Annotated in this window: 409 protein-coding genes, 7 tRNA genes, 2 pseudogenes and 2 riboswitches (2 of these 420 running past the window's edge); of the genes and pseudogenes, 242 read left to right on the top strand and 176 right to left on the bottom strand. The window is 63.7% G+C overall.

Annotated elements, in window-relative coordinates:
- The 17 genes from rpsE to AC0CMF_RS06115 all read left to right on the top strand — a co-directional run.
- Positions 1-131, top strand: partial view of a 30S ribosomal protein S5 gene (gene rpsE, locus AC0CMF_RS06195; RefSeq protein ID WP_019965855.1) — the 3' portion only. Its footprint begins 439 nt before the window's first position; only the last 131 of its 570 coding nucleotides appear in the window; the start codon falls outside the window, past its left edge; its stop codon occupies positions 129-131.
- Between the two features lie 41 nt (positions 132-172).
- Positions 173-367: a 50S ribosomal protein L30 gene (gene rpmD, locus AC0CMF_RS06190; protein ID WP_019965854.1), complete on the top strand. Its 195-nt coding sequence runs from the start codon at positions 173-175 to the stop codon at positions 365-367.
- A gap of 17 nt (positions 368-384) precedes the next feature.
- Positions 385-855, top strand: coding sequence for a 50S ribosomal protein L15 (gene rplO / locus AC0CMF_RS06185; protein WP_050474671.1), 471 nt, complete (start codon positions 385-387; stop codon positions 853-855).
- Positions 856-902: 47 nt separating this feature from the next.
- Entirely contained in the window at positions 903-2234 is a 1332-nt protein-coding gene (gene secY, locus AC0CMF_RS06180; RefSeq protein WP_050474672.1) for a preprotein translocase subunit SecY, read from the top strand.
- Positions 2231-2836, top strand: coding sequence for an adenylate kinase (locus tag AC0CMF_RS06175; RefSeq protein WP_050474673.1), 606 nt, complete (start codon positions 2231-2233; stop codon positions 2834-2836). Before secY ends, AC0CMF_RS06175 begins: the two co-directional genes overlap by 4 nt.
- Positions 2837-3001: 165 nt before the next feature.
- Positions 3002-3370, top strand: a complete 369-nt coding sequence (gene rpsM, locus AC0CMF_RS06170; protein WP_026355986.1) for a 30S ribosomal protein S13 — start codon at positions 3002-3004, stop codon at positions 3368-3370.
- Between the two features lie 67 nt (positions 3371-3437).
- Positions 3438-3827, top strand: coding sequence for a 30S ribosomal protein S11 (rpsK, locus tag AC0CMF_RS06165; protein ID WP_019965849.1), 390 nt, complete (start codon positions 3438-3440; stop codon positions 3825-3827).
- A 44-nt stretch (positions 3828-3871) separates the two neighbouring features.
- Positions 3872-4936, top strand: a complete 1065-nt coding sequence (locus AC0CMF_RS06160; protein WP_019965848.1) for a DNA-directed RNA polymerase subunit alpha — start codon at positions 3872-3874, stop codon at positions 4934-4936.
- A gap of 79 nt (positions 4937-5015) precedes the next feature.
- The gene (rplQ, locus tag AC0CMF_RS06155) at positions 5016-5441 is read left to right on the top strand and encodes a 50S ribosomal protein L17 (protein ID WP_026355984.1); all 426 of its coding nucleotides are present in this window, start codon (positions 5016-5018) and stop codon (positions 5439-5441) included.
- Between the two features lie 287 nt (positions 5442-5728).
- Positions 5729-7795, top strand: a complete 2067-nt coding sequence (locus AC0CMF_RS06150; protein ID WP_208977386.1) for a methyl-accepting chemotaxis protein — start codon at positions 5729-5731, stop codon at positions 7793-7795.
- Between the two features lie 114 nt (positions 7796-7909).
- On the top strand, positions 7910-9385 hold the full coding sequence (locus tag AC0CMF_RS06145) for a DegQ family serine endoprotease (protein ID WP_374629326.1): 1476 nt from the start codon (positions 7910-7912) through the stop codon (positions 9383-9385).
- A gap of 18 nt (positions 9386-9403) precedes the next feature.
- Positions 9404-10726: a replication-associated recombination protein A gene (locus AC0CMF_RS06140; protein ID WP_472481228.1), complete on the top strand. Its 1323-nt coding sequence runs from the start codon at positions 9404-9406 to the stop codon at positions 10724-10726.
- An 83-nt stretch (positions 10727-10809) separates the two neighbouring features.
- Complete coding sequence (locus AC0CMF_RS06135) at positions 10810-13203, top strand: patatin-like protein (RefSeq protein ID WP_374629324.1); 2394 nt, start codon at positions 10810-10812, stop codon at positions 13201-13203.
- A 4-nt stretch (positions 13204-13207) separates the two neighbouring features.
- Positions 13208-13591: a fluoride efflux transporter CrcB gene (gene crcB / locus AC0CMF_RS06130; protein WP_374629323.1), complete on the top strand. Its 384-nt coding sequence runs from the start codon at positions 13208-13210 to the stop codon at positions 13589-13591.
- Positions 13592-13769: 178 nt separating this feature from the next.
- The gene (locus AC0CMF_RS06125) at positions 13770-14771 is read left to right on the top strand and encodes an RluA family pseudouridine synthase (RefSeq protein ID WP_026355981.1); all 1002 of its coding nucleotides are present in this window, start codon (positions 13770-13772) and stop codon (positions 14769-14771) included.
- A 118-nt stretch (positions 14772-14889) separates the two neighbouring features.
- Entirely contained in the window at positions 14890-15570 is a 681-nt protein-coding gene (locus AC0CMF_RS06120) for an HAD-IA family hydrolase (protein ID WP_472481225.1), read from the top strand.
- Positions 15570-16346: an ATP12 family chaperone protein gene (locus tag AC0CMF_RS06115; protein WP_374629321.1), complete on the top strand. Its 777-nt coding sequence runs from the start codon at positions 15570-15572 to the stop codon at positions 16344-16346. Before AC0CMF_RS06120 ends, AC0CMF_RS06115 begins: the two co-directional genes overlap by 1 nt.
- Before the next feature lie 452 nt (positions 16347-16798).
- On the opposite strand, the gene AC0CMF_RS06110 is transcribed toward AC0CMF_RS06115, so the two are convergent.
- Genes AC0CMF_RS06110 through AC0CMF_RS06095 form a run of 4 tightly spaced genes read right to left on the bottom strand, consistent with a single transcriptional unit; the run spans position 16799 to position 20797 of the window.
- A complete protein-coding gene (locus AC0CMF_RS06110) occupies positions 16799-17530 on the bottom strand; it encodes a proteasome-type protease (RefSeq protein ID WP_374629340.1) in 732 nt (243 codons plus the stop codon).
- Positions 17531-17570: 40 nt separating this feature from the next.
- Complete coding sequence (locus AC0CMF_RS06105) at positions 17571-18386, bottom strand: transglutaminase family protein (RefSeq protein ID WP_123194008.1); 816 nt, start codon at positions 18384-18386, stop codon at positions 17571-17573.
- Between the two features lie 36 nt (positions 18387-18422).
- Positions 18423-19367 (bottom strand): alpha-E domain-containing protein, encoded by a 945-nt coding sequence (locus AC0CMF_RS06100; RefSeq protein ID WP_374629320.1) that lies wholly within the window; start codon positions 19365-19367, stop codon positions 18423-18425.
- A 5-nt stretch (positions 19368-19372) separates the two neighbouring features.
- Positions 19373-20797, bottom strand: coding sequence for a circularly permuted type 2 ATP-grasp protein (locus AC0CMF_RS06095; protein ID WP_019965835.1), 1425 nt, complete (start codon positions 20795-20797; stop codon positions 19373-19375).
- A 207-nt stretch (positions 20798-21004) separates the two neighbouring features.
- On the opposite strand from AC0CMF_RS06095, the gene AC0CMF_RS06090 reads away from it, so the two are divergent.
- On the top strand, positions 21005-22537 hold the full coding sequence (locus AC0CMF_RS06090) for an acyl-CoA carboxylase subunit beta (protein ID WP_050474744.1): 1533 nt from the start codon (positions 21005-21007) through the stop codon (positions 22535-22537).
- A 246-nt stretch (positions 22538-22783) separates the two neighbouring features.
- Here the strand turns inward: AC0CMF_RS06090 and AC0CMF_RS06085 are convergent, their stop codons facing one another.
- Genes AC0CMF_RS06085 through cobD form a run of 3 tightly spaced genes read right to left on the bottom strand, consistent with a single transcriptional unit; the run spans position 22784 to position 25416 of the window.
- Entirely contained in the window at positions 22784-23392 is a 609-nt protein-coding gene (locus tag AC0CMF_RS06085; protein WP_094462894.1) for a DUF938 domain-containing protein, read from the bottom strand.
- Between the two features lie 36 nt (positions 23393-23428).
- Positions 23429-24403 carry an adenosylcobinamide-phosphate synthase CbiB gene (gene cbiB, locus AC0CMF_RS06080; protein WP_374629319.1) on the bottom strand — a complete coding sequence of 325 codons (975 nt, stop codon included), beginning with the start codon at positions 24401-24403 and terminating at the stop codon, positions 23429-23431.
- The gene (cobD, locus tag AC0CMF_RS06075) at positions 24397-25416 is read right to left on the bottom strand and encodes a threonine-phosphate decarboxylase CobD (RefSeq protein WP_374629338.1); all 1020 of its coding nucleotides are present in this window, start codon (positions 25414-25416) and stop codon (positions 24397-24399) included. The genes cbiB and cobD overlap by 7 nt, the downstream gene beginning before the upstream one ends.
- Before the next feature lie 478 nt (positions 25417-25894).
- On the opposite strand from cobD, the gene AC0CMF_RS06070 reads away from it, so the two are divergent.
- Entirely contained in the window at positions 25895-28108 is a 2214-nt protein-coding gene (locus AC0CMF_RS06070; RefSeq protein ID WP_058900176.1) for a putative bifunctional diguanylate cyclase/phosphodiesterase, read from the top strand.
- A 41-nt stretch (positions 28109-28149) separates the two neighbouring features.
- Here AC0CMF_RS06070 and AC0CMF_RS06065 read toward each other — a convergent pair.
- Positions 28150-28223: transfer RNA gene (locus tag AC0CMF_RS06065), tRNA-Cys, on the bottom strand.
- Positions 28224-28507: 284 nt separating this feature from the next.
- Between AC0CMF_RS06065 and AC0CMF_RS06060 the strand changes: the two genes are divergently transcribed.
- The 5 genes from AC0CMF_RS06060 (at position 28508) to AC0CMF_RS06040 (ending at position 35409) form a co-directional block, all read left to right on the top strand.
- Positions 28508-29170, top strand: coding sequence for a protein-L-isoaspartate O-methyltransferase family protein (locus AC0CMF_RS06060; protein WP_050474685.1), 663 nt, complete (start codon positions 28508-28510; stop codon positions 29168-29170).
- Positions 29171-29395: 225 nt separating this feature from the next.
- The gene (locus AC0CMF_RS06055) at positions 29396-30760 is read left to right on the top strand and encodes a TolC family outer membrane protein (protein ID WP_472481220.1); all 1365 of its coding nucleotides are present in this window, start codon (positions 29396-29398) and stop codon (positions 30758-30760) included.
- A gap of 238 nt (positions 30761-30998) precedes the next feature.
- Positions 30999-31745: a PopZ family protein gene (locus AC0CMF_RS06050; protein WP_374629317.1), complete on the top strand. Its 747-nt coding sequence runs from the start codon at positions 30999-31001 to the stop codon at positions 31743-31745.
- A 162-nt stretch (positions 31746-31907) separates the two neighbouring features.
- Positions 31908-34739 carry a valine--tRNA ligase gene (locus tag AC0CMF_RS06045; protein WP_374629315.1) on the top strand — a complete coding sequence of 944 codons (2832 nt, stop codon included), beginning with the start codon at positions 31908-31910 and terminating at the stop codon, positions 34737-34739.
- 127 nt (positions 34740-34866) lie between these two features.
- Complete coding sequence (locus tag AC0CMF_RS06040; protein WP_374629313.1) at positions 34867-35409, top strand: DUF2155 domain-containing protein; 543 nt, start codon at positions 34867-34869, stop codon at positions 35407-35409.
- Between the two features lie 49 nt (positions 35410-35458).
- On the opposite strand, the gene AC0CMF_RS06035 is transcribed toward AC0CMF_RS06040, so the two are convergent.
- On the bottom strand, positions 35459-36052 hold the full coding sequence (locus tag AC0CMF_RS06035; RefSeq protein ID WP_208977387.1) for a hypothetical protein: 594 nt from the start codon (positions 36050-36052) through the stop codon (positions 35459-35461).
- A 170-nt stretch (positions 36053-36222) separates the two neighbouring features.
- Between AC0CMF_RS06035 and AC0CMF_RS06030 the strand changes: the two genes are divergently transcribed.
- From AC0CMF_RS06030 to AC0CMF_RS06020, 3 genes are all read left to right on the top strand, one after another.
- On the top strand, positions 36223-36348 hold the full coding sequence (locus AC0CMF_RS06030; protein WP_374629311.1) for a hypothetical protein: 126 nt from the start codon (positions 36223-36225) through the stop codon (positions 36346-36348).
- Positions 36349-36756: 408 nt separating this feature from the next.
- On the top strand, positions 36757-37974 hold the full coding sequence (hemA, locus tag AC0CMF_RS06025; protein WP_374629337.1) for a 5-aminolevulinate synthase: 1218 nt from the start codon (positions 36757-36759) through the stop codon (positions 37972-37974).
- 178 nt (positions 37975-38152) lie between these two features.
- On the top strand, positions 38153-39166 hold the full coding sequence (locus tag AC0CMF_RS06020; RefSeq protein WP_374629310.1) for an SDR family NAD(P)-dependent oxidoreductase: 1014 nt from the start codon (positions 38153-38155) through the stop codon (positions 39164-39166).
- Between the two features lie 30 nt (positions 39167-39196).
- Here the strand turns inward: AC0CMF_RS06020 and AC0CMF_RS06015 are convergent, their stop codons facing one another.
- Both AC0CMF_RS06015 and AC0CMF_RS06010 read right to left on the bottom strand, forming a co-directional pair.
- Positions 39197-39823, bottom strand: a complete 627-nt coding sequence (locus AC0CMF_RS06015; protein WP_050474690.1) for a TetR/AcrR family transcriptional regulator — start codon at positions 39821-39823, stop codon at positions 39197-39199.
- A gap of 173 nt (positions 39824-39996) precedes the next feature.
- Positions 39997-40491 carry a DMT family transporter gene (locus AC0CMF_RS06010; RefSeq protein ID WP_058900170.1) on the bottom strand — a complete coding sequence of 165 codons (495 nt, stop codon included), beginning with the start codon at positions 40489-40491 and terminating at the stop codon, positions 39997-39999.
- A gap of 81 nt (positions 40492-40572) precedes the next feature.
- On the opposite strand from AC0CMF_RS06010, the gene AC0CMF_RS06005 reads away from it, so the two are divergent.
- The 6 genes from AC0CMF_RS06005 (at position 40573) to fhuB (ending at position 48827) form a co-directional block, all read left to right on the top strand.
- Positions 40573-41508: a LysR substrate-binding domain-containing protein gene (locus tag AC0CMF_RS06005; RefSeq protein ID WP_082206113.1), complete on the top strand. Its 936-nt coding sequence runs from the start codon at positions 40573-40575 to the stop codon at positions 41506-41508.
- Positions 41509-41754: 246 nt separating this feature from the next.
- Positions 41755-42243 (top strand): RNA polymerase sigma factor, encoded by a 489-nt coding sequence (locus tag AC0CMF_RS06000; RefSeq protein ID WP_472481215.1) that lies wholly within the window; start codon positions 41755-41757, stop codon positions 42241-42243.
- A 117-nt stretch (positions 42244-42360) separates the two neighbouring features.
- The gene (locus tag AC0CMF_RS05995) at positions 42361-43335 is read left to right on the top strand and encodes a FecR family protein (protein WP_374629308.1); all 975 of its coding nucleotides are present in this window, start codon (positions 42361-42363) and stop codon (positions 43333-43335) included.
- Positions 43336-43477: 142 nt separating this feature from the next.
- Positions 43478-45976 carry a TonB-dependent siderophore receptor gene (locus AC0CMF_RS05990; RefSeq protein WP_472481213.1) on the top strand — a complete coding sequence of 833 codons (2499 nt, stop codon included), beginning with the start codon at positions 43478-43480 and terminating at the stop codon, positions 45974-45976.
- 11 nt (positions 45977-45987) lie between these two features.
- Positions 45988-46872 (top strand): ABC transporter substrate-binding protein, encoded by an 885-nt coding sequence (locus AC0CMF_RS05985; protein WP_374629305.1) that lies wholly within the window; start codon positions 45988-45990, stop codon positions 46870-46872.
- Positions 46869-48827 carry a Fe(3+)-hydroxamate ABC transporter permease FhuB gene (gene fhuB, locus AC0CMF_RS05980; RefSeq protein ID WP_374629304.1) on the top strand — a complete coding sequence of 653 codons (1959 nt, stop codon included), beginning with the start codon at positions 46869-46871 and terminating at the stop codon, positions 48825-48827. Before AC0CMF_RS05985 ends, fhuB begins: the two co-directional genes overlap by 4 nt.
- A gap of 79 nt (positions 48828-48906) precedes the next feature.
- On the opposite strand, the gene AC0CMF_RS05975 is transcribed toward fhuB, so the two are convergent.
- Positions 48907-48982, bottom strand: a tRNA-Asn gene (locus tag AC0CMF_RS05975).
- Between the two features lie 271 nt (positions 48983-49253).
- A riboswitch (cobalamin riboswitch) is annotated at positions 49254-49477 on the top strand.
- Positions 49478-49613: 136 nt separating this feature from the next.
- On the opposite strand from AC0CMF_RS05975, the gene cobU reads away from it, so the two are divergent.
- From cobU to AC0CMF_RS05945, 6 genes are all read left to right on the top strand, one after another.
- Positions 49614-50186, top strand: coding sequence for a bifunctional adenosylcobinamide kinase/adenosylcobinamide-phosphate guanylyltransferase (cobU, locus tag AC0CMF_RS05970; protein WP_374629303.1), 573 nt, complete (start codon positions 49614-49616; stop codon positions 50184-50186).
- Positions 50183-51340: a cobalamin biosynthesis protein CobW gene (gene cobW, locus AC0CMF_RS05965; RefSeq protein ID WP_374629302.1), complete on the top strand. Its 1158-nt coding sequence runs from the start codon at positions 50183-50185 to the stop codon at positions 51338-51340. Before cobU ends, cobW begins: the two co-directional genes overlap by 4 nt.
- Positions 51341-51446: 106 nt before the next feature.
- A complete protein-coding gene (gene cobN / locus AC0CMF_RS05960) occupies positions 51447-55202 on the top strand; it encodes a cobaltochelatase subunit CobN (protein ID WP_374629301.1) in 3756 nt (1251 codons plus the stop codon).
- Positions 55203-55207: 5 nt separating this feature from the next.
- Positions 55208-55849 carry a cob(I)yrinic acid a,c-diamide adenosyltransferase gene (gene cobO / locus AC0CMF_RS05955; RefSeq protein ID WP_374629300.1) on the top strand — a complete coding sequence of 214 codons (642 nt, stop codon included), beginning with the start codon at positions 55208-55210 and terminating at the stop codon, positions 55847-55849.
- Positions 55850-55857: 8 nt separating this feature from the next.
- Positions 55858-56325 (top strand): GNAT family N-acetyltransferase, encoded by a 468-nt coding sequence (locus tag AC0CMF_RS05950; RefSeq protein ID WP_374629299.1) that lies wholly within the window; start codon positions 55858-55860, stop codon positions 56323-56325.
- 26 nt (positions 56326-56351) lie between these two features.
- Positions 56352-57806 carry a cobyric acid synthase gene (locus tag AC0CMF_RS05945; RefSeq protein WP_374629336.1) on the top strand — a complete coding sequence of 485 codons (1455 nt, stop codon included), beginning with the start codon at positions 56352-56354 and terminating at the stop codon, positions 57804-57806.
- Positions 57807-57813: 7 nt separating this feature from the next.
- On the opposite strand, the gene AC0CMF_RS05940 is transcribed toward AC0CMF_RS05945, so the two are convergent.
- Entirely contained in the window at positions 57814-58125 is a 312-nt protein-coding gene (locus tag AC0CMF_RS05940) for a hypothetical protein (RefSeq protein WP_244284743.1), read from the bottom strand.
- 148 nt (positions 58126-58273) lie between these two features.
- Positions 58274-58639: a dihydroneopterin aldolase gene (folB, locus tag AC0CMF_RS05935; protein ID WP_374629298.1), complete on the bottom strand. Its 366-nt coding sequence runs from the start codon at positions 58637-58639 to the stop codon at positions 58274-58276.
- Between the two features lie 258 nt (positions 58640-58897).
- Here folB and AC0CMF_RS05930 point away from each other — a divergent pair, with 258 nt between their 5' ends.
- From AC0CMF_RS05930 to AC0CMF_RS05920, 3 genes are all read left to right on the top strand, one after another.
- The gene (locus AC0CMF_RS05930; protein ID WP_374629297.1) at positions 58898-60910 is read left to right on the top strand and encodes an acetyl-CoA carboxylase biotin carboxylase subunit; all 2013 of its coding nucleotides are present in this window, start codon (positions 58898-58900) and stop codon (positions 60908-60910) included.
- Positions 60907-61572: an HAD hydrolase-like protein gene (locus AC0CMF_RS05925; protein ID WP_374629296.1), complete on the top strand. Its 666-nt coding sequence runs from the start codon at positions 60907-60909 to the stop codon at positions 61570-61572. Before AC0CMF_RS05930 ends, AC0CMF_RS05925 begins: the two co-directional genes overlap by 4 nt.
- A 60-nt stretch (positions 61573-61632) precedes the next feature.
- A riboswitch (FMN riboswitch) is annotated at positions 61633-61790 on the top strand.
- 91 nt (positions 61791-61881) lie between these two features.
- A complete protein-coding gene (locus tag AC0CMF_RS05920) occupies positions 61882-62784 on the top strand; it encodes a DMT family transporter (RefSeq protein WP_374629295.1) in 903 nt (300 codons plus the stop codon).
- A 13-nt stretch (positions 62785-62797) separates the two neighbouring features.
- Here the strand turns inward: AC0CMF_RS05920 and AC0CMF_RS05915 are convergent, their stop codons facing one another.
- Positions 62798-63235, bottom strand: a complete 438-nt coding sequence (locus AC0CMF_RS05915) for a rhodanese-like domain-containing protein (protein WP_374629294.1) — start codon at positions 63233-63235, stop codon at positions 62798-62800.
- Positions 63236-63381: 146 nt separating this feature from the next.
- Between AC0CMF_RS05915 and AC0CMF_RS05910 the strand changes: the two genes are divergently transcribed.
- Positions 63382-64437: a helix-turn-helix domain-containing protein gene (locus AC0CMF_RS05910; RefSeq protein ID WP_374629293.1), complete on the top strand. Its 1056-nt coding sequence runs from the start codon at positions 63382-63384 to the stop codon at positions 64435-64437.
- Here the strand turns inward: AC0CMF_RS05910 and AC0CMF_RS05905 are convergent.
- Positions 64398-64709, bottom strand: a pseudogene (locus AC0CMF_RS05905) (AAA family ATPase); the annotation flags it as partial. The gene AC0CMF_RS05910 and the pseudogene AC0CMF_RS05905 overlap by 40 nt on opposite strands.
- Before the next feature lie 162 nt (positions 64710-64871).
- Between AC0CMF_RS05905 and AC0CMF_RS05900 the strand changes: the two are divergent.
- Positions 64872-68573: an SIR2 family protein gene (locus AC0CMF_RS05900; protein ID WP_374629292.1), complete on the top strand. Its 3702-nt coding sequence runs from the start codon at positions 64872-64874 to the stop codon at positions 68571-68573.
- Here AC0CMF_RS05900 and AC0CMF_RS05895 read toward each other — a convergent pair.
- The 5 genes from AC0CMF_RS05895 to AC0CMF_RS05875 form a co-directional block, all read right to left on the bottom strand.
- Entirely contained in the window at positions 68543-68941 is a 399-nt protein-coding gene (locus AC0CMF_RS05895) for a tyrosine-type recombinase/integrase (RefSeq protein WP_374629291.1), read from the bottom strand. The genes AC0CMF_RS05900 and AC0CMF_RS05895 overlap by 31 nt on opposite strands.
- Positions 68942-69067: 126 nt before the next feature.
- A complete protein-coding gene (locus AC0CMF_RS05890) occupies positions 69068-69817 on the bottom strand; it encodes an ABC transporter ATP-binding protein (protein ID WP_374629290.1) in 750 nt (249 codons plus the stop codon).
- Entirely contained in the window at positions 69814-70650 is an 837-nt protein-coding gene (locus AC0CMF_RS05885; protein ID WP_374629289.1) for an ABC transporter ATP-binding protein, read from the bottom strand. Before AC0CMF_RS05885 ends, AC0CMF_RS05890 begins: the two co-directional genes overlap by 4 nt.
- A gap of 10 nt (positions 70651-70660) precedes the next feature.
- The gene (locus AC0CMF_RS05880; RefSeq protein ID WP_374629288.1) at positions 70661-71563 is read right to left on the bottom strand and encodes an ABC transporter permease; all 903 of its coding nucleotides are present in this window, start codon (positions 71561-71563) and stop codon (positions 70661-70663) included.
- A complete protein-coding gene (locus AC0CMF_RS05875) occupies positions 71560-72612 on the bottom strand; it encodes an ABC transporter permease (RefSeq protein ID WP_058900154.1) in 1053 nt (350 codons plus the stop codon). The genes AC0CMF_RS05880 and AC0CMF_RS05875 overlap by 4 nt, the downstream gene beginning before the upstream one ends.
- An 80-nt stretch (positions 72613-72692) precedes the next feature.
- Between AC0CMF_RS05875 and AC0CMF_RS05870 the strand changes: the two genes are divergently transcribed.
- From AC0CMF_RS05870 to AC0CMF_RS05855, 4 genes are all read left to right on the top strand, one after another.
- Positions 72693-73313 carry a helix-turn-helix domain-containing protein gene (locus AC0CMF_RS05870; protein ID WP_122519837.1) on the top strand — a complete coding sequence of 207 codons (621 nt, stop codon included), beginning with the start codon at positions 72693-72695 and terminating at the stop codon, positions 73311-73313.
- A 50-nt stretch (positions 73314-73363) separates the two neighbouring features.
- Positions 73364-74968 (top strand): ABC transporter substrate-binding protein, encoded by a 1605-nt coding sequence (locus tag AC0CMF_RS05865; protein WP_374629287.1) that lies wholly within the window; start codon positions 73364-73366, stop codon positions 74966-74968.
- A gap of 280 nt (positions 74969-75248) precedes the next feature.
- Entirely contained in the window at positions 75249-75707 is a 459-nt protein-coding gene (locus tag AC0CMF_RS05860; protein WP_123195637.1) for a GAF domain-containing protein, read from the top strand.
- Positions 75708-76814, top strand: coding sequence for a M24 family metallopeptidase (locus AC0CMF_RS05855; RefSeq protein ID WP_374629286.1), 1107 nt, complete (start codon positions 75708-75710; stop codon positions 76812-76814).
- A gap of 56 nt (positions 76815-76870) precedes the next feature.
- On the opposite strand, the gene AC0CMF_RS05850 is transcribed toward AC0CMF_RS05855, so the two are convergent.
- Both AC0CMF_RS05850 and AC0CMF_RS05845 read right to left on the bottom strand, forming a co-directional pair.
- Positions 76871-78832 (bottom strand): methyl-accepting chemotaxis protein, encoded by a 1962-nt coding sequence (locus AC0CMF_RS05850; RefSeq protein ID WP_374629284.1) that lies wholly within the window; start codon positions 78830-78832, stop codon positions 76871-76873.
- A 210-nt stretch (positions 78833-79042) separates the two neighbouring features.
- Entirely contained in the window at positions 79043-79966 is a 924-nt protein-coding gene (locus tag AC0CMF_RS05845; protein WP_374629282.1) for a LysR family transcriptional regulator, read from the bottom strand.
- A 318-nt stretch (positions 79967-80284) separates the two neighbouring features.
- On the opposite strand from AC0CMF_RS05845, the gene AC0CMF_RS05840 reads away from it, so the two are divergent.
- From AC0CMF_RS05840 to AC0CMF_RS05820, 5 genes are all read left to right on the top strand, one after another.
- Positions 80285-81466: an MFS transporter gene (locus AC0CMF_RS05840; protein WP_374629280.1), complete on the top strand. Its 1182-nt coding sequence runs from the start codon at positions 80285-80287 to the stop codon at positions 81464-81466.
- A 32-nt stretch (positions 81467-81498) separates the two neighbouring features.
- On the top strand, positions 81499-82986 hold the full coding sequence (locus tag AC0CMF_RS05835) for a carotenoid oxygenase family protein (RefSeq protein ID WP_374629279.1): 1488 nt from the start codon (positions 81499-81501) through the stop codon (positions 82984-82986).
- Positions 82987-83049: 63 nt separating this feature from the next.
- The gene (locus tag AC0CMF_RS05830) at positions 83050-83712 is read left to right on the top strand and encodes a glutathione S-transferase family protein (RefSeq protein ID WP_374629277.1); all 663 of its coding nucleotides are present in this window, start codon (positions 83050-83052) and stop codon (positions 83710-83712) included.
- A 64-nt stretch (positions 83713-83776) separates the two neighbouring features.
- A complete protein-coding gene (locus AC0CMF_RS05825) occupies positions 83777-84211 on the top strand; it encodes a GlcG/HbpS family heme-binding protein (RefSeq protein WP_050474718.1) in 435 nt (144 codons plus the stop codon).
- Between the two features lie 15 nt (positions 84212-84226).
- The gene (locus AC0CMF_RS05820) at positions 84227-85645 is read left to right on the top strand and encodes an aldehyde dehydrogenase (RefSeq protein ID WP_374629275.1); all 1419 of its coding nucleotides are present in this window, start codon (positions 84227-84229) and stop codon (positions 85643-85645) included.
- 180 nt (positions 85646-85825) lie between these two features.
- Here the strand turns inward: AC0CMF_RS05820 and AC0CMF_RS05815 are convergent, their stop codons facing one another.
- The 3 genes from AC0CMF_RS05815 to lipB all read right to left on the bottom strand — a co-directional run bounded on the left by AC0CMF_RS05815 (position 85826) and on the right by lipB (position 89671).
- Positions 85826-86470 carry a hypothetical protein gene (locus AC0CMF_RS05815; protein ID WP_374629273.1) on the bottom strand — a complete coding sequence of 215 codons (645 nt, stop codon included), beginning with the start codon at positions 86468-86470 and terminating at the stop codon, positions 85826-85828.
- Between the two features lie 300 nt (positions 86471-86770).
- Positions 86771-88786, bottom strand: a complete 2016-nt coding sequence (locus tag AC0CMF_RS05810) for a bifunctional metallophosphatase/5'-nucleotidase (RefSeq protein WP_374629272.1) — start codon at positions 88784-88786, stop codon at positions 86771-86773.
- 156 nt (positions 88787-88942) lie between these two features.
- A complete protein-coding gene (lipB, locus tag AC0CMF_RS05805) occupies positions 88943-89671 on the bottom strand; it encodes a lipoyl(octanoyl) transferase LipB (RefSeq protein ID WP_374629271.1) in 729 nt (242 codons plus the stop codon).
- A gap of 143 nt (positions 89672-89814) precedes the next feature.
- Between lipB and AC0CMF_RS05800 the strand changes: the two genes are divergently transcribed.
- On the top strand, positions 89815-90081 hold the full coding sequence (locus tag AC0CMF_RS05800; RefSeq protein WP_050474723.1) for a FliM/FliN family flagellar motor switch protein: 267 nt from the start codon (positions 89815-89817) through the stop codon (positions 90079-90081).
- Here AC0CMF_RS05800 and AC0CMF_RS05795 read toward each other — a convergent pair.
- On the bottom strand, positions 90020-90295 hold the full coding sequence (locus AC0CMF_RS05795) for a pentapeptide repeat-containing protein (protein ID WP_374629269.1): 276 nt from the start codon (positions 90293-90295) through the stop codon (positions 90020-90022). The two genes, AC0CMF_RS05800 and AC0CMF_RS05795, sit on opposite strands and share 62 nt — an antisense overlap.
- 89 nt (positions 90296-90384) lie before the next feature.
- On the opposite strand from AC0CMF_RS05795, the gene AC0CMF_RS05790 reads away from it, so the two are divergent.
- The 9 genes from AC0CMF_RS05790 (at position 90385) to AC0CMF_RS05750 (ending at position 97448) form a co-directional block, all read left to right on the top strand.
- Positions 90385-90469, top strand: a tRNA-Leu gene (locus AC0CMF_RS05790).
- Positions 90470-90660: 191 nt separating this feature from the next.
- Positions 90661-90978 carry a YARHG domain-containing protein gene (locus AC0CMF_RS05785; protein ID WP_050474725.1) on the top strand — a complete coding sequence of 106 codons (318 nt, stop codon included), beginning with the start codon at positions 90661-90663 and terminating at the stop codon, positions 90976-90978.
- 231 nt (positions 90979-91209) lie between these two features.
- Complete coding sequence (gene mgtE, locus AC0CMF_RS05780; RefSeq protein ID WP_374629335.1) at positions 91210-92625, top strand: magnesium transporter; 1416 nt, start codon at positions 91210-91212, stop codon at positions 92623-92625.
- Positions 92626-92716: 91 nt separating this feature from the next.
- Complete coding sequence (locus AC0CMF_RS05775; protein ID WP_094462906.1) at positions 92717-93115, top strand: MerR family transcriptional regulator; 399 nt, start codon at positions 92717-92719, stop codon at positions 93113-93115.
- Between the two features lie 26 nt (positions 93116-93141).
- Positions 93142-93588: a PaaI family thioesterase gene (locus AC0CMF_RS05770; RefSeq protein ID WP_374629268.1), complete on the top strand. Its 447-nt coding sequence runs from the start codon at positions 93142-93144 to the stop codon at positions 93586-93588.
- Between the two features lie 25 nt (positions 93589-93613).
- The gene (locus AC0CMF_RS05765; RefSeq protein ID WP_050474729.1) at positions 93614-94063 is read left to right on the top strand and encodes a GNAT family N-acetyltransferase; all 450 of its coding nucleotides are present in this window, start codon (positions 93614-93616) and stop codon (positions 94061-94063) included.
- Positions 94064-94099: 36 nt separating this feature from the next.
- Positions 94100-95272: an isovaleryl-CoA dehydrogenase gene (locus AC0CMF_RS05760; protein WP_374629266.1), complete on the top strand. Its 1173-nt coding sequence runs from the start codon at positions 94100-94102 to the stop codon at positions 95270-95272.
- A gap of 161 nt (positions 95273-95433) precedes the next feature.
- Positions 95434-96684, top strand: coding sequence for a GGDEF domain-containing protein (locus AC0CMF_RS05755; RefSeq protein WP_152967597.1), 1251 nt, complete (start codon positions 95434-95436; stop codon positions 96682-96684).
- A 149-nt stretch (positions 96685-96833) separates the two neighbouring features.
- Positions 96834-97448: an ATP-dependent Clp protease proteolytic subunit gene (locus tag AC0CMF_RS05750; protein WP_174235459.1), complete on the top strand. Its 615-nt coding sequence runs from the start codon at positions 96834-96836 to the stop codon at positions 97446-97448.
- 70 nt (positions 97449-97518) lie between these two features.
- Here the strand turns inward: AC0CMF_RS05750 and AC0CMF_RS05745 are convergent, their stop codons facing one another.
- The gene (locus tag AC0CMF_RS05745; protein ID WP_122519852.1) at positions 97519-97926 is read right to left on the bottom strand and encodes a globin domain-containing protein; all 408 of its coding nucleotides are present in this window, start codon (positions 97924-97926) and stop codon (positions 97519-97521) included.
- Between the two features lie 190 nt (positions 97927-98116).
- On the opposite strand from AC0CMF_RS05745, the gene AC0CMF_RS05740 reads away from it, so the two are divergent.
- Both AC0CMF_RS05740 and AC0CMF_RS05735 read left to right on the top strand, forming a co-directional pair.
- Positions 98117-98995, top strand: a complete 879-nt coding sequence (locus tag AC0CMF_RS05740; protein ID WP_348769915.1) for a YdcF family protein — start codon at positions 98117-98119, stop codon at positions 98993-98995.
- 96 nt (positions 98996-99091) lie between these two features.
- Positions 99092-100336: an adenylate/guanylate cyclase domain-containing protein gene (locus tag AC0CMF_RS05735; protein ID WP_374629265.1), complete on the top strand. Its 1245-nt coding sequence runs from the start codon at positions 99092-99094 to the stop codon at positions 100334-100336.
- Here AC0CMF_RS05735 and AC0CMF_RS05730 read toward each other — a convergent pair.
- Entirely contained in the window at positions 100219-100977 is a 759-nt protein-coding gene (locus AC0CMF_RS05730; RefSeq protein ID WP_123194047.1) for a DUF599 domain-containing protein, read from the bottom strand. The genes AC0CMF_RS05735 and AC0CMF_RS05730 overlap by 118 nt on opposite strands.
- 263 nt (positions 100978-101240) lie before the next feature.
- Here AC0CMF_RS05730 and AC0CMF_RS05725 point away from each other — a divergent pair, with 263 nt between their 5' ends.
- Entirely contained in the window at positions 101241-101375 is a 135-nt protein-coding gene (locus AC0CMF_RS05725; protein WP_256387621.1) for a hypothetical protein, read from the top strand.
- A gap of 89 nt (positions 101376-101464) precedes the next feature.
- Here the strand turns inward: AC0CMF_RS05725 and AC0CMF_RS05720 are convergent, their stop codons facing one another.
- On the bottom strand, positions 101465-102418 hold the full coding sequence (locus AC0CMF_RS05720; RefSeq protein ID WP_472481197.1) for an NAD-dependent epimerase/dehydratase family protein: 954 nt from the start codon (positions 102416-102418) through the stop codon (positions 101465-101467).
- Positions 102419-102534: 116 nt separating this feature from the next.
- Between AC0CMF_RS05720 and AC0CMF_RS05715 the strand changes: the two genes are divergently transcribed.
- Both AC0CMF_RS05715 and AC0CMF_RS05710 read left to right on the top strand, forming a co-directional pair.
- Positions 102535-102969, top strand: a complete 435-nt coding sequence (locus AC0CMF_RS05715) for a DUF1489 family protein (RefSeq protein WP_122519855.1) — start codon at positions 102535-102537, stop codon at positions 102967-102969.
- Positions 102970-103079: 110 nt separating this feature from the next.
- The gene (locus tag AC0CMF_RS05710) at positions 103080-103763 is read left to right on the top strand and encodes a DnaJ domain-containing protein (RefSeq protein WP_058900132.1); all 684 of its coding nucleotides are present in this window, start codon (positions 103080-103082) and stop codon (positions 103761-103763) included.
- A 15-nt stretch (positions 103764-103778) separates the two neighbouring features.
- Here the strand turns inward: AC0CMF_RS05710 and AC0CMF_RS05705 are convergent, their stop codons facing one another.
- A complete protein-coding gene (locus AC0CMF_RS05705) occupies positions 103779-105407 on the bottom strand; it encodes a D-alanyl-D-alanine carboxypeptidase (RefSeq protein ID WP_058900131.1) in 1629 nt (542 codons plus the stop codon).
- A gap of 356 nt (positions 105408-105763) precedes the next feature.
- Between AC0CMF_RS05705 and AC0CMF_RS05700 the strand changes: the two genes are divergently transcribed.
- The 3 genes from AC0CMF_RS05700 (at position 105764) to clpA (ending at position 109581) form a co-directional block, all read left to right on the top strand.
- Entirely contained in the window at positions 105764-106096 is a 333-nt protein-coding gene (locus AC0CMF_RS05700; protein ID WP_050474739.1) for a phasin family protein, read from the top strand.
- A gap of 709 nt (positions 106097-106805) precedes the next feature.
- Positions 106806-107135, top strand: coding sequence for an ATP-dependent Clp protease adapter ClpS (gene clpS, locus AC0CMF_RS05695; RefSeq protein ID WP_026355966.1), 330 nt, complete (start codon positions 106806-106808; stop codon positions 107133-107135).
- A 13-nt stretch (positions 107136-107148) separates the two neighbouring features.
- Positions 107149-109581: an ATP-dependent Clp protease ATP-binding subunit ClpA gene (gene clpA / locus AC0CMF_RS05690; RefSeq protein ID WP_050474740.1), complete on the top strand. Its 2433-nt coding sequence runs from the start codon at positions 107149-107151 to the stop codon at positions 109579-109581.
- A 93-nt stretch (positions 109582-109674) separates the two neighbouring features.
- Here the strand turns inward: clpA and purU are convergent, their stop codons facing one another.
- Positions 109675-110559: a formyltetrahydrofolate deformylase gene (gene purU, locus AC0CMF_RS05685; protein WP_058900130.1), complete on the bottom strand. Its 885-nt coding sequence runs from the start codon at positions 110557-110559 to the stop codon at positions 109675-109677.
- Between the two features lie 602 nt (positions 110560-111161).
- Between purU and AC0CMF_RS05680 the strand changes: the two genes are divergently transcribed.
- Complete coding sequence (locus AC0CMF_RS05680; protein WP_247648045.1) at positions 111162-112697, top strand: BCCT family transporter; 1536 nt, start codon at positions 111162-111164, stop codon at positions 112695-112697.
- Positions 112698-112748: 51 nt separating this feature from the next.
- Here AC0CMF_RS05680 and AC0CMF_RS05675 read toward each other — a convergent pair whose 3' ends face one another.
- The gene (locus AC0CMF_RS05675; RefSeq protein ID WP_374629263.1) at positions 112749-113783 is read right to left on the bottom strand and encodes a GlxA family transcriptional regulator; all 1035 of its coding nucleotides are present in this window, start codon (positions 113781-113783) and stop codon (positions 112749-112751) included.
- A gap of 220 nt (positions 113784-114003) precedes the next feature.
- Here AC0CMF_RS05675 and AC0CMF_RS05670 point away from each other — a divergent pair, with 220 nt between their 5' ends.
- The 6 genes from AC0CMF_RS05670 (at position 114004) to AC0CMF_RS05645 (ending at position 122053) form a co-directional block, all read left to right on the top strand.
- Complete coding sequence (locus tag AC0CMF_RS05670; protein ID WP_374629262.1) at positions 114004-114753, top strand: electron transfer flavoprotein subunit beta/FixA family protein; 750 nt, start codon at positions 114004-114006, stop codon at positions 114751-114753.
- A gap of 17 nt (positions 114754-114770) precedes the next feature.
- Positions 114771-115703: an electron transfer flavoprotein subunit alpha/FixB family protein gene (locus AC0CMF_RS05665; RefSeq protein ID WP_472481192.1), complete on the top strand. Its 933-nt coding sequence runs from the start codon at positions 114771-114773 to the stop codon at positions 115701-115703.
- Between the two features lie 5 nt (positions 115704-115708).
- On the top strand, positions 115709-116611 hold the full coding sequence (gene folD / locus AC0CMF_RS05660) for a bifunctional methylenetetrahydrofolate dehydrogenase/methenyltetrahydrofolate cyclohydrolase FolD (protein WP_374629333.1): 903 nt from the start codon (positions 115709-115711) through the stop codon (positions 116609-116611).
- Between the two features lie 98 nt (positions 116612-116709).
- Positions 116710-119271 (top strand): GcvT family protein, encoded by a 2562-nt coding sequence (locus AC0CMF_RS05655; RefSeq protein WP_374629261.1) that lies wholly within the window; start codon positions 116710-116712, stop codon positions 119269-119271.
- Positions 119272-119733: 462 nt separating this feature from the next.
- Positions 119734-120972, top strand: a complete 1239-nt coding sequence (locus AC0CMF_RS05650) for an aromatic ring-hydroxylating oxygenase subunit alpha (protein WP_374629260.1) — start codon at positions 119734-119736, stop codon at positions 120970-120972.
- Positions 120973-120979: 7 nt separating this feature from the next.
- Entirely contained in the window at positions 120980-122053 is a 1074-nt protein-coding gene (locus AC0CMF_RS05645; protein ID WP_472481190.1) for an FAD-binding oxidoreductase, read from the top strand.
- Here AC0CMF_RS05645 and AC0CMF_RS05640 read toward each other — a convergent pair.
- Entirely contained in the window at positions 122037-123047 is a 1011-nt protein-coding gene (locus AC0CMF_RS05640; RefSeq protein ID WP_472481188.1) for a GlxA family transcriptional regulator, read from the bottom strand. The two genes, AC0CMF_RS05645 and AC0CMF_RS05640, sit on opposite strands and share 17 nt — an antisense overlap.
- A 95-nt stretch (positions 123048-123142) precedes the next feature.
- Between AC0CMF_RS05640 and AC0CMF_RS05635 the strand changes: the two genes are divergently transcribed.
- From AC0CMF_RS05635 to AC0CMF_RS05590, 10 genes are all read left to right on the top strand, one after another.
- Positions 123143-124396, top strand: a complete 1254-nt coding sequence (locus AC0CMF_RS05635; RefSeq protein ID WP_050471828.1) for a sarcosine oxidase subunit beta family protein — start codon at positions 123143-123145, stop codon at positions 124394-124396.
- A 10-nt stretch (positions 124397-124406) separates the two neighbouring features.
- Positions 124407-124706 (top strand): sarcosine oxidase subunit delta, encoded by a 300-nt coding sequence (locus tag AC0CMF_RS05630; protein ID WP_472481186.1) that lies wholly within the window; start codon positions 124407-124409, stop codon positions 124704-124706.
- Positions 124703-127693 (top strand): sarcosine oxidase subunit alpha, encoded by a 2991-nt coding sequence (locus AC0CMF_RS05625; protein ID WP_472481184.1) that lies wholly within the window; start codon positions 124703-124705, stop codon positions 127691-127693. Before AC0CMF_RS05630 ends, AC0CMF_RS05625 begins: the two co-directional genes overlap by 4 nt.
- Before the next feature lie 10 nt (positions 127694-127703).
- Positions 127704-128240 carry a sarcosine oxidase subunit gamma gene (locus AC0CMF_RS05620; protein WP_058900122.1) on the top strand — a complete coding sequence of 179 codons (537 nt, stop codon included), beginning with the start codon at positions 127704-127706 and terminating at the stop codon, positions 128238-128240.
- A 73-nt stretch (positions 128241-128313) separates the two neighbouring features.
- A complete protein-coding gene (glyA, locus tag AC0CMF_RS05615) occupies positions 128314-129579 on the top strand; it encodes a serine hydroxymethyltransferase (protein ID WP_472481182.1) in 1266 nt (421 codons plus the stop codon).
- Entirely contained in the window at positions 129580-130980 is a 1401-nt protein-coding gene (locus tag AC0CMF_RS05610) for an L-serine ammonia-lyase (RefSeq protein WP_472481180.1), read from the top strand.
- A 194-nt stretch (positions 130981-131174) separates the two neighbouring features.
- Positions 131175-131456, top strand: coding sequence for a type II toxin-antitoxin system ParD family antitoxin (locus AC0CMF_RS05605; RefSeq protein ID WP_472481178.1), 282 nt, complete (start codon positions 131175-131177; stop codon positions 131454-131456).
- Between the two features lie 289 nt (positions 131457-131745).
- Positions 131746-132537, top strand: a complete 792-nt coding sequence (locus AC0CMF_RS05600) for an AzlC family ABC transporter permease (protein WP_472481176.1) — start codon at positions 131746-131748, stop codon at positions 132535-132537.
- Complete coding sequence (locus tag AC0CMF_RS05595; protein WP_094462920.1) at positions 132534-132902, top strand: AzlD domain-containing protein; 369 nt, start codon at positions 132534-132536, stop codon at positions 132900-132902. Before AC0CMF_RS05600 ends, AC0CMF_RS05595 begins: the two co-directional genes overlap by 4 nt.
- Positions 132903-132970: 68 nt before the next feature.
- Entirely contained in the window at positions 132971-133630 is a 660-nt protein-coding gene (locus AC0CMF_RS05590; protein ID WP_472481174.1) for a glutathione S-transferase family protein, read from the top strand.
- Between the two features lie 85 nt (positions 133631-133715).
- Here AC0CMF_RS05590 and AC0CMF_RS05585 read toward each other — a convergent pair whose 3' ends face one another.
- The 4 genes from AC0CMF_RS05585 to AC0CMF_RS05570 all read right to left on the bottom strand — a co-directional run bounded on the left by AC0CMF_RS05585 (position 133716) and on the right by AC0CMF_RS05570 (position 137104).
- Entirely contained in the window at positions 133716-134144 is a 429-nt protein-coding gene (locus AC0CMF_RS05585) for an HIT family protein (RefSeq protein ID WP_123194066.1), read from the bottom strand.
- A 123-nt stretch (positions 134145-134267) separates the two neighbouring features.
- On the bottom strand, positions 134268-135557 hold the full coding sequence (locus AC0CMF_RS05580) for a GNAT family N-acetyltransferase (protein WP_472481172.1): 1290 nt from the start codon (positions 135555-135557) through the stop codon (positions 134268-134270).
- A 233-nt stretch (positions 135558-135790) separates the two neighbouring features.
- Entirely contained in the window at positions 135791-136552 is a 762-nt protein-coding gene (locus AC0CMF_RS05575) for a glycerophosphodiester phosphodiesterase family protein (RefSeq protein ID WP_457166746.1), read from the bottom strand.
- A gap of 87 nt (positions 136553-136639) precedes the next feature.
- Positions 136640-137104 (bottom strand): RidA family protein, encoded by a 465-nt coding sequence (locus AC0CMF_RS05570; protein WP_050471815.1) that lies wholly within the window; start codon positions 137102-137104, stop codon positions 136640-136642.
- Between the two features lie 233 nt (positions 137105-137337).
- Here AC0CMF_RS05570 and AC0CMF_RS05565 point away from each other — a divergent pair, with 233 nt between their 5' ends.
- On the top strand, positions 137338-138228 hold the full coding sequence (locus tag AC0CMF_RS05565; RefSeq protein ID WP_472481170.1) for a cell envelope integrity EipB family protein: 891 nt from the start codon (positions 137338-137340) through the stop codon (positions 138226-138228).
- A gap of 221 nt (positions 138229-138449) precedes the next feature.
- On the opposite strand, the gene AC0CMF_RS05560 is transcribed toward AC0CMF_RS05565, so the two are convergent.
- Genes AC0CMF_RS05560 through AC0CMF_RS05550 form a run of 3 tightly spaced genes read right to left on the bottom strand, consistent with a single transcriptional unit; the run spans position 138450 to position 140743 of the window.
- Entirely contained in the window at positions 138450-139778 is a 1329-nt protein-coding gene (locus AC0CMF_RS05560) for a DNA polymerase IV (protein WP_472481168.1), read from the bottom strand.
- Between the two features lie 16 nt (positions 139779-139794).
- The gene (locus AC0CMF_RS05555) at positions 139795-140466 is read right to left on the bottom strand and encodes an HAD family hydrolase (RefSeq protein ID WP_058900110.1); all 672 of its coding nucleotides are present in this window, start codon (positions 140464-140466) and stop codon (positions 139795-139797) included.
- A 7-nt stretch (positions 140467-140473) separates the two neighbouring features.
- Positions 140474-140743, bottom strand: coding sequence for a DUF3572 domain-containing protein (locus AC0CMF_RS05550; RefSeq protein ID WP_019965258.1), 270 nt, complete (start codon positions 140741-140743; stop codon positions 140474-140476).
- A 172-nt stretch (positions 140744-140915) separates the two neighbouring features.
- Here AC0CMF_RS05550 and AC0CMF_RS05545 point away from each other — a divergent pair, with 172 nt between their 5' ends.
- The 3 genes from AC0CMF_RS05545 to AC0CMF_RS05535 all read left to right on the top strand — a co-directional run bounded on the left by AC0CMF_RS05545 (position 140916) and on the right by AC0CMF_RS05535 (position 142746).
- A complete protein-coding gene (locus AC0CMF_RS05545; protein WP_050471810.1) occupies positions 140916-141287 on the top strand; it encodes a response regulator in 372 nt (123 codons plus the stop codon).
- Positions 141288-141745: 458 nt separating this feature from the next.
- A complete protein-coding gene (parS, locus tag AC0CMF_RS05540) occupies positions 141746-142252 on the top strand; it encodes a type II RES/Xre toxin-antitoxin system antitoxin (protein ID WP_058900109.1) in 507 nt (168 codons plus the stop codon).
- Positions 142249-142746: an RES family NAD+ phosphorylase gene (locus AC0CMF_RS05535; RefSeq protein ID WP_472481320.1), complete on the top strand. Its 498-nt coding sequence runs from the start codon at positions 142249-142251 to the stop codon at positions 142744-142746. The genes parS and AC0CMF_RS05535 overlap by 4 nt, the downstream gene beginning before the upstream one ends.
- Positions 142747-142825: 79 nt before the next feature.
- On the opposite strand, the gene AC0CMF_RS05530 is transcribed toward AC0CMF_RS05535, so the two are convergent.
- The 9 genes from AC0CMF_RS05530 to AC0CMF_RS05490 form a co-directional block, all read right to left on the bottom strand.
- A complete protein-coding gene (locus AC0CMF_RS05530) occupies positions 142826-144739 on the bottom strand; it encodes a beta-galactosidase (protein WP_472481165.1) in 1914 nt (637 codons plus the stop codon).
- Positions 144736-145620: an SMP-30/gluconolactonase/LRE family protein gene (locus AC0CMF_RS05525; RefSeq protein ID WP_472481163.1), complete on the bottom strand. Its 885-nt coding sequence runs from the start codon at positions 145618-145620 to the stop codon at positions 144736-144738. Before AC0CMF_RS05525 ends, AC0CMF_RS05530 begins: the two co-directional genes overlap by 4 nt.
- Positions 145617-146228: a 2-dehydro-3-deoxy-6-phosphogalactonate aldolase gene (locus tag AC0CMF_RS05520; protein ID WP_081626031.1), complete on the bottom strand. Its 612-nt coding sequence runs from the start codon at positions 146226-146228 to the stop codon at positions 145617-145619. The genes AC0CMF_RS05525 and AC0CMF_RS05520 overlap by 4 nt, the downstream gene beginning before the upstream one ends.
- A 3-nt stretch (positions 146229-146231) precedes the next feature.
- Positions 146232-147149: a 2-dehydro-3-deoxygalactonokinase gene (locus AC0CMF_RS05515; RefSeq protein WP_472481161.1), complete on the bottom strand. Its 918-nt coding sequence runs from the start codon at positions 147147-147149 to the stop codon at positions 146232-146234.
- Positions 147146-147916 carry an SDR family NAD(P)-dependent oxidoreductase gene (locus AC0CMF_RS05510; protein ID WP_472481159.1) on the bottom strand — a complete coding sequence of 257 codons (771 nt, stop codon included), beginning with the start codon at positions 147914-147916 and terminating at the stop codon, positions 147146-147148. Before AC0CMF_RS05510 ends, AC0CMF_RS05515 begins: the two co-directional genes overlap by 4 nt.
- Positions 147917-148031: 115 nt before the next feature.
- Complete coding sequence (locus AC0CMF_RS05505; protein ID WP_472481157.1) at positions 148032-150116, bottom strand: alpha-galactosidase; 2085 nt, start codon at positions 150114-150116, stop codon at positions 148032-148034.
- Positions 150113-150958, bottom strand: a complete 846-nt coding sequence (locus AC0CMF_RS05500; protein ID WP_472481155.1) for a carbohydrate ABC transporter permease — start codon at positions 150956-150958, stop codon at positions 150113-150115. The genes AC0CMF_RS05505 and AC0CMF_RS05500 overlap by 4 nt, the downstream gene beginning before the upstream one ends.
- 2 nt (positions 150959-150960) lie before the next feature.
- Positions 150961-151848: a carbohydrate ABC transporter permease gene (locus tag AC0CMF_RS05495; protein ID WP_186393678.1), complete on the bottom strand. Its 888-nt coding sequence runs from the start codon at positions 151846-151848 to the stop codon at positions 150961-150963.
- Between the two features lie 92 nt (positions 151849-151940).
- Entirely contained in the window at positions 151941-153179 is a 1239-nt protein-coding gene (locus AC0CMF_RS05490; RefSeq protein ID WP_058900101.1) for an ABC transporter substrate-binding protein, read from the bottom strand.
- A gap of 145 nt (positions 153180-153324) precedes the next feature.
- Here AC0CMF_RS05490 and AC0CMF_RS05485 point away from each other — a divergent pair, with 145 nt between their 5' ends.
- Entirely contained in the window at positions 153325-154161 is an 837-nt protein-coding gene (locus tag AC0CMF_RS05485) for an IclR family transcriptional regulator (RefSeq protein WP_374628452.1), read from the top strand.
- Positions 154162-154172: 11 nt separating this feature from the next.
- Entirely contained in the window at positions 154173-155234 is a 1062-nt protein-coding gene (locus AC0CMF_RS05480) for an ABC transporter ATP-binding protein (protein WP_374628451.1), read from the top strand.
- 309 nt (positions 155235-155543) lie between these two features.
- Here the strand turns inward: AC0CMF_RS05480 and AC0CMF_RS05475 are convergent, their stop codons facing one another.
- The 6 genes from AC0CMF_RS05475 to AC0CMF_RS05450 all read right to left on the bottom strand — a co-directional run bounded on the left by AC0CMF_RS05475 (position 155544) and on the right by AC0CMF_RS05450 (position 162909).
- A complete protein-coding gene (locus AC0CMF_RS05475) occupies positions 155544-156656 on the bottom strand; it encodes a glycoside hydrolase family 88/105 protein (protein ID WP_374628450.1) in 1113 nt (370 codons plus the stop codon).
- Between the two features lie 135 nt (positions 156657-156791).
- Positions 156792-158324 (bottom strand): polygalacturonase PglA, encoded by a 1533-nt coding sequence (gene pglA, locus AC0CMF_RS05470; RefSeq protein ID WP_374628449.1) that lies wholly within the window; start codon positions 158322-158324, stop codon positions 156792-156794.
- 329 nt (positions 158325-158653) lie between these two features.
- Complete coding sequence (locus AC0CMF_RS05465) at positions 158654-159922, bottom strand: ABC transporter substrate-binding protein (RefSeq protein WP_374628448.1); 1269 nt, start codon at positions 159920-159922, stop codon at positions 158654-158656.
- Positions 159923-159999: 77 nt separating this feature from the next.
- The gene (locus AC0CMF_RS05460; RefSeq protein ID WP_374628447.1) at positions 160000-161127 is read right to left on the bottom strand and encodes an ABC transporter ATP-binding protein; all 1128 of its coding nucleotides are present in this window, start codon (positions 161125-161127) and stop codon (positions 160000-160002) included.
- A complete protein-coding gene (locus tag AC0CMF_RS05455; RefSeq protein WP_058900094.1) occupies positions 161127-162023 on the bottom strand; it encodes a carbohydrate ABC transporter permease in 897 nt (298 codons plus the stop codon). Before AC0CMF_RS05455 ends, AC0CMF_RS05460 begins: the two co-directional genes overlap by 1 nt.
- A 1-nt stretch (position 162024) precedes the next feature.
- Positions 162025-162909 carry a carbohydrate ABC transporter permease gene (locus tag AC0CMF_RS05450; RefSeq protein WP_094462933.1) on the bottom strand — a complete coding sequence of 295 codons (885 nt, stop codon included), beginning with the start codon at positions 162907-162909 and terminating at the stop codon, positions 162025-162027.
- A gap of 289 nt (positions 162910-163198) precedes the next feature.
- On the opposite strand from AC0CMF_RS05450, the gene AC0CMF_RS05445 reads away from it, so the two are divergent.
- The 6 genes from AC0CMF_RS05445 to AC0CMF_RS05420 all read left to right on the top strand — a co-directional run bounded on the left by AC0CMF_RS05445 (position 163199) and on the right by AC0CMF_RS05420 (position 169280).
- Positions 163199-164092 carry an AraC family transcriptional regulator gene (locus AC0CMF_RS05445; RefSeq protein WP_050471795.1) on the top strand — a complete coding sequence of 298 codons (894 nt, stop codon included), beginning with the start codon at positions 163199-163201 and terminating at the stop codon, positions 164090-164092.
- A 396-nt stretch (positions 164093-164488) separates the two neighbouring features.
- Positions 164489-165361, top strand: a complete 873-nt coding sequence (locus AC0CMF_RS05440; protein ID WP_374628446.1) for a glucosamine kinase nucleotide-binding domain-containing protein — start codon at positions 164489-164491, stop codon at positions 165359-165361.
- A complete protein-coding gene (locus AC0CMF_RS05435) occupies positions 165354-166094 on the top strand; it encodes a GntR family transcriptional regulator (protein ID WP_374628445.1) in 741 nt (246 codons plus the stop codon). The genes AC0CMF_RS05440 and AC0CMF_RS05435 overlap by 8 nt, the downstream gene beginning before the upstream one ends.
- Positions 166094-167122 carry an SIS domain-containing protein gene (locus tag AC0CMF_RS05430; RefSeq protein WP_374628444.1) on the top strand — a complete coding sequence of 343 codons (1029 nt, stop codon included), beginning with the start codon at positions 166094-166096 and terminating at the stop codon, positions 167120-167122. The genes AC0CMF_RS05435 and AC0CMF_RS05430 overlap by 1 nt, the downstream gene beginning before the upstream one ends.
- Entirely contained in the window at positions 167122-168273 is a 1152-nt protein-coding gene (gene nagA, locus AC0CMF_RS05425) for an N-acetylglucosamine-6-phosphate deacetylase (RefSeq protein ID WP_472481147.1), read from the top strand. Before AC0CMF_RS05430 ends, nagA begins: the two co-directional genes overlap by 1 nt.
- An 80-nt stretch (positions 168274-168353) precedes the next feature.
- Complete coding sequence (locus AC0CMF_RS05420; protein ID WP_374628441.1) at positions 168354-169280, top strand: NAD(P)H-dependent flavin oxidoreductase; 927 nt, start codon at positions 168354-168356, stop codon at positions 169278-169280.
- Positions 169281-169298: 18 nt separating this feature from the next.
- Here the strand turns inward: AC0CMF_RS05420 and AC0CMF_RS05415 are convergent, their stop codons facing one another.
- From AC0CMF_RS05415 to AC0CMF_RS05405, 3 genes are all read right to left on the bottom strand, one after another.
- Positions 169299-170492: an MFS transporter gene (locus AC0CMF_RS05415; protein WP_374628439.1), complete on the bottom strand. Its 1194-nt coding sequence runs from the start codon at positions 170490-170492 to the stop codon at positions 169299-169301.
- A gap of 131 nt (positions 170493-170623) precedes the next feature.
- Positions 170624-172771, bottom strand: coding sequence for a DUF294 nucleotidyltransferase-like domain-containing protein (locus AC0CMF_RS05410; RefSeq protein ID WP_472481145.1), 2148 nt, complete (start codon positions 172769-172771; stop codon positions 170624-170626).
- Positions 172768-173397, bottom strand: coding sequence for a hypothetical protein (locus tag AC0CMF_RS05405; protein WP_050471787.1), 630 nt, complete (start codon positions 173395-173397; stop codon positions 172768-172770). The genes AC0CMF_RS05410 and AC0CMF_RS05405 overlap by 4 nt, the downstream gene beginning before the upstream one ends.
- A 246-nt stretch (positions 173398-173643) precedes the next feature.
- Here AC0CMF_RS05405 and AC0CMF_RS05400 point away from each other — a divergent pair, with 246 nt between their 5' ends.
- From AC0CMF_RS05400 to AC0CMF_RS05390, 3 genes are all read left to right on the top strand, one after another.
- Positions 173644-173916: a DUF4212 domain-containing protein gene (locus AC0CMF_RS05400; protein ID WP_050471786.1), complete on the top strand. Its 273-nt coding sequence runs from the start codon at positions 173644-173646 to the stop codon at positions 173914-173916.
- Between the two features lie 13 nt (positions 173917-173929).
- Entirely contained in the window at positions 173930-175789 is a 1860-nt protein-coding gene (locus tag AC0CMF_RS05395; protein WP_472481142.1) for a sodium:solute symporter family protein, read from the top strand.
- Positions 175790-175890: 101 nt separating this feature from the next.
- On the top strand, positions 175891-176301 hold the full coding sequence (locus AC0CMF_RS05390) for a hypothetical protein (protein ID WP_122519897.1): 411 nt from the start codon (positions 175891-175893) through the stop codon (positions 176299-176301).
- A gap of 7 nt (positions 176302-176308) precedes the next feature.
- On the opposite strand, the gene AC0CMF_RS05385 is transcribed toward AC0CMF_RS05390, so the two are convergent.
- Genes AC0CMF_RS05385 through AC0CMF_RS05375 form a run of 3 tightly spaced genes read right to left on the bottom strand, consistent with a single transcriptional unit; the run spans position 176309 to position 179504 of the window.
- Positions 176309-177403 carry an ABC transporter substrate-binding protein gene (locus tag AC0CMF_RS05385; protein ID WP_374628437.1) on the bottom strand — a complete coding sequence of 365 codons (1095 nt, stop codon included), beginning with the start codon at positions 177401-177403 and terminating at the stop codon, positions 176309-176311.
- Entirely contained in the window at positions 177400-178836 is a 1437-nt protein-coding gene (locus AC0CMF_RS05380; protein WP_374628436.1) for a sensor histidine kinase N-terminal domain-containing protein, read from the bottom strand. Before AC0CMF_RS05380 ends, AC0CMF_RS05385 begins: the two co-directional genes overlap by 4 nt.
- Positions 178833-179504, bottom strand: a complete 672-nt coding sequence (locus tag AC0CMF_RS05375; RefSeq protein WP_244274442.1) for a response regulator transcription factor — start codon at positions 179502-179504, stop codon at positions 178833-178835. Before AC0CMF_RS05375 ends, AC0CMF_RS05380 begins: the two co-directional genes overlap by 4 nt.
- Positions 179505-179625: 121 nt before the next feature.
- Between AC0CMF_RS05375 and AC0CMF_RS05370 the strand changes: the two genes are divergently transcribed.
- From AC0CMF_RS05370 to AC0CMF_RS05350, 5 genes are read left to right on the top strand one after another with little or no spacing between them, the layout of a single operon-like run.
- Positions 179626-180591, top strand: a complete 966-nt coding sequence (locus AC0CMF_RS05370) for a Bug family tripartite tricarboxylate transporter substrate binding protein (protein ID WP_050471781.1) — start codon at positions 179626-179628, stop codon at positions 180589-180591.
- Positions 180591-181031, top strand: coding sequence for a tripartite tricarboxylate transporter TctB family protein (locus AC0CMF_RS05365; protein ID WP_050471780.1), 441 nt, complete (start codon positions 180591-180593; stop codon positions 181029-181031). The genes AC0CMF_RS05370 and AC0CMF_RS05365 overlap by 1 nt, the downstream gene beginning before the upstream one ends.
- Before the next feature lie 12 nt (positions 181032-181043).
- Positions 181044-182585: a tripartite tricarboxylate transporter permease gene (locus AC0CMF_RS05360; protein WP_050471779.1), complete on the top strand. Its 1542-nt coding sequence runs from the start codon at positions 181044-181046 to the stop codon at positions 182583-182585.
- A gap of 3 nt (positions 182586-182588) precedes the next feature.
- The gene (locus AC0CMF_RS05355) at positions 182589-183941 is read left to right on the top strand and encodes an acyclic terpene utilization AtuA family protein (RefSeq protein ID WP_374628435.1); all 1353 of its coding nucleotides are present in this window, start codon (positions 182589-182591) and stop codon (positions 183939-183941) included.
- A gap of 1 nt (position 183942) precedes the next feature.
- Positions 183943-184251 carry a DUF4387 family protein gene (locus AC0CMF_RS05350; RefSeq protein ID WP_019965219.1) on the top strand — a complete coding sequence of 103 codons (309 nt, stop codon included), beginning with the start codon at positions 183943-183945 and terminating at the stop codon, positions 184249-184251.
- An 86-nt stretch (positions 184252-184337) separates the two neighbouring features.
- On the opposite strand, the gene metC is transcribed toward AC0CMF_RS05350, so the two are convergent.
- Positions 184338-185504: a cystathionine beta-lyase gene (gene metC / locus AC0CMF_RS05345; protein ID WP_374628433.1), complete on the bottom strand. Its 1167-nt coding sequence runs from the start codon at positions 185502-185504 to the stop codon at positions 184338-184340.
- Positions 185505-185815: 311 nt separating this feature from the next.
- Between metC and AC0CMF_RS05340 the strand changes: the two genes are divergently transcribed.
- The 5 genes from AC0CMF_RS05340 (at position 185816) to AC0CMF_RS05320 (ending at position 191170) form a co-directional block, all read left to right on the top strand.
- Positions 185816-186814 (top strand): amino acid ABC transporter substrate-binding protein, encoded by a 999-nt coding sequence (locus AC0CMF_RS05340; RefSeq protein ID WP_200901695.1) that lies wholly within the window; start codon positions 185816-185818, stop codon positions 186812-186814.
- A gap of 219 nt (positions 186815-187033) precedes the next feature.
- The gene (locus AC0CMF_RS05335; RefSeq protein WP_050471774.1) at positions 187034-188245 is read left to right on the top strand and encodes an amino acid ABC transporter permease; all 1212 of its coding nucleotides are present in this window, start codon (positions 187034-187036) and stop codon (positions 188243-188245) included.
- Between the two features lie 2 nt (positions 188246-188247).
- A complete protein-coding gene (locus tag AC0CMF_RS05330; RefSeq protein WP_094462947.1) occupies positions 188248-189417 on the top strand; it encodes an amino acid ABC transporter permease in 1170 nt (389 codons plus the stop codon).
- 69 nt (positions 189418-189486) lie between these two features.
- Positions 189487-190290, top strand: a complete 804-nt coding sequence (locus AC0CMF_RS05325; RefSeq protein WP_050471773.1) for an amino acid ABC transporter ATP-binding protein — start codon at positions 189487-189489, stop codon at positions 190288-190290.
- 436 nt (positions 190291-190726) lie between these two features.
- On the top strand, positions 190727-191170 hold the full coding sequence (locus tag AC0CMF_RS05320; protein ID WP_122519903.1) for an META domain-containing protein: 444 nt from the start codon (positions 190727-190729) through the stop codon (positions 191168-191170).
- 81 nt (positions 191171-191251) lie between these two features.
- Here AC0CMF_RS05320 and sseA read toward each other — a convergent pair whose 3' ends face one another.
- The 4 genes from sseA to AC0CMF_RS05300 all read right to left on the bottom strand — a co-directional run bounded on the left by sseA (position 191252) and on the right by AC0CMF_RS05300 (position 195485).
- Positions 191252-192094, bottom strand: coding sequence for a 3-mercaptopyruvate sulfurtransferase (gene sseA, locus AC0CMF_RS05315; protein ID WP_374628432.1), 843 nt, complete (start codon positions 192092-192094; stop codon positions 191252-191254).
- Positions 192095-192140: 46 nt separating this feature from the next.
- Entirely contained in the window at positions 192141-192854 is a 714-nt protein-coding gene (locus AC0CMF_RS05310) for an alanyl-tRNA editing protein (protein WP_058900073.1), read from the bottom strand.
- Between the two features lie 95 nt (positions 192855-192949).
- Entirely contained in the window at positions 192950-194434 is a 1485-nt protein-coding gene (gene cls / locus AC0CMF_RS05305; RefSeq protein WP_050471769.1) for a cardiolipin synthase, read from the bottom strand.
- 16 nt (positions 194435-194450) lie between these two features.
- A complete protein-coding gene (locus tag AC0CMF_RS05300) occupies positions 194451-195485 on the bottom strand; it encodes a cysteine synthase A (protein ID WP_058900072.1) in 1035 nt (344 codons plus the stop codon).
- Between the two features lie 295 nt (positions 195486-195780).
- On the opposite strand from AC0CMF_RS05300, the gene AC0CMF_RS05295 reads away from it, so the two are divergent.
- A complete protein-coding gene (locus AC0CMF_RS05295; RefSeq protein ID WP_472481135.1) occupies positions 195781-196428 on the top strand; it encodes a ChrR family anti-sigma-E factor in 648 nt (215 codons plus the stop codon).
- Positions 196429-196980: 552 nt separating this feature from the next.
- Positions 196981-197778 carry an SDR family NAD(P)-dependent oxidoreductase gene (locus AC0CMF_RS05290; RefSeq protein ID WP_472481133.1) on the top strand — a complete coding sequence of 266 codons (798 nt, stop codon included), beginning with the start codon at positions 196981-196983 and terminating at the stop codon, positions 197776-197778.
- A gap of 196 nt (positions 197779-197974) precedes the next feature.
- Here the strand turns inward: AC0CMF_RS05290 and AC0CMF_RS05285 are convergent, their stop codons facing one another.
- The 6 genes from AC0CMF_RS05285 to AC0CMF_RS05260 all read right to left on the bottom strand — a co-directional run bounded on the left by AC0CMF_RS05285 (position 197975) and on the right by AC0CMF_RS05260 (position 204463).
- Entirely contained in the window at positions 197975-198841 is an 867-nt protein-coding gene (locus tag AC0CMF_RS05285) for an amino acid ABC transporter permease (RefSeq protein ID WP_472481131.1), read from the bottom strand.
- Positions 198842-198870: 29 nt separating this feature from the next.
- Entirely contained in the window at positions 198871-199680 is an 810-nt protein-coding gene (locus AC0CMF_RS05280; protein WP_050471766.1) for a transporter substrate-binding domain-containing protein, read from the bottom strand.
- A gap of 129 nt (positions 199681-199809) precedes the next feature.
- A complete protein-coding gene (locus AC0CMF_RS05275) occupies positions 199810-201081 on the bottom strand; it encodes a class I SAM-dependent methyltransferase (protein ID WP_472481129.1) in 1272 nt (423 codons plus the stop codon).
- Between the two features lie 11 nt (positions 201082-201092).
- Positions 201093-201983, bottom strand: coding sequence for a DUF1365 domain-containing protein (locus AC0CMF_RS05270; protein ID WP_058900070.1), 891 nt, complete (start codon positions 201981-201983; stop codon positions 201093-201095).
- A gap of 13 nt (positions 201984-201996) precedes the next feature.
- A complete protein-coding gene (locus tag AC0CMF_RS05265) occupies positions 201997-203298 on the bottom strand; it encodes an NAD(P)/FAD-dependent oxidoreductase (protein WP_374628431.1) in 1302 nt (433 codons plus the stop codon).
- Between the two features lie 175 nt (positions 203299-203473).
- Positions 203474-204463 (bottom strand): LacI family DNA-binding transcriptional regulator, encoded by a 990-nt coding sequence (locus tag AC0CMF_RS05260; RefSeq protein ID WP_058900068.1) that lies wholly within the window; start codon positions 204461-204463, stop codon positions 203474-203476.
- Positions 204464-204598: 135 nt separating this feature from the next.
- Between AC0CMF_RS05260 and AC0CMF_RS05255 the strand changes: the two genes are divergently transcribed.
- The 5 genes from AC0CMF_RS05255 to AC0CMF_RS05235 all read left to right on the top strand — a co-directional run bounded on the left by AC0CMF_RS05255 (position 204599) and on the right by AC0CMF_RS05235 (position 209631).
- Positions 204599-205657 (top strand): ABC transporter ATP-binding protein, encoded by a 1059-nt coding sequence (locus tag AC0CMF_RS05255; protein ID WP_050471762.1) that lies wholly within the window; start codon positions 204599-204601, stop codon positions 205655-205657.
- A 33-nt stretch (positions 205658-205690) separates the two neighbouring features.
- On the top strand, positions 205691-206836 hold the full coding sequence (locus tag AC0CMF_RS05250) for an ABC transporter substrate-binding protein (protein WP_058900067.1): 1146 nt from the start codon (positions 205691-205693) through the stop codon (positions 206834-206836).
- A gap of 332 nt (positions 206837-207168) precedes the next feature.
- Positions 207169-207990, top strand: a complete 822-nt coding sequence (locus AC0CMF_RS05245) for an ABC transporter permease (RefSeq protein WP_058900857.1) — start codon at positions 207169-207171, stop codon at positions 207988-207990.
- Entirely contained in the window at positions 207987-208814 is an 828-nt protein-coding gene (locus tag AC0CMF_RS05240) for an ABC transporter permease (protein ID WP_058900066.1), read from the top strand. Before AC0CMF_RS05245 ends, AC0CMF_RS05240 begins: the two co-directional genes overlap by 4 nt.
- Positions 208815-208833: 19 nt before the next feature.
- Positions 208834-209631 carry a metallophosphoesterase gene (locus AC0CMF_RS05235; RefSeq protein WP_058900065.1) on the top strand — a complete coding sequence of 266 codons (798 nt, stop codon included), beginning with the start codon at positions 208834-208836 and terminating at the stop codon, positions 209629-209631.
- 244 nt (positions 209632-209875) lie between these two features.
- Here AC0CMF_RS05235 and AC0CMF_RS05230 read toward each other — a convergent pair whose 3' ends face one another.
- The gene (locus AC0CMF_RS05230) at positions 209876-211660 is read right to left on the bottom strand and encodes an IlvD/Edd family dehydratase (protein ID WP_058900064.1); all 1785 of its coding nucleotides are present in this window, start codon (positions 211658-211660) and stop codon (positions 209876-209878) included.
- Positions 211657-212643, bottom strand: a complete 987-nt coding sequence (gene denD, locus AC0CMF_RS05225; RefSeq protein WP_058900063.1) for a D-erythronate dehydrogenase — start codon at positions 212641-212643, stop codon at positions 211657-211659. The genes AC0CMF_RS05230 and denD overlap by 4 nt, the downstream gene beginning before the upstream one ends.
- Before the next feature lie 220 nt (positions 212644-212863).
- Here denD and AC0CMF_RS05220 point away from each other — a divergent pair, with 220 nt between their 5' ends.
- From AC0CMF_RS05220 to AC0CMF_RS05195, 6 genes are all read left to right on the top strand, one after another.
- Entirely contained in the window at positions 212864-214336 is a 1473-nt protein-coding gene (locus AC0CMF_RS05220) for an FAD-binding oxidoreductase (protein ID WP_058900062.1), read from the top strand.
- Positions 214337-214368: 32 nt separating this feature from the next.
- Positions 214369-215082: a FadR/GntR family transcriptional regulator gene (locus AC0CMF_RS05215; protein WP_058900061.1), complete on the top strand. Its 714-nt coding sequence runs from the start codon at positions 214369-214371 to the stop codon at positions 215080-215082.
- A gap of 568 nt (positions 215083-215650) precedes the next feature.
- Positions 215651-216817: a fumarylacetoacetate hydrolase family protein gene (locus tag AC0CMF_RS05210; RefSeq protein ID WP_472481124.1), complete on the top strand. Its 1167-nt coding sequence runs from the start codon at positions 215651-215653 to the stop codon at positions 216815-216817.
- Positions 216818-216824: 7 nt separating this feature from the next.
- Positions 216825-217358 carry a TRAP transporter small permease gene (locus AC0CMF_RS05205; RefSeq protein ID WP_050471754.1) on the top strand — a complete coding sequence of 178 codons (534 nt, stop codon included), beginning with the start codon at positions 216825-216827 and terminating at the stop codon, positions 217356-217358.
- A 3-nt stretch (positions 217359-217361) separates the two neighbouring features.
- Positions 217362-218639: a TRAP transporter large permease gene (locus AC0CMF_RS05200; protein WP_058900060.1), complete on the top strand. Its 1278-nt coding sequence runs from the start codon at positions 217362-217364 to the stop codon at positions 218637-218639.
- A gap of 78 nt (positions 218640-218717) precedes the next feature.
- Positions 218718-219722 carry a DctP family TRAP transporter solute-binding subunit gene (locus tag AC0CMF_RS05195; protein WP_472481121.1) on the top strand — a complete coding sequence of 335 codons (1005 nt, stop codon included), beginning with the start codon at positions 218718-218720 and terminating at the stop codon, positions 219720-219722.
- 251 nt (positions 219723-219973) lie between these two features.
- Here AC0CMF_RS05195 and AC0CMF_RS05190 read toward each other — a convergent pair whose 3' ends face one another.
- The 3 genes from AC0CMF_RS05190 to AC0CMF_RS05180 form a co-directional block, all read right to left on the bottom strand.
- Positions 219974-220888, bottom strand: a complete 915-nt coding sequence (locus AC0CMF_RS05190; RefSeq protein ID WP_050471751.1) for a DMT family transporter — start codon at positions 220886-220888, stop codon at positions 219974-219976.
- A gap of 224 nt (positions 220889-221112) precedes the next feature.
- The gene (locus AC0CMF_RS05185) at positions 221113-222006 is read right to left on the bottom strand and encodes a LysR family transcriptional regulator (protein WP_122519918.1); all 894 of its coding nucleotides are present in this window, start codon (positions 222004-222006) and stop codon (positions 221113-221115) included.
- A gap of 24 nt (positions 222007-222030) precedes the next feature.
- Positions 222031-222282 (bottom strand): hypothetical protein, encoded by a 252-nt coding sequence (locus AC0CMF_RS05180; protein ID WP_472481119.1) that lies wholly within the window; start codon positions 222280-222282, stop codon positions 222031-222033.
- Here AC0CMF_RS05180 and AC0CMF_RS05175 point away from each other — a divergent pair.
- A complete protein-coding gene (locus tag AC0CMF_RS05175) occupies positions 222281-223399 on the top strand; it encodes a serine hydrolase domain-containing protein (RefSeq protein ID WP_472481117.1) in 1119 nt (372 codons plus the stop codon). The genes AC0CMF_RS05180 and AC0CMF_RS05175 overlap by 2 nt on opposite strands.
- Before the next feature lie 126 nt (positions 223400-223525).
- Here AC0CMF_RS05175 and AC0CMF_RS05170 read toward each other — a convergent pair whose 3' ends face one another.
- From AC0CMF_RS05170 to AC0CMF_RS05150, 5 genes and pseudogenes are all read right to left on the bottom strand, one after another.
- On the bottom strand, positions 223526-224491 hold the full coding sequence (locus tag AC0CMF_RS05170; protein WP_472481115.1) for an SMP-30/gluconolactonase/LRE family protein: 966 nt from the start codon (positions 224489-224491) through the stop codon (positions 223526-223528).
- Between the two features lie 8 nt (positions 224492-224499).
- Positions 224500-225477: an ABC transporter permease gene (locus AC0CMF_RS05165; RefSeq protein WP_050471748.1), complete on the bottom strand. Its 978-nt coding sequence runs from the start codon at positions 225475-225477 to the stop codon at positions 224500-224502.
- Positions 225478-225486: 9 nt separating this feature from the next.
- Positions 225487-226430, bottom strand: a pseudogene (locus tag AC0CMF_RS05160) (ABC transporter permease); the annotation flags it as partial.
- Positions 226427-227875, bottom strand: a complete 1449-nt coding sequence (locus AC0CMF_RS05155) for an ATP-binding cassette domain-containing protein (protein WP_374628421.1) — start codon at positions 227873-227875, stop codon at positions 226427-226429. The gene AC0CMF_RS05155 and the pseudogene AC0CMF_RS05160, both read right to left, overlap by 4 nt.
- 148 nt (positions 227876-228023) lie before the next feature.
- On the bottom strand, positions 228024-229040 hold the full coding sequence (locus AC0CMF_RS05150; protein ID WP_055456242.1) for an ABC transporter substrate-binding protein: 1017 nt from the start codon (positions 229038-229040) through the stop codon (positions 228024-228026).
- Between the two features lie 254 nt (positions 229041-229294).
- Between AC0CMF_RS05150 and AC0CMF_RS05145 the strand changes: the two genes are divergently transcribed.
- The 11 genes from AC0CMF_RS05145 to AC0CMF_RS05095 all read left to right on the top strand — a co-directional run bounded on the left by AC0CMF_RS05145 (position 229295) and on the right by AC0CMF_RS05095 (position 240993).
- Positions 229295-230578, top strand: coding sequence for a GAF domain-containing sensor histidine kinase (locus AC0CMF_RS05145; RefSeq protein ID WP_374628465.1), 1284 nt, complete (start codon positions 229295-229297; stop codon positions 230576-230578).
- Entirely contained in the window at positions 230559-231326 is a 768-nt protein-coding gene (locus AC0CMF_RS05140; protein WP_374628419.1) for a response regulator, read from the top strand. The genes AC0CMF_RS05145 and AC0CMF_RS05140 overlap by 20 nt, the downstream gene beginning before the upstream one ends.
- Before the next feature lie 56 nt (positions 231327-231382).
- Positions 231383-232315 carry a LysR family transcriptional regulator gene (locus AC0CMF_RS05135; protein ID WP_374628417.1) on the top strand — a complete coding sequence of 311 codons (933 nt, stop codon included), beginning with the start codon at positions 231383-231385 and terminating at the stop codon, positions 232313-232315.
- A gap of 224 nt (positions 232316-232539) precedes the next feature.
- The gene (locus AC0CMF_RS05130) at positions 232540-233586 is read left to right on the top strand and encodes a TRAP transporter substrate-binding protein (protein WP_374628416.1); all 1047 of its coding nucleotides are present in this window, start codon (positions 232540-232542) and stop codon (positions 233584-233586) included.
- Positions 233587-233660: 74 nt separating this feature from the next.
- Positions 233661-234281, top strand: a complete 621-nt coding sequence (locus AC0CMF_RS05125; RefSeq protein WP_050471741.1) for a TRAP transporter small permease subunit — start codon at positions 233661-233663, stop codon at positions 234279-234281.
- Positions 234278-235561, top strand: coding sequence for a TRAP transporter large permease (locus AC0CMF_RS05120; RefSeq protein ID WP_374628414.1), 1284 nt, complete (start codon positions 234278-234280; stop codon positions 235559-235561). Before AC0CMF_RS05125 ends, AC0CMF_RS05120 begins: the two co-directional genes overlap by 4 nt.
- A 43-nt stretch (positions 235562-235604) precedes the next feature.
- Positions 235605-236291: a DUF2848 domain-containing protein gene (locus tag AC0CMF_RS05115; RefSeq protein ID WP_374628413.1), complete on the top strand. Its 687-nt coding sequence runs from the start codon at positions 235605-235607 to the stop codon at positions 236289-236291.
- Positions 236291-237664, top strand: a complete 1374-nt coding sequence (locus tag AC0CMF_RS05110; RefSeq protein WP_374628412.1) for an amidase — start codon at positions 236291-236293, stop codon at positions 237662-237664. Before AC0CMF_RS05115 ends, AC0CMF_RS05110 begins: the two co-directional genes overlap by 1 nt.
- Positions 237665-237679: 15 nt before the next feature.
- Positions 237680-238468 (top strand): putative hydro-lyase, encoded by a 789-nt coding sequence (locus AC0CMF_RS05105; protein ID WP_050471737.1) that lies wholly within the window; start codon positions 237680-237682, stop codon positions 238466-238468.
- 69 nt (positions 238469-238537) lie between these two features.
- Positions 238538-239497, top strand: a complete 960-nt coding sequence (locus AC0CMF_RS05100; protein ID WP_374628410.1) for a LysR family transcriptional regulator — start codon at positions 238538-238540, stop codon at positions 239495-239497.
- A 74-nt stretch (positions 239498-239571) separates the two neighbouring features.
- The gene (locus AC0CMF_RS05095) at positions 239572-240993 is read left to right on the top strand and encodes an amidase (RefSeq protein ID WP_374628409.1); all 1422 of its coding nucleotides are present in this window, start codon (positions 239572-239574) and stop codon (positions 240991-240993) included.
- Positions 240994-241013: 20 nt separating this feature from the next.
- Here AC0CMF_RS05095 and AC0CMF_RS05090 read toward each other — a convergent pair whose 3' ends face one another.
- A complete protein-coding gene (locus AC0CMF_RS05090) occupies positions 241014-241826 on the bottom strand; it encodes an IclR family transcriptional regulator (RefSeq protein WP_055457143.1) in 813 nt (270 codons plus the stop codon).
- Positions 241827-241963: 137 nt separating this feature from the next.
- On the opposite strand from AC0CMF_RS05090, the gene AC0CMF_RS05085 reads away from it, so the two are divergent.
- The 7 genes from AC0CMF_RS05085 (at position 241964) to AC0CMF_RS05055 (ending at position 251340) form a co-directional block, all read left to right on the top strand.
- Entirely contained in the window at positions 241964-243496 is a 1533-nt protein-coding gene (locus tag AC0CMF_RS05085; RefSeq protein ID WP_374628408.1) for a M81 family metallopeptidase, read from the top strand.
- A gap of 131 nt (positions 243497-243627) precedes the next feature.
- Entirely contained in the window at positions 243628-245262 is a 1635-nt protein-coding gene (locus AC0CMF_RS05080) for an ABC transporter substrate-binding protein (RefSeq protein ID WP_374628407.1), read from the top strand.
- Between the two features lie 130 nt (positions 245263-245392).
- A complete protein-coding gene (locus AC0CMF_RS05075) occupies positions 245393-246334 on the top strand; it encodes an ABC transporter permease (protein ID WP_186415464.1) in 942 nt (313 codons plus the stop codon).
- Positions 246334-247221 (top strand): ABC transporter permease, encoded by an 888-nt coding sequence (locus AC0CMF_RS05070; RefSeq protein ID WP_058900045.1) that lies wholly within the window; start codon positions 246334-246336, stop codon positions 247219-247221. The genes AC0CMF_RS05075 and AC0CMF_RS05070 overlap by 1 nt, the downstream gene beginning before the upstream one ends.
- A 4-nt stretch (positions 247222-247225) precedes the next feature.
- On the top strand, positions 247226-248896 hold the full coding sequence (locus AC0CMF_RS05065) for an ABC transporter ATP-binding protein (protein ID WP_374628405.1): 1671 nt from the start codon (positions 247226-247228) through the stop codon (positions 248894-248896).
- A 90-nt stretch (positions 248897-248986) separates the two neighbouring features.
- Positions 248987-250147 (top strand): M20 aminoacylase family protein, encoded by a 1161-nt coding sequence (locus tag AC0CMF_RS05060; RefSeq protein ID WP_374628404.1) that lies wholly within the window; start codon positions 248987-248989, stop codon positions 250145-250147.
- A 62-nt stretch (positions 250148-250209) separates the two neighbouring features.
- Complete coding sequence (locus tag AC0CMF_RS05055; RefSeq protein WP_374628403.1) at positions 250210-251340, top strand: M20/M25/M40 family metallo-hydrolase; 1131 nt, start codon at positions 250210-250212, stop codon at positions 251338-251340.
- Between the two features lie 76 nt (positions 251341-251416).
- Here the strand turns inward: AC0CMF_RS05055 and AC0CMF_RS05050 are convergent, their stop codons facing one another.
- From AC0CMF_RS05050 to AC0CMF_RS05005, 10 genes are all read right to left on the bottom strand, one after another.
- Positions 251417-252190 carry a cyclase family protein gene (locus tag AC0CMF_RS05050; RefSeq protein WP_374628402.1) on the bottom strand — a complete coding sequence of 258 codons (774 nt, stop codon included), beginning with the start codon at positions 252188-252190 and terminating at the stop codon, positions 251417-251419.
- On the bottom strand, positions 252171-253103 hold the full coding sequence (locus AC0CMF_RS05045) for an NAD-dependent epimerase/dehydratase family protein (protein WP_374628401.1): 933 nt from the start codon (positions 253101-253103) through the stop codon (positions 252171-252173). Before AC0CMF_RS05045 ends, AC0CMF_RS05050 begins: the two co-directional genes overlap by 20 nt.
- Positions 253103-254080, bottom strand: coding sequence for a fumarylacetoacetate hydrolase family protein (locus AC0CMF_RS05040; protein ID WP_374628400.1), 978 nt, complete (start codon positions 254078-254080; stop codon positions 253103-253105). Before AC0CMF_RS05040 ends, AC0CMF_RS05045 begins: the two co-directional genes overlap by 1 nt.
- 41 nt (positions 254081-254121) lie before the next feature.
- Positions 254122-254703 (bottom strand): cupin domain-containing protein, encoded by a 582-nt coding sequence (locus AC0CMF_RS05035; RefSeq protein ID WP_374628399.1) that lies wholly within the window; start codon positions 254701-254703, stop codon positions 254122-254124.
- Entirely contained in the window at positions 254700-255818 is a 1119-nt protein-coding gene (locus tag AC0CMF_RS05030) for an MFS transporter (RefSeq protein WP_374628397.1), read from the bottom strand. Before AC0CMF_RS05030 ends, AC0CMF_RS05035 begins: the two co-directional genes overlap by 4 nt.
- Positions 255819-255893: 75 nt before the next feature.
- Positions 255894-257024, bottom strand: coding sequence for an FAD-dependent oxidoreductase (locus AC0CMF_RS05025; protein WP_374628396.1), 1131 nt, complete (start codon positions 257022-257024; stop codon positions 255894-255896).
- On the bottom strand, positions 257021-257389 hold the full coding sequence (locus AC0CMF_RS05020) for a Rieske (2Fe-2S) protein (protein ID WP_050471724.1): 369 nt from the start codon (positions 257387-257389) through the stop codon (positions 257021-257023). Before AC0CMF_RS05020 ends, AC0CMF_RS05025 begins: the two co-directional genes overlap by 4 nt.
- A 12-nt stretch (positions 257390-257401) precedes the next feature.
- Complete coding sequence (locus AC0CMF_RS05015) at positions 257402-258349, bottom strand: VOC family protein (RefSeq protein ID WP_374628395.1); 948 nt, start codon at positions 258347-258349, stop codon at positions 257402-257404.
- A gap of 2 nt (positions 258350-258351) precedes the next feature.
- A complete protein-coding gene (locus AC0CMF_RS05010; RefSeq protein WP_374628394.1) occupies positions 258352-259029 on the bottom strand; it encodes an EthD domain-containing protein in 678 nt (225 codons plus the stop codon).
- A 3-nt stretch (positions 259030-259032) separates the two neighbouring features.
- On the bottom strand, positions 259033-260199 hold the full coding sequence (locus AC0CMF_RS05005; RefSeq protein WP_472481104.1) for an alpha/beta hydrolase family protein: 1167 nt from the start codon (positions 260197-260199) through the stop codon (positions 259033-259035).
- A gap of 188 nt (positions 260200-260387) precedes the next feature.
- Here AC0CMF_RS05005 and AC0CMF_RS05000 point away from each other — a divergent pair, with 188 nt between their 5' ends.
- Together AC0CMF_RS05000 and AC0CMF_RS04995 are read left to right on the top strand one after the other, a co-directional pair.
- Positions 260388-261299 carry a LysR family transcriptional regulator gene (locus AC0CMF_RS05000; protein ID WP_374628392.1) on the top strand — a complete coding sequence of 304 codons (912 nt, stop codon included), beginning with the start codon at positions 260388-260390 and terminating at the stop codon, positions 261297-261299.
- A gap of 441 nt (positions 261300-261740) precedes the next feature.
- Complete coding sequence (locus AC0CMF_RS04995) at positions 261741-262637, top strand: SphA family protein (protein WP_050471719.1); 897 nt, start codon at positions 261741-261743, stop codon at positions 262635-262637.
- A gap of 62 nt (positions 262638-262699) precedes the next feature.
- Here the strand turns inward: AC0CMF_RS04995 and AC0CMF_RS04990 are convergent, their stop codons facing one another.
- Genes AC0CMF_RS04990 through AC0CMF_RS04980 form a run of 3 tightly spaced genes read right to left on the bottom strand, consistent with a single transcriptional unit; the run spans position 262700 to position 267645 of the window.
- Positions 262700-263422, bottom strand: a complete 723-nt coding sequence (locus tag AC0CMF_RS04990; protein ID WP_374628391.1) for a hypothetical protein — start codon at positions 263420-263422, stop codon at positions 262700-262702.
- A gap of 39 nt (positions 263423-263461) precedes the next feature.
- A complete protein-coding gene (locus tag AC0CMF_RS04985) occupies positions 263462-265423 on the bottom strand; it encodes a CHASE2 domain-containing protein (RefSeq protein WP_374628390.1) in 1962 nt (653 codons plus the stop codon).
- Positions 265420-267645 (bottom strand): caspase family protein, encoded by a 2226-nt coding sequence (locus AC0CMF_RS04980; protein ID WP_374628389.1) that lies wholly within the window; start codon positions 267643-267645, stop codon positions 265420-265422. The genes AC0CMF_RS04985 and AC0CMF_RS04980 overlap by 4 nt, the downstream gene beginning before the upstream one ends.
- Positions 267646-268041: 396 nt before the next feature.
- Here AC0CMF_RS04980 and AC0CMF_RS04975 point away from each other — a divergent pair, with 396 nt between their 5' ends.
- The 16 genes from AC0CMF_RS04975 to AC0CMF_RS04900 all read left to right on the top strand — a co-directional run bounded on the left by AC0CMF_RS04975 (position 268042) and on the right by AC0CMF_RS04900 (position 290630).
- A complete protein-coding gene (locus tag AC0CMF_RS04975; RefSeq protein WP_374628388.1) occupies positions 268042-269202 on the top strand; it encodes an ABC transporter ATP-binding protein in 1161 nt (386 codons plus the stop codon).
- 74 nt (positions 269203-269276) lie between these two features.
- Complete coding sequence (locus tag AC0CMF_RS04970) at positions 269277-270131, top strand: carbohydrate ABC transporter permease (protein WP_208982593.1); 855 nt, start codon at positions 269277-269279, stop codon at positions 270129-270131.
- Positions 270131-270952, top strand: a complete 822-nt coding sequence (locus AC0CMF_RS04965; protein ID WP_058900027.1) for a carbohydrate ABC transporter permease — start codon at positions 270131-270133, stop codon at positions 270950-270952. The genes AC0CMF_RS04970 and AC0CMF_RS04965 overlap by 1 nt, the downstream gene beginning before the upstream one ends.
- Positions 270953-270993: 41 nt before the next feature.
- On the top strand, positions 270994-272286 hold the full coding sequence (locus AC0CMF_RS04960; RefSeq protein WP_058900026.1) for an ABC transporter substrate-binding protein: 1293 nt from the start codon (positions 270994-270996) through the stop codon (positions 272284-272286).
- 123 nt (positions 272287-272409) lie between these two features.
- Positions 272410-273210, top strand: a complete 801-nt coding sequence (locus tag AC0CMF_RS04955; RefSeq protein WP_374628387.1) for a phosphodiesterase — start codon at positions 272410-272412, stop codon at positions 273208-273210.
- An 80-nt stretch (positions 273211-273290) separates the two neighbouring features.
- Positions 273291-276692, top strand: a complete 3402-nt coding sequence (hsdR, locus tag AC0CMF_RS04950) for a type I restriction-modification system endonuclease (protein ID WP_472481099.1) — start codon at positions 273291-273293, stop codon at positions 276690-276692.
- A gap of 74 nt (positions 276693-276766) precedes the next feature.
- The gene (locus AC0CMF_RS04945) at positions 276767-278299 is read left to right on the top strand and encodes a class I SAM-dependent DNA methyltransferase (RefSeq protein ID WP_374628385.1); all 1533 of its coding nucleotides are present in this window, start codon (positions 276767-276769) and stop codon (positions 278297-278299) included.
- Positions 278296-279615 (top strand): restriction endonuclease subunit S, encoded by a 1320-nt coding sequence (locus AC0CMF_RS04940; RefSeq protein ID WP_374628384.1) that lies wholly within the window; start codon positions 278296-278298, stop codon positions 279613-279615. Before AC0CMF_RS04945 ends, AC0CMF_RS04940 begins: the two co-directional genes overlap by 4 nt.
- Positions 279616-279644: 29 nt before the next feature.
- Positions 279645-280514 carry a GIY-YIG nuclease family protein gene (locus AC0CMF_RS04935; protein ID WP_374628383.1) on the top strand — a complete coding sequence of 290 codons (870 nt, stop codon included), beginning with the start codon at positions 279645-279647 and terminating at the stop codon, positions 280512-280514.
- Between the two features lie 7 nt (positions 280515-280521).
- Positions 280522-281463: a restriction endonuclease gene (locus AC0CMF_RS04930; RefSeq protein WP_122519953.1), complete on the top strand. Its 942-nt coding sequence runs from the start codon at positions 280522-280524 to the stop codon at positions 281461-281463.
- A 516-nt stretch (positions 281464-281979) separates the two neighbouring features.
- Positions 281980-282690, top strand: a complete 711-nt coding sequence (locus AC0CMF_RS04925) for a substrate-binding periplasmic protein (protein ID WP_094462982.1) — start codon at positions 281980-281982, stop codon at positions 282688-282690.
- Positions 282691-283021: 331 nt separating this feature from the next.
- Positions 283022-284653 (top strand): methyl-accepting chemotaxis protein, encoded by a 1632-nt coding sequence (locus AC0CMF_RS04920; protein WP_472481096.1) that lies wholly within the window; start codon positions 283022-283024, stop codon positions 284651-284653.
- A 236-nt stretch (positions 284654-284889) separates the two neighbouring features.
- On the top strand, positions 284890-285843 hold the full coding sequence (locus tag AC0CMF_RS04915) for a helix-turn-helix transcriptional regulator (RefSeq protein ID WP_058900015.1): 954 nt from the start codon (positions 284890-284892) through the stop codon (positions 285841-285843).
- Between the two features lie 166 nt (positions 285844-286009).
- Positions 286010-286996 (top strand): hypothetical protein, encoded by a 987-nt coding sequence (locus AC0CMF_RS04910; RefSeq protein WP_058900852.1) that lies wholly within the window; start codon positions 286010-286012, stop codon positions 286994-286996.
- A 14-nt stretch (positions 286997-287010) separates the two neighbouring features.
- A complete protein-coding gene (locus AC0CMF_RS04905) occupies positions 287011-289761 on the top strand; it encodes a vWA domain-containing protein (RefSeq protein WP_058900014.1) in 2751 nt (916 codons plus the stop codon).
- A 2-nt stretch (positions 289762-289763) separates the two neighbouring features.
- A complete protein-coding gene (locus tag AC0CMF_RS04900) occupies positions 289764-290630 on the top strand; it encodes a hypothetical protein (RefSeq protein WP_058900013.1) in 867 nt (288 codons plus the stop codon).
- 36 nt (positions 290631-290666) lie between these two features.
- Here AC0CMF_RS04900 and AC0CMF_RS04895 read toward each other — a convergent pair whose 3' ends face one another.
- The gene (locus AC0CMF_RS04895; RefSeq protein WP_058900012.1) at positions 290667-291812 is read right to left on the bottom strand and encodes a GGDEF domain-containing protein; all 1146 of its coding nucleotides are present in this window, start codon (positions 291810-291812) and stop codon (positions 290667-290669) included.
- A gap of 292 nt (positions 291813-292104) precedes the next feature.
- On the opposite strand from AC0CMF_RS04895, the gene AC0CMF_RS04890 reads away from it, so the two are divergent.
- The gene (locus AC0CMF_RS04890) at positions 292105-293226 is read left to right on the top strand and encodes a GGDEF domain-containing protein (protein WP_374628379.1); all 1122 of its coding nucleotides are present in this window, start codon (positions 292105-292107) and stop codon (positions 293224-293226) included.
- Between the two features lie 32 nt (positions 293227-293258).
- On the opposite strand, the gene AC0CMF_RS04885 is transcribed toward AC0CMF_RS04890, so the two are convergent.
- Complete coding sequence (locus AC0CMF_RS04885; RefSeq protein WP_082676173.1) at positions 293259-293933, bottom strand: GntR family transcriptional regulator; 675 nt, start codon at positions 293931-293933, stop codon at positions 293259-293261.
- A gap of 53 nt (positions 293934-293986) precedes the next feature.
- On the bottom strand, positions 293987-294688 hold the full coding sequence (locus tag AC0CMF_RS04880; protein WP_472481092.1) for a GntR family transcriptional regulator: 702 nt from the start codon (positions 294686-294688) through the stop codon (positions 293987-293989).
- A 155-nt stretch (positions 294689-294843) separates the two neighbouring features.
- Here AC0CMF_RS04880 and AC0CMF_RS04875 point away from each other — a divergent pair, with 155 nt between their 5' ends.
- The 6 genes from AC0CMF_RS04875 to AC0CMF_RS04850 all read left to right on the top strand — a co-directional run bounded on the left by AC0CMF_RS04875 (position 294844) and on the right by AC0CMF_RS04850 (position 301502).
- Entirely contained in the window at positions 294844-295806 is a 963-nt protein-coding gene (locus AC0CMF_RS04875; RefSeq protein WP_122519958.1) for a Bug family tripartite tricarboxylate transporter substrate binding protein, read from the top strand.
- 134 nt (positions 295807-295940) lie between these two features.
- Positions 295941-296486 carry a tripartite tricarboxylate transporter TctB family protein gene (locus tag AC0CMF_RS04870; protein WP_050471702.1) on the top strand — a complete coding sequence of 182 codons (546 nt, stop codon included), beginning with the start codon at positions 295941-295943 and terminating at the stop codon, positions 296484-296486.
- A 12-nt stretch (positions 296487-296498) separates the two neighbouring features.
- Positions 296499-298016, top strand: coding sequence for a tripartite tricarboxylate transporter permease (locus AC0CMF_RS04865; RefSeq protein ID WP_050471701.1), 1518 nt, complete (start codon positions 296499-296501; stop codon positions 298014-298016).
- A 99-nt stretch (positions 298017-298115) separates the two neighbouring features.
- Positions 298116-299858 (top strand): L-arabinonate dehydratase, encoded by a 1743-nt coding sequence (gene araD / locus AC0CMF_RS04860; protein ID WP_374628374.1) that lies wholly within the window; start codon positions 298116-298118, stop codon positions 299856-299858.
- A gap of 9 nt (positions 299859-299867) precedes the next feature.
- Positions 299868-300767 carry a dihydrodipicolinate synthase family protein gene (locus AC0CMF_RS04855; RefSeq protein WP_374628373.1) on the top strand — a complete coding sequence of 300 codons (900 nt, stop codon included), beginning with the start codon at positions 299868-299870 and terminating at the stop codon, positions 300765-300767.
- A gap of 9 nt (positions 300768-300776) precedes the next feature.
- On the top strand, positions 300777-301502 hold the full coding sequence (locus tag AC0CMF_RS04850) for a ribonuclease activity regulator RraA (protein WP_374628372.1): 726 nt from the start codon (positions 300777-300779) through the stop codon (positions 301500-301502).
- A 414-nt stretch (positions 301503-301916) separates the two neighbouring features.
- On the opposite strand, the gene AC0CMF_RS04845 is transcribed toward AC0CMF_RS04850, so the two are convergent.
- The 3 genes from AC0CMF_RS04845 to AC0CMF_RS04835 form a co-directional block, all read right to left on the bottom strand.
- Entirely contained in the window at positions 301917-302297 is a 381-nt protein-coding gene (locus AC0CMF_RS04845; RefSeq protein ID WP_050471697.1) for a DUF6481 family protein, read from the bottom strand.
- Between the two features lie 77 nt (positions 302298-302374).
- Positions 302375-302599 (bottom strand): hypothetical protein, encoded by a 225-nt coding sequence (locus AC0CMF_RS04840; RefSeq protein ID WP_050471696.1) that lies wholly within the window; start codon positions 302597-302599, stop codon positions 302375-302377.
- Positions 302600-302732: 133 nt separating this feature from the next.
- Positions 302733-302942: a cold-shock protein gene (locus AC0CMF_RS04835; RefSeq protein ID WP_026355832.1), complete on the bottom strand. Its 210-nt coding sequence runs from the start codon at positions 302940-302942 to the stop codon at positions 302733-302735.
- A 475-nt stretch (positions 302943-303417) separates the two neighbouring features.
- Here AC0CMF_RS04835 and AC0CMF_RS04830 point away from each other — a divergent pair, with 475 nt between their 5' ends.
- From AC0CMF_RS04830 to AC0CMF_RS04820, 3 genes are all read left to right on the top strand, one after another.
- Positions 303418-305304 (top strand): sigma-54-dependent Fis family transcriptional regulator, encoded by a 1887-nt coding sequence (locus tag AC0CMF_RS04830; protein ID WP_374628371.1) that lies wholly within the window; start codon positions 303418-303420, stop codon positions 305302-305304.
- 367 nt (positions 305305-305671) lie between these two features.
- The gene (locus AC0CMF_RS04825) at positions 305672-306745 is read left to right on the top strand and encodes a 2,3-butanediol dehydrogenase (RefSeq protein WP_374628370.1); all 1074 of its coding nucleotides are present in this window, start codon (positions 305672-305674) and stop codon (positions 306743-306745) included.
- A gap of 124 nt (positions 306746-306869) precedes the next feature.
- Positions 306870-308672, top strand: coding sequence for an NAD(P)/FAD-dependent oxidoreductase (locus AC0CMF_RS04820; protein WP_374628369.1), 1803 nt, complete (start codon positions 306870-306872; stop codon positions 308670-308672).
- A 60-nt stretch (positions 308673-308732) separates the two neighbouring features.
- On the opposite strand, the gene AC0CMF_RS04815 is transcribed toward AC0CMF_RS04820, so the two are convergent.
- The 3 genes from AC0CMF_RS04815 to AC0CMF_RS04805 form a co-directional block, all read right to left on the bottom strand.
- Positions 308733-309725, bottom strand: coding sequence for an MBL fold metallo-hydrolase (locus AC0CMF_RS04815; RefSeq protein WP_374628368.1), 993 nt, complete (start codon positions 309723-309725; stop codon positions 308733-308735).
- Positions 309726-309905: 180 nt separating this feature from the next.
- Positions 309906-310820, bottom strand: coding sequence for a LysR family transcriptional regulator (locus tag AC0CMF_RS04810; RefSeq protein WP_058899999.1), 915 nt, complete (start codon positions 310818-310820; stop codon positions 309906-309908).
- Between the two features lie 49 nt (positions 310821-310869).
- Positions 310870-311355: an Rrf2 family transcriptional regulator gene (locus AC0CMF_RS04805; RefSeq protein WP_374628367.1), complete on the bottom strand. Its 486-nt coding sequence runs from the start codon at positions 311353-311355 to the stop codon at positions 310870-310872.
- A gap of 109 nt (positions 311356-311464) precedes the next feature.
- Between AC0CMF_RS04805 and AC0CMF_RS04800 the strand changes: the two genes are divergently transcribed.
- Together AC0CMF_RS04800 and AC0CMF_RS04795 are read left to right on the top strand one after the other, a co-directional pair.
- Positions 311465-312151 carry a class I SAM-dependent methyltransferase gene (locus AC0CMF_RS04800; RefSeq protein ID WP_374628366.1) on the top strand — a complete coding sequence of 229 codons (687 nt, stop codon included), beginning with the start codon at positions 311465-311467 and terminating at the stop codon, positions 312149-312151.
- A gap of 311 nt (positions 312152-312462) precedes the next feature.
- Positions 312463-315315, top strand: coding sequence for a UvrD-helicase domain-containing protein (locus AC0CMF_RS04795; RefSeq protein WP_374628365.1), 2853 nt, complete (start codon positions 312463-312465; stop codon positions 315313-315315).
- 372 nt (positions 315316-315687) lie between these two features.
- Here AC0CMF_RS04795 and AC0CMF_RS04790 read toward each other — a convergent pair whose 3' ends face one another.
- The 7 genes from AC0CMF_RS04790 to AC0CMF_RS04760 all read right to left on the bottom strand — a co-directional run bounded on the left by AC0CMF_RS04790 (position 315688) and on the right by AC0CMF_RS04760 (position 323747).
- A complete protein-coding gene (locus tag AC0CMF_RS04790; RefSeq protein WP_374628364.1) occupies positions 315688-317532 on the bottom strand; it encodes a DUF2264 domain-containing protein in 1845 nt (614 codons plus the stop codon).
- A 74-nt stretch (positions 317533-317606) separates the two neighbouring features.
- On the bottom strand, positions 317607-318887 hold the full coding sequence (locus AC0CMF_RS04785) for an ABC transporter substrate-binding protein (RefSeq protein ID WP_374628362.1): 1281 nt from the start codon (positions 318885-318887) through the stop codon (positions 317607-317609).
- A gap of 55 nt (positions 318888-318942) precedes the next feature.
- Complete coding sequence (locus AC0CMF_RS04780; RefSeq protein WP_374628360.1) at positions 318943-319653, bottom strand: DUF624 domain-containing protein; 711 nt, start codon at positions 319651-319653, stop codon at positions 318943-318945.
- 22 nt (positions 319654-319675) lie between these two features.
- Positions 319676-320785 (bottom strand): ABC transporter ATP-binding protein, encoded by a 1110-nt coding sequence (locus AC0CMF_RS04775; RefSeq protein ID WP_374628359.1) that lies wholly within the window; start codon positions 320783-320785, stop codon positions 319676-319678.
- Between the two features lie 15 nt (positions 320786-320800).
- Positions 320801-321973 (bottom strand): glycoside hydrolase family 88 protein, encoded by a 1173-nt coding sequence (locus AC0CMF_RS04770; protein WP_374628358.1) that lies wholly within the window; start codon positions 321971-321973, stop codon positions 320801-320803.
- 4 nt (positions 321974-321977) lie between these two features.
- Entirely contained in the window at positions 321978-322814 is an 837-nt protein-coding gene (locus AC0CMF_RS04765; RefSeq protein WP_374628356.1) for a carbohydrate ABC transporter permease, read from the bottom strand.
- A gap of 3 nt (positions 322815-322817) precedes the next feature.
- Positions 322818-323747, bottom strand: a complete 930-nt coding sequence (locus tag AC0CMF_RS04760) for a carbohydrate ABC transporter permease (RefSeq protein WP_472481317.1) — start codon at positions 323745-323747, stop codon at positions 322818-322820.
- Positions 323748-324006: 259 nt separating this feature from the next.
- On the opposite strand from AC0CMF_RS04760, the gene AC0CMF_RS04755 reads away from it, so the two are divergent.
- Together AC0CMF_RS04755 and AC0CMF_RS04750 are read left to right on the top strand one after the other, a co-directional pair.
- The gene (locus AC0CMF_RS04755) at positions 324007-325806 is read left to right on the top strand and encodes a heparinase II/III domain-containing protein (protein ID WP_374628354.1); all 1800 of its coding nucleotides are present in this window, start codon (positions 324007-324009) and stop codon (positions 325804-325806) included.
- 12 nt (positions 325807-325818) lie between these two features.
- Positions 325819-326604: a discoidin domain-containing protein gene (locus AC0CMF_RS04750; RefSeq protein ID WP_374628352.1), complete on the top strand. Its 786-nt coding sequence runs from the start codon at positions 325819-325821 to the stop codon at positions 326602-326604.
- Between the two features lie 126 nt (positions 326605-326730).
- Here AC0CMF_RS04750 and AC0CMF_RS04745 read toward each other — a convergent pair whose 3' ends face one another.
- Positions 326731-327501, bottom strand: a complete 771-nt coding sequence (locus AC0CMF_RS04745; protein WP_374628351.1) for a FadR/GntR family transcriptional regulator — start codon at positions 327499-327501, stop codon at positions 326731-326733.
- A 303-nt stretch (positions 327502-327804) separates the two neighbouring features.
- Positions 327805-327878: transfer RNA gene (locus AC0CMF_RS04740), tRNA-Gln, on the bottom strand.
- A gap of 1037 nt (positions 327879-328915) precedes the next feature.
- On the opposite strand from AC0CMF_RS04740, the gene AC0CMF_RS04735 reads away from it, so the two are divergent.
- The 5 genes from AC0CMF_RS04735 (at position 328916) to AC0CMF_RS04715 (ending at position 334772) form a co-directional block, all read left to right on the top strand.
- A complete protein-coding gene (locus AC0CMF_RS04735; protein WP_472481315.1) occupies positions 328916-330292 on the top strand; it encodes a Ppx/GppA phosphatase family protein in 1377 nt (458 codons plus the stop codon).
- Entirely contained in the window at positions 330289-331035 is a 747-nt protein-coding gene (locus AC0CMF_RS04730) for an RlmE family RNA methyltransferase (RefSeq protein WP_019966408.1), read from the top strand. Before AC0CMF_RS04735 ends, AC0CMF_RS04730 begins: the two co-directional genes overlap by 4 nt.
- A 205-nt stretch (positions 331036-331240) precedes the next feature.
- The gene (gene guaB, locus AC0CMF_RS04725; RefSeq protein ID WP_374628350.1) at positions 331241-332743 is read left to right on the top strand and encodes an IMP dehydrogenase; all 1503 of its coding nucleotides are present in this window, start codon (positions 331241-331243) and stop codon (positions 332741-332743) included.
- A 70-nt stretch (positions 332744-332813) separates the two neighbouring features.
- Positions 332814-334106: an RsmB/NOP family class I SAM-dependent RNA methyltransferase gene (locus AC0CMF_RS04720; protein ID WP_374628461.1), complete on the top strand. Its 1293-nt coding sequence runs from the start codon at positions 332814-332816 to the stop codon at positions 334104-334106.
- Positions 334107-334271: 165 nt separating this feature from the next.
- The gene (locus AC0CMF_RS04715; protein WP_374628349.1) at positions 334272-334772 is read left to right on the top strand and encodes a DUF4405 domain-containing protein; all 501 of its coding nucleotides are present in this window, start codon (positions 334272-334274) and stop codon (positions 334770-334772) included.
- A 50-nt stretch (positions 334773-334822) separates the two neighbouring features.
- On the opposite strand, the gene AC0CMF_RS04710 is transcribed toward AC0CMF_RS04715, so the two are convergent.
- From AC0CMF_RS04710 to AC0CMF_RS04670, 9 genes are all read right to left on the bottom strand, one after another.
- Positions 334823-335239 (bottom strand): hypothetical protein, encoded by a 417-nt coding sequence (locus tag AC0CMF_RS04710; RefSeq protein WP_374628347.1) that lies wholly within the window; start codon positions 335237-335239, stop codon positions 334823-334825.
- Positions 335240-335262: 23 nt separating this feature from the next.
- The gene (locus AC0CMF_RS04705) at positions 335263-335643 is read right to left on the bottom strand and encodes an NHLP leader peptide family RiPP precursor (protein ID WP_374628346.1); all 381 of its coding nucleotides are present in this window, start codon (positions 335641-335643) and stop codon (positions 335263-335265) included.
- Between the two features lie 34 nt (positions 335644-335677).
- On the bottom strand, positions 335678-336067 hold the full coding sequence (locus AC0CMF_RS04700) for a hypothetical protein (RefSeq protein WP_374628345.1): 390 nt from the start codon (positions 336065-336067) through the stop codon (positions 335678-335680).
- Positions 336068-336389: 322 nt separating this feature from the next.
- Positions 336390-336557 (bottom strand): 50S ribosomal protein L33, encoded by a 168-nt coding sequence (gene rpmG, locus AC0CMF_RS04695; protein ID WP_019966402.1) that lies wholly within the window; start codon positions 336555-336557, stop codon positions 336390-336392.
- 164 nt (positions 336558-336721) lie between these two features.
- Positions 336722-337468, bottom strand: a complete 747-nt coding sequence (locus AC0CMF_RS04690) for an NUDIX hydrolase (protein WP_050471680.1) — start codon at positions 337466-337468, stop codon at positions 336722-336724.
- A gap of 15 nt (positions 337469-337483) precedes the next feature.
- A complete protein-coding gene (locus tag AC0CMF_RS04685; protein WP_374628344.1) occupies positions 337484-337951 on the bottom strand; it encodes a DUF983 domain-containing protein in 468 nt (155 codons plus the stop codon).
- Between the two features lie 2 nt (positions 337952-337953).
- A complete protein-coding gene (rnr, locus tag AC0CMF_RS04680) occupies positions 337954-340326 on the bottom strand; it encodes a ribonuclease R (RefSeq protein WP_374628343.1) in 2373 nt (790 codons plus the stop codon).
- Positions 340323-343076: a type I DNA topoisomerase gene (gene topA, locus AC0CMF_RS04675; RefSeq protein WP_374628342.1), complete on the bottom strand. Its 2754-nt coding sequence runs from the start codon at positions 343074-343076 to the stop codon at positions 340323-340325. Before topA ends, rnr begins: the two co-directional genes overlap by 4 nt.
- A 211-nt stretch (positions 343077-343287) precedes the next feature.
- Positions 343288-343887 (bottom strand): TetR/AcrR family transcriptional regulator, encoded by a 600-nt coding sequence (locus AC0CMF_RS04670; RefSeq protein WP_247647836.1) that lies wholly within the window; start codon positions 343885-343887, stop codon positions 343288-343290.
- A 117-nt stretch (positions 343888-344004) separates the two neighbouring features.
- Between AC0CMF_RS04670 and AC0CMF_RS04665 the strand changes: the two genes are divergently transcribed.
- On the top strand, positions 344005-344403 hold the full coding sequence (locus AC0CMF_RS04665; RefSeq protein ID WP_374628341.1) for a RidA family protein: 399 nt from the start codon (positions 344005-344007) through the stop codon (positions 344401-344403).
- A 30-nt stretch (positions 344404-344433) separates the two neighbouring features.
- Here AC0CMF_RS04665 and dprA read toward each other — a convergent pair whose 3' ends face one another.
- From dprA to AC0CMF_RS04630, 7 genes are all read right to left on the bottom strand, one after another.
- Positions 344434-345573 carry a DNA-processing protein DprA gene (gene dprA, locus AC0CMF_RS04660; RefSeq protein ID WP_374628340.1) on the bottom strand — a complete coding sequence of 380 codons (1140 nt, stop codon included), beginning with the start codon at positions 345571-345573 and terminating at the stop codon, positions 344434-344436.
- A 16-nt stretch (positions 345574-345589) separates the two neighbouring features.
- Positions 345590-346243, bottom strand: a complete 654-nt coding sequence (gene plsY, locus AC0CMF_RS04655; RefSeq protein WP_186393559.1) for a glycerol-3-phosphate 1-O-acyltransferase PlsY — start codon at positions 346241-346243, stop codon at positions 345590-345592.
- Between the two features lie 24 nt (positions 346244-346267).
- Complete coding sequence (locus AC0CMF_RS04650) at positions 346268-347569, bottom strand: dihydroorotase (protein WP_374628339.1); 1302 nt, start codon at positions 347567-347569, stop codon at positions 346268-346270.
- 11 nt (positions 347570-347580) lie between these two features.
- Positions 347581-348537, bottom strand: coding sequence for an aspartate carbamoyltransferase catalytic subunit (locus AC0CMF_RS04645; RefSeq protein ID WP_050471673.1), 957 nt, complete (start codon positions 348535-348537; stop codon positions 347581-347583).
- A 103-nt stretch (positions 348538-348640) separates the two neighbouring features.
- Entirely contained in the window at positions 348641-349567 is a 927-nt protein-coding gene (locus AC0CMF_RS04640) for an AEC family transporter (protein ID WP_374628338.1), read from the bottom strand.
- Positions 349568-349579: 12 nt separating this feature from the next.
- Positions 349580-350107, bottom strand: a complete 528-nt coding sequence (gene ruvX, locus AC0CMF_RS04635; RefSeq protein WP_374628337.1) for a Holliday junction resolvase RuvX — start codon at positions 350105-350107, stop codon at positions 349580-349582.
- A 192-nt stretch (positions 350108-350299) separates the two neighbouring features.
- A complete protein-coding gene (locus tag AC0CMF_RS04630) occupies positions 350300-350995 on the bottom strand; it encodes a GntR family transcriptional regulator (protein ID WP_374628335.1) in 696 nt (231 codons plus the stop codon).
- Positions 350996-351286: 291 nt separating this feature from the next.
- Between AC0CMF_RS04630 and AC0CMF_RS04625 the strand changes: the two genes are divergently transcribed.
- Positions 351287-351994, top strand: a complete 708-nt coding sequence (locus AC0CMF_RS04625) for a metal-dependent hydrolase (RefSeq protein WP_374628334.1) — start codon at positions 351287-351289, stop codon at positions 351992-351994.
- A 15-nt stretch (positions 351995-352009) separates the two neighbouring features.
- Here AC0CMF_RS04625 and AC0CMF_RS04620 read toward each other — a convergent pair whose 3' ends face one another.
- Both AC0CMF_RS04620 and AC0CMF_RS04615 read right to left on the bottom strand, forming a co-directional pair.
- Positions 352010-352735: a GntR family transcriptional regulator gene (locus tag AC0CMF_RS04620; protein ID WP_472481078.1), complete on the bottom strand. Its 726-nt coding sequence runs from the start codon at positions 352733-352735 to the stop codon at positions 352010-352012.
- Between the two features lie 52 nt (positions 352736-352787).
- Positions 352788-354212 carry a formimidoylglutamate deiminase gene (locus AC0CMF_RS04615; RefSeq protein WP_472481076.1) on the bottom strand — a complete coding sequence of 475 codons (1425 nt, stop codon included), beginning with the start codon at positions 354210-354212 and terminating at the stop codon, positions 352788-352790.
- Between the two features lie 75 nt (positions 354213-354287).
- On the opposite strand from AC0CMF_RS04615, the gene hutI reads away from it, so the two are divergent.
- From hutI to AC0CMF_RS04575, 8 genes are all read left to right on the top strand, one after another.
- Positions 354288-355499 (top strand): imidazolonepropionase, encoded by a 1212-nt coding sequence (hutI, locus tag AC0CMF_RS04610; protein WP_472481074.1) that lies wholly within the window; start codon positions 354288-354290, stop codon positions 355497-355499.
- On the top strand, positions 355496-357022 hold the full coding sequence (hutH, locus tag AC0CMF_RS04605) for a histidine ammonia-lyase (RefSeq protein WP_472481072.1): 1527 nt from the start codon (positions 355496-355498) through the stop codon (positions 357020-357022). The genes hutI and hutH overlap by 4 nt, the downstream gene beginning before the upstream one ends.
- Before the next feature lie 209 nt (positions 357023-357231).
- The gene (hutG, locus tag AC0CMF_RS04600; protein ID WP_472481070.1) at positions 357232-358047 is read left to right on the top strand and encodes an N-formylglutamate deformylase; all 816 of its coding nucleotides are present in this window, start codon (positions 357232-357234) and stop codon (positions 358045-358047) included.
- A 60-nt stretch (positions 358048-358107) separates the two neighbouring features.
- Positions 358108-359793 (top strand): urocanate hydratase, encoded by a 1686-nt coding sequence (gene hutU / locus AC0CMF_RS04595; RefSeq protein WP_472481068.1) that lies wholly within the window; start codon positions 358108-358110, stop codon positions 359791-359793.
- Between the two features lie 54 nt (positions 359794-359847).
- On the top strand, positions 359848-360948 hold the full coding sequence (locus AC0CMF_RS04590) for a TRAP transporter substrate-binding protein (protein ID WP_050471661.1): 1101 nt from the start codon (positions 359848-359850) through the stop codon (positions 360946-360948).
- A 640-nt stretch (positions 360949-361588) separates the two neighbouring features.
- Complete coding sequence (locus AC0CMF_RS04585) at positions 361589-362089, top strand: TRAP transporter small permease subunit (RefSeq protein WP_019966381.1); 501 nt, start codon at positions 361589-361591, stop codon at positions 362087-362089.
- The gene (locus AC0CMF_RS04580; protein ID WP_374628325.1) at positions 362086-363633 is read left to right on the top strand and encodes a TRAP transporter large permease; all 1548 of its coding nucleotides are present in this window, start codon (positions 362086-362088) and stop codon (positions 363631-363633) included. Before AC0CMF_RS04585 ends, AC0CMF_RS04580 begins: the two co-directional genes overlap by 4 nt.
- On the top strand, positions 363633-364232 hold the full coding sequence (locus tag AC0CMF_RS04575; protein WP_374628323.1) for a HutD/Ves family protein: 600 nt from the start codon (positions 363633-363635) through the stop codon (positions 364230-364232). Before AC0CMF_RS04580 ends, AC0CMF_RS04575 begins: the two co-directional genes overlap by 1 nt.
- Before the next feature lie 103 nt (positions 364233-364335).
- On the opposite strand, the gene AC0CMF_RS04570 is transcribed toward AC0CMF_RS04575, so the two are convergent.
- Together AC0CMF_RS04570 and AC0CMF_RS04565 are read right to left on the bottom strand one after the other, a co-directional pair.
- On the bottom strand, positions 364336-365232 hold the full coding sequence (locus tag AC0CMF_RS04570) for an ROK family protein (RefSeq protein WP_122519987.1): 897 nt from the start codon (positions 365230-365232) through the stop codon (positions 364336-364338).
- A 39-nt stretch (positions 365233-365271) separates the two neighbouring features.
- A complete protein-coding gene (locus tag AC0CMF_RS04565) occupies positions 365272-365976 on the bottom strand; it encodes a class II aldolase/adducin family protein (protein ID WP_123194196.1) in 705 nt (234 codons plus the stop codon).
- A 587-nt stretch (positions 365977-366563) separates the two neighbouring features.
- On the opposite strand from AC0CMF_RS04565, the gene AC0CMF_RS04560 reads away from it, so the two are divergent.
- The 5 genes from AC0CMF_RS04560 to AC0CMF_RS04540 all read left to right on the top strand — a co-directional run bounded on the left by AC0CMF_RS04560 (position 366564) and on the right by AC0CMF_RS04540 (position 372818).
- Positions 366564-367658, top strand: a complete 1095-nt coding sequence (locus AC0CMF_RS04560; RefSeq protein WP_374628322.1) for an ABC transporter ATP-binding protein — start codon at positions 366564-366566, stop codon at positions 367656-367658.
- A gap of 76 nt (positions 367659-367734) precedes the next feature.
- Positions 367735-368832 carry an extracellular solute-binding protein gene (locus AC0CMF_RS04555; RefSeq protein ID WP_050471655.1) on the top strand — a complete coding sequence of 366 codons (1098 nt, stop codon included), beginning with the start codon at positions 367735-367737 and terminating at the stop codon, positions 368830-368832.
- A 234-nt stretch (positions 368833-369066) separates the two neighbouring features.
- Positions 369067-370392 (top strand): ABC transporter permease, encoded by a 1326-nt coding sequence (locus AC0CMF_RS04550; RefSeq protein WP_208977398.1) that lies wholly within the window; start codon positions 369067-369069, stop codon positions 370390-370392.
- Between the two features lie 11 nt (positions 370393-370403).
- Positions 370404-371258 carry an ABC transporter permease gene (locus tag AC0CMF_RS04545; RefSeq protein ID WP_050471653.1) on the top strand — a complete coding sequence of 285 codons (855 nt, stop codon included), beginning with the start codon at positions 370404-370406 and terminating at the stop codon, positions 371256-371258.
- 333 nt (positions 371259-371591) lie between these two features.
- Complete coding sequence (locus AC0CMF_RS04540; RefSeq protein WP_374628321.1) at positions 371592-372818, top strand: M24 family metallopeptidase; 1227 nt, start codon at positions 371592-371594, stop codon at positions 372816-372818.
- A gap of 97 nt (positions 372819-372915) precedes the next feature.
- Here the strand turns inward: AC0CMF_RS04540 and AC0CMF_RS04535 are convergent, their stop codons facing one another.
- Positions 372916-373407: a MarR family winged helix-turn-helix transcriptional regulator gene (locus tag AC0CMF_RS04535; RefSeq protein ID WP_374628320.1), complete on the bottom strand. Its 492-nt coding sequence runs from the start codon at positions 373405-373407 to the stop codon at positions 372916-372918.
- An 84-nt stretch (positions 373408-373491) separates the two neighbouring features.
- Here AC0CMF_RS04535 and AC0CMF_RS04530 point away from each other — a divergent pair, with 84 nt between their 5' ends.
- The 3 genes from AC0CMF_RS04530 to AC0CMF_RS04520 are packed head-to-tail and all read left to right on the top strand — an operon-like array spanning position 373492 to position 378212.
- On the top strand, positions 373492-375267 hold the full coding sequence (locus AC0CMF_RS04530; RefSeq protein WP_374628319.1) for an N-acetylglutaminylglutamine amidotransferase: 1776 nt from the start codon (positions 373492-373494) through the stop codon (positions 375265-375267).
- A 3-nt stretch (positions 375268-375270) separates the two neighbouring features.
- Entirely contained in the window at positions 375271-377055 is a 1785-nt protein-coding gene (ngg, locus tag AC0CMF_RS04525) for an N-acetylglutaminylglutamine synthetase (RefSeq protein WP_374628318.1), read from the top strand.
- A gap of 2 nt (positions 377056-377057) precedes the next feature.
- Positions 377058-378212, top strand: coding sequence for an osmoprotectant NAGGN system M42 family peptidase (locus AC0CMF_RS04520; protein ID WP_082676172.1), 1155 nt, complete (start codon positions 377058-377060; stop codon positions 378210-378212).
- A gap of 3 nt (positions 378213-378215) precedes the next feature.
- Here AC0CMF_RS04520 and AC0CMF_RS04515 read toward each other — a convergent pair whose 3' ends face one another.
- Positions 378216-378851, bottom strand: coding sequence for a TetR/AcrR family transcriptional regulator (locus AC0CMF_RS04515; RefSeq protein WP_374628317.1), 636 nt, complete (start codon positions 378849-378851; stop codon positions 378216-378218).
- Between the two features lie 398 nt (positions 378852-379249).
- Here AC0CMF_RS04515 and gatC point away from each other — a divergent pair, with 398 nt between their 5' ends.
- From gatC to AC0CMF_RS04465, 10 genes are all read left to right on the top strand, one after another.
- A complete protein-coding gene (gene gatC, locus AC0CMF_RS04510) occupies positions 379250-379537 on the top strand; it encodes an Asp-tRNA(Asn)/Glu-tRNA(Gln) amidotransferase subunit GatC (RefSeq protein WP_019966277.1) in 288 nt (95 codons plus the stop codon).
- A 21-nt stretch (positions 379538-379558) separates the two neighbouring features.
- Positions 379559-381031, top strand: a complete 1473-nt coding sequence (gene gatA / locus AC0CMF_RS04505) for an Asp-tRNA(Asn)/Glu-tRNA(Gln) amidotransferase subunit GatA (protein ID WP_058899961.1) — start codon at positions 379559-379561, stop codon at positions 381029-381031.
- A gap of 500 nt (positions 381032-381531) precedes the next feature.
- Entirely contained in the window at positions 381532-382485 is a 954-nt protein-coding gene (locus tag AC0CMF_RS04500) for a chymotrypsin family serine protease (protein ID WP_374628316.1), read from the top strand.
- Positions 382486-382556: 71 nt separating this feature from the next.
- Positions 382557-383657: an NAD(P)/FAD-dependent oxidoreductase gene (locus AC0CMF_RS04495; RefSeq protein ID WP_374628315.1), complete on the top strand. Its 1101-nt coding sequence runs from the start codon at positions 382557-382559 to the stop codon at positions 383655-383657.
- Positions 383658-383909: 252 nt separating this feature from the next.
- On the top strand, positions 383910-385487 hold the full coding sequence (locus AC0CMF_RS04490) for an OpgD/OpgG family glucan biosynthesis protein (protein WP_244274434.1): 1578 nt from the start codon (positions 383910-383912) through the stop codon (positions 385485-385487).
- Positions 385488-385519: 32 nt separating this feature from the next.
- Positions 385520-385879: a hypothetical protein gene (locus tag AC0CMF_RS04485; protein ID WP_050471643.1), complete on the top strand. Its 360-nt coding sequence runs from the start codon at positions 385520-385522 to the stop codon at positions 385877-385879.
- A gap of 5 nt (positions 385880-385884) precedes the next feature.
- On the top strand, positions 385885-387678 hold the full coding sequence (gene mdoH / locus AC0CMF_RS04480) for a glucans biosynthesis glucosyltransferase MdoH (RefSeq protein WP_374628314.1): 1794 nt from the start codon (positions 385885-385887) through the stop codon (positions 387676-387678).
- Positions 387679-387815: 137 nt separating this feature from the next.
- Entirely contained in the window at positions 387816-388061 is a 246-nt protein-coding gene (locus tag AC0CMF_RS04475) for a type II toxin-antitoxin system Phd/YefM family antitoxin (protein ID WP_050471641.1), read from the top strand.
- On the top strand, positions 388051-388347 hold the full coding sequence (locus AC0CMF_RS04470; protein WP_122519998.1) for a type II toxin-antitoxin system RelE family toxin: 297 nt from the start codon (positions 388051-388053) through the stop codon (positions 388345-388347). The genes AC0CMF_RS04475 and AC0CMF_RS04470 overlap by 11 nt, the downstream gene beginning before the upstream one ends.
- A gap of 106 nt (positions 388348-388453) precedes the next feature.
- Positions 388454-388756, top strand: coding sequence for a hypothetical protein (locus AC0CMF_RS04465; protein WP_058899957.1), 303 nt, complete (start codon positions 388454-388456; stop codon positions 388754-388756).
- Positions 388757-388783: 27 nt separating this feature from the next.
- Here the strand turns inward: AC0CMF_RS04465 and AC0CMF_RS04460 are convergent, their stop codons facing one another.
- The gene (locus AC0CMF_RS04460) at positions 388784-389038 is read right to left on the bottom strand and encodes a DUF6455 family protein (protein WP_208977399.1); all 255 of its coding nucleotides are present in this window, start codon (positions 389036-389038) and stop codon (positions 388784-388786) included.
- A 135-nt stretch (positions 389039-389173) separates the two neighbouring features.
- On the opposite strand from AC0CMF_RS04460, the gene fliK reads away from it, so the two are divergent.
- The 5 genes from fliK to AC0CMF_RS04435 all read left to right on the top strand — a co-directional run bounded on the left by fliK (position 389174) and on the right by AC0CMF_RS04435 (position 395198).
- Complete coding sequence (fliK, locus tag AC0CMF_RS04455; RefSeq protein ID WP_472481059.1) at positions 389174-391768, top strand: flagellar hook-length control protein FliK; 2595 nt, start codon at positions 389174-389176, stop codon at positions 391766-391768.
- Positions 391765-392091 carry an EscU/YscU/HrcU family type III secretion system export apparatus switch protein gene (locus AC0CMF_RS04450; protein WP_200901682.1) on the top strand — a complete coding sequence of 109 codons (327 nt, stop codon included), beginning with the start codon at positions 391765-391767 and terminating at the stop codon, positions 392089-392091. Before fliK ends, AC0CMF_RS04450 begins: the two co-directional genes overlap by 4 nt.
- 182 nt (positions 392092-392273) lie before the next feature.
- Entirely contained in the window at positions 392274-393755 is a 1482-nt protein-coding gene (gatB, locus tag AC0CMF_RS04445; RefSeq protein WP_094461668.1) for an Asp-tRNA(Asn)/Glu-tRNA(Gln) amidotransferase subunit GatB, read from the top strand.
- Positions 393756-393829: 74 nt separating this feature from the next.
- Positions 393830-394294: a GNAT family N-acetyltransferase gene (locus tag AC0CMF_RS04440; RefSeq protein ID WP_374628307.1), complete on the top strand. Its 465-nt coding sequence runs from the start codon at positions 393830-393832 to the stop codon at positions 394292-394294.
- A 187-nt stretch (positions 394295-394481) separates the two neighbouring features.
- Positions 394482-395198: a glutathione S-transferase N-terminal domain-containing protein gene (locus AC0CMF_RS04435; protein ID WP_094462007.1), complete on the top strand. Its 717-nt coding sequence runs from the start codon at positions 394482-394484 to the stop codon at positions 395196-395198.
- Positions 395199-395272: 74 nt separating this feature from the next.
- On the opposite strand, the gene AC0CMF_RS04430 is transcribed toward AC0CMF_RS04435, so the two are convergent.
- The 5 genes from AC0CMF_RS04430 to AC0CMF_RS04410 all read right to left on the bottom strand — a co-directional run bounded on the left by AC0CMF_RS04430 (position 395273) and on the right by AC0CMF_RS04410 (position 399826).
- Positions 395273-395737 (bottom strand): DUF2147 domain-containing protein, encoded by a 465-nt coding sequence (locus AC0CMF_RS04430; protein ID WP_374628305.1) that lies wholly within the window; start codon positions 395735-395737, stop codon positions 395273-395275.
- 189 nt (positions 395738-395926) lie between these two features.
- Positions 395927-396796, bottom strand: a complete 870-nt coding sequence (locus AC0CMF_RS04425; RefSeq protein WP_374628304.1) for a polyphosphate kinase 2 family protein — start codon at positions 396794-396796, stop codon at positions 395927-395929.
- Positions 396797-396871: 75 nt separating this feature from the next.
- Complete coding sequence (locus AC0CMF_RS04420; RefSeq protein ID WP_050471632.1) at positions 396872-398212, bottom strand: TRAP transporter large permease; 1341 nt, start codon at positions 398210-398212, stop codon at positions 396872-396874.
- Positions 398205-398690 (bottom strand): TRAP transporter small permease, encoded by a 486-nt coding sequence (locus AC0CMF_RS04415; protein ID WP_094461671.1) that lies wholly within the window; start codon positions 398688-398690, stop codon positions 398205-398207. The genes AC0CMF_RS04420 and AC0CMF_RS04415 overlap by 8 nt, the downstream gene beginning before the upstream one ends.
- A 131-nt stretch (positions 398691-398821) precedes the next feature.
- Positions 398822-399826 carry a DctP family TRAP transporter solute-binding subunit gene (locus AC0CMF_RS04410; protein WP_050471630.1) on the bottom strand — a complete coding sequence of 335 codons (1005 nt, stop codon included), beginning with the start codon at positions 399824-399826 and terminating at the stop codon, positions 398822-398824.
- Between the two features lie 270 nt (positions 399827-400096).
- Here AC0CMF_RS04410 and AC0CMF_RS04405 point away from each other — a divergent pair, with 270 nt between their 5' ends.
- The 4 genes from AC0CMF_RS04405 to AC0CMF_RS04390 all read left to right on the top strand — a co-directional run bounded on the left by AC0CMF_RS04405 (position 400097) and on the right by AC0CMF_RS04390 (position 404282).
- Complete coding sequence (locus AC0CMF_RS04405) at positions 400097-400906, top strand: IclR family transcriptional regulator (protein WP_058899948.1); 810 nt, start codon at positions 400097-400099, stop codon at positions 400904-400906.
- 63 nt (positions 400907-400969) lie between these two features.
- Positions 400970-402607, top strand: coding sequence for an acyl-CoA synthetase (locus AC0CMF_RS04400; RefSeq protein WP_058899947.1), 1638 nt, complete (start codon positions 400970-400972; stop codon positions 402605-402607).
- Positions 402608-402633: 26 nt separating this feature from the next.
- The gene (locus tag AC0CMF_RS04395; RefSeq protein ID WP_058899946.1) at positions 402634-403392 is read left to right on the top strand and encodes an SDR family NAD(P)-dependent oxidoreductase; all 759 of its coding nucleotides are present in this window, start codon (positions 402634-402636) and stop codon (positions 403390-403392) included.
- A gap of 20 nt (positions 403393-403412) precedes the next feature.
- On the top strand, positions 403413-404282 hold the full coding sequence (locus tag AC0CMF_RS04390) for a PPC domain-containing DNA-binding protein (RefSeq protein ID WP_374628302.1): 870 nt from the start codon (positions 403413-403415) through the stop codon (positions 404280-404282).
- Positions 404283-404300: 18 nt separating this feature from the next.
- On the opposite strand, the gene AC0CMF_RS04385 is transcribed toward AC0CMF_RS04390, so the two are convergent.
- The 3 genes from AC0CMF_RS04385 to AC0CMF_RS04375 all read right to left on the bottom strand — a co-directional run bounded on the left by AC0CMF_RS04385 (position 404301) and on the right by AC0CMF_RS04375 (position 406894).
- Positions 404301-405869, bottom strand: a complete 1569-nt coding sequence (locus tag AC0CMF_RS04385) for a caspase family protein (RefSeq protein WP_374628301.1) — start codon at positions 405867-405869, stop codon at positions 404301-404303.
- A 269-nt stretch (positions 405870-406138) separates the two neighbouring features.
- Positions 406139-406213: transfer RNA gene (locus AC0CMF_RS04380), tRNA-Glu, on the bottom strand.
- A 240-nt stretch (positions 406214-406453) separates the two neighbouring features.
- Positions 406454-406894, bottom strand: a complete 441-nt coding sequence (locus AC0CMF_RS04375; protein WP_050471624.1) for a VOC family protein — start codon at positions 406892-406894, stop codon at positions 406454-406456.
- Between the two features lie 152 nt (positions 406895-407046).
- On the opposite strand from AC0CMF_RS04375, the gene AC0CMF_RS04370 reads away from it, so the two are divergent.
- From AC0CMF_RS04370 to AC0CMF_RS04350, 5 genes are all read left to right on the top strand, one after another.
- Positions 407047-407817: an SIR2 family NAD-dependent protein deacylase gene (locus tag AC0CMF_RS04370; protein ID WP_374628300.1), complete on the top strand. Its 771-nt coding sequence runs from the start codon at positions 407047-407049 to the stop codon at positions 407815-407817.
- A 170-nt stretch (positions 407818-407987) separates the two neighbouring features.
- On the top strand, positions 407988-408572 hold the full coding sequence (locus tag AC0CMF_RS04365; RefSeq protein WP_374628299.1) for a cold-shock protein: 585 nt from the start codon (positions 407988-407990) through the stop codon (positions 408570-408572).
- A gap of 253 nt (positions 408573-408825) precedes the next feature.
- Positions 408826-409365, top strand: coding sequence for a DUF192 domain-containing protein (locus AC0CMF_RS04360; RefSeq protein WP_247648165.1), 540 nt, complete (start codon positions 408826-408828; stop codon positions 409363-409365).
- A 125-nt stretch (positions 409366-409490) separates the two neighbouring features.
- Positions 409491-409567 (top strand) — tRNA-Pro (locus tag AC0CMF_RS04355).
- A gap of 168 nt (positions 409568-409735) precedes the next feature.
- Positions 409736-410437: a hypothetical protein gene (locus tag AC0CMF_RS04350; RefSeq protein WP_208982572.1), complete on the top strand. Its 702-nt coding sequence runs from the start codon at positions 409736-409738 to the stop codon at positions 410435-410437.
- On the opposite strand, the gene AC0CMF_RS04345 is transcribed toward AC0CMF_RS04350, so the two are convergent.
- Complete coding sequence (locus AC0CMF_RS04345; protein ID WP_374628298.1) at positions 410397-410906, bottom strand: hypothetical protein; 510 nt, start codon at positions 410904-410906, stop codon at positions 410397-410399. The genes AC0CMF_RS04350 and AC0CMF_RS04345 overlap by 41 nt on opposite strands.
- A gap of 149 nt (positions 410907-411055) precedes the next feature.
- Positions 411056-411283: a hypothetical protein gene (locus tag AC0CMF_RS04340; RefSeq protein WP_055456773.1), complete on the bottom strand. Its 228-nt coding sequence runs from the start codon at positions 411281-411283 to the stop codon at positions 411056-411058.
- Between the two features lie 395 nt (positions 411284-411678).
- Here AC0CMF_RS04340 and AC0CMF_RS04335 point away from each other — a divergent pair, with 395 nt between their 5' ends.
- Both AC0CMF_RS04335 and AC0CMF_RS04330 read left to right on the top strand, forming a co-directional pair.
- Positions 411679-411984, top strand: coding sequence for an ETC complex I subunit (locus AC0CMF_RS04335; protein ID WP_374628297.1), 306 nt, complete (start codon positions 411679-411681; stop codon positions 411982-411984).
- Between the two features lie 139 nt (positions 411985-412123).
- Positions 412124-412200: transfer RNA gene (locus AC0CMF_RS04330), tRNA-Arg, on the top strand.
- 284 nt (positions 412201-412484) lie between these two features.
- Here the strand turns inward: AC0CMF_RS04330 and AC0CMF_RS04325 are convergent.
- Positions 412485-412751 (bottom strand): hypothetical protein, encoded by a 267-nt coding sequence (locus AC0CMF_RS04325; RefSeq protein ID WP_072242675.1) that lies wholly within the window; start codon positions 412749-412751, stop codon positions 412485-412487.
- Positions 412752-413082: 331 nt separating this feature from the next.
- Between AC0CMF_RS04325 and AC0CMF_RS04320 the strand changes: the two genes are divergently transcribed.
- A complete protein-coding gene (locus AC0CMF_RS04320; RefSeq protein ID WP_472481052.1) occupies positions 413083-415065 on the top strand; it encodes a BTAD domain-containing putative transcriptional regulator in 1983 nt (660 codons plus the stop codon).
- 190 nt (positions 415066-415255) lie between these two features.
- On the opposite strand, the gene AC0CMF_RS04315 is transcribed toward AC0CMF_RS04320, so the two are convergent.
- Together AC0CMF_RS04315 and AC0CMF_RS04310 are read right to left on the bottom strand one after the other, a co-directional pair.
- On the bottom strand, positions 415256-415564 hold the full coding sequence (locus tag AC0CMF_RS04315) for a hypothetical protein (RefSeq protein ID WP_374628296.1): 309 nt from the start codon (positions 415562-415564) through the stop codon (positions 415256-415258).
- 85 nt (positions 415565-415649) lie between these two features.
- Complete coding sequence (locus tag AC0CMF_RS04310; protein WP_050471615.1) at positions 415650-415922, bottom strand: hypothetical protein; 273 nt, start codon at positions 415920-415922, stop codon at positions 415650-415652.
- 350 nt (positions 415923-416272) lie between these two features.
- Here AC0CMF_RS04310 and AC0CMF_RS04305 point away from each other — a divergent pair, with 350 nt between their 5' ends.
- Positions 416273-417628, top strand: coding sequence for a YcaO-like family protein (locus tag AC0CMF_RS04305; RefSeq protein WP_374628295.1), 1356 nt, complete (start codon positions 416273-416275; stop codon positions 417626-417628).
- Between the two features lie 245 nt (positions 417629-417873).
- Here AC0CMF_RS04305 and AC0CMF_RS04300 read toward each other — a convergent pair whose 3' ends face one another.
- Entirely contained in the window at positions 417874-418416 is a 543-nt protein-coding gene (locus AC0CMF_RS04300) for a CAP domain-containing protein (protein WP_374628294.1), read from the bottom strand.
- A 27-nt stretch (positions 418417-418443) separates the two neighbouring features.
- On the bottom strand, positions 418444-419280 hold the full coding sequence (locus AC0CMF_RS04295; protein ID WP_374628293.1) for a phosphodiesterase: 837 nt from the start codon (positions 419278-419280) through the stop codon (positions 418444-418446).
- Between the two features lie 148 nt (positions 419281-419428).
- On the opposite strand from AC0CMF_RS04295, the gene AC0CMF_RS04290 reads away from it, so the two are divergent.
- From AC0CMF_RS04290 to AC0CMF_RS04275, 4 genes are read left to right on the top strand one after another with little or no spacing between them, the layout of a single operon-like run.
- Positions 419429-421171 carry an ArnT family glycosyltransferase gene (locus tag AC0CMF_RS04290; protein ID WP_472481049.1) on the top strand — a complete coding sequence of 581 codons (1743 nt, stop codon included), beginning with the start codon at positions 419429-419431 and terminating at the stop codon, positions 421169-421171.
- A 23-nt stretch (positions 421172-421194) separates the two neighbouring features.
- Positions 421195-422082, top strand: coding sequence for a phosphatase PAP2 family protein (locus AC0CMF_RS04285; RefSeq protein WP_472481047.1), 888 nt, complete (start codon positions 421195-421197; stop codon positions 422080-422082).
- 7 nt (positions 422083-422089) lie between these two features.
- Complete coding sequence (locus tag AC0CMF_RS04280) at positions 422090-422860, top strand: glycosyltransferase family 2 protein (protein WP_472481045.1); 771 nt, start codon at positions 422090-422092, stop codon at positions 422858-422860.
- 37 nt (positions 422861-422897) lie between these two features.
- Positions 422898-423212 (top strand): lipid-A-disaccharide synthase N-terminal domain-containing protein, encoded by a 315-nt coding sequence (locus tag AC0CMF_RS04275; RefSeq protein ID WP_050471610.1) that lies wholly within the window; start codon positions 422898-422900, stop codon positions 423210-423212.
- 84 nt (positions 423213-423296) lie between these two features.
- On the opposite strand, the gene AC0CMF_RS04270 is transcribed toward AC0CMF_RS04275, so the two are convergent.
- The 7 genes from AC0CMF_RS04270 to phnC all read right to left on the bottom strand — a co-directional run bounded on the left by AC0CMF_RS04270 (position 423297) and on the right by phnC (position 430776).
- A complete protein-coding gene (locus AC0CMF_RS04270; protein ID WP_472481042.1) occupies positions 423297-424979 on the bottom strand; it encodes a methyl-accepting chemotaxis protein in 1683 nt (560 codons plus the stop codon).
- A gap of 371 nt (positions 424980-425350) precedes the next feature.
- A complete protein-coding gene (locus tag AC0CMF_RS04265; RefSeq protein ID WP_472481040.1) occupies positions 425351-426280 on the bottom strand; it encodes a carbohydrate kinase family protein in 930 nt (309 codons plus the stop codon).
- Positions 426281-426456: 176 nt separating this feature from the next.
- Positions 426457-427065: a DapH/DapD/GlmU-related protein gene (locus AC0CMF_RS04260; RefSeq protein WP_472481038.1), complete on the bottom strand. Its 609-nt coding sequence runs from the start codon at positions 427063-427065 to the stop codon at positions 426457-426459.
- A complete protein-coding gene (gene phnE, locus AC0CMF_RS04255) occupies positions 427065-427964 on the bottom strand; it encodes a phosphonate ABC transporter, permease protein PhnE (protein WP_472481036.1) in 900 nt (299 codons plus the stop codon). The genes AC0CMF_RS04260 and phnE (AC0CMF_RS04255) overlap by 1 nt, the downstream gene beginning before the upstream one ends.
- Entirely contained in the window at positions 427964-428875 is a 912-nt protein-coding gene (gene phnE / locus AC0CMF_RS04250) for a phosphonate ABC transporter, permease protein PhnE (RefSeq protein WP_472481034.1), read from the bottom strand. The genes phnE (AC0CMF_RS04255) and phnE (AC0CMF_RS04250) overlap by 1 nt, the downstream gene beginning before the upstream one ends.
- A gap of 166 nt (positions 428876-429041) precedes the next feature.
- Entirely contained in the window at positions 429042-429950 is a 909-nt protein-coding gene (gene phnD / locus AC0CMF_RS04245; RefSeq protein WP_019966221.1) for a phosphonate ABC transporter substrate-binding protein, read from the bottom strand.
- Positions 429951-429969: 19 nt separating this feature from the next.
- Entirely contained in the window at positions 429970-430776 is an 807-nt protein-coding gene (gene phnC, locus AC0CMF_RS04240; protein ID WP_050471604.1) for a phosphonate ABC transporter ATP-binding protein, read from the bottom strand.
- A gap of 341 nt (positions 430777-431117) precedes the next feature.
- Here phnC and AC0CMF_RS04235 point away from each other — a divergent pair, with 341 nt between their 5' ends.
- Positions 431118-431927 (top strand): class I SAM-dependent methyltransferase, encoded by an 810-nt coding sequence (locus AC0CMF_RS04235; RefSeq protein WP_374628291.1) that lies wholly within the window; start codon positions 431118-431120, stop codon positions 431925-431927.
- 145 nt (positions 431928-432072) lie between these two features.
- Here AC0CMF_RS04235 and AC0CMF_RS04230 read toward each other — a convergent pair whose 3' ends face one another.
- The 10 genes from AC0CMF_RS04230 to adhP all read right to left on the bottom strand — a co-directional run bounded on the left by AC0CMF_RS04230 (position 432073) and on the right by adhP (position 441240).
- Positions 432073-433245: an alpha-D-ribose 1-methylphosphonate 5-triphosphate diphosphatase gene (locus AC0CMF_RS04230; RefSeq protein WP_374628290.1), complete on the bottom strand. Its 1173-nt coding sequence runs from the start codon at positions 433243-433245 to the stop codon at positions 432073-432075.
- Positions 433232-433981 carry a phosphonate C-P lyase system protein PhnL gene (locus AC0CMF_RS04225; RefSeq protein ID WP_050471601.1) on the bottom strand — a complete coding sequence of 250 codons (750 nt, stop codon included), beginning with the start codon at positions 433979-433981 and terminating at the stop codon, positions 433232-433234. The genes AC0CMF_RS04230 and AC0CMF_RS04225 overlap by 14 nt, the downstream gene beginning before the upstream one ends.
- Before the next feature lie 19 nt (positions 433982-434000).
- Complete coding sequence (locus tag AC0CMF_RS04220; protein ID WP_374628289.1) at positions 434001-434831, bottom strand: ATP-binding cassette domain-containing protein; 831 nt, start codon at positions 434829-434831, stop codon at positions 434001-434003.
- Entirely contained in the window at positions 434828-435745 is a 918-nt protein-coding gene (locus tag AC0CMF_RS04215) for an alpha-D-ribose 1-methylphosphonate 5-phosphate C-P-lyase PhnJ (protein ID WP_058899927.1), read from the bottom strand. Before AC0CMF_RS04215 ends, AC0CMF_RS04220 begins: the two co-directional genes overlap by 4 nt.
- Positions 435742-436863 carry a carbon-phosphorus lyase complex subunit PhnI gene (locus AC0CMF_RS04210; RefSeq protein WP_050471598.1) on the bottom strand — a complete coding sequence of 374 codons (1122 nt, stop codon included), beginning with the start codon at positions 436861-436863 and terminating at the stop codon, positions 435742-435744. The genes AC0CMF_RS04215 and AC0CMF_RS04210 overlap by 4 nt, the downstream gene beginning before the upstream one ends.
- Positions 436863-437435: a phosphonate C-P lyase system protein PhnH gene (gene phnH, locus AC0CMF_RS04205; protein WP_050471597.1), complete on the bottom strand. Its 573-nt coding sequence runs from the start codon at positions 437433-437435 to the stop codon at positions 436863-436865. The genes AC0CMF_RS04210 and phnH overlap by 1 nt, the downstream gene beginning before the upstream one ends.
- 28 nt (positions 437436-437463) lie before the next feature.
- Entirely contained in the window at positions 437464-437934 is a 471-nt protein-coding gene (locus tag AC0CMF_RS04200) for a phosphonate C-P lyase system protein PhnG (RefSeq protein WP_374628287.1), read from the bottom strand.
- Between the two features lie 43 nt (positions 437935-437977).
- Positions 437978-438718 (bottom strand): phosphonate metabolism transcriptional regulator PhnF, encoded by a 741-nt coding sequence (gene phnF / locus AC0CMF_RS04195; RefSeq protein WP_122520029.1) that lies wholly within the window; start codon positions 438716-438718, stop codon positions 437978-437980.
- Between the two features lie 189 nt (positions 438719-438907).
- Complete coding sequence (locus tag AC0CMF_RS04190; protein ID WP_374628286.1) at positions 438908-440035, bottom strand: AbrB family transcriptional regulator; 1128 nt, start codon at positions 440033-440035, stop codon at positions 438908-438910.
- A gap of 182 nt (positions 440036-440217) precedes the next feature.
- Positions 440218-441240 carry an alcohol dehydrogenase AdhP gene (gene adhP / locus AC0CMF_RS04185; protein ID WP_050471594.1) on the bottom strand — a complete coding sequence of 341 codons (1023 nt, stop codon included), beginning with the start codon at positions 441238-441240 and terminating at the stop codon, positions 440218-440220.
- Positions 441241-441454: 214 nt separating this feature from the next.
- Between adhP and AC0CMF_RS04180 the strand changes: the two genes are divergently transcribed.
- Positions 441455-443260 (top strand): adenine deaminase, encoded by a 1806-nt coding sequence (locus AC0CMF_RS04180; RefSeq protein WP_374628285.1) that lies wholly within the window; start codon positions 441455-441457, stop codon positions 443258-443260.
- A gap of 93 nt (positions 443261-443353) precedes the next feature.
- On the opposite strand, the gene AC0CMF_RS04175 is transcribed toward AC0CMF_RS04180, so the two are convergent.
- From AC0CMF_RS04175 to AC0CMF_RS04155, 5 genes are all read right to left on the bottom strand, one after another.
- Positions 443354-444382 carry an ABC transporter ATP-binding protein gene (locus AC0CMF_RS04175; RefSeq protein WP_374628283.1) on the bottom strand — a complete coding sequence of 343 codons (1029 nt, stop codon included), beginning with the start codon at positions 444380-444382 and terminating at the stop codon, positions 443354-443356.
- Positions 444379-445443 (bottom strand): ABC transporter ATP-binding protein, encoded by a 1065-nt coding sequence (locus tag AC0CMF_RS04170; RefSeq protein WP_374628282.1) that lies wholly within the window; start codon positions 445441-445443, stop codon positions 444379-444381. Before AC0CMF_RS04170 ends, AC0CMF_RS04175 begins: the two co-directional genes overlap by 4 nt.
- An 11-nt stretch (positions 445444-445454) precedes the next feature.
- Positions 445455-446354, bottom strand: a complete 900-nt coding sequence (locus tag AC0CMF_RS04165) for an ABC transporter permease (protein ID WP_374628281.1) — start codon at positions 446352-446354, stop codon at positions 445455-445457.
- A gap of 3 nt (positions 446355-446357) precedes the next feature.
- Positions 446358-447311, bottom strand: a complete 954-nt coding sequence (locus AC0CMF_RS04160; RefSeq protein WP_058899919.1) for an ABC transporter permease — start codon at positions 447309-447311, stop codon at positions 446358-446360.
- Between the two features lie 121 nt (positions 447312-447432).
- Positions 447433-449043 carry an ABC transporter substrate-binding protein gene (locus AC0CMF_RS04155; protein WP_472481027.1) on the bottom strand — a complete coding sequence of 537 codons (1611 nt, stop codon included), beginning with the start codon at positions 449041-449043 and terminating at the stop codon, positions 447433-447435.
- A gap of 199 nt (positions 449044-449242) precedes the next feature.
- Between AC0CMF_RS04155 and AC0CMF_RS04150 the strand changes: the two genes are divergently transcribed.
- From AC0CMF_RS04150 to AC0CMF_RS04140, 3 genes are read left to right on the top strand one after another with little or no spacing between them, the layout of a single operon-like run.
- On the top strand, positions 449243-449977 hold the full coding sequence (locus tag AC0CMF_RS04150) for a FadR/GntR family transcriptional regulator (RefSeq protein WP_058899917.1): 735 nt from the start codon (positions 449243-449245) through the stop codon (positions 449975-449977).
- Between the two features lie 13 nt (positions 449978-449990).
- The gene (locus tag AC0CMF_RS04145; protein ID WP_374628279.1) at positions 449991-451163 is read left to right on the top strand and encodes an amidase; all 1173 of its coding nucleotides are present in this window, start codon (positions 449991-449993) and stop codon (positions 451161-451163) included.
- Between the two features lie 10 nt (positions 451164-451173).
- Complete coding sequence (locus tag AC0CMF_RS04140) at positions 451174-451833, top strand: aspartate/glutamate racemase family protein (RefSeq protein ID WP_374628278.1); 660 nt, start codon at positions 451174-451176, stop codon at positions 451831-451833.
- A 1-nt stretch (position 451834) separates the two neighbouring features.
- Here AC0CMF_RS04140 and AC0CMF_RS04135 read toward each other — a convergent pair whose 3' ends face one another.
- Entirely contained in the window at positions 451835-452818 is a 984-nt protein-coding gene (locus AC0CMF_RS04135; RefSeq protein WP_374628460.1) for a zinc-binding alcohol dehydrogenase family protein, read from the bottom strand.
- A gap of 129 nt (positions 452819-452947) precedes the next feature.
- Here AC0CMF_RS04135 and AC0CMF_RS04130 point away from each other — a divergent pair, with 129 nt between their 5' ends.
- The 5 genes from AC0CMF_RS04130 to AC0CMF_RS04110 all read left to right on the top strand — a co-directional run.
- On the top strand, positions 452948-453862 hold the full coding sequence (locus tag AC0CMF_RS04130; RefSeq protein ID WP_374628277.1) for a GntR family transcriptional regulator: 915 nt from the start codon (positions 452948-452950) through the stop codon (positions 453860-453862).
- A gap of 122 nt (positions 453863-453984) precedes the next feature.
- Complete coding sequence (locus AC0CMF_RS04125) at positions 453985-454674, top strand: FadR/GntR family transcriptional regulator (protein WP_058899912.1); 690 nt, start codon at positions 453985-453987, stop codon at positions 454672-454674.
- Between the two features lie 24 nt (positions 454675-454698).
- Positions 454699-455673 (top strand): C4-dicarboxylate TRAP transporter substrate-binding protein, encoded by a 975-nt coding sequence (locus tag AC0CMF_RS04120; protein ID WP_374628276.1) that lies wholly within the window; start codon positions 454699-454701, stop codon positions 455671-455673.
- Positions 455674-455731: 58 nt separating this feature from the next.
- The gene (locus tag AC0CMF_RS04115; RefSeq protein ID WP_472481023.1) at positions 455732-456214 is read left to right on the top strand and encodes a TRAP transporter small permease; all 483 of its coding nucleotides are present in this window, start codon (positions 455732-455734) and stop codon (positions 456212-456214) included.
- A 57-nt stretch (positions 456215-456271) separates the two neighbouring features.
- Positions 456272-456373 carry the start of a TRAP transporter large permease gene (locus AC0CMF_RS04110; RefSeq protein WP_058899911.1) on the top strand. Its footprint extends 1170 nt past the window's final position, so 102 of the gene's 1272 nt are visible here — the first part of the coding sequence; its start codon is at positions 456272-456274; its stop codon lies beyond the right edge, outside the window.

Here is a 456373-nt window from a genome sequence, read left to right as displayed (position 1 = left end):
CAACCTTTGCCGCCCTGACCAAGGAAGACAGCCCGCGTGCTGTCGCGGCCCGTCGCGGCCTCAAGGTCTCGGTGCTTCAGGGCCGCCGCCGCGACAACGACGAAACGGTTCCGGCAGGTGCCGAGGCTTGAAGCCCGGCACCCCGGTAACCAGTTGAACGAGGGGTAGTTCCATGGCGAACACCGAAAAGACCGTAACGGTCGAGCAGATCGGCAGCCCGCTGCGCCGTCCCAAGGAGCAGCAGGCAACCTTGATCGGCCTCGGCCTGAACAAGATGCACCGCCGCTCGACGCTCAAGGACACTCCGGAAGTGCGCGGCATGATCCGCAAGCTTCCGCACCTCGTCCGCATCGTTGACGAAGCGTGAGGGCAGGAGAGAAGACTATGAAGCTCAATGACCTGCGGGACAATCCTGGTTCCGTTAAGGACCGTACCCGCGTTGGCCGCGGTATCGGCTCTGGCAAGGGCAAGACTGGTGGCCGCGGCGTGAAGGGTCAGAAGTCCCGTTCCGGCGTGGCGATCAAGGGCTTTGAAGGTGGTCAGATGCCGCTGCATCGCCGCCTGCCGAAGCGCGGTTTCACCAACATCTTTGCCAAGGACTTCAACATCGTGTCGCTCGGCCGCGTGCAGGTTGCTCTCGACGAGGGCAAGCTGGATGCCAAGGCTTCGATCACGGTTGAGGCTCTCAAGGCTGCCGGCATCGTCAAGCGCGTCAAGGACGGCGTCCGCCTCCTGGCCGATGGCGAGCTGAAGGCCGCAGTGACCTTCGAAGTTGCTGGCGCTTCCAAGACGGCTGTCGAGGCTGTCGAGAAGGCCGGCGGCAAGGTCGTGATCCTCGGAGCTCAGGCCGAATAGGCCTGGGCTTCGCCCTTTTTCTCGGACAGCAACCTCCGGAGAACGGCATGGCATCCGCTGCCGAACAGCTGGCATCAAATCTCAATTTCTCGGCTTTCGCGAAGGCTGAAGAACTCAAGAAGCGCATCTGGTTCACGCTGGGGGCGCTTTTGGTTTATCGGTTCGGCACTTACATCCCGCTGCCCGGGATCAATCCGGCCGCTTTTGCACAGGCCTTCAGCCAGGCTCAGTCTGGTGTGATCGGCATGTTCAACATGTTCGCCGGCGGTGCCGTCGAGCGTATGGCGATCTTTGCCCTGGGCATCATGCCCTATATCTCCGCTTCCATCATCATGCAGCTGATGACGACCGTCGTTCCGACGCTCGAGGCGCTGAAGAAGGAAGGGGAGCAGGGCCGCAAGGTCATCAACCAGTACACCCGCTACGGCACGGTGCTTCTGGCGATTGCGCAGTCCTACGGCATTGCGGTCGGGCTTGAGGGTTCGGCCAATGTGGTGACCGATCCGGGCTGGTTCTTCCGTCTTTCCGCTGTTCTCAGCCTGACGGGCGGCACCATGTTCCTGATGTGGCTGGGTGAGCAGATCACCTCGCGCGGCATCGGTAACGGCATTTCGCTGATCATCTTCGCCGGCATCGTGGCCGGTCTGCCGACAGCGCTCGTATCGCTGTTCGAGCTGGGCCGTCAGGACGCCATCGCGGGCTGGCTCATTCCCGTGCTTCTCATTCTGGCAATCGGCGTCATTGCGCTGATCGTGTTCATGGAGCGGGCGCAGCGCCGGCTTCTGATCCAGTATCCGAAGCGCCAGGTTGGCAACAAGATGTTTGAGGGCAACACGTCGTTCCTGCCCCTCAAGCTCAACACCGCGGGCGTCATCCCGCCGATCTTCGCCTCGTCGCTTCTGCTCATTCCGGCAACCATTGCCGGGTTCTCCGCGGGCAGCGGTCCGGCCTGGCTGACGACGGTGACGACGCTGCTTGGTCATGGACAGCCGCTGTACATGATCTTCTACGCGGCAATGATCGTGTTCTTCTGCTTCTTCTACACGGCCATCGTGTTCAGCCCGTCGGAAACGGCGGACAATCTGAAGCGGCACGGCGGATTCATTCCGGGAATTCGTCCGGGCGAGCGTACGGCTCAATTCATTGACCATGTGCTGACCCGCATTACGGTACTGGGCGCCATCTACATCACGGCGGTCTGCCTATTACCCGAATTCCTCATTTCCGCGACGGGCGTTCCGTTCTATTTCGGAGGAACCTCGCTGCTGATCGTTGTGAGCGTCACGATGGATACCGTTTCCCAGATCCAGGGCCATCTGCTTGCGCACCAGTACGAGGGACTGGTGAAGAAAGCAAAGCTCAGGGGGAAGCGTAGATGAGGTTGATTCTGGTCGGACCTCCCGGTGCAGGGAAGGGTACTCAGGCGGCCCGGCTTGTTGCCAAACATGGCATTCCGCAACTGTCGACCGGCGACATGCTTCGTGCCGCCGTCGCAGCCGGAACCGAGGTTGGCCTCAAAGCCAAGGCGGTGATGGACGCTGGCGGACTCGTCTCCGACGAGATCGTTGTCGGCATCATCCGTGACCGGATTGGTGAAGCGGACGCACAGAAGGGGTTCATCCTCGACGGCTTCCCGCGCACGCTGGCCCAGGCCGAGGCTCTGGACCAGATGCTCGCAGAAAACCGCATCGGTCTCGATGCGGTGATCGAGCTGCGGGTGGACCAGTCCAGGCTCGTGTCGCGAATCATCAACCGTGCGGAAGAGGCCAAGGCCGCCGGCCAGCCGGTCCGCAAGGATGATGATCCGGAAGTCTTCAAGCAGCGTCTTGAAGCCTATAACCGCGATACGGCCGTGGTCATTCCCTACTACGAGAAGAACGGTCTTCTCACGGTCATCGATGGCATGCAGCCGATCGATGATGTGACGGCTGCCATTGCTGCCGTTCTTTCGAAGCTTGACGAACGGGTTGAGAGCCGGTAAACACCGCGCTCTAATCCTCAAGATTATGTGCCGATCCCGGAAACACCGGGGCCGGCACATTCTGTGCTGGTCAAAGCCAGCCAACAAACTCCCGCAAGGGCCGGGCTCCACCGGACGCGGGGAAATGCAACCGCGGCTTACAAGCCGCAAGATATGGAGACGCACGTGGCACGTATTGCTGGCGTTAACATCCCGACGAACAAGCGCGTTGTCATCGCGCTTCAGTACATTCACGGCATTGGTGCCAAGTTCGCGCAGGAAATCATCGAAAAGGTGAACATTGCGCCGGAGCGCCGCGTGAATCAGCTGTCTGACGCCGAAGTGCTGGCGATCCGCGAGACCATCGACCGCGACTACCTCGTGGAAGGTGACCTGCGCCGCGAGACCGCGATGAACATCAAGCGCCTGATGGACCTTGGCTGCTACCGCGGCCTGCGTCACCGCCGCGGCCTGCCGGTCCGTGGCCAGCGCACCCATACGAATGCGCGGACCCGCAAGGGCCCGGCAAAGCCGATCGCTGGCAAGAAGAAGTAATCTGCCTCATCGGCTGGTGTAGCCGCCGGTATTACGGCGGTGCAGAGATCAAACCAAGGAATCAAGAATGGCTAAGGACACGACACGCGTGCGCCGCCGCGAACGCAAGAACATCTCTTCTGGCGTGGCACACGTGAACTCCACGTTCAACAACACCATGATCACCATCACCGACGCGCAGGGAAATGCGATTTCCTGGTCGTCCGCTGGTGCTCTCGGCTTCAAGGGTTCGCGTAAGTCGACCCCGTACGCAGCTCAGGTTGCTGCAGAAGACGCAGCCCGCAAGGCTTCCGAGCATGGCATGCGCACGCTCGAAGTCGAAGTTCGTGGTCCCGGTTCGGGCCGTGAATCGGCTCTGCGCGCCCTGCAGGCTGCCGGCTTCCTCATCACGTCGATCCGCGATGTGACGCCGATCCCGCACAACGGGTGCCGTCCGCGCAAGCGCCGCCGCGTCTGAGGTCTTTTGACTTTCAGATACCTGGTTTCCTCCAATGGCGAAGAATGGCCGGCGAGCTCCGGCGGGACAGCCGACGAGGTAAGAACGTGACGATTCAGAAGAACTGGCAAGAGCTGATCAAGCCGAACAAGCTGGAAGTGAAGCCGGGTGAGAACCCGCGCACGACCGGCACCGTGGTCGCCGAGCCGCTTGAGCGCGGCTATGGCCTCACGCTCGGCAACGCCCTGCGCCGCATCCTGCTGTCCTCGCTGCAGGGTGCTGCTGTAACGGCTGTGCAGATCGACGGCGTTCTGCACGAATTCTCGTCCATTCCGGGCGTGCGCGAAGATGTGACGGACATCATCCTGAACATCAAGGAAATCGCGATCCGCATGGAAGGCGAGGGGCCCAAGCGCATGGTTGTGCGCAAGCAGGGTCCTGGCGTCGTGACCGCTGGTGACATCCAGACGGTTGGCGACGTTGAAGTGCTGAACCCGGAACTCGTGCTCTGCACCCTCGATGAGGGCGCGGAAATCCGCATGGAGTTTACGGTCAACACCGGCAAGGGCTACGTGGCAGCCGAGCGGAACCGTCCTGAGGACGCTCCGATTGGTCTGATCCCGGTCGACAGCCTGTACTCCCCGGTCAAGAAAGTGTCCTACAAGGTGGAAAACACCCGTGAAGGCCAGGTTCTTGACTATGACAAGCTGACGCTGACGGTCGAAACCGATGGTTCGGTGAAGCCGGAAGATGCGGTGGCTTACGCGGCACGCATTCTGCAGGACCAGCTTTCGATCTTCGTCAACTTCGAAGAGCCGAAGCGCGAGATTGCAGAAGACAGCGTTCCGGAACTGGCATTCAACCCGGCCCTTCTCAAGAAGGTCGACGAGCTCGAGCTGTCCGTTCGTTCGGCAAACTGCCTGAAGAACGACAACATCGTTTATATCGGCGATCTCATCCAGAAGACCGAGGCGGAAATGCTCCGCACGCCGAACTTCGGCCGCAAGTCGCTTAACGAGATCAAGGAAGTTCTCGCACAGATGGGTCTGCATCTGGGCATGGACGTGGCCAACTGGCCGCCGGAGAACATCGAGGACCTCGCCAAGCGCTACGAGGACCATCAGTACTAAGGGGCGGTTTCGCCCCTGGCAGAACAACAGGGCGGCAGTCCCGCAGAGGATGCCCGCTTAACGTCTAAAGGAGAAGGCCATGCGCCACGGTAAATCCGGCCGCAAGCTCGGCCGCACCACGAGCCACCGTACTGCGATGTTCGCCAACATGGCGGCCTCGCTGATTGAACACGAAGCCATCGTCACGACGCTGCCGAAGGCCAAGGAAATGAAGCCGATCATGGACAAGCTTGTCACCCTCGGCAAGCGCGGCGACCTGCATGCCCGCCGTCAGGCGATCTCGCAGGTTCGTGACGTTGCCATGGTCCGCAAGCTGTTTGACGTGCTCGCCAGCCGTTACAAGGAGCGCAACGGTGGCTACACCCGCGTGGTCAAGGCTGGCTTCCGTTACGGCGACAGCGCACCGATGGCTGTGATCGAGCTGGTTGACCGTGACATGTCTGCACGCGGCGCTGCCGACCGTGCCCGTCACGAAGCGGAACAGGCTGCTGAAAACGCAGCGTAAGGTTTCGGAAGTATAAAAAACGTGAAAGGCGGGCCCTGTGCCCGCCTTTTGCTTTTTGTCGATATTTTCTGCTGAATTTGTGTGTCTGCTCAGATCACTTGTCAAAATTATCTTGTTCTTAAGATCATTAAGGAGATGCTGCGTCCACTTTTCCTTTCCATGGAGCTGGGTGCGCTATGAGCGGAAGTCAGAATGCCGGCGTCAAGAGCCGGGGCTTTTTACGTCTTTCCACGATTATACCTGCCGTCACTGTTGGCCTTGCATTGGTTTCCTGTGCAGTGGTTGGGGTGATCGGTTATACAACCGGCCGCGACGGCCTTGAAAAGGCGGGCGTTTCCGAGCTCAGCCTGATGGTTCAGTCCCGTCACGCTCTGCTGTCCGCCAAGCTCGATGGTATTCAGTCGGATCTGTCCAATCTGGCCTCGGGCGCTGCGGCGACCCTGGTCATGAAGGATCTGGCGAGCACGCGTGCGAATCTGACCACGGATATGGATTCGATCCGCAGCTACTATCAGGCTGCCGGCAGCGCCGCCGCCGATCGTGCCGAACTGAACGGCAAGACCAACAAGACCATGTATTCCTGGCGCCATGGCGAGCTGCATGGCTCGTTCCTGTCGGCCTGGAAGGCTGGCGGCTACGGCGATATCTACGGCATCACCAATGACGGCCTCGTTCTCTATTCCGTGACCAAGGGCGACGACTTCCTTCAGTCCGTCACCGACGGTTCGCTGGCCGCGACCGGTCTGGGCGAGGCGTTCAAGCTGGCTGCGGGCCAGCCCGCAGGCACTCAGGTGGCAACCGGCTTCAGTGAATATGGCGCCGATGCCATCCCGTCGATGTTCCTCGCACAGCCCGTCTATGTGAACGAGTTTGGCGAGAGCAAGTATCTGGGTGTCATCGCCATGCGCGTGACCTCTCCGATGCTGGACAAGGTTCTGGCCGACCGGAAGGGCCTTGGCGAAACGGGTCAGACCTATCTGGTCGCGCAGGGCGGCATGGTGCTGACGACGATGCCGGCCCTGGACTATCCGACCGCCCTCAAGTTCCAGGTTTCTGGCAAGCCGATTGAGGACGCCCTGCGCGGGGGAGGATCCACCGGCGTGGTGACCGGCAAGGATGGGCTGGACCGCATGGTTCTCGCCGAACCGATCAACTTCATGGGCCAGACCTATGCCGTTGTGGCGGACAAGACCGTTGAAGAAACGCTGAGTGCCGTCACGGCCATGCGTGACCGGATGATCATGCTGACGCTGATCACGCTGGGTATCGTGGCGGTCGTGGCCCTGTTGTTCTCCCGCACCATCACCAAGCCGCTGCAGGTGCTCGTTCAGGCCCTGACCTCCATTGCCAACGGCAACCTGTCGCAGGACATTTCTGCGGCCCGCCGCGGTGATGAAATCGGTGAGATCGGCCGCGCGGTTCTGCAGATCCGCGAGAATGCGGCTGCCGAGCAGGAGCGCCGTGCGCAGGAAGAGGCGATTGCCGCCCGCTCGCAGGCTGAACAGCGCAAGGAAATGCTCTCAGGTCTGGCTGCCGAATTCGAGGCATCCGTTGGCCGCGTGGTGGAAACCGTCTCCCGTTCGGCGCAGAGCCTGCAGTCCGCGGCCCGCGAAGTGCAGGAAATGACGCAGTCGGCTGGCGACAGCGCGTCTCGTGCGGCTGACATGTCCAACCAGGCCATGGAAGAAGTGCAGTCGATCGCTTCGGCTTCGGACCAGCTGTCGAGCTCGATCCGCCAGATCTCCGAACTGATCGCCCGCTCGTCCAGCGTGGCCCAGACGGCAACGATCCGTGCTCAGGCCACCAACACCACCGTGCGGTCGCTGGCGGAAGCTGCCAACCGCATCGGTGAGGTGGTGACGCTGATCTCCGATATCGCCGATCAGACCAACCTCCTTGCCCTCAACGCCACCATCGAGGCGGCGCGTGCAGGCGAGGCCGGCCGCGGCTTTGCGGTCGTGGCATCGGAAGTGAAGGAACTTGCCTCGCAGACCGGCAAGGCAACCGGCGAAATCCAGCAGCAGATCGACGCGATCCGCAGCGCCACGGATGATGCCGTCGCCGCAATCGCCGAGATCCAGGAGACCATCGGTGAGATCACCATGTCGGTGACCGAGGTGTCTTCCGCTGTCGAGGAGCAGAGCGCCGCAACGCAGGGCATCGCCGACAACACGCAGCGTGCAGCGCGCGGCACCGAAGAGGTGACGAGCAACATCCGCCGCGTGAACGACGTGACCGAGCGCACCGGCACCGCTGCCGATGGCTTCGTGGCCTCGGCCAGCGAACTGACCAGCCAGGCCCGCCACCTCGACGAGGAGGTCCGCTCCTTCCTGTCGCAGGTCCGCTCGGCCTGAGCCGGTCAGACTGCAATGCCGGGCTGCAAGGCTTGGCATTGCGGGACAGGCTTCCTATCTGGCATGTATCGAATCCGGCCTTCGGGCCGGATTCTGCATTTTGAGGGAGCTTTGATGATGGCCTTGTCCCACAGCCATGCCCCGTTCGCGGGCCACAGCCTTCGGGCCTGTTTCACCCGCTTGCTGGCTTGCACCCTGATTCTGGGGGCCATTGCCGTGCCCGGCGCTGCCGGCACCGCCATTGCCCAAGAACGGCAGGTTCCAAAGAGTGAAGCGGAAGTGACGCTGTCCTTTGCCCCGGTCGTGAAGAAGGTGGCGCCTGCAGTCGTCAACGTCTATGCGACGCGCATGGTGGAACAGCGGCAGGTTTCGCCCTTTCTGGATGATCCCTTCTTCCGCCGTTTCTTCGGTGTGCCCGACAACGCTCCGGGCGGCCAGCGCAGGCGGGTGCAGTCTTCCCTCGGGTCCGGTGTGATCATTGCCCCCGAAGGCATCATCATCACCAACAATCACGTCATCGAGAATGCCGACGAGGTGCGCGTGGCACTCAGCGACCGGCGCGAGTTCGATGCCGACATCATCCTCAAGGACGAGAGGACGGATCTGGCCGTGCTGAAGATCCGTGAAGGCGGCAATTTCCCGACGGTTGAATTTGCCGATTCGGACGGGCTGGAAGTCGGTGACATGGTGCTGGCAATCGGCAATCCCTTCGGTGTCGGCCAGACGGTGACGCAGGGCATCGTCTCGGCTCTGGCCCGCACGCAGGTGGGCGTGACCGACTATCAGTTCTTCATCCAGACCGATGCCGCCATCAACCCGGGCAACTCGGGCGGCGCGCTGGTCGACATGCACGGACGGCTGGTCGGCATCAACACCGCGATTTTCTCCCGTTCCGGCGGTTCCATCGGCATCGGCTTCGCGATCCCCGCCAATATGGTGAGCTTCGTCGCCACATCGGCGCAGACGTCCGGCAAGGTGCAGCGGCCCTGGCTGGGGGCGACGGTTCAGGTGGTTGGGGCGGAAATTGCCGAAGCCCTTGGCCTCGACCGGCCGCGCGGCGTGCTGGTCACCAAGGTGTTCCCGGGCTCCCCGGCAGACACGGCGGGGCTGAAGGTCGGTGATCTTGTGACGGCGGTGGATGGGGCCGAAGTGCTCGACCCTGATTCCTTCGGCTACCGTTTTGCCACCCGGCAGCTGGGCGGTGCGGCGAAATTCACCTTCCTGCGCAACGGATCGGAATTGCAAGCCGATGTGCCGCTGACGGCCGCGCCCGAAACTCCGGCGCGCGATGCCCGCCAGATCGAGGCCTATTCGCCTTTTGCGGGCGCGACCGTGCTGAATCTTTCCCCGGCCGTCTCGGATGAACTGCGCCTCGACACCATGGACGAGGGCGTCGTGATCAGCGAAGTGGCACAGGGCTCGCCTGCCAACCGGGTGGGCTTGCGGCCGGGGGATATCATCGTAGGTGTGAACGAACAGAAGGTCACCACCACAGCAGAGCTTGACCGGATGCTGCGCCGCCCTGCAAGGTTCTGGCTTCTCGATATCAAGCGGGGCGGGGAGACGACACGTCTGGCCCTGCGCGGCTGACCATGCAGTTGATCCGTCATGAGTGACCTCTTTTCCGCTTCCGGGCAGATGCTTGCCTCCCAACCCGCCGGGCCGCGCCCGCTGGCGGACAGGCTGCGCCCGAAGCGGCTTGAGGATGTGGCGGGGCAGGACCATCTGCTGGGCCCCGATGGCACCCTGTCGCGCATGCTGCGCAACCGCAGCCTTGGCTCGCTAATCTTCTGGGGGCCTCCGGGTACCGGCAAGACCACCGTCGCCCGGCTGCTGGCGGCGGAAACGGATCTGGGCTTTGAACAGATCTCGGCGATCTTTTCCGGCGTTGCCGACCTCAAGAAAGTATTTGAGGCCGCCCGTGTCCGGCGCATGGGCGGGCGGGGCACGCTGCTGTTCGTGGACGAGATCCACCGCTTCAACCGCGCCCAGCAGGACAGTTTCCTGCCGGTGATGGAAGACGGCACCATCACCCTGGTGGGGGCGACGACCGAGAACCCGTCCTTCGAGCTCAATGCCGCGCTCCTGTCGCGCTCGCACGTGATGACCTTCCGCTCGCTCGACCGGGAGGCGGTGGAGCGTCTGCTGTCACGGGCCGAGCAGGAGGAGGGCAAGCCGCTGCCGCTTGATGAAGAAGCGCGCGGCGTGCTGATGCGCATGGCCGATGGCGACGGCCGTTCTGCCCTGACGCTTGCAGAAGATGTCTGGCGTGCGGCAGGAGAGGGGGAAGTCTTCACCGCAGCGCGCCTGCAGGAGATCGTCCAGCGCCGGGCGCCGATCTATGACAAGAGCCAGGACGGCCACTACAATCTGATTTCCGCCCTGCACAAGTCGGTGCGCGGCTCGGACCCCGATGCTGCGCTCTACTGGTTCGCGCGCATGCTCGATGGCGGCGAGGACCCGCTTTATCTCGCCCGCCGCCTGATCCGCATGGCGGTGGAGGATATCGGCCTTGCCGACCCTCAGGCGCTGACGCAGGCCAATGCGGCGCGCGATGCCTATCAGATGCTCGGCTCCCCGGAGGGCGAACTGGCGCTGGCGCAATGCGTGGTCTATCTGGCGACCGCGCCCAAGTCGAACGCGGTCTATACGGCCTACAAGGCGGCGGTACGGGCGGCCAAGAGCCATGGCTCGCTGCTGCCGCCCAAGCATATCCTCAACGCCCCGACCAAGCTGATGAAGTCCGAAGGCTATGGCGACGGCTACGCCTATGACCACGATCAGCCGGATGCCTTCTCCGGTCAGGACTATTTCCCCGAAAGCATGGGCCGCCAGGTGTTCTATGACCCGGTGGAGCGCGGCTTCGAGCGCGAGTTGCGCAAGCGGCTCGAATACTGGTCGAGGCTCCGCCGTGAGCGCGGCGGCGGGTGAGACGGTAACACCCTCCTAACTTCGCCTTGCCGTCGGAGGGCGGCTGCGCGATGCTGGCGGCCTGTCGGTCCGGGGATTCGCCCATGAAGCAGATCGAGATCCGCCTCGCGCTCGTGTTCTACGGCGGCGTTTCCCTTGCCATCTACATGCATGGTGTCAGCCGGGAAGTCCTCAATCTCGTGAAGGCTTCCAGCCTCAATGCCTCGCGCGATCCGATGGAAGCGGCGGAGGAGATGGCAGCCGGAACCCTGTCCCCGTCCACACTCGCCTATCTCGACCTGCTGCGGGCCTATGAGCCTGACGTGAATGTCCGCGTGGTGGTGGATGCCATTGCCGGGGCATCGGCAGGTGGCGTCAACGGGGTGATGCTCGCCCGTGCCATTGCCCATGATCTGCCGCTCGATGCCCACCGCGACCTCTGGCTTGAGAACGCCGATGTGACGCGCCTGGCGCAGCCGCAGGACGGCATCACCCGTTACCTCAAGAGCGGCATGTCGCCGGTGATCGACCGGCTGATCACCTCGGGCCTCAGGGCGCAGATCGACAGCCCGGAAACACGGGAAAAACTGCGGTTGCTCACCCAGTCGCGCTGGTTCACCCCGCCGTTTTCCGGTTCGCGCTATTGCGGCTGGATGCTGGATGCCTGCCACGCCATGGACGCCAGCTGGCGCGAGGGGGCGACGCTGGTGCCGCGCGGACAGAAGCTGGAGCTGTTCGTCACCCTGACCGACTATTACGGCCGCCGGCAGCGCATCCACATTGATGAACCGGCCTTCATCGAGGAGCGCGAGCACCGGCGCATCCTGCGCTTTTCCTGTCATCACCGCATGCCGGGCGTTCTGGACAGCAGCTTTACGCCCCGCCACATTCCCGGTCTCGTCTTTGCCGCCCGCGCCACCTCTTCCTTCCCCGGCGCTTTCCCTCCGGCAACCGTTGGGGAAATGGACAAGCTGCTGGCAGAGCGGAGCGAGACCTGGGAAACGCGGGAGGAATTCCTGCGCGGCACGATCGGCGGGTCAGTCGAAGATGTGGAGCGGCGCTGCTTTGTCGATGGCAGCGTGGTGATGAACAAGCCCTTCGGCCCGGTGATCGAGGCGATAGACGAGCGGCCCGCCACCCGCGAAGTCGCCCGGCGGCTGGTCTATGTGGACCCGGTGCCCTTCAACGGCAAGGGCGTCGGGCCGAACGGGGCAAATGATACGGTTCCCGGCTTCTTCCGGGTGATCCTGTCCTCTCTTGCCCATATCCCGCGCAACGAACCCGTGGGCGATGACCTCAAGGCCATCGAGGCGCGCAACCGGCGGGCACGGCGCCTGGCCGAGGTGATTGCCGCCACCGATCCGTTGGTGGAGGCGGAGGTCGGGCGCATCCTGCCGGCCGCCTCCAGCCAGCCGCTGACCATCGATGAGCTGACCCGCTGCCGGGTGAAGGCGAATGAGGCAGCCCATGTGCAGGCCGGCTATGCCTATCTCAGCTATCAGACCCTGAAGGTGGAGGCGCTGGCCGAGCGGCTGGCGGGGCTGATCTGCGAACTGGCCGCAAGGGCAGGGGCGGAGCTGGATCTGGACGGTGTGCTCTCCCGCCTCAAGGCAGGTCTGCCGGAGGCCATGGAGGCGGGCAACTTCGGTTCCTCGCAGGCCATGATCAGCCTGCTGAAGGGGCTTGATGTTGATTACCGCATCCGCCGCCTGCGCTTCGTGGTGCGGCGCCTCAACAGCTTCTACCAGTCCCGCAGCCATGACGTGGCGGTGCAGAAGCCGGATGATCTGGATGCTCTGAAGCGGGAACTCTACGAACAGATCGACATGCTGCTGCGCTGCTGGAACGCGGCGGCCTATCCTGAGAGCTTGTGCGATCTGGCGGCTGTGCTTGCCACGGATGACGGGCCTGAGGCCATGGAGATGGCCCTTGCTGCGATCCGTGCCCACATGCGGCTGGGGGATCTCGACCGGCTGCAGGATGACATTTTCGCGGTGATGACCTTCACCTATCTGGTGCCGGGCCTGCGGCAGGATCTGACGCGCGCCTATGTCGGCTTTGCCTTCTATGATCTGGTGACGCTGCCCGTCTTCCAGCGCACGGATTTTTCGGAAGTCAACGAAACGCTGATCGACCGGATCAGTCCGCGGGACGCCAGTTCCCTGCTGGATGAGGGCTTCGTGCTGAAGGGATCGGCGCTCAACACCTTCGGTGCCTTCTTCAACCGCTCCTGGCGCGAGCATGATTATCTCTGGGGCCGGCTGACGGCGGCGGACCGGTTGATGCGCATCGTCCGCTCCTCCATCGGCAGCCGGGTGCTTGCCCCGGCCGAAGAACAGCGGCTGAAGCGCAATCTGTTTCTGGCCATCGTCGATGAAGAGGCCGCGCATCTGAAAGCGGATCCCGAATTGATTCCAGCGGTGCGGCGCCTGATCGAGGAACGGATCAGTGAGGCCGGCGTTACGGAAGCGGAGGAGCCGCTTCCGCAGGAAGGTTGAAAGAATGAGCAGTTTTCTGATCGTCGCGCTCGGCGGCGGTATTGGTGCAGCGCTCCGGCACGGGGTGAACCTCCTGACTCTGCGCTGGCTCGGGCCGAATTTTCCCTATGGCACGCTGACGGTGAATGTGGCCGGATCGCTGATCATGGGCCTCTTCATCGGCTGGCTGCTGCGCTACAATCCCGGCACGTCGGCCGGGCTGCGGCTTTTCGTGGCGACCGGAATTCTCGGCGGTTTCACCACCTTTTCCGCCTTCTCGCTGGACATGGCGCTGCTGTGGGAGAAGGGGGCCGTGCATATGGCGCTGCTCTATGTGGTCCTGTCGGTGCTCCTGTCCATCCTCGCGGTCTTTGCCGGTCTTGCCATTGCCCGCAGTGTCGGAGCCTGAAACTCCGGCCTTTCGGGCATTGTGACGCGCCCGGGGTGCGAAATCTCTTCCCTTGCGGGCCAAGGACGCTTAAGAGGAGCACAACAACAGCTGCGCCCTGCCGGGCCGGTTTGACGTGCCGCGATTGGCCGTCCCGGATACCCGCTCCAAGCCGGGCAAGCGCCAGAACGAGACCCATATGTCCGCTATTGAACTCAAGACCGTGTCCGCCGATGAGGCTGGCATGCGCCTCGACCGTTGGTTCAAGGTCCATTTCCCCGGCCTTGGCTTCGGCCACCTGCAGAAGCTGCTGCGCACCGGTCAGGTGCGCGTCGACGGCAAGCGCGCCGAAAGCGCCACGCGCCTTGCTGCCGGGCAGAGCGTGCGCATCCCGCCGCTCGGCATCGAAATCGAGGCGGACGACCGCAAGAACGCCCGGCCGAAGTCCACCAAGCTCATCGATGACGACCGCAAGGCCATCGAGGACATGATGCTGTTCGAGGACAGCATGGTGATGGTGCTGAACAAGCCCGCCGGCCTTGCCGTGCAGGGCGGTTCGGGCCTGCGCCGCCATCTCGATGGCATGCTGGATGCCTTCACCGACAGCAAGGGCAACAAGCCGCGCCTCGTGCACCGGCTGGACCGGGAAACCTCCGGCATCATCCTCGTGGCCAAGACCCGCCTTGCCGCGCAGGAGCTGACCAAGTCCTTCCGCCACCGCAACACCCGCAAGATCTACTGGGCGATGCTGGCCGGCGTGCCGAAGCCCAAGCAGGGCCGCATCTCCACCTATCTCGCCCGTGACGAGAGCGAGGAGCGCATGCGCATTGCCCGTCATGGCGAGGACGAGGCCCAGCACGCGGTGTCGCTCTACAATGTGGTGGAGCAGTCGGCGCAGAAACTGTCCTGGGTGACCATGAAGCCGGTGACCGGCCGCACCCATCAGCTGCGCGCTCATGCCGCCCACATCCATCACCCGATCATCGGGGACGACAAGTATTTCAACGTGGAGAACTGGGAGCTGCCCGGCGGCATCCAGAACCGCCTGCACCTGCTAGCCCGGCGCATCATCATTCCGCACCCCTCGGGTCACGGGAAGATCGACGTCTCCGCGCCGCTGCCCCCGCACATGCAGCAGACCTGGAACCTGCTCGGCTTCGATGTGGCCGATTATGTTCCGGAGCTGGACGAGGAAGACTGATACCAGGTCTCGATGAGCCTCGCTCATTGAGACCTGGTCAAGCCCGTGCGGCGCATGAGCAACTTCAAGGCGTGATGCGTCAGCATCAAAAGACTTGGTATGAGGACCCTGCCTGCCCATGTATCTTGTGATCTTTGACTGCGACGGCACGCTGATCGACAGCCAGGAGACCATCCTGCACGGGCTAGAGGTCGGCTTTGCCGCCGCCGGCCTGCCGATGCCGGGCCGCAAGGAGGCGCTGTCCATCGTCGGCCTGTCGCTGGAACAGGCCTTCGCCCGTCTGGTGGGCCCCGGTCACCGCAGCAAGGTGGGGATGATGTCCGAGGCCTACCGGGCCTCCAAGCGCAGCCGCCGTGAGGCGGGGCTGGATCATGATCCGCTCTATCCGGGCGCCCGCGAGGCCATCCTGCGCCTTGGCGCGCGCGAAGACGTGCTGCTGGGCATCGCCACCGGCAAGGCCCGGCGCGGTGTGGACCACATGCTGAAACTGCATGATCTGGAAGGCCGCTTCATCACCATCCAGACCGCCGACACCAGCCCCTCCAAGCCGCATCCGGACATGGTACTGCGGGCCATGGGCGAGACGGGCGCCGAGCCCCTGCGCACAGTGATGATCGGCGACACCAGCTTTGACATGGAAATGGCCCGGGCCGCCGGTGCGCTCGCTGTCGGCGTGTCCTGGGGCTACCACACGGCAGACCTGCTGCATGGGGCAGGGGCCCATGCGGTGATCGACCAATTTGACGAAATCGACGGCGCGATTGCCCGCTGCCTCGGCTGGACACTGGAGACGCTCTGATGCGCGATATCTTTGAAGAGATCCACGCGGACCTTGCCAAATATGATCCGGTCGAGCGGGCCAAAGAGCTCTCACGCCGGGAACTGCCCAAGCGCTTCTATGATGTTGCTTCGTCCGCTCCCGCTGAAGGTGGCCACGCAGTGCTGCTGGATGGCCGCGCGGTGAAGACACCGGGCCGCAAGCCGCTGCTCCTGCCCGATGCCAGACTTGCTGCCGCAGTTGCTGCCGAATGGCACGCGCAGGAAAAGGTGATCAACCCCGGCATCATGCCGCTGACCCGTATCGCCAATGCGGCGATCGATGCGGTCGGGGACCGCTTTGCGGAAGTCGCGGGCGAGATCGCCCGTTACGCCGGCAATGATGCCCTGTGCTACCGTGCCAGCGAGCCGGAGCGGCTGACCGAACGCCAGCGCCAGATCTGGGACCCGCTGCTGGCCTCAGCAGAAGCCGAACTCGGCGGCCGTTTCCGCCTGTCCGGCGGCATCATGCATGTGCCGCAGGACGAGGCGCTGGTGGCTTCCTTCCGCAAGGCGCTGGATGGTTTTACGGCGCTGGAACTCGCCGCCCTGCACACGGTGACCAGCGTCACCGGTTCGGCCGTCATCGCCCTGCTTCTCGCCCGCCGCAACCATGGCGCCGAAGACCTCTGGGCCGCAGCCCATGTGGACGAGGACTGGAACGCCGAACTCTGGGGCGAAGACACCGAGGCCCGCCGCATCCGCACCTACAAGAAGACCGAGTTCGACGCCGCCGCGCTGATCCTTGGTCATGGATAGGAAAAAATGTTTTATTTCAGTTGGTTGAGGGGTTAAGCGGAATCAAGTTCGCAGCACGTTGAATCAGTTTTCGAGCGTGTTGAATCTGATTGCCGCGGAGTTGAATCAGTTTCTCAACCGCTTGAATCTGTGTGTGAGTGGCGCGACATCGCTCCCCACCCTCTCGCGCCGCCCCGGACGGAGCGCAGCGAAGATCCGGGGTGACTCAGTGCCGGGGGCGTCGGGCTGCGGCTTCAGGACTTGCAGCTGCAGAGTAAAGCACTGCCTCTCCCCACACTCCGCGCCGCCCCGGCCTTGTGCCGGGGCCTGTGATGGGCGCACTTCCGGTCAAGTTCTTCTATTTTCAATCTGATGCCAGTCGTCCCTGACAGGCCCCGGCACAAGGCCGGGACGGCGCAGGAAGATAGGCAGAATGCCCAAGGCACAGCCGGTACGGTCCGGCTTCCGGCGCCTCAGATCTCGAATTCCGGAATTTCCGTGAACGCCTTGCGCAGGGCGTTGGACCATTCCGAGGAGAGGGCCTGGAAATAGGGATCGTCGCGGTCGATGCGCTTCTGGCGGTGGGCGGTGAAGCTGTCGGTGTTGTAGAGCATCAGGTCGATGGGCAGGCCCACCGACAGGTTCGAGCGCAGGGTGGAATCGAAGGACAGCAGCGCCATCTTGGCAGCTTCACCAAGGCGCATGTCGCGGCGGGAGACGCGGTCGAGGATCGGCTTGCCGTACTTGTTCTCACCGATCTGGAAGAACGTTGTGTCCGAGGTCGCCTCGATGAAATTGCCGGCCGAGTAGATCTGGAACAGGCGGGGTTCCTCGCCCTTGATCTGGCCACCAAAGATGAAGGTGACGAAGAAGCTTTCCGCATTGGCCGCCAGTGCCTCGCCATCCAATGATCGCACATCCCGCACGGCCTGGCCGACAAGCCGGGCTGCCTGGAACATGGTTCCGGCATTCATCAGATTGGTCTTGCTGAGGGTGGGCGAGGCGATCTGTTCGGACAGGATCGACACCACCGACTGGGTGATAGCCAGATTACCGGCCGTCAGCAGGGTGAAGACACGTTCGCCCGGCTCTTCCCAGACATGCAGCTTCTTGAAGGTGGCGATATTGTCGACACCCGCATTGGTTCGGGTGTCGGCGGCAAACACAAGACCACGGTCAAGTTTCAGGCCAACGCAGTAAGTCACGGCAAGGGGGTCCGCTTCATCTTCCGGCCGCTTCGGCCCGTTATTGTTGCTGCTGGCTTCCGGCGCGGGTGACATCAACCTCGACATTGAGGTTTTCTTCCATGCCGCCGAACCGGATGCCGCGTATCGGAGCAGCGGAACGCGAGTCCAGCCCGGCCGTCAAGCGGATATAGCGCTCGGTCGGGCAAATCGCATTGGAAACGTCAAAGCCGACCCAGCCCAGCCCCTCGACATAGGCCTCGGCCCAGGCGTGATGAGCTTCGGACTCCTGATCCTCGTCCAGCAGCAGATAGCCCGAGACATAGCGGGCGGGCACCCCGGCCGCACGGGCGGCAGCGATGAAGATGTGGGCATGGTCCTGGCACACGCCTTCCCCGGCGGCGAGCACCTGAATGGCCGTGGCATGGGTTTCCGTCACGCCCACCTTGTAGGCCACCTTGTCGCGGATCGCATGCATCAGGGCATGGCAGCCGCCGATCTGGTCTTCCGGCGTCAGCAGGCCAGAGAGCTTGCGGATGGCGTTGTTGGCCTCTGTCAGCGGCGTGACGCGGGTGTAGATCCGCACCGGCGTCTCCACGGGTTCCTCACCCAGAACGCCGTTGAGGTCGGTGGTCTCAACCGTGCCGGAGGCGGTGATGGTGACGGCCTCCAGCGCTTCGCGGCTGGAGATCATATGCACCAGATTGCCGAAGGCATCGCGGTAGGTGGTGGCCCGGTCCATGCCCGGCGCCTCGATGCGCCAGTCAAGGATCGTCTGGCCCGCGCAGGATGGCGGGGTCAGCCGCAGCTGCTGCATCGCATTGGCAAGCGGGGTGTCATAACGGTAATGCGTCGTGTGGCGGACTGTCAGGCGCATCGGATGCTGTCTCCTGGCTTCGGCCTTCTTCTTCGGTCAGGCGAAATTGTAATCACGGGCGACCCGATCGGCGAAAGCGTTGTTCCGGAGGGTGAAGTCCACCAGGAACTCATGCAGGCCCTTGCTGTAGATATCCCGCATGTGCCCGGTCCTGAGCTGTTCCTGCATCGTGCCTGCGAGGGGAGCGCTCGGCATCTGCTCGCCGTAATAGGCGGTCAGATCATTCATCGTGCTGTTGAGCCAGTCGTAACTGTGCGCCAGCGAGCGCGGCATTTCCCGGCGCAGGATCAGGAACTCGGCGATATTCGCCGCCTTCAGCTCTGCATTGGGGAAAGCGAAGCGGTAGCTTCTGAGGCCGGACATGACGCGCAGGATCGAGGACCACTGGTGATGATGCCCCTTGCCGGCCATGTCGGTCACGGGCAGCAGGATCCAGTACTTGGCATCCAGCACCCGGGCCGTATGGTCCGCCCGCTCGACGAAATGGCCAAGCTGCGAGAAGGAATAACCGTCGTCGCGCAGGAGCGTGCCCAGCAGCGCGCCGCGGAACAGCATGGCGCGCTGGCCGATCCAGGCGAGGAACTCCGGCAGCTTGTCCTGCGCCAGCGTGTGGGGCTTGACGTCGCTGAACTCGATCCAGGTGGTGTTGATCGCCTCCCAGAGTTCGGACGTGATGCCGGTGCGCACGGCGCGGGCGTTGTTGCGGGCCATCTCCAGGCTGTTGCGGACGGAGGAGGGGTTCTCCTTGTCGAACAGCATGAAATTCGTCACCGCGCGTGAGGTCACCTCGCCGGATTTCTCCATGAAGGCCGCTTCGCAGCCCGAGCCTGCCAGCGCTGAGCGCCAGTCTTCGGCCTCGTTCATGCCCTGTTGCGGGATCATGGCGGTGCGCCATGCCGCTTCCAGCAGGCGTGCGGTGTTGTGGGAGCGCTCCTTGTAGCGCGACATCCAGAAAAGGGAGGCGGCTGTGCGGCCGAGCATGATGATCAGTCCTCCAGAACCCAGGTATCCTTGGTGCCGCCGCCCTGGCTCGAATTCACGACCAGGGAGCCCTTCTTCAGCGCCACGCGGGTCAGCCCGCCGGGGGTGATCCGCACCTGATCACCGATCAGGACATAGGGGCGCAGGTCCACGTGGCGGGGGGCAACCCCGGAGGCCACATGGGTGGGGCAGGCGGACAGCGACAGGGTCGGCTGGGCGATATAGTTCTTCGGATTGGCCTTCAGGATCTCCCGGAAGGCGGCAATTTCGCGCTTGGACGCGGTGGGGCCGATCAGCATGCCGTAGCCGCCCGAGCCATGCACTTCCTTGACGACGATATCGGCGAGGTTGTCGAGCACATAGGCAAAGTCGTCCGGACGCGAGCAGTTCCAGGTCGGCACGTTGTTCAGGATCGGCTTCTGGCCGGTGTAGAACTCGATGATGTCCGGCACATAGGCATAGATGGCCTTGTCATCGGCAATGCCGGTGCCCGGCGCGTTGCAGATGGTGACCGTGCCCGCCCGGTAGGCATCGAAGAGCCCCGGCACGCCCAGCATGGAATCCGGACGGAAGGTGAGGGGATCGAGGAAGGCATCGTCAATGCGCCGGTAGATCACGTCCACCTGCTTGGGCTGGCGCGTGGTGCGCATCCAGACCTTGCCATTGTCGACGAAGAGATCGCGCCCTTCCACCAACTCCACGCCCATCTGGTCGGCAAGGAAGGCGTGCTCGAAATAGGCCGAGTTGTAGATGCCCGGCGTCAGGATGCAGATCGTCGGCTCCTTGCGCGTCGTGTCGGGGGCAACGCTCTCCAGCGTCTGGCGCAGAAGATCCGGATATTGCTCGATTGCCGCCACCCGGTGCATCTGGAACAGATCCGGGAACATGCGCATCATGGTCTCCCGGTTCTCCAGCATGTAGGAGACGCCGGAGGGCGTGCGCGTGTTGTCTTCCAGCACGTAGAAGTCATTCTCGCCGACGCGCACCAGATCGGTGCCGATGATGTGCGAATAGACGCGCCGGGCCGGAGTGAAGCCCACCATTTCCGGCAGGAAGGCATCGTTCTGCAGGATCAGTTCGGCCGGAAGCCGCCCGGCGCGGATGATTTCCTGCCGGTGATATATGTCATGCAGAAAGGCGTTGAGGGCACGCACGCGCTGCTCGATGCCGGCCGACAGGCGGCGCCACTCGGCGGCGGAGATGATGCGCGGGATGGGGTCGAAGGGGATGAGGCGTTCCGTCGCCTCCTGGGCGCCATAGACGGCAAAGGTGATGCCAAGGCGCCTGAAGATTGTTTCTGCTTCCCGGCTTTTGCGCGTCAGGAAGTTTTTCGGCTGGCTGTCGAGCCATTCGGCCAGTCTTGCGTAGGCCGGCCTCGGCCGCCCGTCTGCCCCCAGCATCTCATTGAAGACCTCCCGCTCTGGCGCCATTCCGTACCCCGCCGTTATTGCTGTTCATTTAGGCAAGCATGGCAAATCCGCGCAGGCTGCAAAAGAACAATCTTCACGCTCATGTGCCTAGAAGTTGTGCAATGTCCCCGGCATTGACGGCAAAGGTCCTTCTTTGTGCTGACTTCTCGCCTTTGGCTCTGACGTGGTAGACCCTGCGGCAGATGTTTTTTTCTGAAGAGGCGGATGATGAAGGATATCCTGGCCGAACTGGAGCACCGGCGCGAGACAGCGCGGCTGGGAGGCGGGCAGCGCCGCATCGACGCCCAGCACGGGCGCGGCAAGCTGACGGCGCGCGAGCGGATCGACATCCTGCTGGACGAAGGGTCCTTCGAGGAATTCGACATGTTCAAGCAGCACCGCTGCACGGACTTCGGCATGGACGAGGCGCATATCCCGGGCGATGGCGTCGTCACCGGCTGGGGCACCGTAAATGGCCGTGTCGTCTATGTTTTTTCCAAGGACTTCACGGTCTTCGGCGGCTCGCTGTCCGAGACTCATGCCCAAAAAATCATCAAGATCCAGGACATGGCCCTGAAGAACCGCGCGCCCATCATCGGCCTGTTCGATGCCGGCGGCGCGCGCATTCAGGAAGGCGTGGCAGCGCTGGCCGGTTACGGCGAGGTGTTCCAGCGCAATGTCACCGCCTCCGGCGTCATTCCGCAGATCTCGCTGATCATGGGCCCTTGTGCGGGCGGTGACGTTTACTCCCCGGCCATGACCGACTTCATCTTCATGGTGCGCGACACGTCCTACATGTTCGTCACCGGCCCGGATGTGGTGAAGACCGTGACCAACGAGACGGTGACCTCCGAGGAACTGGGAGGTGCCAGCATCCACACCACCAAGTCCTCCATCGCGGACGGCGCCTTCGAGAATGATGTGGAGGCGCTTCTGGAAATGCGCCGCCTCATCGACTTCCTGCCGATGAACAATCTGGCCGATGTGCCGGAGGTGGATTGCCATGACGATCCCTCCCGCATCGACATGAGCCTCGACACGCTGGTGCCGGACAATCCGAACAAGCCCTACGACATGAAGGAGCTTGTGATGAAGACGCTGGACGAGGGGGATTTCTTCGAAATCCAGGCGGGTTTTGCGAAGAACATCATCACCGGCTTCGGCCGCCTCGAAGGGCGCACCGTGGGCATCATCGCCAACCAGCCGATGGTGCTGGCCGGGGTGCTGGACAGCGACGCCAGCCGCAAGGCCGCCCGTTTCGTGCGCTTCTGCGACTGCTTCAACATTCCGGTCGTCACCTTCGTCGATGTGCCGGGCTTCCTGCCGGGCACGGCGCAGGAATATGGCGGGCTGATCAAGCACGGCGCCAAGCTGCTGTTCGCCTATGCGGAGGCAACGGTGCCGAAAATCACCGTCATCACCCGCAAGGCCTATGGTGGGGCCTATGACGTGATGAGTTCCAAGCACATCGGCGGCGACATCAACTACGCCTGGCCGAGCGCTGAAATCGCGGTGATGGGCGCCAAGGGCGCGGTCGAAATCCTCTACCGCTCGGAATTGTCCGACAAGGACAAGATCGCCAAGCGCACCAAGGATTACGAGGACCGTTTCGCCAATCCCTTCGTCGCAGCCGAGCGCGGCTACATTGATGAAGTGATCATGCCGCATTCCACCCGCAAGCGTGTCTCCCGTGCCCTTGCCCTCCTGCGCTCCAAGCAGGAAGAGCTGCCCTGGAAGAAGCACGACAACATTCCACTCTGAACAACAGACGCGAGCCCCAATGGGGCTTGCCCTCTGGCCGCAGGCACTGGGTCACCCCGGCCAAGCGGAGCGCGAGCCGGGGGCTACTCGTTTCCGGAGAGGTGCCGTTGTCTGAAGCTTTGCGGCAGCGGGACTGTTTCAGCCTCTCTGCCGCAAAGATGTCTCACCGCTCTGCGAGCGAGTGGTCCCCGGGTCTGCGCTTCGCTCCGCCCGGGGTGACGCAGAGTGGGGGAGGGGCTGAGCCCCTCAGCCCCGCCGGTAGATCAGCAGCTGGTTGTTGGCCGGCATCGCATGGTCGGCGAGGAGCGTCAGGCCGATGGCGCGGGCGAGGGCGTCGACTTTCTCAAAGTCGCGCAACCCGCTTTTCGGGTCCTTCTTGCGCAGGCTCTGGTCGAAGGCCTCGTTGCTGGGGGTGGTGAAGGCCCCGCCATATTTGAAGGCGCCATAGATGGCGAGCGTGCCGCCTTCTGCCAGCGTTTCGCCAACCCCTTCAAAGAACGCTTCCACGCCCTCCCAGCTGACGATGTGCAGGCTGTTCGAGGTGTAGATGGCGTCGAAGGCGTCGTCTGCCTCCCGGTCCGGCGTCGGCCAGGGCAGGTCGAGCACGTCGAGTTCCAGCGGGTCCTCGATGTTGTCGAGGTCGGTTTCAACGATCCGCTGTTCAAGACCCGCCAGATGCTCGGGCAGATCGCTGGGCTGCCAGACGAGATGCGGCAGGTTCTTGGCGAAATGCACCGCATGCTGGCCCGTGCCGCTGGCAATTTCCAGCACACGGCTTGACCCGGCAAAGGCGTCTTTCAGGATTTCGAGGATGGGGGTCTTGTTATTCTCGGCAGCTGCGGAAAACGGGATCATCTCACGGTCCGGCCAGTGTTTTCATGGATCATGGCATCAGGATAATGCCAGAGCCATGATGAGAAGCAGCAAAGCCTCGATTGCGCAAGCCCCTGCAAGCACATGCAGGGCCCGGCGGATGTCGGCTTCGCCTGCATCCTTGCGCCCCTCAGGGTTCATGAAGGGGTCTTCCACCCGGTAGGTGGCATAGGCGCGCGGGCCCGCCAGTGCGACGCCAAGGGCACCGGCCATCGCCGCCTCCGGCCAGCCCGCATTGGGAGAGCGGTGCAGCCCGGCATCCCGGCGCACAGTGGACAGGGCACGGAATGGCGAGCCGTGAACAAGGGGGGCAGCTAGCGCGATGAACAGCGCCGAAAGCCGTGATGCGGGCAGGTTGATCAGGTCATCAAAGCGGGCGGAAGCCCAGCCGAAATCCTGATGCCGGGCCGTCTTGTGGCCGATCATGGAATCGGCCGTGTTGACGGCCTTGTAGGCGATGAGCCCCGGCAGGCCCAGTACGGCGAACCAGAAGACGGGAGCCACAACGCCATCGGAGAAGTTCTCGGCGCAGGATTCGATGGCGGCGCGGGAAACGCCGCTTTCGTCCAGCTGCTCCGGATCGCGCCCGACGATCATCGACACCGCCCGGCGCCCGCCCGCCAGTCCGCCGTTACGCAGGCCATCGGCGACGGCCTTCACATGCACATAGAGGCTGTTCTGGGCGAGGAACACGGCGGCGATGACAATGATCCCGGCCTCGCCATAGGGCAGGGCGGAAAAGCCCGTCTGCAGCAGAAAACCGGTGCCCGTCCCCCCGGCCACCAGCACGACAAGCGTCAGGAGGCCAGCCATACGGCGCAAGGCGGCAGACCAGCTTTCGCGGTTGAGGCTGCGGTCCAGCCGGCTGATGAGCTTGCCGATCCACACGACCGGATGCGGCAGGCGCCGCCACAGCCAGCCCGGATCGCCAATGACGGCATCAAGGGCAATGGCTCCCAGCAGCAGCCAGAGCGCCAGCGGATCACTCAGCACGATGTTGCCTCTTCGCGTGATGCCATGGCTTCGGTGAGCGCCAGCCGCAGACGGGCGAGGCCTTCCGGCGAGCCGGGCAGACCAAAGCGCAGCCAACTGGGGGCGTAGTCGAAGGCACGTACCCAGATGCGGCGCTGCGCCAGCGCCTGATGCAGGCGGGCAGCACCCGGATGCTCTGTCAGTATGTAAAGCGAAGTGCCGCCATGGATCGCAAGGCCTGCGGCCCGCAGCACGCCTTCAAGTGCGGCCATTTCCTGCGCCAGCGTCTTGCGCATGGCGGCCTGCCAGTCCAGATCCCGCAGGGCCTGCGTACCGACTTCCAGCGCCGGACCGCTGACGGACCAGCTTTCCAGGCGCCGGGCGAGTACATCCGTTATGTTCCGAGGCCCCGCCAGAAAGCCGAGGCGCAATCCGGCAAGACCGAAGAACTTGCCGAAGGAGCGCAGCACCAGCACCGGCTCTTCCGTCAGATGCGGCAGCAGGCTGCGGGCCGGATCCACGTCGGCAAAGGCCTCATCCACCACCAGAAAGCCGCCGCGCTGCTGCATGTCTCTGGCAAGGTTCAGAAGCGCCTCCGGTTCATGCCAGCGGCCATCGGGATTGTTGGGGCTGACGATGAGGGCAATCCGGCTGCCTGCTCCGGCATGGAAGATATCAGTCACTTCCTGCACATTGCGCCCCGCCGCCCGCCAGGCATCGCCGTGGCTGGAATAGGTGGGGCCTGCGATGGTGACGCCGCCTTCGGGCAGAAGGGTCGGCAGATGCGGCAGGATCACCTGCGTGCCCGGCGCCGCGGCAAGGCCGAGATGCGCGGGCACCTGATAGGCCGCACGGGCTGCATCCAGCAGGCTTTCATGCGCGGCATGCGCGGGCAGGCGGGTCCATGCGGAGGCCGGCAGGCTGGCAGGCACCGGATAGGCATGCGGATTGATGCCGGTGGAGAGGTCCAGCCAGTCCTCCTCCGCCCCGCCGTAGGTTGCCATGGCCTGAAACAGATCGCCGCCGTGTTTCATCATGCTCTCTTGATTGGATTGTGGCCCTGCCGGTGGAGCCTTCGTGAGCTGGAGATAACCCGATCGGAGCGCCCGGCAAAAGTTTTTTTGCCCTGACGGCCGCCCTCGGCCCTTGTCTGAGTGTGCTCCTGTCACGGCTCCGGAACTTATACCGGCGATCGATGAGTCAAGCTCATCGAGCGCCGGTCAAGCCCGTGCGGCGCCTGAGCAATTTCAAGGCGTGATGCGTCAGCATCGAAAGCCTTGGCATTGAGTCTGAATTTATACAAATTGACGTCACCAAGTTGATGTTTTGCGGTTCATTTAAGTTTATGAATTTAGGTTGTCGATGATGCTGAAGCATGACTCGGATTGCCTCAGGGGAAGTATTATGAATTCCAAATGGAATCCTGTAATTTCTGGGCGTGGTAATTTTGACAGTACTGACCACGCAGAGATGTCCGGTTTGCTGGAAACTCAGCCGGAGCAGGACGGTTCCATGCACAAATCCGGCTTGCAGGTACGGGAAAAATTTCTGCAGGAGCATGTCTGGCTGCGCACCATGTTTGATCAGGTGGCTGACTACCTGTTCGTCAAGGACGCCCGCTGCCGGTTTGTGCTCGCCAATCGTGCCATTGCAGCCGATCTTGGGCTGGAGTCGGCGGACAGCCTGATCGGCAAGACGGATCTCGAGCTGCATCCCTTTCCTGTGGCCATGGGCTTTTTCAGGGACGAGAGGCAGGTTTTGCGCACCGGCATTCCCTTGATCGACAAGGAGGAATGTATCATTCAACCCAATGGTGCCCGCCGCTGGTTTGCGTCGTCGAAATATCCTCTCCGGGACGATGACGGGAACATCGTTGGCCTCTTCGGTGTCTGCCGCGACATCACCGAGCGGCGCAAGGCCGATGGCCTGCGCGATGCCCAGGCGCATGTGCTGGAGATGATTGCCTCCAGCGCCCCTCTCTCGGATGTTCTGGAATGCATGGTCCGTCTGATCGAGGGGCAACTGGACGGTGCCATCTGTTCCGTCCTGCTTCTGGATGAGGATGGCCGCCATCTGCGCCACGGTGCGGCGCCCAGCCTTCCGAAGGCCTATTGCGATGCGATTGATGGTGTCGAGATCGGCCCCAGCGTCGGCTCCTGCGGCACTGCGGCCTACACATGCAAACCCGTGACAGTTGCCGACATTCAGGCCGACCCGCTCTGGGCTGACTATCATCCGCTCGCCACGAAATTCGGGCTGCGCTGCTGCTGGTCCACACCGATCATGTCGCTGGACAATCGGGTGCTCGGCACATTCGCCATTTACAAGCAGACCCCGGGCGTGCCGGGCCCCGTGGAAGACCGGTTGATCGCCGATACGGCCCGGATCGCAGCCATTGCCATTGAACGCAAGCGGGCCGAGGAGAAGATACGCTTTCTCGCCCACCACGATCCGCTGACCAGCCTGCCGAACCGCAGCCAGCTGGAGAGCTTCATCGACGCGGCGCTGGCCAGGGTGCACCTGCCGGATGAACGTGTGGCGGTGGTCTTTGTCGATCTCGACAATTTCAAGACCGTCAATGACAGTCTCGGCCATGCCGCCGGTGACCGGCTTCTGCTGTCCATTGCAGCAAGGCTGAGCGATGAGGTCCAGGACCGTGGCAAGGTGCTGCGCCTTGGCGGCGATGAGTTTGTGCTGATCCTGGAGGGTTCGATTGCCTCGTCTGAGGAATTGCCCCCATTCCTGCGCGGTCTGCGGGAAAAGCTGTCTTTGCCGGTGCATTTGGCCGGGCAGTCTTTTCACGTCACCAGCAGCATGGGTGCTGCCTGCTATCCAGATGATGCGACGGAGGCTGCCGCGCTGGTACAGTGTGCCGATACCGCGATGTACACGGCCAAACGCGCCGGACGGAACACGTTTCACCTGTATTCTCCCGTCGAAGGGCAGACGTCGTCCTGCAAGCTTCAGATGCTTGAAGGGATACGCCGTGCGCTGCGCAACAATGAATTCATCCTGCATTACCAGCCGCAGGTCGATCTCATGGAGAACCGGATTACCGGTTTCGAAGGGCTGGTGCGCTGGGAAAATCCCTTCGAAGGCCTCATCATGCCGCGCTATTTCGTGCCGCTGATGGAGGAGGCGGGGCTGATTTGTGAACTTGGCCACGTGGTTCTGGGCCAGGCCGTGGAGCAGGCGCGGCTCTGGCAGGAGCAGGGGTTCTCCGGCTTCAAGATCAGCATCAACATCGCGCCGCAGCAGTTCAGTGATCCGGACTGGACCCAGACCGTCATGGGCGCCCTGAAACAGGCAGGTTTGCGGCCGGGGCTGCTGGAGCTGGAAATCACCGAAGGCGTTCTGATGCAGAACGTGGAGCGGGCGGTGGCCGTCATGGCCGAGTTGCACGCGCTGGGCGTTGGTCTCGCCATCGACGACTTCGGCAAAGGGCACTCCAGCCTTGCTTCACTCAGACGTTTCCCCGTCTCCCGGCTCAAGATTGACGAGGCCCTTGTCCGCCACATTGACAGGGACGAAAGCGACCGGGGGATTGCCGAGACCGTGGTGACACTCGGGCAGAAGCTGAAGCTGCGGGTCATCGCCGAAGGCGTCGAACGGGAAGCACAGGTTGAGGCACTGCGGGCAATTGGCTGCCCGGAGGCGCAAGGCTACTTTCTCGGTATGCCCATGACAGCTGACGAAGCCACGGCTCTGCTCGAAGCGCAAGGCTGAGCGCTGTAACCTGACTGTCTTTTATGAGGTGTAAAGGGGGATGGAGGCCTCGCCCGGAATCGAACCGGGGTGGACGGATTTGCAATCCGCTGCGTAACCACTCCGCCACGAGGCCTTGGCGCGTCTTTTCGACTACCGCCTCTTTCCTGTCAAGCGGCCTCTTTGCGTTTTCCCTTCCTTGATCAGTTGCATCTGTGCCGGCGGGCAGGGCTGCAATCGGCGGAGAACGCAGGGTGAGGCGCATCATGGCCCCGGCCCCATGCAGAAGAGGCTGGTTTGAATGTCTCGAGAAGGCAGGGGGCTGCGCCGATCTGCCCCTTGTCACGCCTGCCTGCGCCCGGTAATGGATCAGGCAAGAAAGTTGGAGAGGCTTTCGCCAGAAATCGAAAGAGGCACGCGATGGGTGACTACGCGCAATCCCGCACGCGAATGGTGGATAACCAGCTCAGAACCAATGATGTCACGGATCTGCGGATCCTCGACGCGATGGAATCCGTCCCGCGTGAGCTGTTCGTGGCAGGTTCAAAGAAGCCGGTTGCCTATATCGATGAAGACACGCTCGTGTCCGACACAGGGGCACCGCGCTATCTCCTGAAGCCGCATGTGCTTGGCAAACTGATCCAGCTTGCCGAAGTGAAAGCGGATGACGTTGTGCTCGTTGTTGGCGGAGCGTCCGGCTACAGCACCGCTGTGCTCGCAGGGATCGCCGGAACGGTTGTCCAGGTGGAAGAGGATGCCGGGCTTGCGGCCCGCGCCAGCCAGACCCTCGTCAGCCTGGGCATTGAGAATGCCGCCGTCGTGGAAGGCAAGCTCGCTGAGGGCTGCGCTTCGGAAGGCCCTTATGACGTGATCCTTCTGGATGGCGCCGTTGACTTCATTCCGGAGCAACTGGCCAGCCAGCTGAAGGAAGGCGGGCGGCTCGTGGCCATCGAAGGGCGTGGCGGGGCCGGCCTTGCCCGTGTCTATCAGAACTCCGGGTCGGTGATTGGTGCCCGCTTTGGCTTCAACGCCAGCGCGCATACTCTGCCCGGCTTCGGTAAGGCCCCCGAATTCGTCTTCTGAGAACACACATATCTGAACGCCGTTCAAGTCTCGCGCCCGGAAGCTGCTGAAAATCTGCAGTTTTCGGGCGCTTTACGTATGGCGTTACCTGTTGCAACGCTGCCTCAGCCGGACAGAAACAGATTCTTAATTTTCGGTGAGGGGTAGGCAGGGCGTTGCAGCTGGGTATACTCCCCGCCAAATGACAGCACGGGTGGGGGCCCGTACATACAAGGGGCGTTTTCAGTGCGTTTTCGTATAACCCTTTCTGCTGCTTTGCTTGGTCTCAATGCCTTCGCGCTTTCTTCCACGGCTCAGGCTGAGAGCATTTCCGAGGCACTGGCGCTGGCATATGCCAACAATCCGACCTTGAACGCAGCCCGCGCGACCCTGCGGGCAACGGATGAGCGTGTGCCTCAAGCTCTGGCCAACTGGCGTCCGACAATTACGGCCAATGCCTCCGTTGGCTCGACCCGTACCTCTACTGGAATTGGCCCCGACAACATCCGCAACAATGCGTCCATGTCGCTGTCGATTCAGCAGGCCCTGTTCCGCGGTTTCCGGACGGTGAACTCGACCAAGCAGGCCGAAGCTCTCGTCCGTGCACAGCGCGAAAGCCTGAACGCGACCGAGCAGGATGTGCTGCTGTCCGCAGCACAGGCCTATGTGAATGTGATCCGCGACACGGCGCTCGTTGCCCTGCAGCGCAGCTCGGTTGAGTTCCTGCGTGAGCAGGTGCGCGCGTCCAAGGATCAGTTCGAGGTGGGTGAGGGCACCCGCACCGATGTGTCCCAGGCGGAAGCGCGTCACGCGGAAGCTCAGGCCAACCTCAACTCGGCCATCGCAAACCTGAATGCCAGCCGCGCCGTCTATGAGCAGGTCGTGGGCATCGAGGCCCGCAACCTTTCGGCCTCGACCCCGGTCGGCAGGCTGATGCCGCGTTCAGTCGAAGAAGCGATCCGCTTGGGCGAAGAGTATCAGCCGCTTCTGCGCCAGGCGCAGCATCAGGTTGATGCGGCAGCTTTCAATGTGAAGACGATTGAAGGCGAGCAGCTGCCCACCGTCACGCTGGAAGGCTCCATCGGCCGCGACTGGAAGCCGTCCCAGTCGGTCAGCACCGTCAATTCCGCCTCCGTCCTTGGCCGCGTCTCCGTTCCGCTCTATCAGGGGGGCGCCCTGTCTTCCCGCGTGCGTCAGGCCAAGGAAGAACTCGGCCAGGCCGAAATCCAGCTGGACGTTCTGCGCAATCAGATCCGTGCCAACGTGATCACTGCCTGGGGCGATTATCAGGCGGCCGAGGCTTCGATCACTGCGGCTCAGGCTGCCGTGGAAGCGCAGCAGCTCGCCCTGCAGGGCGTCATCGAGGAGCAGCGCGTCGGTCAGCGCACCACGCTCGACGTGCTCGATTCCCAGCGCGAGCTGATCACGCAGCGCTCAAATCTGGTGACCGCGCAGCGTAACCGCATCGTCAGCGCCTATCAGCTGCTGTCCGCCATGGGCCGTCTTGATGCGGAATTCCTGAACCTGCAGGTGGCCCGCTACGAGCCCACCGAACACTACAGCAAGGTTCGCGACAAGTGGTTTGGCATGCACACGCCAGACGGCCGCTGATGATTCGAAACTGATTTGCTAAATCGCCAGGAATTCAGAGAACGCGCCCTTCCGGGGCGCGTTTTCCATTGAGAAGGCTGGTCAACCCGGCAAGTTTTTCCTATTAAAAGGGGATAAGCTGGCTGTGCTGAACTGGTGACCTATGATGTTGACAGGCGACTCAGCATAATATCCTTAACCGAATCGTAACTTTTGGAACTTCGGTCCAGTGCGTTTGTAACCAGTTCTGGGGGAACTCATGTCGAAGGCCAGTCAGGCACAGGAACCCTCGATGGAGGAAATTCTCGCCTCCATTCGCCGGATCATTTCCGACGAGGAAGCCCCTGCCGCCAAGAAGACTGCACCAGCAGCCCCGGAGCTCGTAGCCGAAATGCCGCAAGTCAATGAAATGCCCGAGGAAGAAGAAGCCGGCATGTCGCAGGATGACCTGGACAAGCTGTTCGACATGGCGGGCGATGATGATGATGATGACGGCGATGCTGCCATCGATGATGACATCGCGGCCTTCGAAGCCGACGAAGACCTTGCCGATGAAGATGTTCTGGAGCTGACCGAGGAACTGGCCGTCGAGGAAGAAGAGGAAGACGACCCCTTCGCCATGGTTGAGGGCATGCCCGATACGATGGACGATGACGCCGGTGACATCGCTTTCATGGAAGACGGGGATCAGCCTGCTCCGGCACCAAGGCTCGCGCCGCAGCCGGCCCGCTCGTCTGCTGCCGAAGGCCTTTCGCCCGTTTCCATGGACAATCTCGATCCGCTGGACGAGGAGACGCCGCTTGTCTCGGACATGGCGGGAGCAGCCGTCAGTGCCGCTTTCGAGAACCTGTCCAGCACCATCCTGTCGGCCAATGCCCGCACGCTGGAGGATCTGGTGAAGGAGATGCTGCGCCCGATGTTGAAGAGCTGGCTGGATCAGAACCTGCCTGTCATGGTGGAACGTCTCGTTCGCCAGGAAATCGAACGCGTGGTACGCAAGCGCTGATCTGCGGCGGCTTGTTATGTGCCATGCATGACCGGAACGCCGCCTGCGGGCGGCGTTGCCATTTCTGCCTCTCTTCAGGCCCCATTCCGCTCAGGATGTTGACTCGCTGCCCGCCATCCGATTTACACAGGCCCAGATAACGGAAAGTCCCGAGAAGCCCTCATGCTTGACAAGACCTATGACGCAGCGGCCGTCGAGCCGCGGATCACCGAAATGTGGGAAAAGGCCGGAGCCTCGCGCGCCGGTGCCGGTGCCGCCGATGGCGCCCCGTCCTATACGATCGTGATCCCGCCGCCGAACGTGACGGGCTCTCTGCACATGGGCCATGCGCTCAACAACACGCTGCAGGACATCCTCATCCGCTTCGAGCGCATGCGCGGCAAGGACGTGCTGTGGCAGCCGGGCATGGATCACGCAGGCATTGCCACCCAGATGGTGGTGGAGCGCCAGCTGGCCGAGCGCAAGGAGCCGTCGCGCCGCGACATGGGCCGTGACGCCTTCATCGAGCGCGTCTGGAGCTGGAAGGGCGAATCCGGCGGCATGATCTTCAACCAGCTGAAGCGCCTTGGCGCATCCTGTGACTGGGACCGCGAGCGCTTCACCATGGATGAGGGCCTGTCGGCTGCCGTTCTGGAAGTCTTCGTGTCGCTCTTCCGCGACGGCCTGATCTACAAGGACAAGCGCCTCGTCAACTGGGACCCGAAGCTGCTGACCGCGATTTCCGACCTGGAAGTCGTGCAGCAGGAGATCAAAGGCAATCTCTGGCACTTCCGCTATCCGCTGGAAGGCGGTGCCACCTATCAGCATCCGGTGGCCTTCGATGACGAAGGCAATGCGACGGAATATGAGACCCGCGATTACATCGTTGTGGCCACCACCCGTCCGGAAACCATGCTGGGCGACACCGCCGTTGCCGTGAACCCGGAAGATCCGCGCTACAAGGACCTGATCGGCAAGCACATCATCCTGCCGCTGGTCGGCCGCCGCGTGCCGATCGTGGGTGATGACTATGCCGATCCCACCGCCGGGTCCGGCGCGGTCAAGATCACCCCGGCGCATGACTTCAACGATTTCGAGGTCGGCAAGCGCCACGACCTGCCGATGATTTCGGTTCTCGACCGCGAGGCACGCGTCATTCTTTCCGAGAATGCCGAGTTCCTTGCCGGCGTTCCGGCGTCCGGAATGCTGGATGCGACTGTTGCCGCCTTCCACGGGCAGGACCGTTTTGCCGTGCGCAAGGCGCTTGTCGCGCAGATGGAAGAGCAGGGGCTTCTGGACCGCATCGAGGATCACACCCACATGGTGCCGCATGGCGACCGTGGCGGCGTACCGATCGAGCCGATGCTGACCGATCAGTGGTATGTGGATGCCGCGACGCTGGCCAAGCCTGCGATTGCCTCCGTCCGCGAGGGCCGCACCAAGTTCGTGCCGTCCAACTGGGACAAGACCTATTACGAGTGGATGGAGAACATCCAGCCCTGGTGCATTTCGCGCCAGCTGTGGTGGGGTCATCAGATCCCGGCCTGGTATGGTCCCGATGGCAAGATCTTCGTCGAGAAGACGGAAGCCGAAGCGCTGAAGGCGGCCGCGGCCCACTATGGCAAGCCTGTTGAAATGGCGGCCATGGAACAGGCGCTGGCCGCCTGGGAAGCCGGGGCAGGGGAGAGCGTTCTGCTCTACCGCGACGAGGACGTGCTCGACACCTGGTTCTCGTCTGCGCTGTGGCCATTCTCGACGCTCGGCTGGCCGGACAAGACGCCGGAACTGGCCCGCTACTTCCCGACGTCAGTGCTGATCACCGGCTTCGACATCATCTTCTTCTGGGTCGCCCGCATGATGATGATGTCGCTGCACTTCATGAAGACCGAGCCTTTCGAGACCGTCTACATCCATGCCCTCGTCCGTGACGAGAAGGGGCAGAAGATGTCGAAGTCCAAGGGCAATGTCATCGACCCGCTGCAGCTGATCGACGAGTTCGGCGCCGATGCGCTGCGCTTCACGCTGGCGGCCATGGCAGCGCAGGGCCGTGACATCAAGCTGGCCACCAGCCGTGTCGGCGGCTACCGCAACTTTGCCACCAAGCTGTGGAATGCGGCCCGCTTTGCCGAGATGAACGGCTGCAAGCGCGTCGCCGGGTTCGATCCGGCACGCGCCACCCATACGCTCAACCGCTGGATCGCCACGGAAGTCGGCCGCTGCGCCGAGGAAGTGCGCGAGGCGCTGGAGGCCTACCGCTTCAACGATGCGGCCAATGGCGTGTACCGTTTCGTCTGGAACACCTATTGCGACTGGTTCCTGGAGCTGGCCAAGCCCGTGTTCAACGGCACGGATGAAGCCGCCAAGGCGGAAATCCGCGCGACCGCAGCCTGGACGCTGGACGAGATCCTGAAGATCCTCCACCCCTTCATGCCCTTCCTGACCGAAGAGCTGTGGGCGCGTCTCGGCGAGGAAACCGGCGCACCGGACCAGATCCTGATGCTGACCCGCTGGCCGGCTCCCGCGCTGGCCGATGCGGCGGCGGCTGAAGAGATCAACTGGCTCGTCGGCCTCATCTCCGAAGTCCGCTCCGTGCGCTCGGAAATGAACGTTCCGGCTGGTGCGCAGATCCCGGTGGTGATGGTCGGTGCAGGCGATGTGACGGTTGCGAGGGTGAAGACCCACGAGGCCGCCATCCTGCGCCTTGCCCGCGCCGAAAGCCTGACGCTGGCAGACGAGCTGCCGAAGGGCGCCGCTCAGATCATCGTCGGCGATGCCACGGTCTGCCTGCCGCTGGCCGGTGTGATTGATCTGGGGGCCGAAAAGGCGCGTCTTGCCAAGGAGCTCGGCAAGCTCGAGGACGAGATCGGCCGCATCGAGAAGAAGCTCTCCAACCCGGCCTTTGTCGAGAAGGCAAAGGAAGAGGTTGTCGAGGGCGAGCGCGAGAAGCTGGCCGAGCTTTCCGCCCGCAAGACGCAGGTGCAGACGGCCGTCAGCCGTCTGGCGTCGCTGGGCTGATAAACAGTCTTGCGCGGCGGCTGAAACCGTTGCCGCGCAAGGGCTTGCCTTCCGGCAGCCGCAATCGGGTGTTACGCCCGCCAAACTCAGGGACTTGCCAGGGACAATCATGCGGCAAATCAACAGGATGAAGAGCAGGCCGGTCTTCGGCACAGCCCTTGCTGGCGCCCTTGTCTGCGCCCTTGCCGCTGTGCCCGCCCGCGCGGATGTCATCGAGAACCCGGTGGCTGTCTTCTCCGGGCTCGACAAGATCACCGGCCGCATCACGTCTTTTGATGTCTATATCGGCGAGACGGTGCAGTTCGGCGCGCTTCAGGTGACGCCGCGCGTCTGTCACACCCGGCCGCAGACCGAAAATCCACTGACCACGGCCTTCGTGCAGGTGGATGAAGTGACGCTGAACAACGAGATCCAGCGGATCTTTTCCGGCTGGATGTTTGCCGCAAGCCCGGGTCTGCATGGCGTTGAGCATGCTGTCTATGACGTGTGGCTGACCGACTGCCGCCAGACCTCCACCGTGCCGCCTCCGGCCGGCTATTCCGGTCCCCCGGTCACTGTGGTGGAAGAGGGCGCAGACACACTCGGCGGCGGCGCGGCAGGCACCGGCGAACAAGCTGAGGGCGCAATGGGCACCGTGCCCGCCCCGCGGCCCAAGCCGCCGCTGTTCTGATCATGCTGCCTGCCGGAGAGGATCCGGCAGGGCCACAGACTCTGTCAGCTCAGACGGCAACCGTATCCACGATCCAGTTCCAGGCAACGCGGACCGAGTCGGCTGCGCCCTGGAAGAAGGCAACGATGCCGTGCCACACGGATTCGCCGGCCTTTGCCAGCTGCAGCAGAATGGACGGCTGCTGCGGCGGGGTCTGGACCAGCTCGACGGCAGTCTTGCCTTCCTCATCATCCACCACGCGGCGGGTGATCATCTGGCCGGTTTCCGAAGGGACACGCGATTCGTCCTTGGCCACGGCAAGCGTGCCTTCCGGCGCATTGAGCGGGCTCACGACGATGGCGCGGCCATCGGGAAGGAGATGGGTTTCGTTCTGCGCGACTTCTGACGCGTAGATGACTTCGCCCTCGGAGTCGATCAGTTCGACCCAGATGACCTTGCGGCCCTGAATGTCGACCGGTCCAACCCAGATGGACGTGTCCTCACCGGCCGCAGGCCCGGCGCCAAGGCTGGCGAGCGTGACGGAGAGGTTATCCTCGGGCAGCAGATGCCGTTCCGACTTGGGGGCGGCAAGCGCGAGCGGGGCGGCAGAAAGCATGATGGCAACTGCCGGAATGATGGCTTTCTTCATGAGACGATGCGTCATTTTTGCCTCCCTCGGCATGACAGTCACGTCTGAACACAGATCACGGCACCGGTTTTTTTAAGGTCTGAAGTACACCTCGTCTTTTTGACAGGTGCCTTGCTCATCCGGTTGCTGTGATGCAGCCATTATTACGCCATTTCCCTTAAGATAGATGTTATCCGAATCACAAAATGACGTGGTTTCTGATCTTTCCTGATTGGCTGCAGCCGGGGCTTCATGCTTCCGGTCTGGCTCAGTTCCTTGATTTTGCTCCTGTTTTCAGCGGTGCTGTTATTTCTGGCCGGGAAAAGACGTGAGCATCAACTTGCCGTGATGCCCGGCTTGTCCCAGATCAAAGTGTTAACGCGGGCGGGAGGCTAAGGTTCCGGAACAATCGCCGGAAGAGAGGGCGGCGGGGCAGGTGTCTCAGAGTTGACCGGCCGGGCTCTTCTCCTAAAAAGAATTCTGTAACCCGGAATTAGAATAATGACAGCCTGCGGCATTTTAAACTATGTGTTAGGGCGCTACCTTGCGCTACATGGTGCAAGGTCTCGAGGCTGTCAGGCTTCGGATCACAGGACGCGTGAGTGGGGCGGGGCAACTTCCCCTTATCAGATCCGCCTGGGAGGGCTGGCCAGATGATGACCGGCTCCGGACACAAGGGCTTGCAGGACGCCAATGGCGGACGTGGAATGCGTCTGCTTGAGAAGAAGAGGGAATACGCCATGGACTTCGAGAGCTTCTTTGCGCAGGCGCTGGACGGCTTGCGGGAGGACGGCAACTATCGCGTATTCGCTGATCTGAAGCGTCATTCAGGCGAGTTTCCCAAGGCGACCCGTTTCCGCGAAGATGGCTCCACCCACGAAGTGACCGTGTGGTGCTCCAACGATTATCTTGGCATGGGCCAGCATCCGGATGTGGTTGCCGCCATGAAGGATGCGATCGACAGCTGCGGCGCGGGCGCTGGCGGCACACGCAACATCTCGGGCACCAACCACTACCATGTCCAGCTTGAGCATGAGCTCGCGGATCTGCATGGCAAGGAATCGGCGCTCATCTTCACCTCGGGCTATGTGTCCAACTGGGCAGCCCTCGGCACGCTGGCCTCGAAGATCCCCGGCTGCATCGTTTATTCCGATGCGCTGAACCATGCCTCGATGATCGAGGGCATCCGCCACAGCCGCGCCGAAAAGCGCGTGTGGAAGCACAACAGCCCGGAAGATCTGGAGCGCAAGCTTGCCGCCGATGATCCGGCGGCTCCCAAGCTCGTTGCCTTCGAGAGCGTCTATTCGATGGACGGCGACATCGCCCCCATCAAGGAAATCTGCGACGTGGCCGAACGCTATGGCGCGATGACCTATCTGGATGAGGTGCATGCGGTCGGTCTCTACGGCCCGCGCGGCGGCGGCATTGCCGAGCGCGAAGGTCTGATGGACCGTCTGACGGTGATCGAAGGCACGCTTGGCAAGGCCTTTGGCGTGATGGGTGGTTATATCACCGGCTCGCGCCAGCTCTGCGACTTCGTGCGCTCCTTCGCTTCGGGCTTCATCTTCACCACCGCGCTGCCGCCGTCACTGGCCGCTGGCGCCACGGCTTCGATCCGTCATCTGAAGCAGAGCACGGCCGAGCGTGAGGCGCATCAGGACCGCGTGGCCCGTCTGCGCAGCCTGCTGGACCGCCGCGGCATCCCGCATATGGACAATCCCAGCCACATCGTTCCGGTGATGGTGGGCAATGCGTCCAAGTGCAAGTGGATCTCGGACATCCTGCTCGACAACTACGGCATCTATGTCCAGCCGATCAATTACCCGACCGTGCCGAAGGGCACCGAGCGGCTGCGCATCACGCCGACGCCGTTCCATTCGGATGCCGATATCGACCATCTGGTCGGCGCGCTGAATGCCCTGTGGTCGCGCTGCGCGCTGGCCCGCGCCGTCGCCTGACCGGGCAAGGGAATTGAACACTACGGAAAGCGCTGGCTGCAAGGCTGGCGCTTTCTGCTTTTGGACTGGCCGGTCCGGCGGTGCTAATCCTTGGCTCTGGGCTGTCCGGATGCTATGACGGCTCCGGCGCTGCATATTTTGCTGCTGCTTTCAGCTTTTTCTTCAAAGGGTTTCAATCATGCGTACTGCGCTCGTGACGGGTTCGGCCGGCTTCATCGGATATTTTCTCTGCACCCGGCTGCTGGAAGAGGGGTTCCGCGTTATCGGCCTCGATGCCATGACGGATTACTACGACGTGCGGCTCAAGGAGCGCCGTCACCAGATGCTGCTGCAGAACGAGCACTTCACCGCCGTCACAGGCCGCGTCGAGGATGGGGACCTGGTGCGCTCGCTGTTCGAGGCCAACCGCCCGGATGTTGTCGTGCATCTGGCCGCCCAGGCGGGTGTGCGTTACTCCATCGAGGCGCCGCGCTCCTATCTCGACAGCAACATTGCCGGCACATTCGAGATGCTGGAAGCCGCGAGAGCCTTTCCGCCGCAGCACCTGCTGATTGCCTCCACCTCTTCGGCCTATGGCGCCAACACGGACATGCCGTTTCAGGAGACGGTGAAGGCCGATCACCAGATGTCATTCTATGCGGCTACGAAAAAGGCCTGCGAGGTGATGGCCCATTCCTATGCCCATCTCTATGGCACGCCCATCACCATGTTCCGTTTCTTCACGGTCTATGGCCCCTGGGGGCGCCCGGACATGGCGCTGTTCAAGTTCACCAAGTCGATCCTCGAAGGCAATCCGATCGAGGTCTATAACTACGGCGACATGAGCCGGGACTTCACCTATGTGGAGGATCTGGTGGAGGGCATCCGCCTCCTGGTCGATGCAGCTCCCTTGAGACCCGAAGAGGGCGCAGCCGTACCGGAAGGCGACAGCCTGTCGCCAGTCGCTCCCTGGCGCGTCGTCAACATCGGCAATTCGGAAAGCGTGCAGCTGACCGAGTTCATCGCCGCCATTGAGGAGGCGACCGGCCGCACGGCGGAGCGCAAGCTGATGCCGATGCAGGCAGGTGATGTGCCCGCCACCTGGGCCGATGCCAGCCTGTTGCAGACGCTCACCGGCTACCGCCCCCGCACGGGCGTGCGCGAAGGCGTGGCAAAATTCGTGAAATGGTACCGTGAGTACTACAAGATCTGACCGCAGTGCCGCAGTCAGGCCCTGATGGCGTCAGGCTGCCCGTGTCTCGCGGGTTTCGGCACCTGCGCTGTCCGGGGCAAGGCCGCGCAGGGCCATCTCGGCTGCATCACGGATCAGGCTGCACGGATCGCCAAGATCCAGGTCCTTCACGTTGAGCAGCAGCACGACGGCACCATGCACCGCACTCCAAAGGAGATGGGTTGCATGGCCCGGATCCATGCGGCGGATGGCTCCCTCCTCCATTGCGATCGCCATCCGTGCTTTCAGCAACTCGTAGCCGGTCAGCTTATCGTCAGCAAAGGCGATTTCCATCTGGTGGCTCATCTCCAGATCAAGGAACATGAGCCGGAACCTGTCGGTATCTTCCAGGGCAAATTCTGAATAGGCCATGATCAGTTTGCGCAGGATTTCGACCGACGGAAGGTCCATGCCATGAATGGCAAAGGTCCGCTCGTTCAGCGTCTCGATTGCACTGGAGCAATAGGCGATCATCAGATGCTGCTTCGTCGGGAAGTAGCGGTAGAGCGCTCCTGCCGTCAGGTTGAGGCCTTCGGCCAGCTTGCGCATGGACAGGGCGGCATAGCCCTCGGCAGCAACGATGCGTGCGGTTTCAGCCAGAATGCGGGCCTGAACGGCTGCAAGCTCTTCATCAGTCATTGCGGGTCTTGGCATGATGTTACCTGATCGCGTTTAATGAATTAGTTCATTAAACGCGTTTACAGTTGGGCCGGTAGGCGGTCAATCGGAAAACCGTGTTGACTGAATTTTTATTGAACGCGTTCATACTAAGCTTCAGGTGAGTACCCGGTGATTGCGGCCGCTCTTCTGTGTCAGCTTCCGCTGCCGGATACAGGCGAGACCTTCAGGAAAGCGGCGCCCTGTATCAGCGCAACTCCGGCCACCACGAGCAGGATGCCGATGAGACGCGAGGGCGAAATATCGCGGGCGCTGAAGCCCATGAGACCATAGGCATCGACCAGAAGCGAGGCGGCGAGCTGCCCGGCAATCACGGCGGTCATGAAACCGGCGGCCCCAAGTTTCGGTGCAACCAGAATTGCGGCCGTGATGTAGATGACCCCGGCAAGGCCGCCGGTCCAGATCCATTTGGGCTGTCCGGCAAGGTTGCCAAGGCTGGGGAACGGAACCTTCATGGCCAGCATCACCGGAATGACGCAGAGCATGCTCACACCAAGGGAAACCACCGTAGCCCAGAGCGGATGGCCGAGGGCCCGGCCCATCGCGGCATTGGCTCCGGCCTGGAAGGGGACGACTGCCCCTGCCAGAAGGGCGGCGCCAAGAAGGGTGAAGGGGGCTGGAAACTGCATCGGACTGTCCTTTCTGATGAACTTCGGCCCCGGTTTAGATATAGTCCTTGCGAATGTGAAATTCGTATCAGGCGGATAGACATGCATCAGCTGCATAATCTGAGGTCGGTTGATCTCAATCTTCTGGTGGTGCTGGATGCGCTTCTGACGGAGCGCCATGTTTCGCGCGCCGCCGCCCGGCTGAACATGAGCCAGCCCGCCGTCAGCCACGCCCTTGCGCGGTTGCGGGAGCTGCTGGGGGATCCGCTGCTGGTGCGCCAGGGTGGCGGCCTTGTTCCGACCATCCGGGCGCTGGAAATCGCCCAGCCGCTGGCCGATGCGCTGGCCGGGGTGCGCGGCGTGCTGGGGCCGCAGGGTTTCGACCCGCAAGGCACCCGCCACCGGTTCCGCCTGTCCATGTCGGATTATGGCGGGGCCATGCTGCTGCCGCATCTGGTGCGCGATCTGCGGCAGCATGCGCCGGGCATCGATCTTGCGATCAGCCAGTTCAGCCGTGAAGCCATGGCGGCTGGTGTCTGCGATGGTGATCTGGATCTCGGGCTCGGGGTGTTTCCCGTTCTGCCGCCGCAGGTCAGGTCGGAGCTGATCATCAACGATGACTATGCCTGCCTGCTGGACCGGCGGACGCTGGAGGGAAAGCCGTTAGATGCTGCGGCATATTTCTCGCGGCCTCATGCCATGGTCGCCATGCGTGATGACACCATCAACGAGGTGGACGAAACGCTGGCCCGTTCCGGCCACACCCGCCGGCTGGCGCTGGTGCTGCCGCACTGGGGCGTCGCACCGGAGCTGATCGCGGGTACGGACCTCATTCTCACGGTCGCCAGAGGCAGCCTGCGGGACCTTGTTCTGGACGATCATCTGATCATTCTGCCGGCGCCCATTCCGCTGCCGCCCGTGCCCTACGTTCAGATCTGGCACAAGAGCCGCGACAGGGACCCGGCCCTGCGCTGGCTGCGCGCGCGGATCCTGCAGGCCGCAGGGCAGGGGGCAGAAACGCAGCGGAAAGATGGCTGAAGGGGCTGAAACACCCGTCATGCGGACTTTCCCCGCAGGTCTGTTCAACAGTCCCCATGCAGCTGCTTATAAAACTGGATTTTTAAAGTAGACTTTTGCTAAAGACGGGACACGGCGGCGTCGGGCTTCATCCCGCATGCTGCCGTGAGAGATTTCTGTCCGTTCGGGCCTGTGCGTGAGCGGCGAAGCTCCTGACTGGTTCCTGCCCCGATTGGTTCCTGCATGGCCGAAGACAAGAAGAAGAGTATGCTTGACTGCTTCGTGTCCAGTTACACGGAGCTGTCGCGCCATCTCTCGCGCCGCTTCGGCCGTGATCTCGATCCGCAGGATGTGATGCAGGATACCTATCTGCGGCTTGAAGCGATTCCCGCCGAGAGCGACATCCGCAATCCGCGGTCCTATCTCTTCCGCATGGCGAACAATGTTGCAACCGACCGGCTGCGCGGGCAGCGCTCTGCGGTGGGCTACGCGCCCAGCGAGGAACTGGCCGCTGCCGTGGATGACAGCGCCTCGCCGGAGCAGATCACCGACTACCGCCAGCGCCTCGTGCGCCTGCAGGAAGCCATCGCCGAGCTGCCGCCGCGCCAGAAACAGGTGCTCCTGATGCACAAGTTCGATGGTCTGACGCACACGCAGATTGCCGCTGAACTGGGCATCACGAAAAGCGCTGTCGAGAAGCTGGTCATGAAGGCGCTCGCGCATCTGCGCGACCGGATGGGTACACTCATTGACTGAATCCGGCAAAAAGATGCGCGATATGGGTGAGGTGAGACGCTACCGAATCCGTCTATGGGAAGGATATGCGCGCAAGGGCGTGCCGTGCGGCCGCGCACGGGGAAACAGCCGGTGGCCATGATGGGTTCAACGAATACAGACAGACAGCAGAGAGCTCGCGATGAGGCTCTGAGCTGGTTCGTCCGTCTCAACTCAGGTGATGCGGGAGAGGGGGACCGCGCCGGCCATGCAAGCTGGATGGCCGCCGATCCGCTGAACCGGGCCGAATATGCGCGGCTCGGCGGCATCTGGCAGGATCTCGGCCGGATAGCGGATCCGCGCGAGGCCTTGGACCTGTCCGGAGCCATGGTTCCGCCCTCCGCCCGGAAGGGCTTTGCCTCGCGCCGTGCGTTCCTGTCCGCTGGTGCCGCAGCGCTGGCTGCCGCCGGTGTGGTGGCGGTTGCCGGCCCGCCGGATTTCCTGACAAGCGATCATTTCACTGGCACCGGTGAGCAGCGAAGCCTGATGCTTGAGGACGGCAGCCGGGTGGACCTTGATGCCGACACCGCCATTGCCCTGGATTTCAGCGATACCCTTCGCAGCATCCGCCTGCTGCGCGGGCGCGCCTTCTTCGATGTGGCCAAAGATCCCGGCCGCCCCTTTACCGTGCTGGCGGCCGCCGGTTCCACAACCGCGCTGGGCACCCGTTTCGTTGTTCATGAATGGGGCGGGGCCGTCACGGTTTCGGTGGAGGAAAGCGCCGTTTCGGTGGTTGGGCCGGACAAGTCGGATACCGTCGTGAAGGCAGGCGAGCTTGTCACCTATGACGATGTGCATCTGGGCCAGATCCGTCCCGTCGACATGGAAGCGGAAATCGCCTGGCGGCGCGGCAAGCTGATTTTTGAGGACAGGCCGCTGCGGCAAGTGCTGGCGGATGTCAACCGCTACCGGTCCGGCACGATCCGGGTGACGGACAGCCGCCTTCTGAACATGCGTGTCAGCGGCATCTTCGACATCCGCAATCCGGACGGCGTTCTGGAGGCGATCCGCCAGACGCTGCCGGTGAGAAGCTTTCAGATCTCGCCCTGGCTGGTCGTGTTGCACCCGGTCTGACCGGGTGGACACAGCGGGAAAAGAAACCTGATAATTATTTTCCACTTTGGGGGTGAGGTGTCTGGCCTTTGAAACCGTCCTTGCATCAGACGGGTGCGTTCGCGCCCGGACAAAATGCAAATGCAAGAGTTGGACAGGGGTCATGGCAAAGCAGTTTGGGCAAAGGGCATCCGGGGCGCGGGCAGCGCGGATGAGCGGTTTGGGGTTGGCGCTTCTGGCGTCAACGGCGGTTTTCACCGCAAGTGTGATCTACACCGGCCCGGCAGCGGCGCAGGAGGCGGCCACTGTCAGTTACTCCGTTCCGGCAGGCCCGCTGGGCACGGCTATCTCCCGTTTTGGCGACCGGTCCAATCTGCAGGTGCTCTATCCGGCAGCTCTCGTGCAGGGCAAGACGTCGCCCGGCGTTTCCGGCACGCTGACGCCCTCCGAAGCGCTCAACCGGATTTTGGCTGGAACCGGCCTGTCCTACCGCTTTACCGCCGCCAACACGGTGACCATTGTTGATCCGGCCGCAGCCGCTGCCACGGGCGCCACGGTGGATGGCGCGACGCAGCTGCAGACGGTGACCATCGAGGGCGAAAACGCCTGGGGCCCGGTGAATGGCATCGTCGCCACCCAGAGCGCGACGGCGACCAAGACCGGAACGTCACTCAGGGACACGCCGCAAGCCGTCAATGTCGTGACCCGTGACGAGATGGCGGAGAAGGGCGCTGCGACCATCACGCAGGCGATGCGCTACACGCCGGGCGTTGTCGCTCAGTACGCCGATACGGATGTGCGCCACGACTGGCTGACGGTGCGCGGCTTCACGCCGGGGCGCTACAAGGACGGCCTGCGCCTTCCCTTCGGTGCTCGCGGCTATTCGCAGCCGAGGATCGAGCCCTATGGGCTGGAGCGCGCCGAAGTGCTGAAGGGGCCAGCGTCGGTTCTCTATGGTCAGGGCCAGCCCGGCGGCATGTTGAACATGGTCAGCAAGCGGCCCCGGAACGAGGAAATCCGGGAGGTCGAGCTGCAATATGGCAGCCACAACCGGTTCCAGACCGCTTTCGATTTTGGCGGAAAGCTGGATCAGGACGGTGCCATCCTCTACCGCATCGTCGGCGTGGGGCGCCTCAGCGACACCCAGTATGACCACGTGGAAGAGAAGAAGGGCTACATCGCCCCGTCCTTCACCTTCAAGCTGTTCGATGCCACGACACTGACGGTCCTGGGCGAATACCAGAAGATCGACTCCCCCGGCGGCGGCGGTGCTCCGGCTCTGCCTGCCAATGGCACGCTCTACACCGGCACCTATTCCGCCCTGCCGCGCAACGCCTTCGTCGGCGAACCGGGCTATGACAAGTTCGAAAACGAGCAGGCCTTCATCGGCTATGAATTCAGCCATGAGTTCAACGACACATGGTCGTTCAGGCAGAACCTGCGCTATGGCTTCGTCGATACCGATACACAGCGCGTGCAGGCCTTCTGCCTGTCTGCGGCCAGCTGCAACCCATCCTCGCTGCTGCGCTATGCCTGGGCCTTCCCGGAAACCTCGAACCTCTTCACGGTGGACAACAACGCCATTGCGCGGTTCAGCACCGGCAGTGCGAAGCACACGATGCTGTTCGGCTTCGATTACTCCTTCGAGGACAGCTCGTTTGAAGAATCGGCGCTTTCGGTGATCTATACGCCCTTCAACGCCTATAATCCGGTCTATGGGGCAACCAGCATCTCCCGCCCTGCGACGGCGACCTGGATCGACCAGCAGCGCTCGCAGGCAGGGCTTTATGCGCAGGACCAGATCGAGTGGAACAACTTCGTCCTGTCGCTTGGCGGGCGCTATGACTGGGCCAACACTGACACGCGCACCCGGACAGCCACAACCAACACCCCGGTGAACCAGCAGGACGGCAAGTTCACCTGGCGGGCGGGCCTCGTCTACAATTTCGACAATGGCCTGTCGCCCTATGCCAGCTACTCCACCTCGTTCAACCCGGCAAGCGGCACGGACCGCAGCGGTTCGCCGTTCAATCCGACCACGGGCGAGCAGTTCGAGGCTGGTATCAAGTTCCAGCCCACTGGCATGAACAGCTTCATCACCCTGTCGGCCTATCAGCTGACGCAGCAGAACGTGCTCACGCCCGATCCGGTGAACACGAGCTTCCGCGTGCAGACCGGTGAGGTGCGCATGCGCGGCATCGAGCTGGAAGGCAAGGCCGAACTCGCCTCCGGCCTTTCGCTCACGGGGTCCTATGCCTATACGGACAGCGAGATCACCCGCGACAATGCCACCTCCAGCGGCACCAGCAACAAGGGCAAGCGTCTGGCCTTCGTGCCCGAGCACCAGGCATCGCTCTGGCTGGACTACACCGTCCAGTCCGATCAGGCCTGGGGTGGGCTCAGCTTCGGCGGCGGCGCCCGCTACATGGGGCAGACCTTTGGCGACAACGCCAACGCCTTCGATGTGCCGGACTACACCCTGTTTGATGCGGCGCTGCGCTATGACTTCGGCAAGGTGGATCCGAAGCTCGCCGGGCTGAAGACCTCGCTCAATGTCAGCAACATCTTCGACAAGAAGTATGTCTCCACCTGTCTCAGCACGACGGGTTGCTACTGGGGCGAGGGCCGCACGGTCTATGCCACGCTGAAATACAGCTGGTAATGCCGGAGCGGATGATCTCCGGACCGAATGCTCTGACGCGGCGGCAATTTGCCGCCGCGTTGCTTGGGTTTGCCTCCCTGCCGTTTCAGGGCCGGACCGGCCGGGCAGGGGAGGAGCTGCCGCGCATCGCCGTGCTGGACTGGGCCTGGGCCGAAACGTTGCTGGCGCTGGGCGTGGCGCCTGCCGCGGTGGCGGAAGCTCCTCTCTATGGCGTGCGTGTCGTCAGCCCGGCGCTGGCGGAGGGCACCATCGATCTGGGCCTGCGCTCCTGGCCCAACATGGAACTGCTGCGGGCCTTCCGGCCGGACCTGATTGTCACCCAGACCGGCTATGGCGTTCCGGCGGCCATGCTGGAGCCTGTGGCGCCCGTGCTGTCCCTGCCGCTTTACACGCCGGAGCGCCAGCCGCTGAAACGGGCTGAAGAGGGACTTGAGGCGATTGCCGCCCGCCTGCAGCTTCAGGAAGCGGGGCGCGCCTATCTGGAACAGGCCGAGTTCCAGTTCACAGCCTTGCGGAACGAGCTTCAGTCCTATGATGGCCGCCCTCTGCTGATCCTGAAATTCGCCAGTGACCGGCTCGCCGATATCTACGGCCCCGGCAGTCTCTTTCATGACGTGCTGGACCGTCTGGGCCTGCCATCCGCCTGGCAGCACAGCGGCAGTCATTGGGGCTTCTCGACCGCAGGCCTCGACGCGATTGCCGCCAACCCGGAAGCACGCATCGTCATCATCGAGCCTGGTCCGCCGGAAGCGCTCGCCGCCAGCGGGTTGTGGCGGGCCATCCCGGCGGTGCGGGCAGGGCGCGTTGTCAGCATTCCACCGGTCTGGGTCTTCGGAGCTTTGCCGTCCGCCCTGCGTTTTGCCGGTATTCTCACCAAGGCCCTGCAGACCTCATGACGCTTCGTCTTCCCTTGCTTCTTGCGGCGCTGCTGGTGCCTGCCGCCGTCCTGACCCTTGTGGCCTACAGTGCCCATGTGCCCCTGTCTGCGCTGAGCGCGGCGCTGCTTGATCCGGACCCGGCTGTCTTCGGGGAAATCTATCTGCATTATGCGCTGGTGCCGCGCCTTGCCGTGGCAGCGCTGGCCGGGGCCGCGCTGGCGCTGGCGGGAGTGGTGTTTCAGCAGGTGCTGAAGAACCCGCTGGCGGAACCGGCAACCCTCGGCCTTCTTTCCGGTGCGCAGCTTGGCATCATGGCGGCAACGCTGCTCGTGCCCGCGCTCGCCATGTGGCAGCGCGAGGCGGCGGGGCTGGCGGGCGGCTTTGCGGCGCTGGCGCTGGTGGGGATGCTTGCCTCCCGGCACGGTTTTTCGCCGGTGACCCTGCTCTTGTGCGGCATGATCGTCAGCTTCTTTGCCGGATCGGCTTCCGTTGTGCTGGCCCTGTTCCAGCATGAATATCTGCGCTCGGTCTTCATCTGGGCCAGCGGCTCGCTGGTGCAGAATGATTTTTCCGATGCCTCTGCCCTGTCCGTCAGGCTTGCGGTCTGCGTACCGCTGCTGGCGCTGCTGCTCAGGCCGCTGACGGTTGCCGGGCTCGATGATGCCAGCGCCCGCAGCCTGGGCCTCTCCATCCGCACGATCCGGCTTGTTGCCCTGTCGCTGGCCTGCTGTCTCTCCGCGCTGGTGGTGGTGCGCGTGGGGGTGATTGCCTTCGTTGGCCTTGCCGCGCCGCATCTGGCAACGCTGACCGGTGTCCGGAGTTTTGCCGGGCGTTTTGTCTCTGCGCCCATCATCGGCGCGGCGCTGCTGCTGCTTGCCGACAGCATCGTGCTGGCGCTGTCCGGCGTGATTGCCGAAGTGCCCACGGGAACAGCCACGGCCATGGCCGGGGCCGTTCTGCTGCTGGTGCTGCTGCGCCGCATGCCTGCGAGCACGCGCATCGGCGGTTCACACCTGCCGGCGCCATCCGTTCCGGCCGCCAGCCGTCAGCGCCTCGTCCTGCTGCTGGCTCTGGCCTGTCTTGCCGCGCTCACGGTCTTTTCCCTCACCAGCCAGCTGCATCCCGGTGGCCTCTCCGCCGGAGAACTGATGGCTGGGCGCTGGCCGCGGGTGCTGGCCGCAGCCGCTGCCGGGGCGATGCTGGCGCTGGCCGGAGGTCTCATTCAGGCGATGACCGGCAATCCGCTCGCCAGTCCCGAAGGGCTGGGCGTCAGTTCCGGGGCAGGGCTCGGCATCACCGGGGCGCTGCTTTTGACCGGTTCCTTCTCGCCGCTTCTGCTGCTGGGGGGCGGAGCGGGCGGGGCGGTGTTCGCCTTCCTCTTCGTGCTGGTCATTACCCGCAAGTCCGGCCACGCACCGGGGCCGGTGCTGCTGGCCGGTGTTGCCATCGGCACGTTTGCCGCCGCGCTCATATCCTTCATTCTGGCCAGCGGTGATCCGCGTGCGGTCTTCGTGCTGGCCTGGTCCATGGGCCCGACCTACCGTGCCGCCGGACTGACGGCCCTTGCCGCGCTGGGCATTCTGCTCGTTGTGCTGCTGGTGCTGCCGCTGATGGGGCGCTGGCTCGACATTCTGCCGCTGGGCGATACCACAGCCCGCGCGCTGGGCCTTTCGCCCCGCCGCTCGCGTACAGTGCTTCTGGCGTTCTCGGCCCTGCTGACGGCTGCCGCCACGCTGATCACCGGTCCGTTGAGCTTCATCGGCCTCATCGCGCCCCATATTGCAGCCTCTGTGGCGCCGGGGCGTGCGCTGCTGCGGATCGTCTGTGCTGCTGCCATCGGCGCAGCGCTGATGGTCAGCGCCGACTGGCTGGGCCGCACGCTCGATTTTCCTTACGAGATCCCCGCCGGCATCCTCGCCTCCTTCATCGGCGGGCCGTATTTCCTCTGGCTGCTCTACCGCAGGCCCGCGTGAGGCGCAGTCTGCCGCGCAAACGCAAAAAGCCCTGCCGTTGCGGGCAAGTTTGACATTTTATCCAGGGAAGAGAGAAGGTTGGCTCCGCGAGCAGGACTCGAACCTGCGACCATTCGATTAACAGTCGAACGCTCTACCAACTGAGCTATCGCGGATCACCAGAAGGGCAGTGCCCTTTGCGGTGGCGGCTGTGTGCGCCGCCGTCGGTGAGAGGCGTATAACAAAGGCCTTGAGCATTTGCCAAGCCCTTTCTTCAAGAAAGTTTTCCACAGGGGTGGCTTTGGCAGAAATCTGCGGTCTTTCAACGGCTTGGGCCAGTGGATAACCCATCCGTGCCGGTCCTTGCACCCATTGCCCGGGATGCAGGGGCGGCGATTGCGCCGCAGAGGTGCCCAAAGGGCGTCCTTGCTGCGGTGCCGCCAAGCCGTTACAAGGAGAGGATCAGGTTCCCCGGCGGGCCAAGCCCAAGGGGATGAAACGGGAATGCGGTGCGGAGCGACTCAATCCGGGGCTCCAAAGCCGCAGCTGCCCCCGCAACTGTCAGCGGAGAATCTTGCCGCCTCATGCCACTGCAAGGCCAGCCCTTGCGGGAAGGCGCGGCAAGGTGAAGACCCGCGAGCCAGGAGACCGGCCTGATGTGGTGCAACCCCAAGGCCGCCGGGTGGGCGGACCGGAGGACCTGACATGATTTCTACTCCCCCAGACTGGGCGGATGGCAGGGCGCATTGCGCCCGCGCGTCCGCAAGAGAGCCCGACGCTGCCATGCCGCAAGCCTGCGGCTGACCCATGGCGCAGGCTGAAGGGCAGGGGGCCGCATCTTCCGTTCTGGTGACGGGGGGGGCACGCTCCGGCAAGAGCAGATACGCAGAGCAGCTGATCCTCGGAAGCGGGCTTGAGCCTGTCTATGTGGCGACCTCCGCCGCATGGGACGGGGAAATGGAAGCCCGCATCGGCCTGCACCGTGCCCGGCGCGGGGCGGACTGGCGCACCATCGAGGACAAGGCCGGCATCGGCGCGGATCTGACGGACGTGCTCCGGCGCGAAGCCGTTCCCGGCCGGGCTCTGCTGGTCGATTGCCTGACGCTCTGGCTCACCAATCTGATGATGGCCGAAGCAGACCTTGCCGCTGCCACGCAGGCGCTTTGCGCGCTTGTGCCCAATCTGCCTGCGCCTGTTGTTTTTGTTTCAAATGAAGTGGGCCTCGGCATCGTGCCGGACAACGCCATGGCGCGTCAGTTCCGCGATGCGCAGGGCCGTCTCAATCAGGAGCTTGCTGCCGTCTGCACCCGGGTGGTCTTCGTGGCCGCCGGTCTGCCGCTCGTGCTCAAGCCCTCCTCCCAACCGGATATCTCCCTATGACCGATTTTCAGACCCCTGCCGTGGCCAAGATCCCGGCCACCATCGTCACCGGCTTTCTGGGCGCGGGCAAGACGACCCTCATCCGCAATCTCCTGACCAACGCGGGCGGGCGGCGCATTGCGCTGATCGTCAACGAGTTCGGCGACATGGGCTTTGACGGCTCGCTGCTGGATGGCTGTGCCGATCCGTCCTGTTCCGCCGATGATGTGGTGGAGCTGACCAACGGCTGCATCTGCTGCACCGTGGCCGATGATTTCCTGCCGGCGATGGAAATGCTGCTGGCCCGCGAAACGCCGCCGGATCACATCGTCATCGAGACCTCGGGCCTCGCGCTGCCCCAGCCGCTGGTGCGGGCCTTCACCTGGCCCAGCGTCAAGACGCGGGTGACGGTGGATGGTGTTGTCACCGTGCTGGATGCGGCAGCTCTCGCAGAAGGGCGCATCGTGCTGGACGAGGAAGCCCTTGCCGCGCAGCGCGCTGCCGACGAAACGCTGGACCATGACAATCCGGTTGAAGAGCTTTTCCACGATCAGCTCGCCTGCGCCGATCTGGTGGTGCTGAACAAGGCCGATCTGGTGGATGATCACGCGCTGGAGCATATCCGCGAGCATATCGCCGAAGATGTGCGCGCCGGGGTGGAGATCATTGCCGCTGAAAAGGGCTCGCTGCCCATCGACGTGCTGCTGGGCCGCTCCTCTGCTGCCGAGGATGATCTGGCTGCCCGCCGTGCGCATCATCATCACCACCATCATGACGATGATGATCACGATCATGATCACGATCACGATCATGATCACGATCACGATGATGACCATGACCATGACCATGACCATGACCATGATGATCATGATCACCACCACGATGATTTCGAGAGCTACGTGGTCACAGCGCCCGAGTTTGCCTCGCTGAAGGACGTCGAGGCGGTGGTGAAGCAGGCGATGGCGCTGAAGGGCGTGCTGCGCATCAAGGGCGCGGTGGCGGTCTCCGGCAAGGCCGCGCCTGCGCTGGTGCAGGCGGTTGGCCCGCGTGTCGAGGCCTGGTTTGCCGCTGGCGCCAAGGCGCCCGGCAAGCTGGTGGTGATCGGCCTCAAGGGGCTGGATCTCGCCGCCGTCACGGACGCACTCGCTTCCCTTCAGGCAGGCCGCGCAGCCTGACCCTTCGCGGTGTGGACCCCCGCCGCCCCGCTCCTGACGCAAGTTGCGCAAGGGGCGGGACGCGGGGATAGGCACACCCAGTCTGAGCCTATTGAAGGCGTGCCAGATGCATATCCTCGCAAGTCAAACCCGGCGAATTGATGACGGCGGCGATGCCGTGGACCTCGCGCAGGACCCGGCGGATCTCGTGTTCCTGTCGGCGGCCGATACGGAACTCTCGGCTTTCGCCGCCGCGCATGCCTCCCTTGGCGGGGATGTGTCACTGCGGCTGGCCAGCATTCTGGCGCTGACCCATCCCTATTCCGTCGATCTCTATGCGGAAAAGACGCTGGCCGGTTCAAAGCTTGTTGTGCTGCGCCTGCTGGGCGGAGCGGGCTACTGGTCCTACGGGCTCGACCGGCTGCGGGAGGAAGTCAACCGCAACGGATTGCAGTTGGCCGTCTTTGCGGGCTGCGACAAGTGGGATGAGGATCTGGCCGCTCTCTCCACCGTGCCGGTGGACGCCGTGCGGCGGCTGTGGCGCTACTGCATTGAAGGCGGTGCAGAGAATTACCGCAATGCGCTGAGGTTTTGCGCTCATCTCATTGGCAGGGATCAGGAGCCGCCGCTGCCTGCGCCGCTGCCGCGTGCGGGCATCTTCCTGCCCGGCCACACCGCACCGGGGCTCGATGATCTGACGGCCCGCTTCGCAGATCCGGCAAGGCCCGTGGCGGCGCTGGTCTTCTACCGGGCGCTGGTGCAGGCGGGCGAGACGGCGCCTGCCGAGGCGCTCTGCCGTCATCTGGAGGGGCAGGGGCTCAACGTGCTGCCCGTCTTCGTGGCCTCGCTGAAGGATGCGGAATCGGCTGCGGTGCTGTCGGCCCTGTTCGAGGCGCTGCCGCCTGCCGTGGTGCTGAATGCCACGGCCTTTGCCGTGTCCAGTGGCGGGCGCGTGCATCAGCCGTCACCGCTGGATGCTCCCGGCCGCCCGGTGCTGCAGGTGGTGTTCTCCTCTTCGTCCCGTGCGGGCTGGGCCGAAAGCACGCAGGGCCTTTCCGTGCGCGATCTGGCCATGCATGTGGTGCTGCCGGAGCTGGACGGCCGGTTGATGACGCGGGCGGTCTCCTTCAAGGAAGAAGGCATCCTTGATCCCGCCACCCAGTTCCGCCCTGTGCTCTTCAGGCCCGAAGAGAGCCGCATGGCCTATGTGGCAGCGCTTGCGGCAAGCTGGGCGAAGCTGGGCGGCAAGCCCGCTGCCGCGCGCAAGGTGGCGCTGGTGCTGGCGAACTATCCCAATAGCGACGGGCGCATTGCCAATGGTGTGGGGCTGGATACGCCCGCCTCCTGCGCGGCGCTGATCGCGGACCTGCGGGATGCGGGTTATGACGTCCCGGTTGATGCGCCGGTTACTTCCGAAACGCTGATGGCCCATCTGACGGCGGGGGTGACCAATGATATCCATGGGCGGACCGGGCGCCGGGTGGATGTGCGCTTTGCGCTTGCAGATTACCGCAGGGCCTTTGCGTCCCTGCCAGAGGCGGTGCAGGCGCAGGTGACCGCGCGCTGGGGCGGGCCGGAGGGTGACCCTGCCGTGCGCGATGGCGCTTTCGAGCTGCCGCTGACCCGCTTTGGCAGCGTCTATGCCGGCATTCAGCCCGCGCGCGGCTATAACATCGACCCCAAGGCGACCTATCACGATCCGGATCTGGTGCCGCCGCACAACTACTTTGCCTTCTACATCTGGCTGCGCGAGGTGGCCGGTATCGATGCCGTCGTCCATCTCGGCAAGCACGGCAATCTGGAATGGCTGCCGGGCAAGGCGCTGGCGCTGTCCGAAGAATGCTACCCGGAAGCCGTGCTGGGGCCGGTGCCGAACGTCTATCCTTTCATTGTCAATGATCCGGGTGAGGGCATGCAGGCCAAGCGCCGGGCTTCTGCCGTTATCGTCGATCACCTGACGCCGCCGCTAACGCGGGCCGAAAATTATGGCGTTGCCAATGAAATGGAAAATCTGCTCGATGAATATTACCTTGCGAGCGGCGTCGATCCGCGCCGGCAGAAGGTGCTGACGCGGGACATTCTGGAGCTTGCTTCCGTTCACGGGCTTGATGCGGATATCGGCCTGACGCCGGACATGTGCGAGACGACACGGCTGGCGCGGCTGGATGCGCATCTGTGTGACCTCAAGGAATTGCAGATCCGCGACGGGCTGCATGTGCTGGGCGAGAGCCCGCAGGGGCGGCTGTTGCATGATCTGCTGGTGGCGCTGGTACGCGTGCCGCGTGGAAGCCGGCCGCAGGATGAAAGCCTGATCCGGGCGCTGGCGCGTGATCTGCTCGCCGATGCGCCGGACTTCGATCCGCTGTCCTGCGATTTCTCAATGCCCTGGAATGGGCCGAAGCCGGAGCTTCTGGCGGGCATGTCCGATGCCCTGTGGCGCTCTTGTGGTGACACGGTGGAGCGGCTTGAAAAGCTGGCGGTCAGGCTTGTCTCCGGGGAAATGAAACGTCCAGATCTGCTTGTAACCTCTTTTGTTCTTCAGGAGATTGAGTCCACTTTGCTGCCTGCCGTCGCCGCCTCCGGAGCCGCAGAAACAGCGGCGGTGCTGGCGGCGCTGGATGGCCGTTTCGTACCGCCGGGGCCGTCCGGCGCGCCGACGCGGGGCCGGCCGGATGTGCTGCCGACGGGGCGGAATTTCTATTCGGTCGATGTGCGCGCCGTGCCGACCGAGATTGCCTGGCGGCTGGGTCAGGCCTCGGCGGCGGAAGTGGCGTTGCGCTATTTTCAGGACGAGGGCGAGTGGCCGAAGGCGCTGGTGCTGACCTGCTGGGGCACCGCCAACATGCGCACCGGCGGCGATGACATTGCCCAGGCGCTGGCACTGATCGGCGCAAGGCCGGTGTGGGAGCCGGGCTCGGGCCGTGTCACCGGCTTCGAGATCATCCCGCTGTCGGAGCTGCGCCGGCCGCGCATCGACGTGACGCTGCGCATCTCCGGTTTCTTCCGCGATGCCTTCCCGCATCAGATGGACCTGTTCACCAGCGCCGTGCGGGCGGTGGCGGCGCTCGATGAGCCGGAAAGCGCCAATCCGATGGCCGCGCGGGTGCGGGCCGAGCGGGCGGAACTGCAGGCGAGAGGGCTTGCCCGGGATGATGCCTTTGCCGAGGCTTCCATCCGTGTGTTCGGCTCCATGCCGGGCGCCTATGGTGCTGGTCTTCAGGCGCTGATGGATGAGGGCATCTGGCAGGAGCGGGAGGATTTCGCCGATGCCTTCCTCGCCTGGGGCTCCTATGCCTATGGCGGCGGGGCGAAAGGCGAAGCTGTGCGCGAGCGCTTTGAGACGCGCCTGCGCGGCGTCGATCTGGTGCTGCACAATCAGGATAACCGCGAGCATGACCTGCTCGACAGCGATGATTACTACCAGTTCGAGGGCGGCCTTGCGGCAACGGTCGAAGCGCTGACGGGGGAGGCGCCCGTCAGCTATCACACGGATCATTCGCGTCCCGAACGTCCGGTGGTGCGGGCGCTGTCGGAGGAGATTTCCCGCGTGGTGCGGGGCCGGGCGGCGAACCCGAAGTGGATCGCCGGGGTCATGCGCCACGGTTACAAGGGCGCCTTCGAAATTGCCGCGACGCTGGATTATCTCTTTGCTTTCGCGGCGACGACAAGGGCGGTGGGCGAGCATCATTTCGATCAGCTTTACACCGCCTATATCGAGGATGCCGCCGTGCGGGAGTTTCTGGCCCATGCCAATCCCGCCGCCTATGAGGACATTCTCCAGCGCTTTGACGAAGCCATCCGGCGCGGGCTCTGGACGCCGCGCCGCAACTCCGTCCATGCTGGCCTTTCGAGCCAGCTCACATCCCAAGCCATGAGGGCCTGACCGCCGTGACCGAGACCGACACCGAAACCGAGATTCAGACCGAAGAAGACCTGAACGCCCGCCATGCGGAGAAGATGCGCAAGAAGAAGGCGGCGCGCGACAAGATCATGGCCACCAAGACCATCGAGAAGGGTCTGACCATCGTCCACACCGGCAAGGGCAAGGGCAAATCCACCGCAGGCTTCGGCATGGTGTTCCGTTCGCTCGGCCATGGCCACCGGGTCGGCGTGGTGCAGTTCGTCAAGGGCCGCCTCGACACGGGCGAAACGCAGGCGCTGGAGCGCTTTGCCGATCTCGTCACCGTCAAGCGCATGGGCGAGGGCTTCACCTGGGAGACGCAGGACCGCCAGCGTGACATTGCTGCAGCACAGGAAGCCTGGGATGCGGCCAAGGAGATGATCACCAGCGGTGACTACCGGATGGTGCTCTGCGACGAGTTGAACATCGTGCTGCGCTACGATTATCTCGACATTGCCGAGGTGGTCGCCTTCCTGAAGGATGAGAAGCCGGAAGACGTGCATGTCGTCATCACCGGCCGCAACGCCAAGGATGAGCTGATCGAGGTGGCCGATCTCGTCACCGAGATGGAGCAGGTGAAACACCCCTTCCGCTCCGGCGTGAAGCCGCAGGCGGGGGTGGAATATTAGGAGAAACCATGCCCGTTATTCGCCGTCCTCGTCCGGAAGAAGCCGAAGCGGTTGCGGAGTGCCTGCGCCGGTCCATCGTCGAGCTTTGCCATGCGGATCATGGCGGCGATCCTGACAAATACACGCCATGGATTGCCAACAAGACGGCCGAGAACATGGTCCGCTGGATGGATCAGGCTGAAGGGTTCCTCATCGCTGAAGACGGAGCAGGCGGGGTCGCGGCGGTTGCGCTGGCTTCTGGCGCAGGGGAGATCCATCTGAATTACGTACATCCCGAGCACCGCTTCAAGGGCTACTCCCGCGCGCTGATGCGGGAGCTTGAAACGTGGGTCCGGGACTTGGGCCACACCCGAATACGGCTGAACAGCACACAGACGGCGAAGACATTTTATCTCGCCCTGGGATATCGCGAAGACGGAGAGAGCTTCGAGCAGGGCGGCATGCACTTCCTGCGCCTCGCAAAGGATCTGACGTGACAGGACTGCCGCGCAAGCCCGCCCTGATGGTGCAGGGCACGGGATCGAATGTGGGCAAGAGCCTGATCGTCGCGGGCCTGTGCCGCCACTTTGCCAATCAGGGTCTGACGGTTGCTCCCTTCAAGCCGCAGAACATGTCGAACAACGCTGCTGTCACAGTTGATGGCGGCGAGATTGGCCGGGCGCAGGCGTTGCAGGCCATGGCCTGCCGCATGCCGGCCACCGTGCACATGAACCCGGTGCTGCTGAAGCCGGAGACGGATACGGGCGCTCAGGTGATCGTGCAAGGCCGCCGCTTCGGCACCATGCGGGCGCGCGAATATGGCTCGCGCAAGGCCGAGCTGCTGCCGAAGGTGCTTGAAAGTTTCGCCCTTCTGTCGCAGGAGGCGGATCTGGTGCTGGTGGAAGGGGCAGGCAGCCCGGCGGAGATCAATCTGCGCCAGGGCGACATTGCCAACATGGGCTTTGCGCAAGCCGCTGACCTGCCGGTGCTTCTGTGCGGGGATATCGACCGGGGCGGGGTGATTGCCGCGCTGGTCGGTACTCATGCGGTGCTGGCGCCGGAGGAGCAGGCCCGTATCCGCGCCTTTTTCATCAACCGCTTCCGGGGGGATCCGTCGCTGTTCGATGATGGCCTTACAGAGATTGTCCGCCGCACGGGCTGGGCCTCTGCCGGGGTGGTGCCGTGGTTTGCAAAGGCCGGGCTGCTGCCGGCCGAAGATGCGCTGGGGCTTGAGGATGGGCTTGGCAACGGGCCGGTGAAGATCGCCGTGCCGGTTCTCGCCCGCATCGCCAACTTCGATGATCTCGACCCGTTGCGGCAGGAGCCGGGGGTGACGCTGGTGCTGGTGCAGCCCGGCCAGCCGCTGCCGGGCGATGCGGATGTGGTGCTGCTGCCCGGCACCAAATCCACCATGGGGGATCTCGCTTTCCTGCGGGCGCAGGGCTGGGACATCGACCTTGCCGCCCATCACCGGCGCGGCGGGCGTATCATCGGGCTGTGTGGCGGCTATCAGATGCTGGGCCGCACCATTGCCGATCCGGACGGGATCGAGGGCCGGGCGGGCACGGTCGAGGGGCTTGGCTTCCTCGATGTGCATACGGTGCTGACGGCGGACAAGAAGCTGCGCGAGGCACAAGGCACCTTCCTGCCGGCGGGCGTGCCTATCTCCGGCTATGAGATCCACCTTGGAGAGACCTCAGGCCCGGATTGTGCAAGGCCGGTTCTGAGCCTTGAGGACAGCGCAGGCGGCTTGCGGCACGATGGGGCGCAGAGTGCCGATGGCCGGGTGCTCGGCACCTATCTGCACGGGCTGTTCACGGGAGACGCCTTCCGCGCCGCCTGGCTGTCAGGCCTCGGGGCGGCAGCGGAAGTCTCCTACACAGCGTCCATTGACGCGGTGCTGGATGAACTGGCCGGGCATCTGGCCCGGCACATGGACATGGACCTGATCCTGCGCCTTGCCCGGTCACGGGTGTGAAGGCAGATCAGTCATCCCAGCCGAAGCGGTTGTTGAAGGCCGGTTCCTGGCATTTGTAGGCCACAGGGCACTGCGGCGTGTCGCGCGTGGCGGCGGTCACCGGCACCGCCTCTTCCCAGCGGTCGCAATAGGAGTGATTGGCGACGAAACGGTCATAGGTGTAAGGCCCGGTGGTGAAGACCACGGCACCATTGCGCAGCACGGTCTGCTGAGCTTCGGCGCAGGTCATCTGCCGCAGGTCGGGCCTTGCTGCGGCAACGCTCGTGCCAGCTGCGAGGACCGTCAGCGCAAGGGCCGCATGTCGCATGAATCCAGACATCATCATCTCCATCAAGACGCACCCGATCCTTCTGCTCCCTCAAGGGAAGCGGCAAGTCCGGGGAAACACCTGCCGGTTTGAGATATAACGGCCCGGTGGAACCTAGGTTCCCGCAGACGGGCGGCAAGGGCAGGGCAGCCCGCACGCCTTAACGATCGCGTGTGCGCTCCAGCTCGACACTGGCGCGCCCCTGCGCAATGGGAAGAGGCGCACCCGGCTTGTGCACCCGCACCCGCACCTTTTCGATCCTGCTGTCGGCCGCCAGAATCGCCTCGATGATCGCCCCGGCCAGGCGCTCGATGAGATTGAAGCGGTTGTTTAGCACCACGCCTTCGATGGTCTTCACCAGCATGCCATAGCAGACCGTAAGGTCATACTCGTCTTCGCGGCTGGCGGGCCCGAGATCGAGCCAGCAGCTCATGTCGACGATGAACCTCTGGCCCAGGCGCATCTCCTCCTCGTAAAGCCCGTGATAGGCGTAGAAGGCAAGATCTTCGAGGTGAATGGCATCCATGGAGGGCTCACAGGCTGGTGCCGCAGCAGACAGGGGCGGCAGGCCAGCGGGTGATAGGCGATTGGCGGGGGAAAATCCAGCGCCGGGCTTTGAGGCCGCAGATGCCTGCCGGCTGGCAATGCTGCACCGGCTCATCCTTTGGTGATATTGCGCCACAGGTACAGCCCGCCTAAAACCCAAGGAAGGCTGACAAATATCGCTGGCAAACCGTTCATCACGCAACGGAACGGGCCAGATGGACGCGGGAGCAGGCGAGGCATGTTTTCAAAGATCCTGATCGCAAACCGGGGCGAGATCGCCTGTCGGGTCATCAAGACCGCGAAGCGCATGGGCATCAGGACCGTAGCCGTCTATTCCGACGCCGACCGGGACGCCCTGCATGTGGAGATGGCCGACGAGGCAGTGCATATCGGCCCGGCTGCGGCCTCCGAATCCTATCTGGTGATGGACAAGATCATCGCCGCCTGCAAGCAGACCGGCGCCGAGGCCGTGCATCCGGGCTATGGCTTCCTGTCCGAGCGCGCCGCTTTTCCGGCAGCGCTGGCAGCGGAAGGCATCGTCTTCATCGGTCCCAACCCCAAGGCCATCGAGGCCATGGGGGACAAGATCGAATCCAAGAAATTCGCCAATGCCGCCAGGGTCAGCACCGTGCCGGGCTATCTGGGGGTGATCGAGTCTCCCGAAGAGGCCGTGCAGATCGCGGAGGAAATCGGCTATCCGGTGATGATCAAGGCCTCCGCCGGTGGCGGCGGCAAGGGCATGCGCATCGCCTGGAACGCCGGTGAAGTGCATGAGGGCTTTGCCCGCTCCAAGTCGGAAGCCGCATCCTCCTTCGGCGATGACCGCGTGTTCATCGAGAAATTCATCCAGAACCCGCGACATATCGAAATTCAGGTGCTGGGCGACAAGCATGGCAACGTGATTTATCTGGGCGAGCGCGAATGCTCCATCCAGCGCCGCAACCAGAAGGTCATCGAGGAAGCCCCGTCGCCGCTCTTGGACGAGGCCACCCGCCGCGCCATGGGCGAGCAGGCCGTGGCCCTCGCCAAGGCCGTGAACTACGACAGCGCCGGCACGGTGGAATTCGTCGCCGGGCAGGACAAGAGCTTCTTCTTCCTGGAAATGAACACCCGCCTGCAGGTGGAGCATCCGGTGACCGAACTGATCACCGGCATCGATCTGGTCGAGCAGATGATCCGCGTTGCCGCCGGCGAAAAGCTCTCCATCAGCCAGCCTGATGTGAAGCTGAATGGCTGGGCGGTGGAAAGCCGTATCTATGCGGAAGATCCGTACCGCAATTTCCTGCCCTCCATCGGCCGGCTGGTGCGCTACAGCCCGCCGGAGGAAAAAGTGAGCGATGGGGTGACCGTGCGCAATGACACGGGCGTGGTCGAGGGCTCGGAAATCTCCATGTTCTACGACCCGATGATCGCCAAACTGGTCACCCATGCGCCGGACCGGGCCGGGGCAATCGAGGCCATGTCCGAAGCGCTTGATGCTTTCTATGTGGATGGCATCCAGCACAACGTGCCTTTCCTCACCTCGCTGATGAACCATCCGCGCTGGCGTGCCGGAACCCTCTCCACCGGCTTCATCGCCGAAGAGTATCCCGAAGGCTTTGCTCCGGCGGAGCCGGATGCGGCTGCGCTGGAAACGCTGGCGGCCGTGGCGCTGACCATGGAAACCCTGCGGCGCGAGCGGCTGGACCATCTGCCGGGCCGCCTGCGTCCGCATTCGGGTGCGGTGCGCGAGGCATGGACCGTGAAGGTCGGCAAGGCCTACATCCCCGTGCGCCTCACCGAAGGCTATCCCGGCACGCCCATCGAGATGGACATTGCCGTGGGCGAGGGTGCGCCGGTGACGGTCACCTCCAGCTGGGTGCCGGGGGATGCGTTGTGGAACGGCACGGTGGGCGGCAAGCGCGTCACGGTGCAGGTGCGCCCGGTGCGCAGCGGCTACCGGCTCGACTGGCAGGGCTTCTCCGTCATCGCCCGCGTCATGACCCCGCGCACGGCGGAGCTGGATGCGCTGATGCCGGAAAAGCTGCCGCCGGACACCTCCCGCCTGCTGCTGTGCCCGATGCCGGGCCTCGTCGTCTCCATCGCCGTCGCCGAAGGGCAGGAGGTGAAGGCGGGTGAGCAGCTGGCCATCGTCGAAGCCATGAAGATGGAAAACGTGCTTCGCGCCGAACGTGACTGTGTTATCTCCTCGATCAAGGCCAAGCCCGGCGACAGCCTGGCGGTGGATGCCGTGATCATGGAGTTTGAATGACGCAGTCCTCTGGCGGGATCGATACGGTCCTGTTTGATCTGGACGGAACCCTCACCGATCCTTTTGCCGGGATTACGCGGTCCATCCAGCATGCCCTCGCAGCCCTGGGTGCCGTTGTGCCACCAGCCGAAGAACTCGGCTGGTGCATCGGCCCGCCGCTGTGGGACAGCTTTGCCATACTTCTGAGCAGCAGCGACAGGGCACTCCTGGACCGTGCCGTGGCGCTTTACCGCGAGCGCTACACGGCCACCGGCCTTTTCGAGAACGAGCTGATCACCGGCATGGCGCCGCTGACCCGCCAGCTGGCGGCAGCCGGTTTCACCCTCTATGTCGCCACCTCCAAGCCCCATGCCTATGCGGGCAAGATCGTCGAGCATTTTGGCCTGATGCCGGATTTCGTCCGCGTTTATGGCTCGGAGCTGGACGGCACCCGTTCGGCCAAGGCGGAGCTGATCGCCTATCTCCTGGCCGAAGAGGGGCGCGAGGCCGGGCAGTGCGTCATGATCGGGGACCGCAAGCATGACCTGATCGGCGCCAATGCCAACGGGTTGCGCAGCATCGGCGTGCTCTGGGGCTATGGCTCGCGCGAGGAGCTGGAGGCGGAAAAGCCCGCGCTGATCGCCAGCGAGCCAGCCGATATCGGCAGCTGGCTTTCAGTCTGACTGAAAAATCCTGATCTGCCCTCTTGCGTCAACAGGGCAGGCGGGTCTATGCCTTGGCACAGAAGTTCTCGGGGCGGGGTGCAATTCCCCACCGGCGGTATCGGGCGGTGTTGTTTCTGCCCGGAGCCCGCGAGCGCCTCTCCGGCTTGCCGGAGAGGGTCAGCAGATCCGGTGCGATGCCGGAGCCGACGGTATAGTCCGGATGAAAGAGAGCTTGTGCGCCAGCTGGCCCGCCCGCCGCAAACGGGTGCGGCTTGCCATGTGCATGATTGTCCCCGGGGACATGACGACAGCGTTGGAGCGCCGTGCATGTCCGCAAATAGCTTTTCCCGTCAGCCGCTTGCGGCCGCCGCCTGCATGGTGGGGGCAGGGGCATCCTTTGCCATCGTCAATCTGTGCCTGCAGGGCGCGACGATGCTGCACGGGCTGCCCGCCTCAAGTGCGGCTTTCTGGCAATACTTCGTCGCCTTCCTTTTTGCCCTGCCGCTGGTGCTGCGCGGCGGGTTGAGGCGCTTCACCATGCGCCGCCCCGGCCTGCATGCGCTGCGCGTCGTGCTGGCCGTCGGCGGGGTGCAGGCCTGGGCCTTCGGTCTGGCCCATGTGCCGATCTGGCAGGCCATTGCGCTGGTGATGACCTCGCCCTTCTTCGTCATCGCCGGAGCGCGGCTGTTTCTGGGAGAGGCCGTCAGTCCGCTGCGCTGGCTGGCAACGCTCACCGGCTTTGCCGGCGGCATGATCCTGCTGGCGCCCTGGTCGGATGACTTCGTGCTGGCCAGCCTTCTGCCGGTTCTGGCGGCTGCCCTCTGGGGCGGGGTCTCGCTCGTCACCAAGCGCCTGACCGGTGAGGAAGAGCCGGAAACGGTGACCCTCTTCCTCCTTATGCTGCTGACGCCCGCCAACGCGCTGATGGCGCTGGCCGACGGCGGCACGGTGCTGCCGCAGGGCTGGGGCATTGGTCTGGCGCTGGGCGCCGGGCTCTTCACGGTCAGCGCCAATTATCTGCTGACGCTGGCCTATGCCCGCGCCGACGCGGCCTTCGTGCAGCCCTTCGACCACCTGAAACTGCCGCTGAATATCCTCGCCGGCTGGCTCGCCTTCGGCTTTGCCCCGGAAGGCTACCTCTGGCCAGGCGCTGCCCTGATCCTTGCCGGTTCCTTCCTCGTTCTGGCCGACGAAAAGCGTTCAGGCCGCCTGACCGCACAGGCGGTGTGAGAGCCTGCAGGCCTCAAGCCACCGTCCCCTCCAGCTCCGCAACGCTGCCCGGCTCCATGCCCTTTGCCAGCGCAAAGCCCTCGTCCAGCCAGCCGGTGACGCCGCCGATGAGTTCCTTGACGGGCAGGCCGAGCCGGGCGAGGCGGACGGCGGCCTTGTTGGCGCCGTTGCAATGGGGCCCGGCGCAGTAGACGACGAAGAGCGAGCCTTCCGGAAACTCCGCCATCCGCCGCTCCGTCATCTTGCCATGCGGCAGGTTGAGCGCGCCGGGCAGATGGCCGCTGCCGTACAGCGCGGGGCTGCGCACATCCAGGAGCACGAAGTCCTGCTGTCCCGTGGCAAGGGCGTGATGCACGTCCCAGCAATCGGTCTCAAAGCCGAGCCGTGCCTCGAAATGGGCCAGAGCTTCAGCCGAAGGGGCAGCGGGAAACTGGGTCACGGAACTGGGCATCGTCTCATCCTCGTGTTTCTCCGGCGCGTCTGACTGCGGCAGGGCCGGGCTGGGATGGGCTGAAGATTGCCGGAAATCCGTTTCGCCACCATTGGCCTGAATGCCATTGTTCGGTAGGATCGTGCCATGTGATCAAAGAGGGCATTATGGGTGTTCAGGCGCAGGCCATCAGCCGCAAGACGGCAGAGCAGACGCCGCTCGCGGTGGCGCTGGTCTATGAGGGGCTGAGCCTTTTTGAATTCTCCATCTGCACGGAGGTCTTTGCCTCGAAAAAGCCGGAGGTGGCGGGGCCGTGGTACCGCTTCGCCGCCGTGGCGGTGGAGATGGAGACTGTCTCGGCCAGCGGCGGCGTTTCGGTGCGGGCAGATGCACCGCTGAGCCTCATTGATGAGGCGGATATCATCCTCGTGCCCGGCTGGCCGGGGCGGGATCACCGGCTGCCGCACGGCCTCAAGGACAGGCTTCAGGCGGCGCATGGACGCGGGGCGCGGCTCGTCACCTTCTGCAGCGGTGCCTTCCTGCTGGCTGCGGCGGGATTGCTGGATGGCCGCAGGGCGACGACGCACTGGCGCTACATTCCGGACCTGCGCCGTGTCGCGCCTGCCTCTGACATCGTCGAGGACGTGCTGTTCGTGGAAGATGGCACCGTGCTGACGGCGGCAGGGTCTGCGGCCGGGATCGATCTGTCCCTGTCGCTGGTCCGCCGGGATTTCGGCTGGCAGGCGGCCAATGCGCTGGCCCGCAGCCTTGTGGTTCCGGCGCAGCGGGAGGGCGGGCAGGCGCAGTTCGTGCCAAGGCCCGTTGCCCGTTTTCCTCAAGGCTCGCTGGCGCCCCTGCTGGAGCAGATCGAGCGGGAGCTTGATCAGGAGTGGGACTTGCCGCGGATGGCAGAAGTGGCCTGCTGCAGCCTGCGCACCCTCAGCCGCCGCTTCCGCGATGCCACGGGTCTGGCCCCGCTCGACTGGCTGATCCGCGCCCGCATCCGCCATGCCTGCCATCTGCTGGAGGCAAGCAGCGAGAGCATCGATGTCATCGCCGCCCGTTGCGGCTTCGGCGCGCCGGAAACCTTCCGCCTGCATTTCCGCCGGATCATGACCGTGCCGCCATCCCGCTACCGGTCGGAGTTTCAGGGCTCCACTAGTCCAATATCAGAGGAAGCTTCTCAGAACGCCTCGCTCCGCTCCACCAGTTCGCGGCCATAGGCACTAGTCAGCGCACCGGCCTTCAGCGCAGAGACCGGCGCGATTTCCTCCAGTTGGCCATTGCGGAGCACACCCAGCCGGTCGCAGAGGAAGGAGACCACCGGCAGGTCGTGGGTGACGAGCAGATAGGTGAGGCCGCGCTCCTCGCGCAGGGATTTCAGCAGGTTGAGGATTTCCGCCTGCACCGACACGTCGAGCGCCGAGGTCGGCTCATCCAGCAGCAGCAGCTCCGGCTCCAGCATCAGGGCGCGGGCGATGGCCACACGCTGGCGCGTGCATGATCACGGAATGCCTGCTAGTCAGGGCGAACTGCTGCGCGATATGAAAGGTTGGTTCACAGGCCGGGAGAGTTTCCCGCCGCCCGACGAGCGGGCGATGAGGTGGAAAGTTCCGGCGATCTGGAGGGGGATGAAGCGTGTATAGGGTGCTGGATTATGCGATTTGCTGAGAACGGCCCAGAAATTCCCCTTGATCTGGTTCTGGCTCAAGAAAAGGGTCAGACCATCTTCGTGTGCGGCGCTGGCGTGTCGCGCAGCGTCGGCTTGCCGCTGTTTAGGGGCCTCGTTGAAGGCGTGTATAAGAGCTTGGGCGAAGATTGGAATCTGCATCCAGCGGAACGGGAGGGGATGCGCGAAGGGGGAGCGCTGGAGGGCCAATATGACCGAGTACTTCGATGCCTAGAGCGGCGGCTGGTGGCATCGGACGCGCCTCGAAACCGCGGTATGCGAGATCGTATTAGGTCCGCCGTCCGAGATGTTCTGACGCCACCCGACAATGTCGATCTCGCCAATCATTTAGCTTTGCTGGAACTGTCGCGAGACGCAGAAGGGCGCAACCGGATTCTTACAACCAACTTTGACACGTTGTTTGAAAGAGCGTGGTTTGAGAAAAATCGATCTGCTATGGCCAGTCATGCTGGTGTGGCGATTCCGCAACCAAAGGTTGCTGGGTGTGCTGGCGTATTGCATCTTCACGGGAGGCTGGGCGATCCTCGACCCGAGCTTCACGCGATCGACACGGACCTGGTTCTGACCAGTGCAGAGTTTGGCGACGCTTATCTGCGCACCGGATGGGCCTCTCGTTACATTTACGATCTGGTGCGGGCGTACACCGTTGTGCTGGTCGGCTATCAAGCTGACGACCCTCCCATGCGGTATTTGCTCGAAGCTCTGGAGGCTGACCGCGAGCGATTTCCCGATTTGCAGAAGGTCTATGCCTTCGCTTCTTCAGAACCCGGAAATGAAGAGCTGGTTCGGGCGCTCTGGGCCGCGAAGGCGGTCGAACCGATTCTGTATAGGGCTGCAGGCGACGATCACTCGGCACTTTATGATTCCCTCCGGGAGTGGCGGAATTACGCGGAAGACCCCACTGAGTGGCGCAGCGGGCAACTGCGTCCCATTCTGGCGGAGACTCCCTCCGCCGTATCCGAGGGCCCCCTTCAGGAGTGCGTGGCGCTGCTGGGGCATGGCGACGCCTGTCAGTTGCTCGGCGATCTATCGCCAGCTGCGGAATGGCTACCTGTCCTTGTCGAAAAGCGCGTATTCGATCGAGATAGGTTGCTGCCGGGCGAATGGATCGCAAAACGCATCAACGACCCCTCAATGATTAGAGCCTGTGCGGGGCTCCCTACGCTCGACGAGCAGGCACGCTGGCATATTAACCGCGCGCTGGAACGCGAGCGGGCGGCTCTAACGCCTCTGCGTGCGAGAGCGTGGCGGCTTTTGCTTGCCGGCAAACGGACGACGCGCGCCGACTTTCTCGACGACAGCTGGTTTCTCATCGCACCGAACATAAAGCGTGGCGAAGCGGACTTTGAGGCGCGCCGTCTCATAAGCCGGATTCTGCGTCCGCGGCTGCAAATCAGAAAGGCGTTTCGCTGGGCCGAGGAAGTACGTGACGTTGATGCTCCGGAGGCTCTTCACGATCTGCTACATTTTGAGTTTGATTCTGCCAAACACCCGCCGGCCGATGAGATCCTGGCCGCCTGGCCGCAAGATGCCGATCAGGAAATCGCGCTTTTCCGTACGCTGGACAGGGCGCTGCTGGATGCGCTCGAAGAAGCTCAAGATGTTGGCCTTCTAGATGGCTGGGATGCGACAAATTTCGACGTGCCTTCCGTCGCACGGCATCCGCAGAACGCTCACCGATCGGGGTTCTACCCCATCACACGGGCGCTGGCGGATGTCTGGCATCGTTTGGTTGCTCGCGATGCCAATCGGGCTCGCGCGCTGGTTCAACCGTGGGCGGATTCGCCGTTTCTGCTGGTCCGCCGGCTTTCACTGTTTGCGCATGAGCACGCAGCGTTCACGCCTGCAGAGGCAGCGGCTGCCGTGATCAAACTCGACGATGAAGTGTTCTGGGGCAACGCGCGCGTGGAAATCATGCGCCTGCTCGCCACACGGTGGGCGCATTTCGGCAATCCTGACCGGCTGGCCATCGAAACCCGGATTCGTCAAGGCGCACCGCGCGATCTCTATTCCGCCGACGCCTTCGAGAATGAGGAGGAGTGGCGCTCCATACAAGACTCGTCGATTTTCAGACGTTTGAAGCGCATTGAGCTCGCGGGTGGGGCGCTGACAGCTGAGAGTCAGCAGGCAATTGGGGAGATTTCTGCGCGACATCCGACTTGGAGGCCGAGCGCAGGGGACCGTGACGATTTCCATTTCTGGCATGAAATGCGTTCAGGTCCGGACGGACAGCCCGAGCTGCTTGCGGATGTTGCCGACGAGGCGTTGGTGAAGGAGGCGATGCGCCTACAGCGCGAAAGGCACTTCGAACAAGGTGATGTTTGGCGTGTGTTTTGTTCCGCCGATCCGGAGCGTGCCCTGCGCGGGCTTCGGCTCGATGCGGACGACGGGCAGTGGGACGCAGAGGCGTGGCGCAGCCTGCTATGGGCCGCGAATGACAAGGGCGACGTCCCTTTTCAATTCGCGCTCGCCGATCTGATGTTGAGGATGCCCCAAGCCTCGCTTATCGATTTACTGCCTGCAGCAGCCTCCTGGTTGCAGCGGCAACGAGAGGCCTTGTCGGTGCCGGATCTGCCCGGCGGTCCCCGGTTCTTGCCGCTTTGGGATCTCTTCGCCGATCGAGCCTATGCACCTCAAAACGGCGCGGCCGAGGTGGAGCGCGACGACGACCTTCTAACGGAATCGCTGAATAGGCCCGGCGGTATGTTGGCTTGGTCCTTGCTGGATGCTCTCACTACATCGAAACCACAAAGGCACAGCGGGCTTGATGCTGAGCTCAAGCCTCGCTTTGATCGGCTTGCTAATGCACCTGGAAGGCCGGGCCTCTTGGCGCGTGTCTATCTCGCCCGTTCGCTAGCCTATCTTGAAGCGATCGATCCTGCATGGACTGAAATGAGCCTACAGCCACGTCTCAATTGGGACCATCCCGAAGCGTTATCATTGTGGCGTTCCTTTGCGCATGGCGGCGTTGGCTCGGCGCGTCTGTTCAATGCGCTCAAGCCCGCAGTGTTGGCAGCTTTCGAACGCCAGGACCTCTCCGACAATGAACTCGAAGGGCTGATGTCGAATTTGCTCAGTGTCGCCATTTGGCACCAGCGTGGAGAATCACCTGAGTACAACCTCACCACCGCAGAAGTCCGCCGTGCTCTCACCGTTGGGCCTGCCTCCGCGCGTCGGAATGTTTCATGGAATTTCTGGCGCATGATGGAGAAGGCTGGAGGCGGGAATGCTGAAGACGAAGATGCTGATGTTGACGTCCCCGACAAGCCAGCACGCTGGCGAACATTGGTTGGGCCGCTGTTCCGGCAAATCTGGCCACTTGATGTTCGCCTGCGCTCCAAGAGTACGAGTCAGAATCTCGTCCTGATGGCGCTTGAATGCGGTGACGCTTTCCCGGAAGCCGTCGATGCAATTCTTGATGTGATAGTCCCTTACCAACTGTACCAGATTTCGCATTCTCTGCGGCTGGAGAACCGGCACGGCGAGCTCGTTCGCCTGCATCCGCTGGCCTTCGTGAAGCTGACCAATGCACTGATCGACCCGACGCTATTTCCTGTTCCGAATGATCTCGCTGGGCTACTTGGTGAGTGTATCGCGGCCTGTCCCGACATTGCGCGTGATCCAGCATATCTCCGACTTCACGGGCTGCGGCGGCAACGAAACGCATAACCAATGCAGAGCTCCATTGTAAGATGTGACTTCAACTCTGCTAGTCGCGTATACTCCAATGTGGGGTTCAGGAGTTGATCCACATGTTCCACCTTGGCGCGGAGAGGTTCGTCGAGCAGGTGGGCGTAGCGTTGCGTTGTCTGAATTTGCAAGTGGCAGAGGAGCTTGCCGATCATCGGCAGCGTCATGCCGCCGGAAACTTGCAGCGATGCGAAGGTGTGGTTCAGATCATGGATGCGGACGCTGGGCAATTCGGCCTTCGCCCGCCAATCTTCCCAAAAAAGCTTAACGTTCTGCAAGTGCTTGCCTTCGGCGTCCCCCGGGAAACACCCTTTCGCAATCTTCGGGAGGCCTTGGTCGAAGAGCACCGGGTTGCCTTGCTGGAAGCCATGGCCCGCGTGCCGATGGGCGCCTGATGCCGGTTTCCGGCGGCTCCGAAAACAAAAAGGGCGGCTGATCGGGCCGCCCTTTTACGTTCAGGTCTGCAGCGTGTTTCAGGCTGCACGGATCTCGGCGAAGAAAGCCTCGCTGCGCTCCACCAGTTCGCGGCCATAGGCACTGGTCAGGGCGCCTGCCTTCAGGGCGGACACAGGGGCGATTTCCTCCAGCTGGCCATGGCGCAGCACACCCAGCCGGTCGCAGAGGAAGGAGACCACCGGCAGGTCGTGGGTGACGAGCAGATAGGTGAGGCCGCGCTCCTCGCGCAGGGACTTCAGCAGGTTGAGGATTTCCGCCTGCACCGACACGTCGAGTGCAGACGTGGGTTCATCAAGCAGCAGCAGCTCCGGCTCCAGCATCAGGGCGCGGGCGATGGCCACACGCTGACGCTGACCGCCGGAGAGCTGATGCGGCAGGCGGAAGCGGAACTTGCGGGCAAGGCCGACCGCATCCAGCATGGACAGCACCCGCTGGTCCCGGCCGCCAAGCCCATGGATTGCCAGCGGTTCGCTCAAGGTGTCATCCACCGTCTTGCGCGGATGCAGCGAGCCGTAGGGGTCCTGAAACACCATCTGCACGTGGCGCATCATCGCCTTGGTGCGCTTGTGGCCGAGCGGCAGGCCGCTCAGCGTCAGTGCGCCGGACCAGTTGTCCACCTGTCCGGCCAGCGCCTTCAGGATGGTGGACTTGCCGGAGCCCGATTCCCCCACCAGCGCGAAACTCTCGCCCGTGGCGACGGAAAAGCTGACATCCCGCACCACCGCCGTGTTGCCATAGACAACCGTGAGGCCTTCAACGCCGATCATTTGAGTTTCTCCAGTGCGGCGCGGTCGAGCACGGGCAGGCGCTCGCGGGTCTCGTTGAGGCGGGGCAGGGAGGCGATGAGCCCCTGCGTGTAGGGGTGCTTCGCCTCATGCAGCTTGCCTGCGGCGCATTCCTCGACGATTTCGCCGTTGAACATGACGAGGATGCGGTCGCACCAGTGCGAGACCATGTTGAGGTCGTGACTGATCAGCATCAGGCCCATGCCGCGGCGGCGGACGAGATCGTCCATGATTTCCAGCACCTGCGCGCGGACGGAGACATCCAGCGCCGAGGTCGGCTCGTCGGCGATCATCAGGTCCGGTTCCAGGATCACCATCATGGCGACCATCACCCGCTGGCCCATGCCGCCCGAAACTTCATGCGGATAAAGCGCATAGACCCGCTCCGGATCATTGATCCGCACCGCTTCCAGCGCTTCCAGAACCTTGGCCTTGCGCGCCTTTGCGCTCATCCGCGCATGGAAGGCGAGGGCTTCGCCGATCTGCTCGCCGATGCGCATCACAGGGTTCAGCGAGAACTTCGGGTCCTGCATCACCATGGACATGCGCGCCCCGCGCAGGCGCCGGTATCCGGCCTCACCGGTTTTCGTGAGGTCAATCCCGTCAAACATCATCCGGTCTGCAGTGACGCGGCCCGGATGGCCGATCAGGCCCATGATCGACCTGCCTGTCATCGACTTGCCGGAGCCGGACTCGCCCACGATGCCAAGCCGCTCGCGGCCCAGCGAGAAGCTGATGCCCTTGACCACCTCCACCTCGCCGCGCTCGGTGGGGAAACGGACCTTGAGGTTCTGAACGTCGAGAAGCGTGCTCATGACCGGTCCCTCATTTCGTGCGCTGGCGCGGATCAAGCACGTCGCGCAGACCGTCGCCGAACAGGCAGAAGCCGAGGCTGACGATAACGATGGCAAAACCGGGCATGGTGGCCACCCACCACTGATCCAGAATGAAAGCCCGCCCGCGGGAGATCATCGCGCCCCATTCGGGCAGCGGCGGCTGCGCCCCAAGGCCGAGGAAGCCGAGGCCTGCGGCGGTCAGGATGATGCCCGCCATGTCCAGCGTGACGCGGACGATGGTGGAGGACATGCACAGCGGCAGGATGTGGCGCAGGATGATGCGGCCATGGCTCGCGCCCTGCATCCGTACGGCGGCGATGAACTCCGCCTTGCGGATGGTCAGCGTTTCAGCGCGGGCAAGGCGGGCATAGACCGGCCAGGCGGTGATGGCGATGGCGATCACCGCATTCTCGATGCCGGGCCCGAGGGCGGCGACAAAGGCAAGGGCGAGAATCAACCGGGGCATGGAGAGAAAAATATCCGTGAGCCCCATGATGATGCGGTCGGCCACGCCGCCGAAATAGCCGGAGACGGCGCCGATGATGAGGCCGAGCGGCGCGGAAATGATCGCCACCAGCAGCACGATGAACAGTGTGATGCGGGCGCCATGGACAACGCGGCTGAAGATGTCGCGGCCCAACTCGTCCGTGCCCATCCAGTGCGCGGCGGAGGGGGGCAGCAGGCGTTCGGTCAGCTGGCCTTCAATCGGGCTGTAGGGGGCGATCCATGGCGCGAAGGCGGCCGTCAGCAGCAGGGTGAGGATGATCACCAGCCCCACCACCGTCAGCGGATTGCGCAAGAGCGCGCGCAAGGTGCGGTAGGCCTGGCCCAGCTGGGCCTGCAGGCGGGTGGCGGGTGTTTCGTCCAGCAGCCAGTCGCGGGTCGAGCTCATGCGCGGGCCCTCGGGTCGAGAAGGAGATAAAGCGCATCAGACAGCTTGTTGATGCAGATGAAGACGGCGCCGATCACCAGCGTTGCGCCCAGCACCGCGTTCATGTCGGCATTGAGCAGGGCGTTGGTGAGGTAGTTGCCGATGCCCGGCCAGGAGAACACGGTCTCGATCATCACCGAGCCCTCCAGCAGCCCGGCATAGGACAGGCCGATGACGGTGATCAGCTGCACGCGGATCGGGCGGAAGGCGTGGCGCCAGATCACCACCCGCTCCGGCGCGCCCTTGACGCGGGCGGTGGTGATGAACTCCTGCCCCAGCTGCTCCAGCATGAAGGAGCGCGTCATGCGGGCGATATAGGCGAGGGCGAAGAAGCCGAGGATGGTGGCCGGCAGGATGATGTGGGCGAAGGCGCTTTTGAAGCTGTCCATGTCGCGGTCGATCAGACTGTCCACCAGCAGCAGCCCGGTGCGCGGCGTCACCATGCCATCAAGGAAAATGTCGATCCGCCCCGGCCCGCCAACCCACTTGAGCTTGGCGTAAAACAGCACGAGGCCGACAAGCCCGAGCCAGAAGGCAGGAACGGCATAGCCGGCAAGGCCGATGACGCGGATGATCTGGTCGATGACGCTGCCCTGCCGCGCGGCGGCCCACACACCCAGCGGCACGCCAACGGCAACGCCGATGATGATGCCGAGCGTTGCCATCTCGAAGGTGGCGGGGAACACCCGCGCCAGATCCTCGATCACCGGATTGGAGGTCGTCACCGCCCGGCCGAGATCGCCCTGCAGCACATCGCCCACATAGCGGACGAACTGGACGGGCAGCGGATCATCGATGCCCATCTGCAGGCGCACCGCGTCATAGACTTCCTTCGGTGCCCGGTCGCCGACGACAGCCAGCACCGGGTCAATCGGCACGACGCGGCCGATGACAAAGGTGATGGCGAGCAGGCCGAGAAAGGTCAGCGCAATCGTGGCGGCAAACCACAGCAGGGAAGCGAGCCGGGCAGGAAGGGCGCCCCGGCGGCCGGTCAGGGTGGCGTTGCTCACGGCGTTTTCCTTGCCAGTTAAACTTCTTTTGACGTAGCAAAATTTTTTTACTAGCGTCAAAGAAATTTTGGAGATCCGTGATGAGCAACGCCCTCAAGGACGCTGAGGAGACGCAGGCCAGCGCAACCGTTGCGCCGACGCCGCATTTTGGCGGCCGCATCCGCGAGCTGCGCCGTAAGGGGGATCTGACCCTGCAGCAGCTGGCCGATCAGGCAGGCATCTCCGTCGGTTTCCTGTCGCAGGTGGAGCGCGGCAAGGCAACGCCCTCGCTGGGCACGCTGGCCGCCATTGCCGATGCGCTGGGCGTCGAGATCGACTGGTTCGTGGCGACACCCCGGCCCGCCAACAGCGTCACCCGCGCGGGCGAGCGCGAGCTGTTCTCGCTGGGCGAGGGCGCCTTGTCCTACGAGCGGCTCAACACGGTGCTGCCGGGCGGAGGGCTCTCCTCGGTCATCGTCCACATCCCGGTTGGCTATGCCTCGGAGCAGACTTCCCATACGGGCGAGGAGCTGATCGTCGTGCTGGAAGGCACGCTGCGCCAGACGCTGGGCGAAGCGGTCTTCACGCTCAACGCCGGAGACAGCCTGCATTTCATGGGCGACACGCCCCATTCCTTCGCCAATGCCGGAGACCGGCCCGTCCGCATCTTGTGGACCGGCAACACGCCCCGGCTCATTGGCCGAACCCCCGAACAGCCGTAGGGGGGCATGCCTGCGGCCAAGACAAACCTGCCTTCCTTCAGGAGAAGACAATGAAGCTTTTCAGAACCGCGTTTGCCGCCGGTCTGTTGTCGCTGACGGCCCTGACCACGCTGACCGCGCTGCCGGCCCAGTCCGCAACACCGGGCACGGCCCTCGTCGTCGCGCAGAACATCGATGACATCGTCACCATCGATCCGGCGACCGCCTATGAGTTTTCCTCCGGCGAATATGTCGTCAACGTCTACAACCAGCTCGTCCATTACGACGCAACGGACACCACGGCGCTGGCGCCGGGCCTTGCCAGCGAATGGGCCATCGACGCGGATAACAAGACCATCGTCTTCACGCTGCGGGATGGCGTGAAGTTCCACTCCGGCAATCCGCTGCGTGGCGAGGATGTGCTGGGCTCGTGGAAGCGCGTGCTGGTGCTCAACAAGGCGCCCGCCTTCATTCTCGCCAATCTCGGCTGGACCCCGGAAAACATCGAAGAGATGGTGACCGTGGACGGCAGCAAGATCACCGTCCGCTATGCCGGTGACTTCTCGCCGCTTTTCGTGCTCAACGTTCTGGCCGCCCGTGTTGCCTCCGTGGTCGACATGGAAACGGTCATGTCCCATCAGGAAAATGACGATCTGGGCAATGCCTGGCTGAACAAGAACTCCGCCGGCACCGGCCCGTTCAAGCTGCGCGCCTACCGGCCTTCCGAAATGCTGTCGCTGGAGGCCAACCCGGATTACTGGGGCGGCGCACCGGCCATGAAGCAGGTCGTCATCCGCCATGTGGCGGAAGCCGCCACCCAGCGCCTGCTGCTGGAATCCGGCGATGTGGACATGGCCAAGAACCTGACCCCGGATCAGGTGTCCGGCCTTGAAGGCAAGTCTGACATCAAGGTCGAGACCTATCCGCAGGCCGCCGTTCACTGGATTTCCTTCAACCAGAAGACCGAGGCCCTGACCAACAAGGCGCTGTGGGAGGCTGCCCGCTATCTCGTCGATTATGACGGCATGGCCAGCACCTTCCTGAAGGGTCAGATGATGGTGCATCAGGCCTTCTGGCCGGAAGGCTTCCCGGGTGCGGTCAATGACACACCGTTCAAGTATGATCTGGAAAAGGCAAAGCAGATCCTCGCCGATGGCGGTGTCACGCTGCCGCTGACGATCCAGCTTGATGTGATCAACTCCAGCCCCTTCACCGACATGGCGCAGGCGCTGCAGTCGTCCTTCGCTCCGGCGGGCATCAACTTCGAGATCATCCCCGGCACCGGCGCGCAGGTGATCACCAAGTACCGCGCCCGCACCCATCAGGGCATGCTGCTCTACTGGGGCCCGGACTTCATGGACCCGCATTCCAACGCCAAGGCCTTTGCCTATAACGCGGACAATTCGGACGACAAATATGCCTCGACGACCACCTGGCGCAATGCCTGGATGCCGCCGCAGGAGATCAACGAGAAGACCATGGCCGCGCTGACCGAAAAGTCGCCGGAAAAGCGCCTCGAAATGTATGGCGAACTGCAGCAGGCCATGCAGGCGGAATCGCCCTACGTCATCATGTTCCAGGCCGTCAAGCAGGTCGCCATGAACGGCAAGGTGCAGGGCTACGTCAACGGCGCCACGTCCGATTTCGTCTACTACCGTCTCGTGACCAAGAACTGAGGCAGTCTGCCTGAAAGATATTCCGGAGGGCGGCATGACTGCCCTCCGGGCACTGGAAAAGCCTTTCCATCGTCATCCCGGACGAGAGCGAAGCGGAGATCCGGGACCGGTGAGCCAAGGCCTGCCGGCTGTATCTCCTTGAAACAACTTCCACCCCGGCTCACCGGTCCCGGATCGCGCAGGCGCGTCCGGGATGACGATGGAGGGGCGGGAGGATTTCACCAGCCACACCACCACCGCTCCTCAATCCTCTCTCATCCCAACGCCCCGGAAGTCCATCATGACCTCATCCCCCGATACCGTCTTTGCCGCCCTGCATGAGGCTGCCCGCACCGCCGTGGGCGCGCGCCTCTTCACGGTGACGGTTCTCGACCGCAAGGCAGGCCTCAGCCGCCGCGCCTATACCTCGCATCCGGCCGAATACCCGGCGTCCGGCACCAAGCCGATGCGTTCGGATGGCTGGACCGATCTCGTGCTGGGCGAACAGAAGAGCTTTATCGCCAACACCACGCCGGAATTTGCGGTGTATTTTTCCGATCACGCCCTCATCAACCAGCTCGGCTGCCATTCGGCCATGAACATTCCCGTGCCGGACGGCGGAATGGTCGTGGGCACGGTCAATATTCTGGACGCTGAGGGGCATTTCACGCCCGAGCGGGTGGCGAAGCTGGAGGCGCTGGTGGAAGAGCACCGCGCTGCTCTGCTGGACGCCATGGCCCGCGTGCCGATGGAGGCGTGAATGACGCAAGGATCCGCAAAGCCGCAGGCCGCAGAGCGTCTGGCGCGCCTGCGCCGCAAGATGGCAGATACAGGCACCGATCTGGTGGCGCTGGCGCCCGGCGCGCATCTGCGCTGGCTGCTGGGCTTTGTCCCGGCAGCGGACGAGCGCGCCTCGCTGTGCCTCATCGGCCAGAAGCAGGCCTGCTTCCTGATGCCGGCCCTCAATGCCGAAGACAGCCGCCAGCACACGGATCTGCCCTTCTTCGAGTGGAAGGACGACACCGGCCCGGACAAGGCCCTGGCCGAAGCACTGGCTTTTGCCGCGCCCAAGACCGGCAGTTTTGCGCTGGATGAGACCATGCGTGCCGACCACGCGCTGATGCTGGTGGATGCGCTGCCGCGCGCCACCCGCAGCTTTGCCTCCGCCACCGTTGGCGCACTGCGCATGGTCAAGAGCGCCGCAGAAATCGCGCTCTTGAAGGAAAACGCCAAGATTGCCGACTTTGCCCAGGCCGCTGCCCGTGCGGCCTTGGCCGAAGGCGTGAGCGAGAGCGAACTGGCCAAGGCCGTGCAGGCTGCCTTTGCCGCCAACGGTGCGCAGCCCACCTTTGCCATCCTCGCCATCGGCCCGAACAGTGCCTATCCGCACCATCACTCCGGCGAGGCACGGCTGAAGCGCGGCGATGTGGTGCTGGTGGACATTGGCGGCCTGAAGGACGGCTACAATTCCGACATCACCCGTATGGCAAGCCTCGGCGAGCCGCCGGCCGGATACCGGGAGGTGCATGAGGTGGTCGATGCCGCCGTTCAGGCGGCCATCGCCTCGGCCCGTCCGGGCGTGCCCGCCCGCAGCGTTGATCTGGCGGCGCGTCAGGTGATCATGGATGCCGGCTACGGGGAGTTTTTCACCCACCGCACCGGCCACGGCCTTGGCACCGAGGTGCATGAGCAGCCCTATATCACCAGCACCAGCAATCTGATGCTGGAGGAGGGGATGGTCTTCACCATCGAGCCCGGCATCTATCTGCCCGGGCGCTTCGGCATCCGGCTGGAGGAAGTGGCGGTGGTGACGGCAACCGGCTGCGAGATCCTCTCCGGCCTCAGCCGCGATCTGGCGGTGGTCTGAATCAAAAAAGGGCGGCCCGGTGAGGCCGCCCTTTTCATGTCTTGCCTGTGCCTGTCTCAGGCGGCGCGGATCTCGGCGAAGAAGGCGTCGATGCGCTGGCGCAGGTTGCCGGTCTGCTGGGTCAGCTGGGTGGCGACATCAAGCAGCACCTGCGCGCTCTCGCCGGTTTCGTTGGCACCGCGTGACACATGGCTCAGGGTTTCCGAGACATTCTGCGTGCCGGTTGCCACTTCATGTACCGAGCGGGAGATTTCGGTGGTTGCGCCGCTCTGCTGGGTCACGGCGGCGGAGATGTCGGTGGAGATGTGGCTCATCTGGCCGATGACATCGGCGATGCTGCCGATGGCCAGCGCCGCCTGATTGGAGACGGCCTGCATCGCCTGGATCTGCGTGGCGATCTCTTCCGTGGCCGAAGCGGTCTGGTTGGCCAGCGACTTCACCTCCGTGGCAACGACCGCAAAGCCCTTGCCCGCATCACCGGCACGCGCTGCCTCGATGGTGGCATTGAGCGCCAGAAGGTTGGTCTGGGCGGCAATGTCATTGATGAGCTTGACGATCTGGCTGATCTTTTCCGTCGTCTGCACCAGGCTCTGAACCGTCTGGTTGGTCTCGCTGGCGGCATCCGAGGCGCGGTTGGCGATCTCGTTGGAGTGCTCCACCCGGCGGGCGATCTCGGCAATCGAGGAATTCAGCTCTTCGGAAGCGGCGGCCACCGAGCGGACGTTTGCGGCAGCTTCCTCAGATGCGGCAGCGGCGAGATTTGCTCCTTCCGAACTGGACTCGGACGTCTGGGTCAGCTGGCGTGCGGTGGAAACCACATTCTGCGTGGCGGAACTGACCGTCTGCAGGGCCGAGCCCACTTCAGAGGCAAAGGCGTTGATCATCCGGTCGACGGCCTCGGCGCGGCGCTGCTTGGCTTCCTGCTCGGCGCTCTGGGCTGCTTCCAGACGCTCGCGTTCCAGGGAATGCTCCTTGAAGACGTGGACGGCACCGGCGATGGCGCCGATCTCGTCATTGCGGCCAAGGCCGGGAATGGCAACGCTCAGATCACCGTCGGCAATCTGGCTCATGGCGCCGGTGATGCTCGACAGCGGACGGGCCAGCCAGTTGCGGAACAGGGTACCGATGAGCGCCAGCATGATGAGCACGGCGGCGAGGGTCGCAATCAGCGTCGACCGGCGGAAGTCGGACAGCTCGGCAAAGGCAACGCCCTTGTCGATGGACATGGCCACATACCAGTCCACGCCCGGCAGACCGGCAATCGGCTGGAAGCCAAGCAGGCGCGCGCCCTCTGCGCTGTCCACGTCCTGCATGACACCGGTGGAAACCTGCGCGCCGGGATAAATATCGGCGAGGGTCTTGCCGATCAGGTCCTGATTGGCGTGGATCAGCACCTTGCCGGAGCGGTCGGTGATGAACAGGTAGCCGAGGTCGCCCAGATTGGCGTCCTTCAGCATCTGATCAAGCATCTGGATGGAGAAATCGGAACCGACAACGCCCACCAGCTGGCCGTTCATGTAGCGCGGGGCGGCAGCGGTGATGTTCAACTCGTTCGAGGAAGCCGCGATATAGGGCTCGGTCAGCGTCAGCTTTCCAAGATCCGCAGCGGCCTTGTACCAGGGGCGCTTGCGCGGGTCATAGCCTTCGGGAAGCGTGGACGGCGGCCACTGGAAAAACTCACCTTCCGTGTTGCCGTAATAGGTCATCAGGAAGGTGGAGGTCAGCAGCGGGATGTTGAACTGCTCGGGTGCCATTTCGGAAGCCGGCTTTGCCCCCAGCGACTGCATGGCGAATTCGGTCAGCATCGTCCGGCCCGTCAGCCAGTTCGACACGCTTTTCGCAACGGAACTGCCAACCATGGACAGGTTGCTGTTCACGCGCTCTTCCGTCTGCTCGCGCATGACGACGTCGTTGTAGAGGGCGAAGATGGCGAAAATCCCAAGGATCGAGGCGGCCGTCGCCGCAAGGATCCTGGTCATGAGACTGCGGCGGCGGCCTGAGCGGGCGGTCTGCGTCATCGTCGAAGTTTCTTTCTGGCTGGTGGATGAGGCTATTCCACTTCTTTCCTCCCCGATGGTTTTTATCGGTGGATGCTTAAAACGCTCTAAACGATGAGCGATTTTCCTGTTGTTCTGGTGAAGATGATATCCGATTTGTAGTATTTATTAGCCAGATATGCGGATGGTGCTGCATGAAACTCAGCGGCATACGGGAATATGCTGATACGGCTAATCTTGGAAGCTGGCCGTCAGCTCTCCGGCGCTGAGGATCGCCGATCTGAGCCACCGGTGCGCTGGATCCTCATCCAGATAACGCGGCCACACCATGACCTCACAGAGTTGTTCCATGGCAAAGGGGGCAGGGAACAGTTTGACTGCAAAGCGGCGGCTCATTTCTTCCGCCATGCGCCGGTGCATTGTCACGATGCGTTCTGTTCCGGTTACGAGCAGTGGTGCGACGCTGAACTGGTCCACTGTGCATTCCACGCGGCGCTGGCGGCCGTAGCGCGGTAGAAACCACTCCTCAAAGGCAAGTGTCCCGTCATCTCCCAGGCGGATCGCCACGTGGCCTCTCTCGAAGTATTCCTCAAGTGTCAGCGTTTCGATGCCGCGGGCGGCCTCTGCGCACATCATGCAGACGTGCTCATCCCGCAATATCTCGGCCTGAGGATGCTGAAGGCGGCTGGCATATTGCTCGGGCATGATCAGCAGATCGATCGCACCCCGCTCGAAAGCTTCCATCACGTCATATGGAGTCCGTCTGATGTTCAGCCTTATGCCGGGAGCCGTGGAGGCGAGGCTGCGCACGGCTGTGGCGAGCATCACATCCAGCATGTAGTCGGAGGCGGCGATCGAAAAGACCCGTTTGAAAGCGGCAGGCTCGTACTCCGGCCGGATGGCTATGGCGGTGCGGGCGCTCAGCAGCGCATCGCGGACCGGCTGCGCGAGGCTTCGGGCAAGCGGTGTCAGTTCCATCCGGCGGCCGACCTGAACCATGAGACTGTCGCCGAAATAGTCCCTGAGGCGTCCAAGTGCCGCGCTGGCGGCCGACTGCCCGATGTGCAGGCGCTCGGCTGCCCGCGTGACGTTGCGTTCCTCCAGCAAGGCATCCAGCACAACGAGCAGATTGAGGTCGAACTTGTCCAGTCTCATGGCCGCCCCGGCAATTTCGTAAGTATTGATCCTATCGATGATTTATATCAATGCAATCTGTTTTGTTGGTGGTTTGGGCGAGCCTATCATCGCCGTGCTGATGCAGTTGAGACCTCTCCGCAGGGAAGAGAGACACGTCAGGCTGCTGCCGGAGAGAGACCCCTGGGGTTGGCGGCAGGCCTGATGGTCATGCGGGGGGATTGGATGCTTCAGCCCTGAGCGGGGAGGGGACGGAAGCTTCTTCGCTCGGGAGATATCCCGCACGGCACGCCTGTCAGGGCCCCTGCCGCTGCGTGGTCACATCCTGGGAGGGGAATTATGACCAGACTGAACAGTGTGGGCGGCTATCTGACGCTCAGCATTTGCCATATGGCGGGAATGATCGATCTGGCTGCGCTGCCGCTGTGGATCGGCGCTCTCATGAGCCACTACGGCCTTGAGCCGCAACAGGCCGGATTGACGGTCACCGCCTTTCTCGCCGCCGCCGTTCTTGCCAGCATCGTCTTTGCGCCGCGCTTCACCCGCCTGCCGCACCGCAGTTTTGCAGCCGGCGGCTTTCTGCTCTCGGCAGCCGCATTCGCCGGTAACTCGGTATTGCCGGTCGGGGCGGAGAGCCTGCCGCTGTTGATCGTATTGCATTTTCTGGCCGGTTTCGGCGCCGGTTCGGCGCTTTCCGTGACCCACGGAGCCATTGGCCGGACAAACAATCCGCACCGGCTGTTCGGCATCGTCAATGTGGCCATGGGTGTGCTGGCGATCGCGATGTTTGCGGTGCTGCCGGGCATGATTGCGTCCATCGGCGGTCCGGTGATCTTCCGGGCTTTCGCCATCACCATGGCCGTGGCAGCCGCTGTTTCCCTGTTGTGCTTTCCGAAGGTTGAGGGCGGACGGGAAGAGGCGCATGCCCGTATTGCTGCCGCAGGCGGGTTTCCACGGGCGGCCTGGTTTCTGATCGGCGCCATCATCTGCCTTGCCCTCAGCCAGGCAACCGCCTTCGCCTTTGTCGAACGGATCGGCGTTGCCGGCGGTTATGGTGAGGGGCGGGTCCAGTCGGTTCTGATCGTCATGGGCTTCGTCAATCTGGCTCCCGGCATCCTTGCTGCCCTGCTGCAGCACCGCCTGCCGCCGCTGGCAGTGGGCATCGCAGGCCCCATCCTGCAGGCCGTCTTTGCCCTGAGCATCACTTCGGCGGCTGGCTTCTATTTCTACGCCGTTCCCGTCGCCTTCTATGTGTCGCTGGTGATCTTCAGCCACACGTTCCTTTTCGGCCTGCTGGCGCGGGTGGATGCCAGCGGCAGGGCTGTGGCCGCAACTCCGGCGATGATGATGTCCGGCTCCGCCATGGGCCCGGCGCTGGGCGGAACGGTGGTGATGGCTGCCGGATATTCCGGCCTTGCCTGGGCGGTGATGGGCATTGCCGCAACCGCCGTCACGCTGCTGCTTCTGGCGCAGCGCGAGCTTGCCCGCAGGGCGCAGGAAACTGCCCCTGCCGTGGCCTGATCCCAAAAACATGTTCCAGATGGAGAGAGACCATGAACCAGCATGTCATGACATCTACGGGCCTGCAGTTTCCCGATGATGTGGTCTTCAACGGCTATGCCGCGCCGGTCCGCATCGAGGGCGAAGTGCATGATCTTGAAGTGATCGGCCGGATACCGCCCGAGCTTGAAGGCATGTATATCCGCAACAGCGCCGACCACGCCTATCCGCCGCTGCATGGCAAGGACATCTTTCTGAATGGCGACGGGATGGTGCATTCGGTCCGCATCCAGAACGGCCATGCCGATCTGACCATGCGCTATGTGCGGACGCGCAAGTTCCAGCTTGAGCGCTCCGCCCGCCGGGCGATGTTCGGAGCCTACCGCAATCCGTTCACGGACTCTCCCGAGGTAGCCGGTGAGGATGCCAACACGGCAAACACTTCAGTGCTATGGCACCACGGCAAGCTCTATGCCCTGAAGGAATCCGGCCGTCCCTATGAACTCGATCCGAATGACCTGACGACGCGCGGCGAAACGGATTTCGGCGGCCAGCTGAAGAGCCGGACCTTCACCGCCCATCCGAAGATCGATCCCCTGACGGGAGAGTGCATCGCCTTTGCCTATAACTGTGAAGGCGTCGCCAGCGACGAGATCGAGGTCTACCGTATCGGCAAGGACGGTGAGTTCCTGAAGACCGAGCGGTTCAAGGCGCCTTACTGCTCGATGGTGCATGACTTCCTCGTGTCGCGCAATTTCATCGCCTTCGTCATCTGCCCGATGGTCTGCGAGTGGGACCGGGTGAAGAAGGGCGAATCCTACTGGCACTGGGACAGCCAGAAGCAAACCTACATTGCCGTCATCCCGCGCGATCAGGGGGTCTCCGCCATCCGCTGGTACACCGCGCCCAAGATTGCGATGCAGACCCACACGTTCAACGCCTGGGACGATGGCAACCGGCTGGTGCTGGATCATTTCGTCAATGAATCGGGCTGGCTGAGCCAGTTCCCGGACATTCACAATCCGGATGCCGATGAACTGCCGCCCTTCGGCGAGCGCTGGATCGTGGACCTGTCCACGGCGGGCGGTGATGTCCAGATCGAACGCTTCATCAACCACATCGGCGAGATGCCGGTGGTCGATGGCCGCTTCTCCATGCGCCGCACGCGCCACTTCTGGTTCGGCACCAATCATTCGGCGAAATGGCCGATGCTGCCGGCGGGTCCCAAGGGCCCGCCCTTCACCTGTCTTGGCCACTTCGACGAGCACACGGGCAAGATCAGCCTGTTCTACGCAGGGCCCGATTCCTCTCCGGAAGAGCCCTGCTTCGTGCCGCGGAACCCCGATGCGGAGGAGGGTGACGGCTGGCTGATGACCATGGTGGGGCGCCGCGCCGAAAACCGCACGGATCTTGTCATTCTCGATGCCCGCAACCTGTCGCAGGGGCCGGTTGCCATCCTGAAATTTCCGTGCCGGGTGCATGAGGGCTTCCATGGCATCTGGGTTCCGGGAAGCGCGCTGGGCGCGGACCGGGGCTTCTGAAACATCACGGCGGCCGCATCTTGCAGGTGCGGCTGCTGCCCCTGAGGAGGAGGAGCAACAAGCATGATCACGCTCTATGGCGATGTGAGCCGGACCCGCGCCAACCGATGCAGCTGGATGCTGGCGGAACTGGGCCTTGCCCACGAGCGCCAGCCTTTCGCCTTCCGGCCCGGCCAGCCGAAGCCGCCCGAGTTTCTGGCCCTCAACCCGAACGGCAAATGCCCCACGCTGACCGACGGCGGCTTCACGTTGTTCGAATCCCTCGCCATCAATCTCTATCTGGCCAAGAAGCATGGCGGCCCGCTTGCCCCCCGCAGCCTTGAAGAAGATGCGCTGATGACCCAGTGGTCGTTCTGGGTGGTGACGGAGATCGAAAAGCCGCAGCTGCTGGCCGCAGCCCTGCGCGTCCTGTTTGATCCGCACGAGCCGGATGGCGAGGAACTGGAACTGGCGCTCGCCAAGCTTGCCCAGCCCTGGACGGCCCTTGACGGCTATCTTCAGGACCGGGAGTTCCTGGTTGGAGAGCGGTTCACGGCGGCGGATCTGAATGTGGCTGCCGTGATGCACATGGTGCCCGTTGCCGGTATCGATATTTCACGATGGCCATCCATGGCGCGCTGGCTGGAGGCATGCCTTGCCCGTCCGGCTGCTGCCGATTGCCTGAACGTCAATTTCAAGGTGCCCCGGCCAGCCTCCCAACGGGACATTCTGGCCATGTTCCTGTGACGAACCTGGCAGTGGCTTACCGTGCCGCTGCCGCCTTTATTCTCCTCAAAGACAAGGAAGACACATGCTCAGGCTTTCACAAGCGGATGCCATCATCGCCGCAGCTCTGACCGAAGCGCGGGCGCGGAACCTTGCGCCACTGGCCGTCGCCGTTCTGGATGCGGGCGGACATCTTGTCGCCTACAAGCGCGAGGATGGTGCCGGTATCGTCCGGTTCGAGATCGCCTTCGGCAAGGCCTGGGGCTCTCTCGGAATGGGCTTCGGCTCCAGGGAGCTGACGGAAAGGGCGAGCGGAAACCCGGTTTTCTTCTCGGCTCTTGTCCCCGTCAGCGGCGGGCGGATGGTGCCTTCGCCCGGCGGGGTTCTCATCCTGAATGCCGAAGGAGAGGTCATCGGGGCTGCCGGTATTTCCGGCGATCTTGGCCCGAATGACGAACTTTGTGCCGTTGCCGGCATCGAGGCCGCCGGGCTGCGGGCGGCGCCCGGCGCGGTTGTGTGAAACGAGGAGGACGAAATGGACCAGATCACCCGCAATGGGTCATTCGACAGGCTGAACCCGGTCACAGGCGCTGTGGCCAGCACCTGCGAGGCAATGGATGTGGCAGCTGCCTGTGCGATTGCCGAAAAGGCGCAGGCCGCCTTTCCGGCCTGGTCGGTGACAGGGCCCGGCGAGCGCCGCCGTCTCCTCCTGAAGGCCGCTGATGCGCTGGCCGGGAAGATGGACGATTTCGTGCGTCTCATGGCGGCGGAAACCGGTGCGACGGCCAGCTGGGCCGGCTTCAACGTCACGCTGGCGGCCAATATGATCCGGGAAGCTGCATCCCTGACGACGCAGGTGGGCGGCGAGGTCATCCCGTCCGACAAGCCGGGCTGCTTTGCCTTTTCCGAGCGCCAGCCCAAGGGCGTGTGCCTCGGCATTGCGCCCTGGAATGCCCCGGTCATTCTGGGCGTTCGTGCCATTGCCACGGCGCTCGCCTGCGGCAATACGGTGATCCTCAAGGCATCCGAGCGCTGCCCGGCGACCCATGCGCTGATTGCGGACGCTTTCGGTTCGGCCGGTTTCCCGGAAGGGGTGGTCAATGCCGTCACCAATGCGCCGGAGGATGCGGCGGAGATCGTCAACGGCCTCATCGATCATCCGGCGGTGCGCCACATCAACTTCACCGGCTCGACCGGCGTCGGCAAGCTGATCGCTGTGCGGGCTGCCACCCAGCTCAAGCCGGTTCTGCTGGAACTGGGCGGCAAGGCGCCGCTGATCGTGCTGGATGATGCCGATCTGGATGCGGCCGTTGCTGCTGCTGCCTTTGGTGCCTTCTTCAATCAGGGCCAGATCTGCATGTCGACGGAGCGCATCATCGTCGTGGATGCGGTGGCGGATGCCTTCGCTGAAAAGTTCCGCGCCAAGGCTGCCACGCTTACGGCGGGCAATCCGGCGGAGGGCAAGAACCCGCTCGGCGCCGTCATTGGCCTTGAAACGGTGGAAAAGCTCCAGAGCCTTGTTGAGGACGCCGTGTCCAAGGGGGCCCGTCAGCTCACCGGAACTCCGGCGGATGGAGTGCTGGTTCCGGCAACCGTAATCGCGGATGTCACGAAAGACATGCGTCTTTACAGCGAGGAAAGCTTCGGCCCCGTTGTCGCGCTGATCCGTGCCCGTGATGAGGAGCATGCCATCGAGCTTGCCAACGATTCGGAATACGGGCTGTCGGCTTCCGTCTTCACCGGGGATGCCGCACGCGGCCTGCGGGTGGCGCGGCGCATTCAGTCGGGCATCTGTCATATCAACGGCCCGACCGTGCATGACGAGGCACAGATGCCCTTCGGCGGCGTCAAGGCCTCCGGCTATGGCCGCTTCGGCGGCAAGGTAGGGCTCGACGAGTTCACCGACCTGCGCTGGCTGACGATGGAAACCCTGCCGGGCCGCTATCCGATCTGAAGCTCTCCAAGGGGCAGGGTCTCACAGGCCTGGCCTGTTCTTGTGTGTCCAGAGGGATAAGCGGAGCAGGCCGGCCCATGATGACCTTCAGGGGACCGGGAATCCCGGAGCCTTGGTCAAGCCCGTGCGGCGCGTGAGCAATTTCAAGGCGTGATGCGTCAGCATCGAAAGCCCTGGACCTTACGCGTCTCCGACGCTCTGTTCGCGGATTGCGCGGGCTTTCTTGGCGATGGCGGTGAGGTTGTCTTCGTCCTCGTCGCCTTTGGCTGCACGGCTGGCGCGGGGCTGCCTCACCTCGATGAAGCCGTTGTCCTCCTGTTCCGCCATGGAACGGGCGGAGCGGGGCAGGCCGAAGCGGTCACGCAGCTGCGTGATGATTTCTGCTGTGCCGCTGCCGGTTTCGAAGCTGCGGTAGGTGAGGGGAACGCGCTGGCCCGCAATGATCATCACCGGACGCTGCCAGACCTTGCGGGACATGAAATTGTGCAAGGGGCCGGCCTTCTCGGCCACGACATTTTCCAGGCTGGACAGCTCGTACCGGCCACTGCCCAGCAGCCGGCCCGAGGGAGTGCGGTGTTCCAGCAGCAGCTTGTTGCCATGGGTATCGAAGATCACCCGGGTGCGGGCTGTCTGGAGGTGCAGCCGCAGAATGATGGAGCCGGAAATCAGACTGGCGAGAGCCGCCGGCCAGATGCTGTTGGCCATCAGGCTTCCCACGACACAGGCAGCCGCTCCGAACCCGATGATAACCATGGCGACGCGCGTCTGGGTCCGGTCATCATGGATGTATTCGGTACGCGTGGGGCTTGGTGACACCAGGTCCATGAGCGGCAAAGATCTCCGTAAAGAGGTCGCAGGCAGCGTAAATTTGTGCCCGCCCCCAAAGGTCCGGAACAAGATTCAGCAGACCCTTGCTATATATGCTGATGAACCTTGCGGCAGGCTTGCGCCGCAGCCCGGATTTCCGGTGTTTTGCACAAGGGCATGCTTTGTCCGGTGCAGGCCCGAAGGGCCGGGCGCGAGGGCATCATGCCCTGAGAGCGATGAGGCGCCGCAGGTGCTGTCCGGGGGGCTCCCGGACAGCTTGTTGGAATGCGGGGCTTGAGCATTTCAAGGCCCGATGCGTCAGCCGATGGCAAGCCGCCCGTCAAGGCGGGCGCCGGTTTCCGCTGAAATGACCTTCAGATCACGGATATGGGCAATGATCTCGTTGCGGTAGACGAGGCCCGTATGGTCGTAATCGAGCTTGCGCAGATCCATGCTGGGAATATCGCCGGGAACGCCGCCGGAGACCGGCTTGCCATTCCAGGCTTCCCCAAAGGCTCCGAGCGAGACATAGGTGTTGAATGCCACCTTGTATGTCTTGTCGAGCACCTCCCCGATGGGTGTGCCGGCGATCGTGACATCCACGGCCTTGGCCTGCGCGGCCGAGGCCCCAAGGTCAACCCGGTAGCGCAGGGCGCTGGAGAAATGCAGAAGACCGCGGGACACGAACTGGGTGAGGTCCAGCGTGCCTGCCGCCAGTTCCTCTGGCCGGACGAAGCGCTTGGCATTGTTGTCCAGCATCTCGAGGATCTGCGCACCCGTCATGGTGGCCACATGCACATTGTCGGCATAGGGCATGACATCATACCAGGCCTTGAACGTCAGCGGCCCCTGGCTGATGCCGGTCTGCAGGCCGGTGGCATTGAAGAGAGCAATGTCGATCTGGCCTCCCGGGAACGTCGAGGAGCGCTGGACCAGAGCGTCATTCATGAAATTGGCGATGGCCACTTCACGGATATAGCGGTCTGCGAGGGTGCGCTCGGTCGAGACGAGTTCATCGCTGGCAACCTGACCGATCTCCTCGGCCAGTTTGGAATCGAGGGCCTTCAGCAGCGGTGCAATGGTTTCTGCCTCAAAGGCTGCGTCATAGTCCCCCTCATGCTCCAGAGCGGCATAGGACGGCTCATCCGCCTTGACCCGGTCGTCGCGGTTCTTGACCGGATGCAGGCTGACGGATGAGAACCAGGCCTTGCGGCCGTTCTCGGCCGCGATGGACATGCTGATGTCGCCCAGGAACTTGCCGTTGGCTTCGGCCTGCGCAATGAGAACGCCCTCGACAACATTGTCCGTGTCGATGCCGCCGCTGTTGAGCATTGTGTGTGAGTGGCCGCCCAGCAGTACAATCGGCTTGCTGGTCAGAGGACCGGCCGCAGCCGCAATGTCCAGGTCGCCTTCGCCGATCATGCGTGCCGCACCGGCCTTGCCCGAGCGGTGCGAGCCTGAGCCAAAGCCGCAGTGAGACAGGATCACCACGACGTCACAGACTTCGGCGACAGCAGGCAGCACGTTGCGGATGGCCTCCACCGGGCTTGCGACGGCAAGGCTGGGGTCGGAGGGCTGGCCAACGCGGGTGTCCACGGCGGTGGTCAGGCCGATGAAGCCGACGCGCAGGCCCTTGGCCTCGGCAATGGCGGCGCAGACATAGTCCTCATCGCGGGCGAGGAAGGCCGAGCCATGCACATTGGCCGAGAGCACTGGGAAGGCGGCATCGCGCTTCAGCCCCATGCGCAGCAGCTCCGCGCCACGGTCAAACTCGTGGTTGCCAAGAACGGCGATGTCGAGGCCGGCGGCGGAATAGGCGCGGTATGCCGGATCGGTGACGAAGTCTTCCGGGGACCAGCCGACAAGTTCATCAAACACCGAGCCGGTGTGATCATCGCCAACGGATACGAAGAACACAGCTTCCGAGTCGCCGGCTGCGGCGCGGGTCTCGCGAACCATCTTGACCATCTGGGACAGGCGGTGGGTGTCGCCCTTCTTGCTGTGCTGGTCGGTCAGGTGGTTGTGCATGTCGTTGAAATGCATCAGGCGCAGCACACGGCGTTCGCCCGGAGCGAGCGATGGGGCAGGCACCGGATTGCCGGCTTCCGTGACGATGGCGCGGACAGGACCGGCCAAGGGATCGCCCTTGAGCAGGAACAGGCGCTCGAATGCGCCCTGAGGGTTCGGAGTCGCCGGGCTCATCAGCAGTTCGCCGGGACCCGCAGCGGCATTGGCGCGGAAGACGATCATCGTGGACAGTGCGGCAAGGCCTGCCGCGGCCGTTGTCGACTTGAGGAAGTCACGGCGGCTCATGTTTTGTTCAGTCGTAGACATGAGATCTACTCTCCTGGGTAGTACTCGCGAAATAGCGGGCCGCGAAGAGCTATGATCTATGATTGAACTTAATGTGACAGGTTTGCTGAAGTTCTGGGTTGCTAATATATTTTTCTAATTAAATAAATATCGCATCTCTGTGGTCGATTTATTTGGTTAGACGGCTTTCAACTCGCCGGATGCGCTGGCTGAAGCGCCAAACAGCTTTTCGAATTCCTGCCGCAGGACAATATCGACCTCGGGAAGCGTCACCGGCAGGCCCAGATCGACAAGGCTGGTCACGCCGTGCTGTGCCACGCCGCAAGGCACGATGCCGGAAAAATGCTCCAGATCCGGGTCGACGTTCAGGCTGATGCCGTGGAAGGTGACCCACTTGCGCACGCGGATGCCGATGGCCGCGATCTTGTCCTCCACCTCAGGCCCCTTGTCCGGGCGGCGCACCCACACGCCCACCCGGTCTTCCCGCCGCTCGCCGCGCACATGATGCTGCCAGAGCGAACCGATGACCCAGGCTTCCAGCGCCGCCACGAAGGCGCGGATGTCCTGCCGCCGGCGCTTCAGATCCAGCATCACATAGGCGATGCGCTGGCCCGGCCCGTGGTAGGTATATTGCCCGCCGCGCCCGGCGTCATAGACGGGGAACCGGTCCGGCATCAGCAGGTCCTCGCGTCTTGCGCTGGTGCCGGCCGTATAAAGGGGAGGGTGCTCCAGCAGCCAGACGCATTCATCCGCCTCGCCCGCCGCAATCGCCTCGACGCGCCTTTCCATGAAGGCCATGGCCTCTTCATAGGGGACGGGCTCGTCAGAGATCCGCCACTCCACTGCCGGGCTGCCGGGCAGGGGATGAAAATCGGGGACGAGTTCGGAACGGCCGGTGATCTGCATGGGGTCAGGCTGCATTGGCGGTGGCTTTGCGCCCTGTGGTCAGGCTAAACTGAGGGAAAGGCAAGATGCCGGAGGAGCCTGAACAGGTCCACGGCGTCAGGATTGCAGACTTGTACAGGCGGAAGGCCGGACGGAAAAGCAAAATGGCCACATTTGATGACATTACCGTCGACATTTCCGTGGTGCTGGGCACAACACAGATGCCGGTGCACCAGCTGCTGCGCATGGGGCGCGGCGCGGTGATCGATCTGGATGTCGCCGAAGAGGATGACGTCAGCATCTATGCCAATAACACGCTGGTGGCCAAGGGGCAGGTGGTGCTTCTGGGGGAGCGGATCGGCATTTCCATCACCGAGGTCCTGATGCGTCCGCCCGAAGCCCGGCCCATGCGCACCGACGGGCCCCTATAAGACTGGCCCCTATAAGACTGGCGCCTATAAGACTGGTCCCTGTAAGATCGGCCCCTCTAAGATTGGTACTTGTAAAGCGCCCTTGTGAGGCGGGCCCGTCACCGGGGCCGTTTCTGTTTGCCGGGTCTTTGGATCTGTCCGTGAAATCCCTTGAGTTTCCGGGGCTTGGGTAAAAAGTTACCCACAGGCCCGCGGCATTTTCGGGGAGTTTCAAAATAAAGCGGAGAAGCCCCTTGCGCCCCAGAATCCGATTTGCTACATGGGGCGCCTCGACGCTGATTGCGCCGGGGAAATGAAGAAATCGCGGTCGTGGCGGAATTGGTAGACGCGCAGCGTTGAGGTCGCTGTGGGGCAACCCGTGGAAGTTCGAGTCTTCTCGACCGCACCATTTCTTCAAGAAGACGCTGCAAGCATTTGCCGCTCTTCAACAAAAGGCTGACAGCCGCCGGTGGGAAACCTCGGCGGCTTTATGCTTTTCCGGCTGGTGCAACGGTCCCTCCTTGTCTTTGGCTGCCGCCGCACCCTTGCCATAAAAACTGTGTGTCTGGACGGGTAACCGGGCAACAGGGGAGGTTCTCCATGCGGCGCATAGGCTTTGCCATCCTGATCGTGGCGCTTGGCGGCATGCTGGCCGGATTTGTTTCGGCCGAGCAGCGGCGCAACATGCAGAAGTCCCCCGAGGAGCTGGAACGCCTTGCCTGCGATCAGCTCTGGTATCTGCGCGAGAAGATCCGGGCCGATGGCGGCATCTGTCCGCGCGGCGAGCGCGAGCAGCGCGCCTTTTTCCGCAACAGGAGATGTCTGTCGCCGGATGAGGGGATTCTGCCCTCTCAGGTGCGCGATTATCTGGCCGCGGTCCGTCAGGTGGAAGCCCTGAAGGGCTGTCAGCCGGGATGAGTCTGCCGCCTGCGAAGCCGTGATGGTGCGGTGCCGCAACCGGCATGTGAAAACTCGTGCCGGGAGGCCGGAAGCGTCCGGTTTTCAATAGCCAAAGCAGCATAAGACAGCTAGGTGTGAGGCGCGGGCCGCTGCCTCCGGCCCACTGGGTGCGCATGACAGGAGGGAGCCATGACTGACGCCGGCAAAAACGACGCAGGACCTGACCTTGCCCCTGTTGCCCCGCACCCGATGACGCCGGGCGAGGGGCCAGAAACACCTCAGCCGGCGGAAGCCGGAATCCCCATTCATGGTGAAGATGGCTGGCTGAACGAGGCCTTCATCCGGGCTGTTGCCGAAGCTGTTGCGGCGCAGGATGAGGGTGCGGTGCGAACGCTTGCCGGGGATCTGCACGAAGCAGACGTGGGCGAACTCATCGATGCTCTGCCCGAGGCCGAGCGCCCTGTCTTCGTCCGCCTCATGGGCGATCTCTTCGACTATGCCGCCCTGACGGAAATGGACGAGGCGGTGCGCGTCCGCCTGCTGGAAGAGCTGCCTGCTGCCGACATCGCCGAAGGTCTTGGCGAGCTTGATTCGGACGACGCGGTCTACATTCTGGAAGACCTTGATGCGGAAGATCAGGCGGCGATCCTTGATGAGCTGCCGCTGTCCGAACGTGTCCAGCTGGAACGCGCCCTTGATTACCCGGAAGACAGCGCCGGCCGGCGCATGCAGTCCGATTTCATTGCCGTGCCGCCGTTCTGGACGGTGGGGCAGACCATCGACTATCTGCGCGAGGACAAGGATCTCCCGGACACGTTCTACGAAATCTATGTGGTCGATCCCGGCTTCCGGCTGGCCGGTGCCGTGTCGCTGGACAGGATCCTGCGCACACAGCGCGCTGCAAAGATCTCCGATATTTTCGAGGAAGATCTCAAGCGCGTGCGCGCCACGGATGATCAGGAGGAGGTGGCCCGCCTCTTCGAGCGCTACAATCTGGTCTCCGCCGCTGTGGTGGACGAAAGCGGCCGGCTGGTCGGCGTGCTCACGGTCGATGACATCGTGGACGTCATCCAGGAAGAAGCCGAAGAGGACATGCGCGCCCTTGGCGGTGTGGGTGATGAAGAGATTTCGGATACGGTGATTACCATCGCCCGCTCGCGCATTGTCTGGCTGATCGTCAATCTGGGCACGGCGCTTCTGGCGGCCAGCGTGATCTCCCTGTTTGAAGATACCATCGAGGCCATGGTGGCGCTGGCGGTGCTCATGCCCATCGTTGCCTCCATGGGCGGCAATGCGGCCACGCAGACCATGACGGTTGCCGTGCGCGCGCTGGCCACCCAGGAACTGGACACCCGCAACATCTGGCGCGTGCTGCGCCGTGAGGTGATGGTGAGCGTCCTCAATGGCATGGCGCTGGCGGCCCTGATGGGGGCCACCGCAGCCATCTGGTTCGAGATGCCCGGCCTTGGCGTCGTCATCGCGGCCGCCATCATGGTCAATCTGGTCTGTGCGGGGCTGGGCGGCCTGCTGATCCCGGTCACGCTCGACAAGCTGAAGGCAGATCCTGCCATCGCCTCCAGCGTGTTCGTCACGATGGTGACGGATGTGATCGGTTTCTTCGCCTTCCTCGGCATTGCTGCGCTCTGGTTCCGCCTGCCACTTTGATTTATTTTAACTAACTGAAAAATATAGATATAAATCATCTGATTGACTTTAACGTAAAAGTCTATGAAGCTGGCCGCAGGATGGAGGCTTCATGGAACCGCGGCTCTATACGATCACCCAGCTGACGCAGGAATTCGGGATCACCACTCGGACCTTGCGCTTTTATGAGGCGCAGGGGCTGATCACGCCGCAGCGGCGCGGCCGCCAGCGGCTCTACAAGCCTGCGGACCGGACGCGGCTGAAGCTGATCCTGCGCGGCAAGCGCCTCGGCTTCTCGCTGACCGAGATCAGCGAGATCATCGGCATGTATGGCAAGGCGCCGGGGGAGGCGGGGCAGCTGCAGCTGCTCATGCGCAAGATCGCCGAACGGCGCGCCGAACTCGAAGAAAAGCGCAATGACATCGAGCTGACGCTGGCCGAACTCGCCGACGTCGAGCGCGGCTGTCTGGCGCGGCTGGATGAACTGGGTGTGCCGCGGGAAAACGGCTGAGGCGCTGCACCGGGGAGGAGGGAACCATGACAGCATTCGAGCCGCGTGATCCGAACTGGGAGGAGAGGGTCCGCAGAAGCTTCGCCCGCCAGCCCTTCATGGGCCATCTGGGGGCAAGCCTCAGCCATCTGGCCCCCGGCGAGGTGGACATCGAGATGCCGCACCGGGCCGAACTGACCCAGCAGCACGGCTTCTTCCACGCCGGTTCCACCACGTCGATTGCCGACAGCGCTGCCGGCTATGCCGCCCTGTCGCTCTATCCGGCCGGCACCGGCGTGCTCAGCACAGAATTCAAGATCAACCTGCTCAACCCCGGCAAGGGCGAGAAGCTGGTGGCGCGCGGCCGTGTCATCAAGCCGGGCCGCACGCTGACCATCTGCCGCTCGGATGTCTATGGCGTGACCGGGGACAGGGAAATCCACGTGGTCACCGGCCTGTTCTCGATGATCTGCCTTGAGGGCGTCGAGGACTGAAGATCTGCAAGGCAAGTGAGGACCCATGACGCAAGCAGCCATCACCATCCGCCCGCTTCAGCCGCAGGACCATGCCGAGTGGGCGGCGCTGTGGAAGGCCTATCTCGTCTTCTACGAAACCGAAAAGCCCCAGTCGCAATATGATCTCAACTGGTCGCGGCTGATGACCCCGGATGAAGATCCGCATGGGCTCTGCGCAGTCGATGAGACCGGCCGGCTGGTCGGCATCGTCCACTACATCTTTCACCGCTCCTGCTGGACCGAAGGCCCTTACTGCTACCTGCAGGATCTTTATGCCGACCCGTCCGTGCGCGGGCGCGGCGTGGGCCGGGCGCTGATCGAGGCGGTCTATGCCGCGGCCGATGCGAAGGGCGCGCCTTACGTCTATTGGCTGACGCAGGAATTCAACGCCACGGCGCGCCAGCTCTACGACCGTGTCGGCAAGGTTACCCCTTTCATCAAATACACCCGCTGAACGGCCGGGAGGGCCGGGCGACTGGAGGAAAAGCCCATGATCCGCAATGACTTTCCGTCATTCAACTTCAACCTCGGCGAAACGGCTGACATGCTGCGCGACAGCGTGCGCTCCTATTCGCAGGACCGCATCGCGCCGCTGGCCGCCCGCATCGACCGGGACGACTGGTTCCCGCGTGAACTGTGGCCCGAGATGGGGGAGCTCGGCCTGCACGGCATCACGGTGGAAGAGAACTGGGGCGGGGCAGGGCTTGGCTATCTGGAGCACTGCATCGCCATGGAAGAGGTGAGCCGGGCCTCCGGCTCGATTGGCCTCTCCTACGGCGCCCATTCCAATCTCTGCGTCAACCAGCTGCGCCGCTGGGGCAATGAGGATCAGAAGAAGCGCTATCTCGGCAAGCTGATCAGCGGCGAGCATGTGGGCGCGTTGGCCATGTCCGAACCGGGCGCCGGTTCGGATGTGGTGTCGATGAAGCTCAGGGCCGACAAGAAGGGTGACCGCTATGTACTGAACGGCACCAAGATGTGGATCACCAACGGTCCCTGCGCCGACACGCTGATCGTCTATGCCAAGACCGATCCGGCAGCAGGGTCACGCGGCATCACGGCTTTCCTGATCGAGAAGGGCTTCAAGGGCTTCTCCGTGGCCCAGAAGCTGGACAAGCTGGGCATGCGCGGCTCGGAGACCGGCGAACTCGTTTTCGAGGATTGCGAGGTGCCGGAGGAAAACGTGCTGGCCGAGGTTGGCAAGGGCGTCAATGTGCTCATGTCCGGCCTTGATTATGAGCGCGCCGTGCTGGCGGCAGGCTGCATCGGGCTGATGCAGGCGGCGATGGATGTGGTCATTCCTTACGTCCACGAGCGCCAGCAGTTTGGCGCGCCCATCGGCACCTTCCAGCTGGTGCAGGGCAAGGTGGCGGACATGTATGTGACCATGAACGCCACCAAGGCCTATGTCTATGCGGTGGCGCAGGCCTGCGACCGGGGCGAGACCACGCGGGAAGACGCTGCAGGCGCCATCCTCTATGCCGCCGAAAACGCGACGAAGGTGGCGCTGGATGCGATCCAGCTTCTGGGCGGCAACGGCTATATCAACGACTATCCGACAGGCCGGTTGCTGCGCGACGCCAAGCTCTACGAGATCGGGGCAGGCACCAGCGAAATCCGCCGCATGCTGATCGGCCGCGAGATCTTCAACAAGACCGCCTGAGCGGTTGAGACCGGGGCGCCCGCATTTGGGAATATTCAGAAAGCGGGCGCCCGGTCTTGAAACACCGTGTGATGAAAAAACCTCAAGCGACTGAACTGATTTAACTTCCCGCTAAATCCTGTCAGCCTAACGTGGCTTCGGGGAAGGTGCAGGGGATTGGTTTGACCATTGATACTCCATCAATGCTGGCTGTGTTCGCCTGCCTTTTTTTAGCCGGCGGGCTTCAGCTCTTCCGCCAATGGCGGCTTGAGCGAGAGCACGCCGGCATTCTGCTCTGGTCCGTCAGCCTGCTTGTGCGGGTGCCCGGCTTTGTCTTGCTGGCCTCGCGTGAAAGCCTCACGGGGCTCTGGGTGCTGCATCTGGGCCATTCCCTTCTCTGTCTGGGGGCAGGTCTTGGTTACGCTGCGACCCGCCATTTTTCGGGCCGCCACACTTCTCTGCTGGCCATGCTCACCCCGATCATCCTGTGGAACGGGCTCTGCATCGTCCCGGGTTTCCTCGAAAACACCACGCTGCGCCTGACGTCCCTGTCTTTCATTCTCATGTTCGTGTCCGCCGTCACGGCCTTCGAGTTCCAGCGTGCACTGCTTCTGTCAAAGCCGGTGCGGCTGGTCTTCGCGATTCTTTTCGCTGGTGCCTCGCTGATGCACGCCTCCCGCATGGTGCTCCTGATCAGCGCGCCGGAGACCACGGAGTATTTCTCCAGCCTTGGCGCACAGGGCAGTGTCCTGCAGTTTCTGGTGGCGATCCTCCTGTCCTCCGCTGCCATTCTGGCCAGCGCAATGCTCTTCCGCGACGGGCAATTGCAGAATTTGCGGCGTGAGGCGGAGGAGGACGTTCTCACCGGCCTGTTGAACCGGGGGGCATTCCGCAGTGCTGCCGCGGTTGCCCTTGAGACGGCCCGCCGGGATGGCACGCCTGTCTGCATGATCCTGTGCGACCTCGATCACTTCAAGGCCGTCAACGACCGTTTCGGCCATGCAGGCGGAGATTCGGTGTTGCAGGCCTTCAGCCAGCTGATGCGGGACCGTCTGGGGCCGCACGGGCTGACCGGCCGGATCGGCGGCGAGGAATTTGCCTGCCTGCTGACGGGGGATGCCGCACTTGCAGCATATGGCCTGGCCGAAGGGCTTCGCGTGCATACGCGCGTTCTGTCCATGCTTGGCGGCAACCCCGATTTCAGGATCACCGTCTCCGCCGGAATAGGCATCATGCCGGTGACCGCCGCCGATGTGGATGGGCTGCTGCAGCGCGCGGACTGGGCGCTTTATGCCGCAAAACGCAAGGGGCGCGATTGTGTCGAGGTGGAGGGCCTGCACGGCAAAGATGCTGCAGGCGGCAAGGGCGCCGCGCCGTCCCCAGCCATCGCCGCGGCCGGTGCCGGTGACTATGCGCCAGGCGCGCAATCCTGAAGACGGCCGCTGTTGTTGCCCAGTTGATAACCCTTGTGTGTCTAAATGCGTGTCTTCATTGCGGGGCGGCAGCGCTTCGCTTAAGTATGGGCCTATGAGAACCCGTGCCGGCCTTGCCGGCGCACCGTGACAATGGAGCTTTCCTGCGCATGAGCAATTATATGAATCCGGTGCCGGCCCGCCTCGATGACGACGAGGACGAGAAGACCAAGACGCCGCAGTCGGTTCAGGTCGACAAGCATCTGTTCGATGCGCGCACCGTCCTCATCACCGGGCCGATCACCCAGGAACTGGCCCGTGACGTCTGCGCACGCCTGCTGGCTCTGGCTCAGGTTTCCGGCGACCCGATCACGGTGATCGTCTCTTCGCCCGGCGGCCACGTCGAATCCGGCGACATGATCCACGACACCATCCGCTTCATCCGTCCGCAGGTGCGTATCCTCGGCATGGGCTGGGTGGCAAGCGCTGGCGCGCTGATCTACGTGTCGGTGCCGAAAGAGCGCCGCTACTGCACCAAGAACACCCGTTTCCTGCTGCATCAACCGTCCGGCGGTGCCGGCGGCATGGCGACCGACATCGAGATCCAGGCCCGCGAAATCATCAAGATGCGCGACCGCCTGAACCAGATCTTTGCCGATGCCACCGGCCAGCCGATCGAGCGCATCGAAAAGGACACCGACCGCGACTACTGGATGAGCCCGGAAGAGGGCATCGCCTATGGCCTCGTCGGCAAGGTCGTCAGCAGCGCTGATGAAGTGAAGTAATCTGGCTTATGCCCCTGACATGCGAAAGCCGCCGGTTCTACCGGCGGCTTTTTGCATTGCGGACAAAAGGTCAGAAGGATCGCGCCTGAAACTGCGGCCTCTCCTGCGCACGCGCTGGATGCGGCTGGCGCACGGCATGATGGCGGATCTGTTCCAGCGCGGCATGCACCTGCGGCCGCAATCCGGCCGTTTGCGGGCGCAGCGTCAGCTCCCGCGTGAACAGGTCCCTTACCTCATCGAAGGCCGCATGGGACGTGCAGAGGCAGGAAAAGGACAGATGAATGGCCGGACCTTCATAGAATGGCGAGCCGCCGAAGAGAAAGGTCAGGAACTCGGTCAGATCTTCGCTGGCCTGCGCAGTCTGCTGTGGCGTGAACATGCCGCTGATGCCTGACTGGCTCCCGCTGCGTGCGTTCACGACCTGCCGCACCGCGCGCTCGATGACGGAACGTCCGCCCAGTTCGATATAAAGTGTCATGTCTCTGCCCCTTGCTGAAATGCCCTGTCTCCAGCCGGGTGTCAGAGTGCGTCAGGTGGCTTCACGGGCCTGTGATCTGGGTCACGGCTTGCAGCAATCCATCGAAATTGTAAGAAATGACAGGCTGAGACGCGCCGGGGCCGGGGATCACCCCTCGTCTTGAGGTTTTTGCCATGCAGCGGCCGGTGTGATGCGCTACAAGCGGCGCGGGGCGGTCAACAGGAGCGAGGCGGACGCGGACATGGAACTGGCTGAGAACGTATTTTTCTATCTTTCCAAGATTGCCTTCTTCTTCATGCGTCCGTCGAATTTCATCCTGCTCGTTTTCGGCGCCGGTTTTCTCTGCCTGCTCGTCTCCCGCCTGCGCAAGTTCGGGATTTTTCTCAGCGGAACCGGCATCCTCCTCTATGTTCTGGTTGGCCTTTCGCCCTTCGGCAACATGATCACCGTTCCGCTGGAGGACAGATTTCCCGCACCTGAAACGTTGCCGGACGAGGTGAGCGCCATCATCGTTCTGGGCGGTGCCCTCGACACGACGGTTTCCAGCTCCCGGCCTTATCCGGGCATCACCATGGCGGCGGAACGGCTCACTGTGGTGCCGGAACTGGCGCGGCGCTATCCGCAGGCGAAGGTCGTCCATTCGGGCGGGGAGGGCCTGCTCTTTGCCAGTGCCACCACCGAGGCCGTTGCGGCGGAGCGTGTGTTTGAAGGCTTCGGCATCGATCCGGAACGGATCGTGATGGAAGACCGTTCGCGCAACACCTGGCAGAACGCGGTGGAAACGCGCGCTCTGCTGTCGCCGCAGCCGGGCGAAAAATTCCTGCTGGTGACGTCAGCCTATCACATGCCGCGCGCCATGGGCGTGTTCCGGCAGGCGGGCTGGGAAGGTGTCATCGCCTATCCGGTCGACTGGCGCACCCGTGGCCCGCAGGATATCTGGCGCCCGTTCGGGTCCTCGTCCGAAGGGTTCCTGCGGGTGGATATCGCCGTCAAGGAATGGGTTGGCCTCGCCGTCTACTGGATGAGCGGGCGCAGTTCGTCCCTGTTCCCCTCGCCTGAGGATCTGTAGAGCCGGTGTGAACGCACTGGTAAAGCACAAGCCATCTTCCCAACGCGGCCCCGGGCTCCTATCTTCAAGACTTGATAGCCGGATACGGAGACTCCGATGTCTTTCGAGGCGCCGCTTGCTGCGGCTGACATCATTCAGTGGCTTTATGGCGAAGCGGTCGAGGTGCAGGACAGCCAGGAGCTGGTCCGCCATCTGGGCCAGCGCCTGCAGGAAGCGCGCATTCCGGTCGACAGGATCAGCACCGGCATTGCATTGCTGCATCCCAATGTGCGGGCGGAGAGCGCCCTGTGGACCAGTGACGGCCAAACGGAGCTGCGCCGCTACATGGAAGCGCCGGATCTGCAGGCATCCTATGACCGCAGCCCGCTGAAGGTTGTCTATGTGGAAGGCCGTTCCGTCCGTATCCGGGTCACGCCGGAGCCGGAAGAGGGCGAATACGGCATTCTTCCCGAGCTGCGGGACGGGGGCTTCAAGGACTACATCGCCATGCCGCTGCCCTTCTCGGACGGCACCAACAAAGCCCTTACGCTGGCAACGCGTTCTGAAGCCGGGTTTACGCCCGCCCATCTTGCCGTGTTTGAGTCCATCGCCCGGCCGCTGGGGCTGATCTGCGAGCTCAACACCCTGCGCCGCACGGCGTCAACGCTGCTCGACACCTATGTCGGGCCGCGCGCAGGATCCCGGGTGCTGCAGGGCAGTATCAAGCGCGGCGGCGGCGAACTGATCTCCGCCGTGATCAGCTTCGCCGATCTGCGCGGCTTCACGACCCTTTCCAACCGGCTGCCGGGCGAAAAGCTGATCGAACTGCTCAACACCTATTTTGGCGCGATGGCATCTGCCGTCGAGGCGCAAGGGGGTGAAGTGCTGAAGTTCATCGGTGACGAGGTGATGGCGATCTTCCCCTATGAGTCCGCGGATGAGGCGCAGGAGGCCTCACGGCGTGCTGTCTTTGCGGCACAGGAAGCCGTGATGCGCATTGCCGAAGTGAACCACAACTGCTGCGCCGAAAATCCGGAAATCAAGGTGGGCATCGCACTGCATGCCGGTGATGTGTTCTTCGGCAATGTGGGCAGCGAAACGCGGCTGGATTTCACTGTCGTCGGCCCGGCCGTCAATCTCGCCTCGCGCATTGCCGGCCTTGCCAAGGCTCTCGACCGGGAAATCCTCGCCTCGGAGGCGGTTGCCGGAATGCTGGGGTGCCAGAGCGGAAAGGTCGGCACCTATTACGTGAAGGGATTCGACGAGCCGGTGTCGGTCTTTTCTCCGCCGTTGGGCGGTTCGCCCTGTGCCAGCCCTTGCAGCGATGCCATGACGGCCGTGCGGGCATTCGACGCGAACTGACGGCGCAGCAGCACCGCGACAACGGACAGGGTGGTGATGATCAGGCCCCACGGGCCTGCCAGCCAGCCGAGAAAGCCGATGGAGAAAAACAGGGCCCGCTGACCCCGGTTGAAATGCCGTCCTGCCAGCGCATTCAACCGGGCGGCCTTGTAGGAGGTATTCAGGATTACGTCCTTGTCGCCCGTGACCGCGTCCGGCACCGACCCCATGACGATGCTGGAGTAGTTGAAAAGTCTGTAGGCCCAGCCGAACTTGAAGAAGGCATAGGCGAAGATCAGCATCAGGCCGATCACCTTGATTTCCCAGACGGTGCGATTGTATTCGATCGGCACCGAGAGATCGCCTGCGACCTGCAGGATACGCTCCGTGCCATTCAGCAGAGTGAAGGAGCCGCCGATCGCCAGAAGGGCGGTGGAGGCAAAGAAGCTGGTACCCTGCTGCAGCCCGGTCAGGATCGCCGTGTCCATGATCCGCACCTGCCGCAGTGCCATGGTCCGCATCCAGGCGAAGCGGTACTCTTCCATCATTTTGGACAAGGTGCGTTCCCGCAAGGGGGACAGTTCCACAAGGATGTTGAAGCTGAGCCAGGTGGCCAGAAAAATGCCAAGGGCGATGAGATCCATTGTGGACAGCGCTGCCATGAAATTTTCCTAAAAGTTTCCGGAACCTTGCCAAAACCTTACCGGAATCAGACAGCGGTCCGGATTATCCAGAACTATCAGATGCATGAGCGGGCGGTGCAAGTCCATGGCCCGTCACGGAAATTCCCAGGAATGCATAGCCGGCACAGCAGCTATGGCGATTTTGCGCTTGCGAAGGCGTTAGCCCTTCATTAAATATCATGCCGCAAAGACGCCATATTTGAGGCAAGTGCTTTATGGCGTTCCCACAGACAAGGGTTTTCATGGACGAAAACGTACAGAAGTCCTGCTGGGGCGTCACCGCGTGGACGGTGATCGTTCTCGGGGGCATGCTGGCTTTGGTCATGCTGTTCGCTGATGCAGAAACTGCCAAGACGGCGGTCGCAATCGCGGGATAACAGCCCCAGATGTCCAGGAAGAAGGCGCGGCTCAACACCGCGCCTTTTTTCATGGGTACTCTTTCATGAGCACTCCATGTGCCTTGCATTCAGCCGGTGGCCGGCCCGGACGTCTCCCGCCTTGGCAGCGGGGAGGGCAGGGGACCTGCCGCAATGCCGACGAGGCTTTCAAGGCTGGTGCGTTTCGGCGCCCAGCCCAGCATCTTGACCGCTCTTGCGGGGGAGACGGTCTGCGAGCGGCCATAGCCTGCCTGCCAGTCGAGCCGCGGGTCCTCCGGGGTCCCGCTCAGCGCCTCAAGCGTGACCGGTGCTCCGCAGGCTTCGCCCACCAGTCCGGCAATCTCGCCAACCCGGGCCGAGCCGATGCCAGCACCGAACAGGCTGAGGCGGAACTGGGTTGAATCGAGTGCCAGCAGGTAGAGCTCCGCCAGATCATCCGCATCCACAAGCGGCCAGAGCGTGTCTTCCGTTGCCTTCGTGCGGAAGGGCTCTGAGCTGCAGGCCGCCGCAGCCATCTCCGCCAGGGGCCCGGCATCCGGGCCGCAGACGAGAGCGGGATGAATGACGGCGACACCCATGCGCTGCACGTTCTGCAGGGACCGGATGATCTCGGCGGAATGACCGAAGGCGGGCAGCGGTTCAAAGGCGGTGCTTTCGCTCAGCACCGCTTCACCGGAGGGCGGAAAAAGCCAGATTCCACCCGTGTAGACCAGCCGCGGCGGTGCTGCGGCCTGCAGGCAGGCCTGCCGCATGACGGCAGCAAAGTGCCGCTCCGCAGCCGCAGGGCCGCCAGCCGCGTGAATGATTCCCTTGCAGGACAAGGCGCTGTGGATCCACGTTTCCGGTTCTTCAAGATCACCCGGCACGGGAATGGCGCCGAGGCTGTCGATTTCTTCCGCGCTGGCGCTGGAACGCGCAAGTGCCGCAACACGTCTCCCGTCCTGGCGGAGACGCCGCAGGATCGCGCTGCCGATGAGGCCGGTCGCACCGGTAAGGAACACATCCATGTGAACCAGTGAAGCTGCTTCGCCGGGGGATGGCAAGCCTGTTCATCCTGCCTGTGCAAAAGCCCCTCTTTGGCAGCCTCTTCCGGCCATGCTCCCCGGCGGTGGTTTTTTGCCTCTTTACCGGGGGCGGGAGGCTCTGCTAGGCACGGGGCATGGCACTTCATCTGGTAAAGCTCTGTGTCGGCGCCGACAGCGTCGAGGACCTTCAGGCGTGGATCGATTTCCGCATGGATCAGCTGCGCGCAGCCGGGCTGCCGGCCGAGCAGACCCATACGACGCGGATGATCCCGACCAGGAAGGAAGAGCTGCTGGACGGCGGCTCGCTTTACTGGGTGATCAAGGGCTTCGTCCAGGTGCGGCAGATTCTGACGGATATCCGCCCCTTCACGGACGAGGCAGGTGTCAACCGCTGCGATCTGGTGCTGGAGCCAAGGCTGATTCTGACCCAGATGCAGCCCCGCCGCCCGTTCCAGGGCTGGCGCTATCTCAAGGACAACGAAGCCCCCGCCGACATCAAGGGCACCCGCACGGGCGGCGACATGCCCGAGGAAATGCGCCGGGAACTGGCCGAACTCGGGCTCCTCTAGGTCATCGCGGCAGTTGGGCTTGCGGGCTCCGGGCTTGCGCAGGCGGCAGAGGGTCTTGCAGGATGGGGCAGGGCCGGATAGTCCGGCAGTGACGCACCCGGGATCCCTTTATGCCGTATCTGCTGCTTGGCCTTCTGCTGCTCGCTGTTTTCCTGCTGGCCGGAAAATCCTTCACCTCGGCCTCGCCGAAGCTTCTGGCGCGCAGAACCCGCGCTGTGGGCGGCATCACCTTGCTTGCCATTGCCGTTATCCTGGCGCTCACCGGGCGGATCGGGCTGGCGGCTGTTGCGGCCAGTCTGGGCGCCCCGTTGCTCGGCTGGGCCTTGCCCTGGCAGAGGGGCGGCCTGCGCATCGGACGGCAGGAAACGCCCTGGCTCGTCATGGAGCGGGATGGGCAGAGCGGGGAGGTGCGGGGGGCGGTAAAGGCCGGGCGGTTCGCCGGACGCGCCCTGAACTCGCTTCAGTCCGGCGAGCTCAGGGACTTGTGGGCAGAGCTGGCGGCAGATCCCGCCAGCCGCAGATTATTTGAAGCTTACCTCGACGGCCGGCTGCCCGGCTGGCGTGTACACTTCGAGGCGGATGCCGCAAACCGGCATCGCGGCACGGCGGGCCCGGGCGCCATGACAGATGAGGAGGCCTACCAGATCCTGGGGCTTGCGCCCGGCGCCGGCGAAGCGGAAATCCGAGCTGCGCACCGCCGGCTTATGAAGCGGCTCCATCCCGACCACGGCGGGACGAGCTTCCTGGCTGCGAAACTCAACGAGGCTAAAGACAAGCTTCTCAGAGGACATTGATCCCACCCCACGCAGTTACTGATAGATGGTGTAGCAATTGAATTTCGCACGCTTGAGCGACTGGCAGGCGGCTTGTGCCTGGTTCTTGTCCTGGAAGCCGACAAAACGTGCACGGTACATGGTCTGGCCTTTCGCGGTCACTTCCTCGGTGTAAGGATCCCGGTTGCGCAGGGCAGAGCCCGTCGCCGCCTGTGCCTTCTTCAGCAGGCCGATGGCCGCCGTTTCCGACACGGCTGCACCGATCTGAACCTGCCAGCCGGGAGCGGCATCAGCGGTGTTGTTGGTGGCCACGGTCACGGTCGTCTTTTCCGCGGCAGTGGCGCGCGCCGGAGTGTGGGCAACCGTTTCAGGCGCCGGCACGGTTTCCACCGGAGCTGCCTCGATCACGGCAAAGGCAGCGGCCACGCGTGGAGACGGCTTGGGGCTGATGCCCGGCGTGATGGTCGAGGTTTCGACGACAATCGCAGGGGCCGGTGAGGGCAGGGCGACATTGCCATCGGCCGATGCGATCTGGATCTCCTGCTGCGGCTGCACAACCGTGCGGGCTGCGGCGACAGCCGGAGCCGGGGCGGGAACCGGTACAGGGGCAGGGGCAGGGGCCGGAGCTGCAGCAGCGGCCTGAACCGGTGCCTGCGGCGCAGGTGCCGGAACTGGCGCCGGAGCATCTGCGGCAGAGGCCACGGCAAAGGGCAGGACGGCCGGCTCGGAGTCAGGCTTGCTGTTGGGCACAGGTGCGCGCAGCGGTGCGTTGACGCGGATCGGAGCCGTCGGCTTGGCGTCGGCCACGATGGCCGAGGAGGTGTTGTGCACCAGGAGCGGTGCCGTCCGCGGGCCGCGGCTCGCCTTGGGCATATATTCGTTGATCAGCTTCACCATCTGCGCATCGCGCGAGCGGCCCGTGTTGCCGCCCATGACAACGGCAACGATCTGACGGCCGTCACGCTCAACCGAGGTGACCAGATTGAAGCCGGAGGCGTTGATGTAGCCGGTCTTGATGCCGCTCACACCCGGAACCGCGCCCAGCAGGCGGTTGTGGTTGCCGTGGGTGCGGCCCTGGTAGGTGAAGGAACGGGTCTTGAACAGCTCGAAATGCTTCGGGAAACGGTCCTGGATGGCGCGGCCGAGGGTTGCCATGTCGCGCGCGGTGGTGCGCTGACCGGCATTCGGCAGGCCATGCGGGTTCTTGAAGGTGGTCTTGCTCATGCCGATCTGGCGGGCGGTGCGGGTCATGCGGTCGGCAAAGCGCGCTTCGGAGCCGCCGATATTCTCCGCCACAACGGCCGCCACGTCATTGGCGGATTTCGTCACCAGCGCCAGGATCGCATCCCGGACCTGAATCGTGGAGCCCGGCCGCAGGCCAAGCTTTGAGGGCGGGCGGGCCGCCGCATAGGCCGAGACCTTGAGGGGCGTGTCCATGCGCAGGCGCCCCGCCTCAAGTTCCTCGAACACGATATAAAGCGTCATGACCTTGGTCAGCGACGCAGGGAAGCGCAATTCGTCCGCCGAGGCGGAATAGAGCGTCTTTCCCGTTTTGGCGTCGACCACAATCCCGGCATATCTCGGATTCTGCTGGGCTGAGGCCGGAGTGACCGAAAGGCTCAGTGCAATGGCAACTGCACCAAGGGCTCGTCTTGCAAATCTCATGAAAGAGGATGCTGCGTGCAAATCAGGCATACTAACCGAACTCTCAACTTCCCGTTCTGGGTTTAACCAAGCCGGAAGGGATCGGTCCCCGTCACGCAGCATCTCTGCGCATGACGCGAGCAATCGTCCCAACGCTCCCCGTGAAGCCACCTTGCCCGGAACGCGGTTACAAATCAGTAAAGCAGGGTCAATTTTAATCGCTCGTGAACCCTAACGGCGCGTCTACGTAGTCTCCGTTATATTGCGGTGCAAAAAAGAACGTTGACATTCTTGTGCATTGCGTCATTATTAGGCAACCCGACGCGAAACGCGCCGAGCAAGATTTCCCATAGCGGGTTCACGAGCGAGGGCAGGACATGATGAACAATTTTGACGACATCCAGAAGCTGGGCAAGGAAAACATGGACCAGGCCATGCAGGCTGCTGGCAACATGAGCAAGTCCCTGCAGGCGATTGCTGCCGAGATTGCAGACTTCCAGAAGAAGTCTTTCGAGGAGAGCTCTGCCGCCATGGAAAAGATCGTGTCCGCCAAGTCCCTCGACAAGGCTTTTGAAGCTCAGAGCGAGTTCTTCAAGACCAGCTACGAAGGCGTTGTCAGCGAGATGACCAAGATCGGTGAAATGTACACCGACATGGCCAAGGATCTGTACAAGCCTTACGAAGGCATGTTCTCCAAGCTCGGCAAGTGAGCTTTCCGGCGCTTTGAAGCGCCGCGCCTGTGAAATATGAAAAGGCCTGACTGCCCGGCAGTCAGGCCTTTTTGCATTGCAAAAAATACCAGGGGTCCGGAGGCGGCCGCCGCTGCCTTTTTGCCTGTTCTTTGCGCAGGTGCCAGGGAGGGCACCCAGGAACATGTCCGCATGTGCGATGGTTTCCGCACGGGCCGCGCTCCAGCCTGGCGCAGGCAGCCTCTTCCATAATGCGATGCCATCCCTACATTGGTTAAGACCGGCGCTCGATGAGCTTGACTCTTCGAGCGCCGGTAGCCCGTGCGGCGCTTGAGCATTTTCAAGGCGTGATGCGTCAGCATCTCAGAGCCTTGGTATAAGACCGGAGGCCGCTGCAGGGCTTGACAGGACCGGACTTGGCGCCATCTGCAAAACAGGCCATTGCACGGGCGCCGTAACGGCGTCAGGATCAGGATCTGTTATGGGGCTCTGGCATGAGTCATTATAGTATGGGGCACATGGCCTCCTGCCCGGTGTGGCGGTGAGACTGTGGTAACATACGGCGGTGTAGGCTGATGGACATCATGGTCCGGCAGGCCTTGGTACAGGGTTTGCAGAGAGCTGCATTGGGATTGAATGACAGCTGCTCACAATGCCGTGAACCGGCCTGCTGGGCAGCCCGCTCCTCCGCAGGGAGTTGAGCGGCAGAAAAGACAAGATGGGCACGGGAATGGCAAGCGGATCGCGCCGGAATGAGGATGGAGATGCCGGGACGGTCGTCGTCACAAAGACGAAGACGGTCACAAAACGGCCCAATCTGTACAGGGTGCTGTTGTTGAATGACGACTACACCCCGATGGAGTTCGTCATTCATGTGGTCGAGCGCTTCTTCCAGAAGAACCGGGAGGAAGCGACACGGATCATGCTCCACGTGCACCACCATGGTGTCGGGGAGTGCGGAATATACACCTATGAGGTGGCCGAGACGAAGGTGACCCAGGTCATGGACTTCGCCCGCAAGCATCAACATCCGCTGCAATGCGTGATGGAGAAAAAGTAAGGGAACCAGACACGTGCCGTCATTCTCCCGAAGCCTCGAAAAAGCCCTGCATCAGGCTCTGGCCTTCGCCAACGAGCGGCAGCAGGAATATGCGACGCTTGAGCACCTGCTGCTGGCGCTGGTTGATGATCAGGACGCGGCAGCCGTGATGCGCGCCTGCAGCGTTGACCTCGATCTCCTGCGCCGCAATCTTGTCGACTATATCGAGACCGAGCTGGAAAACCTCGTCACGGGCGGCGAGGAGGATGCCAAGCCGACGGCCGGCTTCCAGCGGGTCATCCAGCGTGCCGTCATCCATGTCCAGTCCTCGGGACGGGAAGAGGTGACGGGAGCCAACGTGCTTGTCGCGATTTTCGCCGAGCGCGAGAGCCATGCCGCCTATTTCCTGCAGGAGCAGGACATGACGCGCTATGATGCCGTCAATTACATCTCTCACGGAATTGCCAAGCGGCCGGGGCTGTCTGAGCCGCGCCCGGTCCAGGGCGTGGAGGATGAAGCTGCCATGCCGGAAGAAGCTGAATCCAAGCCGAAGAAGAAGAATGACGCGCTCGAGGCCTATTGCGTCAATCTCAACGAGAAATCCAAGGCCGGGAAGGTCGATCCGCTGATCGGCCGCAACGCCGAAGTGACGCGCACGATCCAGATCCTGTGCCGCCGCTCGAAGAACAATCCGCTCTTCGTCGGTGACCCGGGCGTGGGCAAGACCGCGATTGCCGAGGGCCTGGCGCGGCGTATCGTCAACAAGGACGTGCCCGAAGTGCTGCAGGATGCCACCATCTTCTCGCTCGACATGGGCGCGCTGCTGGCCGGCACCCGCTATCGCGGCGACTTCGAGGAGCGCCTGAAGCAGGTGGTGAAGGAGATCGAGGAGTATCCGGGCGCGGTGCTCTTCATCGACGAAATCCACACGGTGATCGGTGCGGGCGCCACTTCAGGCGGGGCGATGGATGCCTCCAACCTGCTGAAGCCGGCGCTGGCCTCGGGCGCGATCCGCTGCATGGGCTCGACCACCTACAAGGAATACCGCCAGTTCTTCGAGAAGGACCGGGCCCTCGTGCGCCGTTTCCAGAAGATCGACGTGAACGAGCCCTCGGTGCCGGATGCCATTGAGATCCTCAAGGGCCTGAAGCCTTATTTCGAGGACTTCCACAAGGTCAAGTACACCAACGAGGCCATCAAGACGGCGGTGGAACTGTCGGCCAAGTACATCAATGACCGCAAGCTGCCGGACAAGGCCATCGATGTGCTGGATGAAACCGGCGCCTCGCAGATGCTGCTGCCGGAAAGCCGCCGCCGCAAGACCATCGGCGTCAAGGAAATCGAGACGACGATTGCCACCATGGCCCGCATCCCGCCCAAGTCGGTGTCGAAGAGCGATGCAGCCGTGCTGTCGAGCCTGACAGAAGACCTGAAGCGCGTGGTCTATGGCCAGGACAAGGCCATCGAAACGCTCTCCAGCGCCATCAAGCTCGCCCGTGCGGGCCTGCGCGAACCGAACAAGCCGATCGGCAGCTACCTGTTCTCCGGCCCCACCGGCGTCGGCAAGACGGAAGTCGCCCGCCAGCTCGCCGCCTCGCTTGGCGTTGAGCTGCTGCGCTTCGACATGTCCGAATATATGGAGCGCCACACGGTCAGCCGCCTCATCGGCGCGCCTCCGGGCTATGTCGGCTTCGATCAGGGCGGCCTGCTGACCGACGGCATCGACCAGCATCCCCATTGCGTGCTGCTGCTGGATGAAATCGAGAAGGCCCACCCGGACCTCTTCAACATCCTGCTGCAGGTGATGGACCACGGCAAGCTGACCGACCACAACGGCAAGCAGGTCGATTTCCGCAATGTCATCCTCATCATGACCACCAATGCCGGTGCTTCCGACATGGCCAGAGCCCCCATCGGCTTCAACAAGCTGAAGCGGGAAGGGGATGATCAGGAGGCGATCAACAAGCTGTTCACGCCGGAATTCCGCAACCGTCTCGATGCGGTCATCCCCTTCGGCAATCTGCCGGTTCAGGTGATCCATCAGGTGGTTGAGAAGTTCGTCATGCAGCTGGAGGCGCAGCTCGCCGACCGCGGCGTAACCTTCGAACTGACGCCGGAAGCCGTGGCATGGCTGGCGGACAAGGGCTACGACAGCCAGATGGGCGCGCGCCCGCTTGGCCGCGTCATCCAGGAGCACATCAAGCGGCCGCTGGCCGACGAGGTGCTGTTCGGCAAGCTGCAGAAGGGCGGCACGGTCAAGGTCACCGTCAGCGAGGACGGGGCAGGGCTTCTGCTCGAAACCGTCGAGGAAAAGCGCAAGGCGGCTCCCGCGCCGGAACCCGAGACGCTGCCGGCCAAGAAGAAGCGCAAGGCTCCCGCCGCCAAGGCCGCCGAGCCTGCGGCAAAGCCTGCGCCCAAGGCCGGCCCGAAGAAGTCCAGCGTTCCCAAGGTGCCGCTGGCCGACTGACCGGTCCTGTAAAACAATGCGCCCTGCAGCTCCTGGATAAGGAGCTGCAGGGCGTTTTTCATTTGGGCAGTGGCAAGATGTATGGCTGGATGATCAGCCCATGCGCTCGGATACATATTCGTTCGGGCTTGCCGGGAACACCACGGTCTTGTCGCCGCTGATGAAGACGCGGCGGTGGATATGCGCGTGGATTGCCCGGGCGAGAACCTGGCTTTCGACGTCACGTCCGAGGCTCACATAGTCGTTGGCGCTTTGCGCATGGGTCACGCGCACCGTGTCCTGCTCGATGATCGGACCTTCGTCCAGATCGGCCGTCACATAGTGGCTGGTTGCCCCAATCAGTTTCACGCCGCGGTCAAAGGCCTGCTTGTAGGGGTTGGCACCCTTGAAGCTGGGCAGGAAGCTGTGATGGATGTTGATGATCCGGCCGGACATCTTGGTGCACATCTCGTCCGACAGAACCTGCATGTAACGGGCGAGAACCACCAGCTCGGCGCCCGTATCGCGGACGATCTTCATCTGCTCGGCTTCGGCCTGTGTCTTGTTCTCCTTGGTCACCTTGATGCAGTGGAACGGAATATCGTGGTTCACCACCACCTTCTGATAATCCATATGGTTCGAAATGACGGCCGCGATGTCGATGGGCAGGGCCCCGATCCGCCAGCGGTAGAGCAGGTCGTTCAGGCAGTGCCCGAAACGGCTGACCATGATGACGACCTTCATCTTCTCGTTGAGATCATGGAAGGAATGGACAATGTCCGAGCCCGCTATCTCTGCGCGGAATGCCTCGTCCAGCTCCTCGCGCGTGCGGCCCTGCTCGGAGACGAAGCTGAGCCGCATGAAGAAGCGGTTGTTCTGCACGTCGGTGAACTGCGAACTGTCATGGATATTGCAGCCCGCATTCGCCAGGAAGGACGAGATCGTCGCGACAACCCCGATCCGTACGGGGCAGGATAATGTCAGGATAAGCTGGGACATCGGCAATTTCCTTTTCGCGGCCGCTGAACAGGGGACGGGGGCCGGGGAAGTTGCGAAGAGGGCTCCGGCCTGTTTGTTAGCCGTAGCCGTTGCGGCAGGTCCGGGCGTGAAGATTTGCGACGCAGGACCAGCAGCTTTGCGTCAGGCCGCCATGGCCTGCTGGTCTCGGCAAGCTCACAAGGCGGAACGCCTTTCGGTGTATTATCCGCAGGACGCAATACTACTGGTGGAATGTCGTTCCCGTTCTGCGGAACTGCGTCACTTCGACCCATAACCGTACGGGTACCAGTTGCTTGTCTCGTCTCTCGTTCGAGCCAGCCGCAAATCGCATGAAAAAAACGCCGGAGGGTTTTCCTCCTTCCTGAACGGGCGGTGCTTTGCGCTCCGGCCGCAGGGGACGCTTTGTTTCATGCCAAAAATCAAGACGGCGTTCGTCGGCGAGACTCCCCTTCAGGCAGGCACGGTGCCAACTTCAGGAGGATGGAAGCTTGACCAATGTGACAAAGAACGGCGAACACGCCGGAGAGCGGATTAGAAATCATCCGCCCGAAAGTGCAATACAGACCGGCTACGAGGTCGGTCAGGACAATATAGACGGGCGGCTGGGGCCGTTGGGCTACAGTGTTCACAATCCCGTCTTTCTGATCTCCGCCCTTTGCGTCATAGCCTTCGTCGTTTTCACTCTGGCGCTGCCGTCGCTCGCAGGGGATGTTTTCTCGGCTGTTTTTTCCAGTGTAACGAAGGGCTTCGACTGGTTCTTCATCGGGGCGGCGGATGTTTTCGTCATCCTTTGCCTCGTGCTGGTGGTCAGCCCTTTTGGGAAGATCCGGCTTGGCGGGGCGGCCGCAGTGCCTGATTTTGGCTATCTGAGCTGGTTCTCCATGCTTTTTGCCGCCGGCATGGGCATCGGTCTGATGTTCTATGGCGTCAGCGAACCGCTCAGTCACTTCGGTTCGGCGGCAGGCGGCATGCAGACAGGCGCAGACGGGGTCCGCACGGACTGGTCACCGCTTGGGGCTGCGGCGAGCGAGCAGGAGGCGATCCGGCTGGGCATGGCTGCCACAATCTTCCACTGGGCGCTGCACCCCTGGGCGATCTATGCGGTGGTGGGGCTCAGCCTGGCGCTTTTCAGCTACAACAAGGGTCTGCCGCTGACGATCCGCTCTGCCTTTTATCCGATCTTCGGCGAGCGTGTCTGGGGCTGGCCCGGGCACGTCATCGATATTCTTGCAGTCTTTGCGACCTTGTTCGGGCTGGCGACCTCGCTCGGCCTGGGTGCCGTTCAAGCCAACGCCGGCTTCAACAAGCTGTTCGGGATGCCGGTCAATGAGACATCTCAGGTCATTCTGATCATCGGGATCACGGCAATCGCGCTCTATTCGGTGATCCGGGGGCTCGAAGCCGGGGTGAAGCGCCTGTCCGAATTGAACATGGTTCTGGCCTTCGGGCTTTTGATGTTCGTTCTCTTCGCCGGGCCGACGCTGCTGCTGATGACGGATATGGGCGATTTTCTTCTGGCCTATCTTCAGTATCTGCCTGCCTTGTCGAACCCGGTTGGGCGCGATGATGTGAACTTCATGCAGGGCTGGACCTCGTTCTACTGGGCCTGGTGGATCAGCTGGTCACCCTTTGTCGGCATGTTCATTGCCCGTGTCTCGCGCGGCCGCACCGTGCGTGAGTTCCTGATCAGTGTCCTGTTGATCCCGTCACTCGTTTGCGTGATCTGGATGTCGATCTTTGGCGGCACGGCGATCAGCCAGCTGGTCCGTGACGGCTATGGCGCCGTTCGCGACTCTGCTCTGCCGCTGCAGCTGTTCACGATGCTAGACGGACTGCCGCTGGCCCAGATCACCTCATTCATCGGGATCGTGCTGGTGATCGTCTTCTTCGTGACGTCATCGGACTCGGGCTCGCTGGTGATCGATACCATCGCCGCAGGCGGCAAGGTGGATGCCCCGGTCCCGCAGCGCGTGTTCTGGTGCGTGTTCGAGGGGATCGTCGCGATCGTGCTCCTGATGTCTGCGGGAGGCCTGTCTTCTCTGCAGTCGATGGTCATCTCGACCGGCTTGCCCTTCACGGTGCTGCTGCTGCTGATGTGCGTCGCAATCTGGAAGGGCCTGGCCAGCGAGCCGCGCTGAACTTCTGGATCGCAAGAGAAAGCGCCCGCACATGCTGCGGGCGCTTTTTTGTCAGCTCCGTGCCTGCCGCAAGCCCTGCGGGGTCTGCCCGTAGCGGCGGCGGAACATCCGGCTCAGATGCGAACTGTCGCAGAAGCCGCATTCCAGCGCGATCTGGGAGATGGGCCGCTCGCCGGTGACGATCAGGTGATGGGCGAGAGACAGGCGCATGTCCAGAAAGGCTGACTGCGGCGACGTGCCGAGCGCAGCCTGAAAGTGCCGTTCAAGCTGGCGCTTGCTATGACCGATCCGGCTGGCGATCTCGGCCACGGTGAAGGGCTGCTCGATGTTCTGCTGCATCATCAAAAGGGCGCGCAGCACCATCGGATCGCGGGTCTTGAAGTCCATCGTGATCCCGGGCTGCGGTTTGTCCGCCTGAAGCGCCTCGTCGATGATCATGATGTGCAGGCTCTTGCTGGCCTGGGCGCGGCCGACATGCTTGTCGACCAGATAGGCCGCCAGATGGGCGGAACTGACCCCGCCGGAGCAGGTCAGCCGGTCGCGGTCGACGACGAAGATCTGGTCCGTGACGGGGTTAAGCCCTTCGAATTGCTCGAGGAAGTCGGCATGGTGAAACCAGCTGACGCAGCAGCGGTAGCCATTCAACAGTCCTGCCTGGTGCAGGAGGAAGGCCCCGGTGCAGACGCCGGCCAGCGGCACGCCCGCCGCAGCCGCCTCGTGCAGGAAGCGGTGATAGCCCGGCGGCAGCACCGCTTCATCCTCCATCAGGCCGCCAATGACGACGATGTAATCGAAGCGGGCCGGGTCACCCAGACGCTCCTTGGGCTGGACACTGATTCCGCAGCTTGAGGTGACTGGCTCCATCGTGTCCGACAGCACTGTCCAGTTGCACAGGATCGGACGGCTGCGGTCGCCCTCGTCGGCGGCAAGGCGCAGAACGTCGACGAAGTTGGCAAAGGCACAGAGCGTGAAACGCCGGGCCAGAATGAAACCGACGGAGAGGCGCGCGTTGCCCTGCGGGCGGCGCAGCGGGTGGGAGGCCGGTTGTGGCGGCACGGCGCGAGGTACGGCGGGGGCAAGGCTCATGATGGGGCCTGTGGTTCAAAGTGTCGCACTCATGTCGTAGCTCTAATCCTTTGATGACGCAAATGTCCTGTTGCGCAGAGCATCGATCCGGCAAAGTCGGGCATAAGCAGAAGCGCCTGCTGCCATCTCTTGCCCCTGTCACAACCGGGCGGGCGGAGCGGCGGCAGGGGCCGCAATCGGACATGCCACTCCTTTAGGTGGCTGACAGAAGGGAAGCGCCATGAAGATCCTTGTCCCGGTGAAGCGGGTGGTTGATCACAACGTCAAGATCCGCGTCAAACCCGATGGTACGGGCGTGGATCTGGCCAATGTGAAGATGTCGATGAACCCCTTCGACGAGATTGCGGTCGAGCAGGCCATCCGCATCAAGGAAGCCGGGCAGGCCTCGGAGATTGTCGCGGTTTCTGTCGGCCCGGCGCAGGCACAGGAGGTGCTGCGCACCGCCCTTGCCATGGGCGCCGACCGGGCAATCCTGATCCTTGCCGAGGGCCGCGTCGAGCCTCTGGCTGTCGCAAAGATCTTGCAGAAGGTGGCGCAGGCTGAGGCGGCGGGGCTCGTGATTCTGGGCAAGCAGGCCATCGATGACGACTGCAACCAGACCGGCCAGATGCTGTCGGCACTGCTGGGCTGGAGCCAGGCCACCTTTGCCTCGAAGATCGAAATGGCGGACGGCAAGGCCATCGTCACGCGTGAGATCGACAGCGGCCTTCAGCAGATCGAAGTGTCGCTCCCCGCCGTCGTCACCGCTGACCTGCGTCTCAATGAGCCGCGCTATGCCAGCCTTCCCAACATCATGAAGGCCAAGAAGAAGCCGCTGGTCCAGCAGACGCCCGAAGAACTGGGCGTGGACATTGCCCCGCGTCTTCGTGTCCTGCGCGTCGAAGAGCCGGGCACCCGCGCCACCGGCATCAAGCTCGCCACCGTCGCCGAGCTTCTCGACAAGCTGAAAACCGAAGCCGCCGTCATCTGAACCCGGGAGACAACGACATGGCCATTCTTCTCTTTGCCGACCACGACAATGCCTCCTTGTCCGAACACAGCGCCCGCGCCCTGAGTGCCGCGCTGCAGATCGGCGGCGAGGTGGATATTCTGATCGCGGGCCAGAACGCCGGGCCCGCACCGCAGTCTGCTGCAGCCCTTGCAGGCGTCCGCCGTGTCCTTCTGGCGGAAAGCGGCGCGCTGGCAGAACGGCTGGCGGAACCGGCTGCCGCGCTCCTCATCTCGCTCGCCGGCGGCTATGACACCATCCTTGCCCCCGCGACCAGCAGCGGCAAGAACGTGCTGCCCCGTGCCGCCGCGCTTCTCGATGTGATGCAGGTCTCCGACGTGACCGCCATCCTTGCGCCGGACACCTTCAAGCGCCCGGTCTATGCCGGCAATGCCATCGAGGTCGTACAGGCGCCGGGGCCGGTCCGCGTGCTGACCATCCGCACAGCCAGCTTCGCACCGGCCGCCTCCGGCACTGTTCCCGTTCCGGTGGTTCCCGTCGACATGCCTGCCGCACCGGACCTGTCCGTCTTCCGCGAGAATCTTCTGTCGGTCAGCGACCGTCCCGATCTCTCCTCGGCCAGGATTGTTGTGTCGGGCGGCCGTGCGCTTGGCTCCAAAGAGCGGTTCGAGCAGGTCATCAATCCGCTGGCCGACAAGCTGGGCGCCGCTGTGGGCGCAAGCCGCGCTGCGGTGGATGCAGGCTACGCTGCGAACGACTTCCAGGTCGGGCAGACCGGCAAGGTCGTCGCGCCGGATCTCTACATTGCCTGCGGCATTTCCGGTGCTATCCAGCATCTTGCGGGCATGAAGGACAGCCGTATCATCGTCGCCATCAACACCGATGCCGAGGCGCCGATCTTCCAGGTTGCCGATTACGGCATTGTCGGTGACATTTTCGACGTCCTGCCCGAGCTGGAGCGCGCCCTGTGAGCACCATGACTGCTGCCGAACACCAGCCGGCAAGGGCTGCGATCATTGACGGTCGGGCCCATGCCGATGCGCTCGGCGCCCGCATCGCGCAGCAGGTGCAGGACTTCGCCCGGCATACCGGCCGCAGGCCCGGCCTTGCCGTGGTGCTCGTCGGCACGGATCCCGCCAGCGAGGTCTATGTCCGCAGCAAGGGGCGCATGGCCCGCAAGCTGGGGATGGAGAGCTTCGAGCATGTGCTGCCTGAAACGGTGTCTCAGGCTGACCTTCTTGCTCTGGTGGCGCAGCTGAATGCGGATGATGCCGTCGATGGCATTCTCGTGCAGCTGCCCCTGCCGCAGGGCCTCGACAGCCTCGCCGTGATTGAGGCGATTGACCCGGCGAAGGACGTGGACGGTCTGCACCCCGTAAACGCTGGTTATCTTGCCTCGGGCCTGCCGGGGCTGGTGTCCTGCACGCCACTCGGCTGCCTGATGCTGCTGAAGGACAGCCTCGGGGATCTCGACGGGCTGGACGCGATCGTTGTCGGCCGTTCGATCCTCGTCGGCAAGCCGATGGCGCAGCTTCTGCTGGCTGCAAACTGCACCGTCACGCTGGCGCATTCCCGGACCATTGACCTGGCCGGCAAGGTTGGCCGGGCAGATATCGTTGTGGCCGCCGTCGGTTCAGCCGGGATGATCCGCGGAGAATGGATCAAACCGGGCGCAACGGTGATCGATGTCGGCACCAGCCGCGTTCCCCTGAACGGTAAGAACCATCTGGTTGGAGACGTCGATTTTGCCGGTGCCAGCCTCCGCGCACGGGCGATCACGCCTGTACCGGGCGGGGTCGGGCCGATGACCATCATGACACTGATGCACAACACGCTGATTGCCGCCTGCCGCCGCGCAGGCCTTCCTGCGTTCAACTGACACGACGACTTTCCTGCCGCCTTGGGCGGCGGGACCATGACCCAGACCCATGACCCGCGGCCCCGCCGTATGGCCGCAGCCTTTGAGGATACAAGAACATGTCCACGTTTCCGTCCCGTGCCCGCGTTGTCATTGTCGGTCTTGGGGGCATTGTCGGTGCCTCTGTCGCCCATCACCTGATCGAAAACGGGTGGGATGACATCGTGGGGATCGACAAGTCGGGCATCCCGACGGACATCGGTTCGACCGCCCATGCCTCCGACTTCTGCTATGCGACCAGCCATGACTTCCTGTCCTGCTGGACCACCATGTATTCCATGGACTTCTACGAGAAGCTCGGCAACTACCAGCGCATCGGCGGGCTTGAAGTCGCGCGGGTGGGCGATGATGCCCGCATGGCCGAACTGAAGCGCAAGGTGGACTCCGGCCGCGCCTTCGGCACCAACGTGACCATGATTTCGGCGGCGGAAGCCAAGGAGAAGTTCCCGCTTCTGGAGGAAGACCAGATTCAGGGCGCGCTGTGGGACCCTGATGCCGGTCTTGTCGTGCCGCGTTCGCAGACGGTTGCTGCAAAGCTCGTGGACATGGCCGAGGCGGCGGGCAAGCTGAAGATCTTCGCCAACACCCCGGCGCTGGAGCTTCTGCATGAGAACGGCCGCGTCACCGGCGTGCGCACGTCACGCGGCACGATCATGGCCGACTATGTCGTCGTCTGTGCCGGCCTCTGGGGCCGCCTGATTGCCGGATTGGCAGGCGAGGATCTGCCGGTGATGCCGGTCGATCATCCGCTGACCTTCTTCGGTCCCTACAATGAATTTGCCGGCACCGGTCTTGAGATCGGCCGTCCGCTGCTGCGCGATCAGGGCAATTCGGCCTATCTGCGCGACACCGGTGATCCCGACACCACCGAAGGCGGCCAGATCGAGTGGGGTTATTATTATGAAAAGGACGTGCGGATGGTTCATCCGCGCGATCTCCTTGAAAAGCACGAAGCGCGGCTGTCGCCCTCGCAGCGCGATCTGGTGCTGGAAGATGTGATCGAGCCGCTTGAGCGGGCGATGGAGCTGACGCCGATCCTGGCCGAACTGGGCTTCAACGAGAGCCATTCCTTCAACGGTCTTCTTCAGACGACGACCGACGGCGGACCTTCCATGGGCGAAAGCCGCAAGCTGCGGGGCCTGTGGTACGCCGTCGCGATCTGGGTCAAGGACGGCCCGGGCATGGGCAAGCTGATTGCAGACTGGATGACCAAGGGCCGCACGGATATCGACCACAACCGCATCGACTATGCGCGGTTCAGCGACTTCCAGCTGACCGAGGACTTCATCTGGGGCCGCTGCGAGGAAACTGCGGCCAAGATCTACAACCCGCCGGTTCATCCGCGTGAGCCCTTCGCCAATGCCCGCGGCATCCGTCGCTCGCCGTTCCACGAGCGTGAGAAGGAGCTGGGCGGCTATTTCATGGAGCTGGGCGGCTGGGAGCGTGCTCATGGCTACGCGGCCAACGAGCACCTTCTGGAGAAATATGCAGATCAGGTTCCGCTGCGCGAGAACGAATGGGACAGCCGCCATTTCTGGCGCGTGTCCAACGCCGAGCAGCTGGAGATGAGCGCCGATTGCGGCATCATCAACCTGTCGCATTTCCACATGACCGACATCTCGGGCCCGGACCATGTGGCCCTGATGGAATGGCTCTGCGCGGCCAGGATCGGCGGTGACGCCAATATCGGCAAGGGCATCTACACCCATATGCTGGATGAGGAAGGCATGGTCCGCGCCGACTTCACCGTCTTCCGCATGGAGGACCGCTGCCGTCTGGTGAACGGCGCCGATGCGGGCCCGCGCGATCAGATGTACATGCGCCGCGTGGCGCAGGACAAGGGCTTCGACGTCACCATCACGGATGTGACCGAGGATTACACCACCATCGGCATCTGGGGCCCCAACGCACGCGAGAACCTCAAGAAGGTCGTCGCCGATCCTGATGCGCTGGATGTGGCGAACTTCCCCTTCGCGGCCATCCGGCAGATCGAGATCGCGGGCTGCAAGGTCATGGCCTTCCGCATCTCCTACGTGGGCGAGCAGGGCTGGGAACTGCACATGCGCTATTCCGACGGTCTGGCCGTCTGGGACGCGCTGCGCGGGGCAGGGGTGATGGCCGTCGGCGTCGAAACCTATGCCAACTCGCGCCGGCTGGAAAAGTCGCTGCGCCTGCAGAACGCCGACCTTCTGACGCAATACAACCTCTTCGAGGCCGATCTTGCCCGTCCCAAGGTCAAGGAGCCGGATTTCGTCGGCAAGGCAAAGCACGTCGAATACCGTGCCCGCGAGCATCAGCCGGCGATGCTCTGCACGCTGGTGATGACCGAAAACACCGACAGCACAGGCACCGCCCGCTATCCCGTCGGCACTCTTCCGGTGATGGATCCGGATACGGGCAAGGTGCTGGTCGATGCGCTCCGCCGCCGCTCCTACACGACCTCGATTGCCTATGGCCCGACCGTCGGCAAGAACATCGCGCTGGCCTATCTGCCCTGGGACTACTGCCAGCTGGGCCGCAAGCTGCAGGTTAGCTATTTCGACGAGCTCTACCCCGTCGAAGTCGCCGGCATCGGCTACGCGCCCCTCTATGACCCGGAGAACCTCAAGCCCAGAAGCTGAGCGGAGGGGCGCTGTGCAAAAGTCATTGACCTTACGCCTGCGGGCGCAAGGTCAATGATGCTGCTCTTGAACCCCTGAGAGCGGCTTGATCAGGGCTTGCGCTGTTCAGGGTCTGCTGCGGCGGACCCTGCCGGAAACTGAGGAAATGCGGGGGATTCGCGTCCTTTTCCAGTGCCCTGATGCGGTGGCTGGCCACTGGCTTGAGACGTTTGCGGTCCGGACGGGGCGTGCTTGAAATGCAGGTGCCGGACCGCAGCCTCAGGGCAGGCAGGACCGCCGGATCGGGGAAGGTTGCAGGGCCTGGGAATGATGTCGCATCCGGCACAGGAACGGTCGCTGTTGTGACGATGCGGAAAGCCCTTAACAGGGCTAACTCCAGTTGAGATTTAATCCTCTTGCCAAGAAGCCGCCGGACTGGCTTCGCCGCAAATGATCAACCTGCCGGCTTTTCAGGATGCCATCATGCCAGGACATTCCCAGCCCCTTTCCGATCTGATCGCCCAGCACAAGCCCGGCTATGGCCTGCCGCAGGCCTTCTACACTTCGGCCGAGGTATTTGCCGAGGACATGGAGACGATTTTCTACCGCGACTGGCTCTTTGCCTTTCCGGCCTGCTTGCTGGACAGGGCAGGCAGCTTCCAGCGGCTGCGGATCGGCGCCTATGATGTTGTCGTGCTGCGCGACAACCAGGGGGAGATCAGGGCATTCCACAATTCCTGCAGGCACCGCGGTTCGGTCATCTGCACGTCGTCGAAGGGGCGTTTGGCCAAGCTGACCTGTCCCTATCATCAGTGGACCTATGGCCTCGATGGAAAGCTGGTCTGGGCGCGCGACATGGGCGAGGAGTTCGACCCCTCCCAGCACAGCCTGAAGCCTGTTCATTGCCGCGTGGTGTCGGGGCTGGTCTATATCTGCCTTGCGGCCAATGCGCCCGATTTCGATGAATTTGCCAGCACCGTGACGCCTTATCTTGGCGTTCACGATCTGAGCGATGCCAAGGTCGCGTTCCAGTCCACGATCATCGAGAACGGCAACTGGAAACTGGTCTGGGAGAACAACCGCGAGTGCTATCACTGCGCGGGCAACCACCCCGACCTTTGCCGGACCTACCCGGAAGACCCCTCGATCACCGGCGTGAGCCCGGATGGCACCTTCCCGGAGAAGGTTGAGAATCACTTCAAGCGCATGGAAGGCGCCGGCGCCCCCTCGCGCTTCAAGATTGCGCCGGACGGGCAGTTCCGGGTGGCGCGGATGCCGCTGCTTGATGGGGCGGAAAGCTACACGATCAACGGCAAGATCGCTGTGCAGAAGCGGCTTGGCCGGGTTCCGTTCCTGGATGCCGGCACGCTGCTGCTGTTCCACTATCCGACGACCTGGAACCACTTCCTGACCGATCACTCGATCACCTTCCGCGTGACCCCGATCAGCCCGATGGAAACCGAGGTCCAGACGACCTGGCTCGTCAACAAGGATGCGGTTGAAGGCGTCGATTACGACCTGAAGAACCTGACCACGGTCTGGGAGCACACGAACGACGAGGACCGCCGCGTCGTCGAGCATAATCAGCAGGGCATTTGCTCGCCTGCTTACGAACCGGGTCCCTATTCGACCCTGCACGAGGACGGTGTTATCCAGTTCGTGAACTGGTACCTGGACCGCCTCAAGGCCCGTCAGCCGGGCCTTGCAGTCGCGGCGGAGTGAGATTGACATGATTGATGCCCAGCAGACCGTGACGGCAAAATGGACCGATGACGAACCTCTGGAGTGCGTCTCGATCCTGCCGGAAGCCCCTGATGTCGTGACGGTCTGCTTTCAGGCTCCGTCGGGCCGCCCCTTCGAATTTCTGGCCGGCCAGTTCCTCACGCTGGAACTGCCGGTCCCGGGTGGCCTGGTTTACCGGACTTATACGATCTCATCCTCGCCGACGCGGCCAAAGTCGCTGACGATCACGATCAAGGCACAGCCGGGCAGTGTCGGCACACGCTGGATCATGGACAATGTGCGGCCCGGGACAAGACTGAAGGTCAGGGGGCCGGCCGGACGCTTCACGTCCACCCATTTCCCGGCGAAGAAGTATCTCTTCATCTCGGCGGGCTCGGGCATCACGCCGATGATGTCGATGACGACCGAGATCTATGATCTTGGCCGGCACTGCGACATCGTCTTCGTCAACTGCGCAAGGCGCCCGTCCGAGATCATCTTCAAGCGCCGGCTTGAGCACATGGCCTCCCGGATCGAGGGCCTGGACCTGAAATGGGTGGTGAGGGAGAGCGACATCTATCAGCCCTGGACCGGCTACCAGGGGCGCTTCAACCAGCTGATGCTTGGCCTGATGGCGCCTGACTACCTTGAGCGGGAGGTGTTCTGCTGCGGGCCGGACGGCTTCATGCAGGCGGTCAGCGAGGCGCTGGCAGGCCTTGGCTTCGACATGGCGCATTACCATCAGGAGAGCTTCGGCGCGCCTGAGGCTGGTGAACTTCCCGTGGTCGAGACCGGCACGAGCGCCGATACGCCGGTTGAGACGGCAAAGCTGGTCTTCGAGGAGTCCGGTGTCACCCACGACTGCAGTTCCATGGACACAGTGCTGCACGCGGCGCGCGCGGCCGGTGTGGCCATTCCCTTCGGCTGCAGCATGGGCGTGTGTGGCAGCTGCCGCATCCGCAAGCTGTCGGGCGAGGTGCACATGGTCCACAATGGCGGGATCAGCGACGACGAGATCGAGGAAGGCTACATCCTTGCCTGCTGCTCGAACCCGCGTGGCACGGTCACTCTTGAGGCGTAGGACCAGCGTCTGCCAGCCTGCCGCTGCGGATCTCACCGGGCGTGAGCCCGCGCTCGGCCTTCAGCGCACGCGCCAGATGCGGCGCGTCGCAGAAGCCGCAGGCGAGTGCAATGTCGGTCACTGACTGCTCGGTCCGGCGCAGCCGGGCCGAGGCGCGGTCCAGCCGGATTTCCAGATAGATGCGCCGGGGCGACTGGCCCAGATCCGCCTGAAACCGGCGCTCCAGCGTGCGGCGGGCGGTCCCGAGGGCCGATGCGATCTGGTCGATGCTCAGCGTCTGCTCGATATTCTGCTGCATCTTCAAGACGGCACGCTTGACCAGCTCGTCCCTTGCCTGCCTTGCCAGCATCTGGCCGGGCTGGGCGCGCTGGCCGCTGAGCGCATCCTCGATCATCATGATGTTGAGGCTTTTCGTGGCGGCAGACTGCCCGACGTGGCGCTGGACCAGAAAGGCCGCCAGATGCGCCGCACCGTGCCCGCCCGAGCAGGTCAGCCGGTCCCGGTCCACCACGAAGATCTGATCCGAAATCGGTGTTTCATTGTCGAAGCGGTCGATGAAGTCCTGATGGTGGAACCAGCTGACGCAGCACCGGTAGCCCTGCAGCAGACCCGCAGCCTGCAGCGTGAACACGCCGGTGCAAAGCCCGACCAGCGGCACGCCCTGCGCCGCCGTTTCCGCGATGAAGTCGAGCGCCTGCGGGCCGAAGGCCGCCCGGTCGCTGATCAGCCCTCCGACCACCACCAGGTAATCGAAGGCCGCCGCCCGGCGCAGCGGCGTGTCCGGCTGCACCCGGACACCGCAGCTGGAGCGGATCGGATCCATCTGCTCTGCCAGCACGGTCCAGTCGCACAGAATCCGCCGTGACTTGTCCGCATCATCCGCCGCCAGCCGCAGGACATCCACGAAATTGGCAAAGGCCGACAGGGTGAACTGGTCGGCCAGCAGGAAGGCAACACGCAGGCGGGCAGGGGGGATGGTGCGGGCAGCTGTCATGACGCGATCCTACATGACACCTGGCGCAAATCTACATTCAAGGTGCGATCCAAGACCATAATGTGACACTCAGCTGCGATTGAGAGGATCCCGCCATGCAACGTTTCTCTGCCTTGTCCCTGCTCAAGAACGCTCTGACAGGCCACAAGAACTGGCGCGAACAATGGCCGGACAGCCAGCCCAAGGCCGAGTATGACGTCATCATCGTCGGGGCAGGCGGGCATGGTCTGGGCGCGGCCTATTACCTTGCCAAGGAACACGGCATCACCAATGTCGCGGTGATCGACAAGGGCTGGCTGGGCGGCGGCAACACCGGACGCAACACGACCATCATCCGCTCCAACTATCTCTATGACGAAAGCGCCCGGCTTTACGATCATGCCCTGGACCTGTGGGAGAACCTCAGCCAGGAACTCAATTACAACGTCATGTATTCCAAGCGCGGCGTGATGATGCTGGCGCATAACGTTCATGACGTGCAGTCCTTCCAGCGCCACATTCATGCCAACCGGCTCAACGGGGTGGACAACCGCTGGCTGACGGCGGCCGAAGCCAAGGCCTTCTGTCCGCCGCTGAACATCAGCCCGGACGCACGCTATCCGGTCATGGGTGCAGCGCTGCAGATGCGGGCGGGCACGGCGCGGCACGATGCGGTGGCATGGGGCTATGCGCGGGCGGCGGCAGCGCGCGGGGTGGATATCATCCAGAACTGCCCGGTGACCGCGATCCGCCGCGGGCCGGATGGCAGCGTCATCGGGGTGGAAACCGCCAAGGGTTTCATCAAGGCAAAGAAGGTCGCCGTGTCGGCCGCCGGTCACACCAGTGTCGTCATGGACAGCGCCGGTGTGCGGATGCCGCTGGAAAGCTACCCGCTGCAGGCTCTGGTCAGCGAACCGGTGAAGCCCATTTTCCCGTGCGTTGTCATGTCGAACACGGTCCACGCCTATATCAGCCAGTCCGACAAGGGCGAGCTGGTGATCGGCTCCGGCACTGACCAGTACACCAGCTACAGCCAGCGCGGCGGCCTGCCGCTGATCGAGCACACGGTGGCGGCAATCTGCGAGGTCTTCCCGATCTTCAACCGGATGCGGATGCTGCGCAAGTGGGGCGGCATCGTGGACGTCACGCCCGACCGCAGCGCCATCCTCGGCAAGACGCCGGTCAAGGGGCTCTATGTGAACTGCGGATGGGGCACCGGTGGCTTCAAGGCGACGCCGGGCGCTGCCCACACGCTGGCCTGGACCGTGGCCAAGGATGAGCCGCATCCGGTCAATGCACCCTTCACCCTGGAACGCTTCACCACCGGCCGTCTGATCGACGAGGCCGCTGCCGCCGCCGTCGCGCACTGAGAGGTTTCCGATGCTTCTGATCCATTGTCCCTACTGCGACGAAACCCTGCCCGAGCTCGAGTTTGCCTATGCGGGCGAGGCCCATATCGCGCGCCCGGCAGACCCCTCCGTCCTCTCGGACGAGGAATGGCGTGATTTCCTCTTCATCCGCACGAATGCGCGCGGCAAGCACTTTGAACGCTGGCGCCATGTCCATGGCTGCGGCCGCTTTTTCAACGCCTGCCGCGACACGGTCAGCGACAGGTTCCTGAAGACCTACAAGGCCGGCGAAGAGCGTCCGGCAGAGACCGAACTGGAGGGCGTGGAATGAGCCGCTATCGCGTCCCCGGCCTGGGCCGGACAGATCCTGCCGAGCCTGTCAGCTTCACGTTTGACGGCCGCCGTTATGAAGGTCTTCGCGGTGATACGGTTGCGTCGGCGCTGCTGGCCAATGGCGTGCATCTGATGGGCCGTTCCTTCAAGTATCACCGGCCTCGCGGACCGGTGAGCGCCGGTTCCGAAGAGCCGAACGCCCTGATCGGCACATCGCGTGGACCGGGCCGGTTCGAGCCGAACACCCGTGCCACCGTGCAGGAACTGCGCCAAGGGCTGGTGGCGGAAAGCCAGAACAAGTGGCCGTCGCTGAAGTTCGACATCGGGGCGGTGAACGACCGCGCCTACATGCTCTTCTCCGCGGGCTTCTACTACAAGACCTTCATGTGGCCGCGCAGCTTCTGGGACAAGGTCTACGAGCCCTTCATCCGCGCGGCCGCCGGCCTCGGCAAGTCGCCGTCCGAGCCGGATCCGGACAATTATGCCTCGCGCTATCTGCATACGGATGTGCTTGTCGTCGGTGGCGGTGCGGCCGGTATCGCGGCAGCACTGACCGCAGCGAAGTCCGGCGCCAAGGTCGTGCTGGTGGACGAAAACCCGGAAATGGGCGGCTCTCTCCTCTCCGATCCTTCCGTGCAGATCGAGGGTCTGAGCGCCTGGTCCTGGCTCTCCGGGCAGCTTTCGCAGCTGCGTGCGGCCGGCGTCACGCTGATGACGCGGACAACGGCCATCGGCTACTATCATCAGAACATGGTTGGTCTGGCCGAGCGGCTGACCGACCATCTGGACCAGCCTCCGCAAGGGGCTCCCCGCGAGCGGATGTGGCGGGTTCGCGCCCGTCAGGTCGTGCTGGCGCAGGGCGCGCTGGAAAAGCCGCTGGTCTTTGACGGAAACGACCGCCCGGGCGTCATGCTGGCAGGCGCTGCACAGACCTACCTGAACCGCTATGGCGTGAAGGTGGGCGATTGCGCCGCCGTGGTGACCAGCCACGACAGCGCCTGGTATGCCGCCTTCGATCTGGCGGACGCTGGCTGCCGGATTGCCGCCATTGCCGACACGCGTGACCAGATCCGTCCCGACCTTGTCGAGGCCGCCCGCCGCCGTGGCATTGAGGTGCTGACCGGCCACACCGCCACCGCCACCTATGGCCGCCTGCGCGTCAGCGGCGTGCGCGTGAACCCGGTCCACAATGGCAAGGCCGGAGCTGGCCGCAAGATTGCCTGTGATGCCCTGCTGATTTCAGGCGGCTGGACGCCCTCGCTGCATCTCTTCTCCCACACCAAAGGCTCGCTGAGCTGGGACAAGGAGAGCCGCACCTTCCTGCCGGGCCACAAGACCGAAGCCTGCCAGATCGCAGGTGCGGGACGCGGGCTCTGGGGCTACGGCCCGGTGCTGGAAGACGGGGTGCGCGCCGGGCTTGCCGTGGCAGAGGCGCTGGGCCGGACCGGCCAGCCCCTGGCGGCAAGGGTCGAGGGCGACCGCCCTGGAACAGGTTCCAGCCAGACCGAGCTTCCGACCGACCGCAGTGCGGGCAAGGCCAAGGCTTTCGTTGACTACCAGAACGACGTGACGGCCAAGGACATCCGTCTGGCCGTGCGCGAGGGCATGCGCTCGATCGAGCATGTGAAGCGTTACACCACGAATGGTATGGCAACCGATCAGGGCAAGATGTCGAACATCAACGGCCTGATGATTGCCGCCGATGCGCTGGGCAAGGCGCCACCCGAGGTGGGTCTGACCACCTTCCGTCCGCCCTACACGCCGACGAGCTTCGGTGCCTTTGCGGGCTATCACAAGGGTGACACCTTCGAGCTGACCCGCAAGACGCCCATCGATCCCTGGGCCGAGGAGAAAGGCGCGGTGTTCGAACCGGTCTCGCTGTGGCGCAGGGCCTGGTACTTCCCGAAAGCGGGCGAAGACATGCACGCCGCCGTCGCACGCGAATGCCGTGAGACACGGGCCTCCGCCGGCATGTTCGATGCCTCGACCCTCGGCAAGATCGAGGTCGCAGGCCCCGATGCGGTGGAGTTCATGAACCGCATGTACACCAACCCCTGGACCAAGCTGCAGCCGGGCCGCTGCCGCTATGGCCTGCTGCTGGGCGAGGATGGCTTCATCCGGGACGACGGCGTGATCGGGCGGCTTTCGAATGATCTGTTCCACGTCACCACCACCACGGGCGGGGCTGCCCGTGTGCTGAACATGATGGAGGACTACCTTCAGACCGAGTGGCCGGACCTGAACGTCTGGCTGACCTCCACGACCGAGCAATGGGCAACCGTTGCGGTCAACGGCCCGAATGCCCGCAAGGTGCTTGAGCCGCTGGTCAAGGGACTGGACATGTCCGAAGCGGCTTTCCCGCATATGTCGGTGGCCGAATGCACCGTCGCAGGCTTCCCGGCGCGTCTTTTCCGCGTCAGCTTCACCGGCGAACTGGGGTTTGAAGTCAACGTTCCCGCCCGCCACGGGCTGGCGCTCTGGAAGGCGATCTTCGACGCCGGGCAGCCTTACGGCATTTGCCCCTACGGCACGGAGACGATGCACGTCCTGCGCGCCGAGAAGGGCTACATCATCGTGGGGCAGGACACGGATGGAACGGTCACGCCGCAGGATGCGGGCCTCGACTGGGCCGTTGGCAAGGCCAAGAAGGACTTTGTCGGCAAGCGCTCGCTCGCCCGTCCCGACATCGTCGCGCCGAACCGCAAGCAGCTGGTCGGTCTTCTGACCGAGGACCGCTCCAGACTGGAAGAGGGCGCGCAGATCGTGCTGGATCCGAACCAGAAGCTGCCGATGACGATGGTGGGGCATGTCACCTCATCCTACGACTCGGTTGCGCTCGGGCGGCCCATTGCAATGGCACTGATTGCGGGCGGGCATGGCCGTATGGGTGAGACGGTGCATATTCCGATGCCGCATGGCACGGTGCGCGCTACGATCACTTCGACGGACTTCTACGACCCTGAAGGCGAACGGCTGAAGGCCTGAGGAGCGCGACATGACCATACAACGCCATGACTTCACCAACGGGCCTTTCCTGCTGGAAGAGCTGGGCTCGTCTCCCCGGTTCTCCCTGCGGGTCAAGCAGGAGAACCGCGCCGCGCTGGCTGAGGCTCTCGGGCTGGAGCTGCCGGACCGTGTCAGCCACAAGTCCGGTGCCGGGGGAACCGAGGTTCTGTGCACCGGCCCTGACGAATGGGTGATCCTTGTGCCCGAAGCCGGCCGCCAGGTCCTGATTGCCGCAGGAGCTGAGGCCTATGCCCGGATCCCGCACAGCCTCGTCGAGATCAGCGACCGCGAGATCACGCTGCGCCTGTCCGGGCCGCAGGCGCTGACCGCACTGACGGCGGCCTGTCCGCGTGACGTGGATGCGCTGCCGGCCGGCCGCGCTGTGCGCACGCTGTTCGACAGCGCGACCGTGATCCTGTGGCGCGACGGGCCGGACAGTTTCCGCATGGATGTGTGGCGCAGTTTCCTGCCCCATGTCCGGGCGATCCTGGCGAAGGTCTCGGCCGAGCTCAAGGCCGGCCTCTGAGCCGCACCACATTGACATGTGCTTCTGCGGCCTGCCGGCCGCGGGCCATCACGCTCTCTAGAAAGGATTTCGCATGTTCGACACCAATATCCAGGCGATTTCGGACAAGGCCATCGCCGGTGCCATTTCCCGCGAGCTGGTGCGCCAGCAGGATCAGATCGAGCTGATCGCCTCGGAGAACATTGTTTCGCCTGACGTTCTGGTGGCTCAGGGATCTGTTCTGACGAACAAATACGCCGAAGGGTATCCCGGCAAGCGCTACTACGGCGGCTGCGAATTCGTGGACGAGGTCGAGGATATCGCCCGCGACCGCCTGAAGCAGCTGTTCGGGGCCGCGCATGTCAACGTGCAGCCGCATTCCGGCGCTCAGGCCAACCAGGCCGTTTTCCTTGCGCTGCTGCAGCCGGGTGACAAGATCATGGGCCTGTCGCTGGCCCATGGCGGGCATCTGACCCACGGTTCGCCCGTCACCATGTCGGGCAAGTGGTTCAACGTCGTGTCCTACGAGGTCGAAGAAGACACGCATCTCATCGACATGGCCAAGGTCCGTGATAAGGCGCTGGCCGAGCGGCCGAAGCTGATCGTGGCGGGTGCTTCTGCCTATCCGCGCCACATGGATTTCGCCGCCTTCCGCGCCATTGCGGATGAGATTGGCGCCTATCTGATGGTGGACATGGCCCATTACGCAGGTCTGATTGCTGCGGGCGAGTACCCGAACCCGGTGCCGCACGCTCATGTGACCACGTCGACAACACACAAGACCCTGCGCGGCCCGCGCGGCGGCGTCATTCTGACCAATGACGACGATCTGGCGAAGAAGTTCAACTCCGCCGTATTCCCCGGCAATCAGGGCGGCCCGCTGATGCATGTGATCGCGGCCAAGGCCGTTGCCTTCGGCGAGGCGCTGCAGCCCTCGTTCAAGGACTATGCGAAGGCGGTCATCGCCAACGCCCGTGCGCTTTCTGATACGCTCATTGAGGGTGGCGTCGGCATCGTTTCGGGCGGAACGGACTGCCACATGGTCCTGTGCGATCTGCGCCCGCTTGGCGTCACCGGCAAGGCGGCGGAAATCGCCTTGGAGCGGGCGGGCCTGACCTGCAACAAGAACGCCATTCCGTTTGATCCGGAAAAGCCTTTCGTGACCTCGGGCATCCGTCTCGGCAGCTCGGCCGGCACCACGCGCGGCTTTGGCGAGGCCGAGTTCCGGCAGATCGGGCAGATGATCCTGCGTGTCCTGCGCGCTCTGGGTGAAAATCCGGAGGGGGACGCCGCGCTCGAAGCTTCCATCCGTGCCGAAGTCAAGGCAATGTGCGACCGCTTTCCAATCTACGGGGCATGAATGTTCCTCTCGGTCTTTGACATCTTCAAGATCGGCATTGGCCCGTCGTCCTCGCATACGATGGGCCCGATGGCTGCCGCTGCGCGCTTCCTTGACGACCTGCGCGGCGGGGCCGGGAAGATCTCCGGCACGGCCCGGCCGCACCGGCTTTATGCAAGCCTGCATGGCAGCCTGGCCTTCACCGGCAAGGGGCATGCGACGGACCGTGCGGTGATCCTGGGCCTGTGCGGGCTGCGTCCGGACACGATGGACCCCAACAGCGCCGACGGGATTGAGGCCGGGGTGCGCAGCACTGGCCGTGTCAGCCCCGAGGGGCTTGGCAGCCTGGTCTTCGAGCCGGATCGCGATCTCGTCTTCGACTATGGCCCGGCACTGCCGGGCCATCCGAACGGCATGATCCTGAAGGCCTTTGATGCTGAGGGGGAGGTTTGCCACGAGCAGACCTATTACTCGATTGGCGGCGGCTTCGTCGTCACCAGCGCCGAGCTGGAGGCGGTCCAGGCGGGGCAAGCGCCCGTCCAGGACGGTGCTGCCGTGCCATTCCCGTTCGAGACGGCGGCGCAGATGCTGGAGATGGGCGCCGCTTCCGGCCGGACGATCGCCCAGATGAAGCGCGCCAACGAGGAGGCGCAGCTGGGCGCGCAGCTGGACGAGAAGCTCGACGTGATCTGGGCCGCCATGAACGGCTGCATCACCCGTGGGCTGACGCAGGAGGGCATCCTGCCGGGCGGCCTCAAGGTGCGCCGCAGAGCCCGTTCGATCCACCGGCAGCTGGAAGGGGAGCGCGGGCAGAACCTCAGCCAGCCCCATCAGGCAAATGATTGGCTCAGCGTCTATGCCATGGCCGTCAATGAGGAGAATGCGGCCGGTGGCCGGGTTGTGACCTCGCCCACGAATGGTGCGGCCGGCGTCGTGCCTGCGGTGGGACGCTACTATATCGACCACTGCGTTGGGGCAGATCAGGAGAAGATCCGCGACTATCTGCTGGTGGCAGCCGCCATCGGCGGCCTGATCAAGCACAATGCCTCGATCTCGGGCGCCGAGGTCGGCTGCCAGGGGGAAGTCGGATCGGCTTCGGCCATGGCGGCGGCGGGGCTTTGCGCGGTTCTGGGGGGCACAAATGCGCAGATCGAGAATGCGGCGGAGATTGCGCTGGAGCATCACCTCGGCATGACCTGCGATCCAGCTGGCGGTCTCGTCCAGGTTCCCTGCATCGAGCGCAATGCCCTCGGCGCGATCAAGGCCGTCTCAGCCGCAAGCCTTGCCTTGCGCGGCGACGGCACGCATTTCCTGCCGCTGGACAATTGCATCCGGGTGATGCGTGACACCGGCCGGGACATGAACGACAGATACAAGGAAACATCTCAGGGCGGCATCGCCGTCAACTTGCCGGAATGCTGACCGGCTGATGGCTTGCAGTCTTCCGGTTCCCGGCCGCGCTTGCGTCCCGGGAACCGGCATCTTCTTGCGGCTGTGAGCCTTTGCGAGGCGCTATCCTTCAAGGCCGGGAGTCTTGCCATCCCTCATGTGTGGAAACTTGAAGCCTGCCATATGCGGTGGTAATCTTTACCACCAATTCAACGGCGAGATGCTTCATGGCCAGTGTCGAAAAAATCAGCGTTTCCATGACGCCGCAGCAGGCCGACCTGCTGCGCGAGGCCGTTGCCAGCGGCGCCTATGCCAGCGGCAGTGAGGTCATCCGCGAGGCCCTGCGCGACTGGTCCGCCAAATGGGCACAGCGGCGCGGCGATATCGAGCACCTGAAAAGCCTTTGGCAGGAGGGGATGGCCAGCGGCAGTGCCTCTGACATGGACTTCGACGGCATGCTTGCCGAGGCCCGCGAGGAACTGGCTCTGAGCAAGCGCCATGGCGGCTAGGCTTGTCTGGACACCAAAAGCCCGGGCCGCCTGAACCCGCTTCAAAACGCGGTATTGTCAGGTGAATACCATTTCTGCACATTCTGGCGTTTTCTAAGAACACTCGCGCCTTCTCCACACCGAACCCTTTTTCGCCCTCCCGGCCTTGGCTCATGCAGCTTGGCGGTGTTACCAATAGGCCTCCTGCCGCACACTGCTTCCGTGTGTGCCAATGTTCTGCAAGCGGGTGGGCTGCCGTGGTCCGGGGTGCTTGGCTCCGGCCGGGGTCCATCCGGACGGATCACGGATCATGACGCAATCAGACATGCCGCCTCCCGGAACGGGAACAGGGGCAGCCCCTGCACCGGAGACTGAGGCGGTTCGTCCGGCGCGGGTCTGGGCTTTCAGGGGCGCCCGGGCCGCCATTTCCATTCCGGGCTTCATTCTGGCGGCTGCCTTCGTCGGCTATGCGGGGCTGGCGCGGGAAAGCGGCCTGACGCTGCCGCAGACGCTGATGATGGCCGGCCTCGTCTGGGCGCTTCCCAGCATCGTGGTGCTGACCGGGGCGATTGCCTCCGGCGTGGGCCTCATCCCGGCGGCCATCGCCGTGGCGCTGGCCTCCGTGCGCCTGATGCCCATGACCGTCGCGCTGATGCCGGTGTTGCGGGCGGAGAAGAAAGCGCCAACCTGGCTGCTGCTCTTTGCCTCGCATTTCGTCGCCATCACCGCCTGGGTCTTTGCCATGCGCAACCTGCCGGATCTGCCAAGAGCCGGGCGGCTGCCGTTCTTCCTCGGCTTTGCCTGTTTCCTCACCGGCACGGTGACGGTGGTGACCGGTGTTTCCTATGTGCTGATCGACGCGATGCCGCCGATGGTGGCCGGAGCGCTGTTCCTGCTGACACCGGTCTATTTCCTCTGCTCGCTGTGGACGGCGGGGCGCCTGCCCACCGACAAGCTGGCGATGATCCTTGGCCTCGTGCTGGGGCCGCTGGTCTATTGGCTTGTGCCGGGGCCGGATTTGCTGATCACCGGCGCGGCCGGCGGTACCACGGCCTATCTTGCCGTGCGGATCGCCCGCCGGGCAGGGTGGGGGGCGGAATGATGGCGGCAGATACAGCCTTCATGCAGGGCGTGACAGCGTGGTGGCCCTATGTGATGATCATCTTCGCCGGATGGCTGGCGACGGATATCTGGCGCTGGCTCGGCGTTCTGGCGGCGGGAAACCTGCGCGAGGACAGCGAAATCCTGATTTTCGTGCGCTCCATCGCGACGGCTCTGGTGGCAGGAGTGATCTCGAAGCTGATCCTTTTCCCGAGCGGAGCGCTGGCCGAGACCTCCGCCTGGCTGCGTGTGGCCGCCGCAGTATGCGGCTTTGCCGCCTTCCATGCCGCCCGGCAGACCGTGTTCGCCGGTGTTCTTGCCGCCGAAGCTGTTCTCATCGGCGGCTGGCTTCTAACAGGCTCCTGACAGAAACTGTCAGGAGGGAGCTGCTACAAGAGGCAATCCGCCGCCTGGCAAGACAACAGGAACCCGACATGTCCGACAGCAAGCTGATCCTTCATTATGCCCCCCGCAGCCGCTCCAGCACCATCCGCGTGCTGATGGATGAGCTCGGCATGCCCTATGACCTCCATGTCCTCAATATGCGGGCCGGTGAACTGAAGTCGCCGGCCTATCGGGCGATCAATCCGCTGGGCAAGGTTCCGGCGCTGCAGCATGGCGATACCATCGTCACCGAAGCCATTGCCATCGCGCTCTATCTGGCTGATCTCTATCCGCAGGCCGGACTGACGCCGGCGCTCACCGATCCGCGCCGCGGCGAATACATGCGCTGGATGGTCTTCTATGCCGCTTCCTTCGAGCCGGCTGTCGTCGACAGGGCTGTGGGCAATGTGATCCCGCCGGAAACGGCGCCTTACGGCTCATATGACAAGGTGATGGAGATCCTTGCGGCGCATCTGGAAGGGGCGCCCTACATGCTGGGGGACCGGATCTCGGTGGCCGATATCATCTGGGGCGCAGCCTTCCGCTGGCTCCTGATGTTCAAGCTGGTGCCGGAGCTTCCGGTCTTCACGGAATATGCCGCACGGATCACCAGCCGTCCGAGCTTCCAGGCCGTTTTGGCCGATGAGATCCGGCTGGACGCCGAGCATGAGGCAGCTGCTGCGGCCCTTGCCGCGGCGCGCGCAGGCTGATCCGGCGGACCGCTGAGATCCCATAAGGGGCCGGAGGTGAGGTCTTCGCCTCCGGCCCTTGTTGTTCAGATCAGCCGTCCGTGCCTCAGGCCAGCGCAGCGCGGATCTTGTCTGCCTGTTCGGCCAGCACGGCCTGATCGGCCATGGCGCTGGTGTGGGGGCGAAGGGCGACCCCTTCAAAGCGCGGGATGACGTGGAAGTGGGTGTGGAACACCACCTGGCCGCCGGCGCTTTCGGAAAACTGCTGGATGGTTGCGCCATCGGCGCTGAAGGCCTTCATCACGGCCTGTGCCATCTTCTTCACGGTGGCCATGACGGCGAAGAGGTCTTCCTCGGCGATATCGAGAATGTTGCGTGACGGCGCCTTGGGGATCACCAGCACATGGCCGTCGCCACGGGGCATGATGTCCATGATCACCAGCGTCTTGCCGTCTTCATAGAGCTTGTGGCTGGGCAGTTCGCCGCGCAGGATCTTGGCAAAGACGTTGCTGTCGTCATAGGCAGGGCTGGTCATCAGTCTCTCCGTGCAAGGGTGTTTGCGGGCACCCTAACGGCACCCTTGCAGCCGGGCAACGGGCATTTGCGGGGCATTGACTCTGTTTGTGAAGCCGCTGACTCAGTGTGTGAAACGCGGTTCTCAACTCTCTGAGGACTCTGCGTCACATCCAGCAGTTCCGCCCGGGTTCGGCCCACCCTTCCGGAAGGGGGCGTGTTCGCTGAGGATGGCGGCATCCATCTCCACCGCCCGCCGCTCCCGCTCCAGATAATCGGCGACGGCGGCCCGAAGGCCCGGATGGGCGATCCAGTGGGCGGAGCGGGTGAGGCGGGGCAGGTAGCCGCGCGCCAGCTTGTGTTCGCCTTGCGCGCCTGCTTCCACCACCTTCAGCCCGTGGGCAATGGCAAAGTCGATGGCCTGATAGTAGCAAAGCTCGAAATGCAGGAAGGGGTGATGCTCCGTGCAGCCCCAGTTGCGGCCAAACAGCGTGTCCGAGCCGATGAAATTCAGCGCCCCGGCGATGTAGCGCCCCTCGCGCTTCGCCATGACCAGCAGAATGCGCTCCGCCATGCGCTCGCTCACCAGCGAGAAGAAGCGCCGGTTGAGATAGGGACGGCCCCATTTGCGCGCGCCCGTGTCCATGTAGAAGGCGAAGAAGGCATCCCAATGGGCCTCGGTCAGATCGCGGCCCGTCACCCATTCCACCTCGATGCCGGCAGACAGGGCTTCCTTGCGCTCCTTGCGGATGGCCTTGCGCTTGCGCGAGGCAAGCTCTTCCAGAAAGCCGTCAAAACTCGCGTAGCCACGGTTCTCCCAGTGGAACTGCTGGTCGGTGCGAAGCAGATAACCGGCATCGCCCAGCTGGTTCCATTCCGGTTCCGTCAGGAATGTGGCGTGGACGGAGGACGCGCCCGACTGGCGGCAGACCTCCACCAGCCCCTGCGACAGGGCAGCGATGCCGGTCTCCCGGTCAAGATCCGGATGGGTGAGGAAGCGGCGGCCCGTTGCGGGCGTGAAGGGCACGCTGACCTGGAGCTTCGGGTAATATTCCCCGCCCGCCCGGTGAAATGCCTCGGCCCAGCCGTGGTCGAACACATATTCACCCTGCGAATGGCTCTTCAGCCAGGCCGGAACCGCCCCCAGCAGCGTGCCGTTTGCCGCTTCCAGCAGCAGATGGCGCGGCGCCCAGCCGGTGCGGGCCGAAGCGCAGCCAGATTCCTCCAGCGCCTGCAAAAAGGCGTGGCAGATGAAGGGGTTGAAGTCCGCGCCGGACTCAGTTTCTGAAGGCTTGAGGTGGCCGCCTGGACCCAAGCTCCAGCCGGGATTGGCGAGCCTGTCCCAGTCCTCTGCCGCAACGCCGCCAAGGCCATTGGCAATGCGCAGCGTCACCGCAAGGCCGCCGTCCTGATCTGCCGGTGTGTTGCCGCTCATGCGACTGCTATCCTCAAGGCTGGCTGGCGCGGGAGGTTTGCGCCCCGCTCAAAGGGTAGAGCCTGTAGAGCGCGGCGCAAGGGGGAGGGCGCAGATTTTGCGGGTGTCCGGGTCCGGCCGGAGAAGGCCTTGTATCAAGGCTCTGAGATGCTGACGCATCACGCCTTTGAAATGCTCAGACGCCGCAAGGGCTTGACCAAAACCCGATGAGTCCAGCTCACCGGGTTTTGGTATCACACCTTGTCGGTGTCAAAGCCCTCGAAAATGATCTGATCGGCAAAGGCGAGGGCGCGCTGGCGGTCGGCCGGGTCGCGCACGGTCCAGGTCATGATCGGCAGGTTGAAGAACTTGCGCAGGATGCTCGGCCCCATCATCGGCAAGTCCTTGTAATGATAGGAGATGAAATGCGGCCGGGTGCGCGGGGCGTGCAGCAGGTGGCGGTGGATGAAGCGCTGCATGCGCGTCAGCTGGCGGTATTCGCCCTTGTTGGGGGTGCTGTCGGCAACGATGCCGCGCGGGATTTCCGGGGCGTGCTCACGCAGCACCGAAAGCATGTCCGGATCGAAGGACTTCAGCACCAGCGGGCCTTTGTAGCCGCGCACCGTATCGGCGACACTGCGCACGAAATCCGCCTGGGCATCCGGTTTCATCAGGGATTTGATCTCGACGACCAGTGTCACCTTGCCGTTCACCTGTTCCAGCAGCTCTTCCAGCAGCCACAGCCGGTCCGTGCCCTTCTGCATGCGGATGGCGGTCAGCTCGGCAGCGGTGCGGGCGAGCACAGGCCCCGTGCCTTCCGCCAGCCGGTCCAGATCATCATCATGGAACACCAGTGCCCGGCCGTCGGCGGTTTCCTGCACGTCCACCTCGATGGCGTAGTTGCGCGTCATCGCCTCGGCAATGGCGGTGGGGCTGTTTTCCATGATGCCGGCGGAAGCCGTATGGAAGCCGCGGTGAGCGATCGGGCGGGAGACGATCCAGGAATGATCGGTCATGGGGAATGATCCGGAATGGCGGCAATGGCCGCAGCAAGGGGGAAACAAGGTCCGGGCGGGCAGCCCGCCCGGAGCTTTAGCCGAAGATTATTCGACTTCGATGACAGCCTCGACCTCGACGGCAACGCCGAAGGGCAGGGAGGCGACGGAGACGGAGGTGCGGGCATGGCGGCCCTTGTCACCGAACACGTCGACGATAAAGTCGGAGCAGCCGTTGACGACCTGCGACTGCTGGATGAACTCCGGCGTGGAGTTGATCATGCCGGTCAGCTTGACGACACGCACGACCTTGTCGAGGTCACCGATGGCGGACTTGGTCTGGGCGAGGATGTTGATGGCGCACAGGCGGGCGCAGGCGGCGCCTTCCTCAACGCTGAATTCCGCGCCGACCTTGCCGACATATTCGATGCCGTTCGGGCCGATCGGAATCTGGCCGGCGATGAACAGCAGGTTGCCGGTGCGTACCACCGGAACATAATTGGCCTGCGGCGCGACGGGAACCGGCAGGGTGACGCCGAGTTCGGCAAGGCGGGCTTCGATGGTACCAGACATGGAATCTTCCTCTGAAAAGGGGCGGGAACCGGCGCCAGTGATTGCGCAAATTTGCACGCCCGGCAAGGGCTTCCGGGCCTTCGGCCGTCCGAAACTGAGGGCGGGAAGCTGACTTGCAGCATCTTTGGGGGCAAACTTGTTCCGCGCTGCTTCAAACTTGCCCGAATTGCCAGCGAGTGTGCTAGGGAAAGGGCTGTTGGCTGACAGTTCATGGGTTCGATGAGGAGTGATTGATGTCGGGAAAACGAGCTGCCGTTCCTATCTTCAAGGGATCCTGGCGCGCCTGGCCAATCTTTCTGTCCGGCATGATCGGGCTTGCGGGGGCGGGCAGTGCCGCAGCTTCCGCCCAGTCCGGACCACTGCCGCTGATGCCGCACCGCGCCGTCTATGACATGAAGCTGTCGGATGCGGGGGATGGTGTCAGCATTTCCGACATCACCGGGCTCATGGTCTATGAAATGACCGGTTCGGCCTGCGAGGGCTATGCGGTCAATCTGCGCATCGTCACCCGCTTTGTGGATGACAGCGGCACCTCCAGCATCACCGATCTGCGCAATTCCACCTTCGAGGAACCGGACGCCAACACGCTGGAGTTCCTCAGCCAGACCTATTCCGGCCAGACGCTGACCATGGAAACCCGTGGCACGGCCGAGGAAAAGGACAACCGCCTGACCATCAGCCTCACCGAGCCTGAGGAGAAGAAGGTCGAGACCGGTAAGGATGTCTATTACCCGATCTCCCACATTCAGGCGCTGATCAACGCGGCCAGAGAGGGCGGCTCCTTCTTCGAGGCGGATGTGTTCGACGGGGCGGAGACGGGTGAAAAGGTCTATGGAACCGCGGCCGTCATCGGCGCGCCGCAATCAGGTGAGGATGCGCCGGGCGAGGAAGAGGCCAAGGCCGTGTCCGGCATCGGGGCGGGCCAGCGCTGGCCGGTGACCATTGCCTATTTCGATCCAGAACTCGATCATGGCGGCGAGGCAACGCCCGTCTACCAGATCAGCTTCCTGCTCTATGAAAACGGCGTCAGCCGCAAGCTGAAGCTCGACTACGGCGACTTCAAGCTGGAAGGCAAGCTGACGAATTTCGAGGCCCTCCCGGCGGCCGCTCCCTGCAAGAAGTGAGCGCGGGGGAGAGCCGTCTGCGAGGCAGGTACAACCTCTCCTTCGTCATACCGGACGAAAGCGAAGCGAAGATCCGGTACCGGTGAGCCAAGGCCTTTCGGTTCTGGTCCGTCGAAATCCAACCAACGCCCCGGCTCACCGGTCCCGGATCGCGCAAGCGCGTCCGGGAAGACGATGGAGAGGGGCTGGGTGCTTTGTTCAGGCAGGAGGAAAGGGCGGGTTTACTCCACCTCCGGCCGCCGTTTCAGCTTGGCTGCGTGGGTCAGGCCCGTTTCGACGGCGGTGAGGCCGAATTTCTCGCGCAAGGCGTCGATGGCCCGTTCGGCCTTTGCCTGACGGCCGGCTTCCTGATCGACAAGATCGGCCGGATCGGCAAGGTCTGCATCGCACAGATCCGACAGGCCGATGCCGATGAGGCGGAAGTGCTGGCCCTTGGCGGCGTCCGCCAGAAGCTCGTCCCCCAGCGCGAAGATGCGTCCGGCCAGCTGCGTCGGGCTGGACAGCTGGCGGGAGCGGGTGATCGTGCGGAAGTCGCCCGTCTTCAGCTTCAGCGTGACGGTGCGTCCGGCAAAGCCCGCCTTCTTCATGCGCCGCGACACCTTTTCCGACAGGTCGCGCAGGATGGGGCGCAGCACCGGCACCTGGGCGATATCCTTGTCGAAGGTGGTTTCGGCGCTGATGCTCTTGGTCTCCCGCTCCGGCGAGACGCTGCGGTCATCCACGCCTTGGCACAGCTTGGCGAGCCGCAGGCCCATGGTGCCATAGCGGCGGATGAGGTCCGACGGGTCCATTCCCTGCAACTGGCCGATGGTGGTGATGCCGTCGCTGGCGAGCTTGCCCTGAAACACCTTGCCGACGCCCCAGATGAGGCCGACGGGCCGTTCCGCCAGAAAGCTCTTGGCCTCAGCCGCGCCGATCACCGAAAAGCCGCGCGGCTTGTCGAGGTCCGAGGCGATCTTGGCGAGGAACTTGTTGGCGGCAAGGCCAACGGAGGCGGTGATGCCCACCTCGCTTTCCAGATCGCGGATGAAGCGGGCCAGCACTTCGGCGGGCGTGGCGTGATGCAGCCGGGTGGTGCCGGTGAGATCGAGAAACGCCTCGTCGATGGACAGCGGCTCCACCAGCGGCGTCAGCGCCAGCATCCGCTCGCGTACCAGCCGCCCGGTTTCGGCGTATTTGGCCATGTTGGGCTTGATCACCACCGCATCCGGGCAGGCTTCCAGCGCCTTGTACATGGGCATGGCCGAGCGCACCCCGTGGATGCGGGCGATGTAGCAGCAGGTGGAGACAACGCCGCGCTGGCCGCCGCCGACGATGACGGGCAGGTCGCGCAGCTCCGGATTGTCGCGCTTTTCGATGGAGGCATAGAAGGCGTCGCAGTCGATATGGGCGATTGCGAGCTGGTCCAGCTCCGGATGGCTGACAAGGCGCGGGCTGCCGCAGGCCTTGCAGCGCTGGCGTCCGGGCTCCGGCCTTGCGCCGCAGTCACGGCAAAGCGGCCGGGGGCGCTGCCCCGCCGCTGCTGCGTCTGTGCTGCCCGCTTCACCCATGCCTTTGGCCCTGATCCTACCGGGAGGCGATCATAGTCCTGATATGGGCTTCTGTCTCAAGCCAGTCGCCGGAGACAAGATCAAGGCCGGGCAGGGGATCGAGCGCTTGGCGGAAACGGGCATCGGCCACGAACTGGATCAGCCTCGCCGAGGGCAGCGCCTGCGCCACCGACTGAAGATTCTGCGGGCTGTCATCGATGAAGACGACCGGCTGGCCGCGCCCGGCAGAGAGCGCCGCGACAGCTCCGCCCTTGGGGCCGGAATTGGTGACGACCGGAAAGGTCAGCCCATGGGCGGCCAGCAGCTTTTCGCGCAAGGGTTTGTTGGCAACGCCCGGCAGATTGGTGAGAAAGACGATCTCGAAGGCTTCCGACAGGCGGGTGAGGGCCGGGGCTGCACCATCGACGATGGTCTGCCGGTCCGAGATATCCTCGAAAAATCCCTGTACCAGCCGGTGCACTTCGTCCGCGCCCAGCAGCCGGCCGGAGGCCTCTTCGGCAATGTTGCCGGTCAGCCTGTAGCTATAGGCGAGGAACACGAGCCCCCGCGCGGCAAGGAATTCCTCCAGATGCAGGATCATGTGCAGTACCACCTCGTCCACGTCGCAGATGATCAGCGGGCGGGGAGAGCGGGGCAGCAGGGCAATCTGGTCGAGGACACCCCGGCCGGGGGCGGTCAATGTGGACATGGGGCGCTCAGGCGTCCGGGTCGCCGGCCAGCACATAGCGGGCGGCGGCGATCATGGTGGGGCGGACGCCGGAATTCTCGCAATAGGCCAGAAGCAGCGGCTCATCGGTCATGAAAAACTCAAGAACACCTGCCAGAAATCCAGGCTCCGCAGCCGCAGAGCGAATCGATTCCGGCCCGATACCGGAGAGGGCAAGGAACCGGCCCGTCAATTCCGGGTCGCGCGTCAGGTGCAAAAGCGCGTCCAGGGCCATTTCTTCTGCTTTTTCAAAGCTCATGCTCCGAGACTCAGGAATTGCCATTGCATTTTTGCCTTTCCGAAACGAATCCGCGCTACCATTTGTTCTTAAGTAATGCGGGCAGGGGAGAGACGCCAGCCAATCGGTGCTGCGCCGTCATCTCTCCTGTTGCCGTTTCCCTCCGTGCCGTGACCGGCGAAGGCTGTTTTGCATGTCCAAGACCGTGCTGATCGTTGAAGACAACGAACTCAACATGAAGCTGTTTCACGACCTTCTGGAAGCACATGGCTATGGCACGCTGCAGACCCGCACCGGCATTGAAGCGCTGGAGCTGGCCCGCAAGTACCGGCCGGACCTGATTCTGATGGATATCCAGCTGCCCGAAGTGTCGGGGCTGGAAGTGACCAAGTGGATCAAGGAAGACGACGACCTGTGCACCATCCCGGTCATCGCAGTCACCGCCTTCGCGATGAAGGGCGATGAAGAGCGCATCCGGCAGGGGGGCTGCGAGGCCTATATCTCCAAGCCGATCTCCGTGACCAAGTTTCTGGAGACGGTGCGTTCCTATCTGGGAGAGGCGTGATCCTCACGCCTTTCTGCACCTTCTGCGGAGCCTCACGGGTTTCCGCAAGGGCTGTTGCGTGAATTAAGGTTACAAGTTTACTAACTTTTTACGATTTCATTGGCGCGGCAGCTGCGCTGATTGATTTCCCGTGCCGATTCGCTACTGTAATTCCTGTATTTAAAGGGCATCTGCGGGAAAGCAGGGCACATACTTCAAGTCTTTGATCTGAATACCCTACGGGACGCCTGGGTCCGCCGCATCTCCTGGGTCCGTGGGGCAAGGCCGGCGCGGTGTCTGCCCGATGAGTGGCCTCCTCGGATTGGCAGTCCCGCGCCGGCCGCCACACCGTGCCTTCTGCAAGTCTCCTTTGATCAAGGTCTCCTGAGCGGGCTGTGTCTCTCCGCCCGCAGGATTGCCTTGAAACGGCCTGCGACAAGTGTCACCTTGTTAGTGACACATGGCGACGGGAGATCCTGATGACGGCCACAGTCCTGCAAGACACACCATCCCCAAGAGGCCGCGCCCCCAAGTCCGGGAGCGGAACGGTCCGCGCCTTCCACCTGCTGGGCGGCCGCAGGATCATGAAACGCGCAGTCCATGACCAGCTTGATGCCCATGACATGATCGTGGAGGGGATTCCGGCAAGGTCGCTGCTTCATCTCGTCGATGGCGTGCGCGTGCTGTCGACCGGGGACGTGCTCAACAAGGCCATCGGCATCAGCATCCGCACCCTGCAGCGCCGGAAAGCGGATGCGCAGGATACGCTGCTGTCACCGGAACAGAGCAGCCGCGCGTGGCGGTTTGCCGAGATCCTGGCACAGGCAACGGACATTCTGGGCAGTCAGGACGCGGCAGAAATGTGGCTTGTCGAACCTGCCATCGGGCTCAACAACCGTAGGCCGGTGGATCTGCTGGCCTCGGCCGCAGGAGCAGAGGCTGTCGGCACCTATCTGACGCGGCTGGAATACGGGGTCTATACCTGATGCGCTTGCCCGCTCCCTTGGGGCCGGGTGAGCTGCGTTTCTGGCGGCTGGACCATGAGCGGCATGCCGGCAGCTGGAGCTCGGGCGAGGGGGCTTTTCTGGCCGGTGGGCGCTGGAGTTCAAGGGGCGTTCGGGCTGTCTACACCTCGGTTGATCCCTCGACCGCCATTCTTGAAGTCGCGGTTCACAAGGGTTTCAAGGCGCTGGATACCGTGCCGCATGTCCTGACCTGCGCAAGGGTAGCTGACCTCTCCAGCGTCCATGTTGTCCAGCCGGATGATGTCCCCAATCCCAACTGGCTCGTGCCAGGAAGCCACGGGCCGGGGCAGCAGGCCTTCGGTGACAAGCTGCTGCGTGAGCATCTGTTCTTGCTGGTGCCCTCCGCTGTGTCCCGCCATAGCTGGAACCTGATTTTTGACGCTGTGCATGCGGCCGGCCATTTCGAGGACGTGCAGCAGGAGCGCTTCGCGCTTGATCCGCGATTGCATGTCTGAAATGGCGCTGGCCATCAGAAAGTCCCCCATCACATTTCTTGTGTGCGGGGGACTTCCTGTCATGTCCCGTGCGTGCTGTTTAGCCGAGCGGCATCCAGACCGCACCGGCTGCCGGAATGTGGTGCCCGGCGAAGTGGACCGGTTCCGGGCCGTAGTTGAAGAGGAAGCGGTGCGTGGCCGTGTCGCGCTGGCGGATGCCTTCCGGCATGTCCGTAAACTCAAGCCCGGCCTCGATGACGGCGCTGCGCAGGATGCGGTCGAGGGCTTCCTCGTCCGGCCAGCCGCCGAGATAGGTCATGTTGCCTGCGCGCATGGCGGCAGGCGTGCCGTCCACGGCCTCTTCCACCACTTCGGCACTGCCTTCCAGCACCTCGCGCCAGCCGGTGAAGGCACCGCCCGCGACAAGCGGAACCGGCGCCGTGGGTGGCAGGCTTTCGACGCGCGCCACAAGGCAGTCCAGCCCCGGCAGGGCGGGCGGCAGCGGCACAGGAATGGTGAAGTCCGGGGTCTTGGAATTGAAGCGCGGGCCTGCGATGACGGCGGCACCTGAAGCGGTGAGCGCCGTCTTCAGCGTCTCTGTCAGGGTGAAAAGCCCCGGCACCAGCACAAGGCTGTAGCCGCTGAAATCCTGTGCCGTAGGCGGCAGGATATCGACGGAAAGGCCAAGGCGGCGCAGGCCCTTGTAGATATGGAACAGCAGGGCGAAGTAATCGAAATCCTTGCCCTGCGGCTGGATGGTCCAGGCCCAGGCGCTTTCGTAGTCGAAGACGAGAGCCACCTTTGCCTTTGCCACGGCGGTGACGGGCAGGGCCTTCAGCTCTTCGGCCACCTTTGCCGCCTCGTGATAGGCGGGGGCAGCGGCGCTGTCCGGGCGCAGCAGGCCGGCATGCATCTGCTCCTGCGCGAAAGGTGCCTGCCGCCAGCGGAAATAACACACGGCTTCCGCCCCATGGGCAAAGGCTTCCCAGGCCCAGAGCCGCGCCATGCCCAGCAGCGGATCGGGGTTGTAGGGCGCCCAGTTCACCGGGCCGGGCTGCTGCTCCATGATCCACCAGCGGCCCTTGCCGACGGCGCGGTAGAGATCGTGGTGGAAGGCCTGAAAGTCCGGGTCGCCTTGACGCAGATAGCGGCGCTTGTGCTCGGGGCTGGCTTCCAGCCGGTCGGACAGGAAGCCGATCGGATAGGCATCCCAGCTGGCGATATCGAGGTCGGCGCCGACGGCGAAATGATCGAATTCGACGATGCGGCCCATGTAGTTGTGGGCAATGGGCGCATCGGAGTGGCGGCGGATGATGTCCGTCTGCTGCCGGTTGAAGCTGACCACCTGATCCGAGGAAAAGCGGCGGAAGTCCATGACATGGGCCGGGTTCGGCTCGGTCACGGTCAGGTTCGGCAGCTCAATTTCCTCGAAACCGGCATAGTCCATGGACCAGAAGATGTTGCCCCAGGCCCGGTTCAGCGCCTGCGGCGACTGATATTTGCGCGCGAGCCAGTTGCGGAAGGCATCGCGGGCGGCGGTGGAATAGCTGAGGATGGTGTCGTGGCAGCCGTATTCATTGTCGGTCTGCCAGGCGGCCACATGTTCGTTGCGGCCATAGCGCTCGGCCATCAGCGCGACGATGCGGGCGCATTCCTGCCGGTAGCCCTCATGGGAGAAGCAGTAATGGCGGCGCGAGCCGAAGCCGCGTGGACGGCCTTGCGCATCCAGCGCGATCATGTCCGGATGGCGGTTCAGCACCCAGCGCGGCGGCGTTGCGGTCGGCGTACCCAGCACCACCTTGAGGCCTGCCTTGCCCAGAACCGCGATGGCTTCGTCCAGCCAGCTCCAGTCGAGCGCGCCGGGCTCGGCCTCGATGCGCGCCCAGGCGAATTCGCCAATGCGCACATAGGTGAGGCCGATCTCCTTCATGCGGGCCGCATCTTCGGCCCACTGGGCAGCGGGCCAGTGTTCGGGATAGTAGCAGACGCCAAGGGCGCGGATATGGCCGGTCACAGGTTCACTCGATGCTCTTTCTGGCCGCGCGCCCCGCTGGCGGCGGCAAAGGTCATGCCGGAAAGCGGCTTTGCAGCCCTCGCGCTGGCGCCGAGGCCCTGACGGGCGCTGCTGCAGAACAAGGTGCCAAGGTCATCTCCGCCAAAGGCCGGGCAGCTGGTATGGGGCGCATCAAACGTGATGGCACGCACGAAGCTGCCGTCCGGCGCATAGGCGGCAACGCGGGACGAGCCCCATTCCGCCAGCCACAGAAGACCGCTTTCATCCACCACGGCCCCGTCGGGATTGCGGCCTTCGGAGGTCAGGTCGAGGAAGACCTCCGGCTCGCCCTTCGGCCAGCCGGCCTCATCCAGCGCCACGCGCATGACGCGGCCTGTGACCGTGTCGGAGAAGAAGGCCGTTTCGCCATCGGGGGCAAAAGCGATGGAATTGGAAATGGTGATGGGCGCAAACAGCTTGCGCAGTGCGCCCCGGTACCAGCGGTAGATGGCACCGGCATCCTTTTCGGCGTTCTTGCCCATGGTGCCGATCCAGAAGCCGCCATAGGGGTCGGCGCGGCCATCGTTGGAGCGGGTGGCCGGATTGTCCGCTTCCAGCGCGCAGACCGTGCGGGCCGCGCCCGTTTCCACGTCGAAGGAGAACAGCTCCCGGTCGCTGGCGATCAGCAGCTTGCGCTCATCCACCCATGCAGCCGCAGACACCAGCGTCTCGAAACGGTAGATGCGGGTGTGGTCGTTTTCCTGGGTCAGCAGGCTCTTGTTCAGAATGTCGAACCAGAACAGCTGGCGGCGCAGCGGGTGCCACAGCGGGCCTTCGCCCAGTTCGCAGACAGTGGCATCAAAGACGGTGGCATCGAAGACGGGGGAAGCTGCAGAACTCATCTTGCGCCCCCCTTGGCAATGTCGAAGGCCTGCACCATGGCGCGGGCTCGGGTTTCAACGTCTCCGACCGTCAGCCCCGGCACATAGAGTGCGGTGCCGATGCCGAAGCCATCAACGCCCACCTTCAGCCAGTCGGCGAAATTGTCCGGTCCGGCGCCGCCCACCGCATAGAGCCGGGTTTCCTTCGGCAGCACGGCGCGGATGGCCTTGACCCCCTCAGAGCCCAGAAGACCGGCCGGGAAGAGCTTCAGCCCGTCAGCGCCCGCCTGCAGGGCGGCGAAACATTCTGTCGGTGTCATCACGCCGGGGAAGGATTGCATGCGGGCAATCTTGGTGGCGCGGATGACGGATGGATCGCAGTTCGGCGACACGGCCATGCGGGCGCCGGTGTCGGAGAGCTTCATCACGTCCTCCACCGTCAGCACGGTGCCTGCGCCGATGATGGCACTGTCGCCGAACTCGCGCACCATGGCGGCGATGCTGGTGAAGGGATCGGGCGAGTTGAGCGGCACCTCGATGCGGGTGAAACCGGCAGCGATCAGGCGCTCACACACCGGCAGGGCTTCGGCGGGGGTGATGCCGCGCAGAATGGCAATCAAGGGACGCATCAGTCAGCCTTTCTGGTTTTCCGTGAGGACCCGGCGCGCAAGCCCAAGTCCAGCCAGTGTCAGGCTTTCGCCCGCCGTTGCGCGCGCGTCAAGGCCCGCCAGTTTCAGCGCCTCCAGATAGTGTGCCGAAAGCGCCGGGGCGCCGATCAGCATGACGTCCCCTGAGACGTCCTGCCGCACCGCTGCGATCTCCGCACCGATGATGAGGCCGGACAGGCGCGCACGGGCAGATGCTGCGCCAAGGCCATGCAGCAGCCCTTCGGCCCGCAGCGAAAAGAAGGCGGCAGCCAGTATGTCCGGCCGGGCAAGGATGGCCGTCACGCCGCCTGCAAAGGCCTCCGCATCCCAGCCATCATCCGCCATGCCATGGCGCAGAACGGAGGATTTGGACAGAAGCGCGAAGAGTTCGCCCGTCATGAAGGTGCTGAAGGACGTGACCGTGCCGCGCTCGATCCGCACCCATTTGCTGTGGGTGCCGGGCAGGCAGAGCGTCCCGGAAAAGCCGGGATTGCCGGCCAGAAAACCGGCGATCTGGGTTTCCTCACCGCGCATCACGTCGGCGGGCATGGTCTGGCTGAGGCCCGGAATGATCCAGACCGACAGGCGCGGGTCAGCAACGGGGGCCTCAACCATGGCGCTGGCCTGCAGCGGCGGGCAGGGCACGGCGGCATAGGGCGCTTCCACCCAGCCCTGACGGCTGCCGACCATGCCGCAGGCGATCACCAGTGTCTTTCGATCCTCTGGCAGCCAACCGGCGATCAGTTCCAGCAGCGCCCCCTCGAACTCGTCTCTTGCAAGGCTTGCCATGCCCTTGGGCGAAGAGGCCTGCGCCAGAACGCGTGCCCCTTCCATGGCGAAGACGCGCAGATGTGTTGTGCCCCAGTCAGCGGCAATCCACCCGGGGGAAACCTCTTCGCTCATCCCGTCACCACCACGCCGCCGTCAATCACAAGCGCCTGTCCGGTCATCATCTTCGAGGCGGAGGAGGCCAGGAACAGGCAGCTGCCGGTGATGTCTTCCGGCGCCAGCGTGTCCTTCAGGCACTGGCGCTCCACGTGGCCTGCGAGGGCTTCGGGCGTTACCCAGAGGTCCTTCTGCTTCTGCGTCAGCACCCAGCCGGGAGCAAGCGCATTGACGCGGATGCGGTCGGGGCCGAAATCGCGGGCAAGGCTGCGGGTCAGGCCGTTGATGGCGGAGTTGGCGGACGTATAGGCCGGGAAGCCGCCGTTGCCCATCATGTAGCTGATGGAGCTGAAATTGATGATCGAGCCGCCGCCAGCCTTCTGCATGCCGGGGATCACCGCCTGCGCCGCGAAGAAATAGGCCTTCAGGTTGATGGCCATCGCCCAGTCCCAGTATTCCGGCGTCACGTCCAGCGTGTTGTGGCGCTGGTCGTTGGCGGCGTTGTTGACGAGCACGGTGATCGTGCCATGGGCTTCCGCCGCCTTGGCAATCGCGCCCTTCAGGGCGTCGATATCGGTGATGTCGCAGGGCAGGAACAAGGGTCGGCTGCCGGTTTTTGCTTCCATCTCGTCACAGAAGCCGGAGGCATCGGAGCGCTGCACGAAGGCCACCTTGCAGCCCTGCCGCAGGAAGGCTTCCGTCAGGCTGGCGCCAATGCCGGAGCCGCCGCCGGTGATGAAAACGGATGCGCCCTTGAGATCTGGAAAGACCGGCTGTGCGTTCATGATGTAGCCCCTTCAGGTTCCTGCAGGCGGGCTTCGCTGCTGCGTGTGCCGCCGCTGATATTTCAGTGTGTGCCTTTATGCCGATGGATCGGGTGACCGGACAAGCCGTCCGGCCTCACAGACGGGTTCCTTCCACCGTGAAAAGCGTGCCCGGCCATGCCACGGGCAGCATGATGCCCTGTTGCATCAGCGCGGCCCCGGAGAGCGTCACCGGCCCGCTCTTCAGGGCGCAGGCCCCGCGAGACTGGGGCGGCACATCTTCCGGGTTGAGCAGCACCAGCCGGTAACGCGCCGCCGGATCCAGTCCGGTCAGCTTCAGCGGGCGGGGCAGGGCCTGTGCGGGCGCTGCCGCCTGACCGGAGGACAGCACGAAGTGGCTGCCGTCCCGCGCCAGCTGCAGTTCGGCGGTGACGGACGGGTCCGCCGCATCAAGGCGCAGGATGTCCGCACGCATCAGCCAGTCCCGGTTGGCCTTCCACCAGCCGGTGACGGCGGTCAGAACGGCCGTCTCTTCCGGATCGAGTTCGCGCAGGTCCATCTCGAAGCCCATGTGCCGCTGGGCGGCCACGCGGGCGCGCAGGCTCATGGACAGAACCCGGCCCGAGGTGTGGCAGTGGCGAGGGCCCACATGGCTGCCGGTGACGGAAGCGGGCAGGAACAGCGCCGCATCATGCTGGATGCGCAGGCGCTCAAGTGCGTCGTTGCTGTCCGACAGCCAGACCCGCTGGGTGTGGGCGAGGATGCCGGCATCGATCCGCCCGCCGCCGGAAGCGCAGCTTTCGATCTCGACCGCCGGATGAGCCGCGCGTAGCTGCTCCAATAGTGCCAGTGTGCCCCGCGCCTGCGCTGCGTCCACCACGGGAAGCAGGCGGTTGTGATCCCACTTGATGTAGTCGATGGCGTAGGTGGAGAGCAGGGCGGAGATCGCCCCGAACAGGTGATCGCGCACCGGCTCCAGCGCCATGTTCAGCACCAGCTGGTTGCGTCCGCGGGTCTGGTTTGCGGGGCCAAGGATCCAGTCCGGATGGGCGCGGTAAAGGTCGCTGTCCTCGCTCACCATTTCCGGCTCGAACCACAGGCCGAAACTCATTCCCAGCCTGTGAACGGCCTCGATGAGCGGCGTCAGCCCGTCCGGCCATTTGCGCCGGTCCACGGTCCAGTCGCCAAGGCTTGTGGTGTCGTCATCGCGCCGGCCGAACCAGCCGTCATCCAGCACGAAACGCTCCGCCCCGATGGCGGCCGCCTTGGCGGCGATTTCGGTGAGCGCGGAAAGTTCGTGGTCAAAGTAGATGGCTTCCCAGCAGTTGTAATGCACGGGCCGGGGGCGGGCCGGATCTGGCCATTTGACCACCCGGTCGTGGATGTCGCGCTGGAAGAGCGTGGCGATGCCGTTGAGGCCGGACGTGGAAACGGCGGCGATGAGGTCCGCCGTTTCAAAGCAGGTTCCAGCCGCATGTTCGCTGTTGCTGGCATGGCCGAACTGCACCTGCCTGCGCCCGTCGTAAAGCTCTTCGGCCACAAAGCGGTGCCCGCCGGGCCAGGCGTAATGCAGGGCGCGGACTTCGCCTGAGGTGTTGCGGCAGCCCGGTTCCGTGAACAGCGCATAGGGCGGGTGTTCCTGACCCGAACGGCCGGTGCGGGCCTCGCGCTGGCGGATGCCTGTGGTCCAGGGTGTGGACTGCATGCGGAATTCGCCGATCCACTTGCCGGCCGGATCAAGGATCTGGTCTGCACTCTGCGGCACCGGCAGCACGGGCGCGGCGAGCCAGTCGATGCGCACGGGCGCAAGGGACTCCAGCCGGGTGCGCAGCACGAAAACGCCGGTCTCTGCCGCCTCGATCACATGGGTGAGGGTGAGGCCTGTTGCAGTGGAGATCAGTTCCAGCCGTCCGGCGCTCTGGCGGGCCTCACGGAAGGCAAAGCGGGGCTGCAGCAGCTCACCATCGGCAGAGCGCAGCACGAGGCCCGGCTGGCCCTGCCAGTCATTGCCCTGCACCGGACAGAGGCTGAGCGGGGGCAGGGCATCCAGCATGCCGCCGGTGAGGTCTGACCGGCTGGCGGTTACAAGAGCTTCAAGGTCTTCATCCTGCGGCAGAGCCGGGCCCCAGTAGATGGCCTCCGGCACACCGCCGGAGGAGGTGAGGACAAGGCTCTGCCCTGCGCAATCAAGGCGCCAGTGCTGTGCGGTGTTCCCGGTCATTTCACGGCTCCCAGCGTCAGGCCGGCGATGAAGTGCTTTTGCATCAGGAAAAACATCAGAACGGGCGGCAGGGCGGCGATGATCGACCCGGCGGAAACGAGGTGCCAGGCGGCAATCCACTGGCCGTTGAGCGAGTTGAGCCCGGCGGTGACCGGCTGGGTGTCGGCGCCGGTGGTCAGCACCATGGCCCAGAAATAGTCGTTCCAGATGAAGGTGAAGATCAGCACCGACAGGGCGGCAATGGCCGGGCGCATCAGGGGCATGACCACGTACCAGAAGATTCTCACTTCGCTCACGCCCTCCACCCGCGCCGCCTCGATCAGCTCATAGGGCAGGGCCTTGATGAAGTTGCGCATGAACAGGGTGCAGAAGCCGGTCTGGAAGGCGATGTGGAACAGGGCAAGGCCGGTGATCGTGTCGTAAAGCCCCATCTGCAGCGTCAGGTCGCGCACCGGCACCATGAGGATCTGGAAGGGGACGAAGTTGCCCGCCACGAACAGAAAGAAGACCAGCAGGTTGGAGCGGAACTTGTAGATGGCGAGCGCAAAGCCCGTCATGCAGGACAGCGCCACAGCGCCGATGACAGTGGGGATCGTCACCTTGAAGCTGTTGAGGATATAGGCCGCTATCGGTGAGTTCTGGAAGATGGTGACATAGTTCTCGAAGGCGATGGCCGAGGGCATGCCGAAATAGTTGCCGGACGCCAGATCGGAGGAGGGGCGCAGCGAGGTGAGCGCCACGCCCAGAAGCGGCAGCAGCCACAGGACGAGCGCAACCGGCAGGGCCGCCTTGTAAAGCGCACGGGCCGGGGCCGGGAGTTGCTGAATGGGACGGGGAAACATGCTCAGTGTTCCTTCTCGTCGCGCCACATCTTCCAGATGAAGCCGGAAATGAAGATCATCATGATGGCGAAGAGGACAACAGCAATGGCCGCGCCATAGCCCATGCGGAAGCCGTATTCGGACAGGGCCTGCTCATACATGTAGAAGGAGAGCACCCGCGAGGAGCCGAAGGGGCCGCCGGATGTCATGATCGACACAAGGTCGAAGGAGCGCAGCGCGCCGATGACGGTGACGATGACGGCGATGAAGGTGGCCGGGCGCAACTGCGGCAGGATGACGTACCAGAGCATCTTCCAGCCCTTGGCCCCGTCCAGCCGCGCCGCTTCGATCTGGTCGGGCGCCACGTTGTTGAGGCCGGTGAGATAGAGGATCATCACATAGGCGATCTGCGGCCACAGGCCTGCAGCGATGATGCCATAGGTGACGAGGTTCTCTTCCGCCAGAATGGCAACGCCCTGACCGGTCACCGCCTCGATCAGCTTGTAGAACAGGCCGAAATTGGGGGCATAGAACCAGGAGAACATCAGGCCGACAACCACCTGGCTGATGACGAAGGGAAAGAAGAACAGGGACTTGTAGACCCGGATGCCCCAGACCGTCTGGTTCAGGAAAATCGCGATCATCAGGCCTGCCGGAATGGCCAGCATGTAGAGCGCAAGCCAGATGACGTTGTTCTTCAGAGAGACATAGAAGGCCTCATCATCCAGCAGCTCGGCGTAGTTGCCGGCGCCAATCCACCGGGCCGTGCCGATGCCGTCCCAGTCATAGAAGGAAATGCTGACCGACTGGAAGACCGGCGCAATCACGTAGAAAACGAACATCAGGGCGCCGGGCGCAAGGAAAAGCCACGGGGCAAGCATGCGCTGGCGCGCTTTCCAGAAGGCGGTCATCTCGGCCTCGGATCTTTCGGGAACATGTCCTCCGGATCAGCTCCGGAGGACGTTTCTGGGAGGGCCGCCAGCAAGGGGCGGCGGTGCAGGGCTCAGTAGACGCGCTGGCGCACCTTCTCGAGGCGGTCGAGGATCCGCTCCAGCCGGTCGGGCTTGACCATGTATTCCTGGAAGCCTTCCATGGCAGCCTTGGCCATCTCGGCCGGGGCGTCCCGGTCGAAGAACTGGGCAACGGCCGAAGCGGTCGACACCGTTTCAAAGCCCTGGCTCAGGAACGGATCCGCCGCATCCACCGTGGCCTCGTTGTTGACCGGCAGCTGGCCGAGGCGCTTGTTGAGGGCGGTCTGCACATCGGCACGGGTGACGAAGGCGAGGAACGTCTTGGCGTCCTCCGCATTCTTGGCGCCGGCCGGAATGTGGATCGTGTCCGTCGGGGCTTCTTCAGCACGCGGCAGGCCCGGGGTGATCTCGGGGAAGACCATGAAGCCGAGATTGTCATTGGTCATGCCGCCATCCTTGAAGGCGGCGACGGCAAAGTTGCCCATGACATAGTTGGCGGCCTTGCCCTGAACCAGAAGGGAAACGGCATCCTGCCAGTCGATGGCCGTGTGATTGGCGGTGACATAGCCCGGTTCCACCAGCTTCGCCCATTCGGCAAAGACGGCCTTCACCCGGTCATCCGTCCAGGCAATCTTGCCGGAGGTCAGGTCCATGTGGAATTCATAGCCGTTGGTGCGCAGGCTCAGATAGTCGAAGATGCCTGCAACCGGCCACAGGGCCTTGGAACCGGTGGTGACGCAGTCGATGCCTGCCGCCTTGAACTTGGCGCAATTGGCGATGAACTCGTCCCAGGTCTTCGGCTCGGAAACGCCCGCCTGCTTGTAGACATCCTTGTTGTAGTAGATGCCCCACTGATAATAGGTATAGGGCACGCCCCACTGCTTTCCGTCGATGGTCATCGAAGCCTTGGAGGCCGAGAGCTTCTGGCCGAGGCCGTTCTTCTCCCAGACATCGCTGACATCCATGAACTGCCCGGCCTTGACGAAGGGCGCCATGCGGTTGCCGGCGTACCAGCTGGCCAGATCCGGCGCATCTGCAGTCATGAAATTGCGGATGGCGGTCTTGTAGCCCTCATGGTCGAAGATGTTGACCTTCACCTTCACGTCCGGGTTTTCCGCCTCGAACATGGTGACCAGTTCTTCCAGCGCAGCCTTCGGCGCCGGGTCCGACATGTCGGTGTTGAAAACGAGGGTCCTCTGTGCGGCCAGCGCCGAACCGGACATCATCAGCGCAGCGGCAAAGGCCGCCAGCTTGAGCGGTGTAACAGTCATCTTGTCTCCTCCCGGACTGCGTTCTTTGGCAAGGAGGTTCCAAATAATGAAACCAAGTCTTGCATATTGAAAACTATGATGCGAAGCTTTAGGACTGTCAAGCAGCAGGCGCACCCCGGTGTGCCGGGCGAGGGTTTGCAAGACGATGAGCACGAAACAGCCAAAGGCGGATGGGCCCGGCATCAGCGGGGCGGATGCGGAGCAGGGCGGTGATGGCACCGTCGGCAAGGCTCTGGCCGTGCTGGATCTTGTGGCGCAGGCGGGCCGCCCTGTGCGCTTTACGGATATTCTGGCCATCAGCCCCTATCCGAAGGCCACGCTTTACCGCCTGCTGCAGACCCTGACCCATCAGGGCATGCTCGCCTATGACGCGGACAGCCAGAATTATGCCCTGGGTGTGCGGCTTGTGCGGCTTGCCCATGCGGCCTGGTCGCAGAGTTCTCTGGCACCTCTGGCACGCCCCTGGCTCGACAGGCTGTCGGCAGAGCTGGGCGAAACCCTGCATCTGGCGCAGCTGGATCAGGGGCAGGTGCTTTATGTGGACAAGCGCAACGCCGCCCGGCCGGTGGAAATGTTCAGTCAGGCCGGCAAGGTGGGGCCTGCCTATTGCACCGGTGTTGGCAAGGCCATGCTCGCCTTCCTGCCGGAGGCGGCAAAGCAGCAGGCCGTTGCGCGCCAGTCCTTTTACCGTTTCACGCCGAAGACCCTCGGCTCGCGCGAGGAGCTTCTCGCCGAGCTTGAGGAAATCCGCAAGAGCGGCCACGCCTTTGACCGGGAGGAGCACGAGCCGGGCATCATCTGCCTCGCCGTGCCGGTTCTGTCGTCGGGTGGCAGCGTGCTGGGCGCGCTTTCGGTCACATCCACAACAACCCGGAACAGCCTCGACGGGCTGGAGCAACTGGCCCCGCAGCTCAAGGCCTGCGCCTGCGCCATTGCTGCAGACGTGGAGGCCTGGCGGTTTCCGGAACGCAAGCAGATCTGAGGGAGGAATCCATGTCTGGCGTCTCGTTCGAGAACGTGGTCAAGAAGTTCGGCGAAGTCGGTGTCATCCACGGGGTGGACCTGACCATCGAGCATGGCGAATTCTGTGTTTTCGTCGGCCCCTCGGGCTGCGGCAAGTCCACGCTGCTGCGCATGGTGGCGGGGCTGGAAAGCACCAGTTCCGGCGCAATCCGGATCGGCTCGCGTGATGTGACCGCCCTTGACCCGGCCGAACGCGGCGTGGCGATGGTGTTCCAGACCTATGCGCTCTATCCGCACATGACGGTGGCGGAAAACATGGGCTTCGGCCTGAAGATGACCGGCCATCCCAAGGCGGAAATCGAGGCGAAGGTGGCGGCGGCCGCGAAGATCCTGAAGCTGGAGCCGCTGCTGGCGCGCAAGCCCAAGGCGCTCTCCGGCGGCCAGCGGCAACGCGTTGCCATCGGCCGCGCCATCGTGCGCGGGCCGGAGGTCTTCCTCTTCGATGAGCCGTTGTCGAACCTTGATGCCGAACTGCGCGTCGAGATGCGCGTCGAAATCGCCCGTCTGCACCGTGAGATCGGCGCGACGATGATTTACGTCACCCATGATCAGGTCGAGGCGATGACGCTGGCCGACAAGATCGTGGTGCTGCGTGCCGGGCGCATCGAACAAGTCGGCAAGCCGCTCGATCTCTACAACGACCCGGACAATCGCTTCGTCGCGGGCTTCATCGGCTCACCGGCCATGAATTTCCTCGACGCCAGCGTCAGCGGCGAGGGGCTCAAGGTTCCGGGGCTTGGCGATGCCATCTTTGCCCGTCCGGCGGTGGCGGTTGCCGATGGCCCGGTCACCTTCGGCCTGCGCCCGCAGCATCTGCGCATCGAGCGCTCCGGCACCACGCACAAGGTGGACATGGTCGAGGCGCTGGGCGGCGTTTCCTACGTGCATCTGATGGCCGCCAACGGCAGCAAGCTGATTGTCGAGCAGCGCGAGGACATGGGCCTTCGTGCAGGCGATCAGGCCGGTATCAGCTTCGATCCGGCGCAGGCGATGTATTTCACGGCAGATGAGGCAGGCAGACGGATCAGGTGAGGGGAAGAGAATGTTTTTCATGAAAGACCTCCTTCCTCTCAGCTCCGTCATGCCATGACTTGATCATGGCATCCATGCCGTTACCTCTCGCTTTTCACCTGCTGGAGATTGAAGGCGGGTCCTTGGAGTGAGTATTCAGAGACCGTTTTTATGGATAGATCAGGGAATGGATGCCATGATCAAGTCATGGCATGACGAAGCATTATAAGCTTGTGAGTGGATGTCCTTCCGGGAAGCCGGCAAGACCAATGCCGCCTCTCCCAAAAACAAGGGCCGCAATCGTTTGCGGCCCTTTTGTGATTCTGTCTGTCAGCTCGCAGCCCGCCGCGCTTCTGCGCTGGCTGAGGCGAGCCGTTCGGCATAGGCCATCATCAGCGCGCCGGTGCCCTTGTGGTCGTCGGGGCGCAGGGGCTCGCTGAGGTAATAGGCGGGGGAGCCGTCGCGCACACGGCCGCCGAAGCCGCCGAGACCGGCCATCTCGCAGACATTCTGCAGACGGATGATGCCGTCATCCCCGGCGTAAAGCTGGGTGGTTTCGAGGCTGGCAAGTGCCTTCAGGCCGGGCGCCGCGAACTGGTGCCCCAAACCCAGCCTTGCGGCCTTCATCAGCGCATAGGCGAACATGGCGCTGGCCGAGGATTCTTCGTAGTTTCCGGAAAGCTCCGGCTGGTCGATCACCTGCAGCCACAGCCCGCTTTGTGGCCGGGCAAGGGCGGCGATGCGGGTGAGCAGGGCGGACGCCCGCTCTGGAAGCCCGGATGAGGCGGCTTTTTCCGGCCCAATGAGGCCGGTCACATCCACCAGAGCCATCGTCAGCCAGCCAAGGGCGCGGGCCCAGTGGGCGCGGGAGAGGCCGGTTTGCGGATCGGCCCAGCCCTGCGCCCGGGCTTCATCGATGGCATGGGCATAGAGGCCCGTTGCCGCCACGTGGGTCAGGTCCAGCGCGCGATTGAGCTGCGCGAGGGCGTCCTCCACCAGGTCCGGCCTGTTGCGGGAGAGGCCGTATTCGATCTGGAACGGCAGACCCATGTAGAGGCCGTCGAGCCAGACCTGCTGCGGATAGCGCTTCTTGTGCCAGTAATTGCCGCCGTCCGTGCGCGGGTGACGGGTCAACTGCCCGGCCAGATGCTCGATGGCAAGGCTCCAGTGGGCACCGGGGGCTGCCTTTTCGAGGAAGAACAGCACGCGCCCGGCCAGAATGTGGTCGATGTTGAACTCATCCTGTGTGTAGCCTGTGAGCGCGCCATCCTCGCCAACCTGCGGTCCGATCAGCCGCAGCAGCTCATCCCGCCAGATCTCCTGCGGCTGCTGGTCATGCAGCAGCGCCAGCCCGCGGTAGACACAGCCGTCCTCGTAGCACCAGCTGCCGTCCTTGGCGTAGGTGTAGCGGGCGAGATATTCCTTGAAATAGCGCGGGGTCATCGGGCCGTCCTGACTGCGAGGGAAAGCATCCGGGCACAGCATCCGTGTCCGTCTTTCCGGTTGGAAGTGTCATGCAGGCCATCCGGCGCTGCGAAATCTGTGGCCAGCCTTCGCGGGGCTGGCGGGAAGGGGCAGCTAGGCCGCCGGGCTGGCGCGGGCAGGGCGCTGGCGCAGGTCCTCTACATGCGCGCCCTCGAACACCAGATCCTCGTGGCGCATGGGCGGCACATGATCGGCCATCACCGGCACGTCCGCTTTCGCCGCAGGATCATAGGAGGCTTCGACGCTGGAGATCCGGACAGGTCCCATCGGCGCTTCGGGCAGGCCGAGGAAGACGCCAAGCGCCAGACGCAGGTTCGTGACCTTGATGTTCTCGATGGTGATCGCGCCAATGGACGGCGTTTCGCCGGTGACGGGGTAAGGCTTGCGGGACTGCACCAGGTCCGAGTGCCCGTCCGCATCGCAGAAGTAGAAGGCATTGGCGGCGAAGGCCGTGTCCACGCCGTCCATGTCGCAGTCGGAGAAGCGCACATTGCCGACCGCCCCGCCGCGCCCGCGCCGGGTCTTGATCCTGAGGCCCCGGTCCGTCTGGCGGAAGCTGCAATGCTCCACGGTCACATCATGCACACCGCCCCCCATTTCAGAGCCAATGACCAGACCGCCGTGACCACGTTCCATGAGGCAGTTGCGGACGGAAACATTGCGGGTGGGGGCAAGGTGATCGCGCGCGCCGCTTTCCGGCTCCGGCTTGCCGGCCTTGATGGCGATGCAGTCGTCGCCGACCGAAAAGTGCACGCCCTCAATCCGCACGTCCTCACAGCTTTCCGGGTTGAGACCATCTGTGTTGGGGGAGTCGGACGGGTTCCAGATCCTGAGGTCTGACGCGGTCACGCCATTGCAGAACAGCGGGTGCACGGTCCAGGAGGGGGAGTTGCGAACCGTGATTCCTGCCAGCGTCACATGGGTGCAGCGGCTGAGGAAAAGCGTGCGCGGGCGCCGCGCGCCGTTGCGGGTTTCCTTCGGCCAGCTCCACCAGCCGCCTTCCGCACCGCCGCCATCAAGAAAGCCTTCGCCGCAGATGGTGAGGTTATGGCAGCCGCTGGCGGTGATGAGGCTGGCGTAAGCTGCTTCCGGCACGCCCTCCCAGCTGGACAGGGGCAGGCCGTCTTCATCGCGGGCAGGCAGAATGGGCCAGTGGCTGCGGTCATGGATCGCGGCAAGGCCTGCATCTGCATCGATCTCAAGGGTCATGCCGGACTTCAGCATGAGCGGCGAGGTGCGGTAGGTGCCGCCGGATATGCGTAGCGTGCCGCCGGAGGGCGTTGCTGCAATCGCCCGGGCAAGGGCAGCGCCGTTGTCCGCAAGGGCCGGGTCGGCGCCATGGTCGCGGGCGTCGACCAGACCGAAGCACTTCGGCATGGGGATGGCCAGAGGCTCTGCGCCTTCAATGGCAAGAACATAGTCTGCGCCGGGTGTAAGGCCGAAAATCGAGAACACCGCCCGGTCGGTCATCCCTTGCCGTATTTCGCCGCTGCCCTGGTCCGTCAGAACCCAGGCAGCAGGCTCCGGCAGGTGATAGCGCGCACCCGGCACGTGATAGCGCAGCGTGATGTGCCGCGGGGAAATCGCGCTGAGGCAGAGGGAGCCGGTTGCGGGTTCGGTAGACATGGCGGGCGTATTCCTGCGTTGTGGAGGCCGGGAGACCTGATGCCTCCCGGCAGTTTTTGGGATGGAGCGCGGCTTTACCGGCGGCCGGAGCTTTTTCCGAAGCGCCCGCCGTCTCGCCGCAGCGCCCCTCTCCCCCCTTGAGGGGGAGATGTCTGCGTCAGCAGACAGAGGGGGGGTATCAGCGCTTCAGCAAGGCTCTGCTTCTCGTATGAATGGACAGTCCGCCACCCCCCTCTGCCCCCTTTCGGGGGCATCTCCCCCTCAAGGGGGGAGAGGAGTTGGAGCGTGACTGGCAGTCCAGGGGAGCTAACTCCCGGCGGCATTCCCCCTCAGGACCGGAACTTCTTCAGGGCTCCGTTGATGCCGTCGATGATCTCTTCGGCTGCGGTCTGCGCATCGATCTGGCCGTAGGCGAATTCCTCCAGAGCGTCGATGAAGATGCTGCGGACTTCCGGGTGCTCGTTGAAGGGGGAGACCGTCGGGCCGGCGCCTGCGGTGACGATTGCGTTGGCGACGATCAGTTCCATCTCGGTCGAACCGGCATCAGCCAGAGCCTTGGCGGCCGTCTTGCTGGCGGGCAGGCCGCGCGAGCTGCCAAGGGCCTTGATGCCTTCCGGCTCGTTCAGAAGGCAGTTGACGATCTGGGCGGCCGCCTGCGGGTTCTTCGAGTTCTTCGAGATCGCAAACACCATGGAGGGCTTGCGGTAGACGCCTTCGGTCTTGGCGTCCGGGCTGGTCAGCAGCTTGACGGCCTCAAGCTTCTGGCCCTCCTGCAGCGGGTCAGCAAACTTTGAATAGGTGGAATCCCATTCATAGGAGCCTGCGATCCGGCCGTCGGCCCACTTCGGGCTTTCAAACAGGTTGATGTTACCCTCTGCCGCCGCATCCTTCTGCGACATCACCACGCCGCCTTCGACCATCTTGCCGTAGAAATCGATGGCCGCGGCCAGCTCTTCCGGCGTCCATGCGACGGTCGTTGTCTCCGGGTCGATCAGGTCCTTGCCCGTCGCCTGAGTGGCGCGCAGCGAGACGAGCAGAACGGCCGTCTCCTTGATGGCGTTCATCGGATAGGCGTCCGGGCCAATCTTTTCCTTCAGCACCTTGGCGGCGGCGAAGAGATCATCCCAGGTGGCGGGCAGGGGCAGCCCGGCCTTCTGGAACGAGGTGGTGTTGAAGAAGAACACGCGGCCCGTGGTGGAAACGGGCAGGCCGTTCAGCTTGCCGTTCATGCTGCCCGACGCCAACTGGTCTTCCGTCCAGTTGCTGAGGTCGATATATTCGCTGAACTCGTTCAGGTCGGCGAAACCGTCGCCCTTGATCGAGAACAGCGGCAGCCAGGGCCAGTTCACCTGCATGATGTCGGCTTCCGTGCGGCCGGCGATCTGCGTCATCAGCTTCTCAAGGTGCCCGTCAAAGCCGGTGAACTCCGGCGCAATCGTGTGGTCGTGCTTTTCGCCGCAGACTTTCAGCGCTTCCTGCGTCGCCTTGTGGCGGCTGTCCCCACCCCACCAGGACATGCGCAGGTCTGCCGCCAGCAGGGGCGTGGCAAAGGTCGAGGCGAGCGCAAGGCTCACAAGGGCAGTTGCTGTCTTTCTCATGGTTTTCTCCTCCCGTTTTCCACCGGAGCAGGGCGTCTGAACCGCGCTCCGGAAAGGCTTGATCACTTGCTGCGGCCTCAGCCGAGCGGGGCCAGCGAGACGTTCTCGCCGCTGTCCGCATCGAAGATGTGCAGGTTGCTCTCGATGGGCCGCACCGCCACCGCATCGCCGCGCTTCAGGCCCTGCGGTACCTCCGCCGCAGGAAGCACGGCCACCAGCGTGGTGCCGCCAAGGTCGATGTGCAGGTTCATTTCATGGCCAAGGAACTCGATGGTCTGCACTGTGCCCGTTACGGCATTCTCCGTGCCGGCGGGCAGCAGGCCGAGATGCTGCGGGCGCATGCCGAGGGTGACGGACCCGGCCTTGGCCGTCAGGCGGCGGGCGAGCTCCGGCCCGAAGCCGAGCGTCTGGCCAGCCAGCGTCAGCGTCACCCCATCGCCGCTGCCGCCGAGCGTGGCAGGGACGAGGTTCATTTCCGGCATGCCGATGAAGCCGGCGACGAAGGCATTGGCGGGCCGGTTGTAGAGCGTGTGCGGATCGGCCACCTGCATGATGTGGCCGTCCTTCATCACGCAGATCCGGTCACCCATGGTCATGGCTTCGGTCTGGTCGTGGGTGACATAGACCACTGTCGAGGACAGGCCGTTTGCCTTCAGCTGCTTGTGCAGGTCGGTGATGCGCACCCGCATGGAAGCGCGCAGCTTGGCGTCGAGATTGGACAGCGGCTCGTCGAACAGGAAGACTTCCGGCTTCTTGATCAGCGCCCGGCCCACGGCCACACGCTGGGCCTGACCGCCGGACAGCTGCTTGGGCAGCCGCTCGAGCAGCTGGCCGATTTCCAGAATGCCGGACACCTCGTCCGTGGCCGCATCGATTTCCGCCGTCTTCTTCTTCTGCAGGCGCAGGCCGAAGGAGAGGTTCTTCTTCACCTTCATATGCGGGTAGAGTGCGTAGTTCTGGAACACCATGGCGATGCCGCGCTTGCCCGGGGGCAGGTCGTTGACGGTCTGGCCGCCGATGCGGATGGCACCGCCCGTCACCGTCTCAAGGCCCGCGATCATGCGCAGGGTGGTGGACTTGGCGCAGCCCGACGGGCCAACCAGCACCATGAACTCGCCGTCCTCCACGTCCAGGTTGATGCCATGGACCGCCTTGAAGCCGCTGCCATAGACCTTTTCCAGGTTCTGGATCTGCAAACGTGCCATTAGCCTTTCACCCCACCGCTGGAGATGCCTTCAATGAAATGTTTCTGTGCGAGGAAGAACACGACGAGCGCGGGCGTGATCGCCAGGACCGACATGGCCAGAATGCGGTTCCAGTCGAATGCTTCCGAGGTGTCGATGGACAGTTTCAGCGCCAGGCTGATCGGGTACTTGTCGATGGAGGACAGGTAGATCAGCGGGCCGAGGAAGTCGTTCATCGTCCACATGAACTGGAACAGGCAGACCGATATGAGCGCCGGGGCCAGCATGGGCACGACGATATAGACGAGCACCTGCAGGGAGTTGGCGCCATCGACGCGGGCCGCCTCTTCCATGTCGCGCGGGATCGCCCGCAGGAACTGGATCAGCATGAAGACGAAGAAGGCGTCTCCCGCAAAGGCCGAGGGCACCCACAGCGGCAGGTAGCTGTCGAGCCAGCCGAAATCGCGGAACAGCAGGTACTGCGGGATGCGGGTCACCACATTCGGTAGCAGCAGCGTGGCGATCAGCGTGACGAACAGGATCTTCTTGCCCGGAAAATCGAAGCGGGCAAAGCCGTAGGCCACAGCTGTGCAGGACACCGCCGTGGCGATGACCTTCGGGATGATGATCCAGGCCGTGTTCAGGAAGAAATGGCCGAAGGTGTAGGGCGTTGATGTCTGCCAGCCCTTGATGTAGCCATCAAGGGTCGGGTTCTGCGGCCAGAACCCGGCGCTGGAGAAGATCTCGGAATTCGGCTTGAACGAGGCCCCGATGAGCCAGATCAGCGGGTAGAGCATCAGCACGCCGACCAGCGTCAGCAGTGTGTAGCGGATGATCGCAGAGACCCGCTGGCGGCGTTGCTGGCGGGCGGCAAAGGCGGCCGCGCCTGCATCGGGGGCGACGAAGGACGGGGACATCTCAGCTCCTCTTGTCGCCGGCGTAATAGACCCACTTCTTCGAGGACCAGAAGGCCACGAGGGTCAGCGCCATGATGATGATGAACAGGACCCAGGCGACAGCGGAGGCATAGCCCATGTCGAACTTCTTGAAGGCCAGCTCGTAGATGTAGAGCGGCAGGAAGTAGGTGGCCTTGAGGGGGCCGCCCTGGGTGATGATGTAGGGGCCGTTGAACTCCTGAAACGCCTGGACCATCTGCATGACCAGATTGAAGAAGATCACCGGCGTGATGAGCGGCAGGGTGATGTGCCGGAAGGTGGACCAGGGGCCCGAACCATCGATGGCCGCTGCCTCATAGAGCGACTTGTCGATGGACTGGAGCGCGGCGAGGAAGATCACCATGGCCGAGCCGAACTGCCACATGCGCAAGAGCGTTATGGTGAAGAGCGCATTAGCCGGGTCGCCGAACCAGTTGACCGGACCAAGCCCCACCACCGCCAGCGCCATGTTGACGAGGCCTTCGGTGGAAAAGAGATAGCGCCACAGCACCGCGATGGCGATCGAGCCACCCAGAATGGACGGCACGTAATAGGCCGTGCGGAACAGGTTGATGGCTTTCAGCTTGTAATTGAGGATGACCGCGATGAAGAGCGCAAAGGCCAGCTTCAGCGGCACCGTCAGCCCCACGTAGAGCAGGGTGACATTCAGCGAGCGGGTGAAGGTGCGGTCACGGGTGAACAGCTTTTCGAAATTGTCCATCCCGACCCAGTTGGGGCTGCTGACGAGATTGTAATCCGTGAAAGCGAGATAGAGCGACGCGCCGAAGGGCACGGCCGTGAACAGCAGCAGGCCGAAGACATAGGGCGTGACATAGGCCAGGCCGAGGAAGCGGTTCTCTCCACCCATGTCAGATGGTCTCCGCTCTGGTTGTGGCCCGATTTGCAAGACCTGACGCTGCATCTGCTGCCGCAAGAGCGGTCAGATTCGCGCCGGAACAGGCTGTTCTGATAGGGTTTTCTGATGTTTTCAAATGCCGATCCGGCGAAGGGGCAAGGCTGCGCAAGGACGCAGGGCTCCCGCCCGCAAAGCCGCCTCCTCCCATGGTGCGTCTCGCAAGGGTTGCGATAGTCATTTTGTGACAGAGACGATATTCTAACCGGCAAGCTGGCCGAAATTGACGGACTGAAATAAAAAGATGGACAAAAACGTAGGTGATGTGCTCGCCGGTCTGTCGCCCGCCGCGCTGACGCTGGCTCTGGCCCGTTCAGCCATCAAGATGCAGCATTCGCGCGCCTGGCGTGTCGACAAGTCCAACGCGGTGCATGATCTTGTGATCTGCCTGACCGGGTCTGCGCGCTATGAGCTCGACGGGGTGGAACAGTCGCTGGCGCCGGGCATGGCCATGCTGATCCCGGCCGGCAGCCGCTTCGTCGGCGAGTCGCTCTCGGACGAGCTTTACACCGGTGTCGCCCAGCATTTCACGCTGACGCTGTTCGGCTCGGTGGATCTCATCGGCCAGATGAATCTCCGGCCCGTCGCCGCCTTCCGCCAGTGGGAGGTGATCAGCGCCATGGTGGCGCATTACCGCGACATGGCGCCGCTTTCGATGACGACGCTGGCGCAGCATCACCTCTTCATGGTGATCCTGCTCGCCTATATCGAGAGCGCGTTTCTCGGCTGGAAGGAAGGAGCGGGCGGGGCGCTGGACAGTCCCGATCAGCTGTCGGTGCAGATCATGCTGGTGGCGGCCCGCATCGCCGCCGATCCCTTGAGCGCTGCCGCGCTGGAAAAGGCGCTCGGCTCCGTGCCTTTCAACGGCGATTATTTCCGCCGCGCCTTCCGTGCCCGCATCGGCCTGACACCGCAGAAATTCCAGGAGCGCAAACGCATGGAAATGGCCATGAACCTGCTGTCTTCCGGCCGCAAGGTGAAGGAAGTGGCGGCCATGGTCGGCATCGCCGATCCCTACTACTTCTCCCGCCTGTTCAAGAAGCACCTCGGCGCCAGCCCCTCCTGCTACCGCCTCGACAGCCGCGACGGGCCGGACGAGGTCTATGTGGATGATCCGGAGATTCTGGTGATTGATTGAATTGGTAGGGACCGGATTGAGCGGGATGTGAGAAACTACGCGGATCGCCGGGGGTGTCTGGAGCTCTGCTTTGCGGCATTTCATCTGCCCTGCTTCCTCTCCATCGTCATCCCGGACGGAGCGAAGCGGAGATCCGGGACCGGAGAGCCAAGGCCTCTCGCCTGCTTTAATCCTTTGAAAAATTTATGCTGTGGCTCACCGGTCCCGGCTCGCGCTACGCTTGGCCGGGATGACGATGGAAAGGGAATGCCGGATGGAGAGGTCTCTGGCTGCTCTCCGGCTGGCACTGATGATACATCGACTGCCGGGTTCGCCGATCATCGGAAAACACCTCCCCACCTTGCCTTTGGTATTATTTTGGTATTATCTCAACTCATCAAATCTGGAGACGGCAGCATGTATCTTCTGGGTGTGGATGGCGGGGGAACCGGGTGCCGGGTGCGGCTGGCGGCGGCGGATGGCACGGTGCTGGGGGAGGCTTCCGGCGGGCCGGCGAACATCGTCAGCAATCCGGAACAGGCCCGCGCCAACATTCTGGCGGCTGCTGATACGTTGCTGGCACCGGTGCTGGGCCGGAGTGTGATAGATGCCGAGGCGCCGCTGCCGGTCTGTGCCGTGCTTGGCGTTGCAGGGGGCGGGGTGCCTGCGGCAGCGGACTGGCTGCGGGAGCGGCTGCCCTTCACCACCGTCCGCGTCGTCAATGACGGCATTGCCGCGATAAGGGGCGCGCTCAGGGGCGGCGACGGCATTCTGGCGGCGATCGGCACCGGCTCCATCTTCGCCGTACAGCGGCAGGGCGTCATCCGGCAGGTGGGCGGCTGGGGCTTTTACGTGATGGGCGACGAGGGCGGCGGTTCCTGGCTCGGCCGCCATGCGGTGCTGCGGGCGCTGAAGGCCATCGACGGTTTTCATCTCATCACGCCCTTCCTGCGGGACATTCTGGAACATGGCGGCGGGGCGCAGGCGATTGTTCGCAACGCGCCCTCAACGCGCCCGGACGAATTTGCGGCGCTGGTGCCGCTCATTCTGGCGGCAGCGCGGGCGGGTGATCCGGCGGCTGAGGCGGTGCTGGCGGCCGGTGTGGCTGAGGTTCGCGCCGCGATTGCCCTGCTGCAGCAGGGCGGCGAGGTGCCTGTGGTGTTCCTCGGCGGGCTGGGTGTGACCTATGCCAAGGCGCTGGCCGGTGAGTGGCCGCAGGCCCAACCGCTGGGCTCGGCACTCGACGGGGCCATGTGGATGGCGGCGGAGGATCTGGCCGCGCATGGATGACGTCTTCACGCCTGTTGCCGGAGCAGGCCCGCTTTATGCCGTGCTGCAGGGGCGGATCGAGGCGGCTATCCGCGAGGGCAGGCTGAAGCCCGGTGACAGCCTGCCGGCGGAGCGGGAAATTGCCGCGCGCACCGGCCTCAGCCGCGTGACCGTGCGCCGCGCCATTGCCGATCTGGTGCGTCAGGGGCTCCTGGTCCAGCGGCGCGGTTCGGGCACCTATGTGGCCCGTCCGGTGGAGCGGTTCGAGATGGGCCTGTCGCAGCTCACGTCCTTTTCGGCCGACATGGCCCGGCGCGGGCGCGATTCCAGCTCGCAGATCCTCTCCGCCGCAACTGGCCCGGCAGCGCCCGAAGAGATGATGGCGCTGGGGCTGGGCGCGGCGGAACAGGTGGCGCGGATCGAGCGCGTGCGCTGGTCCGGCGGCATGCCGATGGCGCTGGAGCGCTCGGTTCTGTCTGCCGAAGTCCTGCCGGACCCGTCAGCCATGGGCGGCTCGCTCTATGCTTACTTGCGCGCCCGGGATCTTCTGCCCGTCCGTGCCGTGCAGCGCATGTCGGCGGTGAACCTGACGGCGGCCGAGGCTGACCTGTTGCAGATGGCGCCCGGCGCGGCAGGACTGAAGATCGAGCGCGTGGCTTATTTGCCCGGCGGCAAGGCGGTGGAATTCACCCGCTCCCTGTTCCGGGGCGATTCCTATGATTTTGCCGTTGAGCTGAAGGCGGGAGACGCATGATGACCAGCACGACCCACATGGCCCGCGAGGTCGCCGAAATTCCCGTAGCCGCCGAGCGTTTCCTGCGTGAAGCCCGTGACAGCATTGCAGCGGCTGCGGCGGCGCTGCGGGAGCGGGATCCGGCTTTTCTTGTCACCGTGGCGCGCGGCTCGTCCGATCACGCCGCTTCCTACCTGAAATATGCGGTGGAACTGCAGGCCGGGCTGGCGGTGGCCTCGGTCGGGCCATCCATCGCGTCCATCTATGGCCGCACCTTGCGTCTGAAGGGGGCGGCGGCCATCGGCATTTCCCAGTCAGGCCGCAGCCCGGATATCGTCGAGATGCTGCGCCGGGCGGGTGGGGGCGGGGCGCTGACCATCGCCATCACCAACGATGCCGCCTCGCCCATGGCGGAGACGGCGGATCATTCCCTTGCGATCTGCGCCGGGCCGGAGAAGAGCGTCGCTGCCACCAAGACCTATGTCACTTCCGTTCTGGCCGGTCTCGCGCTTCTGGCCGAATGGCAGAGAGATACCGCGCTGCGCGAGGCAGTCGCCCGCTTGCCGGAGCAGCTTGCCGCCGCGCTGCAGCTGGACTGGACGCCCCTGTCCGACCGTCTGGTGCGGGCGCAGTCGCTCTATGTGCTGGGCCGCGGGCCTCTCCTTGCCATTGCCAATGAAATGGCGCTCAAGTTCAAGGAAACCTCCGGCCTTCACGCCGAAGCCTACAGTTCGGCCGAAGTGCTGCACGGCCCGGCGGCGATTGCCAGCGGCCGCTTCCCAGTGCTGGCGCTTGGCGTTGACGATGCCGCGCTGCCTCATGCGCGGGCAACGGCGGAGCGGCTGGCGGGGCAGGGGGCGGATGTGTTCGCAACCGGCTTTGATGCGCCCGGCTGCAACCGCCTGCCGGTTCTGGACGGCGTGCATCCCCTGACAGCGCCGCTGCTGCAGATCGCCGCCTTCTACCGGTTTGTGGAAGGCTTTGCCCTTCGGCGCGGCTTCAATCCGGATGTGCCGCCCCATCTCAACAAGGTCACGGAAACGCACTGATGCGGACAGTTCTTCACGGCGCCCGGATTTTTGACGGCACCCGCCTGCGGGAGGGGATGAGCCTTGTCCTTTCCGGTGAAACAATCGAGGCGCTGGCGCCGGAGGCGGAAGCGCGGTCGCTGGATGGCTCCCATGTGGAACTGCCCGGCGGTATCCTGTCCCCCGGCTTTCTCGATCTGCAGGTCAATGGCGGCGGCGGGCTGATGCTGGATGGCTCTGTGGACGAGGGCAAGCTGACCCGCATTCTCGATGCCCACCGCCATCTGGGCACTGCGGGCCTGCTGCCGACGCTGATCACGGACACGCGGGAAGCCACACGGGCGGTGATCGAAACCGGCATCCGGGCGGCGCGCAAGCAACTGCCAGGGTTTCTCGGCCTGCATCTGGAAGGCCCGCATCTCGATGTGCGGCGCAAGGGTGCTCACGACGCTGCGCTGATCCGCCCGATGGATGACGCCGATCTTGAGCTTCTGTGCGATGCCGCCCGCCATCTGCCGGTGCTGATGATCACCATTGCGCCGGAGGCGGTGCGGATGGACCAGATCGTCCGGCTGAAGGAAGCCGGTGCCATCCTCAGCATCGGCCACAGCGATTGCGCCTATGAAACGGCGCTTTCGGCCTTCGACCATGGCGTCACCTGCGCAACGCATCTGTTCAATGCCATGAGCCAGCTAGGCAACCGGGCGCCGGGGCTGGTGGGGGCCGTGCTGGACCGGCCAGTGGCGGCCGGTATCATTGCCGATGGCGTCCACGTCAGCGCGCCGGCCCTGCGCATCGCCCTTGCGGCGAAGCAGGACGAGGGACTGTTTCTGGTGACCGATGCCATGGCCGTGGCCGGGACGGAGCTTGACAGCTTCACCCTCGGCGGGCGGAAGATCCTGCGCCGTGATGGCCGCCTGACGCTGGAGGATGGCACGCTGGCGGGGGCTGATGTCAGCCTGCCGCAGGCGCTGCGTTATCTGAATACGCATACGGACCTGCCGCCGGAGGCGCTGCTCGCCATGGTCACGAGCCGCCCTGCAAAGGTGGCGGGGCTTGGCGCCAGCCATGGTGCGCTGGCAGCGGGCCGCCGCGCCGATGTGCTGCATCTGACGGATGATCTCAGCCTTGCCACCGTCTGGCATGGCGGCGCTCTCCTCCAAAGGGAGTAGGGTGAGGTGCAGTCATTCCCTTGACGTAAACGGAAATCCGCAGCACTCTCGCTCTCCCATCCGATGCGAAAGGTGCTGCCATGCCGTTGCCCGCAAGTCTCCAGGGCCGTCTCCAGATCCCGGCGATTGCCTCGCCCATGTTTCTGGCGTCCGGCCCCGATCTGGTGGTGGAAACCTGCAAGGGCGGCATGATCGGCACGTTTCCGGCGCTGAACCAGCGCACCACGGAAGGCTTTGCCGCCTGGCTCGAGGAGATCGCCTCGCGGCTCGACGGCGTGGAAGGTGCTGCGCCCTTCGGCATCAACCTCATCGTCCACCGGTCCAATTCCCGTGTCGAAGCAGATCTGGCGAAGACGGTGGAGCACAAGGTGCCGTTAGTCATCACCTCGCTGGGTGCGGTGAAGGACGTGGTGGATGCGGTGCATTCCTATGGCGGGCTCGTCTTCCATGACGTGATCAACGCGCGGCACGCGGAAAAGGCGGCGGCTGCCGGGGTGGATGGCATCATCGCGGTCGCCTGCGGCGCGGGCGGCCATGCAGGCACGCTCAATCCCTTTGCACTGATTTCCGAAATCCGCTCGGTCTGGTCCGGCACGCTGGTGCTGGCCGGTGCCATCAACACCGGCGCGCAGGTGCTCGCGGCCCGCGCCATGGGTGCCGACATGGCCTATCTCGGCACCCGCTTTCTGGCGACGCAGGAGGCGACGATCGAGCCGGACTTCAAGAACATGATCGTCGAAAGCGATGCCAGCGATATTCTCTATACGCCCGCCATCAGCGGCGTGAATGCCAACTTCCTCAAGCCCAGCATCATCCGCGCCGGGCTCGACCCGGACAACCTGCCAGCAGCGGGCAAGATGAACCTCGACCATGAAGCCAAGGCCTGGAAGACCGTCTGGTCCGCCGGGCAGGGGGCTGGCGGCATTCACGACATTCTGCCCGCAGGGGACCTCGTGGCGCGGCTGATCCGCGAGTATGACGAGGCGAAACGGATGATCGCCGGCTGACGGGCTCTGTACTGCAGCTCAGATTGGCTCGGCTTTCGCCATGAGGCGGACCAGCGCCAGCACCGACACCGTGGAGACGAGCGCTGCCAGCACGAGGGCGGCAAGAGCGGCGGATGTGCCAAGCTGCTCCTTCAGGAAGATCACGGTAAAGGGCGCCGCTGCGGACAGAACCATGCGGATGCCCGAGAGCGTGCCGGTGCGCCGGCCATAGCCTTCCGGCCCGAAATAATGCAGCGGCAGCATGCCCCGGACGATGGATGTGAGGCCCTGGCCGGCACCATAGGTGATGGCAAAGGCAAAGAGCAGGACTGGCGCCGGCGCGAACACGGTTCCGGCGAGAAGCACAAGCCCCAGCGTCAGGGCAAAGGCGGCGATGACGGCGGTCGCTGGCGGTGAAAACAGGTTGCGCCGGAGATATTCAATCAAACGGGCGGCCACCTGCGAGGGGCCGATGCAACTGGCCGCCGCGATGGCCGTCGCCGTTGCAAAGCCAAGGTCGCCCAGCAGCACCAGCAGCGCCGCTCCGACGGCGGACATGACGAAGCCGCCGCTGGCAAAGCTGATGGCCAGAAGCGCCATCGGGCGGGGACCCGGCCGTGGAGGGGCCGCCTGCAAGATCTGCGGAGCCTGAGGAGGGGAAGAGGAGGCCAGCGGCTCCGGCCGGTCCGGCTGGCCCTGTCTTCCCTTCGGCCCCTGTCTTCCCTTCGGCATGGTCAGGTGAATCGGCAGTGCGATGACGAGGTTCATCGCGGCCAGCACCAGATAGACCTCCCGCCAGCTCATCAGCGTCAGCAGCCATTGCAGCAGCGGCCAGAACAGGGTGGAGGCAAAGCCCGCGATCAGGGTGACCAGGGTGATTTCGGCCCGGGCATTGCGGCCATAACGCTGTGCAAGGGCCGCAAAGCCTGCATCATATTGCACGGCAATGGCCACGAATTCGGCGAGCAGGGCGATGACGATGAATTGCCAGGCGTTTTCCATCACGGAAATCAGGGCAAGGGTCAGTGCCGCAAAGACCGACCCGAGGCTCATCACCGGTCGGGCGCCATATCTGTCGATCATCCGGCCAATGACGGGGGCGGACACGGCCCCGGCCAGCAGCCCGGCCGAGAAGATCGCAAAGACGAAACTCTCCGTCCAGCGGAACGCGCGGGCTATCTCGGGCGCCAGAACGGAGAAGGAGTAATAGAGCGTTCCGTAACCGATGGTCATGGAAACACCCAGACCAAGGGTCGAGGGAGAGATTTTCATGAGAGCCGCGAATAGCCGAGTCCTGTTTCGCCAGCATGACAGCGGTCCATGCCGGCGTCACCTCTCTTCAGAGCCAGGGGCGGCTGTAAAACTCAGATCCCCTGCAGCAGGTCGCGCAGCATGTGGGTGATGAGGTCGATGCGGCCGAGGGCTTCGCGCAGTTCATCCTGATCCCGGTGGTTCAGCCGCGCAACTTCCACCCGGTTGCACGGCGCGATGCCCGCTTCCAGATCGTTGATCTGCTGGGTGAGGATCAGGCGGATGAGGAAGCCGTGGATATTGGCGAGGATTTCCGCGTCTGCCTGCGAGCGTCCGGCGTGATGTGCGGCCTGCAGGATACGTTCGGGCGTGGAAAGGGCCGTCACCCCGTGGCGCAGCGCAATCGCCCGGGCCCCGGCGACGATGGGTAGAAGCCCGCCGGACTTGAGATCGACCCGCCCCTGATCGTCCTTGCGGATGCGCCCGAAGAGGCCCAGCGGCGGGGCATGCGAGGCGGCGGTTTCGCCCAGGGCCCTGACCAGCGCAAGCGAGCCGCGCGCGGTATCCGCCGCAAAGTGGCGCAGGGTCTCCGCCAGCCGCGCGCCGGTGCTGCCGGACACATGGGCGGGGGTGAAGTCGTAGAAAATATCCACATTGAGCAGCGCCTGCGGAGAAGGGTGATGGGCCCATTCCTCAACCTGGTGCTGCCATTCTCCCAGGCGGCGGCGCCACTGGCTGTTGCGCGCCATCACACCGCCCTTGCAGTAGGGAATGCCCGCCCGGTCAAGGATCTCGTTCAGCCGTGTCGCAAAGCGGAAGAACCAGTCATCGGGCGAGGTCAGGTCGCCGGTGTAGTCATCGGCAATCAGCAGGGCATTGTCCTGATCGGGGGCCAGCATGCTTTCCCCGCGTCCGCCGGAGCCCAGCATCAGCACCGCATAGGCGGCGGGGGCAGGGCCCGCCCCGGCAGCCTCCAGCTCGGCTTCGGCTATTTCGGCGGCGCGGGCGGTCATGGCCTTGTTCTCGGCCGAGATGATGGCGCAGACCTGCCGCGCATCCTGCCCGTCGGCGAGAAGCCCGGTTGCCAGAGTGGGCAGGGCGGATTGCACCTTGGCAAGATCGCGCGGGCGCCCGGCCATAGCGATCTCGTCGCCCACGGTGAGTGTTGCCAGCGCCCGCTCGCGCAGGAGCGTGCGCAAGGTGAAAATGCCGGCCAGACGTCCGCCGTCATCGCTCACCCCGAGATAGCGCAGGTTCTTGCGGGCCATCAGCCCGAGGGCGCGGTAGAGAAAGGTGTCTGCCGGGGCGCTGATCACCGGAAAGCTCATCAGGGCGCCAACCTTCAGCTTGCCCGCTTCCGCACCGCGCGCCGCCAGCGCATGCAGCACGTCGCGTTCGCTCAGGATGCCCGGCTCTCCGCCCTCCCGCGTCACGATCAGGCAGCCAATGTGGCAGGCCGCCATCAGCTGGGCGGCACTGTGCAGATCGGCGGTCTCGCTGATCGAAATCGGCGGGCTGCTCATCACGTCGCCCAGCCGGTTGCGGTAAAGATAGCTGTCGATGGCCCGCTGGGTGCCCTGCTTCAGGGCGAGGCGGGAGAAGTCGTGCTGTTCGCGCGGCCGGTCGAACCAGCCGGCTTCCTCCTGGCGGGCAATCAGGCTTTGCGGCTTGCGGCAGAGGTTTTCGGCCTCCGCCAGCGTGCGGATGCCGCTGGCCAGCAGCCGGTTCTGCAGGCCCGCATAGACGTGGGCCGTCGCCATCGCATCGCCCAGCGCCGTGTGGCGGCCCTCAATGGCAATGCCGAGACTGAGGGCAAGGCTGTCCAGCGAGGTGTCGATCAGGGCGCGGTCGAGGCCGGCGACGATCAGCGCCACATCCAGCGCCTTGGGCTCTGTCCATTTTACCCCGTGCCGTTCCGCCTCGTGACGCAGAATGGCCAGGTCGAAATGGATGGAATGACCCACCACCACCGCATCGCCGATGAAGGCGGCCAGTTGCGGCAAAACCTCGGCAATGCCGGGCTTTCCGGACACATCCGCATCAGACAGGCCATGGATGCGCCGGGCGACCTCCGGGATCGGCATATGCGGGTCAACGATGACGTTGAAGACCGCCTCGTCCTGGATCTCCTGGCCGTAGAGCCGGACAGCCCCGATCTGCACCACCCGGTCGGAACGCACATCCAGTCCCGTGGTCTCGGTGTCGAGGACCACGGTGTTGAGTGCGATGAGCGGCGTGACCGGGCTGACGGGCTGCTTCAAGCGGCCTTCTCCCCGGTGAGGGCGCAGAGCTGCCGGGCAAAGGCAGGAAGGTCGATCCGTTTGCGCAAGGTGGCCTGATAGTCGATGAAACGGAAGGCCACGTTGTTGACCACCATCATCTTGTCCGCTGCGCGCACATCATCGGTGATGGGGGCATGCTGCAGCAGCCGCAGCGCCGTCGCCGTGGTGATGGCGTCGGGCGAAAGCGGCGTCTTGTCCATCAGGTGGGCAAGCCGGGCGTCAAACTCTGCTTCCACATCTCCCCAGCCCCGGTCCTTGCGGTGCTCCGGCAGGTCTTCGCTGGCCAGCACCTCGCGGTAGAGGCGGGACAGGATGGCGGCCCGCTCCTGCGGCGGCGCCGGCAGCAGGGGGCGCACCTCCGCCTCGATGATCAGGATGATATCCTGCGCTGCAACGGCAAAGCCTTCCCATTTGCAGATCTGCAGCGCGAATCCGAAATCCGCATCCTGGAAAAGTTTCGGCCCTGCCAGCAGCGAACGGGCCCGCAAGTAGGAGTAGCTGGCACCTTGCGCCAGGAAGGCGGCGCCTGCCCGGATGGCTTCCACTGCGGAAGCCCAGTCTGAACGCTGCCGTTTCGGCAGGATGGATCCAATGAAATCAAGCACTTGAATGCGATCCTCCCGTGTTTCAGCTATTGTTTACCTGCTGAATTAGTCTTTAGGATAACTTCACATGATGAGTGTGAAGGGAATAGTCTCAAGGTGCAAGTATCTCCGCACTGCAATATAGAAAATTGCTGCTCTTGCGAAAAGCTTGAAGTATTAGACTTTAGTCTAGGGGAATATTGCGTGAGGGGTACGGGCCGTTCCGGCATGCTGGCTGTGGCGGCCTCTGATGCGTTTACGGGAGGAATGACCTTGACCGACAAGCTGCCGCCGGAAGTTGCAGCAGCCCACTGGAGCAAGACACGCGGTCTCATGTGGACCACGCTTGCGATCTGGGCTGTCTTTAGCTTCCTGATCCACATCTTCGTAACGTCGCTGAACAGCGTCGTGATCCTTGGGTTCCCGCTCGGCTTCTACATGGCTGCGCAGGGCTCGCTCATCATCTTCGTCGTGCTGATTTTCTGGTTCTCAAGCCGCCAGAACGCCATCGACGAGGAATTCGGCGTCGCCGAAGACTGAGGGGGGCTGCACCATGGCATTGAGCATGAAAGGTGACTTCACCGACAACCTCGGCAAGATCTATTCGGTCTATGTCGGCGGCTTTGCGTTCTTCGTCGTCCTGATGGCCATTTTCGAGGCGCTGGGTGTTCCCGACCGCTTCATCATGTGGAGCTACATGGCGGCGACCATCGGCATCTATGCCTTCATCGGCATCATGTCGCGAACGGCGCAGGTCTCGGAATATTACGTCGCGGGGCGCTCCGTTCCGGCCATCTACAACGGCATGGCGACCGGCGCCGACTGGATGTCCGGCGCCAGCTTCGTCGGCATGGCCGGCACGCTCTTCGTGCTGGGCTATGACGGTCTTGCCTATGTTCTGGGCTGGACCGGCGGCTACGTGCTGGTGGCCGTGCTTCTGGCACCCTACCTGCGCAAGTTCGGCGCCTACACGGTTCCGGACTTCCTCGGCACCCGCTACGGCGGCAACGCGGCACGCCTCGTCGGCATCGTCGTGCTGTTCGCCTGCTCCTTCACCTACATCACCGCACAGGTCTATGCCTCCGGCATCATCGCCTCGCAGTTCCTGGGCATTGACTTCCAGTACGCGGTGTTTGCAGGCCTTGCCGGCATTCTCGTCTGCTCCATGCTGGGCGGCATGAAGGCTGTGACCTGGACGCAGGTGGCCCAGTACATCGTGCTGATCGTGGCCTATCTGCTTCCGGCCGTGTGGATGTCGACGGTGCAGTTCGGCATTCCGCTGCCGCAGCTCACCTATGGCGGTGCCCTGACCCAGATTGCCGAGTACGAGGCGATCCTTGGCGTTGCCAAGGCGCACGTGGCACCCTTCGTCAACCTGACGCCGCTCGACTACTTCAGCCTGATCTTCTGTCTGATGGTCGGCACGGCCTCTCTGCCGCACATCCTCATGCGCTTCTTCACGACGCCGACGGTGCGTGAAGCACGCAAGTCGGTGGGCTGGTCGCTGTTCTTCATCTTCCTGCTGTACTTCACGGCACCGGCCTACGCTGCCTTCTCGAAGTTCAACCTGATGGGTCTCTTCGTCGGGGCAGGGGCGGAAGCACAGTATCAGCTGGCCTATTCCGCCATCCCGGCGTGGATGCTGGAATGGGGTTCGATCGCCGGCCACCAGCTGGTGACGATCTGCGGCGTGAAGGCTGAAACGATCGCAGCCATCCAGACGGCCTGCGAGGCCAAGGGCTTTGCCAACGGCTTCCCCTATGGCGAACTCCGGCTCAACAACGACATGATCGTGCTCTCGACCCCGTCGATTGCCGGCATGCCGGTGTGGGTTGTCGGTCTCGTCGGTGCCGGCGGCTTCGCTGCAGCCCTGTCGACCGCCGATGGCCTGCTGCTCGCCATCGCCAACGCCCTGTCCCACGACGTCTACTACAAGATGATCGATCCGAAGGCCGACGCAAAGCGCCGCCTGATGATCTCCAAGATCCTTCTTGTCGTCGTCGCTCTGGCTGCTGCCTTCCTGGCACGCACCAAGCCGTCGAACATCCTGTCCATGGTGGCCTGGGCCTTCTCCATCGCCGCTGCGGGGCTCTTCGCGCCGCTGGTGCTGGGCGTCTGGTGGAAGCGTGCGACCAATCTGGGCGGTATCATGGGCATGATCGCCGGCTTCGGCGTCACCATGTACTACCTGATCGGCAACGTGTACGGCTTTGACTTCGTCAAGGGCACGGGCGACGAGATCAGCTGGTTTGGCGTCAAGGCCATCTCGGCAGGCATCTTCGGTGTGCCGGTGGCCTTCGTCGTCACCTATGTGGTGTCGCTGGTCACGCCTGCCCCCAGCCAGGAGATGCAGGACTTCGTTGACCGCTTGCGTCTGCCGAAAGGCGGTACCATGATGGTCTCAGGGCACTGATCTGCCAAAAGAGAAGATGGCGCAGGGTCTTTGGACCCTGCGCTTTTTTTGTCTCTGCCGCTCGCCTTTGCGGCAGGACGCAGGAGAATCGGGAAGCACTCATGCAGCAGCAGGCAACCGCCCTTAACGGCGTCCTCTATCTGACCGGCACCTATCTTCTGGCGGTCGTCACCTTTCTGGCGGGCGGGGCGCCCGGCATCGTCGCCGTCTATCTCGGGGGCACCTACGCCCTGTCGGCGATCGCCGCATTCCTGTTTGCCAGGGGACTTCTGGAGTTTGTGTTCGGCGAGCGCGAGATCACCTTCTTCGTGGTGCTGCGAAAGGTCACCAATCCGTTTCTGGCTCTGGTGGCCCCGATCACGCCAGGCTTTCTGATGCCCTTTGCCGCCGCGCTCTATGGGGCGTTTCTGTTCTTCTTCCTGAAGATCATGCTGTTCGGCGATGCCTTCTTCGGCCTGCCGCCGCTCTTCATCCCGGCCTATCTGACGATTGCCTCGCTCTTCGGGGGCTGAGGCAGCCTCAGGGCTGTTCCATGGCCGCGTTCCATTCCTCCAGAAAGCGGGCGCGCGTCAGCTTGTCGAGCTGGGCCAGCAGGCCGGGATCCAGGCGGATGGGGCGCAGATGCGGGCGCTCGGCATAGACGCCCGGATCAATCGGCGGCAGCCCGGTCCGCTCGGTCAGCAGGCTCTGGCCTTCGGGCGAGACGAGAAAGGCGAGGAAGTCCTGCGCGAGGCCCGGCTGGCGCGCGTTGGCAGGCACCAGCGCCGTGCGCAGTAGAGTGATGGTGAAATCCTGCAGCTCGATCACCTCGAAGCCTTCGCGTTCCATCTTGTCACGCGGCAGGTAGCTGCCCAGCACATTGTAGGCCATGAGGATCTTTTTCGTCTGCACATCCGTGATCATCTCGCCCGAACAGCAGTAGAGCTTTGCGTCGAGCCGGCCCATCACCTCGGCAAGGCGCCAGAAGGTGTCGCTCATGCGGGCGTCCTGAGCCGCGAACATATAGCCGACGCCCGCAACGGCCGGATCATAGGTGCCGATGCGCCCGCGGAAGCGCTCCGGATTGTCGCGCAGCAGGTTGATCAGGTCCCGACGGGTGCCCGGCAGGGGCATGCCGCCCGCCAGGGCTTCATCTGCCAGGAGCACGACGGCCGGCTCCTGCGCCACGCCCACCAGCCGGTCCTGCCAGCGCGCCCAGGGCGGACGGGCGGCTATGATCTCCTCGTGCAGCGGCTGCGCGAGGCCATCATTTGCCAGTTTCATCTGCAGATCCATCGCGGAAGAGATGACCAGATCAAACCTCTCCTTCTCCGTCGCCACCGCATCGTAAAGCCCCTGGCTGGGCGAGACGATATAGTGGATCGCCACGGTGGGATGCTCACGGACATAGCCCTCGATCACCGGCTGGAACACCTCGATGTCCGTGCTTGAGACGATGCGGATTTCATTGGGCGCCGAGGCCGGTCCGAACCGGCGCTCCGCTTCGATGGTCATCGCCTGGGCCTGACTAAGCGGCATCAGAAAGATTGTTGCCACCGCAAGGAGTTGCAGTCCTGCTCTCATGAGGCGCTTGAGCTCATCGCGGGAAGCCGCAGCATCAGGGACAGCTGTCATGATCTTTCCTCCTGCTGCGCCAGAAGCGGCAGCTGCAGCGTTGCCAGCGCGCCGCCTCCCTCGGCTGCCTCAAGGCTGAACTGGCCCTCCATGACAGCCGCCGCCTCGCTGACAATGGTCAGGCCGAGGCCCGAGCCTATCACGTCATCGACATTGGTGCCGCGCTGGAAACGGCCGGAGAGAGTGCCGCCGCTCTGGCCGTCAAGGCCCCGCCCGTGGTCGCGGCAGGTCAGTTCGGCCATCTCGTTTTTCCGTTGCAGCGTCAGGTGAATGTCCGTGTCCGGCGGAGAATATTTGATGGCATTATCGATGAGATTGCGGATGGCGGCCTCCATCAGCACGGCGTCGCCAAAGGTGGGCAGCGGTTCTTCCGGGCAAGACAGCCGGATGTGAATATCCTTGAGATCCGCCGCCGTCCGGTACCGTTCGGCCAGTGCAGCGGTCACCCGGCCGAGGTCGACTTCACTGAAACTCTGCTGGCCGGCGCGGTAGGCGACGGTCGCATGGTCCAGCAACTGGCCGGTCGAGCGGGAGCCCTCGTCAACGGCACGGATGAGGCCGCGCATGCGCTGGCGCATGGCTTCATCGGAAGCAAGGCGCAGGGCCAGTTCCGCTTCGCTGCGGATGGTGGCCAGCGGCGTGCGGATGTGATGGGCGGCCTCGGCAATGAAGGTTTCCGTCTGTGCCAGCGTGCCGCGCAGGCGCGTGATGAAGCTGTTGAGCGCAGAGATCAGCGGCACAAGCTCGGCCGGGGCAGGGTGGCGCACCGGACGCAGGTCGCGCGGGCCGCGCCGCTCCATGGCTGCGGCGAGCTTTTCGATGGGCCGCAGCAGGCGCGAGGCTGCCAGCAGCGACAGGGGAATGGCGGCGAGAAACACGGCAAGGCCAAGCGCGGCTGCCCGGTTGGCAAGCCGCGCGGCAATGGCATTCTGCGCTTCCCGTGTCTGCCCGACCATGACCAGCAGCCGGACCGGCCCCTCGTCAATCACCAGATTGCGGGCGACAGCCGCGATGCGCAGTTCGGCATCGCGGTAGAGGGTGGTGTAAAAAACCGGCTCCAGCGAAGACGGGGTGTGGCTGGGCTGGGGCAGATCCTCGTAGCCCGTCAGATCGCGCCCGCCGATCATGATCCGGTAGAAGATCCGTTCCTCGCCCATGGCCGAGAGGATGGAGAAAGTGCCGGAGGGCAGTTCCACCAGCGGGCCGCCATCGACGCTGCGCAGTTCCTCGGCAATGGCGATGGTCGCCGCGCCCAGAATGCCGTCAAGAGTTGCTTCCGAGGCCTGTTCGGAACTGATGCGCACGGCAAAAAAGAGGGCGATGGCGAGAATGGCGGAAAGACCCAGGAGCTGGGTGACCAGCCGGCGCCGCAGGGAAGGGGAGTAAGGGGCCGCGCTTTGCCCGCCTGCTCTGCCTTTGCGGGGCCGGTTCATGGGCTGGTCAGCCGGTAGCCCAGGCCGCGCAGGGTTTCGATGCGCAGGCTGCTGCCCTGCAGCTTCTTGCGCAGGCGTCCCACATAGACCTCGATGGCATTGTCCGTGACCGGTTCGGAATAGGAGAACAGCCGGTCGCACAGATGGTCTTTTGACAGGATGCGCCCGGGCGCGGCCAGGAAAACCTCGAAAAGCCGCAGTTCGCGGCTGCGCAGTTCCCGGCTCTCGCCCGCAACGATCACTTGGCCGGCCATCGGATCGAACACCACATCGGCAAAGCGCTGCTGCGCATTGGGCGTGCCGCCGCGGCGGCGCAGAACCGCCCGGCACCGGGCTTCCAGCTCGGTGAAGTCGAAAGGCTTGGTGATGTAGTCATCGGCGCCCATGTCGAGCGTGCCCACCCGGTCGGAAACGGCGGACCGTGCCGTCATGACGATCACCGGTGTCGCATCGCCTTTCTGGCGCTGTGCTGCGAGAAACGCCCGGCCGTCTCCATCAGGCAGCATGATGTCGAGAAGGATGAGATCGTAATCGGCTGACGCCAGACAGGATCTCGCGGTTTCGAGATCCGGGGCGTGATCGACGGCGTGGCCCTCCAGCGTCAGGCGCTCGCGAACAGAACGCGCAAGGTCGCCATTGTCCTCGACAAGCAGGAACCGCAAGGCCATCCCCCCAGAATTTATACCTGTGACAGGTTTGTGTCAGGTTTGGACGAAACTATGGCCGGGCGCAAGAGGTCCGGATCGGCCTTGCGGACTGATACCAATGCCCCAGGGAGGAGAACCAGGGATGAAAACTACGCTTAAGGCGCTTGCACTCAGCGTCATGATCGGTGCTGGCATGTCCACCGTTGCTGCTGCGACGGAATGCATTGCACCGGCAAACCCCGGCGGCGGCTGGGACTTCACCTGCCGTCAGGTCTCCCAGATCATGTATGAGATCGGCGTTGTGCCGAACCCCATCCAGGTCACCAACATGGCCGGTGCCGGTGGCGGTGTGGCCTACACCCATGTCGTGGGGCAGCGTGACACGGATGCCGACCTCCTCGTGGCCGCTTCCTCGGCAACGACCACCCGTCTTGCCCAGAACGCCTTTGCAGGCATGACGGCTGATCAGGTCCGCTGGCTCGGCACCCTTGGCGGCGATGCCGGTGTCATCGTCGTGGCAAAGGACAGCCCCTATCAGACCCTCAATGATCTGATCGAGGCCGTGAAGGCCAATCCCGCCAAGAACGCTTTCGCAGGCGGCTCGGCCGTGGGCGGCTTCGACCATCTCAAGGTGCTGATGATGATGGACCGTGCCGGCTTCACCGACGCACGCGCCATCAAGTACATCGGCGTGGATGGCGGCGCCGATGCCATCACCCAGACCGTGGGCGGCTTTACCGCTGCGATGACCGGCGACATCTCGGAGATCTCCGGCTTCATCAAGTCGGGCGATGTGCGTGCGCTGGCCGTCTTTGCCGAAGAGCGGGTCGAGGCGTTCCCGGACGTTCCGACGGCCAAGGAGCAGGGGCTTGATCTCGTGGCCATGAACTGGCGCGGCTTCTATGTCCCGAAGGGCATCTCCGACGAAGAGTTCAACGTCTGGGTCGATCGCCTGCAGAAGGTCGCCGAGTCCGAGCAGTGGAAGAAGGTCATGGCTGACAACGGCCTTGCTCCCTACGCCCTGATCGGCGGCGAGTTCGAAGGCTGGGTTGCCAACAATATCGCGGAAATCCAGGAGATTTCCCGTGAGATCGGGATCATCAAGTAATGAAGGGTGACCGGATCTTCGGTCTGGTCATGATCCTCGTGGCGCTGGGGTATCTCTCCAGCGCCACACAGATTGAGACCAGCTTCATCTCGGACCCGATCGGTCCGCGGATTTTTCCCTACATGATCGGCGGCGTGACCATTCTCGCCTCCCTCACGATGATGCTGCGTCCGGACCCGGACGTCGAGTGGCCCTATGGCCTGATGCTCGCAAAGCTGGGTTTCACGCTGCTTCTGCTGATTGGCTATGCAATGATGATTCGCCCGCTCGGTTTCATCATTCCGACCTTCATCGTTGCCGGCATCATCAGCTATCAGATCGAGCCCCGGCCTGTCCCGGCACTCCTGACCGGCGCAGGGCTTTCCATCGGCCTCTTTACACTCTTCAAGTTCGTGCTCGGTCTCGGCCTCGTGGCGTTTCCGCGCGGGTTGCTTGGGTGAGGGGACAACATCATGGATATCCTGTCTAATCTGGCGCTCGGATTCTCCGTGGCGCTGACGCCGACCACGCTGTTCCTGGCGATCGTCGGCTGCTTCCTCGGCACCATCATTGGTGCGCTGCCGGGCCTTGGCCCCTCAAACGGCGTTGCGCTGCTGATCCCGATCTCCTTCACGCTCGGCCTTGACGCCATGTCGGCGCTGGTGCTGCTGACCTCGGTCTATTACGGCTGCATGTATGGCGGGCGCATTTCGTCGATCCTGCTCAACATCCCCGGTGACGAGCCGGCGATGATGACCACGCTGGACGGCTACCCCATGGCCCGCAAGGGCCGGGCAGGGGATGCGCTGGTGATTTCGGCCGTGGCCTCCTTCGTGGGCGCTTTCCTTGCCACCGTTGGCCTCATGGTCATGTCGCCGCTGCTTGCACGCGTGGCTTTCCAGTTTGGCCCGGCGGAGTATTTCGCCCTCTATCTGCTGGCGTTCTGCACGCTCGGCGGTCTGGGGTCGAACAACCAGGCCAAGGCGGCCCTTGCCGCTGCCATGGGGCTGGGTATTGCCATGATCGGCCTGGACAAGACCACGGGCATGCCGCGCTTCACCTTTGGTGAACTGCATCTGATGGATGGCATCGATTTCCTCGTCGCCATCGTCGGGCTCTTTGCCGTCTCGGAAATCTTCTTCTTCATCGAGAGCCACGGCAAGAACAGCGCCATCGGCGTGAAGCTCGGCTCCACCCGGATTCCGTGGGCGGACATCTGGCTGACCCGCTGGACCATGCTGCGGTCGACTGTCATCGGCTTCGTTGCAGGCGTTCTGCCCGGGGCTGGTGCGTCTCTTGGCTCCTTCCTTGCCTATGCCGGCGAAAAGGCCATTGCCAAGGACAAGCACACCTTCGGCACCGGCAATCCGAAGGGCATCGCCGCACCTGAAGCGGGCAACAACGCCGCTGCCGGTGGTGCGCTGATTCCGATGCTGACCCTCGGCGTTCCGGGCTCCGGCACCACGGCGGTGCTGCTGGCCCTGCTGCTGACGCTCAACATCACGCCGGGGCCGCTGCTGTTCACGGATCGTCCGGAAATCGTCTGGGGCCTGATCGCCTCGCTCTTCATCGGCAACTTCGTGCTCCTGGTCCTCAACATCCCGATGGTGAAGATCTTCGTGCGGATTCTGTCGGTGCCGAGCTACATCCTGCTGCCCGGCGTGACGATGATTGCCTTCGTCGGCATCTTCTCGCTGACCGGCTCGTCCTTCGACATGCTGATGATGGTTGCCTTCGGTGCCCTGGGCTACATCCTGCGCAAGCTGGACATCCCCACCGTGCCGGTGATCCTGGGCATCCTGCTGGGCAACCAGATGGAAGACAACCTGCGCCGCGCCATGGTGCTGTCGGATGGGGACTGGACTTACCTGTTCTCTTCAGGCATTGCCATTGGCCTCTGGACTGCGGCCGTGCTGGGCTTCGTTGCCCCCATCTTCCTGCGCCGCTTCCTCAAGAAGCCGCTGCCGGACAGTGAAACGGCCGTTGCTGACGCAGCAGCGGCAGACAAGGACTAAGACATGACCACCCGCGTGCTGGTGCCTTCAGGCGTCCTCGGACTGGGGTTTGACCGGGAGGCGCTGGCTCGCGGCGTGCGTCTCCGCCCCGACATCATCTGCATTGATGGCGGGTCCACCGACAGTGGCCCCTTCTCACTCGGGGCGGGGGTATCCAAGTACTCCCGCGCCGCCACCAAGGCCGAATGGCGCGACCTGATGAAGGCCCGCGCCGAGGGGGGCGTTCCTCTCGTCATCGGCACGGCCGGCACCTGCGGTGCCGATGCAACCGTGGACTGGATGTATGAGATCACCTGCGAACTGGCGGCCGAACTTGGCCAGAGCCTCAAGATCGCACGGGTCTATTCCTCCCAGCCGAAAGAGCGCATCCTCAAGGCGCTGGCAGAGGGCCGTATCCGGCCGCTCACACCGGCGCCGGAGATTTCCGCAGACCTGATCGGATCGCTCTCCAACATCGTGGCGCTGGCCGGTGCCGAGCAGATCCAGGCCGCGCTTGAGACCGGCGCCGATATCGTCATCGCCGGACGCACCACCGACACGGCGACCATCTGCGCGCTGCCGCTTGCCCGCGGTGAACATCCGGGCGGGGCCTGGCATGGGGCAAAGATCGCCGAATGCGGCGCGCTCTGCTCCACCAATCCCACCTCCGGCGTGATCATGGTGGACTTCGACAAGGATGGTTTCACGGTCGAGCCGCTGGCGGACAATGCCGCCTGCACGCCCCATTCCGTTTCCGCCCATATGCTTTACGAGAATTCGGACCCCTATCAGCTCTATGAGCCGGGCGGTTATCTCGATGTGCGCGGTTCGCGCTACACGGCGCTGGATGAGCGAAGGGTGCGGGTCGAGGGCTCGCGCTGGGTCGAGGGGCAGTACACGGTGAAGCTGGAGGGCGCCCGTGTGGCTGGCTACCAGACCACCATCATGGCCATTTTGCGCAATGACCGTTATGTGCGCGAGGCCCGCGCCTGGGTGGACCGTCTCACCGGTTTTCTCACCGGCGAAATCCGCTCCCGCATGGGACTGGAGCCGGGCGCCTATGACCTGCAGTTCCGCCTCATCGGTGTGGACGGCGCGCTGGGGGCCATGGAAAACCGCAAGGGCGATCCGGTCGAGATCGGCGTTCTGGGTATCGTGACCGCTGAAACGCAGGCGATTGCCTCTGAAATCGGCAAGCTCATCAACCCCTTCGTGCTGCATTATCCGCTGACAGACAACGAGGAACTGCCGACGTTTGCGTTTCCCTATTCTCCGGCCCAGTCGGACCGCGGCGCGCTCTACGAGTTTGCCCTCAACCATGTGCTGGAACTGGACGACCCCATGTCCGCCTTCCGCATTGACGTGACGGAGGTCTGATATGGCGCGTCTGGGTGATACTGTCCTGAAGGTCCGTTCGAAGAATGCCGGTCCCTTCTGGGTGACCGTCGACGTGTTCTGCGGCTCTGACGAGGTGTTCAAGCGGGTTGTGCCGTCGTTGAAGACGGCGGATGTGGCGGCGCTGTTCCACACCGAACCGCAGCTGCTGAAGCGCTTCGATATCGAGGATCTGTCGGTCATCAAGTTCAGCTTCCCGCGCCCGGTGGTGCAGGGCAGCGCGAATGACCGCGACATGCACGGCGCGCAATGGGCGGTGCTGCTGGAAGAGGCGGATGTGAAGATCGCCTGAGCGGGGCTTCCTGCCGGCCGGTCCACCTCCATTTGCTGCAAGAAGGAGCGGTTGCCGCCAGATCGCGGCAACCGCTTGTTTCTGAATCAGGCCTTCATCGCCGCCATGGCCTGCGCCAGGTCTGCAATCAGGTCACGCGTGTCTTCAAGCCCGATGTGCAGACGCACGCTCTGGCTGATCGGCACCGGCGTTCCAGCCGTGCGCAGGCCTTTGAGCTTCACCGGGATGGCCAGGCTTTCAAAGCCGCCCCAGGAATAGCCAAGGCCGAACAGCTTCAGCGCATTGAGGAAAGCGACCGCCTGCTTCTCCGTGACGTCCGGCGTGAAATCAAAGGCAAAGAGCCCGCAGGCGCCCTTGAAATCCCGCTTCCACAGGGCGTGGCCGGGGTCCTGCGGCAGAGCGGGGTAGCGGATTGCCGCCACGCAGCTCTGCTCCGCCAGCCAGTTCGCCACGTCCAGCGCGTTGCGCATGTGCCGTTCAAGACGAACCGACATGGTCCTGAGGCCGCGCAGGGCGAGATAGACATCATCCGGTCCCACATGCAGGCCAAGGTTGCCGTGCATGTTTAGGAGGCCCGGCCAGGCCCGGGCGCTCGCGGCCACCGTGCCGATCATCACGTCCGAGTGGCCGACGATGTATTTGGTTCCGGCCTGGATCGACAGGTCGACCCCATGGGCCAGCGGCTGGAAGAACACCGGCGTCGCCCAGGTGTTGTCCATGAGCACGAAAGCATCAATTTCGCGGACCGCAGCGGCAATGGCCGGCACGTCCTGCATCTCGAAGGTGAGTGAGCCGGGCGCTTCAAGAAAGACCGCCTTCGTATTGGCCTTGAACCGCTTCCTGATTCCCTCGCCGGCCCAGGGTTCGAAATACTCCACCTCGATGCCGTAGCGCGGCAGGATGGCGTCGCAGAAATGCCGCGTGGGGCCATAGACCGTGTCTGCCACAAGGAAGTGGTCGCCAGCCTTCAGGCAGGAGAGGCAGGCAAGGGAAATCGCATTGAGGCCGGATGTGGCGAGCTTGGCGCCGGCTGCCCCCTCGATGGCGGCGATGGCCTCTTCCAGGGCCTCGGTCGTGGGTGTGCCGCGGCGGCCGTAGGAATATTTCTGCGCACCCGGTGCCATCGCCTCGACATTGGGAAAAAGGACGGTGGAGGCATGGACCACCGGCGGGTTCACGAATCCGTGAAAGTCATCCGGATGCCGGCCTGCGTGAACAAGCACGGTGTCCAGTTTCTGATCAATCTCTGCCATTTTGTTACTCGTGTTGACTTTCTATGCAGCGGGAGGTGGAAGAGGGGCGGGTATCACGATGAAATAATCGTTTTACCACTCTGCGGCCTCTTGACCCGTCGCGTCAAATGCCATCGAATGGCCACATTGGGGCTCGGGTAGCGGCGCTATTCCGACTTCGCGTTTTGCGTGAGGGAGGACTGGAGCCCGGCACGGCCGGGCAGGGGGTCCAGCAGCTGGAAAAAGCGCATGCGGAACATCCGGGTCCTGATGCAAAACACAGATGGGTAACAAAAAAAGGCTGCAAATCCATGAAAGCGAAATTCATTCCCATGATGCTCGGCGCGACCGTCGCTGCGGCTGCTGCGACCTCTGCGTCTGCAGCGACGCTTGACGACGTCAAGGCCAAGGGTTTTGTCCAGTGCGGTGTGAGCCAGGGTCTGCCGGGCTTCTCCAATCCGGATGCACAGGGCAACTGGAGCGGCCTCGACGTCGACATCTGCCGCGCCGTTGCAGCCGCCATTTTCGGTGATGCCGAGAAGGTCAAGTATTCCCCGCTGAGCGCCAAGGAGCGTTTCACCGCCCTGCAGTCCGGCGAAATCGACGTCCTGTCGCGCAACACCACCTGGACCTCTTCGCGCGACACCTCGCTCGGCCTGAACTTCACCGGCGTGACCTATTATGACGGTCAGGGCTTCCTGGTGCGCAAGTCGCTGGGCGTGACCTCCGCTCTGGAACTGTCCGGCGCTTCGGTCTGCACCCAGACCGGCACCACGACCGAGCTGAACATCGCCGACTACTTCCGCTCCAACAACATGCCCTATGAAGTCGTCGCCTTCGAAAAGGCCGACGAAGTGATCATGGCCTATGACGCCGGCCGCTGCGACGTGTTCAGCACCGACGCTTCCGGTCTCTACGCCGAGCGCCTGAAGCTTGCCAACCCGGCCGACCACGTCGTGCTGCCGGAAATCATCTCCAAGGAGCCGCTCGGCCCGGTGGTGCGTCATGGCGACGACCAGTGGTTCGATCTGGTGAAGTGGAGCCTCTACGCCATGATCAACGCGGAAGAGCTGGGCATCACCTCGGCCAACGTCGAAGAGATGAAGTCCTCCGACAATCCGGAAATCAAGCGCCTGCTCGGCGTTGAAGGTGACTACGGCCAGCAGCTGGGCGTCGGCAACGACTGGGTTGTCAGCATCGTCAAGGGCGTGGGCAACTACGGTGAAGCCTTCGACCGCAACGTCGGTCCGGACACCCCGCTGGGCATCGCCCGCGGCCTGAATGCCCTGTGGACGAAGGGTGGCCTGCAGTACGCCCCGCCGGTCCGCTAAGCCAGACTTTACGGGATCCTTCGGGAGCCCCGGATCTGCGTCCCGGCCGGTGCAAGCTGGCCGGGATTTGCGTAATGACGGTGCTGGTAAAGACTGCAAAATGCAGCAACCGGCATCAGGGGAAAACTGCCGTATCTCTGTCGACGGGGTCTGGAGAACGGCAACGCATCACAGGTGCCGCTACAAGAGCACCGGTGCGTCATTGGTTGGCGAGGCAATATGACAACACGGGATAACGGCGCAGCATCCTCTTCGAGAGGGTCGCTGGTCAACGACCCGCATGTTCGAGGTATTTTCTTTCAGTTGCTGCTGGTGGCGGTCCTTGTGACCGTGGGCTATGTGATCGTGACCAACACGATCGCCAATCTCCAGCGCCAGAAAATTGCATCGGGCTTCGGATTTCTTGACCGGATTGCAGGATTTGGCACATCCCAGAGCCTGATCAACTATTCGGAGACCTCCACTTTCGGGGACGCCCTGCTGGTGGGCTTCCTGAACACGCTGCTCGTTGCCGTCATCGGCATTCTCTGCGCGACCATCCTGGGCTTCCTCATCGGCGTTGCCCGCCTGTCGAAGAACTGGGTCATCTCGCAGCTGGCCTACTGGTATGTGGAAGTCCTGCGCAATATTCCGCTGCTGCTGCAGATCTTCTTCTGGTATTTCGCCGTTCTGCGGTCAGTCCCGGACAAGCGGGACAGGTGGTCGCTGTTTGATGCGATCCATCTGAACATCGCAGGGCTCTGGATGCCCAAGCCGGTGTTCGAGCCGGGCTCCTCGGCGATCGGCATTGCTCTGCTGATTGCCATCGCCGCCGTTGCGGTGATCAAGACCTGGGCCCGCAAGCGCCAGGAGGCGACGGGGCAGCAGTTTCCGGTGTTCCTGACGGCTCTCGGCCTGATCATCGGCCTGCCGCTGGTGGCCTATCTGGCATCGGGCATGCCCGTTTCGTTCAGCCATCCGGTCTTCAACGACACCGGGCCGCTGCTGCAGCGGGGCTTCACGCTCGGCACCGGCATGACGCTGATTCCGGAGTTCCTGGCCCTCACGGTGGCGCTGGCGATCTATACGTCGGCCTTCATTGCAGAAATCGTGCGTGCCGGCATTCAGGCGGTCAGCCACGGCCAGACCGAGGCAGCCAATGCCCTGGGCCTGCGCAATGCGCCGACCCTCCGGCTGGTGATCATCCCGCAGGCCATGCGCGTGATCATTCCGCCGCTCACCAGCCAGTATCTCAATCTGACGAAGAACTCTTCGCTCGCGGTTGCGATCGGCTTCCCCGACCTCGTGTCCCTTGGCGGTACGGTGCTGAACCAGACCGGCCAGGCGATCGAGGTTATTGCGATCTGGATGGCGGTCTATCTCTCGCTCAGCCTGATCACATCGGCCTTCATGAACTGGTATAACCAGAAGATGGCTTTGGTGGAGCGGTAAGGATGAACACCATGGCTGAAACCAAATCTGCATTTCACATCCGGACGGAGGAGGCTCCGCTTCTTCCGGCTCCGGTTTCGACCGCTGGTGCCATCGGCTGGGTGAGAACGAACCTGTTCTCCTCCATCGGCAACACCATTCTCACCCTCATCGGCATTCTGATCGCCTATTCCCTGATCAAGCCGCTGATCGAGTTTGCCCTCATCACCGCAGTCTGGACCGGTGAAAACCGCAATGCCTGTCTTGTGCCGGAAGGCTCGGGCGAGGTTGTCGGGGCCTGCTGGGCCTATGTGAAGGCGTATTTCCCGCAGTTCATCTACGGCCGTTATCCGGCGGCCCAGACCTGGCGGGTGGATATTGTCTTTGTGCTCTTCGCGGCGCTGCTCATTCCGCTGGCGATCCCCTCGGTGCCCTACAAGCGGATCAACGCGGTGCTGTTCATCGTCGGGCTTCCCATCGCGGCCTACTATCTGCTGACGGGGCTTTCCATCGGCGGCAACGTCATCCTGCCGGTGGTCTCGACCTCCCTGTGGGGCGGGCTGCTGGTGACGCTGGTGATTGCGGTGACGGGTATTGCCGCATCGCTTCCCATCGGCATTCTGCTGGCCCTGGGGCGGCGCTCGAACATGCCGGTCATCAAGCTGTTCTCGGTGATGTTCATCGAGTTCTGGCGCGGTGTGCCGCTCATCACGGTGCTGTTCATGTCCTCCGTGATGCTGCCGCTGTTCCTGCCTGAAGGCATCACCTTCGACCGGCTCCTGCGCGTGCTGATCGGTGTGACGCTGTTCTCCGCCGCCTATATGGCGGAGGTGGTGCGCGGCGGCCTGCAGGCCATTCCCAAAGGACAGTATGAGGGCGCCAAGGCGCTCGGCCTGGGCTACTGGCAGATGATGCGTCTCATCATCCTGCCGCAGGCGCTCAAGCTCGTCATTCCGGGCATCGTGAATACGTTCATCGGCCTGTTCAAGGACACGACCCTGGTGCTGATCGTCGGCATGTTCGACCTTCTGGGCCAGATCCAGTCCTCGTTCACAGACCCGACCTGGGCAACGCCGGTCACCAGCCGTACAGGCTATCTGTTTGCTGCCGTGATCTTCTTTGCCTTCTGTTTTGGCATGTCGCGCTACTCCATCTACATGGAGCGGCGGCTGAACACGGGCCATAAACGCTAGAGCGACCGTTGACAGGCTGGCGCGGATCTCCGCGCCGCCTCCGATCCCTGGATATTCTGGAGTAAACCCATGAGTGAGAACGCAGTCTCCGAAGTCGAAATCGCCGTTGACCGCAGCAAGATGACCGTGTCCGACACGGATGTGGCGGTCGAGATCATCGGCATGAACAAGTGGTACGGGGATTTCCACGTGCTGCGCGATATCAACCTGAAGGTCATGCGCGGCGAGCGCATCGTCATCTGCGGGCCTTCAGGGTCCGGCAAGTCGACGATGATCCGCTGCATCAACCGTCTGGAAGAGCATCAGAAAGGCCAGATCATCGTCGATGGCATCGAACTGACCGATGACCTGAAGAAGATCGACGAGATCCGCCGTGAGGTTGGCATGTGCTTCCAGCACTTCAACCTGTTTCCGCATCTGACGATCCTTGAGAACTGCACGCTGGCGCCGATCTGGGTGCGCAAGATGCCGAAGAAGCAGGCCGAGGAAATCGCCATGCACTACCTGACCCGGGTGAAGATCCCCGAGCAGGCGCACAAGTACCCGGGCCAGCTCTCCGGCGGTCAGCAGCAGCGCGTGGCCATTGCCCGCTCGCTCTGCATGAACCCCAAGATCATGCTGTTCGATGAGCCGACCTCGGCGCTCGATCCGGAAATGATCAAGGAAGTGCTGGATGTGATGGTCAGCCTTGCCGAAGAAGGCATGACCATGCTCTGCGTCACCCACGAAATGGGCTTCGCCCGCAAGGTCGCCAACCGGGTCATCTTCATGGATGCCGGCCAGATCGTGGAGCAGAACGAGCCGGAGCAGTTCTTCCTCAATCCGCAGCACGAGCGTACCAAGCTGTTCCTGAGCCAGATCCTGCACCACTGATCCGCAATAGCGCGGACCGGTTTTCCGGCCGCAGCTCGCAGGTTAAAATCAGGCCCCGGACCGCAAGGTCCGGGGCCTTGTTTTTATGTGACGGTGAATGTTCCCCTGAAGAAAAGACGATTGTGTATTTTTACAATAAGGAGCATGGCGAAAGCGCTATGCCTTTCGCTATCTTGCGAAATTCGTTTTCAAGAATTTGCCGTAAACAGCCTGTAAGTCATGTCTTGCGGAAATGCCTGCCGGTTTACTTCGCGTTATCGGGCTTGGGGCATTCTGGAGCGCGGAAATCACCGGCCGCTCGTTATTGCATGCCTTATACGAAATCCCGGTGAGCTTGCCTCATCGGGACCTGATCAAGCCCCTGCGGCGTTTGCGCATTTTCAAGGCGTGATGCGCCAGCATCCCGGAGCCTTGGTATGAGAGGGTTGTTCGACGCATGACTGTTCTTGGAACTCTTCGCCACCTTGCTGCCAAAACCGGTGCCTGCGCTGCCACCGCGCTGGCGCTGATGGCTTTTCAGCCTGCCGCAGCACAGGATCGCGGGCTGCCCTTCGATCTGGTGGGCAAATGGAAGGTGGAGGAAATTCAGGGTGAGGTGCCGCAGAGCGGTGCGGACAGTATCCTGCAGATCGAGGAAGCTGGAACCGTTGCGGGCTCCGGCGGTTGCAACACCATCTTCGGGCAGGTCCGCCAGAGTGGCGGCGTTCTGAAGATCGGCCCGCTGGCGGTCACCCGCAAGGCCTGTGCCCCTGCCATCATGGATCAGGAGCGCAAATTCGTCGAAGCCGTCCATGCGGCTGTCGATTACCGGGGGGAGCGGGGCTCCCTGACGCTGCTCAACGCCAATTCCGAACCGGTGCTGCGCCTGTCGCTGATGTGAGCCCGGCAACCCGTGCTGAAAACAAGGGCCCGCGTCAGTCTCTGACGCGGGCCTTCTGTCTTTTTCAGTTCAGCCTTGTAGTCACCCCGTGACGACCGGCGTGTCCGGCAGGCTGCCCCATTCGCTCCAGGAGCCGTCATAGAGGCTCAGATCCTTGTGGCCGAGCAGGGTGAGGGCGAGAGTGATGACCGCCGCGGTGACGCCGGAGCCGCAGGAGGTGGTCACCGGGCGCGACAGATCCACGCCAGCGTCCAGGAAGACCTGGCTGAGATCCCCGTTGGACTTCATCGTGCCGTCCGCATTCAGAAGTTCGGTGAAGGGTGTGCTGAAGGCGCCGGGCATATGGCCGGAGCGCAGGCCCTCGCGCGGCTCCTTCACTTCGGCGCGGAAGCGGGCGCCGGCGCGGGCATCCAGCACCTGGCGGCTGCCGCTGTCCACGATCGCCCGCATGGCCTCGATATCCGTCACGGCGCCATTGTGAAGGCGGGCGGTGAAGTGGCGCTCCGGCCGTGTCACCTTGCCGTCTTCCACCGGCCGTCCTTCGGCTTTCCACTTCGGCAGGCCGCCGTCGAGAATGAAGACACGCTCTGCCCCCATGGTCTTCAGCATCCACCAGCCGCGCGGGGCGGAGTAGATGCCGACCGTGTCGTAGAACACCAGCGTCATGCCGTCGCCCACGCCCAGCTTACGCATCATGGACGAGAAAGCCGTCGGCTGCGGCAGCATGTGGGGCAGGGGGCTTGCCTTGTCGGCGATGGCGTCGATGTCAAAGCGGATGGCGCCGGGAATATGTTCGGCCAGATATTCCGCGTTGGCATCGCGGCCCGTGCCCGGCAGGTGCATGGAGGCATCCAGCACCAGAACATCCGGTGCTGTAAGACGGCTAGCAAGCCATTCGGTACTGACGAGGGGCGGACGGTTCATGCCGGTCTCCGGTGCTGCAGTGGCAGGTCTGTTTCTGGGAAAGGGATCAATCAGCAAGGCGGATGCGGATCCGCCGGTTCAGCTTGCCCTTCTTTTCCATTTTCGTGATCTCAACGAGCCCGATTTCGGATGTGCGTGACACATGGGTGCCGCCGCAGGGCTGCAGGTCGAAATCCTCGCCGATGCGCACGAGGCGCACCTTGCCGTTGCCGCGCGGCGGGCTGACGCTCATGGACTTGATGAGGCCCGGATTGGCATCCAGTTCTTCATCCGTGATCCATTCCATGCTCACCGCCATGTCCCGGCCCACCGCTTCGCGGATCGCAGCCTCGATGGTCTCGCGTTCCGGCGGTTCAGGCATGTCGAGATCGATGCGGCTTTCCTCGGCGCCAATCTGGCAGCCGGTGATCTTGGTCTTCAGCACGGCGCAGATGATGTGCAGGGCGGTGTGCATGCGCATGAAACGGTAGCGCTGCGTCCAGTCCACATGCACGCTCACGGCCTCGCCTTCCTCCGGCAGGGCCTCTCCGGCCGCGGGAATGTGCCGGTGGCCGGTCTTGCCGTCCGCATAGAGGGCGGTGGTGATGGCAACCCGGCTGCCGTCGGCGCGTTCCAGATAGCCGCTGTCGCCGGGCTGGCCGCCGCTGGTGGCGTAGAACACCGTCCGGTCCAGCACGATGGCGCCATCTCCGGTAATTTCCACCACCCGCGCTTCGCAGCTGCGCAGATAGGAATCATCGCGGAAAAGGGGCTCGGTCATCTGAAAGGCTCCGGTATCGGACAAGGCGGGGCCGCACGGTAGCATGCTTTGCCGCTGCTGCAAGCCTTGAGAGGACCTGTGATGACGGGGTTGCTCTAGAGGATCGGTGAAAACAGCCGGGCACTCTGGGCAAGAACCCGGAAGGCATAGGAGCGCTTGTCGAGGTCATCCGGTCCGGTCTGCCTCGCGCGGCCAAAATCCTCCTCCAGCATGGCCGCAATCTGGGCGATGAAGCCGGGGCTGGTGAACCAGAGCGTGATTTCGAAGTTGATCCGGAAGGAGCGGTTGTCGAAATTCACCGTGCCGACAGACGCCAGCTCGTCATCCACCAGCACGACCTTCTGATGCAGGAAGCCTTCGAGATAGCGGTAGACCTTGATGCCGTGGTTCACCATGTCATCCGCATAGGCGTGGCTGGCCAGCCAGACCAGCCGGTGGTCGGCCTTCTGCGGCAGCAGCACCCGCACATCGACGCCCCGCATGGCCGCTGCATAAAGCGCCGTCTGCACGTCCGGCCCAGGCACGAAATAGGGGCTGACGATCCACAGCCGGTGGCGGGCACGGGAGATGGCCTCGGTGAAGGCGATGGAACAGTCTTCCAGCGGGTCGGCCGGGCCCGTCGGCATCACAAGGACGGCCTCGTCGCCGGGGGATTCGTAGGGGCCGGGCGAGAAGAAATCCAGCGGCTCGCCGCAGGCCCAGTGCCAGTCCTCGGCAAAGGAGAGGGTGCAGCCGAGTGCTGCCGGGCCGCTGATCTTCACATGGGTGTCGCGCCAGTGGCCGAAATCCGGGTCCTTGCCCAGATATTCATCGCCCACATTGTGCCCGCCGACCCAGGCATGCCGGTTGTCCACGACGACGACCTTGCGGTGGTTGCGGTAGTTGATCCGCATCGGCCCCAGGATCCGCAGATAGTGATGCGTTTCGTTGAAGCCCGAGACGTGAATGCCGTGCCGGCGCAGCCGCCGGATATAGGCCTTGGGCAGGCCCTTGGAGCCGATCTCGTCATAAAGGAAATAGACCCGGACACCTTGCCGGGCCTTCTCGATCAGGAGGTCGGCCAGCGTGCGGCCCAGCACATCGCTGCGCACGATGAAGAATTGCACCAGAACCACGGTTCTGGCCTCGGAAATTCCCTGCAGGATCGAGGAGAACGTGGCATCGCCATCGATCAGCAATTCGCAGCGGTTGCCGGAAATGAAGGGCAGGTTGGCGACGCGTGACAGCACCTGCCAGTCCGTGGTCGCGGCCTTGTCGGCGATGCCGATCTGCCGGGCGCGGCGGCTGCGCTCGTCCCGGCCCATCTTGCGCTGCACATCGGCATAGTCGTCGAACTGCTTCCAGCCGAAGACGAGATAAAGCAGGATCGTGGGGATGGGCAGGAAGAACAGCGACAAGAGCCAGGCGATGGTGCCTTGCGCCGTGCGGCTGTTCATCACTTCCCGCACGGCGCAGATGGCTGCAAGGGTGTAAAGCGCTGCCGTAACCGCGGCGATGATGCCGAGATTGTTCAGGATCGTATCGGCGAGACTGACATCCGTGAGGACGTCCCTGCCGATGGACGTGGCAGCGCCCCCCATGGGCGTGGTCCTTATCTCACAGGAAAGGCGCCTTCAGCCCGGACCGGCTCTCCAGCCACGCCGGAACCGGCAGGGACTTGGAGCGCAGGAAGTCCGGATTGTAGAGCTTGGACTGATAGCGCGAGCCGTGGTCGCACAGGATGGTCACGACCGTGTGGCCGCGGCCGAGATCCCGCGCAAGACGGGCCGCACCGGCGATGTTGATGGCGCTGGAGCCGCCGAGCAGGAGGCCTTCATTCTCCGCCAGATCAAACAGCAGCGGCATGGCTTCCTCATCGGTCACCAGATAGGCCTTGTCCACCTTGATGTCCTCGATGATCGGCGTGACGCGGCCAAGGCCGATGCCCTCCGACACGGAGCCGCCGGGGGAGGATTCCGCCTTGCCGGTGGTGAAGAGGGAATACATCGCTGCCCCGCGCGGGTCCGCGCAGCCGATGACGATGCCGCTCTTCTGCTGGCGCAGATAGGTGGAGGTGCCCGCCAGTGTGCCGCCGGTGCCGACGGCGCAAATGAAACCGTCCACCTTGCCGTCCGTGTCGCGCCAGATTTCCGGGCCGGTGCTGACGAAATGGGCCTTGCGGTTGTCGAGGTTGTTCCACTGGTCGGCAAAGAGCACGCCGTTGGGCTCGCTTTTCGCCAGGTCTTCGGCGAGACGGCGGGCGACGTGCTGGTAATTGTTGGGGTCGGAGAAGGGCTTCACCGGCACTTCAACGAGTTCGGCGCCTGCTAGGCGCAGCATGTCCTTCTTTTCCTGGCTCTGGCTGTCCGGCATGACGATGACGGTCCGGTAGCCGCGGGCGCGGGCGACAAGCGCAAGGCCGATGCCGGTGTTGCCGGCCGTGCCCTCGACGATCAGGCCGCCGGGTTTCAGGTCGCCGCGCGCTTCGGCCTCCAGGATCATCTGCTTGCCGGCACGGTCCTTGACCGACTGGCCGGGGTTCATGAACTCCGCCTTGCCCAGGATCTCGCAGCCCGTCTCGTCAGAAAGCCGGTTGAGGCGGATGAGCGGGGTGTTGCCGATGGCTTCGACGGCGGAGGAATAAAGGGTCATGGTGATCCGGTGTTACTGTTTTCTGGTTGAAACGGCTTGTGCGCAAGCTAATGGTCCAAAGGCGCCGGATCAAGTGACGTGGCTGCAATCTGACCTGTCATGCGTGGAAGGTTTTTCTGCATCTTCGCTTAAATGGAAACGGAAAACCCCCGCCTTGGCCCCGGTGGCATCTTGCCGGGAAGGGGCAGTTTATCTAGGTTTCCTTACTAACACGCAGAAAGACGTGATCCGGGCACCAAAGACCGCCGTAGAGCAGGAAAAGCTGCTCACTCAAAAGATGGCACCAGGCACTTTAATGGAAACTACCACTGGACTGGACGAACTGCTGGCAGGATATGTCGCCGGAAGGCTGGCAGAACCCGCGCGCGTCCTCGTATCGTCTCATCTGGAATTGTCGCCCCGCCACCGCGGCTATGTCCGCTCGCTGGAGGCGCTGGCCGGAGCGGAGCTGGACACCACCGCACCGGTGGAGCTGACCAGCCGGGATGCCCGTCTTGAGGCCATTCTCGGCCTTCCGGCCATGCCGGAGCGGGCCATCCAGCCCTGCGAGTCCTTCGATCCGCGTCTTCCGTCCAGCCTGCGCGGCCTGCTGGGCCGCAACACGCTGGATGGCCTGAAGTGGCGCAGCCTGATGCCGGGCGTGAAGGAATTCAAGTTCGGCGAAATGGATGGCTGCACCGCCAGCCTCCTGTGGATCAAGGCCGGCCGCGCCGTGCCGTCGCACACCCATGACGGCCAGGAACTGACGCTGGTGCTGCAGGGCGGCTTCTCGGATGCTGACGGCCATTATGTGCGCGGCGATCTCGCCTTTGCCGATGATCACGTCGATCACAAGCCCGTTGCCGATGACGATGAAGACTGCATCTGCTTTGCCGTCACCGAAGGCCACCTTCGCCTCACCGGCCCCCTCGGCCGCCTCATTGCTCCGTTCATGCGGATGTGAGGGTGGGGCAGGGTAAGTATGCCCGTTTCACTGCGGTGCTGCTGAAAGTCAGAGCGTCATAGCCCTTCCGCGCTGTCCCCGCCTTGAGCGGGGACCTGTGAGGCTGGCACGCCTTAACGCTTTCTCAGGCCGTCACCCCGGCCAAGCGCAGCGCGAGCCGGGGCCTACTCGCTTCCAGAGAGCTGAGATTATCTCAAGCCCTGCTTCAGGCTCCTGTCCGAAGTCAGATGCACCACCGGAAACAAGTCTCACCGATCTGGAAATGAGTGGTCCCCGGGTCCTCACTTTGTTCGGCCCGGGGCGACGCCTGAGTGTTTGGAACGCCTGTGCTTTTGCCTCTACCTCGTCAGAACTTTAGTTGCCCGGTAACGTGGTGCCAGCAAGCACTGAGTCACCCCGGCCAGGCGTAGCGCGAGCCGGGGTTTGCCCGCTTCCAGAGCGCTGAGATTCTCTCAAGCCCTGCCTCAGGTTCCTGTCCGAAGCCAGATGCACCATCCCACCAGATCCACAGCCCGCCCTTGTCCGTAGAAACTCCAGACACAGGAGTTTCAGGTGACAGATTATACGGCAACCCCTTCCGACGGTTCGGCATGGATCACGGGCGCCAGTTCCGGCATTGGCCGGGCGGTGGCGCTGGAGCTGGCGCGGGCGGGCTTCAAGGTTGCGGTGACGGCCCGTTCGGCTGAAGCGCTCGAGAGCCTTGCCGGGGAGGCTGCAGGCCTTGCCGGATCGATCCACGCCTATCCCGGAGACGTCACGGATGCGGCCGCCATGGCCGCTATTGCCGCCAGCATCGAGGCGGAGCTTGCGCCGCTTGCCCTCGTCATCGCCAATGCCGGTGTTTACATTCCGGTCGATGGTCTTGATGGTTCTGCAGAGGCTTACGCGCAGACCTTCGATGTCAATCTGAAGGGCACCGTGCATGTGGTGCTGCCCACGATTGCCGCCATGAAGGGGCAGGGGCGCGGCCAGATCGCCATTGTCGCCTCTGTCGCGGGCTACAGCGGCCTGCCCACCTCGGCCGCCTATGGGGCGACCAAGGCCGGACTGATCAATCTGGCCGAGAGCCTGAAGTTCGATCTCGACCGTGTGGGCATCCGCATTCAGGTGGTTTCGCCCGGCTTTGTCGATACGCCGGCGACCAAGGAAAACCCTTTTCCCATGCCGCATCTGATGCCGGTGGAAGAGGCGGCCAAGGCTTTCGTGGCGGGGCTGCGGGCGCGCAAGGGTTTCGAGATTTCCTTCCCCAAAGCCTTCGTGCGGCAGCTTAAATTCTTGCGGCTTCTGCCCTACACCCTCTATTTCCCGCTTGTCGCCAAAGCCACCGGCTGGAGCCGCAAGGGGCGGTGAGGGGATGTTTAGCCCCGGTCCGTATCTCTCCATCGTCACCCCGGACGAAAGCGAAGCGGAGATCCGGGGCCGGTGAGCCGAAGTCTTTCGGCCGTGTTTCATTAAACCAACTTGCACCCAGGCTCACCGGTCCCGGCTCGCGCTACGCTTGGCCGGGATGACGATGGAGAGGTGGGGGGATTATGGGCACGATAACCTAAATCTGCCCGCCCTGCGCCTCGCCGCTGCCCGGCTTGTCCCGCCAGCGCAGGCGGTGTTCGAGCTGGCGCAGGGCGACGGAGAGGGTGACGGTCATCGACAGATAGATCAGCGCGACGAGATTGTAGGTCTCGAAATAGCGGAAGTTGCCCGCCGCTGCGACCTTGCCGAGCTGGGTGATGTCGGTGACGCCCAGAACCGAGACGAGGGAACTGTCCTTCAGCATGGCGATGAAATCATTGCCGAAAGGCGGCAGCACCACGCGCAGGGCCTGCGGCGCGATGACCAGCCGGAAACGCTGCCAGCCGGTAAGGCCAAGCGCCTTGGCCGCTTCCACCTGACCGGGGGCTATCGAGACGATACCGGCCCGGAACACCTCCGCCAGAAAGGCGGAATAGGCAAGGATCAGCGCAGCAACGGCACGCCAGAGCAGGGAGACATCGCGCGTCCTGACCTCGCCAAGGCCGAGGTAGCCGGCGAGCCAGTTCCAGCCTTCCACCAGCAATGGCACACCGGCAAAGGCGATGTAGAGCAGCAGCACGATGATCGGAATGCCGCGGATCAGTTCCACATAGAAGCGGACGAACTGGCGGATCACGGTGAAGCGCGACAGGGTGCCGAGCGCCAGCAGCAGCCCCAGCAGCGAGGCACCGGTGAAGGCTGTGGCCGTGACCATCAGCGTGATGCCGATGCCGCGCGACAGGGTGGACAGCACCTGCGCCTGCTGGGCATCGGCCAGCGCCTGCACGAAGGCATAGACGATCAGCAGCCCCATGGCGGCGAGCCACCATGGAAACTCGGGCGAAGAGGGCGAACGGCCGCCGGGGATATGTCTGGCGCGCGGCTTCGGGCGGGCGGGTCCCATTCTTCACGGCTCTCCGGCGGGCATCAGGTTCACTGGCCCATCTTGTAGTCGAGCAGCCACTTCTTATCGAGCGCGTCAATGGTGCCATCTGCCTTCATTGATGCGATGGCGGCATTGACCGGGGCAACGAGATCCGAGCCCTTCGGGAAGATGAAGCCGAAGTCTTCCGTGCCCAGTTTCTCACCCACGATCTTCAGCGTGCCATTGGAGGTGGAGACATAGCCCTCCGCCGCCGTGCTGTCGGTCAGAACCAGATCCACGTCACCAGCCCGGAGCGCGGCAACGCCGGCGCCAAAGGTCTCGAATTTCTTGATGCGCGGGTTGGCCTCGTCGCCGTCGAGCACTTCGTAGACACCGACATAGAAGGGCGTGGTGCCCGGCTGGGCGGCCATCAGCAGCCCGGCATCGGCGGCAAAGCCCTTGGCATCGGAGAACCGGGCTTCATCGGCACGCACCAGCATCACCATTTCCGAGCGCATGTAGGGATCGGAGAAATCCACCTTGTCCTTGCGGTCGTCGCGGATGGTGATGCCGTTCATGGCAAAATCATATTCCCCGGCGGCGATGGCAGGGATCATCGCGTCCCAGCTGGAGTTCTGATAGGTGACCCTGGCGTTGAGCCGCTTTGCGATCTCCGCAACCGCGTCATATTCCCACCCCACGGCCTTGCCGCTGCTGTCCATGAACTGCAGTGGCGGATAGGCATTTTCCGTCAGCACCGCGATTTCCCGGCCGCCCAGATCCGGCAGTTCAGCGGCCTGGACAAGGCCGCCGGTGAAGGGCAGCACCGACAGGGCAAGGGCGGCAAGGCGGGCGAAACGCGGCAGAAGGGCGGTCATGGGTCAGGCTCCCGTTGACGTGAAACGTGTTCCCGACTGTTAGCCGTGAAGGCTGGCTGCGGCAAGCGCGATACAGCCAGAGGGGATATATCCGGACAGAAAACCTCTTCTGCCCGGAAGGCGGCTGCCTTAGCCCGCTTTGGCGTAGACGATCTGGCGCACGTCGATGTTGCCGGAGCGGAAGCCGGCCTCGCAGTAATGGAAATAGAACTCCCAGAGCCGCTTGAAGCGCTCGTCGAAACCGAGCGGGGAAATGCGCGGCCATGCCTCGCGGAAGCGCTCGCGCCACTCGGCGAGGGTGCGGGCATAGTCCTGACCGAAGATGCGCTCCGCCGACAGTTTCAGGCCCTGCCGTCCGCCGATTTCCTGCAGCTTGCCGGGAGGCGGCAGCATGCCGCCGGGGAAGATGTAGCGCTGGATGAAATCGGGGCGGCGGGCATAGTCCTTGAACATGGTGTCCTGGATCGTGATGATCTGCAGGCCCGCAAGCCCGCCGGGCTTCAGGCAGGACGACACCTTGTTGAAATAGACCGGCCAGTACTCCTTGCCGACCGCCTCGAACATTTCGATGGAGGCGATCCGGTCGTAAACGCCGGTTTCATCGCGGTAATCCTGAAAGACGACTTCCACCCTGTCATTGAGACCGGCCTTGAAGATGCGCTCGCGGGCATAGTCATACTGCTCGCGGGAAATGGTCAGGGCGCGCACATTGGCGCCGATCTCGCCGGCCGCAAACTCGGCAAAGCCGCCCCAGCCGCAGCCGATTTCCAGCACCTTGTGGCCCGGCTTGATGCTGGTGGCCTCCGCCAGCGCCAGATATTTCTTGCGCTGTGCCTCTTCCAGCGAGGCGGTGCTCTCGTCGAACAGGGCCGAGGAATAGGTCATCGAAGGGTCGAGCCATTCCCGGTAGAAAGCGTTGCCAAGGTCGTAATGCGCCGAGATGTTCCGCTGCGAGCCCTTGCGGGTGTTGCGGTTGAACCAGTGGCGCAGCGTGACGGCCAGGCGGAACAGCGGGCTGCCCTGCAGCTTCTCCACCGTCGCGTCCCGGTTGACGCAGAAGAGTTCTAGGAAGGTGGTGACGTCCGAGCTGGACCAGTATCCGGCCATGAAGGCTTCGCCCACGCCCACATCGCCGCCTTCGGCGGCCATGCGCACGAAGCGCCAGTCATGCACGAAGAGATCCGCCACCGGCCCCGGTTCCTTGCCCTCGATGCGGAAGGCCTGACCGTCCGGTGTCGTGATTGTCAGCACGCCGTAGCGCAGGGCAAGCACGATACGCATGCCCATGCGGACAAAGCGCGGCAGGCCCGACAGCACCTCGCGGGCGTTCGCCTGTGTCAGATGAATGACCTGCTGCGATCCGGCATTGGCCGGGGAGGGCAGAGAGGAGGCTAAAGACATGTCGGTCTCCATCAGGCTTTCCCGTAAACTTCAGTATCTGCGGGCGCGTTTGCCTTTTTGGCCTGTTGCGCGCCGCTGCCTGCCGCAGCTGCGGTGGCAGATGTCTTTGAATGAAAACGTATCCCCTTGAGCCAAAGCTTCAAGGCCTCCCAATGAATGCCGCCCATGACCTTGAGGGTCATGAACGGCATCCTCAGGCATTCGCGCAGGATGACGCGGCCGGTCAAACTGTTGTGATGGCCGTGGAAGGTCGCGGCCAGCGAAGGGCCGTCCGGGTCCGTCTCGAGAATCCGCACGCGCACGGTCTCTCCCGGCGGCATCATGCGGAAGTGATAGGTCTGCACCATGTCGAGGAAGGGGGAGACGTAGAACTGCTTGTCCTGCGTCTGCCGGATGCCCGCCTCGCTCACCTGATCCGCTGTCACGGGCGCCACATAGGTGTGCAGGTCGCCGAAGGTGTTGCGCACCTCATAGACGATGCCGGTCAGCGTGCCTTCGCCGTCATAGGCGTAATAGACGCTGAGCGGGTTGAACACGTAGCCCAGCATGCGCGGATAACACAGCAACAGGACACGTGCGGGGCGGGCCACACCCTTCTCCGCCAGCAGCCGGTCCACATGTTCACGCAGATCCGAGCCGTCACGGGGGCCGTGGTCCTTCTCGTGGAAGGACAGAAGATTGAAGCGGCGATGGGAAAAGAACCAGCTCTGCCGGCCGGCGTCCTTCAGCCTGTCCAGATCGATCAGCAGGCTGAAGACGGAATAGCTGAAGCGGTGTGGCACGGGCTTCATGCGCGCATGCATGACCTGCCCGGCATAGAGGCTTGCTGCCTCCGCCGGGGCCGGGCCATTCCCGCTCACGCGGGTCTGGCCGTGCCCGTCTGTCTTTCTGTGCGCCGCCATGTTGCGTCCTGCCTTACTCGGCAGCTTCCGCGAGGCCGGACGAGCCAACCGCCGCAGAGCGCCAGGGAAGTTCCGCGCCAAGGGCAGTGGCAACCTTGAGGCCGGAAACAAGACCGTCCTCATGGAAGCCATGCCCTTGCCAGGCTCCACAATACCACGTGTTGGCCACGCCCTGTATCCGTGAGAGTTGCTGCTGCGCGGCCAGGGCGCCCGCATCGAACTGCGGATGGTCATAGGTGAAGCGGGCGAAGGTCAGATCCTCGCGCGGCTCATGCGGCGGGTTGAGCGTGACGAACAGCGGGCGGCTGGTGTCGATGTTCTGCAGCCGGTTCATCCAGTAGGACACGGCCACATCCGTTCCTTCCGCCGAGCCGGTGCGGGCGAGATAGTTCCAGGAGGCCCAGACGCTCTTGCGCTTGGGCATCAGGCTTTCGTCCCGGTGCAGATAGACCGTGTTGGGCCGGTAGCGGATGGCCGAGAGAATGCGGCGCTCGTCGTCGCTCGCATCATCCAGCATGGCCAGCGTCTGGTTCGTGTGGCTTGCGAGGATGACGTGATCGAAAATGTCTTCGTGGCCCGAGGCATCGCGCACATGCACTTTGCCGTCTGCCCGGCGCACATTGGTGACGGGCGAGCCAAGGCGCACATGGCCGCGCAGCGGCTCCAGCAGGCGCTGCACATAGTTGCGGCTGCCGCCGGACACCGTGCGCCACTGCGGCCGGTCGAAGTTGATCAGCCGGTGATTCTCGAAGAAGGAGACGAAGGAGGCGGCCGGGAAGGCCAGCATTTCGGAGGCCGGGGTGGACCAGATCGCCGCACCCATCGGCACCAGATAGTCCTCGATGAAGGCGGCGGAGAACTTGCGGGCGCGCATGTAATCGCCAAGGCTCATGCCCGTCAGATAGCCCGAGGCGAGATCTGCGGCGCACTGACGGTTGAAGCGCAAGATCTCGCGCAGCATCCACAGGAAGCGCGGCGAGACCATGTTGCGCCGCTGGGCGAAGATGGTGCGCAGGTTGGTGCCTGACCATTCGCGCCGGCCGGCATCTACCGACAGGGCAAAGCTCATGTCGCTGGCTTCGGTGGCAACGCCCAGATGGGCAAAGAGTGCGGTCAGGTTCGGGTAGTTCAGCTCGTTGTAGACGATGAAGCCCGTGTCCACCGAAATGGCGGCGCCATCGTAATCGATATCGACGGTGGCACTGTGCCCGCCGGGGCGCAGGCGCTTTTCGTAAACGGTGATGTCGTGATGGCCGCTGAGGGCCCAGGCAGCGCTGTTGCCCGAGATACCGGAACCGATGACTGCAATCCGCATTCTGTATCCTTGTCATGCGGGACGGGGTGTCCCAAAGGTGGGGGCAGCGGGGAAATGCCTTGTATTGCGAGATCTTACGCTGCGCCCAAGCGGGCGGATCACGGACAGGAATTTTTGTTGTGCGGGGAGGGGGGAAGACGGGCCTTGCCAGAGCAACGAAGAGGCCCGTTCCGCCTCAGGCGCTCTGGCGGATGACCAGTTCCGGGGCGAGGCGGACGATTTCGGCGCTGCCGGTTTCGCCGTGGCCATCAATGCGCTGGCGCAGGAGGCGGAGCGCCTCGCGGGTGGTTTCCAGCACCGGATTGCGCACGGTGGTCAGCTGATAGGGCTCCCACGCGGCGGCCGGGATATCATCAAAACCGGCAATAGCCACGTCACCGGGCACGCTGAGGCCAAGGCGGCGGGCGGCGGCGATGGCGCCAAGGGCCATGGCGTCGTTGCCGCAGAGGATGGCATCGGGCTTTTCCGGCGCCGTCAGCAGGGTGAGGGCCTGCGCAAGGCCGCTGTCGACGGAATAGTCGCCCTGACGTGCGGCCAAGAGCTTCATGCCGCGCCGGGCCAGTGCCTGCATCAGCCCGTCGTGCCGCTCGATGTTGGAGAAGGTTTCCGGTGTGCCGCCGATCCACGCGAGCTTTTTGCGGCCGCTTGATGCCAGATGATCCACCAGCAGTTCCAGCCCGAGCCGGTTGTCGCAGCACACGGCATCCGTATCCCCGCCCGGCATGATGCGGCCGACCATGACAATCGGCGCGCCGGAATTGCGGCAGCGTTCGGCCAGCGCCGGGCTGACGGATCCGGCAGCAACAATCGCCCCGTCCACCTGATAGGCGAGGGCGTCTTCCAGCGCATTGTCCAGTTCATCGCCCGGCTGTACCTGCAGCAGCAGCGGCCAGTTGCGGGCCGCGCGGATTTCCCGGCTCATGGTTTCCAGGAGCCAGGCCTCATAGGGGCGGGAGACGGCGCCGACCACAAGGGCGATGAGGCCGGTATGGCTGCCGGTGAGGCCGCGGGCAATGCGGTTGGGGCGGTAGCCGAGGGATTCTGCCACCGCGAGCACATGGGCGCGCTTGCGGGCGGCAATCGGCGCCCCTTCGGTAAAGGCGCGGGACACCATGGCGCGGGAGACGCCTGCGGCTTCGGCAACATCATCGGCGGTGACGCGCATTCCTTCTCCGGCTCAACTTGCAAACGCGTTCATACTTTGCATCGCACAAAAAACGGCGCTTTGCAAATGGAGTTGACATAAAACCGTCATGCACTGAACATAGATTGAACGCGCTTTCAATCGGAGGAGGTCCCCATGGGAACTGAAGCGCTGTCACTGGAGGAGGTGTCCATTCGCCTTGGGCAGTCTCTCATTCTCGACGGCATCTCGCTGGAGGTGCCAGCGGGCACCTTTACCTGCCTGCTTGGCCCTTCAGGCTGCGGCAAGACAACATTGCTGCGCTCCATCGCGGGGTTCGCCCCGCTGAGCGCAGGGGATATCACCGTGGGCGGACGCTCCATCGCCGGTCTTGCGCCCGAGGCGCGCCAGACGGCCATGGTGTTCCAGTCCTACGCCCTGTGGCCGCATATGTCGGTCGCCGGAAACCTGACCTATCCGCTGAAGCTGCGCGGCCTGCCCAAGGCCGAACGGGAGCGGCGGGCGGAGGAGGTTCTGGCGCTGCTGGGCCTTGAAGGCTATGGCGGCCGCGCCGTCACCAGCCTGTCCGGCGGCCAGCGCCAGCGTGTGGCTCTGGGCCGGGCGCTGATCATCGACCCGCCGCTGCTGCTTCTGGATGAGCCGCTGTCGAACCTTGATGCCTCCATCCGCCGCAGCCTGCGCGGCGAGCTGCGCCGCCTGCAGCAGAAGGTCGGCATCACCACCATCATGGTCACCCACGACCAGGACGAGGCGCTGGCCATGGCCGACCGTATCGTCCTCATGCGCAAGGGGCAGATCGTGCAGGTGGCGAGCCCCGAGGAGCTGTACAGCGCCCCTGCCGATCTTGAGGCGGCTGAGTTTCTGGGTGTCGGCAACGTCACCGCCTTCCGCCATGGCGATCCGGTTGCGGCGTCTGCGAAGATTGCCGGGTTCCGCACCGAAGTTGCACGCGCGTTCACTTCGGCAGAGGTTCTGCCCGAAGGTCCGGCGCTGTTGCGCAAGGGGCAGGTCAGTGCCTGCGCCTATGCGGGCGGCACCTACCAGATCACGATTGATTCTGCCGGGGAGAGCCTGTCGGGCTGCTCGCCCGTGCCCATCGCTGCGGGCGCTGATGCGTCCCTCACCGTTCCGGCATCGATGCTGATGAGCTTCGATGCCGAAAACCGCCTGCTTCAGGGCACGCTCCACGGGGCTGTGCTGGAGACACGGCACTAATTTTCCCACTCACGAACCTCAGGGAAGACAGTCATGAAACTCAGGATTGCCCTTGCCAGCATGCTGGCAGCCACGACCCTTACGACGGCCCTGGCGACCAGCGTGTCGGCCCAGACCCTGACGGTGATCACCGCCGGTGACACCAACATGGTGGATTACATCAACGACTACCTCGGACCGAAGTTCGAGGAGACCCATCCGGGCGTGACCGTGCGCGCGGTCGGCACCGGCCCGGGCGATGGCGGCAGCCAGGCGATCTATGAAAAGATCGACGCCCAGAAGGGCAAGGACGTGTGGGATGTGGACGTCGCCGTCGTGCATCAGCGCATGGCCGGCAAGATGGTCGAGGAAAAGCTGCTGTCGAGCTACCGCGACGGTCTCGCCACGGCCAGGCTCGTCACCCGCGAAACGGCTGAAAACTCCCTCGGCGTGAATGTCTCCGGCTATGTCATGCCGATGTTCCACAGCCAGATCGCCATTGCCTACAATCCGGACGTGATCGCCAACCCGCCGCAGTCCTATGAGGAACTGGCCAAGTGGGTGAAGGAAAACCCGGGCAAGTTCGGCTACAACGGCATCACCGGCGGCATGGCCGGCGTCGGCTTCGTCTTCGGCTGGATGTATGCCTTCTCCGGAGCGGCTGACGAAATCCGCAACGGGCCGTGGGCTGACGATGCCGCTGCCAAGTGGGAGCCCGCGCTCACCTCGCTGCGCGACTTCAACCAGAGCGTTGTCATGACGCCGGGCAACGCCGGCACGCTGGATGCCATGAACCGCGGCGAAATCGCCATGGGCCCGGTGTGGATGGACATGTTCTACACCTGGGTTGCCGATGGCCGCCTGAACCCGAACCTGAAGCTGATGATCCTGTCGCCGGGCATGCCGGGCCAGCCGATGTACTACACGGTGCCGGCCAAGGCTGCGCAGCCGGAACTCGCCAAGGAGTTCATCGCCTTCGCCACCAGCCCGGCTGTGCAGGCTGACGGCATCGTGCGCCGCTTCAACTGGTTCCCCGGCATCGATCCGCAGAACGTCAAGAGCGAGCTGACGGACACCGAATGGAACCGCCTGTTTGCCGACGTGACGCCGGAAACGCTGGCCGAGCGCGGCTGGTCCATGCCGCAGGCCAAGTACTTCGCGGCCATTCTGGAAGCCTACGAGAAGAACGTCGCCAAGTAAGGGGGCTTGCGGGGGGGGGGCACCGGCGGTTCAGACCAAGGTTTTTCCCATCCGGCGTCATCCCGGCTCGCGCTGCGCTTGGCCGGGATGACGAAGGAGAGACTGGAAGCTTGCTGACAGTCTGACCTGCGCCCCTCCCGTAGCCACTCTTCCTAATCCCGTCTGGCCCGGCTCTCCGCCGGGCCGGGCATCTGCCTTTCAGGGAACAGGCCGGAGGCCGCCGTGCGGACAAACCGGCTCAGAGGAAATGCCTCATGACTGCACATTCTGCCGCTGACACGCTGCGGACCGGACAGACCGCCGTGAGTGGGCTGTTCAGCCGCTGGGCTGGCATGGGCGCCGGGCTGCTGCTTGTTGCCCCTGCGCTGACGGCCATCGGCCTGCTTTATGCCGCGCCGCTGCTGCGCTCGCTCATCACCGCCTTTCAGGATGGCGATGGCAGCTTTTCGACGGCCAATATCGCCAAGGCGCTGGAGTTCTACAGCGGCGATATCATCTTCTCCATCCTCGTCGCGCTTGCCTCGCTGGCGCTGATTGCCGCCGCCTCCATCGCCATCGCCGGGTATCTGACGCTGGGCGAAAGCCGCTGGGCTGTGCCGCTGCTGCGCTGGCTCTACCGCTGGCCGCTGTTCATTCCCTTCATCGTCGCCGGGCAGACGGCGCGCTCGTTCCTGGCCCGCAACGGCATGCTGAACACGCTGCTGGTGGATGCCGGGGTGCTGGATGCGGCGGCGGCGCAGAGCCTGCTCGACTGGCGCGGCCTTGTGCTGACCTTTGCCTGGAAGCAGATCCCCTTCGTCACGCTGCTGCTGGCCGGGGCGATGGCCTCGCTCGACCGCTCCACCATCGAGGCAGCGCGTAATCTCGGGGCAGGGCGGCTGCGCTGCCTGTTCGATATCGTGCTGCCTCAGGTGCGCCCGCAGCTGCTGGTGGCGCTGGTGCTGTCGCTTGTCACCATCATGTCGGTGCTGTCCGTGCCCGCCATGCTGATCTCCGGCAATCCCACCATGATGACCGCGATGATGGCCCACCGGGTCACCTATTACGGCGACTATGCCGTCGCCAATGCGCTCGGCCTCTTCTCCTATCTGCTGACGGCAGTGGCAGCCTGGGCTTACCTGCGCATGACGCTCAAGGCAAAGGCAGGCCAATGACCTCTCTCTCAAGCTTTGCCCGCAAGGCGGGCGCCACCCTCGGCCTTGCCCTTGCCATGGGGCTTGTCGCCTTCATCGTCTTCGGCCCGTTGACCAACCTCGCCATCTGGGCCTTTGCCGAACAGTGGTTCTATCCCAACCAGTGGCCGACCCGCTGGGGCTTCGAGTTCTGGGGCCGGGTTTTCCGGCCGCGTGCGGGGGCGTGGGAGTCGCTGTGGAACTCCGTCTCCATCGCGGCGGCGACCGTCGGCCTCTCGATGGCCCTGTCCATTCCGGCCGGTTATGCGCTGGCGCGGCTGGCGCTGCCCGCCCGCAGCTTCATCATGCTGATCTTCCTGCTGCCGCAGGCTTTCCCGTCGCTGCCGATCTTCGTCAACATCGCCGCGATCTTCTACGGCCTCGGGCTCAACGGCACGCTTTTCGGCGTGGTGCTGGTGCATTCGCTGCCCGGTCTTGTCTATGCGGTGTGGATTGCCACGGCCTCCTTCAGCGCCGTGGACCGCAGCATGGAGGAAGCGGCGCGCAACCTCGGGGCAGGGCCCTTGCGCACCTTCCGGGACATCACCCTGCCGCAGGCCTTTCCGGGGCTGATGGCCGCGTCGATCTTCGTCTTCCTCGACAGCATCGACGAATTCACCGGCACCTATTTCGTCGGCGCACCGGATATATCGACCCTGCCGATCCTGATGTTCAACGCCAGCATGGGCGGCAATTACCAGATCGCCGCCATCACCGCCTTGATCCTCCTGATCCCCTCCGTCGGCTTCATGCTGGTCATCGAACGCTTCCTGAAGGCGGATGTGCTCTCGCGCATCGGCCGCTGACTGAAAGACCTTTCAGGGCATGTACATTCTACATTTCTCCGACTTCCATCTCTTTGCCGCAGACAAGGAAAGCGCCCATCCGCGCGCCGATACGGTGGCGGCGGTGGAAAAGGTGCTGGCCGATGCCGCCAGCCTGACACCGCCGCCGGATCTGGTGCTGATCTCCGGCGATCTGGCCGACTGCGGCAGCGCGGAAGACTATGCGCTGGCCCGGCAGATGCTGGCCCTTTTTGATGCTCCCGTGCTGGTGGTGCCGGGCAATCACGACCGGCGGGACGCCATGCGCGCAGTTTTTTCGGGCACCATTCCCTTCACGCCGGAGCCGTTCCTCAACTTCGACATGGTGCACAAGGGTATCCGTGTCATTGGTCTTGACACGATCATTCCGGGCAAGGTCGAGGGGGAGCTTTGTGCGGAACGTCTCGGCTGGCTGGCCGACCGTCTGGCTGACGAAAAGGCGCGGGAAGAGACCACCTCCGGCGTCACCTTCTTCATGCTGCATCATCCGCCCTTCGGCCTTGCCTCACCCGCCTGGGACTGGATGACGCTGACGGCGGGGCGCGATGAGCTGCGTGCGCTTCTGGCCGGTTTCCCCGGCCACCTGCGCCTGCTGACGGGCCATGTCCACCGGCCGCTGATCACCAGTTTTGCCGGCCATTTCGCCGCCATCGCCGGCAGCCCCGCCTTCCAATATGCCCCCGGCCTCGGCTGGACCAGCGAACCTCCGCTGTCAGCAGAGCCCTATGTCTACTGGCTCCACCACATCACCGGCTTCGGCGACGTAATCACCAGCCCCCGGATGATTGATCTGGGGTGAAGAGGGGGACACCGGCTGCCTGCTTTCTCTTTGCCAGTTTGAGCACAGAAAGCCGATGGTCTTTGGAGTCCCTGACAGGTCCCGGCACAAGGCCGGGACGGCGCGGAGTGCTGGGTTTTGCCTGAACCCGGCGCACCAGTGCTGCGCAAGGTACGCTTCGGGCAGACATGAGACTCCGCCTTGACCACCCCACCGGGCCGCCCCGGCCTTGTGCCGGGGCCTGTGATGGGCGCATGGGGTTGCGTCAGTGGTTGTGACGCGGTGGGGTGGCGGCGAGGCCGCGGAAGGTTTCGGCATCGCGGATGGTGGCGCCATCGGCGAGCTGGGTGACCGTTTCGCGGTAGATCTTCTGCCAGGGCGTGGCCGAGGGCGGCACAGGCGGGATGCCTTCGGCCTTGCGTCGTTCGATCTCCGCCTCATCCACCAGCATGTCGCAGCGGCCGGTGTTGAAGTCGATGCGGATGGTGTCGCCGCTGCGCAGGAAGGCAAGGCCGCCGCCAGCGGCGCTTTCGGGCGAGGCATTGAGGATCGACGGGCTGTCGGCGGTGCCGGACTGGCGGCCATCGCCGATGGTCGGCAGGCTGGTGATGCCGCGCTTCAGCAGGTGATCGGGCGGCTGCATGTTGACCACTTCCGCCGACCCCGGCCAGCCCAGCGGGCCTGCGCCGCGGATGGCGAGGATGGTGCGCTCGTCGATGCCGAGCGCTGGATCGTTGATGCGGGCGTGGTAATCCTCCGATCCGTCGAAGACCACGGCCTTGCCTTCATAGATGCCTTCTCGGCCCGGCTCACTGAGATAGCGCTTGCGGAAATCCTCCGAGACGACGCTCATTTTCATGATGGCGAAGTCGAAGAGATTGCCCTTCAGCACGAGGAAACCGGCGCGCTCCTTCATCGGGGCGCCGTAGGGGCGGATGACCTCGCGGTCGGTGACCTCGCAGCCTTCAAGGTTTTCGCCCATGCTGCGGCCCGTCACGGTCAGGCAGCCTGTATCGAGCTTGCCCGCCTGCATCAGCTCCCACATGATGGCCGGAACGCCGCCCGCCCTGTGGAAGCGCTCGCCGAGATAGGCGCCGGCCGGCTGCACATTGGCCAGAAGCGGAATGTCATAGCCGTGCAGCTGCCAGTCCTCGGGCCTCAGATCAACGCCCGCGTGCTTGGCCATGGCCATCAGATGCGGCTGGGCGTTGGTGGAGCCGCCGAGGGCGGAGTTCACCCGCACAGCGTTTAGGAAGGCCTCCCGCGTCAGGATCTTCGAGGGGCGCATGTCCTCCAGCACCAGCTCCACCGCCCGCCGTCCGGTGCGGTAGGCCATCTGGCCGCGCTCCCGGTAGGCGGCGGGAATGGCGGCGCAGCCGGTCAGCGACATGCCGAGCGCTTCGGCCATGGAATTCATGGTCAGCGCCGTGCCCATGGTGTTGCAATGGCCGATGGAAGGCGCGCTGCTCAGCGCCGCTTCCAGGAATTGCTCGCGGGTGATTTCGCCCGCGCCATATTTGCGGCGCGAGCGCCAGATGACGGTGCCCGAGCCCACCAGCTCCCCGTCATGCCAGCCATCCAGCATCGGCCCGCCGGACAGGACAATCGCCGGAATATCCACGGTGGACGCGGCCATCAGGGCGGAGGGCGTGGTCTTGTCGCAGCCGGTGGTCAGCACTACCCCATCCAGCGGATAGCCGTAGAGGATCTCCACCAGCCCCAGATAGGCAAGGTTCCGGTCCAGCGCCGCCGTCGGGCGTTTGCAGTTCTCAAACAGCGGATGGGTCGGAAACTCGATGGGGATGCCGCCCGCATCGCGGATGCCGTCGCGCACGCGCTTGGCCAGATCCATGTGATGGCGGTTACAGGGGTTGAGATCGCTGCCGGACTGGGCAATGCCGATGATGGGCTTGCCCGAGCGCAGTTCTTCCGGCGTCGTTCCATAATTCATGAAACGTTCCAGATAGAGCGCCGTCAGGTCCAGATGGTCCGGATTGTCGAACCAGTCCTGCGAGCGCAGGCGGCGGGCGGGCTTGCTGTCACCGCTCATGCGATGCGGCCTCCCAGCTCGTCCTCGATGTGGACGCGGATGATCTCGTCGAAGGAGGTTTCGGCAGTAAAGCCAAGCGCCGTGGCGCGGGTGGCCTCGAAGCCGGGGGCCCAGCCGGAGACCATGCGGATGATCATCTCGTCCGGCTCGCGGCGGATCAGCTTCACGGCCTTCTCGCCGGCAATGCGGTGCAGGGCCTCGATCTGCTCGCCCACCGTGGCGCTGACGCCGGGCATGGAGAGATTGCGGCGCGGGCCGACGAGGCCGGTGGCAATGGTGGCGCCATGCAGCAGGAAGCCAACGGCCGAGCGCGGCGAGGCGTGCCAGTGGCGGATGTCCTCCGGCACCGGCAGCACGGCTTCTTCGCCGATGAGCGGCTCGCGCAGGATGTTGGAAAAGAAGCCGGAGGCGGCCTTGTTCGGCTTGCCGGGGCGGATGCAGATCGTCGGCAGGCGGATGCCGACGCCATCGAAGAAGCCGCGGCGGGAATAGTCGGACAGCAGCAGTTCGCAGATCGCCTTCTGCGTGCCATAGCTTGTCAGCGGCGTGGTGTGGAAGTCGTCGGAGATGGGATAGGGCAGGGGCGCACCAAAGACGGCGACCGATGAGGTGAAGACCATGCGCGGGTAATATCCGTCTGCCCCGTGGGCGAGGCGGATGGCGTCGAAGAGATAGCGCGTGCCATCAAGGTTGATGCGGTAGCCCTTGTCGAAATCAAGTTCGGCTTCGCCCGACACGATGGCGGCAAGATGGAAGATCACGTCCGGGCGGTCCGCAATCAGCCGCTCCGAGGTGCCGGGGACGGAAAGGTCAGCCGTCTCCAGCTTTGCCTGACCGGAGAAGCCTGCGGGCGCGGAGGGCTCGATCACATCGGCCAGCGTCATCCGGTCCACCGCCTTGCCGCCCAGCTGGCCATCCCTTGCCAGACGCTCAGCCAGCTTGCGGCCCACCATTCCAGCTGCACCAATGATCAGAACATGCATGCGCTCTCTCCTCCGCATTCTCAATTGCAGCCGCTTGGGAGGCTGCCTTTCCTCCATCCGCAGCGCTGCCGGACCGGTGTGCGGCAGTCTGTGGAAACCATTTGTAAGGTTGTCTGATAACCTTATATGATGGATTTGAAAACAGCCAGAGTGATTGTCTGCACAGGCGCCCGGTGGTGAGGACCGGCATCGCGCCGTGGCGGCAGACGGGACCGGAAGAATGACGGATGTGATGGAACACCCGCAGGGAACAGACCAGCCTGAAGCCGCATGCGCAGCCGTGGCGGCAAGGCTTGTGGATGCGCTTGGCGCGGATATGGTGCTGACGGGCACTGATGTGGCCCGATATTGCCGCGACTGGCACGGGGATGTGGAAACCGGCGCCGTCGCCGTGCTGCGGCCACGCTCCACGCAAGATGTGGCGCAGGCGGTGAAGGCCGTGGCCGCGCTGGGGCTTTCCCTCGTGCCGCAGGGCGGCAACACCGGGCTGGTGCTTGGCGCAACGCCGGATGATCCGGCAGGGCAGGTGGTGCTGAGCCTGGAGCGGATGACCGCCATCCGCCGTCTTGATGCCGATGATTTTTCCGCCGTGGTCGAAGCCGGGGCGGTGCTGTCGGAGTTCAAGGACAAGGTGGCGGAGGCAGGCCTGTTCTTCCCGCTGGCGCTGGGGGCGCAGGGCTCCTGCCGCATCGGCGGCAATGTCTCCACCAATGCCGGGGGCATCAACGTGCTGCGCTATGGCATGACGCGGGAGCTGGTGCTGGGGCTTGAGGTGGTGCTGCCGGACGGCAGCATTTTCGACGGCCTCTCCGCCCTTCGCAAGGACAACCGGGGCATCGACCTGAAACAGCTCTTCATCGGCGCGGAAGGCACGCTGGGCGTCGTCACCGCCGTGGCCGTCAAGCTCTTGCCGCAGCCGGATCAGGTGGCCACCGCCTTGCTGGGGTTCAATGCGCTGGAGGATGCCATCCGGCTTTACCGCCGTGCGCGGCGCGACTGCTGCGACCTGATGTCGGCTTTCGAGTTCATGCCGCCGCTGGCTTTCACCTTGGCGCAGGAGGCCATCCCGGACCTGCCCATGCCCATGGCGGCAGATTATCCGGCCTATGTGCTGATGGAGATTTCCGGCTCCAGGCTCGTCGATGTGGACGATCTGATGAGCCGCTTCCTCGAAGGCGTCATGGCCGACGGGCTGGTGGTGGACGGGGTGGTTGCCGCCTCGCAGGCACAGGCGCGCACTCTCTGGCTTTTCCGCGAGGGCATGAACGAGGGGCAAGCAAAGCGCGGGCGGCACCTGCGCACGGATGTCTCCGTGCCCCTGTCGCGCGTGCCGGATTTCGTGCGCGAGGCGGAAGCTGCCATCCATGCGGCGCTGCCCGACTGCACCTGCGTCTCCTATGGCCATGTGGGCGATGGCAACGTGCATCTCAATGTGCTGCCGCCTGCAGGGCTCACAAGGCAAGAGGCGGATGCGCGGATCTATCAGGCCAAGACCGTGCTCAACGCCGTGCTGGACGGATTCGGCGGCTCGATCAGCGCCGAACATGGCATTGGCCGGCTGAAGAAGCCTGACTTTGAGGCGCGGCTGCAGCCTGTCAAACGCCAGCTTCTGACCTCCATCAAGGCGGCAATCGACCCGCAAGGCATCATGAATCCCGGCTGCCAATTGAATTTGAGCGGGGTTTCGGGATAAAGGCGCTAATCGCCCAGAAGACAGGACAGGGAATGGCCATCGGCATGGAACAGATCCGGCGCAGTGAACATCTGCCCGCACGCATTGCGGCGCAGATTGCCCGCGACATCAGCGAGGGCCGGATCAAGTCCGGTGACCGGTTGCCGACGGAACATGCTTTGGCCAAGACCCTCGGCGTCAGCCGCACGGTGGTGCGGGAGGCCATTGCCCAGCTGCGCAATGAGGGGCTGGTGGAAACGCGGCAGGGCGTCGGTGCTTTCGTGACTGAGCCGCAGGCGCGTCCGATCCGCATTGCCCAGAACGATCTGGACGACCGGGAGAGCTTCCGCGACCTGTTCCAGTTGCGCCTGCCGCTGGAGATCGAGGCGGCCGGACTTGCCGCCCTGCATCATACAGCCGAAGACCTCGCCCGGCTGGACGAGGCGCTGGCGCAGATGACCGGGGCGGAGAAGTGGACGGAGCAGGGCATCATTGCCGATCTGGCCTTCCACCGGGCCGTCGCCGATGCCACGGGCAATGCCTATTTCGGCATGTTCATCGGCTTCATCGCCGAGCGCATCAGTCTTGCGATCAATGCGGCGCGGGCCAGCGCCGTGCTGGAAGAGATCGTCGAGACCACCATCGCCGAACATGTGGCCGTGCGTGATGCCATCGCCAGCCGGGATGCTTTGGCGGCCCGCGCCGCCATGCGCCAGCATCTAACGGGCGCTGCAAGCCGCATTGCCCTCAATCTCGAGATTTATTGACGCATATCTCTCTGTCCGCAGTTCAGGCAGTAGATTTCGCGTTCGTGAACTTAATGTTTCGTCATGCCATGACTTGATCATGGCATCCATGCCCTTGCGGTTCAGATGTTGTTTGCTTTTAGGTGTGGGGAAATTCGCCGCTTGTCAGGTGCGGCAAGGTCATGGAATGGATGCCATGGTCGGGGCCATGGCATGACGAAATGGTTGGCCTGTGCGAAGCCCGGCGCGTGCTGTGATGCAGAGCAATGGGCTGCAGGCTGCCGTTGAAGGCGTGGCAGAGAGGCCGGGGCAGTCTTTCGCCTGAATAAGGCCTCCATTTTTAGACTGCGCTTCGGCAAGCTCTTGATGTCCTGGGGCAAGGCCTCACCTGCGGGAACCCGCAGGGTGTTTGCACATCTTCGCTGTTGTTGCGGACAGGCGCTGCCACAGGCTGGACAAGCCCGGCGTCATGTTGCTAAGACTCATTAATGTGATTGTCTGACATCCAGACAATCCGGCAGGGCATGGCAGGAGCAATGCGCGTGGAGGCGCTGGCCTGCTGTCCGGGGAATTGGGGAGGAGGGCACTGGTGGCCGGTCAAGTTGTTACTGCATCTGGAATTCTGCCTGCCGATGCGCAGGACGCCGTGCTCGTTGGCCGCGTCTGGTCGAAAGCGGAAGACGGGCCTTGCCCGGTGCTGATCCGCGATGGGCAGGTGTTCAACCTGACCGGCATTGCCGCCACCGTTTCCTCCCTTTTTGAAATGCCGGAGATCGCCGCACGGCTGAAGCAGGCGTCAGGCCTGCCGGATTTGGGGCCGCTGGATGCGTTCCTCGATAGCAGCGCCGGTCAGTTGCTGGCGCCCATCGATTTGCAATCGGTCAAGGCGGCTGGCGTCACCTTTGCCGACAGCATGCTGGAGCGGGTGATCGAGGAACAGGCCAAGGGCGACAGCTCCCGCGCGCTGGAGATCCGCGAGCGTCTGGCCCCCGTGCTGGGCGGCAGTCTGCGCGGCGTCAAGGCCGGGTCGGAAGAAGCCCGCAAGGTCAAGGCGCTGCTGCAGGACATGGGCCTGTGGTCGCAGTATCTGGAAGTGGGCATTGGCCCCGATGCGGAAATTTTCACCAAGGCGCAGCCCATGTCGCCGGTCGGCTGCGGCGCAAAGGCGGGCATTCATCCCATTTCCGAGTGGAACAATCCGGAGCCCGAAGTGGTTCTGGCGGTTCGCTCGGACGGCGTGATCCTCGGCGCCACCCTCGGCAATGACGTGAACCTGCGCGATGTGGAGGGCCGCTCGGCGCTGCTGCTCGGCAAGGCGAAGGACAACAACGCCTCCTGCGCCATCGGCCCCTTCATCCGCCTGTTCGACGAGGGCTTCACCATCGATGACCTGCGCAAGGTGCGGGTGTCGCTGCTGGTGGAGGGCGAGGACGGGTTCGTCATGACGGGAGAAAGCCCGATGGAAGCCATCAGCCGCTCGCCGGAGGAACTGGCCGGCCAGCTGCGCAACCGCAATCACCAGTATCCGGACGGGGCAGTGCTGTTCCTCGGCACCATGTTTGCGCCCGTCAAGGACCGGCGCGGGGTGGGGCAGGGCTTCACCCACGAGATTGGCGACCGGGTGGAGATCCACACGCCGAAGCTGGGGCGCCTGATCAACTGGATCGACCGCACGGATGCCTGCCCGGAATGGACTTTCGGCCTGCGTGAGCTGTTCCGCAACCTTGCCCGCCGCGGGCTGGCGGACAAGGTGTGAGGGGCTCATGATCGCGACCCTCACCCGTCTCTTCTACCGCGCGCTGGAAGCGGTGCTCGTTTTCCTGCTGGCCTCCATGGCCGTCATGGTCTTCGTCAATGTGGTCCTGCGCTACGGCATGAATTCCGGCCTCGTCGTCTCGGAAGAGCTGGCGCGGTATTTCTTCGTCTGGCTCACCTTCATCGGTGCGGTCGTGACCTTCCGGGAAAACTCCCATCTCGGCATCGAGACGCTGGTGGTGCATTTCTCCCGGCGCGGGCGCCTCTTCTGCATGGCGCTGGTCAACATCATCATCATGACCTGTTCCGCCATCTTCTTCTGGGGCACCTGGAAGCAGTTCCCCATCAATGCCTCCATGGCAGCCCCCGTCACCGGCATGCCGATGATCTGGGTCTATGGCATCGGCTTCTTCACCGGTGGCGGCATGTTCCTGATTTCGCTGGAACGCTTCATCCGCATCCTGCTGGGCCGCACCACGGACAAGGAAATCGCCGTGTTCGCCGGTGAGCACGCGGACCCTGCCAAGCTGATGGAGCACTGACACATGACGCTTCTCGTCTTCATCGGCTCCCTGCTGGGTTCCATGGCCATCGGTGTGCCGGTCGCTTTCGCGCTCATGTTCTGCGGCGTCATCCTCATGTCCTACATGGGCATGTTCAACACGCAGATCGTGTCGCAGAACATGATCTCCGGCGCAGACACCTTCACGCTGCTGGCCATTCCCTTCTTCATTCTCGCCGGTGAACTGATGAACTCCGGCGGCCTGTCCCGCCGCATCATCGACTTTGCGCTGGCCTGGGCCGGGCATATCCGCGGCGGCCTCGGCTTCGTGGCCATCGTGGCGGCGATCATCATGGCCAGCCTGTCCGGGTCGGCAGCGGCCGATACGGCGGCTCTGGCCGCGATCCTGGTGCCGATGATGGCCCGCGCAGGCTATGACGTGCCGCGCTCGGCCGGCCTCATGGCGGCGGGCGGCATCATCGCCCCGGTCATTCCGCCGTCGCTCGCCTTCATCATCTTCGGCGTGGCCGCCAATGTGTCGATCACCAAGCTGTTCATGGGCGGCATTGTGCCCGGCATCATGATGGGCTGCGCCCTGGCCCTGACCTGGACCTTCCTTGTCCGCAAGTCCAAGGTCGAGACGCTGCCGCGCCAGCCCATGTCCGTCCGCCTTGCGGCAACGGGCCGCGCCGCCTGGGCGCTGGGCATGCCGGTGATCATTCTCGGCGGCATCCGCATGGGTGTCGTCACGCCGACGGAAGCGGCGGTGATTGCCGCCTTCTATGCGCTGATGGTCGGGCTTTTCGTCTACCGGGAACTGAAGGTCGCCGATCTCTACTTCGTCATCCTGCGGGCGGCGAAGACGACCTCGATCGTCATGTTCCTCGTCGCGGCGGCGCTGGTGTCGGCCTGGCTGATCACGGCGGCGAATATTCCGGCAGAGATCACCCGCCACATTGCCCCGCTGATCGAGCAGCCCAAGCTGCTGATGCTGGTGATGATGATGCTGGTGCTTGTGGTGGGCACGGCGCTGGATCTGGCACCCACCATCCTGATCCTGTCGCCGGTGCTGATGCCGATCGTCAAGCAGGCGGGCATTGATCCGGTCTATTTCGGTGTTCTCTTCGTCATGAACACCTGTATCGGCCTCATCACGCCGCCGGTTGGCGTGGTGCTCAACGTGGTCAGCGGCGTGTCCAAGGTGCCGCTCGGCAAGGTGGTGACAGGCGTCATGCCTTTCCTGCTGTCACAGATCGCAGTGCTGCTGCTGCTGATCCTGTTCCCGGAACTGGTGCTGGTGCCGCTGTCCTGGCTGCACTAGGTGCCCTGTACCCATACGGCGGCAGGCCAGAGGAGTGGCTGCCGCCGGAAAGACTTGATGAAAAGGGAGGAAGAGACAATGAAGAAACTGCTTCTCGCCACCACGGCTGTGGTGTTTGCCGCCACCGCCGCTGTTCCGGCATCGGCGCAATTCAATGACCGCAACATGCGGGTGTCCAATGGCATCAATGCGGACCATCCGGTCGGCAACGGCATCAATGCCATGCAGGCCTGCCTTGACGAAAAGTCCGGCGGCAAGCTGAAGCTGACCGCCTTCTGGGGCGGCGCGCTCGGCGGCGACCTGCAGGCAACCCAGGCCCTGCGCGCCGGCGTTCAGGAAGCTGTCGTCACCTCGTCCTCGCCGCTGGCCGGCATCGTTCCGGCGCTCGGCGTCTTCGACCTGCCGTTCCTCTTTGCCAGCAACGAGGAAGCCGATGCCGTGATGGACGGTGAGTTCGGCGAGTTCCTCAATGGCAAGCTGGCCGAGGCTGGTCTCGTCAATCTCGCCTATTGGGAAAATGGCTTCCGCAACCTGTCCAACTCCAGCCGTCCTGTCACCAGGTGGGAGGATCTGCAGGGCATGAAGGTGCGCGTGATGCAGAACAACGTCTTCCTCGACACCTTCCAGAACTTCGGCGCCAATGCCACGCCCATGGCCTTTGGCGAGGTCTTTTCCGCGCTCGAAACCAAGACCATCGATGCGCAGGAAAACCCCTATGTCACCATCGACACCTCGAAGTTCTACGAGGTGCAGGAATATGTCAGCGAGACGCGCCACGCCTATACGCCGTTCCTGTTCCTGTTCTCCAAGCCGATCTTCGACAGCTACACCGCAGATGAGCAGGCTGCCCTGAGGGACTGCGCCATCGTTGGCCGCGACGAGGAGCGCAAGGTGATCCGTGAACTGAACCAGACTTCGCTGGAGAAGATCCAGGCCGAAGGCGTCAAGTTCAACACCCTGAGCGAGGACGAGCAGAAGCGCATGCTCGAAAAGTCTCAGGTGGTCTACGAGAAGCACAAGGACACCATCGGTGCCGATGTGATCGAGCGCGTGCAGCAGGAACTGGCGAAGATCCGCGGCTGATCCTGGAGGAGGGGACACGCCCCTCCTGACCCATCCCCCGGACTGCGGTGCCCCATCCGCCGCAGTTCAGCGCAGAGACCCGCAGCGGCAACGTTGCGGGTCTTTTCCGTTTGTTTTGCCGCTCATTCGGGCTGCTTGTACCAAGGCTTTCGATGCTGACGCATCACGCCTTGAAAATGCTCAAGCGCCGCACGGGCTTGACCAATGCTCGATGAGAAAAGCTCATCGAGCATTGGTATTACTCCGGCCCCTCACTCCGGAATTGCGGGCAGCACCTGATCGCGCTTCTTCAGCTTCTGTTCGCGGAAGAAGATGAACAGTCCGGCGCCGGTGATGAGCGCTGCACCAAGCATCATGCTGGGCTTGGGCAGGTCGCCGAAGAAATACCAGCCGAAGACGACGGCCCACAGCAGCAGCGTATATTGCAGCGGCGCAACCGTGGCCGCATCCGAGATCTTCAGGGCGCGGTTGACCATGATATGGGCGGTCATGGCGACGATGCCGAGCAGGGACAGCAGCAGCGCATCTTCCATCGAGGCGATGGGGCGCCAGTCGAACGGGGCCATGACAAGCCCGGCAAGCCCTGCGCCTGCCGTCTGGAAGAAGACCAGCGTCTTGTCCGGCGTGCCGCGCAGGCTGCGGCCGGACAGCATCATGAAGGCAAAGGCGGCAGCTCCGGCGATCGAGAGGATCGCGGGCGGGGTGAACATGGCGCTCGACGGATTGAGCGCGATGATGACGCCGATGAAGCCCACCGCAATGGCGCTCCAGCGCCGCCAGCCCACCTTCTCACCCAGAAGGAAGGGGGAGAGCGCGGCCACATAGATCGGCGCCGCCAGCCAATAGGTCATCACGTCTGCGAGCGGCAGATAGGTGACGGCATAGTAGAAGCAGAAAAGCTCGAAGGTGGAAAAGGCCACACGGGCCGCCTGCATGCCCGGCCGTTCCGGCTTGAGCAGCGGCTTGAGGCCAGACATCCAGAGAAATGGGGCGAGGATCAGCAGCGCCGCGATGCTGCGGATCAGCACCACCTGGCCGACGCTGTAGCTGGCGACGAGCCATTTTCCCATGGCGTCGTTCAGCGCAAAGAGGAACATGCCGAGCAGCATGATGGCAGGTCCTGCAATCCCGCCAAGACGATGAACGGCCGCGCTCGTGGAAGTCATGTTGAGGGTCCTTGTGGCCGGGATTCTGGCTGCCTGAAGCGGCCGGTATGATGCGGTGAAAAGCAGGGTCCGCGCGAGGCCGCCAGAAGTGGGGCGGGCGGCTGTTGACCAGTCACGGAACCTGCCTCTAAGAATGCCATCTGCCGCAAAAAAGTGCACGCAATCTCCGCCCTTGGTCCACAGCTTGCCGCTGTTTTTTGCGAAGAAACAGGTCCTTGTTCCGTTCAGAGCGTCTGGAGCAGCCGGGTCGAAATATCGATGATATCACGGGAGACCAGCGAGGCCGGCGTGTGCTTGCGGGTCAGCACGCCGAGCTGCATCGGCGGCGGCAGATCCGGCACGCTGATTTCATGCAGGTCCTGGCCCCAGAAGGCATGATCAAGGATGCGCAAGGGGCAGAAGGCGATCAGATCCGTTGACCGGTTCAGGGCGGCGAGCAGGAAGGGAGAGCGGCACAGGGTTGGCGGATGGGCAAGGGTGATGTCCTTTGCCGCCAGCCAGTCGAGCGTTGCCTGATCGGCGCTGCCGGGGGCCGGATTGAGCAGCCAGCGCTCCTGCGCCAGTTCCTCCCAGGAGACCTGCCGGCCGGCAAAGCGGGTTGAGCCGGTGACCGGCGCAATCTGGACCTCAGCGAAAGAGAAGAAGGCGAGATCCGCCGGCAGGGCATTTGGCACGGCAATGCCAAGCGCCAGATCCAGCTGCCCATCCTGCAGCCGGGGCACGATATTGCCCAGCGTGCCGGATTCCACTTCCAGCTGCCCCTCCGGGTGGCGGCGCTGGAATTCGTGAATGATGCTGCCGAGCTTCGTCGCCGCCACCACAGGTGTCACCGCGATGCGCGCGGTGGCAACCGTCTGCCCGGAGATGCGCCGTACCTCCTCTTCCGCGCGGCGCATGGTCGCCACGATCAGCCGTGCATGGGTCATCAGCGCCTTGCCGGCCGGGGTGAACTGCGTGCCGTGCGAGGCGCGCAGCAGCAGCGCCGCCCCGGTCTGCGCTTCCAGTTCTCGCAGCATCTTGGTCAGCGCACTTTGGGACAGCCCCATCTCCCGCGCTGCACCGCGGATGGAGCCTTTGTCGGCGAGGGCGACGAGCGCCTTGAGCTGCTGTGTCTTCACGGGCGGGGTGAACTCTCTTGGTTGTCAGGTGGCAACATTATGTGTCTGTTTTGATTTTTGCCAATATGCCTGAATGACCCAACGAACAACCGCAGGCGCGAAGACGCGCGGGTTCGGTGCCGCTTCTGTTCCCAGAGCGGCAGACCAGGGGAGGAAGCTTGTGTCGCGAACTGAATTCAAAAAAATCCCGGCAATACTGGCCATGGCCTTGATGAGCCTTCCGGCGGCTGCATCGGCCAGCGACCAGAATGATGCGAAATGGTTGTCACCGACCATGGTGAATGCCCGCGCCAACATGCTGAACCCGGCGCTGAACTACCTGACGTTCCAGCACATGGACCAGATGTTCGCGACCCGGACCGTTGCCGCAGGGGCCGAAGTGCAGCCGCTGCCGTCCATGCCTGTCTCGCTGGAGGGCGAGTACACGATTGGAGAGGCCAAGCTGGACCTGGAAGGCGCGCTTGAAGCGACCCACACCAATGCGCTTGTCGTGCTGAAGGACGGCAACCTCGTTTACGAGACCTACCGCAATGGCAGCGACGAGAACACCCGCTTTCTGACCTTCTCGGTCGCCAAGTCCTATGTCTCGACGCTGATCGGCCTTGCGCTGGCCGATGGCCATATCAAGAGCCTCGACGACAAGGTGACCGACTATCTGCCCGAGATGAAGGGCAGCGGCTATGACGGGCCGACCATCCGCGACCTGCTGCAGATGCGCTCCGGCGTGGACTGGCTGGAGGTCTATGAATTCGGCAGCGACACCCAGCTGACCACTGTCCATGACAATTCCCTCGTCGGCTACAAGTACCGCTGGTGCGACTATGCCGCCAAGGAATCCAAGCCGGGCGCCAATGCAGCGGAGCGGCCCTTCAACTACGCCACGCTCGACACCAGCGTGCTCGGCTGCATCCTCGAAAAGGCCGTCGGCAAGACCGGCGCCGAGTATATGTCCGAAAAGCTCTGGAAGCCGGCCGGCATGGCAAATGATGCCTACTGGATCATGGACGGGCCGCCTTCCGTTGGCCGCGAGTTCTTCGGCGCAGGCCTTGCCGCCACCGCCCGCGATCATGCCCGCTTTGGCCTGATGTTCCTCAATCAGGGCAAGTCCAACGGCAACCAGGTTGTTTCGGCAGACTGGGTGAAGGAAGCCACCGTGCCGTCCGAGGGCAACGAGCCCGCCGGGCCGGAGGAAAAGCTGGGCTACCAGTACCAGTGGTGGACCTTCCCGGAGAGCGACGCCTATTCGGCACTGGGCCTGTTCCACCAGTATATCTACGTCGATCCCGCCAACAATCTTGTCATCATGAAGGCGACCGCTTCGCCCGATCCGGTTGGTCATGACGAACCCAATCTGGCTCTGTTCAAGCAGATCACCGGCAAGCTGACGAAGTAACTTGCAGCAGAGGGGCACGCGGTTTTACAGCGTGTCCCCCAACCTCCAGAACCGCATCGCCCCCTGCGATGCGGTTTTTTCATGACCCGGGAGAAGGGGCGGGGAGAGCGGCGGACACAGCCCGCGTCAGGGCATCTGCACCCCGGTCGCCGTGACATGGACGGCGTAAAGCGAGCGGGTTGCCGTGATGAACAGCCGGTTGCGGCGCGGCCCTCCGAAGGTGAGGTTGGCAACCGTCTGCGGCACCAGGATCTTGCCCAGCAAAGTGCCGTCAGGGGCGAAACAGTGCACCCCGTCTCCGGCGCTGGTCCAGAGATTGCCATCTGTATCGAGGCGGAAGCCGTCCGGCAGGCCGCAATCCAGCTTGCAGAAAACGCGGCCATTCTCCAGCCTGCGCCCGTCCACCACGTCAAAGACGCGGATCTGGCTCGGCACGGAGGCATCGTGGCTTGCCCCGGATTCGGCGATGTAGAGCCGGCGCTCGTCCGGTGAAAAGGCAAGCCCGTTGGGCTGGGTGAAATCATCCACCACGGCGCTCACCGTGCCGGTCTGCGGATCTATCCGGTAAACCCGCCGCGCCGCCTGTTCGGGCTCGGCCTTGTAGCCCTCGTAGTCGGACAGGATGCCGTAGGTGGGATCTGAGAACCAGATGCTGCCGTCCGACTTCACCACCACATCATTGGGCGAGTTCAGCCGCTTGCCCTCGAAATGGCTGGCCAGAACCGTGAGGCTGCCATCGGTTTCGGTGCGGGTGACGCGGCGCTCCCCATGTTCACAGGTCACCAGCCGGCCCTCGCGGTCGCGGGTGTTGCCATTGGCAAAGCCGGAAGGGGCGCGGAAAATCGAGATCCCGGAGCCCGGGTTTGAGCCTGTTCCGGCCTGCGCGCCCGGTTCGGGCACATAGCGCAGCATCCGCTCGTTCGGGATGTCGCTGAACAGGAGGCAGCCGAGATCGGCAAACCAGACCGGTCCTTCCGCCCAGCGGCAGCCGCTGAAAAGCTCTTCAAGCGCGGCGCTGGGGATGATCAGGTTGCGGAACCGCGGGTCGATGATCTCGTAAGGAGAGGTCATGGTCTGGATCTTCCGTTGCATGGGACCTGTCAGCGCCCCGCCGCAGGGCGGCTGGCGGCGATGATGACGGCGATGATGATGAGGCCGGTGAGGACAAGACGCGGACCTGCGCCAAAGCCGTAGGTGTTGAGCATCGACACCACCAGGAACATGAAGAGCGATGCGCCCCAGATGCCCGGCACATTGGAGTTGCCGCCTGCCACGGCCGAGCCGCCGATCACCACCACGGCAATGGAGGCCAGCAGATATTCCGCGCCCATGTTGAGCGCCGCCCCGCCGGAGAAGCTTGCCAGCAGATAGCCGCAGACCGAGGCCAGCACCGCACAGAGCACATAGGTGACGAAGCGGGTGCCATCGACGGGAATTCCGGCCATGCGCGCGGCAAAGGAACTCTGGCCGATGGCCGAGATCCAGCGGCCGTAGAGCGTGCGCTCCAGCAGCCACCAGGCGGGCAGGGTGAGCGCCAGCGCCGCCAGTGCCATGTTGGGAATGCCGGATGTGGTGCCGGTGGCAAATTGCGCCAGCAGTTCCGGCGGCTTGATGCGGATGCCGCGATTGTACCAGATGGCCGCCGACTGGGCGATGAAGCTCATCGACAAGGTGGCGATGATCGGGGGAATGCGCAGCAGCTTGATCAGGGCGTAGTTGGCAATGCCGATGGCGATGCCAACAAGGATTGCTGCCAGAAGACCGGCCAGAACCAGGGAATCCTGTCCATCCATGATCTTCATGGACACGGTTCCGGCGAGCGTGATGGTGGCGGGGACGGAAAGGTCCACATTGCCCGGTCCAAGGGTGATGACGAACATCTGCCCGAGACCGGCAATCACAGAGAAGGCCGCGAAGGTGAGGGCGGCCTGACTGAGGCCGCCCACGCCCGCGCCGCCGGTGAAGGCGAGAGTGGTGGCCCAGGTCAGGAAGGCGGCGGCGAAGGACCAGATCCATGGGCGCAGGAGGCTGGCTGGCGTCCATGCGGTGCGGGCGGCGGGGCTGGTGTGCTGGCTCATGTCCGGGCGCCTCCGGTTTTGCCGCCGTTCTGGCGGGCGTTGAAGAGAAGGCGCAGTCCCAGCACGATGATCAGGATCGCGCCCTGTGCGCCGATCTGCCAGTCGGGCGAGATGCGCAGGAAGGAGAGGAACGAGCCTGCGAGCGTCAGCGTCAGCGCGCCGATGACCGCGCCGATGGGCGACACGCGTCCGCCGGTGAATTCGCCGCCGCCGAGGATCACCCCGGCAATGGACAGCAGCGTATAGCGCAGGGCGATATTGGCATCGGCTGACGTGGTGAGGCCGACAAGCGCCATGCCTGCCAGAATGGCGAAGACCGCAGCAAGCGCATAGGCCCCGGCCTTCAGCCGCAGCACCGACCATCCGGCCCGGGCGACGGACCGGCTGTTGCCGCCAACACCCCGGATGGCGACGCCGAAGGTGGAGCGCATGACGATGACATGCGCCAGCGCCGCGACGGCCAGGCTTGCAATGATGGCCATGGGCACGAAAGGCGGCTTGGCCGTCATCAGCCCGCGCAGCCACTCCGGCGCGGAGCCGCCCGGTGCGGGCAGGATCAGCACCGCAAGCCCGCCCCAGACGAAACTCATGCCGAGCGTGACGACGATGGAGGGCAGATCCCGCAGGGTGATGATGAAGCCCGTCAGCGCATAGACACAGACCGCGCCGCCAAGGATCAGGCCTGCGGTCAGCGGCGCTTCGGGCATGAAGGCGGCGGTGACGCAGGCGGCGAAGCTGACGAAGGTGCCGATCGACAGATCGAGGTCGTTCACCGCCATGATGATCATCTGCGCAATGGTGGCAAGGGCGATGGGCACCGCCAGATTGAACAGCAGGTTGAGGCCGGTGTAGCTCATGGCACGTGGCTGCAGGTAGAAGACGGCAGCCAGCAGCACGGCCAGCGAGATGGCCGGAATGAGCAGCCGCAGGGCTTCGGCGGAGGAGATCTTCATGCGGTTTCTCCGGAGAAGGACGCGGCAAGCACATGGTCTTCCGAGATGTCACTGCCCTCAAGGACGGCCGCAATCACCCCGTCGCGGAACACATAGACCCGGTCGCACAGGCAGATTTCGTCCATCTCGGTCGAATACCAGACGAAGGTGCGCCCGGCTTCGGCCTCCCGGCGCAGGATGGCATAAACATCCTGCTTGGTGCCGATATCGACGCCGCGCATCGGGTCATCCATCAGCACCACGTCAGCCGCGGTGCTGAGCGCCCGCGCAAACAGCACCTTCTGCTGGTTGCCGCCGGAGAGTGACAGGATGGGATTGCCCATGTCCGGCGTGCGCACCGCCATATGCTGCTTCCACTCGGCCCCGAGCGCGGCCTCGCGGGTGGCACTGATGGCGGTGAGGCGGGAGAGGCCGGGCAGGCTGCTGATGGTGAGATTGCGCAGGATGCTCCACAGCGGAAACGTGCCATTGAGCGAGCGGTCGCCTGCGACGAAGGCGATCCTGTCCCGGAACGACGGCAGCCAGTTGCTGCGCTGCGCCTCATAAAGCGCCAGCAGCATCCGCGTCTGGCCGTGGCCGGCGAGGCCGGCAAGGCCGATGATCTCGCCCTTGCGCGCCTCGAAAGCGGCGCTGCCATCCTTCGGGCGGTGGCTGAGCACGATGGGCGCATCACCTTTGCGGGGGGCGGGGCCTGCGGCATGGCTGTCGCGCACCACGCTGCCCATGGCCTCCACAAGGCTGCGCGCGGTAAACTGCTCCGCAGGCCGGGATGCGGTCACGCGGCCATCCTTCATCACCACGATGCGGCTCGACAGGGACAGGATCTCGCCCAGAATATGTGAAATGAAAAGAATGGATCCGCCTTCTGCAACGTATGTTTTCAGATAGGCCAGAAGCTGTTCGGCAAGTCCGGCGTCGAGCGAGGACGTCGGCTCATCGAGGATGACGAGCCTTGGCCTGCCCGTTACGGCAAGAAAGTTCAGGGCGATTTCCACCATCTGCCGTTCGGCGATGGACAGGCTGCTGACCGTGGCCCCGGTGGGGATGCGGTTGCCGGGGAAGATGGCATCCAACTGGCGCCGCATCAGTCCTTCGGCGCGCCGCCGCCAGCCCATGCCCTTCAGCCCGGCATGCATCAGCCGGGCGTTTTCGGCGATGGTCAGGTTGGGGCAGAGGGAGAGTTCCTGAAAGACGCAGCGGATCCCCGCCTCGCGCGCGCCCGCAACGCCTTCCAGAGCCGTGCCGCCCCGTTCCACTGTGCCTTCCTGCGGTGTCAGCGAGCCATTGATCACGTTGACGATGGTGGATTTGCCCGCACCATTGTGGCCGACGAGGCCGATGGCCTCACCTGCGCAGATGTCGAGGCCGGCACCATCCAGTGCCGTGACGGCTCCGAACTGGACCCTTACGCCGCTTACGCTCGCCACCAGGCTGTTTCCGGTCATGCTTGCTTGAACCGTCCTGAAACTCGGGAAAAGACAGCCCTGCCGCCGCAAGGCCCTTGCAGGGTGGGCGGCGGCAGGGAAAGCCTGCTCAAGCCCGTGCGGCGCTTGAGCAGTTCACTTGATGCATCAGCATCTCAGAGCCTTGGCGTCACTGAGCGGCCGCGATCACGGCCTGCGCGTCTTCCAGCGAATATTCCACGTTGGCAACGCCGCCCTTCTGGGTGGTGGCAAGGTTCTCTTCCAGCGTGTCCTGGCTGATGCTGAGGAAGGGCACGACGAGATCCTTCTTCACGTCCTTGCCGTCGAGGATCTGCTGGGCGACCCAGAAGGCGAGGGTGGAGACGCCGGGGGCGATGGAGACGGACATGGTCTCGTAGCCGGAGGCGTCCTTCTGCTTCTTCCACCACTGCAGCTCGTCTTCGCGGTTGCCCATGATGATCACCGGCGTCGGGCGGCCTGCGGCCTCGAAGGCCTGAGCTGCGCCATAGCCGTCGCCGCCCTGGGTGACGACGGCGGCGATTTCAGGCAGGCTCGGCAGAATGCCTGCGACGGCGCGCTGCGCCACATCCTGCGCCCAGTCGCCATGCACGGAGCCGGCAATCTTGAACTGCGGGAACTGCTTCACGCCCTCATGAATGCCCGCCGAGATCTCGTCATCGACGAAGACACCGGCAAGGCCGCGGATCTCCAGCAGGTTGCCGCCATCGGGCATGCGCTTGGACAGGTATTCCACCTGACCGCGGCCCATTTCCTTGAAGTCGACGGCGATGCGCCAGGCGCAGGGCTCGGTGACGATGCCGTCGAAGGAAACAACGATGATGCCGGCATCGCAGGCTTCCTTCACCGCACCGTTAAGGGCGGTCGGGGAGGCAGCGTTGAGGACGATGGCATCATAGCCCTGCAGGATCATGTTCTGGATCTGCGCGGCCTGTTCGGTTGCCTGGTTCTCGGCGGTGGTGAACGGATCGGCAGCGGCAACGATACCGGCCTTCACGGCTTCTGAGGTGACCTTTTCCCAGCTCGTCAGCATCGCCTGACGCCAGGAGTTGCCTGCGTAGTTGTTCGACAGGGCGATCTTCTTGTCCGAGGTGTCCGCGTGTGACGCCATGGGCATGGCCGCGCATGTCACGGCCACGGAGGCCATGATGAATGTCCTGAATGTCATTGTCTCACTCCCTGGAGCCGTATCAGGCAATTTCCGGGGCCGCTCCTCAACAGCCCGTGCCGGAAATTTTGTTTCTGGAAAACCTGTCCAGCGGCAAGAAGGATGCCGGAAATGAAAATGGCTGTACAGGCGGATGGGTGAAGCGGACTTGCGGGAAACCGCATATCATTTGCGGGAAACCGCAGGACGAACCGGGGCCCTGAATGGCTATGGTGGGAGACAGGCAGGCCGGGGAGGGCCGCCGGGAGGACAAGATGCCGGATCTTCAATCGGCAGCCCAGCTGGCGCAGTATGTGCGCATTTCACGGCTTCTGGCCGGACGGCTGGACTTCCAGTCAGCGATAGATGCGGTGGCCAAGGAAATCAAGGCCGTCATCCCGCACGACCATATGGATGTCTGCATCATTTCGCCGGGCAGTACATTCCACATTGCCTATGAAAGCGGCCTTGCGACCGACTGGAGCCGCAGGCCGCCGGCGAGCATCCGCTTCAGCCCCTTGCGCGACATGCTGGAGGGCGCCTTCGACACCATGCTGACGGGCGATGCCTGCACCGATCCGCGCTTTCATTTCGAGGGCGCCTTTGCCGCGCCCATCCTCGAGCACCGGCTGCGGGCGCGTCTGCATGCGGCGCTGAAGGTGCATGGCGAGACTATTGGTGTTCTGTCCTGCTCGCGGCTGGAGGCGGATGTCTACACGCAGGAGGATCTGGACCGCGCCTGCCTGATTGCGGATCTGATCGCCCCCTATTTCTATGCCCTGCGGGCTTCCGAAGAGGCGCGCAAGCTTGCCATCATCGAGGCAGAGGCCCGTGTGCGGGAAGAGACGCTGCGGCAGGGGGCAAGGCAGCTGACAGAAGAGCTGGACGCCGAGCGCCAGCGCATCGGCATGGAGCTGCATGACCAGACGCTGGCCGATCTCACCCGCATTGCCCGCCGGCTTGAGCGGCTCAGCCTGTCGGGGCCCGTGTCCGGAGCGATGCTGGAGCCGCTGAGCCTCAGCCTGCAGCAGTCGATGCAGGAGCTGCGGCAGATCATCGAACAGGCACGGCCCTCGGTGCTGCAGCTGTTTGGTCTGGCGGAAGCGATCGAAACCCATCTCGGCCGGGCCGTGCGTGACAGCGGCCTGTCGATCCGCTGGGCCATGGAGGATGCAACGGGCGGCGCACTGGCCTCGCTGCCGCCGCCTGTCAGCCTTGCGCTCTACCGGATCGCGCAGGAGGCCATCAACAATGCGGTGCGCCACTCGCAGGCCAGCCGTATCACGGTCCGGATCTGGCAGGAGAAGGCACAGCTTTATCTGGAAGTGTCCGACACCGGGATTGGCCTCAAAGCGGGGCGCCTGCACAAGGGCACAGGCATCGGCAACATGCAGACACGGGCGAGCCTGATCGCAGCCAGTTTCAGTTGCGGGTCAGGCAGCAGGGGCAGTTATGTGCGGGTCATCCTGCCCTTGCCGCCGGTGCCGCAAGTCAGCAGCGGGGAGACCGCAGAGACGGGCGATCACGAAGGGGAGCATCATGAAGCTGCTGATCGTTGAGGATGACGCCCTGCACCGGGCCTATCTGCATGAGGCGGTGCTTTCGGCCCTGCCGGAATGCGGGCAGGTGATCGAGGCGGGTGATGGCCAGTCCGGCGAGCAGATGGCCCGCGAGCACAAGGTGGAGCGGATCGTCATGGATCTGCAGATGAGCCCGCGCAACGGCATCGAGGCGGCGCGGGCCATCTGGCAGGAACGGCCCGGCACAAGCATCCTGTTCTGGTCCAATTATGCGGATGAGGCCAATGTGCGCGGCATTGCGCGGATCGTGCCCAAGGGCGCGGTTTATGGCTATGTGCTCAAATCAGCCTCGGAGGAGCGGTTGCGTCTCGCGCTGCGGTCGATCTTCATCGAGGCGCAGATCGTCATCGACCGGGAGGTCTGGGGCCTGCAGCAGCGTGGCAGCAGCGCAGCGCAGGGCCTGAGCGAATCCGAATATGAGGTGCTGGTCGATATCGCCCTTGGCCTGACGGACAGGATGATCGCCCGGCGCAGGCGCCTGTCCCTGCGCAGCGTGCAGAACCGGCTGCAGAGCATTTACGAGAAGCTGGATGTCTACCAGAGCGCACCGGATGGTGCGGGCGGCGGGGAGGCCGCCTTCAACCTGCGCGCCCGTGCCGTGACCATGGCGTTCCTGCGCAAGCTGCTCAACCATACGGCGTTGGAGCGGGCTGAGGCCGATCTCTCGCACTGGCTGCAGCGGCTGGAGCGGCAGGCGCATACGGTGGAATTGCCGGATCCGCAGTAGGATCGCACGGGCGCAGGGAGTATCATGCCCTACTCCTCTCCGTCCTGGGCCATGCCGTGATTGATCTGCGTAATATCGAAACCTTCTTCTGGGCTGCGGCCCTCGGCAGCCTGCGGGCGGCGTCCGAGAAGCTGGGCACCACCCAGCCTGCCGTGTCCCAGCGCATTGCCTCGCTGGAAGGGGCGCTGGGCGTGCGGCTGTTCGAGCGCGCCGCACGCGGTGTGCGCCTCACCGCCAAGGGGCATGAGCTGCTCGCCCATGCCGAGCGGATGATGCAGGCGCGCAATGACATCATCCAGGCGGCTCGCGACCAGACCACCATGAGCGGCAGTTTCCACATCGGCGTGGCGGAAACCATCGTCCAGACCTGGCTGCCGCGTCTCATTGCCGAGGTGCACAGCGCCTATCCGGCGCTGACGCTGGAAATCGAGGTGGACAGCAGCGAGATGCTGAAGGCGCATCTGACAAGCCGCCGCCTCAACCTGGCCTTCATGATGGGGCCGGTGCTGGAAGCGCGGATGGAGAACCGGCCGCTCTGCACTTATCCGCTGTCCTGGGTGGCCAAGGCCGGGCTGGATCTCGGGCCCCGGCCCCTGACGCTGGAGCAGGTCACCCGCCTGCCGGTCATCACCTATGCCTCCAACAGCGCGCCCTACCGGCAGGTGCGCGACATGCTGCGGCGGGAAGGGGTGCCGTCTCCGCGCATGTATGGCTGCGCGTCTCTGTCGATGATCGTGCGCATGGTTCAGGACGGGATCGGCACGGCGGTGATCACGCCGATCTTTCTTGGCGCCGAACTGGAGCGCGGGGAGCTGGAAATCCTCGATGTGGTCGCGGACCCGCTGCAGGACCTGAATTTCACCGCCACCTGGATCGACGGGCCGGACAGTTATGCCGCCCGGGTGATTGCCCGCATGGCGCAGCAGGTGGCTGCGGGGGAGGCAGGCACAGAAACTGTGCAAGTGCCTGGAATTGAAGCTGAGGCATAAATAAAATTTATATCACGCTTCCAAACATACGATTGGACAGCCGGGTTTCCGTCATCGTTCTATAGCGGACAAGACAGCGCTATAAGCTGCATGCAAGGGAACAGACTGGACGTGTAAAGCACCCGGTGAAGCGGAACAGGCGTGCCCTGTTTTTATATCTCCGGTGAAGCCAGCTGTTTCTTGTGTGCGGCGCTGTGACGAAATCCAGCAGAAGGGACCGCAGCATGAAACTCCTCACCCTCACGACCGCATTCCTTGCCGCCTCCACCTCGCTCTCCGCTTTCGCGCAGGACCTGCCGAAGACGGAGCTGCATGTCGTCGGCGGCCTCAGCAACCTGACGGCCTATCAGCAGTTCGAGCAGCCGTTCTGGGAAAAGACGATCCCGGAGAAGTCCGGCGGCCAGGTGACGGCCACCATCAAGGGCTTCAACGAGATGGGCGTGAAGGGCCCGGAACTGATGCGCCTGATGTCCCAGGGGGCCATCGAATTCGGCACCGCGACCCTGTCCTATTTCGCCTCGGACAACCCGATCAACGAAGCCATCGACCTGCCGGGTCTGGCGCCTGACGTGGCAACCGCCCGCAAGGTGACCGCCGCTTTCCAGCCGGTCTATGAGAAGTTCTATGGCGAAGGCTCGCGCGTGAAGCTGCTGGGCATCTCCACCTATCCGGCGCAGGTGCTGTTCTGCAACGCCGAGATCAACAGCCTCAAGGATCTGGCCGGCAAGAAGGTGCGCACCTCCAGCCGCACTCAGGCCGAGTTCGTGGAAGCCTTTGGCGGCGCGAGCGTGACCATGGCCTTCGGCGAAGTGGTTCCGGCCCTGCAGAACAAGGTGGTGGACTGCGCCATCACCGGTTCGCTCTCCGGCTATTCGGCCAAGTGGTATGAAGTCTCCACCCACCTTCTGGCGCTGCCGATCAACTGGAACCAGCAGATCCATGCGGTCAACCAGGGCGCCTGGGACAAGCTGGACCCGAAGGTGCAGGCCTTCATCCAGGAAAACATGAACACCCTGATGGATGACATCTGGGCCGCTGCCGATGAGCAGACCCAGCAAGGCTTCGACTGCAACACCGGCGCTGATGCCTGCACCCTCGAGGTGAAGGGCAAGATGACGCTGGTGGTGCCGTCCGATGAGGACAAGGCGCTTCTGGCCGAGACGCTGAAGACCAAGATCCTGCCGCAGTGGGCGGCCCGCTGCTCGGATGATTGCGTGACTGATTTCAATGCCACCATTGGCAAGGAAATGAACCTGACCGCAGCCAAGTAATGTGAGACTGACAGGGCGGGGCCTCACTGCAGCCGGGGTTCCGCCCTGTCCCTTTTTGATTGGAGCCGTGAGACATGGGCCTTTCCGGATCTCTTCCCGTTCTTGCGGGTGCCTACCGCTTCGCCAACACCGCGGCGCGCTGTGCCGTGCTGGCGAGCGGTGCGCTGACCATCGCCAGCGTCCTGCTGATTTCCTATGACGTGATCGTCCGCAAGCTGTTCGGCATCACCATCGGCGGTTCGGACGAACTGTCCAGCTATGCCTTTGCCATCAGCACGTCCTGGTCGCTCGCCTATGGCGTGCTGCAGCGGGCGAATGTGCGGGTGGATGTGCTCTACCAGCATCTGCCGGTGCGCGTTTCGGCGCTGCTCGACTGGCTGTCACTGGTCTGCATGGGCATCTTCATCGGTTATCTCACCTTCTACGCCTATGACGTGGTGGCCCAGTCGTGGATTTACGGCTCGCGCGCCAACACCCCGCTCGGAACGCCGCTCGCCCTGCCGCAGGGCTTGTGGTTCGGCGGCCTTGTCTTCATGTGCCTCATCCTCGCGCTGATGCTGATCCGCTCCTCCGTCGCACTCGTCACCGGTGACCTCGAGACGGTGAAGCTGGTGGCCGGCATGCGCTCCACCAAGGAAGAAGCCGAGGAAGAAGCGGCTCAGGGCGAACGCCTCATTCAGGGAGAGCGCAAGTGATCGCCACAACGCTCATCATTCTTCTGGTCCTCATCGGCCTGTCCGTTCCCGTCGCTGCGGCGCTGGGCGTGCTGGGGCTCATTCTGGACCCGCTCTATTCCATGCTGCCGCTGACGCGGGCCATGGGCGAAATGGCCTGGAGCACCAACAACGAGTTTCTGCTCGTCGCCATTCCGCTGTTCATCCTGCTGGGGGAAATCCTGCTGCGTGCCGGTTTTGCCGAGCGCATGTACAGCGCCATGAGCCTGTGGCTCTCCTGGCTGCCCGGCGGCCTGATGCATGCCAATATCGGCGCTTCGGCCCTGTTCGCCGCGACGTCCGGTTCCAGCGTCGCCACCGCTGCTACGGTCGGCACCGTCGCCATCCCGCAGATCCGCCGCTATGGCTACAACGAGCCGCTGTTCCTCGGCAGCATTGCGGCCGGTGGCACGCTCGGCATTCTCATTCCGCCGTCGATCAACATGGTGCTGTATGGCGTGCTGACGAATACGTCCGTGCCCAAGCTCTATCTGGCGGGCATTCTGCCCGGCCTCCTCCTCACCGGCCTGTTCATGCTGACGATCATCGCCGGCTGCCTTCTGGTCCCGCGCTGGGGCGGAGAGCGGGTGAGGGGCGCCTGGGGCGCACGCTTTGCCAGCTTCGTGCATCTGGCACCGCCCTTGGCCATCTTCGTGCTGGTTGTCGGTTCCATCTATGCCGGCATCGCCACCCCGACGGAAGCCGCCGCGCTGGGCGTGCTGGGGGCGCTGATCCTTGCCGCCTGCTTCCGCCGGCTGACCCTCTCCATGCTGGCCACCGCCATTGAGGGCACGATGAAATCCTCGGCGATGATCCTCCTGATCATCATCGCCTCGGGCTTCCTCAACTTCATCATGTCGGCGGCCGGCATCACCGATGCCATCACCAACTCGATCAAGGGGCTTGGCCTGTCGCCGATGCAGATGATCGCCGTCGTCGTGATCTTCTACCTGATCCTCGGCTGCTTCATGGAATCCCTGTCGATCATGATCACCACCATCCCGATCGTGACGCCGATCCTCTTTGCCCTCGGCTTCGATCCGCTGTGGGTGGGCATCCTGATCATCGTACTGGTGGAAGCAGCCCTGATCACGCCGCCGGTGGGGCTCAATCTCTTCGTGGTGCACAGCCTGCGCAAGAGCGGCTCCATGGGGCCGGTGATCATCGGCAGCCTGCCGTTCGTCGTCTCCATGGGCGTGCTGATCGTCCTGCTCGCCATCTTCCCCGCAATCGCCCTTTACCTGCCGGGGCTGGCCGGCTGACGGCCCCCCGGTACCACGACCATTCCATCCGGATACAAGACACATGAAACTGTCCTTCACCGTTGAAACCCTCAAGGCTCCGTCGAGCCTTGAGGTGAGCATCTCTGACCTCATCGTTGCCGGCTGGGCCGGGCGCGACATCCACGCCATCGAGCATCACATCGAGGAACTGGCTGCCATCGGCGTGCCGCGCCCCAGTACCGTGCCGCTCTATTACCGCTGCTCCGACAATTCGCTGGTGCAGGCGGACACCATCCAGGTGGTGGGCGAGGAGACCTCGGGTGAGGTCGAAACCTTCGTGTTCCGTGCAGGTGATGAGCTGTTCGTCTCCATCGCTTCCGACCACACCGACCGCAAGCTGGAATCCCACAGCGTCGCCCTGTCCAAGCAGATCTGCGCCAAGCCGGTGGCTGACCGCGCCTGGCCCTTCGCCGAAGTGGCCCCGCACTGGGACCAGCTCATCATCCGCTCCTTCATCGAGGAGAACGGCGCCGAGGTGCTTTATCAGGAAGGCACGCTCGCCTCCCTGCGCAGCCCGCAGGACCTGATTGCCGGTTATTCGGGCGGCAACGACATGCTGGAGCCGGGCGCCGGCATGGTTTGCGGCACGGTTGGAGCGATCGGCGGCATCCGTCCGTCGAAAGCCTTCAGAATGGAGTTGCATGATCCGGTTTTGAACAGGACCATCGCGCACAGCTATTCCATCGAAACCTTGCCGGAAATCGCCTGATGACAAACTCCGAGACCTCCCGCCTGACCCTTGCCGCCGCAGCCGATGCTCTGGCGAAAGGAACCGTGACCTCCACCAGCCTGACGGACGAGGCGCTGGCGCGCATCAACGACCCGGCAGGCGAGGGGGCGCGTGCCTTCGTGCGGCGCAATGATACCCGCGCCCGCAAGCTGGCGGAGGCCTCGGATGCCGTGCGTGCTGCCGGACATGTGCGCTCGCCCCTCGAAGGGCTGCCCATCTCGGTGAAGGATCTCTTCGGCATCGCCGGAGAAGTGTCCCTTGCCGGCAGCATCGCCCTCAAGGATGCCGATGCCGAGAGCGCAGACTGCCCCGTGGTGGCGCGGCTGGTGGCGGCAGGCGCCGTCATCACCGGCACCACCAACATGAGCGAGTTTGCCTTCTCCGGCCTCGGCATCAACCCGCATTACGGCACGCCGCGCAATGCCTATGACCGCGCCACGGGGCGCATCCCCGGCGGCTCGTCCTCCGGTGCGGCCGTGTCTGTGACCGATGGCATGGCGCTGGCTGCCATCGGCACGGATACGGGCGGCTCCATCCGCATTCCGGCAGCGCTTTGCGGGCTGACCGGCTTCAAGCCGACCGCCCGCCGCGTGCCAGCAGAAGGCGTGGTGCCTCTGTCCACCTCGCTCGATTCCATCGGCCCGATTGCCCGCAGCGTTGCCTGCTGTACCCTCATCGACGCGGTGCTCTCCGGCAGCGGCGAGGATGTACCCGCAGCCCTGCCGCTCGCCGGGGTCCGCCTTGCCGTTCCCACCACGGTCGTGCTGTCGGACATGGACGAAACCGTCAGCGCCGCCTTTGCCCGCGCCCGCAAGGTGCTGGAAGCGGCTGGTGCCCTGATCACGGAAATCGAAATCCCCGAGTTCGCGCAGCTTGCCACGATCAACGCCAAGGGCGGGCTGATCGCCGCCGAAGCCTGGCACTGGCACCGGGCGCTGCTCGAAAAGGCGGGTGACAGCTATGACCAGCGGGTGCGTCAGCGCATCCTGCGCGGGCGGGACATTTCGGCGGCGGATTATCTCGACACGCTTGCCAGCCGCAAGGCGTGGCAGGCCGCCGTCGAGACCCGCGTCGCCCCGTTCGATGCCATGATCCTGCCCAGCGTGCCGGTGATCGCGCCGGAGATTGCCCCGCTTGAGGCCGATGATGCCGCCTTCTTTGCGGCCAACGGCCTGATCCTGCGCAACCCGACGATGATCAACTTCCTCGACGGCTGCGCCCTGTCGGTGCCGTGCCATGCGGCCGGTGAAGCCCCGGTGGGGCTGATGATTGCCGGCACGCAGATGCACGACCGCAAGATCCTTGCCCTCGGCCTTTCCATCGAGGCGGCACTTGCCGCCATCACCGCATGAACGAATGATACCGGCATGACCGCAACCAGCCTTCTCTCCAGCCCCTTCGATGTCCGGCAGGCCGCCCGCACGGGTGCCCTGTGCGGCCCGACGGCCAATCTGGCACCGGGGTTCATTCAGGCCAATCTCGCCATCCTGCCGCAGGATCTGGCCTATGACTTCCTCTTGTTCTGCCAGCGCAACCCCAAGCCTTGCCCGCTGGTCGGCGTGTCGGAAACCGGCGATCCGATGATCCCGGCCCTTGGCCGCAATCTCGACATCCGCACCGATCTGCCGCGCTACCGCGTGTGGCAGAAGGGCGAACTGGTGGCCGAGCCGCAGAGCGTCGAGGACTGGTGGCGCAATGATCTGGTGTCCTTCCTGATCGGCTGCTCCTTCTCCTTTGAAGAAGCGCTGCTGGCGGCAGGCATCGGCATCCGCCACATCGAGGAAGGCTGCAACGTGCCGATGTTCCGCACCAGCATCGAGACGGTTCCCGCCGGGCGCTTCTCCGGCCCCGTGGTTGTCTCCATGCGGCCGATGAGCCCGAAGGACGCGGTGCGGGCGGTGGAAATCACCTCACGCCTGCCGGCAGCCCATGGCTCCCCGATCCATATCGGCGATCCGGCATTGATCGGCATTGCCGATCTCTCCCGTCCCGACTACGGCGATGCGGTGAGCGTGCGGGCGGGCGAGGTACCGGTGTTCTGGGCCTGCGGGGTGACGCCGCAGGCGGCGATTGCCCGTGTGAAGCCGGAGTTCTGCATCACCCATGCGCCGGGCCACATGCTGGTGACCGACATTCCCAATGCCTCGCTGATGTGAGGCTGGCCTTTGCGGCGTCCGTCATGCCATCCTGAGGACTGCTTCGGCAGCACATGAGGGCAGGGCGCAATGCAGCTTCAGGCGATCACCTATTTCAACGAACTGGTGCGCTGCCGGTCGATCCGGCAGGCCGCCCAGAACCTGGGTGTGACGCCAACGGCGATCAGCCGCCAGCTCGACAATCTCGAATATCATTTCGGCGTGCAGCTGGTGGAGCGCGGTGCGCGCGGCATCGAGCTGACGGCGGCGGGCGAAGTGGTGGCGGCCCGGCTGAAGACGGCGATCCGCGCCTTCGATCAGGCCAATCAGGCGATTGATGACCTGCGCGGCTTGCGCCGGGGCGAGGTCAGCGTGCATGTGAATGGCGCCACCGGCGGCTCCATTCTGGCGGCAGCGCTTGCTGCCTTCTCGAAGGAATTCCCGGCGATCCGCGTGACCGTGCAGGAGACCTCGGCGCGTGAGGCCATGAGCGCGATCGTGCGCGGCGATACGGACATGGCGTTGACCCTGTTCTCACCGGACGACCCGCGCGTGACGGCGCGTGTCCGTGTGCCGGTGCGCCATGCGGCCATTCTTGCGCCCGATCATCCGGCCGCGGCGCTGAAAAGCCTTGATCTGGATGCGCTCACCACCCATGCGCTGGCGGTGCCGGACACATCCTACAGTGCTCGCGCGGCGCTTGAGGCACGGCTGAGGGCCGCAGGGCATGATCCGCTTTCCGTCAGTTTCACCACGGCTTCGCTGACTGTGCAGAAGGAACTTGCCCGGCTGGGGGCTGCGATCCTGATTCTCCCGGAGATTGCGGTGATCCGCGATCTGGAACTCGGCAGCCTGGTTGCCCGTCCGCTCGCCGCAGATGCTGCCATCGACACGGCACTTCAGCTCAGCCTTTCGCCGGAGCGCCAGCTGAGTTTCGCCGCCAACCGCTTTGCCGCGTCGCTGGAACGCTTGCTGCGCGCAAGGTTCGGCTCTTCTCCGGCCTCCAGTGCAACGGTTTGCGCAACACGGAGCACTCAAGATCTTCGTTGAGTGTGCGCTGCAAAGTCGTGCAGCCTGAGGCCATGGCATGCGGATGACGGCATGTGAGCGCACAGGAGGCAGGCATGGCGATGGTGGATGCGGACGAGCGGGTGCGCCCGGAAGACGAGGTTCTGTCCCTTCCGGCCCGCAGCGTGCTCTCGGCCTTCAAGGCGGGCAGTCTCTCGCCTGCCGAATATATGGCGGCGCTTATCGCAAGAATTGAAGATCGTGAGCCAAGGGTTTGCGCTCTTTATGATTTCCGTCCGGATGAGGCGATGAAGGCGGCGCGGGTATCCGAAGCCCGCTGGGTCAAGGGCACGCCCATCGGCCCGCTGGATGGCATGCCCGTCAGCATCAAGGACAACCTCGCCATGAAGGGCGATCCGGTGACCACCGGCACCGCTGCTGCCGACATGACGCCCGCAGCCGAAGACGCGCCGCTGACGGCGCGGCTGCGGGAGGATGGCGCGATCTTCTACGCCAAGACCACATGCCCTGACTTCGGCATGCTGAGTTCCGGCCTCTCCAGCCTGCACCGCCTTGCCCGCAACCCCTGGGATCTGACGCAGAACCCCGGCGGCTCCAGCGCGGGCGCGGCAGCGGCAGGGGCTGCAGGCTATGGCCCGCTGCATATCGGCACGGACATCGGCGGCTCCATCCGCCTGCCGGCCGGCTGGACCGGGCTCATCGGCTACAAGCCGTCTCAGGGCCGTGTGCCGGTCTATCCCTATTATCCGGGCCGCTGCGCCGGTCCGATGACGCCGACGGTGGATGACACGCTGCTGCTGATGGCCTCGATCAGCCGCCCGGACTGGCGCGATGCCACGTCGCTGCCGCCGGAAGATCTGAACTGGAACGTGCCGCCCGCTTCCGTGCGCGGCATGCAGATCGGGCTCATGCTGGATGCGGGCTGCGGCCTGCCGGTGGATGGCGAAATCCGCACAGCCGTGCTCGCTGCAGTCCATCGTTTCGAGGATGCGGGGGCTGAAATCATCCCGGTGGAGGGCATCCTGACCCGGCAGATGCTGGACGGGCTGGATGATTTCTGGCGCGCGCGCTTCTGGGCACTGATGGAAACCTATACGCCGGAGCGGCGGGCAAAGATCCTGCCCTTCATCCTGGACTGGGCGGCAGGCGCAAAGGACCTGCCCGCCACGCGGGCAGCTAGCGGCTTTGACCAGATGCTGGCGATCCGGCAGGCCACGGCGCAGGTGTTTCAGGGGCTTGATCTCATCATCTCGCCGGTCAACCCGGTGGTCAGCTTCCCGGCGGAATGGGCCGGGCCGACCAACGATCCCTCGCTGCCGTTCGAACATATTGCCTTCACCGTGCCCTGGAACATGGGCGACAACCCGGCCTGTTCGATCAACTGCGGCTTCTCGGTTTCGGGCATGCCCATCGGCCTGCAGATCATCGGTCCGCGCTTTGCTGATCTCAGGGTTCTGTCGGTTGCCCGCGTCTTTGAAAGCTGGACCGGGGGCATCAGCTCCTGGCCGAAACCGTGAGGGCAGGGGTGGCCGGAAACTCAGCCCCGGCTGATGGTCTGCGCCGCCTGGATCACCAGCGGCGCAACCTGACGGGCAAAGTCCTCCGGCTCCCATTCGGCGAGAGAGCCCGCCACGTGGATGGCGGCCACCGGACGTCCGGAGGCGCCAAGAATGGCTGCGCCGATGGCGATTTCGCCGGTCAGGATCTGCTCCAGCGCCAGCGCATAGCCGTTGCGCCGGGTTTCGGCCACGCGCTCCATCAGGACCGCCGGATCGGTGATCGTCTGCGGCGTCACCGGCACGCGGTTGGAGCGGGCAATCAGCTCCTCGCACTCGGCTTCGGGCAGGCGGGCGAGAATGGCCCAGCCGCCGGACGTGCAAAAAAGCGGCACGCTGTGGCCGACCATGGTCGAGGACAGGATCTCCCGCTTGCTCTGCAGGCGGCTGGCATAAACGAGGCGCAAGCCGTCCCACAGGCTGAGATCGACACGCTCGCGCACTTGCCGCCGCAGTTCCAGCAGCACGGGCGTTGCCTTGACCACCACCGGGTTGAGCCGCAGGAAATCCAGCGAATGATCAAGGATGCGCAGGCCCGGCACATAGCCGGTGTCGTCGGGGTCACGGGTGACGTAGCCCAGATGCCTCAGCGTGAACACCAGCCGCTGCACGGCGCTGCGGGTGAGGCCGGTCTGATCCGCAAGGTCCTGCAGCGACATCGGCTTTTCGCTCTGATGGAAGGCGGACAGCACCTGCATGGCCCGGCCGACCGACTGGATGAACAGCGGATCTTCCCAGGTCTCATCCTGGCGGACCGGCGGGCCGAAGATCGAACGCAAAAATTTTGGGCTCATGAGGCTCCGGATTGCATGTGTTTTGACATTGACCTCAGTGGTTAACTGGGTCAGCATAATCAATACAAGTGTATTGCACAGCGATATCGCGAAGCAAGCCGTGAAATTTCCTGATTGGGTGCAAGGAGAGACGACGGATGACAAGGCGCGTGGCGGTTGCCGGTTTCCTGCACGAAACCAACACCTTTGCCCCCTCCCGTGCGACGCTGGCTCACTTCGCCGAAGGTGGCGGGCACATGCCGATTTCACGGGGGCAGGAGATCCTCGACCGCTGCCCCGGCATCAACATCGGCGTTGCCGGAGCCGTGGACTACGCCCGTGAGGCCGGGTGGGAGCTGGTGCCGCTGCTGTGGACCGTGGCCATTCCGTCTGCCCATGTCGAAAAGGCCGCTTTCGAGGCCATCCTTGGCGAGTTGTGCGAGCGGCTTGCCGCCGCCGGGCCGCTCGACGGGCTCTATATCGATCTTCATGGCGCCATGGTCTGCGAGCATCTGGATGACGGGGAAGGGGAGATCCTCGCCCGCCTGCGCAAGGTGGCCGGCCCGGATCTGCCCATCGCTGCGAGCCTTGACCTGCACGGCAATGTCACCGCCCGCATGGTGGAGGAGAGCGACGTACTCGTCGCCTACCGTACCTATCCGCATGTGGACATGGCCGAAACCGGCCGGCGCACGGCGGTGCAGCTTGACCGACTGATGCAAACGGGCAAGCGCCTTGCCAAGGCCTTCCGCCAGCTGCCCTTCCTCATTCCCATTCCCTGGCAATGCACCGGACTGGAACCAGCCAGAAGCCTCTATGCCCGTGTGGCCGGTCTGGAAGGCGGGACTGTCGCCAGCACATCCTTTCTGACGGGCTTTCCTGCGGCAGATTTCGCCGATTGCGCTCCGTCCGTTCTCACCTATGCAGAGGATCAAGCCGCTGCCGATGCGGCGGCGGATGCGCTGGTTTCGGATATTCTGGCAGCAGAGCCTGCGTTCCAGGGCAGGGCCTATGAGCCGGAGGAGGCCATTGCCGAAGCACTGCGGATTGCAGCTTCTGCTTCCCGGCCCGTCGTCATTGCAGATACGCAGGACAACCCCGGCGCGGGCGGGGATTCCAACACCGCCGGCATGCTGGCGGCGCTGGTGCGCGCAGGTGTTTCGCGCGCCTCGCTCGGCCTGATGGTCGATCCGGAGGCAGCAGAAGCTGCGCATGCGGCAGGCGAGGGGGCGGAGGTGACGCTGACCCTCGGCGGGCGCTCCGGTGTCGCGGGCGATGAACCCTTCACCGGCACCTTCAAGGTGGAGCGCCTGTCGGACGGCAGCTTCATGGCCGGTGGCCCGTTCTTCGGCCACACACACATGGATCTGGGTCTTTCGGCCTGTGTCTCCATCGGCGGCGTGCGCGTGGTGCTGGCCAGCCGCAAGGTGCAGATGGCGGACCTCGCCATGTACCGTTTCGTTGGCATTGAACCGACGCAGGAAGTCATTCTCGTCAACAAGAGTTCGGTGCATTTCCGTGCCGATTTCGAGCCGGTGGCCGAGACCATTCTCGTCGCCCGCTCGCCGGGGCCGATGGCGCTTTACGCCAGCGATCTGCCCTTCCGCAACCTGAAGCCGGGCATCCGGCTGACGCCCTGCGGACCTGCCTTCATGGCCAATGAAACAGCTGCAACGACAGCAAACATCTGAAGTGAAATGAAGTTCGCTCCACAGGCTTGCGGGAGCGGATGGGAGGAGAAGCAGAGCAGATCACAACCGGCCGGAAAACAGGCCGGCACCAACGAAGCATCATCACAACCAACCAGACGGGGTTCACGAACATGCTGAGTGTTGAAACTGGGGTCGTAAGCAGATTGAAGGCTGAGAGGCGGCCGCGCCGCCTGACGGGCCTTGGCCGCCTTGCCGCCGGTCTTATTGCCGGAACGCTGCTGGCCGGCAGCGCCATGGCGCAGGAAAAGGTGATCACCGCCGTGATGCATTCCGGCCTGCGTGTCACCGATCCGGTCATCACCACCGCCCACATCGTGCGCAATCATGCCTATATGATCTACGATGTGCTCATCGCCGTGGACGAGGACTTCACGCCCAGGCCGCAGATGGCGGACTGGACCATCTCCGATGACAAGCTGACCTACACCTTCACCCTGCGCGACGGGCTGAAATTCCACGATGGCGCCCCGGTGACGGCGGAAGATGCCGTGGCCTCGCTGAAGCGCTGGGGCCAGAAGGATTCCGGCGGCCAGCTCATCTTCGACGTGACCGACAGCCTGACGGCGGCCGATGACAAGACGCTCGTCTGGCAGCTGAAGGAGCCCTATGCACCGCTGATCGAGACTCTGGCGAAGATGTCGGCACTGCCGCCCTTCATCATGCCGGCGAGCGTTGCCGCCACTCCGGCGTCCGAGTCGATCAAGAGCTTCATCGGCTCCGGCCCGTTCCGCTTCGTGGAATCCGAATTCCAGCCCGGCGTCAGCGTCACTTACGAGAAATTCGCCGATTATGTGCCGCGCGACGAGCCGTCCAGCTGGATGGCCGGTGGCAAGACCGTCCATGTGGACAAGGTGAAATGGATCACCATGCCCGATGCCCAGACGGCGGTGAATGCGCTGTCCTCCGGCGAAATCGACTACATGGAACAGGTGCCGGTTGACCTGCTGCCGCTGCTGGAGGGCAATGACGATGTGCTGTCGGAGCTGCGCGATCCGCTCGGCTACCAGACCATGGGCCGCATGAACTTCCTCTACCCGCCCTTCGACAATGTGAAGGTGCGCAAGGCGGCCATGATGGCGATCAGTCAGGAGCAGGTGCTGGCGACGCTGATCGGCAACCCGGATTATTACAAGATCTGTGGCGCTCTGTTCGGCTGCGGCACGCCGCTGGCCGACGAAACCGGGGCGGAAAGCCTCATCAGCGGCGGCAACATCGAAGAGGCGAAAAAGCTCCTGGCCGAGTCCGGCTATGACGGCACGCCCGTGGTGCTGATGCAGCCGACCGACGTGCCGGCCATTTCCGCCCAGCCGGTGGTGGCAGCCCAGGCGCTGCGTGATGCGGGCTTCACCGTCGATCTGCAGCCGATGGACTGGCAGACCCTGGTCACCCGCCGTGCCAGCCAGTCCAAGCCGTCCGAAGGCGGCTGGAACCTGTTCTTCACCAACTGGGCCGTGCCGGAAATTGCCTCGCCGCTGATCAACCCCATGCTCAATGGCCGCGGCAATGCGGCCTGGTTCGGCTGGCCGACGGATGAGCCGCTGGAGGCGCTGCGCAAGGACTTCATCGCGGCCGGTTCCGCAGAAGAGCAGGTGGAAGTGGCGAAGAAGATCCAGGCTCATGCCATGGATGTGGTGAACTACATCCCGCTCGGCCAGTACCTCACCCCGCAGGGACGCTCGGTCAAGCTGGTGGACATGATCCCCTCGCCGGTGCCGGTGTTCTGGAACATGAAGAAGGAAGACTGATCCTCCCGCCGTCTGAACGGCTGCCGGGACCGCCCAACGCGGCCCCGGCTCACCGGGGGCGGCGGGCCTGCCTAGAAAAGGGCAGGGCCTGCGCCGCTCTCACCGCCTGAAGGGAAGGGAGCATCCGCCGATGATCGGTTACATCTTCCGGCGCATCCTGGCCGTCATTCCGGTCGTGCTGTGTGTCGCCATCTTTGTTTTTCTGCTGCTGCGCCTGACGCCGGGCGATCCGGCAGCCATCCTTGCCGGTGATGCGGCAACGCCCGAGCAGCTGGAGAAGATCCGCACCTCGCTTGGCCTCAATGAGCCGCTGCTGACCCAGTTCATCACCTGGGCCGGACACCTTGCGGAAGGTGATCTCGGCATTTCACTCATTTCCAATGTTCCGGTGACCGATCTCATCGCACAGCGCATCTGGCCGACGATCAACATCGCCGTCATGACCATCATTCTGGCCGTGCTCATCGCCGTGCCCATGGGTGTGCTGGCCGCCTGGCGGCACCGCACCTGGACGGATTATGCGGTGATGGCCTTTTCGGTGCTGGGCTTCTCCATCCCGGTTTTCGTCATCGGCTATCTCTTCATCCAGGTCTTTTCCCTGCAACTGCGCTGGCTGCCGGTGCAGGGCTATACGGCGCCCTCGCAGGACTTCGGCAAGTTCCTCACCCGCGCCATCCTGCCCTGCCTGACGCTGGCGACGATCTACATCGCCCTCATCGCCCGCATGACGCGGGCCAGCATGCTGGAGGTGCTGGGCGAGGATTACATCCGCACCGCGCGCGCCAAGGGCCTGAGGGAAAAGGCGGTGTTGTTCCGCCACGCCCTGCGCAATGCCTCGGTGCCGATCCTGACCATCATCGGCACCGGCTTCGCGCTGCTCATTTCCGGCGTGGTGGTGACGGAAAGCGTCTTCAACATCCCCGGCATCGGCCGGCTCACCGTCGATGCGATCCTTGCCCGTGACTATCCGGTCATCCAGGCGATGATCCTGCTGACGAGTGCCATCTACGTCTTCATCAACCTGATGATCGACGTTGCCTACAGCTTTCTTGACCCGAGGATCCGGTATTGATGTCAGCTTCTTCTGATCCCGTATCCCGGCTGCAGCCCGTCCTGCGGCTTTTGTCCCTGCCGGCGAAAGTCCGCAAGCTCGGCGGCGGGCCGATGGTTGCGGCCATCGTACTGGCCATCATCGCCGTCGCGGTGCTGCTGGCGCCGCTCTACATTCCCCATGATCCGTTGGCGATCAATGCACTGAACCGGCTGAAGGGGCCTTCGGAAAGCAACCTGCTGGGCACGGATGCCTTCGGCCGCGATCTCTTCTCCCGCGTCATGATGGGCGGCCGCGTGTCGCTGTTCATCGGCATTGGTGCGGCGGTAACGAGCGTGCTCATCGGCCTTGCCATTGGCCTTGTCTCCGGCTTCTTCCGGCTGGCGGACGCGATCATCATGCGGATCATGGACAGCCTGATGGCGATCCCGTCGATCCTGCTGGCGATTGCGCTCGTGGCCCTCAACGGCCCGAGCCTGTGGTCGGTGATTGCCGCCATCACCATTCCGGAAATCCCCCGCGTGGTGCGGCTGGTGCGCTCGGTCGTCCTGTCCGTGCGCGAGGAGCCCTATGTGGAGGCGGCGGTGGCGCTGGGGTCTTCCATGCCGAAGATCCTGTGGCAGCACCTGATGCCCAACACGCTGGCGCCGCTGACCGTGCAGGCCACCTACATCTGCGCCTCGGCCATCCTGACGGAAGCGATCCTCTCCTTCCTGGGCGCGGGCGTCAGCACGGAAATTCCCACCTGGGGCAACATCATGGCCGAGGGGCGGATGCACTTCCAGCTCAAGCCCTCGCTGATCTTCTGGCCGGGGCTGATGCTGTCCCTGTGCATCCTGTCCATCAACCTGCTTGGCGACACGGCCCGCGATCTCCTGGATCCGCGCCTGCGCAAGAGGGAGGGCTGAGCCTGTGATCTTCAAGTCCAGATCCTTCGAGGGCGCTCCGGCGGTTCTCACCATCGACAACCTCACCGTCCGCATTCCCACTGCCGCGCCGGACTTCCGTCCGATCCTCGACCGTGTGTCCCTGACGATCCGGGCGGGCGAAACCGTCTGCCTTGTGGGGGAAAGCGGCTCGGGCAAATCCGTCACGTCGCTTGCCACCATGGGGCTTCTGCCGAAGAACGCGCTGGAGGTGATGGGCGGGCGCATCCTGCTTGGCGAGACCGACCTTCTGAAGCTTTCGCCGCAGCAGATGCGCGACATGCGCGCCCGCAATCTCTCCATGGTGTTTCAGGAGCCGATGACCGCGCTCAATCCGGTGATGCGGGTGGGCCAGCAGATCGAGGAAGTGCTCGACACCCACACGAAACTGCCGGCCGGTGAAAAGCGCAAGCGCGTGCTGGCCATCATGGAACAGGTGCATCTGCCGGATGTGGAGCGGATCTACCGGTCCTACCCGCACCAGCTCTCCGGCGGCCAGCGCCAGCGCATCATGATCGCCATGGCGCTGATCCTGGAGCCGCAGCTGCTCATCGCCGATGAGCCGACCACGGCTCTGGATGTGACCACCCAGAAGCAGATCCTGTCGCTGATCGCGGAACTGCAGGAAAAGCATGGCACGGCCGTTCTCTTCATTACTCATGACATGGGTGTGGTGGCCGAAATTGCCGACACGGTGCAGGTGATGAAGCACGGGGAGATGGTGGAAGGTGCGCCTGTCGCCGAACTTTTGCGCAACCCGCAGAACGACTATACCCGCCGCCTGCTGAAGGCCGTGCCGAGCTTGACACCGCGCCCGCCGCGGGCTGCGGTGGAGGGCAAGCCGCCGGTGCTGGAAGTCTCCAACCTTGCCAAGGTCTATGGCACCTCCGGCTGGCTGCTTAACCGCGAACCGACCCGGGCGGCGCAGGATGTGGCCTTCACCATCGCGCCGGGCCGCACCCTCGGCATCGTCGGGGAAAGCGGCTCGGGCAAGTCCACCGTGGCGCGCTGCGTCATGCGGCTGATTGATCCCTCCGGCGGCGGCATCAAGGTGGCCGGGCTTGAGATCGCCAGCATGCCGCGCGCAAAGCTGCGCCCGCACCGCAAGCACATCCAGATCGTGTTTCAGGACCCGTTCCGCTCGCTCAATCCGCGCTGGACGGTAGGGCGCTCGCTGATCGAGGGGCCGCTGAATCTTGGTCAGGACAAGGACGCGGCCATGGCCCGCGCCCGCGAGCTGATGGCGCTTGTCGGCCTTCCGGCGGATGCGGTGGACCGCTATCCGCACCAGTTCTCCGGCGGCCAGCGCCAGCGCATCGCCATCGCCCGGGCCATCGCCATGGAGCCCGATGTGCTGGTGGCTGATGAGGCCGTATCGGCACTGGATGTGTCGGTGCAGGATCAGGTGCTCAAGCTTCTGGAGGATCTGCAGGCCAAGCTCGGCATCGCCATCCTGTTCATCACCCATGACCTGCGCGTCGCGGCGCAGATCTGTGACGATGTGCTGGTGATGCAAAAGGGCAGGGTGGTGGAACACGGGCCTGCGGGCGAGGTGCTGGCCCATCCGAAGCATCCCTACACCCGTTCCCTCATCGAGGCGGCGCCTGGCCGCAACTGGGACTTTGCCAACTTCCGTGAGCTGACGCTGGCCTCCTGAGGCCCGGCGTCCGTCGCAGCCGGGGCACCCGCAGCCGCCCCGGCTGCTTCTTCCCTTTCCGTTTCATTTCATCTGTCAGAGGACTGACCCATGCCCGTCATCGAGAAAATCGCCGGTTATGCCAAGGAGCTGACGGCGCTGCGCCATGACTTCCACGCCCACCCGGAAATCGGCTTCGAAGAACAGCGCACGTCCGGCATTGTCGCCAGCCTGCTGGAGGAGTGGGGCCTTGAGGTGCACCGGGGCATCGGCCAGACCGGCGTCGTCGGCGTGCTGAAAGGGGCAAAGGGGGAGGGGCGGACCATTGGCCTGCGCGCCGACATGGATGCGCTGCCCATGGACGAGCACACCAACCTGCCGTTCCGCTCCACCCATCCGGGCAAGTTCCACGGCTGCGGTCATGACGGCCACACAACCATGCTGCTGGGTGCGGCGCGCTATCTCTCCGAGACGCGGGATTTTGCCGGAACTGTGGTCTTCATCTTCCAGCCGGCCGAAGAGGGGCTGGGCGGTGCAAGGGCCATGCTGGCAGACGGGCTGTTCGACCGGTTCCCTTGCGATGAAGTCTACGGCATGCACAACAACCCGCTTGCCGCACCGAACCGGGTGGCGGTGCGCCCCGGCGTTGCCATGGCCGGTTCCACTTTCTTCGACATCACCATTCAGGGCCGCGGCAGCCACGGCGCGGCACCGCATCACGCCAAGGACCCGATCATCGTCGCCACCTCGCTGGTGCAGAACCTGCAGAGCATTGTCAGCCGCAATGTGGAGCCGGTGCAGCCGGCGGTCCTGTCGGTGACGCAGATCCATTCCGGCACGGCCTATAACGTCATTCCTGATCACGCGGTCATCTCCGGCACGATCCGTTATTTCGACGATGGCGTGCGTGATCTCATTCATGAGCGGATCGAGGCCTTCTGTGCCGGTTATGCCACCAGCTTCGGCGTCACCATCACGCCGGAACTGCGGCCCGTGTTCTCCGTGCTGCGCAATGATCCGTCCCTGAGTGCGGCCTATCTGGAAGCGGCCGCCGAAATTGTCGGCGGTGATCTCGTCACCGATCAGGTGGATCTGGTGCCCGCGAGCGAAGACTTCGCCGACATGCTGCTGGCCGTGCCGGGGGCTTACTGCACCGTCGGCCACAGCGGCGGCGTGCCGGTGCACAATCCTGGCTTCGTGCTGGATGACACCATCCTGCCGGTCGGCGCCAGCATCTATGCCCGCATTGCCGAACGGCGGCTTGCGGCCTGATCTGGCGGCCTGACGCTCAGCCTCAACCTCATCCCTTCACGCAGAATCGCCGGGAGCAGGCCATGCGCTTCACGGACTTACCTTTCGATAGCAATGAAATGATCAAGGGCCTGCGCTCCTGGGTGGAATGCGAAAGCCCCACCCATGACGCGGCCGCCCTCAACCGGATGATGGATCTCGCCGCCTATGAATTGGCGGCGCTTGGCGCGGATATCGAGCGCATTCCGGGGCGGATGGGCTTCGGCGGCTCGCTGCGCGCCCGCCTGCCGCATCCGGACAAGGGCAAGCCCGGCATTCTCGTCAGCGGCCACATGGATACGGTGCATCCCGTTGGCACGCTGGAAAAGCTGCCGTTCCGCATCGACGGCAACCGGGCCTACGGGCCGGGCATCCAGGACATGAAGGGCGGCAATTACGTGGCCGTTGAGGCGCTGCGCCAGATCATCCGCGCCGGGCTCACCACGCCGCTGCCGGTGACGGTGCTCTTCACTCCCGATGAAGAGGTCGGCACGCCTTCAACACGTGATCTCATCGAGATGGAGGCCCTGCGAAACCGCTATGTGCTGGTGCCGGAACCGGCGCGGGAGGATGGCGGCTGCGTCACGGGCCGCTACGCCATTGCCCGTTTCAATCTGCGCACCATCGGCCGCCCCAGCCATGCGGGCTGGGCGCTGAAGGACGGGCGCTCGGCGATTGCCGCCATGGCCCGCAAGGTGCTGGAAATCGAGGCGATGACGGGCGAGGACTGCACCTTCAGCGTCGGCATCGTCCGGGGCGGGGAGTGGGTCAACTGCGTCTCGTCCCTCTGCGAGGGGCAGGTGCTGTCCATGGCCAAGCGGCAGGCGGACCTTGATGCGGGCGTGGAGCGGATGCTGGCACTCAATGATGACAGCGGCGACGTGATCATCGAGGTGACACGCGGCGTCACCCGGCCTGTTTGGGAGCCGGATTCAGGCACGCTGGCGCTCTATGAAATTGGCAGGGAACTGGCCGCAGAAGTGGGCTTCGAGATGAGCCATGCCAGTGCGGGCGGCGGGTCGGATGGCAATTTCACCGGCGCTCTCGGCATCCCGACGCTGGACTCCATCGGTGTGCGTGGTGCCGGGCTGCATACGCTCAATGAGCATATCCTGATCGACAGCCTCGCCGAGCGTGCCAAGCTCTGCGCCGGCCTGTTCCTGCGGTTGTCCTGACAGCCGCGTTCCCGGCGGGCAAGCCCGCCGGGGCATCAACTGTCAGCAGAAGTCTGGCATCAGTGAAAGTCTGGCATCAATTGAAGATGGCGACCGCACGGCACCAGCCGGCGGAGCCTCCCCGGATCTTTACCGGCAGGCAGGAGACGGTGAAGCCGGAGGCGGGCAGTTCTTCCAGCCGTGTCAGCTTTTCCATATGCATGAAGATGCCTTCCCGTCCGGCCTTGTGCCCTTCCCAGATGAGGCCCGCGTCGCGGGTCTCGGCAAAGCGCTTGGCGGTAACGGGGAAGGGGGCATCCCAGGACCAGGCATCGGTACCGGCAATGTGCACGCCCCGTTCCATCAGCCAGAGCGTGGCTTCCCGGCCGATGCCGCATCCGCGCCCGAGATAGGCCGGTGTGCCATAGGCGGCACCGGCAGCGGTGTTGATCAGAACGATATCAAAGGGCTGCAACTCGTGGCCGCTGGCCTTCACAGCAGCTTCCATGTCGGCTGCGGTGGCAACGTATCCGTCGGGCAGATGCCTGAGGTCCAGCTTCACGCCGGGGCGGATGCACCAGTCGAGCGGCACTTCCTCGATGGTCCAGGCCCGCTCGCCCTTGTTCATGGTCGAGGCAAAATGCCATGGGGCATCGAGATGGGTGCCTGCATGGGCGCTGAGGGTGATCTGCTCCACGGCCCAGCCCTCGCCGCCGGGAACCTCGCTGATGTCGAGGCCGGGGAAGAAGCGTTTCACCTCTTCGGCGCCCGCAGTGTGGTCCGTGTAGGTGATCTTCGGGCCAAGACCCGGCGGGTCGGCGGGCACATCGTTTTCGATGGCAACGGACAGGTCAACGATCTTCATCGGCAACTCCTGAAAGTGCGGCTCTGGCGAGAGCTTCCGGGGTTTCTGCTGGCGCAAAGCCAAGGGAGAGGGCGCGGCTGGCATCGAGCGGCGGCATGGCGCCGAAGATGCGGCGCAAGGTCTCGTTGTCTCCCCAGTGGGTACCGGATGGCTTGCCGGTAACCCGTGCTGCGGCCTCTGCCACCTCCTGCACCGTGGCGTGCAGGGCCGGGGGCTGGATCACGCTGGCGCTGCCTGCGGGAAGGCTTGCCGCACGGATCATCACACTGACAGCTGCCTCGCGTGACATCCACCAGCAGGTGCTGCTGCCGGGGACCGGGCAGTTCCAGTCTTCGCCCGCGCTGGCGTGGTGGAACAGCAGGCTCATGAAAGCCGAGCCATGGCCGCTTTCCTGCTTGGGCCTTGCGACGATCCCCGGAAGGCGCAGGCTGACGGCGGAAAGCTCTCCCCGCCGCGTCAGGTCGCTGAGCAGGATCTCCGTCATCAGCTTGTGCGCGCCATAGGTCAGCGCTGGCGCGGTTGCGGTGTTTTCGTTCACCGGCGCGCCGCCGGTCTGCCCGTAAACGGCAATGGACGACGCGAAGACGAACCGGGCACCGGGAGAAGCCTTCGCCACGCCACGGGCCAGAGCAATGGGCGCGAGAAGGTTGACCCGGTTGCCAGCCTCCGGTTCCTGCTCGGCGGCAGAGCCGGGAATGCTGGCCAGATGGAAGACGAGATCAAAGCCGGGGGCCAGCAGGTCATCGAGAAAAGCGGGATCGGAAAGGTCTCCGGGCTTGCTCAACGCGCCTGCAGGCACCGTGGCCACCTGTGCGCGGTCGGTCAGGGTCAGGGAGGACACTCCCTTGAGGCTTTGGGCAGCACGGGCCGCCAGCCCGCGCCCGAGAAAGCCGCTGGCGCCGGTGATGAGAACACGCATCAGGCCTTCACCGCTTGCTGATCAATGATGCCAAAGGGGCTGGACCCATCCGGCAGGCGGGCTTCCAGGCGCACCTTGTCTCCGAAGGAGAGGAAGGGGGTGCGTGCCGCGCCTTCGTCCAGCATCTCGATCACCCGGATCTCGGAAATGCAGGAAGAGCCAGCGGCCCTGTCCTCGTTGGAAACCGTGCCGGAGCCCAGAATGGTGCCTGCCGTCAGGCGCCGGGTTTTCGTGCAATGCGCAATCAATTCGGCGAAGGAGAAGTGCATCTCCCGGCCATTCGCCCGGCCCACTTCACGGCCGTTGATTTCCACGAAAAGCTGCAGGTTCACGCGGCCATCGTGCCAGTGCGGTGCGATTTCATCCGGCGTCACGGCAACCGGCGCAAAGGAGGTGGAGGGCTTGGCCTGCAGGAAGCCGAAACCGGCACGCATCTCGCGCGGGCCGGCGGCGCGCAGCGACCAGTCGTTGATCTGCACCAGCAGCCGCACGTGATCGAGCGCCTTCTCCGCGCTTGTGCCCATGGGCACATCGGACAGGATCACGCCGAATTCGCCTTCCATGTCGATGCACAGCGCCTCGTCCGGGAATTCGACCGGTGCCAGCGGCCCCCGGAAGTCATCGCTCGCGCCCTGATAGACCAGGGGAATGGTTTCGAAATCCGGGTTGGGCGGATTGTTGAAAGCCTTGTCCATCAGCCGCCCGTGATTGAGGAAAGCGGATGCGTCCAGCCACTGCGGTGCACGCGGCAGCGGCGCGAGGCAGCGCTCGGGGGTGAAGGGCGTGGCAAAGGGCTCATCCCCTGCGTTCAGCCGGTCATAGGCCAGCGCCAGAAGGGGGGCAGCCTTGTCCCAGTACTCAAGGGCTGCGAGCATCGACGCGGCTATGCCTGTGGCCGGAAGGGCCCGTTTCAGATCTCTTGAAACGATCCAGAGCTGACCGTCCCGGGTGCCGTCATGATAGGTTGCGAGCTTCATTCTGGTCTCTCTCTTGGTTCAGGGAAGAGCGCGGGGAATTGTCACTTGTCCTTGAGGCTTTCCGCGAGCGCAGGATCATAGGTTCCTCCGATCAGCACGAACAGCATCCGGCAGACCTTGCCCGACCGGTTGGCCCAGGCATGGTTGGTTCCACGCTGGATGACCACGGTTCCCGGCTTCAGACCCGCTTCGCCATCATCGACGATCAATGTCAGTTCGCCGTCAATGACAATGCCGTAGTCGATGGACTCTGTCCTGTGCATCAGAGGATGGGGCGAATCCTGCCGCACGGTGGAGGCGGCCTTGTCGCCGAGCTGCTCGAAGGCATTGTCCATCACGGCTGCCCCGGTCTTGAGGAAATCCTCCGTGTCCGGCGGGATGTCGACAAAGCGGATCCGGGTGCCGTGCGGCGGTGGCGGCAGGGTGAGGGGGCCTAGTGTCGGGTCTTCACCGTTCGAAACAGGGGCAGGCGAGCTCGTTGTAGCCCAGACCTCGTGAAATACGGTTCCGGGGATGGCCGCAATTTCGACCACGGTTGGCAGGGGGCCATTCTGGGTGATGATGGCGCGTCCATCTTCCGTGTGGCCGGTGACGATACGGGTGATCGGGGGAAGGTTCGTCATGCTGCTTTTGCCTTGGTGAAGAAGAGGATGGAAAGAATGCTGACTGCGATGGCAGCAATGCCGAGTGCCTCGTAGCCGAAATTGCCGCCCAGAACGCCGCCGGCCACCGGGCCAAGGGCCGCGCCGACCATGAGCATGGCGGGGGTTGCGGCGACGGCGCGGCCCGTCGGATCAAGCTGCGCCAGCCGTCCGAAAGCGAAGGTGTGGGTGAAGATCTGCACCGCCACGAAAACGGCAGCCGCAGGTGCCCAGACTTCAAGCGCCGTTGCCCATGTGACGATGATGGCCAGCACGGCCTGAACCGCAGGGCCAGCCTGGGTGACCAGCGTTGCCGGAACGCGTGTCTGCAGGAACACGGCAAGCGGTGAGGGCACGATGAAGTTGACAAAGCCGAGGGCAATCAGCACGCCAAGCACGCTTTCGGCGGAAAAGCCGCGTGATTTGCCGATGACTTCCACGAAGGAGAAGACCATGGCCTGATTGAAGGTCATCAGGCTGATCCCGAAAATGGAAAGCCAGATGGCGCGGCTGAAGGGAACGGCTGCCTGCTCTTCGATCCTGTCCGGGTTGCGGAACATGAGCGCGCAGCTGAGCGCCGCGAATGCCATGATGCCGCCGAAAACCTGAAACAGGACCGGCCCGCCTCTGGCGATGAGCAACTGCGGGATGCCGGCCAGCAGAATGATGGCAAAGAGGCCAAGGGCGATGCCTGCCATGGCGATAAGCCGGTGCGGATTGGCCGTCCGGCCCATGGTGCCATGCACCATCGACAGGGCCATGCCGACGGCAATGCCCGAGATTATATGGAGGATGGCAAGCGGCACGAAGCCGGTCTGGAGCGAGGCCAGAAAGAACGCAGCGGCAGCTACACCAAACCCGGCCACGGTTACAAGGCGCTGATTGAAGGTGTTGAAGCGCGGTGCGCAGAACATGCTGGCACCGACTGCGCCCAGAAGGAACAAGGTGGCCAGAGCGCCTGCCTCCTGCGGGCTGAAGCCATAGCGCTCGACAAGCGCGCCCACCCAGACGGGCAGGGCGATCAGATCGAGCATTCCCGAGAAATGACCTATCACCAGCGCGGCCACAGCGGCCGCGCCAAACTTCTGTCCAGACATATTCCCCTCCACATTTGGCAGACCCGCCGCACCCGCTCCGTCCATTCCTCCGGGCGCGGCAGATCAATCAGTCATTCAGATGGCTTCTGTCAGCGTCTTCATGGAAACCTGCATGATGGCGGCATGCTCCTCACGGCTGCCGCCATTGACCTCGATATCGGCGAGGCGGCCCGAGTTCTCGACCACCATCCGGCACCGCTCCCAGCGCCGGTCCTCAAAGGCGGTGAGGGAGGCTGACAGGTCTTCGCCCTGAGCGATTTCCTCGGCCAGCACCATGGCATCCTCGATGCCGATGCAGGCGCCTGCGGCCAGATGCGGCGTGGTTGCGTGAACGGCATCGCCGATCAGCACCGTGCGGCCTCTGTGCCAGGGGCGGGGCAGCAGAAGCTGCTCCAGCGGCCGGTAGATGATCTGGTTTTCGTCCGACAGTTCGGCAGCAACCTTGCGCAGGATGGGGGAAGCGAACTGCTCCAGCAGAGCGCGCAATGTGGCGGTGAAGGTTTCCGCCGGAACATGCGTGTTCGCCGGGCGGTCTTCGGTGAGGAAGAGATAGACCGTGTCCTTTGTCACCCGGTTCATCCCCGCCTTCAGCTTCGGTCCCATCCACATGGTCACCGTCTCGATGCCTTCCGGACAGGGCAGTACCGCACGCCAGACAGCCTGGCCGATGAACCGGGGGCGTGGCGCATCCGGGAATACGGTCTGCCGGGTGGCCGAGTAAAGACCATCGGCACCGATGACCAGATCATAACGGTCCGAACTGCCATCGGTGAAGGTAACGGTGACGCCTTCGGCATCCTCGGAAATGTCCGTGAATGTGATGCCGAGGCGCACATTGGTGGTGGAAGCCCGCACCGCTTCGGACAGGATCCTTGCCAGCGCCGGACGCATGATGGCGCCGCCACCGGGGATCTCCGGTCCTGCCACGCGCGGTGTCGGAATGCGGGCTACAACCGCGTCATCGGGGCCGCGCATCTGCACGCCATCCGTCGCAAAGCCCTCTTCAAGGAACCGGTCCAGCAGGCCGAGCTGGTTCAGGACGCGCAGGGTGGAGCCATGCAGGCTGATGCCTGCGCCATAGGACCGCCAGCCTGCATCGATTTCCACGAGGTCAACCGCCAGCCCGTTGCGCGACAATTGCAGGGCTGCGGTCATGCCGGAAAAGCCGCCACCGACGACAAGCGCCTTCTTGATGCCCGAATTCATTCTGCTTTCTCCTCCCGCAGGTCCTCGGCGAAAATCTCCCCCGCCGGGGTCACTGCGATGCTTACCGGTGTCAGCTGCTGCCCAAGGCAGGGGCCGATCACGCATTCTCCCGTATCCATATCAAACAGCGCGCCGTGAGAGTGGCACGCCAGATGTGTTCCCTCGCCATTCAGATAGGCGTCGGTCTTCCATGCCATCGGCGTGCCGGTGGAGTAATGCGGGCAGGAATCGAGCCATGCGCGCAATGCCCCCTGATGGCGCAGAACGATGATCTTGCGCCGGTAGCTGCCGAGAGGGCCGAAGCCTTTGGCTTCTCCCTCTGCGATCTCCTCTTCCCGGCACAGGAACAGACCTCCCGTCATCATCCCGGCCGCCTGTCAGGGCTTGCCTGCGCCGGGGGGCGGGCCCATGGGTGCCCACTTCTCGCGCATCTCGAACAGGATGATCTGCGAGGCTTCCGCGCTCATCGGCGTCTCACGTGCGACCCAGGTGTCGTCGTGCTTGTCCATGTCGGCGTCATATTCGAAATGGCAGCCGAGGGGGCTGTTGAAATACCAGAACCAGTTCGATCCGAACTTGTGGCGTCCGGGCCCCCAGAAGCTCTGGTATCCCTTCTTGACGAAGCGTGTGCCGGCCACCATCAGCTCGGTCGGTCCACCCATATGGAAAGCGAGATGCTCGCAGCCCTTCATGTAGTCCGGGGTACGGATGAAGAAGAGCGTGTGGTGATCGTCATTCGCCTTCGGGCGCATGAAGGGGCCAGCACCCGACAGAATGTCGGTGATGACGAAGCCGAGGCGGTTGCCGTAGAAGCCGGTGGCAATATCGATATCCGGCACGAAAAGCACCACGTGGCTGAGCGAGCGCGGCAGGGCCGGCATCTCTTCCCAGACGCCGATTTCGTTCGGCTTGCGCTGGGCGGGGGCACCGGGGGCGTTGATCTTCTCGGCCGGCATGTTCAGCGTCCGGCGCATGGTGACCTGGAACTTCAGCTCGAAGCCATGGTCATCCTTCGTCTCGATGGATCCGTCCGCCAGCCGGGTGACGCGGCGGTCCTTCGACAGTTCCGCCTCGATGGCGTCGATGTCTTCGGCTGCGCAGACGCCGTAAACCTGCTGGCGCAGCATGTTGGCCGTCGGCAGCGGCGGGGGCAGGGACGGGTCATCCTTGTGGCGGATGATGATGCCTGTGCCATCCAGCGCCTCGAACAGGCCGCCTTGCGCGGTTACATCGACGGGCCTCAGTCCGAAGGCAGTCAGATATTCGCTGCAGGCGGCGACATCACTGACGCCAAAAACGAGAAAATCGGGGCCGATGATGTTCATGATCAGATCTGTCCTGTGGTGGCCTGAGTGCTGCCTGCGTGAAGAATGAACTCGCGGGCAACAGTCAGGGTGAATGTTCCGGTTTGCGGGCGGATCACATCGCGGCAGGTCTGCGCGAGATCGATGGCGTCTTCCTCGCTGGCGAGCCAGAATTCTTCAATGACCTGAACCGGTACGGGAACGAGAGCGCTGTTGCGGCAGTGGCCCTGCAACTGCTGCCTGCACTTTGCAATGGCGGTGGCGAGCCCCTTGTTATCGGGCGCTGTTCCGTGCCAGGCGAGGAAGACCTTGAAGGCAGTCCCGTTCTCTTGCACCGGAATGCAAATCTCTTCGGCACAAGGCATTCCGAAGACGGTGTCCGTGTCCACCATAAGCGGCTCGTCGGGCTTCAGGTGAGTGTTGTAGAACTCCGTCTCCCGCGAGGCCTTGAGCGATGCAAGGTCAGGTGCCCAGACTTCCGTCACGAAATCGAGGCCCATGGCGAAGGCGGGCGGCATGCTGGCGCCGCCCGGATAAATGCCGTCAAAGGTATGGTTCTGGACGTAGCGTCGCGGTGCCTGGTCCGGGAAGGCTGCGATGTAGTCCAGCACCAGGCGTCCATGAATGTCCTTCATGTGTTCGCGGTGTTCTGCAAGGGTCAGATCCTTGCGCCTGCGTCCGCAGATCATCATCTTGATCATGGTTCAGCTCCCCGAAGCGGTGCGCCCGCCAAGCGTTTCTGCGACCCAGTCGGCGATATAGGCTCCGGCATTGGCGAAATTGTCGAAGCTGGAATGCTGCACACCGCCGGTGCGCTCGTCGAAGATCTTCAGCTCGCGCTTCGGGCTGTTGACCAGCTGGTTGAAGGTCTCATGCGCCCAGTGCAGCGGGATCTGGCTGTCCTTTTCGCCATGGGTGACGAGAAAGGGCACGCGGATACGGTCAAGGATGCCATTGAGATGGACGTTTTCGGCAATTGCCATGAACTCGTCCATGTCCTTCGCGCCCCAGACCCACATGACGTGGCCCCAGTAGTGGGGAACGGGGAGGTTCCCCTCTTTGGCAAGGCGTTTCTTCTGTACGTCGCGCCAGTCATGATTGGCGCCCCAGACGACGCCGCAGGCAAAGCGGGGCTCGAAGGCGACGGCGCGCGGGCAGTAATAGCCGCCGAGCGAAACGCCTTCCATGCCGATGCGCTTCGGGTCGATCTCCCCTTGCGTCTCCAGCCAGTCAACGACGCGTGAGGCCCAGTGCTCGCTGTCGAAACGGGCGGTCAGGCCTTGCAGGCGCAGGGCTTCGCCGGTGCCGGGCTGATCGACGATCAGCGAGGCAACGCCGCGCTTTGCAAGCCATGCGGGCAGGCCGACGAGGAATTTCATTTCCTTGGTGCTGTCGAGGCCATTGACCTGAACCAGCAGCGGGGCAGGGCCGGATACGCCTTCGGCAGGGACGTAAAGCGCCGAAAGATGCGTTCCCTCATAGGGGATTTCCACCCGGCGGCAGATGGAGCCCGACAGTTTCAGGCCTTTTTCGAATGTTGCGAGAAACCGCTGGTAGAGCGCCACCCGGCCTTCCGAGCCGTGAGCCAGAAGGCGCTCGGCGGTCAGCATGTAATTGGCGGCCCGGATCAGCTTTTCACCGGCGGAAATGAGACGGCCAGCCGCCTCGTCCTCATCCGCCAGGGACACAAGCTTGTCCGCCATGCGGATCCATGTTTCGCGGAAAGCCTGGGTTCCGGCTGCATCGGGTGCCTTGGCTGCGTCCTGCAGCGGCGCGCACATTTCCTCGATCTCACCCATCCGGGCGCCCATTTCGATCGACAGGTTGACCGAGAGGTTCCAGGGATAGTTGGATGGAAAATACTTGAACATCTGCTCTCCTCACATGGCAGCACGTCTTGCGGTGCCTGCCCACGGGAGATGCCTTGCGCCGCGCTGGTACCGTCCGTCCGCGCTGCGTTGCCTCCTCCCGTCATCTGGCTTAGCGGAGAGAAATGCGTTTACAAAATTGCTTTGATGAATGATTTATATTGATGAAATGAATACCAAGGGAGGGGTATGTGCGTTTCAAAAATCTTGATCTCAATCTTTTGGCGGCGCTCGACACGCTGATCCGGGTGCGCAATGTCAGCCGGGCGGCGGAAGAAATGTTCATCACCCAGTCCGCCATGAGTAACGCACTGGGCCGCTTGCGGGATTATTTCGATGATCCGCTGCTGATCCAGGTTGGCCGGACAATGGAGCTGTCACCGCTGGCTGTCTCGCTGGAGCAGCCCTTGCGCGATATCATCGTACGCATCGAGGCAGCAGTGGTGGCCACCCCGTCCTTTGAGCCGCAGGACAGCACCCGCAGCATCAATCTGGTTGTTTCAGATTACACCCTGCACACCATCATGCCGGCTTTCATCAAGCGTATGGCATACCTTGCGCCGTCGATGCAGTTTCACTTCAAGCCGCAGCAGAACTTTCCGCATGTGCTGCTGGAGCGTGGGGAGGCAGATCTGCTGGTGGCTCCGGCTGCCTTCTGTTCATCCAGTCACCCCGCAGAGGCGCTTTACAGCGAGCCTCTCTGTTGTGTGGTCAGTGAGGACCTGCCGCCGGTGGAGGGGGCCATTTCAATGGAGATGTTTCAGTCCTTGGGGCATGTGGTCATGCAGCCGCCCAACGGAGGGGTGAGCTTTGCGCAGATGGTCTGTGGCCAACTGGGGCTGACATTCCGCATTGATGTCACGACCTTTGCCTTCAGTTCCCTGCCGCCACTGGTGCGCGGAACGCAAAGGATGGCACTGGTGCAGAGAAGTCTGGCCGAGCGCATGTGCAGACTGGGCGGCATCAGGATCGCCGCACTGCCCTTTGATCTGCCGCTGCTGGAACAGTCCGTCCAGTGGCACAGCTACCGCAGCCGGGATCCGGCGCTGGTCTGGGTGCGTGAACAACTGGCAGCCGCTACCCGCGAGGTACATGGGGCCTGAGCACTTCCGGCGCGTGATGCGTCAGCCTCCCGGAGTCAAACATGAGGAGGCCGTGCCGGACTGAATAGATCGGCGCCCAAGTATTTCCTGGATAAATACGTTCTATTCCGAATGATAATTTTACAGAGTTCATAGCTGCCGCTAGTGAACGATTGGGCGCCTGCAGGACCTCATGGGAGGCGTGAAACCTGCGGGCCGGAATGCCGGGGCGGTTCTGACCGATGTCAGGGCGGCGTTGGGGAGGGGCAATTCTTTGGATCAATGCCGGAGGCCAGCAGGTTTCCGGATTTCAGTCTGCCGTGATCAGCGGCGGCAACGGCATCTTATTGCCGTCATCTGACGATCCAGCGCGGGCCCTGGCAGATGCAGGGCCGGCCATCTGCCGTCCTCTCCACACTCCCGGCATTCAGTGCAGCTTTGCGTCCATGTGAGGAGGATGGAATGAAAAAGACTGGTATCGCGGGCCGTTCCCTGTTCGGTATGATGATGATTGCACTTGCGGTTGGGGAGGCAGGTGCCGCTGAAAATGGCAATACGCAATATTCGCCTGGTTCGGCGCAGTTTTTTGCAGCTGGAATTCCGCCATTTCCGGGGCTTTATTTCCTGTCACAGACAAGCTACTTCCATTCGGACCGGCTTAACAACGGCAGCGGCGACAAGATTCCGATCGATTTCAAGGTCAGCGCAATCGCCGAAACCATGCGCTTCCTTTATGTCAGCAATCTGGATATTGGCGGTGCCAAGGTCTGGGGGCAGGTCGTGGTGCCGCTCGTCAATCTCGACATGACGCTTCCCATTGGCAATGACACGCGCTTCGGCCTTGCGGATGTTTCCGGAACTCTTGGTCTGGTCTGGCATAAGGACAAGCATTCGTTTGTGGCCGGTGTCGATGTTGCCGCTCCAACCGGGCTTTACGACTCGTCCAAGTTCGCCAATATCGGCGTCAATCACTGGTCCGTCCAGCCGACCCTTGGCTATCATTACACCGATCCGCAGGGCCTCGAAGTTGCCTCGACGTTGAGGTTCATTTTCAACACCGAGAACAACGATACGAAGTACACGTCCGGCAACGAGATGGTCATCGATTATGCCGTCGGCTGGAATTTCGACAAGCTGAAGATCGGTGCCGTAGGTTACTACCTGCAGCAGCTGACCGATGACAGTGGCCCGACGGCCGCAGCAGACGGGCATCGTGGCAAGGGCTTTGCGATTGGTCCGTCAGTGACCTACGCCTTCAACCCCGGTCTGCAGTTCAGCGGTTCCTGGCAGCATGATGTCATTGCCGAGAACCGGGCGCAGGGCGACACGTTCTGGTTCAACTTTGCCACCAAGTTCTGATTGCACGCAGCTGCAGACAATTTTCGACAAGAATGCCGGGCCTCAGTGCCCGGCATTTTGCCTCACTCCAGTGGCTCTCCGCCGTGGACGCGGGAGATGAGTGCGGACGCCTGGCGGGTGCAGCCGCTGTCGAGCAGCCAGCCGAGCACGGCACCGGGATAGGCATCTTCCAGATCCTGCGGCAGCACCTTGAGGCCGAACTTGCGCAAGGCGGAGCCAGCCGAAAGCGCCAGCGCGCCGTCGATCACGGGGAATGTGGCAGGGGCGGTGAATGTGTGGCTGCCGGCTGGCCAGTTGAGGTCTGACGCCTTGCCGGCTTCATTGCGCAGGGTAACGGTCAGGGCCTCTGCCGCGTCCCGCCTCCAGAACGTCAGTTCATCCTTGCGGGTGCAGCGTTCGCCGGAGCTGTCGATGCTGACGAGCCAGATGCCCGGCTGCTCCGGCAGGCTGCTGTCCGTCTTGCGCGAGGCGCCGAGCACTTCCGATGTCTGGCCGCCAGCGCCAAGGAACTTGCGCACCGCATCCCAGCCGCTGAAGGGGCGCTCCACCGGCGGGGCGGCATCCAGCTTGCCGTCAAAGGGACCGTCGATCCGTTTCATTTCACCGGACTGGAAAAGAACGGTGAGTTTTGCGCCATCAGGCAGTTTCAGGTTGGAGCCCTCGGCAATGCGGTCGCCCGGCTTCAGGCTGGCGGGGCCGCTGGCGGCAACCACAATCATGTCCGCCAGCGCTGGCGCTGCGGTTGCCCCGCTCAACAAGGCCGCGATCATCATCTGCCGGAACATGCCGAACCTCATCCTGCTCTCGATCCATCCAGGCACGGGCTATTTGCCGCCCAGAACGATCTGTGTACCCGTTTCACCTTGCCCGAGGCGCGCCAGATGCAGGCGCGAGGGGCCGTCATCGCCGCGCAGGCGCAGCACCGTTTCAAATCCCTGCCGCGCCGCCTCCGCATCTTCTTGCTGCAGCAAGACGAAAGCAGCGGCATAGGCCGCCATCCACTCCGCTCCGGCCTCTGCCTCACTCAAAGGCTCGACGCAGGGCAAGGGTTCCGCGCGGCCCTTCACCACCAGATCGCCAATGCGCCGGTATGTCATGCCCGGCGCGTGGGCGGCGGCAGCGGCGCTGACGCAGATGCGCGTGCCCAGATATTTGTTGGCGCCTTCCAGCCGGGCGGCGGTGTTCACCGTGTCACCGATGCCTGTATAATCGAAAAACCGGCTACCGCCAAAATTACCGACCACAGCCTCACCCCGGTGCAGGCCGATGCGGGTGACGCCGAGCGGAATGCCCTCCGCCGCCATCTCCTTGCGGAAGCCCTCGCAGAAGGCATCCACCGCCAGCGCCAGCTTCACGGCCTTGAGACTCTGCTCCGGGTCTTCCTCCGGTGCGCCGAAGAAGCCGACCACGGCATCGCCGATGAGCTTGTCGATGGTGGCGCCGTGGCTGACGAAGAGGTCGCACATGCGGTCCAGATAGCGGTTGAGGATCGCGGCCACCTGATCCGCCGTCAGCTGCTCCGACAGGGTGGTGAAGCCTTCCAGATCCGTGAACACATAGGTGACCGTGCGCTTTTCCCCGCCAAGCGCAAGGCTGAGCCGTCCCGAAGTCAGCCGCTGCACCACCTGTGGGCTGACATAGCGGGAGAAGGCGGTGTTGAGAAACGCCCGCTCCGACCGGTCGATACGCCAGCGGAACAGGGCGAGCAGCAGCGCGGCGGCAATCGCGGCGGCAGGCGGAGTGAGCACCGGCAGCTGCAGGATCTGCAAGCGTAACAGCAGCGCAGACACGGCAAGGCAGGCAAATGCGGTGAGGCCAAGCACGAGGAAGAAGCGGCCCGGCTTCTGTGTCAGGGTGAAGCCGGTGACGGTGGCGACCGCCGCAAGGGCTGCCAGCATGAGGCCGAATTCCAGCGGCAGGGCAGGCAGGCTGCGGCCTTCCAGCACCTGTGCCAGAATATGCGCGTGGATGGCGATGCCCGGCACGGTGCCGCCTTCGGTGCCGGCTAGGGACACCATCGGCGCCGGATGCTGGTCGAGATGCGGCAGGTCCGTGCCGATCAGCAGGTATTTCCCGGCAAGCCACTCATCCGGCAGCAGTGCAGCGGTGTGGGCCGGATATTGCGGAAAGGCGGTGAGGCCGGGGCCTTGCGGCGCCTGATAGAGAATGCGCCCACTTGGGGTTGGTGCCTTGGCAGAAGCTCCGGCCAGCGCTGCGGTAAAGGTGGTGATCGGCGCGCCGTCCCGGTCCTGCGGGAAGGGCAGATGCCGCACGATGCCATCTGAATCATCGCGCTGCAGCACGATGGAGCCATGGCCGCGCCCGCTGACCGAATTTCCGAGATAAAGCCGCTGCTGCGGCGTCAGGTCGTTGAGGTCGCTGGCGACGGCGAGGATCACCGGGCTTGACGCTTCGTCGATCGCCGCCAGCAGATCGGCGTCCTTCACCGGGTCGCTCGGGCCGTCGAACAGAATGTCGATGCCGATGGCCTTGGGGCCGGTGGCGCTGATGCGCCGGATCAGGGCCGCGAGAAAGCCCCGGTCGATGGGCGAGCGGTAGGGAAAGGCGGCCAGCGTTTCCTCGGTGATGGTGAGGATGACGATATCCTCGCGCCGTTCCGCTGCGGTTCCGCCACCGGCAAACAGGATCACATCGCCAAGGCGCGGCTCCAGCCTTGTGGCGACGGGCAACACCAGAATGAGCGCAAGGCAGGCGGCCAGAACCGGCGCCAGCCTGCGCTGCAATGGGCCCGCAAGCGCGGGTTTGCTGGCGCGGCCCATGGTCATCTGGGGGCGTCGAAGCGGCGCACGTCCGAGCGGGTGCCGTCCCTGTAGGTCAGTTGCACGGTGATGTAGGCGGTGCTGCGCGGCACCTGCAGATAGACATCCGATCCTGGCCCGGAGCGGGGCACGGCATGGGGATTGTCCGGGTCACAGGGGCCGGTGTCGAAGGCCGTGTCCGGCTCGTCCTTGTTGATGCCGTAGCGCACACCGGACAGCGCGCAGCGGTAGCTGATCAGATGGGTGAAATAGGCCAGCTGCTCCCGCCCGCCGCCGAAGGAGATCCAGCTGTTCCAGAAGCGCTCGAGAATGTCCTTCTGCCCGGCAATCAGCGCCATGTCCGGATCGAAATGCAGCGTATAGGGCCCCTGCGTCTCGCCGCGCAGGTTGGTGTATTGCACCTCGATCTCCATGGCGGACGCCGAGCCCGGCAGCTCGAAGCCGGGATAGGGCAGGGGCTGGCCGGTGGCCGGGTCCATCGCTCCGCTCATGACGCCGGTGGAGCGGAACTCGCCGCCCGGCAGGCGCACGAAGATCTCTCGCGCCTTGTCGGCGATGGAGAGCGTCATCAGCCAGCCCTGATTGCTGCGGGTGGCGGACAGCTGCAGCGGATTGGCCATGGCCTCATCGCTCATGGCCGAAAGCGCGGCCAGGCGGCTGCGGGCATCCTCCAGCCAGCTGGTGGCCATCTGCTGGTCGATGAAATAGCGCAGCACCTTGCCTTGATCCGCCGCCTCGACGAAACGGGTCAGCAGATCCTTTTCCCTCGTCTTGTCGGCCAGCGACTGCTGGCCGAGGCGGCTCTGCGAATAATCGAGGCTGAGCTCGTAGAGCGCCGGGCCGAAATCCGGATAGGCCTCGATGAAGCTGCCCAGCCGGCGCACCCGTTCGTCCCGCTCTTCCAGCAGGATCGCAGCAAACAACGTTGCCGGATCGCGCCGCCCGGCGGAAAGCGCACGGTAGACTTCACGGGCTCCGGCGCGGCCCTCCTGCACCTTCAGCACAGCCTGAAACCGCAGGTGCGGATCGATCTGCGGTTCGCCGAAGGCGAAATATTTCAGATAATCCTGCCGCGCGCCGGGGTAATCGCCCTTCAGCTCGCGCAGGCGGGCGTTGGCGTAGAATTCATGCGGGCGCTGCGGATTTTCCACCAGCAGCGAGCGGCTTTGCAGGGCGGCAAAAAGCTGCTCGATCTGCCCGGTGTCTGCCGCAGGCAGGCTGGCAAGGCGCATGCGGGCCAGCTCGGCAAAGGCACCAGCGGGAAAGCGCTCCAGATAGGCTTCATAATCAGAAGAGGTGCGGCTGTCCTTCACGCCGTTCCAGAACACCAGTTCCTGCTGCAGCGCCTCGGCGGTGGCCGCAGGGGCAGGACCGGCGCCCGCTGCATCCGCGCTGTCTGCGGTGGGCATCAGGATGATGTCGGTGGTGAGCGAAGAGTGGTCCCACGGCACCTGCGCCCCGTCCGTTGCCGTCACCACATCCTGCCGCACGCGCTTGAACACGGTTTCGATGCTGGCGCCGGGCACCAGAAGCTCCCGGGCAATGGCCGCCGAATAGGGGCTGTTGAGCCCCTGGCCGTCCGCTGCCGTGCTGCCGGGAGCCGTTGCAAAGGAAATGAAACTGCCGCGCGGCGTGCCCGTCAGCAGCGTCAGCCCGCCCGCGCTGCCGCCTGCAGAGCGGGTCAGCGCCGTGTTGCGGCAGGCATCGAGGATGATGATGTTCGGCCCGTCATGGGCCTCTTCCACCGCCGCCAGCACCCAGTCCACCGGCAGCGCCTCGAACTCGGCATCCACTTCCTCGCGCAGGTCCGCGCCGAGCGGGGCCAGATAATTGCGCCCGCCGGCGGCAAAGCCGTGGCCGGAGTAATAGACCGCTGCCAGCGTGTCGGAGGGTGCGGCCTTGAGCCTTGCCGTGAAGTCGCGCACCGCCGCCTTCATGGCACGCAGATCCGCATCCATCACCAGCGTCACCTCAAAGCCTGCGGCCTTGAGGCTGCCGGAAATCAGCGCCGCATCATTGGCCGGGTTTTTCAGGGCGGGCAGGGCAGGGCTGTCATAGGCGGCATTGCCGATCACCAGCGCGAGGCGGCTGGCCGTGTCTTGCGCACGTGCCGGAGCCACCGCACCCAGCAGCACGAGGCAGAGAACCAGAACGGCCATCATCATCGCAGGCACCAGTCTGGCGGGCTCTGCCATCATCTTCCGCGACCCGCTGTCAGCTTGTCTCATCGTCTGTCCTGCCCGGAATGATGCCCGAAATGGCGCCCGTGTTGCTGCCTTCTGGATAATCCGCCGGGAGCAGCAAAGGCAACCGGCGGGCAATGATCTTACAGCAACCTGTCTTGCAAGGTGTGCTGCCTGTCACGGACTGCCGCCCTCATCCTCCGCCTTGCACAGATTCAGCCGGGTTACGTTAGCAGTCAGATGGTGTCAGGTTTTTATGCCGTCTAAGAAAGCAATCGAAGGTGCGTAAAGCCATAACTCCTGCTTATCCCTATGATCAATCCTGATTACATGCGGATAAAATCTCTGATTAAATTTGCTTAAGTCATCAAAAGGTCAGCAAGGCTTCGTCAATCTGTCATATGGAGACTTGCATATGCGCCCCTGAACAGGGAGCGCAGGATGTCGCCGCAAGCAGTCGAACTTTCCGGAATCCGCAAGACCTTTGGCAGCGAAAGCGTGCTCAAGGGCATCGATCTGTCCATCCGTCCGGGTGAATTTCTCTCGCTGGTCGGCTCCTCCGGCTGTGGCAAGTCCACGCTGCTGCGGGTCATCGCCGGGCTGGAGACGCCGGATCAGGGAAAGGTGAATATCGGCGGTTCGGATGTGACCGGCATGGACCCGAGCGACCGGAACCTTGCCATGGTGTTCCAGTCCTACGCGCTCTATCCGCACATGAGCGTGCGCCAGAACATCGCCACCCCGTTGCGCATGCGCCGTCTGCCCGCTTCCGCCCGCCTGCCGCTGGTGGGCCGCCTGATGGCGCCGAAGGCGCGGCTTGCCGAAATCTCCGCCGCTGTCGAGGACGCCGCCGAAACCCTGCAGATCGGCCATCTGCTGGACCGCAGGCCCGCCCAGCTTTCCGGCGGCCAGCGCCAGCGTGTGGCGCTGGCCCGGGCGCTGGTGCGCTCTCCTTCGGCCTTCCTGATGGATGAGCCGCTGTCGAACCTCGACGCCAAGCTGCGCGCCCACATGCGCGAGGAACTGGCCGCCCTGCACCGGCGGCTGGGCGCGACCTTCATCTATGTCACCCATGACCAGATCGAAGCCATGACCATGTCGGACCGCATCGCGCTGATGTCGGAAGGGCGGATCGAGCAGCTGGGCACGCCGGATGAGCTCTACCGCCGCCCGGCGACGCTGACCGTCGCCCGCTTCATCGGCATGCCGGCGATCAACCTTCTGCCGGCCGAAATCACGGCCGAAGGCCGCGTGCATGCGCTGGGGCAGGATCTGGGCCTGCAGGTGGCCGCACAAGGGGCGGAAACCGCCACCATCGGCCTGCGCCCCGAAGATTTGGTGCCCGTGGATCTGGAACCTGCATCGGAGGGTCTTTCCGTCCGCGTGCTGCGGGCCGAGATGCATGGCGCCGACCGCTATGTCAGCTGCGCGCTTGCTGGCCACGATGATCTCGTCCTGACCTTCCGCCAGTCCGCCGCCGTGCCGCTGGCCGTCTCTGCGGAAGGCACGCTGAACCTCGCTTTCGCGCCGGAGCGGCTGCATGTCTTCGGTGCCGATGGCCAGCGCAGGGAAACCGCAACGCAGGGGAGGGCGGCCGCATGAGCGTGACCAGCCTCGGCCTTGAGACCGGAGAGGCAGCGCCCGTGCCGCGCCGCCGTACCCGCCGTGAACGGCAGATGATGATGCGCGGGCTGATGTTTGCCGCCCCCGCCAGCCTGCTGCTGCTCGGCATCTACATTCTGCCCGTCATCATCCTCGCCGGATTTTCCGTCACGGATTACCGGCTGGGCGCGCTGTCGCTTCATTTCATTGGCCTTGATAATTTTGCACAGGCCTTCTCCGATCAGGTGTTCATGCGGGCGCTGCGCAACACCGCGCTTTATGCGGCGCTGGTCATCCCCTTCGGCGTCGGCCTGGGACTTGGTGCGGCGCTGCTGGTCAATGCCCGCAAGCGCAGCCGCAGCTTCTGGGAAGTCGCCTATTTCCTGCCCGTCACGGCAACGCTCGTCGCCATGGCCACCGTCTGGCAGTTCCTGCTGCATCCTTCCATCGGCCCGGTGAATGCTGCCATCAAGTGGCTGGGCTTTTCGCCCGTGTCCTTCCTCTCCGATCCGGCGCTGCTGATCCCGTCCATGGCGATCATCGGCATCTGGCAGGTGCTGGGCTTCAACATGGTGCTGTTTCTGGCCGGTCTCACCGCCATTCCGCAGGACCTTTACGAGGCCGCAAGGCTGGACGGCGCCCGCTCGCCGCTGGACCGGTTCCTCACCGTCACCTGGCCGATGCTGGGGCCGACCACGCTTTTCGTCGTGGTCACCACCTCCATCTCCGCCTTCAAGGTGTTCGAGACGGTGGCCGTGCTGACCAAGGGGCGCTTCGGCTCCGAAACGCTGCTCTTCGCGCTCTATCTGGAAGGCTTTGAATATTCCAACACCGGCTATGCCGCCGCGCTGACGCTGATCTTCCTTGCAATCGTGCTGGTGCTGTCCATCGGGCAGACGGTGCACATGGACCGGAAGGTGCATTACTGATGGCCGCTCTCCGCCGCTTTGCCCCGCATCTGGTTCTGGCCCTTGGCGCGGCCTTCATGCTGCTGCCGTTCTACTGGATGCTGCTGACCTCCATCCGCCCGCCTGCAGAGATCTTCAACGTCTCGCTCTGGCCGTTTCCGGACCAGTTCGACGGGGCGGAGAACTACTCCCGCGCCGCCAGCCAGGTGCCCATGGCGCGCTTCATGCTGAATGGCGCCATCGTCTGCGGCGGCATCCTGATCGTGCAGATCCTGACGGCGGTGCCTGCGGCCTATGCGCTGGCCAAGCTCCGCTTTCCCGGCCGCCGCCTGCTGCTCGGCCTCGTCATCGCCGCGCTGTGCGTGCCCATTCAGGCGCTGGCCCTGCCGCTCTTCGTCGGCCTTGCCTGGACGAAGATGCTCAACACCTACTTTGCGATGATGCTGCCGTTCTTCCTGTCGGTCTTCGCCATCTTCCTCTTCCACCAGTCCTTCCGCAGCTATCCGGACGAAATCATCGAGGCCGCCCGCATGGATGGCTTTTCGGAGATGGAAATCTGCTGGGGTCTGGTGCTGCGCGGCTCGCTGCCCTCGCTTGCCGCCTTCTCGGTCTTTTCCATCGTCGCCCACTGGAACGACCTCTACTGGCCGATGATCGTCGTCACCGACGTCAATCTCGCCCCGCCGCCGCTCGGCATGCTGTTCTTCGCCGATGCGGAGACGGGCGCCAACTACGGCGCGCTGATGGCCGGTGCCACCCTCATCACCGCACCCATGGTGCTGTGCTTCCTCCTTGCCCGCCGCCATTTCATCGCGGGCATCACCATGACCGGTGTCAAATGACCCGGCCGTTCTCCTCCTCCCAACCGCATCCGGAGACTGTCATGAAGATCACTCGCCGCGCCGCCCTCGGCGGTCTTGCCCTCGGCCTTGCCATGGCCGGGCTTGGCAAGCCTGCCCTTGCCAATGAGATCACGCTCGACGTGCTCTACAACCTGCCGGGTTTCACCAAGTTCCATCAGCCGCTGGCTGATGAGTTCATGAAGAACAATCCGGACATCAAGATCAACTTCCTCGCCCCCGCCGCCGGCTACAACGAAGGCCAGCAGCAGGTGCTGCGCGCCGCCGTGACGGGCAACCTGCCGGATGTCTATTTCTCCGGCTATAACCTGACGGCAGAACTCGTCCACACGCTGGCCCCGCGCAACCAGATCACCGACCTGACGCCCTTCATCGAGGCCGAAGGCGGTCAGGCCTTCCTCGACGCCAACTACAGCCCGAAGATGGCCGCTCTCGGCCAGATCGACGGCAAGCAGTATGGCCTGCCGGTCAACGCCTCCTCGCCGATCGTCTACATCAACGCCGATCTGGTGAAGAAGGCCGGCGGCGACCCGGACAAGATGCCCGACACCTTCGAAGGCCTGATCGAACTGGCCGCGAAGATCCACGCCCTGGATCCGAAGATCGCCGGCATGGGCTATGACATCAACGGCTGGCCGGATGACTGGCTGTGGCAGGCGCTGATCTTCCAGCAGGGCGGCCGTCTGGTCGATGCGGAAACCAAGACCGTTGCCTTCGACAACGAGATCGGTCTCAATGCCCTGAAGCTGACCCGCCGTTTCGTCACCGAGGGCGGTCAGAACCTGCTGGACTGGGACCAGTCGCGCCAGCAGTTCGGCGCAGGCCTCACCGGCTTCATCTTCTCCACGCCCGCCCACGTGCAGACCATCGAAGGCCTGGTGGGTGACCGCTTCGAGCTGAAGACCGCCACCTTCCCGCTGGACAACAAGGACACCGGCGGCGTGCCGACCGGCGGCAACTCCGCCGTGATCCTGACGCAGGACAAGGCCAAGCAGGACGCGGCCTGGAAGTACCTGAAGTGGATCACCGGCCCGCAGGCGCAGGACACCATCGTGCGCATCACCGGCTATCTGCCGACCAACAAACTGGCCACCGGTCCGGAGTTCCTCGCACCCTTCTATGCCGAGAAGCCGAACGTGAAGACCGCCTCCCTGCAGGCCGACCGCTCCATGCCCTGGGCCGGTTATCCGGGCGGCGATTCCGTCCGCATCTGGCGCACCCAGCGCGACATCATCGGCGCCGTCATGCGCGGCGAACTGACGCCGGAAGACGGCCTGAAGCAGGTGGTTGATCAGACCAACGCCCTGATGAAGTGACGCTTTCTCCCGGCGGGCTGCGTCTTGCGGCAGCCGGGCACAGCCAATTGACCATTGAGGCTGCGGGGGGCTGTTTCCCGCAGCCTTTTCTTGCCCCTTGCATCCCTCCTCAGGACCGTTTCCATGAAAATCATCCAGCTCACCGACACCCACCTGATGCCCCCCGGCGCGGTGGTGAACGGGGTTGACCCGGAGCGCCAGCTGCGCCTTGCCGTCGAGGACATTCTCGCCCGCCATGGCGATGCGGACCTCATGGTCATCACCGGTGACCTGTGCAACCACGGCGATCCGGAAGCCTATGCGCTGTTGCGCGAGATCCTGGCGCCCGTGCCCTTCGAGGTGCGCCTGATGATCGGCAACCACGACCGGCGGCCGGAATTCCGCGAGGCCTTTCCGGAGCATCCGGTGGACGGGCAGGGCTTCGTCCAGTCCTTCAAGGATACGGACCATGGCCGGCTGCTGTTTCTGGACACCCATGAAGCGGGCATGATCGGCGGGCTATATGGTCCGGACCGCATGGCCTTTCTCGATGAAGCGCTGGCCGGGGCAGGGGATGTACCCGTCACCGTCTTCATCCATCACCCGCCGTTTGACTGCGGCATCGGCCATTTCGACAAGATCGGCCTGCATGATGACGGTGCGCTGATGCAGCGCCTCGGCGCTCATCCGGGCGGCGTGCGCCACATCGTCTTCGGCCACATCCACATCCCCATGGCAGGCACGGCGGCCAACGGCATCGCCTACAGCTCCGGCCAGGCCACCGGCCACCGCTTCATCACTGACCTCGCCGACCCATGCCCCTGGTGGACCGGCGGCAACCCCACCTACCGCATCCTCCTCCTCGACGGTCACGGCCTGCGCGCCTACACCGCCGAGACATCACAAGTGCCGACAAGCAGGGCGGCGCGGTGCGAGGGGCCGTGAGGGGGAGATGATTGCTGCTTGATCACACAACTCCTGATATCGTATTGAAGTCAATGCGCTAGGCAGGGGGCAGGTTGGCGGTGTCGGTTAATTTTGATCATCTGAGCAATATCAGTCCGGAACTGCACCGCCTGGGTGTGCTGGCCGAACGTTTCTTTGCAGATGATGCCAACACGTCCCTGATCAAGAGCCGCCAGTTCGGCGAGTATCTGGCCAAGGAGATCGCAGCGCGTTCAGGGCTTTATGATCCGGCTCTCCGGGAGCTGCAGGTGGACCTGATCCGCCGGCTTGCCGCTGAACAGATACTGCCGAGGGATGTTGCCGGCATTTTCCATGCAGTCAGAAAGGCCGGTAACGAGGCTGCCCACGGTATTGGCAGTTCTCCATCTGATGCTCTGTCTGCACTGCGGTTCTGTCATGCGCTGGGTGTGTGGTACCGCAGAATCTGGGGGCGGGATCCCGGGTTCAACCCCGGCCCCTTTGTGCCGCCACGCGCGTCAAGAGACGCCGACGCGGCCACACTGGCCGAGCTGGCGGCCCTGCGCCAGCAGGTGCAGGAGGCTGAAGCGAAACTGGCAGCGGCCCATGCGTCTGCTGAAGAGCTGGAAAAGGCCCGCCTTGCAGCGCAGGAGATGGCCCGGCAGGCGGCAGAGGAAAGCGCGGTCTGGGAGCAGACGGCCATGGAGCTTGAGGCCAATCAGGCGGCTTTGGCATCGAGGCTCAAGGAACTGCAGTCTGATGCTGCTGCCCAGCCGCAGGCAACGCTTCTGGCATTCCGGCAGGCTGGCATGGAAGCGGCAAACAGACTGGAACTGGACGAACGCCAGACCCGGCAGCTGATTGATGTGCAGCTGTCGGATGCCGGATGGGAAGCCGATTCCATGGCCTTGCGCTATTCGAAGGGCACAAGGCCGGAAGAGGGGCGCAACCTTGCCATCGCCGAATGGCCGGCGGAGAGCGGCTCTGCCGACTACGCGCTGTTTTGCGGCCTGACCTGCGTGGGCGTGGTCGAAGCCAAGCGGGAGGCGGTGAATGTGCAGTCTGCCCTGTCTCAGGCCGAGCGTTATGCCCGCCATATTCGGCTGAGCCCTGAAATGCTGGCTGCGGATTATCCCTGGCAATATGGTCTGGATGAGCCTTTCCGGGTGCCGTTTGTCTTTGCCACCAATGGCCGCCCGTTCTTGCGCCAGTGGCTGGCCGGATCGGGTATCTGGTACAGGGATGTCCGGCGGCAGACCAACCATCCGCTGGCCATGCCAAGCTGGTTTACCCCGAAGGACCTTCTTGAAAAGCTGCGTACGGATGTGGACGCCGCTGCGCTCGGGCTTGCCGAAGACAGTTTCGGCCATGGGCGGTTGCGGCCCTATCAGGAGAAGGCGATTGCTGCAGTGGAGGAGGCTATTGCTGGTGGGCAGCGCGAGATCCTCCTCTCCATGGCGACGGGAACCGGAAAGACGCGCACCGCCATTGCGCTGATGTACCGGCTTTTGAAGCACAGCCGCTTCCGCCGTATCCTCTTCCTTGTTGACCGCAAGACGCTTGGCAAGCAGACGAGTGATGCCCTCGACACCACCGAAATCGAAGGCATGCTCAATTTTTCGCAGATCTACAAGGTGTCAGGTCTTGAGACGCGCCAGCCTGCGGATGAGGACCGGGTGCAGGTGGCAACCGTGCAGTCGATGATTGCCCGTATTCTCAACGAGCCAGACCCGGCAAGGCGCCTGACGCCCGGCACCTTTGACTGCATCATCGTGGATGAGGCCCACCGGGGCTACACGCTGGATGCGGAGTTGAGCGAGAGTGAAGCCGGCTTCCGCAACATTGATGACTACCAGTCCGCCTACCGGCAGATCCTGGACCATTTCGATGCGGTGAAAGTGGCGCTGACAGCAACGCCTGCGCTGCACACCCGCGAGATCTTCGGCCACCCGGTGTTCCATTATGGCTACCGGCAGGCCGTCGTGGAGGGCTATCTGATCGATTATCTGCCGCCCCGGCGCATCACAACAGCGCTGGCTGAGGCGGGTATCCACTTTGAGGGCGGCGAGGAGGTCGAGATCATCGACCGCCGCACGGGGCAGATCGACCTGTTCGAGCTGCCCGATGATGTGGAGCATGACTATGATCTGGCCGACTTCAACAGGCGGGTCCACTCCGAAGCGTTCAACCGGATCGTCTGCCGGGCCATCGCAACCGAGATTCCCCCGTCCAAACCGGGCAAGACGCTGATTTTTGCGGCCCGTGACAGCCATGCCGATGATATCGAGCGTCTTCTGGTGGAGGAACTGCAGGAGGAATACGGCAGGGATGCCATTCCGCACGGGATGGTCGCCAAGATCACCGGAAAGGTTGACCGGGTTGAGGAAAAGATCCTGAAGTTCAAGAACGATCCCCAGCCGAAATACGTGGTGACCGTGGACCTGTTGACCACCGGTGTTGATGTGCCCTCAATCTGCAATCTGGTCTTCGTGCGCCGGGTGAAAAGCCGCATTCTCTATGACCAGATGATCGGCCGGGCGACACGGCTTTGCCCTGATATCGGCAAGGAGCATTTCCGCATTTTCGATGCGGTCGATCTTTATGCGGAGCTGCAGGAAACATCGGACATGCGGCCCGTGGCCGTAAGGCCGGATGTTCCGCTGGGCCGGCTTCTGGCTGACCTTGAGAACGCGCCCACGGAAGAAGACCGCAACTGGGTGGCGGGGCAGGTGATCATGCGCATGCGGGCGCGCCTCAAGCGCATGGACAGGGAAACGCAGGAGAGCTTCGAGCGGGTGACGGGGGAGAGCCCGGATATCTTGCTGCAGCATCTGGCAAGCCTCTCCGGCAGGGCGCTGCAGGACTGGTTCGAGGCCCACCCGCAGGCCGTTCCGCTGCTGGAGCGGCGGCCGGTGGCGCAGGGGGAGGGGATGCTCATCTCCACCCATGAGGACGAGCTGCTGCGCATTGAGGAAATCTTCGGGCGCAACACCACGCCCGAGGATTACATCACCGGCTTCGAGCGTTTCGTGCGGGAGAACATGAACCAGGTTCCGGCGCTGATCGCCGTGACCCAGCGCCCGCGTGACCTGACCCGCAAGGAGCTGTCCGAACTGGCGGGGCTGCTGGACGAGCACAACTACTCCGAAAGCATGCTGCGGGCCGCCTATGGCCGGGCACGCAATGCCGATATCGCTGCCCATATCATCGGCTTCGTGCGGCAGGCGGCGCTGGGCGATCCGCTGGTGCCCTATGCCAACCGCGTGGAAAATGCCATCCGCAGGATCGAGGCCTCGCGCAGCTGGACGGCAAAGCAGAAGGAGTGGCTGCGCCGCATTGGCCGTGCCTTGAAGGACAGGCCCGTGGCCGATCCGGTGATGCTGGATCAGGACAGCTTTGCAGACAAGGGCGGCTTCCAGCGCATCTCGCAGGAGTTTGACGGCGCGCTGGATGAGGTGCTGCACGCCTTCAACGAAGCCATATGGGGACCTTCTGCCGCGTGAGGCGGGCAGCCTGTTGACCCGCGCCTGCCGCCCGCTACAAACACACACCCGCCAAGCGAACCGGAAAGCCCGTCATGAACGCCAATGCCATCGTCCAGAAACTCTGGCGCCTCTGCACCGTGCTGCGCAAGGACGGCATCACCTATCAGCAATATGTCACGGAGCTGACCTATCTGCTGTTCCTGAAGATGATGGCCGAGCGCAACCGCGAGACGGGCAGCCTGCCGAAGGGCATGCGCTGGGCGGATCTGGCGAAGGCCAGCGGATTGCCGCAGCTGCGCCATTACCGGGACGTTCTGGTCACGCTCGGAAATTCCAGCGTGCGGCTGGGGCGCGATGACGAGCTGGTGCCCGTGCCTGCGGACAATGCCGCGCCGGAAGAGCGCAAGCGCTATGCCGATGCGCGGCCGCTGCCGGAGATGGTGCAGGAGATCTTTGACAACGCCTCCACCTTCATCCGCGAGCCGCAGAACCTTGCCACCCTTGTCACCGCCATTGACGAGCTGGACTGGTTCTCGGACGAGCGCGATCAGTTCGGTGATCTTTACGAGGGCCTGCTGCAGAAGAACGCGGAAGAGACGAAGCGCGGTGCCGGGCAGTATTTCACCCCGCGTGTGCTGATCGAGCTTCTGGTCCGCCTCATGCAGCCGCAGCCGGGGGAGGTGATCCAGGACCCGGCAGCAGGCACCGGCGGCTTCCTCATCGCGGCAGACCGCTACATGCGCGCCCGCACGGATGACTATTTCGACCTCGGCGAAAAGGCTGCCTGGCAGAAGCGGCAGGCGATCCGTGGCATGGAAAACGTGCCGGGCACCCTGCGCCTGCTGCTGATGAACCTCTATCTGCATGATATCGACAGCGAGAACGTGCATCTGGGTGACACCTTGTCGGACAAGGGCACGAAGCTGGGCCGGGCAAATCTCATCCTCACCAACCCGCCCTTTGGCCCGGCGGGCGGGGCGCCGACGCGTGATGACCTGACGGTCACCGCCACCGTCTCCTCCTATCAGCTGCCCTTTGTGGAACATTGCATCCGTGCGCTGCAGCCCGGCGGACGGGCGGCCATCGTCGTGCCGGACAATGTGCTGTTCGAGGATGGGCGCGGCAAGGCGCTGCGGCAGATGATGATGGACTGGTGCGACCTGCACACCATCCTGCGCCTGCCCACGGGCATCTTCTATGCCCAAGGGGTGAAGACCAATGTCATCTTCCTGACTCGGGGCACGAGCGAGACTGGCAACACGAAAGCCGTCTGGATCTATGACCTGCGGGCGCAGATGCCGAAATTCGGCAAGACCACGCCGCTGACGGAAAATCATTTCGAAGGATTTGAAAAGGCCTTCGGCGCCAGCCCTCATGGTGCGGAGCGCGGCCCGGACGAGGGCGAGGCCGGCCGCTGGCGCATGTTCACCCGCGAAGACATTGCCGCACGCGGCGACAATCTCGACATCTCCTGGCTCCGCGAGGCGGAGGAAGATGCGGAAGACGGCCTCACCGAGCCCGACGACATCGCCGCCGCCATCCTCGGCCATTTGCAGGCCGCCATGTTGGAAATCGAAGCCCTCTCCGCCGAACTCGGCGGCGATCTGCCGGAGGCGGTGGAATGAGTGAGTTGCCGAAGGGGTGGGTTGAAAGCGCTGTTGACGAGGTCGGAGACATATCATCCGGCTTCGGCTTCCCAGACCGTTTCCAGGGAAATGTCGCAGGTGAGTTGCCGTTTGCTAAAGTTCGAGACATTTCACAGGCATACCAGAAAAATGGAGGCATCCTCAGTGGTGCCGGCAATTACGTAAGTCGTGCGGACCTCACTGCTCTTAAGGCGAGAACTGTCCCTGCAGGTTCGGTCGCGTTTGCAAAAATCGGTGAAGCGCTAAAGCTCAATCGCCGCGTCTTGCTGGATGTCGAGGCAGTGCTAGACAACAATTGCATGGCTGTTACCCCACATCAGGGGCTAGTTGAGCCGAAGTTTTTGTATCGGTTTCTGACGACGCTCGATTTCGCCCCATTTTCAGTCGCAACTACCGTTCCTTCTATTCGGAAAGGGGATGTAGGCAGCATTCGGCTTCCCCTCCCACCGCTGGCCGAGCAAAAGCGCATCGTGGCCAAGTTGGAGGCGCTGAACGCGAAATCCGCCCGCGCCCGCACCGAACTCGCCCGCATCGAAACCCTCGTCTCCCGCTACAAACAGGCCGTGCTCAGCAAGGCGTTCAGCGCAGTCGATGCTGAACGAATTGCCCTGCTCAAACTCACAGAGTTTGTGACGAGCGGCTCTCGAGGTTGGGCCAAATTTTATTCCGATGAAGGGCCGCTCTTCTTACGCATAGGCAACACCGTCAGAGGCACCATCGTGCCCGACATGAATGACATTCAGCGGGTTAATCCGCCCGAAGGCGCAGAGGGGGTTCGAACACGGGTCCAGCCAAGTGATATTGTGGTTACGATCACTGCCGATCTGGGGCGAATTGCGCTGATTGACGAGCAAATTGGGGAGGCTTACGTCAACCAGCACTTGGCGTTGGTCCGGCTGTTGGAGCAGGGCTCAGCAGCCTTTTTGGCTTGGTACCTTGTCAGCGACGAGGGGCAGGCGCAGTTGCAACGAAACAATCGCGGAGCCACGCGGTCAGGCTTGGGACTAGACGACATACGGCAAGTAGAAGTGCCAACTCCACCCCTCGAAGAACAACACGACATCGTCCGCCGCATCGAATCCGCCTTCGCCAGGATCGACCGGCTGGCGGCAGAGGCGAAGCGGGCGCTGGCGCTGGTGGGGCGGCTGGATGAGGCGGTCCTCGCCAAGGCCTTCCGCGGCGAACTGGTCCCCCAGGACGAAAACGACGAACCCGCCGCAACCCTCCTCGCCCGCATCCGCGCCGAACGCGAAGCGGCCCCGAAGGTGACGCGGGGGCGAAAGGCGAGAAGCTAGCCACAACAGCTAACAGGGGAGAAGGGGGAATGCCGAAGGTTTTTTTCACCTATGTCTGGGGACCGCCCGGAGATCCTTGCTGGCCGTTGACATTCGGGTCCAAGGGCGCGCGAACACAGGCGAGGAGAGCCCTGTCCGAGGGGGATCTTGTTTTTACGGTCGGCACAAAGGTAGAGCCGACCATGCCGGAGAGCAGGGGGCGCGTTCTTGGTCTCTATCAGGTGTCCTCACTTGAGGTGAACACGATCGACTACATGGACCAGATCGATACCAGCGGCATCACGGAGCGTGCGGCAAGTGAGTTTCCCTATGCGCTGCATCCGATAGCTGTCTGGGAGATCACGTCCCCGGATAACTTCTTTTCGCGTCTTGTTGGGCCGCTGACGGGGGCTCATCATTTGCGGGCACAATCCACCGTCGTCGAGCTTGATCCGCAGACGTCTGCTCCATTGCTTGAACTCGGCCGCCGTCCGGTTACGCTGGCAGAGCCCAAGACCTTGCTCGGACGCGGGTTGATTGCGCAGAAGAACAGCAAGCTTGCGCCCAAACACGAGGGGGCTTTCAGCGGTGCTTTCGTCGACCATGCTGTCTGGTTTGTTTATATTCTCATTTTGAAGGATCAACGCGGGCACGACCTTGCCTTCAAGATCGGCTATGCAAGCGATCCAGTCACCCGCCTTGCCGCCTATCAGGCGCCCATGGCTGCAGAAGTGACCGGCCTGACCTGGAATCTTGCCATCCAGCAACCGGCTGGCAACGAAGATGAAGCCCGAAGGATCGAGCAGGAGCTATTGGCGCACTTTGCCAGACACCGGCTCGCCAGCAATGGTGAAATCATCAAGGGGGTGAAGCAGACCGATCTCATGTCGGTTTTGGCCGCCCTTCTACGTCCCAGATGAGGCCTTCATGATCCCCGATTACCAAACCCTCATGCTGCCCGTCCTGCGTCTTGCTGCCGAAGGTGAAACGCGGGTGGCGGATGCGGCCGGGCGTATTGCCGGTGAGTTCGGGCTGACGCCGCAGGAGCAGGAGGAGATGCTGCCGAGCGGGCGTCAGCGGGTGCTGCACAACCGCATTCACTGGGCCAAGTTCTACATGAGCAAGGCCGGACTGATCGTCTCGCCCGTGCGGGGGCGCTTTGTGGCCTCGGACAAGGGCAGGGCGCTGCTGGCCGGGGCGCCGCAGCAGATCACCCTGGCGATGCTGATGCAGGATCCGGAATTCCGCGCCTTTTATGAGAACGGGCGTGGCAGCACCAGCGGGGAAGACGCGGCGCGCGCGCCGGGGGCGGTTGCTATTTCTGTTGAGGCTGCCGCTCCCTCCGCCACACCGGAAGAGCAGATCGACGCGGCCCATGCGGCCATGACGGCGGAACTGCGGGATGAGTTGCTGCAGCGCATCCTCGCCAACAGCCCGGCCTTTTTCGAGCAGTTGATCGTCGATCTGCTGGTGGCCATGGGCTATGGCGGCAGCCACAGGGATGCCGCCGCCCAGCTTGGCCGCTCGGGCGATGGCGGCGTGGACGGTGTGGTCAACGAAGACCGGCTCGGTCTTGACCGCATCTATGTGCAGGCCAAGCGCTACGCTCCCGGCAATCCCGTTGGCCGCCCGGATGTGAACGGCTTTGTCGGCAGTCTCGTTGGCCTTGGTGCCACCAAGGGCGTGTTCGTCACCACCTCCAGCTTCAGCCAGCCCGCCCGTGACTACGTGCGCCATCTTGCGCAGCGGGTGATCCTCATCGACGGGCAGGAGCTGGCCGACCTGATGATCGAGCACGGCGTTGGCGTGAGAGGCTACCGGACGGTCGAGTTCAAGCGGCTGGATGAGGATTTCTTCGGGGAGGAGTGAGGCGTTGTTGCGGCAGGTGGCGGGGCATGTGCTGGCTGTGGCGTCAGCGGGGCTTTTTTGAGACAGGCGATGAAGCCCGGAAACAAAACCCCAGAAACAAAACCCTGGAAACAAGAGCTCAGGAACAAAAGCCCGGAAACAGCTGCCCCGCCGACAGAGGGGCTGATGCCAGGGGCTGAGATGCTGGCGCATCACGCCTTGAATTTGCTGAGGTGCCGCGCGGGCTTGGCCGGTTGCCGTTGCGGCATGATCGCCGCGCGGTGATGCTGGATCACAATTTGCCCATAAATTCTCGAAATACTTTTTACATTACACGGCTAATAATATTTGTATGACTAAAATTTAGGGCTTTCTCTATGGAGGAGGCCGCGCATTTCTTTTGATGTTTGAGTCGTTTGCTGAATTTTAACGGAGTAAGTCTAGCGTCCTCTTCGCGGGGCTGCTGTTGAACTGATGCGGTAGAGACAAAGGGACAGGGGCGCTGCATTTGCATTTTTCCAATACGGGGAAGACACTATGCCGACCACCTTGCTGAAGACCGGAATCGCCGCCTCCCTGCTCCTTGCTGCATCGCCGGTGCTGGCCGACTCCTACAAGCTGACCACGCTGGAATGGCCGCCCTATGTCATGGCTGACGGCTCTGGCACCAGCCCTGATGCGGTGAAGAACACCTTCTCAAAGGCAGGTCACAGCGCGGAAGTGGCGGTTTTCCCGTGGAACCGCGCCGTGAAGATGGCAGCGGAAGACCCGGCCTGGATCGGGGTGTTCCCGGAATATTACAGCTCTGACTCCGATGCCGAAAAGGGTGGCAGCCGCTGCCTGTTCTCCAAGTCCTTCGGCATCAGCCCTGTCGGGTTCATCCAGCTTGCAGACAAGCCCATCACCTGGAAATCGCTGGATGATCTGAAGGCCTACAAGATCGGCGTGGTGCGCGGCTACAATAACGAAGAGCAGTTCGATGCCATGGCCGCAAAGGGCGAGATCAAGGTCGATGAGGCGGACAGCGATGTGCAGAACATCCTGAAGGCCGCTGGCGGGCGCACGGATGCCGCGGTGGTCGACAAGCTGGTCTTCGAGCATCTTGCCAAGACCGACCCCCAGGTGTCGGCCGTTGCTGCCAAGCTGTCCTTCAATGATGTTCTGCTGAAGGAGCATGGTTTGCATATCTGCTTCAAGAACTCGGACGAGGGCCGCAAGGCACGCGATGCCTTTGACGGCGGTCTGTGAAGCGCAAGGCCCCGGCTGCTGGTTTCCTGCTGCCGGGGCCTGTTGTCTTTGATCCGGCGTGGCGTTTCCTGACCGGCGTTGCCGGGGTGGGGCGTTGATTGAGCGTCCCCACCTCACGGCCCGGATGCAAGGATGAAGCGGCCGAAGGTCAGGCAGGTGCATGGATATTGTTGCGGTTGACGCAGAGGCCGGGCATTTGTGCGGCCCGACGGGGCGGTTTTCTCATTTCAATATTTGATATCTGGAAACAATTATCTGTATCCGCTTGCAGAATTAAGACTTCATTCGTCAGTATAAGTAACGATGCTGCGAATTCAGATGGGGATCTACCATGAAGTTCTGGCAGTCCGTAAAATTTGCTACCATTGCGCCGGTCGTGGCGGTCGTTGCGGTGGCTTTCGCCGGGTTCTCCTACGTCGCCAGCACCAAGCAGATTGATACGGTGGAGGCGTCCTTCCGGTCCGAGATCCAGTTGAGCACCGAGCTGTCAAATCTCGCCCTCGGCAATGCAATCTGGGACTTCAATGCGGAACTGGCCAGGACCGTTCTGAGGCCGCTTCTGGACAATCCCCGCTTCTCCTGGGCCGTCGTGCGGGAGGAAAGCGGCTCCATCTTCGCCGTGATTGACCGGTCCGGGGCGAGCGGCCAGGATCTGCTGGACAATGTGCCGGAGGCAGAGCAGGCGCCCGCCGATGATGGCAGCACCAAATTCATCGTAACGCCGGGATATATTGTCGGCATCAAGCCGATTGTGCGCGAGGATGGCGGCAACCAGACCCGGATCGGCAATGCCTATGTGGCGTTTGACCGTCAGTTCGTCACCAGCGCCCGAACCGAGGCGCTGACAACCTCTCTGCTTTTGACGGCGGCTGCGATCGTGATCGTGTCGCTGTGCCTGTTCTTCCTGATCCGCCGGATTGCCAAGCCGATTGCCCAGTTGTCGCGCACCATGCTGACGCTGGCCGATGGCCAGCTCGACTGTGAGGTGCCTTGCCTCGACCGGGCCGATGAGCTGGGCCAGATGGCCAAGACCGTGGAAGTGTTCCGGCACAATGGCCAGCGCCAGCGCGAACTTGAGGGCGCGCAGGCCACCGCCTATGAGAAAGAGCGCGAGCGCCAGGCTGTGCTCGAAGCGCTGATCGCCGGTTTCCGCAATGACTCGCGCCAGCTGCTTGAGCCGGTGCAACAGTCCACTGTTGCCATGGCGCAGATTTCCGACCAGCTGCTCGGCATGTCGAAAGATACGACGAGCCGCACAGCCTCTGTCGCCGCCGCAACCGAGCAGGCCTATGCCAGCGTGCAGACCGTTGCCTCGGCTGCGGAAGAGCTGTCGGCTTCCATTGGCGAAATCTCGCGCCAGATCGCAGACACCAGCGGGGTTGTCTCCGCGGCCAATTCCAAGGCAGCCTCCGCCAACCAGCAGGTGGCCGGTCTTGCCGCCTCCGCCCAGCGGATCGGCGCCGTGCTGCAGCTGATCCAGGATATCGCAGAACAGACCAACCTGCTGGCCCTCAATGCCACCATCGAGGCCGCGCGCGCTGGCGATGCCGGCCGGGGCTTTGCCGTCGTGGCCGCCGAGGTCAAGGATCTGGCAACCCAGACGTCGAAGGCCACCGAAGAGATCGCGGCCCAGATCACGGCCATTCAGGATGCCTCGACGGGCTCCGTGGCGGCGATCGACGAAATTGCCAGAACCATGGTCCGGGTCAACGAATATACCGATGCCATTTCCCGTTCGCTGGAGCAGCAGGGGCTGGCCACCACCGAGATCAGCAACTCTGTGCAGGAAGTGGCCTCCGGGACCCGCGAGATCACGGTCAACATGACCAGCGTCAAGCATGCGGTCGAGGAGGCATCTTCCGCCGCGTCCGATGTGTCGCGCTCGTCGGGCGATGTCTCCGAGAAGACCCGCCTTCTGGCCAGCAACATTGACGATTTCCTGCGCCGCGTCAGCGCGGCATGATCTAGCGCAAACACGCAATGTTACAGGCTCCGGGGCCCGCTCCGGAGCCTGTGCATGTTTGAAGGCAGAGGTTGTCCTTGCTGCCCGCAGATCCGCTCTGGCTGCTCCGGGAAACCGTGAAGATCCTGCGTGCAGCTTCCCAAGCGTGACTTTCGTCACAGGCCGCGCAGTCCCGTATTTGCTATGGTCCTTTCAAGCAGAAAGCCGGGCTGGCGCTTCTGCGGGGAGGGGGCAGCATGGCGATCCTGTCGATACGGTCGAAAGACTTCAGCCGCGCGCGGCGCGTGGAAGAGTTCCGCAACGTGGTCGCCACTATGACCAAGGTGGACTTCATCCCCGATGACCGGCAGGACTTTCACTCCGAAACATCCATTGCCGTGATGCCGGGACTTATCGTCGGCCATGGGCGGCATTCCGCCTCCACTGCGGTGCGCAGCCAGAGCCACGCGGCCGATTGCAGCGATGACGTGATGTTCCACATCCCGCTCGCTGGCGGCGGCACGATCCTGCAGACCGGCGGGTGCGAGGAAACACTGCGTCCGGGCCTCGTCTATGCCGATCCGGGCGATGTGCCGGGCACCGTGCGCTTTGGCGGGGAGCAAATGGAGGGCATCTATGTGTCCATCCCCCGGGTGCATCTGGGTCCGGCGGCAGCGGGGCTCGATGCGGTGCTGCGCCGCGCCGCGCCGCTGACGCCGCAATGGCGGCTGTTTCTCGGCTATGCCCGCATGCTGCATGACGAACTGCCCGCGCTTGCCCCTGAAGAGGCGGCGCAATGCGTGACGCATGTGCAGGATCTGGCGCTGATGGCCCTTGGCGCCACGCGGGAGGCAGCAGAGGCGGCCGCAGGACGGGGGCTGAGGGCCGCCCGGCTGAAGCAGGTGAAGGCGGAGATCGAGCGCAGCCTCGTGGCGCCCGGCCTCAGCGCGGACAGGGTCGCCGCGCGTCTTGGCCTTTCCCCGCGCTATGTGCGGGCTCTGTTCGAGCGCGAGGGCACGTCCTTCCGGGATTATGTGGCCGCACGGCGTCTCGCCATGGCCCACCGCATGCTGACGGATCCGGCCTGTCAGCATCTCAACATTGCACAGATTGCCCTGGAGGCCGGGTTCGGTGATCTGTCCTGGTTCAATGCCCGTTTCCGCCAGACCTATGGCATGACCCCAAGAGATGTGCGGGCGCACCGGTTCTAAGGTCATATGCAGGGAGATTGGCCCATGTTTGTGCCGTAGTCCCCGCAAACAAGTGCCGGGGGCCCCAAGACGGCCCCGGCCGCTCATCCTAGTCTTTTTTCACGATGCAGCTGCCTGCCTCCTTGCCGGCGGGCAGGGTCTGCATGGCCATTCGAGGATGTTCCGGATGTGGGATTTCAGCCTGACAGGTGCCTTCGCACTCATGGCGCGCACCGCGCCCTTTCTTCTTTTCCGCATGGCCGTCTATTTCGGCATGGCCTGCGCCTATGTCATCGCAACAGGCACGGGCGCGGCCATCGGCTATGGTGCCGGCCAGCTGGGCGATGAGGATTTCCTGGCCTCCAGCACGGCGCTGGGGGGCATTGCCGGCTTTGGCCTTGTGGCGGCGGTGCTCTATCTGCTGCGCGAATATGTGCTCTACATCGTCAAGGCCGGGCACATTGCCGTTCTGGTCGAACTGATGGACGGCCGGCCCCTGCCGGAAGGGGAGGGGCAGGTGGCCTATGGCAGCCGCATGGTGCGCGAGCGCTTTGCGCAGGCCAGCCTGCTTTTCGGCATCGACCAGCTGGTCAAGGGCGTGATTTCCGCCATCGCCGGGCTGATCGAGGGCATTGCTTCGCTTCTGCCCATTCCCGGCCTGCAGGCGGCGGCGGGGCTGCTGCGCAACTTCCTGAAAGTCGCCATTGGCTTCACGGACGAGGTGATCCTTGCCCACGCCATGCGCACCCGCGCGGCCAATCCCTGGGCCTCGGCGGAAGAGGCGCTGGTGCTCTACGGGCAGAACTACAGGACCATGTTCCGCAACGCCGCCTGGCTGGCCGTGATGATCTATGGCCTGTCCTTCCTGGTGTTTCTGCTGGCGCTCGCCCCGGCGGCCGCCCTTGTCTATCTGATGCCCGGCGCGCTCAGCGCGGGTGGCCTCGTTTTTGCCGTTCTCTTTGCCTGGGCCTTCAAGGCGGCGCTGCTGGAGCCGCTGGCCATCACCTGCATGATGCAGGTCTTTTTCAGAACAACCGAAGGACAGGTGCCGGATCCGGCCTGGCGTGCCCGGCTGCAGGATCTGTCGGGCAAGTTCAGGGAGATTGGCGGCAAGGCGCGCGACTGGGCGTCAGGACGCGCTGGCGCTGCCCGCTCCACCGCTGCATCCGCATGAGGAGATTACCGGTGATGAAGAGCATCCAACTCAGAACCGCAGTCCTGCTGGCGGCATCCGCCGTCTGCCAGCCACTGGCTGCCACGGCGCAGGAGGCGCCGCGCACCATCATCGTCATGGACGGCTCCGGCTCCATGTGGGGCCAGATCGACGGGCGCGCCAAGCTGGAGATCGCCCGCGAGGCGGTGGCCAGGGTGGTGCAAGGCATCCCTGTGCAGCAGGAACTGGGGCTGCTGGCCTATGGCCACCGGACCAAGGGCAATTGCAGCGACATCGAGCTTCTGGTGCCGCCCGGACAGGGCACGGGCCCTGCGATTGTCGATGCGGTCAATGCCATGCGGTTTCTCGGCAAGACGCCGCTTTCGGCTGCCGTGCGCCAGGCGGCGGAGGCGCTGCGCTATGGCGAGGAAAGCGCCACGGTTGTCCTTGTCACCGACGGGCTGGAAACCTGCGAGGCCGACCCTTGCGCACTGGCATCCGAGCTGGAGGCGGCCGGCGTCAATTTCACCGCGCATGTGGTGGGGTTCGGCCTGACGAAGGAGGAGGGCGCTCAGGTGGCGTGCCTGGCTGAAAACACCGGCGGGCGCTACATCGAGGCGGCCAATGCGGGCGAATTGGTCAGCGCCCTGACCGAGGCCATCAGCATGGAGCCGCCGAAGGCGAACACCCATTTCCCGGGCAAGCCCTTGATGCCTGCCATCCAGCTTCAAGCAACGGGCGGGGCGATTGGCGCAGAATCTGCCGCACCCGGCCAGCCGGATTTTCCCCGCACCGGCACGGCAGAGGACTGCCGCGCCCTGGCGGAGGCGGATGCTGCAGCCGCAGCCTGGATGTTTGAACCGCCTGGCAGCTATTTCGTCGAAGAGCCGCGCTGCCGCCTTTACGGCTATTCGACCGAGATGGACTGGGCCGTTTATCCGCCGGAAGACGGCTGGGTCTCCGGGTTCAAACCGGATGCTATCCTCTTTGTCCGGCCGCTTGAAGAACCGGCATATCAGCCTGGCAAGGCGGGCATGATCAACCGGGGCCCTTATGCCGTGGGGAGCGTGCAGATTGACCTCGGCGTGAGCGTTGAAGGAACAGAAACAGGCGGTGCAGCTCTTGCTCTGAGGCTTTATCCGGTGGGCAGCACCAGTTCCGATGGGGTCATCACCTACAGCACGGTCGAAGGCTCGCAAGGGGGCAAGGACGCCGGTATCAACCTCGATGCGCCTGGTCAGTATCTGCTCAGGCTCGAAACCTGGGGCGGCGAAGTCCTCGACGAGATGGTGATCGATGCTGCGGCTGATCCGGCCGTGATCCTTACAGCGCCGTCTGCTGCGGCTCCCGGTGCGCCCATCGCGGTTGAAACACAGGGCCGCCAGCTGCGCCTCGACCGGATTGAAATCTGGCAGGGAGATGGCCGGCACGACTGGGGGCGCAGCCTGAGTGAACTGGCCGCCGGTGAATCCCTGCTGGCCCCCTCAGAGCCGGGAACTTACGATCTTGTTTACATGGGGTATAACGCCGCCGGTGAATATGCCGAATTCGCCCGTATCCCGGTTGAGGTCCGCAAGCTGGACAAAACGGAAGGCGAGACGCAAGGCAGGCAAAAGGTGGCGGATGCCGGTTCTGCAACAGGTGCAAAAGAGGATGTGGCCTATTCCTGTGATGGGCCTGCGCCTTGCCCCGTGACGGATGGTGCGACCGGTCTTTCCTTCCTGCTGCCGGCGGGCTGGTGGACGGATCAGCCCACGTCAGAGGGATACACAACCGGCGCACAGGCCGCAGGTGAGAATTTTCCGCCGCGGGTCACTTTCTTCCGGCACGGTTCCGGTGACGCTTTGGTGCTTGGGCCGCGCCAGTGGGTGGCCATGAACGGGCCCTGCGAGGATGCGGGCGCCCTTGGCCCCTTCTGCATGTTCGAGAGCGCCGATCCTCAGGTGCTGGCGGCCTTTCAGCTGGTCCGCGCCACGCTGAAATGGGAACAGTCTCAGGCGTCAGCACCTGCCGCGCCGGGCTGCGCAGATGCTCAAGGCCATGGCCCTGATGCTTGCGAAGGCGGCAAGGAGGCAGGCGGCAAGGCCTTTGCGGATTATCCCCACCGCTGCCTGCCCGGTGACAGGACGGCTGACGGCTGCAGCATGCGCGATGCCGCCACCGGTCTGACTTTCGATTTGCCGGAAAACTGGGTGGCGGATGTGACACCCGCATCGCCGTTGCCGCGTGCCGAGTTTGCCGAACAGGCAGGGTCTGCCCATTCGCTCTGGCTCAACCCGGCCGATTGGCCGCAGGGTGACCGGGGGTGTTTCCTGACCCGTGCCGGGCAATTGTGCACTGACCCGGACCGGATTGACGAAGCGCTGGCCCGTGACCTGCAAAAGCTGCAAGTCACCTTGACCACCGGAGAGGTTCTGCGCCGCTGCGGCAATGAGGATTGCACCTTCGAGCAGCGCAATCCAGCATTCGCCGGAAAGCTGCCGGCGGGCTGGTCGGTTGAGGTGGCAAGGCCACTGGCTGATGGCAGGCTTTCCGCGTGGTTCTTCGACCAGGACGGCGGCGGCAACTTCAAGCTGGCCGGGCTGAACAAAGACGGCGGTGAAGCATGCCGGCAAACACCGCTCGGCGCACTGTGCGAATTCACACCGTATATCTCGACACAGGAGATGGACCTGATCGCGGCCAATTTCTCCGGTGGATCGACGCCGTCCAGGGCGTTGCCGTCCGCCGTTCAAGTTGATGCGGCGACCCTCGATACGGTTCTCTCAATCCTGCGGAGCCGCTGACCATGTCCATTTCACGCAATCTTCACTGTCTGCTCCTTGCCGGTCTCGGTCTTGCGGTGGTGCCAGTGGCAGCAGAGGCGTGCCACCCTCCGGTGGTCGTGATCGGCGCGGATAGAACGCCGTCTTATCTGTCGCCCGAGCGCAATCTGACCGGTGAGTTGGAGGCTCTGTTTGGCACCGCGCCGGACGGGCTTGCAACGCTGATTGTCGACGTGCCGAACCGGACCGGCTACTGGCTTTCCCGACAGGGGGGCTTGCCGCTGACGGACGCGATGGTACTGCTCGGCGCAGACACGACTTTCCGCTATGGCGGACCGGACAATTGCGCCCCCCAGGATGTGGAGCTGGTGCTCCTGCCCGGCGGTAAGCCTTTCAATCCCATCGAGCTTTTCCCAGGGGAAGCCGGTCATGGCCCGCAACCGCTCTCCGGTCTCTGGCAAGCTAGGCTTGGCGAAACGCGCCTTGAGGGCTGCCCGCCAATGATGCAGCACGCGTTTCCCCAGTCTCCCGGCGCTCTGCCACCAGAGTTGACCGCGCCACGGAGGCTGGAATTCAAGGTGCCGTTCCATCCTGATCAACTTGAGATAACCCGTAGCCTGTCTGCAGGGGGGAGCAGCCCTGTCGTCTGGCGTAACGCAGGAACTGACAGCTGGCAAACGGAAGTCTTCCCGCAGTTGTTTGATCAGATTCCGGCGGGGCAGGGGGCAGGCAGCAAGCTGAACTGGAACTTGACGGTCAAAAGCAGGGCGCAGATCGATCATGTTTCGACCCTGCAGATCGTTTTGCCGAAGGAAGCTGCGGCTGTCATGGGCAATACAGCTCACTGCCGTATGATCAGCCGCAACGCTTGGGTGCGAGTCGGAGACTGAGAAGCTTCGGCCATGATATGGGGGCTGGCGGTTGGGCTAACTGGCTGCCGCCAGCTTGACCCTGTTCCGTCCGGCATTCTTGGCTCTGTAAAGCGCCTGATCGGCGAGGCGGCAGGCCTCCGCAAGACTGGTCTGGAAGGGCACCGGCGCAACGCCGAAGCTGGCAGTCACTTTGAGGCCATGCGGCAGGTCCGGCAGAGACATGACCTCCAGCCGCAAGCGCTGCGCAATCTGGACGGCGGCATCGATCTCCGTTCCCGGCAGGAACAGGGCGAATTCCTCCCCGCCCATGCGGCCGGCCACAGCTTTGATCCCCGCACAGGCGCGCAGCCGCTCGCCAAAACCCCTGATCACGGCATCGCCGGTATGGTGGCCGAACGTGTCGTTGATCTGTTTGAAATGATCCAGATCGCACAGGATGATGGCGTGGGGGCCATGCGGATCCTCGCGCAGCAACGCATCGACCCGCCGGTCAAATCCGCGCCGGTTGGCAAGGCCCGACAGACTGTCGAGCTCTGATTGCGTCTGCTGCAGGGCCATGATCTCGAGAACGAGTTTCGCCAGCAGGGTCAAACCTGTCGCGACCATCAGGACAGCCGTCAGGCTCTGCGAGATGAGCGCATAGTTCGTGTGAACATAGTCCTTGGCCGTGCTGCCGGCTCCGAAGACGACAGCCAGCCCGGCCTTGGCCAGGAAATGCAGGCCGGTGACCAGCAGCAGGAGGCCGAGAAACCGGTCAAGCCCCGTGCGGTGCGGAGCGAACAACACGACAAGGGCGCCAGCAAGCACCGTGATGGCAAAGGGCGCCTGATAAAGGAAAGCGTGAAGCGGCGTGCCTCGTGGCAGATCATAAATGATGTAACCGAGAAAGAGGCTTGCGGAGAGGAAGATGGCAATGCCCCTGCCATCGATCCGGCGGCGGTACATTTCACCGATCCCGGCCGTCATCATGGTCAGCCCGAACAGGACCGACGCAAAGGCTCCCAGCGCCCACAGCCGGGGCGGCCCCGCATAGGCGACGAGCAGTTCGCACAGGGCCGAGAGTGAAGCCACACAAAATCCCGCGCCAATCCATCTTGCCGCAAGAGGAAACTGGCTGCGCCGGGCGGTGACAAAGAAGACGGCGCTGAACGACAGGGCGACAGCGAAGTTCACCATCAGGAAAAATGCTGCGCCGTTCATTGTCATGCCGCCATGATAGCATGGTGTGCTTGTGTCCGCCCACCGTTTGTCCGCCTTGGATAATGCGCAAGTGTGAAGGCTTTCCTGCCTTTTTGGTGTCCGTTCATCTGAAATGCAGAGCGATCAGGACTTGTAATATTTATATGTGTTACGGGCTTGATCTGCGTACGGCAGGCTGCATTCAACGGAAACTGCATTTACGTCAGCATGCCTGGCCACGCCGCCGGTTCACTCAAAAGTAGCTCTTCTGCAGTATCCGCTGAACTATGTTTGGCTGGTTCCCGGATTGAAGATGGATCTTGCGACGGTTCTCCTGCTCTACAAGTCCTCGTTGATGGTTGGGGCGGTCTGTTTTGCCTATATGCGCTGCCGGTCGCAGGAACCGGGACTGGACTTTCTGGCAGCGGGCTTTGCGGTGCTTGCCTTTGGCTCGACACTCGCCGGGTGGGGGGAGCAGGGGCTGGTGGCCTTCGTCACGTGGACGATGGGCAGCTTTACAGCCGGGGCAGGCGGATATGCGCTGATTGCTGCGGGGCTGGTGCAACTGAGCAGCCGCCGCCGGTGGGTGGGGGACTGGGCAGCAGGTGCCGCCGCGCTGGCGCTCGTCCTTCTGGTCTGGCGGATGGAGTGGTACGCGGACAATACCGTGCGGGCTGTGCTGTTCAATCTGACCACTGCCGTTTATCTGGCCGCCGCTGCGCTGGTCATCTTCCGGGATTATCTGCGGGATCGTCTGCCGGCCCGCTTCGGCCTGCTGGGGGCGCTGCTGACGTCCATCGTGTTCGCCGGTCTGGCGGCGCTGGCGCTGGGAGCCCCGGAATTCGGCCTGCCCGATCCGCGCCAGTCCTTCTTCATGCTGATCATCTGCCAGTTCGCCATTGCGCTTTTCGTGGTGGTGCTGGTGCAGGAGCGGGCGGAGGCCAAGCTGAAGCGTCTGGCCAACACCGACGCGCTCACCGGCGTGCCGAACCGGCAGCATTTCCTCGCGTCGCTGCCGCAGCACCTGCAGCCGGGTGACGCCTTCATCATGCTGGACATCGACCATTTCAAGAGCATCAACGACCGTTTCGGCCACGAGGCCGGAGATGTTGTGCTGACCGGTGTGGCGCAGGCGATCGCAGGCGCCGCCGGTCCGCGCGCGCTTCTGGGCCGCCTCGGCGGCGAGGAGTTCTGCCTGTTCCTGCGCGGCCAGACGCAAGAGACCGCCCTTGCCGGGGCCGAACAGATTCGTCAGGCCGTGAAATCCCTTTCGTTCAACCCCGGCGCTGACACCATCACCACCAGCGCCAGTCTTGGCATAGCGGTCTGGACCGGGACGGAAGACGCCCGCGCCTTGCGGCACAAGGCCGACGAGGCGCTTTACCTTGCCAAACACCGCGGCCGCGACAAGGCGGTGCTGTTCAACGCCGGCTGATATCAGACCCCGGTGAGCTGGTATTGCTCCCCTCAGCGGAAATAGGCCGGCATGGTGTTGCGCAGGTCGCCGGCAATGGCGATGGATTGCGAGAGATGCCCGCTCATGGCCTCGGCGGCCTGGGCCGGGTCCGCAGCCTTGAGGCAGCCGATGATCTGCCGGTGATCGCGCAGGATCTGGGCTGCCTTGCCGCCCACCGGCAGGTGCAGGGCACGGATCCTGTCGATGTGCATGCTCTCCCGGCGGATGACGCCGTAGACATGCATCATCCTGGCCGAGACGAACAGCTCCTGATGAAAGCGTTTGTCGAGCGCTGCAAAGGTTGCAAGGTCGGACGGGGCGCTTTTTTCCTGCAGTTGCAGGATGGTTTCAAGCGCTTCGATCAGCAGGGGATCCGGCCTTGCGGCCAGCTGCCGGACAAGTGCGCATTCCACGGAACTGCGCAGGAAATGCGCCTGGCGGGCCTGTTCGAGATCGATCAGGCTGACGATCGTCCGTGACTGCGGGAAAATCTCCACCAGCCCGTCTTCCTGCAGCTTCAGCAGCATGTCCCGCACGGGCGTTGAACTGACGCCGTAATGGTCCTGCAACTCCTTGCGTGACAGACTGCGCCCGGGCTCAAGCTCCAGGCTGACGATGCGCTGGCGCATGTCTTCGGCAAGCTCGAGCGCCGGGTGTTGCGCCGCGGCCAGGCGGGTTGGCTGCATGGTCACCTCATTTTCTCAAGCACTGTCGCGGCGGCCGGGGGGGCGGCATGCGGTCATTCCTGTCCGGGCGCGGCGGATGCGGCGCGGGCATCCGGCAAACGGAACAGTTCGGGCCGCTGTGTCTCCAGTTCGGCGATATAGAGGATGGCGCCCGAGATATGGCTGCGCAAGGCCGCCCCCGCAGCTGCGGCATCCCGGTTCCGCACGGCGTTCAGAATGGCCTCGTGCTCTTCGATCAGGCGCGGGATCTTGCCCGGCTGCGGTGCCTGAAGATGCCGCACCCGGTCGAGATGCGCCTTCTTCGCGTGGATGATCGACCACACGCCCTCCAGCCCGGCCAGCTTGAAGATCTGCCGGTGAAACTGGTCATCCAGCGGCAGGAAGGACGACAGATCGCCGCGCGACAACAGCAGCTTTTGTTCAAGCAGGATCTCTTCCATGCTGGACAGGTCAAGGCTACCGGCCTCGCAGAGCAGGCGAAGGGCGGCCGGTTCCAGATTGTCGCGCAGGAAATGCGCCTCGCGGATCGCGGCGGCATCCAGCGGCGCAACAAAAGTGGCATGCTGGGGCGCAACGGTGACGAGGCCGCTCTGCACCAGCCTCAGCACCGCTTCGCGCAAGGGCGTGCGGCTGATGCCGAAACGTTCGCAGATGGCCCGTTCGGGAAGGGTGGAGCCGGGCAGCAGCTCGACATCGACGATCTGCCTGCGCAGTTCGTCATAGACCTCGTCCGTCATTGTCCGCCGCCGCGCCATGCTGCCGTCACCACTCAGATTCTCTGGACCGATTGATACATTTTCCCGGCCCGATTGTCCCGCTTGCCGGATTTCAGGGTTGTCACTGATACACAAATATATTAGTGCATCAATAGCGGGCGTTCCACGGCCTGCGATTTAGGGAGGAGAGAGTGGTGAGATCAGCTATTTTTGCGATGTCTGTCGCAGCCATTGCCATGGCCACAGGACCTGCTGCAGCGCAGGGCGACTGGCCGTCGCGTCCCATCAACGTCATCATCGGTGCCAGCCCGGGCGGCGACACCGATTTCAACGCCCGCACCTTTGCCAAGTATTTCGAGCAGGTGACGGGCAGCCAGATGGTCATCACCAACATGCCGGGCGGCGGAGCCACCATCGCGACCTCCTCGGTTCGTGATGCCGATCCCGATGGCTACACGATGCTCTTCGGCCACACCGGGCATCTGATCGTGACGGAGGTCTCCGGCCTCGCCGATTACGGCATCGATGATTTCGAGATCTGCTGCATTCCGGCCATTGACCAGGGCGCAGTCTTCGTGACCAGCGAGCAGTCCGGCATCTCGACGATGGACGAACTGCTGGCAAAGACCAAGGCGGATCCTGCTGCCGTCATCTACGGAACGGAGCTTGGCGGCTACTCGCACCTGCAGGGCCTTTTGTTCTCCAAGGAAACCGGTGCGCAGATGCGTATCGTCGACACCGGTTCAGCTGCGGAGAAGATTGCCTCGCTTCTGGGCGGGCGCATTGATGTCGCCGGCATCGCCTATGGCGCGGTGAAGGACTATCACGCCGCCGGCCAGATGAATGTGCTCGGCCAGCCGAACCAGGAGCGCAATCCGCTCCTCGGCGAGATTCCGACCTTCGTGGAGCAGGGCGCAGAGTTCGTCATGAACAACCCCTATATCATCGCCTTCCCGAAGGGTACGGATCCGGCCATCGTCAGCAAGATGGACGAAATCGCGGCAAAGATCGTTGAGATCCCCGAGTATGCGAAGGATCTGGAGCAGGGCTTCCGCCAGCCGGTGAGCTACTACAGCCAGGACGAGGCGAAGACGCGGCTGAACGCCATCCGCGAGAACTACATGCAGTACAGGGAAGCGCTGCAGGCCGCGCGCTGATTGCACATGGGAGAAGGGCATCCGGCGGATTTGATCTGCCGGTGCCGTGCAATCTGCTGATGGAAGTGTGCAGTCAGGCCGGGATGCCTCCGGAACACCGGGTGCTGCCTGACTGCCGGAACGGGAGGGGAGCCATGTCTCTGGGCCGGAACAAGGATGTTCTGACCGGCGTCTGCATGCTGTGCGCTGGTCTTGCATTTTTCTACATGACGGCAGGTTTGCCGCGCCGCGGGACGGTGGACGCCGCGTTCGTCCCTTATGCCCTTTCGATCGGGATGATCTTGCTGGGTGCCATTCATCTGGTGCTCAGCCTGCGTGCGAAAGGGGCGCTGGCACCGGAAGATTGCGCAGATGAAAACCCGGCCATTGGCGCTGCGGCGTCTGATGAGGAGGGCGGCGGACAGGCTGCCGGCCGCGCGCGGCCCGATTATCTCACCGTTGGCGTTTCTCTGGCTCTCATTGCGGTTTTCATCGCTCTGATGCGGCCGCTGGGCTTTGCCATTTCGGCTGCCTTCTATCTTTTCCTGCAGTTTTCCCTGCTGAGCCCCGCAGGCCGGCCGAGGCCGCATTTCATGCATGCCGCGCTCGCCATCGGCATCTCGCTGACGATCTATGTGGTCTTCCGCCAGGGCTTCAACCTGATGCTGCCGGCCGGGCCGCTTGCCCGCCTCATGCCCTGAAGGAGCGGTCTGATGCTTGATATGATCGCAATCGGTATTGCCAATGTCTTTCAGCCGCAACTCGTCCTGCTGATTGCTGCCGGCGTCGTGGTTGGCATCATCTTTGGCGCCGTGCCGGGACTGACCGCTGTCATGGCCATCGCCCTGTGCCTGCCTCTGACCTATGGCATGAGCCCTGCGGCGGGCATGTCGCTGCTGGTGGCGCTTTTTGTCGGGGCGACGTCGGGCGGCTTGATTTCAGCCATCCTGCTGAAGATCCCCGGCACGCCGTCCTCGATTGCAACGACATTCGACGGCTGTCCGATGATGGAAAAGGGCGAGGGGGCAAAGGCTCTGGGCGTCGCCATCGTGTTCTCCTTCATCGGCACGATTTTCTCGATCGCCGCGCTGATGTTCATTGCGCCGTCGCTCGCAAGGGTGGCCCTGTCCTTCGGGCCGCATGAGTATTTCGCCATCGCCGTCTTTTCGCTGACGCTGATTGCCAGCCTCTCCAGCGGGTCGATGGTAACCGGCATCTTTTCCGGTCTCTTTGGCTTTGCCGTGTCAACGGTCGGCATCGCCCCGGTGGAGGCGATCCGCCGCTTCACCTTCGGACAGGTGGAACTCAACGCCGGGTTTTCGATCCTCACCGTCCTTGTCGGCATGTTCGCCATTGCCGAGGTCATCAAGGTGGCGGAGGCTGGCCGGGCAAGGTCTGCCGAAAAGATCGTGATGCCGGTGATGAAAGGCATCCGCGGCTTTGGCTTCAGCGTGAAGGAATTCCTTGGCCAGATTCCCAATGCTTTCCGCTCTGCGCTGATCGGTGTCGGCATCGGCATTCTGCCGGGCATTGGCGCGGGTACGTCGAACATTCTCGCCTATATCGCTGCCAAGAGCCGGTCGAAGACGCCGGAGAAGTTCGGCAAGGGCTCGATCGAAGGCATCGTTGCGCCGGAGACCGCGAACAATGCAGGCATCGGCGGTGCCCTCATTCCGCTTCTGACGCTCGGCATTCCCGGCGATGCCGTGACTGCCATCCTGCTGGGCGGGTTGATGATCCACGGCATCCAGCCGGGGCCGATGCTGTTCATCACGCAAGGCCCGCTTGTCTACACGATCTTTGCAGCGCTGACGCTGTCGGCCATCATGATGCTGGTGGTGGAATTCTACGGGCTGCGGGTGTTCATCAGGCTTCTGGCCATCCCCAAGCACATCCTGTTACCGGTGATCCTGGTTCTGTGTGTCGTGGGTGCCTTTGGGCTCGCCAGCCGCATCTTTGATGTCTGGGCGGTTCTCGGCTTCGGCCTGCTTGGTTACGCCTTCGTCAAGGCAGGCATTCCCACGGCGCCCTTCATCATCGGCTTCATTCTCGGGCCGATGGCGGAAACCAACTTCCGCCGGGGGCTGCAGCTTTCGCAAGGGGAGTTCACCGGCTTCCTGACCAATCCGATATCGGCAACCTTCCTCGGCTTTGCGGCGCTGTCGGTGCTTTGGCAGATCTATCGCGGCATCCGGCCGGCTCCCCGGCGGACTGCAGGTGAGGGGGCATGAGCATGGCTGAAAACTCTCCTGCAGCAGGTGAGGCCACCGTCTCCTTTGCACGCGCCCCATCAGCACACAAACAAGCATAGACTAAAAAAGGACGCCAGAATGACCCCGCGGCCCAGAAAAACCCCTGAAACCTTGCGTTCCTCCCGCTGGTTCGCGCCTGATGACCTGCGCAGTTTCGGCCACCGTTCCCGCATGATGCAGCTCGGATACGCGCCGGAAGAGTTCATCGGCCGTCCGGTGATCGGCATTCTGAACACCTGGTCCGAGCTGAACAGCTGCCACTCGCACTTCCGCGAGAGGGCCAAGGATGTGCGCCGTGGCGTGCTGATGGCAGGCGGTTTCCCCGTCGAGATGCCGTCGCTCTCGGTCGATGAAAGCTTCACCAAGCCCACCTCGATGCTCTACCGCAACATGCTGGCGATGGAGACGGAGGAGATGATCCGTTCGCATCCACTGGATGGCGTGGTGCTGATGGGCGGCTGCGACAAGACCACGCCGGGGCTGGTGATGGGCGCCCTGACGGCTGGCGTGCCGATGATCTATCTCCCGGCAGGGCCAATGCTGCGCGGCAACTATGCCGGACAGCATCTGGGATCCGGCTCGGATGCCTGGAAATACTGGGACGAGCGGCGCGCCGGGAATATCTCCGACGCGGAATGGACCGGCGTGCAGGGCGGTATCGCCCGCTCTCCGGGCGTCTGCATGACCATGGGAACGGCCAGCACGATGACCGCCATCGCCGACGCCATGGGGCTGACGCTGCCGGGCGCCTCCTCCATTCCGGCGGTTGATTCCGGCCACCAGCGCATGGCGGCTGAATGCGGCCGCCGCATCGTGGAGATGGTGTGGGAGGATCTGACGCCGGATCAGATCGTCACCACGGCCTCGGTGCGCAATGCCGCCGTCGTGGCGATGGCGACCGGCTGCTCGACCAATGCCGTGGTGCATCTGATCGCCATGGCCCGGCGTGCCGGTGTCGATCTGACCCTTGACGACCTTGACGAGCTTGGCCGTGTCACGCCGCTGATTGCCAATGTGCGCCCGTCCGGCAAGGACTATCTGATGGAGGACTTCCACTATGCAGGCGGTCTGCGGGCGCTGATGGCGCAGATCCGCGACCGGCTGGCTCTCGATGCGATGACCGTGACCGGCAGGTCCATGGGGGAGAACCTGGAAGGCGCGAAAGTCTACAATGACGACGTGATCCGCCCGCTTTCCAACCCGGTCTATCATGAGGGTTCGCTCGCGGTTCTGCGCGGCAATCTGTGCCCGTCCGGCGCGGTCATCAAGCCGGCGGCCTGCGATCCGCGCTTCCATGTGCATGAAGGCCCGGCGCTGGTCTTCGACAGCTATCCCGAAATGAAGAAAGCCGTCGATGACGAGACCCTCGACGTGACGCCGGACCATGTGCTGGTGCTGCGCAATGCCGGTCCGCTCGGCGGCCCCGGCTTTCCCGAATGGGGCATGCTGCCGATCCCCAAGGCACTGATCAAGCAGGGCCACCGCGACATGCTGCGCATCTCCGATGCCCGCATGTCCGGCACATCCTATGGCGCCTGCGTGCTGCATGCTGCGCCGGAAGCCTATATCGGCGGGCCGCTGGCGCTGCTGCGCAATGGCGATACCGTCCGCCTCGATCTGCCTGCGCGCCGCCTCGACATGCTGGTGGATGAAGCCGAACTTGAACGCCGCCGGGCCGAATGGACCGCGCCGGAGCCCAGGTTCGAGCGGGGCTGGGGCTGGATGTTCTCCAAACACGTGACGCAGGCCGACAAGGGCTGCGACTTTGATTTTCTTGAGCGCGGCTTCGGACGCGCGGCCGGTGAGCCGGACATTTACTAGGAGGCAGACATGGCGGCTACGCTCGCTCAGGCACTCACCGGCATCTCCGGCATTCTGGTCACGCCCTACGATCAGGCGGGGGACATCGCCCCCCGGCGGCTCCTTCCCGTCATTGACCGGGCCCTTGGCGCCGGTGTCCATATGCCGGTGGTGAATGGCAACACGGGTGAGTTCTACGCTCTGACCACGGACGAGGCCTGCACCATGGTGCGGGAGGTTGTGGCCATGGTTGGCGGCCGTGCGCCGGTGCTCGCCGGAGCAGGGCGCGGCATCCGGGATGCGGTGCGGCTGGCAAAGGTTTCGGCTGAGGCAGGGGCGGCTGCGCTCATGGTGCATCAGCCGCCGGATCCCTTCGTCGCGCCGCGCGGCATCGTGGATTATCTGAAGGCGCTCGAGGATGCCTCCGGCGGCCTGCCGATGATGCTCTATCTGCGCAACGATGCCATCGGCACGGCAGCCATCGCCAGCCTTTGCGCCCTGCCGGGCGTGAGAGGGGTGAAGTGGGCCACGCCTAACCCGCAGCGCCTTGCCGAAGCGAAGGCGGCCTGTGATCCGGAAATCGTCTGGGTTGGCGGGCTTGCCGAGGTCTGGGCGCCCACCTTCTATGCCGTCGGTGCGCGTGGCTTCACCTCTGGCCTCATCAATGTCTGGCCGGAGCGGTCCATGGCCATCCATGCGGCGCTGGAGGCTGGCAATTACCCCGTGGCCAATGCGCTGATTGCTGGCATGAAGGTGTTCGAGGACATTCGCGCCGAGGAAATGGCGGGGACAAATGTCACCGGCGTCAAATCCGCCCTGATCGCCCAGGGGCTGGATTGCGGCCCCACGCGCCCGCCCTCTGCATGGCCTCTGACCAAGGCGCAGTCCGAACGTCTCAACCGCTTTCTGTCAGACAACAATCTGCTCTGAGGTGTCATCATGACCAGCTATGTCCTTTCCAATGAAACACGCGAGAAACTGAAGAAGGTTTCGACCGCTTCCGTCGCCACGGCCCTGTACAAGCGCGGTTTGCGCAACCAGTTCGTCCAGGGCGTTTCCCCGATCAACTGGAAGGGAGAGACGATGGTCGGGCAGGCCTTCACCTTGCGCTATATTCCCGCCCGTGAAGACCGCAATCCGCTGACCGTCTTCCGCAACGCCGATCATCCGCAGCGGGTGGCGATGGAAACCTGCCCGCCGGGCTTCGTGCTCGTGATGGACAGCCGCAAGGACGCACGCGCCGCTTCTGCCGGGTCGATCTTGATCACCCGCCTTGCCATGCGCGGCTGCGCAGGCGTCGTCTCCGATGGCGGCTTCCGTGATGCGGAGGGCATCGGCAAGCTGGACATGCCCGCCTATCACCAGCGCCCCAGCGCTCCGACAAATTTGACGCTGCACGAGGCCCTTGACCTCAACGTGCCGATTTCCTGCGGCGATGCTCCGGTGTTTCCCGGTGACGTGATGCTCGGCGATGGCGATGGCGTGATGGTCATTCCGGCTCATCTTGCCGACGAAATTGCCGATGAATGCACCGGCATGGAGAGCTTCGAGGACTTTGTTCTGGAGCAGGTGAAGGGTGGGGCTGCGATCATCGGCCTCTATCCGGCGACGAAGGAAGAGAACCTCGCCAAATACGCCGAATGGCGCGAGAAGACCGGGCGCTGAGAGCCGGTCAAGCCCGTGCGGCGCTTGAGCAATTTCAAGGCGTGATGCGTCAGCATCGAAAGCCTTGGTATAAGGCTCAGCCTGCGGAGCGGCAAAGGTGACGCAGGCTGATCTGGCCCCATCGGGACCTGCATGCAGCCGTGCTGGCCTTCTTCACAAGACCTGTCTCGGCGCTGCTGCTGGCACTGGCTCTGTTCAGCATCATATGGCCGTATCTGAAGGCAAGGCGTGCAAAGGCTGCCATCGCGGGCGGCGGGCGCGGGTGAGCGGAACGGCTTGCATCGGGCCCCGGCGCCGCTTGCGCACCGGGGCTTATATCAATTCCCGATAAGCTTCACCCATTGAGAACGGGTCAGGCCCGTGATGCGTCGGCACCAGAAGCCTTGGTATGAGAGAGGGGGAGGTCCGGAGGCGTCAGGCCTGACGGGCTTTCCGGTTGGCGTAGCGCCGGTCACGCTCGGCCTTGCGGGCGGCTTCGTCTTCCATAACGCGGGCGGCGCGGTTCCTGTCGGCCAGTTCGCGCGCTTCGGTTTCGGCTCTGGCTGCGGCCTCCGCTTCGGCGGCCTTGAGGGCGGCTTCGTTCGCGGCCCGGTTCTGTTCATCCAGCTTTGCCTGTGCGCGTTCGGCCCGGCGTGCATCACGGGCTTCCGCGATCCTGATCCGCTCGGCCTGCTTTGCTTCGCGCTCCGGCCCGGCTGCTTCCTTTGCGGCGCGGTAAGCCTGCACAAGGGCTGCCTTCGCGTCGGAAGCGGTGCTGCGGCGGCCGGAATGGCCGTTGTTCGTCATGTCTCTCAAGTCTTCACTCCATCTGGCGGTTCCGCCTTGGCTTTTTCATGCAAGGTCACCAGCTGCCGGTGCAGCGGGCCTCGCGGTCAGGTTCGTTTGGTCCGTTTGGCGGGAGACTTGGCAGCAACTGCCAGGCTCTCGCTCAGTTCCCTGGCAAGCCGTGCTTCCCGCAGTCTCAGGGTCTTTTCGTCTCGGGCGGCGGTGATCGCATCCAGCTCTTCAAAGGCACGGGTGCGGGCAAAGAACTGCGACTGTTCCCGGCCAAAAGCCGTTTCCGCCTGCTGGCGGGACTTGCTGTGCTTGTCGGTCATGGGGATCCTTCCGGACGTTGCCCGCTGCTGCGGGCAACAAAAAAGGCCAGGCAAACTGCCTGACCTTGTTTGGTCTCATGCTTTCGGCAATGCCAGTACATCCGTGGTCAAGGGAAAGCAGATCCCGGATCTATCAGGCGGCCTGCAGATTGCAGGCAGACATCTTGCCCGACTTGTTGTCGCGCTCCATGTCATAGGAAAGCTTCTGACCTTCCACGATTTCGCGCATGCCGGACCGTTCGACGGCCGAGATGTGGACGAAGGCGTCCGGGCCGCCATTGTCAGGCTCGATGAAACCGAAACCCTTGGTGGAATTGAACCATTTTACTGTGCCAGTGGTCATGATGAACCCTTTCATAGCATAGAGAAAAGCCGCAAGCCCGGAGGCCTGCAAGCGGTGATAACGATGCTTTAGAGGGAGTGTTCGTTCAGCGCGATGTTGATCGCGTGATAACCAAAGCTCAGCAAAAAAGATATCGATGAAAAATACATACGAGTTGCGCGCCGGTTTGTCAATTTTTGTTTTTGAAAAACATGAGCTGGAGCAAAAATACGCAGGGTTTCAGCCGGAAAAACAGTTTTGAATCTTTCCGTTTTTGAACCTGATACAAGCATTTTATCCCTGCAAAGGGCTTAGATTCGTGATCCCGGGCCGCGGCTTCCTCACCGGCGGCGCCAGCCATGGCCCTTCTGAGCTGGGTTGTGTCCTGTTCTGACGGGGCTAGAGGACGAGGCTGCGATGATTAGGCACTTCAGACAATCCCGGCTATGATCGGGCCAAAGATCACGGGAGGCAGTCCGGAGGGGCTGGTGATTTGATGGGCTTTTCCGATCACATCAAGGAAATCGAGCGCGTCGGGCAGGGCAGCAACACGGGCAGGGATGCCGTGGTCGTTGCCTCCTGGCGGCGCTGCCTCGAGACCTATCAGCTTGATCCGGCCAAGGCGCGGGAGGCGGTGATCGTGTCCGAGACGCGGCTGCGCGAGCACCGGCAGCAGGCCGAGGATCTGGTGCATATCGCAAGATCCGGTCTGGAGCGGCTCTACCGGCAGGTGGCGGAGCAGAATTATGTCCTGCTTCTTTCCGACCGGCAGGGCGTCACCGTCGAGTTTCTGGGCGATCCGTCCTTCAACAACAACCTGCGCAAGGCAGGGCTTTATCTGGGATCCGAATGGTCCGAGCCGCGTGCCGGAACCTGTGCGGTGGGGGCCTGCATCACCACCGGCGAGCCGCTGACGATCCACCAGACCGACCATTTCGACATCACCCACACGCCGCTCTCCTGCACTGCTGCGCCGATCTATGACACGCAGGGCGCGCTTGCGGCCGTTCTCGACATTTCGCTGCTGAGTTCGCCGATCCTCAAGGCCAGCCAGAATATGGCGCGCCATCTGGTGTCCTCCACGGTGCGGCGGATCGAGCTGGCCAACCTGATGGCCAGCAGCCGCCACGATCTGGTGCTGCGCTTTGCCGGAGCGCCGGAGTTTCTCGATGTGGACCCGGAAGCGGCGATTGCCGTTGACGGGGCAGGGCGCATCACCGGCATGACGCATGGCGGCGCAAAGCTTCTGGCCGCCTCGCGTGGTCTCGACTGGCGCAGGCCCGAACTGCTGCTGGGGCAACTGGTCACGGATTTCTTTGACGCGGAGTTTGGCGAACTGGCTTCGCTGACCCGGGCCAGCCTGCCGCAGGACCGCAGGATTGCCCTGCGCGGCGGCGCGTTCCTCTATGCCCATGCCATCGAGCCGCAGCAGCGCATTGCAGGCCAGCCAACGGCCCGCCTGCCGCGTGCCGTGCCCGCGCTGAGCCGGCTGGGCGGCGCCTGTCCGGCCATGGACAGCCTGCGGCGCAAGGTCATGAAGCTGGCGCCTGCGCGCCTGCCTGTGCTGCTTCAGGGGCAGACAGGCACCGGCAAGGAGCATCTGGCGCGGATCATCCATGAGGTCAGCGGCGTTTCCGGCCGGTTCGTCGCCGTCAACTGCGCCGCCATTCCCGAACAGCTGATCGAGAGCGAATTGTTCGGCTATGCGCCGGGCGCCTTCACCGGAGCGCTTGCCAAGGGGCGCAAGGGGCTGGTGGAAGAGGCGAGCGGCGGCACGCTGTTCCTGGATGAAATCGGCGACATGCCCTTTGCGGCGCAGAGCCGGCTGCTCCGGGTGCTGGCGGAAGGCGAGGTTCTGCCCGTGGGCGGCTCCGTGCCGCGCAAGATCAGCTTCCGCGTCATCTCCGCCTCTCACCGGCCACTGGCGGCCCTTGTTGCGGCAGGCCGTTTCCGCGAGGATCTCTATTACCGGCTGAATGCCGCCGTTCTGCCGCTGCCGCCGCTGTCCGAGCGGGAGGACTTTCCCTGGCTGCTCGCCCGGCTCCTTGAAAAGCATGCCGCCGGGGGGCGCCCCTTGCGGCTTTCGCCGGAGGCCAGAGTGCTGGTGCTCGCCCATTCCTGGCCGGGCAACATCCGCGAGCTCGACAATGCCATCGCCTTTGCCGCTGCCCTTTGCGAGGATGGCGTGATCGGGGTGGAGGACCTGCCGGAGCAGCTGACCCTTTCGCCCCATGCTATCGCAGAAGGCAATGACGGGGACGAACTGCGCGCCATGCTCTCCGCCTGCAAGGGCAATGTCTCTGAAGCTGCACGGCGGCTCGGCATCGACCGCACCACCTTGCACCGCCGGATGAGGCGCCTGGGCATCGGCCGCCCGCATTAGGACGGATCGGAGCCTGTGATGGGCGCGATTGTGGCGCAGCCTCAGCCCGAGCCGCGCCACACACCCGGCGTCGTCCCGGACGCAGCGGAGCGGAGATCCGGGACCCACTCGCTTGCAGAGCGGTGAAGCTGAAGCGCGGAGTAGAGGCTTGCTCCGGTTATCACGTGCGCTGATCTGTCTGCATCTCAGCGCCTCGCGATCAACCGCCGCACTGTGGCGTGCGCCGCAGCTGTTGCGCCACACCTGCGGCGCTTGCTGCCACCACAGGCGCTGAAAATCCTGCATTCTCAGTCCGCCTTCCCGCCGTGTGCGCTGGCACGGCCGTTGCAATTCCCCCTGGCATCAAGAAGCAGCCACAGGAGGAAACATGCGCGCGCTCAGATTTCATGCAGCCCAGGACTTGCGGCTTGAGGACATTCCCGAGCCGAAAAAGCCGGGACCGGGACAGGTGCTCGTCCGCAACCGGTTCGTTGGCATCTGCGGCACCGATCTGCACGAATACAGCTACGGCCCGATCTTCATTCCCACCGAGCCGCATCCCTTCACCGGCGCCCATGGCCCGCAGGTTCTCGGCCATGAATTCGGCGGCGTTGTCGAAGCCGTCGGGGACGGTGTCACTTCGGTTGCGCCCGGTGACCGGGTGTCGATCCAGCCGCTCGTCATGCCGCGTTCGGGCGATTACTTCGCCGACCGCGGGCTGTTCCACCTCAGCCCGCAGCTCGCCCTTGTCGGCCTCAGCTGGGATGGCGGCGGCATGGCCGAGGCCGCTCTCGTCAACGAGTACAATGTCCAGAAAATCCCCGATGAAATGACGGATGAAGAGGCCGCGCTCGTCGAGCCCACGGCGGTTGCCGTCTATGCCTGCGACCGGGGCGGGGTGACGGCGGGCAACAGCGTGCTGGTGACGGGCGCAGGCCCCATCGGCATGCTGACGCTGCTTGCCGCCCGTGCCGCCGGTGCCACGCAGCTCTTCGTCTCCGATCTCAACGATGCAAGGCTGGAGCTGGCCAAGGGTGTGCTGCCCGGCGTCATCACCATCAACCCCAAGCGTGACAAGGTGGGCGATGTGGTCCGCTCGCTGACCGAGGGGCAGGTGGGCTGTGATGTGGCCATCGAATGCGTCGGCAATGAACACGCGCTGAAGGCCTGCGCCGATGCGGTGCGAAAGCAGGGCGTCGTCGTGCAGACGGGCCTGCATCCGCATGACAACCCGCTCGACTGGTTCCAGGTCACCTTCCGTGATCTGGAGATCAAGGGCTCCTGGGCCTATCCGACCCACTACTGGCCGCGCGTCATCCGCCTGATCGCCTCCGGCCTGCTGCCGGCCACGAAGATCGTCACCAAGCGCATCACGCTCGACACGGCGGTGAAGGAAGGCTTCGACGTGCTGCTCGATCCGGCAGGCACGCAGCTGAAGATCCTGATCGACCTGTCGAAATAATGATCTCCGGCCTGCGCCTGCCCGGGAGAGGAGCCTGGGCGGCGCCGGCCGGTCCGATCCCGGCGCGCCCCCGCAACGGGGGCATGCCGCCTTGCAAACCACAAGCACTCATGGAGGAGATGACATGCTTGATACCAGCCCCGCAACGAAGATCGATACCGCCCTTGCCAAGCTCGGCAAGGCGCTGGAGAGCGGCAACATAGAGGCCGCCGTGAACCTGTTTCAGGCCGAATGCTACTGGCGTGACCTTGTGACCTTCACCTGGAACCTGAAGACGCTGGAAGGCCACGGCGAGATCCGCAGCATGCTCACCCGCCAGCTGGCCGCCATCAAACCCTCCGGCTTCGTGCAGGACAGCAAGGAGGCCGCATCCGAGGCGGGCGGTGTCACCGAAGGCTGGTTCGAGTTCGAAACCGGCGCGGCGCGCGGCTATGGCCATATCCGCCTCAAGGACGGGCTGATCTGGACCCTGCTCACCACCATGACGGAGCTGAAGGGGCATGAAGAGCCGAAAGGCTTCCGCCGCCCCATGGGCGCCGAGCATGGCCATGACCGCAACCGCAAGACCTGGAAGGAAAAGCGCGAGGCGGAGACGGCCGAACTCGGCTATTCGGTGCAGCCCTATGTGGTGATCATCGGCGGCGGGCAGGGCGGCATCGCCCTGGGTGCGCGCCTGCGCCAGCTGGGTGTGCCGGCCATCATCATCGAAAAGAACGAGCGGCCCGGCGACAGCTGGCGCAAGCGCTACAAGTCGCTCTGCCTGCATGATCCGGTCTGGTACGACCATCTGCCCTACATCCCGTTCCCGGAGAACTGGCCCGTCTTCACGCCCAAGGACAAGGTGGGCGACTGGCTGGAGATGTATACCAAGGTGATGGAGCTGAATTACTGGGGCTCCACCACGGCCAAGTCGGCGCACTATGACGAGAAGACCGGCGAATGGACCGTCGTCGTCGACCGCGCTGGAGAGGAAGTGGTGCTGCGGCCAAAGCAGCTGGTGCTGGCCACCGGCATGTCCGGCAAGCCCAATGTGCCGAAATTCCCCGGACAGGATGTGTTCAAGGGCGAGCAGCAGCATTCCTCGCAGCATCCGGGGCCGGATGCCTATACCGGCAAGAAGGTCGTCGTTATCGGCTCCAACAATTCGGCGCATGACATCTGCGCCGCGCTGTGGGAAGCGGGTGCCGATGTCACCATGGTGCAGCGCTCCTCCACCCATATCGTCAAGTCGGACTCGCTGATGGAAATCGGCTTGGGTGACCTTTACTCCGAGCGTGCGGTGCAGGGCGGCATGACGACCCGCAAGGCCGATCTCATCTTCGCCTCGCTGCCGTACCGGATCATGCATGAGTTCCAGATCCCGATCTATGACAAGATCCGCGAGCAGGATGCAGATTTCTATGCAGCGCTCGAGAAGGCCGGTTTCATGCTTGATTTCGGCGATGATGGCTCCGGCCTTTTCATGAAATACCTGCGCCGCGGCTCAGGCTATTACATTGACGTGGGCGCCTGCGATCTCGTCATCGACGGCTCGATCAAGCTGAAGTCCGGCGTGGACGTGTCGCATCTCAGCGAAACCGCCGTGGTGCTGAAGGATGGCACGGAGCTGCCCGCAGATCTCTTGGTCTATGCCACCGGCTATGGCTCGATGAACGGCTGGGCCGCCGATCTCATCTCGCGTGAGGTGGCGGACAAGGTCGGCAAGTGCTGGGGGCTTGGCTCCAACACCACCAAGGATCCCGGACCCTGGGAAGGCGAGCAGCGCAACATGTGGAAGCCGGTGCAGCAGGAGGCGCTGTGGTTCCACGGCGGCAACCTGCACCAGTCCCGCCACTACTCGCAATATCTCTCGCTGCAGCTGAAGGCCCGGCACGTGGGCCTCGACACTCCGGTCTACGGCATGACCAAGCCGCATCACCTGTCCTGATCCGGACCACTCCTGAAATCCAAGGCGCCCGCACTCCGGGCGCCTTGGTACCGATGGCGGTTACCGGACGATCCCGCCCTCGCCATCCGAGTAGTTCACCGGGATCCAGCCGAAGTGCTGGCCCTCTTGCAGGACATTCCCGATCCCGGGAAATGCGATGTGTGCACCGGCGACGAGGTATCCTTCTCTGACGGCTTCGGCGAAGGCTTTCCTGCGGGAGGCAACGGCGCCAGGTCCGTCCACATCGAACTCGATGGTCACCTCCGGCTGTTTGAACTGAACGATATCGCCATGGGTGATATCGCCCCAGAACACCAGCTTCCGGCCGCCACTTTCCACCACGATGGAGCTGTGGCCGGGCGTATGTCCGGGCCGCAGGATCGAGCGGAAGCCCGCGATGACCTCCGCATCATCTTCAAAGGGCGCCACCCGGCCTTGCTGCAGATAAGGCCGCAGGCACTCCTCCGCTTCCTGAAAAAGCTGCGGGTTCAGGCCTTCAGGCCGAGCAGCTGCGGGCGTTTCCAGCCAGAAGTCCAGCTCACGCTTTGGAACATGAAGGGTTGCATTCTCGAACACGGGTTTGCCGTCGCGGATGAGCCCGCCGGTATGGTCTGTGTGGACATGGGTCAGGATGACATGATCGACCTGGGCGGCGGTGTAGCCGGAGGCCTCGAGATTGGACATCAGATGCCCGGCTTCTGCACCCAGATAGTGCCCGGTGCCCGCATCGATGAGGACGAGCCGCGCGCCATCATTGACCAGAAACGCGTTGACCGATGTGTCGGTCGGAATGTCCCGGTATGCCCTGCGGAGCAGCCCGGCTGCGTCCTGCGCCATGACATCCCGGTACATCTGCGGCAGAGGCAGCGGCAGCGTGCCGTCCAGAAGGGCCGTGATTTCCAGATCGCCAAGCGCCATCCGGTAAAAGCCGGGTGCCTGGAAATGCTGCTTTGGCGCCGCCGCGAAGGCGGAGGAGGGGAGATTGGGAAGCGCTGCGGCTGTGGCCAGAACCGAAGCGCCCTTCAGGACGCCCCGTCTCGTGATGCTGTTCATGAAAAGCTCCGTCGGAACAATGACGCTGCCTGCGCCCTTCAGGGCCATGCAGCGTGTGCCGGGTGAAGCTAGGGGCTGGCAGTGCCGGGGATTAGCCGGTGAAGCTGGATCTCACTGTCAAGAATCCGGTTACAATCGATCGTTGACAAGCGGCGGTCCCGGGCGGTGTTTTCCGGTGGGTCAGGGCAACTGCAGGACTTCACCAAGATGCTCCGTCAGGTAGTCGATGAAGGCTCTCACCTTGAGAGGCTGAACCCGGCCGCCCGCTCTGACGGCATACAAGGTGGCGTCCGGGCCGGACCATTGCGGGAGGATGCGGACGACCTCGCCGGCCTCCACTGCGGCGCGCACCAGATAGGGATTTGTCAGCTGAATGCCTTGCCCCCTGACCAGAAACTCCAGCAAGGCTTCCGGGTCCGAGGCAACAACCGCCGGGTTGATCGGATAGTCGGCAACATCATTCTCAGCCATCAGCGGCCAGGAATGCTCGGGCCTGCCGTAGAACAGCTGCGTCACGAGGCAGTCATGGTCCTTCAATTGCGAAGGATGATCGGGCGTGCCGCGCCGTTCCAGATAGTGCCGCGACGCGTAAAGGCCCGTGCCGATATCGGCGAGACGCCGGGCGGCGAGGTTGGAATCCGGCATCTGGCCGTTCCAGAGGCGGCAGGCCACGTCGATGTTCTCGTGCACGATATTTCTGATGCCGTGGTCGAGCAGCAGCTGCAGTTTGACCTGCGGATAGGTTTCGCGAAACCCGGCCAGAAGCGGGGCGAGGGTTCTGGTGGCCAGCCAGTGCGGCGCTGTTACTCTGAGCCAGCCTGACGGCGTGCCATGCACCTGTTCGACGGCGCTTTCCGCATCGGAAATGAGGCGGACGAGGCCCCGGCACCGTTCGAAATAGATCGTCCCGGCCTCTGTCAGCCGGATGGTGCGGGTGGTGCGGTGGAAAAGCTTGACCCCCAGCCGCTGCTCCAGATCCTGCACCTTCTTGCTGACCCGTGCCTTGGATGTCCGCAGGCTTTCGGCCGCCGCCGTAAAGCTGCCCCGCTCGGCAACCTCGATGAAGGCCAGTGTATCGCTCATGTCCCGCAGCATCTGATACTTCCTTCAAGTCTCGTGCACTGGCCGCATCTGCGGGGCCAGATCAGGCCCCCTTCTGGGTGGGAAGAGCCGCGCCCCCGGCAGCAGGTGCCCCGTTGCCGCACGCGCCGGACGACGCTTCCTGAGGCTGGGGCATGAGCTGATCCAGCGTCACTTCGGCGAACCGGGCAAGCAGCAGGCTCTGCGCATTGTGCAGGGTGCCGGCCAGGGCCGCATTGGTGTTCCGTTCGATCATGCAGCCGGGATGGGCGCTGCGGGAGCCGATGGCGAAAAGCGCCGGCCGGCCGAGCGCCTCATAGACGGCAAGCAGCGTGATTTCGCCAAGCGGCCGGGCCAGCTGCCAGCCTCCGCCGTGGCCCTTGCCGGAGGTGACATAGCCCGCCTTGCGCAAGCCCGCCATGGTCCTGCGGAAGACGGCCGGGTTGGTGCCCATGCTCCGGGCCAGAACCTCCGAGGTCAATGGTTCCTCGACCTGTCCCATGTGCAGGAGCACATGCAGCACGTCCGAAAGCCTCGTGTCCTTGTTCATCACCTGCCTCTGCACCGGCCGTCATGCGGCTGCATAACATGTATCAGTTGTTGATACGTGAGGAAATGCCGTGTTATGTATCAGTTAAAGTTACATGAAAGGATGCCCCATGACCCGCACGCCCAATTCCTTCATGGACCCGGCCGCCGTCGCCTCCTACCTGCGCGATACGCCCCGCAAGGTGCCGGGACTGGCGGATCTTCACAAGATGACGGCACTGCTCATTGCCGAAAAGGCTCGCCGCGCGGCACACATTCTGGTGGTGGGGGCAGGCGGCGGGCTGGAAATCCGGGCCATGGCGCAGGTGCAGCCGGACTGGCGGTTTACGGGTGTCGATCCATCGCCCGCCATGCTGGACATCGCCCGGCAGACACTTTCCGGCTGCGCGGAGCGGGCAGAGCTCATTCTGGGCACCGCCATTGACGCCCCCCTTGGCCCTTTTGACGGGGCCGTGTGCCTTCTGACGCTGCATTTCCTCAGCAGAGCCGAAAGGCTCCAGACCTTGCGGGACGTTCGCAGCCGCCTCAAGCCGGGCGGCATCTTCGTTGCGGCCCACCACACCAGCCCCGGCGGCGAGCCCGAGACCTGGCTGGCCCGCTCCGCCGCCTTTGCCGCAGGCGCAACCGCGGATCCTCACAAGGCCGCAGCATCGGCCAAAGCCATGGCGGAGCGCCTGCCGCTGCTCTCTCCGGCGGAAGAAGAAGACTGTTTCCGGGAAGCCGGCTTCAAGACGCCATCCCTCTTCTACGCCGCCCTGTCCTTCCGCGGCTGGATCATGAGCGCAGAAGGGGGATGAGGCGGGGCTTGCCATGGCCGCACCCAAGGGGAGGGGGGACTCACGGACCCCATCTGTTCACTCGGAGCGGGAATTATTTCCGGTAGATTGCCATTGCCTGAAGAGCGCACGTAGATTCAGAAGAATTTAAGTTTGCTGTGAAAGTGAAATCATTGTCTAGCGCGCTACGGCAGTGCGAAGGAGATGATCGGGATGAGATCAGGGCGGACATATTGACCAGACTGCGGCAGCACCCTCTCCTAGGGCTTCTCACCAACCTATTCTCACACAGCGCCCGCGCAATTGAGCTTTCTGGACTGGACCTGCTTATCATGCAGCGCGGCGCGATATCGACGGTTTCGCTTGAGGAATTGATCTCCCCACCATCGGTGGACAGGGGGGTGTTTGGCGCTTCTTGCAAATTCTTGGCGTCTGGGAGGCGCGAGTTCCTGTTGGGTGGCGCACGGTTTCCGGATGCTTGCTCCTTCTCTGACGAGGTAAAAGCTGCTTGGATTGCTTTCAACCTCCAGGCTCTGGAGCGGGAGGGGGATCGCTTGGCCAATCTTCATACCCGGATCGCCGATATGGGAAGGCCAACAGTCTATCCTGCAGCCTGTCTGCTCGCCTCTCTGTGGAATGATGCGAAGGCGCTGGATGATTCACTTCTGTCGAAGCTCAACCCGGACGCTATAGGTCCAGAAGCGGCAGCGTGTGTGTCGCGGATCAGGAGTTTCGTCGAAAAGCCAAAAGCCATGCGCTCGGCTGCTATCGACTCCTTTATCACGGGCGAATTGGAACGCTGGAAAGAGTTCTTCGATACGATTGAAAGCAAACCGCTCACACCCGAACAGCGGCTTTCGGTTGTTGTTGACGAAGACGCCACGCTGGTTCTTGCTGGGGCCGGTTCTGGCAAGACGAGTGTTATTACGGCCAAGGCCGCCTATCTCGTCAAAGCCGGTATCCGCCGGCCGGAAGAGATCCTGTTGCTGGCCTTTGCCAAGAACGCGGCAGCGGAAATGTCAGAGCGTGTCGAGGCGCGTTCCGGTGTACCGATCGTAGCCCAGACATTTCATGCCATCGCTTACGATATCATCGGCCTAGTGGAAGGCCGCAAGCCACCTCTGGCCGACCACGCGACTGACGACCTAGCATTCACCAACCTGATCAAGCAGATCCTGAGGGATCTTGTCCATGCGCTGACAGAAGTGTCGAGAGTCATTGTCCAGTGGTTTGCCCACTTCCTGGTGGAGCCCAAGACCGAGTGGGATTTCAAGACGAAGCACGCCTATTACAGCCATCTGGAGAAGCAGGACCTGCGGACCCTTCAGGGCGAGAAGGTGAAGAGCTATGAAGAACTGCAGATCGCAAATTGGCTCTACGAGAACGGCGTCGCATATGAATACGAGCCCGAATACGAGCACAAGATCGATGAAACCGGACGCCGGGGGTATTGCCCCGACTTTCGCCTAACCGGGAGTGGTGTCTACATAGAACACTTCGGTGTCCGCCGTGAGATACTGCCTGATGGAACCGGGCGTTTGGTTACTGCGCCGTTCGTGGATCGGGAAGCGTATCTGGCGGGCATGGAGTGGAAGCGCAAAGTTCACGCCGAGCATGAGACCACGCTGATTGAAACCTATAGCTACGAACAGCAGGAAGGGCGCCTGTTGATCAGCCTAGCGGAAAAGCTGGCACCACATGTGACACTGATGCCGCGCCAAGCCGACACAATTTTCGATCGTGTCGTGGCAATGGCGCAGGTCGACACTTTTTCACAATTGCTCGCGACATTCCTGCGCAAGTTTAAGAGCGGTGGTTATACTCTATCTGATTGTGGAGCCAAGGCTGAGAAGATGAAACTCGGCACGCGCGGTAAGGCTTTCCTCGCAGTCTTCGCTCCTGTCTTTGCCGAGTATCAGAAACGGCTTGGCGGACGGATCGACTTCGAGGACATGATCCTGCGGGCCGCGCACTACACCGAGACAGGGCGATATGTGAGCCCATTTCGCCATATCCTGGTCGACGAGTTTCAGGACATCTCTCAGAGCCGGGCTAGGTTGGTGAAGGCGTTGAAGGGCCAGCATCCAGACGCTCGCCTCTTCGCCGTTGGCGACGACTGGCAGTCGATCTTCCGTTTCGCGGGATCTGACATCCATTTAATGCGGCACTTCGGCGCTGAATTCGGTGGCAGCTTCGGCGGCGAGACGGGGGTGCACCGAACGGTAGATCTTGGACGTACATTCCGCTTCTTAGACCAGATTGCCTATGCGGCCAGATCCTTCGTGTTGAAGAACCCTGCTCAGATTTCCAAACAAATCGTTCCCGCCGGAACGGCTACAGAACCCGTCATCAGGATCATGATGGTGGCGAAGAACGAGAACCTGAGCGCACTGGACAATGTGCTTCAAGGACTATCCACCCGGGTAGAGCCCGCCACGACGGAGACAGTTCTGCTGTTGGGGCGGTACCGCTTTCTTGAGCCTGACATGCGGGAGCTTCAGCGCCGGTTTCCGCGACTGCACATCACCTTCAAGAGCATTCACGCGTCCAAGGGGCTTGAGGCCGATCATGTCATTCTCTTGAATGCCGACAGTGGTCGAGCAGGGTTCCCCTCGGAAGTGGTCGACGACCCGCTACTCAGTCTGGTTTCACCCGAGACTGAGGCCTTCGAGAATGCGGAGGAGCGGCGTGTTATGTATGTGGCCATGACGCGCGCCCGGCACACGCTGTCAATCCTCGCTTCAAAGTCGCGCCCGTCATCCTTTGTCACAGAGTTGGTCAAGGATCCCGCATATGGGGTCACCTCTGTGACGGAAGAGGAACTGACCCGCGAGTGCGGCGAGTGCGGCGGAAGACTGCTCGACGTCCGAAGGCAGGATGGGCAGATCCGGTATCATTGCGAGCATGTCAAGCATTGTGGAAATGTCTTGCCAGCTTGTGCGTCCTGCGGTAGCGGTCTGCCGCGTCATGCTGAAGGAACAACTGATCTTACTTGCCGGTGCAGTACCAGGTACCCGGCGTGTCCGGACTGCAAGGATGGGTGGTTGATCGAACGGTCGGGTCGCTATGGTGCGTTTCTGAGCTGTGTTCGTTTCCCCGCTTGCGCTGGAAAAGCTCGCAGCGTAGCCGCTGAAGACAAAGCCCGTAGGGCCAAGCCAAGGAGAAAAAGCCAGAGCAGGAAATAATCAACCTGCTAAATAAAGTCGTGCTGGATATCTCCCTGAAATGCTTGCAGATACAGTTTTCTTGCTGCATCGCCGCAATGGTAGAGGCGGCTCTTTTGGTCTGAATATTTTCGGGCCGCACTTCATCTCTGGCCCTTTCTGGTGGGGCAGGTCCACCTCAAGGTGGAAGGGGGTACATCTCTTGCGTTGCGCCGCGATATTCGCGATTTGAGCCAGACCGGCAGGATACTGCGCAAGGCGTCCGAATATTTCGCCCATGCTGGGCTCATGCTAAGTCTTCCGGTGCGGACACATCATGCCTTGAAATGGCTCATGCGCCGCACGGGTTTGCCCCCCCAATGGGCCAGGTTCATTGAGGGATGGTGTCATCCATCAGATGGCGAAAGCTGCCACCTGCCGTCCTCTTGCTGAGAATATCTGCCTTATCTCCGCGATATCCGGCAGGGCCGGGGGCGTTTCGATCGAAATCTTTGCCAGCGCATCGAGGGGCAGGGCGCAGACGGCCGTTGCGAGCCATGTGTCACCTTCGGCAAGTTCACCCCGCAATTGCGGCAGGTTCGTCTTGGCATGGATCAGGTTCGTATTGGCAATCGGCAGATGCGCGTGCCCCTGCCGCTTGACCCTGCCGAGGTCGACAATCGCACTTACATCGGCCTGCCCGTGCCACACCGCCCGGCCTTCGCCCTCTTCAGCGCGATCTCGGGCGAAATCGGCGCGGGCAATGGCAAAGCCGCCTTCAATCGAGGAAAGGGCGCGCGGCGTGATGATGTTATGCAGGCGGATATGCCAGGGATTGACCGGAATGAGCCATGTCTCGATAGTGACATCTGCCCAGGGCTTCCAGCGTGAATAGAGCATGTCACCGGCAATCCGGGCCTCCTCCAGCGTTTCGCGCATACGAAAATGCACACCGTCATCGGACAAGCCGAGCATGTTGTCGAAGCTTGCCGCATCGAAATGCCGGTCATTGGCCTCGATGTTGAAGGCATAGCGGGTCGAATAGGCGAATTTCGCGTATTTTTCGTTGGAGCCGCGCATCTTGCCGTGCTCCTGCCCTGAGGAGAGCACGACAATGTTGCCGGGCGTGTGCATGGCCACCATGCCGGGCTTTTCGAGCGCGACCGGGTCTGTAAAAGCGGGCGGGCTGATTTCATCCGCCGACCAGAACGGATGATCCTCTGGCAGGGCGAGGGCGAGAAAGAACTTGAAGGCCCAGTAGGGCGAGCCTGCAGAATTGTAGCTCTCGCTCATCAGAAGGTTGGGATAGCCATAGCCAACGGACAGAATGCCGTCACGATCGGCGATCGGAAGTTTCGACCACCAGCGGATGTGGCGCATGTAATAGCCCTTGATCTCACCATAGGGCAGGGCTTCCAGACCGGCAAACGCCAGCGAGGCCCAGAAGCCACCTGCGGCAAAGCGGTAGGTCTGGCTGCGCCCGAAGGCAAGGGCTGCCCCATCCGGGCCATACCAGTGGCGGATATCGCGGGCGAACGTCTGCGCTCTTGCCCGCATGCGGGCCTTGCGGGCATCGTCGCCCCGGGCCAGAACCGTGTAGATGAGGCCATAGAAATGCATGGCGAACGGGATGTAGTGGTCAGCCCGCCGCACCGGCCCGTCGCGATACCAGCCTCCGCCAATGTCGAATGCTTCCAGTTCCTCAAGATAGGCGAGTGTCTTTTCAGCATCGACCGCAACGCCAACCCGCTCCAGCCCGAGATCGGTCAGAATGCGGAAGAATTTCCAGTTGTTGTCGACATAGTCGCGTTCGCGCGCCGCCAGAAGGTATGCGCTGATGCGCTGTTTGGCATCCGCCGGTTGCGGCTCCCAGATATGCTCTGGCACCAGAGCCAGGGCAAAACCGATGGCGGCCAATTCGACCAGACGCTGGTTGCGGTCTGCCACATCACCCCAATATTCAGGGTGTCCGGGATTGGTGCCATTGTCCAGCCCACGCCGGTATAAGTCCCAGTGGCCGAACTGCCCGCCACCGGCAGCGAGCGGCACTATGCCCCACAACGGCCGTGCAAACCCCTCCAGATCCGCCGCCGCATGATCGAAGATGGCACCGGCTGCACTCAAACGCACGCGCGCGCCGCCTTCCGAAAAATAAGGAAGCAGAGGTTCGAACAGGCCGTTGACCGCATTGGCCAGATCGGCGCGGGTCTTTAACGGATTTCCAAACAGCGGGTTGGCCTTGGCGGGGTCATAGATCACGGGTCAGGATTCCATATCATTGCATATCAGATGAAACGGCCGCGGGCGGGTTGCCTGCGGCCGTTCTTGTGCGTTTACTTGATGGCCTGCACGCCATCGGACATTTGTTTCAAGCCCTCATCTATCGCGACATTGTCGGTCATGATCGCGTCGTGGACGCGGTTCAAGACGACCTCGATCCGGGCAGCATTCGGATTGACCGCCATTTCAAGATAGGATTTTCCGGCCTTCAATGCCGCCTTGCTGTTGTCGTCGGCAGGGAAACCGGGCAGCGCTGCGATCTTTTCGGCAACATCATCCGAACGGATCGCCGGGATCGTGCCGGTCGAAGCAACGATCTCTGCACCTTCCGGACCGCTCGCGAACTTGATGAAGTCGAGCGCGGCTTCCTTCTGCCGGGAATTGGCGTTGACCGCCAGACCAGAGATCTGCGCGGCCGTGGTGCCGGCCGCGACACCGTCCGGATGCGGGAATGTCACAATGCCCCAATTGACGCTTTTGGATTCACCCGATTTGACCTTGGCGATCTGCGTGCCGATGAACCAGGTGCCCATCGGAAGCATGCCGACCGAACCGTTGAAGAACAGCGCCGAGTAATGCGTGTTGGATGTTTTCAGCGACGCGTAAGACGGAATTGTGCCGTTCTTCTGCAGGGTCAGCGCCCGCTCGTACCACGGCTGCAGGAAGGCATAATCGCCATCGACCAGCGTCTGCTTGCCATCCTGGATGCCGGGCAGTTGCACCGTCGAACGCCAGGTGTGCAGAAGCGCACCATAGGTTCTGTTGGCACCAAAGCCGCCCTTCAGCTTCTCGGCGATTTCGTCGAACTGCTTCCAGGTCATGTCATTGGTTGGATGGGCGATGCCTGCCTTGTCGAAAATGTCCTTGTTGTAATAGACAATCCAGAAATCGGAGCGGAAGGGCAGGGCATAGACCTTGCCGTCCACCGTCAGTTCCTCGATCAGCCCGCCATAGGGCGCCGGATCAATGTTCTGGGAGGTCATGAACTCGTTGAGCGGGGCGATATTGCCCGCACGCACGAGATTGGCATAACCCGGCACATCCTTGATGGTGACAATATCGATATCCGTCGAGCCGCCGGTCAACTGTGTCGAGATCATCTGGGTATAGTCCTGCGAGCCGAGATCGATATGCTCGAACTTCACATTGGGATGCTTTGCCGTGTAGGCCTCGATCAGCGGCTGGTAGAAGGCCACCTTATCCCAGTCCCACAACGCCCATTTCAGCGTGACGGGGTCTGTGCCTTGCGCCAGTGCCGTGCCTCCCAGCGCGGCTGCCATGGTGAAACCGGCAACTGCCGCCTTCATTGATCTCCCGAAAGTCTCCAGATACATCCTCAAGTCTCCTTCCCTGATTGTGTCTGGTTTGAGCCCCGCTCCCACGGTGGCCTTAAGACGGTTCCTTCTCCCCGGAGCGGTGAGCAGGCAGCGCCAGAACCAGCGTCGCGGCCCGCTGTGCGCCGAACATGACGGCGAACACCCCGGCTGAGAAATTGAACGCCGCCGGCATGAAGACGGAGACGGGATAAAACAGGATATGCGCCAGCCAGAGGCTGGCGGTGAACGCGAGCGCGCCGAGAAGCGGGAACGGCCGCCAAAGGCTGGCCAGTGCCGCAAGTTTCAGCGTCTGGAAAAGCGGTTGCTGTGCGGTGACGCTCAGCACCATGAAATGCACCGCCGAGAGCCCGGTGAACACCGTTGCCGCCAGACTGATGGCGAGTGGTGCTGCATAGATGAGGCTTTCGCGAGCCGCCGTGCCATAGGCCACAATGGCGTGGAGGCCAAGTGCCAGCACCGCGCCGGTCGTCAGGCCCCACAGGGTTGCACGCAGAGCGTGCCGGCGAAACGCGTCCACGAAATCGCGCAGCAGATAGACGTTGCGATCCTCCACCATGGCCCGGCAGATGCTGGCTGTGGCAAAGGTGGCGGCGGGCAATGTCACGAGCGGCAGGCTGGCCAGGATGAAGAGCAGGTTCAGCTTCACCAGTTCCCACCATTCGCGGGCGATGATCTGGAAGAAAAGGGCAAGGCCGGTCCGCTTCGGGGCATCCTTGTCGATCCCCTTGCCCTCCTTCGTCCACATTGCCTCCAGCCACTGCATAGGCCGCTCCTTGCTTGCAATCTCAGTAGAGGATCGACCGTTCGCTTTGCGGATCGAACAACTGCGCATTCGTCATGTCGGCGGTCAGTGTCACCATGTCGCCGATCTTCGGTTTGAAGCGCGGCGACACGCGTGCAATGAGTGTCCTGGAGCCAGCCACGAGGTTGAGGTGAACCTCCGAGCCCATGGGCTCGGCCAATTCGACCACAGCCGGGAAGGGGGCGGTGTTTGTATGGTCGATGTCGCCCGGCACCAGTTCGTGAAGGTTTTCCGGCCGGATGCCAAGCATCACCTCTTTGCCAATGTATGGCGTGATGCGGGCGGCATCGAAGGCTTTCGGCAGTGGCAGAACGCGCCCGTCGAATTCGGCGGTGAAGCCATCGCCGCTTCGCTGGATCACCGCGGGTAGCAGATTCATCTGCGGGGCGCCGATGAAGCCCGCCACAAACATGTTGACCGGCCGGTCATACAGGTTTTGCGGCGTATCCACCTGCTGGATATGGCCGTCCTTCATCACAACGATGCGGTCGGCCATGGTCATGGCCTCGATCTGGTCATGCGTCACGTAAATGAAGGTCGCATCCAGCCGCTTGTGCAGCTTGGTGATTTCGGCGCGCATGGTCCCGCGCAGCTTGGCATCGAGATTGGAGAGCGGCTCGTCGAGCAGGAAGACTTCCGGATTGCGCACCATGGCGCGCCCGAGGGCGACACGCTGCCTCTGTCCGCCGGACAAGGCTTTCGGCTTGCGGTTCAGAAGATGGGTGATGTCGAGGATCTTCGCCGCTTCCTGCACCTTGGCGTCGATCACATCACGCGGTGCCTTGCGCAGTTCCAGGCCGAAGGCCATGTTCTTGTAGACCGTCATATGCGGATAGAGCGCATAGTTCTGGAACACCATGGCGATGTCGCGGTCCTTGGACGGCACATCGTTCATCAGGCTCGTGCCGATCAGAAGTTCGCCGCCGGAAACTTCCTCCAGCCCGGCAATCATGCGTAGCGTCGTGGATTTCCCGCAGCCGGACGGGCCGACGAGAATGATGAACTCCTTGTCGGCGATCTCCAGATCGATATCGTGCACCACGGTCAGCGCACCGAATGTCTTGTTCAGCTTTTTCAGCGAAATGCTTGCCATCAACCCCTCACGCGATCACCAGTAGGAAGACCAGTTGCGCGACAGGCGCGTCAGAGCTTCCATGTAATAATAGTCACCCCAGGACACGCACTCGTCGACGCCTTCGCCGCGGCAGGTGTTGTGCGGAGTTCTCTTGGAATAGGTGCCATGCAGCACAAGCCCATTGGACAGACTTGGATCCTTGACGGCGTAAGCATCAGCCAGGCTCTTCATCATGCGCCGGGCAAGGTCGCGGTAGCGGAGCGCATCCTCTCCCCCGGCCAGATCGGCCATTTCGAGAAGCCCGCAGGCGGTAATGGAGGCTGACGAACTGTCACGCGGTTCGCCTGAGCCTTCCGTAAAGATCAGGTCCCAATAGGGCACCAGATCCGCCGGCAGCCGCTCGAGATAAAAGGCAAGCAGCCGTTCGAAGGTATCGCGGTACTCGGGCAGCGGCTCGTAGCGGTAGGACAGCGCCATGCCGGCAATGCCCCAGGCTTGGCCGCGAGCCCAGAAACTGTCATCCGAATAGCCCTGCTTGGTCACGCCGCGCACCGGCCCGCCGGTCACCGGGTCCATGTAGAACGTGTGATAGGTGGAGTTGTCCGGCCGTACCGAATGGGCAAGCGTCGTGCGCGCATGGGTCAGCGCGATGTCGCGGTATTTGACATCGCCTGTCTCGGCGCTGGCCCAGTAAAGCAGCGGCAGGTTCAACAGGCAGTCGATGATGTAGCGGTACTCATTCGGATTGTCGCGGCGCCCCCAGGCCTGGATGAACTGCCCCACCGGCTGGAAACGCTCGATCAGCTGTTCGGCAGCGAGAATGGCTGCCTTGCGGCCGTCCTCGTCCCCCACCAGTTTCCAGGCCGCAATGCAGGATGGCGAATAGAGAAAGCCCATGTCGTGGTGGTCGGTCTCGATGCGGTTCTCGATGCGGTGGAGAAAGCTCTGCACCTGGATCTGCCCGGCATACTGAAACACCTTATCGCCAGTGTGCTCAAAGGCGAGCCAGATCTCCCCCGGCCAAAAGCCAGCGGTCCACTGGTCGTTGGGAACGGGAGGATAGACGTTCCCAACGCTCGAATGGTTCTGCGCGGCATAGGTGAAGGCCGGCAGGTTCCGGCGCACCTGCGCCACCGCCTGATCCAGGGCTGCGCGAACCTCGTCACCGGTAATCGGCTCGGGGGATGTGTGAGACAGTGCATTCATGGTTTCAGCCCTTGATCCCGGACGATGCGACGCCTTCCACGAAGAATCGTTGCAGCGCCAGGAAGACGATGAGCACGGGGATGAGTGCCACCACGGAGGCAGCCATGATCAGCCCGTATTCAGCGGAATATTGCGAAATGAACATGCGAAGGCCGATTTGAATCGTCTTCAGTTCAGTGCGGGTGAGGTAGATCATCGGCCCCAGAAAGTCGTTCCAGGTGGTGACGAAGGTGAAAATGGTGAGTGTCGAGAGTGCAGGTTTTGACAGCGGCAACATGATCTTCGCCCAGATCTGGTATTCATTCATGCCATCGATACGGGCCGCCTCGCAGAGTTCCGTCGGGATCGACATGTAGAACTGGCGCATCAGGAAGACGCCGAAGGCTGTGAAGGCCTGCAGGCAGATGAGGGCCAGATGCGTGTTGTTGAGCCCGAATTCGCGCATCAGCAGGAACTGCGGCACCATGTAGACCTGCCAGGGCATGGCAATGGTGGCGATATAGCCGAGAAAGAGCAGGTTCTTGTAGGGGAAGTTCAGCTTGGCAAAGGCATAGGCAGCAAAGCTTGACGTCAGAAGCTGCAGGACCGTGACGATGATTGTCAGCTTTGAGGTGTTGTAGATGAAGAGTGCCAGCGGGATCTTTGTCCAGATGTCGGCATAGTTCTGCCAGCGGGGCTCGGACGGGATCCATTCGATCGGGAAGGCGAAGACGTCTCGGCTGAGCTTCAGCGAGGCTGACAGCATCCAGGCAAAGGGCAGCAGCATGATGATGGTGATGACGATGACCGTCAGATAGACCGCGACCGTTTCCGTGGAGACTTTCTTTCCGGCAATGCGCATGGCTCAGTCCTCCCTCTGGCGGCGGAACTGGACGACGGTTACCGCCAGAACCAGGAAGAACAGGACGAGCGAGATCATGCTCGAATAGCCGAGATCCCAGGAGATGAAGGCCTCGTTGTAAATGTGGTAGACGAGAACCAGCGTCGAGGTGCCTGGCCCGCCCTGGGTGATCATATAGACCTGATCGAAGACCTTGAAGGACTGTATGGTCAGCATCACGGTGACGAAGAAGGTGGTCGGCGCCAGCTGCGGCAGGGTGACATGGCGGAACTTCTGCCAGGTATTGGCTCCATCGAGGCCGGCGGCCTCGTAAAGCTCGGAATTGATCCCCTGCAGACCGGCAAGATAGATCACCATGTAATAGCCCATGCTCTTCCAGATGCCGAAGAGAATGACGGTGACCATGGCCCAATGGCGGTCGGCCGCCCAGCCGGGCAGGTTCTCCGGTGCAACTCCCAATGTGTAGAGGATCATGTTCACCGGCCCCATTTCGGGGTTGAAGATCATGTTCCAGACGACGGCAACGGCCACCAGCGAGGCGACATAGGGAAAGAACATGGCGGTGCGGAAGAAGTCGCGGCCGAAGATCTTCTGGTTGAGAAGGATCGCCAGCCCAAGCGCGCAGGCAAGGGTTGCCGGTACCGATACAACTGTGAACACGATGGTGTTCCACAGGGCATCAATGAAGGCCTGATCGCCGAACAGGCGCCAGAAGTTGTCCAAACCGGCAAAGGTGATCGGGTTGGAGCCATCCCAATGCATGAAGGCAAGTGCAAAAGCAAACAGGATTGGCCCGAGCGTGAAAACCGCAAAGCCCAGGAAGTTTGGTGCAATGAAGGAATAGGCGATCAAGGCATTTTCGATGCGCCGCTGTCGCTTCGAGATGATGCGAACCTTCTTCTTCTTCGCCACGCCCGCTGGGCTGTCTGGCATGGCCGGACTTGCAATGGTCACCAGCATCCTCCCGCACTGCTATCCGGCGGCTTTGAGGCCGTCAGGCAGCGATTTCCTTGATCCTTGTCACGGAGCTGCTGATGTCCGAGCCCCGCCTCCCAAAAACTCCATAACACAAATTACTCATTGGTCAAACAACTTGAAGCGCAGTCAGACAAATATGCTGGAAACCTCAAAATAGGTATGATAGGCCGTTGTTCGATGGTAAGGGGTTTAGGATGCGGCCTGGGAGCGTGATGTGTTTGTGGAGCGACTGAAGGACCTGCCGGACAGTCTCGGAGATTTCGTCCCTGACCGGGTCACGGGTGAGGCGGATGGCTGGGCCGGGGTGCCGCAGCGGGACCGGATGCGCCTGCTGGAGGCCGGTGAGGCCGCGCTCGCCAGGCCGTGGCCGGTCCTGCTCGCCAGCGGCTATCGGCAGTATTGCACGGCCGGAGACCGTGCGGCTTTCGAAGCGCTATATTTTGACCGCCGTCTGAAGCTGAACGACCTTGTGCTGGCCGAAAAAGTCGAAGGGCAGGGGCGGTTTCTCGATGCCATCATCGATGGCATTTTCCTGATCTGCGAGGAAAGCGGCTGGCAGCTTCCGGCACACAATGCCTATGAGCGGGGCGGCACGAGATTGCCGCTGCCTGATCCGTTCGATCCGGTTGTCGACCTCTTCGCGGCGGAGACCGCCGCCACACTGGTGACCGCGCATCATCTTCTGTCTGAGCCGCTCGGCAAGGTCAGCCCCGCCGTTGGCCGGCGTGTCCATGCTGAGGTCGAACGGCGCATCCTCACTCCCTATCTCAACCGCCATTTCTGGTGGATGGGCCGCGGCGGGGAGCGGATGAACAACTGGACGGCCTGGATCACCCAGAACGTCCTTCTGGCCACCTTTGCCCTGCCAACATCACAGGAGCAGCGGCGGGCCGTGCTGGACAAGGCGCTGCCGGGCCTCGATGCCTTTCTCAAGGATTATGCGCCGGACGGAGCCTGTGAAGAAGGTGTAGTCTATTACCGCCATGCAGCGCTTTGCCTGTGCGGTGCCATGACCGTCCTCGATCAGGTGGCGCCCGGGCTGATGGCGCCGCTCTGGCGGGAGCCGAAGATCCGCAACATGGCGGACTATATCCTCCATATGTACGTGGCTGGCGATTATTACGTGAATTTTGCCGACAGTGCCGCACGCGTTGACCCCTGCGGTGCGCGTGAATACCTGTTCGGGCGGGCGGTTGGATCGCAGGCTCTGTCAAACTTCGCCGCCGCCGGTTTCAAACGGCCGCCGGCCCGCCTGATGCCGGGCGAATGGAACCTCTGGTACCGGCTGCAGGCGGTTTTGCTCGCACGCGAGATCGACGAAGTGGAGCCGGAGCCGGAGCCCGCTGGAAAGTCCGATATGTTCTATCCCGGCATTGGCTTGTTCATTGCCCGCGACGACAGGTTCGTGCTGGCGGTGAAGGCCGGCAACAATGGCGAGAGCCATAATCACAATGATGTCGGCAGCGTCACCCTCTACAAGAACGGTGTGCCTCTACTGATCGATGCCGGTGTGGAAACCTACACGGCCAAGACCTTCTCGCCCCGCCGCTACGAGATCTGGACGATGCAATCGGCCTATCACAACCTGCCGTCCTTTGCGGGTGTGGCACAGTCCTGCGGTGCCGGATTTGCCGCCCGTGATGTTGCGGTGTCCTTCGCTGCCGGCGAGGCGCACATCAGCATGGACATTGCCGGCGCGTATCCGCCGGAGGCAGGCCTAAACGCCTACAGGCGCTTGGTCACTCTGCGGCGTGGGGCTTGCGTCGAAATCCAGGACGAGCATGACGGGGAGAAGGCTGCCACGCTGTCGCTGATGCTGATGGTAAAGCCTCAACTGATCCCGCAAGGGCTGCGGCTTGAAGGCCTGGCCGACATTCATCTGTGCGGCGGCGGAACGCCGGTGATCGAACCCATTGTCATTGCCGATCCGCGGCTTCGTCAGTCCTGGCCTGAGCTGCTCTATCGCGTTCTGGTGCCGCTTGCCGGTCCGGTGCTGACGCTCAGGATTTTCTAGGAGAGAGACAGAATGCAATTGATGCTCAAGGTGCTGGACGCGGCAGGCCAGATAAAGGCCGAGGCCGAAGGCGTGGATGAGGTGACACTGGTCTACGGGGAGGCCTATGGTGAGGGGGACCGCCTTGTCGCCGCCGCGCCGGAAGCCGGGCATGTTTGCTTGTGCCTTGATGCAGCCGTCCCGCAGGCCCTCGTCTATCTGAAGCAATCCCCCTTCAGCTTTGTCATTCCTTCCGGTGAAAAGCGCATGCCCTATGCGCCGCAGGCGTTTCTGGGTGACCGGCACCGGCTGCATGTGCGCCGTGCCAGACCTTGCGAGGTCTGGGCAAGGCGCAATCTTGCTTTCAATCCGGCCGACCAGCATGGCAATGAGGTGCTCTTTCCCCATGCGACAGCCAATGTGGAAACCCGCGGCGAAGCACAGTTTGCCGCGCGTAATGCCATCGACGGCGAAAAGGCGAGCTTCGACCACGGCTCCTGGCCCTTCACCAGCTGGGGCATCAACCGTGACCCGGCAGCGGCGATCACCATCGACTTTGGCCGCCGCGTGGAGGTTGACGAGATCGTTCTCTATCTGCGCGCCGATTTTCCCCATGACGCCTGGTGGAAGAGCGCCTGCGTGACCTTTTCCGATGGCAGCACACACCGCTTCGATCTCGTCAAGTCCGGCGCAGCGCAACGCTTCCCGGTTCCGGCCCGTCAGATCGAATGGTTGCGTTTGCATGATATGGTGAAGGCTGACGATCCGTCGCCCTTTCCCGCTCTGACACAGATCGAAGCCTGGGGGCGGGATCTTTGAAAACCTGACCTGGAAAAGGGTTTCAGCGGTGCAGTTGCCTCGCCAAGCGCCCTTGTCCCAGTGGCCCCAGAGGGCCAGGCGAAATGACGCCCATTCCAGTCCGGATCCCGCGGCACCCCGGGGGGATCAGCTGCCGGGGAAGCCCCGCAGAGCGCGCAGCAGATCACGGTAGCGCAATTGACTGCCGCGCAGGTGATCCTGCATGGCGGCGCGGGCTGCCTTCTCATCCCCGTCCGAAATTGCCAGAACCACTGCCTCATGCTCCTCGTGGATCAGACGGCGGTAGGCGGTCTGTTCCGCTGAGCGGTTTTCCGGAACCACTTTCGACTGCGGGATCGCTGCCGGACCGTGCAGCACGAGAAGCTGTGTAAACAGCGGATTGTTGGTCGCTGCGGCAATGGCCATATGCAGGGCAAGGTCCGCTTCCCGGATGGACTGGTCGGCTTCGATGCAGCGTAGAACCTTTGCATGACAGCTGAAGATGGCTTCTTCCTGTGCCGGTGACCGCCGCAGTGCGGCAAGACCCGCAGCCTCTATTTCAAGCGGCGTGCGCACTTCCAGCACTTCCAGGTCCGAGGACATCCGCGCCCAGTCCTGACTGGGAGAGGCGGGCTCCTGCGCCCTATGGCGCAGAACAAAGATGCCCGCGCCCTGGCGCACATCCACCAGCCCGTCGCAACGCAGTGCCGTCACCGCCTCGCGGATCACCGTACGGCTGACGCCGTGGGTCTCCGTCAGTTCGATCTCGCTTGGCAGCCGGTCGCCGGGCATATAGGTGCCGTCCTCAATGGCGCGGCGAAGGCTTTCCTCCACCTTTGCCACCAGAGAACCCGCTCCCTTGCCGCGTGCCTTGGTCTGAACCGTCACTCGTCTTCCCCCGCCATCCTTCGCCGCCATTTGATCAGAAAGCGTGCTTGGCGTGATGATCTGTATGATGAATTTATGAATTATTCAATGTCGTTCGTCCAATTTTCAAGTGGTCAGACGAATTTCGAGCGGCGGAGAACAAAGGGTAGTGCCGGGTAGGGCGAGAGCTGAAGGCGGGCGGAAGCTGACCCTTTTTCGCATAGCGGAGGGCATCTTTGGGTATCAGTTCCGGGGAGAATGCTTTGGGGAGGGCATCGCTTGGCCGAACTGACTGAGAAACGCCGCCATCCTAAGCCGGTTGTCATTAGCGGTTTCAATAATTTGAAAAATTGTTGGCTGGGGAACCTGGATTCGAACCAGGACTAACGGAGTCAGAGTCCGTGGGTCTACCGTTAACCTATTCCCCAGTAGACGCCTTTTGGCGGGCGGCGCTTGGTGGCGCTGCGATGAGGGGGCTTATAGCGGCTTGGGGGCGGGGGATCAACTGGGGAGAGGCAAAAAAATGAAACGGCTGCGCGCCTGTGGATGAATGATCTCAAGCGCTTGGAAAAATGGCGGAATCCGGCCCGGAAACCGGGTTCCCGGAATCTGTCCTGTTTCTGCGGTGCCATATCCGCCGCCGTGACCGGCCGGTGGCGGTCCGCCCTGCGGATGCTTCGTCCGGGTTTTGCCGGCCGGTTTTGAGGGAGGCTCAGCTGTCGTTGCGTCTTTCCTGCCTGTTGCGCTTTGCCGCCTTTGCGCTGCGGCGGGCAAGCTGATACACTTTGCCCAACATTATCTTGTTGCGCGCGCTGTCCTCTCGAGGGCTCCTCTTGGGTGACCGGCGCCGGCGCAGAAGGGCATTCAGGTGGAAGAGCACGGTCAGGAGGCTGCCCCGGCACGGGAGCGGCAGGCTGGTGCGGCTTCGGTTCAGGACGCGCGGTCCGGCAAGGGCCCGCGCAAGAAGCGCCGTTCCAAGGGCAGGGGCGGCGCCCAGAAGCGAATCGAGAACGGGCCAGTTGTGCCCGGACCGCAGGCGGAAACGTCTTCGGGGCCGCGTCCGGCAAAGAAGAAGCACAGGCGCCGTCCGCGCGCCGATCAGCGGCCCAACCGCGCCGAGCGGCGCGCCTGCCTTCAGGGCGAGGATGGTCCTGCCGGTGGCGGCGCAGAGCAAGCCGCCAGTTCCAAAGCTGCCGGTCCCATGGCTGGCGGTTCCATGTCTGCCAGTTCCAAGGCTTCCAGTCCGCAGGGCGGGCAGGCGGGGTCCGATCATAGCGGGCGGAACGGGCAAACGGGCTTTGGTTCTGCTTCTGGTTCGGGTTCCGGTTCTGGTTCTGGTTCTGCTTCTGCTCCTGGCAACCAGCCGCGGCATGCCCGTGGCGGGCGCCCCGGTTTCAAGGGACGGAGCGCTGGAGCAGCTGCAGGGGCGTCTTCAGGGCCATCTTCAGGTCAGCCTTCCCATCAGCTGCTGGACAGCCCGCAGTCTTCCGGTCCCGGCACCAGAAACGAGGCGGGCCATCTTGCAACGGGGCAGGCCGCCCATCCCGGCGCAGAGACGGACGGGGCAGGCGGGCGTGGCCGCAGGCGGCGGCGCGGGCGCGGTGCGACGCGCGGCGCGCATTCTGCATCCGCCCATCCGGCTGCGCGCGGGGCTTCGGGGCCTGATCAGGCTGGCGGGGAGCCGGCTGCTCACCCGGCTGCTTACAATGCCGCCCGGCAGGCTGTGGAGCCGGGCTCCCATTCGCGCGCCCAGCCGGGCCATGACCTGCAGCAGGTGCGCCGCTCCGGCCATGAGGCAGGGCGCTCCGGCGACGCGGACGGCGACCTTTATGCGGCGCTTGACCTTGGCACCAACAACTGCCGCCTGCTGATCGCCAAGCCGGACGAACGCGGCTTTCGCGTCGTCGATGCCTATTCGCGCATCGTGCGCCTGGGTGAGGGGGTGGGCGCCAGCCGCCGCCTCAGCGATGCGGCCATGGAGCGCGCCATCGAGGCGCTGGACAGCTGCCACCGCAAGCTGGCCGAGCGCGGCGTGCGCCGCTCGCGCCTGATCGCGACGGAGGCCTGCCGCGCGGCGGAAAATGGCGAGGAGTTCATCGCCCGCGTGCAGCGGGAGACGGGGCTGGCGCTGGAAATCGTCAACCGGGAAACGGAAGCCCGGCTTGCGGTTGCGGGCTGTGCCTCGCTGGTGGACCGGGATGCGGATGGCGTGCTGCTGTTCGATATCGGCGGCGGCTCGTCGGAAATCGTCTGGCTGGATCTGCGCAACCGGGGCGGAGCGCGCGGCTATGCGCTGACGCGCTTCATCCGCGCCTGGGTGTCGCTGCCGGTCGGTGTCGTCAATCTGGCGGAGCGCCACGGCGGCATGGACGTGAGCCATGAAGTCTTCGAGGCAATGATCGATGATGTCAGCAGCCACCTCGATGGATCGGCGCTTGGCGCCGGGCTCCGCGAGGCGATGGCCTCCAGCAACATGCACATGCTGGGCACCTCCGGCACGGTGACGACGCTGGCGGGCGTGCATTTCGGCCTGCGCCGCTATGACCGGCGCCGTGTGGACGGAGCCTGGCTGGCGGATGAGGATGTGTCGGCCATGGTTGCCAAGCTGCGCGACATGTCCTACCGGGAGCGGGTGGAGAACCCTTGCATCGGTGCGGACAGGGCCGATCTGGTGCTGGCGGGCTGCGCCATTCTGGAAGCCATCCGCCGCCGCTGGACCTGTGCGCGTCTGCGCGTCGCCGACCGGGGCCTGCGCGAGGGTATTCTGACCGAACTGATGGCTGCGGATGGCGTATGGTCCCGCGGCGGACGCGGCCACAAGGGCCAGAAAGGAAGATCATGACAGGCGGCAAGCGCGGAGCGGGTGATCGCGGCCTGCATGTGCGGGTGAAGACGGCGGCCAAGCGCAAGGAATCCTCCACGCGCTGGCTGGAGCGCCACCTCAATGACCCCTATGTCCGCCGGTCCAAGATCGACGGCTACCGGTCGCGGGCGGCCTACAAGCTGCTGGAGATCGACGAGAAGCTGAACCTGCTGCGGCCGGGCCTGCGCGTGGTGGATCTGGGCGCGGCGCCCGGCGGCTGGTGTCAGGTGCTGGCCGATGTGGTCAAGTCCACACCGGAAGAGCCGCTGGTCGTCGGCATCGATTATCTCGACATGGACCACCTGCCGGGCGTCGTGCTGCTCAAGAAGGATTTTCTTGATGAGGACGCGCCGGACGCGCTGATCGCCGCCCTTGGCGGGCACAAGCCGGATCTGGTGCTGTCGGACATGGCGGCGCCCACCACGGGCCACCGCAAGACCGACCATCTGCGCACCACGCATCTGTTCGAGGTGGCGATTGATTTCGCGCTGACGAATCTGGCACCGGGCGGGGCTTTTCTTGCCAAGGTGTTCCGGGGCGGCACGGAGAATCAGCTGTTGACCGACCTGAAGAAGTCCTTTGATTCCGTCGCCCACATCAAGCCGCCGGCCAGCCGCAAGGAAAGCCCGGAGCTTTACGTGGTGGCCAAGGGGTTCCGGGGCAATCGCGCTGCCTCCCGCGATCCGCGCCTGATTGAGGGCGAAGGAGACGGGGAGGACTGAGGTCCGGGCAGGGCTGCGGTGTGCCCGAATGGAAGACGGCTCCAATCATCCATTTGTCACAGCTTGTTTGTTTGCCCTTCCCAACCTGTCACCTGCGTGTTATTCACCCGCGCCAACTTCTCCGGCATTGCCGAAGCGCATCCTGCCGCCGCCGCCTTCCCAAGGGCTGGCGGGTTCCGGCATTTCAACTCAAGGGGAATTGGCCATGGCTTCATTTTTCGTTCCGACCACCGGCGTTGATGCGCTGACCTTTGATGACGTCCTGCTGATGCCGGGCCATTCGGAAGTCATGCCGGGCCAGACCGATGTGCGCACCCGCATCACCCGTGGGATTGAACTGAACCTGCCGATCCTGTCCTCCGCCATGGACACGGTGACGGAAGCCCGCCTTGCCATCGCCATGGCCCAGGCCGGCGGCATCGGCGTGGTGCACCGCAACCTCACCCTCGACCAGCAGGCCGAGCAGGTGCGCCAGGTGAAGAAGTTCGAATCCGGCATGGTGGTGAACCCGGTCGTCATCGGTCCGGACGCCACCCTCAAGGATGCGCTGGACCTGATGAAGGCCTATGGCATTTCCGGCATTCCGGTGGTGGAAAACGGCGGCAGCGGCGGTCTGGTGACCGGCCGTCTGGTGGGCGTGCTCACCAACCGCGATGTGCGGTTTGCCACCAATCCGGGCCAGAAGGTCTATGAGCTGATGACGCGGGAAAACCTCGTCACCGTGCGCGATACCGTCAGCCAGGAAGAAGCCAAGCGCCTTCTGCACCAGCACCGCATCGAAAAGCTGCTGGTGGTGGACGATGCCTATAACTGCATCGGCCTTGTCACCGTGAAGGACATCGAAAAGGCCCACCTCAACCCCAACGCCACCAAGGACGAGCAGGGCCGCCTGCGCGTTGCCGCCGCCACCAGCGTGGGCGAAGAAGGCATGCAGCGGGCCGAGCGCCTGATCGATGCGGGCGTCGACCTTGTGGTGGTGGACACCGCCCACGGCCATTCGGCCCGCGTGCTGGAAATGGTCAGCATGGTCAAGGCCCTGTCCAACGGCGTTCAGGTTCTGGCCGGTAACGTCGCCACCCGCGACGGCACCAAGGCGCTGATCGATGCCGGTGCGGATGCGGTGAAGGTCGGCATCGGGCCGGGCTCCATCTGCACCACCCGTATCGTTGCCGGTGTCGGCATGCCGCAGCTGACCGCCATTCTGGAAGCCTGCGAAGAAGCCACCAAGCAGGGCGTTCCGGTCATTGCCGACGGCGGCATCAAGTATTCGGGCGATCTCGCCAAGGCGCTGGCCGCCGGCGCTTCGGCGGCCATGATCGGCTCGCTGCTGGCGGGCACCGAGGAAAGCCCGGGCGAGGTCTATCTGCATCAGGGCCGCTCCTACAAGGCTTACCGCGGCATGGGCTCTGTTGGCGCCATGGCGCGCGGCTCGGCCGACCGCTACTTCCAGGCGGAAGTGCGTGACACGCTGAAGCTGGTGCCGGAAGGCATCGAAGGTCAGGTGCCGTACAAGGGCCCGCTCTCGAGCGTGCTGCATCAGCTTGCCGGCGGCCTGCGCGCTGCCATGGGCTATGTCGGTGCCAAGACGATCCCGGAGCTGCAGGAAAAGGCCCGCTTCGTGCGCATCACCGGTGCCGGCCTGCGCGAAAGCCACGCCCATGACGTGACGATCACGCGCGAAAGCCCGAACTACCCGACGAATATCTGAGCATTTGACTGACACTGTCCTGCGCAGGAGCATGAAGCCCCGCGCAGGACAACGGAACCGGAGTTGCATGATGAAGGACGGCGGACGCCTTGCAGCGGCGATCGAGGTGCTGGGTGAGGTGGAAAGCCGCCGCCGCCCGGTGCAGGAGGCCCTGAAGGACTGGGGCAATGCCCACCGGTTTGCCGGTTCGGGCGACCGCACCATCATCGGCAATCTGGTGTTTGATGCCCTGCGCCATCAGCTCAGCCTCGGCTGGCAGATGCGCTCTGGCAGCCCGCGCGCGCTGGCGCTGGCAACCTATGCCCGGCTCTGGGGCCAGGGTGTGCCGCGCCTCACCGAGGTGCTGGCCGATGACCGCCATGCCCCCGAAGCCTTGAGCGAAGACGAAATTGCCTTCCTCTCCACAGACCGGGACGAGCCCGCGCCGGACCATGTGACCGCCGATGTGCCGGAATGGCTGTGGCCGATGTTCACGGACGCCTTTGGCGCGGCAGCTGTTGCCGAAGGGCAGGCGCTGGCCGCCCGTGCGCCGATTGATCTGCGCGTCAACACGCTGAAGGCTACGCGCGAAAAGGTGCTCAAGCGCCTTGGCGAAGAGGGCGCGGTGGAAACCGGCCTGTCGCCGCAGGGCCTGCGCATCGCCCCGCGCCCCGGCGCTGCCCGCATGCCGCATGTGCAGGCGGAAGAAGGCTACCGCAAGGGCTGGTTCGAACTGCAGGACGAGGCCAGCCAGCTGGCCGCGCTCATCGCAGCGCCGAAGCCCGGCGAACAGGTGCTGGATCTTTGCGCCGGTGGCGGCGGCAAGACGCTGGCGCTCGCGGCCCTCATGGAAAACCGGGGCCAGATCTACGCGTACGATTCCGACCGTCTGCGCCTTGCCCCCATTCACGAGCGTCTGGCCCGTGCGGGCGCGCGCAATGTGCAGGTGCGTGATCCCAAGTTCTCCTCGCTGGAGGATCTGGAAGGGCAGATGGATCTGGTCTTCGTCGATGCGCCTTGCACCGGCACGGGTGTGTGGCGGCGGCGGCCTGATTCCAAGTGGCGCCTGACCGAAAAGGCCCTTGGCGAGCGCATGGAAGATCAGGCCCGCGTGCTGGACACGGCGTCGCGTTTCGTCAAGCCGGGCGGGCGGCTGGTCTATGCTACCTGTTCGCTGCTGCCGCAGGAAAACGGCGGCCAGATCGAAGCCTTTCTGGCGCGTGACAGCCGCTTTACGCGCGGCTCTGCCGTAGCCTCCTTCGAGGCCGCGCTGCCGGGCAAGGCGCTGCCGGCCCATGCCACGGCTGAGGGGCATCTGGTGCTCACCCCGGCCTCGACCGCGACGGATGGCTTCTTCGTATCCGTGGTGCGCCGTACGGCTTGAACCTGACAGGATCCGCCGCGCGGATGTTGAGATCTTCGCGGCGGCATCCCTTTGATTACGTATCGTTACAATTGGATACGCGCACGGACAGGTGCCGGTGCTATGGAATCCGGAGCCAAGGGCAGCCGCGATCAGGCGCTGTCCGATAGCCAAAGGTTTCCAGTCATGCGCGATCTTCTTTTCCGATGGGCAACCCCGCTGACGGCCGGGCTGTTCCTCGTTTCCACCATTTCAGGTGTGGCTCTCTTCTTCGGCTGGCAGTCCGGCCTCTTCCACGAAATGCATGAAGTTCTGTCCATGGTGCTGCTGGTGCCTGTGGCCGTTCACCTGTGGCGCAACTGGAAGCCGATGCTGGGCTATTTCCGCCGTGCCGCCATGCCGCTGGCACTGGCGGGCAGTCTTGCCGCAGGCGGTTTCTTTGCGGCTGAAGCCCTGAGCGGGCCGGGGCGCAGCGGCAATCCGGCCATGGCGATGGTGAAGGCGGTCCAGAGCGCGCCGCTGTCGGCTGTCGCGCCTGTTCTGGGCCTTGAGGAAGCCGCGCTGATCGCAAGGCTTGAGGCGGCTGGCATCACAGGCGCTTCCGGTTCGGATACGCTCTCCAGCCTTGCAGCAAGCCGCGGGGAGGCGCCCATGGCCATGATGGCGAAGGCGGTCACTGCGCCTTGATCAGCAGGGGAAGGAGGCGCGGCAGATGCTGCTGCCGCGCCTTGTAGAACTCACCACCACGACGTGCCGTAATTCATGTCCCAGACAAAGGACGAGCCTGAACCCGGCGAAGTGGGCAGTACGGCCCATGCGGAGGATAAATGGCTTCCCGTCCGCACCGGCTTCAGGAAGACGAGGACGTTGCTGCCGCCGCCCGAATTGTTGATCGAGAGAGTGTAGCCGCCGGATGCGGCTGCCAGCTGTGCGTCGGACAGTTCCCCGGGCAGGGGCGGCAGCACGAGCACCACCTCACCGGGCTCTTCCTCGATGACACGGAAGGTCAGATCGCCCTTGGGCGCCTGTCCGAAGGTTTCACCAACGGCTTCAGCCGGATTGCTGACGAGCCTTGCACGAAACTCCGCGTCTCCTGCTACCTTCTCACGCAGGAAGGCCTCACAGGCAAGACGGGCGGGTAGGGGCGTTGTCATGACGTTTGTTCCTCAGGGCCGGATCAGCGGGGGAAGAAAGGGAAGCGGATCGAGTAGAGATTGCCATCCCAGCCCATGGCATTGTTGCCGCCGCCAGGAAGCTTGACGTTGGTCTGGGTGACGGAATCGGTCACCTGCGCATTGACGGCATAGCCGCCGGACACGGCCTCCAGATCCTTGCCGGAAAGCTCACCTGCGCCTGCTGGCAGCACCAGCGCCACTTCGCCCGGCTTTTCCTCGATGACACGGATGCTGATGCCCGGCTGCACGGCAAGGCCGAAGGCAGCTTCCAGCGCGGCGGCCGGATTGGCCGTCAGGGCCGCCCGGAAGGCTGCGTCCTCTGCCGCCTTGCTCTGGATGGCGGCTTCAAGTTCGATGCGGCTGGTGATGGACGTTTTCGTCATTTTCAGGCCTTTGCTAGTTTTGCGTGAAAGCGCGTCAGCGCACATTCCCAATGAAGGGCGACCGGCCAAATGCAGCGTTGTTGACATGGCTGATCAACGCCTCAAAGGCTGCCTGGCGTGCCGGAGAATTCAGGAAGGCCATGATTTCCGCCTGGGAAGGCATGCCGCCGGAGACCTTGTCGAGATCCTGCGCGGACAATTCATCGCGCGCTTCAGACGGAGCGGCGGGTAAAACCAGAACCACTTCGCCGGGCTTTTCCTCGATGATCCTGAGCTGAAGGGCGGGCATTGCCTGGGCCCCGAAGACTTCCTCGAGCAGTGCCTTCGTGTCCGTCAGGATCATGTCACGAAAGGCCGGATTTTGTTCGGCTCTGGTGCGGATTGCCGTCTCTAGAGTCTGGCGGGCGTCCAGCATCATGTCCATCGGTCTCGTCTCCGTGCCGTTTACATGGTCAGACAGTAGCGGCTGGAGAGGACGCCCGGAGAGATAGACCTTGAAAGTTCCGGCAGGATGGAGATGGCGACCGTTCAAAGGCATGGGCCACATGATCGCGTCTGGGCCCCAGCTTAATATGCATCGAGCCATCCCTTTCCATGACGGAGGTGAAAGAGAGCGCACAAACAGCAAGAAACCCGCAAAGCGATGCCTTGCGGGCTTCTTAAAGGAAGATCAGTTCCTGCGCTCTGCCATGTGCAGCCATCGGGATGGCGCGGGCAGGGGCTCCGCCAATGCGGAGCGGCGCGGATTACTTGATCTTGGTTTCCTTGAATTCGACGTGCTTCTTGGCAACCGGGTCGTACTTCCGCATGGACATCTTCTCGGTCATGGTGCGGGAGTTCTTCTTGGTCACGTAGAAGAAACCGGTGTCAGCGGTGGAAAGCAGCTTGATCTTGATGGTGGTCGCCTTGGCCATAGCCTTCGATCCTGTTCTGGTTAGTCCGGCAAACGCTCAATGCGGCCAGTCTCTGGCGCCCTTTGAGTTCGCTGCGGTGTCACGAAATCAGGGCGCAAACTACTCATAAGCCAGCCAAAGTCAAGCTCTGGCGCGGGCTCCCCGCAAAAATCCCCGGCAATGGCTCAGATCAGCTCCCGGGCAAAGCCGTTTCCACGCGCAAAATAGAGCGGAACCGGCGTTTGCGGCGCCAGATCCGGGTCATGGGCGAGCCTTTCGGCAAGGTCAGAGAGAATCTTCTGGGTGATGATGGGCAGGTCCGCATCGCGCGTTTCCTCCAGCGTCAGCCAGGCAATGTCCTCCAGTTCCCCTGAAGGGCCGGTACCCTGCGGCAGGCGGTCAGCGATTCCATCGGCAAAGACGGCCAGAAAACGCGTGTCGAAGCGGCGGGAGCGGCCCGGCGGCGTGATGGCGCGGGCGACCATGCGCACGGGCGAAAGATCCAGCTCGATGCCCCGGTCGGAGAAGGCCTGAAAATCGCCTTTTGCGGGCCACTGGCGCCCGGTCTGGCGGCCGATGAAGAGCCCCGCCTCTTCGTAGGTTTCGCGCACGGCGGCCACCGCAAGCGCCTTGAGGCGCGAGGGCGTCAGCTTGCCACCCTTCGGCAGCACGGCGAGCTTGCGCTCCACCTCCGGATGATAGCTGGAAGAGACAGCCACACGGGAATCGCCCGGATCGACCCGGCCGCCGGGGAAGACGAACTTGCCCGGCATGAAGGTGTGGCGCTGGTGGCGCTTGCCCATGAGCACGCGCAAGGCGCTGCCGCTGCGGTCGAGGATCAGCAGCGTCGAGGCATCCTTGGGGCGGATATAGGCGTGGCCCGTGTGCGTCTGGGCTTCCTTGTGGAGGGCGGCAAGGCCTTCGTCGCTCATGTCAGGCTCGGCTTCTCAGGGGCTGCGGTGGCTGGCAGCGGGGTCCGGTTCGGGCAGGTCCTCGATGGATTCGGGGTCGAAGCCATGCATGTAGAGCGCCCATTGCAGCCCGATCAGAGCACCTTTGACCGGCCGCAGGAAGCCCAGTGAAAGGATGAGGGTCAGCGGCAGCCACAGCGCCATGTGGATCCACACGGCCGGACGCCAGGCAAATTCCACCGCCATCATGGCCGGCACGATGATGTGGCCGACGATGGTGATGGTGAAATAGGGCGGGGCGTCATCGGCGCGCTGGTGATGCAGCTCTTCGCCGCACACAGTGCAGGCCGGGTTCACCGTCAGATAGCCGTTGAAGATCTTCCCCTCTCCGCAGGCCGGACAGCGGCAGGAAAAGCCGCGCAGGATCGACTGGCCCACGTTGCGTTTCGGCTTCTCGACAACAGGTTCCTCAGGGCCTCCCCCCGTCAGATACTGCAAGCCCATGATTACCTTTTCCCCCTCCGTCCCGGGGTGAAGCCACCTTTGCGGGCGGGTGAACTGCGCCCGCCCGGCCCTGATGAGCCGCCCTTCCGGCGTGCGCCCTTGGCGGTGATGCGCCCCTCGCTCAGCAATGCAAAGCGCAAGGCTCCGGCAAAGGGGGCAGCTTCCACCAGCTCAACCTCCACCTTGTCACCAAGCTGATGGGTTTCGCCAGTCCTCTCGCCGATCAAAGCATGCGACGCTTCGTCATAGCGGTAATAGTCGTGGCCGATGGTCGAGGCCGGAATGAAGCCATCCGCGCCCGTGTCATCCAGCTTGATGAACATGCCCGACTTGACGACGCCCGCAATGCGGCCCGTGAAGCGCGCGCCGACGCGCTCGCTCATCCAGAGCGCAATCAGCCGGTCGATGGTGTCCCGCTCGGCCAGCATGGCCCGGCGCTCGGCGGCGGAAACTTCCGCACCGATGGCCGCGAGCTTGCCGCCGATTTCCTCCGGCAGGCCATCGGAGCCGAACCCCAGCGCCCGGATCAGTCCGCGGTGCACGATAAGGTCGGCATAGCGGCGGATGGGCGAGGTGAAATGGGCATAGCGGCGCAGGTTGAGGCCGAAGTGGCCGATGTTCTCCGGCGCATATTCGGCCTGGGCCTGCGAGCGCAGGATCACCTCGTTGACGAGATGGGCCTGCGGCGTGTCCTTCACCTTGGCCAGAATGCCGTTGAAGGTGGCGGGCCGCAGACCGCCGGAGGAGGGCAGCTTCATGCTGAGCGTGGACAGGAAGTCCTTCAGCGACTGCAGCTTCTCCGGGCTCGACGCATCATGGATGCGGTAGAGCAGGGGGACTTTCCGCTTTTCCAGCGTTTCGGCAGCCGAAACGTTGGCCTGGATCATGCATTCCTCGATCAGCTTGTGCGCATCAAGCCGGTCGGGGATGAAGACGTAATCGACCGTGCCATCCGCCTTCAGCTTGATCTTGCGTTCCGGCAGATCGAGATCCAGCGGCTCGCGGGCATCGCGGCCGAGTGTGAGGCAGGCATAGGCCGCCCACAGGGGCTTGAGGATGGGCTCCAGCAGCGGGCCGGTCTTGTCATCCGTCTGGCCGTCGATGGCCGCCTGCGCCTGTTGATAGGAGAGTTTTGCGGCAGAGCGGATCAGCACCCGGTGGAAGGTGTGCGCGATCTTGCGTCCGGTCTTGTCGAAGACCATGCGCACGGCCATGGACGGGCGGTCGACGCCTTCCTTCAGCGAGCACAGATCGTTGGAGATGCGCTCCGGCAGCATCGGGATCACCCGGTCGGGGAAATAGACCGAGTTGCCGCGCAGATGCGCTTCCCGGTCCAGCGCCGTGCCGGGCCGCACATAATGGGCGACATCGGCAATGGCGACGAAGACCACATGACCGCCTTCGTTGGCCGGGTCCTCGTCCGCTTCCGCATAGACCGCGTCGTCGTGGTCCTTGGCGTCTGCCGGGTCGATGGTGATGAAGGGGATCTTGCGCCAGTCCTCGCGCTTGCCCAGCGTCACCGGCTGGGCGCGCTCGGCTTCCAGCTCGACGGCGGCGGGGAAGACATGGGGGATGCCGTGGCTCTGCAGCGCGATTTCGGAGACGGCCATCTCCGACTTCAGCGAGCCAAAGCGGCGCACGATCCGTGCTTTGGGCGCGCCGTAGCGGCCAATGCGGGTGATTTCTACGCTGACGAGATCGCCATCCACCGCCTCTTTCAGGTCGGAGGTGTCGATGTCGAGTTCGCGCTGCTTGCGGTCGATGGGCTCCAGATAGGGCGGCATGTGCCCGGCGCGCTCGCGCAGGATGCCAAGGATGGCGCCCTGCTGGCGCTCCAGCAGCTTCAGCACCTTTGCAGTGTGGGCAGCTTCCGGACCGGGATCAAGGTCGGCAAGGCGCACCAGCGCCCGGTCACCGATGCCCGGCGTTGCGCCGCGCGGCGTGTCGCGGCCCGTCAGCACCAGCACTTTCGGCGGGGTGCCTGCCTCTTCGTCCCAGTTCACCGGCTCGCCCAGCAATTCGCCATGGGCATCGCGGGCGTTGAGATAGACCACGAAAACAGGCGGCAGGTCACCGGGGCGGATCAGGCGCTTCTGCCGCTTTTCGACGACGCCTTCCTCGGCCAGATCCTTGAGGATGCGCTTCAGCTGGATGCGGGCGGCGCCGACGATGCCGAAGTGGCGCGCCACTTCCCGCTTGCCCGCCTTGCCCGGATTTTCCGCGACAAAGGCAAGGATGTCTTCGCGCGAGGGAAAGGCGCCCGGCGTCTTGGCCGGTTTTGCGGTCCTGCCGCCGGGTTTTGCTGCGCTTTTGCGGGCTCGGACGGGGCGCTGATCGGATGCGCCGCCGCCGCCATGGGTGCGTTTCGTGGTCAATTGGCCTCGTCTGCGGCAGTGCTGCCGGCTTTGGATCTGCTCTTGGCAGGCGCTTTCGCTGCCGCTGTCTTGGCGGTTGCGGTCTTTGCCTTGGTTGCCGTGGTCTTCTTGGCTGCCGCCTTCTTCGGCGCTGCTTCGCCGTCCTCAGCCTTTTCAGCTTTCTTCGGGGCAGCCTTCTTGGTGGTTGCGGCCTTCTTTGCGGCCGGCTTCTTGGCTGCAGCCTTCTTGCCGCCGCCCTTGGCCGCAATCAGCTCCAGCGCCTGTTCCAGCGTCACGGCCTGCGGATCACTGCCCTTGGGCAGGGTGGCGTTGACCTTGGCCCAGTTGACGTAAGGCCCATAGCGGCCATCGCGCACGGTGATGGGGCCGCCATCGGGATGCTCGCCCAGCTCCTTCAGTGCGGCAGGGGCCGCCCGGCCACGGGCACCCTTGGCGCGCTTTTCCGCCAGAAGATCGACAGCGCGGTTGATGCCGGCCGAGAACACCTCATCGGCGGACGAAAGGTTCGCATAGGTGCCATCATGCAGCACGAAGGGGCCGAAGCGCCCGATGCCGGCCGAGATCATCTTGCCGTCTTCCGGATGCGGTCCGATTTCGCGGGGCAGGGACAGAAGCTGCAGCGCTTTGTCCAGCGTGATATCCGCCGCAGACCAGCCGCGGGGCAGGGAGGCGCGCTTGGGCTTGGCTTCCTCGCCCAGCTGCACGTAAGGGCCAAAACGGCCGGTGCGCAGGGAGACATCCAGCCCGGTGGCCGGATCGGTGCCCAGCACCTTCGGACCATCGGCAGCCGCTTCCCCATCCTCGCCCTCGGCACCGCGTGCCAGCTGGCGGGTGTAGCTGCATTCGGGATAGTTGTTGCAGCCGATGAAGGCGCCGAAGCGGCTGACCTTCAGCGACAGCTGGCCGGTGGCGCAGGACGGGCAGGCACGCGGGTCCTTGCCCTCTTCCTTCACGGGGAAGATATGGGCGGCCAGCAGCTCGTTCAGCGCGTCGATCACCTGGGCAACGCGCAGGTCCTTGGTCTCGTCCACGGCGGCGGAGAAATCGCGCCAGAACGCGGCCAGCACCTCGCGCCAGGACAGTTCGCCTGCAGAAATCCGGTCGAGCTGCTCTTCAAGGCTCGCGGTGAAGTCAAACTCCACATAGCGGGAGAAGAAGCTTTCGAGGAAGGCCGTGACGATGCGGCCCTTGTCCTGCGGCACCAGCTGCTTCTTGTCGAGATCCACATATTCGCGGTCGCGCAGGGTCTGCAGCGTCGAGGCATAGGTGGAAGGCCGGCCGATGCCCAGCTCTTCCATCTTCTTGACGAGGCTGGCTTCCGTGTAGCGCGGCGGCGGCGTGGTGAAATGCTGGCTGGCATCAATGCCCGGCTTGCCGTCAACGGCGGCAAGGCTCAGCGGCGCGCCATCATCCACGGCCGGCAGGCGGCGGGAATCCTCGTCCTCGTCGTCATCGCGGCCTTCCTGATAGAGCGCGAGGAAGCCATCAAAGCGGACAACGGAACCGGTTGCGCGCAGGGCGGCATGCTTGCCGGAGCCGCTGGCGTCGATATCGATGGTGGTGCGCTCCAGCACGGCCGATTCCATCTGACTGGCCATCGTGCGCTTCCAGATCAGCTCGTAAAGCCGGGCCTGATCGGGATCGAGGAAACGGGCGACATCGCGCGGGCGGCGGCCAAGGTCAGTCGGGCGCACGGCTTCGTGCGCTTCCTGGGCGTTCTTGGCCTTGGAGGAATAGAAGCGCGGCTTTTCGGGAACGTACTTGTCGCCAAAGTCGCTGGCAATGACGCGGCGGGCGGCGGCAATGGCTTCGCCGGCGATCTGCACGCCGTCGGTACGCATATAGGTGATGAGACCGGTGGTCTCGCCGCCGAGCGTGATGCCCTCATAAAGCTTCTGCGCCACCTGCATGGTGCGGGACGCGGAGAAGCCGAGCTTGCGGGAAGCCTCCTGCTGCAGCGTCGAGGTGGTGAAGGGCGGCTGCGGATGGCGCTTGGCGGGCTTGGAGACGACGCTCTCCACCCGGTAGCTGGCGCCTTCCAGCATGCGCTTGATGGTCTGCGCCTGCTCTTCGGTCTTGATGTCGAGGCGGCCGAGCTTCTTGCCCTCAAAGCCCACCACGGAGGCGGTGAAGCCGTCACCCTTCGGCGTCTTCAGGCTGGCGAGGATCGACCAGTACTCTTCCTTGACGAAGGTTTCGATCTCCATTTCCCGGTCGCAGATGAGGCGCAGCGCCACGGACTGCACACGTCCGGCAGAGCGCGCGCCCGGCAGCTTGCGCCACAGGACGGGGGAGAGGGTGAAGCCGACGAGATAATCGAGTGCACGGCGGGCGAGATAGGCATCCACCAGCGGTGTGTCGATCGGCCGCGGATTTTTCATCGCCTCCAGGATCGACTGCTTGGTGATGGCGTTGAAGACAACGCGCTCTACCGGGATGTCCTTGAGCACCTTCTTCTTCTGCAGCACATCCAGCACGTGCCAGGAAATCGCCTCTCCTTCGCGATCCGGGTCAGTTGCGAGGATCAGGCGGTCTGCGCCCTTCACGGCGCTGGCGATCTCGTTGAGCCGCTTCTGGGACTTGCTGTCCACCTCCCAGATCATGGCAAAGTCCTCGTCGGGACGGACGGAGCCATCCTTCGCCGGCAAGTCGCGCACGTGACCATAGGACGCCAGAACGTGATAGTCCGATCCCAGGTATTTGTTGATCGTCTTGGCCTTGGCCGGCGATTCCACAATGACGATGTTCATCACAATCCAGAAGCTGGTGAGCGGGCCGTGACCAGATTGTCCGGCCGTTTCCGCTGCAAATTCTTGTTCCCCCGGCAACGATCAAGGATCGCAAGCCGCCTGTCAAATGACCGTTTGTGAACAGAAGGTCAAGCCACGCTTGTGATTCTGGCTGTTTGAAAGGTCAACGGCGCTTGAATGCCGGGCCAGCCATTCGGTCCTTCCTAAGGCGTCACTCTGCCAGCAATCCGGATGCGAGATGCCGGAAGGCCTCAAGCGCCTTGGGCAGGGTCCCGGCCGGATCGTCGCTGGAAGCGACCCAGAGTGCGGCATTCAGGGCTGCTCCGTTGAGCAGCCGGGCAGCGGCCTCAAGGTCGACAGGCTTCAGGATGCCCGCCTCGGACAAGGCGGCGAGCGCGGTGCGGGTTTCTTCGAGGCAACTGTTCTGGCTCGGCCATTGCGAAGGGTCACCCAGAAATGCGGGCCCGTCCAGCAGCACGATGCGCTGAACCTCCGGATCCAGCGCTGCCTCGATATAGGCCGCCCCTTGCGCTTCGAGGGCGGCCCAACCGGTTCCAGCCGCAGCCCCTGCGCGCCGCGCACGTCCGGCCAATTCGCCATCGATCTCAGCCACGACAGCCGCGAGCAGCCCTTTCTTGTCTCCAAAGTGATGGTAGAGGGCGCCGCGTGTCAGGTCCGCAGCGGCCGTCAGGTCGTCCATCGAAGACGCCGCGAAGCCCTTTTCGGCAAAGGCGCGGCGGCCCGCTGCAATCAGCTTGATGCGGGTCTCTTCCATCATCGAGGAACGGGTTCTGCGGGGGCCTTGCGTCATTGCTTCAGGTTTCCGGGGCGAAAATGCGTTGACATACGCCGCGTACGTGAATTACGCATACGCAACGTATCTCAATTCGGCGGGCCTGTGAAGGTCCTCGCCGGTCAGGACAAAGCCATGACAACTCCCACCCCTGTTTTCCCTGCGAACCGCCATGCCCTTTATGAGGCCCATGGTTATTCCGCCGCGATCCGGTCCGGCGATCTTCTGTTCGTATCGGGTCAGGTCGGCAGCCGCGCCGATGGCAGCCCCGAACCTGACTACCGGGAGCAGGTCCGCCTGGCCTTTGCCAATCTCGAAGCTGTGCTTGCTGCAGCCGGTTGCGGATTTGCCGATATCGTGGACGTGACAAGCTTCCACACCGATCCGGAAAAACAGGCCGGGATTTTTCTGGAGGTAAAGAGCGAGGTTTTCCCCGAACCTCCCTATCCGAACTGGACGGCGGTCGGCGTCAACTGGCTTGCGGGATTTGACTTCGAGATCAAGGTCATCGCCCGCATACCCGCCACTGCGTGAACCGGGTCTGCCATTACTCAAGGGCTGGCGTTACCCTGTCAGGCTGACCCTCTGGCCGGAGTGGCGCTCCAGCCGCCCGGCAAGTTCCAGCTCCAGCAGCATCACATGGACGGCGCGGGCGGAGAGGCGGGTGTCGCGGATGAGTTCGTCGATGCCAACCGGCGTCGGGCCGAGGGCTTCGATGAGACGGGCGCGGGCGCTGTCTTCCGGCAGGTTGCCGTCCGGGCCCTCCCAGGAGGGCTCCTCAAGGTCCAGCTCCGGCGGCAGGTCGGGCGCGGCGCGGTTGCCGATGGCTTCCAGAATGTCGGCGGTGGATGTGATCAGCTGCGCGCCCTGACGGATCAGGTGATTGCAGCCCTCGCAGCGCGGATCGAGCGGCGAGCCGGGGACGGCGAGGATTTCCCGGTTCTGCTCCAGCGCGAAACGGGCGGTGTGCAGCGAGCCGGAGCCCTTGGCCGCTTCCACCACGATCACCGCCAGCGACAGGCCTGAGATGATGCGGTTGCGGCGCGGAAAGTCGCGCCCGCGCGGGCTCCAGCCGAAGGGCATTTCGCTGATGGCATTGCCGCCCGCCGCCAGCAGCCGCTCCAGCAGGCTGGCATGTTCGGGCGGGTAGAGCACATTCACCCCGCCGGCAAAGACGGCGACGGTGCCAAGGCTCAGGGACGCCTCATGCGCGGCAGCGTCGATGCCACGGGCGAGGCCGGAGACGATGGTGAAACCCGCCTGAGACAGTTCCCCGGCCAGTTGTGCCGCGAACTTGCGGCCTGCCAGCGAGGCATTGCGTGCCCCGACGATGGCAAGGGCTCTGGGATTGGCGAGGGTGCTGCCGTTTCCGCGCACGGAGATGAGTGGCGGGGGGCCGTCGATATGACGCAGGTGCGGGGGATAGTCCGCCTCGCCCATGGCAACGAGCCGTGCCCCGGCGCGGGCATGGGCTTCGAGTTCGGCTTCCGCGTCGGCCAGTGAACAGATGCGGATGGCGGTCTTGCCGCCCCGGCGGGACAGGTCGGGCAGGGCCTCGATGGCCGTTTCCGCCGAGCCGCAATGGTTGACGAGGCTGCGGAATGTGGCCGGGCCGACGTTTTCCGAGCGGATCAGCCGCAGCCAGGCGAGACGTTGACGGTCGCTCAGGACAATCGTTCTGCCGGGCTGCGGGCCAGTCTTCATGATGGTGTGTCTGTCTTCATGATGGCGTGTCTGCCCCTTCCGCCGCCGGGACCTTGGCCTTGGAACCGATCTTCGATTCCGTGCCGCTCAGAAGCCGGCGGATATTCTCGTGATGCTTGGCCCACAGGAAGGCAGTCAGCAGCGCAAAGACGAGGGCGAGCTGCATCTGACCCAGCAGAACCAGCACGATGGGGCTGATGAGGCTGGCGATGAGGGCCGACAGCGAGGAGAAGCGGAAGAGATAGGCGGCGAGGATCCAGCTCAGCGCGAAGACGATGCCTGCCTGCCAGCTGAGGCCGAGCAGGATGCCGAGATAGGTTGCCACGCCCTTGCCGCCCTTGAAGCCCAGCCAGACCGGGAAGATGTGGCCAATGAACGCGGCAAGACCGGCCAGCATGGCGGCGGAGGGGCCGAAGAAATGGCCTGCAATCAGCACCGCCACGGTGCCCTTCAGCGCATCGCCCAGCAGCGTTGCCGCCGCCAGCGACTTGCGGCCGGTACGCAGCACATTGGTGGTGCCGATGTTGCCCGAGCCGATCTTGCGGATATCGCCGAGGCCCGCCATGCGGGTGATGACGAGGCCAAAGGGGATCGAGCCCAGCAGATAGCCAAGGGCGAGGGAGGCGAAAATCAGATGCGGGGCCAGATCAAAGGTAGGCGCGGTGTCCACGCGTTTATCTCCGGTGGTGTTGCGTCAAGCGTAATCGTAGACCTTGCGGCCTGCAACAATGGTTGTGAGCACCCGGCCCGAGAAACGCGCATCTTCGAACGGCGAGTTCTTGGAGCGGGAGCGGATGGCCTTCTTTTCCAGCACCCAGGGCCGGTCAAGGTCGAAGACGATCACGTCCGCCGGTGCGCCTGCCGTGAGGCGGCCGGCGTCAAGGCCCAGCCGGTTGGCCGGGTTCAGCGTCATCGCCCGCAGCAGCGGCAGAAGGCCGATGTCGCCTGCATGATAGAGCCGCAACGCGGCGGCCAGCAGGGTTTCGAGGCCGATCGCCCCGTCCTCGGCTTCCGCCCAGGGGTGCCGCTTGGTTTCCACGTCCTGCGGGTCATGGTTGGAACAGATGATGTCGATCGTTCCATCGGCCACCGCCTGCACCATGGCCATGCGGTCATTCTCATCGCGCAAGGGCGGCGACATCTTGAAGAAGGTCCGGTAGGGGCCGATGTCGTTTTCGTTCTGCGTCAGATGGTTGATGGACACGCCGGCCGTCACGTCCAGCCCCCGGTCCTTGCCGGTCTGGATGGCGGCGGCGCCATCGGAGGTGGAGACGAGATTGGCGTGATAGCGCCCGCGCGACATGCCGACGAGCCTGAGGTCCCGCTCGATCATGATGATCTCGGCCTCGCGCGGCACGCCGGACAGCCCCTTCCACGAGGCATTGAGACCGGCATTCATGGTGCCGCCGGTCATGTCCGGGTCTTCCGTGTGATGCACGACCAGCGCGCCGAAGTCCCTCGCATAGGTCATGATCCGGCGCATGATCTGCGCATTGCGGACGGACTTGTGGCCGTTGGTGAAGGCGACGGCACCGGCTTCCTGCAACAGGCCGATTTCGGTCATGTCCTGCCCGACAAGGCCCTTGGTGAGGGCGGCCATGGGCCGGACATTGACCACCGCCGTGTCGCGGGCGCGGCGCAGGATGAAGTCCACCAGCGCCGGATCGTCGATCACCGGATCGGTCTCGGGCATGGTGACGATGGTGGTGATGCCGCCCGCGGCTGCCGCCTCGCTGGCGCTGGCCAGCGTTTCGCGGTGCTCGTGGCCGGGTTCGCCCACCGACACGCACATGTCGATGAGGCCGGGGGCGACGATGGCGCCGTCGCAGTCGATGATCTCGGCGCCATAGGGCGTGCCCTGGTTCTGCGCTTCGGGACCGGCGGCCAGAATGGTGCCGTCCGCGATGATCACGCTGCCATCCGCATCAAGGCCGCGCGCCGGGTCGATCACCCGGGCATTCTTGAGAACCAGGGGCTTGGGAGTGTCTTGGGCCACGGGTCAGGCTCCTACTGGTTCGGCAGATGGGCGGCGAGGGCTTCCAGCACGGCCATGCGCACGGCCACGCCCATTTCCACCTGCTCGCGGATGAGGCTCTGCGGCCCGTCGGCCACCGCCGGGTCGATTTCCACGCCCCGGTTCATCGGGCCGGGATGCATGACGAGCGCATCTTCCTTGGCATAGGCCAGCTTTTCGGCATCAAGCCCATAATAGCGGTAATATTCGCGCACGGACGGAATGAAGGCGCCGTTCATGCGCTCGCGCTGCAGGCGCAGCATCATGACGATGTCGGCGCCCTTGAGGCCTTCCTTCATGTCGCGGAACACTTCCACGCCCATCCGGTCGATGCCGCTGGGCAGCAGGGTGGAGGGGGCGACCACGCGCACCCGCGCACCGAGCGCGTTCAGCAGGATGATGTTGGAACGGGCCACGCGCGAATGCAGGATGTCGCCGCAGATGGCCACCGTCAGCCGGGCGATCTTGCCCTTGTGGCGGCGGATGGTCAGGGCATCCAGCAGCGCCTGCGTCGGATGCTCATGCTGGCCGTCACCGGCGTTGATCACCGAGCAGCCCACCTTGCGCGCCAGCAGATGCACCGCGCCTGCCGCATGGTGGCGCACGACGAGGATATCCGGGTGCATGGCGTTCAGTGTCGCGGCGGTGTCGATCAGCGTCTCGCCCTTCTTCACCGAAGAAGCGGAGACCTGCATGTTCATCACATCCGCGCCAAGGCGCTTGCCCGCGATCTCGAAGGACGATTGCGTCCGCGTCGAGGCCTCGAAGAACAGGTTGATCTGGGTGCGTCCACGAAGCACCGGCCGGATCTTTTCAACCTGGCGGGAGACTTCGACAGCCTGATCCGCCCGGTCCAGAAGGCCGAGGATATCCTGGGGTTGAAGGCCTTCCATGCCCAGCAAATGACGATGGGGGAAAAGGCCTGCTCGATGGTTTTCTTGTGCGCTCATCGAGTGAACTGGATAGGCCTTGTTCCGCGAGTCTACAAGCGCGGAATGGCCTTGCGGGTGCTCCCGGGCGGCCTGTCCACATGCGGGGGCAATTCTTGACCGTTCAGCCAAAAATCAGCAGGGCTGCCGGAATGGTGACGGCGGCTGCCAGTGTCTGCAGCGTGATGATTTCCGCCATCAGTTTGGCGTCGCCGCCCATCTGCCGCGCAAGGATGTAGGCATTGCTGGCGGTCGGCACGGCGCTGGCGATGATCACCACCGTCTGCGCCGCGCCCGTGACACCGAACAGCAGCGTGAAGCCATAGGCCGCCAGCGGCATCAGCAGCGGGCGCAGGAAGGTGCCGAGCGCAAGGGCAGGGCCGGGGCGGCGCAGGGAGGAAAGATCAAGGCTCGCGCCGACGCAGATGATGCCGATGGGCAGGGAGGCGCTGCCGAGAATGGCAAGGGTGGAGTCCACAGCATCCGGCAGGGGCAGGCCGGCGAGGTTCACAAGGATGCCAGCCGCAATGGAGACGATGAAGGGATTGAGCGCCAGATCCTTGCAGATCTTGGCCGCTCCCGGAGGATTGCCGCTGGCATAGTGCGACAGCACCAGAATGCTCAGCACGTTCAGCAGCGGGATCATGAAGACCATGGCAATGGCCAGCATGGCCAGCCCGTCTTCGCCCACGACGCTGCCGGCAATGGCCAGTGCGATCATGGCATTCCAGCGCAGGGTGCCCTGAAAGATCGAGGTGAAACGCAGGCCGGGAATGCCCAATACCCGCTCCAGCGGCAGACGGATCACCAGCAGCAGCGCCGCCAGAGCCAGAATGGCCCCCATCAGCGAGAAGCCCATGCCGAAGGTTGGCAGTTTCGAGAAGTCGACCGTTGCAATGGTGCGGAACAGCACCGCCGGAAACAGGACGTAATAAGCCAGCCGCTCGACGCCGCGCCACTGATCGCCGGTGATGAGCCCCGCCCGCGCCACGCCATAGCCGCAGGCAATGACCAGAATGACCGGCAGAAGGGCGCTCAGCGTCATCAGCATGGGCGGCGGCCGTCAGTCTGCGTCATCGATGATGGTGAAGGTGCGCCGGGGCTTTTCCTCCGCCTGCTGCAGATAGCCCAGCCGGTCAAGGAAGCCCTGCAGGATGTAAGCGGCGGCCATCTTGTCGACGAGTTCTGCCCGCCGGGCCCGGCTGCGGTCCGCCTCGATCAGCGTGCGGGTGACGGCGGCGGTGGACAGGCGCTCGTCCCAATAGGTGATGGGAAGGGGCGTCTTCTCTGCCAGATTGCGCACGAAGGCGCGGGTCGCCTGCACGCGCGGGCCCTCGCTGCCATCCATGTTGAGCGGCAGGCCCATGACCAGCCCGCCCACGCCCTGCTTTTCACAGATCGCCAGCAGCTTCTGCGCATCCAGCGTGAATTTCTCGCGCCGGATCGTTTCCAGCGGGGTGGCAATGCCACGGCCAATGTCCGACAGCGCCAGACCGATGGTCTTGGTGCCAAGGTCAAGGCCGATCAGCCGGCTGCCGGGAGCAACAGCGGCGATGAAGTCTTCAAGCGGAAGCGTGGGATCGTTTGCCATGGACTGGCGTGTATCAGGTGCCGTGGCCCAAAGCCAGAGGAAGAGGGCTGGTGTGCCGCTACGGCTGCCCACCTGAAATCAGATCTCAAATATCAGGCATAAGTAGCTGTAAATATTCGTATTCGCATGGAGAGAGGATGCCGGTCCGCTTGACTCAAACAATGAGATATTCACCCGAATTATCTGAAATCGCTAGGTCATATGCTCCAGAACAGCCCTTGCCGCGCTGACGAGATGGCGGCGCAGGGCGCGCTCGGCTTCCTTTGCGTTGCGTTCGATGATGGCATTGACGATGAGGGCATGTTCCTCGTTGGACTTCTTCATCCGCTCTGCGGCCCGCAGCTGCGAGCGGCGGAAGGGAGCGAGCTTCAGCCGCAGGCCATGCGCGATCTGGATCAGCTCATCGTTGTGCGTTCCCTCGAAAATAAGCGTGTGGAAACGGGTGTTGCCGTCCTCATAGGCCTCGTAGAGGGAGGTTTCCGCCATCTCCACCATTTCGAGATGCAAGGTCTCCAGCGCCGCCCGCTCGCTCATGCTCATGCGCTCGGCGGCAAAGCGCCCGCAGGTCGCCTCGATTTCGCCCATGGCCTCGAACAGCTGGTCGACGCGCTCGCGGGTGATGCTGGCAACGATCACGCCGCGATAGGGCACGCGCTCGGCCAGATGGCGGGAGGCGAGGATATGCAGCGCCTCACGCACCGGCGTGCGGGACACGCCGAACCGCTCGGCCAGGGCAATTTCGTCCAGCCTGCTGCCTGCCTTCAACTCACCGGCAATGATCTCGTTCTCCAGTTGACGGGCAATGACCGCGCTGTGCAGCTGCTTCTGCCCGCCCGGGGCGGTGGTGCCAATGTCCTTTGAAGTGTCCTGTGAGGAGTTCTGGGTCATGGGGCCGTTGCTGCATCATCAAGGATAAGTACCGGAAAGACAGTCAGGCCACACCTGCCGCCACATGGCGCAAGTGCTCGCACAGCGGAGGTGTTTCGGCAAGCAGGAAGGAGGCGGGGATAGAGTTCCAGGCCCTTGTGCCGCCGCGGTGTGGGTTGCTGTCCGGGCAGGGCGGCCTATATTCCGGGCTGATGGCGCGTTGCGGCCTGGCCTTTGCTTGCGAAGGGCTGCCTATGCGCGCTCCGCCGGTCCGGGTCCCGCCCGGGGCCGCCCTCAGTCTGGAGCATTGCAATGAAACTGACCTGGCTTGGACATTCCGCCTTCCGCATCGAGGTGAAGGATGCGGTGATCCTGATCGACCCGTTTTTCACCGGCAACCCGGGCTTTCCCGCCGGTCTGACGGTGGAAGAGGCTAGCGCCGGCGTCACCCACATCCTGTTGACCCATGGCCACGATGATCACATTGGCGACACGGTGGCAATTGCCAAGGCGAGCGGGGCGCAGGTAACGGCCAATTTCGAGATCTGCATGTGGCTGTCGGGCAAGGGCATCTCGAACATCAACCCGATGAATGCCGGCGGCATGGTGGATGTGGGGCCGTTCAAGGTGGGGCTGACGCAGGCGATCCATTCCTCCGCCACCAGTCAGGATGGCGACGGGCTCAAATACATGGGCAATCCGCATGGCATCGTCCTGGCAGCGCCCGGCGAGAAGGTGCTCTATCACATGGGCGACACGGATATTTTCGGCGACATGGCGCTGATCAACGAGCTGCATCAGCCGAAAACCGGCCTCGTGCCGATTGGCGACCGCTTCACCATGGGCGCAAAGGCCGCCGCGCTCGCCTGCAACCGGTTCTTTGATTTCGAGACCGTCATTCCCTGCCACTATGCATCGTTCCCGATGGTCGACCGGTCGGCAGACGCTTTCATCGCCGCTATGGGTGCCAAGGCAGCCACGGTGAAGGCGCCGAAGGCGGGCGAAGCGCTGACGCTCTGACCTATGCGCCGCGCCTCAGATAGCCGTGCTGACCTTGTGCCCCGGCGCATAGGTCAGCCGCACGGCGGTGACGGGCATGTCGCCGGAGAAGGTGGTGCGCTCCATGACGAAGAGGGCCTCACCCGGCTTGCACTGAAGCATGTCGGCGAGGATCGGGCTGGCGCTGGTGGCGGAAAAATCGATGCCGCCGCGCGAGAAGGGAATGTTCTGCACCAGCCATTCGTTGGGGCTGATGGTCACGAAATCCTGCGCCCCGGCGCCTTCGACCGCCGGGTTGATCCACCGGTCTTCCTGGCAATAGGGCTTGCCGTCCGCCATATGCAGGGATGTGACATGCAGGCAGGGCGTGCCGGGCTCCAGTGACAGGGCTGCCGCGATGGCCGCGGGCAGGGGCTTTGTGCCGAGGGTCAGCCGCTGATAGGCATAATCCATGCCCTTGGCCTCCACATCCTGCCGGATGACCGGGATCTGGAACGTGGCGCGGCGCACAGGATTGAGCGGCACGCGCGTTCCGGCCTTGCGGCGGCGTTCCAGCATGCCGAGGATGGCCAGTTCCCGCAGCGCCCGGTTGACGGTGGCCCGGGCGCAGCCAAATTCGGCCGCAAGCTCCTCCTCATGCGGGATCAGACTGCCCGGCGCCCATTCCCGGTCATGAATGCGCCGCAGCGCCTCCGCCTGAATGGATTGCCAGGTGATCTGTCCGGTTCCTGCGCCCGGCCTGTTTGCGTCTGCCTTTGTCATTCCCCATACCCGGTTTTCATATGTCCGGTTTTCACATGTCCGGTTTCCCCGGTCAGGCGTCTTTCAGCTTGCGGATGGTCCGCATGTAGGCTTGCCTGATATTGTCCCGCGCCACGTGCCGGCCACCCTTGACCATATGCCGGCCTGCGGCCCAGACGTCGCTGACGATCCGGTCGTCTCCGGCAAAGATCCAGCTGTCGAGGGCGGTGTCGCCGCTGCGGCCCAGCATGTTGGCATCTTCCGTGTCCAGCGCAAGCAGATCTGCAAGAAAGCCCTGGGAAATCTCACCCGTCTTGCGTCCGGCCGCCTGAGCGCCGCCCCGGATCGTCTCCTCGATCAGCACACGGCCTGTAGACCGTTCCGCTGTTGCGAGGGCGGCACGCGAGCGGTCGCGCAGGCGCTGGGAATAGTCGAGGGTGCGCAGCTCTTCGGTGAGTGAAATGCGGATGTTGCTGTCCGAGCCGATGCCGAAGCGCCCGCCCGCTGCGGCAAAGCGAACGCCGTCAAAGATGCCGTCGCCAAGGCTCGATTCCGTGATGGGGCAAAGGCCTGCAACTGCACCTGTCGCGGCAAGGCCCAGCGTTTCGGCCTCTTCCATCTGGGTGCAGTGGATCAGGCACCAGCGGCCGTCGACGGGCTGGTTGGCCAGAAGCCATTCCACCGGCCTTGCACCGCGATGGGCCTTCACTTCTTCCACCTCGGCCACCTGTTCGGCCAGATGCATGTGCAGCGGCGCATGCGGGCGCAAGGCGGCGGCGCGGGAGAGGTCTTCGGCGGAGACGGCGCGCAGGCTGTGCGGGGCAATGCCGATGCGGGCATCGGCGGGCAGGGCGCCAAGGGCAGCTTCGGCACCTTCCACCAGCCTGGCGAAGCGGTCCATGTCATTGCCGAAGCGGACCTGTCCCGCCCCCAGCGCCCGCCTGTCGCAGCCGCCATACTGGTAGAGCACCGGCAGCAGCGTCAGGCCGATGCCGGATGTGGCAGCCGCCGCGGCGATGCGGGCGGACATTTCGGCAAGGTCAGCATAGGGCTCACCGCCCGGCTGGTGATGCAGGTAGTGGAACTCCACATTGGTAGCGTAGCCCGCTTCCAGCATCTCCATCTGCACGAAGGCGGCAATCGCTTCCACATCCTCCGGCGTCAGCTGGTCGAGAAAGCGGAACATCAGCTGGCGCCAGGTCCAGAAACTGTCCCGCGGATCAGGTCCCCGCCGCTCGGTCAGTCCCGCCATGGCGCGCTGGAAGGCGTGGGAATGCAGGTTGGCCGGGGCAGGCAGCAGCAGGCCAAGGCGCACAGCATTCTGCCCGGGCTGCGTTCCAGTGGCCACATGGCTCACCTTGCCGTCAGCTGCAATATGCACAGACACGCCGCTTGCCCAGCCATTGGGCAAAAGTGCCTGTTCTGCCCACAGAACCTGCGCCGCGAAAGACGGGTTTCCGCCACTTGCCGGAGTTTCTCCGTTTTTTGCGCTGCTCATTCTTTCGCCGCCTTTGCTGATTGACAGGGCTATTATGTACATACATAAATAAACCGAACTTCAGGGGAAACCAAGATGGAACTTCACGGTCCGGCCCTTCTTTCCAACGCAAGGCTTGTCACCCTGCCGGAGACCGGCGGCTATGGCCTTGTCGAGCACGGCGCTGTTGCGATCCGTGATGGCCGTATCGAATGGGTGGGGCCGGAAGCAGATCTTCCGGCAGCTTTCTCCGGTCGTACGCGAGAGGATCTTGAGGGGCGTCTGGTGACCCCGGCCTTGATCGATTGCCACACCCATCTCGTCCACGGCGGCCACCGGGCGCGGGAATTCGAGATGCGGCTGGAGGGGGCGAGCTATGAGGAAGTCGCCCGCGCCGGCGGCGGCATCGTCTCGTCTGTCTCCGCAACCCGTGCTGCCAGCGAGGCGGAGCTTGTGGCCTCAGCCCTGCCGCGCCTTGATGCGCTGCTGGCTGAAGGCGTGGCTGTGGTGGAGATCAAGTCCGGCTATGGCCTCGACATCGAAACCGAGCTGAAGATGTTGCGCGCAGCGCGAAGCCTTGCGAGCCAACGCAAGGTGCGGGTGCGCACCACCTATCTTGGCGCCCATGCCTTGCCGCCTGAGTACAAGGGCCGCGAGGAGGCTTATCTCGATGAGGTCTGCCTTCCGGGCCTGCGCCGTGCTGCGGCGGAGGGGCTGGTGGATGCGGTCGATGGCTTCTGCGAGGGCATCGCCTTTTCGGTTGCCTCCATGCGCAAGGTCTTTGATGAGGCCCGCCGTCTCGGCTTGCCGGTGAAGCTGCATGCAGAGCAGTTGTCGCATCTCGGCGGCACGAAGCTGGCAGCGGACTATGGCGCGCTTTCCGCCGATCACGTGGAATATGCGACCGATGACGACGCGGCGGCGCTTGCCCGTTCCGGCACGGTGGCAGTGCTGCTGCCCGGTGCCTTCTATGCCATCCGCGAAACGCAGGTGCCGCCGGTCGCCGCCTTCCGCGCCCATGGGGTGCCGATGGTGCTGGCAACCGACTGCAACCCCGGCACGTCGCCGCTGACCTCTCTGCTGCTGACCATGAACATGGGTTGCACCTTCTTCCGCCTCACCGTGGAAGAAGCGCTGCGCGGTGTCACGGTCAACGCGGCGCGGGCGCTGGGGCTTTCGGACTGCGGGCGCATCGCCCCGGGTCTTCGAGCCGATCTTGCCATCTGGAATGCCGATAGCCCGGCGGAACTCGCCTATCGCTTCGGTTTCAACCCCCTTCATGCCCGTATCTTTGGAGGCTCGGAATGACCCTCGTGCTCACGCCCGGCAAGACCACGCTGGAGCAGCTGGAACAGCTCTGGCGGGAGGAGTTGCCCGCCCGTCTTGCCCCCTCGGCCCGTCCCGCCGTGGAAGCGGCCAGTGCCTTCATTGCAGCCGCCGCCGCAGGCGATGTGGGCGTCTATGGCGTCAACACCGGCTTCGGCAAGCTCGCCTCGGTGAAGATCGCGGCCAAGGATACGGCAACGCTGCAGCGCAATCTCATCCTGTCCCATTGCTGCGGCGTGGGCGAGCCGCTGGACCGGGCCGCCACACGGCTGATGATGGCGCTGAAGCTGCTCAGCCTCGGGCGGGGCGCTTCGGGCGTGCGCTGGGAGGTGATTGCCCTCATCGAGGATATGCTGGACAAGGGCGTGACGCCCGTCGTGCCGTCGCAGGGGTCAGTCGGTGCCTCCGGTGATCTTGCGCCGCTCGCCCACATGACGGCGGCGATGATCGGCGCCGGGGAGGCCATCTACGAGGGCGAACGCCTGCCGGGCGGCGAGGCGCTGAAGCGGGCAGGGCTGACGCCCGTGGTTCTTGGGCCGAAGGAAGGCCTGGCGCTCATCAACGGCACGCAGTTTTCCACCGCGCTGGCGCTCATCGGCCTGTTCGGGGCCTGGGCCAATGCCGCCTCGTCCATGGTCATCTCGGCTCTGTCCACCGACGCCATCATGGGCTCCACCGCGCCGCTGCAGCCGGAAATCCACACCCTGCGCGGCCATCGCGGCCAGATCGAGGTGGCCGAGCGCATGCGGGCGCTGATGGAGGGTTCTGCCATCCGCGAAAGCCACCGGGAAGGGGATACCCGCGTGCAGGACCCTTACTGCATCCGCTGCCAGCCGCAGGTGCTGGGCGCGTCTGTGGATCTCCTGCGCTTTGCCGCCGGGACGCTGGAAATCGAAGCCAATGCGGTGACCGACAATCCGCTGGTGCTGGGCGAGGGCCGCATTATCTCGGGCGGAAACTTCCATGCCGAGCCGGTTGCCTTCGCGGCCGACCAGATCGCGCTGGCCGTGGCCGAAATCGGCGCGATTGCCCAGCGGCGCGTGGCGCTGATGGTGGACCCGACGCTCAGCCACGACCTGCCGCCGTTCCTGACGCCGGAGCCGGGACTTAATTCCGGTTACATGATCGCCGAAGTGACAACGGCGGCACTCATGAGCGAGAACAAGCATCTGGCGACCCCGTGCTCCACGGATTCCACGCCGACCTCTGCCAATCAGGAAGACCATGTGTCCATGGCGGCGCATGGCGCAAGGCGGCTGCTGCGGATGAACGGCAATCTCTCGGTCATCCTCGGCGTCGAGGCGCTGTGTGCGGCGCAGGGCATCGAATTCCGCGCCCCGCTGAAGACCTCGGCACGGCTTCAGGCCGTCATAGCCATGCTGCGCGGCCATGCGCCTGCGCTGAAGGAAGACCGCTACCTCGCGCCCGATATCGAAGCGGCTGCGGCTCTGGTGCGGGAAGGGGCATTCGTTGCTGCGGCGGGAATCGGTGACTTCCGGCCGTAGGGGGGACTGCTGCGGGTGGTGGCGAATGTAGCTCCTCCGGTGTCATCCCGGCCTTGAGCCGGGATCCAGTAGCCCCGGCGCTAGTGATGGCGAAGACAAGGCTTACTGGATCCCCGCCTTCGCGGGGATGACAGCAGGGGGCGGCGCCAGCGCACCCGGACAAGAACAGATGGACGGAACGAACGGTCACAGGGAAGGGTTGAACGCAGATGACGCAGGATAATCAGGCCGTTCCGGCATCGCCCGTGACGGTGGAGCGTGGGGACAGCCCGGTGGTTCTGGGGCTGCCGCATTCGGGCACTTACGTTCCGGCGGAGATCCGGGCGAAGCTGAATGCGCGCGGGCTGGTGCTGAGCGATACGGACTGGCACGTGGACAGGCTCTATGCCGGGCTGCTGCCGGGCGCGACCACCGTTGCCGCCACCTTCCACCGCTATGTCATCGACGCCAACCGCCCGCCGGATGGCGCAAGCCTCTATCCGGGGCAGAACACCACCGGCCTTGTGTCCCTGACCGATTTCGATGGCGAAAACATCTGGCTGGAAGCCCCTGATGCAGGCGAAATCGAGCGCCGGCGGTTGGCCTTCCACGCGCCCTATCATGCGGCGCTGGAGGCCGAGTTGCGCCGGGTGCACGCCCTTCATGGCTTTGCCGTGCTCTATGACTGCCACTCGATCCGCTCCAACATCCCGTTCCTGTTTGAAGGCACGCTGCCGGACTTCAACATCGGCACGGTGGAAGGCACATCCTGCGCGCCTGCTATGGCGGATGCCGTAGCCAATATCTGCCGGGAAGCAGAAGGCTACCGCAGCGTCGTCAACGGCCGCTTCAAGGGCGGCTGGACGACGCGCCACTATGGCCGCCCGGACGAAGGCTTCCACGCCATCCAGATGGAGCTGGCGCAGTCAACGCATCTGGCCAGCGAGCTTGCGCCTTACGCCTATGACGAGGCGCGGGCAGGGCGGCTGCGCCCCATCCTGAAGACCATTCTCGAAACCATCGCATCAGGCAGCTGGCGCGGCTGAGGCCGCCGCCCTTCCTGTTTGCTGCAAATCCAATGAATTAACATGATCCGGAGAGGAAACATGACCAATCCCCGCCATAACCAGCGTGATATTTTCCCGCCCACCGGCACAAAGCTCAATGCCAAGAGCTGGCTGACGGAAGCGCCCTTGCGCATGCTGATGAACAACCTGCATCCAGATGTGGCCGAGAACCCGCATGCGCTGGTGGTCTATGGCGGCATTGGCCGGGCGGCGCGCACCTGGGATGATTTTGACCGCATCGTCGCGGCGCTGAAGACGCTGGAAGACAACGAGACGCTGCTGGTCCAATCCGGCAAGCCGGTGGGTGTGTTCCGCACCCATGCGGATGCGCCGCGCGTGCTGATTGCCAATTCCAATCTCGTGCCGCACTGGGCCACCTGGGACCATTTCAACGAACTCGACAAGAAGGGCCTGGCCATGTACGGCCAGATGACCGCCGGGTCGTGGATCTACATCGGCACGCAGGGCATCGTGCAAGGCACCTACGAAACCTTCGTGGAGGCCGGGCGCCAGCACTATGGCGGCAATCTCAAGGGCAAGTGGATCCTGACCGGCGGCCTCGGCGGCATGGGCGGCGCGCAGCCGCTGGCCGCCGTCATGGCCGGTGCCTGCTGCCTTGCGGTGGAATGCGACGAGACCCGCGCCGACTTCCGCATCCGCACCCGCTACGTGGACGAAAAGACCCATTCGCTGGACGAGGCGCTGGCGATGATCGATGGCTGGACCAAGGCGGGCGAGGCCAAGTCCGTGGCGCTGATCGGCAATGCGGCAGATGTGTTCCCGGAGCTCGTCGCCCGCATGAAAGCTGGCGGCCCGCGACCGGATATCGTCACCGACCAGACCTCGGCCCATGATCCGGTGCATGGCTATCTGCCCTCCCGCTGGAGCGTTGCCGAATGGCGGGCGAAGCAGGAGAGCGATCCCAAGGCCGTCGAGAAGGCGGCCCGTGCATCCATGCGGGTGCATGTGGAGGCGATGGTCGACTTCTGGAACGCCGGTGTGCCGACCCTCGACTATGGCAACAACATCCGTCAGGTGGCCAAGGACGAGGGGCTGGAGAATGCCTTTGCCTTCCCCGGCTTCGTGCCCGCCTATATCCGCCCGCTGTTCTGCCGCGGCGTCGGGCCGTTCCGCTGGTGTGCGCTGTCGGGCGACCCGGAGGACATCTACAAGACCGACCAGAAGGTGAAGGAGCTGATCCCGGATGATGCCCACCTGCACAACTGGCTGGACATGGCGCGTGAGCGCATTGCCTTCCAGGGCCTGCCGGCCCGCATCTGCTGGGTGGGGCTTGGCCTGCGCCACAAGCTCGGCCTTGCCTTCAATGAAATGGTGCGCAACGGTGAGCTGAAGGCGCCCATCGTCATCGGGCGCGATCACCTCGATTCAGGCTCCGTTGCCTCGCCCAACCGCGAGACCGAAGCGATGAAGGACGGTTCGGACGCCGTGTCCGACTGGCCGCTTCTGAACGCTTTGCTCAACACTGCGTCAGGCGCCACCTGGGTGTCGCTGCATCACGGCGGCGGCGTCGGCATGGGCTTCTCGCAGCATTCCGGCATGGTGATCTGCTGCGATGGCACGGAAGCGGCAGACCGGCGGATCGCCAATGTGCTGTGGAACGACCCGGCCACCGGCGTCATGCGCCACGCGGATGCAGGCTACGAGATCGCCCTCGATTGCGCCCGCGAGAACGGACTTAACCTGCCTGCGATCCTGAAAGATTGAAAAAAATCAGAAGCAGGCATTTCATGAGTGGAACCAGCAGGATGGAGAACTGACATGCAAAGACGTGACTTCCTCAAGGCAGCGGGCATCGGTGCGGCGGCAACGGCAACGGGCGCAGCCCTTGCCACCCCGGCCATTGCCCAGGGCATCACCAAGTGGCGCATGGTCACTGCGTGGCCGAAGAACCTGCCGGGCCCGGGCGTTGCCGCCCAGATGCTGGCAGACCGCATCACCGCCCTGTCGGGCGGGCGGCTGGAAGTGGAGCTTTTCGCCGCCGGCGAAATCGTCCCCGGTCCCGGCGTGTTCGATGCCGTGGCCGAAGGCACGGCGGAGATCTACCACGCCGTTCCGGCCTATTGGGGCTCCAAGTCCAAGGGCATCCTGCTGTTCGGCTCCCAACCACTGGGCCTCACCGCCATCGAGCAGATCGGCTGGCTGATGCAGGGCGGCGGTCAGGCGCTCTATGACGAAATGTATGGCCGCTTTGGCCTGAAGCCGTTCCTGTGCGGCAACTCCGGCCCGCAGTGGTTCGGCTGGTTCCGCAATGAGATCAGCTCCGTCGATGACCTCAAGGGCCTGAAGTACCGCACCACCGGCCTCAATTCGGAAGTCTGCGCCAAGCTGGGCATGGCGGTGGAAGCCATGTCGGGCCCGGCCATGTTCCAGGCGCTGCAGTCCGGCGCGCTGGATGCGGGCGAGTTCATCGGCCCCTGGTCCGACAGCGCCCTCGGCCTGCAGCAGGTGGCCAAGAACTACTACGCGCCGGGCGTCGGCGAGCCGGGTTCGGCGGAAGAATGCGCGGTTAACATGAAGGCCTGGGAAGCCCTGCCGGATGACCTGAAGCAGGCGGTCGCCTATGCGGCCGAAAGCCTCTACAACCCGGTGCTGACCGAGTACAACACCAAGCATGCCCTGGCCCTGCGCGAGCTGACCGCCAACCATGGCGTCACCGTGCGCAAGCTGCCGGACGAGATCGTCATCGCCATGGGCAATGCCATGGGCGAGGTGGTCAAGGAACTGCGCGAAAGCAATGACGAGCTGGTGCGCAAGATCACCGAAAGCTTCCTTGAGTACCGCAAGCTGATGGTCGAATACATGCCCTATGCGGACGCCGGCCAGATGAACGCCCGCGGCCTCGACTACAACTACGGCTGAGCCATCCCCCCCGGCGCGGGGTAAAAGCCGCGCCGGGGTTTGCCTCTGGTGTCATCCTGGTTTGCCGCATGGCGGCAAGACTGTGATCCAGTATCCGGGGTGCTCGCGGTGCCGGGGAGAGTGCCGCAGGCTCCGGACGATGTTTATACCGGACAGTCAGTCAGGCTCCCGTTCCTCTCCCCCCTTGAGGGGCAGGGGAATCGCATATGGAATTTTTGGATTCGGATCTGTCGCCGCAACGCATTTCCTGATTCCAAAATTACCCTTCGCAAGGACTGAGCGTTCGATCCTTGCGCAGACGGAAGAGATTTCCGCCATATGCGATAGCCCTGCCTTGAGGGGGAGATGCCCCCGGCAGGGGGCAGAGGGGGGTAACGGACTGTCCGCTTGTGAGAGAGATGGTGCTCTGCCGGAGAGCTGCTACCCCCCTCTGTCTGCTGCGCAGACATCTCCCCCTCAAGGGGGGAGAGGGGTGCTGCGGTGAAGCGATAGTCCTTCCTCCTCCTTGCATCCGGTGCGGACATTGCCCAAACACCGGGGGGATCGGATACCTGCCTGCGCGGGGATGACGGCCGAAGGTGAAGCGAAAGCAAATATGATCAGGGCGGCAAACGCCCGCAGCAGCAGGGGACAAGAGGGAATGGAACGGCTTGCCAGGGCTCTGGATTGGGTCAGCAGGGCAGTGGGCGCGGTGACGATCTGGTTCGCGCTGGCGATGGTGCTGCTGCAGTTCGTCATCGTGCTGCTGCGCTACGTGTTCGGCTACAGCTCGATCTTCCTCAACGAGGGCGTGCTTTATCTGCATGCCAGCGTCTTCATGCTGGGGGCAGGCTACACGCTGATGGTCAACGGCCATGTGCGGGTGGACATCTACTACGCCCGCATGACGGCGCGCGGGCAGGCGGTGATTGACCTCTTCGGCCATGTGGCGCTGCTGGGCGCCTCGCTCGTCATGCTGCTCGTCTACTCCTGGCCCAGCGTGCAGCGCTCTTGGGCTATTCTGGAAGGGCCGATTTCCGTCGGCGGCATCCCCGCCTCCTTCCTGTTGAAGAGCCTCATTCCGGTGTTCTGCGTCCTGCTTCTCCTGCAGGGCCTTGCCGCCTTCCTGCGTGACTGCCTCAAGCTGCGGAGCGCCGCATGATCCCGCTTGACATCCTGATGTTCGCCGCACTGATCGGCTTCATCCTGCTCGGCTATCCGGTTGCCTTCACCATTGCCGGTGTGGCGACGGGCTTTGCGCTGCTCGGCTTTGCGCTGGGTGACTTCAACCTGTCGCTGATGGGCGCGCTCGGCCAGCGCTTCTTTGCGGTGCTCACCAATCCGGTGCTGACGGCCATTCCGCTCTTCGTGCTGATGGGCGTGATCCTCGAAAAAAGCCGCATTGCCGAAGACCTGCTGGAAACCATGGGCCGCCTGTTCGGCTCCATGCGCGGCGGGCTGGGCGTCTCCGTTGTGCTGGTCGGCGCGCTGCTGGCCGCCTCCACCGGCATCGTCGGCGCAACGGTGGTGGCCATGGGCATGATTGCCCTGCCGGCCATGCTGCGCAACGGCTACAATCCGCGCCTGTCGGCCGGTCTCATCTGCGCTTCCGGCACGCTCGGCCAGATCATCCCGCCCTCGACGCTCCTGATCATTCTCGCCGATGTCATGTCCTCCGCCTTCCAGCAGGCGCAATACAAGCAGGGTAAGTTCTCCATCGAGACCATTTCCGTCGGACAGACCTTTGCCGCCGCTCTGCTGCCGGGGCTGCTGCTGGTGGCGCTTTATGTGGGCTATGTGCTGCTGCGCGCCTGGCTGGTGCCCGCAGATGCGCCAGCCATGAAGGATCTGGACCGCAAGGCCACACGCGGCGAGGTGATGGGCGCGATCCTGCCGGCCGTCATCCTCATCGTCGCGGTGCTGGGCGCCGTGCTCTTCGGCGTTGCCTCGCCCAACGAGGCCGCGTCTGTCGGGGCTATCGGCGCCATTCTGCTCGCCGGTTACAAGCAGGGCGGCCCGAAGCGGCTGATCCTGGGCGGTGCCATCGCGCTCTTCGTGCTGGTGCTGGCAGCTGGATATTATCCGGTGCGGCTGCAGCGCTCGGACGCCGGGGCGCTGGAATATACGGTGGCGGGTGCCTATGCGCTGCTCGCCCTGACCGGCCTTGCTGCCGTTGCCGTGTCGCTGCGCCAGTCCTTTGGCGCCCGCACGCTGATCCCGGCGCTGACCCAGACCATGGTGGTCACCTCGATGATCTTCGCCACCATCCTGATGGCGTCCTTCTTCTCGCTGGTCTTCGTCGGCCTTGGCGGCGAGCACCGGGTGGCCAACATTCTGGCGGCCATGCCGGGCGGGCCCACGGGCGCGCTGATCTTTGCCATGGCCTTCATTTTCGTGCTCGGCTTCTTCCTCGATTTCGTGGAAATCGCCGTCATCCTGCTGCCGCTGCTGATCCCGCCGCTGATCCTCATGGGGCACGATCCGGTGTGGCTGGCGGTGCTGATTGCCATCAACCTGCAAAGCTCGTTCCTGACACCGCCCTTCGGCTTCTCCCTGTTCTATCTGCGCGGGGCAGCGCCCAAGGAAGTCACCACGGGCATGATCTATCAGGGCGTCGTGCCTTTCATCCTGCTGCAGATCCTCGCCATGGCGCTGATCTGGTTCCTGCCGCAGATCGCCACCTTCCTGCCGAAGGCGATGTTCTGATGGCAGTGCATCTCATCCGCTGGGGCATGGCGCGGGCCATGCCCTGGAAGAACGGCGGCGGCATCACGCATGAACTCGCCGTCTTCCCGCAAGTGGCAGGGCTTGAAGACTTCGGCTGGCGGCTGTCCATGGCCGAGGTTGCCAGCGACGGCCCGTTCTCGGCCTTCACCGGCATCGACCGGACGCTGGCGCTGGTGGACGGGGCAGGCATCGGCCTCGATTCCGGCGCAGGCGGCGAGGCCGTTCTTGATATCCCCGGTGCCTTCACCAGCTTCAACGGCGGCGTTCCCGTCACAGGCCGGCTCATCGATGGCCCGGTGCTGGATTTCAACATCATGACCCGCCGCGGAGTGTTTCGTCACTCCATGGAGCGGTTGACGCTTGAGGAGGGCAACGGCCTCGAATGCCCTGGTTCCGGCGCAGGGGGAACCATCGCGCTGGTCTGCGTATCGGGCCGCGTCACCGTTGCCTTGGCCAAGAGCGGCGGAGAGACGCTTCAGCCGCGCGATTGTCTCGTCATTGCAGATGAAGAAGATGCACCGCTGATCTTCGGTGGTGACGGGACAGTATGTCTGGCGCGGTTTGTGCCCGTGGCGTGACAGTGCGCGGCCTCAGGCTATCTCCACCTGAGGCCCACACGCCGCCGTCCCGGACTTCGGTCTCACTTCAGCCGGGACAGCGGGCAGGGGAGGTTCTCAGCCTTCAATCATTCCACAGCCAGGCCGCGCCGCGCACGCCGGAGCTGTCGCCGTGGACGGCCTTGCGGATCGGCACGCCGTAAGTGTCGGAGAAGATATAGGGTGCCATGGCGGGGGGCAGGTCGGTGTAAAGCTCGTCCACGTTGGACATGCCGCCGCCGAGCACGAAGACATCCGGGTCCATGAGATTGGCGGACATGGCCATGGCGCGGGCGAGGCGGCTGACATAGCGCTCGTAGGACGCGATGGCTTCGGCTTCCCCGGCCCGTTTGGCGGCGATGATTTCGTGGCCCTTCAGGTCCCGGCCCGTTGCCGTGCGGTAGTCGAGGGCAAGGCCCGTGCCCGAGCACCAGCGGTCGATCGTGCCGCGGTGGCCGGTCCAGCATTCGGGGCCGGGATATTCCTCTTCCTTCATCCACGGCACGGGGATGGCGCCCCATTCGCCGCCGATGCCATTGGCGCCGCGATGGGCCTTGCCATCAATGGCGATCCCTGAACCGCAGCCGGTGCCGATGATGATGGCATGCACGAAATGCGCGCCCGCGCCTGCACCGTCTGTCGCCTCGGAGACCGCAAGGCAATTGGCGTCATTCTGGATGCGGACCGGCCGGCCGAGGCGGGCCTCCAGATCCTTGTCCAGCGGCATGCCGTTCATCCAGGTGGAATTGGCGTTCTTGACGAGGCCGGTGCCCGGCGAGATGGAGCCGGGAATCCCGAGTCCCAGCGTGCCGGTCAACCCGGTTGCCTTTTCGGCATGGGCCACCAGCAGGGCCACGGCCTCGATGCAGGCGGCATAGTCGTCGCGCGGTGTCGGCATCCGCTCGCGGTAAAGCTCCATCCCGCTGTCATCCAGCGCGATGATTTCCATCTTGGTGCCGCCCCAGTCAATTCCAAGCCGCATGAGTGCTCCCGTCCGTCATTTTTGCACTGCAAGGACGCCTCAGGCGCGTTGCAGCGGCATTTCAAAGGCATCGCCCGCATCCGGGTCAAGGTCCCCCGGCTGCTTGCCATAGTTTTTGAACTTCCGGATGTTCCGTTCGATCTCCCCGGCAGACAGCAGCACAGGCTCGCCGCCGGAGAGGGCCGAGAGATACTGGTCGGCCAGTTCCTCCACGCCTTCCGCCAAGGCCAGCGCCTTCGGCAGATCACGGCCATAGGCGATCTGGCCGTGATTGGCGAGAAGGCAGGCGCGGCGGGGCCCGAGCGCCTGAAGCATGGCTTCTGACAGGGCGCGGGTGCCGAATGTGGCATAGGCCGAGCAGGCAATGTGATCACCGCCCGCAATCGCGATCATGTAATGAAACGGCGGAATGGGGCGGCGCAGGCAGGCGAGCGCCGTTGCCCGCGGCGAGTGGCAATGCACCACGGCGCCAGCATCCGGGTGGGCGGTGTAGATGTCGAGATGCATCCGCCATTCGGAAGAGGGCAGGACGCTGCCATGATAGCCGCCTTCCATGTCCATGAAGACGATGTCATCCAGCGTCAGGCTCTCATAGGGCCGCCCGGAGGGGGTGATGAGAAAGCCGTCCTCGCAGCGGGCACTCACGTTTCCCGAGGTGCCGCGCGTCAGGCCGCGCGTGACCAGCGCCCGGGCCGTGCCGATGACCGCCTGCCGGAGCGCGGAAGTGCCATGTTCGTGCTGCATGACCGGAACCCGAATCCTCTTAGAGCTTTCACTCACGGGCGGCATTTAAGCCGCGCTGTAAGGGCCGGGCAAGCTGCGCAAAGCATTGGCGCGGTACGGCAGGGACAGAAAAACCAGGCAGTGGCCGGCCGGAAGGTGGATGAAGGTGCCGGATGAGGTGCCGGATGAAGTGTCGCATTCAGGCGGGTCCATGGCGCTTTGAGGCTTGCACGTGATTGCCCGTTCCTGATGCTTCCCTGTGCAGGTTGCGAGGGATGCCTGCGCCTGCCTTTTCGTCAGGCAGCGGTTTTGGGCGGAAATCCTCCAGATTACAAGCGGCGCCGGAATGGTTCGGGCTGCAACGGCGAGTTCTGGGAAAAATTTTCCTGCATAATTGGATGTGCGCAAATATTGACTTCGGTCCTGAATAAAAAACGTTCAAAAAATTCCAAATGCCCCCTTTTGTTATGTTCGATTTTTTGCTTTCCTAGCGTTCGAGATGACGGTTCAAGAGGTCATCGCGACGGGGTTCGCCGGGGCATGGTCCCGGCAATAAATGCGTGAGCGGCATAAAATAAAAAGCCGCCCGCATCGCAATTGGGGAACAGATGGCGAAAAATCGAGGGGCGTCAGTCCGTTACGAGAATGTCCAGAAAAGCTATGACGGTGAAAGTCTCGTCGTCAAAAATCTCAATCTGGATATTCCTCCCGGGGAATTTCTCACGATGCTCGGGCCTTCCGGGTCCGGAAAGACAACATGCCTCATGATGCTGGCCGGGTTCGAACCCGCAACGCACGGCGAAATCTTTCTGAACAACAAGCCGATCAACAAGGTGCCGCCGCACAAGCGCGGCATCGGCATGGTGTTTCAGAACTATGCCCTCTTTCCGCATATGACCGTGGCTGAAAACCTGGCCTTTCCGCTGCAGGTGCGCGGCATGGCCAAGGCGGAGCAGGAGGCCAAGGTCAAGCGGGCGCTGGAGATGGTGGAACTGGGCAAGCTCGGCTCCCGCCGCCCGGCCCAGCTGTCCGGCGGCCAGCAGCAGCGTGTGGCCGTGGCCCGCGCCCTGGTCTTTGATCCGGAACTGGTGCTGATGGATGAGCCGCTGGGCGCGCTCGACAAGCAGCTGCGTGAGCAGATGCAGTATGAAATCAAGCACATCCACGAAAATCTCGGCGTCACCGTGGTCTATGTGACCCATGACCAGACCGAAGCTCTGACCATGTCGGACCGGGTGGCCGTGTTCAATGACGGCATCATCCAGCAGCTGTCGACGCCGGACCTGCTCTACGAGGAGCCGCAGAATTCCTTCGTGGCGCAGTTCATCGGCGAGAACAACAAGCTGAACGGCACCGTGGCCTCGGTGGACAATGGCTCCTGCGAGGTGATGCTGCCTGACGGCACCCGGCTTCTGGCAGACAAGGTGAATGTGGGCGGCACAGGCGATTTCACCACCGTGTCGCTGCGCCCGGAACGCATCGAACTGGCGCCGGAAAAGCCCATGGACAACATGCTGCAGGGCCGGATCGAGGAGCTGATCTATCTCGGCGACCATATCCGCGTGCGCATGACGGTTTGCGGCAACAGCGAATTCATCGTCAAGGTGCGCAACCGCGCCGACCGGCGCCAGCTTGAAGCCGGCAGCACCGTGCCGATCGGCTGGGCGAAGAAGGATTGCAAGGCACTCGATGCCGTTGCGTAATATACGGGCAGGCGGAACAGCCTGCACCTGATTGGCCGGCAACCGGCCCAATGCTCAAAAAAGGGGAGCAGCACTAATGAGACTGGCAAGCACACTTATGGCTTCGGCCATTGTTCTGTCGGCTGGCGCCGCAAGCGCCGCGGATCTGACGATCGTGTCCTGGGGCGGCGCCTATTCGACGTCGCAGAACAACGCCTATCACAAGCCCTTCATGGAACTGCGTCCGGACGTGAAGATCATCAATGATGAATCGTCCAACGAGGCAGTCGCCAAGCTGCGCGCCATGAGCGAGGCCGGCAACGTGACCTGGGACGTGGTCGACGTGGAAGGCCCGGACAGCCAGCGCCTGTGCGACGAAGGCCTGGCCATGGAGATCGACTTTGACGAATGGCTGGCCGCCGCTCCAGATGGGACCTCCGCTACTGCGGACTTCGGCCCGTCGCTGATCAACAAGTGCTTCATTCCGCAGATCGTGTTCTCCACCACCTTCGGCTACCGCACGGATGTGGCCGCCTGGAACGGCAAGGTGCCCACGAGCCTGTGCGACATCTTCGACACGGAAAACTTCCCGGGCAAGCGCAGCCTGGAAAAGCGCCCGAAGAAGAACCTCGAATGGGCGCTGCTCTGTGATGGCGTGGCCAAGGACGACCTCTACACGGTCCTGTCCACGCCCGAAGGGCTGCAGAAGGCACTGGCCAAGCTCGATACCATCAAGAAGGACGTGATCTGGTGGTCGGCCGGTGCCGAGACGCCGCAGCGCCTCGCCGACGGCGAAGCGGTGATCGGCTCCACCTACAACGGCCGCCTGTTCTCGGTGATCGAGGAGCAGAAGCAGCCGGTTGCCATGCTGTGGGACTGGCAGGTCTTTGACTTCGACGGCTGGATCATCCCCGCTGATGTGCCGGAAGACAAGCTGCCGCTCATCAAGGAATACATCAAGTTCGCCACCGACACCCAGCGTCTGGCGGATCAGGCGAAGTACATCTCCTACGGCCCGGCCCGCGCCTCGTCTCAGCCGCTCGTCGGCAAGCATGCCGACCTCGGCATCGAGATGGCGCCGCACATGCCGACCAACCCGGAAAACCAGAAGAACTATCTGGTCAACAACATTGAGTGGTGGGCCGACAATCAGGATGAGGTGGAAGCCGCATTCCAGGTCTGGCTGACCAAGTAAGCCCGGCTCCAAGCCCTTTGATGTGCCGGATGGCTGCGCCAGACGCAGCTATCCGGCACCTTTCACGCCCTTGGTCTGCCGTGCGGCTGAGGCCGCCGTCCGGCAGGCCGGCAAGGGCTGAGGCCAAAGCCAAAGCCAAGGCCAAGACCGGGACCGGGACCGGGGAACAGCAGGGCGTGCTTCTGCCCCGGATCTATGGCCCGAACAGATACTCAAGCTGGATTTCCGGAACCCATGACCATTGCCGATGCGCCAGCCGCAGCCTTGACAGGCGGAGCGGGACCAAGCGGATCACGGACGGGCGAGGCTGCTCCGTCAGGCCCCGTGCTGACCCAGGATGGCCGCCCGCTGAAGGCGAGCCTTGCCAGGGCGCTGCGCCGCGAGAAAATGCGCGCCTTCATCCTGATCGCGCCGCTGCTTTTCTTCATCCTGCTGACTTTCGCAGCACCCATTTTCGACATGCTGCTGCGCTCGGTCGACAACAGCATCGTGCCCAACACGCTGCCGCGCACAGTCGTGGCACTGGAGGACTGGCAACCGGCTTCGGGCGAATTGCCCGGCGAGCCGGTCTTTGCCGCTCTCGCTGAAGACCTGAAGGAGGCCGTGGCGGCCAAGACGCATACCCGCCTCGGCACCCGGCTCAATTACGAAACCTCGGGCATGTCGAGCCTGATGCGAAGGTCAGGCCGTCTTGTTGAGCAGCTGGAGGGATCTGACATCAAGGGTCAGATGATTGCTGCTGAAAAGGACTGGGGCCGGCTCGATATCTGGACCACGCTGAAGCGCTATTCGGGATCCTACACGCCGGGTTATTTCCTGGCGGCGGTCGATGCCAGGAAGGGGCCGGACGGCTACGAGCGGCTGCCGGAGAATGAGCGCATCTACATCATGCTCTTCGGCCGCACGCTGATGATGAGCATCGCCATCACGCTGACCTGCGTCCTTCTGGGGTACCCGGTGGCCTTCCTGCTGGCGCAGCTGCCGCTGCGCACGTCGAACCTGCTGATGATCCTGGTGCTTCTGCCGTTCTGGACCAGCCTTCTGGTGCGCACCTCCGCCTGGAAGGTTCTGCTGCAGCAGCAGGGCGTCATCAACGATCTTCTGGTCTGGGTGGGATTGATCGGCAATGACGGACGCCTCGTGATGATGAACAATGCCACCGGCACGATCATCGCCATGACGCATATCCTGCTGCCCTTCATGATCCTGCCGCTCTATTCGGTGATGAAGACCATCTCTCCGTCCTACATGCGGGCGGCACGCTCGCTGGGCGCCAATGACTGGACGGCCTTCTGGCGGGTCTATTTCCCCCAGTCCGTGCCCGGTATCGGGGCAGGGGCGGTGCTCGTCTTCATTCTGGCCATCGGCTACTACATCACGCCGGAGCTGGTGGGCGGCACTTCGGGCATCTTCATTTCCAACCGCATCGCCTATCACATCTCAACGTCACTCAACTGGGGTCTGGCTGCTGCGCTCGGTGCCCTGCTGCTGCTGGCCGTGATGGTGCTGTTCTATGTCTATGACAAGATCGTCGGCATCGACAATGTGAAGCTCGGGTAAGGAGAGAAACCATGTCATCCCTTCCTCCTTACGCATCGGCAGGCCAGATCGCGTGGCACTACACGTTCCGCACGATCTGCGCGCTGATCTTCTTCTTCCTGATCTTCCCGATCATCACCATCATTCCGCTCTCGTTCAACGCGGAGAACTTCTTCACCTTCACGCCCGCCATGCTGGCGCTGGATCCGGATGGGTATTCCACCAAGCATTACATGGATTTCTTCACCAATCCGGACTGGCAGCAGGCGCTGAGGAACTCCTTCATCATCGCACCGGCGGCGACGCTGATTGCAACCGTGCTCGGGACGCTGGCGGCCATCGGCCTGTCGCAGAACCACGTGCCCTTCCGCTCTACCATCATGGCGATCCTGATCTCGCCGATGATCGTGCCGCTGATCATCTCGGCGGCGGGCATGTATTTCTTCTACTCCCGCATCGGCCTTCAGGGCACCTATTGGGGCGTGGTTCTGGCCCATGCGGCGCTCGGCACGCCCTTCGTCATCATCACGGTGACGGCGACGCTGGTCGGCTTTGACCAGAGCCTTGTGCGCGCCTCCGCCAGCATGGGGGCAGGGCCGATCCGCACCTTCTTCAAGGTGCAGATGCCCCTCATCCTGCCGGGTGTGGTTTCGGGCGCGCTCTTTGCCTTCATCACCTCCTTTGACGAAGTGGTGGTGGTGCTGTTCCTCGGTTCTGCCGGTCAGAAGACGCTGCCCTGGCAGATGTTCACCGGCCTGCGCGAACAGATTTCGCCCACCATTCTGGCGGTCGCCTCGATCATGGTGCTGCTGTCGATCATTCTCCTCAGCGTGCTGGAACTGCTGCGCCGCCGGTCGGAACGGCTGCGCGGCGTGACACCGGCCTGATGCGGCAGGCGGACCCGGGAGCTGGCGCATTTTGACAAGTGTTTGGCGCGTTGCTCCGCTTGATCAGATGCGCCCGGATCACGCAGACTGAAGCAAATTCAAACGCATGTTCCGCGCAGCGGAGCGGCACGACATCGCTGGAATGATGCTTGCTCCAAGGCCTCTTGAGGCTCTTTGGAGACCCGGGGCGGTACGCCAGTTCCGGGCATTCTTCCAGCACCGAGTTCAGGCCTGGCGGGCCGGCTTCCCATTCGGGAGGCCGGCCCGTTTTGGTTTCAGACACTGACTTTCAAGATCCGGCTCTGGCCGGTTCGGCAAGATGGAGCGATGGAAATGGCGGAAGACATGATGCGGCTGCAGGTGATCGAGAACGGCGAGAAGAGCTGGTCGCCGTTTTCAGCAGGAGAGATGCGAGGCCGGCAGGACCGGCTGCGCGCCCGCATGGAGGCGTTGGGTGTCGATGCCTGCCTTTTCACCAGCTACCATAACATCTGCTATTTCTCCGGCTTCCTCTATTGCGCCTTCGGCCGGCGCTTCGGGTTCATCGTCGATGATGAGGCCGCAACGGCGGTGGTGCCCGGTATCGATGGCGGCCAGCCCTGGCGGCGGGTGCATGGCACGGCGCTGACCTATACCGACTGGCGCAAGGACAACTATTTTCATGCGGTCTCCGAAATCCTCTTCCGGGGCGGACGCAAGCCGAAGCGGCTCGGCATCGAATTCGACCACGTGTCGCTCGATCTGAAGGCCCTGCTGGAAGCTGCGCTTCCCGGTGTCGAGCTTGTCGACGTGAGCGATGCGGTGATGCGCATGCGCACCATCAAGAGCGCCGAGGAGCACCTGCTGATCCGCCATGGCACGCGCATCTGCGATATGGGCGGTGCAGCCATCGCGGCAGCCGTTGCGGCCGGCGTTGGCGAGCATGAGGTGGCGCTTGCGGGCACGCAGGCCATGGTGCGGGAAATCGCCGCCTCCTTCCCCTTCGTGGAACTGATGGACACCTGGGTCTGGTTCCAGTCCGGCATCAACACCGATGGCGCGCATAATCCGGTCACCAACCGCAAGATCGAGGCAGGCGACATCCTCAGCCTCAACTGCTTCCCGATGATCTTCGGCTACTATACCGCGCTGGAGCGCACGCTCTTCTGCGAGCATGTCTCGGATGCGCATCTGCGTCTTTGGGAGGTGAATTGCGAGGTTCACCGGGCCGGGCTGAAGCTGATCCGCCCCGGCGCCCGCTGCTGCGACATTGCCATGGAACTCAATGACATCTACCGCCAGCATGACCTCCTGCAATACCGCAGCTTCGGCTACGGCCATTCCTTCGGCGTGCTGTCGCATTACTACGGCCGCGAGGCAGCGGTGGAACTGCGCGAGGATGTGGATACGGTGCTGGAGCCGGGCATGGTCGTCTCCATGGAGCCGATGATCATGATCCCCGAAGGCATGCCGGGCGCCGGCGGCTACCGCGAGCACGACATCCTGATCGTCACGGACTCTGGCGCCGAAAACATCACCGGCTTTCCCTTCGGCCCGGAGCACAACATCATCCAGGCGTGAGTGCCCGCATCCCGGCGCTCGTTATCAAGAGGAGAGGAGCTTCCGTGCCAGACGGCTGGCTCAAGCTTCTCTCCTTCTAGGTCAGCCGCATCTGGCCTTACTCCGGCGCTTTCGCCGTCATCTCGCCCGTCGTCAGGATGGCCGCTGCGTCGAGGCGGTGGGCGTCCATGAGGGCGGCGATTTCCTCGATGGCGCTGGCGAGGGTCTGCTGGGCCTCCCTGTCCTTGCGGGCGAAGCGGGCCTCGAATTCCTCGTCCAGCAGGGCGGGCGCGCGTTCCAGCAGCGTGCGTCCTTCCTCCGTCAGCCGGGCATGGACGATGCGCCGGTCCGTGGCTGAACGCTCCCGCGCCACCAGTCCGCGCTCTTCCAGCCGGTCCAGAATGGTCACCACCGTGGCCGCGCTCAGATCCGCCTGAGCGGACAGCGCTTTCGTCGTCACATCCCCCAGATCCCGGATCGCCTGCAGCACCACAATCTGCGGAATGGTCAGTCCCGCCGTGCGCGCGACTTCGCGCGAGCGCAGGTCAATGGCGCGGACGATGCGGCGCAAGGCCTTGAAAATACGGGTGGCTTCGGCGTTCTGCGGCATGATGTGTCCATATGATTTGAACTCTAATGATTAGAGCCCTATATATTTCGGGTCAATAATAGCAAATGGAGGCTCGGCCCGGATATGTGCGGCTTGTGTGGAGAAGTGGTCTTTGGCGATGGGGACGCGAATGTGCGGCGCGTGGACGCGATGGCGCGCGCGATGGCTGCCCGCGGACCCGATGGCATGGGTGTCACCCAGCAGGGGCGCGTTGCGCTCGGCCACCGGCGGCTGAAGATCATCGATCTCAGCGAGCGCGGCGCCCAGCCGATGCAGGACCGGGAAGCCGGCCTGTCGCTGGTCTTCAACGGCTGCATCTACAATCACGCGGAGCTGCGGGCAGAGCTGAGCAAGCTTGGCCAGCGCTTTGCCTCCACCAGCGACACGGAAGTGATCCTGAAGGCCTGGGCCCAGTGGGGCCGCGATTGCGTGGAGCGGTTCCACGGCATGTTCGCCATCGCCGTGCATGAGCGCGACACGGGCCGGGTGCATCTGGTGCGAGACCGTTTCGGCATCAAGCCGCTGTATCTGGCCGAAAGCAGGGGCCGCCTCGCCTTTGCCTCGACGCTGCCGGCGCTGCTGGCGGGCGGGGGTATCGACACCACGCTCGATCCGGTCGCCATTCACCACTACATGACCTGGCATGCGGTGGTGCCTGCGCCGCGCACGGTGCTGAAGGGCGTGCGCAAGCTGCCCGCGGCCACCATCCGCACTTATGATGTGAACGGCAGCTATTCCGATCATGTCTACTGGAAGCCGGAGTTCGAACGCAGCAATGCGGATGAGACCCGGTCCGCCGGAGAGTGGCGCGACATGGTGCTGGACGGCCTGCGCACCGCCGTGCGCCGCCGCATGGTGGCCGACGTGCCGGTGGGCGTGCTCCTGTCGGGCGGGGTCGATTCCAGCCTCATCACCGGGCTTCTGGCTGACGAGGGGCAGAAGGACCTTGCCACTTTCTCCATCGGCTTCGAGGAGGCCAATGGCGAGAAGGGCGACGAGTTCCATTACTCGGATCTGATTGCCCGCCACTACGGCACAAACCATCACAAGATCTTCGTGCCCTCCGCCGATATGCGCGCCGAGCTGCCTGCCGCCGTGAAGGCCATGTCCGAGCCGATGGTTTCCTATGACAACATCGGCTTCTACCTGCTGTCGCGGGAGGTGTCGAAGCACATCACGGTGGTGCAGTCGGGGCAGGGGGCGGATGAGGTCTTCGGCGGCTATCACTGGTATCCGCCGCTGGCCGGCTCCAACCAGCCGGTGGCCGATTACGCGGATGCCTTCTTCGACCGCACGGATGCCGAACTGCGCCAGCAGGTGAACCCGGAGTATCTGCCGGAGCGCGACGAGAGCCTTGCCTTCGTCGAGCAGCATTTCGCCCGGCCCGGCGCTGCCGATCCGGTGGACAAGGCGCTGAGGCTCGACACCAACATCATGCTGGTGGATGACCCGGTGAAGCGGGTCGACAACCACACCATGGCCTTCGGCCTGGAAGCACGGGTGCCGTTCCTCGACCATGAGCTGGTGGAGCTTTCGGCCCGCATTCCCGCCCGCCACAAGCTGGCGCAGGGCGGCAAGGGCGTCTTGAAAGATGCGGCCCGCAAGGTGATCCCGGCGGATGTGATCGACCGGCCCAAGGGCTACTTCCCCGTTCCGGCGCTGAAATACCTGGAAGGCGAAACGCTGGAGATGGTGCGCGAGGCCCTGCACAGCCCGGCGGCGCGCCAGCGCGGCCTGTTCAACACCCGCTATGCGGACATGCTTCTGGCTGAGCCGAGGGAACACCTGACGAAGCTCAGGGGTTCTGCCCTGTGGCAGGTGGGCCTGCTGGAAATGTGGCTGCAGGAACAGGGAATCTGATCCATGAGCGAACTTGAGCTGAACCGTCCGCGCCGGGCCTATGACCACCGGCTGCTGCGGCTGCGCGAGCATGGGCTGAAGCCGGGCATACGCCTGGACGAGGCTGGCGGTGACCCGGATGCGAGCGTGGATTGCGGCTGGGGACGGCTGATCTTCGGCGATACCTTCGCCGAGCCGAAGCCGCTGGTGGAGGCGTTGCTCGCCGAAGTGCCGGGACGGCGCGACATCGCCATCTATGTGCGCGATCCGCATGTGCTGCTGGCGGCTGCCCCGCAGGATCTGTTTCTCGATCCCTCGCACATGTTCCGGCTGGATCTGGCGACCTATCGCACGGCCCGCAACCGCCGCCCGGGCTTCACCATCCGCCGCGCCTCGTCGCGAGCAGATGCCGAGGCCGTGAACCGGCTTTATGCCGAGCGCGGCATGGTGCCGGTGCCGCTCGATTTCTTCTGGTCGCAGATGGACGCGCGGACGGTGACTGTGCTTGTCGCCGAGGAAGAGGAAACCGGCGAGATCGCCGGAACCGCCATGGGCGTGGATCATGACCGGGCAACGGATGGCGCGGCGGCAGGGGCCTCGCTCTGGTGCCTGGCCGTTTCGCCCAAGGCGAAGTTTCCCGGCGTTGGCGAGGCGCTGGTGCGCCGTCTGGCTGAGCATTTCAAGGGGCGCGGACGGCCCTTCATGGACCTCTCCGTGCTGCACGACAATGAGCAGGCCATAAAGCTCTACGAGAAGCTGGGCTTTGCCCGCGTGCCCTATTTCACGGTGAAGAAGAAGAACACCATCAATGAGGCGCTCTATGCCGGGCCTGCGGTGGATGCGGCGCTGAACCCTTATGCGGCGATCATCGTCAACGAGGCGCGGCGGCGGGGCATTCATGCCGATATTCTCGATGCGGAAGGCGGATTCTTCCGCCTCTCCTATGGCGGGCGGCAGGTGAAGTGCCGGGAGTCGCTGTCCGAATTCACCAGCGCCGTTGCCATGTCGATCTGTGATGACAAGGCCGCCACCCGCCGTGTGGTGGAACAGGCCGGCATCAGTGTTCCGGCGCAGGCGCTGGCAACGGATGAGGATACGGTCAAGGCATTCCTTGCAGCCCATGGCAAGGTGGTGGTGAAACCGGCACGGGGCGAGCAGGGCAAGGGCATCGCCATCGGCCTCACCGGCCTTGACGAAACCATGGCCGCCATTGCCGTGGCCCGCAACACCTGCGCCGATGTGCTGCTGGAGGCCTGCGTCGAGGGCATGGACCTGCGGCTGGTGGTGATCGACTACAAGGTCGTTGCCGCCGCCATCCGCAAGCCGGCTGAAGTCACGGGCGACGGCGCAACGCCGATCCGCGATCTGATCGCCGCCCAGTCCCGCCGCCGGGCGGCGGCAACGGGGGGCGAGTCCCGCATCCCGATGGATGCGGAGACCGAACGCTGTCTGGCGCTGGAAGGCTATGCTCTCGATGATGTTCCGGCGGCGGGCGTGACCGTGCGCGTGCGGCGGACGGCGAACCTGCACACCGGCGGCACCATCCATGATGTGACGGGCGAGACCCACGGTGCGTTGATTGACGCAGCCGTGCGGGCGGCAAAGGCCATTGAGATCCCGGTTACGGGCATTGACCTGATGGTGAAGAGCCCGCGCGAGCCGGAATATCACTTCATCGAAGCGAACGAGCGCCCTGGCCTTGCCAATCACGAGCCGCAGCCGACAGCGGAGCGCTTCGTCGATTTCCTGTTTCCGCTGTCCATGCCCCAGCCTGTCCGGGCCGCCTGGCGCGGGGGAGGTGACCTTTGAGCCTGCCGTCCATTGATGTGGAGGAGCTGGAACGGGTGCTGATGGCGCTGCTGAACGTGCCAAGCCCCACCGGCTTCACCGATGAGGTGGCGCGCTGGGTCTGTGCCTATCTGGAAGATCTTGGCATTTCCTATGAAATGACCCGGCGCGGCGCAATCCGTGCCCGGCTTCCGGGCGAAGCGCCGCGCCCGGCCCGGGCCATCGTCTCCCATCTCGACACGCTGGGGGCACAGGTGAAGGCACTGAAGCCCAACGGGCGGCTGGAGCTTGTGCCGGTTGGCCACTGGTCGGCCCGCTTTGCCGAAGGCGCGCGGGTGACCATCTTTTCCGGCGCAGGCGCCTACCGCGCCACCATCCTGCCGCTGAAGGCGTCCGGCCACACCTTTAACACGGAAGTGGACACCCAGCCCACCGGCTGGACCCACGTGGAGGCCCGTGTCGATGCGCTGTCCCGCTCGGCCACCGATCTTCACCGTCTTGGTATCGAAATCGGCGACATGGTGGCGGTGGATCCGCAGCCGGAATTCCTGCCCAATGGCTTCATCGTCTCGCGGCATCTGGATGACAAGGCGGGCGTCGCCGTCATGCTGGCGGCGCTGAAGGCGCTGGTGAAGGAGGGCAGCGTGCCGACGGTGGATACCTATTTTCTCTTCACCATCGCCGAGGAAACCGGCCACGGCGCTGGCGCCGTTCTGACGCCGGACATCGCCTCGCTGGTTGCCATCGACAATGGCACCACGGCGCCGGGGCAGAATTCGGACGAGTTCGGCGTCACCATCGCCATGGCGGACCAGACCGGGCCGTTCGACTATCATCTGACCCGCAAGCTGGTGGAACTCTGCCGCCAGCATGACATCCGCTACCAGAAGGATGTGTTCCGCTACTACCGTTCCGATGCGGCTTCGGCCGTCGAGGCGGGGGCGGATGTGCGCACGGCGCTCGCTACCTTCGGCGTCGATGCCAGCCATGGCTATGAGCGCATCCACATGCATGCGCTGCGCTCGCTGGCGGAACTGGCGGCGGCCTATGTGCTGAGCCCGGTCGAGATCCAGCGCGATGCGGAAGCGTTCTCGAGTGTGAAGGGCTTCACCCGTCAGCCGGTGGAGGAAGCCCCGCAGGTGCTGCGGCCCGACCTCGTGCCGCATCCGCAAGGATAGACCTCACAGCCCAGGCAGCGCAGCCTCCGCGCTGCCTGGGCTTTGCGGCTGTGCAGGCGCAATCAGGCCCAGAACCAGCGCTGCCGTGTCCTCGATCAGGCGTTGCGGCGGCGGCTGTGGCGCTCCCGTCTGCAGGCGCAGGAAGCCGGTGACCAGTTCGATGCGGGCGGTGAGCGCGGCCTCAAAGGGCGTGGCAATCAGCATCTGCCGCAGGGCAAGCCGCCATTCATCTTCCAGCCCTGCCACAAGCTGCGCCATCGGGCAGCCTTGCGCGTTGCGGGGCAGGCGGGCGAGTGCCCGGCCCAGAACCGTTCCGCACAGCCGCTGGCAGGCTTCGCTCAGGAACGCCGCCAGTTCCCCCGCCGTGGTGCGCTGAAACCCGGCCCGCCCGGCGCGCAGGTCCGAAAGCCCCGCAAGCCCATGCTCAAGCGCCGCCAGCAGCAGTCCGGCCTTGTCCGGCCAGCGCCGGTGCAGCGCCTGCTGGCTTGTTCCCGCCACCCGCGCAATCTCCGCCAGCCTTGCACCCTCCGGCCCATGGTCTGCAATGGCCTTCAGCGCCGCATCCAGAATGCGGACCGTCAGCGCCTCATCCTGATGGCGTCCACGCGGGGAGGGGGAGTTGGTTTGAGGCTGGGTCATGGGGGGCTTTGGCACGGCTTTTCAGCCCCCCTCCTCCTCGTGGGGAGGGGTGAGGGGTGGGAGGGACAGCGTTTCCGCTTGGCAGAAAAGTCATTGATTACGGGCAGCTGTTCCTCTTGATGTCTCTTCAAGAAAATATTTATCTTTCAGATGGTTGTGGGCTCCCAGCCCCCCCACCCCTTACCCCTCCCCACCAGGGGGAGGGGTGCGGAGAGACCTTGCGCTGAAAATCCGCTCATTAATCCGGGCTGCACCTCAATGTGTCTTATTACGGTATCCCTCAATACCGTAATTCATCCCGCCTCCATCCTCAACCCCCGGCCACCCTTGCCTTTGGACAAACGCAGCGGAATAAGGGGGCATCTGTTTCATGAGACCATCCGGCACGAGGAAGCGCCATGTCTGTCGATATCAATACGGTGAAGCGCGTTGCGCGTCTCGCCCGCCTGAAGGTGAGCGATGCGGATGCCGAGCGCATGACCGGCGAGCTGAATTCCATTCTCCAGTTCGTCGAGCAGCTGGACGAGGTGAACATCGAGGGCGTCGAGCCACTGACCTCCGTGGTGGCGCAGACGATGAAGAAGCGCGCCGATGGCGTGACCGATGGCGGCTATGCCGCTGACGTGGTGGCCAATGCGCCGGCCACCGAAGACAATTTCTTCATGGTTCCCAAAGTCGTCGAATAAGCCGGGCAAGGACATCACATCATGACCGATCTGACCAATCAGACCCTTGCCGAAGCCCGCCGCGGCCTGCGCAACAAGGACTTTACCTCCGCCGAGCTGACGGATGCCTTCCTCTCGTCCATCGAAGGCTCCAACGGCGCCATCAACGCCTATGTCGCCGTGACGGCGGACAAGGCCCGCGCCATGGCCAAGGCCTCCGACGAGAAGCTGGCCAAGGGTGAGGGCGGCGCGCTGGAAGGCCTGCCGCTGGGCATCAAGGACCTGTTCGCCACCAGGGGCGATCACACGCAGGCCTGCTCGCATGTTCTGGACGGCTTCAAGCCGACTTACGAATCCACCGTCACGTCCAATCTGTGGGCCGATGGCGCGGTGATGCTGGGCAAGCTGAACATGGACGAATTCGCCATGGGCTCGTCCAACGAGTCCTCCTACTACGGCAACGTGGTGAACCCTTGGCGCAAGACCGGCTCCACCCAGGCGCTGGTGCCGGGCGGCTCGTCCGGCGGTTCGGCGGCAGCCGTTGCCGCGAGCCTCTGCCTTGGCGCGACGGCGACCGACACGGGCGGCTCCATCCGCCAGCCCGCCGCACTCACCGGTACCGTCGGCATCAAGCCGACCTACGGCCGCTGCTCGCGCTGGGGCATCATTGCCTATGCTTCCTCGCTGGATCAGGCCGGCCCCATCGCCAAGACAGTGGAAGACTGCGCCATCCTGCTGAAGTCCATGGCCTCCGTCGATCCGAAGGACACCACCTCCGTCGATCTGCCGGTGCCGGACTATGAGGCCGCCATCGGCAAGTCCGTGAAGGGCCTGCGCATCGGCATCCCGCGTGAGTACCGCATCGAAGGTATGCCTGCCGAAGTCGAAGCACTGTGGCAGCAGGGCATCGCCTGGCTGAAGGAAGCCGGTGCCGAGATCGTCGACATCTCCCTGCCGCACACGAAATATGCCCTTCCGGCCTATTACATCGTCGCCCCGGCGGAAGCCTCCTCGAACCTTGCCCGTTATGACGGGGTGCGCTACGGCCTGCGCGTTCCGGGCAAGGACATCGTCGAGATGTACGAGAATACCCGCGCCGCAGGCTTCGGCAAGGAAGTGCAGCGCCGCATCCTCATCGGCACCTATGTGCTGTCGGCCGGCTATTACGACGCCTATTACCTCAAGGCCCAGAAGGTGCGCACCCTGATCAAGCGCGACTTCGATCTGGCCTTTGAAGCGGGCGTCGATGCCATCCTGACCCCCGCAACCCCGGATGCCGCCTTTGCGCCGGGCGAGTTCTCCGATCCGGTCGCCATGTATCTCAACGATATCTTCACGGTGACGGTGAACATGGCCGGTCTGCCGGGCCTCTCTGTGCCCGCGGGCCTGTCCTCCACCGGCCTGCCGCTCGGCCTGCAGCTGATCGGCCGCCCCTTCGGCGAGGAAACCCTGTTCCAGGCCGGTGCCGTGATCGAAAAGGCCGCTGGCCGCTTCACCCCGGCCCGCTGGTGGTAAGATAAGTCTGGCGCTGTCAGGCTGAGATGTCAGACCCGCCGGGGCAACCCGGCGGGTTTGTTTTTGAACGCCCTTTTCCTCTTTCCTCTCCACCGTCATCCCGGCCAAGCGCAGCGCGAGCCGGGACCGGTGAGCCGGGGTGCCTGTTGCATGTTCGCATTGTTCATAGCCGGCAGGCCTTGGCTCACCGGTCCCGGATCTCCGCTTCGCTGCGTCCGGGAAGACGAAGGAGATGGGATCTCTGCAGTCTGACTAGCCTGATCTTGTCGTGTGCTTTTCTGAAACGGCATGGATGCCACGATCAAGTCGTGGCATGACGAAGTCTCCCCGGGGAGGGCCTCTCCCGGCAAGCCTCGGACAAGGTCCGGCTCGTCTAAGCCGTAGAGGCCTGCGCGAAAGCCCTGCGGTGAGTCCCGGCTGTGTTGCCGTCCGTCTTTCACGCCAGCCCCCATGGATGCGTCTCCTCCTCAGGGATAGGGAGCATCTTGAGAGAGACGGCGATGATCGAAGACTATCTGATGCAGGCGCATGGCGCGGTGACCGCCGCCATGCAGATCCGGGGCCGCGGCCACCTGCCGCTGACGCTGGCCTATGTGGATTGGGAAACCGGTGTCCTGACGGCCGGGCTCGATTTCAGCGAAGGTCCGTCCGAGGAAACCTTCGCGCACCTGCGTTACCTCACCTGCGGCCTGCCGCTGCGGCTGCAGCCCTTCACGGCGCGCCGGCACATGTCCAATCAGGACCGCATCCGCCCGGTCGTGGGCGGGATCCAGATGGTGGTGAACCGCAGCTATCAGGAGTTCACAGGCACCATCTGCATCGGCTGCAGCTATGATGATGGCTCCATCACGCCCAAGCACGGGGTCCTCGTCTCCGGGCATGTGGTCAGCAAGACGAACACGACCGTCTATCAGAACAGCAAGGTGTCGCAGGACAACATCGGCAAGGTTCAAGTGATCACCAACTGGAAGAACGGCAGCTGCGATGCCGCCTTCGTTGCCAAGACTGCCGCCGCCGCCGTCACCAAAGGGGAGATCTGGACGGCGGCCGGGCCCTATTTGCGCGTGACTGCAGCTGCTGGCGATCATGTGGTTGTGCCCGGCCTTGATGTGAAGATGCTGGGCATGAACAAGGAGGACCCGCAGGAGGGCCAGGTGGTTGCCACCGGTGTCAGCGTTACCTTTTCTGTCGGAGAGTTTGATGACCCGCAGACGCTCACCAATCAGGTGCTTGCGTCCTATGCCTCCGAAGAGGGGGACAGCGGCGGGCCGGTCTATACTCAGGTGGGCACCAATACCAACGTCACCTTCTGTGGCATCAATGTCGGATCGTGTTCCAACCTCGATGTAACCGCCGCCACGCCGGTCGTTGGCTCCGGGACCTATGGCATCTTCTCCCCCTGGTCCCGGATTGATGCGGCCTTCGGTGGCAATCTGGATGTCCTTTCGGCTTGACGCTGTGAGTTGAGCGCGGTCTTCTTCCTGCCTTTCTGCCGGATTTATTCCTGCTGTTGCTGGAGAAGACCGTGTTTGACGTGGATACCGTTGTCATCGGAGCAGGGGCCGTAGGGCTGGCCGCTGCCCGTGCTTTGGCGGAAAGCGGGCGCGAGGTCATGGTGCTGGAGCGCCATGGACTGATCGGTTCGGAGACAAGCTCCCGCAATTCCGAAGTCATTCACGCAGGGATCTATTACCCGAAAGGCAGTCTGAAGGCCGAGTTTTGCGTGGAAGGCAAGGAGCGGCTCTATTCCTATTGCGCGGCTCGCGGCATTGGCCACCGGCGCTGCGGCAAGCTGATCGTCGCAACCTCCGCAGATCAGGTGGCCGAACTGGAATCCATCGCTGCCCGTGCAGCGGCCAATGGCGTTCATGACCTTGCGTTTCTGACGCGGGCTGAGGCGCAGGCGCTGGAGCCGGCACTGGCCTGCGAGGCAGCGCTCCTGTCACCTTCCACCGGCATTCTCGACAGCCACGGCTACATGCAGGCGCTGGAGGGAGACATAACCTCGCGGGGCGGGCAGGTGGTGCTGCACAGCTGTGTGGCCGCAATCCATCACCGCAGCGGCGGCGGCTTCGAGCTGCTGATGGAAGGGGCAGAGGGGTACAGGCTTTCCTGCCGCCATCTTGTGGTCAGTGCGGGTCTCTCCGCAATGCGGCTGCTGTCGACGCTGGACGGCTATCCGCAGCGGCCGTTCCACATGGCCAAGGGCAACTATTTCCGCCTGTCCGCCCGCCCGCCGTTCTCGCGTTTGATCTATCCGGTGCCGGAGCCGGGCGGCCTTGGTGTGCATCTGACGCTCGATCTGGCAGGGCAGGGGCGCTTCGGACCGGATGTGGAATGGACCGGCGAGGAGGATTACAGAGTCGATCCGGCGCGCGCAGCCGGTTTCTACGCTGCAATCCGCCGCTATTGGCCGCATCTGCCGGATGAAGCTCTGCTGCCTGACTATGCAGGTATTCGCCCCAAGCTGACAGGGGAAGGCGAGGCTTCCGCAGATTTCCTCATCGAAACTGAGGCCGGTCACAAAATCGCCGGCCTTGTGAATCTTCTCGGAATCGAATCGCCGGGATTGACGGCTTCATTGGCGATTGGCGCCCGCGTTGCCTTGATTGTTAATGATATATGAAGGCTGTTTGGCGTTCTGCGAATTACTGCCGCATTTCGTTTCTAAAAAGAGGGGCAGGAAGACCAGATTAAGGGTTTGGTATTCCTGTTTTGCGAGGTGTTCAGAAAACGTGAGGTAAACGGTGCCGCATTGCAGCATTTTTATGGACGGGAGGCCTAAGTATCTCATATTATTGTCGCATCGCCTTGTGTTATATGCGACCTCCAAGGCCTTCCTGCAGCGCTGGTGACCCACTTTCCTCGGGCAAATAACGTGATCAATCGACGCAAGTTTCTTGTGACAAGTTCGCTGTGTCTCGGCTCTCTCGCCGGTGCCTTGAGCCTCGCGCCGCGCACGGCTTTTGCGCAGGCCGGCGGTGGTGCCCCGGCGCCCGCGTTCTCTTTTGAAGCGCTTGTCGAGCAGATGCGGCAGAAGGCGGGTGAGTCCTTCGATGGCACTGTGGCCGAGCTGCCGGAACGCTTCGCCGCGCTCGACTATGATCAGTACAGGGCTATTCGCTTCCGGCCGGACAAGGCAGTCTGGCGCGATGCCGGTGTCAGCTACGAGATGCAGGCCTTTCCTCCCGGCGGGCTCTACACCAAGCCGGTCCAGATCTATGAGGTGGATGGGCCGAACCTGCGCGAGCTGCATTTCACCGGCGCAGACTTTGAATACCGGGAGCCGCTCAATGCGGCGGACTTCGAGGGGCAGGACCTGCCGGGTGTCGCCGGTTTCCGGTTGCATTATCCGCTGAACCGGCCCGAGTACAAGGACGAGCTGATCGCCTTTCTCGGCTCCAGCTATTTCCGGGCGCTTGGCAAGGGGTCGATCTATGGCCTGTCCGCCCGTGGCCTTGCCATCGATACGGCGGCCGGCAAGCCGGAAGAGTTTCCGCGCTTCACGCGTTTCTTCATCGAGCGGCCGCAGCCGGGGCAGAACAGCCTCAAGATCTGGGCCGAACTGGAGAGCGAGCGCGTCACGGGCGCCTATGCTTTCGTGGTGACGCCGGGAATCAACACGGAAGTCGAAGTCGATGCCCGCATTTTCCTGCGCGGAGATGTGGACCGGCTGGGCATTGCGCCGCTGACGTCCATGTATCTTTTCGGTGAAAATGACCGGCTCGGCTTTGATGATTTCCGCCCCGAGGTTCACGACAGCGACGGGCTGCTGATCCTGCATGATTCCGGCGAACGGCAGTGGCGGCCGCTGGTGAACCCGCGCAATCTGGGCTTGTCCTTCTTCTCAGCGGAAAAGATCAAGGGCTTTGGACTGATCCAGCGGGACCGCAATTTCGAAAACTATCAGGACACGGAAGCCAAGTACGAGCGCCGTCCGTCCCTGTGGATCGAGCCGCTGGATGATTGGGGCAAGGGCCATGTGATGCTGGCGGAAATTCCTTCGCAGAAGGAGATCCACGACAACATCGCAGCCTTCTGGATTCCCTCCGGACCGGCCAAGGCCGGGGCGGAGCTGCGGTTCCGCTACCGCATGTATTGGGGCCGGGAGCCGGAACCGGGCACGGAGCTTGCGCAGATCACCGATACCCGCACCGGTCACGGCGGCAGCGCGGCCTCGGATTATGATCCGGCCCTGCGCAAGTTTGTTGTCGAGTTCAGGGGCGGGCCGCTGATGCCGGTTGGCCGTGACGCCAATATTGAACCGAAACTCTGGGTGCAGAATGCCGAAGTGCGCAATCCGCTGCTTCAGCAACTGCAGCCGGGGCACTGGCGCTTCATCTTTGACCTTTACAGGCAAGACAACAGCAGCCCGTCTGAAATGAGCTTGTCTCTTGTCCTGGACGGCAAGACCGCGACAGAGACTTGGATGTACCAATGGAACAAAACGGTATGAGTGGAGTTGTCATGGGAGACCAGGAGGCTTCTATGTCGATTGAAACAGACTTTACTGCAGGCGCTGAACAGTCAGTGGTTGCAGCTGGTTTGGAGTTTGTCCGCGCCCACACGGGCCGGGCGGATGTTGAGGATGCTGTGCTCGTGCAATCGGTTGCCGAGACGCTGGCCCTGCTGGGTCTTGAGCGCGATGCGGAAGAGCTGCTGGCTCATCCGGAGAGCGATGCGGCAACTCTGCGTCTCGTGGCGTCCTGTATTGTTCTGCCGCAGCCGCAAGTGGCGCTTGCGATGCCCGAGCATAACCTGCAGGGACGGCTGGTGCCTGCGTGGCTGCGCTCTGCCGCGGGTGCACGCAGCCTGTTTGGCGCGCGTCCTCCGGTGGGTGAGGGCTGACATCCATGATCGGGTCGGGGGAAAGCCGCCTCGCGGTGGCAATCCGGCGTATCGGAGCTTTCGTGCTGGCGGCGACCCTGACGGTTGCCGCCGCTTCCATGTTTGGCACGGTGGTTCAGTCGGACGGGTTTGACTGGGTTGACGTTCTGCGCATCGCGCTGATCGTCATCACCGCATTCTGGCTGGCCTGGGGTGCCTGTACTGCGCTGCTGGGCGTGCTTTTCACCCCGCCGCAGATGCCGGTGCTGCAGGGCCGCCCCGTGGGCCGCACGGCCATTCTGGTGCCGGTCTACAACGAGGACACAGGGCCGGTCTTCGCCCGTATTGCAGCCATGTACCGCTCCATCGAAGCCGCCGGCTACATCGATCTTTTCGATGTGCATGTGCTGTCGGACTCGACCAGGGCGGCCAGTGTCGCTGCCGAAAACGAGGCCTACCGTTCGGCCCTGATCAGTCTCAAGGCGGGCGGGCATCTCTATTACCGCAACCGCAGCCCGAATGTCGGCCGCAAGGCCGGCAATATCGCCGATTTCATCCGCACGTCGGGCGGTGCTTATTCCTACATGCTGGTGCTGGACGCCGACAGCCTGATGCGCGGGGAGACCATCGTCGAGATGGTGCGCCGCATGGAAGCCGAGCCGAAGCTGGGGCTCCTGCAGGCCCTGCCGCAGGTCATCGGTCTCAGCACCCTGTTTGGCCGGATGCTCCAGTTCTCGGCCGCCTTCTATTCCCCGGTCTTCACCCGGGGTGTGGCGGCACTGCAGGGCTCGGAAGGCCCGTTCTGGGGCCATAATGCGCTCATCCGCGTGCGGGCCTTTGCCGAAAGCTGCGGCATGGGCGCGCTCACCGGCAAGCCGCCCTTCGGCGGGCATATTCTCAGCCACGATACGGTGGAAGCGGCCATGCTGGCCCGTGACGGCTGGACCGTGCGCGTCGACCCGGATCTGGAAGGCTCCTATGAGGAGGCTCCGGCCAATATCGTGGCCTATGCCAAGCGTGACCGGCGCTGGTGCCAGGGCAACCTGCAGCACGCCCGGCTGCTGATCGCGCCGCGCTTCCGCCTGTGGAGCCGCATCTCGATCCTGCAGGGCATCTTCGCCTATCTGTCCTCGCCGATCTGGCTGATCTTCATCATCGCCAGCCTTGCCGCGCCGCTGTTTGCGCCGCCGCCGGTCTATTTCGATGCGTCCTCGCCCTTCCCGGTGTTCCCGCATCCGGAGACGACCACGGCGCTGGCCCTGCTGTTCGGCGTGGTGGCGCTCCTGATCCTGCCCAAGGCCATCCTGCTGGTGCGGGCGCTGGTGCGCGGAGATTCCCGCAACTTCGGCGGCACCCTCTGCGTGACACTGACGGCGTTTCTGGAACTTGTCTTCACCTCGATGCTGGCGCCGGTGCATATGATGTTCCAGAGCCGGTCCGTTTTGCAGATCCTGCTCGGCGCTGATTCCGGCTGGCCTGCAGCCGACCGTGCCGATGGCTCCATGTCCTTCTGGGACAGCATCAAGGCCACCTGGTGGATGGCGATCGGCGGGGCTGCCGCCTTGGTCTTTGCCCATAATTATACACCGGACCTGCTGCTCTGGCTGATGCCGATTGCCCTGCCCCTAGTGCTGGCGCCAATCCTCGTGTTTCTCACCTCGTCCGTGCTGATGGGTCAAGCCTTCCGCCGTCTCCGCCTGTTCGTCACGCCTTTCGAGATGACCCCGGAGCCGGTGATCGCCGATCTGGAACGCACGCTGGAAGCTGGCGCCCATGCGTCCACGACGCCGCTTGCGGCCAAGGCCGTGCAGGCGGTCTGAGCAGGCAGTGAGTTTTTGACAGTCAAGGCGCGGGGGCAGCTTCCGCGCCTTTTTTCGTTGGAGCCGTTCCCCGTGCCAAAGGTTGAAAAAAGGTGCCAAAAATGATACCTGAATGAGTGCGGACAGGAGGTGTTCTCATGCAGCGTATCGAGGCGAAAGTAGCCGTCAGCGTTTCCGAACTGAAGAAAAGCCCTTCCGCTGTGCTGGAACAGGCGCAGGGAGAGACGGTCGCCGTGCTCAATCACAATCGCATCATGGCTTACATGGTGCCTGCCAGCGTGTTCGAGACGATGATCGAGCGTCTGGATGATCTGGAGCTGGTCAAGGTCATCGAGAGCCGTGCCGGTGAGACACCGGTCCGGGTTTCACTTGATGAGCTATGAGCTTCAGTTTCTGCCTTCCGCTTTGAAGGAATGGAACAAACTGGGCGCAACGATCCGGGCTCAGCTGCGCAAGAAACTGGCCGAGCGCCTGCAGAACCCGCGTGTTCCGGGCGATGCTCTGCATGGCCTGCAGGACCATTACAAGATCAAGCTCCGCAGCGCAGGCTACCGGCTTGTCTACCGTGTCGATGACCTTGTGGTAACTGTCACTGTGGTGGCCGTTGGCCGCCGTGACAGGAGTGAAGTCTACAAGGACGCATCAGACAGGCGGAAGGGGCTGGCCTGATGCCGGAAACTCCTGGTGGTCACATCCAATGCCCCGCCTGTGTGAAAACGCCGCGCAGGCCCTGCAAAGGCTCGCCAGCGGAACAATCGCGGGCTAGAGTGCGCGCATGATTGATGTTTCAGCCATGTGGGCGGATCTTTTCGAATTCGCCGGACTTCTCAACCCGGTCGCGCTCGTGATCGGCGCCGTCATGGGATATTTCGCGGCCCAGCGGCGGCAGATCATCATCGCGGCCTTTGCCGCAGCGGTGTTTTCGCTGATGGCTGACGCGCTGCTGCGCTCCATCGGGCTGCCTCAGTTTGCAGCGCAGGCAGGCCCGCTCGCCGCCTTTCCCTTCCGGTTTGCTGGCGGCGGTATTCTGGCTCTGGTGGTGCATCTGGTCTTCCGGCGCAAGGCGCAGAAGGCCTGAGGTCCGCATTCTGCCAGGCGATATGGATCAGCCGTAGCGGGCCCATTCCTTGAAGAGATTGGCATTCGGGCAGATCGCCGGGGCATGGGCGGCACCTTCAGGATGCGCGTCCAGCCACTCGCGGCATTCCTTGGTGTGGCCGCAGCTGAGGCAGCGGGTGGCTGCCACGCGCAGGTCATTTGCGCCGCTGAAACCCGTGTTTGGCTTGTTGACGGCACCGATGGCGCTCATCATGCGGCCCATCAGTTCGGCTCGTTCGTTCAGTCTGTCCATCCAGCTCATGCAACTTCCTCCTGCCGGGTAGCCCCGGATTTGGCTCATATTTCTCCGGCAAACAGCTTTGCGCCTTGACCCCGATCAAGCCAGGCCGAACAATATGCGGGTCAGTGAGCGCAAGTTCGGGGAAGGGCGCATGCCGTGACGCAGGTTTCAACCGGCCAGATGATGCCCACCCAGGCGGCGGCTCCAGCGCTGGAGGCACTGCCCGCCGGTGCGCAGTTGCGCGGTCAGGTGGTGAGCGGCGCGCCTGAGGGCATGATGCGGCTTGTCGTCGGCGCTGCCCGGCTCGACGTGAAGGCGGATCTGCCGCTGCCCGCCGGAACGCCGGTGCTGATCGAGGTGGAACAGCCGGCCCCTGCCATGCGGCTGAAGGTGAGCGCCGATGAAGCAGCGCTGCAGGGGCGCGGCCAGCCGCAGGCGAATGCGGGGCAGAGCAGCGGGGCAGGGACAGGTGCCAGCCCGGCCACAGGTCTTGCTCCCGGTCAGGCAACGTCCGATGCAAGCCTTCAGGCCCAGCAGCTCAAATCCGCCGCTGCGCTGGTTCAGGCTGCAGGCGGCGCCACGCCCGCACAAGCCGCCCTCCAGACCGGAACGGCTCAGGCCCGGCCGGTGCTGGCCAATGTCGATCTGTCCACCTTTGTTCTGTTGAAAGCCGATACGAAGGCTCCGGCGGCTGCGTCAGGTCCGGGCCCTGCGGCCTCTGCATCCGGCTCTCCCGCTTCCGGCTCTCCGGTATCCAGCGCTGCGGCAACCGGTTCGGCTGCGGCTCCCGGCATGCCTGCGGGCGGGCAGTCTGCTGCCTCTGCTCCGGCAGGAGCGCAGGCAACTGTTCAGGCCGCTCCGCAGGCAGGCGCGCAGGCGCCAGCCGCCCCTGACGCATCAGGGCGTGGTCAACCAACCGCTCAGGCACCCGTTGCAGGTGCGGCACCTTCGGGGACGGCACCGTCTGCGCCGGGCTCGGGGCAGGCAGCCGGCGCAGGAGCAGCAGCAGCAGCCGGATCTCCCGCACAGGTGTCTGCGGCAGGAACAATGCCCGCTCCTTCAGCTTCTGCCGGACCGGGCCAGATACCAGGTCAGATAGCAGGTCAGACACTGGGTCAGACTGCGGGCCAGCAGGCCGGGCCCGGAACCAATCAGGCGGCCAATCCGGGAGCAAATCCGGTGCCAGGCCAGCCCCAAGGTCAGGCCGCAGGTCAAGCAGCAGGCCCGCAATCATCCGGCCAGCCGCCAGCTCCATCCTTGCCGTCCGCGCCACCATCTGCCGCTGCCGCAGCGGGTTTCGCCGCCGTAGGCGCTGAGGGCGTTGGTGCGGCAAAGCCCGCAGTCCCGTCCGCCGCCGGAATGCCGGCCGGAGCGGCCGTGCCTTCCGGGGCTGCTCCCGGTCAGGCCGCCACAGCTTCCGCTTCCGGCATTGGCGCTGGACCTCAAATGGCGCCGGGTCTTGGCCAGTCAGCCGCGGCAAATGCCGGTACCGCTGCCTCAACTGCAGCCGCCACCGGTGCACCAGCGCAGACCGCAGGCCCTGCTGCTTCCCCCGCCGCTGCTGGCTCCGCTTCCGGCATCAACAGGCAAATGTCAGCGCCCGCATCTTCTGCAGACGCCTCTGTCGCCACGCCGTCTCGTGCCTCTCTGTCCGGTGCGCAGACGGAGGCGGAGCTTCAGGCGCTGGCGCGCGGCCCCGGGCCCTTGACGGCGGCAGGCGAAGCCGCGCGGGCGCTGGATCCGCAGGCGCTGAAGGCGGCGCTTGCCGAACCGGCGCAGGCGCGCACGGTGCTGTCTGCGCTCATGGCCAGTGCCGGCAAACTGGACAAGGCTGCGCTTCCGCCGGCCGGACAGAAGCTGGTGGAAGCCTTGAAGGGCTTGCAGGCGGATGCGGACAGCCTGTCCGATCCGGCAAGACTGAAGGCTGCGGTGGATGCGGTTCTCGGGCTGGCAGCATCCGCCACCGGCGCCATGGCGGCCGGTCTGCAGCGCAAGGGAGATGTGCCGCAAAAGACCGACGGCCTGACCATGCTTCTGGTGCGGCTCGCAGGCCTTGCCGATGAGGCGCTGGCCGCCCAGCCGCAACTGCCCTCCGGCCGCAAGGGGGCGGCACAGGCGGGCCGCGGGGGCATGCCGCCCAGTCTCGATCCGGATACGGCCACGGCGCTGGCGCAAAAGACTGGCGCCGAGGTTGGCGAGCGGGTGCGGCTGCAATCCGTTTCACGCATGGCGGCGGAATATCTGATCCGGGATATGGCGCGGGCCGCCGGCAAGGGCACCGCGCAGGAATCTCAGGCCGGGCAGGCCCGTGCCGTCTCGGGGGCCACGGCAGGGGCTGCCCCTGCGGGAACGTCCTCAGGTGCACCGGCGGCGCGGCCCGTGGATGTGTCGCTGGATCTGCCGGTGCTGATCGACGGCCAGTCGCGGGTCCTCAGCCTCAGGATCTCGCGCGATCCGCAAAATCCTGATGTGCCTGCCGACCCCAAGGGACCGGAATGGCGCGTGCGCTTCAGCCTTGATCTGCCCGAAGGCGGGCTGGTGGAGGCTGCGGCGGGTCTGCGCGGCACCAGCAGCTATGTCACGCTGCGCGCTGCAGAGGACGAGACGCTGGCCGGTTTCCTGCGCCGCCGGGAAACGCTGGCGGCGCTTTTTGCCGATGAGGGGCTGGACTTGGAGGATCTGCGCATCCTGAAGGCAAAGCCTGAATCGGCTCCGGCCATTGCGCCTCTGCCGCTGGACCGCAGTTCATGAAGAAGACCGAGACGCCGGATCCCGCCCCGGAGGAAGTGGCGGCAAAAACTTTGGCAAGACCGCCCCGCAAGCTCGCCATCGCCCTGCATTATGACAACCGCAGTGCACCGCGTGTTTCGGCCAAGGGCATGGGGCCGGTGGCCGAGCGGATTGTCGAGATCGCCCGGGAGGCCGGGGTCCCGGTCGAGGCCAATTCGCCGCTGGCCGAGGCCTTGTCGCATCTGGAGCTGGACGAGGAAATCCCCGAGGCGCTTTATCAGGCGGTGGCGGTGCTGATCGGCTTCATCCTGCGCAAGGGCAAGGCCCCCAATCCGCCGGGGTGAGGGCAGGTGGGTTTCATCTGCAATTTCCAGCGGCCGGGCGGGCTCTCCCTCTTGCAGGCAGGGCAAATCCCGTCTAGGCAACAGGAGCGTGCGCCGGCGCAGCCAGACCTCCGGAAACGGGCGGGAAAGGCCTGTGCGGCAGACGCGCAACCCGCCGGAATTTGAACAGGATTAGAGATCAGATGACGATTGTCGAGGCACGCAAGCCCGATCCGAAAAAATTCATCAAGGGAGCCACCGGTGACTGGGAAGTCGTGATCGGCATGGAAGTCCATGCGCAAGTGACCTCCCAGGCCAAGCTCTTCTCGGGCGCCTCGACGGAATTCGGCAATGATCCCAATGCGAATGTCAGCCTCGTTGACGCGGCCATGCCCGGCATGCTGCCCGTGATCAACGAGGAGTGCGTGGCACAGGCGATCCGCACGGGCCTTGGCCTGAAGGCGCAGATCAACCTGAAGTCCGTGTTCGACCGGAAGAACTATTTTTACCCGGATCTGCCGCAGGGCTACCAGATTTCCCAGTTCAAGCAGCCGATCGTCGGCGAGGGCGTCATCATCCTCGACATGCCGGACGAGCGCGTGGAAGTGGGCGTCGAGCGTCTGCATCTGGAACAGGATGCGGGCAAGTCGCTGCATGACCAGCATCCGACCATGTCCTTCGTCGATCTGAACCGCTCCGGCGTGGCGCTGATGGAAATCGTCTCCAAGCCGGACCTGCGCTCGGCGGACGAGGCCAAGGCCTATCTCACCAAGCTGCGCATCATCCTGCGGTATCTGGGCACCTGCGACGGCAACATGGACCAGGGCTCCATGCGCGCCGACGTGAACGTCTCCGTGCGCCGCCCGGGCGAAGGCTTCGGCACACGCTGCGAGATCAAAAACGTCAACTCCATCCGCTTTGTCGGGCAGGCGATCGAGTATGAAGCCCGCCGCCAGATCGCCATTCTGGAGGATGGCGGCTCCATCGATCAGGAAACCCGCCTCTATGATGCGGTGAAGGGCGAGACCCGCTCCATGCGCTCCAAGGAAGAAGCGCATGACTACCGCTATTTCCCGGACCCGGACCTTTTGCCCCTGGAGTTCACGCAGGCCTATGTCGATGAGCTGGCACAGCACCTGCCGGAACTGCCGGACGACAAGAAGGCCCGCTTTGTTGCGGACTATGGCCTGACGCCCTATGACGCCGACGTGCTGGTGGCCGAAAAAGTGTCGGCAGACTTCTTCGAATCCGTTGCCAAGGGCCGCGATGCCAAGATGGCGGCGAACTGGGTGATCAACGAGCTGTTCGGCCGCCTCAACAAGGAAGGCCTGACCATCGAGACCAGCCCGGTGAATGCCGGCCAGCTCGGCGGGATCATCGACCTGATCAAGGAAGGCACGATTTCGGGCAAGATCGCCAAGGACCTGTTCGAGATCATCTGGACCGAAGGCGGCGAGCCGGCGGCTGTCGTGGAAGCGCGCGGCATGAAGCAGGTGACCGACCTTGGCGCCATCGAGGCGGTCGTCGACCAGATCATCGCCGCCAACCCGGACAAGGTGGCACAGGCCAAGGAAAAGCCGACGCTGCTCGGCTGGTTCGTCGGTCAGGTGATGAAGGAATCCAGGGGCAAGGCCAATCCGCAGGCGGTGAACGACCTGCTCAAGGCCAAGATCGGCATCGAGTAACCGGTGCTCTCTGTTTTTTGAAGTTTTCACGCCCCGGACCATGGTTCGGGGCGTTTGCATGTGGAGTGGAGTTTATGGACGGGTTCCGGATTGAAAAGGCGCGCTCTGAGCATCTGGCGGATATCCTCGCCATCATCAATGCCGGTGCTGTCGGCGCAAGAGAGAACTATGAAAGCGGCGATCCGGAAGACTATCGCGCTGCCTTTGACGCCATTCTTGCAGCCCCCGAAACGGACATCTACGTGGTGCTGGGCGGGACAAGCGGCGAGGAGGTTCTGGCCACCTATCAGCTGACCTTCGAGAAGGGCCTTGCCTTTCGGGGGCGCGGCCGGGCGAGCCTTGAAAGCGTCCACACGCGGTCGGATATGCGAGGGCAAGGCATCGGCAAGGCGATGGTGAAACATGCCGAGGCTCTGGCGCGGGCGAGGGGCGTTGCCCTGATCCAGCTTTCCTCCAACCGCATCCGCCTCGATGCCCACCGCTTCTACCTGCGCGAAGGCTATGAGCAGAGCCATCTCGGGTTCAAGAAGATGCTTTGAGGCTCATGGCAGTGGGAGGCATCAATGTCCACTTTTGCAGCCGCAACAGATCTCCCGGACGCATGACTTGCCGGGCGGGAGCGGCTGGCCTAGCTTGGCAGGTGAGAGCGGGCGCTTGCCCGCGTTGATCCCCTGACTGGATCCCCTGACTGGATCCCCCGACCGGATACCATGACTGGAGCCCATGATGCCTGTGACCCAGACTGCGCCCATCGAACTGCATTACTGGCCGACGCCGAACGGCTGGAAGATCTCGATCCTTCTGGAGGAGCTCGGCGTTCCCTATGAGGTGAAATACGTCAATATCGGCAAGGGCGAGCAGTTCCGTCCTGAGTTTCTGGCCATTGCCCCGAACAACCGCATGCCGGCGATTGTCGATCCGGAAGGGCCGGGTGGCGCACCCATTTCCGTGTTTGAATCCGGCGCCATCCTGCAATATCTCGGCCGCAAGTTCGGCCAGTTCTATCCTGCGGACGAGCGCAAGCGGGTCGAGGTGGACGAGTGGCTGATGTGGCAGATGGGCGGCTTCGGTCCGATGCTCGGCCAGAACCACCATTTCCGCATTTATGCGCCCGAAAAGATCCCCTATGCCATGGACCGCTATCTCAACGAGACGCACCGGCTTTACGGCGTTCTCAACAAGCGGCTGGACGGGCGCGCCTATGTTGCGGCAGATGAATACACCATCGCCGACATGGCCATCATTGGCTGGGCGCAGGGCTGGAAGAACCAGGGCATGGACCTTGAAGAGTTCCCCCATGTGAAGGCCTGGAAAGCCCGGCTGGAAGAGCGTCCCGCCGTGCAGCGCGGGCTTGCGGTTGGCCGTGAGGAACGCGAGCGTCAGGCTTCGCTGGCCGATGACAAGGACGCGCAGAAGGTTCTGTTCGGCCAGCGCGCCCGCTGAAGACATACTTCAGACAGAGCGGGCCGGTCTCTCAATGGATAGACCGGCCTGCATAAGTTCGAGACATTACGGCGTCACTTCACCCGGGACCAGGTTTCGCCCTTGCAGATCAGGCCGCCCATGACGCAGCCTTCCAGCGTCATCTTGTCGGCGCCGTCCATCTGGATGAAACCGGTGTAGGTCTTGCCGTCCTCGGCGTTGTAGACCTCGCCCTTCCACTGCCCATCCTTGCCGGTCGGCTTCATGCCGAGCACGATCTGTGTGCCGAGCAGGGGCTTGCTCTGCCTGGCCGGGTCCGGGTTCTTGGTGTCGTTGCGCGGCTCTTTCAGCCAGATGATGGTGCCGCACAGATTGCCGCCGCAGGGGGCGATCTTGATGCGCGACGAACCGCTGGGGCGCGTCCATTCGCCTGAAGCATCCGCGGCCCGGGCGGACGAGGCTGGAAGCATCAGCATCAGGGAAGCAGCCAGCATCAGGCCGCCGCCGAGCGTTGCGGACAGGCTGCGGGCTGATGTGTTGCGGACAAGTGAAAGCATCATTGCGTGTCTCCTCCCAGTGGCATCCCGCTGTCTCCTCAAACAGGCTGGGTGCCCTTTACGCAAAGGGAAGGCTATGCTGTTTCCTGTCTGCTGAAAAGCCGTGCCGTTAGGGAAGGCGGCAGCTAAATTTTCACGGCTGGAAAATGCCTGTGTTCCACGCGGGCATGAGCTGTTTCCAATGACACAGGTTCATCGGGCCTCAGCATCGGCAGCCGCAACGGCCGCGTGATAATGGCGGCGGATGTCCTCCAGATCGACACTTACCTTCGGCGTCTTCAGGTCCATCGACAGAAGCGTTTCCTCGATGATCCTTGCGACGGCAAAGTTGCGCACCCACTTGCGGTCAGCCGGGATTGCGTACCAGGGCGCGTCCTTGGTGGAGGTGCGTTCCAGCGCCTCTTCATAGGCCTTCGTATAGGCGTCCCAATGCTTGCGCTCGGTATAATCGGCCTCGCTGATCTTCCACTGCCGCGTGGGGTCGGTCAGCCGCACGGCAAAGCGTTCCAGCTGCTCTTCCGGGCTGATGTGCAGGAAGAACTTGAGAATGCGCGTGCCACTGGCCGTCAGAAGCTGCTCGAAGGCGTTGATCTGGTCATAGCGGGCACGCCAGACCTTTTCCTCCACCATCTCATGCACCCGCACCACCAGCACGTCCTCATAGTGGGAGCGGTTGAAGATGCCGACTTCGCCCTTGCCCGGCACGGCCCTGTGCACGCGCCAGAGGAAGTCATGCGCCAGTTCCTGCGCCGTCGGCTGCTTGAAGGAGGTTACCTTCACCCCTTGCGGGTTGAGGCCGGACATGACCTTGCGGATGGTCCCGTCCTTGCCCGCCGCATCCAGCCCCTGCAACACGACAAGCAGGGAGGAGCGGGCGTCCGCATAGAGCAGGAACTGAAGCCGCGCGAGTGACTGAGTGACTTCCGCCGTGCGCGCCTCTGCCGCGTCCTTGTCGTGCCCGTTGGGCTTGTCTGCCGTGGGCAGTGCGGACAGGTCCACCTTCTGGCCCGGCATCACCCTGAGGGATTCAAGCCAATCGCGTTCTTCCTGACTGCCGGCCATGTTGGTCTCCCGTATTTGCGTTGCCGGCTGACAATGACTGCCGCTGCCGGCAAAGGCAACAAGGCGGCAGCTGTCTCAGGGTCTCAGCCATTCCACCAGCAGGAGTGACATGCCCGGCACGGCGCAGACTACGGCAAGGCCGATGAGGCTGGTAACGAGGAAGGGCAGCACGCCCTGCGCCACCCGCTCCAGCGGCAGTTTCGTAATGTTGGCGGCCACATAGAGGTTGATGCCGACAGGCGGTGTGAACAGGCCGATGGCGAGGTTGATCATCACCACGACGCCGAACCACACCGGGTCCCAGCCAAGATGCTGAGCCACCGGCAGGAAGATCGGCAGGCAGATGAACATGATCGTCACCGCATCCATGAACATGCCCGCAATCAGCAGAATGGCCATGATGACCAGCAGGATCACCCACTGATTGTCCGACAGGCCGAGAAGGGCTGCGGAATATTTGCCGATGACATCATCCACGGTGACGACCCAGCCGAAGAGGCTGGCATAGGTGACGACGAGCATCACCACGGCCGAGGAGGCGGCCGCATCGGCCAGGGACTGGTAGAGCCCGCGCAAGGTGAGCGTCCGGTAGATGAGACCGCCCACGAGAAGGGCATAGACGGTGGCGACGAGCGCGGCTTCCGTCGGCGTGAAGGCGCCGGAATAGATGCCGCCGAGGATGACAACCGGCGTCAGCAGTCCCCAGAAGCTGGAGACGAAGGAGCGGCGCAGGCGCTGGCCATAGGGCAGGCCTGCATCCGGATCGGCCGGCAGCAGGCGCTTCAGTGCTTCGGCTCCCCTGGCCGCATCGCCGCTGCGCGCAAAGGGCAGGGCGGCGAGCATCAGCAGGCCGAGAAACAGGCCGGGAATGATGGCGGCGATGAAGAGGCTCGAAATCGAGGCTTCGGCGATGACGCCATAGATGACAAGGCCGATCGAGGGCGGGATGACGATGGAAAGCGCAGCGCCGGTGCACACGAGCCCGGCGGCAAAGGCCTTTGGATAGCCGTCCTCCTCCATGCCCTTGATGATCAGCGGGCCGATGGCGGCAACGGAGGCAGGCCCCGAGCCGCTGACCGCACCCCAGAACAGGCAGACGGTGGTGCCGACAATGCCCATGCCGCCGGGCAGGCCGCCGATGAGCACGCGGAAGAAGCGGATCATCCGTTCGGCAATGCCAAGGCTTCCCATCAGGGTGCCGGCGAGAATGAAGAAGGGGATCGCCAGCAGCGAATATTTGGCGATGCCGGTGGCGATGAGATCGCCCGCCATTTCCAGCCCGAAGCCGATGGACCACATGGCATAGAAGGCGGATAGCCCCAGCGCGAAGGCGACGGGCAGGCGCAGGGCCAGCAGCAGGAAGAAGATCACGATCATCTGCGTGCCCGCGCCCATATCTGACCAGAATTCAAGCATGGGCTTTTCCTTCGGCACAGAGCGTGCGCCAGCAGTCCAGGCTGTACTGGAGGTGGCGCAGCAGAATGAAGGCAAAGCCTATGGGCAGGGCGAAACTGTAATACCAGGCCGGGATCTGCAGCGCGTAGGAGCGCACACCGCTCTTCATCTGGCTCTGGACGAGATCGAATGTGTATTTGGCCGAGAGCGCCAGCAGCACGGCGGACATGAGCGTGGCGAAGATCAGCATCGCCTTGCGCAGCGGCTGCGGCACCCGTTCGTAGATCAGGGTGACGGCCAGATGGTCGCCCTTGCGCGCGGCAACGGCTGCGCCGAACACCGTGAGCAGCAGGAAGCCGTTCGTCAGGATCTCTTCCGTCGAGGCGAGGGAATAGCTGGTGGCGTAACGCACCACCACATTGACGAAGCCAAGCAATGTCATGCCGGCAAAGATGACGGCGCAGATGAGTTTTTCTGCCTCACGCAGCAGGAAGGACATGCGGACAGGCTCCACGGCACGCGGACCGGCAGGATGACTGGGCCAGACAATCAGGGCGCAGACAATCGGGGCGCAGACGGCACAGTGTCGTGGCAGAGAGCCTGCCGTCAAGCAGGCCCCCCGCCATTCGTTTACTGCTTGGCGGCGATGGTGTCCGTGAAGGTCTTCACCAGCTCCGGGCCGACTTTTTCGGACCACTTGTCGAAGGCTGGTTTCGTGGCATCACGGAAGGCCTGGAGTTCCTCGGCCGTGGGCTCGTAGATTTCCATGCCCTTTTCCTTCAGCAGCTCGATGCCGCTGGCGGTCGCCTGACGGGTGATGTCCTTCTGATAGGCCATGGCTTCGCTGGCGGCCTGCTGGACCTTGGCCTTGGTGGCGTCATCGAAGCTCTCCCAGCGCTTGCGGCTGATGCCGAGGAAGACCGGGTCATAGGAATAGTGCCAGGTGGACAGGTATTTCTGCACCTCATAGACGCGCTGGGGAATGATCACGGCGCCGATCGGGTTTTCCTGTCCGTCCACGACGCCCTGCTGCAGCGCGGTGAAGGTCTCGGTCCACTGCATCTGCTGCGGGTTGGCGCCCAGGGCATTCATCACGTCGATATACATCGGGCCCGCAACACGCATTTTGAGGCCCTTCATGTCCTCCGGCGACTTGATGGGGCGTGCATTGTTGGTGACTTCGCGGAAGCCGTTTTCACCCCAGGCCAGCACGATGATATCGTGGCTTGCCATGATTTCCTTCATCTTGTCACCCGGTGCGCCGTCCGTGGTCGCATCGACGGCTTCATAGCCCGAATAGAGATAGGGCAGCGAGAAGACCGCCATTTCCGGCACCAGCGGCGTCACGTTGATCGCCGAGGTGACGACGAAGTCGAGAAAGCCGCGGCTGACCATCTCCGCCTGTTTCATCTGGTCGCCGCCCGAGAGGGACGCATTCGGGAACACCTTGACGTCATAGGCGCCATCGGTCGCGGCGCTGAGCAGCTCGTTGAACTTTTCCGCGCCCTTGTGCCAGGTGGTGGCATCGCCGGTGTTGTGCGACAGGCGCAGGGTTTCTGCCGAGGCAGCGCCCATGAGGGCCGCAAGGGCAACGGTGGCCGTCAGCGCGAGCCGGTTCAGCTTCTCGAACTTCATTGTCTCTCCTCCACTTTTTGCCGCACAGCGGTGTTCGTCCCCTGTGCGTGCCGTCATGCTACCTGCAGCTTTATTCCGGCCCCCATGACAACGCCGTTTCCTCCCGTGCTATCATGTGGACCATAATGTGGAACTAAGTCAGGTCCAGTCAGTCCTATGACAATAGCCTCTTGCAGCTCCCGGGCAAGAAGAAATAAGCTGGCTTTTGTGATGATTGAACAGCGGTAGTTTTGAGGTCCACAATATGAACCTTGCTCAGGCAACCTGCAAATGCTGAATGGGTCACAGAGCGTGGACCGGGCCCTGTCGCTTCTGTCGAGGGTTGGGCGGCATGCGGCCGCCGGTGCGCCGCTGTCCGTGCTTGTTGACGAGAGCGGCCTCAACAAGCCGACCGTGCGCCGTCTGCTGCTGGCGCTGATCCGTGCCGGGCTTGTCGAGCAGGACCTTGTGACACGCCGCTACTATCCGGGTGCGGAGGCCTATGTGCTGGGCCTCATGGCTGCGCGCCGGTTCAGTCTGGTGGAGATCTGCCTGGAGAGCCTGCGGCGCTTGTCCCGCCGCACGGAAGATACCAGTTTCGTGTCCCTGCGGCGCGGGCTTTTTTCCGTGTGCCTGCACCGGGAGGAGGGGGCCTATCCGGTGCGCACCCATGCGCTTCTCGCCGGGCAGGAGCATCCGCTGGGCGTGGGGGCCGGGTCGCTGGCCATGCTGGCCGGGCTGCCGGATGAAGAAGTGGCGCAGGTGCTGGCCGAGAATGCCCAGATCCTTGCCGAGCGCTATCCGGCCCTCCCGCCGGAGCGGATTCTTGAGCGGGTGGAGGAGACGCGCAGGCGCGGCTTTTCGCTCAATCCGGGACTGATCTTTGCCAATTCCTGGGGCATCGGCGCTGCCCTGCGCCATCCGGACGGTCAGGTGATCGGCGCACTGAGCATTGCGGCCATCGACAGCCGCATGCAGGAGCCGCGCCAGCAGGAACTGGCCGGATTTCTGCACGAGGAAGTGCTGCGGGTGGAGGAGAAGCTCGCTGCCATGTTCGCCAGCCGGGAAGAGAAGGCCGCAGCGCGGGCCATAAGCGCCTGAACTGTTTCGCCCGCCTTGAGGAGAGGCGGGCGCAGAATTCGTTGTTTGGGAGGACAAGCGCAAGTGACAGGGGCAAGCCAGACACAGGATCTTTCGGCCGGGGTGGCGCCGGCCACCACGCGGGTGATGAACCTCAGCCAGTTCCTCACCCAGGCCGCCCGCCGCCATCCCGATGCCATCGGTTTCGTCTGGGGGGAGCAGCACTGGACGTGGGCGGAGATGGAGGCCCGCGCAGAGGCCATGGCCCACGCGCTGGTGCATGAATTCGGCGTCAGGAAGGGCGACCGGGTGCTGATCCAGTCGGCCAACTGCAACCAGATGTTCGAATCCATGTTCGCCTGCTTCCGGGCGGGGGCCGTCTGGGTTCCGGCCAACTTCCGCCAGTCACCGGAGGAGGTGGCCTACCTGGCGGCGGCCAGCGGCGCGAAAGGCATGATCTGCGGCGCGCAGTTTCCCGCCCATGCGGCCGCCTGCCGGGCGGAAGCAGCCTCACTCGGCTTTGTCATCTCCATCGGCGCCTCGGAGTTTGCGGAGGATTATGACGCCATCACCGCGCGCAACATGGGCCGCAAACAGGCGCCTGTGCCGGTGTTCCGCGATGATCCTTGCTGGTTCTTCTTCACCTCCGGCACCACCGGACGGCCGAAGGCGGCGATCCTCACCCATGGCCAGATGGCTTTCGTCATCACCAATCACCTGTGCGACCTGATGCCGGGGACGGGGCCGGAGGATGCCTCCCTCGTCGTGGCGCCTTTGTCGCATGGGGCGGGCGTGCATCAGCTGACGCAGGTGGCGCATGGCGCCAAGACGATCCTGCCTGCTTCCGAAAAGCTCGACGTGCCGGGCATCTGGGCGCTGGTGGAGCGCTGGAAGGTGACCAATGCCTTCACCGTGCCGACCATCCTGAAGTTGCTGGCGGAAGACCCTTCGGCGGACCAGTACGACCATTCCAGCCTGCGCTATGTCATCTACGCCGGGGCGCCCATGTACCGGGCCGACCAGAAACGGGCGCTGGAAAAGCTCGGCAAGGTGATCGTGCAATATTTTGGCCTCGGCGAGGTGACCGGCAACATCACCGTTCTGCCGCCCGCCCTGCATGTGCTGGAGGATGGGCCAGACGCGCGCATCGGCACCTGCGGTTTCGAGCGCACCGGCATGCAGGTGGAGATCCAGGACGAGAACGGCGAGCCGGTGGCACCGGGCACGACGGGGGAGATCTGCGTCATCGGGCCGGCCGTTTTCGCAGGCTATTTCAACAATCCGGAAGCCAATGCCAAGGCCTTCCGCAATGGCTGGTTCCGCACCGGTGACCTTGGCCACATGGATGAGCAGGGCTTCGTCTACATCACCGGCCGCTCCTCGGACATGTATATCTCCGGCGGCTCCAACATCTATCCGCGCGAGATCGAGGAGAAGATCCTCCTGCATCCGGACATCACCGAGACGGCCGTGCTGGGCATTCCCGATCCGGTGTGGGGCGAGGCGGGCGTTGCGGTCTGCGTGGCGCGGCCGGGTGCCGACCCATCGGCCATTGATCTGCGCGGCTGGCTGGACGGCAAGGTCGCCCGCTACAAGCTGCCGAAAATCACCGTGTTCTGGGAGGCCATGCCCAAGTCGGCCTATGGCAAGATCACCAAGAAGATGATCCGGGAGGAACTTCAGCGCCGGGGTGAAATCCCCGCGCCGGATGCCGGAGCCTGAGCGGGACGGACAAGGGAGGAACGGCGATGAACGATCAGGATAAGGCGAAGGCGGTGGCCATCACCGGCGGTGCATCCGGCATCGGTCTGGCAACCGCACACAAGCTGCAGAGCCTCGGCTACGAGCCCTGGCTTCTGGATCTGAGGGCCGAGGCGCTGGCTGCCGCCTGCACGGAACTGGAGATTCCGGCAGAGCGCGGCATTGTCTGTAACGTTGCGGATGAAACATCGGTCGAAGCGGCCATGCGCCGGATCGCAGCCGCCACCAGCCTTGCCGGCGTGGTCAACTCCGCCGGCATCGGCTTTGACCGTCCGGCCGTGGAGACCAGCGTCGAGGACTTCCGCAAGGTGGTCGATATCAATCTCACCGGCAGTTTCATCGTCTGCCGTTCTGCGGCGCGGCTCTGGCTGGAACGCAAGGAAACGGGCGCCATCGTCAACATCACCTCCATCTCCGGCCTGTGCGGCAACAAGGGCCGCTCGGCCTATGGCGCGTCCAAGGGCGGGCTCAACCTGATGACGCTGGTGATGGCCAATGAACTCGGCCCCTGCGGCGTGCGGGTGAACGCGGTGGCTCCCGGGCCGATCGATACGCCGCTGGCCCGGGCGGTGCATACGCCGGATGTGCGCGAACAATGGCACAAGCGCGTGCCGCTGCACCGCTATGGCCAGCCGGAGGAAGTGGCAAGCGCGGTCGCCTTCCTCCTCTCGGACGAGGCGTCCTATGTGAATGGCCAGGTGCTGGCGGTGGATGGCGGCTTCGTGATGGCGGGGCTGTCCGCATGAGGCCAGATGCCGGAAAACCCATGCGCCAGATCGTTCATCCGGGGCCGGTGGCAAGGGAGCGCCTTGCTGCCGTGCCGTGCCGGGTGCGGCCGCTGAGGCTGAAGCTTCAGCCCTTGGCGGGTGAAACGGTCCTTGCGGCACTCGCCCGCGCCTTTGCAGATGCCGGCTATGCGGCAGGTTATGCCTGCCTTGAAGACGTTGCCATGGCGCGGATGAATTACGTGATCCCCGCCGCAAGCCCCGATGACAGCCACGCCGCCTGGTACAGCGCGACGCATGAGGGCGGGCCGGGCAGCCGGATTTCCCGGGCCGGGCTGCATCTGGGGCAGAGGGATGGGGCGCCTTTCCTGCATTGCCACGGCATCTGGACCCCGGCAGGCCGGTCCGAGGCCATGGGGCATCTTCTGCCCTTCGAGGCAGAGCTGGCGGGGCCGGTCGATGTGGATGTGCTGGCGATTTCCGGCGCGCATCTGGTGACGCGGCTCGACGCCGAGACCAACTTTCCGCTGTTTGCACCGGAGGCCGCCCCGCCTGCACCCGGCGAAGCCGAGCGGGAAAGGACGGGCAGTGCCCGCGGCCTGCTGCTGACCATCCGGCCCAATGTTGATGTCTGCGCCATGATCTCAGAGGCCTGCGAGGCGGCGGGCTTTGCCGCCGCATCGGTGCATGGCATCGGCTCGCTGGTTGGGGCAGATTATGAAGACGGAACCTCCGTCTCGTCCTACGCCACGGAAGTGCTGGTGCGCTCCGGTTCCTGGCGGCGCAGTGAAGGCACATGTCTCGACATTGCCCTTGTCGGGCTGGACGCGGCCATCAGCACCGGCATCCTGCGGCAGGGCTGCAATCCGGTCTGCGTGACCTTCGAACTGCTGCTGACCGAAGTGGCGTGAGCGCCGCTCCGGCCGGGATCAGCGGCGGATGCCGTTGAGAATGCCGCCAATGGCGCCGCCCAGAAGCGCTGCTCCGGCCGCATCCAGCATCGGATCCCGCTCGGGAGCCGCGCCCGGCGGCAGGTGCTCCGGCTCGGCGGAATAGATGGGGGAGCCATCCGCCGTGGTGCCGCGCTGCGCCTGTTGCGGCGGGCGCTGGAACTGGCGCTCGGGCCGCGGCTGCTGCGCCGTTGCGGCCAGAAACTCCGCCTGCGTCTGCTCCTTCAGCAGGTCATATTCCTCTTCGGACAGGCTGCCGGTTTGCTCATATTCATTGTAGCTCTGCCATTCCTTGATGGCAGCGCGCGAGCGGGCGCCGAAGACGCCGTCCGGTGTGCCCGAATCATAGCCGGCAAGATTCAGGCGCAGCTGGATTTCACGGCGCTTGAACCGGGACCAGGACGCTTCGTCGTCCGTCGCGGCTGATGTGGAGGGGGCGCTGGCCGCAACGGCCTTCTGCGTTCTGGCGCCTTCCGCGGTTGCGGCCTCGCCGCCCGTATCTGCCGTCCCGTCTTCTGCTGCAACCTCGTCGGACGCAGGGGCATTGGCTGCTTCGATGCGCTTGATCTGGTTGCGGGCAAAATCGGCAAAGCTGCCGGTCGGATAGGCGGCCAGATAGACGTTGTAGTCCTCCACCGTGCCGCCAGCCGCCGCTGCATCCCACAGTGCCTTCTCCCGCTCCCAGGCAAGGGTGGCACTGGCGGGCACCGTGCCGGAGGCCACGGCTGCAGCATCCTGCGAGACGGTCGTTTCCGTGGTGGCATTGGCCGGTGCGGCGGAGCGGTTGAGATAGACTTCGCCGATCAGCGAGGCATTGACCCAGGGGCGCTGTTTCTGCCCGGTTTCCTTGAACACGTCCCCCGTCACACGGGTCATCACGGTCTGGATCGGCGTGTCCGGCGCATCGATGTGGCGCAGCAGGGCGCTGGTGAAGGGCGAATTGCTGCCGGTGCCGTCCAGCGCCACGTCTCCGGGGCTGGTGGCAAAGGCGATGACGGAGCCTTCGCCGCCCTGATCCTGCAGTTTCAGTTCCGCAAGACCGGCTCCGACACCGGCCGAACGCGAGGGATTCATGGACCGGGCCAGCGTGCGTGCCAGCGGGTTGTCGCGGCAGGCATCGAGAAACACCATCCGCACCTTCACGTCATTGGACATCTGCCGCAGCACGAAGTCGGCGGAGATGGTTTCAAAGTCCAGCGCCGTTTCGTCGTCGAATTTCGCATCCACGGGGACGAGATAATTGGTGCCGCCCACCTGCATGCCGTGTCCGGCATAGAACAGCAGCGCCACATCGGCGCCGCGCGCTTCCTTCGCGAACTCTGCCACCGTCCGGCGCATGGCGTGATAGTCGAGGTCATAGCCTGCCACCACCTCGAAGCCGAGATCCTTCAGCTTGGCCGACATGGCGCGTGCATCATTGGCCGGATTGGGAAGCGCGACGGTGTGGACATAGGCTCCGTTGCCCATGACCAGCGCCACACGCTTGGCCAAAGCCGGGCTGATGCCGGCCAGAATCAGGAGAAGACAGGTGAGCGCGCGCGCAAGCATCTTCAGGACCTTTCGCAGGGAAGCGAAACCGGCAGTTCGTCAGGTTTTCTGAGGAAGTTTTGCCACGGCTGGCAGCAGGCCCGCAAGCGGCAAGCGCTCAACACCGGCTTTTTGGTGTGGCCGGTCCCGCCTGCAAGTGACAGGATTCAGCGCATGGCGGGGCCGCAGCCGATGCTGGAGCTGCCACCAAAGGACAGCGAAGAGAGCAGGGGGATTAAAACAAAAAAAGACGCCGAAGCGTCTTTTTGTCTTCACTCTCAGAAGGAGAGTGGTACGCCCAAGGGGAATCGAACCCCTGTTTTCGCCGTGAAAGGGCGACGTCCTGACCGCTAGACGATGGGCGCTTGACTGTCTGGCCCGTGTGGGCCGCGTCGTGTGAGGAGGCTTATAGGCAGATTGTTCGGAGGCTGCAAGAGGGTATTTGCATGTTTTTCCACAGGTCCGGACGAGGCGCTGAAGGAAGAGGGTGGCAGGCGCGGAAATCCGCGCCTTTTTGCCGGGCAAAATATCCACAGCCTTGATTTCAGGCCATGATTTCCTGCCCGGCAGCGCCGCTGACCCTCGCAAGGAGGGTCTGAAAGGCCTTACCAGCTGCCGGTATTCGGCATGGAAGACCAGGGTTCTGCCGGTGCCTTGGCCGCACCCTTCTGCAGAAGTTCGATGGAAATGCCATCCGGGGAACGGACAAAGGCCATGCGGCCGTCGCGCGGCGGCCGGTTGATGGTGACGCCCTTGTCCATCAGGCTGGCGCAGAAGGCATAGATGTCGTCCACCTCATAGGCGAGGTGGCCGAAGTTGCGCCCGCCCGTGTAGGTTTCCGGATCCCAGTTATAGGTGAGCTCCAGCAGCGGGGCGGCATGGGCCTTGCCGCTTTCCACGTCGCCGGCGGCTGCGAGGAAGATCAGCGTGAAACGGCCGCCCTCGTTCTCGATGCGGCGGACCTCGGTCATGCCCATCTTGTTGCAATAGAAGTCGAGAGAGGCGTCGACATCGGTCACGCGGACCATGGTGTGCAGGTAGCGCATCTTGATTCCCTTATCTGATGTCCCGGAGGGCACAGGCCGTGCCGGCTTTCGGCCAGGACTTGCCATGGGCTGCAGCCTTGCGCCACTCTCGGGGGCTGTTCGTTGAACGGAGCCAGCGTGACGGCCAGACTGCAAAATGACAAGACACCGCAATGCCAAGACAGATTGATGACCTGACCGCTGCGCAGGCTGCGCTCCGGGAGGTGTTTTCCGGCGGCGGGCGGATTGTTGTCCTGACCGGCGCCGGCATTTCAACCGAGTCAGGCATTCCTGACTACCGGTCTCCGGGAGGCATATGGTCCAGGATGGCGCCTGTTCAATATGCTGATTTCATTGAAGACAAGGCGCAGCGGCTGGAAGACTGGCGCCGCCGCTTCATCTTTCACGGCGATTTCACCCGCGCCCACCCGAATGCCGCCCACCTTGCCCTGGCGCAGGAGGCAGAGGCCGGGCGGGTGCAACTGGTCATCACGCAGAATATCGACGGGTTGCACCAGCGGGCAGGGCTGCCGGAGGACAGGCTGGTGGAACTGCATGGCAATGGCACCTATGCCTCCTGTCTTTCCTGCGGTCAGCGGGCAGACCTGATGGCGCAGGAAGAGCTGGCGAGTGCGGGCCGCAGCCCGCGCTGTGCTGTTTGCGGCGGCCTGCTCAAGGCGGCCGTGATCAGCTTCGGCCAGTCCATGCCGGAAGAGCCCTGGCAGCGGGCTGTTGCGGCATCCCGTGAGGCCGATGTCTTTGTTGTGGTTGGCTCATCGCTGCAGGTTTATCCCGCAGCGCGCCTGCCGGAGATTGCAGTTGAGGCCGGGGCAGAAATGATGATCGTCAATCAGCAGCCCGGGCCTCTGGATGATCTTGCCTCTCTTCTCATCCGCACACCGGCAGCCGCGACTTTTGATGCCCTGTTATCCGGTAAAAATTGACAGGCATGCCGCAATTGCAGTGGGCAAAGACTGAGAGGTTGTGGTTTGTTAACAAAAGGCACTGGCCGAGCCTCCTGTGAGTGTTATCCTTTTCTTAGGAATCAGTAAGCGGTGAGTCGGATGGTTCACCCGAAGCTGACGTAAGCGGCACAGAGATGGGGCTTGGACACATGGGGGCTAAGACGGCTCAGGATCCCCGGCTGATCGAGGCGATGGCGGAAGACGCCGGCGTCGACGTGATCGAGCTGGCCGGGACGATCAAGTGGTTCGATATTGCCAAGGGTTATGGCTTTATCGTGCCGGACAATGATGGCCTGCCGGACATCCTGCTGCATGTGACGTGCCTGCGCCGGGACGGTTTCCAGACCGCCTATGAAGGTGCCCGCGTCGTCTGCGAGGTTCTCGACAAGCCGCGCGGCCTTCAGGCCCTGCGCGTTCTGTCGATGGACGAATCCACCGCCGTGCATCCTTCCCAGCTGCCGCCCTCGCGCACTCATGTGCAGGTGGTGCCGGAAAGCGGCTTCGAGCGGGCAATCGTCAAGTGGTTCAACCGCGTCAAGGGTTTCGGCTTTCTGACGCAGGGTGAAACCTCCGAAGACATCTTCATCCATATGGAGACCCTGCGCCGCTTCGGCATCACGGAACTGCGTCCGGGCCAGGAAGTGCAGGTCCGCTTCGGTCAGGGCCCGAAGGGCCGCATGGCTGCCGAAATCCGTCCGCTCGGCAGTGGCTCCCACATCCCGTCCTCCCATTGAGGATTTGCGGCAGCGCGTCTCTCTGTTGCGCTGCAAAGGAAATATCCGTCCGTTAATCCGGCGGGAACACCTTGCACCTAGGGTGCGGGGCGAAATGAAAGGGCAGGGCGGCCAGGTTCTGGCAAGCCCGGCTGGAAGACATACGCCAGAAGAAGCGATGCTTTCGATAAGACTGATATCCTGAGGTGGCCTTGTACCGGCCTTGAAGGATTGGATATTGTACCAGTTGCGTATGAGTCTGGAGGGGGAAGTAATGCGTATCGCCCACTTCACGGCACCTTTGCGTGCCTTGAGCGTCCGGAGCACAGGTGTTCCGGCGCCGTGTCTGCGTGGAGCCTTCGGGATCGCCGTCAGGGCCATTCTGGTCGGCATGATCGTTCTGGGAGCTGCTGCCTTTGCCAAGGCGGCGGGACTGCCCACCGAACAGCTGACGGTGGAAACCGCAGCGGGCCCGCAGACCTTCACCGTGGAAATTGCCGCCACAGAGGCAGACCGCGCCACGGGCCTGATGAACCGCAAGGAAATGGCTGCGGATGCGGGCATGCTCTTTGTCTTTCCGGACAGCGGCGAGAAGTTCTTCTGGATGAAGAACACCTATATCTCCCTCGACATGATCTTCATTGATGAGACGGGCCGTATCGTTTCCATCGCCAGGGATACGGAACCTTTGTCGGAGAAGATCGTCTCCTCTGACGGCAGCGCCCGTTATGTTCTGGAAGTGATCGCAGGCACCTCCGCACGCCTGCAGTTTGCGCCGGGCCAGAAGGTCTCGGCACCCAGCATCAAGCCCTGAGATTTGCTGCAGGGTGCCGGGCCGGAAACCGGCGGTGCGCAACTGCGCAGAGGCTGTCATTGTCCCGGCCTTCGGGCTTGACGCTGTGCAGGGGAAGGCGGTACACCCGCACACATACCGGACGTCGGGGTATAGCGCAGCCTGGTAGCGCATCTGCTTTGGGAGCAGAGGGTCGCAAGTTCGAATCTTGCTGCCCCGACCATTTTCTTTCTCCAATCTGCAAATTTTCGAAGATTTCTGATGCTCCTGCCGGAGCAGATACGTTTTGCGCTGGATGTAAATTTCCACAAGGCAAAGCTCGCTTTTTTGCGTTCTTCATCGCTTCATGGTTGTGCTGCGGTTTCGCGGCATCTGCATGATGGGGAAACGCATGACCTTGATACTTCAGGAAGATCCGACGCTTGTCGTCGCTGACGCTCTCGCCGCCCTCACGGGGCGTATCCGGGAGCAAGGGTTGTCCTTGCAGGAAAGCACGGACTTTCAGGCCTTTGAAGAGGCTGTGTCCCGGACGGAGGACCGCTATCTGATGGAGGACTTCTCCATCCGCTTCGTCGATCTGCACGCCAGCCTAGCCTTCTGGGTGGGAGCTTATAACGGGCAGGGCGAGCTTGTGTCCGTTCAGGCCGCCAAGATTGATGATCTCAAGGACAGGAGCCTTGCTGCCTTCTGGCAGCAGCAGCAGCGGCGCCTGTTTGAAGATCCGCATGCGGACGCAAGACTTGGCACTGCTCATGCCGCAGAAGCGTTCCGGATGCGGGGCCGGATCGTCTATCACGGCAATCTGTGGCTGAGAAAGGACATCCGGGGCAGGGGCCTTGCCGAACTGCTGACCCAGACCGGCTTTCTGCTGGCGCTGCTCAAATGGTCGCCCGACTATCTCTATGGCTTGATGGCGCAGGCCAATGCGATGAAGGGCTTCGGTGTGCGGGTCGGCTACAGGCACTTTGCGCCGTCCGGAACGCACTGGATCTCGGCCCCTGCCCACATCCGGCCCGATGACTGGCTCGTCTGGGCGACGCGGGCCGATCTCGTCACGCTGGCGCGGGGCCTTGCGGCTCCAGAGCCAGAATGACGCCGAAATAGGCCAGCATCCGCACCGGAGAATCGGGTCTTGGGCGCAGGGGCATGATCAGCCGTTCATAGGCCACGTCATGCATCCGTCCACCCAGCCGGATACCGGTGCGGCCATAACCATAATAGGTGCCGGCTTCCAGAGCGCTCAGGTAGCCCGCTGCCGCGGCCCGCTCAAGTTCGGGATCCGGTGTCACCAGCGCCTCGCCGGGCTGCTCGCTCCACACGCTGCCGAAAAGCTGGACCTGCGAGGAAAGCCGCCCCGCATAGACGATCGGCGGTGCCGTTCCGCTGTCATCCGGCAATGCGCAGAGGCTGAGATAGGGCAGATGCTTCTGCAGCTCCGGCCCTGCGACAGAGCCGGCCCTGCGCATGTCTTCATAGAATTGAGACAGCCGGGGGTCTGCAAGACCGCGTTCGATCGCACTGCTGCCGAGGTCGGCAAAGAGCTGTCGGGGTCTGGCGAGCATCGGGCCTGTCAACTTTCTTGGGGCATGCGCCTCCCGGTTCGGGGCGTCTGCCGCAGGGCATATGTACGGACAAAGATGCCCTAGTCATCCTGCAAACGGAAGCGTGAAGTGAAGATGATGCATGCTGGTACCTATGGCTTCCGGCGGGGTCAGTCCTGCGCCAGAGTACGCAACAGCACCTCAATCACATCGCAGAAGTCCTCGCGGGCATCCGGTGACAGGGCATCAACACTCGCTGCATGGTAATCGACCGCCAGGATCATGTCCCAGAGAACAGCAAGATCCTGATGCTGTGCTTCCGCATGCAGCCGTCCGGCCCGGTTACCGGCCGGCATCTTGTGCTCATGCTGCAGTCTGTTCACGTCAAAGCGGGGCATGACAGCCTTTCCAGTCAAGTCCGGTTCAGCGCGGCGAAGGTATGCCTGGAACGGAATACCGGGCCGCGATTGCGTCAGCATCAAGTGCAATCCTTGAGTGCGATTGTTAGAATAGGTCCAGATTCAAAGCTGTCATAGCAATCAAGAGTGATCCCTAAGGTTGCAAATTGTGCCAAATCGCGTCAGCGCTTGACCTCAGCTGCCGGTCCTGCGTGCCGGTGCCTGTGTCAAAACCGGTTGTGCGGCCCCCGCGATGCGCAAGCGATGTTGACATTCGCTCCGTTCCCGCAGAAAACAGCCATGAATGGCTGGTGCAGCGCCGCGGTCGCGCTGCAGCCTGGAAAACTCCGGCAAACCAGCAGCTTGCAGCACGTATGCGAGACGGGACAGACACAATGGTGGCGCGAATCTACCGGCCGGCGAAGACGGCCATGCAGTCGGGCAAGGCCAAGACGCAGCGTTGGGTGCTCGATTACGAGCCCGAGGTTGCGCGCAGCATCGATCCGCTGATGGGCTACACCTCCTCTTCCGACATGAAGCAGCAGGTGCGTCTCTTCTTCGAAACCTGTGAAGAAGCCGAAGCCTATGCACAGCGCAAGGGCATTGCCTACCGGGTGGAAAAGCCAAAGGACCGCACCATTCGCGGTGCAAGCTATGCGGACAATTTCCGCTTCGACCGGCATGCACCGTGGACGCATTGAGGCGCCTGACCAGATCAAGCCTGCCTCAATGAGACTTGGGCACTGATGCCGCCCGTCCCGCCTTCCGGGCGGGTTTTGAAATCGACACCGGGCAAGGCCGTTCCTCCGGCATGCCCCGCGCGGCCTGATCCGCGCAAACGGCCCCTTAGCTCAGCTGGATAGAGCACTCGCCTTCTAAGCGAATGGTCGCAGGTTCGAATCCTGCAGGGGTCGCCAAACCATTATCCAACTGATTGATTTTGCTATAGGTGCGACCGTTCCGGGAATGGGGTGCGACTTGGAGTTTGTTCTGCAGGCGTTCGCTGCCGCTTTGGGCTGGTGCCTTGCGGCCTGCTGTCGTCATAAAACGAACGGGGCAGGCCAACAGTCGCTGGCCTGCCCCAGGAAGAATGCCTGAGATACGAAGAATGCCTGAGATACGAAGAATGGCTGAGATGTGAAGAATGCCTGCGATGCCATGTCCGGACGGTCAGCCGGCAGGGAACGGCAGCGAACCTTGTTCAGCCCGCTTTCGTGCTCCGCAGCAGATCACCCGGCGACAGCTTTGCCCTGAGCGCCTCGTTCACATCGGCAGCATCATCGTCCAGTGCGTTGGCCGCCATGGTCAGCAGATAGGCGCAGAACGTGCGGCCATCCTTTTCAGCTTCACGGCGGGTGAAATAGATCATGCGCTTGAGGGACTCCGCAGACATATCCTGCATGGCTTCATGGCCATGCACTGTTTCCGCGGCTGCTTCAGCCTTCGTCAGTCCTGCAGCTTTCGACATGTGCAACCTACCGTTCTGATATTGACCGGTTCTCCGGCCTTGCGTGAAATACCCAGTTCTTGGGCGGCAGCTGGTTTCCCGGCTCACTGAAAGCCAGCCTGCCACGGCACCGGTACGTTGATCATCGGGTTGTAGCGTGAAATGAACGTGATAGGTTGACTATGATTGCGGTAATGCTGAAGAATCGGCACTCTTGAGTTGCAGGTTGTGCGGGTGCTTTGAGAAACCTATCCTAGTACATAAGGAAAAATAGCAAGGGAACGGCTGAGGGGCGGGGTGTCTGCAGCGGAATTTCTTGCTTCTGATCCGGAATGATTGTGGGACAAACAGCATGACGAGGTTGTTTTTCAGGACGCTCGGGGTGCCGCAGCTTGAGGACAGCAGCGGAAGGGTGCTGAGCCTGAAGACGCGAAAGGCCCTAGCTATTCTCGGCTATCTGGTGCGCTGCCCCGGAGGAACCGAGACGCGCGGCGAGCTGTCCGCCTTGCTGTGGAGCGACGGCGACCGCTCCCGTTCCGCCATGTCCCTGCGTCAGGCCCTCAGTCACATCCGCCAGGCCGAGAAAGAGGCGGGGATGCGGCTGGTGGTGGCAACACCTTCCACCTTGTCGCTGCTGCGTGAAAACATCCAGACCGACATCGATGTGTTGACACGGGGCGTGGGCGGGGCCGATCCCGGTGAACTGGACCGCATCAGCTCGCTCTGGGCCGGTGATTTCCTGCATGGCTTTGATGTGCTTGACCCGGCATTCGGCGAATGGCTTGCCGTTGAGCAGGCACGGGTGCGCTCGGTCCTGAGCAAGAAAATCACGGAGGTTCTGGAAGAAAGCCGGACGGGGATTGGCCATGTTGCCTGTGTCAAGCGCGAGCGGCTGGCGCGGTTTCTCCTGTTGCTTGATCCGGCCAATGAATATGGGCATCAGGAACTGATCCGGCATTTTCTGCGTCAGGGGCAGAAGGAGAAAGCACAGCAGCAGTTCAGGGACTGTGCCCGGGAGTTGCGCAATCTCCTCGACATCGAGCCCTCGGCAGAAACGCGCCGCTTGCTGGAGGACGTGCCGGATGTTGCCGGCTCTGAGGGGCATCTGGCTGCGCCTGCGCAAACCTCTCGCGCCGGTGCAGAGACCGTCCAGCAAAGCGTCATAGCCTTTCCCACGGGCAAGAGGATCGCGTCTGCGCCGCCCCCGGCCATGGCGACGGCGGCCGGCAGCGAGACTGGCCGGTTTTCTGCCGCTGGCAGCATCGAGGCCGCTGTCCCCGGTGAGCTGCGTTTGCCGGTCATTTCGATTTCGAGCATGGCCTGGGACGAGACGGCAGGAGATGAGACGGCTTTCGCTGTCCGGGAAGAGGTTGTGACGGGGCTTTCGGCCTACCGGTCGTTCGAGCTCTATGAGGCCGCCTATTGGGCGGGGGACGGCAGCATAGCCCCGATGCGCGTGGATGGCGGGGATCTGGGCAGCTTCCTGCTGCGTTTCCACCGGGACCGGACGCTCAACCGGCTTGGCATCCAGCTGGAGAACCGGACCAGCGGGCAGATCGCTTTTCATGAGCTGATTGATCTCGATCTGGTCAGGTCCAGCCACGAGCTTCACGAAGCCGTCTACCGCACGGTCAGCCGCATCCACAGCCATATTATCGGGCGCCTGCGCCAGCGGCCGGGCCGCAGTCCCTTTGGCCGCTGGTGCCAGGCAGATGCGCTGATCTGGGAGTTCAACGCCGCTGCCGACCGCAAGGCTCTGGCCATCATGCAGGATCTGCAGGCGAGTGATCCGTCCTTCAGTCTCACCTATGCCGGGCAGGCCTCCATCCTGCTGAAGCAGGCCTTGTTTTATCCGACAGCCGAGACGCCGCTGGCTGATGCCGAACATGTGCTGTCGCTGACGGAAAAGGCCGTGGCTCTGGATCCGTGGCAGGTGGTCAACCACCGTGTGAACGGCTGGGCCTTGATCCACTCGCGCCGGCCCGATGATGCCCGCCGCTCCTTTGTCCAGGCATTGAAGCTGAACCCGCTTGATCCGATGAACACGATCTCTGCGGCCGAGGCCTTGGCCTATATCGGCGAAAGAGAACAGGCACTGAAGACGGCCGAGAGGGGATTTGACGGGCTGATTGTCACGCCGCGCATCGTCTATGGATATCTGGCGAATGTGTTCTTTGCGCTCGGCGATTATGAACGGTCGGCTGACTACGCAAGGCGCGGCCCCTTCGACAATTTGCATGGCCTGGCCACCCGTTTTGCCGCGCTGTACCGGGCCGGACATATGCAGGATGCGGAAGCAGCACGTGCGCTGCTGCTGCAATGCATGGAGCGGTAGCTCGGGGCGAGTACCCGCTGGCAGACCTCCCTGCAGCTGCGGCAATGGCTGGACAGCGTGAACCTGTTTCAGGATCCGGAGGCGCGGGCCTCGTTTGATCTGGCCATGAACAGCCTGCGGGAAACTGTCGGGCTGGCGCGGCACGCCTGATGCCCGGCCGGGGACCTGGCCGGGCATCAGGCGGTTGGCATCAATGCAGCGGACCTGCCGCGGCGCTCTGGCCAAGGCCACTTTCGATTTCCTGCAGATAGGCGGCATCGCCGCGTGCCAGCTTTTCGGCATTGTAGCGGAACGGAAGCACCACCTGGCGGGTCTCTGCCGTCTCCACGAGAATCTTGAAGTCAAACAGCGCTGTCAGGTTGGCGGGCAAACCGGCAGCGGCAAGGACAGCGGCCGGGTTCCGGCAGAGCGCTTCACGCTTGTCCGGGTCGGCTGCCGCTTCAGCCAGAATGCGGCCAAGCATCGGGATCTTGGAGGCGGGCAGGGGAAATCGCGCCATGGCACCTGTCCTTGCAAGAGCTGCTGAATGCGGGATGGACAGGACAGCCCCCCCTGTTGGCGGGCTGTCCTGTAGTCCTCCGGTCTTATTCCGGCAGGATGTCGTAGTAGCACGCACCCAGAGCCTTGCGGCCGAGCTCTTCGAAATAGCTCTCGTCGGCAGCGGCGAGGCGGGCCGTATCAACCGCGGCCGGAACCACCAGATGCACGGTGTCAGCGCTGTCCGCATGGACGGTGACGCCGGAGAGGTGCTTTGCGGCAGCGGCCGCAGCTTCGCTGGCAGTGGCCGCGTCATTCACGGTCTTGCCGATGAGCGCGCCAAGGGAGAGCTTGCTGTCGAGAATGGCTTCCTGCTTCATGACGAACCTCTTCAGTCTGGTGTTTGAATTGCTGGCACCGGGTAAAGCGAAGCTGCTCCTGGAAACTGTTATGTTCCAGGGTCAAAGGGCCTTGCCTGATGCTGGTGTCACGTGTTCCCGTCAGATGATCTGGCCGGGGTGCCGTTGCTCAATCAGGCTGCGCCGGACGGAGCTCTTCGGCAAGAGGCGGACCGGGGCTCCCCAGCAATGCAACTCTTGAGCGGTGAAGGCTTGTGGACAAGGCAGTGGCACAAAAAGGGGCATTTCTGCGGGCTGCCGAAACGGCAGAAGCGGACCCTCATGGGGCGTTCAGATCTGCGGCGCAGGGAAATGGCGGGACGGACGGGACGGTGCAGGCTCTGGCCTTCCTCCTGTCCTGCGGCCTTCTGGAGCAGAGCGGCGGCAGTTTGCGGGCCGCTGAGGGCGTCCCGCCTGAGACCCTGCGCCTGTTTGCCGGGTTTCTGGACCGTTTTGCCCCCCGGATCGCTTTTGCACCGCTGGCGGACTGTCCGGTTCATGTTTGTACGGCCATGCCTGGCCCCCTGCCTGAGGGCTGGCGGCGGGAGGCGCTCCAGCCTCTTCTGACGCAGCTGGCCTGTGGCGGGCAGGGGCTGGAACGGCACCGGGCCGTGCTCGGCTGCCTCGGCGAACTGGCGGAAAGGCTCAGTCTGATCGCGCAAGGGCCAGAGGATCCGCTCGTGCTGGAGCGGCAAGGTGAAGATGACGAGGATCTGCCGGCCGGGGCCTTCCTGCAGTTCAGCGCCGCTCAGGAGAAGGAACTGGCCGGCCGCGTTCCCGCGCTTGCTGCGGTGTGGGAAGGCGAGAGGATCGGCTGGAACCGGCTGTCCCGGCGGCGGATGCGTGTTACCTCTGCCTTCTCGGATGAGACAGCGCTGATTCCCGCCTTTGCCGTTCTCCTTGGCGAAGGACGGAATGCAGGGATACCGCAGCTCCCGCTTGGGTCGGCGCTTGGATCGACGCTGGGGGCAGCCGTCTGGACGGATCGGGAAACAGCGGCCCGGCGGGCGGTGCTGGAACTTGCCGAACGTGACGCCGCCGGCATCTGGTGGCACAACCGGCTGGGGATAACCCCCTTACCCTGGGCTCAGGTGAGGGAGTTTCTGCCTAAAATATGTGCTGATTGGCTCTCTGCGCGCGCGCGCGTCACTCATTTTCTTTACTTGCCAGTTGACTTTTCGCTGCATGTGATAGCCGCCGTTTCCCACGGTGAAGACGGGAAATCCGGCGTGATCGGGGTGGCTGGCGGGCTGGAGGCAGGGGCTGTGCTTCAGTCTGCAATCGGAGAACTCGTACAAGGTGAATTTGCGCTGGAGCTTGCAGGCCGGAGGTCTGCGTCCGGCAAAGAGGGGGGAACTGGCTCTGCGTTGCAGTCCTATGCAGCCAGGGACGTGCGGCAGGACCTGCGGCTGGAGGCGGCAACGGCCGCCGTGGTGCAGGATCTGGAACGGGAGTTTTCCTGGCAGGAGTTCGAAGCCTCGCTGATGGCGCAGAAAATCCGGATCTGGCTGGCGGATTGCTCGAGAGTGGAGACCGGGCTTGCTTGCGTGAAGGCGGTTAGTCCGGATCTGTGCTCCTGGCTCCCCCGCTTCGGCAACCTGCGGCTCTTCACGTCTCCGGTCCGGTGGGGACTGAGGCCTTTGCCTGCAGAAGAGGGTGAATTTTCCGGACGGCACTATCCGTTCTGATCTGCCGCATGCCGCCATGTCTGAAGTCCGGCCGGTTCTCTGCGGTCAGATCCGTGAAATACCGGAGGGCAGGGTGCTTGACAGGCCCGTCCTGACCGCATAGAAAAAACATGAGACTGATACTCCACTTTTGGAGCGGCGCTCTCACCGGCTTCGTGCCGGTTCCCCTCTTGGGGTCTCTGGAAACCAGACTTTAAAGGCGGGCTTTTTGCCCGCCTCTTTTTTATTTCAGCTTTTGGGCGCTGTCAGCTCGGGCGGCCATCTTCCTTGGGCCGGGCGAGCGTCAGCACCCAGAAATGGCGCCACTTGCCGGTCGGGCGGCGCACCCGCGAAATGCCGACCCGGGTCACATAGGGATTGAGCAGGTTGCGGCGGTGGCCGGCAGAGCCCTTCCACCCGGCCATGGCGGCATCGAGGCTGTCATAGCCAGCACCGAGGTTTTCTGCAGCGGCGTAATGTTCGTAGCCATGCCCATCCAGGCGGCGGGCGAGGGCGATGGCCCGGTGCTCGCGGGTATCCATGCTGTCCCAGCGGGCAATGTGATTGGCCATCCATGCCGAGATTTCATTCAGGCGTCCGTCAGCGCGCAGCGGCGGCAAGCCGTTTTCCGCACGGAAGCTGTTCAGCCTCTGCAGCATCTCATCCCGGTTTACCGAAACCGGCTCAATGGGCACATTGCGGTCGAACTGGCTGCCTGATCCTCCGCCGCAGGCCGCAAGGGGAAGAACGGCTGCACCAAGCAAAGTCAGGCGCAGGGCGTCGCGTCGGGTAAGGTTCTGTCTCAGCATCGTCCCTCAGGATATTGAAAAAAAAGATTATTTTGCGCCAGGCCAACTCACACCCTTGTCCGCGAAGAAGGGGTAGGGCCCCGGATATGCCTCTACATAGTGAAGATGGCTGGACAAACCAGCCTCCGGGTCGAACCGGTGCACAAAAAACGCAGGCGGTTCCATCACAAATTCGGCAGGAGCGTCCGGCGAAAAGTCCAGAACACAGGCATGGGCTGTGCTGGGGCACAGGGTCATGACGGTTCCGGCAAAGCGGGCGATGATTGTCCGGTGCACATGACCGCAGATCAGCCGCTCCACGTGGTGGTGGCGTGAGAGGATGGCGGCGAGCGCCTCGGTGTCCGCAAGGCCGATCACGTCCATATGGGCGATGCCGGTCACCTTGGGCGGGTGATGAAGGGCAACGAGGGTGGGTGTGTGATCGGCTTCAAGCGTCTGGTCAAGCCAGGCGATCTGTTCCCCACCCAGTCGGCCATAGGGCTTGCCCGCAACGCTGCTGTCCAGCACCACGAGGCGCAGTCCGCCGATGGTGACCGCATAATGCAGCTTGTCCCCGGCGGGCGCATCCCCGACACCCGGAAAATCCGACAGTTCGCTGCGCATGGAGCCTGTCAGGTCGTGGTTGCCGGGCATCACATAGACCGGGCAGGGCAGCTGGCGGCAGAGCTGACGCAGCAGGGCATATTCCCGCTCATCGGCGCCGTCCGTCAGGTCACCGGTGATGACAACGGCATCGGGCTTCTGCGGCAGGGCGGCAATGGCGCGGAACGCACGGGCCGCCAGCATGTTCGTGTCGCTCACCCTGTAACAGGCAAGGCCGCGCGGGCGCAGGTGCAGGTCGGTTATCTGGACAATCAGGGTCATCGGCCTTGGGTTCAGCTCCATGGAAAGGGCGGGAGGACGATAGTGGAAACCGCGTTTCGCGCAAGTCTCAGGTTCCCCTTTGGATTGCTCTCCTGTAGGAAGCGGTGCAGCATCACATGGCAGGTGCAAACGGTTCCGGAACAGTCACATGCATGAGACCGAGCAGCAGACAGGCGAGAGCATCGACGGCGGCGCAGCCGGCATGGCACAGGCGCGCGATCCCCGGCCGCATACGGCCTGGCTGAAGCTGCTCGGGCATGACCTGTTTGCACCCGCATTGCTGCTTCTTCTGGCGCTGTTCATGTTTGTGCCGGGCCAGTCTGCCGTGCCGCCGCTCGACCGGGATGAGCCGCGCTTCACCCAGGCCACCAAGCAGATGCTGGAAACCGGCGACTACATGGACATCCGCCTGCAGGAGGAGCCGCGCTACAAGAAGCCGATCGGCATCTACTGGCTGCAGGCCGCTGCCGTGAAGCTCACGGGACATGACGCTTCCGCACCCTTGTGGGTCTACCGGCTGCCGTCCCTGCTGGCGGCATTGACGGTGGTGCTGGCGGTCTATTGGACGGCACGCGCCTTCACCGGGCCGCCAGCCGCGCTGGTGGCTGCCATGCTGGTGGCCCTGGCGCTGATCCTTGGTGTGGAAAGCCGCCTCGGCAAGACGGACGCCACGCTTTTTGCCTCCATCGTTCTGGCGCAAGGGGCGCTGGCGCGGATCTATCTGGCGGATGATGCCACACGCCGCCATTGGGGGCTGGCACTGGTCTTCTGGGTGGCGCTGGCGCTTGGCATTCTGGTCAAGGGGCCGGTGGCACCAATGATCGTTGGCCTGACAATTGCCGCGCTCGCCCTGATGCGCCGCCGGATCGGCTGGTTCCGCGCTGCCGCGCCGCTGCCGGGTGCCGTTCTGGCGCTCCTGCTGGTGCTGCCGTGGTTTGTGGCGATCTGGATTGCCTCCAAGGGCACTTTCTTTGAAGAGGCCATCGGCCGCGATCTGATGGGCAAGGTGGCCGAGGGGCAGGAAAGCCACGGCGCGCCGCCGCTGACCCATCTTGCAGCCATGCTTGTGGTGTTCTGGCCGCTGCCGGCTTTTCTGGCGCTGGCAGCCCCGCGCATCTGGGCGCTGCGCTCCCTGCCGCTGGTGCAGTTCTGTGCGGCCTGGTTCTTCCCGGCCTGGGTGGTGTTTGAACTGGTGGCGACCAAGCTGCCCCATTACACCATGCCGCTGCTGCCCGCCCTTGCGCTGCCCGTTGCCCTGGTGATCGTGGACGAGCGGCCGGCCACCGGCCGTGTGCTGCGCTGGATTGCGGGGGTGCTGCTGGCGCTGCTGCCGGTGGCGATTGCCGCGGCCTCCGTTGCCGGGCCGCTGTTCCTTGGCGACTGGCCGTCTCCTCCGGGCGTGGTCTTCTGTGTCATCGCGGCCGTGATCAGCGTCTGGGCCTCCATGCGTCTGCTGCGCGGTGACATGACAGGTGCGCTCTGGCGCTCCTGCGCGGCTGCGGTGGCCATGACCACCGGATTCTGGGGCTTTGTGGGGCCAGGACTGTCGACGATCTGGGTCAGTCCGCGCCTTGTGGCCGCGATTTCCGAAGGCGCAAGCTGCGCCCCTGTGAAAGTGGCCTCGACCGGCTTCAGCGAGCCAAGTTTTGTGTTCCTGCAAGGCACGGACACTTTGCTGGGCGGCGCGGAACAGTCCGCAGCCTTCCTGGCGCAGGACCCGGCCCCTTGCCGTGCCGCCGTGGTGGAAAGCCGGCATGAACAGGCGTTTCTGGACGCCGCCAGCAAGGATGGGCTTGTGCCCGTGCTGGCAGGCAGGGTACAGGGCCTGAATATCAACGGGGGGCGGCAGCTCGATCTGGGGATTTATGTGCCCGGAGCGTCTGCAAGATGAGCGAGCAAGAGGTAAGGCCCCTGATGGCATCCGGACGTTTTTCCAAGGTGCGGCAGCGTTTTGTGGCAAATGTGGCCGGCATCCGCACCATTCTTGCAAACCGGCGTGCCCGGGCGAAGGGCCCGCATGAGCCACTGCCTGCCGGCCAGCGCCCGCAGGACTTTCTGGCCATCCTGCTGCTGGCAGCAGGATTCGGCGTGGTGATGCTGGACATTCCCGCCATTCCATGGGTGCGGGCACTGCCACCGGAATATGGCGTGGTGTTCTCCTGGGTGACCGATCTGGGCAAGTCCAACTGGATCCTGTGGTCGACCGGGATCTTCTGCCTCGCCTGTCTGGCTCTCGTGAATGCGCAGGTTCTTGCTGTGCGGGTGCGCATGGCCGGAGCCATGATCTGGACCTATGCGGCCTTCGTCTTCTATTCCGTCGCGCTCAGCGGCCTCCTGGTGGTGATCCTGAAGTGGAGCATCGGCCGCGCCCGGCCGAAGCTGTATGAGGTGGCGGGCCCGGTCGAGTTCAGCCTCTTCGCCTTTAACAGCACCTACACCAGCTTTCCCTCGGGCCACTCGACCACGGTCGCCGCTTTCGCGCTGGCACTGGCGCTGATTTTCCCGGCCTGGCGCTGGCTGATCGCCGCCGTGGCCTTCTGGGCAGCTTTCAGCCGTGTGATGGTCGGGGCGCATTACCCTTCGGACGTTGCGGCGGGGTTGCTGCTCGGGGCCGCGACAACGCTATACTGCGCCCGCTGGATGGCGAAGCGCCGGATCGGCTTCGTGCTGCGCCCCGGTGGACGGATCCGGCCCATTGCCAATGCCTTTTCGGCGCGGGCAGCCTTCCGGGCGCTTTGGAATGCGGCCCTTGGGCGCCGGTCTATGACCGCGCATCCAGCCGCTGCACAGGATGAAAAGTGAGATGCCGATGAACGGTACAGAGCAGGGCATGGCAGAGGGCGGACTTGAGGTGAGCGTGATCGTGCCGGCCAAGGACGAGCGCGACAACCTGCCCATCCTGCTGGACGAAATTGCCGAGGCGCTGCAGGGCCGCGCCTTCGAGGTGCTGGTGATCGACGATGGCTCGACCGATGGCACCGATCAGGTTCTCGCCGGTTATGCCGCTTCCCACCCCTGGCTGCGCCCTCTGCGCCATGCCCGTTCCGGCGGCCAGTCCTGCGCCGTGCGCACTGGGCTGCGCCATGCACGCGGGCGGATTGTTGCCACGATCGATGGCGATGGTGAGAACAACCCGGCCTATATCCCGGAGCTGATGGCTGCGCTGGAAGCGGGCGGCCCGTCCGTGGCGCTCGCCGCCGGGCAGCGGGTGGGGCGCAAGGCAAGCCGTGCCAAGCGCATTGCCTCGCGGCTTGCCAACCGCCTGCGCGGCGCGCTGCTGAAGGACAACACCCGTGACAGCGGCTGCGGCCTCAAGGCGCTGCGCCGCGAGGTCTTCCTGCAGCTGCCGTATTTTGACAGCTGGCACCGCTTCCTGCCCGCGCTGGTGATCCGCGAGGGTTACGGTGTGGTGCATGTGGATGTGCTGGACCGGCACCGCCGCCACGGCACGTCCAAATATGGCATTTTCGACCGGGCCCTGATCGGCGCACTCGATCTGCTCGGTGTGTGGTGGCTGCGCCGCCGCCGCAAATCCATCCCCGAGGTTTCGGCCATCGAACCGGCTGCCGGACCCCGTTGAGACCACGCCGGAGCGGATCACAGGAGCCGCAATTCAGATGAACGCTTTGCTTGACTGGCTGCATACGGTTTTCGTGCAGCAGCTGGATGTTTGGATCATTCTGGGCTTCGTCGCCCAGTTCATGTTCTCGATGCGCTTTGTGGTGCAGTGGATTGCATCGGAGCGGGTAGGGCGGTCCATCGTGCCGGTGGCCTTCTGGTTCTTTTCCATCGGCGGCGGCACATTGCTGCTGATCTACTCGATCCAGCGTCAGGACCCGGTGTTCATCGCCGGACAGGCCCTTGGCCTGATCATCTATATCCGGAACCTGTGGCTGATCTTCAAGGAAAAGCGCCAGGATCCCACGATCTGAACGCAGAACCTTGGCTGCCAGGAAAAAACAACGGGCGGAATGGTGTGACCATCCCGCCCGTTCCTGTTCTTGCATGCCCGGCTGTCAGGCGGCGCGGATGGTGCCGAGGAAGCGGGAGAGCTCGCGGTTGAGCTGATCGGCCTGCTTGGCAAGATCGGCCGAGAAATGCAGCACGTCCGTCGAGGCGGAGCTGGATTCCTGTGCCGCACGGGTCACCGTGGTGATGGCACCGGACACTTCCGCGGTGCCGCTGGAAGCCTGCTGCACGTTGCGGGCAATTTCCTGCGTGGCGGAGGACTGCTCTTCCACCGAGGCGGCAACCGCGCCGCTGATCTGGCTCATCTTGCGGATGGATTCGGCGATGTCCGTGATGGCTGCGGCCGAGTCCGTGGTCGAGAGCTGGATGGAGGCCACCTGCGAGGCGATCTCCGTGGTGGCCTTGGCCGTCTGATCGGCGAGCTGCTTCACTTCGGCGGCAACCACCGCAAAGCCCTTGCCGGCTTCGCCCGCACGGGCCGCCTCGATGGTGGCGTTGAGGGCGAGCAGGTTGGTCTGGCTGGCGATGCCGTTGATCAGCTCGACGATGTCGCCAATCTTCTGGGCCGCATCCGACAGGCTGTGAACCTTGCGGGCGGCCGTATCGGCATCTGTCACGGCCACATTCGACATGCGGTTGGACTGGTCGACCTGACCGGCGATCTCGCGCACGGAAGCGGTCAGTTCCTCGGTCGCCGCAGCGACGGTCTGGACGTTGGCCGAGGCCTGCTCGGCGGCCGCTGCCACGGTGATGGACTGCTGGGACGTGTGTTCCGCGTTGGAGGACATGGCCTGCGCAGCCTTTTCGAGACGGTTCGCGGCCACCGTGACATTGCTGACGATACCGCCAACGGCATCTTCAAATTCCTTGGCAATGCGCGCCATCATTTCCCTCTGGCGGGCTTCGGCACTGGCCTTCTCCGCATCGGCTTCCCGCTGCAGACGTTCCTTCTGGATGCTGTTTTCCTTGAAGATCAGCGCGGCCTTGGCGACAGCGCCGATTTCATCACGGCGGTCCGTGCCTGCAACGGCGACCGCATTGTCACCGCCGGCAAGCCGGGTCAGCGTTTCGACCATCTGCCTGATCGGCTTGGCCACGCCATACTGGCTGACATAGAGACCGATGCCGATGCCTGCGATAATGGCGATGACGGCCGTGACCACCATGGTGGTTGCGGCGGAGATGGCGGAACTGGACGCCGTCTCGCGCTGGGTCTTCATCATGTCGCCGGAGTAGGTGCTGTAGACCTTGACTGCGTCCGTCACGGCTTTCTGGCCGGAAAGGGCGGTTGCAAGGGCGCCGTTGATGGCCTCTTCATTGGCCGCATCCTTGGCGGCCACGTCCACCATGGCAATGATGGTCTTGAAATAGGCATCCAGGGCTTTGCGCACATCCGCCAGCTGCTGCTTCTGCGCCGTGTCGGCCACCGCTTCGAGAACCGGCAGGCGTGCGAGCATTTCCGTCGACCGGCGGTCTGTCTCGGCGCGGAAATCGGAAGCCTTTTCAGGGGCAAGTGCCAGCTGATAGGTCATGCGGCTGATGGCGATGATGTCGATCCGCAGGTCCATTGCTTCGCGGGCAGCCTCTTCGGAGGCGCCGACTTCCGTAAAGGAATGGCTGAGGGCGTTGATCTGCGTCCAGGCGACGGCCGCGATCCCGGTCGCGCAGAGTCCCATGAGGATCAGGACCACCAGAATTTTCTGAACGATCGGAATATGCTTGAGTGCCATCGGTAAGGCCTTTCTGCCGAAGCGGAAGAATCTGGCCGTTACGATAAATTCCGGTGATTACTGAAGCTTTAAGTGAAGATGACAGATGGATGACGTTGAGGAGGCTGGGAATGGAACCTTTGTAATTTCAGATTGAGCGCAATTTCAGGAGTTAAATCTTGGGTTGCCAAATGTTGGGTGAAAAACTTTTCGGACATATATTGCGCCGCACAAGAAATCAGCCGCCCCGCGGGCAGCTGACCTCTTCTGCTGGCGGCGAACAGCGGTCTCATACCAATGCTCGATGAGCTTGACTTGTCGAGCGTTGGTTAAGCCCGTGCGGCGCTTGAGCAATTTCAAGGCGTGATGCGTCAGCATCGAAAGCCTTGGTATCAGATGCCGGAAAGTTCGCTGCGGAAAGGCGGATTGGCGCCCGCGCGCGAAACCGTGATGGCGGCGACCGCGACCGCACGGGCCAGCGCGGCTGTAAGGCACTGGTCCGAGATGCCTGCAAGTGCTTCCTTGGTCAGGAGACCGGCATCCTCCAGCGCCGACAGGAAGCCGGCGTTGAACGTGTCGCCGGCGCCGACCGTATCCACCACCTCGACCTTGCGGGCCGGAACGGTCACGTCGAGCGTGCGGGTCAGAGCCCTTGCGCCATCCTTGCCAAGGGTGAGGATGACGATCTTCGCGCCGCTGGCGATCCAGTCCTGTGCAAGAGCCTCGAACGGCTCGCCGGGCGCCAGCCAGTCCAGATCCTCATGCGAGACCTTGATGATGTCCGCCTGCGGAATGATGCGGGAAAGACGGGCACGGTAGGCGGCTTCATCGGTGATGAAACCGGGGCGGATGTTGGGATCGAGCGAGATCACGCGGGCGGGGGCCTCGCGCGTCAGCAGGGCCTCATAGGCGGTGCCGCAGGGCTCGCCGATCAGGCTGATGGCACCGAAATGCAGGGCGCTTGTCCCGTCCGGCAGCACCGGCAGGTCTTCCGGCGTGATCAGCCGCCCGGCCGAGTTTTCGTCATAAAAGGTGTAGGTGGCGTCCCCATTGACCAGCCGCACGAAGGCAAGCGTCGTCGGGCGGGCGGAGCGGATGCACAGGTCCGACGTGACGCCGGAGGCGGCAAGATGGGCCAGAAGCTGCTCGCCGAAGAGATCCGTCGAGACACCGCAGAGAAAGCCTGCACGGTTGCCGAGGCGGCCAAGCGCAAGGGCCGTGTTGAAGATGGCGCCGCCCGGCACCGGCAGAAAGGCTGTGCCTTCCGTGCCAACAGTCCTTGGCAGCATGTCCATCAGCGCTTCGCCGCAACACAAGATCATCCGCGTTCCTCCCGGTTTCCGGATCAAATCAGCTCCGCACTGCTTGTGCCCCGGCACGCGCGGCGGCGCAAGATCCCCCCGGGCTGAAGGCGCGCCTCCTGCCTCCTGTTCTGCCGCCGCATGCCGGGATTGCGCGCCCTGACTGCCCGGTCAGACGAGTTCATTGTGTAAGCGGGTCAGCGGTATTTTCCGATGAATTCATCGATGGACAGCTTGCGGATATCGGGGAGGGCTTCGCGCAGGGCGTCATGGCTCCAGTCCCACCAGGCAATGGCCTGCAAGGCTTCGGCCTGAGCTTCGGAAAAACGCCGCTTGATCGGACGGGCCGGAACGCCGCCGACAATGGTGTAGGGCGGCACATCCTTGGAGACCACGGCGCCTGCGCCAATGACCGCACCCGTGCCGACGGTGACCCCGGCCAGAACCGTGACCCCATGACCGATCCAGACATCGTGGCCGATGGTGACCCAATGATCCTTGCGCCACTGGAAGAACTCGGCATCGTCCTCGCCGAGGCCGTATTGGGCAGCGCGGTAGGTGAAGTGGTGCTGGCTGGCGCGCCAGGTGGCATGGTTGCCCGGATTGATGCGTGCGCCTTCGGCAATCGAACAGAACTTGCCGATGGTCGACCAGACGATATTGCCGCCTTTCACGATGTAGGAATAATCACCAAGGCTCGATTCCCGCATGGAAACATGCGCCATGATCTCGGTCCATTTGCCGATCTGGCAATCAACCACCGTTGCAGTTTCGTGGATGCTGGGGGCTTCGGAGAGCGTCTTCATTATCTTGTACCGTCGTATGTGCCGATGAAACGGGTGCGGATGACTGCAGACAGGGCGTCGATGACATAGACCATGGCAATGATCAGGAAGATGATCGACCAGGCCTCATCCCAGCGGTAGGCGCCGATGCGGTCGGAAAGCAGGAAGCCGATGCCGCCCGCGCCGACGATGCCGAGGATCGTGCCGGAGCGGACATTGGATTCAAAATTGTAGAGCGTGATCGACAGAAGCACGGGCAGGACCTGCGGCAGAATGCCAAAGCGGACGGATTGCAGCGGTGCGCCGCCCGAGGCGATGACGCTTTCGACAGGCTTCTTCGAGGTGTTTTCGATGGCTTCGGCGTAAAGTTTCGCCAGCACGCCGATCTCGCTGACGGCGATCGCCAGAACTCCGGCCAGAGGGCCAAGGCCGAAGGCGCGGATGAAGATCAGCGCCAGGATCAGCGTTTCGAAGGCGCGGATAATATCAAAGCCGCGCCGCACGCCGAAGCGCAGGAACGGGAGGCGGTTGATGTTCTGGGCGCCAAGGAAGGAGAGGGGAAAGGCGATGACGGCGCCCAGCACGGTGCCGAGGAAGGCCATCGACAGGGTTTGGGCAAGGCCGGTCAGGATCTCCGACATTTCCCGCCAGGACGTCCAGATATGGGGCGGGAACATGAAGGACAGCACCCGGCCAAGCCGTTGCAGCCCGTTCCAGAGCCGTTCGGGCGACGCATCGAAATCATGGAGGCACCAGGCAAACAGGGCCGTGAAAGCCAGCCAGAAGCACAGCCGGGCGAGCCGCTGCAGCGGAGGGCGGCGGAAGGCATGCGGCAGGCGGGCTCTGGCACGGGCGATTTCGGCTGCGGTGATGGCTGGGGCGGCAGCCGGGCCGTGACGATATGCGGTGTCGCGCTGCATCACGCGTTCCTTTCCAGGCCGATGATGTGATGGCGGAGCTTTTCCGACAGCCAGTCGATCACGGTGACGGTGATCAGGATGATCAGGAACAGGGCCGAAAGGTCGGTGTATTCCTGATAGGACAGGGCGGTGCGGAACTCCTGTCCAAGACCGCCTGCACCCACATAGCCGATGATCGAGGAGGAGCGGACGTTGATCTCGAAGCGCAGCAGCGTGTAGCTGATGATATTCGGCATGACCTGCGGCACCGCGCCATAACGGATCTGGTCGAACCAGCTGCCGCCGGACGCCTTCACCCCTTCCAGCGGGCGCATGTCGATGTTTTCGTTCACCTCGGAATAGAGCTTTCCGAGCGAGCCCGTGGTGTGGAAGGCGATAGCGAGCATGCCGGCCAGCGGTCCTGCGCCGAAGCAGAAGACGAAGATCAGTGCAAAAACCAGATCCGGCACGGTCCGGGCAATTTCCAGCACCCGCCGCGAAACCCACAGCGTGACGGGGCCCGGTGTCAGGTTGCGGGCAGCGAAGAAGGACAGCAGGAAACCGCCGGCAAGGCCCAGAACGGTGGCCATGAAGGCGATGAGGATCGTTTCCAGCAGCAGCCAGAGCCACACCTTCCAGCGCCAGAACCATTCGGCCAGGTCTTCACCGAGGCTTTCGGGCGAGAGGGAGGGGATGGTCTTGTACAGATATTCGCCAAGCCGGGGCAGGCCGGCCAGCAGCACCCAGCGCTCGGCGCGGCTGCCGTCGGCAAGCGTGATCTGGCTGACCTTGAAGAAGTCGGAAAATCCGGCCGTGACCAGAAACAGCACCAGAAGAAGGGCGAGGACCACAAGGAAAGTCAGCCGGGCGCGGCTGCGTTGCGCGGCATAGTCCCGCTCGAAGGCCGCTACTGTCGGGGATACAAGGGTCATAAGCTGTCCGTTGCTGCGTATTTTCTGCCAATGCCCAGCGTCACCGCCCCAGGTCTTGCAATGCTGACGCATCACGCCCTGACATTGCTCAAGCGCGGCATGGGCTTGGCCAGCTCCCGGTGAGCAAGGCCCACCGGGAGCTGGCCGTATTCACGCAGAGCTGATGTCAGCTCCGGCGCTGCTTCTTGAACCAGTCGCGCATGTCGATGATCCACTGGTAGCGGTCATGGTCGACCTCGACATAGCCCTTGGCCGTGGATTTTTCGGCGCCGGACATTTCCTTGAAGGCCACCGGATCGGCCGTGGGGACGTTCTTGACCGCGTCCTTCATTGCGGTGATCAGGCCTTCCGGCAGATTGGCGCGGGCCGCAAAAGGACCGGAGGTGATTTCCGGTGACTGCCAGATCCAGCAGATCTCGCCCTTCTGGATCATGCCCTTGGCTTCCATGCGCTGCGGAATGCCGTTGATCTCGTTGTTGATATAGGTGGCGGCCGCGTCGAACTGGCCGTTGGCGACACCGGCAACTCCCGCTTCATGGCTGCCGGAGAAGGGCGTTGCGCCAAAGAATTCGGACGGCTTGAAGCCCTGCTTGTCGAGATTGTAGTAGGGCACGTTGTAGCCCGAGGTGCTGTCCGGATCGGCAAAGGCGAGCGTCTTGCCCTTCAGGTCCTCGATCTTCTTGTAAGGGCTGTCACAGCGCACGGCGATGACCGAGAAATAGCCGGTGGAACCGTCCTGCTGCACCTGTGTCAGAAGCGGGATCATGCCGCCTTCGGACTCCGTGTAGGCGGCCGCATAGGCGGAGGAGCCGAGGAAGGCGAATTCGATCTGGTTGGCCGCGAGCGCCTGGATCACGCCATCGTAGTTTCCGGCCGTGAAGATCTCCACATCCACGCCCACCGTCCGCTTCAGGTAGTCCTTGAAGGGGGTGTAGCGGGAGACGCGGTCGCTTTCGTTCTCGCCCGAGAGAATGCCGAATTTGACGACCTTGTAGTCGTTCTTCCAGTCCTGGGCGTGGGCAGTGGTTGCACCGAGGCCGAGGGCAAGCACGGTGGCGGCGGCAATGATACGCATGTCAGTCTCCCTTGAGAGGTCAGGCCGGCATCGCGACCCTGAGGCTCGTCGATGTCACGGATTCGGTGAAGTCCTCGAGGTCCTCGCTGCCGTAGATGCTGCGCATCACTTCGCAGGTGAGCAGCCGCGGCGCGCCGTCGAACATCACCCGGCCGGAGCGCATGGCGATGATCCGGTCGCAATAGGTGCGGGCGGTGTCGAGGGTGTGAAGGTTGACGAGGATGGTGATGCCATCCTCGCGGTTGATGGTGCGCAGGGCATCCATCACGCGGGTCGCATTGCCCGGGTCAAGGCTTGCGATCGGCTCGTCGGCGAGCAGGATGCGCGGGTTCTGCACGAGGGCACGGGCAATGGCGACACGCTGCTGCTGGCCGCCGGAAAGCGTTCCGGCCCGCTGCAGCGCCTGCGGGGCAAGGTCAAGCCGGTCAAGGGCGTGGATGGCGAGCGTGCGCTCCTCGTCCGAGAACTGCATCGCCATGGAACTGAGGAAACCGTGGGCGGAAAGGCGGCCGACCAGCACATTGGTGAGGACGTCGAGCCGCTCCACCAGATTGAATTGCTGGAAGATCATGGCGCAGTCCCGGCGCCAGCTGCGCAGGGCCTTGCCCTTCAGCGCACCGACATTGAGACCGCCGAAATGGATCGTCCCTTCACTCGGGTCGATCAGCCGGTTGATCAGGCGCAGCAGCGTGGATTTGCCTGCGCCTGAGCGTCCGATCACCCCGACGAACTGGCCCGGGGCAATGGAGAGCGTGACGTTGTCGACAGCGCGCGTGGCGCCGAAGGAGCGGCCGAGGCCGGAGAGGGAAAGGATGTTCTGTTCCATGACGGGAAGACTGCCCGCCCTCTGTAACAGCGCCACGTCATCCGAATGAATTTTCGTCTGGGCCTTTGTGACGTATCCGTGACGGATATGCAGCTTTTACGGGCAAGGGAGTTTGTTCCCGCCGCGGAAAGTCTTTCAGGAGGTGGCTGAGGCCCGGTTTAAACTCATCAATCCAATAGGTTAGCCTGTGGGCCGGGCTGATGGCCGGGGCTTGCTGCAATGAAAGGTTCATCTGTCCTTCGCTGAACTGTCATGTAAACGGCGGAAAGTCATTCGAACCAATTTTCACACTGTCCGCCGGCTCCATGCCATTTGCCGGGCCGGTGCGTCAGGAAAAGGCAATGATCGAGACAACGCATCAGTTCGAGGGACTGGCCGAGTTCTATGAGGCCGGCCGTCCCGGGTATCCACCTGCGGTGTTTGCGCATCTGGCGCGGATCTGTCCGGCCCGCTCCGGGCTGAAGGTGGCCGTGGATGTGGGGGCGGGGCCGGGCAATTCGACGGGCGATCTGCTCACCGGCCTTGGTGATGGCTGGAGCGTCATTGCGGCAGAGCCGGGAGAGGACATGCGCCACGTGCTCATGCGCCGGTTCCGCAATACGCCGCAGGTGCAGATCATCGGTGCCCCGGCCGAGCAGCTGAGCCTGCCGCCGGATTTTGCCTCGCTGGTGGTGGCCTGTTCGGCCGTGCACTGGTTCGACCGGCCGAAATTCTACGCCGAGGCGGCGCGGATCCTGTCGCCAGGCGGCATTCTGGCGGTTGTGCGCAACCGGCGCAGGCCGGGGCAGATCTTTGACGGGTTCGACGCTTATGTCTGGAAACACTATCCCAACAGTGCGGAGCTGGAAGCCCGGGAGCAGCGCAAGGAGCCGAGCCATGAGGAACTGTCGGGACTGGACGGTTTCCTGACCGCGCACAGCCGGCGCTGGCCCTGGTCCCGCGCCTTTACAGCGCGGGAGCTGATCGATTTCTATCTGACGCGGGCAGTGGTCTGGACTGTTGTCCGCCGTCTTGGCCTGTCGCGGGTGATGGCGGATTTTCAGGAAATCTGCGCGTCCCATGGCCTTTCGGGCGAGACGCGGATGGACATGCACTTCGACACGCTGGTGCGCTGGACGCAGCGCCGGGCCCGTCCGGCAAGAACGGGCTGATACCAATGCTCGATAAGCTTGACTCATCGAGCATTGGTTAAGCCCGTGCGGCGCTTGAGCATTTTCAAGGCGTGATGCGTTAGCATCGAAAGCCTTGGTATGAGAGGAACGGTGCCGCCGCAGGTGGCGGCACTGCAGGCGCGGCTCAGGCCGCCTTTGCGCATGCCCCGAGATGGCCGCCGGAGTAGATGAACCGGCCCTGGCGCAGCGTGGCCCGCACATGGCCAATGCCCGTATCATCTGCAATGACAAGGTCGGCCAGGCGGCCGGCTTCGATGCAGCCGCGATCGTTGAGGCCGAGGGCTTTTGCGGGGTTGAGGGTTGCCAGACGCACGGCGCCGGGAAGGCCATCCCGGTCTGTTCCGGCGAGTTCCAGAAGGGCCGGAAGCATGGCCGAGGGGTGATAGTCGGAGGCCAGCATGTCGAGAAGACCGGCGGCATGGGCTTCGCGGGCCGAGAGATTGCCGGAATAGGACTGGCCGCGCAGGGCGTTGGGAGCGCCCATGGCTGTGGCCAGCCCGCGGCGGCGCGCTTCGGCCGCAGCCTCCAGCGTCACCGGGAATTCGCTGATGACCACGCCGAGGCCATGCATCAGTTCCACCTTGTCCGTTGTGTCGTCGTCATGGCTGGCAAGGGCGACACCATGCGCCCTGCACAGGCTGGAAATGGCTTCGAGCGTTTCGGTCAGAACGCTGGCCGGCTGCGTCCGCTCTTCGATGCGGCGGGCGATGGCCTCGGCCGCTTCTTCGCGGCTCAGGCCCCTTTCCCGGGCCATCTTCTGCACGTGCCGCTCGATGTCGCGGTACTGGCCCTGGCCGGGCGTGTGGTCGGTGAGCGAAATGAGATCGACGGTCCCCTCCGTGATCAGTTCCTCGATGACGCTGAGTGCCTTGGGGAAGGTGATCTCGAACCGGGCATGGACGCGGTGATCGACATTGAGCATGTGCCGCATGGCCTTCAGCTTGCGGATCACGGCGCTGGTGTGTTCATAGCTGCGCAGATGTCCGTAGGTGGACATGGGACTGAAGGAGAGGGCGGCATAGGCGGTGGTGAAACCGGATCCGGCGAGGCGCCGGTCAAGATCGCGCAGCCCCAGTTCCAGCGGCATCGGCACATTCGGGCGCGGCTCGACTTCGCGTTCCACCATGTCGCCATGCATGTCGACAAAGCCGGGCAGCAGCAGAAGGCCGTTCCCCTCAAGCTCTGCGCCCGCAACCGGAGTATCGCGCAGTTCGGCGATGCAGCCATCCTCGATCCGCAGGGAGCCGTGTTCGATCACCTCGTTCGGGGTGACAATGCGAAAGTCAGACAGCCACATGATCAAGTTCTCCGGTTGCCGCAGGCGCGTAGGGGACTGCCGTTTCCGGCACAGTCTGGGTGGTGAGGAGGATTTCCCGGTCGATCAGGCCCGCCACATCACCCGGGTGATGGAAAACACCGATCATGGCGACACCGCCGGCTTTCAGATCCGCCAGCCGCCGCACCAGTGCAGCGCGGGCACCGGCATCGAGCGAGGCGGTTGGCTCGTCCAGAAGCAGGAGCTTCTGCGGCAGGATCAGCGCACGGGCAAGGTTGACCTTCTGCTGTTCGCCGCCGGAAAACGTGGTGGGATAGGCGCGCCACAGATCGCGTTTCACGCCGAATTCTTCAAGCCAGCGGTGTGCCTCGTCAAGGGCCTCGGCTCTGGCCATGCCCGCCCGGCGCAGCGGTTCGGCGACGATCTCGTCGGCGGCAACGCGCGGGCGCGCGGTCAGGAACTGGGTGACGAAGCCGATGTCGCGGCGCCGCAGCAGGGTGATGTCGACATCGGCGGCTGTTGCAAGGTCGATGCGGCCTTCGCCGGCCGCGTACCAGATGTGCCCGGCCTGCGGCAGGTAGCTGCGGTAGAGCGTGCGCAACAGGGTGGATTTGCCAGCCCCGTTTTCGCCCCGCAGCAGCAGGAACTCACCGGCATGAAGGCGGAAGGAAATGCCGCTGAAGGCGTGCAGTTCCTGGTCGAGGTGATACATGTGGAAGCGCTTTGACAAACCTTCCACGTCGAGAAGCGGGGTCATGCGGACTGGTTCCTTGTTGTCAAAGTTTGGCCTGCACGAGCTGCTGGGTGTACTCGTGCTGCGGATCCTGGAACACCTGGTCGACAAGCCCCTGTTCCACCACCTTGCCACGGCGCATGACCATGACGCGGTCTGCCATGGTGTGGATGACGCCCAGATCATGCGAGACGATGACCATGGTGATGGCGCGGTCGCGCTGAAGCCGCTTCAGCGTGTCCAGCACCAGCGCCTGCACCGAGACATCGAGGCCGGTGGTGGGCTCGTCGAGCAGCAGCAGCGAGGGTTCCAGCGCGATGGCCTTGGCCAGCTGGACGCGCTGCTGCATGCCGCCGGACAGTTCGATGGGCCGGGCATCCATGCGCTCCAGCGGGAATTCCGAGGCGTTGAGTGCATCCCTTGCCTTGCCGCGCAGCACCTTGAAGCTGCGCTCCCCGGCCACCAGCAGCCGTTCGGCCACATTGCCCGATGAGGAGTGGCGCATCAGCAGGCCGAGGTGCGGGTTCTGGTAGACGATGCCGATGTTGCGGGCGCAGAGCATCCGGCGCTCGAACCGGCCGAGGTCGAACAGGTTGCCGGTCAGATCCGCTCCGGCGGGGCCAGGCAGATTGAGGTGATAGGTGCCGCTGCCGGGCGTGTCCTCGAGGTTCATCATGCGCAGCAGCGTCGACTTGCCCGAGCCGCTCTCGCCGACGATGCCCAGAACTTCGCCCGGATAGACGGTGGCATCAACGCCGTCGAGGGCGGTGACCCCGCCAAAGCGGCGGGTAATGCCGCGCATGGTGAGGAGCGGGGGAACGGTCATCAGCCGGGGCGCGGCCTCGATGCGCTGAGCAGGGCTTTGGACGGTCATGGGCGGAACTCCCCGTTCTTGTACCAGGTCCCGATGTCCGGGACGGCTTCGCCTTCGCTGCGGCGGATGGCCTTGATGCCGAAATGGCTGTCGGACACCTCGAAGGATGAGCCGCCATCGTCCTGCGGGATCTCGTTCATGAAATAGCCTGTCACGCCGGAGCGGTGGCAGGTGAGTGGCTGGTGCTCCTCGACCTTGTAGGGCACATCCGAGAAGACCAGCGGCTCCACCTTCGTATAGGGCGGCACGGCATAAAGGCGCTTCTCGCGGCCGGCGGAAAGGAAGGTCAGATGCCGCGCCATGTGAAGCTTCGGCACATCCCAGCGCGGGATCGGCGAGGGCGTCATCACATGGCGGCCGTTGACAAGGCTGGGATAGGCCGCGCCCTGCATGATGCGGCCGGAGCGGACCATCTGCTCGTAAAGGGTCAGCCAGAGGCGGCCATAGTCGGCATCGGCATGCATCTGCCGGGCCACCGACATGTTCGGCTCGACGGGGCGCAAGGGTTCCGGATTCGGCACCTGCAGGACGAGGATCTGGTCCTCCCGCAGGATTTCCTCCGGCACCCTGTGGCGGGACTGCAGGATGGTGGCTTCGCCCGTGTCCCAGGTCTCACCAGCGCCCGAGACGCGGGCGAGGAACTTGCGGATCGAAGCGGCGTTGACGCTGTCATCGGCGCCCTGGTCGATGACCTTGACGACGGATGACGGCTTCAGCAGCGTCAGCGTCACCTGCAGGCCGCCGGTTCCCCAGCCGCGGGCAATGGGCACCTCGCGGCTGGCATAGGGCATCTGGCAGCCGGGCACGGCGATGGCCTTCAGCATCTTGCGGCGCAGTTCACGCTTGGCGGAGGCATCCAGGAAGCCGTAGGAGAACGCCTCCCAGGGCTTGGTCAGGCTGGCAAGGCTGGTCATGCGGAAATCTCCCCGGTGATGGCCGGTTCCGGCGCGGCGCCAGATACGGGATCGGGTGCGGCATCGGGTGCCGTCTTTGCCCCCGCGGCCTTCGACTTGGCGTCGCGCAGGGCATCCAGCGCCGACTGGAAGGTGACATAGTGGGGCAGCTTGAAGTGGATGCAGAAGCCGGAGGCCTCCACCGGTTCGGTGTGATAGAGGAAGAATTCCTCGTTCACCGGCGAATTCTGCGGTGCATCGGGGGCGTTGAGGTCGAGGGTCGCTCCGGCGATGACCTTGATCTCGTTCCAGCCCAGCGTGGCGCAGAAGCCAAGGTCAAGCTGGCCCGACTTGCCCTTGGAGGTGACTTCGGCCTGAGAGACCTTGACCCGTCCGGCGCTGAACAGGGTGCCGCACGGATGACGGACTGTCACCTCCGCTTCCGCAAGGCGCAGTTCGTTGACCGTCGGATGCGCGTTGCCGTAGCCGCGCATGGCGGAATAGCCCAGCGCCAGAACGCCGCCGGTGTCGGCCCGGGCAAGGCTTTGCAGCGTGTGGGCGCGCTTGGCCGGGAACAGCAGCGGCTCGCGCGTCAGGTCGGGAATATCGTCCGGTGCCACCTCTTCGCGCGCCGGATCGGCGACGAGGCCCTGCGCCTTCTGCCAGGCGGCCAGAGACGGCTGGCGGGCGGGAGCGGGCAGGGGCGCCGGTTCAACCGGCTCCGGCACAAGGGGACGGCCTTCCAGCACGCCGGTGGCCAGCAGCCGGTGGGAATAGTCGAGCGAGGGCCCAAGGATCTGGCCGCCGGGAATATCCTTGAAGGCGGCAGAGATGCGGCGGTGGGTGAAGAGCTGATCCTGCGTCACCGTTTCGGCAATGGCAAGGCGCGGTTGCGTGGTGCGCCAGGCCCGCAGCAGCAGCACGGCCTCATAGAGGTCGCCGCCGGACTGGGCCAGCGCCAGCGCGGCCAGATCCTCTTCATAAAGCGAGGCCTCGCCCATGACCCGGCCGATCAGCCAGGGCAGGGACTGGCGGATCTCCGCCACGCGCTCCGCGCCAATGGTGCCCATTCCGGCCCTGTAGAGCCTCTCGGACTGGTCAATAGCCCTTTCCCCGCCACGGGTTGCGACATAAGCCATCAGAGCACCTCGATCCGGGTTGAGCGCGGCAGGCCCATCACCTTGCTGCCATCGGCAATGAAGAGATCAAAGCCGAGCGGGTAGCGGCACAGGTCATTGCGCAGGGCAAAAAAGCCCTGCGGCAGGCCGGCGACGGCGATCTCGCGCGTGGTTTCGATGCCTGGGCCCGACAGGCGCAGGCGCTGGCCTTCGCCCAGGCGGGCTTCGGTGACAACGGTCGCGCCCTCGTCCGGGTAGAGTGCGGAGCCGGTTTTCAGAGTGGCTAGCCGGGCCGTATCTGCGCCTGGGTCCAGTTGCAGGAACACGTGGCAGGCCTCATGCAGCGGGGCAAGCGTTGCACCCGTCTGCGCTGCGAGCCCGGCAATCACCGGATCATCGGCATGGACCCGGCATTCCCGGTCGATGAGCGCGAGAAGGATGGTGCGCGTACCGGGTTCGGGCAGATGGCGCACATCACCGGGGCGGCTCAGCGCCCAGAGGATCGCCTCGAAGGCGGCATTGTCGCGGATTTCATCCTCACCCCGCAACGGCGCGGTGATGAGGGCATGTGAACTGGCGGGCAGGGCACCCATGACCGGGCCTCCTTGAGGGATAGGGGGATCAGAAGGTTTCCATATCGACGCGCGTCGCCTCGACGGCGCAAAGGCTCTGCCGGTCGCGGGCGGCATTGGCTGCGATGGTTTCGGCAACGAAGGCGCTGATGGCTGCGGGCTCGATCCCGGCAGAGGCTGCAGCGTCGATGAGGGCCATGGCCATGGCCCATTCAAGATCACGGCCGGTGACCATGCCATAGCCGGTCGAGCCGTGGGTGGTCAGGCGGACCTCGGCTTCGGCCACCAGAACCTCGCCGAGGTGGAAGTCGGTGCCCTTGACCGTGTCGCGGAAGGGCAGCATGACGAGGCCGGTGCGGCTGCGCAGCACATCAATGGCGCCGAGAGAGGGCAGAAGGCTTTCGGCGAAACCTTTCACCTTGTCCGCACAGCCGTGGGACAGGGCGGTCAGCATGGCGCCGTGACCGGCGCGGGCGCCGCCGTCAGGGGAGGCAAGAGCCGGGCCCATGCCCTCACTCATGCCCTCACTCATGCCAGTCTTAATGCCAGCGTTTATGGCAGTGTCAGTCATCCTGGTCCGGGCTCCCGGTTTCGGGTGGAAGATCGAAGGTGAATTGCACGCGGTTGGCGGCCCAGATGGCCTGCGAGTAACCGATGGGCCGTCCGGTCAGATCCACATCGGTTTTGGTCACGGCCAGAACCGGCTGATCCGGGTGCTGCTTCAACAGGCGCGCTTCTTCGGCCGTCGGGCGGCGGGCGTAGATGGTGGTGCGCTTGCGCAGATAGTCCGTGATGCCATGCGCGCGGTAGACATCCGTCACGGATTGCCCGGCGCGGCGCTGCCCGGCCATATCGGGGAAAAGCGCCTGCGAATGATAGACAACACCAAGACTGAGCGGCACGCCATCGGCAAGGCCAAGGCGCATCAGACGGTGGACCGGCGTGCCTGCCGGCAGTTCAAGGGCTTCGGCAACCCGGCGCGGCGCAGGGATCACGTCATCGGAGACCTGTTCGCCTGCGGGCGTGACGCCCTGGCTCAGGAGGTTCTGGCGGAAACGGGTCCGGTGGCCGATCTGGTAGTTGATGAGCGGTGCGCTCTCGACGAAGGTCCCGCGTCCCTGCTCAACCCGCAGCTTGCCTTCAACGGCCAGCGCAGCGATGGCGCGGCGCACGGAATGGCGGCCTGCTCCAAATTCGGCACAGAGTTCCGGTTCGGTCGGCAGTTGCGCTCCCGGCGCGAGGCTGCCAGACAGAATATCAGCAGCAAGCCGGTCCCGGATCGATTGCCACGTTTCACGCGCCATCAAGGCCTCCAATTCATTCGAATGAATTGCGTGATAGCTGCTTTAGGTGACAGGGCCGTGACGCGGAGGCTTCTGGACCGCCAATTTTTACCCAGCCCGTTTTGCCGTCAGGAACCGCCTTGCTGCGTCCGCATTCTGGTGTCTGGCCGGCCCTTCTCAATTCAGGACCGGAGCGCCAGGCGGAAGGGATCAGTCCCGAGGCTTGATGCGGCCGGGCGGGCGGCGGTCGATCAGGGAGAGAACCAGCGGCGCGAAGGAAATCAGCAGCACGATGCGGGTGATGTGGTGGCTGGCCACATAGGCGACTTCCGCCTTCATCGCGAGGGCGATGAGGCTCATCTCGGTGAGGCCGCCGGGGGCATAGGCCAGCACGATCTGCGAGGTGGTCTGGCCGATGAAGGCGCCGAAAACGAGCGCAAACAGCAAGGTCACCAGCAGGGTCATCAAGGTGGCGCCGAAGCTGAGGGAGACGGCGTGGATCACCTCGCGCCGCCCGGCTCCCAGAAACCGGCAGCCCATGATGGTGCCCATCAGCACCTGACAGGCGATCACCAGCCCCTGCGGCGGGGCGCTGGTGGTTATGCCGGTGACATGGACGGCGGCGCTCAGCAGCATGGGGCCGACGAGGGTGGCAGCAGGCAGGCGCAGTTTCAGTGCCACGAAGGCGCCGATGACGCCGCAGGCCGCCAGGATGGCGAGATCCTGCCAGGACGGGCTGCCGCCCTTGGTGATGGCGGTGCCCACGTTCTGGCCCTCGATGATGCGGAACCAGAAGGAAATAAGGCTGATGGTGACGACGATGCGGGCCGCATGCGCCAGAATGATCTTGCGCTCGTCGCCGCCCAGATCCTTGCCGAGGCTGACCATTTCCATCAGCCCGCCCGGCATGCCGGAGCAGAAGGCGGTGATGCGGTCAAAGCCGCCCACCTTCATGTAGAAGGGAACGGCCAGCACGCCGGAGATAACGAGATAAAGCGCCAGCAGGCCGAGCGAGATGGCCCAGTCGCCGAGCTGTCCCATGAGGGCGGGCGAAAAGCCGGAGCCGAGCAGCACGCCGATGACCGCCACAAGGGCAGGGCGGATGCGGTTCGGCGGCAGGATCGGTGCGCCAAAGATCGATGCCACCATGGTGAAGAGCATGGAGCCCAGCATCCACGGCAGCGGCATATGGGCCAGCCAGAACAGGATGCCGCCGGCAGCCCCGAGCAGCGCGCCAAAGGCAATGCGGCGCAGCACGTCCGGCGTCAGGGCGCGCGCATTTTCTGTGCCGGAGGCTTCCGGGCCTGTCTGTTCAGGGGCAGGGTCTGGTCGGGACACGGGGGTGCTGCGGGTCGGGGAACGTCACGGCGGAGGCGCACCGCAGCCTCGCTTCTGAAAAGAAACCCTCCGGCCCCGGTGCACGCGGGACTATAGGCAGCTTGTTGCCGTGAGACAACCCGGTTGCCTTTCCTTCATGCACCGGCCCCGCGGCCGGAGGGATCTCCTGAAGGTTGGGGTCTTCAGGAAATGTCCATGACAATGCGGCCGTCGATCTGTCCGGCGCGCATCTTGTCAAAGATCGCATTGATGTTGTCGAGCTTGTCCATGGCGTAATGCGCCTTCACCTTGCCGTCGGCGGCAAAGGCGAGGGATTCGGCAAGGTCATTGCGCGTGCCGACGATGGAGCCGCGAATGGTCTTGCGGTTGAGCACCGTGTCGAAGATCGGCAGCGGGAAATCGCCGGGGGGCAGGCCGCACAGGGCCATGGTGCCGCGCCGGGCCAGCATGCCGAAGCCTTGCGCAAAGGACTTGGTGGAGACGGCAGTGACGAGCACGCCTTCCGCGCCGCCCAGCTTCTGCACCTCGGCCACAGGATCGGTGGTCAGTGCGTTGATCGTCAGATCGGCGCCAAGGCTGCTGGCGAGCTTCAGCTTGTCGTCGCTGATATCGACGGCAATCACCTTCATGCCCATGGCCCGGGCATATTGCACGGCCATGTGGCCAAGGCCGCCGACACCGACGATGACCACGGTTTCGCCGGGCTTTGTCTCGGTTTCCTTGAGGCCCTTGTAGACCGTGACACCGGCACAGAGCACGGGCGCTGCGGGGGCAAATTCGAGGCCGTCGGGCAGGTGGCCCACATAGTCCGGATCGGCCAGCACATATTCGGCAAAGCCGCCGTTGACGCTGTAGCCGGTGTTGTGCTGGTCGTGGCACAGGGTTTCCCAGCCGCCCATGCAATGCTTGCAATGGCCGCAGGCCGAATGCAGCCAGGGAACGCCCACCCGGTCGCCTTCCTTGACGCCCTTGACGCCGGAGCCGACCTCGCAGACGTAGCCGACGCCTTCATGGCCCGGAATGAACGGGGGATTGGGCTTCACCGGCCAGTCGCCTTCGGCGGCATGAAGATCAGTGTGGCAGACGCCGCTCGCCATCATCTTGACGACGATCTTGCCCGCCGTTGCTTCCGGCTTCTGGACCTCGCTGATGTCGAGCGGGGCTCCGAAAGCCCTGACGACGGCTGCTTTCATCTTTGCAGACATGTGCTGTCTCCTTCCGTCCAGCAGGAAATGGCTGCACCGCGCGGAAACTGGAGGTCCCGGGCAGCGGCTTGCCAAGAAGGTGCCAGCGATGAGGCGGTATCATCCTTGCGCCAGATCAATTGCCGGTTGTTTCTTGGGCCGGTCTGTGGCTTGACAGCCGGGGCGCCGCACCGAACCATGGCGCAACAGTCAGTTCTTTCAGGAGTTTGCCGCCATGAGCCAGTCCACCTTCAAATCCTGGGCCGAAACGGCTCCGAAGCTCGTGGCGGTGGCGGCGGGGCGGGCGCCTGCGGATCTCGTCATCCGGGGCGGGCGGCTCGTCAACGTGCAGAGCCGGGAAATCCTCGACGGCTGGCAGGTGGCGGTCAGCGAGGGCCGTTTTGCCTATGTGGGCCCTGATGCCTCGCACTGTATCGGCGAAGGCACGAAGGTGGTTGAGGCGGACGGGCGCTTCCTCATTCCCGGGCTGCTTGACGGCCACATGCATGTGGAGAGCGGCATGCTGATCCCGGCAGAGTTCGCCGCTGCCGTCATTCCCCATGGCACCACGACGATCTTTCACGACCCGCACGAGATCGCCAACGTGCTGGGGCTGGCGGGCGTGAAGATGATGCATGACGAATCGCTGCTCCAGCCGATCAACATGTTCACGCAGATGCCCTCCTGCGCGCCGTCCGCGCCGGGGCTGGAGACGACGGGCTTCGAGATTTCGGCTGAAGATGTTGCCGAGGCCATGAGCTGGCCCGGCATCATCGGTCTTGGCGAGATGATGAACTATCCCGGCGTCATCAATGGCGACCCGCAGATGCTGGCCGAAATGGCCGCGACCATGGCCGCCGGAAAGACGGTGGGCGGCCATTATGCCAGCCCCGACCGGGGCATTCCCTTCCATGCCTATGTGGCGGGCGGCGCGGCGGATGATCATGAGGGCACGGCGGAATCCGATGCCATCGCCCGCGTGCGGCAGGGCATGCGCTCCATGATGAGGCTGGGCTCGGCCTGGTACGACGTGGAAAGCCAGATCACGGCGGTGACGCAGAAGGGGCTGGACCCGCGCAACTTCATCCTGTGCACCGATGACTGCCACTCCGGGACCTTGGTCAATGATGGCCACATGAACCGGGTGGTGCGCCATGCGATCGCCTGCGGCTGCGATCCGGTGATCGCGCTGCAGATGGCCACGATCAACACGGCCTCCCACTTCGGCCTGGAGCGGGAGCTTGGCTCCATCGCGCCGGGGCGGCGGGCGGATGTGATCCTCACCTCCAGTCTTGCCGATCTGCCCATCGAGGATGTCTATGCCCGTGGCGTTCTGGTGGCGCAGGGGGGCAAGCTGCTGGCGGAGTGCCCGCACTATGACTGGCCGCAAAGCGCCCGGGAGACGGTGCGGCTCGGCAAGGTGCTGGAGGCTGCCGATTTCGCCATTCCCGCGCCTGCCGGGGCCAATGCGGTGAAGGCCCGCGTCATCGGCGTTGTCGAAAATCAGGCCCCCACCAAGGCGCTGACGGCGGAGCTTCCCGTCTCCGGCGGGCTGGTGGAAGCGGAAGGCGAGGTCTGCCAGATCGCGCTGGTGGAGCGCCACCGCGCCACGGGCAAGGTGGTCAACGGCTTTGTCTCCGGCTTTGGCTATACGGGAGACATGGCGATTGCCTCGACCGTCGCCCATGACAGCCATCACATGATCGTCGTCGGCACCAGCCGGCAGATGATGGCGAAGGCTGCCAACCGGCTGGGCGAAGTGGGTGGCGGCGTCACCGTCTGGAAGGACGGCAAGGAACTGGCGCTGGTGGAACTGCCCATCGCCGGCCTCATGTCCGACAGCCCCGCCGTGGATGTCGCCGCAAAGGCTGCGGCGATGGTGGAGGCCATGGCTGCCTGCGGCTGCACCCTCAACAACGCCTACATGCAGCACTCGCTGCTGGCGCTGGTCGTGATCCCCGAACTGCGCATTTCCGATCTCGGGCTGGTTGATGTCATCCGTTTTGAAATGACCGATCTGATCATGGAGAACGCGCAGTAGCGGCTCGAAGGCTGGGGCGACGCCTGAGTGGGGCGCAATGCCTTGCCTCCCTGACAGGTCCCCGCACACGGCGGGGACGGCGCGGGGGAGGGCTCAAACCACCGCGTGCTGTGCCTGCGGGTGGAAGCAGGCGGAGACGTGGGTGGGCTGGCCGCTGGCCGGTACAAGCTCCGGCTTCTGCGCCCGGCAGATATCGGTTGCAAAAGCACAGCGCGGGGCGAAGGAGCAGGAGACCGGTTTCGTCTCCAGCGCGGGCGGGGAGCCGGGAATGGCGTCGAGCCGCTGGCCCTTGACCACATCATGCAGGTTTGCCGCCAGAAGGCCGCGCGTGTAGGGATGCTGCGGGTTGCGGATGATCTCGCGCGCCGGGCCCATCTCCACGATATTGCCCGCATACATGACCGCGATCCGGTCCGACACCTCGATGGCAACGCCGATGTCATGGGTGACGAAAATGACGCCCATGCCGAATTCCTTCTGCAATTCGCGCAGCAGCAGCAGGATCTGGATCTGCACGGTGGCATCAAGGGCGGTGGTCGGCTCGTCGGCCAGCAGCAGCTTCGGGCGGCAGGCGAGGGCGAGGGCGATCATGGCGCGCTGGCGCATGCCGCCGGACATTTCATGCGGATAGTTCTTCAGCCGACGCTCGGGCGAAGGGATGCGCACGCGGGTGAGCATGTCGAGGGCCACATCCATGGCCGCCAGCTTGCTCACGCCCTTGTGGCGCATCACGGTTTCGGCGATCTGGTCGCCGATGGTGAAGACCGGATCAAGCGCCAGCGCCGGTTCCTGGAACACCATGGAGACTTCGCTGCCCCGGAAGGCGGAGAGGGCGGCGCCCTGCAGCTTCATCACGTCGGTGCCGTTCACCCGCACGCTGCCTTCGATGTCCGTGCGGCGCGGCGGCAGCAGACGCAGCAGCGTCTTCAGCGTCACGCTCTTGCCGGAGCCGGATTCGCCCAGCAGCCCGAGGGTTTCGCCCTGCTGCATGGTGAGGCTGACGCCGTTGATGGCATGGACCGTGCGCTCGCCCTTGAAGCGGACGGTGAGATTGTCGAATTCCATCAGGGGGGCGGCGGTGGTCATTGTGCCGGTCACTGTGCCAGTCACTGTGCTCGTCATACTGCTGCCTCCTTCACGGCAAGGCTGTGGCCGGAGGCGGGCTCCAGCATGTGGCAGGCGGCCATGTGGTCTTCCGCGCCGGGAAGGGCGGCAAGGGCGGGTTTGGCCGCAGCGCAAACGCCTTCGGCAAAGCGGCAGCGGGTGTGAAAGCGGCAGCCGGTGGGCGGGTTGATCGGGTTGGGCGGATCGCCTGCAAGCGGCGGTTCCATGGTGCGATTGTCCGGGTCCATGGAGGGCATGGCGGCAAAGAGCGAGGCGGTATAGGGGTGAGCCTGCCGCTCGTAGATGCTTTCCGCTGGTCCGATTTCCACCACTTCACCGAGATACATCACCATCACCCGGTCGGAAATGTAGCGCACCACATTCAGATCATGGGAAATGAAAACATAGGTGAGGCCCAGCTCTGCCTTGAGGTCGTTGAGCAGGTTCAGCACCTGCGCTTCCACCGACTTGTCGAGGGCGGAGACGGCCTCGTCGAGGATCACGAGGCGCGGGGCCATGGCCAGCGCCCGGGCAATGTTGATGCGCTGGCGCTGGCCGCCGGAGAGTTCATGCGGGTAGCGGTGGGCAAAGCGGGCCGGATCAAGCCCCACCTTTTCCATCAGACTGCGGGCGCGCCCTTCCGGATCGTCCATGCCATGCAGCTTCGGGCTGAAGGCGATGGAGTCGAGGATGGTGAGGCGCGGGTTGAGCGAGGCGTAGCTGTCCTGAAACACCATCTGCACGCCGCGCCGCAGGTCCTTCAGCGCCAGTTCCGCGCCCAGCGCCTCGCCGTCGAAGACGATCTGCCCGGCATCATGCGGGATAAGTCCGATCAGCAGGCGGGCGGTGGTGGACTTGCCGCAGCCGGACTCGCCGACGATGCCGAGTGTCTCACCTTTTTTCACATGGAATGAAACGTCATCCACCGCATGCACAGTGCCGGTGCGCCGGTTGAGAAGGCCGGAGCGGATGGGGAAGTGTTTCGTCAGGTTCTGTGCCATCAGCAGGGGCTGGGCCGGGCCGCCCCTGTCTTCGGTCTGCGCAAGGGTTTCTGCGTTCAAGGCGTTGGTGGCTGTCATTTGCGTGCTCCTCAGTCCTTGACGTTCATGGCGCTGCGCAGGCCGTCGCTGAGCAGGTTGAGGCAGAGGGAGGTGGCAAAGATCATCAGGCCGGGCAGGGCAGCGACATAGGGGTTCACGTAGATCGCCGTGCGCAGGGTGTTCAGCATCAGGCCCCATTCCGGCTCCGGCGGGCGCACGCCGATGCCGAGGAAGGAAAGACCGGCGGCGAGGATCATGCACACGCTGGTGAGGCTGGTGGCATAGACGAAGATCGGGCCGATGACGTTGCTGATCACATGGGCGCGGATGATTGTGAGCGCCCCACCGCCGCTCGCCCTTGCCGCATCGATATAGTCGAGCGAGCGCACGCTGGCGGTGGCGCTTTCGGCAACGCGGGCGATGGGCGGGATGAAGACGATGGTGAGCGACACCAGGCTGTTGACGATGCCCGCGCCCAGCGCACTGGAAATGGCGATGGCCAGCAGAACGGAGGGAAACGCGAAGAAGACGTCCACGGTGCGCATGATCACCGTGTTGAGCCAGCCGCCGGCATAACCGGCGATGATGCCCAGCGCCGAGCCGATGAAGAAGGCGAAGACGACCGGCATCAGCCCGACAAACAGGGTGAGGCGGCCGCCGTAGATGAGCCGGGCCAGCATGTCGCGGCCCTGTTCGTCGGTGCCGAGCGGATGACCGTCAAAGCCTATGGGCTTGAGGCGGCGGATCATGCTGGCCTTGTAGGGGTCGGCAAGGCCCAGATACGGGGCGAAGATGGCGGCCAGAATGAGCGTCATCAGGATGACGAGGCAGATGACGGCCAGCCGGTCGCGCAGGAAGCGGCGGGTGACGCCGGACCAGTAACCGGGAGCGGACTGCACAACGGGTGCGGTGATAGCGGCAGGGCTTGCTGCGGGGCTTGTCACGCTCATGGCTCATGCCCTCTTGATGCGCGGGTCGATGGCGGCCTGCGCCACGTCGACGAGGAGGTTCATGGTGACGAAGAACATGGCGAGCACCAGGATCGTGCCCTGCAGCAGCGGCAGATCGCGCTGGAAGATGGCGTTGGACAGCAGGAAGCCGGAGCCGGGCCAGTTGAACACGGTCTCGATCAGGATCGAGCCGCCGAGCAGATAACCAAGCTGCAGGCCCATGACGGAGAGAGCGGTGGGGGCGGCATTCCAAAGCACGTGGCGCAGCACCTCGCGGTGGCGCATGCCCTTGGCATAGAGCGCCTGCACGAAATCCATGGTGAGGATGTCGCCCACCAGTGCCCGCACGGTGCGGGCCACCAGCCCGATGGGCACGACCGCAAGCGTGACCGAGGGCAGGATCAGATATTTCAGGTGCTCAAGGTCCCAGACCCATTCGCCCGAACCGCCGGGCCCTGCGCCCATGGCCGGAAGCCAGCCGAGCTGGACGGAGAAGATGATGACCAGCACGATGCCGAGCCAGTAATTGGGCACGGAGACGCCGGTGATGGCAACGCCCGTCACCAGCCGGTCAAAGGCGGTTCCGCGCCAGTATCCGGCAAGGAAACCCAGCGTCAGTCCAATGGGAAAGGCAATCAGGCTGGCCATGAAGGCGAGCAGCATGGAGTTCTTGACCGCGCCGAACACCTCCTGCGCCACAGGCCGGCCCGTGGCGATGGACTTGCCGAGATCGCCGGTCACGACCTTGCCGACCCAGATGCCGTATTGCACGGGCAGGGGCTTGTCGAGCCCGTAGGCCGAGCGCATGGCCGCCTGCTGTTCCTGTGTTGCATCCACGGGCATGATCGCCGTCAGCGGGTCGCCGGGGGCGATATGCACCAGGAGGAAGCAGATCAGGCTGACGCCGATGGCGACCGGCAGCACATAGATCAGACGGCGCAGAAGATAGATGAACATGGGCGGGGGCCGCTCTTCTCGGGAAACCGGTGTCTTTTGCGTCCCGGCTCTTGCGGCCGGGATCGTGGCAAATGCTCGGGAGAGCCTGCCCGGCGGAGAGGTCCCCGCCGGGCAGAAGGCCTCATTCCATCGTGATGGAGGAGAAGTTCAGGTACCAGTTCTGCGGCTGGACGAAGCCCTTCACCTTGCCGGTCATGGCGCGCGGGGCAACGTCATGGGTGACCATCAGGAACAGGGCGTCATCGACGAATTTCTCGTGGGTCTTGCGGATCACCTCATCCTGCTTTTCCGGGTCGAAGGTGGTCTTGATCTGCTTGAACAGGTCTTCCATCTCCGGGTCGCAGTAGTGGCCCCAGTTGGTGCCGTTCGGCGCCACGAGGTCACAGCTCAGGTGCCGCAGGAAGCCGGTGAACGGGTCCTGAATGAAATAGGTGAAGTTGATCGAATGGGAGCCCTCGACGCTCGGGTCCTTGGCACCGGCGCGCCACAGGTTGATCATCTGGTTCCATTCCACCACCATGAACTCCACCTCGATGCCCACTTCCGCGAGGCTCTGCTGGATGTATTCGTTCATGGGCAGCGGCAGCATCTGGCCGGAGCCGGACGGCGAGATCAGCGCCTTCACCTTCAGCGGCTTGTCCGGGCCATAGCCGGATTCCGCCAGCAGGCGCTTGGCCTCTTCCGGGTCATACTTCACGTCGAAGGTGGGCTTGCCGAACCACTGGTTGGACGGCGGCACGAAGCCCTTGGCCGGGATCATCAGCCCGCCCAGCAGTTCGGAAAGGCCGTCACGGTCGATGGCAAGGTTTGCGGCCTTGCGCACATTGATGTCGTTCCAGGGCGAGCCTTCGGCGCGCGACAGGTGCCAGGTCCAGTTGTGCGGGAAGGCATTGGAGGTGATCGTCATGCCCTGTGCCTTGATGGCCGGGATCGTGTCCGGGGCAGGGGCCTCGATCCAGTCCACCTGACCGGAGAGGAGCGCCGCGGTGCGGGCATTCGGCTCGGGCAGGGGCACCAGCACCATCTTGTCGAGTTTCGGGATGCGGGCCTCATCCCAGTAACCGGTGTTGGGCACCAGTTCTGCACGCTCACGCGGGACGAAGCTGGCAAGCTTCCACGGGCCGGTACCGGACGGCTCCTTGGCAACCTCTTCCCAGTTCTTGCCCTTGGCTTCCCAGTTGGCCTTGGAGCTCATGAAGATCCAGGCGAGCTGATAGGGCAGGGTCGCATCGGGAGCCTTGGTAACGACTTCCAGCGTGTAGTCATCGATGGCGCGGTAGGTGTCGACCGCGGGAATGCGCGACTTGCCCTGTGCGGCCTGGCGCGGGTCATACTGTTCCGCATCGGTCTTCAGCAGCTTGTCGAGGTTCCACACCACGTCATGGGCGGTGAAGTCCGAGCCGTCATGGAACTTCACGCCTTCGCGGATCTTGAAAGTCCACTTCGTGGTATCGGCCGGATCGGCGCTCCATTCGGTGGCAAGGCCCGGCGTCAGGACGGAAGGCTTGTCGGCGCTCGAAAGATCCCACTCGACCAGCGAGTTATAGACCGTGTAGCCGATGAAGCGCATGCCTTCGCCGCCCTGATCGACCTGTCCGGTGGTGAGAGGGATATCCGACGCTGTCATGCCGATGCGCAGCGTGCCTGCTGCCAAAGCATGCATTGACGTGCCGGCAAGGGCGGCAAGCGAAAAAGCGGCAAGTGCTGCGCTTCGGAATGTCTTCAACGCCATCAATGTCTTCCTTCTCTGAGAGGTGTAATCTGTTTTTTATTGAATGACTTTTCATGACTTGCGGAGCTTGCAGGATCTGAAAGTCATTTGAATTTTTGACTTGAAGGTCAGGTTTTCGTGCGCTACCAAATCCTTCTGGTCTGACCAGATGAGCGTATGAACAGCGCATTTTTGATGCAAGGCGAAGATTTAGGCAGACATGACCGCTCTTTCACCACATGACGCAGACGGCACCCTGGCGCTGCCGGAGGAGGACGCATCCGCCTCGGTTCCGGCGCGTGTGGCCCGGGCGATCCAGGCGATGATTGCGGATGAAGGGCTGGAAGAGGGCGATGCCCTGCCGTCCCAGCGTGATCTGGCGGGCATTCTGGGCGCATCGCGGCCATCGGTGCGCGAGGCGATTTCCATGCTCGAAGCGCTGGGGCTGGTGCGGGTGGAGCAGCGGCGCGGGCTTTTTGTTGCGGGCGCATCCGGCCTGCAGCCGGCCGATCTGTGGTCGCACGGCAGAGGCTATTCGCTTGAAGAGACCTATCAATTCCGCATGGCGATGGAGCCGCAGGTGCTGCGCCTGGCCATGCCTGCACTCACCGGTGATGTGAAATGGCGGCTGTGGCGCTCGGTCGAGGCGCTGATGGCGGCGGCCCGCACCGGCCGCAGTGTCGAGGCGGCGGCGCAGGACACCCTGTTCCATGATCTGATCGTCGAGGCTTGCGGCAACCGCATCTTTCAGTCCATGCACCGTCTGATGGCTCGGGAGTTCCAGAGCAGCCAGTGGGTGCCCATGGTGCGGATGGAAAGCATGGTGGAAACCGCAGCCGAGCATCTGGCCATCATGGAGGCGGTGGACCGGCTGGACGGGGATGCTGCCTGCCGCGCCATGGCTGCCCACATTCAGGGCGCCGCCCGGCGCGCCGGAATAGACCTGACCTCGTGAGGAAGATGATTTCATGATCAATGATACGGCTGAATCCTTCATCGAGGTTCTGGAGACGCCGCTGGTGGCGGGCCAAGGCGCGCTGAACGGCCTCACCTTCGCCGCCAAGGACAATTACGCCTTCGCGGGCCGCGTTGCTGGTAACGGGAGCCCGGCCTGGAAGGCGAGCCATGCGCCGGACATGGTGACGGCACCGTCGCTGCAGACGGTGCTGAATGCCGGGGCAGAGCTCACCGGCTTCACCAAAATGGATGAGCTTGCCTACAGCATGATCGGCAGCAACGCTCATACGGGCACGCCGCTGAACAGCGCTGCGCCGCTGCGGGTGCCGGGCGGCTCGTCGTCCGGTTCGGCCTCCGCGGTGGCCGCAGGCCTCGTGGACTTTGCCCTTGGCAGCGATACGGGCGGCTCGGTGCGCATTCCTGCGTCCTTCTGCGGGCTCTACGGCTTGCGTCCCGGCCATGGCCGCATTGATGGCACGGGGCTGAAACCTCTTGCCCCCAGCTTCGATGTGCCGGGCTGGTTTGCCCGGGAGCTTGATCTGATGCTGCGGATCAGCGCGGTCTTCGGCCTTGCGGCGGATAATGCAACGGCCCCAGTGCGGCTGTGGAGGCCGGACACCATCTGGGGCCGGATGGATGCCGCGATGCGCAGCGCGCTCGCGCCGGGTATCGCCCGGGCTGAAAGCCTGTTGGGGCCGGCGCTCACCCATGCCATCCCGATCTACGGGGAGATCGACTGGTTCGAGACATTCCGCCTGCATCAGGCTTATGAGGCCTGGGGCGCGCTGGGGGGCTGGATCGAGGCAGAGCAACCGGACTTCGGCCCCGGCGTCGGCGAGCGGCTGGCGGCGGCCAAGGCTGTCTCCGGGGAAACGTTTGCCAAGGTTGCACAGGACCGGTCCGCCATCCGCGAGGCCATGGATGAGGCGCTTTCCGGCGGCGTGATCCTGCTGCTGCCAACGGCTCCCGGCCCGGCGCCCTTGCGCGATGCCAGCCAGTCCGATCTTGAGCTTTACCGCCGGGCGACCATGCCCATCACCTGCATTGCCGGTCTCAGCGGCCTGCCGGAGCTGACAGTTCCCGGTGCCACCGTGGACGGCGCGCCCGTCGGCCTGTCACTGGTGGCGGCAAGGGGCGGGGAGGAGATGATCCTCGACTTTGCCCGCCGCATGTCCGCCGCATAAGGAGGCTGGCATGAAGCTGCGCGTCGCGCTGATCAACCCCAACACCACCGTCGCCACGACGCTGGCCATGGTGCGGCTTGCGGCCGAAGCGGTGCCGGAGATTGAATTTCTGCCGGTCACTGTTGCCAAAGGCCCGCCGGTGATCACGGAGCCAAAGGCGCTGGCGCAAGCGGCGGCGCATGTGGCGGCGCTCGCAGATCATCTTCCGGAGGGGATTTCCGGCGTCATCACGGCTGCTTTCGGCGATCCGGGGCTGGAGGCGTTGCGTGCAGCGCTCGCCGTGCCCGTCACCGGCATTGCCGAAGCGGGCATGCTGGCTGCCGCCGAAGGCGGGCGGCGGTTCTGCGTGGTGACGACGACACCGGATCTGGCCGCCCCGATCAAGGCACGGGCAATGGCCTATGGCCTTGGGAACAGCCTCACCTCCGTGCGGTTGACGGCGGGCGATGTGCATCAGGTGATGGCGGACCCGGCACGGCTGGAAGCGGCGCTGGCAGAGGCCATCCATCTGGCCATTTCGGAAGATGCAGCCGAGGCCATTGTCATCGGCGGCGGGCCGCTGGCCGTTGCGGCACGGGCTCTGGCGGGTCAGTTTTCCGTGCCCATCATCGAGCCGGTGCCGGAAGCGGCGCGCCGGATCGCAAGGCTGATCCGGCGCGGAGATTTTTGAATCAGACCTTGATGATGGCCTTGATCAGGGTGCCACGGTCCTCTGCCCAGAGCGGCAGGTTGGTCACGGCGTCCTCGAAATTCGTTTCGTGGGTTGCCAGCACATCCACCGGCACCTCGCCGCTGCGGATCTTGGCAATGACGTGCTCGAAGTCTTCCTTCAGCGCATTGCGGCTGGCGAAGAGCGTCGTCTCACGCTTGTGGAACTCGGGGTCGGCAAAGACCAGATCGCCCTTGACCACGGACAGCAGCACATAGGCGCCGCCATGAGCGACATGGGAAAGGCCTGCATTCATGGCCTTGATGTTGCCGGTGGCATCGAAGACCACGTCATAGGCACCCGGGGTTTCCTCGCCCACCAATTCATAGCGGGCAGACGGGAGCGCCTTGCGGGCAAGATCCAGCCGCGACTGTGACGTGTCGCGCAGGGTGACGTCCGCGCCTTCAATGGCGGCAAAGATCGCAGCGCCAAGGCCGATGGGGCCAGCGCCCACGATCAGCGCGCTCATGCCGCGCTTCACGCTGCCCCGGCGCACGCCATGGGCGCCGATGGCCAGAAACTCGACCATGGCCGCTGCCTTGGGCGACAGGCCTTCCGCCGGGTAGAGATTGCCCTCCGGTACCACGATTTCCTCGCACATGCCGCCGTCCGTGTGGACGCCCAGCACCGCGATGGCCTCGCAGCAGTTGGGCTTGCCGATGGTGCAGGCGTGGCACTTGCCGCAGGTGATGTAGGGGTTCACCACGACGAGATCGCCCTTGGCAATCCGGCCATCGGAAGAGGCTTCCTCTGCCGTACCGGAAAGCTCGTGGCCCATGACGCGCGGATAGGCGAGGAAGGGCTGATGACCGCCATAGATGTGGTAATCCGTGCCGCAGATGCCGATATGGCCGATCTTCACCCGCACGTGGCCGGGCTTTGCCTCGGGGCGCGGACGCTGGGCTTGTTCGAACTTGCCAGGCTCGGCACACACAAGGGTCTTCATCAGGGACATGGGACAGTTTCCGGGTTTCTTGAAATGCGCGTTTGGATCGCTTACAGCTTTTTATTGAAAAAGATCCGTTTCCGTCAAACTGAATCCGGTTGATCCCGGTTGAAAACCAGAGGCCTGTTCGTGGCGCGCAACCGCAACCTCTTCAAACTGCATGTGAATCTGATGCTGGATCGCTTGCAGCAAATGGCGCCCGGCGAACGGCTGGGCTCGGAAGCAGAGCTGGCCGAGGCTCTCAGCGTGAGCCGCACCACCGTCCGCGCCGTGCTGGCGCATCTGGCCGGGGCCGGGATTCTCGACTGGGAGGGGCGCGAAAAGGTCCTGCGCCGCCTGCCGGAAGCGGCCGACTGGTTCGAGGAATCGGAAACCCTGTCCCATCAGGCGCATGTGGAGAGCCAGTTTCTGGACTGGGTGCTGCGCGGCGATCCGCGGCCCAACACGGTGCTGAGCGAGGCGGGTCTTGCCCGCCGCTTCGGGGTGAATGTGGCCTCCGTCCGCGAATTCCTGATCCGCTTCGAGCCCTTTGGCCTGATTGAGAAACAGCCGAACCGGCACTGGGTGCTGAAGGGCTTCACCCGTGGTTTTGCCGAGGAAATGTTCACCGTGCGCGAGATGTTTGAGCGCAAGGCGCTGGCCGGCATGATGAACGCCTGCGGACCGGGCGGCGAGCGGGCAGGGGAGTTGCAGGCGCTGTCGCTGGCGCATCAGGCTCTGGCGTCCGGGCCGGATGAGGGGCTCGATGCCTTTCCACAGCTTGATGCAGCCTTCCATCAGCTGCTCTGCGCCTCCTCTGGCAACCGCTTCATCATCGATTTCAGCCGCACCATCTCCATCATCGTGCACTTCCACTACCGCTGGAACAAGCGCGACGAACAGCACCGCAACCGCGCTGCAATTTCCGAGCACATAGCCATTATCGAGGCGGTTCAGGCCGGTGATGCAAAGCGGGCTGAGGCGGCGCTGGATGCCCATCTGGCCACCGCCCGGCGCACGCTGATGGCCTCGGTGATCTGGCCGGAAGACACCGCTCCGGCGTGAGCGTCCTTGCAGAAATCTCCGGTCAGCTTGTCTGACAAGGCTTGACAACCGGCGTGCGCCGGTGAATTCATAGCACCGAGTTTGGTCCAACCATAGGACCAAGAGCCAATGGAGGGGAGGCCATGGCGGGACTTTCAGCAGTCGAGGACATTCGCGAGGTTCTGCGCCGGGAGATCGTGGAGCGCATGCAGGTCGGGGATCTGCTGCCGAACGAGCGGGATCTGGCCGAACGCTTTGGCGTGGCGCGCAACACGGTGCGCGAGACCATGATCCATCTGGAAGCCTTCGGCCTCATCGAGAAGACGCGGCGCGGCGCAAAGGTGCGCAAGCCGGATTTCGATCCGATCTTCTCCGTCTTTGCCCAGCATTTCGACAATTCCGCCAAGACGCTGGAAGACGTGCTCAATTTCCGCCGCATCGTGGAAACCGGCGCAGCGCCTCTGGCCGCGATCGGCGTGACGGACAGCCATCTCGATCAGATGACCGAGGCCAACGAGCGCATGCGCCGGGCCATGACCGTTTCGGAAGCCGCAGGGCACGACTACGACTTTCACATGGCCATGGTGGAGGCGACGGGCAACACGGTGCTCATCCGCATGTACCGGGTGCTGTCGGTGCCGCTGCGCTTCTACATGGAGGTGGGCAAATCCCGCTCGGCGCAGACGGTCGAGTCCCATGCCCAGCATCAGGCCATCATCGCCAAGCTGCGCGAGCGGGATGCCGCCGGGCTGACGGCCAGTCTCAACACCCATTTCGACTATTCGGGCGCCGTCTTCGCGGCCCTCGCAAAACAGGCGGGCGATCCCGTCTGAACTCATCCAAGTGGAGGATCTGCAATGAAATTGAAATCGCTTGCGCTTGCCGCGCTCATGGGCGTCGCGGCCATTCTGCCGGTGGCGGCGCAGGAAGTGGTCGTCAAGGTGGCCTATGAGAACAATCCGGGCGAGCCGGTCGACAAGGTGATGCACCGCTGGGCCGACCTCGTGAAAGAAGCGTCCGGCGGCAAGGTGGCGCTGGAGCTGTTCCCGTCCTCGCAGCTGGGGGCGAAGAAGGACGTGATCGAGCAGGCCATGCTGGGCGTGAACGTCGTGACCATCGCCGATGCCGGCTTCCTCACCGACTTCGATCCGGATCTGGGCATCCTGTTCGGGCCGTATCTGGCCGACAATCCGCAGCAGCTGCTGAAGATCTACGAGAGCGACTGGTTCAGGGAAAAGGATGCGGCTCTGCGTGCCAAGGGCATCCACATCGTCATCCCGAACTACCTCTATGGCACGCGCCAGCTGCTGGCGACGAAGAAGATCGAAAAGCCGGAAGACCTGAAGGGCCTGAAGATCCGCGTTCCGAACAACCCGATGCAGATCAAGGCCATCGAGCTGATGGGCGCCACCCCGACGCCGATGCCGCTGGGCGAAGTCTATCCGGCCCTGACGCAGGGCGTGATCGACGGCGTGGAAAACCCGCTGCCGGTGCTCTACGGCCAGAAGCTGCATGAGCCGGCCAAGGAACTGTCCATGATCGGCTATCTCACCAACACGGCCCTGTGGCTGGGCGGTGAAGAGTTCTTCTCCACCCTCGACCCGCAGGTTCTCGAAATGCTGCACAAGACCGGCTACGAGGCCGGCCTCTACAGCCAGGAGATCGCCGCCGAGGAAGAAGAGCGCATTCTTTCCGAGATGAAGGCGGCCGGCGTCAACGTCACCGAGCCGGACGTGGCGGCCTTCCGTGAGAAGACCATGCCCTTCTACACCCAGTTCCCGGAATGGACGCCGGGCCTCTATGACATGATCCAGGCAGAACTCGCCAAGTGATCCTTCCGGCCGGCCGCTTCCCGCAAGCGGCCGGTCCTCCCTCTTCGCGGAGACTGTCATGTCCCTCATTTTCCGTGCTGCCTCGGCCTTCGGGGCCGTATGCGTGGCCCTGCTCGTGCTGATGACCGTTGCAGCCGTCATCGCGCGCTATCTTCTGGGAACGCCCTTTGCCTGGACCGAAGAGGTCTCGGGCATCCTGATGATCTGGATCGTCATGATCGGCGCCATCGCCTGCGAGGCGAACCGGCAGCATCTGACCATCGATCTTCTGGAAAATGCGCTGAAGGGTCTGCCGCGCCGCCTGCTGGTGTTTGCCGTCAATCTGGCTTCCGTGGGCCTGCTGGCTTTCATGTCCTGGCAGGGCTGGGCGCTGGCGAAGGCCACGGCTTTCAAGAAGACGCAGATCCTCGGCATTTCCTGGTTCTGGCTGGATCTGGCCATTGTCATCGGCGCCGGCGGCACCGCGCTGGTCATGGCCTGGCGTCTCTACCGGCTTGATGCGGCGGCGAACCCGCCCGCCGGTCCCGAGCACAAGGCCTGATCCCTCCCGCCCGCAGCCTTTCCTGACGGCCACATATTCGCGTTCAGAAAGACGTCCATGACCTGGTTCATCATCATTGCTCTCATGTTCGCGCTCTTTGCCCTGAACATGCGCATCTATCTCGCCATGTTCGCGGCTGTGGTCGCCTATTTCGTCTTC

This window comes from Pannonibacter sp. CBAS1226, assembly GCF_055685825.1.
The sequence above is the reverse complement of the archived record's forward strand: the minus strand, read 5'-3'. Positions and strand labels throughout refer to the sequence as shown.

Bases quoted from the DNA above. Each gene is read 5' to 3' on its own strand.
- rpmD (WP_019965854.1), top strand. From the start codon at position 173: ATGGCGAACACCGAAAAGACCGTAACGGTCGAGCAGATCGGCAGCCCG.
- rplO (WP_050474671.1), top strand. From the start codon at position 385: ATGAAGCTCAATGACCTGCGGGACAATCCTGGTTCCGTTAAGGACCGT.
- secY (WP_050474672.1), top strand. From the start codon at position 903: ATGGCATCCGCTGCCGAACAGCTGGCATCAAATCTCAATTTCTCGGCT.
- AC0CMF_RS06175 (WP_050474673.1), top strand. From the start codon at position 2,231: ATGAGGTTGATTCTGGTCGGACCTCCCGGTGCAGGGAAGGGTACTCAG.
- rpsK (WP_019965849.1), top strand. From the start codon at position 3,438: ATGGCTAAGGACACGACACGCGTGCGCCGCCGCGAACGCAAGAACATC.
- AC0CMF_RS06160 (WP_019965848.1), top strand. From the start codon at position 3,872: ATGGCCGGCGAGCTCCGGCGGGACAGCCGACGAGGTAAGAACGTGACG.
- rplQ (WP_026355984.1), top strand. From the start codon at position 5,016: ATGCGCCACGGTAAATCCGGCCGCAAGCTCGGCCGCACCACGAGCCAC.
- AC0CMF_RS06145 (WP_374629326.1), top strand. From the start codon at position 7,910: ATGATGGCCTTGTCCCACAGCCATGCCCCGTTCGCGGGCCACAGCCTT.
- AC0CMF_RS06140 (WP_472481228.1), top strand. From the start codon at position 9,404: ATGAGTGACCTCTTTTCCGCTTCCGGGCAGATGCTTGCCTCCCAACCC.
- AC0CMF_RS06135 (WP_374629324.1), top strand. From the start codon at position 10,810: ATGAAGCAGATCGAGATCCGCCTCGCGCTCGTGTTCTACGGCGGCGTT.
- crcB (WP_374629323.1), top strand. From the start codon at position 13,208: ATGAGCAGTTTTCTGATCGTCGCGCTCGGCGGCGGTATTGGTGCAGCG.
- AC0CMF_RS06125 (WP_026355981.1), top strand. From the start codon at position 13,770: ATGTCCGCTATTGAACTCAAGACCGTGTCCGCCGATGAGGCTGGCATG.
- AC0CMF_RS06120 (WP_472481225.1), top strand. From the start codon at position 14,890: ATGTATCTTGTGATCTTTGACTGCGACGGCACGCTGATCGACAGCCAG.
- AC0CMF_RS06115 (WP_374629321.1), top strand. From the start codon at position 15,570: ATGCGCGATATCTTTGAAGAGATCCACGCGGACCTTGCCAAATATGAT.
- AC0CMF_RS06105 (WP_123194008.1), bottom strand. From the start codon at position 18,386: ATGCGCCTGACAGTCCGCCACACGACGCATTACCGTTATGACACCCCG.
- AC0CMF_RS06100 (WP_374629320.1), bottom strand. From the start codon at position 19,367: ATGCTCGGCCGCACAGCCGCCTCCCTTTTCTGGATGTCGCGCTACAAG.
- AC0CMF_RS06095 (WP_019965835.1), bottom strand. From the start codon at position 20,797: ATGGCGCCAGAGCGGGAGGTCTTCAATGAGATGCTGGGGGCAGACGGG.
- AC0CMF_RS06090 (WP_050474744.1), top strand. From the start codon at position 21,005: ATGAAGGATATCCTGGCCGAACTGGAGCACCGGCGCGAGACAGCGCGG.
- AC0CMF_RS06085 (WP_094462894.1), bottom strand. From the start codon at position 23,392: ATGATCCCGTTTTCCGCAGCTGCCGAGAATAACAAGACCCCCATCCTC.
- cobD (WP_374629338.1), bottom strand. From the start codon at position 25,416: ATGAAACACGGCGGCGATCTGTTTCAGGCCATGGCAACCTACGGCGGG.
- AC0CMF_RS06070 (WP_058900176.1), top strand. From the start codon at position 25,895: ATGCACAAATCCGGCTTGCAGGTACGGGAAAAATTTCTGCAGGAGCAT.
- AC0CMF_RS06060 (WP_050474685.1), top strand. From the start codon at position 28,508: ATGGGTGACTACGCGCAATCCCGCACGCGAATGGTGGATAACCAGCTC.
- AC0CMF_RS06050 (WP_374629317.1), top strand. From the start codon at position 30,999: ATGTCGAAGGCCAGTCAGGCACAGGAACCCTCGATGGAGGAAATTCTC.
- AC0CMF_RS06045 (WP_374629315.1), top strand. From the start codon at position 31,908: ATGCTTGACAAGACCTATGACGCAGCGGCCGTCGAGCCGCGGATCACC.
- AC0CMF_RS06040 (WP_374629313.1), top strand. From the start codon at position 34,867: ATGAAGAGCAGGCCGGTCTTCGGCACAGCCCTTGCTGGCGCCCTTGTC.
- AC0CMF_RS06035 (WP_208977387.1), bottom strand. From the start codon at position 36,052: ATGACGCATCGTCTCATGAAGAAAGCCATCATTCCGGCAGTTGCCATC.
- AC0CMF_RS06030 (WP_374629311.1), top strand. From the start codon at position 36,223: ATGACGTGGTTTCTGATCTTTCCTGATTGGCTGCAGCCGGGGCTTCAT.
- hemA (WP_374629337.1), top strand. From the start codon at position 36,757: ATGGACTTCGAGAGCTTCTTTGCGCAGGCGCTGGACGGCTTGCGGGAG.
- AC0CMF_RS06020 (WP_374629310.1), top strand. From the start codon at position 38,153: ATGCGTACTGCGCTCGTGACGGGTTCGGCCGGCTTCATCGGATATTTT.
- AC0CMF_RS06015 (WP_050474690.1), bottom strand. From the start codon at position 39,823: ATGACTGATGAAGAGCTTGCAGCCGTTCAGGCCCGCATTCTGGCTGAA.
- AC0CMF_RS06010 (WP_058900170.1), bottom strand. From the start codon at position 40,491: ATGCAGTTTCCAGCCCCCTTCACCCTTCTTGGCGCCGCCCTTCTGGCA.
- AC0CMF_RS06005 (WP_082206113.1), top strand. From the start codon at position 40,573: ATGCATCAGCTGCATAATCTGAGGTCGGTTGATCTCAATCTTCTGGTG.
- AC0CMF_RS06000 (WP_472481215.1), top strand. From the start codon at position 41,755: ATGCTTGACTGCTTCGTGTCCAGTTACACGGAGCTGTCGCGCCATCTC.
- AC0CMF_RS05995 (WP_374629308.1), top strand. From the start codon at position 42,361: ATGATGGGTTCAACGAATACAGACAGACAGCAGAGAGCTCGCGATGAG.
- AC0CMF_RS05990 (WP_472481213.1), top strand. From the start codon at position 43,478: ATGGCAAAGCAGTTTGGGCAAAGGGCATCCGGGGCGCGGGCAGCGCGG.
- AC0CMF_RS05985 (WP_374629305.1), top strand. From the start codon at position 45,988: ATGATCTCCGGACCGAATGCTCTGACGCGGCGGCAATTTGCCGCCGCG.
- fhuB (WP_374629304.1), top strand. From the start codon at position 46,869: ATGACGCTTCGTCTTCCCTTGCTTCTTGCGGCGCTGCTGGTGCCTGCC.
- cobU (WP_374629303.1), top strand. From the start codon at position 49,614: ATGGCGCAGGCTGAAGGGCAGGGGGCCGCATCTTCCGTTCTGGTGACG.
- cobW (WP_374629302.1), top strand. From the start codon at position 50,183: ATGACCGATTTTCAGACCCCTGCCGTGGCCAAGATCCCGGCCACCATC.
- cobN (WP_374629301.1), top strand. From the start codon at position 51,447: ATGCATATCCTCGCAAGTCAAACCCGGCGAATTGATGACGGCGGCGAT.
- AC0CMF_RS05950 (WP_374629299.1), top strand. From the start codon at position 55,858: ATGCCCGTTATTCGCCGTCCTCGTCCGGAAGAAGCCGAAGCGGTTGCG.
- AC0CMF_RS05945 (WP_374629336.1), top strand. From the start codon at position 56,352: ATGGTGCAGGGCACGGGATCGAATGTGGGCAAGAGCCTGATCGTCGCG.
- AC0CMF_RS05940 (WP_244284743.1), bottom strand. From the start codon at position 58,125: ATGTCTGGATTCATGCGACATGCGGCCCTTGCGCTGACGGTCCTCGCA.
- folB (WP_374629298.1), bottom strand. From the start codon at position 58,639: ATGGATGCCATTCACCTCGAAGATCTTGCCTTCTACGCCTATCACGGG.
- AC0CMF_RS05930 (WP_374629297.1), top strand. From the start codon at position 58,898: ATGTTTTCAAAGATCCTGATCGCAAACCGGGGCGAGATCGCCTGTCGG.
- AC0CMF_RS05925 (WP_374629296.1), top strand. From the start codon at position 60,907: ATGACGCAGTCCTCTGGCGGGATCGATACGGTCCTGTTTGATCTGGAC.
- AC0CMF_RS05920 (WP_374629295.1), top strand. From the start codon at position 61,882: ATGTCCGCAAATAGCTTTTCCCGTCAGCCGCTTGCGGCCGCCGCCTGC.
- AC0CMF_RS05915 (WP_374629294.1), bottom strand. From the start codon at position 63,235: ATGCCCAGTTCCGTGACCCAGTTTCCCGCTGCCCCTTCGGCTGAAGCT.
- AC0CMF_RS05910 (WP_374629293.1), top strand. From the start codon at position 63,382: ATGGGTGTTCAGGCGCAGGCCATCAGCCGCAAGACGGCAGAGCAGACG.
- AC0CMF_RS05900 (WP_374629292.1), top strand. From the start codon at position 64,872: ATGCGATTTGCTGAGAACGGCCCAGAAATTCCCCTTGATCTGGTTCTG.
- AC0CMF_RS05890 (WP_374629290.1), bottom strand. From the start codon at position 69,817: ATGATCGGCGTTGAAGGCCTCACGGTTGTCTATGGCAACACGGCGGTG.
- AC0CMF_RS05885 (WP_374629289.1), bottom strand. From the start codon at position 70,650: ATGAGCACGCTTCTCGACGTTCAGAACCTCAAGGTCCGTTTCCCCACC.
- AC0CMF_RS05880 (WP_374629288.1), bottom strand. From the start codon at position 71,563: ATGAGCTCGACCCGCGACTGGCTGCTGGACGAAACACCCGCCACCCGC.
- AC0CMF_RS05870 (WP_122519837.1), top strand. From the start codon at position 72,693: ATGAGCAACGCCCTCAAGGACGCTGAGGAGACGCAGGCCAGCGCAACC.
- AC0CMF_RS05865 (WP_374629287.1), top strand. From the start codon at position 73,364: ATGAAGCTTTTCAGAACCGCGTTTGCCGCCGGTCTGTTGTCGCTGACG.
- AC0CMF_RS05860 (WP_123195637.1), top strand. From the start codon at position 75,249: ATGACCTCATCCCCCGATACCGTCTTTGCCGCCCTGCATGAGGCTGCC.
- AC0CMF_RS05855 (WP_374629286.1), top strand. From the start codon at position 75,708: ATGACGCAAGGATCCGCAAAGCCGCAGGCCGCAGAGCGTCTGGCGCGC.
- AC0CMF_RS05850 (WP_374629284.1), bottom strand. From the start codon at position 78,832: ATGACGCAGACCGCCCGCTCAGGCCGCCGCCGCAGTCTCATGACCAGG.
- AC0CMF_RS05845 (WP_374629282.1), bottom strand. From the start codon at position 79,966: ATGAGACTGGACAAGTTCGACCTCAATCTGCTCGTTGTGCTGGATGCC.
- AC0CMF_RS05840 (WP_374629280.1), top strand. From the start codon at position 80,285: ATGACCAGACTGAACAGTGTGGGCGGCTATCTGACGCTCAGCATTTGC.
- AC0CMF_RS05835 (WP_374629279.1), top strand. From the start codon at position 81,499: ATGAACCAGCATGTCATGACATCTACGGGCCTGCAGTTTCCCGATGAT.
- AC0CMF_RS05830 (WP_374629277.1), top strand. From the start codon at position 83,050: ATGATCACGCTCTATGGCGATGTGAGCCGGACCCGCGCCAACCGATGC.
- AC0CMF_RS05825 (WP_050474718.1), top strand. From the start codon at position 83,777: ATGCTCAGGCTTTCACAAGCGGATGCCATCATCGCCGCAGCTCTGACC.
- AC0CMF_RS05820 (WP_374629275.1), top strand. From the start codon at position 84,227: ATGGACCAGATCACCCGCAATGGGTCATTCGACAGGCTGAACCCGGTC.
- AC0CMF_RS05815 (WP_374629273.1), bottom strand. From the start codon at position 86,470: ATGGACCTGGTGTCACCAAGCCCCACGCGTACCGAATACATCCATGAT.
- AC0CMF_RS05810 (WP_374629272.1), bottom strand. From the start codon at position 88,786: ATGTCTACGACTGAACAAAACATGAGCCGCCGTGACTTCCTCAAGTCG.
- lipB (WP_374629271.1), bottom strand. From the start codon at position 89,671: ATGCAGATCACCGGCCGTTCCGAACTCGTCCCCGATTTTCATCCCCTG.
- AC0CMF_RS05800 (WP_050474723.1), top strand. From the start codon at position 89,815: ATGGCCACATTTGATGACATTACCGTCGACATTTCCGTGGTGCTGGGC.
- AC0CMF_RS05785 (WP_050474725.1), top strand. From the start codon at position 90,661: ATGCGGCGCATAGGCTTTGCCATCCTGATCGTGGCGCTTGGCGGCATG.
- mgtE (WP_374629335.1), top strand. From the start codon at position 91,210: ATGACGCCGGGCGAGGGGCCAGAAACACCTCAGCCGGCGGAAGCCGGA.
- AC0CMF_RS05775 (WP_094462906.1), top strand. From the start codon at position 92,717: ATGGAACCGCGGCTCTATACGATCACCCAGCTGACGCAGGAATTCGGG.
- AC0CMF_RS05770 (WP_374629268.1), top strand. From the start codon at position 93,142: ATGACAGCATTCGAGCCGCGTGATCCGAACTGGGAGGAGAGGGTCCGC.
- AC0CMF_RS05765 (WP_050474729.1), top strand. From the start codon at position 93,614: ATGACGCAAGCAGCCATCACCATCCGCCCGCTTCAGCCGCAGGACCAT.
- AC0CMF_RS05760 (WP_374629266.1), top strand. From the start codon at position 94,100: ATGATCCGCAATGACTTTCCGTCATTCAACTTCAACCTCGGCGAAACG.
- AC0CMF_RS05750 (WP_174235459.1), top strand. From the start codon at position 96,834: ATGAGCAATTATATGAATCCGGTGCCGGCCCGCCTCGATGACGACGAG.
- AC0CMF_RS05745 (WP_122519852.1), bottom strand. From the start codon at position 97,926: ATGACACTTTATATCGAACTGGGCGGACGTTCCGTCATCGAGCGCGCG.
- AC0CMF_RS05740 (WP_348769915.1), top strand. From the start codon at position 98,117: ATGCGCTACAAGCGGCGCGGGGCGGTCAACAGGAGCGAGGCGGACGCG.
- AC0CMF_RS05735 (WP_374629265.1), top strand. From the start codon at position 99,092: ATGTCTTTCGAGGCGCCGCTTGCTGCGGCTGACATCATTCAGTGGCTT.
- AC0CMF_RS05730 (WP_123194047.1), bottom strand. From the start codon at position 100,977: ATGGCAGCGCTGTCCACAATGGATCTCATCGCCCTTGGCATTTTTCTG.
- AC0CMF_RS05725 (WP_256387621.1), top strand. From the start codon at position 101,241: ATGGACGAAAACGTACAGAAGTCCTGCTGGGGCGTCACCGCGTGGACG.
- AC0CMF_RS05715 (WP_122519855.1), top strand. From the start codon at position 102,535: ATGGCACTTCATCTGGTAAAGCTCTGTGTCGGCGCCGACAGCGTCGAG.
- AC0CMF_RS05710 (WP_058900132.1), top strand. From the start codon at position 103,080: ATGCCGTATCTGCTGCTTGGCCTTCTGCTGCTCGCTGTTTTCCTGCTG.
- AC0CMF_RS05705 (WP_058900131.1), bottom strand. From the start codon at position 105,407: ATGAGATTTGCAAGACGAGCCCTTGGTGCAGTTGCCATTGCACTGAGC.
- AC0CMF_RS05700 (WP_050474739.1), top strand. From the start codon at position 105,764: ATGATGAACAATTTTGACGACATCCAGAAGCTGGGCAAGGAAAACATG.
- clpS (WP_026355966.1), top strand. From the start codon at position 106,806: ATGGCAAGCGGATCGCGCCGGAATGAGGATGGAGATGCCGGGACGGTC.
- purU (WP_058900130.1), bottom strand. From the start codon at position 110,559: ATGTCCCAGCTTATCCTGACATTATCCTGCCCCGTACGGATCGGGGTT.
- AC0CMF_RS05675 (WP_374629263.1), bottom strand. From the start codon at position 113,783: ATGAGCCTTGCCCCCGCCGTACCTCGCGCCGTGCCGCCACAACCGGCC.
- AC0CMF_RS05670 (WP_374629262.1), top strand. From the start codon at position 114,004: ATGAAGATCCTTGTCCCGGTGAAGCGGGTGGTTGATCACAACGTCAAG.
- AC0CMF_RS05665 (WP_472481192.1), top strand. From the start codon at position 114,771: ATGGCCATTCTTCTCTTTGCCGACCACGACAATGCCTCCTTGTCCGAA.
- folD (WP_374629333.1), top strand. From the start codon at position 115,709: ATGACTGCTGCCGAACACCAGCCGGCAAGGGCTGCGATCATTGACGGT.
- AC0CMF_RS05655 (WP_374629261.1), top strand. From the start codon at position 116,710: ATGTCCACGTTTCCGTCCCGTGCCCGCGTTGTCATTGTCGGTCTTGGG.
- AC0CMF_RS05650 (WP_374629260.1), top strand. From the start codon at position 119,734: ATGCCAGGACATTCCCAGCCCCTTTCCGATCTGATCGCCCAGCACAAG.
- AC0CMF_RS05645 (WP_472481190.1), top strand. From the start codon at position 120,980: ATGATTGATGCCCAGCAGACCGTGACGGCAAAATGGACCGATGACGAA.
- AC0CMF_RS05640 (WP_472481188.1), bottom strand. From the start codon at position 123,047: ATGACAGCTGCCCGCACCATCCCCCCTGCCCGCCTGCGTGTTGCCTTC.
- AC0CMF_RS05635 (WP_050471828.1), top strand. From the start codon at position 123,143: ATGCAACGTTTCTCTGCCTTGTCCCTGCTCAAGAACGCTCTGACAGGC.
- AC0CMF_RS05630 (WP_472481186.1), top strand. From the start codon at position 124,407: ATGCTTCTGATCCATTGTCCCTACTGCGACGAAACCCTGCCCGAGCTC.
- AC0CMF_RS05625 (WP_472481184.1), top strand. From the start codon at position 124,703: ATGAGCCGCTATCGCGTCCCCGGCCTGGGCCGGACAGATCCTGCCGAG.
- AC0CMF_RS05620 (WP_058900122.1), top strand. From the start codon at position 127,704: ATGACCATACAACGCCATGACTTCACCAACGGGCCTTTCCTGCTGGAA.
- glyA (WP_472481182.1), top strand. From the start codon at position 128,314: ATGTTCGACACCAATATCCAGGCGATTTCGGACAAGGCCATCGCCGGT.
- AC0CMF_RS05610 (WP_472481180.1), top strand. From the start codon at position 129,580: ATGTTCCTCTCGGTCTTTGACATCTTCAAGATCGGCATTGGCCCGTCG.
- AC0CMF_RS05605 (WP_472481178.1), top strand. From the start codon at position 131,175: ATGGCCAGTGTCGAAAAAATCAGCGTTTCCATGACGCCGCAGCAGGCC.
- AC0CMF_RS05600 (WP_472481176.1), top strand. From the start codon at position 131,746: ATGACGCAATCAGACATGCCGCCTCCCGGAACGGGAACAGGGGCAGCC.
- AC0CMF_RS05595 (WP_094462920.1), top strand. From the start codon at position 132,534: ATGATGGCGGCAGATACAGCCTTCATGCAGGGCGTGACAGCGTGGTGG.
- AC0CMF_RS05590 (WP_472481174.1), top strand. From the start codon at position 132,971: ATGTCCGACAGCAAGCTGATCCTTCATTATGCCCCCCGCAGCCGCTCC.
- AC0CMF_RS05585 (WP_123194066.1), bottom strand. From the start codon at position 134,144: ATGACCAGCCCTGCCTATGACGACAGCAACGTCTTTGCCAAGATCCTG.
- AC0CMF_RS05580 (WP_472481172.1), bottom strand. From the start codon at position 135,557: ATGAGCGGCAACACACCGGCAGATCAGGACGGCGGCCTTGCGGTGACG.
- AC0CMF_RS05575 (WP_457166746.1), bottom strand. From the start codon at position 136,552: ATGACCGATCATTCCTGGATCGTCTCCCGCCCGATCGCTCACCGCGGC.
- AC0CMF_RS05570 (WP_050471815.1), bottom strand. From the start codon at position 137,104: ATGTCTGGTACCATCGAAGCCCGCCTTGCCGAACTCGGCGTCACCCTG.
- AC0CMF_RS05565 (WP_472481170.1), top strand. From the start codon at position 137,338: ATGTCGGGAAAACGAGCTGCCGTTCCTATCTTCAAGGGATCCTGGCGC.
- AC0CMF_RS05560 (WP_472481168.1), bottom strand. From the start codon at position 139,778: ATGGGTGAAGCGGGCAGCACAGACGCAGCAGCGGCGGGGCAGCGCCCC.
- AC0CMF_RS05555 (WP_058900110.1), bottom strand. From the start codon at position 140,466: ATGTCCACATTGACCGCCCCCGGCCGGGGTGTCCTCGACCAGATTGCC.
- AC0CMF_RS05550 (WP_019965258.1), bottom strand. From the start codon at position 140,743: ATGAGCTTTGAAAAAGCAGAAGAAATGGCCCTGGACGCGCTTTTGCAC.
- AC0CMF_RS05545 (WP_050471810.1), top strand. From the start codon at position 140,916: ATGTCCAAGACCGTGCTGATCGTTGAAGACAACGAACTCAACATGAAG.
- parS (WP_058900109.1), top strand. From the start codon at position 141,746: ATGACGGCCACAGTCCTGCAAGACACACCATCCCCAAGAGGCCGCGCC.
- AC0CMF_RS05525 (WP_472481163.1), bottom strand. From the start codon at position 145,620: ATGAGTTCTGCAGCTTCCCCCGTCTTCGATGCCACCGTCTTTGATGCC.
- AC0CMF_RS05520 (WP_081626031.1), bottom strand. From the start codon at position 146,228: ATGCGTCCCTTGATTGCCATTCTGCGCGGCATCACCCCCGCCGAAGCC.
- AC0CMF_RS05515 (WP_472481161.1), bottom strand. From the start codon at position 147,149: ATGAGCGAAGAGGTTTCCCCCGGGTGGATTGCCGCTGACTGGGGCACA.
- AC0CMF_RS05510 (WP_472481159.1), bottom strand. From the start codon at position 147,916: ATGAACGCACAGCCGGTCTTTCCAGATCTCAAGGGCGCATCCGTTTTC.
- AC0CMF_RS05505 (WP_472481157.1), bottom strand. From the start codon at position 150,116: ATGACCGGGAACACCGCACAGCACTGGCGCCTTGATTGCGCAGGGCAG.
- AC0CMF_RS05500 (WP_472481155.1), bottom strand. From the start codon at position 150,958: ATGTTTCCCCGTCCCATTCAGCAACTCCCGGCCCCGGCCCGTGCGCTT.
- AC0CMF_RS05495 (WP_186393678.1), bottom strand. From the start codon at position 151,848: ATGACCGCCTTCTGGAAAGCGCGCCAGCGCATGCTTGCCCCGTGGCTT.
- AC0CMF_RS05490 (WP_058900101.1), bottom strand. From the start codon at position 153,179: ATGACTGTTACACCGCTCAAGCTGGCGGCCTTTGCCGCTGCGCTGATG.
- AC0CMF_RS05485 (WP_374628452.1), top strand. From the start codon at position 153,325: ATGAGCACGAAACAGCCAAAGGCGGATGGGCCCGGCATCAGCGGGGCG.
- AC0CMF_RS05480 (WP_374628451.1), top strand. From the start codon at position 154,173: ATGTCTGGCGTCTCGTTCGAGAACGTGGTCAAGAAGTTCGGCGAAGTC.
- AC0CMF_RS05475 (WP_374628450.1), bottom strand. From the start codon at position 156,656: ATGACCCCGCGCTATTTCAAGGAATATCTCGCCCGCTACACCTACGCC.
- pglA (WP_374628449.1), bottom strand. From the start codon at position 158,324: ATGTCTACCGAACCCGCAACCGGCTCCCTCTGCCTCAGCGCGATTTCC.
- AC0CMF_RS05465 (WP_374628448.1), bottom strand. From the start codon at position 159,922: ATGAGAAAGACAGCAACTGCCCTTGTGAGCCTTGCGCTCGCCTCGACC.
- AC0CMF_RS05460 (WP_374628447.1), bottom strand. From the start codon at position 161,127: ATGGCACGTTTGCAGATCCAGAACCTGGAAAAGGTCTATGGCAGCGGC.
- AC0CMF_RS05455 (WP_058900094.1), bottom strand. From the start codon at position 162,023: ATGTCCCCGTCCTTCGTCGCCCCCGATGCAGGCGCGGCCGCCTTTGCC.
- AC0CMF_RS05450 (WP_094462933.1), bottom strand. From the start codon at position 162,909: ATGGGTGGAGAGAACCGCTTCCTCGGCCTGGCCTATGTCACGCCCTAT.
- AC0CMF_RS05445 (WP_050471795.1), top strand. From the start codon at position 163,199: ATGGACAAAAACGTAGGTGATGTGCTCGCCGGTCTGTCGCCCGCCGCG.
- AC0CMF_RS05440 (WP_374628446.1), top strand. From the start codon at position 164,489: ATGTATCTTCTGGGTGTGGATGGCGGGGGAACCGGGTGCCGGGTGCGG.
- AC0CMF_RS05435 (WP_374628445.1), top strand. From the start codon at position 165,354: ATGGATGACGTCTTCACGCCTGTTGCCGGAGCAGGCCCGCTTTATGCC.
- AC0CMF_RS05430 (WP_374628444.1), top strand. From the start codon at position 166,094: ATGACCAGCACGACCCACATGGCCCGCGAGGTCGCCGAAATTCCCGTA.
- nagA (WP_472481147.1), top strand. From the start codon at position 167,122: ATGCGGACAGTTCTTCACGGCGCCCGGATTTTTGACGGCACCCGCCTG.
- AC0CMF_RS05420 (WP_374628441.1), top strand. From the start codon at position 168,354: ATGCCGTTGCCCGCAAGTCTCCAGGGCCGTCTCCAGATCCCGGCGATT.
- AC0CMF_RS05415 (WP_374628439.1), bottom strand. From the start codon at position 170,492: ATGACCATCGGTTACGGAACGCTCTATTACTCCTTCTCCGTTCTGGCG.
- AC0CMF_RS05400 (WP_050471786.1), top strand. From the start codon at position 173,644: ATGACCTTGACCGACAAGCTGCCGCCGGAAGTTGCAGCAGCCCACTGG.
- AC0CMF_RS05395 (WP_472481142.1), top strand. From the start codon at position 173,930: ATGGCATTGAGCATGAAAGGTGACTTCACCGACAACCTCGGCAAGATC.
- AC0CMF_RS05390 (WP_122519897.1), top strand. From the start codon at position 175,891: ATGCAGCAGCAGGCAACCGCCCTTAACGGCGTCCTCTATCTGACCGGC.
- AC0CMF_RS05385 (WP_374628437.1), bottom strand. From the start codon at position 177,403: ATGACAGCTGTCCCTGATGCTGCGGCTTCCCGCGATGAGCTCAAGCGC.
- AC0CMF_RS05380 (WP_374628436.1), bottom strand. From the start codon at position 178,836: ATGAACCGGCCCCGCAAAGGCAGAGCAGGCGGGCAAAGCGCGGCCCCT.
- AC0CMF_RS05375 (WP_244274442.1), bottom strand. From the start codon at position 179,504: ATGGCCTTGCGGTTCCTGCTTGTCGAGGACAATGGCGACCTTGCGCGT.
- AC0CMF_RS05370 (WP_050471781.1), top strand. From the start codon at position 179,626: ATGAAAACTACGCTTAAGGCGCTTGCACTCAGCGTCATGATCGGTGCT.
- AC0CMF_RS05365 (WP_050471780.1), top strand. From the start codon at position 180,591: ATGAAGGGTGACCGGATCTTCGGTCTGGTCATGATCCTCGTGGCGCTG.
- AC0CMF_RS05360 (WP_050471779.1), top strand. From the start codon at position 181,044: ATGGATATCCTGTCTAATCTGGCGCTCGGATTCTCCGTGGCGCTGACG.
- AC0CMF_RS05355 (WP_374628435.1), top strand. From the start codon at position 182,589: ATGACCACCCGCGTGCTGGTGCCTTCAGGCGTCCTCGGACTGGGGTTT.
- AC0CMF_RS05350 (WP_019965219.1), top strand. From the start codon at position 183,943: ATGGCGCGTCTGGGTGATACTGTCCTGAAGGTCCGTTCGAAGAATGCC.
- metC (WP_374628433.1), bottom strand. From the start codon at position 185,504: ATGGCAGAGATTGATCAGAAACTGGACACCGTGCTTGTTCACGCAGGC.
- AC0CMF_RS05340 (WP_200901695.1), top strand. From the start codon at position 185,816: ATGATGCTCGGCGCGACCGTCGCTGCGGCTGCTGCGACCTCTGCGTCT.
- AC0CMF_RS05335 (WP_050471774.1), top strand. From the start codon at position 187,034: ATGACAACACGGGATAACGGCGCAGCATCCTCTTCGAGAGGGTCGCTG.
- AC0CMF_RS05330 (WP_094462947.1), top strand. From the start codon at position 188,248: ATGAACACCATGGCTGAAACCAAATCTGCATTTCACATCCGGACGGAG.
- AC0CMF_RS05325 (WP_050471773.1), top strand. From the start codon at position 189,487: ATGAGTGAGAACGCAGTCTCCGAAGTCGAAATCGCCGTTGACCGCAGC.
- AC0CMF_RS05320 (WP_122519903.1), top strand. From the start codon at position 190,727: ATGACTGTTCTTGGAACTCTTCGCCACCTTGCTGCCAAAACCGGTGCC.
- sseA (WP_374628432.1), bottom strand. From the start codon at position 192,094: ATGAACCGTCCGCCCCTCGTCAGTACCGAATGGCTTGCTAGCCGTCTT.
- AC0CMF_RS05310 (WP_058900073.1), bottom strand. From the start codon at position 192,854: ATGACCGAGCCCCTTTTCCGCGATGATTCCTATCTGCGCAGCTGCGAA.
- cls (WP_050471769.1), bottom strand. From the start codon at position 194,434: ATGGGGGGCGCTGCCACGTCCATCGGCAGGGACGTCCTCACGGATGTC.
- AC0CMF_RS05300 (WP_058900072.1), bottom strand. From the start codon at position 195,485: ATGACCCTTTATTCCTCCGCCGTCGAAGCCATCGGCAACACCCCGCTC.
- AC0CMF_RS05295 (WP_472481135.1), top strand. From the start codon at position 195,781: ATGGAAACTACCACTGGACTGGACGAACTGCTGGCAGGATATGTCGCC.
- AC0CMF_RS05285 (WP_472481131.1), bottom strand. From the start codon at position 198,841: ATGGGACCCGCCCGCCCGAAGCCGCGCGCCAGACATATCCCCGGCGGC.
- AC0CMF_RS05280 (WP_050471766.1), bottom strand. From the start codon at position 199,680: ATGACCGCCCTTCTGCCGCGTTTCGCCCGCCTTGCCGCCCTTGCCCTG.
- AC0CMF_RS05275 (WP_472481129.1), bottom strand. From the start codon at position 201,081: ATGTCTTTAGCCTCCTCTCTGCCCTCCCCGGCCAATGCCGGATCGCAG.
- AC0CMF_RS05270 (WP_058900070.1), bottom strand. From the start codon at position 201,983: ATGGCGGCGCACAGAAAGACAGACGGGCACGGCCAGACCCGCGTGAGC.
- AC0CMF_RS05265 (WP_374628431.1), bottom strand. From the start codon at position 203,298: ATGCGGATTGCAGTCATCGGTTCCGGTATCTCGGGCAACAGCGCTGCC.
- AC0CMF_RS05260 (WP_058900068.1), bottom strand. From the start codon at position 204,463: ATGCGCGTCACCGCCGATGATGTTGCCGAAGCCGCAGGCGTCTCCCGC.
- AC0CMF_RS05255 (WP_050471762.1), top strand. From the start codon at position 204,599: ATGGGAACTGAAGCGCTGTCACTGGAGGAGGTGTCCATTCGCCTTGGG.
- AC0CMF_RS05250 (WP_058900067.1), top strand. From the start codon at position 205,691: ATGAAACTCAGGATTGCCCTTGCCAGCATGCTGGCAGCCACGACCCTT.
- AC0CMF_RS05245 (WP_058900857.1), top strand. From the start codon at position 207,169: ATGGGCGCCGGGCTGCTGCTTGTTGCCCCTGCGCTGACGGCCATCGGC.
- AC0CMF_RS05240 (WP_058900066.1), top strand. From the start codon at position 207,987: ATGACCTCTCTCTCAAGCTTTGCCCGCAAGGCGGGCGCCACCCTCGGC.
- AC0CMF_RS05235 (WP_058900065.1), top strand. From the start codon at position 208,834: ATGTACATTCTACATTTCTCCGACTTCCATCTCTTTGCCGCAGACAAG.
- AC0CMF_RS05230 (WP_058900064.1), bottom strand. From the start codon at position 211,660: ATGAGCGGTGACAGCAAGCCCGCCCGCCGCCTGCGCTCGCAGGACTGG.
- denD (WP_058900063.1), bottom strand. From the start codon at position 212,643: ATGCATGTTCTGATCATTGGTGCAGCTGGAATGGTGGGCCGCAAGCTG.
- AC0CMF_RS05220 (WP_058900062.1), top strand. From the start codon at position 212,864: ATGACGGATGTGATGGAACACCCGCAGGGAACAGACCAGCCTGAAGCC.
- AC0CMF_RS05215 (WP_058900061.1), top strand. From the start codon at position 214,369: ATGGCCATCGGCATGGAACAGATCCGGCGCAGTGAACATCTGCCCGCA.
- AC0CMF_RS05205 (WP_050471754.1), top strand. From the start codon at position 216,825: ATGATCGCGACCCTCACCCGTCTCTTCTACCGCGCGCTGGAAGCGGTG.
- AC0CMF_RS05200 (WP_058900060.1), top strand. From the start codon at position 217,362: ATGACGCTTCTCGTCTTCATCGGCTCCCTGCTGGGTTCCATGGCCATC.
- AC0CMF_RS05195 (WP_472481121.1), top strand. From the start codon at position 218,718: ATGAAGAAACTGCTTCTCGCCACCACGGCTGTGGTGTTTGCCGCCACC.
- AC0CMF_RS05190 (WP_050471751.1), bottom strand. From the start codon at position 220,888: ATGACTTCCACGAGCGCGGCCGTTCATCGTCTTGGCGGGATTGCAGGA.
- AC0CMF_RS05175 (WP_472481117.1), top strand. From the start codon at position 222,281: ATGGTGAATGCCCGCGCCAACATGCTGAACCCGGCGCTGAACTACCTG.
- AC0CMF_RS05180 (WP_472481119.1), bottom strand. From the start codon at position 222,282: ATGGTCGGTGACAACCATTTCGCATCATTCTGGTCGCTGGCCGATGCA.
- AC0CMF_RS05170 (WP_472481115.1), bottom strand. From the start codon at position 224,491: ATGCAACGGAAGATCCAGACCATGACCTCTCCTTACGAGATCATCGAC.
- AC0CMF_RS05165 (WP_050471748.1), bottom strand. From the start codon at position 225,477: ATGAGCCAGCACACCAGCCCCGCCGCCCGCACCGCATGGACGCCAGCC.
- AC0CMF_RS05155 (WP_374628421.1), bottom strand. From the start codon at position 227,875: ATGACCGGAAACAGCCTGGTGGCGAGCGTAAGCGGCGTAAGGGTCCAG.
- AC0CMF_RS05150 (WP_055456242.1), bottom strand. From the start codon at position 229,040: ATGACATTCAGGACATTCATCATGGCCTCCGTGGCCGTGACATGCGCG.
- AC0CMF_RS05145 (WP_374628465.1), top strand. From the start codon at position 229,295: ATGCCGGATCTTCAATCGGCAGCCCAGCTGGCGCAGTATGTGCGCATT.
- AC0CMF_RS05140 (WP_374628419.1), top strand. From the start codon at position 230,559: ATGAAGCTGCTGATCGTTGAGGATGACGCCCTGCACCGGGCCTATCTG.
- AC0CMF_RS05130 (WP_374628416.1), top strand. From the start codon at position 232,540: ATGAAACTCCTCACCCTCACGACCGCATTCCTTGCCGCCTCCACCTCG.
- AC0CMF_RS05125 (WP_050471741.1), top strand. From the start codon at position 233,661: ATGGGCCTTTCCGGATCTCTTCCCGTTCTTGCGGGTGCCTACCGCTTC.
- AC0CMF_RS05115 (WP_374628413.1), top strand. From the start codon at position 235,605: ATGAAACTGTCCTTCACCGTTGAAACCCTCAAGGCTCCGTCGAGCCTT.
- AC0CMF_RS05110 (WP_374628412.1), top strand. From the start codon at position 236,291: ATGACAAACTCCGAGACCTCCCGCCTGACCCTTGCCGCCGCAGCCGAT.
- AC0CMF_RS05105 (WP_050471737.1), top strand. From the start codon at position 237,680: ATGACCGCAACCAGCCTTCTCTCCAGCCCCTTCGATGTCCGGCAGGCC.
- AC0CMF_RS05100 (WP_374628410.1), top strand. From the start codon at position 238,538: ATGCAGCTTCAGGCGATCACCTATTTCAACGAACTGGTGCGCTGCCGG.
- AC0CMF_RS05095 (WP_374628409.1), top strand. From the start codon at position 239,572: ATGGCGATGGTGGATGCGGACGAGCGGGTGCGCCCGGAAGACGAGGTT.
- AC0CMF_RS05090 (WP_055457143.1), bottom strand. From the start codon at position 241,826: ATGAGCCCAAAATTTTTGCGTTCGATCTTCGGCCCGCCGGTCCGCCAG.
- AC0CMF_RS05085 (WP_374628408.1), top strand. From the start codon at position 241,964: ATGACAAGGCGCGTGGCGGTTGCCGGTTTCCTGCACGAAACCAACACC.
- AC0CMF_RS05080 (WP_374628407.1), top strand. From the start codon at position 243,628: ATGCTGAGTGTTGAAACTGGGGTCGTAAGCAGATTGAAGGCTGAGAGG.
- AC0CMF_RS05075 (WP_186415464.1), top strand. From the start codon at position 245,393: ATGATCGGTTACATCTTCCGGCGCATCCTGGCCGTCATTCCGGTCGTG.
- AC0CMF_RS05070 (WP_058900045.1), top strand. From the start codon at position 246,334: ATGTCAGCTTCTTCTGATCCCGTATCCCGGCTGCAGCCCGTCCTGCGG.
- AC0CMF_RS05060 (WP_374628404.1), top strand. From the start codon at position 248,987: ATGCCCGTCATCGAGAAAATCGCCGGTTATGCCAAGGAGCTGACGGCG.
- AC0CMF_RS05055 (WP_374628403.1), top strand. From the start codon at position 250,210: ATGCGCTTCACGGACTTACCTTTCGATAGCAATGAAATGATCAAGGGC.
- AC0CMF_RS05045 (WP_374628401.1), bottom strand. From the start codon at position 253,103: ATGCGTGTTCTCATCACCGGCGCCAGCGGCTTTCTCGGGCGCGGGCTG.
- AC0CMF_RS05040 (WP_374628400.1), bottom strand. From the start codon at position 254,080: ATGAAGCTCGCAACCTATCATGACGGCACCCGGGACGGTCAGCTCTGG.
- AC0CMF_RS05035 (WP_374628399.1), bottom strand. From the start codon at position 254,703: ATGACGAACCTTCCCCCGATCACCCGTATCGTCACCGGCCACACGGAA.
- AC0CMF_RS05030 (WP_374628397.1), bottom strand. From the start codon at position 255,818: ATGTCTGGACAGAAGTTTGGCGCGGCCGCTGTGGCCGCGCTGGTGATA.
- AC0CMF_RS05025 (WP_374628396.1), bottom strand. From the start codon at position 257,024: ATGAATTCGGGCATCAAGAAGGCGCTTGTCGTCGGTGGCGGCTTTTCC.
- AC0CMF_RS05020 (WP_050471724.1), bottom strand. From the start codon at position 257,389: ATGATGACGGGAGGTCTGTTCCTGTGCCGGGAAGAGGAGATCGCAGAG.
- AC0CMF_RS05015 (WP_374628395.1), bottom strand. From the start codon at position 258,349: ATGAACATCATCGGCCCCGATTTTCTCGTTTTTGGCGTCAGTGATGTC.
- AC0CMF_RS05010 (WP_374628394.1), bottom strand. From the start codon at position 259,029: ATGATCAAGATGATGATCTGCGGACGCAGGCGCAAGGATCTGACCCTT.
- AC0CMF_RS05005 (WP_472481104.1), bottom strand. From the start codon at position 260,199: ATGTTCAAGTATTTTCCATCCAACTATCCCTGGAACCTCTCGGTCAAC.
- AC0CMF_RS04995 (WP_050471719.1), top strand. From the start codon at position 261,741: ATGAAAAAGACTGGTATCGCGGGCCGTTCCCTGTTCGGTATGATGATG.
- AC0CMF_RS04990 (WP_374628391.1), bottom strand. From the start codon at position 263,422: ATGTTCCGGCAGATGATGATCGCGGCCTTGTTGAGCGGGGCAACCGCA.
- AC0CMF_RS04985 (WP_374628390.1), bottom strand. From the start codon at position 265,423: ATGACCATGGGCCGCGCCAGCAAACCCGCGCTTGCGGGCCCATTGCAG.
- AC0CMF_RS04980 (WP_374628389.1), bottom strand. From the start codon at position 267,645: ATGAGACAAGCTGACAGCGGGTCGCGGAAGATGATGGCAGAGCCCGCC.
- AC0CMF_RS04975 (WP_374628388.1), top strand. From the start codon at position 268,042: ATGTCGCCGCAAGCAGTCGAACTTTCCGGAATCCGCAAGACCTTTGGC.
- AC0CMF_RS04970 (WP_208982593.1), top strand. From the start codon at position 269,277: ATGATGATGCGCGGGCTGATGTTTGCCGCCCCCGCCAGCCTGCTGCTG.
- AC0CMF_RS04965 (WP_058900027.1), top strand. From the start codon at position 270,131: ATGGCCGCTCTCCGCCGCTTTGCCCCGCATCTGGTTCTGGCCCTTGGC.
- AC0CMF_RS04960 (WP_058900026.1), top strand. From the start codon at position 270,994: ATGAAGATCACTCGCCGCGCCGCCCTCGGCGGTCTTGCCCTCGGCCTT.
- AC0CMF_RS04955 (WP_374628387.1), top strand. From the start codon at position 272,410: ATGAAAATCATCCAGCTCACCGACACCCACCTGATGCCCCCCGGCGCG.
- AC0CMF_RS04945 (WP_374628385.1), top strand. From the start codon at position 276,767: ATGAACGCCAATGCCATCGTCCAGAAACTCTGGCGCCTCTGCACCGTG.
- AC0CMF_RS04940 (WP_374628384.1), top strand. From the start codon at position 278,296: ATGAGTGAGTTGCCGAAGGGGTGGGTTGAAAGCGCTGTTGACGAGGTC.
- AC0CMF_RS04935 (WP_374628383.1), top strand. From the start codon at position 279,645: ATGCCGAAGGTTTTTTTCACCTATGTCTGGGGACCGCCCGGAGATCCT.
- AC0CMF_RS04930 (WP_122519953.1), top strand. From the start codon at position 280,522: ATGATCCCCGATTACCAAACCCTCATGCTGCCCGTCCTGCGTCTTGCT.
- AC0CMF_RS04925 (WP_094462982.1), top strand. From the start codon at position 281,980: ATGCCGACCACCTTGCTGAAGACCGGAATCGCCGCCTCCCTGCTCCTT.
- AC0CMF_RS04920 (WP_472481096.1), top strand. From the start codon at position 283,022: ATGAAGTTCTGGCAGTCCGTAAAATTTGCTACCATTGCGCCGGTCGTG.
- AC0CMF_RS04915 (WP_058900015.1), top strand. From the start codon at position 284,890: ATGGCGATCCTGTCGATACGGTCGAAAGACTTCAGCCGCGCGCGGCGC.
- AC0CMF_RS04910 (WP_058900852.1), top strand. From the start codon at position 286,010: ATGTGGGATTTCAGCCTGACAGGTGCCTTCGCACTCATGGCGCGCACC.
- AC0CMF_RS04905 (WP_058900014.1), top strand. From the start codon at position 287,011: ATGAAGAGCATCCAACTCAGAACCGCAGTCCTGCTGGCGGCATCCGCC.
- AC0CMF_RS04900 (WP_058900013.1), top strand. From the start codon at position 289,764: ATGTCCATTTCACGCAATCTTCACTGTCTGCTCCTTGCCGGTCTCGGT.
- AC0CMF_RS04895 (WP_058900012.1), bottom strand. From the start codon at position 291,812: ATGAACGGCGCAGCATTTTTCCTGATGGTGAACTTCGCTGTCGCCCTG.
- AC0CMF_RS04890 (WP_374628379.1), top strand. From the start codon at position 292,105: ATGGATCTTGCGACGGTTCTCCTGCTCTACAAGTCCTCGTTGATGGTT.
- AC0CMF_RS04885 (WP_082676173.1), bottom strand. From the start codon at position 293,933: ATGCAGCCAACCCGCCTGGCCGCGGCGCAACACCCGGCGCTCGAGCTT.
- AC0CMF_RS04880 (WP_472481092.1), bottom strand. From the start codon at position 294,688: ATGGCGCGGCGGCGGACAATGACGGACGAGGTCTATGACGAACTGCGC.
- AC0CMF_RS04870 (WP_050471702.1), top strand. From the start codon at position 295,941: ATGTCTCTGGGCCGGAACAAGGATGTTCTGACCGGCGTCTGCATGCTG.
- AC0CMF_RS04865 (WP_050471701.1), top strand. From the start codon at position 296,499: ATGCTTGATATGATCGCAATCGGTATTGCCAATGTCTTTCAGCCGCAA.
- araD (WP_374628374.1), top strand. From the start codon at position 298,116: ATGACCCCGCGGCCCAGAAAAACCCCTGAAACCTTGCGTTCCTCCCGC.
- AC0CMF_RS04855 (WP_374628373.1), top strand. From the start codon at position 299,868: ATGGCGGCTACGCTCGCTCAGGCACTCACCGGCATCTCCGGCATTCTG.
- AC0CMF_RS04850 (WP_374628372.1), top strand. From the start codon at position 300,777: ATGACCAGCTATGTCCTTTCCAATGAAACACGCGAGAAACTGAAGAAG.
- AC0CMF_RS04840 (WP_050471696.1), bottom strand. From the start codon at position 302,599: ATGACCGACAAGCACAGCAAGTCCCGCCAGCAGGCGGAAACGGCTTTT.
- AC0CMF_RS04835 (WP_026355832.1), bottom strand. From the start codon at position 302,942: ATGACCACTGGCACAGTAAAATGGTTCAATTCCACCAAGGGTTTCGGT.
- AC0CMF_RS04830 (WP_374628371.1), top strand. From the start codon at position 303,418: ATGGGCTTTTCCGATCACATCAAGGAAATCGAGCGCGTCGGGCAGGGC.
- AC0CMF_RS04825 (WP_374628370.1), top strand. From the start codon at position 305,672: ATGCGCGCGCTCAGATTTCATGCAGCCCAGGACTTGCGGCTTGAGGAC.
- AC0CMF_RS04820 (WP_374628369.1), top strand. From the start codon at position 306,870: ATGCTTGATACCAGCCCCGCAACGAAGATCGATACCGCCCTTGCCAAG.
- AC0CMF_RS04815 (WP_374628368.1), bottom strand. From the start codon at position 309,725: ATGAACAGCATCACGAGACGGGGCGTCCTGAAGGGCGCTTCGGTTCTG.
- AC0CMF_RS04810 (WP_058899999.1), bottom strand. From the start codon at position 310,820: ATGCTGCGGGACATGAGCGATACACTGGCCTTCATCGAGGTTGCCGAG.
- AC0CMF_RS04805 (WP_374628367.1), bottom strand. From the start codon at position 311,355: ATGAACAAGGACACGAGGCTTTCGGACGTGCTGCATGTGCTCCTGCAC.
- AC0CMF_RS04800 (WP_374628366.1), top strand. From the start codon at position 311,465: ATGACCCGCACGCCCAATTCCTTCATGGACCCGGCCGCCGTCGCCTCC.
- AC0CMF_RS04795 (WP_374628365.1), top strand. From the start codon at position 312,463: ATGCAGCGCGGCGCGATATCGACGGTTTCGCTTGAGGAATTGATCTCC.
- AC0CMF_RS04785 (WP_374628362.1), bottom strand. From the start codon at position 318,887: ATGTATCTGGAGACTTTCGGGAGATCAATGAAGGCGGCAGTTGCCGGT.
- AC0CMF_RS04780 (WP_374628360.1), bottom strand. From the start codon at position 319,653: ATGCAGTGGCTGGAGGCAATGTGGACGAAGGAGGGCAAGGGGATCGAC.
- AC0CMF_RS04775 (WP_374628359.1), bottom strand. From the start codon at position 320,785: ATGGCAAGCATTTCGCTGAAAAAGCTGAACAAGACATTCGGTGCGCTG.
- AC0CMF_RS04770 (WP_374628358.1), bottom strand. From the start codon at position 321,973: ATGAATGCACTGTCTCACACATCCCCCGAGCCGATTACCGGTGACGAG.
- AC0CMF_RS04765 (WP_374628356.1), bottom strand. From the start codon at position 322,814: ATGCGCATTGCCGGAAAGAAAGTCTCCACGGAAACGGTCGCGGTCTAT.
- AC0CMF_RS04760 (WP_472481317.1), bottom strand. From the start codon at position 323,747: ATGCCAGACAGCCCAGCGGGCGTGGCGAAGAAGAAGAAGGTTCGCATC.
- AC0CMF_RS04750 (WP_374628352.1), top strand. From the start codon at position 325,819: ATGCAATTGATGCTCAAGGTGCTGGACGCGGCAGGCCAGATAAAGGCC.
- AC0CMF_RS04745 (WP_374628351.1), bottom strand. From the start codon at position 327,501: ATGGCGGCGAAGGATGGCGGGGGAAGACGAGTGACGGTTCAGACCAAG.
- AC0CMF_RS04730 (WP_019966408.1), top strand. From the start codon at position 330,289: ATGACAGGCGGCAAGCGCGGAGCGGGTGATCGCGGCCTGCATGTGCGG.
- guaB (WP_374628350.1), top strand. From the start codon at position 331,241: ATGGCTTCATTTTTCGTTCCGACCACCGGCGTTGATGCGCTGACCTTT.
- AC0CMF_RS04720 (WP_374628461.1), top strand. From the start codon at position 332,814: ATGAAGGACGGCGGACGCCTTGCAGCGGCGATCGAGGTGCTGGGTGAG.
- AC0CMF_RS04715 (WP_374628349.1), top strand. From the start codon at position 334,272: ATGCGCGATCTTCTTTTCCGATGGGCAACCCCGCTGACGGCCGGGCTG.
- AC0CMF_RS04710 (WP_374628347.1), bottom strand. From the start codon at position 335,239: ATGACAACGCCCCTACCCGCCCGTCTTGCCTGTGAGGCCTTCCTGCGT.
- AC0CMF_RS04705 (WP_374628346.1), bottom strand. From the start codon at position 335,643: ATGACGAAAACGTCCATCACCAGCCGCATCGAACTTGAAGCCGCCATC.
- AC0CMF_RS04700 (WP_374628345.1), bottom strand. From the start codon at position 336,067: ATGGACATGATGCTGGACGCCCGCCAGACTCTAGAGACGGCAATCCGC.
- rpmG (WP_019966402.1), bottom strand. From the start codon at position 336,557: ATGGCCAAGGCGACCACCATCAAGATCAAGCTGCTTTCCACCGCTGAC.
- AC0CMF_RS04690 (WP_050471680.1), bottom strand. From the start codon at position 337,468: ATGAGCGACGAAGGCCTTGCCGCCCTCCACAAGGAAGCCCAGACGCAC.
- AC0CMF_RS04685 (WP_374628344.1), bottom strand. From the start codon at position 337,951: ATGGGCTTGCAGTATCTGACGGGGGGAGGCCCTGAGGAACCTGTTGTC.
- topA (WP_374628342.1), bottom strand. From the start codon at position 343,076: ATGAACATCGTCATTGTGGAATCGCCGGCCAAGGCCAAGACGATCAAC.
- AC0CMF_RS04670 (WP_247647836.1), bottom strand. From the start codon at position 343,887: ATGACGCAAGGCCCCCGCAGAACCCGTTCCTCGATGATGGAAGAGACC.
- AC0CMF_RS04665 (WP_374628341.1), top strand. From the start codon at position 344,005: ATGACAACTCCCACCCCTGTTTTCCCTGCGAACCGCCATGCCCTTTAT.
- dprA (WP_374628340.1), bottom strand. From the start codon at position 345,573: ATGAAGACTGGCCCGCAGCCCGGCAGAACGATTGTCCTGAGCGACCGT.
- AC0CMF_RS04645 (WP_050471673.1), bottom strand. From the start codon at position 348,537: ATGAGCGCACAAGAAAACCATCGAGCAGGCCTTTTCCCCCATCGTCAT.
- AC0CMF_RS04640 (WP_374628338.1), bottom strand. From the start codon at position 349,567: ATGCTGATGACGCTGAGCGCCCTTCTGCCGGTCATTCTGGTCATTGCC.
- ruvX (WP_374628337.1), bottom strand. From the start codon at position 350,107: ATGGCAAACGATCCCACGCTTCCGCTTGAAGACTTCATCGCCGCTGTT.
- AC0CMF_RS04630 (WP_374628335.1), bottom strand. From the start codon at position 350,995: ATGACCCAGAACTCCTCACAGGACACTTCAAAGGACATTGGCACCACC.
- AC0CMF_RS04625 (WP_374628334.1), top strand. From the start codon at position 351,287: ATGAAACTGACCTGGCTTGGACATTCCGCCTTCCGCATCGAGGTGAAG.
- AC0CMF_RS04620 (WP_472481078.1), bottom strand. From the start codon at position 352,735: ATGACAAAGGCAGACGCAAACAGGCCGGGCGCAGGAACCGGACAGATC.
- AC0CMF_RS04615 (WP_472481076.1), bottom strand. From the start codon at position 354,212: ATGAGCAGCGCAAAAAACGGAGAAACTCCGGCAAGTGGCGGAAACCCG.
- hutI (WP_472481074.1), top strand. From the start codon at position 354,288: ATGGAACTTCACGGTCCGGCCCTTCTTTCCAACGCAAGGCTTGTCACC.
- hutH (WP_472481072.1), top strand. From the start codon at position 355,496: ATGACCCTCGTGCTCACGCCCGGCAAGACCACGCTGGAGCAGCTGGAA.
- hutG (WP_472481070.1), top strand. From the start codon at position 357,232: ATGACGCAGGATAATCAGGCCGTTCCGGCATCGCCCGTGACGGTGGAG.
- hutU (WP_472481068.1), top strand. From the start codon at position 358,108: ATGACCAATCCCCGCCATAACCAGCGTGATATTTTCCCGCCCACCGGC.
- AC0CMF_RS04590 (WP_050471661.1), top strand. From the start codon at position 359,848: ATGCAAAGACGTGACTTCCTCAAGGCAGCGGGCATCGGTGCGGCGGCA.
- AC0CMF_RS04585 (WP_019966381.1), top strand. From the start codon at position 361,589: ATGGAACGGCTTGCCAGGGCTCTGGATTGGGTCAGCAGGGCAGTGGGC.
- AC0CMF_RS04580 (WP_374628325.1), top strand. From the start codon at position 362,086: ATGATCCCGCTTGACATCCTGATGTTCGCCGCACTGATCGGCTTCATC.
- AC0CMF_RS04575 (WP_374628323.1), top strand. From the start codon at position 363,633: ATGGCAGTGCATCTCATCCGCTGGGGCATGGCGCGGGCCATGCCCTGG.
- AC0CMF_RS04570 (WP_122519987.1), bottom strand. From the start codon at position 365,232: ATGCGGCTTGGAATTGACTGGGGCGGCACCAAGATGGAAATCATCGCG.
- AC0CMF_RS04565 (WP_123194196.1), bottom strand. From the start codon at position 365,976: ATGCAGCACGAACATGGCACTTCCGCGCTCCGGCAGGCGGTCATCGGC.
- AC0CMF_RS04560 (WP_374628322.1), top strand. From the start codon at position 366,564: ATGGCGAAAAATCGAGGGGCGTCAGTCCGTTACGAGAATGTCCAGAAA.
- AC0CMF_RS04555 (WP_050471655.1), top strand. From the start codon at position 367,735: ATGAGACTGGCAAGCACACTTATGGCTTCGGCCATTGTTCTGTCGGCT.
- AC0CMF_RS04550 (WP_208977398.1), top strand. From the start codon at position 369,067: ATGACCATTGCCGATGCGCCAGCCGCAGCCTTGACAGGCGGAGCGGGA.
- AC0CMF_RS04545 (WP_050471653.1), top strand. From the start codon at position 370,404: ATGTCATCCCTTCCTCCTTACGCATCGGCAGGCCAGATCGCGTGGCAC.
- AC0CMF_RS04540 (WP_374628321.1), top strand. From the start codon at position 371,592: ATGGCGGAAGACATGATGCGGCTGCAGGTGATCGAGAACGGCGAGAAG.
- AC0CMF_RS04535 (WP_374628320.1), bottom strand. From the start codon at position 373,407: ATGCCGCAGAACGCCGAAGCCACCCGTATTTTCAAGGCCTTGCGCCGC.
- AC0CMF_RS04530 (WP_374628319.1), top strand. From the start codon at position 373,492: ATGTGCGGCTTGTGTGGAGAAGTGGTCTTTGGCGATGGGGACGCGAAT.
- ngg (WP_374628318.1), top strand. From the start codon at position 375,271: ATGAGCGAACTTGAGCTGAACCGTCCGCGCCGGGCCTATGACCACCGG.
- AC0CMF_RS04515 (WP_374628317.1), bottom strand. From the start codon at position 378,851: ATGACCCAGCCTCAAACCAACTCCCCCTCCCCGCGTGGACGCCATCAG.
- gatC (WP_019966277.1), top strand. From the start codon at position 379,250: ATGTCTGTCGATATCAATACGGTGAAGCGCGTTGCGCGTCTCGCCCGC.
- gatA (WP_058899961.1), top strand. From the start codon at position 379,559: ATGACCGATCTGACCAATCAGACCCTTGCCGAAGCCCGCCGCGGCCTG.
- AC0CMF_RS04500 (WP_374628316.1), top strand. From the start codon at position 381,532: ATGATCGAAGACTATCTGATGCAGGCGCATGGCGCGGTGACCGCCGCC.
- AC0CMF_RS04485 (WP_050471643.1), top strand. From the start codon at position 385,520: ATGTCGATTGAAACAGACTTTACTGCAGGCGCTGAACAGTCAGTGGTT.
- mdoH (WP_374628314.1), top strand. From the start codon at position 385,885: ATGATCGGGTCGGGGGAAAGCCGCCTCGCGGTGGCAATCCGGCGTATC.
- AC0CMF_RS04475 (WP_050471641.1), top strand. From the start codon at position 387,816: ATGCAGCGTATCGAGGCGAAAGTAGCCGTCAGCGTTTCCGAACTGAAG.
- AC0CMF_RS04470 (WP_122519998.1), top strand. From the start codon at position 388,051: ATGAGCTATGAGCTTCAGTTTCTGCCTTCCGCTTTGAAGGAATGGAAC.
- AC0CMF_RS04465 (WP_058899957.1), top strand. From the start codon at position 388,454: ATGATTGATGTTTCAGCCATGTGGGCGGATCTTTTCGAATTCGCCGGA.
- AC0CMF_RS04460 (WP_208977399.1), bottom strand. From the start codon at position 389,038: ATGAGCTGGATGGACAGACTGAACGAACGAGCCGAACTGATGGGCCGC.
- AC0CMF_RS04450 (WP_200901682.1), top strand. From the start codon at position 391,765: ATGAAGAAGACCGAGACGCCGGATCCCGCCCCGGAGGAAGTGGCGGCA.
- gatB (WP_094461668.1), top strand. From the start codon at position 392,274: ATGACGATTGTCGAGGCACGCAAGCCCGATCCGAAAAAATTCATCAAG.
- AC0CMF_RS04440 (WP_374628307.1), top strand. From the start codon at position 393,830: ATGGACGGGTTCCGGATTGAAAAGGCGCGCTCTGAGCATCTGGCGGAT.
- AC0CMF_RS04435 (WP_094462007.1), top strand. From the start codon at position 394,482: ATGCCTGTGACCCAGACTGCGCCCATCGAACTGCATTACTGGCCGACG.
- AC0CMF_RS04430 (WP_374628305.1), bottom strand. From the start codon at position 395,737: ATGATGCTTTCACTTGTCCGCAACACATCAGCCCGCAGCCTGTCCGCA.
- AC0CMF_RS04425 (WP_374628304.1), bottom strand. From the start codon at position 396,796: ATGGCCGGCAGTCAGGAAGAACGCGATTGGCTTGAATCCCTCAGGGTG.
- AC0CMF_RS04420 (WP_050471632.1), bottom strand. From the start codon at position 398,212: ATGCTTGAATTCTGGTCAGATATGGGCGCGGGCACGCAGATGATCGTG.
- AC0CMF_RS04415 (WP_094461671.1), bottom strand. From the start codon at position 398,690: ATGTCCTTCCTGCTGCGTGAGGCAGAAAAACTCATCTGCGCCGTCATC.
- AC0CMF_RS04410 (WP_050471630.1), bottom strand. From the start codon at position 399,826: ATGAAGTTCGAGAAGCTGAACCGGCTCGCGCTGACGGCCACCGTTGCC.
- AC0CMF_RS04405 (WP_058899948.1), top strand. From the start codon at position 400,097: ATGCTGAATGGGTCACAGAGCGTGGACCGGGCCCTGTCGCTTCTGTCG.
- AC0CMF_RS04395 (WP_058899946.1), top strand. From the start codon at position 402,634: ATGAACGATCAGGATAAGGCGAAGGCGGTGGCCATCACCGGCGGTGCA.
- AC0CMF_RS04390 (WP_374628302.1), top strand. From the start codon at position 403,413: ATGCGCCAGATCGTTCATCCGGGGCCGGTGGCAAGGGAGCGCCTTGCT.
- AC0CMF_RS04385 (WP_374628301.1), bottom strand. From the start codon at position 405,869: ATGCTTGCGCGCGCGCTCACCTGTCTTCTCCTGATTCTGGCCGGCATC.
- AC0CMF_RS04375 (WP_050471624.1), bottom strand. From the start codon at position 406,894: ATGCGCTACCTGCACACCATGGTCCGCGTGACCGATGTCGACGCCTCT.
- AC0CMF_RS04370 (WP_374628300.1), top strand. From the start codon at position 407,047: ATGCCAAGACAGATTGATGACCTGACCGCTGCGCAGGCTGCGCTCCGG.
- AC0CMF_RS04365 (WP_374628299.1), top strand. From the start codon at position 407,988: ATGGGGGCTAAGACGGCTCAGGATCCCCGGCTGATCGAGGCGATGGCG.
- AC0CMF_RS04360 (WP_247648165.1), top strand. From the start codon at position 408,826: ATGCGTATCGCCCACTTCACGGCACCTTTGCGTGCCTTGAGCGTCCGG.
- AC0CMF_RS04350 (WP_208982572.1), top strand. From the start codon at position 409,736: ATGACCTTGATACTTCAGGAAGATCCGACGCTTGTCGTCGCTGACGCT.
- AC0CMF_RS04345 (WP_374628298.1), bottom strand. From the start codon at position 410,906: ATGCTCGCCAGACCCCGACAGCTCTTTGCCGACCTCGGCAGCAGTGCG.
- AC0CMF_RS04340 (WP_055456773.1), bottom strand. From the start codon at position 411,283: ATGCCCCGCTTTGACGTGAACAGACTGCAGCATGAGCACAAGATGCCG.
- AC0CMF_RS04335 (WP_374628297.1), top strand. From the start codon at position 411,679: ATGGTGGCGCGAATCTACCGGCCGGCGAAGACGGCCATGCAGTCGGGC.
- AC0CMF_RS04325 (WP_072242675.1), bottom strand. From the start codon at position 412,751: ATGTCGAAAGCTGCAGGACTGACGAAGGCTGAAGCAGCCGCGGAAACA.
- AC0CMF_RS04320 (WP_472481052.1), top strand. From the start codon at position 413,083: ATGACGAGGTTGTTTTTCAGGACGCTCGGGGTGCCGCAGCTTGAGGAC.
- AC0CMF_RS04315 (WP_374628296.1), bottom strand. From the start codon at position 415,564: ATGGCGCGATTTCCCCTGCCCGCCTCCAAGATCCCGATGCTTGGCCGC.
- AC0CMF_RS04310 (WP_050471615.1), bottom strand. From the start codon at position 415,922: ATGAAGCAGGAAGCCATTCTCGACAGCAAGCTCTCCCTTGGCGCGCTC.
- AC0CMF_RS04300 (WP_374628294.1), bottom strand. From the start codon at position 418,416: ATGCTGAGACAGAACCTTACCCGACGCGACGCCCTGCGCCTGACTTTG.
- AC0CMF_RS04295 (WP_374628293.1), bottom strand. From the start codon at position 419,280: ATGACCCTGATTGTCCAGATAACCGACCTGCACCTGCGCCCGCGCGGC.
- AC0CMF_RS04290 (WP_472481049.1), top strand. From the start codon at position 419,429: ATGCATGAGACCGAGCAGCAGACAGGCGAGAGCATCGACGGCGGCGCA.
- AC0CMF_RS04285 (WP_472481047.1), top strand. From the start codon at position 421,195: ATGGCATCCGGACGTTTTTCCAAGGTGCGGCAGCGTTTTGTGGCAAAT.
- AC0CMF_RS04280 (WP_472481045.1), top strand. From the start codon at position 422,090: ATGAACGGTACAGAGCAGGGCATGGCAGAGGGCGGACTTGAGGTGAGC.
- AC0CMF_RS04275 (WP_050471610.1), top strand. From the start codon at position 422,898: ATGAACGCTTTGCTTGACTGGCTGCATACGGTTTTCGTGCAGCAGCTG.
- AC0CMF_RS04270 (WP_472481042.1), bottom strand. From the start codon at position 424,979: ATGGCACTCAAGCATATTCCGATCGTTCAGAAAATTCTGGTGGTCCTG.
- AC0CMF_RS04265 (WP_472481040.1), bottom strand. From the start codon at position 426,280: ATGATCTTGTGTTGCGGCGAAGCGCTGATGGACATGCTGCCAAGGACT.
- AC0CMF_RS04260 (WP_472481038.1), bottom strand. From the start codon at position 427,065: ATGAAGACGCTCTCCGAAGCCCCCAGCATCCACGAAACTGCAACGGTG.
- phnE (WP_472481036.1), bottom strand. From the start codon at position 427,964: ATGCAGCGCGACACCGCATATCGTCACGGCCCGGCTGCCGCCCCAGCC.
- phnE (WP_472481034.1), bottom strand. From the start codon at position 428,875: ATGACCCTTGTATCCCCGACAGTAGCGGCCTTCGAGCGGGACTATGCC.
- phnD (WP_019966221.1), bottom strand. From the start codon at position 429,950: ATGCGTATCATTGCCGCCGCCACCGTGCTTGCCCTCGGCCTCGGTGCA.
- phnC (WP_050471604.1), bottom strand. From the start codon at position 430,776: ATGGAACAGAACATCCTTTCCCTCTCCGGCCTCGGCCGCTCCTTCGGC.
- AC0CMF_RS04235 (WP_374628291.1), top strand. From the start codon at position 431,118: ATGATCGAGACAACGCATCAGTTCGAGGGACTGGCCGAGTTCTATGAG.
- AC0CMF_RS04230 (WP_374628290.1), bottom strand. From the start codon at position 433,245: ATGTGGCTGTCTGACTTTCGCATTGTCACCCCGAACGAGGTGATCGAA.
- AC0CMF_RS04225 (WP_050471601.1), bottom strand. From the start codon at position 433,981: ATGACCCCGCTTCTCGACGTGGAAGGTTTGTCAAAGCGCTTCCACATG.
- AC0CMF_RS04220 (WP_374628289.1), bottom strand. From the start codon at position 434,831: ATGACCGTCCAAAGCCCTGCTCAGCGCATCGAGGCCGCGCCCCGGCTG.
- AC0CMF_RS04215 (WP_058899927.1), bottom strand. From the start codon at position 435,745: ATGACCAGCCTTGCCAGCCTGACCAAGCCCTGGGAGGCGTTCTCCTAC.
- AC0CMF_RS04210 (WP_050471598.1), bottom strand. From the start codon at position 436,863: ATGGCTTATGTCGCAACCCGTGGCGGGGAAAGGGCTATTGACCAGTCC.
- phnH (WP_050471597.1), bottom strand. From the start codon at position 437,435: ATGGGTGCCCTGCCCGCCAGTTCACATGCCCTCATCACCGCGCCGTTG.
- AC0CMF_RS04200 (WP_374628287.1), bottom strand. From the start codon at position 437,934: ATGAGTGAGGGCATGGGCCCGGCTCTTGCCTCCCCTGACGGCGGCGCC.
- phnF (WP_122520029.1), bottom strand. From the start codon at position 438,718: ATGGCGCGTGAAACGTGGCAATCGATCCGGGACCGGCTTGCTGCTGAT.
- adhP (WP_050471594.1), bottom strand. From the start codon at position 441,240: ATGTCTGCAAAGATGAAAGCAGCCGTCGTCAGGGCTTTCGGAGCCCCG.
- AC0CMF_RS04180 (WP_374628285.1), top strand. From the start codon at position 441,455: ATGAGCCAGTCCACCTTCAAATCCTGGGCCGAAACGGCTCCGAAGCTC.
- AC0CMF_RS04175 (WP_374628283.1), bottom strand. From the start codon at position 444,382: ATGACGAGCACAGTGACTGGCACAGTGACCGGCACAATGACCACCGCC.
- AC0CMF_RS04170 (WP_374628282.1), bottom strand. From the start codon at position 445,443: ATGACAGCCACCAACGCCTTGAACGCAGAAACCCTTGCGCAGACCGAA.
- AC0CMF_RS04165 (WP_374628281.1), bottom strand. From the start codon at position 446,354: ATGAGCGTGACAAGCCCCGCAGCAAGCCCTGCCGCTATCACCGCACCC.
- AC0CMF_RS04160 (WP_058899919.1), bottom strand. From the start codon at position 447,311: ATGTTCATCTATCTTCTGCGCCGTCTGATCTATGTGCTGCCGGTCGCC.
- AC0CMF_RS04155 (WP_472481027.1), bottom strand. From the start codon at position 449,043: ATGGCGTTGAAGACATTCCGAAGCGCAGCACTTGCCGCTTTTTCGCTT.
- AC0CMF_RS04150 (WP_058899917.1), top strand. From the start codon at position 449,243: ATGACCGCTCTTTCACCACATGACGCAGACGGCACCCTGGCGCTGCCG.
- AC0CMF_RS04145 (WP_374628279.1), top strand. From the start codon at position 449,991: ATGATCAATGATACGGCTGAATCCTTCATCGAGGTTCTGGAGACGCCG.
- AC0CMF_RS04140 (WP_374628278.1), top strand. From the start codon at position 451,174: ATGAAGCTGCGCGTCGCGCTGATCAACCCCAACACCACCGTCGCCACG.
- AC0CMF_RS04135 (WP_374628460.1), bottom strand. From the start codon at position 452,818: ATGAAGACCCTTGTGTGTGCCGAGCCTGGCAAGTTCGAACAAGCCCAG.
- AC0CMF_RS04125 (WP_058899912.1), top strand. From the start codon at position 453,985: ATGGCGGGACTTTCAGCAGTCGAGGACATTCGCGAGGTTCTGCGCCGG.
- AC0CMF_RS04120 (WP_374628276.1), top strand. From the start codon at position 454,699: ATGAAATTGAAATCGCTTGCGCTTGCCGCGCTCATGGGCGTCGCGGCC.
- AC0CMF_RS04115 (WP_472481023.1), top strand. From the start codon at position 455,732: ATGTCCCTCATTTTCCGTGCTGCCTCGGCCTTCGGGGCCGTATGCGTG.